Annotated in this window: 381 protein-coding genes, 4 tRNA genes and 1 other RNA gene (2 of these 386 running past the window's edge); 196 read left to right on the top strand and 190 right to left on the bottom strand. The window is 40.7% G+C overall.

Annotated elements, in window-relative coordinates:
* Positions 1 to 1,409, top strand: partial view of an Ig-like domain-containing protein gene (locus tag J4N24_RS03655; protein WP_207532265.1) — the 3' portion only. Its footprint begins 2,488 nt before the window's first position; the window shows 1,409 of its 3,897 coding nt (coding positions 2,489-3,897); the start codon falls outside the window, past its left edge; its stop codon occupies positions 1,407 to 1,409.
* A gap of 7 nt (positions 1,410 to 1,416) precedes the next feature.
* The gene (locus tag J4N24_RS03650; RefSeq protein WP_207532264.1) at positions 1,417 to 1,635 is read left to right on the top strand and encodes a hypothetical protein; all 219 of its coding nucleotides are present in this window, start codon (positions 1,417 to 1,419) and stop codon (positions 1,633 to 1,635) included.
* A 79-nt stretch (positions 1,636 to 1,714) separates the two neighbouring features.
* Here the strand turns inward: J4N24_RS03650 and ychF are convergent, their stop codons facing one another.
* From ychF to J4N24_RS03630, 4 genes are all read right to left on the bottom strand, one after another.
* Positions 1,715 to 2,815, bottom strand: a complete 1,101-nt coding sequence (ychF, locus tag J4N24_RS03645; protein ID WP_207532263.1) for a redox-regulated ATPase YchF — start codon at positions 2,813 to 2,815, stop codon at positions 1,715 to 1,717.
* A gap of 180 nt (positions 2,816 to 2,995) precedes the next feature.
* Positions 2,996 to 3,889, bottom strand: a complete 894-nt coding sequence (speB, locus tag J4N24_RS03640) for an agmatinase (protein WP_207532262.1) — start codon at positions 3,887 to 3,889, stop codon at positions 2,996 to 2,998.
* Between the two features lie 108 nt (positions 3,890 to 3,997).
* Positions 3,998 to 4,324 carry a DUF3276 family protein gene (locus J4N24_RS03635; RefSeq protein WP_207532261.1) on the bottom strand — a complete coding sequence of 109 codons (327 nt, stop codon included), beginning with the start codon at positions 4,322 to 4,324 and terminating at the stop codon, positions 3,998 to 4,000.
* A gap of 90 nt (positions 4,325 to 4,414) precedes the next feature.
* Positions 4,415 to 6,208, bottom strand: a complete 1,794-nt coding sequence (locus J4N24_RS03630; RefSeq protein ID WP_207532260.1) for an ABC transporter ATP-binding protein — start codon at positions 6,206 to 6,208, stop codon at positions 4,415 to 4,417.
* Positions 6,209 to 6,337: 129 nt separating this feature from the next.
* On the opposite strand from J4N24_RS03630, the gene J4N24_RS03625 reads away from it, so the two are divergent.
* The 9 genes from J4N24_RS03625 to J4N24_RS03585 all read left to right on the top strand — a co-directional run bounded on the left by J4N24_RS03625 (position 6,338) and on the right by J4N24_RS03585 (position 12,450).
* Positions 6,338 to 7,429 (top strand): Glu/Leu/Phe/Val family dehydrogenase, encoded by a 1,092-nt coding sequence (locus J4N24_RS03625; RefSeq protein ID WP_207532259.1) that lies wholly within the window; start codon positions 6,338 to 6,340, stop codon positions 7,427 to 7,429.
* 102 nt (positions 7,430 to 7,531) lie between these two features.
* Positions 7,532 to 8,479 carry a transcription antitermination factor NusB gene (gene nusB / locus J4N24_RS03620; protein ID WP_207532258.1) on the top strand — a complete coding sequence of 316 codons (948 nt, stop codon included), beginning with the start codon at positions 7,532 to 7,534 and terminating at the stop codon, positions 8,477 to 8,479.
* A gap of 6 nt (positions 8,480 to 8,485) precedes the next feature.
* A complete protein-coding gene (locus J4N24_RS03615) occupies positions 8,486 to 8,932 on the top strand; it encodes a DUF1573 domain-containing protein (RefSeq protein ID WP_207532257.1) in 447 nt (148 codons plus the stop codon).
* Between the two features lie 18 nt (positions 8,933 to 8,950).
* Positions 8,951 to 9,265, top strand: a complete 315-nt coding sequence (gene yajC / locus J4N24_RS03610; RefSeq protein WP_207532256.1) for a preprotein translocase subunit YajC — start codon at positions 8,951 to 8,953, stop codon at positions 9,263 to 9,265.
* 85 nt (positions 9,266 to 9,350) lie between these two features.
* Positions 9,351 to 10,292 (top strand): YbbR-like domain-containing protein, encoded by a 942-nt coding sequence (locus J4N24_RS03605; RefSeq protein WP_207532255.1) that lies wholly within the window; start codon positions 9,351 to 9,353, stop codon positions 10,290 to 10,292.
* Positions 10,293 to 10,889, top strand: a complete 597-nt coding sequence (gene coaE, locus J4N24_RS03600) for a dephospho-CoA kinase (RefSeq protein WP_207532254.1) — start codon at positions 10,293 to 10,295, stop codon at positions 10,887 to 10,889.
* Entirely contained in the window at positions 10,886 to 11,827 is a 942-nt protein-coding gene (locus J4N24_RS03595) for an exonuclease (protein WP_207532253.1), read from the top strand. Before coaE ends, J4N24_RS03595 begins: the two co-directional genes overlap by 4 nt.
* Before the next feature lies 1 nt (position 11,828).
* Positions 11,829 to 12,014 (top strand): C1orf53 family protein, encoded by a 186-nt coding sequence (locus J4N24_RS03590; protein ID WP_207532252.1) that lies wholly within the window; start codon positions 11,829 to 11,831, stop codon positions 12,012 to 12,014.
* Positions 12,004 to 12,450: a MarR family winged helix-turn-helix transcriptional regulator gene (locus J4N24_RS03585; protein WP_207532251.1), complete on the top strand. Its 447-nt coding sequence runs from the start codon at positions 12,004 to 12,006 to the stop codon at positions 12,448 to 12,450. The genes J4N24_RS03590 and J4N24_RS03585 overlap by 11 nt, the downstream gene beginning before the upstream one ends.
* Here J4N24_RS03585 and J4N24_RS03580 read toward each other — a convergent pair.
* Genes J4N24_RS03580 through J4N24_RS03570 form a run of 3 tightly spaced genes read right to left on the bottom strand, consistent with a single transcriptional unit; the run spans position 12,447 to position 14,453 of the window.
* The gene (locus tag J4N24_RS03580; protein ID WP_207532250.1) at positions 12,447 to 13,160 is read right to left on the bottom strand and encodes a ZIP family metal transporter; all 714 of its coding nucleotides are present in this window, start codon (positions 13,158 to 13,160) and stop codon (positions 12,447 to 12,449) included. The genes J4N24_RS03585 and J4N24_RS03580 overlap by 4 nt on opposite strands.
* On the bottom strand, positions 13,142 to 13,723 hold the full coding sequence (locus J4N24_RS03575; protein ID WP_207532249.1) for a phosphatase PAP2 family protein: 582 nt from the start codon (positions 13,721 to 13,723) through the stop codon (positions 13,142 to 13,144). The genes J4N24_RS03580 and J4N24_RS03575 overlap by 19 nt, the downstream gene beginning before the upstream one ends.
* Entirely contained in the window at positions 13,716 to 14,453 is a 738-nt protein-coding gene (locus tag J4N24_RS03570; protein ID WP_207532248.1) for a class I SAM-dependent methyltransferase, read from the bottom strand. The genes J4N24_RS03575 and J4N24_RS03570 overlap by 8 nt, the downstream gene beginning before the upstream one ends.
* A gap of 192 nt (positions 14,454 to 14,645) precedes the next feature.
* Here J4N24_RS03570 and glmM point away from each other — a divergent pair, with 192 nt between their 5' ends.
* The 5 genes from glmM (at position 14,646) to J4N24_RS03545 (ending at position 18,724) form a co-directional block, all read left to right on the top strand.
* Positions 14,646 to 16,037, top strand: coding sequence for a phosphoglucosamine mutase (gene glmM / locus J4N24_RS03565; protein ID WP_207532247.1), 1,392 nt, complete (start codon positions 14,646 to 14,648; stop codon positions 16,035 to 16,037).
* 89 nt (positions 16,038 to 16,126) lie between these two features.
* A complete protein-coding gene (locus J4N24_RS03560) occupies positions 16,127 to 16,516 on the top strand; it encodes a four helix bundle protein (RefSeq protein WP_207532246.1) in 390 nt (129 codons plus the stop codon).
* A 193-nt stretch (positions 16,517 to 16,709) separates the two neighbouring features.
* Positions 16,710 to 17,849, top strand: a complete 1,140-nt coding sequence (locus tag J4N24_RS03555; protein WP_207532245.1) for a cysteine desulfurase family protein — start codon at positions 16,710 to 16,712, stop codon at positions 17,847 to 17,849.
* A gap of 111 nt (positions 17,850 to 17,960) precedes the next feature.
* Complete coding sequence (locus J4N24_RS03550; protein ID WP_207532244.1) at positions 17,961 to 18,542, top strand: hypothetical protein; 582 nt, start codon at positions 17,961 to 17,963, stop codon at positions 18,540 to 18,542.
* A gap of 2 nt (positions 18,543 to 18,544) precedes the next feature.
* Entirely contained in the window at positions 18,545 to 18,724 is a 180-nt protein-coding gene (locus J4N24_RS03545; protein ID WP_207532243.1) for a hypothetical protein, read from the top strand.
* A gap of 93 nt (positions 18,725 to 18,817) precedes the next feature.
* Here the strand turns inward: J4N24_RS03545 and J4N24_RS03540 are convergent, their stop codons facing one another.
* The 4 genes from J4N24_RS03540 to J4N24_RS03525 all read right to left on the bottom strand — a co-directional run bounded on the left by J4N24_RS03540 (position 18,818) and on the right by J4N24_RS03525 (position 22,643).
* Entirely contained in the window at positions 18,818 to 20,272 is a 1,455-nt protein-coding gene (locus tag J4N24_RS03540; protein ID WP_242691485.1) for a tetratricopeptide repeat protein, read from the bottom strand.
* 259 nt (positions 20,273 to 20,531) lie between these two features.
* Positions 20,532 to 20,929: a transfer-messenger RNA gene (ssrA, locus tag J4N24_RS03535) on the bottom strand.
* Between the two features lie 29 nt (positions 20,930 to 20,958).
* The gene (locus tag J4N24_RS03530; protein ID WP_207532241.1) at positions 20,959 to 22,188 is read right to left on the bottom strand and encodes a pyridoxal phosphate-dependent aminotransferase; all 1,230 of its coding nucleotides are present in this window, start codon (positions 22,186 to 22,188) and stop codon (positions 20,959 to 20,961) included.
* Positions 22,189 to 22,253: 65 nt separating this feature from the next.
* Complete coding sequence (locus tag J4N24_RS03525) at positions 22,254 to 22,643, bottom strand: DUF1573 domain-containing protein (RefSeq protein WP_207532240.1); 390 nt, start codon at positions 22,641 to 22,643, stop codon at positions 22,254 to 22,256.
* A 198-nt stretch (positions 22,644 to 22,841) separates the two neighbouring features.
* Between J4N24_RS03525 and J4N24_RS03520 the strand changes: the two genes are divergently transcribed.
* The gene (locus J4N24_RS03520) at positions 22,842 to 25,259 is read left to right on the top strand and encodes an alpha-ketoacid dehydrogenase subunit alpha/beta (RefSeq protein WP_207532239.1); all 2,418 of its coding nucleotides are present in this window, start codon (positions 22,842 to 22,844) and stop codon (positions 25,257 to 25,259) included.
* Positions 25,260 to 25,347: 88 nt separating this feature from the next.
* On the opposite strand, the gene fmt is transcribed toward J4N24_RS03520, so the two are convergent.
* Both fmt and J4N24_RS03510 read right to left on the bottom strand, forming a co-directional pair.
* Entirely contained in the window at positions 25,348 to 26,262 is a 915-nt protein-coding gene (fmt, locus tag J4N24_RS03515; protein WP_207532238.1) for a methionyl-tRNA formyltransferase, read from the bottom strand.
* Positions 26,263 to 26,311: 49 nt separating this feature from the next.
* Entirely contained in the window at positions 26,312 to 27,571 is a 1,260-nt protein-coding gene (locus J4N24_RS03510) for an exo-beta-N-acetylmuramidase NamZ family protein (protein ID WP_207532237.1), read from the bottom strand.
* A 220-nt stretch (positions 27,572 to 27,791) separates the two neighbouring features.
* Here J4N24_RS03510 and J4N24_RS03505 point away from each other — a divergent pair, with 220 nt between their 5' ends.
* The gene (locus J4N24_RS03505) at positions 27,792 to 28,901 is read left to right on the top strand and encodes an ABC transporter permease (RefSeq protein ID WP_369806187.1); all 1,110 of its coding nucleotides are present in this window, start codon (positions 27,792 to 27,794) and stop codon (positions 28,899 to 28,901) included.
* A 2-nt stretch (positions 28,902 to 28,903) separates the two neighbouring features.
* Here J4N24_RS03505 and J4N24_RS03500 read toward each other — a convergent pair whose 3' ends face one another.
* The 4 genes from J4N24_RS03500 to mazG all read right to left on the bottom strand — a co-directional run bounded on the left by J4N24_RS03500 (position 28,904) and on the right by mazG (position 32,438).
* Positions 28,904 to 29,347: a hypothetical protein gene (locus J4N24_RS03500; protein ID WP_207532235.1), complete on the bottom strand. Its 444-nt coding sequence runs from the start codon at positions 29,345 to 29,347 to the stop codon at positions 28,904 to 28,906.
* Positions 29,348 to 29,605: 258 nt separating this feature from the next.
* The gene (locus J4N24_RS03495) at positions 29,606 to 31,006 is read right to left on the bottom strand and encodes an outer membrane beta-barrel protein (RefSeq protein WP_207532234.1); all 1,401 of its coding nucleotides are present in this window, start codon (positions 31,004 to 31,006) and stop codon (positions 29,606 to 29,608) included.
* Positions 30,990 to 31,553, bottom strand: a complete 564-nt coding sequence (locus J4N24_RS03490; protein WP_207532233.1) for an RNA polymerase sigma factor — start codon at positions 31,551 to 31,553, stop codon at positions 30,990 to 30,992. The genes J4N24_RS03495 and J4N24_RS03490 overlap by 17 nt, the downstream gene beginning before the upstream one ends.
* A 78-nt stretch (positions 31,554 to 31,631) precedes the next feature.
* Complete coding sequence (mazG, locus tag J4N24_RS03485; protein WP_207532232.1) at positions 31,632 to 32,438, bottom strand: nucleoside triphosphate pyrophosphohydrolase; 807 nt, start codon at positions 32,436 to 32,438, stop codon at positions 31,632 to 31,634.
* Between the two features lie 217 nt (positions 32,439 to 32,655).
* On the opposite strand from mazG, the gene J4N24_RS03480 reads away from it, so the two are divergent.
* Together J4N24_RS03480 and J4N24_RS03475 are read left to right on the top strand one after the other, a co-directional pair.
* Positions 32,656 to 33,321 (top strand): phosphatase PAP2-related protein, encoded by a 666-nt coding sequence (locus tag J4N24_RS03480; RefSeq protein WP_207532231.1) that lies wholly within the window; start codon positions 32,656 to 32,658, stop codon positions 33,319 to 33,321.
* A gap of 114 nt (positions 33,322 to 33,435) precedes the next feature.
* Positions 33,436 to 34,026, top strand: coding sequence for a Crp/Fnr family transcriptional regulator (locus tag J4N24_RS03475; protein ID WP_207532230.1), 591 nt, complete (start codon positions 33,436 to 33,438; stop codon positions 34,024 to 34,026).
* A 20-nt stretch (positions 34,027 to 34,046) separates the two neighbouring features.
* Here J4N24_RS03475 and J4N24_RS03470 read toward each other — a convergent pair whose 3' ends face one another.
* Together J4N24_RS03470 and J4N24_RS03465 are read right to left on the bottom strand one after the other, a co-directional pair.
* Entirely contained in the window at positions 34,047 to 34,346 is a 300-nt protein-coding gene (locus J4N24_RS03470) for a GNAT family N-acetyltransferase (RefSeq protein WP_207532229.1), read from the bottom strand.
* Between the two features lie 29 nt (positions 34,347 to 34,375).
* Complete coding sequence (locus tag J4N24_RS03465) at positions 34,376 to 35,308, bottom strand: ring-cleaving dioxygenase (RefSeq protein ID WP_207532228.1); 933 nt, start codon at positions 35,306 to 35,308, stop codon at positions 34,376 to 34,378.
* A gap of 225 nt (positions 35,309 to 35,533) precedes the next feature.
* On the opposite strand from J4N24_RS03465, the gene J4N24_RS03460 reads away from it, so the two are divergent.
* Positions 35,534 to 36,082 (top strand): serine acetyltransferase, encoded by a 549-nt coding sequence (locus J4N24_RS03460; RefSeq protein WP_207532227.1) that lies wholly within the window; start codon positions 35,534 to 35,536, stop codon positions 36,080 to 36,082.
* A 35-nt stretch (positions 36,083 to 36,117) separates the two neighbouring features.
* On the opposite strand, the gene J4N24_RS03455 is transcribed toward J4N24_RS03460, so the two are convergent.
* The 3 genes from J4N24_RS03455 to J4N24_RS03445 form a co-directional block, all read right to left on the bottom strand.
* Positions 36,118 to 36,762, bottom strand: coding sequence for a response regulator transcription factor (locus tag J4N24_RS03455; protein ID WP_207532226.1), 645 nt, complete (start codon positions 36,760 to 36,762; stop codon positions 36,118 to 36,120).
* 163 nt (positions 36,763 to 36,925) lie between these two features.
* Positions 36,926 to 40,261: a UTP--glucose-1-phosphate uridylyltransferase gene (locus J4N24_RS03450; protein ID WP_242691484.1), complete on the bottom strand. Its 3,336-nt coding sequence runs from the start codon at positions 40,259 to 40,261 to the stop codon at positions 36,926 to 36,928.
* 6 nt (positions 40,262 to 40,267) lie between these two features.
* Positions 40,268 to 41,212 (bottom strand): UTP--glucose-1-phosphate uridylyltransferase, encoded by a 945-nt coding sequence (locus J4N24_RS03445; RefSeq protein ID WP_207532225.1) that lies wholly within the window; start codon positions 41,210 to 41,212, stop codon positions 40,268 to 40,270.
* Positions 41,213 to 41,345: 133 nt separating this feature from the next.
* Here J4N24_RS03445 and J4N24_RS03440 point away from each other — a divergent pair, with 133 nt between their 5' ends.
* On the top strand, positions 41,346 to 42,230 hold the full coding sequence (locus J4N24_RS03440) for a YitT family protein (RefSeq protein ID WP_207532224.1): 885 nt from the start codon (positions 41,346 to 41,348) through the stop codon (positions 42,228 to 42,230).
* Here the strand turns inward: J4N24_RS03440 and J4N24_RS03435 are convergent.
* The 4 genes from J4N24_RS03435 to J4N24_RS03420 form a co-directional block, all read right to left on the bottom strand.
* Positions 42,227 to 42,760, bottom strand: a complete 534-nt coding sequence (locus J4N24_RS03435; protein WP_207532223.1) for a CDP-alcohol phosphatidyltransferase family protein — start codon at positions 42,758 to 42,760, stop codon at positions 42,227 to 42,229. The genes J4N24_RS03440 and J4N24_RS03435 overlap by 4 nt on opposite strands.
* A gap of 25 nt (positions 42,761 to 42,785) precedes the next feature.
* Positions 42,786 to 43,601, bottom strand: a complete 816-nt coding sequence (locus J4N24_RS03430; protein WP_207532222.1) for an SDR family oxidoreductase — start codon at positions 43,599 to 43,601, stop codon at positions 42,786 to 42,788.
* A 120-nt stretch (positions 43,602 to 43,721) separates the two neighbouring features.
* Positions 43,722 to 45,227, bottom strand: a complete 1,506-nt coding sequence (locus J4N24_RS03425) for an OmpP1/FadL family transporter (RefSeq protein ID WP_207532221.1) — start codon at positions 45,225 to 45,227, stop codon at positions 43,722 to 43,724.
* 11 nt (positions 45,228 to 45,238) lie between these two features.
* Entirely contained in the window at positions 45,239 to 46,168 is a 930-nt protein-coding gene (locus tag J4N24_RS03420; RefSeq protein ID WP_207532220.1) for a hypothetical protein, read from the bottom strand.
* A gap of 161 nt (positions 46,169 to 46,329) precedes the next feature.
* On the opposite strand from J4N24_RS03420, the gene proS reads away from it, so the two are divergent.
* On the top strand, positions 46,330 to 47,802 hold the full coding sequence (proS, locus tag J4N24_RS03415) for a proline--tRNA ligase (RefSeq protein WP_207532219.1): 1,473 nt from the start codon (positions 46,330 to 46,332) through the stop codon (positions 47,800 to 47,802).
* A 57-nt stretch (positions 47,803 to 47,859) separates the two neighbouring features.
* Here proS and J4N24_RS03410 read toward each other — a convergent pair whose 3' ends face one another.
* Positions 47,860 to 48,510, bottom strand: coding sequence for a nitroreductase family protein (locus J4N24_RS03410; protein ID WP_207532218.1), 651 nt, complete (start codon positions 48,508 to 48,510; stop codon positions 47,860 to 47,862).
* A gap of 94 nt (positions 48,511 to 48,604) precedes the next feature.
* Between J4N24_RS03410 and J4N24_RS03405 the strand changes: the two genes are divergently transcribed.
* From J4N24_RS03405 to J4N24_RS03395, 3 genes are all read left to right on the top strand, one after another.
* On the top strand, positions 48,605 to 49,027 hold the full coding sequence (locus J4N24_RS03405; protein WP_207532217.1) for a winged helix-turn-helix transcriptional regulator: 423 nt from the start codon (positions 48,605 to 48,607) through the stop codon (positions 49,025 to 49,027).
* 81 nt (positions 49,028 to 49,108) lie between these two features.
* Entirely contained in the window at positions 49,109 to 49,657 is a 549-nt protein-coding gene (locus J4N24_RS03400; RefSeq protein WP_207532216.1) for a cob(I)yrinic acid a,c-diamide adenosyltransferase, read from the top strand.
* Positions 49,658 to 49,741: 84 nt separating this feature from the next.
* Positions 49,742 to 49,963, top strand: coding sequence for a DUF2795 domain-containing protein (locus J4N24_RS03395; RefSeq protein WP_002996718.1), 222 nt, complete (start codon positions 49,742 to 49,744; stop codon positions 49,961 to 49,963).
* An 886-nt stretch (positions 49,964 to 50,849) separates the two neighbouring features.
* Here J4N24_RS03395 and J4N24_RS03390 read toward each other — a convergent pair.
* Both J4N24_RS03390 and ettA read right to left on the bottom strand, forming a co-directional pair.
* Entirely contained in the window at positions 50,850 to 51,674 is an 825-nt protein-coding gene (locus J4N24_RS03390; protein WP_207532215.1) for a universal stress protein, read from the bottom strand.
* Positions 51,675 to 51,803: 129 nt separating this feature from the next.
* On the bottom strand, positions 51,804 to 53,486 hold the full coding sequence (ettA, locus tag J4N24_RS03385; protein ID WP_207532214.1) for an energy-dependent translational throttle protein EttA: 1,683 nt from the start codon (positions 53,484 to 53,486) through the stop codon (positions 51,804 to 51,806).
* Between the two features lie 189 nt (positions 53,487 to 53,675).
* Between ettA and J4N24_RS03380 the strand changes: the two genes are divergently transcribed.
* Together J4N24_RS03380 and J4N24_RS03375 are read left to right on the top strand one after the other, a co-directional pair.
* Positions 53,676 to 56,204, top strand: a complete 2,529-nt coding sequence (locus J4N24_RS03380; protein WP_207532213.1) for an ATP-dependent Clp protease ATP-binding subunit — start codon at positions 53,676 to 53,678, stop codon at positions 56,202 to 56,204.
* Positions 56,205 to 56,360: 156 nt separating this feature from the next.
* Positions 56,361 to 59,099 (top strand): DNA gyrase/topoisomerase IV subunit A, encoded by a 2,739-nt coding sequence (locus J4N24_RS03375; RefSeq protein WP_207532212.1) that lies wholly within the window; start codon positions 56,361 to 56,363, stop codon positions 59,097 to 59,099.
* Between the two features lie 39 nt (positions 59,100 to 59,138).
* Here J4N24_RS03375 and msrA read toward each other — a convergent pair whose 3' ends face one another.
* The 5 genes from msrA to J4N24_RS03350 all read right to left on the bottom strand — a co-directional run bounded on the left by msrA (position 59,139) and on the right by J4N24_RS03350 (position 63,383).
* Positions 59,139 to 59,684 carry a peptide-methionine (S)-S-oxide reductase MsrA gene (msrA, locus tag J4N24_RS03370; RefSeq protein WP_207532211.1) on the bottom strand — a complete coding sequence of 182 codons (546 nt, stop codon included), beginning with the start codon at positions 59,682 to 59,684 and terminating at the stop codon, positions 59,139 to 59,141.
* A 114-nt stretch (positions 59,685 to 59,798) separates the two neighbouring features.
* Complete coding sequence (locus J4N24_RS03365) at positions 59,799 to 60,851, bottom strand: hypothetical protein (protein ID WP_242691483.1); 1,053 nt, start codon at positions 60,849 to 60,851, stop codon at positions 59,799 to 59,801.
* An 88-nt stretch (positions 60,852 to 60,939) separates the two neighbouring features.
* Positions 60,940 to 61,827, bottom strand: a complete 888-nt coding sequence (locus tag J4N24_RS03360) for a class I SAM-dependent methyltransferase (RefSeq protein ID WP_207532210.1) — start codon at positions 61,825 to 61,827, stop codon at positions 60,940 to 60,942.
* Between the two features lie 72 nt (positions 61,828 to 61,899).
* Positions 61,900 to 62,652: an ABC transporter ATP-binding protein gene (locus tag J4N24_RS03355; RefSeq protein ID WP_207532209.1), complete on the bottom strand. Its 753-nt coding sequence runs from the start codon at positions 62,650 to 62,652 to the stop codon at positions 61,900 to 61,902.
* Complete coding sequence (locus J4N24_RS03350; RefSeq protein ID WP_207532208.1) at positions 62,649 to 63,383, bottom strand: MlaE family ABC transporter permease; 735 nt, start codon at positions 63,381 to 63,383, stop codon at positions 62,649 to 62,651. The genes J4N24_RS03355 and J4N24_RS03350 overlap by 4 nt, the downstream gene beginning before the upstream one ends.
* A 59-nt stretch (positions 63,384 to 63,442) precedes the next feature.
* Here J4N24_RS03350 and J4N24_RS03345 point away from each other — a divergent pair, with 59 nt between their 5' ends.
* The 6 genes from J4N24_RS03345 (at position 63,443) to J4N24_RS03320 (ending at position 70,555) form a co-directional block, all read left to right on the top strand.
* The gene (locus J4N24_RS03345; protein ID WP_207532207.1) at positions 63,443 to 64,144 is read left to right on the top strand and encodes an SDR family NAD(P)-dependent oxidoreductase; all 702 of its coding nucleotides are present in this window, start codon (positions 63,443 to 63,445) and stop codon (positions 64,142 to 64,144) included.
* A 1-nt stretch (position 64,145) separates the two neighbouring features.
* The gene (locus J4N24_RS03340) at positions 64,146 to 64,676 is read left to right on the top strand and encodes a PspC domain-containing protein (RefSeq protein WP_207532206.1); all 531 of its coding nucleotides are present in this window, start codon (positions 64,146 to 64,148) and stop codon (positions 64,674 to 64,676) included.
* A gap of 4 nt (positions 64,677 to 64,680) precedes the next feature.
* Positions 64,681 to 65,628 carry a toast rack family protein gene (locus J4N24_RS03335; protein ID WP_207532205.1) on the top strand — a complete coding sequence of 316 codons (948 nt, stop codon included), beginning with the start codon at positions 64,681 to 64,683 and terminating at the stop codon, positions 65,626 to 65,628.
* A 125-nt stretch (positions 65,629 to 65,753) separates the two neighbouring features.
* The gene (gene ispG / locus J4N24_RS03330; protein WP_207532204.1) at positions 65,754 to 67,745 is read left to right on the top strand and encodes a (E)-4-hydroxy-3-methylbut-2-enyl-diphosphate synthase; all 1,992 of its coding nucleotides are present in this window, start codon (positions 65,754 to 65,756) and stop codon (positions 67,743 to 67,745) included.
* Positions 67,746 to 67,889: 144 nt separating this feature from the next.
* Positions 67,890 to 69,599 (top strand): glycoside hydrolase family 13 protein, encoded by a 1,710-nt coding sequence (locus J4N24_RS03325; RefSeq protein ID WP_242691482.1) that lies wholly within the window; start codon positions 67,890 to 67,892, stop codon positions 69,597 to 69,599.
* Between the two features lie 86 nt (positions 69,600 to 69,685).
* A complete protein-coding gene (locus tag J4N24_RS03320) occupies positions 69,686 to 70,555 on the top strand; it encodes an N-acetylglucosamine kinase (RefSeq protein ID WP_207532203.1) in 870 nt (289 codons plus the stop codon).
* 44 nt (positions 70,556 to 70,599) lie between these two features.
* Here J4N24_RS03320 and J4N24_RS03315 read toward each other — a convergent pair whose 3' ends face one another.
* Positions 70,600 to 71,163, bottom strand: a complete 564-nt coding sequence (locus J4N24_RS03315) for a 2'-5' RNA ligase family protein (protein WP_207532202.1) — start codon at positions 71,161 to 71,163, stop codon at positions 70,600 to 70,602.
* 144 nt (positions 71,164 to 71,307) lie between these two features.
* Between J4N24_RS03315 and J4N24_RS03310 the strand changes: the two genes are divergently transcribed.
* Positions 71,308 to 71,799: a D-glycero-alpha-D-manno-heptose-1,7-bisphosphate 7-phosphatase gene (locus tag J4N24_RS03310; protein ID WP_207532201.1), complete on the top strand. Its 492-nt coding sequence runs from the start codon at positions 71,308 to 71,310 to the stop codon at positions 71,797 to 71,799.
* Between the two features lie 66 nt (positions 71,800 to 71,865).
* Here J4N24_RS03310 and J4N24_RS03305 read toward each other — a convergent pair whose 3' ends face one another.
* Together J4N24_RS03305 and J4N24_RS03300 are read right to left on the bottom strand one after the other, a co-directional pair.
* Positions 71,866 to 73,383 (bottom strand): amino acid permease, encoded by a 1,518-nt coding sequence (locus J4N24_RS03305; RefSeq protein ID WP_207532200.1) that lies wholly within the window; start codon positions 73,381 to 73,383, stop codon positions 71,866 to 71,868.
* Positions 73,384 to 73,488: 105 nt separating this feature from the next.
* A complete protein-coding gene (locus J4N24_RS03300) occupies positions 73,489 to 75,693 on the bottom strand; it encodes a sodium-translocating pyrophosphatase (RefSeq protein WP_207532199.1) in 2,205 nt (734 codons plus the stop codon).
* Between the two features lie 210 nt (positions 75,694 to 75,903).
* Between J4N24_RS03300 and J4N24_RS03295 the strand changes: the two genes are divergently transcribed.
* On the top strand, positions 75,904 to 77,298 hold the full coding sequence (locus J4N24_RS03295) for an APC family permease (RefSeq protein WP_207532198.1): 1,395 nt from the start codon (positions 75,904 to 75,906) through the stop codon (positions 77,296 to 77,298).
* Between the two features lie 51 nt (positions 77,299 to 77,349).
* Here the strand turns inward: J4N24_RS03295 and J4N24_RS03290 are convergent, their stop codons facing one another.
* Positions 77,350 to 78,087, bottom strand: coding sequence for a methyltransferase family protein (locus J4N24_RS03290; RefSeq protein ID WP_207532197.1), 738 nt, complete (start codon positions 78,085 to 78,087; stop codon positions 77,350 to 77,352).
* Between the two features lie 2 nt (positions 78,088 to 78,089).
* The gene (cmoA, locus tag J4N24_RS03285) at positions 78,090 to 78,851 is read right to left on the bottom strand and encodes a carboxy-S-adenosyl-L-methionine synthase CmoA (protein WP_207532196.1); all 762 of its coding nucleotides are present in this window, start codon (positions 78,849 to 78,851) and stop codon (positions 78,090 to 78,092) included.
* A 135-nt stretch (positions 78,852 to 78,986) separates the two neighbouring features.
* On the opposite strand from cmoA, the gene J4N24_RS03280 reads away from it, so the two are divergent.
* Positions 78,987 to 79,856 carry a carbon-nitrogen hydrolase gene (locus J4N24_RS03280; protein ID WP_207532195.1) on the top strand — a complete coding sequence of 290 codons (870 nt, stop codon included), beginning with the start codon at positions 78,987 to 78,989 and terminating at the stop codon, positions 79,854 to 79,856.
* Between the two features lie 21 nt (positions 79,857 to 79,877).
* Positions 79,878 to 80,960, top strand: a complete 1,083-nt coding sequence (locus J4N24_RS03275) for an agmatine deiminase family protein (protein ID WP_207532194.1) — start codon at positions 79,878 to 79,880, stop codon at positions 80,958 to 80,960.
* 199 nt (positions 80,961 to 81,159) lie between these two features.
* On the opposite strand, the gene J4N24_RS03270 is transcribed toward J4N24_RS03275, so the two are convergent.
* From J4N24_RS03270 to rpsA, 10 genes are all read right to left on the bottom strand, one after another.
* Positions 81,160 to 82,449 (bottom strand): bifunctional folylpolyglutamate synthase/dihydrofolate synthase, encoded by a 1,290-nt coding sequence (locus tag J4N24_RS03270; protein ID WP_207532365.1) that lies wholly within the window; start codon positions 82,447 to 82,449, stop codon positions 81,160 to 81,162.
* A 15-nt stretch (positions 82,450 to 82,464) separates the two neighbouring features.
* On the bottom strand, positions 82,465 to 83,283 hold the full coding sequence (locus J4N24_RS03265) for an energy transducer TonB (protein ID WP_207532193.1): 819 nt from the start codon (positions 83,281 to 83,283) through the stop codon (positions 82,465 to 82,467).
* A 6-nt stretch (positions 83,284 to 83,289) separates the two neighbouring features.
* Entirely contained in the window at positions 83,290 to 83,685 is a 396-nt protein-coding gene (locus J4N24_RS03260; protein WP_207532192.1) for an ExbD/TolR family protein, read from the bottom strand.
* 107 nt (positions 83,686 to 83,792) lie between these two features.
* Complete coding sequence (locus J4N24_RS03255) at positions 83,793 to 84,482, bottom strand: MotA/TolQ/ExbB proton channel family protein (RefSeq protein WP_207532191.1); 690 nt, start codon at positions 84,480 to 84,482, stop codon at positions 83,793 to 83,795.
* A gap of 6 nt (positions 84,483 to 84,488) precedes the next feature.
* Complete coding sequence (locus tag J4N24_RS03250; RefSeq protein WP_207532190.1) at positions 84,489 to 85,637, bottom strand: SPOR domain-containing protein; 1,149 nt, start codon at positions 85,635 to 85,637, stop codon at positions 84,489 to 84,491.
* Between the two features lie 40 nt (positions 85,638 to 85,677).
* Positions 85,678 to 87,411 (bottom strand): TonB-dependent receptor, encoded by a 1,734-nt coding sequence (locus J4N24_RS03245; RefSeq protein WP_207532189.1) that lies wholly within the window; start codon positions 87,409 to 87,411, stop codon positions 85,678 to 85,680.
* A 4-nt stretch (positions 87,412 to 87,415) separates the two neighbouring features.
* Positions 87,416 to 90,442 carry a tetratricopeptide repeat protein gene (locus J4N24_RS03240; protein ID WP_207532188.1) on the bottom strand — a complete coding sequence of 1,009 codons (3,027 nt, stop codon included), beginning with the start codon at positions 90,440 to 90,442 and terminating at the stop codon, positions 87,416 to 87,418.
* A 146-nt stretch (positions 90,443 to 90,588) separates the two neighbouring features.
* Complete coding sequence (locus J4N24_RS03235; protein ID WP_207532187.1) at positions 90,589 to 91,521, bottom strand: aspartate carbamoyltransferase catalytic subunit; 933 nt, start codon at positions 91,519 to 91,521, stop codon at positions 90,589 to 90,591.
* Between the two features lie 32 nt (positions 91,522 to 91,553).
* Positions 91,554 to 92,099, bottom strand: a complete 546-nt coding sequence (pyrR, locus tag J4N24_RS03230) for a bifunctional pyr operon transcriptional regulator/uracil phosphoribosyltransferase PyrR (protein ID WP_207532186.1) — start codon at positions 92,097 to 92,099, stop codon at positions 91,554 to 91,556.
* 121 nt (positions 92,100 to 92,220) lie between these two features.
* Positions 92,221 to 94,158: a 30S ribosomal protein S1 gene (gene rpsA, locus J4N24_RS03225; RefSeq protein ID WP_207532185.1), complete on the bottom strand. Its 1,938-nt coding sequence runs from the start codon at positions 94,156 to 94,158 to the stop codon at positions 92,221 to 92,223.
* Positions 94,159 to 94,338: 180 nt separating this feature from the next.
* Between rpsA and J4N24_RS03220 the strand changes: the two genes are divergently transcribed.
* A complete protein-coding gene (locus J4N24_RS03220; protein ID WP_207532184.1) occupies positions 94,339 to 94,542 on the top strand; it encodes a hypothetical protein in 204 nt (67 codons plus the stop codon).
* 44 nt (positions 94,543 to 94,586) lie between these two features.
* On the opposite strand, the gene J4N24_RS03215 is transcribed toward J4N24_RS03220, so the two are convergent.
* Positions 94,587 to 95,810 carry a glycosyltransferase gene (locus tag J4N24_RS03215; protein ID WP_207532183.1) on the bottom strand — a complete coding sequence of 408 codons (1,224 nt, stop codon included), beginning with the start codon at positions 95,808 to 95,810 and terminating at the stop codon, positions 94,587 to 94,589.
* Between the two features lie 203 nt (positions 95,811 to 96,013).
* Positions 96,014 to 96,697: a (d)CMP kinase gene (cmk, locus tag J4N24_RS03210; protein WP_207532182.1), complete on the bottom strand. Its 684-nt coding sequence runs from the start codon at positions 96,695 to 96,697 to the stop codon at positions 96,014 to 96,016.
* 66 nt (positions 96,698 to 96,763) lie between these two features.
* Here cmk and arfB point away from each other — a divergent pair, with 66 nt between their 5' ends.
* Positions 96,764 to 97,174, top strand: a complete 411-nt coding sequence (gene arfB / locus J4N24_RS03205) for an alternative ribosome rescue aminoacyl-tRNA hydrolase ArfB (protein ID WP_207532181.1) — start codon at positions 96,764 to 96,766, stop codon at positions 97,172 to 97,174.
* A 2-nt stretch (positions 97,175 to 97,176) separates the two neighbouring features.
* On the opposite strand, the gene J4N24_RS03200 is transcribed toward arfB, so the two are convergent.
* Together J4N24_RS03200 and lon are read right to left on the bottom strand one after the other, a co-directional pair.
* Positions 97,177 to 98,118: a lipid A deacylase LpxR family protein gene (locus tag J4N24_RS03200; protein WP_242691481.1), complete on the bottom strand. Its 942-nt coding sequence runs from the start codon at positions 98,116 to 98,118 to the stop codon at positions 97,177 to 97,179.
* A gap of 159 nt (positions 98,119 to 98,277) precedes the next feature.
* Complete coding sequence (lon, locus tag J4N24_RS03195; RefSeq protein ID WP_242691480.1) at positions 98,278 to 100,749, bottom strand: endopeptidase La; 2,472 nt, start codon at positions 100,747 to 100,749, stop codon at positions 98,278 to 98,280.
* Between the two features lie 319 nt (positions 100,750 to 101,068).
* On the opposite strand from lon, the gene J4N24_RS03190 reads away from it, so the two are divergent.
* Together J4N24_RS03190 and J4N24_RS03185 are read left to right on the top strand one after the other, a co-directional pair.
* On the top strand, positions 101,069 to 101,713 hold the full coding sequence (locus J4N24_RS03190; protein WP_207532180.1) for a tetratricopeptide repeat protein: 645 nt from the start codon (positions 101,069 to 101,071) through the stop codon (positions 101,711 to 101,713).
* Between the two features lie 267 nt (positions 101,714 to 101,980).
* Positions 101,981 to 102,133: a lmo0937 family membrane protein gene (locus tag J4N24_RS03185; protein ID WP_207423692.1), complete on the top strand. Its 153-nt coding sequence runs from the start codon at positions 101,981 to 101,983 to the stop codon at positions 102,131 to 102,133.
* 45 nt (positions 102,134 to 102,178) lie between these two features.
* Here J4N24_RS03185 and J4N24_RS03180 read toward each other — a convergent pair whose 3' ends face one another.
* The 5 genes from J4N24_RS03180 to J4N24_RS03160 all read right to left on the bottom strand — a co-directional run bounded on the left by J4N24_RS03180 (position 102,179) and on the right by J4N24_RS03160 (position 111,941).
* The gene (locus tag J4N24_RS03180; RefSeq protein WP_207532179.1) at positions 102,179 to 102,850 is read right to left on the bottom strand and encodes a 2-C-methyl-D-erythritol 4-phosphate cytidylyltransferase; all 672 of its coding nucleotides are present in this window, start codon (positions 102,848 to 102,850) and stop codon (positions 102,179 to 102,181) included.
* A 115-nt stretch (positions 102,851 to 102,965) separates the two neighbouring features.
* Positions 102,966 to 104,015, bottom strand: coding sequence for a tRNA preQ1(34) S-adenosylmethionine ribosyltransferase-isomerase QueA (queA, locus tag J4N24_RS03175; protein ID WP_207532178.1), 1,050 nt, complete (start codon positions 104,013 to 104,015; stop codon positions 102,966 to 102,968).
* Positions 104,016 to 104,596: 581 nt separating this feature from the next.
* A complete protein-coding gene (gene glgB / locus J4N24_RS03170) occupies positions 104,597 to 106,588 on the bottom strand; it encodes a 1,4-alpha-glucan branching protein GlgB (RefSeq protein WP_207532177.1) in 1,992 nt (663 codons plus the stop codon).
* Between the two features lie 23 nt (positions 106,589 to 106,611).
* Positions 106,612 to 109,926 (bottom strand): maltose alpha-D-glucosyltransferase, encoded by a 3,315-nt coding sequence (treS, locus tag J4N24_RS03165; protein WP_207532176.1) that lies wholly within the window; start codon positions 109,924 to 109,926, stop codon positions 106,612 to 106,614.
* Between the two features lie 53 nt (positions 109,927 to 109,979).
* Positions 109,980 to 111,941 carry an alpha-1,4-glucan--maltose-1-phosphate maltosyltransferase gene (locus J4N24_RS03160; RefSeq protein ID WP_207532175.1) on the bottom strand — a complete coding sequence of 654 codons (1,962 nt, stop codon included), beginning with the start codon at positions 111,939 to 111,941 and terminating at the stop codon, positions 109,980 to 109,982.
* A 197-nt stretch (positions 111,942 to 112,138) separates the two neighbouring features.
* Here J4N24_RS03160 and J4N24_RS03155 point away from each other — a divergent pair, with 197 nt between their 5' ends.
* The gene (locus J4N24_RS03155) at positions 112,139 to 112,519 is read left to right on the top strand and encodes a response regulator (RefSeq protein WP_207532174.1); all 381 of its coding nucleotides are present in this window, start codon (positions 112,139 to 112,141) and stop codon (positions 112,517 to 112,519) included.
* A 35-nt stretch (positions 112,520 to 112,554) separates the two neighbouring features.
* On the opposite strand, the gene ung is transcribed toward J4N24_RS03155, so the two are convergent.
* A complete protein-coding gene (gene ung / locus J4N24_RS03150; RefSeq protein WP_207532173.1) occupies positions 112,555 to 113,223 on the bottom strand; it encodes a uracil-DNA glycosylase in 669 nt (222 codons plus the stop codon).
* Positions 113,224 to 113,294: 71 nt separating this feature from the next.
* Between ung and J4N24_RS03145 the strand changes: the two genes are divergently transcribed.
* A complete protein-coding gene (locus J4N24_RS03145) occupies positions 113,295 to 113,852 on the top strand; it encodes a tetratricopeptide repeat protein (protein WP_207532172.1) in 558 nt (185 codons plus the stop codon).
* 260 nt (positions 113,853 to 114,112) lie between these two features.
* On the opposite strand, the gene J4N24_RS03140 is transcribed toward J4N24_RS03145, so the two are convergent.
* The 3 genes from J4N24_RS03140 to J4N24_RS03130 form a co-directional block, all read right to left on the bottom strand.
* On the bottom strand, positions 114,113 to 114,316 hold the full coding sequence (locus tag J4N24_RS03140; protein WP_207532171.1) for a hypothetical protein: 204 nt from the start codon (positions 114,314 to 114,316) through the stop codon (positions 114,113 to 114,115).
* A 317-nt stretch (positions 114,317 to 114,633) separates the two neighbouring features.
* The gene (locus tag J4N24_RS03135) at positions 114,634 to 115,434 is read right to left on the bottom strand and encodes a transporter (RefSeq protein WP_207532170.1); all 801 of its coding nucleotides are present in this window, start codon (positions 115,432 to 115,434) and stop codon (positions 114,634 to 114,636) included.
* 14 nt (positions 115,435 to 115,448) lie between these two features.
* Positions 115,449 to 116,309 carry a cation diffusion facilitator family transporter gene (locus J4N24_RS03130; RefSeq protein WP_369806185.1) on the bottom strand — a complete coding sequence of 287 codons (861 nt, stop codon included), beginning with the start codon at positions 116,307 to 116,309 and terminating at the stop codon, positions 115,449 to 115,451.
* A 146-nt stretch (positions 116,310 to 116,455) separates the two neighbouring features.
* On the opposite strand from J4N24_RS03130, the gene J4N24_RS03125 reads away from it, so the two are divergent.
* Complete coding sequence (locus J4N24_RS03125) at positions 116,456 to 116,707, top strand: hypothetical protein (protein ID WP_207532168.1); 252 nt, start codon at positions 116,456 to 116,458, stop codon at positions 116,705 to 116,707.
* A gap of 120 nt (positions 116,708 to 116,827) precedes the next feature.
* Here J4N24_RS03125 and J4N24_RS03120 read toward each other — a convergent pair whose 3' ends face one another.
* Together J4N24_RS03120 and J4N24_RS03115 are read right to left on the bottom strand one after the other, a co-directional pair.
* Positions 116,828 to 118,006, bottom strand: coding sequence for an AIR synthase related protein (locus J4N24_RS03120; protein ID WP_207532167.1), 1,179 nt, complete (start codon positions 118,004 to 118,006; stop codon positions 116,828 to 116,830).
* Positions 118,007 to 118,121: 115 nt separating this feature from the next.
* Positions 118,122 to 120,296, bottom strand: a complete 2,175-nt coding sequence (locus tag J4N24_RS03115; protein WP_207532166.1) for a glutamine synthetase III family protein — start codon at positions 120,294 to 120,296, stop codon at positions 118,122 to 118,124.
* 184 nt (positions 120,297 to 120,480) lie between these two features.
* On the opposite strand from J4N24_RS03115, the gene J4N24_RS03110 reads away from it, so the two are divergent.
* The 5 genes from J4N24_RS03110 to J4N24_RS03090 are packed head-to-tail and all read left to right on the top strand — an operon-like array spanning position 120,481 to position 125,478.
* Positions 120,481 to 121,335, top strand: a complete 855-nt coding sequence (locus J4N24_RS03110) for an energy transducer TonB (protein ID WP_207532165.1) — start codon at positions 120,481 to 120,483, stop codon at positions 121,333 to 121,335.
* 44 nt (positions 121,336 to 121,379) lie between these two features.
* Positions 121,380 to 122,342: a GNAT family N-acetyltransferase gene (locus tag J4N24_RS03105; protein ID WP_207532164.1), complete on the top strand. Its 963-nt coding sequence runs from the start codon at positions 121,380 to 121,382 to the stop codon at positions 122,340 to 122,342.
* Entirely contained in the window at positions 122,332 to 123,273 is a 942-nt protein-coding gene (locus J4N24_RS03100; RefSeq protein WP_207532163.1) for a hypothetical protein, read from the top strand. The genes J4N24_RS03105 and J4N24_RS03100 overlap by 11 nt, the downstream gene beginning before the upstream one ends.
* Positions 123,270 to 124,445: a glycosyltransferase gene (locus J4N24_RS03095; RefSeq protein WP_207532162.1), complete on the top strand. Its 1,176-nt coding sequence runs from the start codon at positions 123,270 to 123,272 to the stop codon at positions 124,443 to 124,445. The genes J4N24_RS03100 and J4N24_RS03095 overlap by 4 nt, the downstream gene beginning before the upstream one ends.
* A 4-nt stretch (positions 124,446 to 124,449) precedes the next feature.
* Complete coding sequence (locus tag J4N24_RS03090) at positions 124,450 to 125,478, top strand: polysaccharide deacetylase family protein (protein ID WP_207532161.1); 1,029 nt, start codon at positions 124,450 to 124,452, stop codon at positions 125,476 to 125,478.
* 20 nt (positions 125,479 to 125,498) lie between these two features.
* On the opposite strand, the gene porU2 is transcribed toward J4N24_RS03090, so the two are convergent.
* The 4 genes from porU2 to J4N24_RS03070 all read right to left on the bottom strand — a co-directional run bounded on the left by porU2 (position 125,499) and on the right by J4N24_RS03070 (position 134,104).
* Positions 125,499 to 130,379 (bottom strand): putative type IX secretion system sortase PorU2, encoded by a 4,881-nt coding sequence (porU2, locus tag J4N24_RS03085; protein WP_207532160.1) that lies wholly within the window; start codon positions 130,377 to 130,379, stop codon positions 125,499 to 125,501.
* 107 nt (positions 130,380 to 130,486) lie between these two features.
* Entirely contained in the window at positions 130,487 to 131,338 is an 852-nt protein-coding gene (locus J4N24_RS03080) for a hypothetical protein (protein WP_207532159.1), read from the bottom strand.
* A 97-nt stretch (positions 131,339 to 131,435) separates the two neighbouring features.
* A complete protein-coding gene (locus J4N24_RS03075) occupies positions 131,436 to 132,866 on the bottom strand; it encodes a flippase (protein WP_207532158.1) in 1,431 nt (476 codons plus the stop codon).
* Positions 132,867 to 132,868: 2 nt separating this feature from the next.
* Complete coding sequence (locus tag J4N24_RS03070; protein ID WP_207532157.1) at positions 132,869 to 134,104, bottom strand: protoporphyrinogen/coproporphyrinogen oxidase; 1,236 nt, start codon at positions 134,102 to 134,104, stop codon at positions 132,869 to 132,871.
* A gap of 146 nt (positions 134,105 to 134,250) precedes the next feature.
* Here J4N24_RS03070 and J4N24_RS03065 point away from each other — a divergent pair, with 146 nt between their 5' ends.
* The 9 genes from J4N24_RS03065 (at position 134,251) to J4N24_RS03025 (ending at position 144,614) form a co-directional block, all read left to right on the top strand.
* A complete protein-coding gene (locus J4N24_RS03065) occupies positions 134,251 to 135,138 on the top strand; it encodes a beta-1,6-N-acetylglucosaminyltransferase (protein WP_207532156.1) in 888 nt (295 codons plus the stop codon).
* Positions 135,139 to 135,269: 131 nt separating this feature from the next.
* Positions 135,270 to 138,794 (top strand): PKD domain-containing protein, encoded by a 3,525-nt coding sequence (locus J4N24_RS03060; RefSeq protein ID WP_207532155.1) that lies wholly within the window; start codon positions 135,270 to 135,272, stop codon positions 138,792 to 138,794.
* Between the two features lie 104 nt (positions 138,795 to 138,898).
* Positions 138,899 to 139,600 carry an HAD family hydrolase gene (locus J4N24_RS03055; RefSeq protein ID WP_207532154.1) on the top strand — a complete coding sequence of 234 codons (702 nt, stop codon included), beginning with the start codon at positions 138,899 to 138,901 and terminating at the stop codon, positions 139,598 to 139,600.
* Positions 139,597 to 140,442: a phosphoribosyltransferase family protein gene (locus tag J4N24_RS03050; protein ID WP_207532153.1), complete on the top strand. Its 846-nt coding sequence runs from the start codon at positions 139,597 to 139,599 to the stop codon at positions 140,440 to 140,442. The genes J4N24_RS03055 and J4N24_RS03050 overlap by 4 nt, the downstream gene beginning before the upstream one ends.
* Complete coding sequence (locus J4N24_RS03045; RefSeq protein WP_207532152.1) at positions 140,432 to 140,986, top strand: TerD family protein; 555 nt, start codon at positions 140,432 to 140,434, stop codon at positions 140,984 to 140,986. Before J4N24_RS03050 ends, J4N24_RS03045 begins: the two co-directional genes overlap by 11 nt.
* A gap of 14 nt (positions 140,987 to 141,000) precedes the next feature.
* Entirely contained in the window at positions 141,001 to 141,615 is a 615-nt protein-coding gene (locus tag J4N24_RS03040; protein ID WP_207532151.1) for a TerD family protein, read from the top strand.
* Between the two features lie 73 nt (positions 141,616 to 141,688).
* Positions 141,689 to 142,786 carry a toxic anion resistance protein gene (locus J4N24_RS03035; RefSeq protein ID WP_207532150.1) on the top strand — a complete coding sequence of 366 codons (1,098 nt, stop codon included), beginning with the start codon at positions 141,689 to 141,691 and terminating at the stop codon, positions 142,784 to 142,786.
* 10 nt (positions 142,787 to 142,796) lie between these two features.
* Positions 142,797 to 143,759 (top strand): hypothetical protein, encoded by a 963-nt coding sequence (locus tag J4N24_RS03030; RefSeq protein ID WP_207532149.1) that lies wholly within the window; start codon positions 142,797 to 142,799, stop codon positions 143,757 to 143,759.
* Positions 143,760 to 143,780: 21 nt separating this feature from the next.
* A complete protein-coding gene (locus J4N24_RS03025) occupies positions 143,781 to 144,614 on the top strand; it encodes a TerC family protein (RefSeq protein ID WP_207532148.1) in 834 nt (277 codons plus the stop codon).
* A gap of 102 nt (positions 144,615 to 144,716) precedes the next feature.
* Here J4N24_RS03025 and J4N24_RS03020 read toward each other — a convergent pair whose 3' ends face one another.
* A complete protein-coding gene (locus J4N24_RS03020; protein WP_207532147.1) occupies positions 144,717 to 146,288 on the bottom strand; it encodes a S41 family peptidase in 1,572 nt (523 codons plus the stop codon).
* A 107-nt stretch (positions 146,289 to 146,395) separates the two neighbouring features.
* Between J4N24_RS03020 and J4N24_RS03015 the strand changes: the two genes are divergently transcribed.
* Complete coding sequence (locus J4N24_RS03015; RefSeq protein WP_369806190.1) at positions 146,396 to 147,379, top strand: cation diffusion facilitator family transporter; 984 nt, start codon at positions 146,396 to 146,398, stop codon at positions 147,377 to 147,379.
* Here the strand turns inward: J4N24_RS03015 and J4N24_RS03010 are convergent.
* The 5 genes from J4N24_RS03010 to J4N24_RS02990 form a co-directional block, all read right to left on the bottom strand.
* Positions 147,376 to 148,107, bottom strand: a complete 732-nt coding sequence (locus tag J4N24_RS03010; protein WP_207532145.1) for a DUF481 domain-containing protein — start codon at positions 148,105 to 148,107, stop codon at positions 147,376 to 147,378. The genes J4N24_RS03015 and J4N24_RS03010 overlap by 4 nt on opposite strands.
* 449 nt (positions 148,108 to 148,556) lie before the next feature.
* Positions 148,557 to 150,911 carry a PAS domain S-box protein gene (locus J4N24_RS03005; protein WP_207532144.1) on the bottom strand — a complete coding sequence of 785 codons (2,355 nt, stop codon included), beginning with the start codon at positions 150,909 to 150,911 and terminating at the stop codon, positions 148,557 to 148,559.
* Between the two features lie 285 nt (positions 150,912 to 151,196).
* Complete coding sequence (locus J4N24_RS03000; protein ID WP_207532143.1) at positions 151,197 to 152,186, bottom strand: Gfo/Idh/MocA family protein; 990 nt, start codon at positions 152,184 to 152,186, stop codon at positions 151,197 to 151,199.
* 1 nt (position 152,187) lies between these two features.
* Positions 152,188 to 153,105: an alpha/beta hydrolase gene (locus J4N24_RS02995; protein ID WP_207532142.1), complete on the bottom strand. Its 918-nt coding sequence runs from the start codon at positions 153,103 to 153,105 to the stop codon at positions 152,188 to 152,190.
* 45 nt (positions 153,106 to 153,150) lie between these two features.
* Positions 153,151 to 154,368 carry a family 1 glycosylhydrolase gene (locus J4N24_RS02990; protein WP_207532141.1) on the bottom strand — a complete coding sequence of 406 codons (1,218 nt, stop codon included), beginning with the start codon at positions 154,366 to 154,368 and terminating at the stop codon, positions 153,151 to 153,153.
* Positions 154,369 to 154,627: 259 nt separating this feature from the next.
* Here J4N24_RS02990 and J4N24_RS02985 point away from each other — a divergent pair, with 259 nt between their 5' ends.
* The 4 genes from J4N24_RS02985 (at position 154,628) to J4N24_RS02970 (ending at position 158,311) form a co-directional block, all read left to right on the top strand.
* A complete protein-coding gene (locus tag J4N24_RS02985; RefSeq protein WP_207532140.1) occupies positions 154,628 to 155,131 on the top strand; it encodes a hypothetical protein in 504 nt (167 codons plus the stop codon).
* Positions 155,132 to 155,262: 131 nt separating this feature from the next.
* Positions 155,263 to 156,381 (top strand): MraY family glycosyltransferase, encoded by a 1,119-nt coding sequence (locus J4N24_RS02980; protein WP_242691479.1) that lies wholly within the window; start codon positions 155,263 to 155,265, stop codon positions 156,379 to 156,381.
* Positions 156,382 to 156,417: 36 nt separating this feature from the next.
* Positions 156,418 to 157,233: an alpha/beta fold hydrolase gene (locus J4N24_RS02975; RefSeq protein ID WP_207532139.1), complete on the top strand. Its 816-nt coding sequence runs from the start codon at positions 156,418 to 156,420 to the stop codon at positions 157,231 to 157,233.
* A 19-nt stretch (positions 157,234 to 157,252) separates the two neighbouring features.
* Complete coding sequence (locus J4N24_RS02970; RefSeq protein ID WP_207532138.1) at positions 157,253 to 158,311, top strand: DNA topoisomerase IB; 1,059 nt, start codon at positions 157,253 to 157,255, stop codon at positions 158,309 to 158,311.
* 148 nt (positions 158,312 to 158,459) lie between these two features.
* On the opposite strand, the gene J4N24_RS02965 is transcribed toward J4N24_RS02970, so the two are convergent.
* On the bottom strand, positions 158,460 to 159,368 hold the full coding sequence (locus tag J4N24_RS02965; RefSeq protein WP_207532137.1) for a hypothetical protein: 909 nt from the start codon (positions 159,366 to 159,368) through the stop codon (positions 158,460 to 158,462).
* Between the two features lie 279 nt (positions 159,369 to 159,647).
* On the opposite strand from J4N24_RS02965, the gene J4N24_RS02960 reads away from it, so the two are divergent.
* The 18 genes from J4N24_RS02960 (at position 159,648) to J4N24_RS02875 (ending at position 192,358) form a co-directional block, all read left to right on the top strand.
* Entirely contained in the window at positions 159,648 to 161,651 is a 2,004-nt protein-coding gene (locus J4N24_RS02960; protein ID WP_207532361.1) for an HD family phosphohydrolase, read from the top strand.
* A gap of 131 nt (positions 161,652 to 161,782) precedes the next feature.
* Positions 161,783 to 161,869: transfer RNA gene (locus J4N24_RS02955), tRNA-Ser, on the top strand.
* A 529-nt stretch (positions 161,870 to 162,398) separates the two neighbouring features.
* Complete coding sequence (locus tag J4N24_RS02950; protein ID WP_207532136.1) at positions 162,399 to 165,542, top strand: SusC/RagA family TonB-linked outer membrane protein; 3,144 nt, start codon at positions 162,399 to 162,401, stop codon at positions 165,540 to 165,542.
* A gap of 11 nt (positions 165,543 to 165,553) precedes the next feature.
* The gene (locus J4N24_RS02945; protein ID WP_207532135.1) at positions 165,554 to 167,170 is read left to right on the top strand and encodes a RagB/SusD family nutrient uptake outer membrane protein; all 1,617 of its coding nucleotides are present in this window, start codon (positions 165,554 to 165,556) and stop codon (positions 167,168 to 167,170) included.
* A gap of 16 nt (positions 167,171 to 167,186) precedes the next feature.
* Entirely contained in the window at positions 167,187 to 168,101 is a 915-nt protein-coding gene (locus tag J4N24_RS02940; protein ID WP_207532134.1) for a DUF5017 domain-containing protein, read from the top strand.
* Positions 168,102 to 168,211: 110 nt separating this feature from the next.
* Positions 168,212 to 171,193, top strand: coding sequence for a right-handed parallel beta-helix repeat-containing protein (locus J4N24_RS02935; protein ID WP_207532133.1), 2,982 nt, complete (start codon positions 168,212 to 168,214; stop codon positions 171,191 to 171,193).
* Between the two features lie 179 nt (positions 171,194 to 171,372).
* Positions 171,373 to 174,357 carry a SusC/RagA family TonB-linked outer membrane protein gene (locus J4N24_RS02930; protein ID WP_207532132.1) on the top strand — a complete coding sequence of 995 codons (2,985 nt, stop codon included), beginning with the start codon at positions 171,373 to 171,375 and terminating at the stop codon, positions 174,355 to 174,357.
* 18 nt (positions 174,358 to 174,375) lie between these two features.
* On the top strand, positions 174,376 to 175,968 hold the full coding sequence (locus J4N24_RS02925) for a RagB/SusD family nutrient uptake outer membrane protein (RefSeq protein ID WP_207532131.1): 1,593 nt from the start codon (positions 174,376 to 174,378) through the stop codon (positions 175,966 to 175,968).
* A 7-nt stretch (positions 175,969 to 175,975) separates the two neighbouring features.
* The gene (locus J4N24_RS02920; protein ID WP_207532130.1) at positions 175,976 to 177,241 is read left to right on the top strand and encodes a GDSL-type esterase/lipase family protein; all 1,266 of its coding nucleotides are present in this window, start codon (positions 175,976 to 175,978) and stop codon (positions 177,239 to 177,241) included.
* 25 nt (positions 177,242 to 177,266) lie between these two features.
* Positions 177,267 to 178,607, top strand: a complete 1,341-nt coding sequence (locus tag J4N24_RS02915; protein ID WP_207532129.1) for an alpha-L-fucosidase — start codon at positions 177,267 to 177,269, stop codon at positions 178,605 to 178,607.
* Positions 178,608 to 178,618: 11 nt separating this feature from the next.
* Positions 178,619 to 180,388 carry a hypothetical protein gene (locus J4N24_RS02910; RefSeq protein WP_207532128.1) on the top strand — a complete coding sequence of 590 codons (1,770 nt, stop codon included), beginning with the start codon at positions 178,619 to 178,621 and terminating at the stop codon, positions 180,386 to 180,388.
* Between the two features lie 175 nt (positions 180,389 to 180,563).
* Entirely contained in the window at positions 180,564 to 184,637 is a 4,074-nt protein-coding gene (locus J4N24_RS02905) for an ATP-binding protein (RefSeq protein WP_207532127.1), read from the top strand.
* A gap of 113 nt (positions 184,638 to 184,750) precedes the next feature.
* Positions 184,751 to 187,045 carry a right-handed parallel beta-helix repeat-containing protein gene (locus tag J4N24_RS02900; RefSeq protein WP_207532126.1) on the top strand — a complete coding sequence of 765 codons (2,295 nt, stop codon included), beginning with the start codon at positions 184,751 to 184,753 and terminating at the stop codon, positions 187,043 to 187,045.
* A 21-nt stretch (positions 187,046 to 187,066) separates the two neighbouring features.
* Positions 187,067 to 188,788 carry a glycoside hydrolase family 3 protein gene (locus tag J4N24_RS02895; protein ID WP_207532125.1) on the top strand — a complete coding sequence of 574 codons (1,722 nt, stop codon included), beginning with the start codon at positions 187,067 to 187,069 and terminating at the stop codon, positions 188,786 to 188,788.
* A gap of 7 nt (positions 188,789 to 188,795) precedes the next feature.
* Complete coding sequence (locus J4N24_RS02890; protein WP_207532124.1) at positions 188,796 to 190,199, top strand: alpha-L-fucosidase; 1,404 nt, start codon at positions 188,796 to 188,798, stop codon at positions 190,197 to 190,199.
* Between the two features lie 4 nt (positions 190,200 to 190,203).
* Entirely contained in the window at positions 190,204 to 190,854 is a 651-nt protein-coding gene (locus J4N24_RS02885; protein ID WP_207532123.1) for an SGNH/GDSL hydrolase family protein, read from the top strand.
* 25 nt (positions 190,855 to 190,879) lie between these two features.
* Entirely contained in the window at positions 190,880 to 191,215 is a 336-nt protein-coding gene (locus tag J4N24_RS02880) for an L-rhamnose mutarotase (protein ID WP_207532122.1), read from the top strand.
* 15 nt (positions 191,216 to 191,230) lie between these two features.
* Positions 191,231 to 192,358: a glycoside hydrolase family 88/105 protein gene (locus J4N24_RS02875; protein ID WP_207532121.1), complete on the top strand. Its 1,128-nt coding sequence runs from the start codon at positions 191,231 to 191,233 to the stop codon at positions 192,356 to 192,358.
* A 21-nt stretch (positions 192,359 to 192,379) separates the two neighbouring features.
* Here J4N24_RS02875 and J4N24_RS02870 read toward each other — a convergent pair whose 3' ends face one another.
* Positions 192,380 to 193,756, bottom strand: a complete 1,377-nt coding sequence (locus J4N24_RS02870; RefSeq protein ID WP_207532120.1) for a M20/M25/M40 family metallo-hydrolase — start codon at positions 193,754 to 193,756, stop codon at positions 192,380 to 192,382.
* A gap of 366 nt (positions 193,757 to 194,122) precedes the next feature.
* Here J4N24_RS02870 and lacZ (J4N24_RS02865) point away from each other — a divergent pair, with 366 nt between their 5' ends.
* The 7 genes from lacZ (J4N24_RS02865) (at position 194,123) to J4N24_RS02835 (ending at position 204,869) form a co-directional block, all read left to right on the top strand.
* Positions 194,123 to 197,764 carry a beta-galactosidase, LacZ type gene (gene lacZ / locus J4N24_RS02865; protein ID WP_207532119.1) on the top strand — a complete coding sequence of 1,214 codons (3,642 nt, stop codon included), beginning with the start codon at positions 194,123 to 194,125 and terminating at the stop codon, positions 197,762 to 197,764.
* A gap of 232 nt (positions 197,765 to 197,996) precedes the next feature.
* Positions 197,997 to 199,946 (top strand): glycoside hydrolase family 97 protein, encoded by a 1,950-nt coding sequence (locus tag J4N24_RS02860; RefSeq protein ID WP_207532118.1) that lies wholly within the window; start codon positions 197,997 to 197,999, stop codon positions 199,944 to 199,946.
* A 427-nt stretch (positions 199,947 to 200,373) separates the two neighbouring features.
* Positions 200,374 to 200,907, top strand: a complete 534-nt coding sequence (locus J4N24_RS02855; RefSeq protein ID WP_207532117.1) for a hypothetical protein — start codon at positions 200,374 to 200,376, stop codon at positions 200,905 to 200,907.
* A gap of 238 nt (positions 200,908 to 201,145) precedes the next feature.
* Positions 201,146 to 202,042 (top strand): ROK family protein, encoded by an 897-nt coding sequence (locus J4N24_RS02850; RefSeq protein ID WP_207532116.1) that lies wholly within the window; start codon positions 201,146 to 201,148, stop codon positions 202,040 to 202,042.
* A gap of 225 nt (positions 202,043 to 202,267) precedes the next feature.
* Entirely contained in the window at positions 202,268 to 203,293 is a 1,026-nt protein-coding gene (locus J4N24_RS02845; RefSeq protein ID WP_207532115.1) for a LacI family DNA-binding transcriptional regulator, read from the top strand.
* Between the two features lie 73 nt (positions 203,294 to 203,366).
* Positions 203,367 to 204,260 carry a sulfite exporter TauE/SafE family protein gene (locus tag J4N24_RS02840; RefSeq protein ID WP_207532114.1) on the top strand — a complete coding sequence of 298 codons (894 nt, stop codon included), beginning with the start codon at positions 203,367 to 203,369 and terminating at the stop codon, positions 204,258 to 204,260.
* An 84-nt stretch (positions 204,261 to 204,344) separates the two neighbouring features.
* Positions 204,345 to 204,869 (top strand): hypothetical protein, encoded by a 525-nt coding sequence (locus J4N24_RS02835; RefSeq protein WP_207532113.1) that lies wholly within the window; start codon positions 204,345 to 204,347, stop codon positions 204,867 to 204,869.
* Here the strand turns inward: J4N24_RS02835 and J4N24_RS02830 are convergent.
* On the bottom strand, positions 204,826 to 206,328 hold the full coding sequence (locus J4N24_RS02830) for a PQQ-dependent sugar dehydrogenase (RefSeq protein ID WP_207532112.1): 1,503 nt from the start codon (positions 206,326 to 206,328) through the stop codon (positions 204,826 to 204,828). The genes J4N24_RS02835 and J4N24_RS02830 overlap by 44 nt on opposite strands.
* A gap of 267 nt (positions 206,329 to 206,595) precedes the next feature.
* Here J4N24_RS02830 and J4N24_RS02825 point away from each other — a divergent pair, with 267 nt between their 5' ends.
* The 5 genes from J4N24_RS02825 to J4N24_RS02805 all read left to right on the top strand — a co-directional run bounded on the left by J4N24_RS02825 (position 206,596) and on the right by J4N24_RS02805 (position 215,295).
* The gene (locus J4N24_RS02825) at positions 206,596 to 209,127 is read left to right on the top strand and encodes a beta-L-arabinofuranosidase domain-containing protein (RefSeq protein ID WP_207532111.1); all 2,532 of its coding nucleotides are present in this window, start codon (positions 206,596 to 206,598) and stop codon (positions 209,125 to 209,127) included.
* Positions 209,128 to 209,250: 123 nt separating this feature from the next.
* The gene (locus J4N24_RS02820; protein WP_207532110.1) at positions 209,251 to 210,600 is read left to right on the top strand and encodes a Gfo/Idh/MocA family protein; all 1,350 of its coding nucleotides are present in this window, start codon (positions 209,251 to 209,253) and stop codon (positions 210,598 to 210,600) included.
* Positions 210,601 to 211,803 (top strand): Gfo/Idh/MocA family protein, encoded by a 1,203-nt coding sequence (locus tag J4N24_RS02815; RefSeq protein WP_207532109.1) that lies wholly within the window; start codon positions 210,601 to 210,603, stop codon positions 211,801 to 211,803.
* A 4-nt stretch (positions 211,804 to 211,807) separates the two neighbouring features.
* A complete protein-coding gene (locus tag J4N24_RS02810; RefSeq protein ID WP_207532108.1) occupies positions 211,808 to 213,196 on the top strand; it encodes a 3-keto-disaccharide hydrolase in 1,389 nt (462 codons plus the stop codon).
* Between the two features lie 5 nt (positions 213,197 to 213,201).
* Positions 213,202 to 215,295: a glycoside hydrolase domain-containing protein gene (locus tag J4N24_RS02805; protein ID WP_207532107.1), complete on the top strand. Its 2,094-nt coding sequence runs from the start codon at positions 213,202 to 213,204 to the stop codon at positions 215,293 to 215,295.
* Positions 215,296 to 215,353: 58 nt separating this feature from the next.
* On the opposite strand, the gene J4N24_RS02800 is transcribed toward J4N24_RS02805, so the two are convergent.
* Complete coding sequence (locus J4N24_RS02800) at positions 215,354 to 216,133, bottom strand: response regulator transcription factor (protein WP_207532106.1); 780 nt, start codon at positions 216,131 to 216,133, stop codon at positions 215,354 to 215,356.
* A gap of 43 nt (positions 216,134 to 216,176) precedes the next feature.
* Positions 216,177 to 219,386, bottom strand: a complete 3,210-nt coding sequence (locus J4N24_RS02795; RefSeq protein WP_207532105.1) for a ligand-binding sensor domain-containing protein — start codon at positions 219,384 to 219,386, stop codon at positions 216,177 to 216,179.
* A gap of 325 nt (positions 219,387 to 219,711) precedes the next feature.
* On the opposite strand from J4N24_RS02795, the gene J4N24_RS02790 reads away from it, so the two are divergent.
* From J4N24_RS02790 to J4N24_RS02710, 17 genes are all read left to right on the top strand, one after another.
* Complete coding sequence (locus J4N24_RS02790) at positions 219,712 to 221,973, top strand: glycoside hydrolase family 2 TIM barrel-domain containing protein (RefSeq protein ID WP_207532104.1); 2,262 nt, start codon at positions 219,712 to 219,714, stop codon at positions 221,971 to 221,973.
* 27 nt (positions 221,974 to 222,000) lie between these two features.
* Positions 222,001 to 224,442 (top strand): glutaminase family protein, encoded by a 2,442-nt coding sequence (locus J4N24_RS02785; RefSeq protein ID WP_207532103.1) that lies wholly within the window; start codon positions 222,001 to 222,003, stop codon positions 224,440 to 224,442.
* Between the two features lie 235 nt (positions 224,443 to 224,677).
* Complete coding sequence (locus J4N24_RS02780; protein ID WP_207532102.1) at positions 224,678 to 227,656, top strand: SusC/RagA family TonB-linked outer membrane protein; 2,979 nt, start codon at positions 224,678 to 224,680, stop codon at positions 227,654 to 227,656.
* 50 nt (positions 227,657 to 227,706) lie between these two features.
* Entirely contained in the window at positions 227,707 to 229,212 is a 1,506-nt protein-coding gene (locus tag J4N24_RS02775) for a RagB/SusD family nutrient uptake outer membrane protein (RefSeq protein WP_242691478.1), read from the top strand.
* Positions 229,213 to 229,220: 8 nt separating this feature from the next.
* Positions 229,221 to 230,345 carry an ATP/GTP-binding protein gene (locus J4N24_RS02770; protein WP_207532101.1) on the top strand — a complete coding sequence of 375 codons (1,125 nt, stop codon included), beginning with the start codon at positions 229,221 to 229,223 and terminating at the stop codon, positions 230,343 to 230,345.
* Between the two features lie 29 nt (positions 230,346 to 230,374).
* On the top strand, positions 230,375 to 231,466 hold the full coding sequence (locus tag J4N24_RS02765; RefSeq protein WP_207532100.1) for a DUF5007 domain-containing protein: 1,092 nt from the start codon (positions 230,375 to 230,377) through the stop codon (positions 231,464 to 231,466).
* Positions 231,467 to 231,485: 19 nt separating this feature from the next.
* Positions 231,486 to 234,635, top strand: a complete 3,150-nt coding sequence (locus tag J4N24_RS02760; RefSeq protein ID WP_207532099.1) for a SusC/RagA family TonB-linked outer membrane protein — start codon at positions 231,486 to 231,488, stop codon at positions 234,633 to 234,635.
* A gap of 9 nt (positions 234,636 to 234,644) precedes the next feature.
* A complete protein-coding gene (locus tag J4N24_RS02755; protein WP_207532098.1) occupies positions 234,645 to 236,207 on the top strand; it encodes a RagB/SusD family nutrient uptake outer membrane protein in 1,563 nt (520 codons plus the stop codon).
* Between the two features lie 30 nt (positions 236,208 to 236,237).
* Entirely contained in the window at positions 236,238 to 236,978 is a 741-nt protein-coding gene (locus J4N24_RS02750) for a hypothetical protein (RefSeq protein ID WP_207532097.1), read from the top strand.
* A gap of 13 nt (positions 236,979 to 236,991) precedes the next feature.
* Positions 236,992 to 238,596 carry a DUF5008 domain-containing protein gene (locus J4N24_RS02745; RefSeq protein ID WP_207532096.1) on the top strand — a complete coding sequence of 535 codons (1,605 nt, stop codon included), beginning with the start codon at positions 236,992 to 236,994 and terminating at the stop codon, positions 238,594 to 238,596.
* Between the two features lie 29 nt (positions 238,597 to 238,625).
* Positions 238,626 to 240,365: an alkaline phosphatase family protein gene (locus tag J4N24_RS02740; protein WP_207532095.1), complete on the top strand. Its 1,740-nt coding sequence runs from the start codon at positions 238,626 to 238,628 to the stop codon at positions 240,363 to 240,365.
* Positions 240,366 to 240,424: 59 nt separating this feature from the next.
* Positions 240,425 to 241,843 (top strand): PA14 domain-containing protein, encoded by a 1,419-nt coding sequence (locus J4N24_RS02735; protein ID WP_207532094.1) that lies wholly within the window; start codon positions 240,425 to 240,427, stop codon positions 241,841 to 241,843.
* A gap of 79 nt (positions 241,844 to 241,922) precedes the next feature.
* Positions 241,923 to 242,795, top strand: coding sequence for a PKD domain-containing protein (locus J4N24_RS02730; protein ID WP_207532093.1), 873 nt, complete (start codon positions 241,923 to 241,925; stop codon positions 242,793 to 242,795).
* Positions 242,796 to 242,866: 71 nt separating this feature from the next.
* Positions 242,867 to 245,167, top strand: coding sequence for a GH92 family glycosyl hydrolase (locus J4N24_RS02725; RefSeq protein WP_207532092.1), 2,301 nt, complete (start codon positions 242,867 to 242,869; stop codon positions 245,165 to 245,167).
* 116 nt (positions 245,168 to 245,283) lie between these two features.
* On the top strand, positions 245,284 to 247,569 hold the full coding sequence (locus J4N24_RS02720; RefSeq protein WP_207532359.1) for a GH92 family glycosyl hydrolase: 2,286 nt from the start codon (positions 245,284 to 245,286) through the stop codon (positions 247,567 to 247,569).
* A 138-nt stretch (positions 247,570 to 247,707) separates the two neighbouring features.
* A complete protein-coding gene (gene fucP, locus J4N24_RS02715; protein WP_207532358.1) occupies positions 247,708 to 248,970 on the top strand; it encodes an L-fucose:H+ symporter permease in 1,263 nt (420 codons plus the stop codon).
* A gap of 37 nt (positions 248,971 to 249,007) precedes the next feature.
* Positions 249,008 to 251,656 carry a glycoside hydrolase family 78 protein gene (locus J4N24_RS02710; RefSeq protein ID WP_207532091.1) on the top strand — a complete coding sequence of 883 codons (2,649 nt, stop codon included), beginning with the start codon at positions 249,008 to 249,010 and terminating at the stop codon, positions 251,654 to 251,656.
* A 117-nt stretch (positions 251,657 to 251,773) separates the two neighbouring features.
* On the opposite strand, the gene J4N24_RS02705 is transcribed toward J4N24_RS02710, so the two are convergent.
* On the bottom strand, positions 251,774 to 252,856 hold the full coding sequence (locus J4N24_RS02705) for a glycoside hydrolase family 43 protein (protein WP_207532090.1): 1,083 nt from the start codon (positions 252,854 to 252,856) through the stop codon (positions 251,774 to 251,776).
* A gap of 186 nt (positions 252,857 to 253,042) precedes the next feature.
* Here J4N24_RS02705 and J4N24_RS02700 point away from each other — a divergent pair, with 186 nt between their 5' ends.
* Positions 253,043 to 253,216 carry a hypothetical protein gene (locus J4N24_RS02700; RefSeq protein ID WP_207532089.1) on the top strand — a complete coding sequence of 58 codons (174 nt, stop codon included), beginning with the start codon at positions 253,043 to 253,045 and terminating at the stop codon, positions 253,214 to 253,216.
* Positions 253,217 to 253,256: 40 nt separating this feature from the next.
* Here J4N24_RS02700 and amaB read toward each other — a convergent pair whose 3' ends face one another.
* The 5 genes from amaB to J4N24_RS02675 form a co-directional block, all read right to left on the bottom strand.
* Positions 253,257 to 254,780, bottom strand: a complete 1,524-nt coding sequence (gene amaB, locus J4N24_RS02695) for an L-piperidine-6-carboxylate dehydrogenase (RefSeq protein ID WP_207532088.1) — start codon at positions 254,778 to 254,780, stop codon at positions 253,257 to 253,259.
* Between the two features lie 129 nt (positions 254,781 to 254,909).
* Complete coding sequence (locus tag J4N24_RS02690; RefSeq protein WP_207532087.1) at positions 254,910 to 255,836, bottom strand: hypothetical protein; 927 nt, start codon at positions 255,834 to 255,836, stop codon at positions 254,910 to 254,912.
* A gap of 502 nt (positions 255,837 to 256,338) precedes the next feature.
* A complete protein-coding gene (locus tag J4N24_RS02685; RefSeq protein ID WP_242691477.1) occupies positions 256,339 to 256,635 on the bottom strand; it encodes a helix-turn-helix domain-containing protein in 297 nt (98 codons plus the stop codon).
* Between the two features lie 221 nt (positions 256,636 to 256,856).
* Positions 256,857 to 257,276, bottom strand: a complete 420-nt coding sequence (locus J4N24_RS02680) for a DUF4890 domain-containing protein (RefSeq protein ID WP_207532086.1) — start codon at positions 257,274 to 257,276, stop codon at positions 256,857 to 256,859.
* Between the two features lie 66 nt (positions 257,277 to 257,342).
* Complete coding sequence (locus J4N24_RS02675; RefSeq protein WP_207532085.1) at positions 257,343 to 258,119, bottom strand: XRE family transcriptional regulator; 777 nt, start codon at positions 258,117 to 258,119, stop codon at positions 257,343 to 257,345.
* Positions 258,120 to 258,210: 91 nt separating this feature from the next.
* Here J4N24_RS02675 and J4N24_RS02670 point away from each other — a divergent pair, with 91 nt between their 5' ends.
* Positions 258,211 to 258,555: a GIY-YIG nuclease family protein gene (locus J4N24_RS02670; RefSeq protein WP_207532084.1), complete on the top strand. Its 345-nt coding sequence runs from the start codon at positions 258,211 to 258,213 to the stop codon at positions 258,553 to 258,555.
* A gap of 6 nt (positions 258,556 to 258,561) precedes the next feature.
* Here J4N24_RS02670 and ctlX read toward each other — a convergent pair whose 3' ends face one another.
* Together ctlX and J4N24_RS02660 are read right to left on the bottom strand one after the other, a co-directional pair.
* Entirely contained in the window at positions 258,562 to 259,491 is a 930-nt protein-coding gene (gene ctlX, locus J4N24_RS02665; protein WP_207532083.1) for a citrulline utilization hydrolase CtlX, read from the bottom strand.
* A gap of 16 nt (positions 259,492 to 259,507) precedes the next feature.
* A complete protein-coding gene (locus tag J4N24_RS02660) occupies positions 259,508 to 260,932 on the bottom strand; it encodes an arginine deiminase family protein (protein WP_207532082.1) in 1,425 nt (474 codons plus the stop codon).
* 215 nt (positions 260,933 to 261,147) lie between these two features.
* Between J4N24_RS02660 and J4N24_RS02655 the strand changes: the two genes are divergently transcribed.
* A complete protein-coding gene (locus J4N24_RS02655) occupies positions 261,148 to 261,549 on the top strand; it encodes a YybH family protein (protein WP_207532081.1) in 402 nt (133 codons plus the stop codon).
* Between the two features lie 129 nt (positions 261,550 to 261,678).
* A complete protein-coding gene (locus J4N24_RS02650; protein ID WP_207532080.1) occupies positions 261,679 to 262,104 on the top strand; it encodes an SRPBCC family protein in 426 nt (141 codons plus the stop codon).
* 56 nt (positions 262,105 to 262,160) lie between these two features.
* On the opposite strand, the gene J4N24_RS02645 is transcribed toward J4N24_RS02650, so the two are convergent.
* The 3 genes from J4N24_RS02645 to J4N24_RS02635 form a co-directional block, all read right to left on the bottom strand.
* Entirely contained in the window at positions 262,161 to 263,129 is a 969-nt protein-coding gene (locus J4N24_RS02645; RefSeq protein WP_207532079.1) for a ketoacyl-ACP synthase III, read from the bottom strand.
* A 111-nt stretch (positions 263,130 to 263,240) separates the two neighbouring features.
* The gene (locus J4N24_RS02640) at positions 263,241 to 264,107 is read right to left on the bottom strand and encodes a COG4315 family predicted lipoprotein (RefSeq protein ID WP_207532078.1); all 867 of its coding nucleotides are present in this window, start codon (positions 264,105 to 264,107) and stop codon (positions 263,241 to 263,243) included.
* A 196-nt stretch (positions 264,108 to 264,303) separates the two neighbouring features.
* Positions 264,304 to 265,695, bottom strand: a complete 1,392-nt coding sequence (locus tag J4N24_RS02635; RefSeq protein WP_242691476.1) for a DEAD/DEAH box helicase — start codon at positions 265,693 to 265,695, stop codon at positions 264,304 to 264,306.
* 52 nt (positions 265,696 to 265,747) lie between these two features.
* On the opposite strand from J4N24_RS02635, the gene J4N24_RS02630 reads away from it, so the two are divergent.
* From J4N24_RS02630 to J4N24_RS02620, 3 genes are read left to right on the top strand one after another with little or no spacing between them, the layout of a single operon-like run.
* On the top strand, positions 265,748 to 266,284 hold the full coding sequence (locus J4N24_RS02630; protein ID WP_207532077.1) for an SRPBCC family protein: 537 nt from the start codon (positions 265,748 to 265,750) through the stop codon (positions 266,282 to 266,284).
* 38 nt (positions 266,285 to 266,322) lie between these two features.
* Positions 266,323 to 266,466 carry a hypothetical protein gene (locus J4N24_RS02625; RefSeq protein ID WP_207532076.1) on the top strand — a complete coding sequence of 48 codons (144 nt, stop codon included), beginning with the start codon at positions 266,323 to 266,325 and terminating at the stop codon, positions 266,464 to 266,466.
* Entirely contained in the window at positions 266,459 to 268,999 is a 2,541-nt protein-coding gene (locus tag J4N24_RS02620) for a BamA/TamA family outer membrane protein (RefSeq protein WP_207532075.1), read from the top strand. The genes J4N24_RS02625 and J4N24_RS02620 overlap by 8 nt, the downstream gene beginning before the upstream one ends.
* Positions 269,000 to 269,115: 116 nt before the next feature.
* On the opposite strand, the gene J4N24_RS02615 is transcribed toward J4N24_RS02620, so the two are convergent.
* Complete coding sequence (locus tag J4N24_RS02615) at positions 269,116 to 270,099, bottom strand: phosphatase PAP2 family protein (protein ID WP_207532074.1); 984 nt, start codon at positions 270,097 to 270,099, stop codon at positions 269,116 to 269,118.
* A 207-nt stretch (positions 270,100 to 270,306) separates the two neighbouring features.
* On the opposite strand from J4N24_RS02615, the gene J4N24_RS02610 reads away from it, so the two are divergent.
* The 6 genes from J4N24_RS02610 to J4N24_RS25660 all read left to right on the top strand — a co-directional run bounded on the left by J4N24_RS02610 (position 270,307) and on the right by J4N24_RS25660 (position 278,448).
* Positions 270,307 to 272,154: a tail fiber domain-containing protein gene (locus tag J4N24_RS02610; RefSeq protein WP_207532073.1), complete on the top strand. Its 1,848-nt coding sequence runs from the start codon at positions 270,307 to 270,309 to the stop codon at positions 272,152 to 272,154.
* A 59-nt stretch (positions 272,155 to 272,213) separates the two neighbouring features.
* A complete protein-coding gene (locus J4N24_RS02605) occupies positions 272,214 to 272,828 on the top strand; it encodes a hypothetical protein (RefSeq protein WP_207532072.1) in 615 nt (204 codons plus the stop codon).
* Positions 272,755 to 273,855 carry an SPOR domain-containing protein gene (locus J4N24_RS02600; protein ID WP_207532071.1) on the top strand — a complete coding sequence of 367 codons (1,101 nt, stop codon included), beginning with the start codon at positions 272,755 to 272,757 and terminating at the stop codon, positions 273,853 to 273,855. The genes J4N24_RS02605 and J4N24_RS02600 overlap by 74 nt, the downstream gene beginning before the upstream one ends.
* Before the next feature lie 23 nt (positions 273,856 to 273,878).
* On the top strand, positions 273,879 to 275,681 hold the full coding sequence (locus tag J4N24_RS02595; RefSeq protein ID WP_207532070.1) for a response regulator: 1,803 nt from the start codon (positions 273,879 to 273,881) through the stop codon (positions 275,679 to 275,681).
* 21 nt (positions 275,682 to 275,702) lie between these two features.
* The gene (locus tag J4N24_RS02590) at positions 275,703 to 277,979 is read left to right on the top strand and encodes a T9SS type A sorting domain-containing protein (protein WP_207532069.1); all 2,277 of its coding nucleotides are present in this window, start codon (positions 275,703 to 275,705) and stop codon (positions 277,977 to 277,979) included.
* Between the two features lie 343 nt (positions 277,980 to 278,322).
* Positions 278,323 to 278,448, top strand: coding sequence for a hypothetical protein (locus J4N24_RS25660; RefSeq protein WP_256439338.1), 126 nt, complete (start codon positions 278,323 to 278,325; stop codon positions 278,446 to 278,448).
* Here J4N24_RS25660 and J4N24_RS02585 read toward each other — a convergent pair.
* The 13 genes from J4N24_RS02585 to J4N24_RS02525 form a co-directional block, all read right to left on the bottom strand.
* The gene (locus J4N24_RS02585; RefSeq protein WP_207532068.1) at positions 278,445 to 279,833 is read right to left on the bottom strand and encodes an undecaprenyl-phosphate glucose phosphotransferase; all 1,389 of its coding nucleotides are present in this window, start codon (positions 279,831 to 279,833) and stop codon (positions 278,445 to 278,447) included. The genes J4N24_RS25660 and J4N24_RS02585 overlap by 4 nt on opposite strands.
* 267 nt (positions 279,834 to 280,100) lie before the next feature.
* Positions 280,101 to 280,847, bottom strand: coding sequence for a WecB/TagA/CpsF family glycosyltransferase (locus J4N24_RS02580; protein ID WP_242691475.1), 747 nt, complete (start codon positions 280,845 to 280,847; stop codon positions 280,101 to 280,103).
* 43 nt (positions 280,848 to 280,890) lie between these two features.
* Positions 280,891 to 282,096, bottom strand: coding sequence for a glycosyltransferase (locus J4N24_RS02575; RefSeq protein WP_207532067.1), 1,206 nt, complete (start codon positions 282,094 to 282,096; stop codon positions 280,891 to 280,893).
* 36 nt (positions 282,097 to 282,132) lie between these two features.
* Positions 282,133 to 283,098, bottom strand: coding sequence for a DUF6625 family protein (locus tag J4N24_RS02570; protein ID WP_207532066.1), 966 nt, complete (start codon positions 283,096 to 283,098; stop codon positions 282,133 to 282,135).
* A 7-nt stretch (positions 283,099 to 283,105) separates the two neighbouring features.
* Complete coding sequence (locus J4N24_RS02565; protein ID WP_207532065.1) at positions 283,106 to 284,011, bottom strand: sugar transferase; 906 nt, start codon at positions 284,009 to 284,011, stop codon at positions 283,106 to 283,108.
* 6 nt (positions 284,012 to 284,017) lie between these two features.
* Positions 284,018 to 284,872, bottom strand: a complete 855-nt coding sequence (locus J4N24_RS02560) for a glycosyltransferase family 2 protein (protein ID WP_207532064.1) — start codon at positions 284,870 to 284,872, stop codon at positions 284,018 to 284,020.
* Positions 284,873 to 284,997: 125 nt separating this feature from the next.
* Positions 284,998 to 286,074 carry a hypothetical protein gene (locus tag J4N24_RS02555; protein ID WP_207532063.1) on the bottom strand — a complete coding sequence of 359 codons (1,077 nt, stop codon included), beginning with the start codon at positions 286,072 to 286,074 and terminating at the stop codon, positions 284,998 to 285,000.
* A 52-nt stretch (positions 286,075 to 286,126) separates the two neighbouring features.
* On the bottom strand, positions 286,127 to 287,398 hold the full coding sequence (locus J4N24_RS02550; RefSeq protein WP_207532062.1) for an O-antigen ligase family protein: 1,272 nt from the start codon (positions 287,396 to 287,398) through the stop codon (positions 286,127 to 286,129).
* Positions 287,399 to 287,452: 54 nt separating this feature from the next.
* Complete coding sequence (locus J4N24_RS02545; protein ID WP_207532061.1) at positions 287,453 to 288,424, bottom strand: hypothetical protein; 972 nt, start codon at positions 288,422 to 288,424, stop codon at positions 287,453 to 287,455.
* A gap of 19 nt (positions 288,425 to 288,443) precedes the next feature.
* The gene (locus tag J4N24_RS02540) at positions 288,444 to 289,349 is read right to left on the bottom strand and encodes a glycosyltransferase family 2 protein (protein ID WP_207532060.1); all 906 of its coding nucleotides are present in this window, start codon (positions 289,347 to 289,349) and stop codon (positions 288,444 to 288,446) included.
* A 27-nt stretch (positions 289,350 to 289,376) separates the two neighbouring features.
* Complete coding sequence (locus tag J4N24_RS02535; RefSeq protein WP_207532059.1) at positions 289,377 to 290,729, bottom strand: flippase; 1,353 nt, start codon at positions 290,727 to 290,729, stop codon at positions 289,377 to 289,379.
* Positions 290,730 to 290,837: 108 nt separating this feature from the next.
* A complete protein-coding gene (locus J4N24_RS02530; RefSeq protein ID WP_207532058.1) occupies positions 290,838 to 293,192 on the bottom strand; it encodes a GumC family protein in 2,355 nt (784 codons plus the stop codon).
* A 27-nt stretch (positions 293,193 to 293,219) separates the two neighbouring features.
* Positions 293,220 to 293,990 (bottom strand): polysaccharide biosynthesis/export family protein, encoded by a 771-nt coding sequence (locus tag J4N24_RS02525; RefSeq protein WP_207532057.1) that lies wholly within the window; start codon positions 293,988 to 293,990, stop codon positions 293,220 to 293,222.
* A 528-nt stretch (positions 293,991 to 294,518) separates the two neighbouring features.
* Here J4N24_RS02525 and J4N24_RS02520 point away from each other — a divergent pair.
* Positions 294,519 to 296,948, top strand: coding sequence for a glycosyl hydrolase family 28-related protein (locus J4N24_RS02520; protein ID WP_207532056.1), 2,430 nt, complete (start codon positions 294,519 to 294,521; stop codon positions 296,946 to 296,948).
* A 159-nt stretch (positions 296,949 to 297,107) separates the two neighbouring features.
* Here the strand turns inward: J4N24_RS02520 and J4N24_RS02515 are convergent, their stop codons facing one another.
* From J4N24_RS02515 to J4N24_RS02495, 5 genes are all read right to left on the bottom strand, one after another.
* Positions 297,108 to 298,280 carry a baeRF7 domain-containing protein gene (locus J4N24_RS02515; protein WP_207532055.1) on the bottom strand — a complete coding sequence of 391 codons (1,173 nt, stop codon included), beginning with the start codon at positions 298,278 to 298,280 and terminating at the stop codon, positions 297,108 to 297,110.
* Positions 298,281 to 298,291: 11 nt separating this feature from the next.
* Entirely contained in the window at positions 298,292 to 298,525 is a 234-nt protein-coding gene (locus tag J4N24_RS02510) for a hypothetical protein (RefSeq protein ID WP_207532054.1), read from the bottom strand.
* 23 nt (positions 298,526 to 298,548) lie between these two features.
* Complete coding sequence (locus tag J4N24_RS02505) at positions 298,549 to 299,343, bottom strand: SDR family NAD(P)-dependent oxidoreductase (RefSeq protein ID WP_207532053.1); 795 nt, start codon at positions 299,341 to 299,343, stop codon at positions 298,549 to 298,551.
* Between the two features lie 164 nt (positions 299,344 to 299,507).
* On the bottom strand, positions 299,508 to 300,398 hold the full coding sequence (locus J4N24_RS25820; RefSeq protein ID WP_207532052.1) for a diacylglycerol/lipid kinase family protein: 891 nt from the start codon (positions 300,396 to 300,398) through the stop codon (positions 299,508 to 299,510).
* Between the two features lie 10 nt (positions 300,399 to 300,408).
* Positions 300,409 to 300,744 (bottom strand): MerR family transcriptional regulator, encoded by a 336-nt coding sequence (locus J4N24_RS02495; RefSeq protein WP_207421469.1) that lies wholly within the window; start codon positions 300,742 to 300,744, stop codon positions 300,409 to 300,411.
* Positions 300,745 to 300,868: 124 nt separating this feature from the next.
* On the opposite strand from J4N24_RS02495, the gene J4N24_RS02490 reads away from it, so the two are divergent.
* The 6 genes from J4N24_RS02490 (at position 300,869) to J4N24_RS02465 (ending at position 306,953) form a co-directional block, all read left to right on the top strand.
* Positions 300,869 to 301,813 (top strand): helix-turn-helix transcriptional regulator, encoded by a 945-nt coding sequence (locus J4N24_RS02490; RefSeq protein WP_207532051.1) that lies wholly within the window; start codon positions 300,869 to 300,871, stop codon positions 301,811 to 301,813.
* Between the two features lie 77 nt (positions 301,814 to 301,890).
* A complete protein-coding gene (locus J4N24_RS02485; protein ID WP_207532050.1) occupies positions 301,891 to 302,238 on the top strand; it encodes a c-type cytochrome in 348 nt (115 codons plus the stop codon).
* A gap of 194 nt (positions 302,239 to 302,432) precedes the next feature.
* The gene (locus J4N24_RS02480; RefSeq protein ID WP_207532049.1) at positions 302,433 to 304,307 is read left to right on the top strand and encodes a PAS domain S-box protein; all 1,875 of its coding nucleotides are present in this window, start codon (positions 302,433 to 302,435) and stop codon (positions 304,305 to 304,307) included.
* Between the two features lie 18 nt (positions 304,308 to 304,325).
* The gene (locus J4N24_RS02475) at positions 304,326 to 304,781 is read left to right on the top strand and encodes an NUDIX domain-containing protein (RefSeq protein WP_207532048.1); all 456 of its coding nucleotides are present in this window, start codon (positions 304,326 to 304,328) and stop codon (positions 304,779 to 304,781) included.
* 42 nt (positions 304,782 to 304,823) lie between these two features.
* Positions 304,824 to 305,759: an EamA family transporter gene (locus tag J4N24_RS02470; RefSeq protein ID WP_207532047.1), complete on the top strand. Its 936-nt coding sequence runs from the start codon at positions 304,824 to 304,826 to the stop codon at positions 305,757 to 305,759.
* A gap of 24 nt (positions 305,760 to 305,783) precedes the next feature.
* The gene (locus J4N24_RS02465) at positions 305,784 to 306,953 is read left to right on the top strand and encodes an MFS transporter (RefSeq protein WP_207532046.1); all 1,170 of its coding nucleotides are present in this window, start codon (positions 305,784 to 305,786) and stop codon (positions 306,951 to 306,953) included.
* Positions 306,954 to 307,093: 140 nt separating this feature from the next.
* Here the strand turns inward: J4N24_RS02465 and J4N24_RS02460 are convergent, their stop codons facing one another.
* Together J4N24_RS02460 and purB are read right to left on the bottom strand one after the other, a co-directional pair.
* The gene (locus J4N24_RS02460; RefSeq protein WP_207532355.1) at positions 307,094 to 307,645 is read right to left on the bottom strand and encodes a NifU family protein; all 552 of its coding nucleotides are present in this window, start codon (positions 307,643 to 307,645) and stop codon (positions 307,094 to 307,096) included.
* Between the two features lie 220 nt (positions 307,646 to 307,865).
* Entirely contained in the window at positions 307,866 to 309,209 is a 1,344-nt protein-coding gene (gene purB / locus J4N24_RS02455; protein WP_207532045.1) for an adenylosuccinate lyase, read from the bottom strand.
* A 133-nt stretch (positions 309,210 to 309,342) separates the two neighbouring features.
* Between purB and J4N24_RS02450 the strand changes: the two genes are divergently transcribed.
* Genes J4N24_RS02450 through J4N24_RS02435 form a run of 4 tightly spaced genes read left to right on the top strand, consistent with a single transcriptional unit; the run spans position 309,343 to position 315,947 of the window.
* Positions 309,343 to 310,014, top strand: a complete 672-nt coding sequence (locus tag J4N24_RS02450) for a TetR/AcrR family transcriptional regulator (RefSeq protein ID WP_207532044.1) — start codon at positions 309,343 to 309,345, stop codon at positions 310,012 to 310,014.
* A gap of 4 nt (positions 310,015 to 310,018) precedes the next feature.
* Complete coding sequence (locus J4N24_RS02445) at positions 310,019 to 311,362, top strand: TolC family protein (RefSeq protein WP_207532043.1); 1,344 nt, start codon at positions 310,019 to 310,021, stop codon at positions 311,360 to 311,362.
* 20 nt (positions 311,363 to 311,382) lie between these two features.
* Positions 311,383 to 312,471, top strand: coding sequence for an efflux RND transporter periplasmic adaptor subunit (locus J4N24_RS02440; RefSeq protein ID WP_207532042.1), 1,089 nt, complete (start codon positions 311,383 to 311,385; stop codon positions 312,469 to 312,471).
* 50 nt (positions 312,472 to 312,521) lie between these two features.
* Positions 312,522 to 315,947, top strand: a complete 3,426-nt coding sequence (locus J4N24_RS02435) for an efflux RND transporter permease subunit (protein ID WP_207532041.1) — start codon at positions 312,522 to 312,524, stop codon at positions 315,945 to 315,947.
* Between the two features lie 145 nt (positions 315,948 to 316,092).
* Here J4N24_RS02435 and J4N24_RS02430 read toward each other — a convergent pair whose 3' ends face one another.
* Positions 316,093 to 316,311 (bottom strand): hypothetical protein, encoded by a 219-nt coding sequence (locus J4N24_RS02430; RefSeq protein ID WP_207532040.1) that lies wholly within the window; start codon positions 316,309 to 316,311, stop codon positions 316,093 to 316,095.
* Positions 316,312 to 316,854: 543 nt separating this feature from the next.
* On the bottom strand, positions 316,855 to 317,076 hold the full coding sequence (locus J4N24_RS02425) for a hypothetical protein (protein WP_207532039.1): 222 nt from the start codon (positions 317,074 to 317,076) through the stop codon (positions 316,855 to 316,857).
* Between the two features lie 146 nt (positions 317,077 to 317,222).
* Between J4N24_RS02425 and J4N24_RS02420 the strand changes: the two genes are divergently transcribed.
* A complete protein-coding gene (locus J4N24_RS02420) occupies positions 317,223 to 317,792 on the top strand; it encodes an RNA polymerase sigma factor (protein WP_207532038.1) in 570 nt (189 codons plus the stop codon).
* Between the two features lie 18 nt (positions 317,793 to 317,810).
* Positions 317,811 to 318,902 (top strand): S1C family serine protease, encoded by a 1,092-nt coding sequence (locus tag J4N24_RS02415; RefSeq protein WP_242691473.1) that lies wholly within the window; start codon positions 317,811 to 317,813, stop codon positions 318,900 to 318,902.
* A gap of 109 nt (positions 318,903 to 319,011) precedes the next feature.
* Here J4N24_RS02415 and J4N24_RS02410 read toward each other — a convergent pair whose 3' ends face one another.
* From J4N24_RS02410 to pdxH, 3 genes are all read right to left on the bottom strand, one after another.
* Positions 319,012 to 320,136 carry an NADH-quinone oxidoreductase subunit D gene (locus J4N24_RS02410; protein ID WP_207532354.1) on the bottom strand — a complete coding sequence of 375 codons (1,125 nt, stop codon included), beginning with the start codon at positions 320,134 to 320,136 and terminating at the stop codon, positions 319,012 to 319,014.
* 87 nt (positions 320,137 to 320,223) lie between these two features.
* Positions 320,224 to 320,718 carry an NADH-quinone oxidoreductase subunit C gene (locus tag J4N24_RS02405; protein ID WP_207532036.1) on the bottom strand — a complete coding sequence of 165 codons (495 nt, stop codon included), beginning with the start codon at positions 320,716 to 320,718 and terminating at the stop codon, positions 320,224 to 320,226.
* A 2-nt stretch (positions 320,719 to 320,720) separates the two neighbouring features.
* Positions 320,721 to 321,374, bottom strand: a complete 654-nt coding sequence (pdxH, locus tag J4N24_RS02400; protein ID WP_207532035.1) for a pyridoxamine 5'-phosphate oxidase — start codon at positions 321,372 to 321,374, stop codon at positions 320,721 to 320,723.
* Positions 321,375 to 321,468: 94 nt separating this feature from the next.
* On the opposite strand from pdxH, the gene J4N24_RS02395 reads away from it, so the two are divergent.
* The gene (locus J4N24_RS02395; RefSeq protein WP_207532034.1) at positions 321,469 to 322,032 is read left to right on the top strand and encodes a YqgE/AlgH family protein; all 564 of its coding nucleotides are present in this window, start codon (positions 321,469 to 321,471) and stop codon (positions 322,030 to 322,032) included.
* 17 nt (positions 322,033 to 322,049) lie between these two features.
* Here J4N24_RS02395 and J4N24_RS02390 read toward each other — a convergent pair whose 3' ends face one another.
* The 3 genes from J4N24_RS02390 to J4N24_RS02380 all read right to left on the bottom strand — a co-directional run bounded on the left by J4N24_RS02390 (position 322,050) and on the right by J4N24_RS02380 (position 327,099).
* Positions 322,050 to 323,651 (bottom strand): peptide chain release factor 3, encoded by a 1,602-nt coding sequence (locus J4N24_RS02390; protein ID WP_207532033.1) that lies wholly within the window; start codon positions 323,649 to 323,651, stop codon positions 322,050 to 322,052.
* 207 nt (positions 323,652 to 323,858) lie between these two features.
* Positions 323,859 to 325,160 carry a type IX secretion system plug protein gene (locus J4N24_RS02385; RefSeq protein ID WP_207532032.1) on the bottom strand — a complete coding sequence of 434 codons (1,302 nt, stop codon included), beginning with the start codon at positions 325,158 to 325,160 and terminating at the stop codon, positions 323,859 to 323,861.
* 22 nt (positions 325,161 to 325,182) lie between these two features.
* Positions 325,183 to 327,099 carry an ABC-F family ATP-binding cassette domain-containing protein gene (locus J4N24_RS02380; protein ID WP_207532031.1) on the bottom strand — a complete coding sequence of 639 codons (1,917 nt, stop codon included), beginning with the start codon at positions 327,097 to 327,099 and terminating at the stop codon, positions 325,183 to 325,185.
* A 136-nt stretch (positions 327,100 to 327,235) separates the two neighbouring features.
* On the opposite strand from J4N24_RS02380, the gene J4N24_RS02375 reads away from it, so the two are divergent.
* Positions 327,236 to 328,051 (top strand): TspO-related membrane protein, encoded by an 816-nt coding sequence (locus tag J4N24_RS02375; protein ID WP_207532030.1) that lies wholly within the window; start codon positions 327,236 to 327,238, stop codon positions 328,049 to 328,051.
* On the opposite strand, the gene J4N24_RS02370 is transcribed toward J4N24_RS02375, so the two are convergent.
* From J4N24_RS02370 to J4N24_RS02350, 5 genes are all read right to left on the bottom strand, one after another.
* Positions 328,034 to 328,429 (bottom strand): hypothetical protein, encoded by a 396-nt coding sequence (locus tag J4N24_RS02370; RefSeq protein ID WP_207532029.1) that lies wholly within the window; start codon positions 328,427 to 328,429, stop codon positions 328,034 to 328,036. The two genes, J4N24_RS02375 and J4N24_RS02370, sit on opposite strands and share 18 nt — an antisense overlap.
* Before the next feature lie 11 nt (positions 328,430 to 328,440).
* Positions 328,441 to 328,902 (bottom strand): DUF4268 domain-containing protein, encoded by a 462-nt coding sequence (locus J4N24_RS02365; RefSeq protein ID WP_207532028.1) that lies wholly within the window; start codon positions 328,900 to 328,902, stop codon positions 328,441 to 328,443.
* A gap of 71 nt (positions 328,903 to 328,973) precedes the next feature.
* Positions 328,974 to 330,347 carry an APC family permease gene (locus J4N24_RS02360; RefSeq protein WP_207532027.1) on the bottom strand — a complete coding sequence of 458 codons (1,374 nt, stop codon included), beginning with the start codon at positions 330,345 to 330,347 and terminating at the stop codon, positions 328,974 to 328,976.
* A gap of 159 nt (positions 330,348 to 330,506) precedes the next feature.
* Positions 330,507 to 331,217, bottom strand: coding sequence for a pirin family protein (locus J4N24_RS02355; protein WP_207532026.1), 711 nt, complete (start codon positions 331,215 to 331,217; stop codon positions 330,507 to 330,509).
* 8 nt (positions 331,218 to 331,225) lie between these two features.
* The gene (locus tag J4N24_RS02350) at positions 331,226 to 331,780 is read right to left on the bottom strand and encodes an NADPH-dependent FMN reductase (protein WP_207532025.1); all 555 of its coding nucleotides are present in this window, start codon (positions 331,778 to 331,780) and stop codon (positions 331,226 to 331,228) included.
* Positions 331,781 to 332,052: 272 nt separating this feature from the next.
* Between J4N24_RS02350 and J4N24_RS02345 the strand changes: the two genes are divergently transcribed.
* The 3 genes from J4N24_RS02345 to J4N24_RS02335 all read left to right on the top strand — a co-directional run bounded on the left by J4N24_RS02345 (position 332,053) and on the right by J4N24_RS02335 (position 334,775).
* The gene (locus tag J4N24_RS02345; protein ID WP_207532024.1) at positions 332,053 to 333,390 is read left to right on the top strand and encodes an O-acetylhomoserine aminocarboxypropyltransferase/cysteine synthase family protein; all 1,338 of its coding nucleotides are present in this window, start codon (positions 332,053 to 332,055) and stop codon (positions 333,388 to 333,390) included.
* A 97-nt stretch (positions 333,391 to 333,487) separates the two neighbouring features.
* Positions 333,488 to 333,558 (top strand) — tRNA-Cys (locus J4N24_RS02340).
* Between the two features lie 581 nt (positions 333,559 to 334,139).
* A complete protein-coding gene (locus J4N24_RS02335) occupies positions 334,140 to 334,775 on the top strand; it encodes a peroxiredoxin (RefSeq protein WP_207532023.1) in 636 nt (211 codons plus the stop codon).
* Positions 334,776 to 334,821: 46 nt separating this feature from the next.
* Here J4N24_RS02335 and J4N24_RS02330 read toward each other — a convergent pair whose 3' ends face one another.
* From J4N24_RS02330 to J4N24_RS02315, 4 genes are all read right to left on the bottom strand, one after another.
* On the bottom strand, positions 334,822 to 336,000 hold the full coding sequence (locus J4N24_RS02330; protein WP_207532022.1) for a class I SAM-dependent methyltransferase: 1,179 nt from the start codon (positions 335,998 to 336,000) through the stop codon (positions 334,822 to 334,824).
* Positions 336,001 to 336,003: 3 nt separating this feature from the next.
* Positions 336,004 to 337,266 carry an aspartate kinase gene (locus tag J4N24_RS02325; RefSeq protein WP_207532021.1) on the bottom strand — a complete coding sequence of 421 codons (1,263 nt, stop codon included), beginning with the start codon at positions 337,264 to 337,266 and terminating at the stop codon, positions 336,004 to 336,006.
* Between the two features lie 164 nt (positions 337,267 to 337,430).
* Complete coding sequence (locus tag J4N24_RS02320; RefSeq protein ID WP_242691497.1) at positions 337,431 to 337,952, bottom strand: GNAT family N-acetyltransferase; 522 nt, start codon at positions 337,950 to 337,952, stop codon at positions 337,431 to 337,433.
* Positions 337,953 to 337,992: 40 nt separating this feature from the next.
* Complete coding sequence (locus J4N24_RS02315) at positions 337,993 to 338,703, bottom strand: YggS family pyridoxal phosphate-dependent enzyme (protein ID WP_207532020.1); 711 nt, start codon at positions 338,701 to 338,703, stop codon at positions 337,993 to 337,995.
* A gap of 40 nt (positions 338,704 to 338,743) precedes the next feature.
* Here J4N24_RS02315 and J4N24_RS02310 point away from each other — a divergent pair, with 40 nt between their 5' ends.
* Positions 338,744 to 339,274 (top strand): DUF4296 domain-containing protein, encoded by a 531-nt coding sequence (locus J4N24_RS02310; protein WP_207532019.1) that lies wholly within the window; start codon positions 338,744 to 338,746, stop codon positions 339,272 to 339,274.
* The gene (locus J4N24_RS02305; protein WP_207532018.1) at positions 339,274 to 341,640 is read left to right on the top strand and encodes an endonuclease MutS2; all 2,367 of its coding nucleotides are present in this window, start codon (positions 339,274 to 339,276) and stop codon (positions 341,638 to 341,640) included. Before J4N24_RS02310 ends, J4N24_RS02305 begins: the two co-directional genes overlap by 1 nt.
* Positions 341,641 to 341,721: 81 nt before the next feature.
* On the opposite strand, the gene J4N24_RS02300 is transcribed toward J4N24_RS02305, so the two are convergent.
* Complete coding sequence (locus tag J4N24_RS02300) at positions 341,722 to 342,291, bottom strand: pyridoxamine 5'-phosphate oxidase family protein (protein ID WP_207532017.1); 570 nt, start codon at positions 342,289 to 342,291, stop codon at positions 341,722 to 341,724.
* 159 nt (positions 342,292 to 342,450) lie between these two features.
* Here J4N24_RS02300 and J4N24_RS02295 point away from each other — a divergent pair, with 159 nt between their 5' ends.
* Together J4N24_RS02295 and J4N24_RS02290 are read left to right on the top strand one after the other, a co-directional pair.
* Positions 342,451 to 344,793 carry a TonB-dependent receptor gene (locus tag J4N24_RS02295; protein ID WP_207532016.1) on the top strand — a complete coding sequence of 781 codons (2,343 nt, stop codon included), beginning with the start codon at positions 342,451 to 342,453 and terminating at the stop codon, positions 344,791 to 344,793.
* Between the two features lie 4 nt (positions 344,794 to 344,797).
* Positions 344,798 to 345,589: a DUF4249 domain-containing protein gene (locus tag J4N24_RS02290; RefSeq protein WP_207532015.1), complete on the top strand. Its 792-nt coding sequence runs from the start codon at positions 344,798 to 344,800 to the stop codon at positions 345,587 to 345,589.
* 33 nt (positions 345,590 to 345,622) lie between these two features.
* Here the strand turns inward: J4N24_RS02290 and mobA are convergent, their stop codons facing one another.
* The 13 genes from mobA to J4N24_RS02225 all read right to left on the bottom strand — a co-directional run bounded on the left by mobA (position 345,623) and on the right by J4N24_RS02225 (position 360,158).
* The gene (gene mobA, locus J4N24_RS02285) at positions 345,623 to 346,186 is read right to left on the bottom strand and encodes a molybdenum cofactor guanylyltransferase (RefSeq protein WP_207532014.1); all 564 of its coding nucleotides are present in this window, start codon (positions 346,184 to 346,186) and stop codon (positions 345,623 to 345,625) included.
* A 2-nt stretch (positions 346,187 to 346,188) separates the two neighbouring features.
* Positions 346,189 to 346,500, bottom strand: a complete 312-nt coding sequence (locus J4N24_RS02280; RefSeq protein ID WP_207532013.1) for an Rdx family protein — start codon at positions 346,498 to 346,500, stop codon at positions 346,189 to 346,191.
* A gap of 2 nt (positions 346,501 to 346,502) precedes the next feature.
* Entirely contained in the window at positions 346,503 to 347,069 is a 567-nt protein-coding gene (locus J4N24_RS02275; RefSeq protein WP_207532012.1) for a molybdenum cofactor biosynthesis protein MoaE, read from the bottom strand.
* A complete protein-coding gene (locus tag J4N24_RS02270; RefSeq protein WP_207532011.1) occupies positions 347,029 to 347,262 on the bottom strand; it encodes a MoaD/ThiS family protein in 234 nt (77 codons plus the stop codon). Before J4N24_RS02270 ends, J4N24_RS02275 begins: the two co-directional genes overlap by 41 nt.
* 2 nt (positions 347,263 to 347,264) lie before the next feature.
* Complete coding sequence (locus J4N24_RS02265; protein WP_207532010.1) at positions 347,265 to 348,227, bottom strand: GTP 3',8-cyclase MoaA; 963 nt, start codon at positions 348,225 to 348,227, stop codon at positions 347,265 to 347,267.
* On the bottom strand, positions 348,227 to 348,958 hold the full coding sequence (locus J4N24_RS02260; RefSeq protein ID WP_207532009.1) for a sulfite exporter TauE/SafE family protein: 732 nt from the start codon (positions 348,956 to 348,958) through the stop codon (positions 348,227 to 348,229). Before J4N24_RS02260 ends, J4N24_RS02265 begins: the two co-directional genes overlap by 1 nt.
* A gap of 4 nt (positions 348,959 to 348,962) precedes the next feature.
* Positions 348,963 to 350,465: a rubredoxin domain-containing protein gene (locus J4N24_RS02255; RefSeq protein ID WP_207532008.1), complete on the bottom strand. Its 1,503-nt coding sequence runs from the start codon at positions 350,463 to 350,465 to the stop codon at positions 348,963 to 348,965.
* The gene (locus J4N24_RS02250) at positions 350,462 to 353,983 is read right to left on the bottom strand and encodes a nitrate reductase (RefSeq protein ID WP_207532007.1); all 3,522 of its coding nucleotides are present in this window, start codon (positions 353,981 to 353,983) and stop codon (positions 350,462 to 350,464) included. The genes J4N24_RS02255 and J4N24_RS02250 overlap by 4 nt, the downstream gene beginning before the upstream one ends.
* Positions 353,984 to 354,234: 251 nt before the next feature.
* Entirely contained in the window at positions 354,235 to 355,560 is a 1,326-nt protein-coding gene (locus J4N24_RS02245) for an MFS transporter (RefSeq protein WP_207532006.1), read from the bottom strand.
* A 43-nt stretch (positions 355,561 to 355,603) separates the two neighbouring features.
* Positions 355,604 to 356,488, bottom strand: a complete 885-nt coding sequence (locus J4N24_RS02240) for an ABC transporter ATP-binding protein (RefSeq protein WP_207532005.1) — start codon at positions 356,486 to 356,488, stop codon at positions 355,604 to 355,606.
* Positions 356,489 to 356,520: 32 nt separating this feature from the next.
* The gene (gene ntrB, locus J4N24_RS02235; protein WP_207532004.1) at positions 356,521 to 357,309 is read right to left on the bottom strand and encodes a nitrate ABC transporter permease; all 789 of its coding nucleotides are present in this window, start codon (positions 357,307 to 357,309) and stop codon (positions 356,521 to 356,523) included.
* Between the two features lie 49 nt (positions 357,310 to 357,358).
* Positions 357,359 to 358,564, bottom strand: coding sequence for a CmpA/NrtA family ABC transporter substrate-binding protein (locus J4N24_RS02230; protein ID WP_207532003.1), 1,206 nt, complete (start codon positions 358,562 to 358,564; stop codon positions 357,359 to 357,361).
* Positions 358,565 to 358,604: 40 nt separating this feature from the next.
* A complete protein-coding gene (locus J4N24_RS02225) occupies positions 358,605 to 360,158 on the bottom strand; it encodes an alginate export family protein (protein WP_207532002.1) in 1,554 nt (517 codons plus the stop codon).
* 578 nt (positions 360,159 to 360,736) lie between these two features.
* Between J4N24_RS02225 and J4N24_RS02220 the strand changes: the two genes are divergently transcribed.
* Positions 360,737 to 361,471 (top strand): Crp/Fnr family transcriptional regulator, encoded by a 735-nt coding sequence (locus tag J4N24_RS02220; RefSeq protein WP_207532001.1) that lies wholly within the window; start codon positions 360,737 to 360,739, stop codon positions 361,469 to 361,471.
* On the opposite strand, the gene J4N24_RS02215 is transcribed toward J4N24_RS02220, so the two are convergent.
* From J4N24_RS02215 to nirB, 4 genes are all read right to left on the bottom strand, one after another.
* Positions 361,468 to 362,652, bottom strand: coding sequence for a molybdopterin molybdotransferase MoeA (locus J4N24_RS02215; protein ID WP_207532000.1), 1,185 nt, complete (start codon positions 362,650 to 362,652; stop codon positions 361,468 to 361,470). The genes J4N24_RS02220 and J4N24_RS02215 overlap by 4 nt on opposite strands.
* Before the next feature lie 75 nt (positions 362,653 to 362,727).
* On the bottom strand, positions 362,728 to 363,678 hold the full coding sequence (gene moaCB / locus J4N24_RS02210; RefSeq protein ID WP_207531999.1) for a bifunctional molybdenum cofactor biosynthesis protein MoaC/MoaB: 951 nt from the start codon (positions 363,676 to 363,678) through the stop codon (positions 362,728 to 362,730).
* A gap of 137 nt (positions 363,679 to 363,815) precedes the next feature.
* Positions 363,816 to 364,181 (bottom strand): nitrite reductase small subunit NirD, encoded by a 366-nt coding sequence (gene nirD / locus J4N24_RS02205; protein WP_207531998.1) that lies wholly within the window; start codon positions 364,179 to 364,181, stop codon positions 363,816 to 363,818.
* A 50-nt stretch (positions 364,182 to 364,231) separates the two neighbouring features.
* Positions 364,232 to 366,736 (bottom strand): nitrite reductase large subunit NirB, encoded by a 2,505-nt coding sequence (gene nirB, locus J4N24_RS02200; RefSeq protein ID WP_207531997.1) that lies wholly within the window; start codon positions 366,734 to 366,736, stop codon positions 364,232 to 364,234.
* 491 nt (positions 366,737 to 367,227) lie between these two features.
* Here nirB and J4N24_RS02195 point away from each other — a divergent pair, with 491 nt between their 5' ends.
* Positions 367,228 to 367,440: a hypothetical protein gene (locus J4N24_RS02195; protein ID WP_207531996.1), complete on the top strand. Its 213-nt coding sequence runs from the start codon at positions 367,228 to 367,230 to the stop codon at positions 367,438 to 367,440.
* A 112-nt stretch (positions 367,441 to 367,552) separates the two neighbouring features.
* On the opposite strand, the gene J4N24_RS02190 is transcribed toward J4N24_RS02195, so the two are convergent.
* Positions 367,553 to 367,777, bottom strand: coding sequence for a hypothetical protein (locus tag J4N24_RS02190; RefSeq protein WP_207531995.1), 225 nt, complete (start codon positions 367,775 to 367,777; stop codon positions 367,553 to 367,555).
* Positions 367,778 to 368,002: 225 nt separating this feature from the next.
* Entirely contained in the window at positions 368,003 to 368,689 is a 687-nt protein-coding gene (locus J4N24_RS02185; protein WP_207531994.1) for a class I SAM-dependent methyltransferase, read from the bottom strand.
* Positions 368,690 to 368,769: 80 nt separating this feature from the next.
* On the opposite strand from J4N24_RS02185, the gene J4N24_RS02180 reads away from it, so the two are divergent.
* Positions 368,770 to 369,282, top strand: a complete 513-nt coding sequence (locus tag J4N24_RS02180) for a YdeI/OmpD-associated family protein (RefSeq protein WP_207531993.1) — start codon at positions 368,770 to 368,772, stop codon at positions 369,280 to 369,282.
* A 2-nt stretch (positions 369,283 to 369,284) separates the two neighbouring features.
* Positions 369,285 to 369,662, top strand: coding sequence for an SRPBCC domain-containing protein (locus J4N24_RS02175; protein ID WP_207531992.1), 378 nt, complete (start codon positions 369,285 to 369,287; stop codon positions 369,660 to 369,662).
* Positions 369,663 to 369,789: 127 nt separating this feature from the next.
* On the opposite strand, the gene J4N24_RS02170 is transcribed toward J4N24_RS02175, so the two are convergent.
* Complete coding sequence (locus J4N24_RS02170) at positions 369,790 to 370,005, bottom strand: hypothetical protein (RefSeq protein ID WP_207531991.1); 216 nt, start codon at positions 370,003 to 370,005, stop codon at positions 369,790 to 369,792.
* Between the two features lie 264 nt (positions 370,006 to 370,269).
* On the opposite strand from J4N24_RS02170, the gene J4N24_RS02165 reads away from it, so the two are divergent.
* From J4N24_RS02165 to J4N24_RS02155, 3 genes are all read left to right on the top strand, one after another.
* Positions 370,270 to 371,124, top strand: coding sequence for a phosphatase PAP2 family protein (locus J4N24_RS02165; protein ID WP_207531990.1), 855 nt, complete (start codon positions 370,270 to 370,272; stop codon positions 371,122 to 371,124).
* Between the two features lie 245 nt (positions 371,125 to 371,369).
* Positions 371,370 to 371,813, top strand: a complete 444-nt coding sequence (locus tag J4N24_RS02160; protein ID WP_207532352.1) for a protein-disulfide reductase DsbD N-terminal domain-containing protein — start codon at positions 371,370 to 371,372, stop codon at positions 371,811 to 371,813.
* 21 nt (positions 371,814 to 371,834) lie between these two features.
* Entirely contained in the window at positions 371,835 to 373,490 is a 1,656-nt protein-coding gene (locus J4N24_RS02155; protein ID WP_207531989.1) for a protein-disulfide reductase DsbD family protein, read from the top strand.
* A 14-nt stretch (positions 373,491 to 373,504) separates the two neighbouring features.
* On the opposite strand, the gene J4N24_RS02150 is transcribed toward J4N24_RS02155, so the two are convergent.
* Positions 373,505 to 373,897 carry a response regulator gene (locus J4N24_RS02150; protein WP_207531988.1) on the bottom strand — a complete coding sequence of 131 codons (393 nt, stop codon included), beginning with the start codon at positions 373,895 to 373,897 and terminating at the stop codon, positions 373,505 to 373,507.
* 101 nt (positions 373,898 to 373,998) lie between these two features.
* Here J4N24_RS02150 and J4N24_RS02145 point away from each other — a divergent pair, with 101 nt between their 5' ends.
* The 4 genes from J4N24_RS02145 to bioA all read left to right on the top strand — a co-directional run bounded on the left by J4N24_RS02145 (position 373,999) and on the right by bioA (position 377,349).
* Complete coding sequence (locus tag J4N24_RS02145; protein WP_207531987.1) at positions 373,999 to 374,451, top strand: hypothetical protein; 453 nt, start codon at positions 373,999 to 374,001, stop codon at positions 374,449 to 374,451.
* Between the two features lie 139 nt (positions 374,452 to 374,590).
* Positions 374,591 to 375,820 (top strand): peptidase U32 family protein, encoded by a 1,230-nt coding sequence (locus J4N24_RS02140; RefSeq protein ID WP_207531986.1) that lies wholly within the window; start codon positions 374,591 to 374,593, stop codon positions 375,818 to 375,820.
* Positions 375,820 to 376,041, top strand: coding sequence for a ferredoxin (locus J4N24_RS02135; protein ID WP_207531985.1), 222 nt, complete (start codon positions 375,820 to 375,822; stop codon positions 376,039 to 376,041). The genes J4N24_RS02140 and J4N24_RS02135 overlap by 1 nt, the downstream gene beginning before the upstream one ends.
* Positions 376,042 to 376,092: 51 nt before the next feature.
* Positions 376,093 to 377,349 (top strand): adenosylmethionine--8-amino-7-oxononanoate transaminase, encoded by a 1,257-nt coding sequence (gene bioA, locus J4N24_RS02130; protein WP_256439337.1) that lies wholly within the window; start codon positions 376,093 to 376,095, stop codon positions 377,347 to 377,349.
* 2 nt (positions 377,350 to 377,351) lie between these two features.
* Here the strand turns inward: bioA and J4N24_RS25815 are convergent, their stop codons facing one another.
* The 4 genes from J4N24_RS25815 to J4N24_RS02110 all read right to left on the bottom strand — a co-directional run bounded on the left by J4N24_RS25815 (position 377,352) and on the right by J4N24_RS02110 (position 382,194).
* A complete protein-coding gene (locus J4N24_RS25815) occupies positions 377,352 to 377,984 on the bottom strand; it encodes a c-type cytochrome (RefSeq protein WP_207531983.1) in 633 nt (210 codons plus the stop codon).
* Between the two features lie 87 nt (positions 377,985 to 378,071).
* The gene (locus J4N24_RS02120; RefSeq protein WP_207531982.1) at positions 378,072 to 378,329 is read right to left on the bottom strand and encodes a hypothetical protein; all 258 of its coding nucleotides are present in this window, start codon (positions 378,327 to 378,329) and stop codon (positions 378,072 to 378,074) included.
* A 79-nt stretch (positions 378,330 to 378,408) separates the two neighbouring features.
* Positions 378,409 to 379,698, bottom strand: a complete 1,290-nt coding sequence (locus J4N24_RS02115) for a nucleoside hydrolase-like domain-containing protein (protein ID WP_207531981.1) — start codon at positions 379,696 to 379,698, stop codon at positions 378,409 to 378,411.
* A 90-nt stretch (positions 379,699 to 379,788) separates the two neighbouring features.
* Positions 379,789 to 382,194 carry an outer membrane beta-barrel protein gene (locus tag J4N24_RS02110; protein WP_207531980.1) on the bottom strand — a complete coding sequence of 802 codons (2,406 nt, stop codon included), beginning with the start codon at positions 382,192 to 382,194 and terminating at the stop codon, positions 379,789 to 379,791.
* A 227-nt stretch (positions 382,195 to 382,421) separates the two neighbouring features.
* Here J4N24_RS02110 and J4N24_RS02105 point away from each other — a divergent pair, with 227 nt between their 5' ends.
* Together J4N24_RS02105 and J4N24_RS02100 are read left to right on the top strand one after the other, a co-directional pair.
* Positions 382,422 to 383,462, top strand: coding sequence for a sensor histidine kinase (locus J4N24_RS02105; protein ID WP_207531979.1), 1,041 nt, complete (start codon positions 382,422 to 382,424; stop codon positions 383,460 to 383,462).
* Positions 383,462 to 384,172, top strand: coding sequence for a LytR/AlgR family response regulator transcription factor (locus J4N24_RS02100; RefSeq protein ID WP_207531978.1), 711 nt, complete (start codon positions 383,462 to 383,464; stop codon positions 384,170 to 384,172). Before J4N24_RS02105 ends, J4N24_RS02100 begins: the two co-directional genes overlap by 1 nt.
* 63 nt (positions 384,173 to 384,235) lie before the next feature.
* Here the strand turns inward: J4N24_RS02100 and J4N24_RS02095 are convergent, their stop codons facing one another.
* On the bottom strand, positions 384,236 to 386,605 hold the full coding sequence (locus J4N24_RS02095) for a PAS domain S-box protein (protein WP_207531977.1): 2,370 nt from the start codon (positions 386,603 to 386,605) through the stop codon (positions 384,236 to 384,238).
* Between the two features lie 260 nt (positions 386,606 to 386,865).
* Positions 386,866 to 389,088, bottom strand: coding sequence for a response regulator (locus J4N24_RS02090; RefSeq protein ID WP_207531976.1), 2,223 nt, complete (start codon positions 389,086 to 389,088; stop codon positions 386,866 to 386,868).
* A gap of 141 nt (positions 389,089 to 389,229) precedes the next feature.
* Between J4N24_RS02090 and J4N24_RS02085 the strand changes: the two genes are divergently transcribed.
* From J4N24_RS02085 to J4N24_RS02075, 3 genes are all read left to right on the top strand, one after another.
* Positions 389,230 to 391,242 carry a chloride channel protein gene (locus J4N24_RS02085; protein ID WP_242691472.1) on the top strand — a complete coding sequence of 671 codons (2,013 nt, stop codon included), beginning with the start codon at positions 389,230 to 389,232 and terminating at the stop codon, positions 391,240 to 391,242.
* 19 nt (positions 391,243 to 391,261) lie between these two features.
* The gene (locus J4N24_RS02080; protein WP_207531975.1) at positions 391,262 to 391,843 is read left to right on the top strand and encodes an HPP family protein; all 582 of its coding nucleotides are present in this window, start codon (positions 391,262 to 391,264) and stop codon (positions 391,841 to 391,843) included.
* 72 nt (positions 391,844 to 391,915) lie between these two features.
* Positions 391,916 to 392,605 carry a Crp/Fnr family transcriptional regulator gene (locus tag J4N24_RS02075; RefSeq protein ID WP_207531974.1) on the top strand — a complete coding sequence of 230 codons (690 nt, stop codon included), beginning with the start codon at positions 391,916 to 391,918 and terminating at the stop codon, positions 392,603 to 392,605.
* Between the two features lie 430 nt (positions 392,606 to 393,035).
* Here J4N24_RS02075 and fabF read toward each other — a convergent pair whose 3' ends face one another.
* The 5 genes from fabF to J4N24_RS02050 all read right to left on the bottom strand — a co-directional run bounded on the left by fabF (position 393,036) and on the right by J4N24_RS02050 (position 396,537).
* Positions 393,036 to 394,295: a beta-ketoacyl-ACP synthase II gene (fabF, locus tag J4N24_RS02070; protein WP_207531973.1), complete on the bottom strand. Its 1,260-nt coding sequence runs from the start codon at positions 394,293 to 394,295 to the stop codon at positions 393,036 to 393,038.
* A 30-nt stretch (positions 394,296 to 394,325) separates the two neighbouring features.
* Positions 394,326 to 394,925 carry a TetR/AcrR family transcriptional regulator gene (locus J4N24_RS02065; protein WP_207531972.1) on the bottom strand — a complete coding sequence of 200 codons (600 nt, stop codon included), beginning with the start codon at positions 394,923 to 394,925 and terminating at the stop codon, positions 394,326 to 394,328.
* Positions 394,926 to 394,988: 63 nt separating this feature from the next.
* Positions 394,989 to 395,582, bottom strand: coding sequence for a sugar O-acetyltransferase (locus tag J4N24_RS02060; RefSeq protein WP_207531971.1), 594 nt, complete (start codon positions 395,580 to 395,582; stop codon positions 394,989 to 394,991).
* Positions 395,583 to 395,639: 57 nt separating this feature from the next.
* On the bottom strand, positions 395,640 to 396,212 hold the full coding sequence (locus tag J4N24_RS02055) for a Crp/Fnr family transcriptional regulator (RefSeq protein ID WP_207531970.1): 573 nt from the start codon (positions 396,210 to 396,212) through the stop codon (positions 395,640 to 395,642).
* Position 396,213: 1 nt separating this feature from the next.
* On the bottom strand, positions 396,214 to 396,537 hold the full coding sequence (locus tag J4N24_RS02050; protein WP_207531969.1) for a winged helix-turn-helix transcriptional regulator: 324 nt from the start codon (positions 396,535 to 396,537) through the stop codon (positions 396,214 to 396,216).
* Between the two features lie 90 nt (positions 396,538 to 396,627).
* Here J4N24_RS02050 and J4N24_RS02045 point away from each other — a divergent pair, with 90 nt between their 5' ends.
* Entirely contained in the window at positions 396,628 to 397,398 is a 771-nt protein-coding gene (locus J4N24_RS02045; RefSeq protein ID WP_207531968.1) for an MBL fold metallo-hydrolase, read from the top strand.
* Positions 397,388 to 398,080 (top strand): lipoyl(octanoyl) transferase LipB, encoded by a 693-nt coding sequence (lipB, locus tag J4N24_RS02040; RefSeq protein ID WP_207531967.1) that lies wholly within the window; start codon positions 397,388 to 397,390, stop codon positions 398,078 to 398,080. The genes J4N24_RS02045 and lipB overlap by 11 nt, the downstream gene beginning before the upstream one ends.
* A gap of 18 nt (positions 398,081 to 398,098) precedes the next feature.
* On the opposite strand, the gene J4N24_RS02035 is transcribed toward lipB, so the two are convergent.
* The 11 genes from J4N24_RS02035 to J4N24_RS01985 all read right to left on the bottom strand — a co-directional run bounded on the left by J4N24_RS02035 (position 398,099) and on the right by J4N24_RS01985 (position 406,084).
* On the bottom strand, positions 398,099 to 399,166 hold the full coding sequence (locus J4N24_RS02035) for a protein-glutamate methylesterase/protein-glutamine glutaminase (RefSeq protein WP_207531966.1): 1,068 nt from the start codon (positions 399,164 to 399,166) through the stop codon (positions 398,099 to 398,101).
* A 15-nt stretch (positions 399,167 to 399,181) separates the two neighbouring features.
* The gene (locus J4N24_RS02030) at positions 399,182 to 399,652 is read right to left on the bottom strand and encodes a chemotaxis protein CheD (RefSeq protein ID WP_207531965.1); all 471 of its coding nucleotides are present in this window, start codon (positions 399,650 to 399,652) and stop codon (positions 399,182 to 399,184) included.
* 5 nt (positions 399,653 to 399,657) lie between these two features.
* Entirely contained in the window at positions 399,658 to 400,506 is an 849-nt protein-coding gene (locus J4N24_RS02025) for a CheR family methyltransferase (RefSeq protein WP_207531964.1), read from the bottom strand.
* 12 nt (positions 400,507 to 400,518) lie between these two features.
* Positions 400,519 to 402,168: a methyl-accepting chemotaxis protein gene (locus J4N24_RS02020; RefSeq protein WP_207531963.1), complete on the bottom strand. Its 1,650-nt coding sequence runs from the start codon at positions 402,166 to 402,168 to the stop codon at positions 400,519 to 400,521.
* 47 nt (positions 402,169 to 402,215) lie between these two features.
* Positions 402,216 to 402,692: a chemotaxis protein CheW gene (locus J4N24_RS02015; RefSeq protein ID WP_207531962.1), complete on the bottom strand. Its 477-nt coding sequence runs from the start codon at positions 402,690 to 402,692 to the stop codon at positions 402,216 to 402,218.
* Positions 402,683 to 404,656 (bottom strand): chemotaxis protein CheA, encoded by a 1,974-nt coding sequence (locus tag J4N24_RS02010; RefSeq protein ID WP_207531961.1) that lies wholly within the window; start codon positions 404,654 to 404,656, stop codon positions 402,683 to 402,685. The genes J4N24_RS02015 and J4N24_RS02010 overlap by 10 nt, the downstream gene beginning before the upstream one ends.
* 1 nt (position 404,657) lies before the next feature.
* A complete protein-coding gene (locus J4N24_RS02005) occupies positions 404,658 to 405,023 on the bottom strand; it encodes a response regulator (protein ID WP_207531960.1) in 366 nt (121 codons plus the stop codon).
* Positions 405,020 to 405,331: a hypothetical protein gene (locus J4N24_RS02000; RefSeq protein WP_207531959.1), complete on the bottom strand. Its 312-nt coding sequence runs from the start codon at positions 405,329 to 405,331 to the stop codon at positions 405,020 to 405,022. The genes J4N24_RS02005 and J4N24_RS02000 overlap by 4 nt, the downstream gene beginning before the upstream one ends.
* Before the next feature lie 119 nt (positions 405,332 to 405,450).
* On the bottom strand, positions 405,451 to 405,678 hold the full coding sequence (locus tag J4N24_RS01995) for a DUF6965 family protein (RefSeq protein WP_207531958.1): 228 nt from the start codon (positions 405,676 to 405,678) through the stop codon (positions 405,451 to 405,453).
* 216 nt (positions 405,679 to 405,894) lie between these two features.
* Positions 405,895 to 405,969, bottom strand: a tRNA-Val gene (locus J4N24_RS01990).
* Positions 405,970 to 406,007: 38 nt separating this feature from the next.
* A tRNA-Ala gene (locus tag J4N24_RS01985) sits at positions 406,008 to 406,084 on the bottom strand.
* Between the two features lie 640 nt (positions 406,085 to 406,724).
* On the opposite strand from J4N24_RS01985, the gene J4N24_RS01980 reads away from it, so the two are divergent.
* On the top strand, positions 406,725 to 407,345 hold the full coding sequence (locus tag J4N24_RS01980) for an HD domain-containing protein (protein ID WP_207531957.1): 621 nt from the start codon (positions 406,725 to 406,727) through the stop codon (positions 407,343 to 407,345).
* Between the two features lie 686 nt (positions 407,346 to 408,031).
* Here J4N24_RS01980 and J4N24_RS01975 read toward each other — a convergent pair.
* Entirely contained in the window at positions 408,032 to 408,892 is an 861-nt protein-coding gene (locus J4N24_RS01975; RefSeq protein ID WP_207531956.1) for a helix-turn-helix domain-containing protein, read from the bottom strand.
* A gap of 82 nt (positions 408,893 to 408,974) precedes the next feature.
* Here J4N24_RS01975 and J4N24_RS01970 point away from each other — a divergent pair, with 82 nt between their 5' ends.
* The 4 genes from J4N24_RS01970 (at position 408,975) to J4N24_RS01955 (ending at position 412,916) form a co-directional block, all read left to right on the top strand.
* Positions 408,975 to 409,910: an NADP-dependent oxidoreductase gene (locus J4N24_RS01970; RefSeq protein ID WP_207531955.1), complete on the top strand. Its 936-nt coding sequence runs from the start codon at positions 408,975 to 408,977 to the stop codon at positions 409,908 to 409,910.
* Between the two features lie 338 nt (positions 409,911 to 410,248).
* A complete protein-coding gene (locus J4N24_RS01965; protein WP_207531954.1) occupies positions 410,249 to 410,479 on the top strand; it encodes a hypothetical protein in 231 nt (76 codons plus the stop codon).
* Positions 410,480 to 411,045: 566 nt separating this feature from the next.
* Positions 411,046 to 411,867 (top strand): SDR family NAD(P)-dependent oxidoreductase, encoded by an 822-nt coding sequence (locus J4N24_RS01960; protein WP_207531953.1) that lies wholly within the window; start codon positions 411,046 to 411,048, stop codon positions 411,865 to 411,867.
* A 158-nt stretch (positions 411,868 to 412,025) separates the two neighbouring features.
* Complete coding sequence (locus J4N24_RS01955; RefSeq protein WP_207531952.1) at positions 412,026 to 412,916, top strand: helix-turn-helix domain-containing protein; 891 nt, start codon at positions 412,026 to 412,028, stop codon at positions 412,914 to 412,916.
* Positions 412,917 to 413,132: 216 nt separating this feature from the next.
* Here J4N24_RS01955 and J4N24_RS01950 read toward each other — a convergent pair whose 3' ends face one another.
* The gene (locus J4N24_RS01950; RefSeq protein WP_207531951.1) at positions 413,133 to 413,642 is read right to left on the bottom strand and encodes an outer membrane beta-barrel protein; all 510 of its coding nucleotides are present in this window, start codon (positions 413,640 to 413,642) and stop codon (positions 413,133 to 413,135) included.
* 427 nt (positions 413,643 to 414,069) lie between these two features.
* On the opposite strand from J4N24_RS01950, the gene J4N24_RS01945 reads away from it, so the two are divergent.
* From J4N24_RS01945 to J4N24_RS01925, 5 genes are all read left to right on the top strand, one after another.
* Positions 414,070 to 414,612, top strand: a complete 543-nt coding sequence (locus J4N24_RS01945) for a hypothetical protein (protein ID WP_207531950.1) — start codon at positions 414,070 to 414,072, stop codon at positions 414,610 to 414,612.
* Positions 414,613 to 414,958: 346 nt separating this feature from the next.
* Positions 414,959 to 415,111 (top strand): hypothetical protein, encoded by a 153-nt coding sequence (locus J4N24_RS01940; protein WP_207531949.1) that lies wholly within the window; start codon positions 414,959 to 414,961, stop codon positions 415,109 to 415,111.
* Between the two features lie 127 nt (positions 415,112 to 415,238).
* Positions 415,239 to 415,655: a VOC family protein gene (locus tag J4N24_RS01935; RefSeq protein WP_207531948.1), complete on the top strand. Its 417-nt coding sequence runs from the start codon at positions 415,239 to 415,241 to the stop codon at positions 415,653 to 415,655.
* A 460-nt stretch (positions 415,656 to 416,115) separates the two neighbouring features.
* Complete coding sequence (locus J4N24_RS01930; RefSeq protein ID WP_207531947.1) at positions 416,116 to 416,541, top strand: VOC family protein; 426 nt, start codon at positions 416,116 to 416,118, stop codon at positions 416,539 to 416,541.
* Positions 416,542 to 416,599: 58 nt separating this feature from the next.
* The gene (locus J4N24_RS01925) at positions 416,600 to 418,429 is read left to right on the top strand and encodes an ABC transporter ATP-binding protein (RefSeq protein ID WP_207531946.1); all 1,830 of its coding nucleotides are present in this window, start codon (positions 416,600 to 416,602) and stop codon (positions 418,427 to 418,429) included.
* 21 nt (positions 418,430 to 418,450) lie between these two features.
* Here J4N24_RS01925 and J4N24_RS01920 read toward each other — a convergent pair whose 3' ends face one another.
* Together J4N24_RS01920 and J4N24_RS01915 are read right to left on the bottom strand one after the other, a co-directional pair.
* Complete coding sequence (locus J4N24_RS01920) at positions 418,451 to 419,149, bottom strand: DsbA family protein (protein ID WP_207531945.1); 699 nt, start codon at positions 419,147 to 419,149, stop codon at positions 418,451 to 418,453.
* Positions 419,121 to 420,089 (bottom strand): manganese catalase family protein, encoded by a 969-nt coding sequence (locus J4N24_RS01915; RefSeq protein WP_207531944.1) that lies wholly within the window; start codon positions 420,087 to 420,089, stop codon positions 419,121 to 419,123. Before J4N24_RS01915 ends, J4N24_RS01920 begins: the two co-directional genes overlap by 29 nt.
* Before the next feature lie 270 nt (positions 420,090 to 420,359).
* Between J4N24_RS01915 and J4N24_RS01910 the strand changes: the two genes are divergently transcribed.
* Positions 420,360 to 420,590, top strand: a complete 231-nt coding sequence (locus J4N24_RS01910) for a hypothetical protein (protein WP_207531943.1) — start codon at positions 420,360 to 420,362, stop codon at positions 420,588 to 420,590.
* Positions 420,591 to 420,606: 16 nt separating this feature from the next.
* Positions 420,607 to 420,867, top strand: a complete 261-nt coding sequence (locus J4N24_RS01905) for a hypothetical protein (protein ID WP_207531942.1) — start codon at positions 420,607 to 420,609, stop codon at positions 420,865 to 420,867.
* A gap of 95 nt (positions 420,868 to 420,962) precedes the next feature.
* Here J4N24_RS01905 and J4N24_RS01900 read toward each other — a convergent pair whose 3' ends face one another.
* From J4N24_RS01900 to J4N24_RS01890, 3 genes are all read right to left on the bottom strand, one after another.
* The gene (locus J4N24_RS01900; protein WP_207531941.1) at positions 420,963 to 421,517 is read right to left on the bottom strand and encodes a sugar O-acetyltransferase; all 555 of its coding nucleotides are present in this window, start codon (positions 421,515 to 421,517) and stop codon (positions 420,963 to 420,965) included.
* A 103-nt stretch (positions 421,518 to 421,620) separates the two neighbouring features.
* Positions 421,621 to 422,442, bottom strand: a complete 822-nt coding sequence (locus tag J4N24_RS01895) for a PAS domain-containing protein (RefSeq protein WP_207531940.1) — start codon at positions 422,440 to 422,442, stop codon at positions 421,621 to 421,623.
* A gap of 112 nt (positions 422,443 to 422,554) precedes the next feature.
* On the bottom strand, positions 422,555 to 423,790 hold the full coding sequence (locus J4N24_RS01890) for a hypothetical protein (protein ID WP_207531939.1): 1,236 nt from the start codon (positions 423,788 to 423,790) through the stop codon (positions 422,555 to 422,557).
* A gap of 163 nt (positions 423,791 to 423,953) precedes the next feature.
* Between J4N24_RS01890 and J4N24_RS01885 the strand changes: the two genes are divergently transcribed.
* The gene (locus tag J4N24_RS01885) at positions 423,954 to 424,634 is read left to right on the top strand and encodes a dihydrodipicolinate reductase C-terminal domain-containing protein (protein ID WP_207531938.1); all 681 of its coding nucleotides are present in this window, start codon (positions 423,954 to 423,956) and stop codon (positions 424,632 to 424,634) included.
* A 528-nt stretch (positions 424,635 to 425,162) separates the two neighbouring features.
* Entirely contained in the window at positions 425,163 to 428,150 is a 2,988-nt protein-coding gene (locus tag J4N24_RS01880; RefSeq protein WP_207531937.1) for a PAS domain-containing protein, read from the top strand.
* 11 nt (positions 428,151 to 428,161) lie between these two features.
* On the opposite strand, the gene J4N24_RS01875 is transcribed toward J4N24_RS01880, so the two are convergent.
* From J4N24_RS01875 to J4N24_RS01855, 5 genes are all read right to left on the bottom strand, one after another.
* Positions 428,162 to 428,302 (bottom strand): hypothetical protein, encoded by a 141-nt coding sequence (locus J4N24_RS01875; protein WP_207531936.1) that lies wholly within the window; start codon positions 428,300 to 428,302, stop codon positions 428,162 to 428,164.
* A gap of 140 nt (positions 428,303 to 428,442) precedes the next feature.
* Positions 428,443 to 428,796, bottom strand: a complete 354-nt coding sequence (locus J4N24_RS01870; RefSeq protein ID WP_207531935.1) for a response regulator — start codon at positions 428,794 to 428,796, stop codon at positions 428,443 to 428,445.
* Between the two features lie 521 nt (positions 428,797 to 429,317).
* On the bottom strand, positions 429,318 to 429,977 hold the full coding sequence (locus J4N24_RS01865) for a response regulator (protein ID WP_207531934.1): 660 nt from the start codon (positions 429,975 to 429,977) through the stop codon (positions 429,318 to 429,320).
* An 85-nt stretch (positions 429,978 to 430,062) separates the two neighbouring features.
* Positions 430,063 to 430,722, bottom strand: a complete 660-nt coding sequence (locus tag J4N24_RS01860; RefSeq protein WP_207531933.1) for a PAS domain-containing protein — start codon at positions 430,720 to 430,722, stop codon at positions 430,063 to 430,065.
* Between the two features lie 525 nt (positions 430,723 to 431,247).
* Positions 431,248 to 433,122: a serine hydrolase domain-containing protein gene (locus tag J4N24_RS01855; RefSeq protein ID WP_207531932.1), complete on the bottom strand. Its 1,875-nt coding sequence runs from the start codon at positions 433,120 to 433,122 to the stop codon at positions 431,248 to 431,250.
* Between the two features lie 107 nt (positions 433,123 to 433,229).
* Here J4N24_RS01855 and J4N24_RS01850 point away from each other — a divergent pair, with 107 nt between their 5' ends.
* From J4N24_RS01850 to J4N24_RS01820, 7 genes are all read left to right on the top strand, one after another.
* Positions 433,230 to 433,826: an HD domain-containing protein gene (locus J4N24_RS01850; RefSeq protein WP_242691471.1), complete on the top strand. Its 597-nt coding sequence runs from the start codon at positions 433,230 to 433,232 to the stop codon at positions 433,824 to 433,826.
* Between the two features lie 14 nt (positions 433,827 to 433,840).
* Entirely contained in the window at positions 433,841 to 434,203 is a 363-nt protein-coding gene (locus J4N24_RS01845; RefSeq protein WP_207531931.1) for a nuclear transport factor 2 family protein, read from the top strand.
* Positions 434,204 to 434,364: 161 nt separating this feature from the next.
* Positions 434,365 to 434,598, top strand: coding sequence for a hypothetical protein (locus tag J4N24_RS01840; RefSeq protein ID WP_207531930.1), 234 nt, complete (start codon positions 434,365 to 434,367; stop codon positions 434,596 to 434,598).
* Positions 434,599 to 434,683: 85 nt separating this feature from the next.
* A complete protein-coding gene (locus J4N24_RS01835) occupies positions 434,684 to 436,000 on the top strand; it encodes a zinc dependent phospholipase C family protein (protein WP_207531929.1) in 1,317 nt (438 codons plus the stop codon).
* Positions 436,001 to 436,352: 352 nt separating this feature from the next.
* The gene (locus J4N24_RS01830) at positions 436,353 to 437,270 is read left to right on the top strand and encodes an AraC family transcriptional regulator (RefSeq protein WP_207531928.1); all 918 of its coding nucleotides are present in this window, start codon (positions 436,353 to 436,355) and stop codon (positions 437,268 to 437,270) included.
* Positions 437,271 to 437,396: 126 nt separating this feature from the next.
* Complete coding sequence (locus tag J4N24_RS01825) at positions 437,397 to 439,481, top strand: CehA/McbA family metallohydrolase domain-containing protein (protein ID WP_207531927.1); 2,085 nt, start codon at positions 437,397 to 437,399, stop codon at positions 439,479 to 439,481.
* 336 nt (positions 439,482 to 439,817) lie between these two features.
* Positions 439,818 to 440,132, top strand: coding sequence for a hypothetical protein (locus J4N24_RS01820; protein ID WP_207531926.1), 315 nt, complete (start codon positions 439,818 to 439,820; stop codon positions 440,130 to 440,132).
* Here the strand turns inward: J4N24_RS01820 and J4N24_RS01815 are convergent.
* Positions 440,098 to 440,697: an RNA polymerase sigma factor gene (locus J4N24_RS01815; RefSeq protein ID WP_207531925.1), complete on the bottom strand. Its 600-nt coding sequence runs from the start codon at positions 440,695 to 440,697 to the stop codon at positions 440,098 to 440,100. The genes J4N24_RS01820 and J4N24_RS01815 overlap by 35 nt on opposite strands.
* 118 nt (positions 440,698 to 440,815) lie before the next feature.
* Between J4N24_RS01815 and J4N24_RS01810 the strand changes: the two genes are divergently transcribed.
* From J4N24_RS01810 to J4N24_RS01800, 3 genes are all read left to right on the top strand, one after another.
* Positions 440,816 to 441,958, top strand: coding sequence for a FecR family protein (locus J4N24_RS01810; protein ID WP_207531924.1), 1,143 nt, complete (start codon positions 440,816 to 440,818; stop codon positions 441,956 to 441,958).
* Between the two features lie 208 nt (positions 441,959 to 442,166).
* Entirely contained in the window at positions 442,167 to 445,655 is a 3,489-nt protein-coding gene (locus J4N24_RS01805) for a TonB-dependent receptor (RefSeq protein WP_207531923.1), read from the top strand.
* Between the two features lie 23 nt (positions 445,656 to 445,678).
* Entirely contained in the window at positions 445,679 to 447,493 is a 1,815-nt protein-coding gene (locus J4N24_RS01800; RefSeq protein ID WP_242691470.1) for a RagB/SusD family nutrient uptake outer membrane protein, read from the top strand.
* Positions 447,494 to 447,662: 169 nt separating this feature from the next.
* Here the strand turns inward: J4N24_RS01800 and J4N24_RS01795 are convergent, their stop codons facing one another.
* Positions 447,663 to 447,842, bottom strand: coding sequence for a hypothetical protein (locus tag J4N24_RS01795; RefSeq protein ID WP_207531921.1), 180 nt, complete (start codon positions 447,840 to 447,842; stop codon positions 447,663 to 447,665).
* 119 nt (positions 447,843 to 447,961) lie between these two features.
* Positions 447,962 to 448,882, bottom strand: coding sequence for a M28 family peptidase (locus tag J4N24_RS01790; RefSeq protein ID WP_207531920.1), 921 nt, complete (start codon positions 448,880 to 448,882; stop codon positions 447,962 to 447,964).
* Between the two features lie 201 nt (positions 448,883 to 449,083).
* Between J4N24_RS01790 and J4N24_RS01785 the strand changes: the two genes are divergently transcribed.
* Entirely contained in the window at positions 449,084 to 450,496 is a 1,413-nt protein-coding gene (locus tag J4N24_RS01785) for a pectate lyase family protein (RefSeq protein WP_242691469.1), read from the top strand.
* A gap of 83 nt (positions 450,497 to 450,579) precedes the next feature.
* Here J4N24_RS01785 and J4N24_RS01780 read toward each other — a convergent pair whose 3' ends face one another.
* Both J4N24_RS01780 and J4N24_RS01775 read right to left on the bottom strand, forming a co-directional pair.
* The gene (locus tag J4N24_RS01780; protein WP_207531919.1) at positions 450,580 to 450,741 is read right to left on the bottom strand and encodes a hypothetical protein; all 162 of its coding nucleotides are present in this window, start codon (positions 450,739 to 450,741) and stop codon (positions 450,580 to 450,582) included.
* Positions 450,742 to 450,834: 93 nt separating this feature from the next.
* Positions 450,835 to 450,996 carry a hypothetical protein gene (locus J4N24_RS01775; protein ID WP_207531918.1) on the bottom strand — a complete coding sequence of 54 codons (162 nt, stop codon included), beginning with the start codon at positions 450,994 to 450,996 and terminating at the stop codon, positions 450,835 to 450,837.
* 233 nt (positions 450,997 to 451,229) lie between these two features.
* Here J4N24_RS01775 and J4N24_RS01770 point away from each other — a divergent pair, with 233 nt between their 5' ends.
* On the top strand, positions 451,230 to 452,117 hold the full coding sequence (locus tag J4N24_RS01770) for an aldo/keto reductase (RefSeq protein WP_207531917.1): 888 nt from the start codon (positions 451,230 to 451,232) through the stop codon (positions 452,115 to 452,117).
* Between the two features lie 59 nt (positions 452,118 to 452,176).
* Here J4N24_RS01770 and J4N24_RS01765 read toward each other — a convergent pair whose 3' ends face one another.
* Complete coding sequence (locus tag J4N24_RS01765; RefSeq protein WP_207531916.1) at positions 452,177 to 452,608, bottom strand: GNAT family N-acetyltransferase; 432 nt, start codon at positions 452,606 to 452,608, stop codon at positions 452,177 to 452,179.
* A 195-nt stretch (positions 452,609 to 452,803) separates the two neighbouring features.
* Here J4N24_RS01765 and J4N24_RS01760 point away from each other — a divergent pair, with 195 nt between their 5' ends.
* The 6 genes in view from J4N24_RS01760 to J4N24_RS01735 are tightly spaced (at most 30 nt apart) and all read left to right on the top strand, a layout consistent with a single transcriptional unit that may run on beyond the window.
* On the top strand, positions 452,804 to 454,117 hold the full coding sequence (locus J4N24_RS01760; RefSeq protein WP_207531915.1) for a BNR repeat-containing protein: 1,314 nt from the start codon (positions 452,804 to 452,806) through the stop codon (positions 454,115 to 454,117).
* Positions 454,118 to 454,130: 13 nt separating this feature from the next.
* The gene (locus J4N24_RS01755; RefSeq protein ID WP_207531914.1) at positions 454,131 to 455,276 is read left to right on the top strand and encodes a glycoside hydrolase family 88/105 protein; all 1,146 of its coding nucleotides are present in this window, start codon (positions 454,131 to 454,133) and stop codon (positions 455,274 to 455,276) included.
* A 4-nt stretch (positions 455,277 to 455,280) separates the two neighbouring features.
* Positions 455,281 to 456,258: a family 43 glycosylhydrolase gene (locus tag J4N24_RS01750; protein ID WP_207531913.1), complete on the top strand. Its 978-nt coding sequence runs from the start codon at positions 455,281 to 455,283 to the stop codon at positions 456,256 to 456,258.
* Positions 456,259 to 456,288: 30 nt separating this feature from the next.
* The gene (gene lacZ / locus J4N24_RS01745; RefSeq protein ID WP_207531912.1) at positions 456,289 to 459,405 is read left to right on the top strand and encodes a beta-galactosidase, LacZ type; all 3,117 of its coding nucleotides are present in this window, start codon (positions 456,289 to 456,291) and stop codon (positions 459,403 to 459,405) included.
* Positions 459,380 to 460,636 (top strand): DUF2264 domain-containing protein, encoded by a 1,257-nt coding sequence (locus tag J4N24_RS01740; RefSeq protein ID WP_207531911.1) that lies wholly within the window; start codon positions 459,380 to 459,382, stop codon positions 460,634 to 460,636. The genes lacZ (J4N24_RS01745) and J4N24_RS01740 overlap by 26 nt, the downstream gene beginning before the upstream one ends.
* Positions 460,637 to 460,653: 17 nt before the next feature.
* Positions 460,654 to 461,373: the start of a glycoside hydrolase family 2 protein gene (locus J4N24_RS01735; protein WP_242691468.1), read on the top strand. The gene runs 1,116 nt beyond the window's last position; 720 of the gene's 1,836 nt are visible here — the first part of the coding sequence; it begins with the start codon at positions 460,654 to 460,656; the stop codon falls past the right edge of the window.

The following is a 461,373-nucleotide window of genomic DNA, read 5'->3' as shown; positions in this document are numbered from 1 at the left end:
TTGGCGGTAGCTATGGCACTCCGGAAGATGTAATAATGGACTACTATGGAATAATTAATAGTGGAAGTATTTCACCAAGTATTACTTATACAAACAACGCAGGAGAAGCTGGCAGTAATGGTTTCAATCTTATTGGTAATCCTTATCCCTCAGTAATTGACTGGGAAAGTTCAGGCATTACGAAAGATGGGCTTGAAACCACTATATGGATTCAAAAGCAGAATGGGCTCTTTGCGGTATATACGCCATCAGTGAGTAATAATGGCGGATCAAGATTTATTTTGCCGGGACAAGGATTTTTTGTGAAGGCCAATAAAGCGAATCCTTCTATTACGTTTTCAGAAAGTGCGAAAGTGCCTGATGTTGCTCCCCCGACACGGCTTATGAGTATTCTTGACGCTCCTTTAATTTCATTCTCTAACGAAAAGGGAAGTTCCATGAAAACAAACTCATCCTCAATAAACAAGGTTAGTATAGCGTTGACAAAAGATGAATATTCAACAGACGAAACAACAATAGTAGTCAAGGATGGCTCATTACCAACGCTAGATGAAAGTGACATTTCATATATGGGAGAGGGCCCAGTAACTTTAACTAGTGTCACGCCTGACAGTAAGTATTTAGCAATAAATTACCTTCCAAAGATATCTGAGCAACAGGAAATACCTCTTTATGCAACAGCCACGGAAAGTGGAAATTATTCCCTTAAGCTCTCCGATCAGAAAGGAATGGATGCTACTACTGTTTTCCTAAAGGATAATTATAACGGAACGGTTACCAATCTCAATACAGATCAACAGTATTCTTTTGATATCGACAAGACAATAGGCAGCACCTATGGCGATCGATTTAAATTAATGTTCATTCCCGCTACTACCCTTCCAATAAAGCTTACCACTTTTACAGGTAAAGCGGTCCCCGGAGGTGTAATTCTACAGTGGGCAACATCTAGTGAGTTAAATAGCAAATATTATGAAATTCAACAATCAGCGAACGGTAAGGAATTTTATACTGTTGGAAAGATCGAAGCTGCTGGTAATTCCTCCACAACTAGGAACTATACTACAACTGATAAGTCACCAATAGCAGGCGTAAACTACTATCGTTTAAAGTCCATAGATATCGATGGTCTTTACACTTATAGTAATGTTATTTCAGCCGATTTTTCATTGATTTCACCGGTAGCCTTGAATATTTATCCCAATCCATCTTCCGAAGTATTCAAAATAGAAACGGTCGAAAGTAAGGCTGATTTGAGATTACGCCTTTTTGATTTAAATGGTAAGGAGATAATACAGGCTGCAGGTCGGGAGCTTGTAGCGTCATCAATAGATAAAGGGATGTATATTTTAGAGGTTCGTACTGCTGAAGATACCCTTATTGGTAATTATAAAGTATTGAAGAATTAGGGTGTTTATGAAGAAATTTTTTTTAGTGTTTTGTTTGATCCTGGCCTTATCGATTGATTCGAGTTCTGGCTTTGATGATCCGGGATTCGGAGGGGTTCCGCCAGATGAATGTGAGGAATTGAATTGTGATGAACGAGGTCCTTTAGACGATCATGTAGTTTGGTTAATAGCAGTCTCCGCAACTTTTGGTATTGCAGTTCTTAGAAACCGAAGTCAAAAAGCATAAGTCATTCTCAAAATTCTTTGAAAATAAAAAAGGCAATTTGAATTCTCAAATTGCCTTTTTTATTTAGATGTAAGCCACCTTACACATTAAATCTAAAGTGCATTATATCCCCATCCTCCACAACATAGGTCTTACCCTCCACGCTCAGCTTTCCAGCTTCTTTACACGCTGCTTCTGAACCGTAGTTAACAAAATCCGCATATTTGATCACCTCTGCACGGATAAAGCCTTTTTCAAAATCTGTGTGAATTACACCTGCTGCTTGCGGAGCAGTAAATCCATTGGTAATTGTCCATGCACGTACTTCCTGAACACCTGCAGTAAAGTAAGTTGCAAGGTTAAGCAGTCTATAAGCTGCGCGAATTAATTTTGCGACGCCAGACTCTTCCAAGCCCAGATCTGCCAGGAACATTTCTCTTTCTTCGTAGCTTTCAAGCTCAGCGATTTCTGATTCTATCTTTGCTGAAATGATCAGCACCTCTGCATTTTCTTCTTTAACCGCTTCTCTTACCTGCTCAACATATGCATTTCCTGTATTTACAGAGGCTTCCTCGACGTTACACACATACAGTACAGGCTTTACGGTAAGAAGGCTAAGGTCGGAAATGAATTCCTGATCCTCTTCACTAATTGGAGCGGTTCTTACCGATTTTCCAGATTCAAGATGTGCTTTTACTATACTTAAAATTTCAAATGTCTTCTTAGCATTCTTATCGCCACCTGTCCTCGCCATTTTTTCCACTTTCTGAATGCGCTTGTCTACCGTATCAAGGTCTTTCAGCTGAAGCTCGGTATCAATGATTTCTTTGTCGCGGATAGGATCAACAGACCCATCTACGTGAACTACGTTTCCGTCATCAAAACAGCGTAATACGTGTATAATGGCATTTGTAGTGCGGATGTTTCCAAGAAACTGATTACCGAGTCCTTCGCCTTTGCTTGCTCCTTTAACCAATCCTGCGATGTCAACGATCTCAATGGTATTAGGAACTACTCTTTGCGGATTTACCAATTCTGCAAGCTTGTTCAACCTTTCGTCAGGTACAGTAATTACCCCAACATTAGGTTCAATTGTACAAAAAGGGAAGTTAGCAGCCTGAGCCTTCGCATTTGATAAACAGTTAAAAAGAGTTGATTTTCCTACGTTGGGCAAGCCAACAATTCCGCATTGTAATGCCATTAATATTCTGTTATTTTTTATGTAAGTCGTTTATTCTAACGGCACATAAAACTACTCCTGCTTCAGCTAGCGTTCGTAACCGTCCAACTAGCAGGCTTTAGTCTTAATGATCTGATCAGAGCCATTAAAATTCGGCTGCAAAGATAGCAATTAATTTAGCTAAAGGGAGGCCGGGCTAACTTACCGTGTTTTCTCTGAAAACTTGTATCCGATCAGTTTATAAACCAGCTTAGCCAGGGTGTATTCTGATAAGATACTGCCATTGATCGGAGCACACTCTACCACATCAAATCCAACTACATTACGTTCGCGGAATACTTTCTTTAAAAGCTCTAAGGTTTCTGTCCAAAATAGGCCATTGGGTTCTGCTGTGCCCACACCTGGCATGATAGAGGGATCAAAACCATCTGCGTCTATGGTGATATAAACATCATTGTCTAAAAAATCAACAATTTCGGATATCCAAAGAGGATTGGCCCGGATCTGATGGGCATAGAATGTATGGATCTTTTCAGAGCTTTTGATTAATTCTGCTTCTTCGCGGCACTGTGCCCTTATCCCTGCCTGGCAAATAGTTAATCCAAGTTCATGGATTCTTGCCATAACAGATGCATGGGAGTACCTGTTATCATTATAGCTATCCCTCAAATCAGAATGAGCATCTATTTGCAGTATGCTTAATCCGGGATACTTCTTTATGAAAGATTTAACAAATCCCAGGGTTACGGTATGCTCTGCCCCTAAGGATACCACGAATTTCCCGTCGTTCAGAAGTTTATCTGTCTCCTGTTCTATTAGTAGAACAGCGTCTGCATCGGTCTTATCTTTAAAAGATATAGCGGGAAGAGTTGCTATACCAAGCTTTTCAACTACCTCTTCATCCAGTTCTTCATCATAACACTCTACATAGGCAGAAGCTTTTATGATAGCCTGCGGACCTTTATGGGAGCCGCTGAGATAAGATGATGTATACTCATAAGGAGCTTGTTGAATGACAACTTTACTTCTTTCGTAAGCATAAAGCCGTTCATCCGGCAAGCCCAGAAAGTTTTTTTCAGAAGGCAGGTATTCCATTTGTTAAAGTTTTAAGCTTAACAAAGAAATGAAGTCAAGGTTCCTTAAAAAAAGAAAACCATCCCGGTTGGCCGAAATGGTTAAGGTCTTCAAATATTTAGGTTTAACTTATATATCGAAAGAGAAGTCGTCTTCAGACTTGGTTTCAAAAGCATTTTCGCTGAATTCGTATCTTTTTTCAACTACTTCCTGATGAGCTTTAATGTACTCAACAGTGTCTTTTAATCCTTCGCTGAATTTCTCAAAATCTTCTTTGTATAAAAAGATCTTATGTTTAACAAATACGCCGTCTTCAAGACGTTTTTTACTTTCAGTTACAGTGATGTAATAGTCGTTAGAGCGTGTTGCCTTTACATCAAAAAAATAGGTCCTTTTACCAGCTCTTACTTTTTTTGAAAAAACCTCTTCTCTCTCTTTGTTTTCAAAATCTCCCATGTTATCGTTAAAGTTTGCTTGCGGTAAATATAAAGTAAAAAATTTTATAGTTCAAAATACTATTGATGAAGTTTTTACGTGTTTGAACATTTATGAAATGTCTTCCTGCTCTTCCTCAAGTAATTGTTTTTCATACAAATCCCTATAAACACCGTTGGCATCCATCAAATCCTCATGATTTCCTTGTTCTATTATCTTTCCCTGATCTAAAACGAGGATTTTATCGGCATTTTTTATTGTAGAAACCCTATGTGCAATTAAAACTGTGGTTTTGCCTTGCATATTTTTTCCAAGATTGTTGAGAATTTCTTCTTCGGTACGGGTGTCAATAGCCGAAAGGCAATCGTCAAAAACCAAAATTCTTGGGTCTTTGATCAGGGCACGGGCAATTGAAACTCTTTGTTTTTGTCCTCCTGATAAAGTAATGCCCCGTTCTCCAATCAACGTTTCAAAACCTTTTTCAAACTCAATGATGTTTTGGTATACTGCAGCGTCTTTGGCTGCCTTCTCAACCTTTTCGCTGATCGTTTCTGTTTTACCAAATGCAATATTGTTACTGATTGTGTCAGAGAAGAGGAATACTTCCTGCGGAACAAAACCGACCTGACTTCTAAAAGAGGTAAGATTTAATTCTTTCAGAGGATTTCCGTCAATGAAGATCTCTCCAGAAGTAGCGTCGTACATTCTAAGAAGCAAATTGGCAACAGTCGACTTCCCAGATCCCGTTCTTCCAATGATCGCCAGAAATTCTCCTGGATTAACTTCGAATGAAATATTATCAACCGCTTTAATTCCTGTATCGGGATACACGAAGCTTACATTTTCAAATTTAATTTTTCCCTGCACATCAAACTCTTCTTCCTTGTTCCAGGCAATTTCAGGCTTCGTCTGTAGAAATTCATTTATCCGCTTTTGTGAAGCAGCAGCCCTCTGAACCAGCGAGGTTACCCATCCTAATGACATCACTGGAAAAGTTAACAAGTTCAGGTAGACGATGAATTCCGCTATGTTTCCAGGGGTAATACTGCCATTCATAACCTCTATTCCGCCTAGATAAACTGTTACAATAGTGCTGACCCCTACCAGGAGAAGAATAGCAGGATAAAAAAGGGCCTGAACCTGCACTAGTGCAAGTGAGGTGTTTTTATATTGATCGCTTTCTTCAGCAAAGTTCTTCCTGATCTCCTTTTCTCGTCCATAAGCTTTTATCACGCGAATTCCTGAAAAGTTCTCCTGAACAAAACCTGAAAGACGGGAGAGCTGCTCCTGTATACGCTCACTTCGCACATTAATAATGCTATGAACATAATAGATAGTTACAGCAAGTATAGGAAGGGGGAGAAGACTGAAAAAGGCGAGCTTGAGATTTACATTCACCATGGCCACAATAGCCAGAACAAAAAGCACAATAGTATTGATAGTATACATTATTGCTGGTCCTACGTACATTCTTACCCTGCTTACGTCCTCTGTTACCCGGTTCATCAGGTCCCCCGTATTGTTACGGCGAAAAAAGCTCATCGACAGTTCCTGGTAATGCTGGTAGATCTCATTCTTCATGTCGTACTCTATATGTCGCGACATGAGAATGATGGTTTGTCTCATAAAGAATAAAAACAGCCCTCGCAGAAGTGCTAACACAAGAACGATGACCCCAAAGAACAGCAGGCTTGAAGTGAACACCTGGTAAATAAGTTGTTGCCTTTCAAATCCATTAAAGAGGCGGAATATGCTTATATTTTCGTTAACCAGATCAAATGCTAATCGTATTACCTGCGCAGGTAACACCCCGAAGATATTGGATATAATAACAAAGAATATCCCTGGTACAAGTCGCCAGCGATATTTGTAGAAATATTTATTAAGGTACGCAAGTTCTTTCATGTTAACATAAGGTGTTGAATCTTCTCCCGATCTACTACTGATGCCACAAAACTAACTAAGATCATAACATTGTTTAGTTATACTTATGTATTATTTTGTACTTTTGCGGCTTCAGCCCTAATCGCGTATATGTCGTCAACGGTTTTTGAAGAAAGTTCTGTTTTTTTCCAGCTTAGCAAATGTTCTCACCAAAACGTAGTGTTTTGCAGTGATGAAGACACCGGTCTAAAAGCAATCATAGCAATTCACGATACTACTTTGGGTCCGGCCTTCGGAGGAACAAGGATGTGGGCTTACCGCTCTGAAACTGAAGCATTGAAAGATGTTCTGAGACTTTCGCGTACCATGACTTACAAAGCGGCAATAAGCGGACTTAATTTAGGTGGCGGTCAGGCAGTGATCATTGGCGATAATCGAACAGGGAAGAGCGAAGCACTCATGCGCCGCTATGGTCGCTTTATAAAAAACCTCAACGGCTCTTTCATTACAGCAGAAGATTTAGGAACAGACACAAAAGACATGGAGTATATCCGTATGGAAACTTCTTATGTGGCTGGCTTGCCTGAATCACTGGGAGGAAGCGGAGATCCAACGCCGGTAGCCGCAAAAGGCGTGTTGCTGGGTATTAAGGCTTGTGTTAAAGAAGTTTTTGGTACAGATTCGCTTGCAGGCCGTTCTGTAGCTGTACAAGGAATTGGTCACGTAGGCGAAAATCTTGTGCGTTTGCTCAGGGATGAAAACGTGCAGGTGTATGTAAGCGACATCAATGAGGATAGATTGAGGCAAGTCGCTAAGAAATATGGCGCTACTGCGGTATCTAATAATAACATCCTTGATCTTGAATTCGATGTTTTTGCACCATGTGCCCTGGGCGGAATCATTAATACTGAAACCATACAGAAGATGAAATGCGCTGTAATAGCAGGCTCTGCTAATAATCAGTTGTCAGATGAAGATCTGCATGGTCAAATGCTCCTGGAAAAAGGGATCCTTTACGCTCCTGACTATCTTATTAATGCAGGCGGCATGATTAATTGTTATTCTGAGCTTCAATCAGCTTATAGCCGTAAAAGGACAATGCAGTTAGCCGAAAACATTTATGCGGCTACCCGCTCGGTTCTTAAGAAGTCCAAAGAAGAAAATATTCCCACCAGCAAGGCCGCATCGATTATTGCTGAGAAAAGGATTGCGGATATTAAAAAGATCAAAGGTTCCTACTAAGAAAAGGGATTATACTATAGCAAAGCTGGCAGGGATACAGTGAAGCAGGGTTTGCTTAGCTGATTGTTGTTAATTAAAAATTATAAAAAATCGTTCTTATAAATGTTAAATAGAAGGCAGTTAAGGGTAAAGGTTTTACAAGCACTGTATGCTTATAACCTATCGGAGGATAAACAGGTAAAGGCTTTTGAGAAAAAGTTATTGGGAAGCGTTGATGATGTATATGAAACGTATATCTGGCTTCTGGCTTTACTACAGGATACTGCCGAATATGTGCTGATTGATGCGGATGAGAGAAAGAACCGCTATCTTCCCTCTGAGGAAGACCTGAATGTTGATACGAAGCTTCATTCAAATAAGTTCCTGGTGGCTTTACGTGAGAATTCTGAGTATCAACGTGAAGTGAAAAAGTACGGAGCATCCTGGAGTTTCGACCCGGAAGTTTCTAAAACTGTCTATAATATCCTTCGTGACAAACCGGAGTACGAAGCATACCTTGCATCGGAAGATGATTCGCTTAGAGCTGAGAAAGAAATTATCAAATTTATTTACAAGAAGATCATTAAGATTACAGCTTCTGTTGATCAGGTTTTCGAAGATAAATTTATCAATTGGCCGGTAGATAAAGAGGTTCTTGATGCAATGGTCGCCAAGACCTTTAGTAATTTTCAAAGCGAAGTTCCTAATGAAAATAAATTAGCAAAAATAAGCCCTGATTGGACAGAAGACCGGGATTTTATCGTTAATCTATTTAGCAAGGTGATTGCTTACGATGAGAAATTTCAGGGTTATATCACCGAGAAAACAAAGAATTGGGAGGCCGATCGTATTGCACTTATCGATATATTATTAATGAAGATGGCGCTTACCGAGCTCGTGCATTTCCCTTCAATTCCAGTGAAAGTTACAATGAACGAGTACATCGAAATTGCAAAAGAATTTAGTACTCCTAAAAGTAATTCTTTCATAAATGGTATTTTAGACAAAATTCTGGCAGAGTTAAAGGCCGAAGGAAAGGTCAGAAAAACTGGAAGAGGATTAATTGAATAACAATATATGAGAAACTTTATTTTAACTGCTACGGTAGCAGTTTCTGTTTTTCTTGCAGCATGTAATAACAACAAAAAAGAGGCTAAAGGAACAACCGACAGTACCAGCAATGCTAGTGTTGAAAATCCGGAGGATGCTCCGGTAATTAAATTCGCAAAGAATAGCTATGATTTCGGTAAGATTGCGGAAGGAGAAAAAGTTACCTACGATTTTAAGTTCGAGAACACCGGGAAAAGTCCTTTGATCATTTCCAATGCCAGTGCAAGCTGTGGTTGTACCATACCTGAATTCCCTCATGCGCCTATCCCACCAAAAGGAACAGGTGTAATAAAGGTTGTATTTAACAGTGCTGGCAAATCAGGGATGCAGAATAAAGTAGTAACTATTACATCTAATGCAGTTCCATCAGCCACAGAGGTGTACCTGATCGGTGAAGTGGAGGCAAAAAAATAAAACGATATAAAAAAAATTATGACAGCAAGTATTTTATTACAAGTAGGAGGTGGAATGATGCAAATGATTCCGATGGTGTTGATCATCATCGTGTTTTATTTCTTCATGATTCGTCCGCAGATGAATAAACAAAAAGAGCAGAAGAAATTCGTAGAAGCCCTTAAAAAGGGTGATAAGGTGGTAACAACTGCAGGTATTCATGGAAGGATCGTTGATATTAACGACGCTACGATAGTTCTGGAAGTTGAAAGTGGTGCCAAGATCAGATTTGACAAAGCTTCTGTGTCTCTAGACTCTTCTAAAAGTTTAAATCCTCCTGCTGCTAAAGCATAAGGAAGATTTCCTATAGCATCAAATGCCATGCACTAGCATGGCATTTGATTTTTAATTCCCATCCGCCTATTGTAAATTTGCTTATATGCCGGTATTTAAACTTAGCAGGATTGAGCGACGGAGGCTAACCGTCTTTTTTACAAGTATGCTTATCGCTATTTTCTGCTGGTTGTTTTTTACCCTTTCTAACCGGTATCCTTATTCTCTTCATGTAAGGATAAACTATGTAGATCCTCCCTTTCATAAAGCTTTCAGACCCTTAAATGATGATAGTATTACTCTTAATATTGAAGGTACTGGTTGGCAATTATTGTTTTCAAGACTAAGATCAGATTCGACTCCAATCAATATAAGCTTAAAACGTTTGAATCAAAATCAGCTGGTTTTATTATCAGAACAGAAAGAGCGGATAAGTTCACAGCTAAGTAATGGCAAGAAATTCATCTCGGCCTCACCAGATACCTTGTTCTTTGATTTCTCCAAAAGGGTGACCAAGAAAGTCCCGGTTAAGCTTCTTTATCGTCTTGCATTCGAAAAGGGATTTGGGATGTCGGGCCCTTTAACTTTTTCGCCCGATTCGGTGATAGTTTCAGGAGCTGCTGAAGATGTAAAATCAATTAATTTCTGGGAGACTGAGATCTTTACAATGGGTTTGGTGGAGTCAAATATTGCCAGTAAGGTAAATACAAAGAAACCTGCAACAAATGTTGATGTTATTCCTCAGCAGGTTAAGATAAAGGTTCCTGTAGATGTATTTACAGAGAAGGTTCTTGATATTCCTGTTAAAGTGTTGAATGATCAGAACCAGGAGGTGCGCCTGCTACCCGAAAAAGTGAAGGTGACTCTTCTAACTTCTTTGAGAAATTATCGATCTCTCGAACGTGATTCTTTTTTAGCTGTAGCGGATCTGGAAGGCTGGCAAAAGAATAGATTTCCACAACTTCCAGTTGTTTTCAAAAAGTTTCCTGCTTATACCAGGCTTGTAAAAATAGAACCTCAGGTAGTTGATTTTATTATACAAAAGTAGATGCTAAGAATTGGAATTACTGGAGGAATAGGCAGCGGGAAAACAACCATTTGCAAAGTATTTGAGATCTTCGGTATCCCGGTATTCTATGCAGATATTGCAGCAAAGTCTGTTATGCAAAATGACCCTCTTCTGGTGAGTGCCGTAAAGGACTTATTTGGAGATGAGGCATATTTTGAATCGGGCGAATTAAACAGGTCTTACCTCGCTGCTAAAGTATTTGGAGACGAAAAGGAACTTAAAAAGTTAAACTCTATTGTGCATCCTGCAGTCTTCAGGGCTTTTGATCTATGGTCTGAGCAGCAGAAAAACGTGCCTTACGTTTTAAAAGAAGCCGCATTGCTGTATGAAAGCAATTCTTATCAGGATTGCAGCTATACAATCCTGGTAAAATCTCCTCTTGAGTTGAAGCTAAAAAGGGTTATGCAACGGGACAATGTCTCAGGAGAAGAAATACGGAAGCGAATGGCGCGACAGTGGACAGATGAGGAGAAAGAAAAGCTGGCCGATATCGTTTTAAATAATAACGAGACTTATTTCCTGCTACCTGAAATTATTAAATTACACCAACGCTTTCTTGAGGAAAGTACCAAATGATTATACCTGATTTCCTTGTTTTTACTGTTAACGGACTGTTTTGTAAGCCGGGCAACTTTTATCTCGATCCTTCGCAACCTGTAGATCATGCTGTTGTTTCTCATGCTCACGGTGATCATGCCTGCAGTGGTAATAATAACGTCTATTGTACTCCTGCAACTGCTGCTATCATGCGGCTTCGTTTGAAGAAAAATGCAGGGCGTAATATATCCAGCTATTCCTACCACCAATTTTTTTTGCTTAACGGCATAAAGATCACTTTTTATCCGGCAGGTCATATACTAGGCTCAGCGTTGATATTGATGGAATATCAGGAATCAAAATACCTGTACACCGGAGATTTTAAACTGCAAGACGATCCTACCTGTGAACCGCTTGAATTGGTAGAAGCCGATGTGTTCATCACCGAGACAACCTTTGCTAATCCAGACATAAAACATCCTGATATTGATGCTGAGATGCATAAATTAAATGCATCGGATCATAATATTTTACTGGGAGCCTATGCATTAGGTAAAACCCAGCGATTAATAAGTCTACTCAATAAACATTGTCCTGGTAAAACTATTTTTCTGCATCATTCTATGTTAGGGATAACAAAGATCTATGAGGACTTTTCTTTTTCTCCCGGGGTTTATAAGCCTTATGATAGAAAGTTAATGAAATTACCAGAAAAAGGATTTGTTTATATTGTGCCACCTCTTACATTTGAGAGCTATTTCAGAGCGAAGGGAGTACTTCGCGTATTTGCTTCTGGTTGGAAGAGATTGCAGGCAAAGAATGATTTGGAACTCTATATCTCTGACCATGCTGACTGGGATGATATCCTAAAAAGCATTGATATAGTTAAACCGAAGGAAATATGGACCCTACATGGTAACGGAATTTTCCTAAAAGATTATTTTGCGGGAAGCTTACCTGTGAAAATATTGAATTAAGGTGAAAGAGGGCGAAGACTATTACTTGAACGATAGCGGTCTGCTTGTTTTTACTGCTACCTATCATTTGAAACGAGGTTATTGCTGCAAAAATGGATGCATGCATTGCCCCTGGCACCAAGCGCAAAAAAAGAAAAAACAACCATCAAATAATAACACTATCACACCTAAAATACATGGATCTTGAGAAGGAAATTCAATCGAAGTTTGAGAGTGACTATCAAAAAGTAGTTGTAAATGTAGTTTACTCCTACAACTGGATCACGTCAATACTGAAAGAACGATTAGATGATTATCAGATAACGCTACAGCAATTTAATATTCTTCGTATCCTCCGCGGCCAGCACCCAAAGCCAGCTACTATAAATTTGCTTAAGGAACGCATGCTGGATAAAATGTCCGATGCTTCTCGTATCGTCGATCGTTTAGTTCAAAAGGGACTTGTTACCCGTTCTGTGAATCAGAAAGATCGCCGTGCAGTTGATATTATAATATCTCCGGAAGGTCTGGATATACTAAAGAAGCTGGATCCTGTAATAACTCCTGAGGATATCTTACGGGCTAATCTTTCTGAAAGCGAGGTAAAACATCTTAATCTGCTTCTGGATAAGTTACGGGGCTAATGCAGCAGGTAGTTAAAAAGGGCTATAGCCACTCCACTCAAAACTGCTATTAGCTTTCTTACATTATAATGGTGATCAACACTTGATTCAAACAGAATAGTGGTAGAAATATGCAAAAAGATTCCTATAACCACACCCATAATGCTGTCAAAATATTGCTCAATGTTTCCTATCGAGCCGTTGCTTAAGGCATTGCTTAAAAGGTAACCTGCGGGAGACATCAGTGAAAACAGGATCAATAAGTAAATAATCTTTGTCTTATTTATGTGATTTTGCAGTAAGACACTCCCAAGGGCAAAGGCAGCAGGGATATGATGTAAAGCAATACCGAACAATAGTTCGTTTTGATAACCCTTAGCCAGGGGCATCCCTTCGAGAAATGCATGTAGGCACAGGGAAATCATAATACCATATGGAAAGACATGGTGATCATGATTATGCTTATGGATATGTCCGTGTTCTATTCCCTCAGAAAATTGTTCAAGGAGTATTTGAAACAGGAAGCCACCTAATACAAACAGACCAATTCTGTGACTTGCATTTTCATATACTTCGGGAATTAAATGAAGTATCGTAATTGCAAAAAGATAGGCGCCGCTAAAAGACAGTATAAGCTTTAAGGTTGCTGCATTACTTTGCTTAAAGTAGAAAATGGACATACCTCCTAAAAAGCAACTGCCAAACAGGATTATTAAAGGCCAGAATTCCATTTTTTCTCAGATAGAAGGGTAAGAAAACCAGTTGCTGTCAGGTAGCCGATCAGGCATCCTAACAGGGCTCCTGCAGTAACATCAAGTGGGAAGTGAACCCCAACATAAACTTGAGCAAACGCGATGCTAAATGCCCAGACAAAAGTTAGAAGCCAGATCCATTTCCATCTCCTTGCAAATACTACAGAAAGGAACATGGCAATGGCAAAGTGATTACTTGCATGTGAGGAGGGAAAACTAAATCCTGCACCACAGGCTACCCTGGAAATAATTTCTTCTTTAAAACCACTTTCATTACATGGCCTCAGCCTTTGAAAAGAAGGCTTAATAACAGATGCACTTGTGAAATCAGCAAGGGCAAAGGTTAGAAGAAGGAAAAGGATACAGATTGCACCACTCTTTTTATAATTTCTCAGAAGGAATATAATCAGAAATACATAAATCGGAGTCCAGAAATAGCGATTCCTTAACATAGGCATTAACCAATCAAAAAAGGCATTGGAAAGTCCGCTATTTATTGCTGTAAAAAGCTCGTGGTCAAATTGAATGAGTTGTTCAAACATCAGCTTTCCTGCAAATGAAAATTAAACGATCTGATTTAACTGGGTCATAACTATTAAGATGATAGTCTCCGAAAACCTTGTCAACAGTGAACCCGCTCAACCGGAACATCTTCTCGAAGTCAGCTAATCTGAATGCTTTAACTTCCTCTTTGAAATGGTAATCCTTGTCTTTGTGTTCAAACGATATCGTTTTGATGATTTTTCCCTCATTTACCTTTTTAGATAAATGAAAATCAATCCCCTCCACATGTTTCACTTCTTGTCTTGCCAAATTCTTAATGATCTTTTCAGTATTGAAATAATCAAGAACAAGGACTCCATCAGACTTTAATGACTTGCGGAAAGATTTTAAGGCATTCACATGATCCCGCTCACTTTCGAAATAGCCGAAGCTTGTGAACATATTTAATGTGATGTCGAAATAGTTGATGAAAAGCAGATGCCTCATGTCATGCTGATAGAAATGAAGCTTTTCATTCTCAAACTGTTTCGCGAACTTTATATTGCTATAAGAGAGGTCTATACCCGTAACGTCGTATCCTTTTCTGCTCAGATATACCGAGTGTCTTCCCCTTCCACAGGCAATATCCAGCATCTTACAACCATGAGCCGGCTTAAGTAAAGCACAAAGACTGTCAATAAAAAGCTCAGCTTCTTCGTCGTTTCTCTGATGATATAAAATGTGGTAATAGGGAGAACTGAACCAGTTTTGATACCATTTAATGGGCATAAGAGTATTTATAAGCGTACAAACTTAGATAAAATTTTGTCTTTAAATTTTACAGGGTTTGTAAAAATTTGCTCCATTACAGATAATCTGAATGTAATTTGTCCCATTTTTCATCTTTGCCCGGCCTTTTAGATCGCTCACATTGGGGCTCTTGGCTTTTATTCTTATTTTTGGGCTCATAAAATCTTTGACGTGACTTTAATAAAATCTATTTCAGGTATAAGAGGAATTATTGGCGGGCAGGCAGGTAACGGACTTACTCCCGTTGATATATTAAAATATACGGTAGCTTTTGGGAAATTGGTAACTGCCCAATCAGGCAAGAACAAAATTGTTATAGGTAGGGATGCCCGTATTTCAGGAGAAATGGTGCGTAATCTTGTCGTCGGCGCCTTGCAAAGTATTGGTATAGACGTAATAGACCTTGGTTTGTCTACCACTCCAACTGTTGAGATTGCAGTGCCGGATGAAAATGCCGCAGGCGGGATCATTATTACTGCTAGTCATAATCCTAAACAATGGAATGCCCTTAAGCTTTTGAATGAAAAAGGAGAGTTTATTAATGACGATTCAGGAAAGGAAGTTTTGGAACTTGCAGAACAAACTGATATTGCTTTTTCGGATGTTAATCAACTAGGTAAAGTCACAACAGATACTAGCTATCTTCAAAAACATATCGATAAGATCCTTGCACTTCCTTTGGTGGATGTTGAAGCAATCAGGAAAGCTAAGTTCAAAATAGCGATCGATTGTGTTAATTCAACGGGAGGTATTTTTGTGCCGGCACTACTTAAGGCTCTGGGTGTAGAAACGATTTATGAACTTTATTGTGAACCTGATGGACATTTTCCACATAATCCGGAGCCTCTTCCAGAAAACCTTGTTGCTTTGTCGCAGGAAGTGGTGGCAAAAAGAGCTCATTTAGGAATCGCAGTAGACCCTGATGTTGACCGGCTATGCTTTGTATCAGAAGATGGATCTATGTTTGGTGAAGAGTATACGCTGGTTGCTGTAGCTGATTATATCCTTCAAAATACACCGGGTAATACCGTTTCAAATTTATCATCAACCCGTGCCTTGAGGGATGTAACCGAGAAGAATGGCGGAAGTTATAATGCTGCTGCAGTCGGGGAGGTGAATGTGGTAAACAAGATGAAAGAAACGAATGCGGTTATTGGTGGCGAAGGAAATGGCGGTGTCATTTATCCTGAACTTCATTATGGCCGTGATGCTTTAGTTGGAATTGCATTGTTCCTTACTCATTTGGCTAAATTTGGAAAGTCTATTTCTGCTTTAAGAGGTACTTACCCAAGCTATTTTATCTCTAAGAATAAAATAACCCTTACTCCCGAGATGGATATCGACGGATTGCTGAAGAAAGTTGAAGAGAAATATCAAAAACAACCCTATTCAACCATAGACGGCTTGAAGATAGAATTCGATAAGGAATGGGTCCATCTTCGCAGATCTAATACTGAACCGATAATAAGGATCTATTCAGAAGGAAATTCAGAGACTGTTGCTAACAATCTGGCTAACAAGATTATTTCTGATATCAAAGAAATATTACAGCTGAGCGAGTAAGGATAGAAGGAAGGATTTAATGAATGAAAGAATTACTAAAACTGCCTAAAGTCATTTAATCAATTGAACAAGGCTGGTAAATTTATAAAATGAATGAACCAGACAAAGTTGAGTTTATTGAGAAGTTTAAGAGAAGGACTAAGAAGTTTGTCATCGATAATATTTTACTTTTCAAAAATCTTCCTAAATCAGACGAGGCAAGAATATTAGGAAAGCAGTTGTTGAGATGCTCTTCTTCTGTGGGAGCAAATTACAGAGCCGCCTGTAGAGGAAGATCTCAAGCTGAATTCTTTTCGAAAATTAGTATAGTCGTGGAAGAGGCAGATGAAACTTTATTTTGGATGGAGGTTATGGTCGAGTCAGGGATTGTAAGTGAAATATGTATGAAACCATTGATGGAAGAAGCAAGACAGATACTTGCAGTAGTAGCAAAAGCACGAAAATCCGCTTCTGAAAATATAAAAAGACGCGATCATTAGCAGGCATCCGTTCATTCACTCATCCATTCATTCACTCATTCACTCATCCATTCATTCACTCATTCACTCATCCATTCATTCTCTCATCCACTCATTCACTCATTCACTCATTCACTCATTCATTCATTCACTCATTCTCTCATCCACTCATTCATTCATTCTCTCATCCATTCATTCACTCATTAAATAACGCATGCAAAAAATATATCTCGACAACGCTGCTACCACCCCTATTGACCCTGAAGTTATGAAGGAAATGTACAGGGTGATGGAAACCTATTACGGTAATCCATCTTCGATCCATGCACATGGACGCGAGGCAAGGACTGTTGTTGAGAAAGCAAGGAAAACAGTGGCGGGACTTCTAAAGGCTTCGCCTGCTGAGATTTTCTTCACCTCTGGCGGAACGGAAGCCGATAATATGGCTATTCGTTCTGCTGTAGCTGACTATAAGTTAGAGCATGCCATTACCTCAAAGATAGAGCACCATGCAGTTCTGCATACTCTGGAAGCATTGGAGAAAGCTGGAGATATCCGGCTTAGTTATGTAAGAGTAGACCAACAAGGGCATATCAACTTGGAGCATCTGGAGGAATTACTTCAGGCTAATCCCAGAAGTCTGGTTTCGTTAATGGAAGCGAATAACGAAATAGGAACCTTGACAGACCTGAAGGGAGTAGGAGAAATATGTGCCCGGTACAATGCTATTTTCCATTGTGATACTGTTCAGACCATGGGACATTATCGGCACAATCTTCAGGACCTTAAAGTTCATTTTATTACTTGTGCCGGTCATAAGTTTCACGGCCCTAAAGGAACAGGCTTTCTTTATATAAATCCTGCAATAAAGATTAATCCTCTTATATACGGAGGTTCTCAGGAGCGTAATATGCGCGGGGGAACGGAAAACTTGTATGGTATTGCAGGTTTAGCAAAAGCACTTGAGATTGCATATTCTCATTTAGACGAACATCAGCAGTATATCCAGGGACTTAAATCGTATATGATAGAGCAGTTGGAAAAGGAGATTGAAGGAGTCAGCTTTAATGGAGATACCCATCCCGAAAAAAGTCTTTATACTGTACTGAACGTTTCGTTCCCTGAGATGGACATGGCAGACATGCTATTATTTAACATGGATATTGCAGGTATTTCCTGTTCTGGAGGAAGCGCCTGTAGTTCGGGAACAAACATTGGCTCGCACGTTTTAGAAGGAATCGGAGTGCATCCTAATCGGCCTGCTATCAGGTTCTCTTTCAGTAAATTAAATACAAAGGAAGAGATTGATTATACTGTGACTAAGCTGAAGACTGCCATGGATTCCCTTTTATAATTACCCACCCTTTTCTTTTCCTACCCTTCAAACTTATTTTCTATTTAGTCAAAACAAACAGGGTAAGGCCAACTGTTTATTACCTAGATAACAACCTTAAGCTAATTACCTATGACACTAATTTCTAATGAACTTTTAACTGTTCAAGATGAATACTTAAGAGAAGATGTTTTTACGGTTGACCCGGAAGATGACGATGAAGTTGGTCCGGAAAATGACGATTTGGGAGAAAACACCGAAGTTACCCCAATCGGCGATGATCTGGACGAAGACGATATCGATGATGCGTATATGGTTAATCCGGATGAGGACGATGACCTGTTGGATGATGATGACGATGTCTTATTAGACGACGATGAGGTATTGGATGATGATGACGAAGATGTTGTTGACCTTCATAAAATAAATGCCATTGGAGAAGATGATGATCTTCTTGATGATGATGACGACGATGATGATCTTGACGAAATAGATTCAGTAGAAGTTGACGAGGACGATGACGATCTTTTGGCCGACGACGACGATGATGATTTTGAAGGTGACGATGATCTGGATGATGATGATCTGGACGACGACGATGAACCTTCGACTACTGCAGGTTTAAACAGATCTGTAAATATTGATGCTCCTGATCGTTCTACAAGCCGGATTATAGATCACGAGCCAGGTACTATTTCACCTAGAGATCTTTAAAAATGGAAGACGAGAAAGACAGGCATAATCATACAGGCCAGACTCCTTCCAACATTCCTTCCGAGAGGTTGATCAATCCTCCTAAAAGGAACAATTTGAAGAAGAAGATCGATCGCAGGAGTGATTTTAACTCCACTGCAAAAGATCATAATCTCGGCAATAGAAATAATACCGGAAGGTAGGTAAGAGGCTGTCTTAAAAGTTGGAACAGTTTGTTTTATACTGTTCATGATGACATATCCGGCTTTTAAGATAGCCTCTTCTTTGTTTTTGAATTAATCATTAAGCCTACTTAGTGCCTCTTTCGCTTTTGCCTCTACACTGCGTTCGTAATCATGATCTTCCATGTCTATCGCCTGGCTGTAGTAATCCCGGGCTTTCTGATAGTTTTTTTTCTGCGCATAAATACTTCCAATCCGATAAGCAGCATTTGAAGCAAAATAATATCTTTCTTTTTTTCCGATGTCTACAGCAAATTGGTAGAATTTTATAGCTAGATCTTCGCGTCCCGTTTCGTCGTAAATCCTGCCCAACCTGTAACAGAATTCAATCTTGTCTCTTAACAGGTTAAAATCTCCGGCTTTCTTATCCTTCAATTCGTTTAAAGCTCTATCATAAAAACCACCGTCAAATAATAGTCTTGCCTTCAAAAGGTCGGCATGGGGCATTGGATCATTAGCCTCCTGTAGCGCCTGCTTATCTTTCTCATGAAAAGTATATCCTTTAGTTTTTACAAGTTGAATATATTCTTTATAGCCTGCTGTGTTCCCTTTAAGAAGTGATATCCAGGCCAGGTTCAAATAGGTGTCTTTGATATAATTAATACCCCGGTAGGAACGTAGGTAGGTCGTAAAATAGTTGAATGAACTGAGATCGAGTTTACGAAGATGAGCTGTTCCTGCAAGATAATCCAAATAGGAATAGGGCTGATATTCTGCTCCTTTGGGTCTGGATTCCAGCACTCTTATAGCTTCGTTTGTACGGCCAGTTCGAATAGCACTATAGCTTAATATATAACTTTTGAGCAAGCTGGAAGAGTCTATCCTTTGCACGTTAGCTACGATTTTTGGAAAAGCATTGCGATCATTTAATATACCGCTTTGCACGTAGGCAAGGCAAAAGACCGCATCATCATAAAAGTGAGAATAGGCTGAGTTTGGTAAGGTTCTGACCAGGTTTTCTAACATTTTAACACCAGTCTCTGTATTTCCGCGCATCCCAAATACGGATATAGTTTTCTTTAGCCCTGAAGGTAATGCCCCAAGAACCGCATTCAACATTCCGATGTTCTTCTGATTAGGTAGAAATGAAGGAAATTTCTTTCCGTTTTCCTGAAGCAGCGAATAAGCTTTTTTCAGTTCCATCGATGATGAAAGATACTCCTGGAAATAGCCATAGGTTAAGGCCCATTGCATATGTATTTCGGCCTGCGCAAAAAGATAGTAAGGTGAAGTCTTATCGTCCTTCTCGATCCGGTTTAATCTTGAGGACTTGCTATTTTTTAACTTCTCAAACTCGGCTTTATTTTCAGTAGTAATGATAGTGAAATAATCTACATAGTTATCAAGCAAGTAGGGGATAGCATTCTGAGGGTTCTTTTTCTTCTCTGTCTCAATAAGATTACGCGCGTTATTTAATCGTAAGGCATAGATTTCCTTGTATGCCTTTAAACATTGAGGATTAAAATCGAAGCTTGCTTTTGCCTGAAAACAAAGCAATATTAAAAACAAAAAAATATTTCTTCTGAACAAGAGCATTCCTCTTATAATTTTGCGCAAAGAAAAGCTAATATCCCCTAATCAAAAAATTAAGTAACATCCACCTGGTTTTATTTCTAGTTTTGCAGCCTAAATGGGAGAAGATATCAAGAAGCTCTTAAGAGTTGCCGGCGTACTGTTCGCGTTATTTATAACGCTCTTTGTTTTATCCATATGGTTGTTTGGATAGGGGTAAAAGAAAAGGCCTTCCAAATAGTTGAAAGGCCTTTAAGAGTGGAGCCGGAGGGATTCGAACCCTCGTCCAAACATGGGACCAGATGCGCTTTCTACATGCTTATTTTGTGATTGGTTTTCGAGATTAAGTTGGCCACAAACAGCCTGCTTAATCCTTAGCTTCTTAAATTGTCGGGATAAAATCGAAGCTCTTTTATCCTTATTCCGGCTTTTCCGTGCTTCCGGTTCGGGTGCCGCCAGACTTGGCTCCCGGGAAACATCTCGCTTACGCTTCTAAAGCGTAACAAAGGCTAATCTTAACTCGGTTAAGATTAAGCAGCAAGAGCGTATGTATTTTCGCCTTTTGTTGTTTGAGGATACTGATTATAGCGATGAACCCTCATCCGCTGCATGCTTACACACTTATCATCCATCCTGTCAATTCCGGTCGACCCCAGTGTGTTCGAGTTTGCAAGTATACGCTATTATTTGCTAACCGCTAACTCTAAATTGCCAACTTCTGTTCTCCCCGGATATTCTTTTAAAGCTTTTTCCAGACAGATCATTGCATTAGCTAAATCTTCTTTATTCAAAACGTATGCCAAACGGATTTGGTCTTTACCAACTCCCGGAGAACTGTAAAATCCTGCCGCAGGAGCCATCATTACTGTCTGATTGTCATAAGAAAACTCTTCCAGCATCCACTGACAGAAGTCTTCTGCGTCGTCTACAGGGAATTTTGCTACTACGTAGAACGCCCCTCCTGGGTTTGGGCAAAATACGCCTTCCATTTTATTAAGCGACTCTACCAGCATATTCCTTCGCTCGGTATACTCCTTGTTCACCTTATCAAAATAAGACTGTGGAGTATCTACTGCAGCTTCTCCTGCAATTTGGGCAACCATACCAGGACTTAAGCGTGCCTGGGCAAATTTTAATGCCGTTTCAATTACCTTTTTATTTTTTGTGATAAAACATCCTAAACGGGCGCCACAAGCACTGTAACGTTTAGATATACTATCAAAAATAATAACATGCTCATCTAAGCCATCCAAATGCATCGGAGACAGAAACTTATTGCCATCATAGCAAAACTCCCGGTAGGCTTCATCTGCAAAAAGATATAGATCGTATTTCAGGCAAAGGTTTTTCAGCTCAACCATTTCCTCGTAGGAGTAAAGATACCCTGTAGGATTATTGGGGTTGCAAATAAAGATCGCTTTGGTCTTGTCTGTGATCAGCTTTTCAAATTCCTTGATGGGAGGCATTGCAAAACCATTTTCAATTACAGAAAGCACAGGCTTTACAGTAACATTACTCATCCAGGCAAAAGCATTGTAGTTAGCGTAGAAGGGCTCCGGAATAATTACTTCATCTTCCGAATCCAGACAGGTTTGCATAGCGATCACTATCGCTTCAGACGCTCCGCTGGTTACCAGAATGTCATCTACAGTTACATTATAATCTGCCCTGTTATAATACTCGACAAGTTTTTTACGGTATGATAGAGTTCCTTCAGACTGAGTATAGGCCCAAACCTTAAAGTCAATATGTTTAATAGCATTAAGCATAACCTCCGGTGTTTCTATATCGGGCTGTCCAATATTCAAATGGTACACCTTTTTTCCCTGCTCTTTCGCTCTCTCAGCGTATGGGGTTAGCTTTCTTATAGGAGATGCTGGCATTAGCTTCCCCTTATTTGAAATTTGTGGCATAGTCTGCAAAAATAAAAAAACCTCTCTGGTTCCAGAGAGGTTTAAGTTTTTTTAGCGTTTTATTTTTATTTCGAGTTCTCGCTTACTACCTCTCCTTTAATGTAAATGTACTTAACTGAAGTTTTCGCGTTAGACTTTACAGTGATGGCTTTACTGAATGGCCCCATGGCCGCAGCGTTATAAGTAATAGAGATCGTTCCTACTTCGCCTTTCTTAACAGGTGTACTTGTAAACTTAGCAACCGTACAACCACAAGTAGGTTGTACTTCTGTAAGAATAATTGGCTGATCTCCTACGTTAGTAAATTTGAAATCATAACTCACTGGTTTGCCTTGAGTAATTTTACCGAAGTCCTGAGTCTCTTTCTCAAACTTAAATTCTCCCTGTACATCTGCACGCATTGCAGTGAAAGCGATAGCAAGGATAACAGCGCAAAAAGTTAATAGCTTTTTCATTTTAAATTGTTGTTTTCAGTTATTAGAATACATCAAAAGCAAATAGTTTAATCGTGTGTGTGCAAATTGATGTTTTACTATATGCAAATATAAAGGTATTTGCTTTTGTTTAATTATTACTGTGCAATATACGCATCTGAAATTATAGAGTTTCATTGCGTTTAGATTTTATTATTTTTGAAGATTGACTCAGCACGTATGTCATCGATAAAACATGTTACTAATCAGTTTGATATTTCTGAACTAAGTTTTGAGGAATTCAAAAAGATCGTCCTTAATGACTATCGCATCTGTTACGAGAGTCGCCAGGCAAGCATTTTAGGCAGAAAAGAAGTATTAACGGGGAAAGCGAAGTTTGGCATTTTTGGAGATGGCAAAGAAGTAGCTCAGGTTGCAATGGCCAAAGCTTTTAAAAAAGGCGACTGGCGCGCGGGGTATTACCGGGACCAAACTTTCATGTTTGCAGCAGGTATGGCCACCATAACCGAGTTCTTCTCTCAGTTGTATGGTAATACTGATGTCAATTTCGATCCCTTTTCTGGTGGCAGACAAATGAATTCTCATTTTGCTACCCGGATCCTTAAAGAGGATGGTACCTGGAAAAATCAGATGGAGCAGAAAAATACTTCTTCTGATATTTCTACTACAGGTGGTCAAATGTCCAGGCTGGTTGGATTAGCATGGGCTTCTAAATTATATCGTCAAAATCCGGATCTTAAATACCTGTCAGACTTTTCCATAGAAGGAAACGAAGTCGCTTTTGGAACTGTAGGCAATGGCTCTACCTCCGAGGGCGTTTTCTTTGAAGCAATAAATGCAGCAGGTGTCCTTCAGGTACCTATGGTGATTTCTGTATGGGACGATGCCTATGCTATTTCAGTCCCCTCCGAATTACAGACTACTAAGATGGATATTTCTGAAATTCTTAAAGGGTTTCAGAGGGATGAAAAAGGAGAGGGCTTCGAGATTTTTAAGGTAAGAGGATGGGATTATCCTGGGCTCTGTGAGACTTATGAACGGGCAGCAACTATAAGCCGGGAGAATCATATCCCCTCCATGATACACGTTCACGAAATGACCCAGCCTTTGGGGCATTCTACTTCGGGTTCTCACGAACGGTATAAAACAAAAGAACGTCTGGATTGGGAAGCAGAATACGATTGCCTCGTCCAAATGCGCAAGTGGGTTTTAGAGTCGGCCATTGCTACCGATGAGGAGCTTACAGAAATGGAGAACACTGCTAAAGCGTATGTAAGGGAATGTCAAAAAGAAGCTTGGGCAGAAGTTCTAAATACATTAAAGGCCGAGAAAGAAGAAGCAATTGCTCTTTTGGAGGCATTGCAGCACCCGGAGGTAGATCGTTTAGCTTCTGAGCTCCGGTCCCAGTCCGACGCTGGAAGACGCGAAACTTCCTCTGCGGTAAGGAAGGCTGTTCGTATCACTGCACAGGTTAATTCGCATGAAAGAAACGAGTTATTGCAATGGTATGAAAGGGAATTAGCGCTTAACCGGGAACGGTATAATTCAAAGCTGTTTACTGGATCTGTAAATTCTCCCTTCACTATCCCTGTGATCCCTGCAGAGTACGCCGAGGATGTAAAGCTGATAGATGGCAGGGAAATACTTAATGCCTGCTTTGATGAAAACATAGCAAGAGATCCAAGGATCATTGCCTTTGGTGAAGATGTAGGTAGCATTGGTGATGTTAATCAAGGCTTTGCAGGCCTTCAGGCTAAATATGGGCATTTAAGGGTTGTAGATTCCGGCATCAGAGAAAGCACAATTATTGGGCAGGGTATAGGACTTTCATTGAGAGGGTTGAAGCCGATAGCGGAAATTCAATATTTGGATTATCTGCTTTACTGCATCAATGTGGTAAGTGATGATCTGGCAAGTTTAAGTTACAGAACCAAAGGAGGACAGAAGTCCCCGGTTATTATAAGAACCCGTGGTCACCGTTTGGAAGGCATCTGGCATTCAGGTTCTCCTATGTCTATGATATTAGGGATTATGAGAGGTATTCACGTTTGTGTACCTCGCAATATGACTCAAGCGGCTGGTATGTACAATACCTTACTTAGAGCAGACGAGCCTGCTATCGTAATTGAGTGTTTGAATGGGTATCGTCTGAAGGAAAAGCTGCCTTCTAATGTCGGAGAATTTACAGTACCGCTTGGCCATGCTGAAGTGGTGAAGGAAGGCTCTGATATTACCATTATATCGTATGGATCAACCTTAAGAGTGGTTGAAGAGGCTGTAGAAGAACTCGAAAAAGCAGGAGTTTCTGTTGAGATCGTAGATCCCCAAACCCTTCACCCCTTTGATCTGAATAATGTTTGTGTGGATTCCTTAAGGAAGACGAATAAGCTTCTGGTTGTAGATGAGGACGTTCCGGGCGGAGCTTCGGCCTTTATACTACAGCAAGTAATTGAAAAGCAGAAAGGTTATTATTCCCTGGACAGTGCCCCGCGCACGCTTTCGGCTAAAGAGCACAGGCCACCTTACGGATCCGATGGAGATTACTTTAGTAAGCCCTCAACGGATGATGTAATTGAATTAGTACTCGAAATGATGCACGAAACAAATCCTTCAAAGTTTCCCTTACTCTACAAATAGTATTTGAATAATATGAAAAAGGGTTACTTTATCAAGAAGTAACCCTTTTTTATGTGTTTTGAATCTTAGGACTTGAATGCTAGAGTACTTAAATCCTGAATCCCCTTAAAAATTCCTCTACACTCATTCGCTTTTTTCCTTCTACCTGAACGTCTTTTACAGAAATAAATCCATCAGCACAGGCAAAGTTTAAATAGGTTTTACCATCACTCAGAAACCCTGAAGGCTGTATCCCTGGTTCTTTTTCAAGAATGTCTGCTGCAAATATTTTCAGCGTTTTTTCATTGATGTAGGTATACGCAGTAGGGTAGGGACTTAATCCTCTGATAAGATTATAAACCTTCTGAACGGGTTGGTTCCAGTTGATAAGGCAATCTTCCTTAAATAGCTTTGGGGCGTGAGTGGGAGTAGTTGAAGTAACTTCCTTCTGAGGTGTTTCTGTGTATTCACCCCTCTCAACGGCTTTCACAGTATTAACAAGTAATTCCGCACCTTTCACCATTAGCTTATCATGAAGATCTCCTGCGGTGTCGTCAGGTTCAATATCAACTGCTTCCGAAAATATAATGTTCCCAGTATCTATTTCATGCTGTAAGAAAAAGGTAGAAACTCCGCTTTGTTTTTCACCGTTTATAATTGCCCAATTTATCGGTGCAGCTCCCCGGTATTCCGGCAACAAGGAAGCATGTAGATTGATGGTCCCTTTAGGAGGCATATTCCACACTATTTCAGGAAGCATACGGAAGGCTACCACAATCTGCAGGTCTGCACCGTAGCTTTTTAGTTGTTCAATGAAGTCCGGATTTTTAAGTTTATCAGGTTGTAATACTGGTAATTGATGTTCTACTGCGTATTTTTTTACAGCAGACTCACTCAGTTTCTGACCTCTTCCCGCAGGTTTATCAGGTGCGGTTACTACAGCAACAATGTCAAATCCTGCTTGTACCAATGCATCAAGAGAGGCAACGGCAAAGTCAGGAGTTCCCATAAATATTATTCTCATAAATTCCTCAAAAATAAGAAGTCAATGTCAGTCGGATATAGCTATCTGATTATTGATATAACAAATATTTTTTCCGCTTCTCTTTAAACTGTATTAATCCTGGTTCCCAGCTCTTTCTGATTTCAGATTCTGTCTTTCCGGCAATGATCTGATTTCTCAGGGCTTGAGTTCCAGCCAACTTGTCAAAATTATTCATCTGTTTACTTTGCTTAAAATCAAAGAACTTTTCCTTGTCAGGATACGCTTTGTATAGCTCAATAAGCCATTGTAAATTAAGTTTTCCAGTCTTTTGAAAGATGCCTGTGTCGAAATTTCGTAGATCCAGGCCATAGCAGCTTTGGTTTTGATGCAACGGACTTTCACTCATACCAGGGATACTTACAGGCTTAAAACTAAACGTATATTTTCCAACCAACTCCGGTGCGCCCAATACCTGGAATGGGAAGTACGTTCCTCTTCCCTGGCTGATAATCGTTCCTTCAAATAGACAAAGGGAAGGATAAAGAAGAATAGACTGTTGGGTATTAAGGTTGGGAGAAGGTTTCACCGGAAGAGTATATGGCATAGAATGCTTATACCCTTTCATCTGGATCACTTTCAAATTGCATCTGACCTTATTTTTTAACCATCCTTCACCATTTATCATCTTTGCATATTCACCGATGGTCATGCCATGAACTATAGGAACTGGATGCATTCCGATAAAGGAGGCGTACTTTGTCTCCAGTATTGGCCCATCTATATAAAATCCATTCGGGTTAGGCCTGTCAAGGACAATTAATGGAATACCATTCTCAGCACAAGCCTCCATAACATAATGAAGGGTCGATATATAGGTATAAAAACGAGCTCCAACATCCTGAATATCAAAAACCATGATGTCTAGTCCCGAGACATCCTCTTTTGTCGGTTTGTAATGAGAGCCGTACAGCGAAACAACACTGATCCCTGTTTGAGGATCTGTCCCGCTTTGTACTTTTGCACCTGCACTGGCTTGTCCTCTGAATCCATGCTCAGGTCCAAAGGCCTTAACGATAGTAATTCCTAGTGCCTTTAGTTTATCAATGCTATGACTTCCAGCTATTAAAGAGGTCTGATTAACCACCATTCCAACTCTTTTACCTTTCAGTAAAGGCAGGTATAGGGCGGTTTGTGCAGCTCCGGTTGTGACAGAGGTTACGGAACTCTCCTTGCTCTCCATCTGTTTGTTTATAATAACAGAGGTATTTGGCTTCTTTACTTTCTTCGTGCAGGAAAGGAAAATTGGAAGCAGTGACAGCGCCACTAATTGCAGAAGATATCTTTTCATTCTAACTGTATTTGTCATATTTTAATATCGACAACATTTATGCGTATTGCGGGTTTTATATCAACAAATTTAAAATTTGCATCTTTGCTTTACATAAACATCATTGCTTTTGAACCTGCCAGCTTTTATTGCCCGTAGAATTACCTTTAACTCTAAACGAACGTTTTCTAAATTAAGCGTACGTATTGCAATAATAGGGATAATGTTAAGCCTGGCCGTAATGATTTTATCAGTTGCGGTAGTGAAAGGCTTTAAATCAGAGATCCGCGACAAAATGCGTGGCTTCTCGGGAGATATTATTGCCATGAAGTACGACCTCAATAATTCTTATGAGAATTCTCCTTTTGCAATATCCAAAGATACTTTGTTAAAGATTAGCCAGTTGCCAGGTGTGGCCCATATCCAGCCCTACGCCATCAAGACTGGGATCATAAATACGAACGAGGAGGTGGAAGGTGTAATATTGAAGGGGGTAGATAAAACTTACGACTGGACCTACTTCAAACGAGTGTTAGTGGCAGGCAAGGTGATTGATTATACAGACAGTGTTAAATCCAGGAAGCAAATTATTATCTCAAGATTCCTCGCAAATAGATTAAAGGTTAAACTCGGGGACGATTTTCTGATGTATTTCGTGCAGCAATCGTTGCTTAAAAGAAAGTTTAAGATAGTGGGTATTTACGACCTGGGAGTTGAAGAGGTAGATAAAACTTATATTATAGGTGATCTTTCAGAGATCAGAAGGCTGAATAAATGGAAAAAGGACGAGGTGGGGGGCTTTGAACTTAGGGTAAATGATTTTGACAAACTGGATAAGATCAATAATGACGTAGGCGGATTTATGTCTTATAATGTAAGGACCTATACCATCAAGGAATGGTATCAGACAATATTCCAGTGGTTGTCTTTGTTAGATGTAAATACTGAAGTTATACTTATATTAATGATGGCAGTTGCTGTAATTAATATGATATCTGCGCTCATGATCATTATCCTTGAAAGAACGAATATGATAGGGATCCTTAAAGCTCTGGGAAGTACTAATTGGCAGGTGCAAAAAATATTCTTGAACAATGCCGCATTCCTGATCGGATTTGGACTTCTGTTAGGTAACCTTGTAGGAATTGGTTTAGGCCTCTTCCAAAATCTGACACATTTTTTTGAGCTTGATCAAAGTTCCTATTACATGCAATTCGTACCGGTGGAGTTCAGCATAGCAGATATCCTAATTCTCAACGTCAGCACACTAGCCGTGTGTCTGGTTGTATTATTAATACCTTCTATGCTGGTTACCAGGATCTCTCCGGTAAAGACAATAAGCTTTAAATAATACTATTTACCTTCTTGAACAAGGAATTCAGCTTCTTTTGCAGTGGTTAAACTTTTCAAGAATGGCTTAGGGTTAACATTATTCAAGTATACCGAATAAGTCTTCTTACCCAGCTTAAGGTGAACCTCATGCGTTTGGTGCTCACTCGAATTGTCAATGGTCAAAATACTCTCGGCGGTCGAGTTATCAAGATTTGACACCTTTATTCTAACGGAACAGTCACCCGGGTCTGTACAGAAATCATGCGCAGTGCACCTGTTATCTGAGATAGAGGTTATGGCAAACGTAATTGACCCAGCCTCTGAAAGTAAATAAACTTTTTCGTCGACTTGACTGGAAAAACTGGTGTTGATCGGAGATTGCTTCAATGAGCTTAAATCTTCTTTTTCACAGGAACTCAAGATAATAGTACCTGCAATGACGGAGAAAAATAACTTTTTATTCACACGGGTTTAGATTAGGTGTCTAAAAAACAATAAATTGATAAGTAGTTAACGATGAAAATCGCTTACTAGTGCGTATTATGGTTACAAAGTTAAATTAAACTTTAACCAAAACAAGAGTTTTTTAACAATTAGTTGCTAGAGGGGGGTGAGACTAATAGAAGATGTGTGAAAATAAAAAGCCTTAAGTGTTGATGCTTAAGGCTTTTTGACTATATCTGGCTTGAATTTGAAGCCTTAGATTGTATTCCCTGTATTTTTTTATTTGTTTAGGTTAAGCTTGAGGTTCATACCAACAGACCCAAAACGTATATCGCGGGCTCCCTGTCCTCCTAAAGGATACTTTAGGAAAGGTTCAAATGATAGCCTGCTTTGCTTGGTTAAAGGTTGTTCTAAACCGACAGAAATATTTAGCATCCGGGCCAGATCAAAATTCTCAAATTTGCTTTTGCCTGCATTATCGTCTTCCTGTTTTGTACTGCTGGTACTACCCGCGTTTACCTGGTAAGAATAGCTATAGTTCTCTTCAATAAAGAAGTTTGAACTTAGGCCTGCCGAAATGTACAACTCCCTCTTCTGTTTCAGTAAGGAGTATTTGAGATTCACTGGTAAGTCTAAGCCCAACAAAGAAGCATTGTATTTGCTTAAGCTATAACTAACTGGAACCCCGGTATTAAAACCAAAGCCGCTTTTATCTATAGCCACAGCATCGTCCTGAGGTAAGGCTGCCACAAAACTCGCGTTGGCAGCTTGAGGAATTGATGTGGAGAACTTGAGGGTGTTCTGCGCTAACGATATTCCTGTAGATATTTTAAGTTTTTTAGACACTGCGATCTCTGAAAGAAGTCCTACACCTGTATTAACAGATCCTTCGCTCCCTTTTGCGTAGCTCATATAACTGCCAGCGGAAACTCCAATGCTTACTTTTTTAGATTTTTTTGTGGGTGAAGCCGGCTCTATCTTATCCTCACTTATATTTGCTAGTTGAGTAACAGGGGCCGGTGCTCTTTTTACTTTCTGTTTTTGCAGCATATCCGCAACTACCATCTTCTCAAGGGCATTAACACTGGAATTTCTGGCCAGGACTTTTGCTGAATCAGGACTTTCAGTAGCATTTCCACTGATCACCCGTTGCTCTTCCTTCGCTACTATAGCCAGATCTTCAACCGTCGTAGCGTTAACCGGATTACTTGAATACCTGGCTTGCTGGTTCTCTGGTTGATAATTCTTTTTTGTAGTTTTTCTACGAGATCTGAAATGGGAATACGTACGAGTAGCGTCCTGTCCGGAACTATTAGATAGGGAAGGCCTTGTTGCTGCAAGGGGCGTTGTTAAACTTTCAGATCCCCTTTGTGGATCACTTGGCGTATCTGTACCTGAAGAAGCTCCATTTTTTGTGTGACTTTCTATTTTAGGCTTAGTTTTCGATCCCTCGGCCAAATAAGTCTTATCTCCATTTCCATTAAAGTATGCCCAGGTGCCCAAAGCTATTAATGCCACTGCGGCTGATTGCCACCACCACATGGGGATAATTTTTCTCTCCCTTTCTCCCGGAAACCGCTTCCGCAATTCCTTCCAGCCATGATCAGCAGACCCATCCTCAAAATTCTCGAACACGTCTCTGATCCTTTCGCTCAACTTATCGTCAAACTGATCGTGCATAACTCTTCTCCTGTTGGTTCAAGTAATTTCTTAATTTTTCCTTTGCCCTGCTTAAGTACACGCGAGATGTACTTACAGGAATGTTAAGCATATCGCCTATCTCATCGTGACTATATCCATCTATTTCATAAAGGTTGAAAACGGTTTTCTGCACTTCAGGTAATGCCTCCAGAAGCTTCAATATGTCTTTAGCGGATAACTGTTCAACAGCTTCAGCCTGTCTTCCAACATATACAGCTTCTTCAATGTCTACATTGTTCTGAAATTTCAGGTTCTTCCTTCTCAGGTCAATAGCCGTATTCACCACAATCCTTCGTAACCAGGCTTTGAAAGGCTGCGTCTCGTTATAAAATTGTATTGCCTTGAATACTTTAATAAAAGAGTCGTTTACTACCTCCAATGCATCATCACGCTCGTTAAGATAACGCAAGCTAACCCCCATGGCATAACCATAGAAATGCTTGTACAGCTTCTCCTGGTATTTTAATTCGCCTGCTTTACATTTCTGTACCAGTTCGGCCTCAGAAAGGGGGGCTTTTTTAAACATTGATTAATTTGAGTTTAATTTATTGTTTTAGTCCTTTACGGGGAGAAGAATCCAAACGTAACAGTGGTATGAAAAAAATTATAACTTTTTTGCTTCATTCCAGTAAATGTCCATTTCGGCTAGTGTCATATCCTTTAACGCTTTACCCGCCTCCTGCGCTTTCGTTTCAAGATACTGAAATCGTTTAATAAATTTTTTATTGGTTTTTTCCAAAGCGTTCTCTGGGTTTATATCGATAAATCTGGCGAAGTTGATCAAAGAGAAAAGTACATCCCCAAATTCAGATTCTGCTTTTTCCTTATCAATAGAATTGAGCTCCGCAACATTGAATTCGTTTTTAAATTCCTGCAATTCCTCCTCAACTTTCTCCCAAACCTGGCTTTTCTCTTCCCAATCAAAACCTACTCCCCGTGCTTTTTCCTGTATCCTTGAGGCTTTTACCAAAGCAGGCAGAGAAACAGGTACCCCTCCCAGAACCGATTTATTACCTTCCTTTAACTTCAGTTGCTCCCAGTTTCGTTTAACATCCTGTTCGTTATTAACCTCAACATCCCCGTAAATATGTGGATGGCGTGTAATTAGCTTATCGCAAATGCCATTAAGCACATCCGTAACGTTGAAATGATTTCCTTCTGAACCAATCCGGGCATAGAAAACTAGATGAAGCATAATATCACCCAGCTCTTTTTTAACCTCCTGTAGATCCCCTTCAAGTATAGCGTCAGATAGTTCGTAAGTCTCTTCGATGGTTAAGTGTCTCAAGGTCTCCATCGTTTGTTTCTTATCCCATGGGCATTGCTCTCTCAATGTGTCCATGATTTGTAGAAGGCGTTCGAAAGCAGTGGCGGGAGTAGAAGCTTTACCCGGAGCGATATTTTGAGGCATTAATATATTCTTTATGCAAAAATAATCTTATTCGGGGATTTAAACGAAAGATAAAGAATTGATATAGAAATTCTTCCGTGAGGTACTACAGATCAGGAGAAACGTTAAATAGTTGTAAATGTTTAGGAATGTTTTTAACAAAAGCTGAAAAAAGTCAGGAATGCCCTATATTTGCACCGCCTTAACTTATTGTGAACTAATAGTTATATTTCTGTAAATGAACAACAATAGAGTAAAAATTATCAGTGCGTCGTTGAGCAGGTGGGAATTAGCATGGCAGGATTCGCAGTTTAAACAGAAGTTTTTACTAGGAGCAGGTTTGTTTGCTACACTATTGCCTATCTTCCCACTTTTCTATCAGTTTATTCAAGCTAGAAATGGATACGATCAGCATGATGCCATTCTCCATATGCTGCCGGCCATAGACGTGTCTATGCCTATTTTTATTGTCACATGGCTAATGGGGGTATTAACCATAACGCGGACACTACAGAGACCCGAATTGTTTCTGTTATTTATGTACGGGTTCATTATTATGAATGTTGTGCGGTTCTTCACCATTGCGTTAATCCCTTTTGATCCTCCTCATGATTTGATACCCATTGTCGATCCTATTAGTAATCATTTCTATGGGAAAAGTTATGTTACAAAGGACCTGTTTTTTTCCGGTCATACCGCTACTCAGTTCTTGTTTTATCTCTGCTTAAGAGGAAGGTCAGAAAAAGCCATGGCTTTGTTTGGAACAATAGCAATGGGCATCCTTGTTCTTATTCAGCATGTACACTTTACTATAGACGTAGTTTGTGCTCCATTCTTTGCCTATATCTGCTATGTTATTGCGAAGAGATTTGTGAAGTATCCGGTGAATCTCTGGATAAAATAATATCCTGAGATGGAAAATATAAGGCGGCCACCGGCCGCCTTTTTTATTTGCCGGTACCTTTATTTTTGCCAGTATCCTTCTAGAAAATTCCCCTCTTTTTCTTAAAATTGTTTCATGTACTCCGAAATTGACAAACACCTATCCAGAAACACGTTCATATCTGAGGGTGAGTTTGAACTGCTTCACTCTTACATCAGGAAAAGGATTGTAAGAAAACGAGGTTTTCTCCTTTCGCAGGGAGAAGTATGTAATTTTGAAGCTTATATCGTTAAAGGATGCCTGAAAAAGTACTACATAGATGATAAAGGGGACGAAGTAATACTCCAGTTTGCTGTAGAGGACTGGTGGATAAGCGACATTGGAAGTTTTTCAGAACAAAAGCCCTCCAACTTGTTCATCGAGGCTCTGGAAGATAGTGAACTCCTGGTAATAGATTATGCAAACAAGGAAAAATTATTTGAGGAAGTCCCAGGCCTGGAACGTGTATTCCGTATGATGATTCAAAAGTCTTATGCGGTGCTGGAAAACAGGTTTTATTCTTCAATAGCGAAATCAGCGGAAGAGCGCTATCTCGAGTTTGTTAAAAAGTATCCGGCTATTGTGCAACGAGTACCCCAAACACAGATCGCCTCCTATCTTGGTATCACACCCGAATCATTAAGCAGGATCAAATCAAAGATGTTTAAGAAAAAACCTGCAGCTTGAGAGCTGCAGGTTTCTTTTCCTTATGCCATATCCCCATCGTCAACCAACCTGTACCATTCCGGATGGCGCTGTAGGAACAGTTGAGTGTATGAACAAAGTGGTACCAGCCGGTATTGGTTCTCGTCAAGATACCTTAATACTTTTTCAACAAGCGCTGCAGCAATACCTTTGCCTTCAAGTTCCTCTGGTACTTCTGTATGAAGAACATAAACTTTATCTCCTCTCTGTTTATAGTCGATGAAGGCTTTCTTCCCCTCTACCCATAACTCGAAATTATGAGCGGGCTTGTTATCTATCAATTCAATTTCCTCGTATTTCATGGTGCTGATATTAATATATAGCTTACTGATTATAGCTGTGGTAAATAAGTAAGGATTTCGTTGCGGCGGCCTTCGTATTGTGCAGGCAGCTTCAATCCTGAACCTAATTCTTCAATTGTTTCATCTACTGAAAAGCCTGGATTGTCTGTAGCTATTTCAAATAACACACCGCCTGGTTCGCGGAAGTATAAGGAGTAGAAATAGTTACGGTCAACTTTCTCTGTAACGTGTAGTCCGGCTTCAACGATCTTGTTCCTTAATTCCATCAAGATCTTATCATCCTTTACCCTGAAAGCAACATGGTGCACTGATCCTCCTGCCACATGTCCTACACCTTCGCCTGGAACTTCAACCACGTCTATAATGTTCGCATTCTCCACAGTGTTAGTAGCAAATCGATACCTGTTAACATGGCTTTCAAGTAACGTATAGCCGAACAATTTGGTAAGAACGTCTGCAGTAGGTTGTAGTTTGCTTGTAGTGATCGTTACGTTGTGAAATCCCCGTGTTGCATGTTCTGCCTTAACTTCTGATGTTTCCCATGGTAATCTGTTGTCTGGGGTTTTAGACTCGATCAACTCAAACTTAAGGCCATCAGGATCTAAAAAAGTAAGGTATCGTTCTCCGAATTTTTCTGAAATTTTATTATATGTTACGTTGTTTGCATCCAAACGTTTTAACCAAAAGTCCAAACTATTTTGAGGAACAGAGTAACCTATTTCTGTAGCCTGGCGTGTTCCTCTTCTGCCTGTTTGAATGTTTCCCCAGGGAAAAAAGGTTAGTATGGTTCCGGGCGTTCCAACTTGGTCACCATAGTAGAAATGGTAGGTGTGAGGATCGTCAAAGTTGACTGTTTTTTTAACAAGTCTTAAGCCTAACACTTTTGTGTAAAAATCGTAGTTGCGTTTTGCATCTCCTGCAATTGCTGTGATATGATGTAGTCCTAATATTTGATTTTCCATTGCTTTATTTTTTTGTTTTTCTATACCGACAAATTTAGGCCGCCTTTCTATGGTAGACATTGACTAAGGGTAAGAATTAATATTGATGTAGGATAAGATTTTTAAAGGCAGCACTATAGGCACAACTTAGCTGGCATATATTTTGAATTATCTGAAGTTCAAATAGATGAGTTAATGTTTTTTTGAAGTTTAAGTATCCTTTAATCACATTCACAAAACAACCGCATGAACCTTTTTTCATTTATCTTCCAGGATTGGAAAAGTAATAAGGATAGTCAGAAAGGCCGATTGGTAATGCCTTTTTTCCGTTTAGCAAACTTTATTTTTAAGAATAAGGCTTTGCGATACCTTTTTTTTCCCTACCTCAAGCTATACCGCTTTATTACAGATTTTGTAATGGGGATAAATATGCCACCCTATATAGAGGTTGGAGAAGGTCTGGCTCTTTATCATGGTCAGGGTCTTATATTGCACCCCGCTACACGAATTGGGAAAAATTGTACCCTTAGACATACCACAACCATAGGGATTAAAACGCTTGCTGATGGAAGTCATAGTGCTTGTCCGGTGATTGGTAATAATGTAGACGTAGGTTGTCATTCTGTTATTATCGGTCCGATCACCATCGGAGATAATGTTGTTATAGGAGCAGGCTCTGTAGTGATAAAAAGCGTTCCTCCGAACTGTGTTGTCGCTGGAAACCCGGCAAGGATAATTTCAAGAAGAGAGATGCCGGAAGAGCAGGGGATGGTTGAAGCCTTTATGGCTAGCTAACAAAGAGTATAGCTTATACTTCTCGGAATATTGTTTCACAAAATTCCGGTCTTGCAGGCATGCTTAATTAATTGAGCCGTATTCTTTACTCCAAACTTATCTATTAAGCTTTGACGGTGTCCCTCAACTGTACGGCGGCTTGTAAATGTTTTTTCTGCGATCTCGTTGTTAGTATATCCTTCAGAAATTAGAGCAAGTATCTCAAGTTCTCTTGAAGTAAGAAGATGTGCAGCTTCTGCATCTTCATTCAGAATTGCTGCCCGCGAAGCTTTTTTGAGCATTCGAATACCAAGATCAGCACAGATCACTTGATTTCCGTTATTTATGTGCCGTATCGAAAAAATCATTTCTTCAAGTCCGGTGCTCTTTAAAAGATAGCCACTTATTCCGGCCTCGAATGCTCGAAAAACATATTTTTCATTATCCATCATTGAAAGTATCATAACCTTTATATCCGGATAATCTCGCTTGAGAGTACCAGCCAGGGTTATGCCATCCATATCTGGCATGTTCACATCCGTCAAAACAATGTCCGCCTTCGTTCCTGCCTGAAGTAAGGAAATAGCTTCTGCCCCATTGCCGGCTTCTCCGGTGATGGAGAAATCATCTTCCTGCTCAAGCATTGTTTTAAGGCCATTTCGTACAATTTTGTGATCTTCTACCAGTACTATTTTTATCATTTCAAGGAGTTAAAGATGTTTATGTAATACAGGATTTTACTTAAATGGTTTGTGACAATAAATACTCCGGAAAGGTATTAGGATTTATTCTGATATGTAGAGTATAGGAAGGTCATTGAGAAAGTGGCCGGATCTCCCCGGCCACTTAAAAATAGTGTATTTACTATTCAAACTGGCCGAGACCAATAATATAGTCTTTACTTCCGTCGGTCACCCAACTATCCAGCTGTGCAGGGTCCTTCATCTGTTGTCCGCGACTTCTGGGAACGGCAAGATAACCACATTTAAGGTCAGGAAGAGCAGTCATATCGGTCCACAATTTCTCAATTTGGGCAACCGGATATATATCTTCCTGCGCGTGTCCCCAACGATACTTTACATCTTTAATAGTAACGTAGGTTGGGATGCGGTGTGCAACACTCCTCACGGCTTTAGCTAGTCTCGCTTCATCTCCTTTAGCAAGATCTTCTCTTGTTAAGCCAAACAGCTTAAGTAGGGGATCGATCTGAATCCACGTGGTGTTTGAATTATAATAGCTAAGATTTAATTCGTCCTCTTCCCGGGGCTGAGCTAGCCCTTCGAGTAATCGCAAGTTTCCGTTGATCCTTGCTAAACCTCCTCCGCGATCTTCCAGTCGTCTCGGAATTACCTCAAAAGTTAGAACATTGCCACTTTTCAAGTGATACTCCAGGGCGGCAGGGTCGATATCTGCGCCAAGGGTATCAATATTATGAAGCATAAGCGTTTGAATTTGAGGTTGCTCTTGAATCAAGCGGGCCAGCGTTCCATTCCTTAACAAATTGGAAACTTCGTACCAGTGACCCAAAGGTGAGAAGCGCTGTGCTGCGATATTATCTACATAATCAGTCCCTTCACCTTTCGATTTAGCCCAGTTGATCATACTTTGCCGAACTGAATCACGTACCTTCTGCTTGTTTTCATCCAGGGTTTCCTGAGGCATCTCCTCCCACATAAAGCGTAGGTCGCGCTCCATGGGTACGAACCGCTGGCCAATAGACCTGCCTTCAGAAAGATAAACGGGACCATCATAACCAAAGTTCCGGGTCTCCTTTAACTTTAATTCAATAGCAGAATGGGTAAGATAGCTGGTCGCCACCACATGAGGGATTCTTGCCTGCCACTTTTCTGCGGCCTTCCTGGTTTTAGCCAGGTGGATCTCAAGGAAGCTTCTGTGAATGCCTTTAATTTCTACAAAAGGATTTATCGCCTTTATTACACCGGCACCCTTTGTCCAGCGACTTCCAACTCCAGCGGCTAAGCTTATTACCCCAACTTCTCCACTCCGGATCGCCTTTTCCCCGCTTTCAACTGACTGTATTTTTTCAAGCTTCTGAATTTCTTCTGCTTTTACATCTTCTATCAGAGTTTCAGCAGGAAGGCGGTTCCTTGAAAGACCGATCCTGCCTTTCTGCAATTCCTCCCGGATCTCTTCATGTTGAATAAAGTCAAATCCATTTTCCTTCTTAATGCGGTTCGCTTTCTCATTCTCTGCATCCCGGTTCCCCTGAGAAGAAGGATCTGATACCTTAAATAGGTTACTAACAATGGTGCGCAGCAATGGATAGGCCATATTATTTTGCTCGCAATGGGTGGTAAAGTAATCGATCTCAGCCCTTCTGATGTATGAAATGGAAGATGGCTCCTTTCGCACAAGGTCTGACACCTGAATGGCATAATACTGCTCAGGCATCACCGCGTCATTGCCCTCCAGCATGTCTGCTACTGTCCCTTTATGATTAATATCCCAATTGTAAACAACTGGGTCCATAGCAAAAGGAAGTGATGATGAAAGAGCTTTTTTAGTGCTTAATAGGGTCTCCAGCAATTGCTGTTTGTATAGCTCATATTTATCGGGATTTACAAACATTCCCATTCCTCCCCCAGACATTCCTCCCAGCATAAGGAAGCCGTAATAGTCAGCCCCAAGCTGTTGCTTTGCTTTGCGGATCAATTCCTCAGTATAATGAGTAGAAGCCCAGGGAATAATGGTCTTGATAGGGCCTGCAAAGTTTTTATCTGTATTTTCTGCAAGCTTTCTCACATCGCCTTCTTTGATAGCTCCCAATATATTTTCGAAGATTTGATTGGTTTGCTGTCTTGCTGCCGTTTCACGTTGCCCTCTTAAAAGGTACTTTTGAGTCACCATTTCAAGGATAGGTCCGACATTAGAAGCCATACCTCCATGCATTAGCACCAAAGAGCCCGTCAGTTTCTGGAAGAAATCAGGATGGACGTCCTCGCCTGTCAGTACTTTATGCCTCGGTAATAATGTTCCTTTTGAGACACCAAACTCCGGATCACCAGGCTGAGCAAATTCTCCTTGTATCGCTTTGATCCCTGGCCATACGCCTCCGGAATCCTGCCATCCGCCTCCAGAACCGCCTAGCCATTCGCCCAAAATTGCTCTGGAAGCAACAAGTCTTCTTTCCTGTTCGTTTAGTCCCCCGGTTAAATTCTCCGTCTGCCCCGTTGCCCGCATAAGCAAACTAATGATAGATCCCAGCAAATTGGTGGATACGGCAAATCGCGAGCCCTTAGGTATGTCATTCACCCGTGTTACCAGTTCAATTCCCATTCCCTGTCCGGCAATTCTTGCCAGCACAGCTGGAAGTGATTGATTAGTTCCCTCGAAAGACGGTGGGATTAGACCTGAAGCAATTATACCTGCTTTAACCAGACTCAAATAATCATTTCCGAAATTAAAAAGATCGTCAAGATCTGTGATATCTTTCGTGGTACCCAGGTCGATGCTTGTAACCCTTAAAACAGGTTCTGGAATTACTCTGAAATACGAGTTCAACGGCGGTCGGATATCTTTATCACGACCATATACGCCGAGATCAATAGAGACGTTGATCACACGTGCTCCTTCAGGATAGTCCATTCCCAGGAAGAATATATCCGACCAGCCACTATGGGTCAAATCCATCCTTACTGAAGTCTGCTCATGAAGGATCGGATAGAACAAAGAATTATCTTTTCTCTGAAGGAGTTGAGGATGTATGGATATAGGGTGTTCATCCTTGTTTCCAGCGCGGAACATCCATTGATTTCCCTTACTGGAACGAACGCTTTTACGCACCTGATCGGCTAAGATCTGGAACGAGAGATGATGATAGCATTCAGCTAATCCGCTGAATAAAGCAGCATTAGGGCCGTTCGTGCTTAAATCATTCAAGAAGACTGAAATGGCTTCTTCAAATCGCCTGCCCAAAAGATCTTCAAAACCCCTGTAGGGGATTTTTCCCGTCTCCGGGATATCTTTTGCCTCTGTTAAGAAATAGCGAAAGCCCGCATTTAAAAATAAGATCGCCCTCACTTTATCGTAAAGGTTATCGGTCGACTTTCTAAATTTCTCCAGTTGAATAAGCTCGTTTAAAAGTTCTCTTGAAGAGAATTTGGAAGCAAGTTCAAAGAAGGAGCGGTTGCGTTTCTCCGGCTCTGCAGAGGTAATTGTTTCTACAAAAACATTCATCATACCTCCTTATTTTCTGGAATTAGCTTCGGCAAGTAGTTCAACGAGCGTTCCCAGAGTTTCGCTTTTTGCTTCACCCGCAAGTCCTAGTGCAAGTTGAGCTTGCAACAGACCATGTTTGCGACTCAAGTCATAGCGCGACCCTTTAACTTCAAGCGCAAGATATTTCTCTGATTCTGCTAGTTCCTGAAGGGTAGGGGTCAGCATAATATTTTCTGCACCGCCTTGCACTTGTTGCTCAAGCATTTTCATTACAGAAGGCGTGAACACATGCATTCCGAAAAAGCATAAGTAATATCCAATACGCAGGCCTGGAGTTTGCAACTCTAGCTCTGCAAGGCTTAGGGACGGTTTCTCTATGATCTTATCGATTTTGTAAACGCCGTGCTGATTGCTCAACTGTTTACCGGTTAAAGTTCCGTAACGTCCGATAAGATGTTCAGGGGTTGGATTTACTGCAGATACAGAACAATTCTCCTGGGTTGCAAGATCGATCAGTTGTGCAGCACAGCGCTTTTGTGCCAGCTCAGAGATGTAAAGGTAGTCTCCCAGAAGCAGAAGGAAAGGATCATCTCCTGTAAATTCTGCCGCGCAAAGCACCGCATGTCCGTAACCCTTAGCTTCTGCCTGCTCAGCAAAATGGAGGTTGTTTACTAAATGGTCAATTTTCTGTGCTTCCTGGTTTGCCCAATCGGCATTCTGGAAGGATTTTACCAGATTGTCCCTTAAGGATTTGAAGGCTGCTTTGTACCGCTCTCCATCTCCTGGTGCACAGACAATGCAAATTTCTTCAATTCCACTGGCAAAGGCCTCTTCTGCAATGATTTGGATAACTGGCTTATGTAAACCATCAACATCAATAACAGGAAGCATTGCTTTTTGTATCGTGTCAGCAACAGGGTAAAGGCGTTCGCCCCGAGCAGCCGCAGTAATTACTGCTTTTTTTATCTTCATATTATAGGAGTAGAAATATTTTAAAAATTAAACGCTATCGTTGGCATTCTTACAAAATAAGGGGAATATTTTGGAACTGGAAAAAAGAATTTGTCCTTGCCTCCATATTCCTTTTTATTATTTTTAACCAGATATGAAAAGTAGGCGAACCAAATATATTTTATCCTTCCGTCAAAAGCTGGGAAAGGCCCTGTTTGTTGTTGCCGGAGTTTTTCTTGCCGCATTTGGCTTAAAGGGCTTTCTGGTGCCAAACGGATTTATTGATGGGGGGGTAACTGGCATATCCCTGCTGGTTAATCACACAACTAATATTCCAGTTTCCGTCTGTTTATTGGTATTTAACGCTCCGTTCATCTACATGGGGGCTAAACAAATAGGGAGAAGTTTCTCTTTGTATACCCTTGCAGCAGTCTCCGGCCTGGCTCTGGTTATTTTCTTTCTGGATTTCCCGATCATCACGAACGATAAGCTTCTTACCGCAATTTTCGGAGGCTTTTTCCTGGGAGCAGGGATCGGAATGGCCATGAGAGGGGGCTGCGTTCTAGATGGCACCGAAATAATGGCGGTTTATATAAACCGGAAAAGCGTTTTTTCTATCGGGGACATCATCCTGATCATAAATGTAGTGATCTTTATTATTGCCGCTTTCATTCTTGGTATCGAAGCGGCCCTATACTCGATCCTAACCTATTTGGCTGCTTCTAAAACTGTCGACTTTATTATTCAGGGAATAGAAGAGTATACGGGAGTCACTATCATTTCCTCAAGAAGTAAAGAGATCCGGGAGGCTATTATATATAATCTTGGTCGCGGCGTAACGATCTATAAAGGAGAACGGGGCTTTGGAGGAAATATGCACGCCGATAAGGACATTGATATTGTGTTCACTGTAGTTACCCGGCTTGAAGTTACGAAAGTAAAGGAGGTGGTCGCAGCTATAGATCGTAAAGCTTTTATGGTGATGAACGTAATTACCGAAACGAATGGGGGAATTATCAAGAGAAGGCCCTTACATTAAAGCTTCCTGATTTTCAAAGTCGAAACCATCAGGAATGCATGAATAAAATATAGTGCCATCCAAATAAGGAGGGGCAGGCCGAAGTAAGTGAACAGAAAGTAACTGCATACAATTGCAATACTAAAAGGAACCGGCATTCCTTCAAAATATTTCCCATTATCAAGGGTGCCTGTAATATTAAAGCGTGCAAGTCGTAGCAATCCGGCAATCAGATAAATAATTACCAGCGCAATCCTGATGGTAACATCAATGCTGTCCATTGTATAGGCAAAAATTGCCGGAGCAACAATGAAAGAGCAAATATCACATAGAGAATCAAGCTGAACCCCAAAAGGAGAGGCCAAACCCATTCGTCTTGCAATGCGCCCGTCAAGAAAATCAAGAACTCCAGCTAGAACGATAGCCAGAACAGCAAGATCTGTGTAATGATGAATACTGCAGATGATGGATAGGATGCCAAGTACTCCATTTCCAAGGGAAATAAGATCCGGAAGGCGGACAAAACGGGTTATGGAGTTGTTACTGGCCATTTTTATTGTTTTTAGATAAGCATTTTTATTTGATAAGTGGATCTCTTTCCTTTGCAAACAGTTCGAATACTTTTTTGTCAACCCAGGCTGGTATAAGTTTATTCATTAAAACCGCCAGTTTCCCCTGGCCTGTCATTATTAGGGTCCTTTTGCGTTTAACCACTCCATCAACGATAATTGCTGCCACTTCCTCAGCTGTCATCATTTTGCCTTCATCCATACTCGTTTCTCCTTGTGAGCTGCCATCTTTCGCCAAGGCGGTATTCCTGATATTGGAAGCCGTAAACCCTGGTGCCGCGATCATTACATGAAGTCCTGTTTTCAAATTTTCAACCCGCAAAGCTTCTAAGAATCCATTCATAGCAAACTTAGATGCTGAATAACCGGTACGGCCCGGTAATCCCCGATATCCCGCAATAGAGGATACTCCCACTACTGATCCCTGGTTCTTTAATAATTGAGGCATGGCAAATTTTGTACAGTACACAGTACCCCAGAAATTAATATCCATCAGGTTCTTAATCACTACCAGATCAAGGTCTTTGAACAGAGCTCGCATACTGATCCCAGCGTTATTAATTAAGACATCAATCCTGTTAAAGGTTAATTCTGCTTGTTTAATTAGATGTTCGCAATCCTCTTCTTTGGATACATCGCACTGAACAGCAATCGCTTTTACCCCAAAGTCTTTTTCTATTTTCTGTGCTATTTCACAAAGAGTAACAAACTGGCGGGCACCCAGAACAAGGTTGGCTCCCTGTTTTGCAAATTCTTCAGCGCAAGCCCGGCCAATACCTGAAGATGCACCTGTAATAATAACAGTTTTGTTTTTTAAGCTCATATCAATACTAGAGCTCAAAGGTAAAATATGAAAGGGGAAATGTGAAGGGAAATGTGATAGAGGAAGTAATGGTTATTTAAAAACAGTGGCTGCAGAGGAAGCTGCGGCCACTGTTGAATATTAGAAGCGAGTAGCTATGGTTATAAATACTCCGTTTTTAACGTTTTTAGATGTAGCAACAGGATTAACGCCACTGTCTAACAAGTATGGAGATAAAGATGAATTGCGAGTGTTGTTGATAAAAGCAACGTCAAGGCTTAAATTACCGGCCCGGTAACCACCCCCAAAAGAATACGTCTTGATTTCCAGATCTTGAACTGAATTTTCCATCGGAGAGCCAGTCACTCCATAACCTGCTCTTAGCATGAACTGTGGGCCTGCCTTTACTTCGGCTCCTACCTTATAGTTTACAGCGTTTTTGTAGTTGTTAACTATGAATCTGTTATCTTCAGCAACATCACCGGAATTATAGCTATCAGGTTCACTAAGTTCCATACTGCTATAATCAACAAATTCAACATCACCGGTAATAAAACCAATCTTTCCGGATAAAAGGGCGGCTCCCAGACTGAACTTAGCTGGAGTACGAAGGTTGTAAGTGTACGTCTCAAATTGCTGATTTTGCGATTTAACTTCCTGATCTGTGAAGTAAGGATTGTTAGTTAAACGCGTACGAATACTTTCAGAATAGTTATCATCTATCGTATACCAGTTAGGAGATTGAATGTTAGCTCCTAAACGCAAGAACTTGCTCGGTCTGAAGATCATACCGAATTTTGCGTTAACTCCTGTTCCTTTAGATTCAAAACGTTGATAATAATTATTTGAATAGTTTTCCTGATAATTTCCACGTGGATCAGCGTAAGATAAAGTGCCACTTTCAGTAAAAGTATTATCAGATGAATAATTGATTCCTAGTATTCCAACTGCAGCTCCGAAATATACTTTGTTTCCAACATTTAAACCTGCAGCCAGATTAAATTCTGATTGTGAACCCTTTCTGATGATCGTTTCTTCTTGAGTAGGATTTGGATTGGTTATAGCAGTGTAGGTGTTATTATAATTTATAAGTTGACTTTCATAAGCTGCATCAGGGATACTACCTGCAGCCAGATTAGTGCCCTTACTGTTGTTTCCCAGATCGGCATAAAAATTAGCAATTGAGTTCTGATTATTTACCCCCGAAAACATGATCTTATTGCCAAAATTCGAGGTTTTACTATACCCGATACCAAAGTTTAAGGCTAGCGCTCCTTTTTTAAGGTCCTGTCCTTTGACCTTATTTAGCTTTATGGCAAATACTGCACCCACATTGCTAATGCCTACTTGTCCGCGACTAGCATCAGTGCTTTGATTGAAATACCTACTGGTTGTATTATAATTCATTAATTCAGGAGTAAAGGCGAACTCTGATTTAGTATATAAACCCAATCCAGCTGGATTACCACTGATAGAACTCAGATCGCCACCCATTGCAGTTTGTGCATTTCCCAATGCCTTAATCCTGGCTGTCGACCCAAACTCGTATTGCGAAAATCTTAAGGCATCCGTCGCATAACCCTGCGCATAACTTTCCCCTTTAATCGCCAGCAAGGCGATCAATAAAATAATATATGTGTGTTTCATTGTTTTAATACTTAGTTGCCTCCTCTCGAAGGACGTGAACCTGAATTATTTCCACCACCGCTGCTGCTATTTCCGCCGCCATAGCTGGAAGGTGCCGGAGCTGAGCGTTCAACCGGTGCTGGTCTTTCAGTACGGGTTTGTGGTTGAGTCTCCCTGGTTGAACTGGTGGAAGGCTGTCTTTCTCTTTGAGTATTATAATCCGGACCAGAAGGTCTCGGTCTTCTGTAGCTAGGTTCTTCGCCAGAACTACTGGTTCTGCCGTTTCCATTAGTTGAACTTCTTGGTTGACCTCCAGTTATTATCGTTCCTCTTCCTGAAGAGCGGTACACATCCGAACCTCCTCTTGTTGGCCTTGGGCCATAATTAGGATTGGACCTTCTGTTATATACATACCCAGGGTATACATTATAGTAGGAGTAAGGCCCCCAATAGTTGCTAGCGTATGGAGCTCCGTAATATCCCATGTAAAAATTGTCATAGTATCCGTAGCCACCCCAACGTGGATAAGCACCGAATCCTAATGAAAGGGATATTCCTCCCCGATAGTACCATGGATCATAAAAGAATGGATCATAACGGTAAGTATACCATGGATTATAAGAATAAGCGTACCAGCTGTCATAGTAATTTGACCTCCATGGAGAACGACCGTAGAAGCGGTTTAGACGTGATGCATAGCCGTAGTCATAATTGTAGTCATCATAGTAACTATTATCGTAACGGTCATCCGCGTAGTTGCCGCCGCCGTACAACTGCTCGTCCGTGCGATAGCTCTTCTCCTCTCTGCGTTCTTCTCTGACTGCAAAAGTTACTTCTTTCGCCTTTGCTTCTGTAAAATACACATCATCCTCATTGCTCTGTTGCTGGGCAATTTTTTGTGTAGAGCAGGATCCCAGCAATAATGCTGAGATTGCGAAAACGGGTAATAGTAATTTTTTCATTGTTGTGTGTGTTTGAACTCTCTCTGCAAATCCCCCTCAGCATGACGAAACCTGGTGAGAAATGGTTGCATCAATTAATATAAATACCTCGGTTAGTTTTATAACTTTGCGCCTCCGATATTTGTGTTAAAGTTACAAAAAAAATCATTTCAAAACATATTATGAGTAAGGGAATTACAAGTAAAAATGAAGACTATTCACAGTGGTATAACGAACTGGTGACAAAGGCCGACCTTGCAGAACATTCTGCTGTAAGAGGCTGTATGGTTATCAAGCCCTATGGATATTCTATCTGGGAAAAAATGCAGGCTGCTTTAGACAAAATGTTTAAAGATACCGGACATTCCAATGCTTACTTTCCACTTTTTATTCCCAAATCATTTTTCTCTAAGGAAGCATCTCACGTTGAAGGTTTTGCTACTGAGTGTGCAGTTGTTACTCACTACCGTTTAAAGAACGATGGTAATGGAAACATTATTGTAGACGAAGAAGCTAAACTAGAGGAAGAACTGATCGTTCGTCCAACCTCTGAAACAATCATTTGGAATACGTATAAAGGCTGGATCCAATCCTATCGCGATCTTCCTATTCTCGTTAATCAATGGGCTAACGTTGTACGTTGGGAGATGCGCACCAGGTTATTCCTAAGAACTGCCGAATTTCTTTGGCAGGAAGGGCATACTGCACACGCAACTTCTGAAGAGGCTATAGAGGAAGCAGAAAGAATGCTGGATGTATATGCTGATTTCGCTGAGAATTTTTTAGCTGTTCCTGTAGTGAAAGGAGTTAAAACGCCAAACGAACGTTTTGCGGGTGCTGTAGAAACGTATTGCATCGAAGCATTAATGCAGGATGGAAAAGCACTTCAGGCCGGTACTTCCCATTTCCTTGGTCAGAATTTTGCAAAAGCATTCGACGTAAAGTTTACCAACAAGGAGGGGAAACAAGACTTTGTTTGGGCTACTTCCTGGGGTGTTTCAACTCGCTTAATGGGTGCCTTGATCATGGCTCACTCTGATGACCAGGGACTCGTACTTCCTCCAAAACTGGCACCTATTCAAGTGGTGATCGTGCCTATTTACAAAGGAGACGAGGAATTTGCAAAGATCTCAGGGGTAGCGGATCAATTATCGCAAGCCTTAAAACAAAAGGGTATATCTGTAAAATACGACGACCGGGAAACACAAAGACCTGGGTTCAAATTTGCAGAATACGAACTTAAGGGAGTCCCTGTTCGTGTGGCAATCGGGGGTCGGGACCTTGAAAACGGAACGGTAGAACTGGCTCGTCGCGATACTAGGACAAAGGAAACGGTTAACAGGGACGGTTTGGCGGAAAGGATTGAGGATCTTCTTGAGGAAATCCAAACCAATATTTATCAAAAGGCCCTGAAGTTCCGCGAGGAGAGCACTACTGAGGTGAATTCCTACGAAGAGTTTAAGCAGGTATTAGATTCAAAAGCTGGTTTTGTAGCTGCTCATTGGGATGGTACTCCTGAGACAGAACAAAAAATTAAGGAAGAAACGAAAGCAACAATACGTTGCATTCCTCTAAATAACAAGCAGGAAGAGGGCGTTTGTATCTATTCTGGCAAACCTTCTACTCAAAGGGTGCTATTTGCAAGAGCTTATTAAAAAGTATAAATGAAAACGGGGCCACAAAGCCCCGTTTAAAAATATCTTCTTTAATCCCTACGCTACTTTCGACTCAAGCTCTTCATCGGAAATAAATAATTTCTCTTTAGCTGTTCTTACCTTTGGAAGGTTAAGCAACCAGTCATTTTCCGGATCTCTGTAACCTAATGGAAGTAAGCTTACGCTTTTTAATCCTAATGCTTCTAAACCTAGTAATTCGTCAAGTGCTTGTGCGTTAAAGCCCTCCATCGGTGTGGCATCTACTTGTTCTGATCCGGCAGCAACCAAAGCTGTTCCTAAGGCGATATAAGATTGTCGTGCAGCCCAGTTGAAATTTTGTTCTGCTGAATTATTTAGAAAATTTTCTCCATATGCTCTCATGGTAGCTAATGAGTCTACTGAAACTTTTCTAACTTCTGCAATTCTGTTTACAAACTCATCTACCCGTTGGGGAGTGATATTGTCCCAGGCGGCAAAAACTAAAAGGTGAGAACTTTCTGTGATTTGCGCTTGGTTATTAGCAACTGCCTTAATTTTTTCACGCAGTTCTTTGTCTTTAATAACCAACACATTATACGGTTGCATGCCGATGGATGATGCTGAAAGTCTTACGCTCTCTAAAATACGCTCTAGTTTTTCTTCCGGAATCTCTTGTCCGTTCATGCGTTTAGTTGCATAACGCCAGTTTAATATTGATAAAATGTCCATTTCTCGTGTTCTGTTTAATAGTTACTTTTGATAACTCAAAAATATTTAGTAACTTAGTTCCAAACAATAAGGCACTATTTTAATACTTAGTTATATGGAAGTAACTATTGGCAAAACACGAGCTAAGGCGAGTCCGGAAGTTGTAAAAGGTCATTTTCCTGACAAATTCAAGACAATGCAGTGTCCAATTACGAATGTTTTAGATCGTATCAGTGATAAATGGTCTATCCATACGATCATTCTGCTGGGTAAATCAGAAAAGCTGCGATTTAGTGAATTAATGAAAGGGATACACGGAATTTCTCAGCGCATGTTGACGGTTACTTTAAGAAGCCTTGAGGAGGATGGATTGGTAAGCAGGCAAGTTTTTGCTGAAATTCCACCGAGAGTAGAATACCAGCTAACCGACTTGGGAAGAAGCCTGCTCTCTCAGCTTATTCACTTATCCGAATGGGCCTCAGAAAATATGACAAAAATCTTTGAATCAAGGGAAAGATATAAAACTGAAAAAGTTTAATTTGCTGCCCTGATCGATTAAAGTCGATAAAGGTATGATGCTTTGCTTTATAAATGAGACTTTCAAATCTTAAGCTATTTCATGAAGATATATACTAAGACAGGCGATAAGGGACAAACGTCTTTGATTGGTGGTGTGCGGGTTCCCAAATATCATCTGAGGATTGAAAGTTATGGAACAATTGACGAACTGAATTCGTATATCGGTTTGATACGGGAGTACGAAATCGACCTTCACCATAAATCAGTGTTGAAAGAGGTGCAGGACAGGTTGTTTACAATAGGTTCTGTTTTGGCTTCGGATCCTGAGAAATCAAGGATGAAATTGCCTGATTTAAAGGAGGAGGATATCTTAATGCTCGAGCAGGAGATGGATAGGATGGAAGTTCTGCTTCCTGAACTAAGGCATTTTATTCTGCCGGGAGGAGGTAAGGCTGCTTCTTTTTGCCATGTTGCCCGCTGTATCTGTAGAAGGGCGGAGCGGTTAGTGGTGCATTTGGCGGAGGAGAGTTATGTTAATGAAATTGTGATGGTATACTTGAATCGTTTAAGTGACTACTTATTCGTTTTAAGCAGGAAGGTGTCTTTAGATGCAGGAAGCGAAGAAAATGTCTGGCTACCACGATTTTAAAACTTAAAAAAATTATTTTAAATTCTTATATTTTTTATTATACTTTTGCGACAAATTTTTGAAGCTAAACCCTAAGTAAGTAATATGTATTGGACACTAGAATTGGCATCGCATCTGGAAGACGCTCCATGGCCTGCTACAAAAGACGAGTTGATAGACTATGCTATCCGTTCAGGCGCACCTGTTGAAGTGATTGAAAACTTACAGGCCCTTGAAGATGATGGTGAGCCTTATGAAAATATCGAAGAGATTTGGCCTGACTATCCAACTAAAGATGACTTCTTCTTCAACGAAGACGAATATTAGAAATTGAGCCTTCGCTCGAAACGGCATAATGAATTGAATGCCTCGAGGCAAAATTCCATTGCTTAATTTTACACAAGCCCTGTTATCAGCAGGGCTTTTTTTGGATTTAAGGGCCCTGGTTATCTGTTATACCGCTTTTGGCTCCTTTTTATTACGTAGCTATTGACCGGATTTTTTTGTACCTTAGTTTGAAAGATACCCCCTATTCCTTTTCCTTTCCTCTTTTGACTTTTCTCTTTCTATTTACAGTGACCTTATAGCGACCTTACAGCGATGTTATAGCGACCTTATAGCGATATTTCTTCGTATTTCATTCCTAACTAAGCCGTACATGCTTCGCCCATAGCTCAGGCATAACCTAAGGCGTGGTGCCTGTGAATGGCCTACTGTAAGCCGTGGTTCCGAACTTTACCCGAACCAAACCCGAACCAGACTAGAAGATTTGCTTAACTTGAGGCTAACAAAATTCGGATATTGTTCTTAACGGGCGCGTTGTAGGCAGCCTGAAACGTCCAGTTGTTCTCTGCACTCCAGCTCATTAAGTCTGTTGTTCAGAATGTTGACTTCATTAGCCACAATATCATAATGAAACTGGTTGTTGCCGGGAAACTTCTCGTTGTGACCGAGTTTGATTTCTGCGTTTAAGGCCTCAATGCTTTCGAAGCGTTTAAACAGGCGTTTCTGTCCGTGTCGTTTAAATAGGATATGCATTTAAATTCAACAGCAAGGGTGGTTAATTGTGTTCAGGTTTTTTATAATAGTTTTGTGACAAGGAATAGTCCCCTACAGAAGGATCAGGTGAGCAGGATGTATCTGATAATAGCTGATATTTTAAAAAAATGCTGTACTTATACTCTAAATACAGCATTTCAAAAGGTGTTAGTTCTTAGCCTGGAATAGCAAGCAGAGGTATTCGTGTCTTGAATGCCATTTCAAGAGTTTTGCTTTTGTGGAATAGTGAATTCCAGAAACCGTACTTATGAGGTGACATCACTAGTAGATCAGCTTTGAAATCACATATTCCTTTTTCAAGTCCGGCAATAATACTTTTAGCTTCTATATCCTTATACGTATGGTTTAGGGTACTGATAGAATTTTCTAACAATTCGAGAGTTGCTGTTCTTGTAATAAACTCTTCATCAGATTCTACCTGGTTTTTGCATATGTGAAGTATTTGAAGTTCTGATTCAAAGGCTGTAGCTAATTCTTTTAAGCCTGCCAGATTCTTCATCAGTGGAATAGAATGGTAGTCGCAAGCGTAGAGGATTTTCTCAGGGAAGCTGAAGATTACTCCTTCAGGAACGATCAGTACAGGTATAGTTGAATTAGCAATGATTGTGTTGGATACATTTTCCGTCGACAGATAAGCACTGTAATCTTTCTTCCTTCCCATAATGATCATGCTGGCATTCTGCTTTTCCGCAAACTCAGCTAAGCTGTCCTCAGACAGAGAGGTAAGTGTGCTGCAGTTGAGAGGAACTTCGTATCTGTAGGATGCTGCCTCTGCATAGCTTTCTAAATGTTCCTGATTGTTCTTGACCAATTTGCTCATAGCCGTAGGACTAACCCTGGCATTTAAAACATGAATGCTGAACTGGTAGTAATTTAGAAGAGTGATTTTTGCTCTTGTAAATTTTGCAATGAATGAGGCGTATTTTAATGCTACCTCTGAGCTTTCGGAAAAGTCGGTAGCTACTATAATGGTTTGCATAATACTGGTTTTATTGAATAAAAATACCAGCAATTACACGCAATAAAAATGACCCCAATCACGTCTAAAAGCGACAAAGCCCCGCTATCCATGAGAAATGCGGGGCTTTGATTTGATATTAATTACATTCTAAGCGATGAGTTTCTTGTACTTGATCCGCTTTGGACCTGAATCGCCTAATCTCTTTTTCTTGTTCTCTTCATAATCACTGTAATTACCCTCGAAGAAGTATACCTGTGATTCGCCTTCAAATGCAAGTATGTGGGTGCAGATCCTGTCAAGGAACCACCGGTCGTGGGAAATGATCACTGCACAGCCTGCAAAATTTTCCAAGCCTTCCTCTAATGCCCGTAAGGTATTCACGTCGATATCATTGGTGGGCTCATCCAGAAGAAGGACATTCGATCCTTTTTTAAGGGTAATGGCAAGATGGGCCCGGTTCCTTTCTCCTCCCGAAAGTACACCTACTTTTTTCTGCTGATCAGCTCCGTTGAAATTGAATTTAGACACATAGGCTCTGGAGTTAATTGGGCGGTTTCCTAAAAGGATAGACTCATTTCCTCCTGTTATATTTTCCCAAACTGACTTTTCAGGATCAAGATCGTTATGCATCTGATCAACATACCCCAGTTCTACTGTTTCACCAACCCGGAAGGTTCCGTTGTCAGGAGTTTCTTGCCCCGTGATCAAACGGAACAATGTAGTTTTACCCGCACCGTTAGGACCGATAATTCCAACAATACCGTTTGGAGGAAGAGTGAAGCTTAGGTTTTCAAATAGGACTTTATCTCCGTAAGCTTTGGTTACATTCTGAGCTTCAATAACGATATTTCCTAAGCGTGGACCGGGAGGGATAAATAGCTCCAGTTTTTCTTCTTTCTCGCGTCCTTCCTCGGAAGCCATTTTTTCGTAGTTGGCAATACGGGCTTTAGATTTAGCGTGGCGGGCTTTGGGAGCCATACGTACCCATTCCAACTCTCTTTCAAGAGTTTTCTGACGCTTGCTTTCTGTTTTTTCCTCTTGAGCAAGTCGCTTAGACTTCTGATCAAGCCACGAGGAGTAATTGCCTTTCCATGGAATTCCTTCGCCTCGGTCTAGTTCGAGTATCCAGCCTGCAACATTGTCCAGGAAATAACGATCGTGTGTAACGGCGATTACGGTTCCTTTATAGTGTTGCAAGTGTTGCTCCAGCCAATCGATCGATTCTGCGTCCAGGTGATTGGTCGGCTCGTCTAATAGAAGAACGTCGGGCTCTTGCAGGAGTAAACGACATAATGCTACTCGTCTGCGTTCACCGCCTGACAAAGTGGCAATCTTAGCATCTGGATCAGGTGTCCTTAATGCATCCATAGCGCGTTCAAGCTTGGAATCTAGTTCCCATGCTCCAGTTGCATCAATTTTATCCTGAAGTTCACCCTGACGTGCCATAAGTTTATCCATTTCGTCTGGATTCTCATACACCTCAGGAAGACCGAACTTTTCGTTGATTTCCTCATATTCCTTCAGGATAGAAGTGATTTCAGCTACTCCTTCCTCTACAACTTCCCGGACTGTTTTTTCAGGATCCAGTTCAGGCTCCTGTGCTAAATATCCTACGCTGTAGCCGGGAGAGAAAACTACTTCTCCCTGAAAAGATTTATCTAAACCTGCTATTATTTTAAGCAATGAAGATTTACCTGAACCGTTTAAACCTATAACGCCAATCTTGGCGCCATAGAAAAAGGATAGATATATGTTCTTAAGTACTTGTTTCTGTGGAGGGTAAATCTTATTTACACCAGCCATCGAAAAGATTATTTTTTCGTCTGCCATTTTTGCTTGAAAAAGAGATCCAAATATCGTGATTTACCGTACTTCATAGCAATTTTTATTATATTAGAGTATTATCATACATCTATAGTCCTTTGGCTTAATTGTTGATAAATTTTTTACACTTATCGCCCTTTGATTTATGAAACATTTTGATAGATTAGGGCGTTCAACACACAGAAAGGTTTTATAATGGAAGCTAAATTTTCACCTCGTGTCAAAGACGTAATATCATACAGTAGGGAAGAAGCGTTGCGGCTGGGACATGATTACATTGGCACCGAACATTTGTTACTTGGCCTTATTCGCGAAGGCGATGGAATGGCTATAAAAGTACTGAAAGCGTTGGGTGTTGATACTGTACGTTTGCGTCGCTCTATTGAAGATGCTGTAAAAGGTACTTCGGGCACAACAGCAAATCTGGGGAACATTCCCCTAACGAAGCAGGCAGAAAAGGTTCTTAAAATTACATATCTTGAAGCCAAAATCTTTAAGAGCGATGTGATTGGCACAGAGCATTTACTGCTTTCAATCTTACGTGATGACGATAACATCGCCTCACAGATCCTATTACAGTACAACGTAAATTACGATGTATTTAAAGCAGAAGTAGAACAGAATAAAGAAGGTTTCAGAGATGAAATGCCTGGTTCCGCTGCTGGAGACGACGATTTCCGTGAGGAGGAGTCTTCTTTCAGTCAGCCTAAAAAGGTTTCTGATATCAAATCTAAAACTCCGGTTCTCGACAACTTCGGTCGTGATTTGACGAAAGCTGCTGAAGAAGGAAAGCTTGATCCGATCGTTGGTCGTGAGAAAGAAATTGAGCGTGTTTCTCAAATCTTATCACGTCGTAAAAAGAACAATCCGATCCTTATTGGTGAACCGGGTGTTGGTAAGTCAGCTATTGCTGAAGGTCTTGCACTTCGTATTGTTCAACGTAAGGTATCAAGAGTTCTGTTTAATAAACGCGTTGTTACGCTTGACCTTGCTTCGTTGGTTGCCGGTACAAAATACCGCGGTCAATTCGAAGAAAGAATGAAAGCTGTAATGAACGAGCTGGAGAAATCTCCCGATGTGATTTTATTCATCGATGAGATCCATACTATTGTAGGTGCTGGTGGCGCCTCTGGTTCCCTTGATGCATCTAACATGTTTAAGCCAGCTTTAGCTCGTGGAGAGATCCAGTGCATTGGTGCTACTACATTAGATGAGTACCGTCAGTATATCGAGAAAGACGGAGCGTTAGATCGCCGTTTCCAAAAGGTAATGGTAGAGCCTGCTACTCCTGATGAAACCATCGAAATTCTGAACAGGATTAAGGAGAAATACGAAGAACACCATGCGGTTACTTATACTCCTGAAGCAATCAATGCTTGCGTAAGTTTAACATCTCGTTATATCACAGATCGTTTCTTACCGGATAAAGCTATCGATGCTTTAGATGAAGCAGGTTCTCGCGTTCACTTAACCAATATCCATGTTCCTCAAGAGATCATAGACATTGAACAAAAGATCGAGGAGATCAAAGTTGAAAAGAACAAAGTAGTTCGCAGTCAGAAATACGAAGAAGCAGCTAAGCTTCGCGATACTGAAAAGAACTTACTTGAAGAACTTGACAAAGCTAAAGCTGCCTGGGAAGCTGAAACGAAAACAAAACGTTACACGGTAACTGAAGACAATGTTGCTGAAGTAGTGGCGATGATGACAGGTATTCCTGTTCAACGCGTTGGTCAGACAGACAGCCAGAAATTACTGGCCATGCCTGAACTAATGGCTGGTAAGATTATTGGTCAGGACGAAGCGATCAAAAAGCTTACTAAAGCGATTCAACGTACTCGTGCCGGATTGAAAGATCCTAAAAAGCCGATCGGCTCATTTATCTTCTTAGGTCCTACCGGAGTTGGTAAAACTGAATTGGCTAAAGAATTAGCACGTTTCATGTTCGATAGTGAGGATGCTTTGATCCAGATTGACATGAGCGAGTACATGGAGAAATTTGCAGTATCTCGCTTAGTTGGTGCGCCTCCGGGATACGTAGGTTACGAAGAAGGGGGGCAGTTGACTGAAAAAGTTCGTCGTAAGCCATACTCAGTAGTTCTTTTAGACGAGATCGAGAAAGCTCACCCGGATGTTTTCAATATCTTATTACAAGTATTGGATGAAGGTCAGTTGACAGATAGCTTAGGAAGAAAAGTTGACTTCCGTAATACTATCGTGATCATGACTTCAAACATCGGTGCCCGTCAGTTGAAAGATTTTGGTCAGGGTGTTGGTTTCACTACGAATGCCAAAGCTTTACAAGCTGATACTCACTCGAGAGGAGTTATTGAAAATGCGTTGAAACGCGCTTTTGCTCCTGAGTTCTTAAACCGTATTGATGATGTGATCGTGTTTAACTCTCTTACCAGAGAAGACATCTTCAAAATTATCGATATCGAACTTAAAGCTTTATTCTCAAGAGTTCACGATCTTGGATACAATATTGAACTTACTGAGAAAGCGAAAGATTTCATTGCAGACAGAGGATATGACTCTAACTTTGGTGCAAGACCACTGAAACGTGCTATTCAGAAGTATCTTGAAGATCCTATTGCAGAAGAGATCCTTAAAGGAGAACTTGTTGCAGGCGACGTAATGGAAGTAGATTACGTAGTTGAAACAGAAGAGATCAAGATCCATGTGAAGCATGCAGATATTCAAAGTAGTGAAGAGGAGAAGTAATTCTCTGTTTACTACCTGAAAGAAAAGCCCGGCCGTAATAAGCCGGGCTTTTTGTTTTTACGTATTTCTGAAATGAGCATAAAAATGAAAAATCAATCGCTGACTCATTTACCTAAAACTACTATCTTTACTCGTTTTATGAGTTTTTAGAAAAGGATGAGCGACGAAACTTTAGACAATATTGATAACGACGAGAAATTACACAACGTTACTTCGATCAACGGCCTGTATGAGAACTGGTTCCTTGATTATGCGTCGTATGTAATTCTTGACCGGGCTGTTCCGCACATTAATGATGGTTTAAAACCAGTGCAGCGACGAATCCTCCATTCTCTTGAGGAGATGGATGATGGGAGGTTCAACAAAGCCGCTAATGTCATTGGTAACACCATGAAGTATCACCCGCATGGAGATGCGTCCATTGGTGATGCCATGGTTCAGATCGGACAAAAGAATTTGCTGATCGATACCCAGGGTAACTGGGGTGATCCCATGACCGGCGATTCCGCGGCGGCTCCCCGTTATATAGAAGCCAGATTATCTAAGTTTGCCAAAGAAGTTGTCTTTAATCCGGATACAACAGAATGGCAATCCAGCTACGATGGTCGAAACAGGGAACCTGTAACTCTTCCAGTAAAATTCCCTTTATTGTTAGCACAGGGTGCAGAGGGTATTGCGGTAGGTTTAGCAACTAAAATTCTTCCTCATAACTTCGTAGAGCTTATCGATGCCTGTGTTGAGGTGTTAAAAGGGAATAGACCAAATCTTCTTCCTGATTTCCCCACCGGAGGAATGGCTGATTGTTCAAATTACAATGAAGGGCAACGTGGGGGGAAAGTAAGGGTAAGGGCCCGGATTGAAGAAAGGGATAAGAAAACCCTTGCAATTACCGAAATTCCGTTTACCACCACTACCGGAAGTTTGATCGATAGTGTCATATCTGCGAATGATAAGGGCAAGATTAAAATTAAAAAGATTGAGGATAATACAGCGGCCAATGTAGAGATCATTATCCATCTGGCTCCCGGAATTTCTCCGGATGTTACCATTGATGCTCTGTATGCTTTTACAGATTGCGAAGTTTCAATCTCTCCGAACACCTGTGTTATCCATGAAGATAAGCCACACTTCTTAAGTGTAAATGATATCCTGATCTCCAATGCAGAGCATACTAAAAGTCTTCTAAAACAGGAACTGGAGATACGTTTAAATGAATTAAAGGAGAAGATCTTTTTTAGTTCATTATTGAAAATCTTTATTCAGGAGGGGATGTATAAACATCCCGACTATGAGAATTCTGGGAACTTTGAAGTGGTGGTTCAGGTTCTTAATAAACTGTTTGAGCCATTTTTTCCTCAGTTTTACCGCGAGATTCTTCCTGAAGACTACAAGAAGCTCATCGATAAGCCAATGAGCAGTATCACCCGCTTCGATGTTAAAAAGGCGGATGAACAAATGAAAGCCTTGTCTGATGAGATCAAGGAGGTTACTCATAACTTAAAGCACCTTACCGATTATGCGATTGCGTGGTTTGAAAGAATAAAAGCGAAGTACGGAGAAGGGCGGGAGCGAAAAACGGAGCTTAGGACTTTTGAGAAGGTTGAAGCTGCCCAGGTTGCCCTCGCTAATGTTAAGATCTATGTAAACAGAACTGACGGGTTTATCGGAACAAGTCTGAAGAAAGATGAATTCGTGTGTGATTGTTCTGATATAGATGAAATAATTGTATTCCGCGAAGATGGGCGCTTTATTGTAACTAAAGTTCAGGAGAAAATTTTTGTAGGTAAGGATATTATTCACGTAGGTGTGTTCAAAAAAGGTGATGAACGCACAGTGTATAATATGATCTATAAGGATGGAGAAAGTGGCGTATCCTATATTAAACGTTTTAATGTACTTGGAATAACCAGAGACAAGGAGTACGATCTGACCAAGGGGACTAAAGGCACGAGGGTGTTGTATTTCACTGCTAACCCTAACGGTGAAGCTGAAATAGTGACGGTTCAACTTAAACCTCATTCCAAACTTCGCAAGTTGCAAATGGACATGAGCTTTGCCGACGTTGCAATAAAAGGAAGAGGTTCTATTGGTAACACGGCAACCAAGTTTCCAATTAAGAAAGTGCTTCTAAAGGCTAAAGGGGTTTCTACTCTCGCTGGAAGAAAGATTTGGTACGACGAAATACTTAAGCGTCTGAATGTAGATGGTCGAGGGAAATTCCTTGGAGAATTCGACGGTGCAGATAAGATCCTCACTGTTATCGGTAATGGAACTTACGAGCTTACTTCGTTTGACTTGACCAATCATTTCGATGATAAGATGATTTTGATCGAGAAATATGATCCTGAAAAAGTTTATACGGTAATACACCTGGATGGTAAGTCAAAGAATTACTACGTGAAACGTTTCATATTTGAGGATATAGCGATAGGCAAAATAGTAAGTATTATCAACGAAGAGCCTGGTTCAAAGCTGGTCCTTATTTCAGGCGCAACACAACCTATTGTTCAGGTAACTCAATCGAAAGGAAAAGGGCAAAGTTCCGAAGCTGTTGAAATTAATCTCTCCGATGTGATCGATGTAAAAGGTATGCGAGCTCAGGGAAACCGGCTTTCACCGCAGGACATCAAGTCAATAGAACTTGTAGCAGAGCATGACGATCCGGAGGACGTACCAGACCCTGTTCCAGAAACTCCGCTGGAAGAAATAGTTGAAGCAGAAAAGCAGGATGAAGAAGCAGAAAGGGAAATTGTGACTTCAGATGACGAGGATGCTGAACTTGCAGCTAAAGCAACCGGGACAGAAACAGAAGAGTCTCCTAAGAAAAATATCTCTTTAGAAATAACAAATCCTGAAGATATAGACATGGATAAAGGGCAGTTAGGTTTGTTCTAAAAGAAAAAGGTTCAGAAGACAATTCTGAACCTTTTTCTTTTACTGAAACTCTGGTTTAAGTTTATCCTTAAACTGTTTGATGAACTTATCAAGCTTGGGCTGAATAACGAATGCGCAATAGGATTGGCCACTATTGAGATTGAAGTAATTCTGATGATATCCTTCTGCCTTATAAAAATCGCTCACTGGAACTACCTCTGTGACAATCGCACGATCATAAACTAACTCTTTGGTTAGATTATCGATCATCTCATTTGCCTGGTCCCTTTGCTCGGTGGTGTGATAGAATATAGCAGAACGATACTGTGTGCCAATATCATTTCCCTGACGATTTAAGGTAGTAGGATCATGAGTTTTAAAGAATACCAAAAGTAACTCCTCGAAGGAGATTTCTGCAGGATTATAATCTACCTGAATTACCTCTGCGTGTCCTGTATCTCCATTACATACGTCCTTATATGTTGGATTTTCAAGTGTACCTCCCATATATCCAGACTCTACTCTTGAAACGCCTTTTAGTTTTTGAAATACCGCCTCAGTGCACCAAAAGCACCCAGCGCCGAATGTTGCTGTTTCTAATGCCATCTCATTTATTTTAAATAATCTACGAACTTTTGATTTCGTCAGATCTTGTAAGTTACATACAAATAAAAAGGGCAGAATGTTATTTCTGCCCTTAGTAATGTCATTTTTCTATGGTTATTGATATTGAATATAGAGTGGAACTGGTTTTAATTTCATTAACTCTTCTGGGGTCATCATTCTATTGGGTGCCTTTTTCAAGTCATTTTTATAAAATAACTTGAATCCTGTGAATTGGACTGGCTCTTTAAATATATGATTTCTATAGGTTCCTAACTTTAATTCAGGCTCGCCCCATCCATCCATGTGAACTACAAACTGTACTTCCGGATGTAGCTTAATGTTTTTGTAATTGGTCACCATCCCCTGGGTGAAGCGGTGTAAAACGAAAACTTTAGGTGGCAGCTTATTTTCTCTCACAATGCGGGCAAGATAATCTGTTGCATAATTTATTTCTTCTGCATCGTATGTTCCAATTTTTCTGCCGGGAGGAACTCCCTTTTTGCGCATCGCAAATTCTGGGTCGATACCTAAATGAACATGCGACATCTTTAAATATTTCTCAAATCTTGGAAGCTCTTTCTGAATAGTGCTAAGTCCAATCTGAATATCTAAAAAGAGAATAGCATTCTCCATTTTAGCTATGGCCAATGCCGAATCGATCTGCTTCTCTGGCATACGATTAACGTAAGCTCCGTCTTTACCTGCAGTACCACTGGCAACAGTTGCGATATAATGGATTCCTTTTTGTACAGGAGTTTTAGGATCTACGCGTTCCCAGTGTTTAACTTCAGCATTAAGCCTTCTCCACATTTCCTTGGGCGCGTACTCTCCTAAAGCACCCATTTTCTTTGAGTGCATATTGCCATAGTAAACAACTATTCGTTTAAATGGAAGAATAGCACCTGGAAGAGGGTAAGGTTGATTCTTTACCGGCCATTTGCCAGTAGTATCTCCATTAGCATTTTCTCTTAACTTCTGATTGTATTTGCCGGTATCTACTGCAGCTGTAGTAGTTGCTGCCGAGTCTGCTGAAGCTGAGCTGTCTTTTACACTAGCTGCATTGCCTGACCCTTTTGAATTGCCGCCCGCTTTGGTCGTACTATCTGTGCAGCTTACAGTAGCTAAACCAACTGCTAAACCTAAAAATAATATATACTTGTTTGTCATTGTCAGATGTTTTTTGATGCAAAATAGCCGATGTTAGTATGCATCACAAATAAAAGATTTCAACGTTGTACCGAATTTGTTAACATCCTTAGATGTCGAATTTTCTCACTTTACCAAAAACACCTAAAGGAAGTTTACTGCCTGCAGTGGCCTGAAGAAACAACTCTCCGATCTCTAAGTTTTGTGGATCTTTAATTGTGTTCTTTAGCAAATTTTCTACGATAACAGATGAAAAACCGAGAGAGTAGGTGTTAAGAATAAGGAAGTGCTCCTTTTCATCAAGTAACTGAGTTACTTCTTTCATCATTTCCAGAATGTGGTCTTCCAATTTCCATTTCTCCCCATTGGGGCCATGGCCATACGCAGGAGGGTCCAGAATGATGCCATTATACTTCTTGCCTCGTTTTAACTCGCGCTTAACAAACTTCAAGGCATCTTCAACTACCCATCTGATATCCTTAAGTCCTGAAAGTTCTTGATTTTCGTTGGCCCAGGTTACAACCTGTTTTATTGAATCAACGTGAGTAGTATCAGCTCCCGCTGCCCTTGCAACTACAGATGCACCTCCTGTGTAGGCAAATAGATTTAGAACTTTCGGCTCCGGATTTTTAAATCTCGTGACGGAATCTGAAATATAATCCCAATTTACTGCTTGTTCAGGAAAGAGTCCTACATGCTTAAATGATGTAAGCCCCAGTCGAAGTTTAATAGCAATATTATTGTTTTCATAAGAAATATGCCATCTATCCGGACTCTTCGGGTTTTTCTTAACCCACTCACCAGAGGTTGCACTACGTCCTTTAAATTTTATATGATGTTGTTTTTGCCATTCCGACTCCGGTAGCTGTTTATCCCACACTGCCTGGGGTTCAGGACGAATCAAAATTAAGTTACCAAAGCGTTCAAGCTTCTCGAAATTACCGCAATCAATCAGTTCGTAATCTTTCCAGTGCTGCGGGGTAAGGAGTTGAATCATTTATATTATTGATGTACAGATTTTCTGTTGTTTGAGGCAAAGGTAGAGAAAAAGAGTTGGAAACCTTGATTACTATAACTTCTCCTTAGCGGCTTGCATAAAGCGGCTGGCAAACACGAAGTCGTTCAACTCCTTGCTCTCCGACCGGGCAATGTCCTTATTGGAACCTTCCCATTCTTTCTTACCGTTGTAAAGAAAAATAATATTATCCCCTATTCCCATAACCGAGTTCATGTCGTGGGTAACAACCACAGTAGTGATCTTATACTCTTCTGTAATCTCATTAATCAGCTCGTCAATAACGATAGAGGTTTTTGGGTCGAGTCCTGAGTTCGGTTCGTCAACAAACAGGTACCGCGGCTGCATTGAAATTGCACGTGCAATCCCCACACGTTTTTTCATTCCCCCGGAAAGCTCGGCAGGAAAAAGTTTGTTCTTTCCTGTAAGGTTTACACGTTCAAGGCAAAAATTAACCCTGTCTAACTTCTCTTTTCTTTTTTGATTAGTGAACATGTTGAGTGGGAACATAACGTTTTCTTCAACTGTCATAGAGTCAAATAGAGCAGAGCTTTGAAATAGCATTCCAATTTCCTTCCGGATCTCTATACGTTCTTCAAAATTCATTCTCGTAAAATCCCGGCCATCATAGATCACTGAACCTTCATCTGGCTCATGGAGTCCTACCATGCACTTCAACAAAGTGGTCTTTCCTGACCCAGAACCTCCGATAATGAGGTTGTTCATACCTTCTTTGAATTCTGATGATATTCCTTTCAAAACATAATTTTCTCCGAAAGTCTTATGGATGTTCTTAATCTCAATCATAATAAAAGTTGGGCTACAACATAATCAGCAAACAGAATCATGATACAGCTAACTACAACAGCTCTGGTACTTGAGATGCCAACTTCCAAAGCTCCGCCAGAGGTGTAAAAGCCCTGATAAGCTGAAACAGAGGTAATGATAAATGCAAAGATCACTGCTTTAACCATCGAAACTGTTATAGTAAACCCTCTGAATCCATCGGTAGCTCCTAAAATAAATTCATTTTGAGTAACAGCTCCTGATAAAGTTCCAGCAATGTAACCTCCCCAAATACTTAGTCCGATAGAAATAATAACCAATAGAGGGATGGTAATTATAGCTGCTATCATCTTTGGAAGGATAAGGTAACCTGGAGAATTAATTCCCATTATTTCTAAAGCATCGATCTGCTCAGTAACACGCATTGTTCCAATTTGAGAAGCTACACTTGACCCAACCTTACCTGCAAGAACAATAGCCGAGATAGTCGGACTAAGCTCAAGGATAGAAGAGTCACGCACGATCATACCAATAATTGATTTTGGAATGAAATCACTCACCAGCTGGTAGGCAGTCTGAACCGTTGTTACCATTCCAAGGAATACGGAGATAATCGAGATGATCCAAACGGAGCCGACACCAATAGACACCATTTCCTTGAAGATCTCTTTGCGATAAATGTTCCACTTTTCAGGTCTCCTGAAAGCTGCTTTTAATAGTAGAATATATTTCCCTAGAGGATAAAAGATCATATCTTTTTTGCGGCTAAAAATAAGTTTTTTTAACGTTACAGTTTAAATCGAAATATCATATGAACGCTATAATAACCGGAGCAACCAAAGGAATGGGCAGAGCTATAGCTTTTAAACTAGCTGAAGCAGGATATAATATCATCTTTTGTGCTCGTAACAAACAGGAAATTGACACTTTGTGTAATGATCTTATGGCTTTAAACCCTTCTGTTTCAGTTCAAGGGCTTGTCTCAGATTGCTCTGATTCCTTACAGGTCGAGCGTTTTTCCGGTTTTGTACAACAACACTTTGCTACCGTTGATGTTTTAATTAATAATGTTGGGGTATTTATTCCAGCATCTGTACTTGATGAAGAAGAGGGTAATTTCCAGAAGCAACTGCAGATCAATTACCTGACTGCTTATCATTTGTGCCGGGTTTTCGGACGCAAAATGCGTGATAATAGAAAAGGACACATCATTAATATTTGCTCTGTAGCTGCTATTACCCCGGTTGTAGCAGCTGGATCCTACTCTGTAACAAAAGCTGCGCTTTTAAGTCTAACCAAAGTATTAAGGCAAGAATTAATGGCTCACAGGGTAAAAGTTACAGCAATTCATCCCGGTTCAACTTTAACAAGCTCTTGGGAGGGTACAACTATTCCTCCAGAACGTTTTATAGCTGCTGCTGATGTTGCTGATGCTGTTCTTTGTTGTTTAAAGATGAGTGTTGGTGCTAATCCTGATGAGTTGTTGATAACGCCTTCTGAAGGGAATATTTAACATGGAAAAGAAATTAGAAAGAGATGAATCAAACAAAATGCTTGCAGGGGTTGCTGCAGGTCTCGCGGATTATTTAAACGTAGAAGTTACCTGGATTAGGGTGCTCTTTATCTGTCTGACGATTTTTGGATTTTCTGGCGTGTGGATCTATATTATCCTATGGATTGCCGTGCCGGCAAAGGTCTTTACTCAGGTTCCTATTCATGGAAATGAAGCAGATTATAGAATTTATGAGGAGAACATTCCCAAGTCAAACTACTTCGGACAGGCAAATCCTAACAAAAAGGAACGGGATAATAGTATAAGGTATATTACTGGAATGATCTTGATTGCCCTAGGTTCTTATTTTCTGTTAGATGAATTTTTTATTCTTCCTGATTGGATCTCCATTGAGAAACTTTGGCCCCTGGTCTTTGTTGCTATCGGGCTTGTGATTCTGGCTAAGCCATCTAAAAACAAAGAAATACCTAAAAAGGAAACACCCTTTGAAGATAATGAGAAAAGTTCACCGGGCGAGGAGCCTATAAGATAAAAGTATGAAAACGGAAAGAGTAATTTGGGGATTGATTTTCTTATTTATCGGCGGCGTACTGCTGCTGGATAATTTTGGTACAATAGACTTCCACTGGGGCGTCCTTTGGCGGTTCTGGCCACTCGTTTTGATTATCCTTGGCGTAAATATGTTATTTCCAAGTGATGACTCTAACAAAGGAGGAATGATTTCAGTAGTTATTACCATCGCAGCTCTTGTATTTATTGGAGTACAAGGGACAAAACCGGATCGGGATAATGACTCTGGATTTTATTGGGACCATAAAAGGTCTGATGATAATGATGAGGAGAATGCAGAGGAAGAGGATGCGCAGGGAAATACTTTTTCGGAGTCAATATCTGCTACCACGAAGTATGCGGTGTTAAATATCGAAGGTGGGGCAACAAAGTACGAATTGAAAGATACAACCGGAGAGCTTTTTGTTGCAGAAGTTAAAAGAAGAGGAACGAACTTTTCTTTGCTTAAAACTTCTTCAGACAGCACAGATAACCTTTCTTTCAGCATGTCTGGAAAGCATAAGCTTGAGGGTAGGTCAGGAGCAGGCAAAGCTGAGCTCAAATTAAATACAAAACCAATTTGGGACCTGAATTTAGAAATAGGAGCTGGGAAAATAGACTTTGATCTTAGTCCCTTCAAAATAAAAAGTATTAAACTGCAGGGAGGAGCTGCAGCTTTTGATATGAAGCTTGGTGCTCCTCAACAGATTACAACCATAGATACTGATACTGGTGTTTCGAAACTCACTATATCTATTCCGGAGGGCGCTTCTTGCGAGATCCATTCAGATACTGGTTTGTCTTCAAATGAATTCGACGGATTTGAAAAACGAGAAGACGGCACTTATGTAACGCCTGCCTATGATCCTGCAAAACCTCATTTCGTAATAAATATAAGCGGAGGACTATCTAAGGCAAGGGTGGAAAGGTATTAGAGTTAAATTATTATAACGCAATGAGCCGTGTCTGCATAGTAGGCACGGCTTTTTATTTAATCTAAACCCGTCTCTGGCGCAAGCAACTCCCAAACCATTTACGTAATTTTGCGTGATTAATAATTATGACTTCTGATATAAATTCTGCGCTTAAGGGCAAGTACTGTAACTCACTTACTCAATATTCACGTTATGTTACCCGGGAAGTAAACATAGGTGATATTCCCATGGGAGGCAATAATCCTATACGTATTCAAAGTATGACGACTACAAATACAATGGATACTATTGCAACTGTAGAGCAGACTATTAGAATGGTAGATGCAGGATGTGAGTATGTACGGATAACAGCGCCCAGCATTAAGGAAGCGCAGAACCTTGCAGATATCAAAAAGGAGCTTCGGGCGAGAGGGTATAATGTTCCTCTCGTAGCAGATATTCATTTCACCCCTAATGCAGCGGAGGTAGCAGCCCGTATTGTAGAAAAAGTGCGTATCAACCCGGGTAATTATGCTGATAAGAAGCGTTTTGATCAGCTGGACTACACTCAGGCAGAGTATCAAGCGGAACTGGAGCGTATTTATACAAAATTTGCACCCTTAGTGAAAGTGTGTAAGGAGTATGGTACTGCTATGCGTATCGGAACAAATCATGGCTCTTTGTCAGACCGGATCATGAGTTATTATGGTGACACACCAAGAGGAATGGTTGAGTCAGCTATGGAATTCATTAGGATGTGTGAGACCTTGAACTACTATAACCTGGTGATCTCAATGAAGTCCAGTAATCCTCAAGTGATGGTCCAGGCATACAGGTTGCTCGTGGAGACCATGCAGAATGAAGGAATGAACTATCCTTTGCACTTGGGTGTAACAGAAGCGGGTGACGGAGAAGATGGTCGTATAAAATCTGCTGTAGGAATTGGAACGTTGCTGGAAGACGGATTAGGAGATACCATCCGTGTTTCTTTAACTGAAGAACCTGAAGCGGAAGCGCCTGTAGCAATTGCTCTCGCCAAAAGATATGAGCGCAGGCGCTTAAGCAGCGATCCCTTGGATCCTAAGGAAATAATTTCCGATCTTCCAATAGGTTTTTCTCCTTACGACTATAAAAAAAGAGATACTGTAGAATTAAATACATTTATCGGAGGACATCAAGTTCCCCGTGTAGTGGTAGACCTCTCTGCAAAAAATCTGAAAGACCCAAATATTCTTACGGATACAGGCTACAATTACTCCCCACTACTGGATAAGTATAACATGGGTGAGCAGTCTGTTGATTTTGTTTATCTCGCAGATCAGCTACCATCGTTTTCTATGCCGGGTAATTTAAAGCAACTGTATAATTATAGTACCTGGAGAGAGCTTCTGAACAAAAAGAATTGCCATCCTTTATTCTCATTACAGGAATATATTACAGCAACTGAGAAAGATTCATCTTTGAATCTGGTTACAATTACAAATTCTGATCTGGAGAAAGAGGAGCTTTTTAAGGTTCAAGTAGACCAAACACTTGTGTTCGTGCTTGAAACAATGGAAGTCCATGGTATGGCGGATCAGCGACAGTTTTTCTTTTCCTTATCTAAAGCAGGAATTAAAGTTCCTGTCATCATAAAGAGGAGCTACAGCAAAGAGTTATTGGATACTGCTGTTACGCCTGCTACTAACCTGCAATTATATGCCTCTACAGACGCTGGTGCTCTATTAGTAGATGGGTTTGGAGATGGGATTTGGTTAGATGCTCCTGAAATTGATACTAAAACCGTTGTAAGCACATCTTTCGGAATCCTTCAGGCTACAAGGTCCAGAATCTCTAAAACAGAATATATTTCTTGTCCCAGTTGTGGCAGAACGCTTTTTGATCTTCAAGAGACGACACAAATGATCCGGAGTCGCACAAGTCATTTGAAAGGCCTCAAAATTGGAATAATGGGTTGCATTGTTAACGGGCCAGGGGAGATGGCTGACGCTGATTACGGCTACGTTGGTGCCGGACCAGGAAAGATTACGCTTTATAGGGGAAAAGAAGTTGTGAAGAAGAACGTAAACACGGAGAGCGCGCTTGACGAATTAATTGAGATTATCAGGACAGATGGCAATTGGGTTGAGCCAGCTTGATAGTTTTAGACTGATACCACTGGGAGCGAGGTAATGCGCGAAAAATTCGAGTTGCCTGAGTAACTGATGCTATTTATTTTAACTATCCACCTAAACCAAGTTTCACACCTGCTGTTGTGCTATAGATTAAATTTTGAACTATAGATGGCGAATGAGCAGACAGGTAGCAACAACAACGAAGAAATTGAACGAGTATGGTGGAAGGAAGCAGTTGTATATCAGATATATCCCCGAAGCTTTAAAGATAGCAATGGTGATGGTATAGGAGATTTGAGGGGAATTATTTCTAAACTCGATTATATTGAAAGCCTGGGTGTAGATGTTGTATGGCTTAACCCAATATTCTCTTCCCCAAATGATGACAATGGTTACGATATTAGTGACTACCAGGGTATAATGAATGAGTTTGGTACTATGGCCGACTTTGATGAGCTACTTAAGGGCCTGCATTCAAGAGGCATTAAGCTGATCCTCGATCTGGTAGTAAATCACAGTAGCGATGAGCATAGATGGTTTAGGGAATCTAGGAGCAGCCGCGACAACCCTTATCGTAATTTCTATCACTGGTGGCCAGCTGAAAAAGGCAAACCTGCAAATCGGTTCAGTTTTTTTGATGTAAATAACGATGCCTGGAAGTATGACGACAGGACGAATTCCTATTACCTTCACTATTTCTCCCAAAAACAGCCAGATTTGAACTGGGAAAACCCACACTTGCGAAATGAGATATATCGCATGATGAGGTTTTGGTTGGATAAAGGTATTGATGGATTTCGTATGGATGTAATTCCCTTTATTTCAAAAGATACCTCCTACCCACCTATTCCCGAGCAATATCATAATGATTATGCACGGTATTATTCTGAAGGCCCTTTCTTACATAAATATTTGAAAGAGATGAATAGAGAAGTCCTATGCAGGTATGATATAATGACAATTGCTGAGGGTATAGGAGTAAATAATGAGACTGCTTTGAACTTCGTAGATCCTGAGAGAAGGGAGCTTAACATGCTTTATCATTTCGATACTCTTGGTATAGGTTTGTTGCCGTTCGAGTTCAAAGCTCCTGATCCAAATGGATACAACCTTATAGACCTGAAAGATGTATTTACAAGATGGGATTATACTTACGCTGAGAAGGGATGGGGTACTGTTTATCTTGCTAACCATGATAATCCAAGGATGCTAACCCGTTGGGGAAACGACTCTGAGGAGTTTAGAGAAGTATCATCTAAACTGCTTACGACCTTCTTATTGACCATGAGAGGGACTCCTTATTACTATATGGGAGATGAAATTGGGATGAGCAACATTAAGTTTGATAGCATTGAGGATTATCAGGATATCGAAACAAGGAATATGTACCTGCACATCCATAGGACGGGAGGAGATACAAACCGATTTATTGAGAATCAAAAGATAACAGCCCGTGATAATAGTAGAACTCCATTCCAATGGGACAATACTGACAATGCTGGCTTTACCCAGAATGGTACTACCTGGCTGAAGGTTAATAAGAACTATAATAAGGTAAATGCGAGCTCACAGGAAAAAGACCCTGGATCTATCTTAAATTATTTCAGGAAGTTAATTAAGTATCGAAAGAGTGATTTGACATTGATCTATGGAACTTACACTTTAATTGATAGGGAAAATCCCAATGTTTATGCTTACAAACGTCAACTGGATGATGAGGTGCTTCTGGTGGTATTAAACTTCAAGCCTCATGAATCTACAGTCTCGCTCCCTGATATTGACTTAAGTTCCGCAAAACTAATTATATCCAATTATGAGGACATGAAGGGCAGGTACGATAAGCTTCGACCCTATGAAGCTCTGATCTATGCTTTGTAAGTTAATAATATTTGCCTGACAAAAATAAATAAAGCATAGTGTAGAACTTACACTAAGTTTTTTTATTTTTATCGAAATTTTCTGATATGATTTTAATTGCAGATGGTGGCTCGACCAAAACTCATTGGAGTTTAATAAGCAAGGATCTTAATACCAAGGATTTCTACTCGGAAGGTTATAATCCTTATTTCGTTGACGAAGAATACATCGTGTCTTCTTTGCAAAGTGTACTGCCCGAAGATCTGTTACCTGAAAATGTAGAGAAGATCTATTTCTACGGGGCAGGAGTACATAACAAAGAGAAGGCTTCAGTTCTCGAAAGAGCTTTTGGCCGCATTTTTACCAAAGCAAGTACTTTTATTGAGCATGATCTTTTGGCAGCATGCCGTGCCCTATTAAATCAAGATGCTGGTTTCGCTGCGATTCTTGGAACAGGAACTAACACCGCTGTTTATGATGGTAATGATATTTCTTACCATATCGATTCTGCAGCTTATATTCTTGGTGATGAAGGTAGTGGCTGTTATATAGGTAAGAAGTTTCTTACTGATTTGGTAAGGGGAACTTTGCCTCAGGAGATAAAAGATAGTTTTAGTCAGACGTATAATTATACAATTGACGAGATTTTGGATAGAATTTATACCAAACCTCTTGTTAGCCGTTTTTGTGCTAGCTTTTGTGAGTTCATTGCTAAGCACATCGAAAACCCACATATTCATAGGTTGGTAGAAAGTTCTTTTGATGACTTCTTTAAAAATCTAGTTACTCTTTATCCGGATTATCAGAAATACGAGTTCAACTCAGTCGGTTCAGTTGGTTACTACTTTAAAGAAATCCTGGCATCAGTAGCGGAGAAATATGGCATGAAGACAGGCCAAATATTGAAATCTCCAATCGACGGTTTGATAGTATATCACAAACAACTCATTCTTGCAAACAGCGAAGTTGTTTCTTAAATAAACATCCTGCAAGGCGGAATAGAATTAAGCCTTGCAGGATGTTAAAAAAGCTTTAGCTCTTCTGGCTTTTTCAATAGATATTCTTCCAGCGGTTGCCATTTCTTCCCGTCATGTTTAAGCAGGGTGAAACGATCAATGGTAAAGCTTCGCTTTAGTTTCCTATTCTTAAATTCCGCCCAGAGTTCAATGAATATTTCAGGACTTACATCTCGATAGGCAATAGTTATATGCGGGTGAAAAGTTGAATTGCTTTTCACTTCCTCCGGATCTATATTATTTTTAAGATAAACAGCAGATATATCTTTTTGTAGGTTATTCAAAAGAGGCTCCTTCACACAATTGACAAACAATGTCTTGTTATTAAAGCTATCGTAATTCTGCAGTTCCTGCTTAAATGGGTTATGCAGAAGCGAGACTGGTTTTAGCATTTGTATAAGGTGCTTTTCCTGGGCTGAAGGAATTTTTAGAGGTTTGTACAATGTTATATGAACGGGAGGTTTTAGCGCAGCATGTATATTGTATTTGCTGGAGATCTCCTTTCTGATATCGTCTATTTCCTCTGATAGGGGAGCTGGCGGTAGAATGGCTGTCAAATATAATGTCATACACTAAAGATAATTAAATTGCTAATATCGTTAGTATTTTGAATGGTTTTTCTGGCTTTTAATTTAACCTTCAATAGTATGTGACAGCTTCTACCCGGAGCTGTCAAAGGTAACTTTCGCATAAAAAGTCGTAGTTTTGCCAGGATGAATAAAAATAAAGCTGTTTTCTTAGACCGTGATGGTGTCCTCAATAAAGAGCTCGGTGACTATGTATGTAACTTTGATGACTTTCACATCCTTGAGCACAACTTTGCTCCACTTAAGGAGTTGCAAGATAGAGGATATTTGTTAATTGTTGTGACAAATCAGGGCGGCGTAGCAAAAGGTTGGTATACTGAGGAGACTTTAGGTAAGATGCACCAGCATTTGAGAGATACATACGCTTCTAATGGTGTTCATATTACCGAGGTATATTACTGCCGTCATCATCCAAATTATAATGGAAAATGCATGTGTCGTAAGCCAGGATCTTTGTTGCTAGAAAAGGCAATTGCAAGGTACAATGTAGATAAGAAGCAAGCGTATTTTATAGGGGATAGGGAAAGGGATGTAATCGCTGGGGAAGCTGCTGGTATTACTGGTATTTTGATAGATTCTGATCAGCCAATTTCTGAGATATTGCACCTTATAGCCTAAGTTGTAAGGTAAATAAAAAGGTTCCGTTAGCTTAGCTGGCGGAACCTTTTTGTAAAAAACAACTTCTTATTCTTCTATAAAACCTGGTTTCGGATCTTCTGGCTGAACAGTCATATGTCTTGTTCTCAAAACTGAATTCTTCCTGCTATATCCGAAATAAATAATAAATCCTATTACCAGCCATCCTATCAACCTGAGCCAATTTGTCCATCCCAATCCAAAGATCATCGCACCGCACACTACTACTCCTAAAATCGGAATAAATGGTACAAGTGGCGTTTTAAACTGCCTGGGTAGGTCGGGATCAGTTCTTCTCAAAACAATCACAGCTACGCAAACTAGCATGAAAGCAAACAAAGTTCCGATACTGGTCATGTCTCCTACAATGTCTCCAGGAACAAAGGCCGCAAATAAACCTACCAGGATAAGTATAAACAGGTTAGCTTTATAAGGTGTCTGATATTTTGGATGGAGGTCACTAAATACTTTAGGAAGCAAACCATCCCGGCTCATTGAATAGAACACCCGGGACTGGCCAAGTAACATAACAAGGATAACCGACGAAAATCCTGCAAGGATAGCAACAGTCACTAGTTGTGCCAGCCAGTTATATCCAGTCATATACTTATTTATTACGAAAGCTACTGAAGCTTCTTTACCAGTAGTGCGAAAATCTTCAGTTGTAGCTACTCCAGTTAAAACGTGTGCGAAAAGTATATATAGAATCGTACAGACTACCAGTGAGCCTAAAATACCTATCGGCATATCCTTTTTAGGATTTTTAGCCTCTTGAGCGGCGGTACTTACAGCATCAAAGCCGATGAAGGCGAAAAATACCACTCCTGCAGCTCCTAGTATTCCCATTATTCCTCCAAAATTATGAGAAATACCTTGGTGATCGGTGTAAGTGGAGGGTTCAGGGATGTAAACGGCATGATTGGCAGGATTAATAAATCCCCAGCCGATTATAATGATCAGAATAACAATAGAAACTTTTGCAATTACTATAAGACCGTTAACAAATGCAGACTCCTGTGTGCCCTTTATAAGCAATAAGGTTAGTGCTGTAACTATTAGTAAAGCTGGAATATTGATCATTCCGTGAACTCCGTCTAATGATTTTTCAAACGGTGAATGACTCAGTTCATATGGAATTGGGGGAACATGTAGAACATTAACGAGCAAATTATTAAGATATTCGCTCCAAGCTATACCCACTGTAGCTGCTCCTACCGCATACTCCAGAATTAAATCCCATCCAATTACCCACGCAACTAATTCTCCCATTGTCGCATAGCTATACGTATAGGCACTACCGGCAATTGGAATAGAAGAAGATAATTCAGCGTAACAAAGGCCTGCAAGGGCACAACCTAAAGCGGCAACAATGAAACCAATAGTAACTGAAGGGCCTGCATTCTGGGCGGCAGCAGCAGCAGTCCGCACAAAAAGTCCTGCACCTATAATTGCTCCTATCCCCAACGCTACAAGTGAGCCTGCTGTTAAGGTTCTTTTCAACCCTTTACCATGGTCTGAAACATCCTCTAACAAATCCGATAAAGGTTTTTTTATAAATAAGCTCATATTTTCATCTCTAATAGTTACTGTTGGTCAAACGTAAAGATTTTAAGAGCAAAAAGAAAGGGGTTAGGTAATAGAATCCTATCCTTTTGCACTTTTTTCTAGTTATTATAGTTTGATTTTCTTTTGTACCGTCTTAATGGCTATTTCCGCCTTGGATTCTTGTTTGAATTTAGCTTTTGACAGATCTGAGTTGTCGACCTGGGCTATATGGGGAGCAATGATTAAGGAAACGATAGACATGAGTTTAATCAGTATATTCATAGAAGGTCCAGAAGTATCCTTGAACGGATCTCCCACAGTATCTCCAGTTACAGAAGCTTTATGAGGCTCTGACTTTTTATAATGCGTTTCTCCATCGATTTCCACTCCTTTTTCAAAAGATTTCTTCGCATTGTCCCATGCACCGCCGGCATTGGATTGGAACATGCCCATCAAAACTCCTGAAACTGTAACTCCGGCTAACAATCCGCCTAAAACCTCTGGTCCGAAAGCGAAGCCAATAATGATTGGCACTATCAGAGCTATTGCACCCGGGAGCATCATTTCACGAAGCGAAGCTTTAGTGGAAATTTCAACACAACGTTCGTATTCCGGCTTGGCTTTGTACTCCATAATGCCTGGGATGTCACGAAACTGACGGCGAACCTCTTGGACCATGTCCATTGCTGCCCTTCCCACTGCAGAGATTGCGAGGGAAGAAAAGATATAGGGGATCATTCCCCCTACAAATAATCCTGCCAGCACATTTGCCTTGTAAATATCAATACTGTTAATTCCGGCTACTCCAACAAAAGCAGCGAAGAGGGCTAGTGAGGTTAAAGCTGCAGAGGCGATTGCAAAGCCCTTTCCTGTAGCTGCGGTAGTGTTTCCTACAGCATCAAGATTGTCTGTACGATGTCGGACGTCTTCCGGAAGCTGACTCATTTCGGCAATACCACCAGCATTATCAGCAATAGGACCGAATGCGTCTATAGCTAATTGCATAGCTGTTGTTGCCATCATTCCCGCTGCTGCTATGGCTACACCGTATAACCCAGCAAAATAGTATGAACCGTAGATCCCTGAAGCTAATACCAGGATAGGAAGTAGCGTAGATTCCATTCCTACGGCTAATCCCCCTATGATATTAGTTGCATGTCCTGTAGACGATTGATTTACGATCGAAATCACAGGTCTTTTTCCCATTGCCGTATAATATTCGGTAATCAAACTCATTAATGCTCCTACAATCAAACCTACTATGATTGCCAAAAAAGCATCGGTATTGCTAAACTTATAACCTCGGATTTCCATAGTTTCAGGCAGCATCCAGGTAACAGCAAAATAGGAAGCAATTGCAGTTAGGATTATGGAAGACCAGTTGCCCATGTTCAAAGCGTTCTGAACATTATCACTTTCGTTCTTTATCTTCACGAATGAAGTTGAGATAATTGAAAAAATCAAACCTAAGCCCGCAATTAACATGGGTAGCAGTACAGGAGCGATACCTCCAAACTTATCTTCAGACACTATCTCCCGGCCCAATACCATCGTCGCAAGAATGGTTGCAACATAAGATCCAAAAAGATCAGCACCCATTCCGGCTACATCTCCAACATTATCTCCTACGTTATCCGCAATCGTTGCAGGATTTCTGACATCATCTTCTGGGATTCCCGCTTCAACTTTTCCTACCAGGTCTGCACCAACGTCTGCTGCTTTTGTATAGATCCCGCCGCCTACCCGGGCAAAAAGTGCGATTGATTCTGCTCCTAATGAAAATCCCGCCAGTACTTCAAGCGCTTTTTCCATTTCTTCGCCATTCACGCTCGCTCCTTCGCTTACCACATAAAGCTGGTAAAAGACGATAAACAAGGTTCCAAGACCCAGAACAGCTAATCCTGCAACTCCTAATCCCATTACGCTTCCGCCTGTAAATGATACTTTTAGAGCTTGAGCCAGGCTTGTTCTTGCTGCCTGTGTGGTTCTGACATTAGCCTTAGTAGCTATATTCATTCCAATATAGCCGGCAAAAGCAGAAGTGAATGCTCCGATCAGGAAAGAAACAGCTATTATCGGACTGGAAGTTTCGACTAAGGTGCCGGAATAGGCTAAAAGGATAGCTGCAATAACGGCAAAGTAAGACAAGATTTTCCATTCTGCTTTAAGAAAGGCCATTGCTCCATCAGCAATGTATCCAGACAGGGTCCTCATATTTTCATCTCCCGGATCTTGTTTACTGACCCAAGCTGATTTAGAGAGCATGACAAAGATACCGACAAGGCCAAGGATGGGGATTAGATAGATAATATTACTGTACAAGAAATCCATAGAACGTCTTTGTTTTGTTTAGAAAGTGGTTAGTTAAAATCAAATATAAAAGGCTCAAGAACTAATACAAATATTTAGGCTTAAACAAAAGGCTTTATTTCTTACGAAACTTGGTTTTTCCGATATTGACATAGTAAGCGGAGTATTTTTAGATATATTAGTGAAATTTCTTTTTAACTATTCATGGGAGAACTTCAGGAAAATGTAACAATGAAACGTGAACTCGGTTTGCTTGACGCTACATTATTAGTAGCTGGAAGCATGATCGGTTCGGGTATCTTTATCGTTAGTGCAGATATAACAAGAAATGTTGGTTCGGCTGGCTGGCTTATTGCAATTTGGTTGATCACTGGCTTCATGACTTTAACGGCTGCTTTGAGCTATGGAGAATTAAGTGGTATGTTTCCAAAGGCTGGAGGGCAGTACGTCTATCTAAAGGAGGCATATAATCCCCTGGTCGGCTTTCTTTATGGATGGAGTTTTTTTACAGTTATCCAAACTGGAACTATCGCGGCAGTAGGGGTAGCTTTTTCTAAGTTCACTGCTTATCTCATTCCAGCGGTAAGTGAAGATAATGTTCTTGCCGACTTTGGTTATTTCAAAGTTTCGGCAGCTCAGCTCCTTTCAATTGTTATTATTACTTTTCTTACTTACACAAATACCAAAGGAGTTAAAACAGGTAAATGGATACAAACGACTTTTACTCTGGCTAAATTGCTTAGTCTTTTTGGCTTAATAGCTTTTGGTTTTATTGCCTATAAAGCGGAGATCTGGAATGCTAACTGTGAAAACGCCTGGGATATTCATAAGCTTAATAAAGATTCATCTATTGAAAATTATACTTTAGTTGCTGCTCTTGGCGCTGTCGCTGCTGCCATGGTTGGTTCTATTTTTAGTAGTGATGCCTGGAATAACGTAACGTTTATAGCTGGCGAGGTAGTTAATCCAAAGCGCAATATCGGCTTAAGTCTTTTCCTGGGAACGTTCATTGTTACAGTAATCTATGTACTTGCGAACGTGATTTATGTTTCGGTGCTCCCACTTCATGATATTGCAACTGCTGAAAAGGATAGAGTAGCTGTAGCTGCTTCATCAGTTATTTTCGGCGGAATAGGAACTAAGATCATCGCTATCATGATAATGGTCTCAACCTTTGGCTGTAATAATGGCCTGATCTTGTCAGGAGCACGAGTGTATTATACCATGGCGAAAGATGGCTTATTCTTTAAGAGAACTGCCGAACTTAATAAAAACGCAGTACCTGAATTCGCATTATGGGTTCAGTGTATCGTTGCTTGTATATTAAGCTTAAGCGGTAAATATGGTGACCTGCTGGATATGGTCTCATTTGTTGTCGTTATTTTTTACATCCTTACTATCCTTGGGGTTTACATATTAAGAAAATCACGACCAGAAGCAGAGCGTCCTTACAAGGCATTTGGATATCCGGTTTTGCCAGCTTTGTACATCATAATGGGCTTAGCTTTCTGTATTTTGTTAATAAAGTTCAAACCCGAGTATACATGGCCAGGCTTAGGTATCGTTTTAATTGGTCTGCCGATTTACTACTTCTGGAGGAAAGACTTAGATAAAAATGGAGCATAAAGAAACCGGCATTTGCCGGTTTTTTTATATTAAAGGTCATTTCCTAACTAGTTATGCGTGCTCTACCTTATCTTTTAATTTTCCTGATTTTTTTAACGATCTCACGGTAAAATACGCAATAACTAATAGGATCAGGATCCCGGCAACGATCTTGTTTCTAAGCTCTGTATCTGTACTGATAACATCTGGATAGTTGACTAGGAGAAGCAGTACAATTCCGGTAAGCCAGACGAACTGCGTGTTATATTCTTTGGATATCCAGCGTCTACCATGGAAATCCATGCTGGCGAAAGTTTGTGAAATACCTTTCAGACTAATACCCCAACGACTAACACGGCTGCAATAGGAATCAAATTGAGAACCGAATTTGTTTCTCAAGAAGTTTTCTTCAGCCAATACAATTGCCTGATAAATAAATAAAAATAGGGGCATCAAAATTCCCATGAATATGAGGGAGTTTGATAAAATACCGACTCCTAAGAGCATCAAGATATTTCCTACATATAAGGGATTACGGCAATGGTTAAAGATACCCTCCGTTACCAGATTTTCTGCATAAACCTTTTTGTCTTTACCTCCCCGGACAATGTAAGCAAGTCCGATAGTAAGACCTCTTATCAATTGACCAAGTACAGTTACAATTAGCCCTATGGTTATTGGCCAGATGTAGTAATTACTGCCGAAATTGTTCTCAGTAAATATTTTGGGAGAAGGAAGGAATAGGGCGAGGTAGAGGAAAATAAAAAGAAAATTCCTGTATTTGAAGAAGAAGTTACCTATGCTAATCATTGTTAATTTTTAACAGCAATAATGCCTGTGAAATTATACCATTTGAAAAATACCTCACAATGTGCGAAGCCAGCATCGCGCAGCATTAAAGTATTCTCGCTGGATTTATAAGGGATCAACACATTTTCCAATGCTTCTCTCTTCTGCGAAATTTCCATTTCACTATAATTGTTGCGACGCTTCATGTCGTAATAATACTTTATAAAGTTTCTGTTGAATAAACTTTCTTCAGCAAGGATTTTCTCTACCAGAATAAGTACTCCACCAGGAACTAGTCCATCAAATACCTTTTTAAGAACTTTCTCCCGGCAAATAGGACGAATAAATTGAAGAGTAAGGCATAAAACCGCAACAGAAGCGTTTTCAACTTTAAAGTCTTCATGCATATTGGCTGCTACAAGATCGTAAGGTCTTGTAAATCCAGCTTCTTTTAGCTTCTGATCACACTTGTTCAGCATGTCCTGAGATTCGTCAATTCCCACAAAACGAATATTGTCAGGGACCATGGTATTCATACCAATCATAGTAGTTCCGGTAGAACAGCCAAGGTCATAAACGTTTGTACCTTCTAAAGCATGATCAGCTGATAACTCAGCAATCATTCGCTGCATTTCCCCGTAATAAGGAACTGAACGGCTTACCATGTCGTCAAAGACGCCAGCTACTTTCGAGCCGAATTTAAAGTCGGAAACTTTTTTTATTTCCTCTTTGAAGAACTCGTCTTTGGATAATTTAGGATTAGTTTCTGTTTCCCCAGTCATCATAAGTTTTGTTTAGAGAGATGTTTTAACAAATATCTCAAGGAATTGTGTTATTTCTTTAACAAAAAACCTAAAACTTTGTTAGGGCCCTTTCGTATCATATGGCTATTTTTGCGTCCAATTTGAAATTATAAGTAAATGAAAAGTGTTAAAGTGGGACTTGTGCAAACCTCATGCACAGCTGACAAACAAGAAAACCTTGAGAAAGCCATCTCTAAAGTTAGAGAGATAGCAGCTAAAGGGGCTCAGATCGTTTGTTTACAGGAACTTTTTACATCATTGTACTTCTGTGATGTAGAAGATTATGATAATTTCAACTTAGCGGAAGCCATCCCAGGCCCTTCTACAGATGCCTTAAGTGCCGTTGCAAAGGAGCTGGGAGTAGTTATAATTGCTTCCCTTTTTGAGAAACGTGCAGAAGGTCTCTATCATAACACGACGGCTGTTCTGGATGCAGACGGTTCTTACTTAGGCAAGTACAGAAAGATGCATATACCTGATGATCCTGGATATTATGAGAAGTTTTACTTTACACCTGGTGATTTAGGTTATAAAGTTTTCAAAACAAGGTTTGCAACCATAGGAGTGCTTATATGTTGGGATCAATGGTATCCTGAAGCCGCTCGTATTACATCATTAATGGGAGCGGAGATCTTATTTTATCCAACTGCCATTGGATGGGCATCCTCTCAAGAGGTGGATACTAATACCGAACAATATAATGCTTGGCAAACCATACAACGGAGCCATGCAGTTGCTAATGGAGTACATGTTGTAAGTGTGAACAGAATAGGGGATGAAGGTCCAATGAAGTTCTGGGGAGGTTCTTTTGTCGCAAATCCTTTCGGAACTGTTCTTTATCAAGCCTCTCACACCGAAGAGGAGTTGATAGTTCAGGAGCTAGATCTTGCAAAATCTGATCGTTACCGTACTCATTGGCCTTTCCTACGCGACAGAAGAATTGATTCCTATGCGCCAATCACCAAGCGATATATAGACGAGGATTAATTTTTCAAAGAATTACAATTGATGATAAGTGCTCAAACTTCCGGATTTCCGGACTTTACTGCTGTACAGAAGCCAAAAGATCTTGGATACTATTTTCCGGCAGAATTTGCTCAACACGAAGCAACCTGGCTAAGTTGGCCTCATAAGGAAGCAAGCTGGCCTGGAAAGCTTGATAGTATATATGCAAATTATAGTCAGTTTATAAAAATTCTTACTCAAAGTGAAATTGTAAGAATTAATGTTGCTGACGAAGCTCTAAAGAGTTCAGCTATCACACATCTTCAAATTGCAGGTGTTGATCTCAGCAAAGTGGAATTTTATTTCCATCCAACAAATGACGCCTGGTGTCGGGACCACGGTCCGGCATTCTTGATAAATCCAAACGCAGATATTAAGAAGGTAATTGTTGACTGGGGATATAATGCCTGGGGTGGAAAATATCCTCCATTCGATCTTGATGATGTTATCCCAACTTTAATTGGTAAACATTTCAATTTACCTGTTTTTAATCCTGGTATTGTAATGGAAGGTGGGTCCGTGGAGTTCAATGGTAAAGGAACTGTTTTAACCTCAACATGTTGTTTATTAAACCAAAATCGTAATCCTCATCTCAATCAAGGTCAGATTGAAAAATACTTGTCAGATTATTATGGTATCGATCAGGTGCTTTGGGTGGAGGAAGGTATAGTTGGAGATGATACAGACGGTCATATCGATGATACTATTCGCTTCGTTAATGAAGATACGGTTCTCTCAGTTGTTGAAACAAATGTGAACGATGACAACTATGAGCTTCTTCAACAGAATGCCAAGGCCTTGAGCTCCATGCGTTTGTTGAATGGTAAGCAATTAAACGTAATTGAACTTCCAATGCCAGAAGAGGTTGTTTATGACGAAATGCGTTTGCCAGCTTCTTATGCAAATTTCTACATTAGCAATGCACATGTAGTTGTACCAACTTATCGTTCAAAATTTGATGATCAGGCATTAGATATCATTAGCAGCTGTTTCCCAGAGAGACAAGTGGTAGGGATTGATTCAACAGATATTATCTGGGGGCTAGGAAGCTTCCATTGTTTAAGTCAGCAGGAACCCAAAGTTTAAGAGATAAACTAGTAATAATGAAAGGGAGGTGTGAGACCTCCCTTTTTTATGAATGTAAATTTGGTCTCGAATTTGTATGAAGGTTCTCTAACCTAATAATATCCTTTCTTTCTGGTATTTCTTAGAAAGGTTTTTGTTTTAAGTAATAAAACACCTTCATCCTTCTTTATTTCTGCTTGAGAATGATTTTATTTCGGCTTTAGATTACTTCTGCAACTACGAAGGTACTGCCACCAACAAAAACAAGGTCATTTTTCTCTGCTCGTTGTTTTGCTGTAGCTAAAGCATCTTTTACCGATGAAAAAACTTCTCCTTTTAAATTAAGCTTAGAGGCTTCAGAGGCTAGTTCGTCTGCCGGTTTAGCTCGCGGAAGTTCCGGTGCACAGAAATAGTAGATAGCGTCTTTAGGCAACAGAGACAGTACTGTTGAACTATCTTTATCCTTCACCATTCCGATTACCATGTGAAGGTTGGTAAAAGAAATAGTATTAATGTTCTTCAGAACCTCCCTAATTCCGTCTTCATTATGACCTGTATCACAAATTATTAAAGGGTCTCTTCCAATGGTCTGCCATCGTCCTTGCAAGCCCGTTATTTCTTGCACAGTTTTCAAAGCTTGCTTAATATGCTCGGTTCGGATTTCTAATCCTTGAGTTCTTAGTATGGAGACACTGCTTAAAACTCCTTTTATATTCTTTAATTGATAGGTACCAGTTAAATCTAATTCTATTTGTAAGTGCTCAAGCTTTCCAGGCAAGGAAATTGCTTCAATTTTTTTAATTCTTGCATCTGATTCCAATTCTGTAATAGCCCATTCATCTGAGCCAAAATGCAGTTCCGAATCTGTATCTTTCGCTTTGTTTAGAAAGACCTCCTCTATTTCTTCCTGCCGTTCACTTATTACTACCGGAACTGTTGATTTGATAATACCTGCTTTTTCTGAAGCGATTTCCTTCAAAGTATCTCCGAGAATATTCATGTGATCGTAACCAATATTGGTGATTACGGAGAGAATTGGTGTAATTACATTTGTAGAATCTAAACGTCCACCCAAACCTGTTTCTATTACCGCTATGTCTACCCGCTGAGATGCAAAATAATCAAATGCCATCGCTACCGTAACTTCAAAAAAAGAGGGCTCGATAGCCTCAATAGACCCTTGTTGGGAAGTAACAAATTTCACAACATCCTCCTCTGGGATCATTTCTCCGTTAATACGGATCCTTTCCCTGAAGTCCCTGAGGTGAGGAGATGTATAAAGTCCAGTCTTATACCCTGCTACCTCGAGGATGGCGGCCAGCATATGAGAAACTGAGCCTTTCCCATTTGTTCCTGCAATGTGAATCGTCTTAAATTTTTTATATGGATTTCCCAGCACTTTACAAAGTGCTAGAGTGTTGGTAAGATCTTTCTTTATTGCAGATGCGCCTATTTTAGTAAACATTGGCAATCTGGAATAAAGGTAATCGATCGTATCAGTATATGTCATCAAGGATGAAAAAGACTAATCTACTTTGAAGTTAAAAATAACGGTACCTATTTGGACATCTGGAGCCGATTCAAGACGGTTAAGGCTGGCACCTCTTACTGCTTGTTCACATTTAGCCCAAAGATCTTTATCAGATATTGTTGTCCCACGTACTCCTCCACGAGCAAAAACTACCGTACCATTTTTGTCCACTCGAATTTCTACTGCAACCTTTCCCGAACTTTGTCCATCGTCAGATATCCGAGGAACGCTTACAAATTTTCTTCCAACTAATGATAATTGTGTATTGCCAAAACCCGAACCACCTTTGCCATAATTACTTGCCATCGGATCTCCGTCTACATCTCCTTTGTTGCCTGGAGTGCCATCATTTCCATCGCCCCCGCCATTTCCGTCATTCCTTTTACCTTTATACAAGGCATTAGGATTAACACTTGGTTTTGATTCTTTCGCTGGCGTAGAGGCGGTAGGAGTAGAGCTTGTTGTTTTTTTAGCAGTGGCTACAACAGGGGCATCTTCGATATCCTGGGTAACTACAGTTTTGTCGGTCGCTTCGGTTGTTGGCGTACTTTCTGTAGGCTCTGAAGTTACAATTTTATCGGGTGCTGTATTATTTGCGTTTGGAGCAACAGAAGGTTCTTCAACACTCATAAGGTCGTCTCCCATTCCTGTTTCCGACGTACCGTAATTTACAACAATGCCACCTGTACCCACTTCCTCTATCGGAAGATTTGTTCCAAATGTAATCAGATAACTGATCACTAAAAATAGGATCATTGCGCCCCCGGAGAAGAGGAGCGCTTTTGGATAATTATTTTCTTCACGGTACTGCATAACGCTCTATTTCGGTTCTGTTGCCAGTACAAGTTTAATTCCCATTTTGTTCGCAATGTCCATAATTGCTACTACATCTTGTATTGCTACTGTTCTATCAACAGAAAGAACAATTGTAAGCTCTTTAGCTTGTTGCAGATAAGAAGCGAGTTTCGGCTGGATCTCTTCCAGCTTTACAGGCTGCTTATCAAGGAAGTATTCTAAGTTCTGATTTATTGCTATACTAACGGTTTTTTTAGAAACTGATTGTCCCGAAGCAGACTTTGGCAGCATTAGTTTTATTACGTTAGGATTTGTTACAGTTGAAGCAATAAGAAAAAACAGCATCAGGAAAAACATGATGTCATTCATTGCCGAAGTATGAACTTCTGCATGAGGACGATTTCTTCTTCTTAAGTTCATTGTTGCTATTTAAGCTGTTTGTTCACCTGCCAGACCTTTTATTATTCAGATTCAAGATCTGGCAAATTCCATAAATTAATTTGTTAAAACTGAGACTTATTCATGTTTTATCTACCTGGTTGTTCCAGCAGATCAATAAATTCAACAGCATCAGTCTCTAGCTTCAAAATTACCTTGTCAACCATAATGTTTAGCACATGATAGCCAACATAAGCTAATATACCAATCATTAAACCAGCAGCGGAAGTGATCATCTTTTGATATAGACCATCAGCGATAAGCCCCATACTGATATTATCAGTCTGTGCAATATTATAAAAGATACGGATCACACCAGCGATAGTACCTACGAAGCCGAGCATTGGAGCAATACCAGCAACAATACCCAGAATACTTACATTCTTTTCCAGTTTAGATACTTCAAGTTTTCCAATGTTTTCAATAGCCCCCTCGATGTCTTTTATTGGTCTCCCTATTCGTAAAAGACCTTTTTGTAGCATCCTGCCTAAGGGAGAATTACTGTTGCGACAAATAGCGGTAGCTGAATCAAGATTGCCAGAAAGAATATGCTGTTTAACCTGAACTAACAAATTGGCTTCATCTTTAGCCGCTTTCCTTATAGTGAGATAGCGCTCTATAAAGATCACTAAGGCAAGGAACAAAAGGATTCCAAGAGGAATCATTACCCATCCACCCTTTACTAATAGATCAATAAAACGTAGGTCTTGCGTTGTCTGTACTGCTTGCGTTGCCCTGGCAACGGTATCTGGTAAAACAGTATCTTGTAGTAGAATCATGTGTGTTTATTTGTTTTTAACGGTAAAAACCCAGGCATCCTGACCTATTTTAGTCTCACGAAGACGGCGTCTCTCTTTTTGTGCGGATTCTTCGTTCGCGAAAGTACCTGTGCTTATTTTAAATTTCGGTTTTCTAATATCGTTTACAACTTTGGCATCAATCCCTTTCTTTCTCAATTGAGAGATGTAGTCCTCTGCTTCTGATTGTTTATTAAATGCCGCCACAATTACTTCAAACTTTATAGCAGAAGATGGCGAAGGTGGAAGGACTGCTGTCGAAGTTGAATCTTTTGTTTTCCTTAAAGGGGTAGTTTTAGTAGTGATAACCACGGTGTCTCTTGGTTTTTCTACTGTTATACCCTTTTCTTGATTTAGCTGCGTCATGCTATTTTCGAATAAGCTATCGGCAGCGGCCTCAGAGTTTACAAGTTCTTTATTTGATGCAGTTTGTGCAGAGTCCAATTTCCTCTGAGGCGGATTAGTAGTTTTTGTAACAGGAACAATTACAGTGTTCTGATCTTTTTGCCGGAAGAATTTAGGGTATAGGAAATAACCAGCCACAAGGGCAGCGCCCAGAGCAAGAAAAGTAATTACAATAAGAATTGCAGACTTATTCGATTTTTCCTGAGGCTCTTTGCTCTCTTTATGCACAGCCTGAGGAGGAGCATCTTGTACAGTTGGTGCGGGGGACTTAATTCGAATCGCAGAAAAGTCAGGTTCGTTCGAATTATTGATCTTTTTAGCTTTTCGTTCTATTTCCATTACCGGGATCAATCCGTAGCTGATTGAGCTATTTGCAAACTCGGCCGGCTCAAGAATATAGCTGTTATTAGATGATCGTAACTTCCCCAGAGAATCAATAGTGGCATAGCCCTTTATCTGTATGGACTGCTTTATCGAGTCTATATATTTTTCAATAAAATAACGAGCTGAAGGTTCGGAAATATTACGAACTGCACACACATACTCCACTAGAGCAAAACCAGAGTCCTGGCGTGCTGGATCAAATGCGTACTCTTCCGATGGGGGAAAAAAGATCCCTTGCTTATTGTCATGATAAGCCGAAGTTCTTTTTTTATAAAATGTACCAATTCCAGAGAGACTTACCTCATCAATCCTCTGAAGTAATTCGGCTACATAAACACCAACATCCATCTGGGTAAAATTAAACGAAAAAATAATTAGGCCAAAACTATCAGAATGAATAATTCAACCCACCAATTACATTAAATCCTAATTTTGGATAGTATAAGTATTGCTGGTATTTGTTGCCGAACAAGTTATTCACCTTTAAAAATACTCCTAGTTTATTCTTAACGAGGTATTCTGCACCGCCGCTCAGATCAAGGTAGCTTTTTACTGCAACCACTCTTGAATTTTCAATACTTGCGGGAATACCTTTTGAATAGTCATAGGTGAAGGCATCTCTGTCTCCCGTATAAACAACCTCTCCGTCAATTATAAATTTCTTTTTGAGAGATAAACGAAAGTTTGAATACAATTTTAAACCAGGCTTCAACCAAGCTTCCGCCTGATCTGTCATGTTGTATTTATTAGCCTCTATCTTACCTGTCCAGGTTAAAGTTTCAGATGCTTTTACATTTACTTCTCCTTCCAGGCCTACTACCTTTGCCTTATCGTAAGCTAGTTCAAAACGTTCAAATCCATATTTGCTATTTACATAGAGAGGCATATCCTCAATGGTTTTAAAATAAACCATCCCTTTAAAAGAGAATCCCGCTCCTGCGTTACCTTTCACCCCTCCGTATAAGTTGGACTTCTCAACGGCATTATTGATAATGCTCTTTGCCAAATATGGATTTTCGAAAGCGAAACCCCGGAGAGAAGATTTAAGAACATCTCCAGTATAACCACCAAAAATAGTAGCATACTGAGGAACTAAAGGAAGCTCTGCTGTTGCGATAGGGAAGAGGTTAGTATTTGCCTCCGTTCCGAATTCTTGTACGAAGTTTAGTCCTAATGAAAGTTTATAGTTTTTTCCCTGGAACTTGATATACGGGTTCGCTCGGAAAATATGATTACCAATATTTAAAGAATCCTTAGTGCTGGTAAAGTCGAGAGAGCTGTTAACTCCAAGGTTGAACTGTTTCCATACCCCGTTAAAGAATCCACTCAGCGCAAAACTGGTTTCTTTTGAATTGTACTTGCTGCTTAGGGTATAGGCGTCAGCCTTTACCGCATAGTCAAGAGTGCTTTCAGGGTCGTAGTTTTTCAGTAATTCCCCTTTCAGTCCTACCGTACCAAAACGCTGTTTCCTTGGATCCAGATTCTGGTCGGCCATCTCGGGGTTGACTCCATAAAAATAGGATCCTAATCTGTCGAAATTCAGCTCTCCATTGATTGTGATCTTCTCCTGAATGCTTTTACCAAACAAGGCAGCTTGCTGCCTTGAATAGTTCTGTTTGTTCAGCGATCCACTTTGGGCAAGGTGTTTTGCAAAAAAGCCTAACTGGAGCGCCTCATCAGGTCCGTTGTTTAGGTATACCTCTCCCAGCGTCGATGAATAATTTCCTATCCCAGCTTTTGCATAGTTATTCTCAAAGGGAAGAGGGGCTGCCTGCTGGAGAGGTTGTGCCTGTAACTGCGTAATGTCACTATTCAATTCCAGTCTCTTATCCAATACGAGATAACTCAAGTTTGGTTTAAACACCTTGTAGTTATTCAAATCCGGACTTCTCCTGATCTTCGCAGCATCTGCTAAAACAGGTTTGTAAGGTCTTACAACATCTATTTCTTCCGTTAGTGTTCCCTTTGCAGGCTCTGTAGAAGGTTTTTTTTCTGGCGGTGTATTTGTCGTCGGTTTTTTCTCCGTAGACGGTTTGTTTTCTTGAGTTGGTTTTGTTTGAGCATTAGCTGCAACAGTTAAAACCAGGCTGAAAAAGGTATATGATAGATATCTAAACTTCATTGTCTTATTTCTTAGAGTTTAACTGGCTAAGTTTTTCTTTAGCTGTAGGAATAATTTCATCGTTACCCTCATAGTTGTCAATTAAACTTTGAAGTGTAGCTTTTGCAGAGAATGAATCTTTTAAGGCTACGAAATTATCCGCCAAGAGCAAAAAGCCTTTTGCTACCCAGTAATCATGAGAAGGCATTTTATTGCTTAATTCATATATCGTCTTCTCTGAAGCCTTATACTCTCCATTCTGGTGCTGAACAAAAGCAACCATATATTTGGCTTCTGCTCCGGATGCAGTGGTAGTTTTAGTTGACACCTCCTGAAATTCCTTATAAGCTGTTGTGGTGTCGCCTTTTAACATGTGCGCCTTTCCTGAATAAAGAGTAGCTCTGTATTTGTCTTCTGTGGAAGCCTTATCGAAAGCTCTGATCAGCTCAACATACTTCAGAGTCTCATCGCTCATTCCCATGTTATAGTATGCTTCCATCAGATTATTAACAGCATAGCTATAGTTTGCTTTGTACTCTGAGGTTAATTCAAGTTTTTTAAGAGAAGCAACCGCTTCATTGTATTTCTTTTGTTTCAAATAAAGCTGAGAAACACTGATCAAAGCTCTCTCTGTGAACTCACTGGTCCAGTCATTCAATATCACATTGTAATCAGGGATCGCTTCATCGGGACGATTAAGCTTTACTAAGCTCTCAGCCCTGATAAACTTCGCATGTTTCTCGTGAATTGGATTCTTGAATTTATCAAAATACGCATTTATGGCTTCGTAAGCCCCTTGGTATTCACCCTTAAGAAAACGATTATTAGCCGCCTGGAATGTAATGTTATCCTGTTCTGCTGTACTTAGGTTTCCTATACTTGTTGAGTTTGCATAGTTCAGGAATTCATCAGCATTTCCTTTATCAAGGTAGATGTTCTTTATTGACTCTAACGCAATTTTAGCTTCGTCTGTAGTTGAATAATCCTGAACAACACGTTTGAAGTAGGTTAGAGCTTCCTCATCCTTATCCTGGTTGTAGTTAACTAATCCAATGGTAACAAGAGCTCTAGGGACATAGCTGCTTCTTGGATACTTCTCAACTAAATTTGTTAAATCAGTACGGGCTTTATCGTAGTCTCCTTTAACGAAATAAGTATATGCCATCTCAAAACCTGCATCATCTGCATAATTAGAGTTAGGGAATTGTTTCAATAGCGACTGATGTGTTGCGATCTTCAGATCATTTGATCCCTGCAGACCCTGGATCATGCCGCGCTGAAAAAGTGCATAGTCTTGGCCTTTACCATTCCAGGTAATGATCTTATTGTATTGCTGCATAGCCTTGTCATAGTTCTTAATTACGAAATAAGAATCTGCGAGTCGAAGGGTAGCATCATTTATGGTATTGCGATCTTTATCATCGCCAATAATAAAACGTTCGAAGTAGGTAGCCGCCTTGCTATAATTGTCATTTTGAAAAGCTGAGTAACCAAGTGCATAATTAGCGTAATTATAAACGTCAGTATTACGCGCAGCCTGCATTCCCAGGAATTTCTCAAATTGGCCGACAGATTCACCATACTTTCTTACCTCAAACATAGCTTCAGCAAGCCAGTATGTAGCTAATGCTTCAATTTCATCATCTACAGCACTATTCTGAGAACGGATGAACATTGATATCGCATTTTCGAAGGCTCTTTCGTTATAGAACTCCAGTCCTCGAAAATAGGTCACTCTCTGGTATACTCCTCTTGTTTCAGCATTCTTATTATTGATCGTCTCGAGGATGAAGACAGCATCTTTATAGTTCTTCGTTGAAAGTAAAACTTGTCCTAGTAAAGTTTTAGCCTCATTTATTCTTGTAGACTTTGGATAGGTCTTTATAAATTCCTGAACGGCATCTAAAGCAACGGAATGGAACTCCAATTCATAAGACAGTTTTGCATAATTGAATAGTCCTTCTTCTTTCAAGCGTGGATCAAAGTCGAGTTTAGATGCCCTAAAAAATGCGTTTCTTGCACTTTGTTTGTTCCCGTCTTTTATAAAAGCTTCTCCCAATGTGATCATTCCGCTTTGATAGAATACATCCGTAGTGGAAAGTTTTTCAAGTTCTTTTATTGCCTTTTTGTGATCTCCAAGCTTCAGGTAGGCATATCCCATCTGGTAATCATCCTGATTATTCTGGATAGCTCCTTTATCAAGATTTTGGAACCTTTGATAGTAGCTAATTGAGTTCTTATAATCAGCCTTTGCAAAATATGTAGCTGCCACAATTCGATACATTTCAGCTTTAAACTGCTGATCTATTGATTCGATCGCCGGAATCGTATAGCTGATTACATCATCGTAGCGCTTGTTGAGGAAATATAGTGCGGATATATAATAAGGATAACTCGCTTTGTAGGTGGTACTTCCCTGTAATCTTTCAAATTCTCTCAAGGCAGTAGTGTAGTCTGCATCCAGATAATTTAGATAAGCGAAATAGTAGATAGAGGATTCGTTATAAGGCCCTTTTTCGTCTTTTAACTTTGCAAATAAAGGCTCAGCATCTGTATACTTCTTTAAGGTAAAATAGGAATAAGCCAGTTTAAACCGATATTCTTCGCTTTCGTTCGCAGTAAGACTGTTAGCATCAATCTCTTTATACCAATCTAAAGCTTTTTCATAATTCTTTTTTTCAAAGTAGAAATTACCTAGCTGTAGGTAGGCTGATTTGGTAAGGGCACTTGTAGGGTATTCCCGGATAAATTTCAGAAACAGTGCCTCAGCATTAGTATTACCAAGTTCCAGGGCACATCGGGCAATATAGAATTGAGCACTTTCTTTAAGAACAGAAACCTGTCGGTTATCTACGGGTTGAGTAGAGGGGATAGTATGGTAATCTTCAACCCGGCTAAACTGTTCGCTTGCAGCAACGAATTTCCGTTTTTCAAAAAGCTCAACTCCGCTCTTATAGGCATTATTTAACGTATACCATTCGGTGGTCTGCGCCTTTGAGCTAAGTACTAAAGATTGAAGTAATATTATAGTAAGTGCGTATTTCTTTAGCATATCTTATTGATTGTCGCGAAGTTAACAGTAAAATAAAGCCGATTACCCACAGTAGAATTTAACACCTGTGGAAAACCCGTCAAAAATAACGTTTAAAACTGCAAAAACGGTATAAACCTTTCGAAAGAAAAGGGCGCTGAAAGTGTTTAACGCTGGCCAGCAAGGAGATATAATACCGCCATCCTGATAGCAACTCCATTTTCAACCTGTTCGAGAATGATAGATTGCTTACTGTCAGCTACATCACTTGTTATTTCTACTCCTCTGTTAATGGGGCCAGGATGCATAATCGTAATCTCCTTGTCCAGAGAGTTTAGAATTTCTTTATTAAGTCCGTATAACATAGAGTACTCCCTGAGGGATGGGAAGTATTTAATGTCTTGTCGCTCAAGCTGGATCCGAAGCATGTTAGCAACATCACACCAGTTCAAGGCATTCATTAAGTTGTATTCTACCTTTACATTCAGGGATTCAATGTATTTAGGGATTAAAGTAGTTGGTCCGCAGACCATCACCTCAGCTCCAAGTTTTTGCAGGCAAAGGATGTTGGATAAGGCAACCCTTGAATGGAGAATATCTCCAATTATTGCAACTTTCTTTCCTGCTACATCACCGTATTTTTCACGGATGGAGAAGGCGTCAAGTAGCGCTTGGGTGGGATGTTCGTGAGCTCCGTCACCTGCGTTAACAATATGTGCGTTTACTTTTTTGCTTAAGAATATTCCTGCTCCAGGGTATGGATGGCGCATAACTATCATATCCACTTTCATCGCAAGGATATTGTTAACAGTATCAATTAGTGTCTCTCCCTTACTAACAGAAGATGATGACGCTGCGAAGTTAATGGTATCAGCAGAAAGCCTTTTTTGAGCTAATTCAAATGATAATCTTGTTCTTGTTGAGTTTTCGAAGAAGACATTTGCTATTGTAACATCTCTAAGAGAAGGTACTTTTTTTATTGGCCGGTTCAATACATCTTTAAACGTGTCGGCAGTTTCAAAAATCAGTTGAATATCTTTTTCAGTTAAATCCTTTATTCCTAAAAGATGACGTGTACTAAGAGTCTGATTATCTGCCATTGCTATATGTAAATCGCTTGCCGCTTGTTTTGTTAACTATTATTTTCTGATACTAATTCTACTTTATCTTCCTTTTCAGCCTCTTTCCAGCTTACAATAACCTTTTGGGAATTTATAGTATCCACTTGTATCCCGATATAATCAGGTTCTATTGGAAGATGCCGGGAAAACCTTCTGTCTACCAAGACAAGAAGTTCCACTTTTTCAGGTCTGCCAAATGCCAGCATTGCATCCATTGCTGAGCGAATTGTTCTACCGGTCCATAGCACATCATCTACGAGAATAACTTTTTTTCCTTCAATGATGAAATCAATCTTAGTACGGTTTGGCACTAATACCTCACGTCTTCTGAAGTCATCTCTGAAAAAAGTAATATCAAGATTTCCGTTATTAATTTTGGCCTGAGGTAATATGGATTGAAGTTCTGATGCGATACGATCAGCAAGAAAAACTCCTCTTGGTTGAATTCCAAGTATTACAGAGTTCGAAAAATCGTTATGATTCTCTATAAGCTGATGGCAAAGCCGTTTGATAGTAATATGGAACTTTTGACCGTCTAAGAGGATTAAGTTTTGCATCAGTGTTGATTTGGGCAAAGGTATAAAAAAAACGTTTTCGACGACAAAAATAAAGGTTTGGAAAATAAAAAACCCCGCTCAATGAGCGGGGTTTGATTATTCTTAACGATTCAGTTTAGAATTATCCTTTTTGGTTTTTTTCAGCACCTTCCATTTGCTCTTTTAATTGAGCAAGAACGCCTAGATCACCTAAAGTTGATTTTTCAACTGATTCTTTAACTTTCTTCACTGCATTTGTAGTAGCTTTCTGATCGTTTTTCTTTTGAGCTACTTCAGCGTTTCTAGCTTCGTTTTTAGCTTCTTCCCAAATACGAGAGTGAGATACAACGATGCGTTTAGCTTCTTTGTTAAATTCAATGATCTTGAATTCAGAAGTTTCTTCAGCTTTTAATGCTTTTCCGTCTTCTTTAACAGTGTGTTTACTTGGAGCGAATCCTTCAACACCATAAGGAAGGGCAACGATAGCACCTTTGTCAGTTACTTTCAATACAGTTCCAGTGTGGATAGAATCCAAAGTGAAGATTGTTTCGAAAGTTTCCCAAGGGTTTTCTTCAAGCTGCTTGTGACCTAAGCTAAGTTTACGGTTATCAGCATCCAGTTCAAGAACAACTACATCAAGAGTTTCGCCAACTTTAGTGAATTCATTAGGATGGTTGATCTTTTTAGACCATGAAAGGTCAGAGATGTGAATTAGTCCGTCAACTCCTTCTTCGATTTCAACGAAAACTCCGAAGTTAGTCATATTTTTAACAACTGCTTTGTGCTGACTACCAACAGGATATCTTGAAGCGATATCTTGCCATGGATCAGGAGTAAGTTGTTTGATACCAAGACTCATTTTACGCTCGTCACGATCAAGAGTTAAAACTTGCGCTTCAACTTCATCACCTACTTTAAGGAAATCCTGAGGATTACGTAAGTTCTGAGACCATGACATTTCTGATACGTGAATTAAGCCTTCAACACCTGGAGTGATTTCAAGGAAAGCACCGTAATCAGCAACTGTAACAATCTTACCTTTCACTTTAGAACCAACTTCGATAGCTGTATCTAATGATTCCCAAGGATGTGGAGTAAGTTGTTTTAAACCAAGAGCGATACGTTTTTTCTCGTCATCAAAGTCAAGAACAACCACATTGATTTTTTGATCAAGTGATAGAACTTCTTTTGGATGCTCGATACGTCCCCATGAAATATCAGTGATGTGAAGTAATCCGTCAACGCCACCAAGATCGATGAATACACCGAAATCTGTAATATTTTTAACAGTTCCTTCAAGAACCTGACCTTTTTCAAGTTTCGCAACGATCTCTGTTTTTTGGTTTTCAAGATCGTCCTCGATAAGAACTTTGTGAGATACCACAACATTTTTGAATTCGTGATTGATTTTAACAACCTTGAATTCCATTGTTTTTCCTACGTATACGTCGTAGTCACGGATTGGCTTGATGTCAATTTGTGAACCAGGCAAGAAAGCCTCAACGCCCATGATATCAACAATAAGACCACCTTTTGTGCGGCTCTTAACAAAACCAGTAATGATCTTGTCTAATTCAAGAGCCTCGTTAATAAGCTCCCAAGATTTTTGAGTTTTTGCACGTTTACGTGAAAGTACTAACTGACCATTCGCATCTTCCTGAGATTCAACAAATACTTCAACCTGATCACCAACTTTAAGATCAGGAGTATCACGGAATTCAGATAATGATACCATACCATCAGATTTAAATCCGATGTTTAATACCACGTCTTTGTTGTTAATGTTAACAACTGTACCAGTGATAATTTCACCTTTGTTGATTTGATTAAAAGTTCCGGCATACATTTGCTCAAGCTTAGCACGCTCTTCGTTAGTGTAGTTTCCGAATCCTTTTTCGTCTGCATCCCAGTCAAAATCACCTGAAGGTGTTACCAGGGTTTTAGACTTAATGTCTTCAATTGACAGTGAATCAGCTTCTGACTCAATGTCTTCTCTTTGTGTTACCGCTTTGGTGTCGTCGCCTTGGAGTTCTGCTGATTTAGCAAGTAGCTCCTTTTCTGCTTCTTGTTTTTTGGCCATTAATTATTTTATCTCCTTTTTCCCAACATCAATTGGGACGACAAAGTTACGTAAATATATTTTTATAAAAAGAAATTTATCTCATTATTTTATTGATAGTTAGCAGCTTCAGCAGATATGATATAAATAAAACTATGCCTTGTGCAAGCTTGTTAAACGGTATAAGAAACATCTAAGGACATGGAAGATTTTAAAAGTAACAATGATAGGATATCACCTTCGGAGGATGATGTAAAGGCGGCTAAAGGTGATCAAAATACAAAAGTAAAACCTGTAGACGATGGGTTTAAAACGTCTAATAAGAAATACCAGAAACAAGAATGGTCTGAGCCATTGGATGAGCAGCAATTTGATGATACGAATTTAAGTGAAGGCTCTGAATAAGTTTTGTATGGATTGAAAAGTTGCGTAAGTTTTTTTTTAGAAGCTTACGCAACGTATTTCTCTATAAGTTCAACCGCTTTTTGTACGCCGTTCTCTTCTGATATTTTCTGTGCAAGTTTTTTGCATTCAGCAGTAGAAATGCTTAAAAGTTGTTCTATTCTGGTTTTGAAAAGACCGGGGGTTAGACTGTTAACAGGAACTGGTTTAACTCCAAGTCCCTTTTTATAGGCCAGATCACCCCAAAAATACTGATCGCCAACCGGATATAGGACCGGACATACGAACATTGGCTTTCCCGCCCGCAAACATTCAGCAGTAGTACCTATTCCACCGTGATGCATCACAGCTTTTACCTTTGGAAACAAGGTTTCAAACGGGGCACTGTTGATTATATGAACATTTGAAGGAATTTCCTCTTCTGTTTTCCAATCACTCCATGATGCAACGATCAGGAACCGTTCTTTGATTTCTGAAGCAGACTGCAGGATCATTGATGCTACTTCCTTTTTTATCTGCATACTCCCAAAGGAAATAAGGATAGGAGGAGTTCCGCTACTCAGATAATCCGTCAAATCGTCGGATAGATTCTGTTTCTCTGCTTCGGGGAACCAAAACCCTGTTAACTGATGCACTGAAGACCAATCACGGGGGCGCTCCAGAAAATGCTCACTTATACCGTAGAGGGATAATTCTTTATGTGGATCCTGAGGGGTGTGGTCTGTAATGCCATTCTGTTCGCAGAAGTTACTGATCGGTTTACTTAGCAACTGGTACCTCAGGTTGTTGAGCTTGAAGCTCCATTTGTATAAAAACTCGGGAATTCTAAAGCCACTAATAATTGGATTTATAAATGCAGCGGTTTCTTCTGTAGCAGGTACAACAGCAGCCTTAATGCACTTAGTTTTTAGTTTCCCGGTAAATATGTCTGATAATGTTTTTGGCCTATAGATGAAAAGGTCACTCGATTGAGCTAATTGGTAACATTCATTAAGGGATTGTTCGATAAGAGGATAAATAAGTTTGTCAAGATTTCTCTGAATAGCAAATAAATTTGCTTTCATAATTTTGCTTCCCTCATTTGAATTAAGTACTTCCTGGTAATCAACATCCACAGGGTGAAAATTTATCCCGTACCCTTCTACCAAGGATTTGAAATTTTTTGAAGTTGATAGCGTTACATCATGTCCATTAGCAGCAAGCGCTTTACCTAAAGTAGCATATGGTTGTACATCGCCTCGTGTTCCAATGGTAGATATAGATATTTTCATCCTGGTTTTGTTTTCAAAGTACATTGAAGGAAAACTGCCAATTTTTAAAACAAGGAGTTTCCCTTATGCTCTATCTTTAATAGCAAAGAAAGTGCAAAAGTTTTTGTACCCCGCTGAAATAATTATTTCAGGCAAGAGATCGAAAATCAGAAGGTGAAAATAAAGAAAGCCTGTGTTATTGTCTTGAAATGAGTACAGTAGGGTTACTGATACTCCAACATAAAGGGTTTAACTTTTTCCAGTACAAATTCCAATTGCTGTACCTCGGTAAGGTTAGTGTTATCAAGAATTATAGCGTCAGTTGCCCTTATAAGGGGGCTTTCCTTGCGTGTTGTATCCTGGTAGTCCCTATGGGCGAGATTTTCAAACACTTCCTCAAGCGTTACTTTTTCATCTTTGCCTTGTAGTTCCTTAAACCTGCGTTCTGCCCGGACTTTAGGATCTGCAGTCATAAAGATTTTTACTTTAGCATCCGGAAAAACAGTAGTGCCGATATCACGCCCGTCCATTACAACGTTTTTAGACTCACCCATTCGTTGTTGTTGTTTAACCATTTCGCGTCTGACTGCCTTAATTGCACTTACTTCACTTACTTTTTCAGATACAATCATCTGTCGAATTTCGTCAGAAACTTCGATTCCATTAAGTGTAATGTGACTTTGGTAGTCTCTTGAGTGGAAATTTAGGTGGATATCATCCAATGCATGCTCAACCAGCTCCTCATTTGTGATATCAATTTTGTTCTTTTGCAAGTAAAGGGTAACGGCGCGGTACATAGCACCAGTATCTATGTAAATAAAATGAAGTTTTTTCGCAAGTGCTTTAGCTAAAGTACTTTTACCACATGAGGAATACCCATCAATCGCGATTATTATATTATTTAACATAGTAACACAAAGGTAGGGTTTATCGGTGATTTTAAACAGCGGAGAGGCTAATTTGCAATTTAATATATGACTTTTTCAAAGGAGGATTTACTTCGGTATATAGTTTTCAAAACGTCCAGAAGTGGAGGTAAAGGAGGGCAAAACGTTAATAAGGTTTCAACTAAAGTGGAGCTCAATTTTGATTTTGAATCAGCCGCTTTTCTAAGTGAGGAGGAAAAGAGCCTCTTAAGGAGCCGGTTTGTCAACCGGCTTAACGCTGAAGGAAAAGTACAGGTGATTAGTAATGAAGAAAGGGGGCAGCTGCTTAATAAAGAAAAAGCTGTTGATAAACTCCTGGGGCTGCTAAAAACCGGACTTACAATTCAAAAAAGTAGAAAGAAGACTAAACCCAGGAAAAATGATGTTGAACGGCGGCTTCAAGAGAAACAGAAACAAGCAATAAAAAAGCTTAACAGAAGAGGGAATTTTGATTTTTAATATTAATTAAACCGGTAGTATAGACTGACGGATCCGTACTGTTGTGCAGCTAATTGCTTTTTTAGCTCTTTAGATTGAAAGATCACTGCAAAATTGAAGGTCCAGCGATTTTGCGAATACATATATCCTAGTTCTTGCGTGAATAGAAGAGGACTGGGGTTAAAGGTGGCTGGCCCCTTATTCTTGCTAAACATACCACCCTGAATTGTAGCATTATAGGCTACAATGTTTAGCATTGGTCTGGCGTAAAAAAAGGATTCTCTTTTAATCGACGAATCTTGTTTCTCTCTTGTAATACGGCTGTTATAGCTTGCAGAACTAAAAAGGGGATTTAAACTTCCTGTTCTGTATAGCACCCCCGCACCCAGGCCCGCAAAAGTGTTACCCAAATTGAGGTAAGTACTGGCCGTAAAGTCGTTCTTTCCTTTTCGTAATAATAGCTTTGAAAAGCTAAAGGAAGAATTGATCCCTGTTTCATTATTAATCTGATATTCCCAGCCATGAATGGTATAAAATCCTACAGTTTGGTGCAGTGTTTCCTGTACCTCCTTAGCATAAGATTTAGGGCCAACTGTTCCAACCTGTAACGCTCCCTGCATCACCGATTCTCCTTTTGTAAACCAGTTTAATTTTAGTCCGCCGTATAAGTAGCCCGCATATGGTCTGTCAACATCCTCAACGTTTCGTGTGTCTCCTGAATATGCGTTAAACATGTATTGGCCAACTTCAGCTTCCCATGTTTTCTTCCTTATAGCTGGTCTGCTCGTATGGCTGGCATGTTTGAAAGTTATAAATAGTCCGTTGGTGTAATAGCGATCCTGACCGATACCCAGATACGCATCATTGTCAGAGCGAAATCCGAATTCGTTATTAAACGTCTTTTCCTGCGAAAAACTTGCTATGGAATGTGCAACAACGAAAAAGACAAATAGTAAACGTTTCAACTTCCCTACAGTTAAAGAGGTTATCAGTAATTAAATTATCAGATGAATTAATCCGAATGAGAAACAAGAACGGGTGGGCATTTGAAAAATTGTTATAAGTCGGATTGGCTATCTTGTCTTTAAAAACAAAAGGGGCAGAGCCCCTTTTGTAAGTCAATACTATTCTGATACTCCATCAGGTGTGGTCAATTTTAAAGTAAGATCAATAGGATCTTTCACTTTTTCATTTAGAAGAGCAATATCAATTACTTCTTTCATTTCCGTTACATAATGGAACTGCATGTCTTTGATATAGTCTTCTTTTATTTCCAGTATGTCCTTTTGATTGGCTTTCGCAAGAATCACTTCTTTAATATTTGCTCTTTTAGCAGCAAGTATCTTTTCTTTAATACCTCCTACTGGCAATACCTTTCCTCTCAGGGTGATTTCACCTGTCATTGCAAGGTGCTTCTTCACGCGCCTTTGGGTAAAAGCAGAAGTAAGAGCAGTTAACATGGTGATGCCGGCCGAAGGTCCATCTTTAGGGGTTGCTCCTGCGGGGACGTGTACATGAACGTCCCATTTATCAAAAAGGCTAAAATCAATGTTAAATTTCTCAGAATAAGCACGAAGATAAGCCATTGCAATGGTGGCTGATTCCTTCATGACATCTCCAAGGTTACCTGTTAAGGAAAGTCTTCCTTTACCAGGGCTAATACTTGCCTCAATGAACAAGATATCCCCACCAACCTGCGTCCATGCCAGGCCTGTAACCACACCTGCAACTTCGTTGCCCTCGTACAGGTCCTTATCAAAAATAGGCGCACCCAAAAGAGATTCTACATCCGGTTTTCCAAGGGTAGAGACAAATTCATCGCCCATTGCAACTTTTGTTGCCACTCCCCGCACAACCGATCCTATTTTCTTTTCGAGTCCCCGCACACCCGATTCTCTTGTATAATCTTCAATGATCTTTTCGATCACCGGAGCTTTTAGTACAACATCCTTGCGCTTCAAGCCATGCTGTTCAAGCTGCTTAGGAAGTAAATGCTGTTTTGCTATCTCGATTTTCTCTTCGATAGTATACCCATTTACTTCTATTATTTCCATACGATCTAATAAAGCGGGTTGTATAGTGCTCAAAGAGTTTGCTGTGGCAATGAACATCACTTTTGACAGGTCATAATCCAACTCTACGTAGTGATCATAGAAGGCATTATTCTGCTCCGGATCCAATACTTCTAATAGGGCAGATGAAGGGTCTCCTCTAAAATCATTGCCTACTTTATCAATTTCATCAAGAACAAAAACCGGATTTGAAGCTCCAGCCTTTTTCAGTGACTGAATTATTCTGCCAGGCATAGCACCTATATAGGTTTTTCGATGTCCCCGCACCTCAGCTTCATCGCGAATGCCCCCTAAAGCAATTCGTACATACTTCCTGCCAAGAGCTTTTGCAATAGATTTCCCGAGGGAAGTTTTTCCAACTCCCGGAGGGCCGGCAAGACAAAGAATAGGAGCTTTCATATTATTCCTAAGCTTTAATACTGCCAGGTATTCTATTATACGTCTCTTGACCTTCTCCAGTCCGTAGTGCTCTTTGTCCAGGATTTTCTGAGCTCTTTTAAGATCAAAATTATCTTTTGTTACCTCTTCCCAGGGAAGGTCAAGGAGTAGCTCGAGATAGTTCATTTGAACAGAATAATCTGCCGCAGCAGGATTCATTCTTGCAAGTTTGTCAATTTCCTTGTTAAAATGTGTTGCAGTATCCTTACTCCAGGCTTTCTTAGAGGCTCTGGTCCTGAGGCTCTCTATTTCAAGGTCAGGCGAATTACCGCCCAGCTCTTCCTGGATAGTCTTTAACTGCTGATTCAAGAAATACTCGCGTTGTTGCTTATCCAGATCAGTTCGAACCTTAGACTGTATCTGGTTCTTAAGCTCAAGCATCTGCAGCTCTGTTGTTAAATGCTCAAGAACCATTCTTGCCCGTTCGTGAAGGTTTGCAACTTCCAGCATATTTTGCTTCACCGGTACGTCAGCATTCATGTTGGAGGATATAAAATTGATCAGGAACGAAGGACTCTCTATATTCTTTATAGCAATTGCCGCTTCGCTCGGAATATTAGGTGAAAATTGAATGATCTGCATGGCCATCTCTTTAATAGAGGCGACCATAGCTTTAAATTCCTTTCCCGCTTCCGGGCGAATCTCTTCAAATTTTTCAATGCCTGCTTTTATGTAAGGCTCGGATTGTATCTGTTCCCGCAATCTGAAACGCTGTTTTCCCTGAATAATAACAGTTGTACTTCCATCAGGCATCTGGAGCATTTTTATAATTAATGCTACTGTACCTACGGTATTAAGCTGTTCAAAAGCGGGATCTTCTATAGCAACATCTCTTTGCGAAACAACACCGATAGTCCGATCACCTTTGTAAGCATCCTTGATAAGCTTAATTGATTTATCACGACCAACAGTAATAGGTATTACTACACCTGGAAACAATACAGTATTGCGCAGAGGCAGAATTGATAATACTTCGGGCGTCTGTTCATTATTCATTTCCTCTTCGTCTTCCTGTGACATCAGTGGAAAGAATTCGGTGTCTTCGTTTATTATGGGTAATGAGTGAGCGATATCGTTAATATTCATTCAAGTCTTTTCTTAAGTCAAGATGACAGTTTGATCGTCTTTTCCGATTAAAAATTAATGAACAGACAAGGTTGCAAGGCCTATGCCAATTAGGAACATTGCTATTACTAACGATGAAATTAGAAAATTGTCTGTTAAAAAGTCAGGCAATCTATGAGTTTTTTACAAAACTGTGGTCATGCCGGAAACATTAATTTGTATTACTTTGTATTATAACATCCTTCGTTCAACGGTATAGCCAAATAATATTTCTTATACTTAATAGAAATAATATTACCTTTCTTCCGTTATCCTGAAGGATTTATTATATCGATCTAACATGAAATTTAGTACTTTATTTTTATCCGTTGCTTTATTATTCAGCGGAGTTGCCTATGGACAGCAGAAAACTGCAAGTAATAACAAATACGTTAATTTAGGTCAGAAAGCCGTGATGGATGGCAACTTTAAACAAGCCGTAACCCATTTGGAAAAGGCTTTGCCAGAAGAAGGTAATAATCCTCAAGTATTATATATGCTTGCATATTCCTATTATCACTCTGAAGAGTATGAAAAAGCAATAAGCAGTTTTGGTCAGGTTATTTCATTAAGGCCAAGCGAGGTTTCGGCTTATTATTACAGAGCAAAGGCGAGGAACTTTATTGCCGCTAAGGCAACGAGCGATTTAACCCTGGCGGAACGCGAGAAGCTTTTAAATGCAGCCATTCGTGACTATTCAAAAGCTATAGAATTAACTCCGGATGATATCAAACTTTATCAGAACCGCGCTATCGCTTACCGTGATTATGGTATATTAAAAGGCCAGAAAGTTCCGAAGGTATATGACAAAAGTGTAGCATCAAGTTCATTTAAATCATGCATAAGCGATTTACAGAAGCTCCTCGATGCTAGTCCGGGTAGGAAGGACATTCAAGAGGAAATGAAGAAAGCAAAAGTATATATGGCCAACTTAGATAACAACTAAATATTTCATATTTGCTTAAAAAAGAAAGGCTGGAGGAGTGAATCCCTTCAGCCTTTCTTTTTTTGCCATTACTTCCCGAAGACTGCGGATTCTCCTTTTTTCCATGCGTTTGTACCTAATAGTGGAGCTTTTTTAAGACATATTTTTGTCATAATATAATAAAAAGAGCCGTTCTGATACTAATTACGGGGATTTAGGAAATTGGCTTATTATTTGTAAATATTAGTTCAGATAAGTAAATCAATCTAAAACGAAAAACATACTACTATGGGAAATCTACTTTATTTGATCGCAGTTGTCCTGGTAATTATCTGGGCTGTGAGTTTCTTCGGAGGATACGCTTCAGGCGGAATTATTCATATTCTTTTAGTGATTGCAATTGTTGCAGTTCTCCTAAGAGTTATAAGAGGAGCCGTCTAGCCTCAGAAAGATATAATTTAAAAAGATCCGGTTCGCCGGATTTTTTTATGCCCTTTTATTTAGGAATACTGATGCTATGTCCAAATCTTCAGGATAAGTAATTTTCAGATTTCTAGAATCCCCCTCTACTAAGTGAACTGCTTGTCCTAGTTGTTCGACAACTGAAGCATCATCCGTAAACTCTGAATGAAAAGGTTGCTCATACGCTGCCTTAAGCAACGCAGATCTAAACACCTGAGGGGTTTGGACGATTAGAATGCTGTCTCGATCTATAGCTGCCGTCATGTTCCCTTTTTTAACTCTAAGAGAATCCCTTGAACTAATAACGGGAATTGCTGAGCCCTTTTCTTTAGCGGTATCAAAACACCTTACAATTAGTTCTTTTGTTATAATGGGTCTTACTGCATCATGAATTGCTACTAAGCCCGGTTCTGTTATCCTTTCCAATGCATTTTTTACTGAATCAAAACGCTGTTTACCTCCACTAATGATAAAATGGGGAATAACAAAGCTGTACTCCTTACACAAGTTTTCCCAATACAAATGATACGAGCTGTGTAGTACAAGGATTATTTTAACATCATTCATGGAGTTGTAGAATGCTGTAATGCTATGCATAAGGATGGGAAGTCCATTAATCGGAAGAAATTGTTTAGGAATTTCAGACTTCATCCGGCTTCCCGTGCCACCCGCCACTATGATTGCGTAATTTATCATCTATTGATATGCATTAAATTTACCCTCTCCATTAAAATAAAAAGATCCGGATTATGAGAATAACCCAGATCTTTAAGGAAGGTGAGGTAAGCAAGCAAACCTCAGCTTATAATTTTTAAATAATTAACATAGCATCACCGTAGCTAAAGAAACGGTACTTCTCTTTAACTGCTACCTCGTAAGCATTCATTACATGCTCATAACCTCCAAAAGCGCAAATCATCATTAGCAATGTAGATTCAGGCGTATGGAAATTGGTAATCATGCTGTTCGCAATACTGAAATCGTAAGGCGGGAAAATAAATTTACTTGTCCAGTCATTTGCAGATTTAAGAGATCTGTTTGCTGAAACAGCTGATTCTATGGCACGCATGGTTGTTGTTCCCACCGCACAAATACGATTTTTATTTTCAATACCTCTGTTTACAATATCAGCATCCTTCTGCTCAATAATGAATTGCTCAGAATCCATTTTATGTTTAGTTAGGTCTTCCACTTCAACAGGACGGAACGTTCCAAGGCCCACATGAAGCGTTACTTCTGCAAATTCCACTCCTTTAAGCTCAAGGCGTTTCATTAGCTCCCGACTAAAATGCAGACCAGCTGTTGGTGCTGCTACAGCTCCCTCTTTCTTCGCGAAAATAGTTTGGTAACGCTCCTTGTCTTCTGCAGTAGCTTTACGTTTGATATATTTTGGAAGTGGTGTTTCTCCAAGAATTTCGATGTTGCGACGGAATTCTTCATCAGTACCGTCAAACAGAAAACGGATAGTACGTCCACGTGAGGTAGTATTGTCTACAACTTCCGCAACTAATAGATCATCGTCTCCGAAGTATAGTTTATTTCCTACTCTAATCTTTCGCGCAGGGTCTACTAATACATCCCATAGGCGTAGCTCTTTATTTAATTCACGAAGGAGGAATACTTCGATGGTAGCACCTGTTTTTTCCTTATTACCGTACATTCGGGCTGGAAAAACTTTGGTGTTGTTAAGAATCATCACATCCTTATCATCAAAATACCCTAGTACATCTTTAAATATCTTATGCTCTATAGCACCTGTGTTTCGGTCAAGTACCATCAACCGAGCTTCATCGCGTTGCTCAGCAGGCGTATGTGCAATCAAAGAATCAGGTAAATTGAATTTGAACTGCGATAATTTCATAAAATCTTATTAATTTTTTAGGGCGCAAAGTTAGTGAATTAATTTCTATTTCATTAATTATTAATATCGTGTTTTGTTTTAGGGTATTAGCTTTTGTATCAACACTTGTTTTGACCTCCTTTTGTACTAGTTCGCAAGCACGGGGAGTAGGGTAATCTATCTAGAGGTTAGTAGTGAAGGTATCTTAGAAGCAATAGTGGATAATGTACAAACCATGTACGAGTTATGTAAGGAGGATGTAGCAAAAATATCGCTATAAGGTCGCTATAACATCGCTGTAAGGTCGCTATAAGGTTAAGAAAATTAAAGGAGTGATTTGTAGCCGAAGGAGAGGTCAATATACGAATAAACATAACAATAGAGCAACCGGAGTTACTTCTATTGTTATGTTCGTTATATCAGAAGATTTAAGAGCTATAGGCCATTTTCATCGCAGGTCAATGAAATATAGATTAATCCCCCTATCAAAATACAACCCAATCCGAATACTAATGCAAATTCCATAACAAGCTAACTTATAGTCATGATTACGTAATAATGGAACGTAAGGTTGTATATATCTGATATTTAAGTTCGATAATTTACCACTCCAGATCTTTTACATATTTAAGAATTGTTAAACCCAGTGGAGGTAATGTGAGGCTCATGGAATGAGTCCTTCCATGTTTCGGAATAGGGAAGGTTTCTATTTCTCCCTCGTTGTTCAAAATGTTACTTCCACTATATTTTAAATTATCAGAGTTGAATACCTCTCTATAATACCCTTTCTTAAAGGATCCGATACGATAGTTATGTTGTGGGACGGGAGTAAAATTCGCTACACAGATCATATGGTCATTCGTATCTTTTCCCTTCCTTACCCAACTGATCACACTGTTGCGATGATCATTGATATCGATCCATTCGAATCCCTCATGACTAAAGTTGTTTTCGAAAAAGGCAGGTTCTGTAGTATACAACTCATTCAAATCTTTAATCACGCTCTGAATTCCTCTATGGTAGGGATTGGAGTTTTCGTGCCAGTCAAGACTGAAATCATGCTGCCATTCATGTCTTTGGGCAAATTCGCCTCCCATAAAAAGGAGTTTCGCTCCTGGATGCCCGTACATGTAGCTGTAGAGGAGTCTTAAGTTGGCGAATTTCTTCCAGTCATCCCCCGGCATCTTGTTGATCATAGAATGTTTTCCGTACACCACCTCATCATGCGACAGCGGAAGTGTGAATTTCTCGGTAAATGCATAAACGAGACTGAATGTAATTTCTCCCTGATGATAGGAACGATAAATGGGGTCGGTTTGAAAATAATGCAAGGTGTCATGCATCCAACCCATCATCCATTTCATGTCGAAACCTAATCCGCCGATGGAGGTGGGATGTGTGACCCCTGGCCATGCAGTTGATTCTTCAGCTACAGTAAATACTTCTGGATGATGATCATGTACAGCAGCATTAAATTCTTTCAGAAATGAAATTGCCTCAAGATTTTCCCGTCCTCCGTAAATGTTTGGAATCCACTCTCCATCTTTTCGCGAATAGTCCAGATAGAGCATAGATGCAACTGCATCCACCCGCAAGCCATCAATATGGTACTTATCTAGCCAGAAAAGAGCATTTGATATCAAGAATGATCTAACCTCGTTACGGCCGAAATCAAAAATATTGCTTCGCCAGTCGGGGTGAAAACCTTTTCTCGGATCTGCGTATTCGTACAAATGGGTTCCGTCAAAATATGACAAGCCATGTTGATCCGTAGGGAAATGTGAAGGCACCCAATCCAGTATCACTCCAATGCCCTCTTTATGCAGCTCGTTGATGAGATACATGAAATCCTGAGGAGTTCCAAAACGACTGGAAGGAGCGAAGTAACCGGTGATCTGGTAACCCCAGGAACCGTAGAAAGGATGTTCCATTATTGGCATAAACTCTACATGTGTAAAGTTCATGTATTTACAATATTTAGGAAGCTCGGTAGCAAGTTCCAGATAGCTTAGGAATTCGCCATTCTCATTCCTTCTCCAGGAGCCCAGATGCACTTCATAAACTGAGATAGGTTTGCTTAAAGCATTTTCTGAACCACGCTTTTTAAGCCAGTCGTCATCGTCCCATACAAAATTAATATCCTTGACAACTGTAGCTGTTTTAGGTGGTGTCTCCCAGTAATAAGCGTAGGGATCGCCCTTTTCAACAGTATAGCCATTGTTAGATTCGATATAGTATTTGTACAGGTCGCCTTTCGATAAACCCGGAATGAAGGTCTCCCAAATACCTGATCCGTCTTCCCGCTTAGTCATTTGATAGTCCCCACGAGACCAATGATTGAAGCTTCCGAAAACCGACACAAGTCTGGCATTAGGAGCCCATACTGCAAAGTATACACCCTCCTGTCCATTGTGTTTTACCCTGTGATTTCCCAACTTATTGTATAGGTGGTAGTGTCTACCTGCCTTGAACAGTTCGATATCAAAATCAGAGATTAAAGTAAATTGCCCGTTTTCATCAGTAAAGCCATCAGAAAAAGGCACAGTAAATTCCTGGTTTGCAGATATAATATTGTCTTCTTCTCTAGTTGCCATAGTTGCAAGTGTGTAAGGAAAGCTTATGTTTTAGCAAGGGTTTGTTCTCCCAATATTGCTTTAATCCCCCTTATCGGGATGATGACCCATGAAGGCCTGTTATTTAACTCGTAATTCAGTTCGTAAACCGCTTTCTCCAACAGGAAAGTTTGGATCAGTATTTCCAGACTTTCCTTGTCTTTGGGAATAATCATGGTGTCTTTTACAGTCTCGAGGTATCCTTTCATAAAGAAGCCCGCCATGTAATGATACCACTGCTCGGCATACGGAATGAGTCTCTCTGCATCAGCTTCGCTGATCTTATCATCAAGAAAGAGGCCTGCATATGCGGCATAGTGAAAGGAGCGTATCATTCCAGCTACGTCTCTCAAAGCTGACCGTTTTAATCGTCTTTCACTATAAGCTTTGGCCGGCTCTCCTTCAAAATCCAATATTACGTAGTCCTTTCCTGTAAACAGTACTTGTCCGAGATGGTAATCACCATGAAGCCGTATTTTAACTACATCAATTTTCCTGCTATAAATCCGCTTGAAGGTACTCAGAATCTCTTCTCTCATTCCAAGAACTTCAAGTGCCTCATCTTTTGCCTCGCCCTGAAGTTTATTCAAGTTTCTTCGCTGATTATCGAAGGTGGCTCTCACAAGTGATTGCAGTGATGAGAAAAGTGATCGCTGATAGTGTAAGGAATACTCCTCTGGTTTAAATGCCGGATCTTCATTATTGGAAGCAAGTAACCTATGCATTTCTCCAGTCCGCCTTCCTAGTAGTTCTACTCTCTCTGCAATTGTGGCATCAAGTAGCTTTTTGATTTGTTCAGGAACCTCTTCGAAGGCCGCCGGAGCGGTGAGAGAGCCCTTCAGATCGGCCGTTGGAGCTTCCACAGTAGTGCCTGAAAGGATCTCTTCATAAAAAGCAGTTAAGCGATCTATGGTAGAGGACCAGGCATCGCCGCTATTCTCCACCATTTCCTGCATCATTCCAAGGACCATATTAGAGTTACCGATCTTCCACTCTACAGATCCTGCCAATTGGGGGATATTCTCAAAGTTGGATTCCGCCAGAAACTTATTGATTTCAAGATCAGGGTTAATAGCCGTGTCGACCTTCCTGTAAAGTTTAAGGAAGAATTTATTATCGAAAGTTATTGAGCTATTACTTTGTTCTGCTGAAAGAACTTTTGACTTGACTTTATCATGCTCTGCCACGTAGGTGTTAAGTAATTCGCTTCCTGTAAAACGAAGTTCTCCACCAGTTAATTTCACCGTACTTTGATCGCTCATATACTTGAACAGTGCTTGTTGGAAATCCTCACTAAAGGCAGAGTCGAAAAGTGCGCCTAAATGCCCGTCTATTTTTATCTGACAAATGATGGACTGAGGCGCTGTCGATGATAACTTAGTCGCTAGCTTATCTGGTGCGAAACTTACTGGTACCTGATAGGTCTCCGGTAAACCGTTTTGGTAATTTACCTCTACTATAAGAATAAGGCTGGGGTAATGTGCTGAAGGAAGTTCGGCTTTGTTTACAATTCGAACACTTTCGATACCACGCGCTTTACCTCCAAACCATCTTACCTTCAACAGGTATTCGGGGAAGATCTCGGTTTCCAGCACTCGCAGGTGATGATCATTACTGATTGCCTCCCAGGAAGATAGTTCTATTATGGGCAAATCTCTTCGCTCGGTTACTTCTAAATGTACTTTTTCAAGCTGGAACCAATGGCAGTCAAACGGACCTAGTGTAAAGAAATACGGCTTATCCTCGAGGATAGAAGGGAATTTATTTTTACTTAAGATCTCTACCGGAACATATCCTTTAAAATCTTTTAAGTCTATTTCCGCAGGCTGAGAGTACCTTGAAAGGTTTACTATTACAAGAATTGTTTCTTCCTGATACGTTCTCGTAAAGGCAAGTATCTTTGAGTTTTCTGTTGGGATAAACTTAAGATCTCCCCGACTAAAGGCTTTGTATTGCTTGCGTATATTGATCATACGCTTTGTCCACCACAGCAGCGAGTTTGTATTACCTCTTTGGATATCTACGTTAACAGATTCATAGTGATAAGCAGGATCCAATATCACTGGAAGATAAAGCTTATGAGGGTTAGCTTCTGAAAATCCTGCATTCCTATCCGCTGACCATTGCATAGGAGTTCTTACTCCATCTCTGTCTCCAAGGTAGAAGTTATCACCCATCCCTATTTCATCGCCATAATAGATGACAGGAGTACCAGGGAGCGAGAAAAGAAGATAGTTTAATAGTTCGATCTTTGCTCTGCTATTTTCCATTAGGGGTGCCAATCTATGGCGGATCCCCAGGTTAATTCTAGCTTTCGGGTCTTTAACGTAGGCCTTGTACATATAGTCCCGTTCCTCGTCGGTCACCATTTCAAGCGTTAGCTCGTCATGGTTTCGAAGAAACATGGCCCACTGGCAGGTCTCCGGGATATCAGGAGTCTGATCAAAAATATCTGTAATAGGGTATCGGTCTTCCATCTGCAAGGCCATAAACATTCTGGGCATTACAGGGAAGTGATAATTCATATGGCATTCGTCTCCATCTCCAAAATATGCTGCAGAATCCTCGGGCCACATGTTCGCTTCGGCCAGAAGCAAGGTTCCGGGAAAGTTTTCGTCTACATGTTTTCGTAACTTTTTAAGGAAAGCATGGGTTTCCGGTAGGTTTTCGCAATTGGTACCTTCCCGCTCAAAGAGATAGGGGACTGCATCCAGACGGAAACCATCGACACCAAGCTTACACCAAAAGTCTAAAACCCGGAATACTTCTTCTTGTACTAAAGGATTGTCGTAATTTAAATCCGGTTGATGGTGGAAAAATCGATGCCAATAATATTGTTGCGCCACCGGGTCCCAAGTCCAATTAGAGCCCTCAAAATCCTGAAATATAATACGGACTTCGTGAAACTGATTAGGGTCATCTGTCCACACATAATAATCGCGGTAGGGTGATCCTTTGGGCGAGCGCCTTGCCCTTTGAAACCAGGGATGCTGGTCGGAGGTATGATTTATAACAAGTTCTGTAATTACTTTGAGGTTCCTTTTATGTGCCTCCTTCAAAAAAGCCTTGAACTCTTCTATATCACCGTAGGAAGGATTGATACTGTAATAGTCGGCTATATCGTAGCCGTCATCCTTTAAAGGTGAGGGATAAAATGGGAGAAGCCAGATAGCGGTCACCCCAAGGTTTTGAAGATAGTCCAGGCGTTCCATTAATCCCTTGAAATCTCCTATTCCATCACAGTTCCCATCCCGGAAAGCCTTGATATGCAATTCGTAAATAATTGCGTCTTTATACCAGTGAAGTTTATCGTCAAGCATAGCTGAATGTCAGTTAAATTTTAAAAAATCGATTTGGAGTTCCATGGTTTTTCTTATAGCTCTGCTTCTGCCTGTTCTACTCGAAAAACATGGGCCGGCATTTCGTACGGATTTAATTCCACATAATTCCATTCGCCATACCAGGTGTATTTACTTCCACTAAGTAAATCATGAACAGTATAAGGCTGCTCATAGTTCAATCCAAGTTCCTGCAATGGTACTTTAACCATGGCTCCCTGGGTGTTATTAACGTCTAGATTAGCAGCCATTATCAATGCATTTTTAGACTTCTTATCTGTTTTTGCATAGCAGATAATACTATCATTAGATGTTGGTGCAAGGCTGATGTTCCACGTAGATTGCAGAGCAGGGTTTTGTTTCCTGATCCGATTTATTCGGCCAATAACTTCTTTGATACGGGTGTATTGGTTCCAGTCCCAGTGTTTTATTTCGTATTTTTCGTTATCGATATATTCTTCCTTGCCTGGTCGAGGAGTATTTAATCCGAATTCGTAAACAGGACCATATAAACCGTAGTTTGAGGAGAGCGTAGCGGCTAAAAGTACACGTAGGATATGGGCATTTTCTCCACCATAAGTTAACTCGGGAGGAAGGATATCAGGGGTGTTAGGCCAGAAGTTGGGGCGAAAGTAGTACCGTTGTTCTGTCTTCGTTATTTCTGTCATATATTCTTCCAATTCATATTTGGTATTTCGCCAGGTGAAGTAGGTATATGACTGGTTGAATCCCGCTTTCGCTAGTCGTTCCATTCTTCGTGGACGGGTAAATGCCTCAGCCAGAAAGATCACTTCCGGATGCCTTGTTCTAACCTCTCTAATCATCCACTCCCAAAATGGGAAGGCTTTAGTATGAGGGTTGTCTATTCGGAAGATAGTAATGCCCTGTTCTATCCAGTAATCTATAACACTTTTTAATTCATTCCAGAGATTCTCCCAATCCTCTGTTTCGAAATTAATTGGCAAGATGTCTTCATATTTTTTCGGAGGGTTTTCGGCATATTGTACTGTTCCATCCGGGCGCCATTTGAACCATGAAGGATGTTCTATTACATATGGATGGTCGGGAGCACATTGATAAGCAATATCCATTGCTATCTCTATGTCTAATTTTTTGGCTTCCTGAACCAATTCTTTGAAGTCTTGGAGAGTGCCAAGTTCGGGATGGATGTCTTTATGTCCTCCCAGTCGATTTCCTATCGCCCATGGCGATCCAGGTTCTCCAGGTTCTGTAGTTAATGAATTGTTTTTTCCTTTGCGGTTAACCTCTCCAATAGGATGTATTGGAGGGAAATAAAGGACATCAAATCCTAATTTAGCAACCCGTGGCAGTATTTCTTTCACGTCCTGAAATGTGCCGTGCCTGGAAGGCTCAGGAGATGTAGACCTTGGAAATAGCTCGTACCATGTACTGAAAGCTGCTTTTTTCCTCTCCACTTCAAAGGGATATTCCGGGCTGATAGTATCTAAAGTCTGGTCGCGATATTTCCTAACCAATTTCGATACTTCATCTCCGGAGGCAAGGGCTACCGAAGTCTGAACATCCTCATTCTTTTTGATAGTATTCGCCCACTTCGCTAAGGTTCCAGCATCTGTTTTCTCTGCGATCCTGGCTGCCTGTTCCAGCATTTCAACACCAATCAATAACTCCACCGAGATGTCTTGACCAGCCTCAAATTTTTTTCGTAAGCCGAGCTGCCAGGTTGTAAAATGATCTATCCAACCTCGTATGCGATAGCTGAAAAAACCGATTTCAGTGGCTTCAACAAGGGTTTCCCAGTGATCATTAATGACGAATTGTAGTGGAATTTCAGTCCATTTATCTTCATTAGCTTTCCTTAATTCAACTGCGGCGGCCACTTCATCGTGACCGTCGGCAAATATGCTTGCGGAAATGAGCAAATCTTCATGTATCGCTGCCTTAGCAGGATAAATACCACCTTCAACCTGTGGTGATATAGCAGTAATAATTACTCTTTTTCTACCGTTAGGATTCATTAGCAGATGTTTTAAGCAGACAATTAGTTGTCTTACATAGGTTCTAGCAGAAAACTTTTCATCAGTGTAAAAGTTTGCGAAAGTGTGAGAAAGGTGATCTGATGCTACACGACAAGTTTCGTAATAGGTGCAAGCATAGAAAATGATTTTTTTTAGAACGATTTCTGTTCTTTGGTGTTAGAGGTTGGGGTAGTTATATGAAAAGAGTGCTGGTCTGTGACGACGAACAGGATATTTTAGACATTATTGAATTTGTATTAGCCGACGCGGGTTGGGAAGTTTTTACAACAACTCACGTTAATGACATTTTAGATCAGGTTGAAAGTTCTCATCCTTCTGTGATCCTTATGGATAATTGGATCCCCGGAACAGGAGGGATTACAGCAACCAAAACAATTAAAAGTCATCCGCCCTTTAGAAGTATTCCGGTAGTGTATATCACAGCTAATAACGATATAAATCATCTTGCAAGTGAGGCGGGAGCAGATTATGCTCTTCCGAAGCCGTTTGACCTGGATCTTTTGGAGAAGGTAGTTGAAGAGGCCTATTTGAAAAGAGAAGGAGGGATGGTTCATTAGGTTGAATTCTCCCTAAAATACGACTAACTACAATTTTATATTTGCCAGTCTATTGGTGACTTGCCCTGTTGTACTAAAATTTCATTTGTTTTGGAGAAATGTCTGCATCCTAAAAAGCCCTGTGCTAAAGGGGAAGGGTGAGGGGCTTTAAGAATAAAATGTTTTTTAATATCAATGAAATTTGCCTTCGATTGGGCAAACTTCCCCCATAATAAAAAGATTAATCCCTCGCGCTTCTCTGCCAGTTTCGAAATTGCTGTATCTGTAAACTGTTCCCAACCCTTATTTTGATGTGACGCAGCTTCCCCTGCCCTTACCGTTAAGACAGCGTTTAAAAGCAACACTCCTTGATCTGCCCATTTTGTAAGATCGCCATGAATAGGAGGCTTAAATCCGTCTATGTCGGCTGCCAGTTCTTTAAAAATATTCCTTAACGATGGCGGTATGGAAACATTTTGTTGAACCGAGAATGAAAGTCCATGAGCCTGTTTGGGACCATGGTAGGGATCTTGGCCAATAATAACTACTTTAACATCAGGTACAGGAGTGTGATTAAAAGCATTAAAAATCAGGGTGCCTGGAGGGTAAATTAGTTTTCCTGAATCTTTTTCTGTCTTCAGAAAGGACCGCAGTTTAATCATATAATCCTTCTCAAATTCATCTTCCAAAAGCTCTTTCCAGGATTCTTCTATTTGAATTGCCATAATTCGCTGTTTTCTTGTTTAAGCAGTTTAATAAGCAGATATTTGCGCCACAAAATAAAGAAATATTAGAAATGCCAAATATTTTAAGGTTAATTATAGCTTTTGCGGTGTTGGGTGCTGCGGTAACACTATTTGTTTTTGGACACTGGGCATGGGGCATACTTGCTCTGCTTATATCAATACTTGTATTTGTTACTTTCTTTTTTAACGAGAAAATGCTTCTGGCTCAATTTTACCTTAGAAAGGAGAATATGGACGGAGCTGAAAAATGGCTTAACAATATAAAGAATTACGAGAAGGAGTTGATAAAGCAACAGCATGGATACTATCACTTGTTATTGGGATTGATAGAATCTCGCAGAGCACCTATGCAGTCTGAGAAGTTTTTCAAGAAAGCTTTGTCGTTGGGCATGACCATGGATCACAATGTTGCTTTAGCAAAGTTGAGCCTTGCAGGCATTGCAATGGCAAAAAGAAATAAAAGAGAGGCTCAGATGTACTTGCAGGAGGCTAAAAAAGCGGATAAAAACAAACTGCTTGCCGAGCAGATAAAAATGATGCAAGGCCAGATGGTGCAAATGGATAAAACCGTTGTTCAGTCTAGAGGTGGTGGTGGTTTCAGAAGATAATCGTTTGTAAATAAATAAGGCCCTTAATGAGGGCTTTTTTTGTGAAAGCCCACCCTGTATTGAGATAATTAATTGTTTTTTTGTGGCCTTACGAAAAAGGTTGGCTATTTGCAAGTTCAGCTCGCGGAGGTTTTATTAAAAGCGCCCACGTAAAGCCCTAAATGAACGGTTGTTCATCCAGAGGATGTTTAGTTGTAAATTTGAAAAGAGGGTAGGAGATAGACAGGCTTGTTTTCAAGGCAAAGGATCACCGAATGATTTTACTTATCATCCAGGTGATCGAAATATGGACCTCTGTCTCTGTTCCTGCTAATTATATCATCGTCGCTTACGGAATCGAAATTGAAAAAAGTCTCTGCTTGAATTCTTTTGACAAGAGTGTTTATGAATGAAAGGTCGAAATCTTCTTTGTTTAATTTGATCAGATATTCGTTTTCCGTAATCTCTATGCTTGATAGTTTCATGTTCTATTAATTTTACAGTTTAAAGTTAACTACTCTAAATAACCAAAATATTTTTTTGATTTTAAGATATTGTTAATAAAGTGAGTTAAGTTTTTCTTAGCTGGCAATATTTTTATAATTATCTTGCTAAGATGTTAAGTAGTATAACAACAACACTACTTAATTGTTTTACAGAGCTGAGTAAGAAGTGAAAATTGTGAAGTTATTTCACATTTCAAGTTTATAGTTTCTTTTTTTGCTTCTATGTTTCTATCAGTGCCAGGAATGGTTGACGTTGCCAATTCATAAACGTAATAATGAAAGTGGGTTGAGCAAAGCTAGAAACAAAAGGCAGCACCTAAGAAGACATTTTTCTCCGCATCTTTTTGGATTCCGTAGTTGAAACCTCCATCTATTTTGAAATTTTCTTTTATTTCAACTTGTAAGGCAGCATCAAGAAAATTGTTCCAGTGGTGATCTTTAAAGTTAAACGTGTAATAGGTTTCAGCAAATGCCTTTAACTTTCTCACTATATCGTGATTTAAATTTATTGATTGTAAAAATTCTGTGTGCATGCCTTCCCCTTCACTGTCTTTCAACCGGTCAGCTTCGACCTGGAAACTCAATTCCCATTCCCCCGGTAATTTAACCCTCATCGGAAGGAGAAGTCCTCCTTCATACCTCTGGTTGTCGGAAAAGGTGCTGGTGGGGATTTTAAAATAGGGGACAAGGGCTACAGCAAATGATCCTTGCTTATTCCCTTTGATATTTTGCTTTACTCTAAGTATTATATCTCCGAAGCCTTCCCGTGATTGAGTTATTCCCGTATTAATTTCAGTCGTGCTTTCTTTGCCATACGTCTGAGCTATAAGTTGCACATCAGTATTTTTGAATAACCCCAGCTTCAAGTTTGCCTGGTTATATAACCAATCCTTTTCTTTATCCGAGCCTGTGGTTTTATTTTCTCGCAATAATAAATCGGTCTCGTACTGAAAATGACCTTTCTTTACGGTCTTTGGTGTCTCTGTCCTATTTGGACGGTCGGTATCCATTTCGTCAGGTTTTTCCTGAGATAGGCTTTTATTGCGTATAGTACATAAGGTTAAAATAGTCAGGGTTAGAATCAATGTTTTTTTCATAAGGGAGATTAGTATTAACATTCAGGTTCGATGTAAAGTTGTTTTATAGTTGGAAACTCTCGCTGAATTTTTCCTCGTATCCGCTCTATTGCCTGGGTTACTTCCATCGCCGAGCACTTAACATCAAACTTCACTTTGAGTAATAAAATAATTTCGTCGGGCGCCATATACATAGACAAAGGCTGAACTACGCTTCTAACTGCTGCATCATTTTGGGTTATGGTTATCAGGCCGTCTAAAATCTCTTTTTCTGCGCTTTCACCCATAAGCAGGCTGCGACTTTCTTTTGCGAGTAGAAGTGATACAGACGTTAGGATTAAACCGATAATGATAGAAGCGATTCCATCCAGATAGGGGTTTTTTAACGTATGTCCCAAATAGACTCCAAGAAAGGCCACCAAAAGTCCCAGAACGTCTGCCGCGTCCTCAAAAAGAACGACAAATGTTGAAGGATCCTTACTTTTGCGCACGGCTAACCAGAAAGGCATTGTCCCTCGTTGCCGATTAAACTCGCGTATAGCTGTGATGAAAGATATTCCATCAAAAACAATAGCGATCGCAAGTACATAGTAATTCCATTTAGGATCTTTAATTGTTTCGGGATGTTGGATATGAGTAACTCCCTCATAAAAGGATATTCCGCCACCTACTCCAAATATGAGGATAGAAACTATAAATGCCCAGAAGTACAGCTCTTTGCCGTACCCGAAGGGTCGTTTCTCATCCGCCGGCTTCTTGCTTTTGCTTATCCCCAGAAGCAATAGAACTTCATTGGTAGAATCGACCACTGAATGTATTCCTTCAGAGAGCATAGCTGAACTACCTGTAGCAGCAGCTGCAATAAATTTGGTCACGGCAATTAGAAGATTTGCCACTAACGCGCTATATATAGGGAGTTTAGATGAGGGCATTTCGTTTATGACCGTAAACTCAGTTTTATAAGGGATTGTTCCTGCCTAATTAAAATTTATTGTTCAAAACAAAGTCTTGCGCAAGTGTTTTTAATAGAAAACGATGAATTATGAACACTGAGGAAAACGATTCTTTAGAAAATCAAGAAAGAGAGGTGGATAAGCCTGCCCATGACAATACTGTAGATAACAGCAATAAAAGTGCTAATAAGAACGATTACGATTCTGATATGGAACGTTATCAGCAGGCCATAGATTCCTCTGAGCCCTCTTTTACTATCGCACCTGAGAAGGGTTTGACGCCAGAACCGGAGACATTGAATACAAAGAATGAAAATGAAGGTAATAATGTAAAAAAGTAAATTAAAGATGTAGATAAATATAAAAACCGACATTTGGTCGCTAACAAAAAAAGGTTGAAGGGCCTGTAATTTGCTAAGCCCTTTAACCTTTTTAGCTCCTAATGCAATAATTCAATTACATTAATGGTATACGAATTGTCCCAAAGGAGAGGTAACAGTTACTTGTTTTTTATCTGCAGCTTCAACCCGGCCCACTATGCGAGCATCGATATTGAAGCCTTTTGAAATACTAATGATGTCCTCAGCGATTTCTGAAGGAACATAAAGCTCCATCCTATGACCCATGTTGAATACTTTATACATCTCTTCCCATGATGTCCCGGATTGCTCTTGTATCAATTTAAATAGGGGAGGGATAGGGAAAAGATTATCTTTAATTACATGAAGATTATCTATAAAGTGAAGGACCTTGGTTTGAGCACCGCCACTACAATGCACCATGCCTGATATCTGGCCACGATATTTACCTAATATCGTTTTTATTACCGGCGCATACGTTCTGGTTGCTGACAACACCAGCTTACCCGCTGTCACTTTTTCCCCTGTTTCAACCTCTACCTCATCTGTAAGCTTTTTTCCTCCTGCAAAAACCAGGTGATAAGGTACTGAAGGATCATAACTCTCAGGATATTTCTCAGCCACGTATTTATGGAAAACATCATGGCGAGCAGAAGTTAAACCATTTGAACCCATACCTCCGTTATATTCTTTTTCGTAGGAGGCCTGTCCATTGGAAGCTAAACCTACAATAACATCACTGGCCTTGATCCTGTCATTTGAAATGACATCTTCTCTTTTCATCCTGCAGGTAACAGTAGAGTCTACAATAATCGTCCTTACAAGATCACCAACGTCTGCGGTTTCGCCACCAGTTGAGTAAATGCCGATTCCTAACTCACGAAGTTCAGAAAGTATTTCTTCGGTTCCGTTAATAATCTCAGCAATTACTTCTCCCGGAATAAGATTTTTGTTCCTTCCAATGGTGGAAGAAAGAAGTATATTGTCAATTGCCCCAACACAAAGAAGGTCATCAATATTCATGATAATGGCGTCCTGAGCAATACCCTTCCAGACGGAAATATCGCCGGTCTCTTTCCAATATACATAGGCAAGAGAGGATTTAGTTCCGGCACCATCAGCATGCATAATATTGCACCATTCAGCATTACCACCTAAAATATCAGGAATTATTTTGCAGAATGCTTTAGGGAAAACTCCTTTATCAATGTTTTTTATTGCGTTATGAACGTCTTCTTTTCCGGCAGAAACGCCGCGTTGGTTGTATTTCAAATCTGACATCGCTGCAAAGATAAAAATTTAGAAGTGAGATTGAGGCTGAGAAAACAAAGCCCGGAGTAAATAGAAATTCGCTCCGGGCCTAAAATATGGTCATATTGAAACTCTAAAGAAGAGCTTATTTTATAAACAACAGTTCCCTGAATTTAGGAAGAGGCCATTTATTATCAGCAATAAGTTGCTCTAACTTGTCAACATGGTAGCGGATCGGTTCGAAGAAAGCTTTCACAGTTTCATCGTATGCAACTGCTTTTTCACGTGGAGCATCGATCACGTTAGCTTGTTTACGTGCATCCACCATTTGCTTTACATTGGCCCGTATCTGATTCACGTGTTCAGAGATCTTTGTTATAATCTCTAATTGAGCCTGGTATGTCTCTTCGCCAAGACCAATTTCTTTTAAACCGCGTACGTTGTTAATCAGGTCTGACTGGTAGTCGATAGAAGCTGGGATAATTACGTTATTCACCAATTCACCCATTACACGCGCCTCAATCTGAAGTTTCTTGTAGTAGTTTTCTAACAAGATTTCATGACGGGCATGAACTTCACGCTTTGAATAAATAGCACTTTCTTCAAAAAGGCGCTCAGTTTTCTCTGATACCAATGCGTCAAGAGATTTGGGCGTGGTTTTGATGTTTGACAATCCTCTTGTTGCAGCTTCTTGCTCCCACTCGTCAGAATAGCCATTACCTTCGAATCTTATAGCTTTTGATTCTTTGATATAGCGCTTAATGACGGTCATTATCGCAACGTCTTTCTTTTCTCCTTTACGAAGAAGTTTATCAACGTCTACTTTAAATTTATTCAGTTGGTCAGCAACAATGGTGTTTAAAACAGTCATTGGACTTGCGGAGTTAGCTGAAGAACCTACCGCCCTTAATTCGAACTTATTACCTGTAAAGGCAAAAGGAGAAGTACGATTCCGGTCAGTGTTATCCAATAAGATCTGAGGGACTTTGGGAATGTTAGTCCATAGTGCAGCCTCATTTTTCATTTTGCTAGTAACACGGGAAGTCTCGATCTCGTCAAGTACGTTACTTAACTGGCTGCCAAGGAAGATTGATATAATGGCAGGAGGGGCCTCATTTGCACCTAAACGGTGATCATTACTTACCGATGCAATAGAAGCACGAAGCAGGTCGGCGTGTTCGTAAACTGCCCTGATCGTATTTACAAAGAATGTAAGGAACATCAGGTTGTTCTTAGGCGTCTTTCCAGGTGAAAGAAGATTTCTTCCCGTATTGGTTATCAACGACCAGTTATTGTGCTTTCCAGATCCATTTATACCAGCAAATGGTTTTTCATGAAGCAGAACCTTAAAGTTGTGTTTACGGGCGATCTTGTCCATCAAGTCCATTAACAACTGGTTATGGTCGATAGCTAAATTGATCTCTTCGTAAATAGGAGCACACTCAAATTGGGACGGAGCCACCTCATTATGACGGGTTTTCAGAGGAATTCCAAGTTTGATCGACTCGATCTCCAATTCCTGCATATAGGCAAGTACCCTATCTGGAATAGATCCGAAATAATGGTCTTCCAGCTGCTGGTTTTTAGCTGACATATGTCCGAAAAGTGCTCTTCCTGTTAAATATAAATCAGGACGCGCATTAAACAATGCCAGGTCAACCAGAAAATATTCTTGTTCAATACCAAGAGATGCATTTACTTTTTCAATGCTTTTGTCAAAGTACTGGGCAACAGAAACTGCGGCTTTATCGAGGGCGGCCAGGGCCTTTAACAAAGGAGCCTTATTATCTAATGATTCGCCGGTATACGAAACGAATACAGTTGGAATACAAAGCGTTTTTCCCATCAAGAAGGCAGGTGAAGACGGATCCCAGGCCGTGTAGCCGCGAGCTTCAAATGTACTGCGAATTCCGCCGTTAGGGAAGCTGGATGCATCTGGTTCCTGCTGGGATAAAGCATCACCAGTAAACTTCTCGATTGCAGAACCGTCTCCTGCCGGCTCAAAGAATGAATCGTGTTTTTCGGCAGTGGAACCAGTTAGAGGCTGAAACCAGTGAGTATAGTGAGTTGCACCACGTGAAATAGCCCAGGATTTCATCGCAGAAGCAACTTGCTCGGCAATATCGCGTTCTATTCTTACTCCATGGATAATAGAATCATTTACACTTTCAAGGGCTTCTTTAGATAAATATTCTCCTAGTTTCTTTTTATCAAAAACATTCGACGCATAAAATTCGGAAACTTTATCCGATGGTGCTTTTACTTCAGGAATGCTCCTTGAAAGCACTGTATTTAATGCCTGGAACCTTAAATTTGCCATTGTATCTCGTTTAATTTTTATTTTTTCTAATCTACCTAGAATTCTAAGGTTCAAATATTTGCAAAAAGTATTGAATTATCTAAACATTGTTTAAAAAAAGAGTGCTTTTCGAATAAGTAAAAAAAGTTTTTAGAGCTTATGGAATCAGATGGTTCATCAGCATCCCATCAATAAACGAACGATTATGCTTAGCTCAAAATTAAACGTGTACAGCAGCGAGTGGCTTGATGTTGTATTTGCCAACCGAAACCAAAGTTATGGAGCTTATGAATTAAGAAAAAATTACAATGCGCGACTAACCAAAGCCTTATTCATCGCCTCTGCACTTTTCATCGGCGGAGTGTGCTCACCATTGATCTATCAACATTTGAAGGGGGAGGATACCGTGTCTTCCAGCTCTGAGGGCACAGTTGTTATTCCCCCAGATAAAATAGTAGTAGTAGATCTCCAACCTAAAAAAATTGAACCGGCAAAATCAGAAGGGCAATCTAAACCAGAAAAAGTAAAAATGATCAGGCACGTAGCTCCGAGAGTTGTGCCCGCAAACTCCGCGACTATCGAAGACCCCGCAACGCCTCAGGAAATTGAACACGCAGTTATTGGACCCATTACCCAGGAAGGAACAACAGGGGCTACTAATGCAATAAGTGCAACTACGGAAGGACAGGGTGGCAATGGATTAAGCGAAGGGGTACCTGATGGAACAGCTGAAGAAGTACATAATACAGGAACCTTGGAAGTTCAGCCTGCTTTCCCTGGCGGATTTGACGCCTTTGCCAATTATCTCCGAAAGAACCTGCGTTATCCTGGTGCAGCGCAAGATCAGGGGATCTCCGGAAGGGTCTATGTTAATTTCATCGTCGAGAAAGATGGAACTCTGACAGATATCAAAATTGCAAAAGGCATAGGCTTCGGTTGTGATGAAGAAGCTGCCAGGGTAATCAAGAAATCGCCGAAATGGAGTGCCGGAGAGCAGAACGGCAGGAAGGTCCGTGTGATGTTTACTATACCAATTGTGTTTGCAATGGGGGAAAATTAAATTAGATTAGCTAACATTACCTAGTTAATGTTAGCTAATTTTTCATGGTAGTTGAGACACTTAGTCAGGCTGAATGGGATGACATCTGTGCAACCATAGGTTTTTACAACGTTTTTAGGCAGCAATCCTTTGTGTCGACTTATTCCAACTGTTACAAGCTTGGTGTCGAATATTACATTGTAAGAGACAAAACCAAGAATTATACTTTGTTAGGTTGCTTTACTAAAGAAAATACAATAGTTATCCCTAATTACTTTATGTTTAATCCTTTCTGGGTTAACCGTAACCTTGGGAATGTTTCAGTAAATAACTCGTTAAAACTTCTTCTGGAATACCTGAAGAAAAGCTTCATCAATATTACCCTTCGACTGCCTGTTGATTTCGATGATATAAGACCCTTTCTATGGCAGGGATTTCAATCTACTTTGAAATATACTTATGTCAAAAAGGTAACAAGGCTTGATTACCACAAAAACATCAGGAGAATACTTAAAAAGGATAGCAAGGCTTACACCTTCTCTATTATTGAATGGAATTCAGAAATAGAAGAGAGACTAGTACCTGAGCTACTTCATATCAAGTTTAGAAAATCTTCTGTACCAGAGGTTATCTCTTCCTTCAGGCATTTGTGCCAATCTGGAGAGATGTTGATTTTTGCTGGTTTTCTTGATGGGGTAATGGTAGCCTTCGACCTTGTCCTTGAAGATAGTTATGAGTCTAAAGCTTACATGTTCTTCATCAGCAAATCCTACAACCACTACCAGTCGGGATTTCCCGCATTCCTTTACGACTATGTCTTTAAAAAAATGAAAGAAAGGGGAATAGAAAAAGTAGATTTGTACGGTGCAAATATTCCCGAAATAGCGATGTTCAAATCAAAATTTAATCCGGAGCTTGAAAATTTTTATGAAGTCAATTACTCTCGTAATAGAACACTATTTCAAACTATTTGGATTAAACTAAGAAGACTAGTTAATTTTACGCTTGCTTTTGCCAATGGTTTCTGAAGTTGGCAAGGAAGTTTGGAATAATGGAAAATCCAGTTTAACTGATTCTGTTTTTTTTGAACCAGACTTTCTTCAGGTCATCGCTGAATCATTTCACTATAAAGTACACTATCTTCTAGCTGCTGAAGATGGTAATATCCTTGCTGCTGCTGCAATCTTTACGAAAGGCGTTGAAATTGTTATACCCCTTACATTCACCTATTCATCCATCTTGATTGATTCCAAGATAAGCGAACGGAGGTATCTTGAAGTTTTTCAAAACCTGCTTAAGTATATGCAGGGGAGATGGCGTAGAATTCAACTAAGAATAGGGGGGGGAGAAATAAGGGATATGCGACCATTCCTTTGGACGGGGTTTGAAGTAAAACCGAAATTCACCTACATTAAAGATGTAACGGAAACAGAGGTGCATAAAAGCGTCGAAAGTAATTTCAAGAAAGTATCCCAGGGAGGTGTTTCTTTCAAAGTCGAAAAACCAGGCCTTTTATCTATAGAAAGAAATCTGGCATTCTTAACAAAACAGGGACTTTCAAAAAAAGAGGTTAAACCGTATTTTAAATTTTTCGATAAATTAGCTGAAGCAGGATTTCTTGTTTCTTTTAATGCATACAAAAACGAGGAACTGGTATGTTCAAACCTGGTTTTGTTGGACGGGCTCCGGAAGGCCTATACTCTTTTAATTCATAAGGGGGATATTAAGGATATTCATACGTATATTTATATCCAAGGGCTGAAATGGATGTCCACACAAAGAGTGAAATTAGTAGACTATTGCGGTGCTAACCTTGAAAGTATTGCAAATTTTAAATCTTATTTCAACCCTGTTCTTCAGCCCTATTTTTTAGTGGTTTATGATGAAAGAAAACACAATATGAAGCTTTCTTTTGAGAAGTTAAAAGCGGTATTGAAGCAAGTGATAGGAAGGAAATGATAAATAAGCGAACAAAGGTATTATTCCTTCCCGCCTGGTATCCCTCCAGCTCCAACCGAGTACTTGGAATTTTCGTAAAACAACATGCCTTAGCTTTAAATGATTCCGTAACACTGGCAGTTTTTCACGTGTGTCCGGATCAGGGGGGGAGGAAGCGTCCAAGATTTGAAAAAGCGGTGGAAGATGACCTGATCGTTTACCGGAATCACTTCTACCAATTTAAGTTTAAACTGCTTAGGCCTTTAAATTGGCTTACCTACTTTTATTCACTAATACTCGGATATTTTCGAGTTGTTAGGGATTTTGGTCACCCCGATATTAATCATGTTCATGTGCTCACAAGAGTAGGGGTAGTAGCGTTGATTGCAAATTTTATATTTAAAACGCCTTATTGTATCTCGGAACATTGGAGCAGATATCTCCCTGCGCGTAATTCCTATCATGGAATTCTTCGAAAAGCCTTGACATCATTTATAGTAAAAAGAAGCAGAGGAATTTCCACGGTCTCACAAAGTTTGAAAAATGCTATGCAAAGTCATTTCATTGATCATCCAAACTTTATGATCATCCCCAATACCGTTAACTTCAATCTTTTCCACGGGAGAGCAAATGAAATTTCTGGTAAAGAATTTCAATTTCTTCATGTTTCAGGACTTACAGATTCTACAAAAAACGTATCAGGGATAATTAAAGCCTTTTATATCCTTAAAAATGAAGGTACTTGTGTAAATCTGAATCTAGTAGGCAACTGTACTCATCAACAAGATTTGAAAGATCTGGTCAGGGATCTCTATCTAGAAGATTCTATTAGGTTTTTGGGAGAGCTTCATGGAACTGAACTCGTTGCTGCTTATCAAGAAGCTAATGCCTTTGTTCTTTTCAGCTTCTTTGAAAATCAGCCTTGTGTTTTATTGGAAGCTTTCAGTGTAGGGATTCCTGTAGTTGCAACAAACGTTGGAGGAATTGCAGAGATTGTAAATAAAGAAAATGGACTCTTGACCCCACCAGGAGATTATAAAAGGCTAGCTGAAAGAATGAAAGATCTGATAAGAGATAAGGAACGCTTTGATCCAACCGTGATCAGAGCTCAGGCAGAACTACACTTCGGTTATCCAGCAGTCAGAGACCGCTTTGTTAAGTTTTATAGTAAATCATTAAAGGGTTCTTATTAAATAGATGAGAAGGCTTTTAGATGTGATTTTTCCTTTAAGTCAAGTCTTACCACTTGGAGGTCTAATTAATCTCTCAAGGCGGAGAGCTATTCTTCCTTTTTACCATACAATTTCTGACGTGGAACTGATTCATATCAAACACTTATATAAAGTGAAAAAGGTGATTGAATTTGAAAAGGACCTGGATTTTCTGTTGAAGTATTATAAGCCTATTGGAGTGGAGGAGCTTCGACAGTTTAATTATGAATTGCGAAACCTTAAGGGTAATAACTTTCTGCTTACGTTTGATGATGGCCTGAAGGAGTTCAAGGAAATTATAGCACCTATTTTACAGAAAAAAGGGGTGCCTGCAATTTGCTTTTTAAATCCGGCTTTTATTGGAAACGAAGCAATGTTTTACCGACATAAGGTAAGCCTTCTTATTGAACGATTAAACAATCTGAAGGAACAGGGCGGTATACCCGTCTTAGTCTATGACTGGTTCTCTGAGCAACAGATACCATTTGGTAAAGATTTTCTCTCTCTTAAAAAAATAAGGTATTCCGATCAATACAAATTGGATGAGATAGCAGCCTTGCTTGGAGTTGATTTTGAGAAATATTTGAATATCAATCAACCTTATCTTGATTGGGACGAGATAAGATCATTAGAAAAACAAGGCTTCCATTTTGGGGCTCATAGTATAGACCATCCTCCTTTTGCAGAACTATCAGGCGCAGAACAACTTCGGCAATTTGAAGAAAGTCTCGATACAGTTAAGCGATGGCTGAATCTAGATTATAATTTGTTTGCTTTTCCGTTTTCAGACAGGGGTATTCCGGTAACTTTTCTTCAAAGGGTTTTATATCAAAATTCTCCCATAGCAGACCTAACCTTCGGAACCGCAGGTTTGAAGTTAAGCGTATTCGACCGGCATCTGCAAAGAATAGCTATGGAGCAAGGCAAAAGGTTTGCTGCTGCAATTCTTAAAGATGAATATCTCCGTTGTATAATTCGTGCTATTCTCGGCATGAACAGAACTAGGCATAAATAAGCTGTTTATATAATAAAACGTTACCTCATTAAATAGATCTTTCCAAAGTTCTGCTTGAACATACCATCCGCGGCAGTAGTTCTATGCTTTATTCCTGATTTATCATTATTTTCAACATAAACCCTGTAAAAGTATACTCCATTTGCCAACCGGTCACCAAACTGATCTGTACCATCCCATCTAAAGTTCGAAATATTATTACCTATTCTCAGATCCCCAAGTTCTTCCTTTAAAACTTCCCTAACGATTTTTCCCGTTGCGGTCATTATTTGCACTTTAATCTTATCTGGTACTTGTTGCCCGGTTATTTTAAATACAAATTGCATAGAAGTTGTAAATGGGTTTGGGTAAGGTAGAAAATGGGTGATAGATGCTTCATTGATCACTTCAAAGGATACCTCGTAATTGTTAGTACTGCTAAAGTTTCCTGACTTATCCTTGCTTCTAACATTTAAAGTGTATTGCCCATCAATAAGTTGGTCTGGCACGAATAGGAAGGTCGCTTTGTTATTGTCAGTTGTTCCGGGACTTTGAAGAGTTATTTTGTTTGAGCTAAATGCTACTCTTTTTAGGTCACCAACGGCATTATTTTTTAAATAAAGCTCTACAGAGGTTGTGTCGTTAAGGAGTAGGAACTTGTTTTCGTCCCTTAATAAAATTGAAATCTGGGGCTTTGGGGAGACAGTTTCTCCATTGACGATTCGTTGCCCGTCAAATAATACATCTACCAGAGGTCCCTTTTTGTCGGGCTGAACATAAAAGAAATAATTGACCTGATTATTAAAGGTAAGAGGATCTTTCGAATTCTTTGGAACCACTGAAATTTGGAGAATGTTAGAGTCTGCCAGGGCTGTGGTTGGATATGAAAATGAAAGAGTAGTATTCGCTTTAGCATCTAAAGAGGCAAGAGTTGTAATGTTTCCTTTAATCTCTGTATTATCAGGCTTTATAATTTTATAGCTAGCAACTATTGAATCACTCTTACTATCGCCTAAATTGCTCAAACCTAGTTTTAGCTTCAATGTATCGCCTCTCGAAATTTCTTTATTGTAAAACTCATCAGCAATGTCTGTATTGATGGATATGTCCGGAAATGATTTATAAAGAACTTTCCATGAATTTAATTGAGCGGGTGTATAAAAAGTATTATCCTCCACATTGGCCTTAAGCGTAATGAATGGGTAAACTGATGCTTGTACATCTTTTAAATCGACAGATCCAAGGCCTCCGCTTACTGTACCCTGATATAAAGTTGCCTCAGAACCATCTTCCCTGATTCCAGTAATACTATAGTTAACAACATCTCCCTTGTCTACCTTAAAGTTAAAGTCAGCCTGATTCCATTCCTGTGAAGGACCTATTTTCTCGGAATTGAAAAAGCCTGAGTTAAAAGGATATGGAAGGTTAAAATTGACCGTTATTGCCTGTTCCCTCGCCGGTGTTCCAAGACTGTAATCTGCAATAAATTCAGTCGCAGTACCTTTGCTCTTTATACCTGAAAATGCATAAGGCTCTCCTAAACCAACAGAGTTAAAAGCTGTTAGTCCTAAGGTTCCGAGTGCCGATTTTACAGTTGAAGGAAGTGTCTTAGGATCGAAATTTATTCCACTCATGCCAATAACAAAATACCCCTGAGGGATATTGTTGATATAGCGAATAAGCGAATCTTGTCCTGAGGAAAGACTTGTATTAAAGTAAAATTGACCTGTACCGTTAACACCATCATTCTTATAGTTAAGAGGACTGGGATAATTTAGAGGAGAATTTTGTTTCATCGGGTCCAGGGCGATTATAGTTAAGCCCTGAAATTCGGAAGTATTAAATGAAAATTTTCCCGCAGAGATACCTAGTCGTATTGCTCTTTCTGTGGATGTTGGAGCCAGGTCTCCTCGAGTTCTTACTAAAACAGGATAAGTGGTGTTTGTAAACTTAAAAGCCTTTTTGTCGTCAGAGAAAGTAAGCCTTTCGCTAAAAGTAATATTCTCGAATTGCTGATAATGCCCCTGGTTCCAGCCCTCCCGGCTAGCGGGAATATAAGTAAATGAGCTCTGCTGCCAGTGCCCACCTTTCTGCTCGTCTACATTAATTTTTGCTCTCCAATAGTATACTTTTCCAGCTTCCCAGATTATACCCGGCTGCCATCTTGCCAAAAGTCCCGAACTGATTATATCAGAAGTTTTCTTCCAGGCACTGGTAAACGTATTAACGGTATCAATTTCAAAAAGGTATTCAGAAGATTTTACGTATGGATTGTTTTGTTCTGCTACTAAAGTTGTAGGTGAAGATCCAACAATACTATAAGCTGCAGGAGAAACAAGGGTTATTCCCATTGATGGAAGGAAGTAATTATAAGTATAGGTATTATTGCTCTCGTTTAATTCATCAATGGTGTTGCCCGGATCTAAACTTACTACCAAAACATTATTTCCACTGGCATTAACAATATCATTATTTAGAAGGTATGTCAAGGTATCTGTGTTATAAACAGATGAATAGGTTTGAACAGGGTAATTGATGACCCTTTTATCATCTAAGATTCTTTTTACAGAAACTGAAATATTAGAATTAATCGCCTTTCCAGGATTTCTAATCACTATGTTAAGCCTCAGCTCTTTACTGTTTGCGGTAATATTTTTATCACTAAAGAATACGTCGCCTTGTTTAATCTCGAAATCTGGCTTTGATGGAGTGTAAAACGTTACAGTTGGATCACCCAGGTAGATATATTGCCTGGTATGTGCTTGTTGCAAATTTTTGTCGGGATTCTGATAGTCGCGGGTAGTATAGAGTAAATTCATTGCTACCGAAGCTCCGTAGTGGGTTTTGAAAGAATGATCATAGAATTTTTTGCTGAAGGAGTAGAGGTAGCTCGCTACACCTTCGCTGCTTGTACCAATCCATCCAATTGCTCCTCGATTTTTCTGCAGGATATATGATTCTCCAAGTGAACCAGAAGTAAAGGCGTTTCCCGTACTGCAGCCATTAATCAGAAAGAATAAAAGCCGATCCTGACTGTAATAGGAGGGAGTACCCAATGAAACCTCTGTTGCGCCGGTGCTTCCATGGCCAAGGAAGGATAGAAATCCAGCTCCATTGCTAATACTCTTTACAATTTTATCAGACAAATTATCGGTAACTGCATCCGTAACCTGTTTGTTGTAATTAATTATGTGGCTACCAAGGAATTCCCTACGGGCCAGGTTGGCAAGGTCATTCAAATAACTGGTAAAAAGACTATTTTCATTAATATCACGTCCTCCTGTTACATGGATAAAATTCTTTCTGTATAAAGAGTCTGGTAAGACGTCATACGCTTTAAGCTTATTCAGGTAATCAATTACTTCCTCGTTTGTTTTAGCTGGAATCCTGCCAGTTGCTAATGCCGGGGCTAAAGTATTATCGAGAATTTGAGAGGAGAACGCCATGTCTGAGGCTGGGTAACCCATGGTAGGAACGAGGTCTTGGGCAAGAAGAGATCGAGGTGTTTCATATCCTTTGCCTAGCAGCAGTAAATACTGAGGCTTTATTTTTGCCGAACTGAGAATATATCTTAAATAATTTCTGATAGCCTGAGGATGGTGAAGACCATAGTAGAATTGGTCATAGATTTCATCGGTGAATACAATCACCGGCTTATTTCCTTTAGAGGTCTTATATCTTGAATATTCTTCGGCTGCATTTGAGAGAGACCTGTGCGTAACAATTATTAGATCTGCATTAAAGCTGTTTCCATCAATTAAATTGAAATATACCTTTTCCACTAAAGCTGTTTTTGCTGCGGAAGTAGTTGTAACAAACAAAGTGTTTGTTCCCGGATTACTAATAATAAAGTCGGTGTGACCGTTACTGTTTGTGCCGGCATACGCCCTTGCATTTGTCGTGTCTAAAATTAAAGGTTCAGTCCAGTCACTGTTTGTAAACCTCAGGAGATTTGTTGCTGAGCTTGCACTTAATTTGAATGAAAGAGAGGACAACCCAGCTGCATTGAGAGATCTGGGATAAGTGATGCGGGCATACGAAAGTGCTTGATAATCAGTGGTGGCATTCAGATCATTAATTGAACTAAAAGTAAGCGAGGTGATATCGTTGATATCAGAGTGATCTATCTGCAGTTTTGTCCGGATCGTGGAATAGCCATTAAAAAGGGTGTCCTTTATAGTTTTAGATCCGATGGAAACCCTTAAATGATGATTTGATGCTGAAGTTGAAAGCGCATTGGATCTACCTGCGATGTAAAATTCTACATAGCTATTGAACCCATTTGTTGTAATCCGGTTAGGCGTTGCGAGAGCTTTGGTTTGACCTTCGCCTTTTCCAAAAACCGGTCCCATGTAGCCTTCTCCGTTGATGTACTCGGACAGAGACATTACATCCAATAGGTATTCACCAGGCTGGTACTGATCTATAAGATTGAGGGAAGAAGTATAAATGATAAATGGCTCGGGACTTGTTGATGCACCATCTACTACCGGGGTTTGATAACGCTTTCCTGCTTCATTCGCAATCGTTAAATAGTAGTTCGTCTCATCAGTAAAAAGACTTACCTCCGGGTTAGGCTGGAAAGATGCATTTTCGTAAAGCACCTCATCCAACTTTCCATCGTTGCGTTTGCCAAAAAATAAGATATAGTCACCATTGTCAAAACTTCCGTCAGACTGCCCAGAAACAATAAGAGGGATTTCTTTCCCCTGAAAGAATATTTTGAAGTTCCTCGGGTCGGGATTAGTTCCTAAAAAGTTTGCAGTTTGAAGTTGTGAGTAAGTAAGCTTATAAATACCATTTTCTGAAACACGAATTTTTAAATACGACTGATTCTTTTTGATCCACTCATTGCCATAAGGCTGCTGTGCAATGAGCTTTAGGGAAAATAGCAGGAATAGTAAAAGTAACTTGAATCTCATCGATCGAATTTAATAAATAGCTTCCTCGCTACTATTGGCAACATTAGGAAGATGACAAGAACTTTTACGTAAAATACGTAAAGAGGTTAATTGAAATTCTATAATATTCAAGTCCATTTGGATAGTTTGATAGGGTGTACGTAAAGCTTACCGCTTGGGAAATTTCTGTTCAAATAGTTTAACGATTTTCTGTACTTTATCTCACATTCCCTGATTCCTTCATTCCTCCAATAAGTTTCACCCTGAAGCCCAATCTCTCCTTCTGTAATAATATTAATAGCAGATAAGGCTAGTGCAGTTGGAATAGCGATTTCTACAAAGAGATGTAATGCCGCGAAAATTCCACAGTATAAAGCAAAAGTCTCCGAAATATTAGCCGGTATTATAAAAATATCAGAATAGGAGCCAACTAAAGGATATTTTAGTTTCGCCCCTGTTAAAATGTATTTAGAATTTTCAGAAAGTAATTTCAATCGTTCGATATTTAAAGATACATCTCTTTTATTTCTGATTACTTTGAATATATTTTTTCCAAAAAACATTCTTCTTGGCAGGAAGGGGGAGAAGTTGAACCCGTGTTTGTTCAAAAGTTCTACTGCTTTGTCGTAAGAAGGAAGTAACCCGTCTGTTTCAATTCCTGGTTGATCAATTTTAAAATTTATTGCACTGCGAAGGTGAGGCCACCAGGGCCCATGAGGCCGGAAGGGCCGTGATTCGGCAGAGTCGTTTAATGAGAAAATTCCTGGTATAAAAGAAGTGTTTTTGTCAACCTTAAAATACTCTTTATAATTGTTTTCGTTGATTTCAGGATTTAGATATAGATCATCGCTGATAAAAAAATAATGCTCAAAATTACGACCTTTTATAGCTTGCAAAGCAGTAGCTATGAAACCTTGAAAATAAAAGGAGTTCTCATAAACCGCAATTACATCCTCTCTATCCCCTTTATAAAAAGGCATAATAAACCAAATATGCCTAAAGCGTGATCTATAAAGTTTTAGAAGCCTATCAAGGTTTGCCTCGTAGTTATGGTTGAAAATTATTAATAAGGCAACACTATTCATCTCGCTTAGAGTTCTGGATTAGCTTAGTTAAAAATCTATTATTAAATATGCTGATCTGCAAGGTAAAAATGCTGATAATAAATGTGAGCGCTGAAAGAAAAAGAAGCAAAGAGCCTTTGCAAACGGTTTTTAGTAAGACGGATGAAATAAAAGTAAGGGTTAATGCTGATAGAAGGAGACCGATCAAATTGTAGTCAATCCGGAGTGGTATTAGTTTTCTGGCCGCCAGAAATATATAACAAACTACCACCATCTCTGCAGACACAGAGGCAATGGCCGCTCCATTATGCTTTATCAAAGGAATAAGGAGAAAATTTAATGCAAGACTGGTAATGAGGCCGAGTACTGTGGCTTTCAGAATTTGTTTTTCCTGGCCAGAGGGTATAAGATACTGGGTTCCCATTACGTTACAAAGTCCAATAATAAGAGGGATAGGCCCAAGTATCCTGAGGCAGGTAGAAGCATGTTCATACTTGTTCCCTGAAATAAAGCTGAGGATTTCAGATGGAAAAAGAAGACAGAAAAAGGCAAAGGGAGCAGTAAATAATAAAACAATGCTAAAGTTCTGGGTTATAATCTTCGTAATCTCGGCTTGATCTCCTTTTTTATGTAAATCAGCAATACGAGGGATGAAAACTACTCCCAGACTTGCCGTCACAGACCACACGATCCTCACTAATCTTAAAGGCACATTATAAAGGCTTATATTCACCGGACTAGTTAGAAGACCTAGAATAATAGTATCCAGCAATGTATAGACACTTACAGCAACGTTTATTGAGAAAAGAACTATTAAGGGTTTGAGGTGCCTTAAAGGGCTTAGACGCCCTGAGACTTTTTGATGATAATTTTTTAAGTACCTATATAAGTTTATCAGGGCGTTTAAAACACTTATAGCAACCGGAATAGAGTAATAGATAATATAATCATTCTGAGATTTAACCAAAAAAAGGATTGATAATACACTAATGCTTTTTAGAATTACCGTTCTCGTGGTAATGTAGGTGTATTGCTCAAACCCCTGGTAAAACCATTCCATAAGAAATGAAGTGGATATTATTGTTAGGCAAGATATTTTAACAAGATTTGACAGTCCCACGAGGCTCGGAACCCAGAGGGGAAGCGAAAGGAACACAAGGGAAAAAATAAGAGCGAGACCTGCCTGGATCATTATTAGTTCAAGAACTATTTTGGAGTATTGCCCAGGATTATTCCTGTTTTTAGCGATCTCCCGGACTCCATATGCAGGTATACCAAGACAGGAAAAGAGGATGAAATATTTTGTAAAGGCCTCTACGTAGAATACTTGACCAAGGCCATTGCTGGAAAGTAAACGGGTGGTATAGGGAAAAGTGATCAGTGGAAATACAATGTTGGATACGGTCAGAATAAAGTTACTAAGCATGCTTTTCCGTATACTCATTTCTAAAATCCCTTCTTTAATTTCATGGCCAGGTTCATACTTCTGTTTATACATTCATCCATGTTGAAGTAATCCCATTCCCCAAATCTCCCAAGAAGGTGAATGCCAAGCCGGGAGAAATAATCCTTTAGCCGTTTTGTAGCTTCTTTATATTCTTTATCAAACACAACATAAGCGTGATTAGAAACATGGAAATCCAGTGGTTTTATCAGAAAGGGATCCTGTCCTCCGGCAATGCGCATCTCTTCATAAGTTCTTGTCCCAATTGATTCTGTAATGGTAATATTTTGCCTGGGGCTGAAATAATTACCAATATGAATGTAACGGTGTATGATAGAATGCTGATCAGGAATATAAGTCCAGGTCCTCTCAGTCTTTTCAGAAGTCCAAAGCATAGTCGTCACCTTATTGTATTTCAACTTCTTTGCAGTATCAATTATTACTTCGGGTGTGTTACTAATTAACGACGGTAATAAGTTCAGAGGTAAAGTACTTACCAGCAGATCATAAGCTTTTTCACCGTTTACCTGCCATTTATTGGTGTTTTTATCGTATTCAATTGACAATACCTGGTAATTATAAACGATTGGCAGCTTCTCGGCGAGCTTATCAATAAATGTATTTTGGTTATTAGTTTTCGGATAGAGAAAGTAGCGATGGGTCATTTCATCTACCTCCCCCTTTCCTAAACTTCTAAAGAAAGATTCCCGATCAGGGATAGGTAACTTTCCCTCAACCCAATCAGGATTAATTTCGGAAGGTTCCATATTCCATATCTTTTTGTTATAAGGCAAAAAGTACAATTCTGATAAAGTATCACCGAATTTTTGCCTGAACCACTCCTCCAGATTTTTACTGTCGTTTGTCGTTTTTTTAGTACTGAAATCGGCTATTATTGAAGCGGCAAGGCCAGGATCATATCCGGCTATTTCCTTAACCGAATATTCAATGGGATAGGTAAGGTCTTTGCCATGGAGTTTTATTCCTGCATTTCGTTTGATAATATTCCACTCTTCCTGTTTTAATACATGTTCATAGACAAATTCCATAACAGAACGGTGCTTGGAATTGAAACAATGGCCTCCTACAGGATGATAAGTATATCCTGCAACAGAACGTGTTCTTGCAATTCCGCCAGCCTCAGATTTACTTTCCAGTATCTCAACGCTGAAATTTTCCTTAAGCAATCGGGCAATGCTTAATCCAGATATACCGCCCCCTAAAATACCCACTCTCATAGGCTGGATCGTTGTCTAATACAAAGTCTAAAAATGAAAATCAAATCAGGCCACTTATAGTTAAAATGGGTAGGAGCAAAAATAATTGGAACGAAAGGATTTCTGATATTACTTTGCATCGGCGGTTCGAGAACCCAAAATTACAAATGAAACAAGCCGTTGCCATACTTGCACACAAAAACTTTGAGCATCTAGTAAAAATAATAGAAAGTTTCGATCCTGATTACTCGTTCTATATTAATATAGATAATAAAAGTAACTATTCTGCAGAAAACATAAAACAGCTTCGGGCTCATCCCAGAGTGACCTATATATCTGAGTTCAAGATGAATTGGGGAAGCATTTTCATTGTTCAGAGTGTTCTGCAATTAATCGGTGAGATTTTAAAGGATAAAGATATTAAATATGCCCATTTAATGAGTGGACAGGATTTTCTGGTAAAGAGCAGCCGGCAACTTACCCTTTACCTGAAAGAGAACGAGGGAAAGCAATTTATGGAATACTTTAAGTTGCCTAATGAAGTCTGGTATGAGGGAGGATTGAACCGTCTCAAGTATTACTACCTATTTGATATTTTCAAAGCCAGAACCGGCATCCTAAGAAGGATCAATAATACACTTTTGTCTTTGCAAAAACTTCTAGGTATTGAGCGAACATTTAAACTTGCGTGTATTCCGATTTATGGCGGAAGAACCTGGTGGTCGTTGTCTTCAGACTGTCTGAGCTACCTGTACAATTATGCTAAGCAGAACCCTGATTTCGTGAAAAAATTCAGACATGTATTCTGTAGTGATGAACTTCTTCTTCCAACAATATTAATGAATTCGCATTTCGCGCCCCTGGTAGTAAACAATAGTTTGAGGTACATTTGCTGGGAAAGCAGAAATGGTAACTATCCTGCCAACCTCGATGAGAGCGACTGGCTTCCTATTCAAAGGACGAACTGCTTTTTTGCACGTAAGTTTGAGTATCCAGTTAGTCTTAAATTGCTTAAAATAATTGAAGAAAGAACTCGGGTTGATACCTCTATCTAGGTCTTTAGTAATTCTATTACCTTAGGTCAAAGGCAAATTTGTGTTAAAAATATTCTTAAACTATAAAATGCTGTAAATCAATTTTCAAATTCTGGTTTTTTTCTGATATTTAAGCAGAAACTGACCACTGGATGACTACAATCAAGCTTCTCATCAGAGCTTTGCTTTGCCTGTTTGTTTTTGTTCTACCTGCTGTTGCCACTGCTCAAAATACCTCTAATAAAGGGAAGGAGTTCTGGCTTGGCTATGGAATACACGTAAGTGTAAACAGGCAACAAATGGCGCTCTATATCACTTCCGACGTCAATACCAGTGGCAAGATAGAGGTGCCGGGTATTGGTTACTCTGACAGTTTCACTGTGACGGCTAACTCCATAACTATTGTAAATGTACCTCAGCAGGCATTCTTAAATGACGAAGGAGGATTTCAAAAAGGTATTCATGTTACAGCAGAACGGCCTATTGTTGTATATGGACATATTTACGACCAAAATGTCTCCGGCGCCTCACTGATCCTTCCGGTTTCAGCTCTGGGGAAAGAATATTATTCCATCAATTACAAGCAGGTTTCCAATGCAGATAAGGCTTATTCCTACTTTTTTATTGTTGCAACAGAGGATAATACAGAAGTGGATATTACCCCTTCCGCCGATACTAAAGGGGGGAGAAAAGCAGGGGAGACTTTTAGAGTTAACCTGTCTAAGGGCGAAGTTTACCAGGTATTAGGAGAGTTAACCGGAGATGAAGTGTTCGGTCCTCGAAGCATTAATTATTATGGCGCTGACTTAACCGGTTCAGTTATCCGGTCTGTCAGTACCGGCAATGGAAGTTGTAAGCGTATTGCAGTTTTTTCCGGAAGTGCAAAGATTGGTATAGGATGCCGGCCAGGCGCAGTTGGGAGTTCTGATAATCTATTTCAACAAGTGTATCCTACAGCTGCCTGGGGGAAAAACTTTATTACTGCGCCATTAGCCTCCAGGAATTACGATGTAATAAGGATTGTAAAAAGTAATCCTGCAGCAGTAGTTAAACTTAATGGAATTCTTATTAATCCCTCCGATTTTGTTAACAACTTCTATTATGATTTTAAGTCACAGCAGGTTAATGTTATAGAATCTGATCAGCCAATACAGGTTGCACAATATGCGGTTACCCAAAGCCAGAGTTATGATTGTGGAACTATACAGGAGCTATACGGCGACCCGGAGATGATCTATCTGAATCCGATAGAACAAAATATTGATGATATAACCGTCTATTCTCCCAGTGCTTATGCAATTCAGGCACACTTTATTAATGTGGTGATCAAAACCGAAGCTGCAGCTTCCTTCAAGATAGATGGTGTTTCTCAGCAGTACAACTTTCGTGTCGTGCCTGGAAACCCTTTGTACTCATATGCTCAATTGTCTATCCCAAATGGTGGTGTTCATCATTTGCAGGCTGAACAGGGTTTTAATGCTATAGCTTATGGATTTGGAAATGCAGAATCCTATGGATACTCGGCAGGCACAAACTTAAAAGGGATGAATGTGCTGGTTAAAGACAAAGCTTCCAATCAGCAGGTTACTTCCGGCTGTCTGGGGGCAGATCTTACTTTTCGCATTGATCTGGTATATCCTGTTAAACGTCTTGTTTGGGACTTTAAAAACGGAACTACTCCGTTGATAACTACTTATACTCAGCCTGATTCATCGTATACCTTAAATGGAAATATCTATTATGTGTATAAGGTTCCAAGTGAAATCTCATTTGCGGAAAGCAAGGATTACACTATTGAGGTTACTGCCGAAAAGCAGAACTCAGATGGATGCGGAGACGTAGAGCTAATACCGATCGACTTTTCAATCTATTCTCCCCCTGTTCCTGACTTTACCGTAGTACCAGGTTGCCAGGGAGCAGAAACAGCGTTCACAGATAATAGTGACAATAAAGGCCGGGAGTTGAAGAAATGGCACTGGGAGTTTGGAGATGGAACTACATCAGAAGAGCAAAACCCCCACCACGTATATATTGAAGGAGGTGAATATACCGTAACGCTCACTATTCGTAGTAATACTACGTGTGGCCCAATATCGGTGAATAAAACTATCAGGATTGACAAGAAGCCTGTTCCGGTTTTTAGCAATACTAATGCCTGTGTAGGAGAGAAAGTGGTTTTTACAGATGGATCAACATCTGTAGACGGGCAAATACTGAATTGGATTTGGGAAATGGGTAATGGTGATGTTTTGACTAAAGCGTCTCCGGCTGCTTTCGATTATACTTTTGCTTCCGTTGGCAATTATACAGTAAAGCTCTTAGTTACAACCGATCGCGGTTGCCAGGCCATTTTAGAGAAAAGCATAACTGTGCATCCAAAACCTGTTGTTGACTTCACTTTGCCTGAAGTATGTATTTCTGATGCTTATGCTGAATTCCTTGATGCTTCCACTATTTCAGATAATTCCCAAAGCCAGTTTCAGTATCATTGGGATTTCGGGGATGGAAGTATATCTACGCAGAAAAATGGAAGGCATCGCTATCAGGCAAGCGGTGTGTATACTGTCACTCTTACTGTTACCTCAGCTTTTGGCTGTTCGGAAGTGATCTCCAAACCCTGCACCGTAAATGGAGGAATTCCAATAGCCGCATTTTCCCTTCAAACAGCAGGAGCTCAGTGCAGCGATAAAGAAGTGACTTTTATTAACAATAGCCGGGTGAATTTCGGCTCTATTACACGTGTAGAGTGGTATTATGACCTTGACAACGAGCCCGAGCTGAAAGTAGTGGACGAAGAACCGGAGCCCGGCAAAGTGTATTTTCATAAATATCCAACCTTCTTTAACCCGGCGACAAAAACAGTCAGAGTAAAGCAGGTTGCGTATTCGGGTTCTGTATGTTTTAACGAAAAAATAGAAACGATCACATTAAACGGTATTGCCCAGGTAGATTTTGATTCTCCAACCGATATTTGCATGGAGGTGCCTTCGCTTCAAATAAACGCAAGCAATCCTTTTAACTATAGTGGAAGTGGCAGGTTTAGCGGAGACGGGATATCGGAGGGCGGTTTATTCAAACCAAGGGTTGCGGGGGAGGGACTTCATACCATCACTTATACCTTCCGTAATGCTAATGGCTGCGATGTATCGCTTAAGAAAGATATTATGGTGTGGGTTACACCGAGGGTAAATGCCGGAGATGATAAAACGATTGTAGCTTTCGGACAAACTCAGCTGCAAGCGGAAACAGATATTCCTGTTATCTCCTATAAATGGACTCCTGCAACAGGTTTAAGTCGAGATGATGTTTTTAATCCTATAGCCTCACCTGCCAGTAAAACGACTTATACCGTTACTGTCATAAGCGAAAAAGGGTGTACCTCGAGTGCAACTGTTTCTGTGGATGTGCTCGGAACTCCGTATATCCCGAACACTTTTACCCCGAATAATGATGGGGCCAACGACGTATGGGAGATCGAGCATCTCGAGAGCTTGCCTGGCTGTACCATTAAAGTCTTTAACCGGAATGGGCAGATAGTTTTTCAAACAATCGGGTATGCACATCCCTGGGATGGAAGATCTAATGGGCAGGCATTGCCTGAAGGAGCATATTATTATATTCTAGATCCACGCAATGGCAGGAAGAGCTTGTCTGGTAGTGTTATGTTATTACGGTAGCAACCGGTAAATAAAAAGTGTTGCCATATTTGATAATATCAATTTTGATCTTAGTTTTGATAGACATTAAAACTAAGGCACAGTAGCAACATACCTGATCTTTCATGAACCTTTATAAGCATTATTCCTTTGATCTATGGTTAACACTTATCCGGTCTAATCCTGAGTTCAAGAATAAAAGAGCAGCGTATTTCTATAAAAATTTCAATCATCTGAAAAAGACTGTTGAAGAGGTTATTTATATCTTTCGTCAGGTAGATCTGATGAGTAATGCAATCAATGAGAAGACGGGTAAGAATATTGATGCGGATGAAATGTATTTGATGGTCATCAGTCTTATTAATGAAAATACTTTACCCTTATCACAAGTAGATCTTCAGCAGGTTTTTAGGGATATGGAGGGTTTGCTATATGATTATCTGCCTTTTGTTTATTGCCATGAAACAATTCCTGTGCTTTCACATCTAAAAGAAAATTCCACTCATTCTTTAAGCATATTGAGTAACACAGGATTTATAAAAGGAAATACACTTCGGAAAGTCTTGAAAGAGCTGCAGCTAAGTGCTTTTTTCGATTTTCAACTATACTCTGATGAAGCAGGGCTTTCAAAACCAAGTAAGGAGTTCTTTGAAATGATGCTGACAAAGGTAGTGGAACGAAGAGGGAAAGAGCTAATTAATCCGGAGGAGATCATACATGTAGGGGATAACGTGATGGCTGATATAGAGGGAGCAAGAACCGTGGGAATAAATACTTTTTTAATAAATAGTAATGAGTTAAGAATTGCAGATTTAATAAAGAAATGAGAAAGACCTATTCCTTACACAAGATCAGTGATCCATCTGGTTTTGTGTTTAATCCGGATGAGTATAGCCGGTTTAAATTCGGCGACGGGGCGATTGCAAAGAAATTTGGAAACGCACTGGCAAAGGGATTTATAGAAAATGTACTAGAGGAGAATGTTGATCATAGGCAGATTGTGGTAATATCAAGTCCATATGCATTTATTCCAACTGCCACCTTCGCCATGAAAACTCAGTTTGTTTACGAGTTGAATTACTGGCTGGCAGAAAACCACTATCCGGTTGTGCAGGAAGCAAAAGTGCATCGTACCATAACATATAAGGAGGATTATGGTAACCTGGATGCCAAGCAAAGGCTCGCTTTAATAGAAAATGATTCATTTCATATCGACCGTTCATTCCTTGAAAACAAAGTTCTGATCTTTCTTGACGATATCAGGATAACAGGAAGTCATGAGCGGATGATCGATAGAATGATTAAAAGCAATAATCTGGATAATGACCTATATCTGGTATACTTTGCGGAACTAATCAATGAAGGAATCCATCCAACTATCGAAAATACTCTTAATTATCATTTTGTAAAATCTATCTTCGACCTTAGTACGATCGTAACTTCTGAAGACTTTAACATTAACACGAGGATTGTAAAGTATATCCTTAACAGCGATCGGGACAGTTTCTTAGTTTTTATTAAAGATCAAAGCGAAAGGTTTATAGAAAGCTTGTACAATATGGCGATCGGTAACGGTTACCACAGAATAGAAAACTATTCTGAAAACCTGAAATATATTAAACAGAACTTATTAATAAACAAAGCTAATTTAATAGTAAATGGCAATTAATCTTCAAAAAGGACAAAGGGAGGCATTAGATGCCCCCAAATTTATAGTAGGCTTAGGTTGGGATACTAACAGTTCATCAACAGGCGCAAGCTTTGATTTAGATGCATCGGTATTTATTCTGGGTGATAATAGGAAGCTATTATCAGATGAACACTTTGTATTTTATAACAATAAAAAGTCTCCTGATCAATCGGTGGAACATGCCGGAGATAATCTGACTGGAGAGGGCGCAGGAGACGATGAACAGATCAAAGTAGATCTTTCAAAAATCGATCCCCGTGCTGCTGAGGTGTGTTTGGTTGTTACTATTCACGAGGCAGAAAGCAGAAAGCAAAATTTCGGACAGGTAAGGAATTCCTATGTCAGGATTCTTGATGCTTCTACCAATGCTGAACTCTTAAAATATGAACTTGAGGAGGATTTCTCCATTGAAACTGCAGTAGAATTTGGAAGGATCTACAAACGCGATGGAAAATGGAAATTTGAGGCAGTGGGAGTTGGAATGAAAGGTGGTTTAGAGGATTATCTAAATAAGTACAACTAAAATTATCACAACTTATGGCTATTAATCTGCAAAAAGGTCAGCGCATCAACCTTGAAAAAGAAAATGGTGCAAAATTGCAAAATGTGTGCGTTGGAATTAATTGGGGGGCGATTGAAAAAAAAGGACTCTTCGGTTTTGGTAAATCGAAAGAAGCTGTCGATCTGGATGGAAGTTGTGCCTTATATTCGGAAGATAAGAGGCATCTTGATACCGTATATTACGGAAGTCTTCGCTCTAAGGATAGTGCAATTCAGCATAGTGGCGACGACTTAACCGGAGATATGAACGGTGATGACGGGCTCGACAACGAGGTTCTTACGCTGGATTTTTCCAGATTGAACCCTTCCGTATCTTATGTAGCGTTTGTACTTAATAGTTTTCGCGGACAGGATTTTGGTTCAATCCCTTTTGCATCAATTCGTATTTACGAGGGAACACCCAAGCGGGTTAATGAGGTATTCGCTAAATATGATATTGCTAATAATCCGGGTTTCTCTGGTCACACATCAATGGTAATGGGTGTATTCTATAAGAAGAATGGTGAATGGAAATTCAATGCTATAGGAGAACCAACCAGGGATCGCAAACTGGAAGAATCGATCAGTACAGTTCGTCAGAATTACTTATAGAAATAAACATCAGGACCGCCTGCAACTCTTTCGATGAAAGTAGATTGAGGATGGTCCTGTTAATAGAAAAAATATGGATACAATTCCAGGTAATACAGAGCAGCTTCCATCAAAAGCAATAGACAAGGATGGAAATGTTGATTTAACGGCTGTTAATCCACAGGACGCAGCAAAGTATGAGGGCCTAAGTAAAAGCCTTGAAAGCAAAGACGTAAATTCAATATTGAATTATGGCGCCGAGGTGCAAAATTCAATGGAGAGATATAGTAATGAATTCTTAACCTCTGTTCGTACCTACAATTCGGGCGAGGTTGGTGGATTGATCAATGACCTTCTGAGCGAGCTGAATTACATCGATGTAGATGAGTTAAACCAGGGCGGCTTTAAGCAATTGCTGTCTAAGATCCCCTTGCTGAATAAGTTGGTGTTCGATGCTAAGAAGCTTTTTCAGAAGTATGATACGGTGGTGAATAACATAGATAAGATCACCAATAAGATCAAGGCAGGACGTCTTAACGCAATTAAGGACAATAGTTCATTGCAAACCATGTTTGATAGTAATGTAACCTACATCAAACAGATGGAAGACCTGATTATAGCCGGTCAGCTTAAACATAAGGAGTTGAGTGAAAAGCTGGCTGAGATGGAAATGGCCCCTGCTAACTATAATGACTACGAAATCGCGGATCTGAGGGACTTTGTAGGTCGTCTTGATAAAAGGCTGGCAGATATGAAAGTAGTTCGTTTTATCATGCTACAATCCCTGGCACAGATCAGAGTGGTACAAAATAATAATACATCGATTGCAGAAAAAGCGCAATCAATTATTTCAACCACTATCCCCGTTTGGAAAAATCAGCTTACTATTGCAGTGGCGCTTCAAAGGCAGAAGGCTAATGTGGAAATGCAGAAGAAGATTTCAGATACCACGAATACCATTCTCCAGAAAAATGCAGAATTGCTGAAGCAGAACAGTATAGACGTGGCACGTGAAAACGAAAAAACAGTTGTATCGATTGACACGCTAAAACGTACAACACAATCGCTTATCGAAACTTTGAATGAGGTAAAACGCATCCATGACGAAGGTACACAGAACCGTAAGGTCCTGAATAACGAATTACAATCTTTAGAAACAGAACTTAAAAAGAACGTTACTAATATAAATTGATAGAGCCGGGATGGACGAGATACGGGCAGGCATTTTAGATGAATCGAATAAATATTTAACAAAGCTGCAACTGCATTCAGCATTTTTTAGCGATGAGATCATTTATAAGATTTATCTGAGAAGCCAGGTAATACATCAACTATTTGAAAGCAACCCCGAACTCGACATTAATAAGCTTGAACTATTTCATCTGCAGTATACTGCTACTGTAATTGAATTGCTCAAGAAGATAAAGAAGACCAACGAACGTAATGTGAGTTTGCTGTACGACGAGATACAGCTTAATGACGACCTTATCAACAAGCTGGATCATTCCGTTTTAACAGAAAGTAGTTTCAATCTTGAGAAACAGAGGCAGGCGGTAAAAATGAATACCTCCTTGCGGAGGCTTTACCAATTTTTATCTGAAGACTCAACGGAATATCCATTTTCAAGGAACATCAATTCATTTAATGCCCGGTATTCCCAGGACTTCTTTTTTGATATTTCTCCTGAGGCAATGTTTCGGGCGACAGAATACCAGCAAAACGAAGTTTACACGAATGCTTATGCAACGATACAACGTAAGCTAATGGGGCTTCTTTGTAAGTATGATTTCCGTACTGAGTTCTATTACGGACTGAAGGCCGGCGATTCGGTATTGGAGGTTTATAAGTTCCTGGATCAGGAAAGGTATTTCTTTTATTACCCTAACCGGACTTTGTTCCTGCTTTTCGATATAACCATGCTTGCAGATATTGATCTCACTTCCGGGCTATCGAAGAGGTCGAGGATCATTCACGAGCTAAAGGATAAAAACGACAAGCTTGAAAGCAGGGCTAACGTTTTAAAATCCAGTATACCCGCGGATATTAAAAATCTTCTCACCGAACACTATAAAAAAATTTCAGATATAGATTTCCTTCAAAATATTGCCAACTTTGACGTTCAGGCAAATATTTTAAAGACAATGCTGAACACAGACAGCATCTAAACACGAATAACAAATTAAAAAATGGACTTTTTACACACTCTTCTGGGGGACGATATTCAGGCAGGTTTATTGATTATCCTTAATCTGATCATTATTGAAAGCTTATTATCAGTTGATAATGCAGCGGTTCTAGCTACTATGGTGCTCGATCTGCCGAAAGATCAGCGCGAAAAGGCCCTGAAATATGGTATCATTGGTGCCTATGTATTCCGCGGACTTTGTTTGATGGTAGCCGGGTGGCTGGTAAAGGTCTGGTGGTTAAAGCCTCTGGGCGGACTGTATCTACTCTATCTTGCTTTTGATTACTTTAAGGGAAAAGCAAGCAATAAGGAAGAGGACGAAAACGTAGATAAAAATTCAAGCTGGATATATAAATCAACAGTTGGATTACTTGGTAACTTCTGGTCGACGGTAGCTTTAGTGGAAGTAATGGACCTTGCTTTTTCCATTGATAATGTCTTTGCAGCGGTTGCATTTACTGATCACATGTTCCTGATCTACACAGGGGTATTTATTGGAATATTAGCTATGCGTTTTGTTGCCCAGGGATTTGTGAAATTGATGGAGAAATATACTTTCCTTGAGGCTATTGCATTCATTGTAATAGGTGTGTTAGGATTGAAGCTGTCAGCTTCTGTTTATACCCATTTCGCAAAAGGCACTGCGTTTGCAGATTTTTTAGAAAGCGAGCACATGGATATGGCAGTTTCCATATTTACGGTAGCCATATTTGTTATTCCTGTATTAACATCTCAATTCTTTAATTTTCCTAAAAAGAACATTATTACTGCAGATGTATCTAATGCTGCGGAGCCCGTGCTGGAAGATCAGGATGATATTGTGGATAACAACTAAAGGAATATTTTAAAATGCAAAAAGCCGGAGGATTTGGGATCCTGCGGCTTTTAAACTTAACTAACTAACTTAACTTATAGGGTATGGTAAATAAAGGAAGGACTATTTTAGTTTGTGCCGGTTTTCCACCATTCCCGTGAAGGAATTTCCGGTAGGAATTACAACAGGCACCACCTCAGTTGAAGAAACCGTAGTTCCATTTTTAAGGCTCATTGTTGTATTTGCACTTATTGTAGTTCCGGTAGTTAAATAGGCAAGTGCTTTTGAAAGGCACACTTCGCTTTCATCACCGAAATCACGTGTTACGTCATCTGTTGCTGTTATATCTGCCGTCATGCCGCTAAAGTAATCTCCCTCGCCATTTGCGTTCCTGCTTTGGAAGTTCGACATGTATACAGTATATTTATCAATAGTTATCCCAAAAAAACCAACAGGTTTTCCATAAGTAGTTGATCCGATCAACTTCACTGTCAAATAAGGTTTCAGAGAGTTTATTGTGAGTTCGCTCGCTGAAGCAGTATTCCCGCTAACAATAAAGCATACTGTTTTTATATTGTCTAAAGAACCATTTTTACTAAACTTATAAGTGTTGCCGCTTATGCTATAATCCACGTCGGCATAAGTAACATACTTTCCATTTACCCCGGAAGTATAGGGCTGGATCTTGTCGTTAGAATCATACAGAGGCTGATATTTAAGGATTGAGGCATTGCCTTTTTGCATCATATCATTATAGTACTCAGTATACATCACTTTCCCGTTTAACGATGAGGGAGCGATGAGGTTGATCAAATGTTCTGCTGTAGCAACATAACCTCCTCCGTTATATCTCAGATCCACAACAAGATCAGTAACTCCTGCTGATGCAAAACCTGCAAATGCATTATTAAGTGCGCTTTCAGCATTAGATAAAGTAGAAAATCGCGAAAATACCAGATATCCAATCTTTTTGCTGCCCCTGGTTATTACTGTTGTTTTGATCACCGGGCTTGTAGTATAGGATGCTTGAGTGAGGCTTACAGTTCTGCTAGTTCCGTTTGTGGTTTGAACAACAAGGCTCATGGTAGATGAATTAAAAGCAGTATTTATATAGTTTACTTCAGTTTCTGAATCCGCGCGAGCTGTATGATTGTTGATAGTAACAATACGATCTCCTCTTTTCAGCCCGGCATTGGCAGCAGGGGAGGACGGATTAACGTATCTGATTCTTATATCAGTGGCAGTAACAGCCGAGAGCCCCATTCCAAAGTCTGTTCCTTTCCCGTCCAGCTCTACAGAGGAAAAAGCTGAAGGAACAAAAGATGTAGTTCCAGAATTACTATTATCATCTATGTAGGAATATTTCGGGCTGTTGGGTTCGTCTGCACTGTATTCGTAAGCTTTACCTGTAGAGCTATTGATCTTATATCGTGTAATATATAATAGCTCTTTCTCGAAAAAACTCAGATCTGTTCCTGAGCTTACATAAGAACGAGGGTTAAAGGCCTCATAGGAAGGAAGGCTCTCATTCCAAAGGTAAGTTTGTTTGGCATATAGGAATATAGAGTCTAAAGTGAGTTGTGTTCTGCTTGCCTCCACTATTTCCGGACTAGCACCTTTATCTTTTTTGCAGCTGATCAATGCAAAAGGCGCTAGTGCAAAAGCAAAAAATATTTTAAGCTTTATATTTCTCATTAAAACTTCCGTATCTCTTTCTGATTGCTAAGTTCTGGAGCAAAGATGAAATCAAGATGAAGTTTGGAAACTATTATCTTTTACTTTTGTACCCTAATTTAATGGGTTTGCAATCTCAGAAGAAGATCATACTATTTGCGCTTAGTCTAAGCATTTTGTTAATGCTTGGTAAATTCACAGCGTTTTTTATTACCCAGTCAAATGCCATTCTCACCGACGCGGCAGAAAGTATAGTGAATGTGCTGGCAAGTGCTTTTGCATTTTACAGCATTTATCTTTCCTCACAGCCAAAAGATGTTAACCATCCCTATGGGCACGGTAAAGTGGAGTTTTTCTCGATGTTTGTTGAAGGAATACTCATATTGCTTGCCGGCGTTCTTATTCTTTTTAAATCAGGGTATAATCTATTTTTTCCGACAGAAGTAAAAGACCTCTTTGATGGTACCATCATCATAGCGATTACTGGCCTCTTAAATTATGGTATGGGGTTTTATATGGTAAAGCAATCGAAGAAGCTGAATTCATTAACTCTTTTCGCAGATGGTAAACATCTTCAGACGGATGCTTACAGTAGTGCGGGACTCGTTATCGGTTTGTTGCTAATCTACTTTACTGGCATTTATTATCTGGACAGCATATTGTCAATTATAATGGGACTGTACATTATTTATTCAGGATATAAGCTGGTAAGGAAATCTGTAGGGGGACTTATGGATGAATCGGATCTGGTGAAAGTGGAGCAAGTGGTTGAGATACTAAATTCGAACAGACATAACAGCTGGATAGATATTCATAACCTTCGAACCCAAACGTATGGACATGAACTACATATTGATTGTCATGTTACGTTACCATACTACTTCGAACTAAATAAGGTTCACGATGAGATCTCCGAGATCGATACGCTAATCAACAGGAAGGGACTTCACACGGAGTTCTTTATTCATACCGATCCTTGTTTGCCGCAGTGTTGCCATTACTGCCGTATGCCCCAATGCCCAGTCAGATCAGAGGTTCAGACGAAAGACATTGCATGGACGGTAGAAAATGTAACACGGAACTTCAAGCACTATCACTATACGAAAGATTAAAAGTATAGGTCAGCTTTAAATCCGTAGCTCAATAACAGGTTCTGCCGATCTGTCTTAGCAATATCGTTGTACTTGATATTGGTATTCAGGCTCAACCATCTATTAATTTTAAATGAAAGGGATGAAGACGTCCGGATAATATAGTCTTCCTTATAATTAAGAGAATTCTGAAGGAAACCAATTCCATCTATCACTACAGCATTGCCCAAGCTAAACTTGAAGTAAAGCCGAAGTGAATTCCGGTAGGTTTGATAACTCTCTGAAGTAGTATCAGACAATCTGATCTTACTGGCTTCGTACAGGATACCATTGCTCAGGTTCAACTGGTTCTTCCCATCATCAAAGAAGGTGTAGGCAAACCCCAGTCCTGTTTGCATCTGATTAATGATCTTCAGGGAATAGCTGGTAGTATAATTACCAAGTCCCCAATAGTAAAAGCCGGTCTTTTTCTGATTAAGGTTAAAATCCAGACTCGTGGTATAATCATTATTAGTCAGTTTCTGATCCTGTTTTCCAAAAAGCCAGGAATTGTTGAAGTTGAGGCTCACTTTGCGATCTCTAACTCCAAATTTTAAACCGTTATTTAGTAAATATGAATCAGCAGTGTTGGTCTTGTTTATATTTCCAGTTCCAGTAAAACCGAGATAATAGTGCGTGCTATCCGTAAATTGTGCAAAGGCTTGCACGAAAAGTAAGAGAAAGGCTGTAGTGATCCAATATTTTCCCATAGCGGTGGCAAAGGTAAAATAAAACATTAACGAGCGGAACCGGCCTGGGACGGATAAAAATAAAGACAAAAAAACCCGTGCTATGAGAGCACGGGTTAACTAACCAATTATAATATATAAGTGTGAGATATTATAAAATATAAACCATTAGAATTTAGAAAAACTTCCTGTACTATGAGAGTAAAGTACTTGTCTAAACCCTTATCACAATATATTGGTACAATGTTACAACATCTAACTGACTTTTTAAACTTTTTAGTCAATTTTTAACATTCTTTAACAGAATATTTAAAAAAAAGGAGATAGCTTTTAAGCTATCTCCTCAAACCTTAATCAATCTCACTAACTCGAACTATGAAAAACCTTATTTCTATAAATACGCTCACGTTTACGAGAACGAAGTTGAAGAGTTACGCCTGTTTATATATCTTTACAAAAATGTTTTATTATCAGTCTTTTAAAAAGTAGATTCTGAAAGTGGAGCCTTCTCCTGGGATACTTTCAACTTCTACTTTTCCTCCAAGAGTTTCAGCCTGTGTTTTAACCAGGTTCAATCCCATACCTTTACCCGGAATATCCTTAGTATGGAAACGGCTGTATAAACCAAAAATCTCTGAGCGATGTTTCTCCAGATCTATCCCGATCCCGTTATCACTAACGCTTAAACAAATCCAGTTGTCTACATAATGGGTACTTATATGAATTTCTGATGCTCGTTCGGGATTTCGGTATTTTATAGCGTTAGTAATAAGATTATATAAAATGCTGTAAAAATAGCTCTTTACACTCTTGAAATTATTTACTGCACTGAAGTCGCAGACGATTAAGGTGCCTGATTCTTCTATTTCCTGTGCGAGCGAGGATTTTACCAGTTCTACCTCTTCTTCTATTATTATATTTTCTTTGATGTTCACACCAAGATCCTGAAAAGAAACAATGGTAGTCAGGTCTTTAACCACATTATCAAGACTCGTAGCTTCATTAGCAATATACTCGATAAGTTTCGTGTTTTGATCATCATCGAAAGGAGCCATTTTTATAAGGGATGCTAATCCCAGGATCTTATTGATTGGCGAACGCAGGTTATGAGATACGATATACGAAAATTGCTTAAGGTTTATATTCTTTTCGATAAGGTCCTGGGTCATGCGCTCCCGCTCTTCCTCGGCCTTTTTTCTTTCGCTGATGTCTTCATATATTCCCAAAATTCCATATACATTTCTGTTGCTATCAGTAAGTGGAAGTTTTGTTGTATCAGCCCAAATCATCTCACCGGAGGCTTGGGTCTGCGTTTCAATAAAATGGATCTTTGGTACTCCGGAAGAAATTACTTCAGCATCGTCAACTCTGTACTTATCCGCCTCCTCTTTATTCCATGGGAATTCATAATCAGTTTTTCCAACAACATCATCAATTGAAGAAAAACCAGCAGCCCTTGCAAAGACGGTATTGCAGCCCAGGTACCGGCTCTCCTTGTCTTTCCAGAAGATCGCCTGCGGTATTGAATTCAACACATGGGAAAGCATAGCCTCTTTCTTTTGAAGAGCTTCTTCAATGGCTACTCTATTAGAAATATCAAGACCTGTACCTACAACGCAAGTTTTTCCATCAAAAATAATTGTTCTGGCAGTGAATAGGTAGGGAACTTTTACTTTTTCTTTAGTATAGAAAAAGGCCTCTAAGGAAGATTCACCTTTCTCAAAGGCATCATTGATCGCTGTTTTAAGTGAGGGTTTGTCTTCTTCGGAGAAGAAGTCAAGCGGTTGCATCGTGGCAATTTCTTCCGCATCAAAGCCCGAAACTAATTCGAAGTTCTTATTCCACTTAAGGAAATTCCCGCCGCGGTCAAAGAAGTAGAAGATACCGGGCAAACTATTAACGATAGATTCTGAAAGGATTTTTTGCCTTAGAGTTTCATTCTCTGCGCGTTTCCTTGCAGTAATATCGTTAACAATACCATCTACCCTTGTTAGTACCCCATTAACCAAAACCGGAATAGCTTTAACCTCAATCCACCTTAGGCCTCCGTTTTTATGGAAGATTCTATATTCGGTAAGGGTCTGATTGCCTGCTTCTAATTGAATGTCGTCTGCATATACTCTTTCTCTATCCTCCGGGTGGATCACTTCTGCCCATAATTGCGGGTTAGAAAAAAACTCTTCAGAGGTGTAACCGTAAATTTTAGGACAGCCAGCCGAAAGCTGGATGTACTTTTGATTTACTATATCCTTTGAATAAAATCCTTCGTTTATAGAGTTGAAAAGATGAGTGATCTCGCGGTTGAGTTGCTCCAATCGCTTCTGGGTCTGGAGTTGTTGTCTTGCAGCAATCGAAATAGTCTCGTTGCAAATTACAAGGATCCCTGACACCAGTCCCTTTTCGTCTTTAATAGGACTTAAGTGGTAGGTTAACAGGATGTCATCAGACGTGTTAAGCCGGTGAACTGCTTCGTTAGGAAGTGTTTTGTTGATTCCTTGCCGTGTTGCCTCAAGTTCAGGCGAAATAAATTTCCAGCTATCGCCCCAAATATCTTCCCCTGTTTTTCCCATTGCATAAGGGTGTAATCCCAGCGCTTGCAAGGCAGGTATATAAGCGTCGTTATAAAAGAGGATGTTGTTCTCTCCCCAAAATAAAAACATAGGGGTGTTTGAGTTCAGCAACAAACTTAAAGAAAAGCAAAGACTGGAGGGCCATTCAGAAAAATCCCCGGGCAAAACGTGCTGCCAGACACCAGAGCGTATTAACTCTCCAGTCTCACCACCACCTTTTAAGAATTCCGGAACCTTTATTGAATTTTCCCCCATTTAACAAAAGAATATGCTGCTTTACGATGTCTGTTGCCAAGCCCCTCATTTGTACAAAAATATCACATACCTCGTCCGCAACTTAAACGTAAACGAAGTTTAAAAGTTGCCCTTTTCAGGTCATATCTTCCTATTGGACAAAGCAAAATTCTGTTTTGCAATAAATTATAATTTTCACAAGTAGGTACAGGCAGATAAAATTTGGGTTTGATTGAAGTGGTAGATGCTTAAATAAGAAAGCTACCTCAAGGCAGGCCTTGCTCAGCAGCTTTCTTTATTTCAATATTACAATTTTTCTGGCTCTTTACAAAAACTGTCCATTATTTTCATAACTTCTATTCCTTCCGAAGCCGGACATGGATTTTCACCCTGGCCCAAAAAATAATTAACCACCATTTGTATCATTGGCTGCTGAATGTGTTGAGGGGGCTGAATTTCAAATCGCTCTTCCTTACCTCCCCTGCTGAGGGTGTAAAACTGATTGAAAACCGCGAAGCTGATCTTTCCTTCTGATCCGACTATCTCTACGAGATCAGTTTTTTCTTCTGGTGAGACGGTGAAGCACCAGGTTCCATTAAAGATAATCTTGTTCTCGAAAAGAATCTCCCCCGTCACCAGGTCATCGGCTTTATAATAACCTCCCTGATTAACTGCAAAGCCCTGGTAATGCACTGCCTTGCCAAAGAAGTAAAGCATCAGATCAATCTGATGTGGAGCAAGGTCATGAAATAATCCTCCTCCGGAAACCTCGGGATTTACTCTCCAGTTATCATCAGTTTTAGTTATAAGGTCGGACTGATGGGGTTGGAACATCTTCAGATTTACAAATCTAACCTGCCCGATAGCTCCCGTATCAAGTAATTCCTTAATCTTTATGAATAAAGGAAGTCCGCGACGATAGTGGGCTACCGTTAGCAATGTATCAGAAGCTTTTTCTGCCTCTGCCATCCGGATTGCCGATCCTGTATTCATTGTCATCGGCTTTTCTACATATACCGGTTTTCCCGCTTTCAAAGCCTCCAGTGTATACTCTTCGTGATTTAGTGGAGGGGTGGCAATGTATATGGCATTTACTTCAGGGTCGTTAATTAGCTCGGAAGCTTCGGTATACCACTTCTTTACCTGGTGCCGTTTAGCATAATCTTCAGCTTTAGAAGCGTTCCGTCTCATCACGGCTACCAGCTCTGAATTTTCAGCCTTGCTGAAACCAGGGCCGCTTTTTACCTCGGTAACATCACCACATCCGATGATGCCCCATTTAATCGTGTTAGTCATTTTATTTCTTTATAAAGCCTAATCCTTTCAACCAATTCTCTACCCGGTCGGTCCAATGGTCAGGCGCCCGATCCTGCGCTAGTCCAAACCCATGCCCTCCTTTAGGATAGATATGCATTTCTGCAGAAACATTATTTTGCAATAGGGCTTCGTAGAACCGTATGCTGTTCTGAACTTTTACCGTTTTATCATCTCCCGCATGAATAAGCATGGTAGGAGGGGTCTGGGGACTTACCTGAAGCTCATTTGAATAAAGTCGGGTTAGTTCTGCTGAAGGAGAAGTGCCAATCAAGTTATCCCTTGATCCTTTATGCATCAGCGTTTCAGACAGACTAATCACGGGGTATACCAAGACCATGAAGTCTGGCCTGAGATTTATATTTTCTTTATTGTCAATTACAGCCTTATTGAAATGAGTTCCGGCAGTAGAGGCAAGGTGGCCACCAGCTGAAAACCCTACTATACCCACTTTTCCTGTATCAATTCCCCACTCCCTTGCCCTGCTTCTAACCGTTTTAATAGCTTGTTGAGCATCCTGCAACGGACCAACTGATTTATCCGGCATTGTTTTGTCTGAAGGAAGGCGATATTTGAGAACGAAAGCAGCAATGCCCATTTTATTGAATTCAGCTGCGATGTTAGTTCCTTCGTGGCTGTACGACAGATGGCGATAACCTCCGCCAGGTATGATAACTACGGCAGCTCCCATAGATTTATTTTTTTTAGGAAGAAAGATCTCCAAACCAGGTTTAGAGACCTTTTCGTAACGAACCTGTCCGGTATTGTTTATATTTTTCAGCTCCTCATCCGGGCCTTCAATGGCATTGGGGATTTTGCCGGGATAAAGAGGGATTACAGTCTGAGAACTGGCATTCATAAAAATTGCGGTAAAAAGCGCAATAACAAATGATTTTTGCATTGACGTGTTTTTACCGCAATAATACAGAATTAGCTGCGATCTTATCTATTTGTAGTAGCCTGATCTGAAAGTAAGTACGTAACTTTCATGTTCAAGAGCATCCTTCCAGGTATGTATTAAGTGTTTATAGGCTTCACCGACAGGTCGTATCTTCCGGTCAAGGTCGTAAAGTCCCAGGGAATTTACATTTCCAGCGTCATTCCTCAATGCCGAATCCCAGTCAACCTGATCCGTTAAGCTGTACCAGGTAAAGCCACAGATTGGAATCCCATCCCTTTTCAGGCGTCGAACGTTAGCGAACTGGGTTTGAAGCCAGCGTAAGGCATGCGCTTCAGAAATATTGGTTTCCGTATGCATCACTGGAAGTTTGTAGCGGGTATAATATTGGTGGGTGATCACATAGTACCCAAAAATTTCACCTGCTGCAGAGGTGCTTCCGTTTTCATGTACCATATGTTCGTTGGTAATGTAGTAGTCATTACCCATGATACAATTTCCCTTAATAATATTATTTTCAAACCAATGATATTCCTGTTTTGTCATCCCGTTTTCGATCAGGTATTCGTACATGACCACAGATATAGGATAACCATAGCTCAGGTCCAGGGAGAGGAAACGTTTTTGATTAAGGAAACCAGCCAGAGCGTCGCAATCAGGGGTTTCAGGATGGAAGTATTCAGAGGATTCACTTTGAATAAAGGTGGCATTTGGCTGCACCTCCAAAATAGCATTCATCGCCAATACATTTGCCTTACACAAGTTGGTTAGCGCTCGTACAAAGGATCGGTCGTCCGTTTTACACTCATTCCACCAGCCGTACTGCCCGGAGAACATTGCTGCCACAAAGATTTCGTTAACCGGTGTGTAAAATTGGATCCAGGGATATCTCTTTGCAAACTCCCTTGCGTACTCGGCGAAGTAATGCGGCCAGTCGGTATTCTGAAAATCACCGATAAAATCGGGCACACCGAAATGGCAAAGGTCAACAAGCGGAACAATATTTTGTTCCTTCAGGTAATTGAAGGTTTCATCACAGAAAGCCCAATCATATTGTCCCGGCCCCACGTGCGTGGTATGCAACGGTGCACCGTACCTCAAAAATTCGATTCCCATCTCCTTCACGAGATTGAAATCCTCCTTCCAGTATTTGTAGTGTCCGCATTTCTCCATCTCATCCACTCTCTTGCGTGACCCGTCGGGCAGAGTTATCATGGGATAACTATTTTCAATTCCCGTGGCGAACATGAATTTGTTTCTTCTCATAGGGTTGATTAGTGTTCATTCAATAGTTTACTTACAATGAGTTCGAGTAATTTGTTTTGAATGTATTTGTAGAATACGACGTGTGGATGTGTGGAATTTCTACCCGGGTGTGGAAATAAAAACCGGGGAAAATAAATTGTAGAATTATGGAATTAGCTGAAACCGAAAGTTTTATTTCAAGTATAAGTGCCTGTTGATGTTTTTTTAGGAATAGGAAACTCTTTTCGCGACGTGGCTTTGTTTTTGCAATAGAAATGTCATGATGAGAAAACTACTGTTAGTAATTCTGCTTCTAAATTGCCTCTCAACAACAAAAGCACAATCTCTAAATTGGTTTGTTTCTGCTCATGTAGGTACAAGTAACTACAAAACGGCCAGTATGAACGGCGCGGTGATGGGTGGGTTTAAGAACGAGATGGGACAGCAAGTTTCTATTGGACCTGTTGTTAAAGGGTATATGCTTAACGGCATTGTAAAGAATCAGGTTGGTGCAAGGCTTTATGCCCAGATGAATCTAAGCGGTAGGATCGATGCTTATATTCAGTGTGATGCCTCAGATGCCAGACAGTTTCAGATCGCTCAGGTGAAATCACCAGTACGTCTTGAAACAGGAATGGGCCTGAACTTTATGATAAAGGATAATATAGGAGTAGGATGTGGTTACACTTTTGGAGAAATTAATCCGGTAACTAATCAACGTTTAAGTAGTCCTTCTCTGAAATTAGTATATGTATTACCCTTCTTATCGAATTCAAGATGGTAGTTTGGAGATCTAAAACGACGTCAATATTATCATAAACGAACTCTTTTAATAGAATTTGCGCTTTTGATATTGTTAATCCCAATGAATTAATAATAGGCTTGCCTATGTTAATTTTTTTTGTCAATATTGCAATGAAATTAAAAGTTATGCTTCAATTGGTAAATCTACCTCAGCCTATTTTCTATCTGGCAGTCACATTGATCGCATTTGTCCTTGTTTTAATAGCTATTCCATCTATTATCCATGTTGCTAATCACCGGTCTTTGTTTGACGATATCGATGTAGAAAGAAAGGAGCATAAAAAAGGAATTCCGCGTTTAGGAGGCGTTGCAATCTTCTGCAGCTTTATGATCACCGCTTTGCTTGTTGCTAACGGAGGGGTGTCGAAAGAGTTTAGTTTATTGCTTGCCTGCTGTATGATCCTGTTTGCTGTAGGATTAAAGGACGATCTTTGGGGAGTGAATCCAAGTACCAAATTTGGAATGCAATTCCTTATTTCAAGTATCATGGTCCTTCTGGGAAATGTTCGCTTAACCAGTTTGTATGGGATCTTTAATGTTTACGATATCCCTTACGGAGTAAGCATTTTTCTTTCCATGCTTATCATTACTTTCGTTATCAATGCGTTTAATCTGATTGATGGTATTGACGGGCTGGCCGGAGTAACGGGTGTGGTGGTTAATCTTACATTGGGTTTGATGTTTGCCGATATGGAACAGACCACTCTAGCTTGTCTGGCCTTTTCAATTGCAGGTTCATGTATTGGTTTCCTTCGTTTTAATATAACCCCTGCACGAATCTTTATGGGTGACACTGGTTCACTCATGATAGGTTTTCTGTCAGTTATCCTTGCTATTAAATTTATTGAATTAAATAAAATTGGAGGAAATCATCCGATTTTCTACGGCTCGGCACCCTCTATAGCAGTTGCAGTTCTTATAGGACCAATATTCGATGCCATTAGGGTATTCGTCCTTCGTACAATAAAAAGCGGATCACCCTTCGTGGCCGACCGTAATCATGTACATCATCGAATGCTTCATATAGGGTTTAATCACATTCAGAGTACTTTTATTTTGATGAGCTTTAACCTTCTAATGATCTATGTGGCCTTGTCTTTCAGATCTTTAGGTAATTTCGTTCTGATCGGTATCCTGTTCCTTATCTGTCTGATATTTAATAATCTGTTAACATTCTTTATCCGTTCCAAAAAGCGCAAGAGCTATAGTATCGTTAATTTTCTTTGGTAAGGAAACACAGTCTGAGTATTTTTCTGTTGTTTACAGATGATTGAAGAAAGAAGGATACAGATTGAGGATCGGGAGATCTTTTACCTGAAGAAAGCTGGTGTTAGTGCCAAAGCAACACTTATTTTCATTCATGGCTTTCCTTTCAGCTCTGCCATGTGGAGGGAGCAGCTTGAAATTCTTCCTGATGGTATAGAGGCTTTCGCAGCAGATGTCCGCGGTTTTGGAAAAAGTACTACATCTCATTCGTTTTTTTCTGTTGATCTTTTTGCGAGAGACCTTTATGCTTTCCTGAACGCCCTCCAGTTACATCAAGTGATCTTATGCGGACTTTCTATGGGTGGATATATTTCGCTTAGAGCAGCACAAATTGATAAAAGCAGGATCAAGGGCCTCATACTATGTGATACCAATTGTATTGCCGATACTGACGAGTCGAAGTTAAAGCGCTTTGCTACTATCGATCTGGTTGCATCCGGCAAGAAAAATGAGTTTGCCGAAAGTTTCCTTAAGAATTTATTTGCTCAGTCTTCTTTCGAAAAAAAGAATCCGGGAATAGAACTGATTCGAAGCATTATTTTAAGTACTGCAGGTTCTTCCATCTGTGGAACCCAGCTTGCTCTTGCTTCCAGAACAGATACTTCAGCCGTACTTTCCGAAATAACCGTTCCTGCTTTAATTATACGCGGTGAACATGATAAAGTAATGACGCCTGCACAGGCAGTTCAATTACAGGAAGGTATAAGAAGATCTGAATTAGTGATCGTTCCAGAGGCTGGTCATATGTCTAATCTCGAAAACCCTGAGGTGTTTAACTCAAGTCTGCTTAACTTCCTCTCCAAACATTTCGGCTAGATATTGTTTTTATTGAGCAATGACGGATATAGAAGAATTGCTCGAGGAGAATAATCTGGTTTATCTTACTGATTCCACACCTGGGATTACCAGAGAGGTAACACAAGAAGGTTTTGTTTATTTTAAAAAGGGACAGCCGATTACCGATCAGAAGACGCTGGACAGAATTAAAAGGCTTGTTTTGCCACCGGCGTGGACAAATGTTTGGATTGCTCCCAAAGCGAATGCCCATCTACAGGCAACAGGAACAGACGCTGCCGGGAGGAAGCAGTACCGCTACCATAATGACTGGGCAAAATCACGCAACGAGAATAAGTTTTACAGGATGGTTGAATTTGGTAAGAAATTACCTGAGTTCAGGAAAAACCTTCTGAAGGATTTGAAAAGGGCAAATTTTGATGACCGAAAGGTTCTGGCGATCTCTGTAAGCCTGATGGAGAAGACTCTTATCCGTGTCGGTAATGAGTCGTACAAGCAATTATATGGTTCGTACGGGTTAAGTACATTAAGAGATAAGCATGTAAAGATTGAGGGGAGTAATATGAAGCTCTCCTTTATTGGCAAGAAAGGTGTAAAGCACGAGATCAATCTGACAGATCGCAATCTGGCCAAGCTGGTGAAGAAATGCAGGGATATTCCCGGCCAGGAACTTTTTCAGTATTACACCGCTGATGGCGAGCGACGATCCATCGACTCGGGAATGGTTAACCGTTATATTAAGGAAATAACAGATTGCGACTTTACCGCTAAGGATTTCCGGACCTGGTATGGTACCCTGGAAGGATTGAAGTGTTACGCTATTTATGAACCCGCGGAAAGTGAATCCAAGCGAAAGAAGATCACTAATGCGGTTTTAGATGAAGTAGCCGCAAGACTGGGAAATACGAGGGCGGTCTGCAAAAAATACTATGTTTTCCCTTCCCTGATTGAAGCCTTTGAGCGGGGGGATCTTTATCCTTACCTCAAAAAAGTAGAAAATATCACGCCTAAAGTTACAGACGTAGCATTAAACACCAACGAAAAGATATTATTAAAGTTTCTTAAGGACGAACGAAAGAGGAAAGACAAAGCCGCTTAGATTGGATAGGGGAATCTCTCCCCTTTGAAAGAACGGACCATGAAGCTCATCGAAACAACCTATTAAGGACGAGTTTCTATTTATTTCCATAAATGCCGAAGTTAGAGCGGGTATGAAATTATGCATACCTAAATAAGCCTTTGGACCCTTAAGGAATTAACCTCGGCGATTTACTCTTTGCCGGACTTTTCGGATTATTATACAGATTATCGTTTTCCGAAGGTGCATTCTTCAACGGAAGGTCAGCAACATAACGCCATCTACCATTAAATAACTTTAATCCATCATAAGAAAGATCGGGACCATAAAGCTCAGGCTTATCCTTTAATTTAGGGTCGGGCGCTGCAAGATGATCAAATACAATAGTTCCTTCCTGAGGATTGTAATTTAAGATCATAGAAGCCTGGCGTGAATATTCAAAAATAATTCTGTTTTTGCCTGCATAATCTTTATTGCCATCGAATACTGGCAATCCAAAGTAGGCTTTATTATTCTTGAAATAAAGAATCTCAATCACTTTCTTTGTCGATTTCGGCGTATTTCCTTTCCATCCCAAAAGGACATAATATGGCTGGCGGGAACTATTCACCACCGGTATTATTTTGTAATACTGGCATCCATACCACTTCTCGTTAGTAAGCACAGTATCTTGCGGTTTTTTAATAGCAGTCGTATTGTCAACTAAAGGAAAGAGCTTTAATCCCTGAGCGCTGTTCATCTGGACCGTACCGTAATAGCGGTAACTTCCATCATCGTTCATAACATGCCAGGTAAATGTCCTAAACTTGTTATCAGGAGATTTTTGGATCGTCACAGTCTTAAGAGAGTCAAAGCTATAGTTGAATGAGCCCGTAACCTTTAATGCTTTAACAAGTAGCTTTACCATTTTGTAAGTAGCATTATAACGTTCAGCCTCATTGGTGTTGTTGATGGTTTCCTTTCCAAGCAAAACAAGCGAATCCTGGTAGCTATCCAATTGCTGTCTCCCAGAACCCTGTGCCTTAAGGTTTAAAGACAGGGAAACAAAGAGTATGATGTATAATAATTTACTGATCATTCTTATCTATTGACTTCTGATACGTTTAGCAACAATAATATTAATTCTTTGATTGTTTTTCAGTCGCTCAGTTTAAGTACTTCTCTCACAAATACAATACCTGATTTTCGCGTGACCATTGCAGCTTATCTTAACATTGTACTCGTTAAGCTATTTCTCGTCCCGTACTGATTAATTGTTTATTTTTGAAAGCGTAAGGAAACTATTGTGGCTAAATTCAGAAAAAACTCACATCTCATCCTATATAGAAGATATGCATCCTGGTTGAAATACATCATGATGTTTTTATCAGTAGCAATCGTAACACTTTTTCTACCCAAACAGCCCCGCTTTAAATACGAATACGAGAAGGGCAAATTATGGATGAACCAGGATTTGATATCCCCTTATGGATTTGCCATTGAAAAGACTCCTGATGAATTGGAAAAGGACCGGCAAGACGTTCTGAAGTCTGTTCAACCTATCTACAAACTTGAAACAGAAGTGATGGAGACGGAAGTTCAAACCTTTCTTACAGATTTTGAATTAAAGTGGACCACAGCAGGCGAAAAGCCCGGTGCCAAAGGTCATTATAAGAACTTTGGTATTAGTCTTTTAAATAGTATTTACCAGAGAGGGGTGATGACTTTAAGTAAGCGTTACCAGCGAAGCGGTCCAAATTATAACTTTCAACTTGTCCAAAATAATGTATCCGAACAGCTTAATACAGTAGAAACCTTTACCCTGGACGCAGCGAATAAATATGCCGAGGACGAGATCAAAAACAATGCGGCCATTGCAAACAAGGAATGGCTGTTAAGCATCGTTAAAGATCGTATTAAGCAGAACTATATTTTCGACGAACTTTTGACGGAGAGGCTGGAGGAAGAAGGCTTAAGGAATATATCCCTGACCAGGGGGATGGTTCAACAGGGGGAGCTGATTGTTGCCAACCGGGCACTTATTACCCCTGAGGTTTATCAAAAGCTGGAATCACTCAAGAACACTTTTGAAAAGGATGACAGGATAAGAGGAGATAAGCGGGTCATTTTTATTGGTCAGTTTTTACTCGGGGGGCTGATCGTTTCACTTCTGATGATATTCCTTCGCCTGTTCAGACGGGATATATTTCAGGACAATCGCCAGATCTCGCTGATCCTGATCGTAATCACTTCCATGATGGTAACACTCTCCTGGGCCATCCAATTCAAAATACCAAATGTTTATTATATCCCTTATGCTATTGTTCCCATCATCATAAGGATACTGTTTGATACACGTCTTGCTTTAAATATCCACCTCCTGGTGGTATTGATAGCGGGCTTTTTCGTCCCTAACAGTTTTGAGTTCGCTTTCCTGCAAGTAACATCTGGTATGGTGGCTATTTACAGTATAAAGAACCTCGTAAAACGGGAACAGTTCCTGATATCAGCACTGTTAATTCTGTCAGACTATTTTATATGTTTCGTAGGGATCTCTCTAATAAGGAATGGTTCTTTCCTACAGATCGAATGGGTCAGCTTCATTCCATTTATCATCAGCGTACTTTTGTCTTTATTAGCTTATCCGCTGATCTATTTGTTTGAGCAGATCTTTGGAATCACTTCTGAGGTGAGCTTGATGGAACTAACCAATACAAACGCCAAACTCCTTCGCGAACTCTCCTATAAAGCACCCGGTACCTTTCAGCACTCTCTTCAGGTAGCCAATCTCGCAGAGGCTGCGATATATAATATTGGTGGAAACGGATTGCTGGTAAGGGCAGGAGCGCTTTACCATGATATCGGTAAAATGGAGAACCCGCAATACTTCATCGAGAACCAGAATAGGGGCTCCAATCCGCATGATTCCCTTTCTTACGAAGCCAGTGCCCAGATCATCATCCGTCACGTTACGAAGGGAATTGAAATAGCGAGAAGAAATCACCTTCCGGAGATCATTATAGACTTCATTAAAACTCACCATGGAAATACCCGGATGGACTATTTTTATCAATCCTTCCTGAAAAACTTCCCTGAAAAGTTCGTTGATGAAAATATTTTCAGGTATCCTGGACCAATTCCTTTTTCGAAAGAGACAGGGGTGTTAATGCTTGCCGATTCAGTAGAGGCAGCATCAAGAAGTCTAAAAGATCCTGATGCCAAAAGTATCAACAGTTTGGTTGACAGGATTATAGACTACAAGCTGGATCAGGGGCAATTGAATAACAGCAATATTACACTAAAGGATATTGCCATGATCAGGCAGATCTTTAAGAGTATGTTAATGAGTATTTACCACGTGAGGGTAGACTACGACCTGTAGAAAAGTGAAATTTTTTTTTGAAGGGAAGAGCTTATTACTATATTTGCACACCCAAAAACGGGGAAATGGTTGCAAAACCGAAGTTCTTTTAAGATTACAAGATCAGTGCTAACGCTGATTCAAAGATAGCCGGAGAGGTGCCTGAGAGGCCGAAAGGAACAGTTTGCTAAACTGTCGTACTGGCAACGGTACCGCGGGTTCGAATCCCGCCCTCTCCGCAATAAAAATGCTGCCCAATGGGTGGCATTTTTTGTTTATAGAGAATGAAACCATCTGCATTTTTTATTGCAGGATCATCCTTCAGATCAGCGTTGCTAAGAAAGCCCCGTACCGTCTTCGCGAGATCCGGTAACAAACACCTTTAATCCTTTTTCAAAAAAGACCTCGTCGAAATAAGCTTCTCCCAGCATGGCCTTCAGGTTCTACCTCAAATAGAAGACCTTTTAATAAGCTTTTTGTAACATCTCCCACCTCTTGTGCAACATTCACGTAAGCTTGCTACCCAAGAAAAAGTAGAATTTAGCATTGTCGAAAAGGGTAGAAATTTTCGAATTATTAACTAACCAATTTATTATGCTAAAACTACTTTTGCCCCATACAATTTGGGCGTTTCAAATTCTCACTCCGACTTTTTCATTCAGTTTAAACGGAATTGACAGTAAGGGCTGTTGCTCGTCAAGACTACAAGACTCATTTGCTGGGAATAATTAATTTTAGAACAATAAGGAAGCTCATAATATATATTATATGAAAGGAATTTTAGCTAGCGGCAGTTGTTTCCTTGTCTTGCTTTTATTTACTGCCCTTACTGGATACAGCCAGAATGCAGAAATAATAGTAAAGGGCCTTGTAAAGGATACCCGGGGTGAAAGACTGCCTGGGGTAAGTGTGGTTATAAAAGGAACTAACAAAGGTGTTGTTACAAACTCACAGGGAACTTTCACCATTAGGGCTTTTTCGCCTGAAAACATTCTTGTGTTTACATTCCTCGGTTTTGATAAAATGGAACGACTGATCGGCGCCGATCGGAATTTGAATATTACGCTAAAAGAACATGCGAATGAATTGAACCAAGTGGTCATAATAGGGTACGGGGAAGTAGCAAGAAAGGATCTGACAGGGGCAGTAGGACAGGTTAAAGTAGAGGACCTTCAGAAAGCTCCGGTAAGGTCTTTTGAAGAAGCGCTTGCCGGAAGGATTGCAGGAGTACAGGTAAGTTCTCCTGAAGGGCAACCAGGAATGTCAAGCGATATTGTTATCCGGGGAGCAAGTTCTATCACGCAGGATAATTCACCGCTTTATGTTGTCGACGGGTTCCCTCTCGAAAGCCCTAACAACAATACTCTGAATCCCTCAGAGATTGAGTCTATTGAGGTTTTGAAAGATGCTTCTGCTGCTGCCATTTATGGAGCGAGAGGAGCAAACGGCGTAATTATCATCACTACGAAAAAAGGGAAAACAGGGAAACCTGTTATTAGCTATGATGGATACTACGGTTCGCAGCAGGAAATCAAGCGGGCCCAATTAATGAGTCCTTATGAATTCGTGCGCTATCAGCTTGAACTGGATCCTGTTGGGAAGACCGAATCGTATACTCCTGCCGGAAAAACACTGGAGGCTTATCGTTCTGCTCCTGGGGTCGACTGGCAGGACCAGGTCTTTAGAGCTGCAGGTATGGCAAATCATAACTTATCAGTAAGAGGCGGGAACGACCAGACTAAATATTCGATCTCGGGATCTGTGATGGGGCAGGATGGTATTATCATAAACTCGGGATTCAAAAGGTATCAGGGCCGGATTTCCTTAGATCAAAATATCCGGAAAGATTTTAAGGTGGGGCTGAACGCCAATTACTCGAACACGCGTATCAATGGAACCACACCATCAAGCTATAATGGTAACAGTAATTCTCTTAGCTTACTTTATAGTGTTTGGGGATACAGGCCCGTTAGCGCCAGCGATGTGCCCCTGGAAGACCTCATCGATTCGCCCATGGATCCTGAGGTAGATGAAACTGCTGATTATAGATATAATCCAATCCTCTCCGCCAAAAATGAGCTTAACAATAATTTTGATAATTCCCTTATCGTAAATGGCTACGCTCAGTTCCCGGTCTTAAAGAATCTAACACTACGAGTAACCGGAGGTATTACACGGCAGACAACACGCCTGGAAACCTTTTACAATAGTCAAACAAAGTACGGGGATATAAATAGCGCCCAAGGTAGCAGAGGAGCTAATGGAAGGTTAACAAGTTTGGAAAAAAACGATTTCCTTAATGAGAATATTCTTACCTACAAACGAAAGTTCAGCAAGTATCATAACCTCACGGTATTAGGAGGGTTCACCATGCAGGAGCAGAAGAACTTAAGCTTCGGCTACCAGGCTTCTGGTTTACCTAATGAAAGTCTCGGTTTAAGTGGCCTTGAAGAGGGAACGGCCCAAACGCTCAATTCCTCAAGATCAGAGAATTTTCTAATGTCGTACTTAGGGAGGGTAACTTACGATTATAGATCGAAATACCTTTTCACAGCTTCATTCCGTGCCGATGGTTCGTCAAAATTCTCTACCGAAAATAAATGGAGTTATTTCCCCTCAGGAGCATTTGCATGGAGATTAAGCGATGAAAAGTTTATGAAGAGCCTAACATTTATAAATAACGCAAAATTGCGCACCAGTATTGGGGTAACAGGTAATAACCGCGTGTCAGACTTTGCATATCTCTCAACTATTACCTTCCCGATCTCAAGGTATTACACCTTCAATAATGCTTATTTTATTGGGGCTATTCCAACAACACTTGGGAACAAGGATCTTCGCTGGGAAACCACTATGCAGGCGGATGCAGGGCTTGATCTGTCTTTCCTTAACTCTAAATTCAATTTAACTGTCGATTATTATAACAAGCGTACCTACGACTTGCTTCTTAACGCGCAGTTACCTTCAACTACCGGCTATCAAAACGCCTTTAAGAACATTGGCGAGGTAAGGAATGCCGGTTGGGAGTTCGAGTTGAGTACAATGAACTTCAATAAGAAGGATTTTAAATGGAACACCTCCTTTAATATATCCTTCAATCGAAATAAAGTGATCGAGCTTACACAAAACCAGGAAAGTATGTTAACCACGATTGGCTGGGAAACCGGATACAGTAATATACCTCCTTATATGGCAAAGGTTGGTCAGCCCATAGCTCAGTTCTATGGATTCAAGTGGCTTGGGAATTATCAGTACGACGACTTTAAACTGAATCCCGACGGAACTTATAGCTTAAAAGCTTCTGTGCCTGATAATGGAACAGGAAGAGACAAAGTTCAGCCCGGAGACATTAAGTATGCCGACATAAATGGAGATGGTACAGTGAATGCATCAGATAGGATGATCATTGGCAACCCAAATCCCGACTTCATCGGCGGATTATCGAACAACTTCAACTATAAGGGATTCGATCTCAATGTGTTTTTTCAATGGTCTTACGGCAATGAGCTCTTAAACGCGAACCGCCTCGTCTTCGAAGGTAGTCCAAGACTTAGCCTGAACCAGTTTGCAAGTTATGCTGAACGCTGGACGCCGGAAAATCAAAATAATACCTATTTCAGAACAAAGGGCTATGGACCAACGGCCTATTCTTCAAGGATCATCGAAGATGGGTCCTACCTGCGCCTGAAAACGGTTTCACTGGGATACAGGATCGCTGGGAAGTGGTTGAAGCCAGTTAACATTAGTTCATTAAGGATTTATGCTTCAGCTCAAAACCTTATTACCTGGACAAATTATTCAGGTCTGGATCCGGAGGTTTCAACAAAGCGTGCAGCCCTTACTCCCGGATTTGATTATGCTGCTTATCCAAGGGCTAAGACTATTGTGTTTGGTTTAAATGTATCACTCTAAATCTTACGGTAATGAAGTTCATTTCTAAAAATATAGCATTCTTAGGCCTATTATTTTTTTCAGCTTGTAACGAGAAGCTGGAAACAAAACCTTCGGATTTTTTAAGTCCGGTAAATTATTATGAAACTGAAGCACAGCTGAATGCTGCCTTAAACGGGGTATATGATCCTCTCGGACAAGAGGCAATGTATGCAAACGGTTTGCTCACTTACCTTTCATACGGTAATGACGAAGCTATCTGGAGAGCCACCGGGCAGACCACCGGACCGATGGTCTATAACTACGATCCCTCCGAGGCGAACATTGATAACCTTTGGACCGCCCTTTACTACGGCATCAACCGTGCTAATGTTTTACTCGAAAACATAGACAAGTCGATTGCTGGTACTAAGGCAAAGGAAATAATTAAAGGCCAGGCCCTGTTCCTGAGAGGCTATTATTATTTTATGCTTGCCGATAACTGGGGAGCGGTTCCCATTAAATTAAGTTCAACTCAATCCGCAAATGAAGTCGATATCCCTTCATCGCCGGCCGTGGAAGTGTTTTCACAGGCTGTAAAGGACATGGAGGCGGCTGAAGCCTTATTGCCGACGGCACTGGAGTGGGGAGATAATTCGGCTGGCAGGATCTCAAAAAATACGGCCAGAGGGATACTAGCCAGAACTTATCTCACAATGGCCGGCGAGCACCTGAAAGATGTAAGCAAATACCAGGATGCACTAAAATGGTCGAAAATGGTGATCGATTCCAAAGAAAGTGCGCTGAACCCAGACTATGCTCAAGTCTTTATCAATCATTGTCAGGATAAGTATGATAATATTTACAGGGAGTCAATGTGGGAGGTGGAATTCTATGGAACAAAATCCGACATCTACGGGGAAGTAGGTTATAATGGAAACCGGAATGGGATCCCCTCGAATAATATCGACTTCCCCGGGTATGGCTATGCATTCCTTTATGCAACTGCAAAGCTTTTCAATAAGTATGAATCAAGAGGATCAGGCGCGACCGAGTTTTCTCCCGACGAAAGAAGGGACTGGGCAATTGCTCCCTATACCTGGAATGATAATACTAAGACAAAGGTGATGATGACTTATAGTGCCAACAGCGCCTATAACCGGTATCCGGGAAAATGGCGCAGGGACCTCGAAACGAACCTGCCAAGGACTAAGAACTCCAGCGGAATAAATTTTCCTCTTTTAAGGTACGCGGATGTTCTTTTAATGTTTGCAGAGGCAGAATTTAGAGTTAATGGAGCTACAGCCTTAGCCTACAATGCACTTAATCAGGTGAGAAGACGTGCATATGGGAAGTTGAAACCTGGGGCAACAAATCTTTCGGAGGCTGATCTTTCAGGTTTAAGTGAAGATGCCTTTTTTAAAGCTGTTGTTGATGAACGTATGCGGGAACTTGCCTTCGAATGTCTGAGAACACATGACTTGAAAAGATGGGGGATACTGGTGAGCACGTTGAAGGATTTTGCCGCAGATATCAGGCAAAATGCTCCCGCTAATCGCAAATTTTCGTCCATAGTGGGTGATAATGTTCAGCCACGGCATTTCTATTACCCTATTCCAAGTCGCGAAATGTCACTGAACAAAGCAATTGCTCAAAACAGTAACTGGTAATTCAAATGAACAAATCATGCTAAAGGATATAAAAGTTTTAATAATTGGCTCTTTCGCCGCTCTGTTCCTCACGGCCTGCGACAAGAGTATAAATAGCCCGGATTTTAATGTGTCAACAGATGCAAATACCTACAAAAAGGGGGCAACGGTGACGTTCAATATCTCGGGAAACCCGGATGTAATAAAGTTCTATTCAGGTGAGCAGGGTAAAAAATATGAATTCAGCAAAAGAGATTCGCTGAAAGGTAAGCTCTTGCTGCAATTCTCAACGTTTGCCCAAAACGCTGGAGCCCAGGAAAATTCTCTGAAAATACTTTATTCTACAGACTTCAAAGGAGCTTACACGGCAGCGGGCATAGGAGCCGCCACCTGGAATGATCTTACGCAAAAAGCAACGCTTTCCACCGGTACAGATAACGTACCTTCAGGTCAGATTGATTTGACCAGCCTGGTTCCCGCTAAGGGCCCTGTTTATTTTGCTTTCAAAAAAAGAGATGAACAAAGCACTACTCAGAAGCCAAGAGCATGGACCATCAGATCTTTTCAGCTTAATCTAATGAATGAAGCAGATAGTTATCTTTACCCTGTAACTGATTTAACTACTGCCGGCTGGACCGCCATAGATGTTCTTAATTCGACATACCGTTGGGCAATAAACCTAACAGCCACACCTCCCTCTTTAAGTATCGGCGGCGGAAATATCAATAGCGCAGCAAATGAAGACTGGCTAATAAGCAAAGTGCTCTACCCCAATTCAATAAAGCCAGATCCTGCTATTCCAGTTAAGGGGGTAGATACTAAAGTAACAAGCTACGCTTACACCTTCCCTAATCCCGGGGTATACAAAGTGGTCTTCGTAGCATCAAATATGACCCTTAAAAACCAGGTAGAAGTGGTTAAGGAGCTGGAACTTACCATTACCGACCAATAATCCATTGCCTTTTTATTTTGAATATATGGTTGAAAAAGAAGCCACTCTCAAGAGTGGTTTTCTTTTTTAAGCACTGCCCTGTCTTTCCTTGAAAACCAATTATAAATCATATGAAAAAATACATTTTACTTTTTTTAGTTTTTCTTGCACTTAGCTCCAGGTCGCAGAACAGGTATTATGTTTCTGCTTCTGGCGATGATCAAAATAATACTGGAACTTCTCCTGGTTCACCCTGGAAAACTATTGCGAAGGTGAATTTGATGATGAGCACGTTTAACCCGGGCGATTCTGTTTTATTTAAACGAGGCGAAGAATTTGCAGGGGAACTGATCATCACCAGATCAGGAACTTCAACAGCTAAAATCAATTTTGGTAGTTACGGCAGTGGTACTAAAGCTATACTGAATGGTGCGATACCTGTTACCGGCTGGCTACCCCATGCAACAAATATTTGGGTGGCAAACTATTCCGGGTCGCTGACAACCTTAAATAACTTCTTCATGGATGATGTAAGTCAGCAGATTGGGCGATGGCCTAATTCTAATGCCACCAATACAGGATATAATTCTGTTGATGCTTCTGTTGGAAATACCCAGTTGACAGATGCTCCCTTATCTGGGCAGAATTTTGTGGGTGGTACTGCGGTGGTAAGGGTGCGCTTGTTCATTCTAAATAAGGCTTCGGTAATTTCCCATTCGGGAAGCACGCTTACTTTTTCGGGAGTGGGTACCAATTATGATATGACGGCGGGGGACGGTTACTTCATCCAAAACCATATTTCCACATTGGATCAGCAAGGGGAGTGGTGTTTTGATGCGGCTAATAATAAGATATATCTCTACTCCGCAACCGACCCTAACACCCTTCAAACCTGTGCACCTGCTAAAAGCAATACCCTAAGCGGTACTAATATAAGTCATGTCAGCATCACTAACCTCAAATTTGTTAACGCTAATTCCTACGGGATTAAAATCGAAAATTCAAACGGGATCAAGGTGGAGAACTGCGATTTTCTTAACACTCATAATGCAATATATCTGAACACTATTCAGAACTCTGATATAAATTATAATACAATCAACAATACGAATAATAACGCCATCTGGATAGCGGGGTCATTTTATAATTGTAACTACAATACGATCAACAATACTGCTCTTCGGCCTGGTATGGGCGAACCGGCAAATAACCAATACAATGCTATTAACATGGTGGGAGCAGACGCTACGGTAATGGGAAACCGGATCAATAAAGTAGGTTATTGCGGGATCCGTTTCGAAGGAAGCCGCCTTACCTTGAAAAATAATGTGATCAGCGAGTTCGCATTAACCAAGGCGGATGTCGGAGGGATCTATTCGTTTAAAGGCTTCGCGCCAGCGAGTTATGGATACGGGAATAATCTCATTACCGGAAATATAATAAGCAATGGTGTGCCCAACCTCTACGGAACAAGGGCTATTCCTGTAAATACAAATTATGCTGTCGGGATCTACCTCGATCAAAGTACCATAAACAATACTGTAACAAATAACACAGTGTTCAATTGTAACAGCGCAGGTTTTATGATCAACGAAGGAGCCAACACACATATTGTTCGCAGTAATGTCTTCTATAATAACATGTTCGGCTTTGCTTATTTCCCAACTACAACAACCGCAAAGAATTTGACGGTCAAAAATAATATTTGGTTCAGTAAGCATCCTTCTCAGATACTCGGAATGTCTCAGGCTACCAATCTTGATTACATGAAGAACTTTGGCTTATTAGACAGTAATTATTTTGCTCAGCCTTTTGAGCCCGACAGTACCTTTATCCAAACGAACGAGAACTATGCCACCCGGATCAATAGGATCTATTCTCTGTATGATTGGAAGAAGCTGGGTTACGATCTAAATTCTGTCCTTTCAAATTATAAGGTATCCCCATTTACTGTAACTGCTACAGGCTCAAATACAATTACAAACAGTACCTTCAATTCAGGTATTTCAGGCTGGACCTTAACACCATCAAGCGGAACCCTTGTTCCAACCTGGGATAATACTGGCGTGCTGGATGGAGGAAGCCTTAAATTAAGCACTGCCGGAGCAACGGGGCCTAATACATCAAGGGCGGCAGCAACAATTGGAAATGTCGAATTCAACAAATTCTACCAGGTTTCTTTTTCCATTAAAGGAAGCACTGATACGGCAAGATTAAAGGTTACTGTATTTGCAGGGCAGCCCGTGGCAAAGTACCGATACGTTAAAACCAGCACTCAGCGTAATGAAGTTACATTGATCTTCAGTCCTGTAGCCAGTATAAATAACGTAAGTTTACAGCTTACCTTAAATGATCCCGGGAATCTGGTATGGATAGATAACGTTCAGTTTAAAGCTTTAACTACTACCAATACTAGTGCTGACGAATACCTTTTCTTTGCGGTGAACGATGAAGCTTCTTCTAAAACTTTTAATCTGGGTTCAACCTCTTACAAGGATGTAAAGGGCAATACCTTTAGCGGATCCATCACACTTCCTCCATATTCCTCAACAGTTTTAATAAAAAATAATGTTGTGCTTCCACTGCGAATGACCAGTTTTTCCCGCTATTCGGAAGGATGTAATGCGAACCTTAGCTGGACGACAGAAGATACGAGATCGGTGAGGGGATTTGAATTGGAGCGCAGTGCTGATGGCAAACGCTTCTCCAAATTTAGTTTGATAGAAATTCAGCCATCTGGTTCCTATAATCAATTGGTGAATCAGGGTGGAAAGGAGGCGTATTACAGGTTAAAGATCGTAGATGTGGATGGCAGCAGCCGTTATAGTAATATCATCCGTATTAAATCACTTTGCCAGGAAAACGCCTTGAGGGTTGCACCTAATCCGGTAAAGACAGAAGCAGTTGTTGTCATTCCGGCATCTATGGGGACTTTAGTTTCCTATAAGATCGTCAATGCAGGCGGCCAGGTTGTATTGGAAAAACAGGTGAATTTACCAAAGGACAGTTTTCTTTTGAATTTGGATACTGCGCTATTAAAGCCGGGATACTACGTGGTTTCTGTACAGGAAAAAGGGAAAAGCAGCCACGCGATATCTTTTATCAAGGAATAGGTATTCCTACATTACCAGCTACTGGTCAACATGGAATCGAAAGCTTGAAAATGTGCATAATGCATCAGGAAATAAGGTTTCTGCAACATCTGCATAAGTCGCAGCATAAGGATAACATTAATTTTACATCGTCGATCTCAGCTGGATCTTCAGTAATTAACCAAGTAAACTAACGAAATATGTCAGGTAAAATAAGTGTGATAGCATTATCCGTCTTATGTGCATTATCAGGGCTTGCCTCAGCAGATCCAACATCAGGTAGTGTTCCCCTTGCCTCTGTAAGTACGAAACAAATAGCAATTACAGGTAGGATAACAGACAGGAAAGGTGAGCCATTGATAGGGGTGGCCATTAAAGAAAAAGGAAGTAAGACCGGCGCAACAACAGATGTGAACGGTAATTTTAAACTTCAGGTATCTGCAGCAAACAGCATCTTGCTCATCTCCTACGTTGGCTACAAATCCCTTGAATATCCTTTAAATAATCGCAGCAACGTAAGCATCATTCTTGACGAGGATTCTAAATCCTTGAATGAGGTGGTAGTGGTAGGCTACGGAACCCAAAAGAAGAGCGACTTTACAGGGGCTGTGTCCTCTCTTTCCTCTAAAACAATAGCAGAAACGCCGGTAGCATCTGCTGCTCAGGCAATGCAGGGCAGGGTAGCAGGGGTAGATGTAACCAATAATAGTGGCCGTCCGGGAGACGCCGCCACCATTCGGATTCGTGGTAACCGTTCCATCACAGCCGGGAATAATCCCTTGTATGTTATTGATGGTATACCGATGTCGGGAAGTATTAATACGGTAAATCCGGCAGATATAGAATCAATGGAGGTCCTTAAAGATGCATCGGCCACCGCAATCTATGGATCTAGAGGTGCTAATGGGGTAATCCTGATCACCACAAAGAGAGGAACAGGCGACCGTCCTGTTATCAGCTACGATCCGTATTATGGAGTTACAGAGCGAATTGGCTCTATTCACATGCTAAGTGCTTCCGAATATGCATCTTACAGGCAGTCTACAGGAGCTGCCTTGGAACCTTACCAGCAAACAGCATTGAACGAGAGTTTCTCGACAGATTGGCAAAGTCCCCTTTTCCGGGCGGGTTACCGGCAAAACCATCCGCTTAGTATCAGGGGAGCCTCGGGAAAAACAAAATACCTGGTTTCCGGGGAATATTTCAATGAAGAGGGTGTTGTTAAGAAATCGGATTATACACGTTACGGTTTCCGCGCGAACCTGGATCAGGAGGTAGGAAAGAAAGTAAAGGTTGGGGTATCATCTTTTCTGTCCTACGCGGTGCAAAATTATGGCATCATTCCTAATAATGTATATCTCCAGAATGTACTCATTCTGGATCCCTTAAGTAATCCTTTCAATCCGGATGGAACAGTAAATGTGGCTCCGGATAATCAAACAATCAAGAAGAATCCCTTTACAGATCTGAACAGCGTTACTGCCGACAGAAGAAAGAGTTACCGGGTGTTTGCCAGCGCGTATGGAGAGTATGAGATAGCAAAGGGCCTTAATTATCGCCTTAATGCAGGTGTAGACAATACTAATAATAAGAATGGTACTTATAACAGTGTTCTAAGCAATAATAACGGGCTTGCAACAGCGGGAATCAGTAATGGAAGTGCCCTCGCATACACTATTGAAAATCTTTTGAACTTCAGGAAGGAATTCAAGGGACACTCTTTTGCAGCTACGGGTCTTTTCTCGGTGCAAAGCGATTTTAACGAAACTTCAAGCACTTCGGGAAGGGGTATACCTTACGACAGCCAGCTCTATCATAACCTTGGCACAGCAACGGAAATTTCAGCTGTAGCAAGTGATTATACCAAAACGTCCCTGATGTCTTACATGGGGAGATTAAACTACGGTTATAAAAGCCGTTATCTAGCCACGTTCACGATGCGTGCAGACGGTTCTTCCCGGCTGGCACCGGGGAAAAAATGGGGATATTTTCCGTCCGTAGCATTGGGCTGGCGGATGGTAGAAGAGTCATTCCTAAAAGACCTGGCAGTTCTGTCAGAACTTAAATTAAGGGCAAGTTATGGTGTAAGCGGTAATACCGGTATTAACCCGTATTCTACACAGGGCGCGCTTTCCAAAACAGTTTACGCCTGGGATGAAAACGCTGGTTACGGATATTCACCATCTGCCCTTTCCAATGGAAATTTAAGCTGGGAGAAAACAGCAAGCACGAATATAGGTCTCGACTACGGATTCCTTCAAAACCGTATCAGCGGAAGTGTGGAAGTGTACGAGCAGAATACTTCTGACCTCCTGCTTAACAGGGCTATTCCAGGTTGGACCGGTTTCGGCAGTGTTCTTGAGAACGTTGGAAAAACAAGGAACAGAGGGATAGAATTCAGTATTTCAGCTACTCCGGTAACAGGCAAGAACTTCAAATGGAGCATTGATGCTAATGCTTATGCTAATCGTGAATCAATTGTTGCATTAAATAGTGGAGTGATTAATGATATTGGCAATGGATGGTTCCGAGGGCAGCCTATTAAAGTTTGGTACGATTATCAACGGAACGGGATTTGGCAAAGCTCGGAACTAGAAGCTGCAAAAAAATACAATGCAGTTCCCGGTGACGTGAAATTGGTCGATTTAAATAATGATGACAAGATCAATGCAGATTTTGACAGGAAGATCGTTGGGAATCCAAGACCGAAATGGGGGGGAGGGATCACTAACCGGTTCAGTTATAAAGGTGCAGATCTTTCGTTCTTTGTTTATATCCGCCAGGGACAAACTATTTACAGCCAGATCCACGAGCGTTTAAACACTGGCTTTTATATGTATAACAACCTGAACGTAAACTACTGGACGCCCCAAAACAACTCTAACGATTTTCCCCGTCCTACTGTGTCTGGAACTACAGGAATTAAACCTCCTTTATATTATTTCGATGGCTCCTTTATCAGGCTTCAGAATGTATCACTTGGCTATAGTCTGCCTAAATCACTTATTGGTAAATCCCCGCTCAGCAATGCAAGGATCTATGTGACGGGGAATAATCTCTGGACAATAATGAACAAAAAGATACCTGGTTACAATCTCGATCCTGAAACTTCAACAGGCGAAGTAACTCTGGATAATGTATTATCAACCAGGTTAGTGATGCTAGGCTTAAATCTTACATTTTAAAAAGAGAAAGGAATCATTATGAAACTATCAAAATTTATTATAGCACTTGCATTAACCGCAGTTACCGGCACTTCTTGTAACGACTACCTTGATGAAGAAATAGTGAGTGGCGCAACTGCTGGTTCATATATTGTAGATGCTAACGGTCTTACGGGTGTGGTAAACGCTGCCTATGCCCCTTTGAGAACTTACTACGGACAGGAGCTGGGCTTTGTACTTACAGAGTTCGGTGTTGATACATATACTCACGGTCGCGATGGCTCTTTTATCGATGTAAACCAATATAACCCTGGTTTATCGCCAAGTCTTTCTATCCTAAGTACTTTGTGGACAAATTTCTATAAAGGTATCAGTACTTGTAATACCGCTATTGACCGTGCGCCGGCTATAGGTAATATTACGGATCAGTTACGCTCGCAAAGAGTTGCTGAAGCACGTTATCTGAGGGCACTTTATTACTTCGTATTGGTTCAAACCTTCGGTGATATCCCATTAAGCCTTAATGAGATCAAAGATGTGAGAACGGAAACTATTCGCGTAAATGCAGAAAAGATCTATACCGATGCTATCCTTCCTGACCTCGAATATGCTGTAACTAATCTTCCGCGTACGCAGTCCGACTATGGCCGGGCAACCCAGGCAGCAGCAAAAATGTTACTTGCAAGAGTACAGATGGTACGTAAAAACTGGGTAGAGGTTGAAAAGTTGTCAAACAGCGTGATAAAAGACTATAATTTTTCTCTGCAGGATTCTTATTCTGGGATCTTCGACATCAACAACCAGAAAAATTCCGAGGTGATCTGGGCTGTAAATTATAATTCAACAGCATTACTTAACGGAACGGGAAATCAAAGTCACCTTTACTTTATCATGGTGTATGATGGCGAAAAAGGAATGCAAAGGGATATCCTGAACGGACGCCCCTTCAATCGCTTTAAACTTACCCCCTATGGGAACAGCCTCTTTGATAATAAAGCGGATAAGCGTTATGTGGAAGGCTTCCAGCGAGTTTATTATGCCAATAATAGAACTACAGCTCCTGCTGGAATGAACCTGGGTGATACTGCGGTTTTTATTACAACAGATATCGTACCTGCCAGCGTAAGGGCCACAAAGAAGTATGCGATCTACGATTTAAACGATATTAATTCGCAAACGGTGAGGACCAAGTTCTTAACGAATATAAAGTTCCTTGATCCAAAACGAAGCAGTGTTACGGCTGTAGAGGGTTCTAAAGACTTTATTGTGTTCAGAATCGCTGAAGCTTATCTTAATCTTGCAGAAGCTCAGTTGATGCAAAGCAGACCTGATGATGCTACTGCAACTATAAATATACTTAGGAAAAAAAGGTCTATGCCCGGATTTGATCTAAGCATAGGAGCAGGCCAGATGAATATGGAATTTATCCTGGACGAGAGAGGCAGAGAACTTTATGGAGAAATGCAGCGCTGGTTTGATTTGAAGCGCACCGGAACCCTGATAGAAAGAGTGAAGAAATATAATCCTGATGCCATGGCCGGAATTAAAGATTATCATGTGCTTCGTCCTATTCCGCAAAGCGAGATTGACCGCTCAAGCAATAAAGTAGACCAGAACTTAGGATATAATTAAGCCTTAGATGAAATTTAAAATTTTAGCTTTTCTCTTGCTTTTAAGCACGATCTATGTGTCTGCTCAGACTTTGTCTAATAAAGCTATGCCCGATTTTACTGTAAGAAAAGGACTGCCTAATTTCTATCGGAAGATATCTGATGGAAAACCGGTAACTGTAGCCTATCTTGGAGGTAGTATTACCGAGGCAGCCAATGGTTGGCGGGACCAGTCGGCCGAAAAGATTCGACAGAGATTCCCTAATGCTAAGATAAATGCCATTAATGCGGGAATCGGGGGGACAGGGTCTGATCTTGGTGTTTTTAGATTAAGAGCGCAAGTATTAAGTCAGAAACCAGATCTCGTCTTTGTTGAATTTGCGGTAAATGATATTTCCAAGCCTTCCACCCTTATCCATAAAGCAATGGAAGGTATTGTCAGGCAAATATGGAAGGATAACCGCGAAACTGACATCTGCTTCGTCTACACCCTAACAGGGGACATGGGGGTTGACCTCGGGAAAGGTAAAATTCCGCAATCCACTGCCGCAATGGAGGAAATAGCCCAACACTACGGTATCCCGACTGTAAGTATGGGACTTAAGGTAGTACAACTTGCCACCGAAGGGAAACTGGTATATAAGGGAGCGAAAGACCAATATCCTGATAAAATAGTTTTTTCAGCCGATAATGTTCATCCCTTTCCTGAGACCGGACAAAAGCTATATGCAGAAGCACTTTCTGTAGCTTTGGATAGCATCTTTATACATTCTGCACAGAAAAATGGAAAACGGCTTGTAAAACCCTTCATAAAGGATAATTGGGAGGCAGCAAAGCTTATCCCGGTTGAGAAGGCAGTCAAAACAGGAAACTGGGAAAAAGTAACTACGGATGATCCTGAATTACAACGAATATTTAAAAAGCCATTTACAGAATTTATCAAATCCAGCGAAAAGGGAGCAAGCCTGTCATTCCGGTTCAAAGGGCAGGTAGCTGGATTGTATGATGTAGTAGGTCCTGGCTGCGGACAGTATGAATTAAGTGTTGATGGGGGTGACAAAGAGCTCGTGCCTCGTTTCGACAGCTATTCTACGTATTACCGGCCGCAGTATTTCCTTAAGCAGGGACTGAGTAAAGGTTTACACACTGTCCGTTTGGAGGTTTCCGGCAGGCAGCTCGACAAGAAAGAAATATTAAGCCAACGTAACAACCAGACAATGGATAAGGAATCGAGATACCAGGAGAATGCCTGTTATGCAGGCTATATCATGCTGATCGGTGATTTGCAGAATTAAGTTGAACATCCGAAAAGGCTACAGTATGAGATGGTTTATTGCCCTGATTAGTTATTTTCTAATTTCTCCATTTGCCTATTCGCAGCAAGCGGCGAATAAACCGGAGCGGGAAAAGTGGTTTAGCGGTCTCGGCTTTGGAATGTTCATCCATTGGAGCCTCGATTCGCAACTTGGGGCTGTGATCAGTCACTCCCTGGCTGGTTCCTCTAAAGCCTACCGTAACAAGTTCTTTAATGAATTGCCTCATACATTCAATCCTTCCAGGTTCAACCCTGAGGAGTGGGCGATACTTGCCCGCCTTGCAGGAATGAAATACGTAGTGTTTACTGCCAAACATCATTCTGGCTTTTGTATGTTCAAAACCGGAACGAGCTCATTCAGCATCACAAATACTCCTTTCCAAAGGGATGTTACGAAGGAAATCATAGCTGCATTCAGGAAACAGGGGATAGCCATCGGCCTATATTATTCTCCTGAAGATTTTTACTTCCTGAATAAAACGGGCTCACCGATTGGGCGCTTGCAGCACCCCAGCCACTTTCCATTACAGAACCCGGCATTGATGGAATATGATAAATCCCAGTTAAAGGAGCTTTTAACTAATTATGGTAAGATAGACATCGTCTTCCTCGATGGGCCGGCAGAAGGCTTAAAGGAGTATTGCTGGAAATTGCAGCCCGATATAGTAGTTACCAGGGGACACATGGTGACTCCCGAGCAGAAAGTGCCCGATGCAGTGATATCCTCTCCGTGGGAGACCTGCCTGACTATGGGTACTGACTGGCAGTATAAACCGACAAATGATCAATTCAAGACGGGAACAGAGTTGATCAGTACCTTGATAGAAACGCGGGCAAAGGGAGGTAATCTGCTGCTAAATATCGGGCCGAAGCCGGATGGTTCATTACGCGAGGAGGAGGAGGCCCGCCTGCGTGAAATTGCATTATGGAACTTCGCAAACACAGAAGCGATCCACAATGTCCGGGCCGCGTTAAGGACCAGGGAAGGAAATATCTGGTATACCAGCTCGGAAGATGGAAGATTTATCTATGCTTTTATTCCAGGCACCAGCTGGAAGTACGGGGAACGCAAAGAAATAATTCTCACTTCTCTGAAAGCATCCGCTTTAACTTCCGTCAGCATCCTTGGCTATGAAAGTAATTTGGTGGAGTACCGGCAAAACTTCGATGCCTCTATAAAAATACAAACGGGAGATCTGGGTTTGGTAGTAAGCGCAGTGAACGGTCAGCGCTTTTATACCGATAATAAATGGCCCAATCCGGTAGTGCTTAAGATTTCCGGGGCAAGCTTTAAGGATAACGCCAACTCTTCTGAAACACAATCTAAGCTCGAAGGAGCCCAGTAAACATTATTTCGATGAACACACACTTCAATAAACTGATTTTCCTCTTACTTATCCTGCTAAGCGGAACCTCAATTAAGGCACAGAACAATGCTTTCTTTATCCTCGATATGGTCCACCATAACCCCGGAGAACCGCTCACTAAAAGCGCATTTACAGATCCTTCCTATCTCAAAAAGTGGGGATACAACGGGCAGGTGATAAACGATTTTACTTTTGCTCATGCTGCTATTACTTTCGATCGATTGAATAAAAATATTTTTCCAGAGGGCTCGGCTGAAAGGAAATGGGTTGAGAATGCAGCCCGGAAAGTTAGGGAGAATATCAGGCTGGCACATGCCTCAGGCATCAAAGTTTACTACTTCACAGATATAATTGTCCTGCCTAAAAAGCTCGTTGAGCTCTACAAAGATGAGATCACTGACAAGGATGGAAAGATTTCTTTCGAACGCCCCAAAACTGTGGAGATCCATAGATTAATGTTGAATGAATTGTTTGATACCTTTCCTGATCTGGATGGATTGGTGATCCGTACGGGTGAAACGTATCTGAATAATGTTCCCTATCATACCGGTAACGGCCCTATTACTAATGGTCCTCAGAGTCATGTAAGGCTGTTAGAGCTATTGCGGGAGGAAGTGTGTGAGAAGCGTAATAAGATGATCTTCTACCGCACCTGGTCTTTCGGGGGGATGCATGAACAGCCTGACTATTACCTTAAAGTAACCAATCAGATAGAGCCCCATCGCAACCTGGTTTTTGCGATAAAACATACGAAAGGCGATTATCAGCGAACTTTCGATTTCAACCCAACACTGACCTTAGGAAAGCACCCTCAAATCGTTGAAGTACAATGTCAAAGAGAGTATGAGGGCAAGGGCGCTTATCCGGATTATGTGATGAATGGTGTGATCGAGGGTTTCGAGGAATATTCAGCAAACAAGCCCCAACCTGGCTTTAAAAGTCTGCAGGACATCAAAAATAGCCCGAACTTCCGTGGAGTATGGTCCTGGTCAAGAGGCGGCGGCTGGGTCGGTCCATATATCAGTAATGAGTTTTGGTGCCGACTAAATGCGAATGTGATCAGCAAGTGGGCTCTTAATACCAGAAGATCAGAAGAGGAGGTTTTTAATTTGGTGATGACAGATATGGGAATTAAGGGAATATCAAGAAAGAGATTCAGGGAACTGGCCTTATTATCGGCAAAAGCAGTGATACGGGGGCATTCCAGCGTGAAACTTCCTTTTCAAACAAGCTGGACCTGGTGGATGCGCGACGAGTTCCTCTCAGGTTCTGATCCTAATCCCAATCCTAAACAATTCTCTTCTGAGGGTCTGCTCTATAAGGCTTTTACACAGTATTATAAGGACGGTGTGTTGGATGCGGCAGTGCAGGAGAAGTTCGAGGCGGTAGAACTCTGGAAGAAAATTGAGAAGCTTAGCCGGAAGGTTCGGATGACTAATAAAGAGGATCAGGAATATGTGCAGGTTTCTTCAAAGTATGGATTATTACTTCACCAGATCATTGCAGAAGGATGGAAGGTTATGGCCTTAGGTTTTGAGGGAGACAAAATAGGAAAATACGATATCAAAGATATGCACGAGGCCATTTTCAACTACGATAAGTATTGGGGGCAATATGAAGATTTCAAGAAAGCAAATCCCTCGGCGGCTAGCCTTTACAAGGCATTCTCTTTCGAATATGTTTCGCCGGCATATCATGGGGAAAAAGGTATGGGAGCATCAGTAAACTATTATAGGAACAAGATCAGCGGTAGAAGGTAAAAATGGAACAAAGAAAGCAGAAGATTAAAAATTACACGGTGCTAACGGTTACCTATCTCTTCCTCACCATATTATTGCTGTTTATGATCTATACCTTTATTTAGCAGGAAATATACTTTTAGCAGGTTCTTTGCAGCCTATCCAAAAACAAATTATATTTTCACGGGAAAACTTCATGAGCGGAAGGCGCTTTTTATTTTCTTTTTTAAGCATAGCGTATATTGCTATCCGATCGGTTTGGGCACAGGAAGCTGTTGTCAGTCCCGGAGTGCGCTTTGAGCAATATTTTAGCAGTCAGGGGCTCCCGGATAACCGGGTTCGAAATATATTCCAGGACAGCAAAGGATATTTATGGGTAGGCACTATGAATGGTCTTTGTCGCTTCGATGGATATACTTTCAAAAAATTCTATAGCAACCATGCTACGAGCACAATTACCACCAGCTGGGCTCACGCAATTGCCGAGGATGAAAAAGGTAATCTTTTTATCGGTACAAAATATGGATTAAGCAAGTTTGACAGAAGTACAGAACAGTTTATCGACCTGGGTAAGAGAGGTGGTAATTCGCCCTTAAGTACTCAGGTTCCGATCTCCTCCCTTTTGTATCTGGATAAGAAGTTATGGATAGGAACATCAAAGGGCTTGCTGGAATACAATCCTGGCAACAACCAGATCAGGACCTTCAGCAATTACCCACTAAAGGGCGGTATAGCTAAACTTTTGCCCTCCTGGGGGAATTGTCTATGGCTTGCCTGCGACTCGGGCATAGTGCGATTTAACACTAAAACAAGTAAGGCACAACTTTTTAAGATCAATATTAAGCCAAATCCGTATGGCGACAGGGTTTGGTCTTTACTGGAAGCTGATAAGTCGCTCTTTGTAGGAACCGGGGCCGATGGTATAATAAAGCTGGAGTTTGACGCAATGCAGAACAAGTTTACAGGCTATAAGCGGCTTGAAGACGAGGTTGGGAATGGTTCTCTTTTAAAAGGATTGCAGGTTTTTGATGTAGCGCTATGGCAGCAAAATGATCTTTGGCTGGGCACCGAGGAGGGACTGGGAAGGATAAAAAACCTGAATAGAAAGCCTGTTCTCGAGTTGTTTAGAAACAATGCTCTCGATAAGAATAGTATCAGTAATAACATAGTTTACAGAGCATTAATAGACCGCAGTGGGGTGCTCTGGTGTGGCACCGAGCTTGGCTTAAACAAATCTGATCTTAACTTGCTGGCTTTTCAATATTATACCTTCCGAGGTATTAATTCTGCAGATCAGGTTAGAAGTATTGCTTCCGCCGATGGTACCCATGTTTTTCTTGGGACTGCTAGCTCAGGCCTTTACCAATACAATACGAATACCCAGCGGTCGGCCAGGCTCAAGTTTGGCCCTGGTCAGTTTTCCCTGAACGCCTACCGATCCCTCTATGTAAATAATGGTGAGCTATGGGCAGGAACATTAGGAGGAAGCCTTAGGATTTCTGTGGCTGACGTTCAAAATTATACTGCAGGCATAAATAATCAGGCTACTTTTGCCACCCTGCGCGATTCAAGGGACAATTTATGGATAGGAACCAATAAAGGATTGTTACTGATAGATCCTTCAGGCAAAAAGGTTGATCTTTCGAGGGATCGCAGGGTACCAGAGATCATAAAACGAGGTTTTGTACGTCAGATCTATGAGGATGCGAAAGGGAATTTATGGCTCGGATTTGAAAACGGAGGCCTTCTTTACTTTAATCCCCGTACCCGGAAGCATTTCCATTTCAACAAGACCAGCCAGAAGCAAAGATTGTTAGGTTCAAACGTAGTAGCTATTACTGAATATCCTGCTAACGTAATTTGGGCTGGTACAGAGGCCGGCTTAAATAAAATAGATCTTGGGCGAAATAAATCTGCTGCCTACGATATTAAAACGTTCACGGAAAAGGATGGGCTACCTGACAAATCGATCAATGGGATCATTGCCGATGATAGTGGCATTTTATGGATATCTACAATAAAAGGACTTGCGCGCTTTGATTTGGGTAGAGAAGCCTTTCAAACATACCTTTCCAATGTTAATTTCAGCATCGGTAGTAGCTATAAAGTAAGTCCTCATGAATTCCTTTTCGGTACAAGCAACGGCTTCATCGCATTTGATCCTTCGCAGATTCCCAATTCTGGAGACGCGCCTTTAGTGGCTCTTTCAGAGCTGAAGCTATTTAACCAGCCTGTTGAAATAGGACAGGTTTTTAATGATGATATCATATTGAACGAAAGTTTCTCCTCAATACCGGAGATTAAGCTAAATTACCATAACAACGTATTCACGCTCGGTTTTACCGCCCTGCATTATTCCAATCCTGAGCAAAACAGGTACTCTTACAAAATGGAGGGCTTTGATAAAACCTGGATCAATGCTGATGCTTCTGCCAGAACTGCCACTTATACCAATTTAGATGCAGGTACCTATTATTTCAAGGTAAAGGCGGCAAATTATATGAATAATTGGAGTAAAAAGCCGGCGGTTTTAAAGGTGACGGTCTTACCACCTCCCTGGAAGACCTGGTGGGCTATTGTCCTTTATGTGATCCTGTTTAACATCCTGCTCTATGTTCTGATCAGGTATGTGCTTATTCAATCCAGGCATAGGCAGGAAATTGAGTATCAGAAGATGGAGAAAGAACAACTGAAGAGACTGAACGAGATGAAGGTTGATTTTTTTACTAATATCTCTCACGAATTCAGAACCCCGCTTACACTGATTTCTGCTCCGGTAGAGGAATTACTGGCAAACCAGACCCTTGGTAGCCAGGAAAAGCAGAAAGTGAGTTTCATTTACAGAAACTGTAAAAAATTGCTGTTGTTGCTGGATGAGCTAATGACCTTCCAGAAAGCCGAACAGGGTATGCTTAAATTAAAGCTTGTACCTCTGGAACTTAGTGGATTTCTGAAAGCTATTTTCGTGAATTTTCAACCTCTTGCCGAACGTAACCAGATCGAATTCAGTTTGCTTAACCAACTTGGTGAAAGGATCCTTCCTTTTGATCCTGACAAACTTGAAATGGTGCTGAACAATCTAATTTCTAATTCGTTCAAATTCACCCCGGAAGGAGGAAAGATTCAGCTTATTCTTTCGGGCCTAAGCTCTGCCGAATCAGATCAGGAAGAAGTTTCAGTTACTATCCGCGATAACGGAAAGGGTGTTTCCGAGGAGGAGTTGCCGCATATTTTTGAACGCTTCTACTCGGAACATAATAAGAAAGGTACGGGAGTAGGTTTAGCGCTTACGAAAAATCTGGTAGAGCTTCATGGGGGGAAAATTGAGGTTGAGAGCAGTCCGGGGAAGGGAACAAGTTTTACTGTCAGACTTCCATACAGGAAGGATGTTACCCCGATAATTTCGGCTAATGATCTTTACTTTGCCGAATCTCCGGTACTTGTTTTCGATAGTTCGCTTGCAGACGGTATTTCAACAGTCCCGAATAAGGATGAGAAACCTAAATTGCTTATTGTGGAGGATAACAAGGAGATCCTGGATTATCTGACTTTACTTTTTGATTCGAATTACCAAGTAAGAAGAGCCATTAATGGTAATGACGCACTTGAGAAACTAAAGGATGAGGAGCCCGATCTGATCATCAGCGATCTGATGATGCCGCAAATGACTGGAATGGAATTATGCAGGCTGTTGAAGTCGGACCTGAAGACAAGCCATATTCCCTTTATCCTGTTAACTGCAAAATCAACAGATGAAGACAAATTACAGGGTTTGCAAACCGGCGCCGACGATTATATTTCGAAACCTTTTCATCCTGAAATACTGAAGGTAAAAGCAGAAAAGCTCCTTGAATCGCAACGCCGGCTGATTGAAAAATATAAAGGAGATGGAGTGGTTATTCCAAAGGACATCGCTAAGAACCCTCTGGATGAACAGTTCTTGCAAAAAGTGCTGGATACTATCAATGCGAATTTGAGCAACGAGGAGTTTTCTGTTGAAGATCTGGGAGAAGCTGTCTTTATGAGCCGCAGCCACCTGTTCAGGAAGTTAAAAGCGATTACCGGCCAAACCCCCATCGAACTTATATACCAGGTTCGTATTAAGCACTCAATGGAACTCTTGCTGCAACGTAAGCTTTCCATATCAGAGATCGCTTACGAAGTAGGCTTCAAAAATCCTTCTTCATTTACATCCTCCTTCAAGAAACAATATGGTAAATCTCCCAAAGAATATCTTAACGATGTCCTCAAAGAGCAAAAGCCTGATTAGAGCCAGGGAAGTAGAATTTTGAACGATTGAATATGTTTTTTGCAACATTTCCAGGGGTCAGGAATAAGAATCAGAAATACATTTGTTCCCATAGTTCAAACATCACTAACCAAATGATTCTAAATTTCAGGAGACAAAGATCGCTGTTCTATTTCAAGGCTCTACTCTGTGTCTTGTCTTTAGTCTTTTTCAGAGATAAGCCTTTGTTCTGTCAAACGAACAGGAGTTTAACTATGTATGTGTCGGTTAATGGTAGTGACCATAATTCAGGTACCAAGACCGCTCCATTAAATTCCATTGAAGCAGCCAGGAATAAGATCCGGAAGATGAAAGGTTCGGGGACTCTCCCGCCAGGAGGTGTTAAGGTGATCATCGGAAAGGGAGATTATCTGACGCCGGAAGGATTAGAATTTTCAAAGGAAGATTCCGGAACCCCGATTGGGCCTATTCAATATGAAGCAGAAGAAAAAGGGAAGGTTAAGCTAATTGCTGGCAGACTTATACCCCTGGATCTTGTTAAGCCAATTAGTAAGATGACGCTGGTGAGGATCCATCCAAAAGCTGATCCGGAGAAACTGTTCGAAATAGACCTTAAGGGCCTGAATTTACACAATGCCCGCCGTTTTGCACCTGCCAATTGCTTTTCAGACAGCTGGCATATAATCGATTTTTTTATCAATGATAGGAGGCAGCCACTCTCGCAATGGCCAAATCCGGAAGAAAATATCAGAAATAACAATGATCCAGGCTGGGTAACCTGCAATGGATCGTTTGACAACAAAACATTTTTTTATGGTACAGGAGGGAAACCGGAAGATAAAGACCAGGTAAATGAACTGGACCTGGACGGATCAGGAAGATCAGCGCGCTGGGAAGCAGCATTGAAATCAGGTCATGAGCTTTGGCTCAAAGGCTTTTGGCGTGTGCCCTGGGAACCTTTTACAATAAAGGTAGAAGGTATTAAAATAAATAGCAATACCATTCAATTGAGCGAGGAGCCCGATGGGGGAATGGGATCTAAATATAGTAGTATTGCTAGTCAGAACCCTTTATGGCGGAACGGGACGGGAAAAGAGAAGTGGCGGGCGATCAATTTGCTTGAGGAGATAGATTACCCGGGAGAATGGGCATTGGACGTAAATGAGCAGAAGATCTATTTTTATGCTCCGGCAGCATTAGAAAGCCTGGACATCATGATAGCTGATACAGATAAACCTGGAATTAGAGTAACGGGCAGTTCTAACCTTAGATTTAGCGGACTTTCAATATCTGGTACACGTTTGAATGGTGTGGAACTTATCGATGCTTCCGGGATTCAGATTGCAGGTTGTTCAATAAGCAATGTCGGGAATAATGGGCTGATAGTAAAAGGAGGGAAGGATAACCGGCTGAGAAGTAACGACATTTTCCAGACAGGTGGGGCTGGGATTCTTATTGCGAATACAGGCAACAGAAAGCAGCTGCTGAACTCGGGGGTGATGGTAGAGAATAATCATATCTATCAAATCGGCCAGCTTTCTTTTCGGGAGGCGATCCAATTGGCTAATAGTGTAGGTATTTTGGTCAGACATAACCTGATGCACGATATGCCTAAGAGTGCCGTGAGGACAGACATGGTGAACAACTGTATCTTCGAATACAATGAAGTTCATAACATCGCCCTTGGCGAGAGTGATAATGGCGCTTTTTACAATTACGGTGGCTGGAGTACCTACGGCAATATCTTTCGCTACAATTTTATCCACCATATAAACCGCTCGAACGGCTTCTATTGTGATGATGGTGACAGTGGGGATATTTTTTACAACAACATCGTTTATGATGCTATTGACGCGATCAAATTCGGCGGCGGACATAGCAATATTGCAAAGAATAATCTTTTCATCCGCTGTAAGGATCAAGGGATTGACGACAGGGGAATTGCCCGGAACTATAAGTTAGGCAGCCCTTATGAAAGCCGGCTTCTGGAAATGAATCCATTGCAGGAACCCTGGAAGTCTTATGGTAAGAGGATAATGGCCGAGTATGGACTGAAAACGAACTTATGGTCTGATATTTTTAACCCGGCCTGGCATCCCGAATATCCTAACGGTTGTGCTTTAATAGATAATGTTTCCGTGCAATGCGGCCCTTATCTTAAACCGAAGCATGGCGATGTACAGATCAGGGGGAACCTGGAAGTTTCGAGCCTTGAACAGGCGTCTTTTACGAATAGTGAAATGCTCGACTTTACAACGAGTAATCGGGCAATCCTTGAGAAATTTCCAAAGCTAAATTCTGTTCTTCCTGCCGTCGGTCTCCGGAAGGATCTGTTCCGCATGGCTCTGCCTTCACGCAAGGAGACAGGAGGTTTACAAAACCGGGGAAAGGCAGGAAATGAATGGGATGAGGATCAGCTGATTAAATAATCTTTCTAAAAAAAAATATTCATGAGATTTAAACTTACCACATACCTTTTGGTATTGGCCTGCACTTCTTTTGCTCAATCAAAAAAGGAACGAACCAGTGACGATTGGAAGAAATTAAGCTTACGGGAGAAGATAGGGCAGACCATGCTGATGCTTCCCGACAGGGAATCGGAACTGCGTCTGGGAAACGGAAGCCTGGAAACTTTCTTTAAAAAATATCCTGTTACTGGTTTTTTCATGGGCTGGAAACTCTTCGTTAATGTGCCCGAAAACCAAAAGGTGGAGCATCTGAAGAAATCGGTACTTGCCTATCAAGCGGCCAGCAAACTTCCCCTGCTGTTTCAGCAGGATTACGAGAATGGCATTTCTCTTCCGGGGATGACTTCCCTGCCAAGGGAAATGGCACTAGGGGCTGCAAACTCACCCAGGCTTACCTATGAGTATGGTGTGAGCCTGGCGAAGGAAGCGAAATCCCTGGGAGTAAAGTGGGTACTTCATCCTGTTGCTGATCTTAGTATCAATCCTTTAAATCCCATTGTAAACACAAGGGCCATATCTGATGATCCAGACAAGGCGATCCGCTTGTTAAGCAGGCAAATAAAAGGTTTACAGGATAATGGGGTGGCAGCCACTATAAAACATTTTCCGGGAGATGGAATAGATAGCCGGGATCAGCACCTTACCACAACTTCGAATTCTTTAAGTATGGAGCAATGGAGACAGTATCACGGAAAGGTATTTCAGGCGCTGATCGACACAGGCGTGGCGGCCATTATGCCGGGGCATATTACCTTGCCGTCCTATCAGAAACAGAAATTGAATGGTTTCTTCCCGCCTGCCACACTTTCTCGCGAATTGCTTACAAATCTTCTTAAAGAGGAAATGAATTTTAAGGGAGTGATCGTTTCTGATGCTATGACCATGGGAGGATTCAGGGGTTGGTACCCTAATCAGCTGGAAGGAGAGATTCAAAGCTTTCTTGCCGGGGTAGATGTACTTTTATGGCCCTCGTACGAGTTCTTAGACACTGTTGAAGCCCGGATAAAGCGTGGAGAAATACCAATGGCCCGATTGGATGATGCTGTAAGCCGTATATGGGCTATGAAGAAAAAATATGGTTTGATGAATAAAGATAATCAGCTGATCAGGGAAATGACTCGGGAAGAAAAACTTAGCTCGGCCGCTACCGCACGGGGAATCTCGGAGAAGGCAGTTACCCTGGTACGCGATCGAAATTCGACCATCCCTCTCAGCCCTTCAAAGACAAAAAAGATATTAGTGATAGCAGTCACCACCGACAGTCGCAAAGGGGGTGACGGGGGCCTGGAAGTGTTAAAGAACTTTGCTGCGGGTCTGGAAAAAGAAGGATTTTCAGTAGATTTCCAACGAAACTTGTTATATGAAACTCAGGGATGGACGGAAGATGTAAGCACGAAGTACGATAAAGTAATTGTTGCTGTTGTCCGTCAAACCCATACACCATTCGGGCCATTGCAATTGTACGACGATGAGGCGCAGACGGCCTGGGGAGTAAATGCGATGCCCAAAGACAAAGTGATCGTTGTTTCCTTTGGAAGTCCTTATTTGTTGAACGAATATTTTGAACGGGTTAATACTTGTATAAATGCTTATTCAAATGGCCCGGAAATGCATAATGCCGTTGTTAAAGTACTTACCGGACAACTAAAGGCTGAAGGAGTATCTCCGGTAAAGCTTGAAAGAAAAGATCAGCCTCTTAACTGAAATTAACATGGGTAAAACACATTTTATAAGAAAAATAGCATTTAGCATTTTATTGGCTTCGAGTCTTCATCATGTAGACGCACAAGAGTCCCGTAGCCCGGATAGTCCGGCATGGCCCAGGGAAACTGAGAGTCAGAAAAACCAGCGTATGGAGTGGTGGAGGGATGCCCGCTTCGGGATGTTCATTCACTGGGGCCTATACTCTGCTGCTGCCAGGCACGAATGGGTACAAAATAGGGAGAAAATGAATGGAGAGGAGTACCGGAAATACTTCGAAATATTTAATCCCGACTTGTACGATCCTATAGCCTGGGCAAAAAAAGCAAGACAGGCAGGAATGAAGTACGTAGTGATCACTACTAAGCATCATGAAGGATTTTGTTTATGGGATTCGAAGTATACAGAGTTTAAAGCCACAAAAACACCAGCAGGGAAGGACCTTCTAAAGCCACTGGTCAATGCCCTGAGAGCAGAAGGGATAAAGGTTGGCTTTTACTATTCCCTGATCGACTGGAACCATCCTCATTTTACTATAGACAGGAACCACCCGCTTCGCGAAGAAAAAAACGTCGCTTCTTTAAACCAGCAACGCGATATGAAAAAATACCAGCAGTATCTGAAGGATCAGGTGACTGAATTGCTTACCCAGTTTGGAAAGATTGATGAGCTATTCTTCGATTATTCCTATCCTGGCGTAAATGGTAAAGGTCGCGATGACTGGGATTCTGAGGGCTTGCTTAAACTTGTCAGGAAACTGCAGCCGGGCATCATCGTAAATGACCGCCTGGACCTAAGTGAAACCAGCTGGGGCTGGGACTATAAAACTCCTGAGCAATTTATGCCAGCTAGCTGGCCCAGTATCAGTGGAAAAAATATACCCTGGGAGACCTGCCAGACCTTTTCGGGTTCATGGGGTTATAATCGCGACGAATATTCATGGAAGTCGGAGAAGCAGCTCATTGCCATGTTGATTGAAACCGTAAGTAAAGGTGGAAATTTGCTATTGAATGTCGGCCCTACAGCAAGAGGATTATTTGAGGAGAAAGCCGACGAAAGATTGACGGCGATAGGCAATTGGATGAAGTTAAATAACCGCTCCATTTATGGCTGCACCCAAGCCCCTGCCATTTTTGCAAAGCCGGATAACTGTCTTCTAACCTATAACCCGGTTACAAAGCGGTTATATATCCATGTATTATCCTGGCCCTTCAAATCCTTGCACTTGAAAGATTACAAGGGGAAGTTTAAGTACGCTCAGTTGTTGAACGATGGTTCAGAAATTAAATTTAAATCCGATATTAAGCCAGGGAGTCACACCACGGAAACTACGGGAGAGAATGATGTGATCCTGGAGCTTCCGGTACGTAGTCCCGAGGTGGAGATTCCTGTTATTGAACTTATTTTAAACTAAAAATATGAAGAAACTCGTAGTCCTTTCCCTGTTGTTGGCCTTTGTGATGGCTGGTTATGCACAAACAGGATCGCGCTGGGAAAAAGAAATAACTGCCTTTGAACAAGAAGACGCCCAGAAGCCCTTAAAAAAGAAGCTAATCCTTTTCACTGGTAGCTCATCCATCCGACGCTGGGAAAACCTCTCTTCATACTTTCCTGATAAACAAGTATTAAACCGCGGCTTTGGAGGTTCGCAAGCCAGCGATCTGTTGGAGTACGCCGATCGCATAACCGGGAAGCATAAAATTAAACAGATCCTGATATATGAAGGTGACAATGACCTTGCTTCAGGTAAAACGGTAGACAGAGTAGTGGGGGACCTAAAACAAATCATAATTCATTACCAGGAGAAGTATCCCAAGGCAACGGTGAGCGTCCTTTCTGTAAAACCAAGTCCCGCCCGACTGCAATTAGTTCCTCAGATAAAGGAGCTGAATGAGCAGATGAAGGCCTTTATGCTGTTAAGGAAAAGAGCTCAGTTTATAGATGTTTTTAGTCCCTTGCTGAAGGAAGACGGAAATCCAAAACCAGAGATCTTTGTTTCTGATGGCATTCATATGAATGCTCAGGGATACCAGCTTTGGGCAGCAGCAATAGCTCCTTATTTAAAATAGAACTAACCCTAAAATAGCTTAGCTCATGAAGAAGTATTATTTGACACTGGATCTGAAACAGGATCAGACTTTGATTAACGAATATATTTCCTGGCATAAAAAAGTATGGGATGAAGTTAAAGAAAGTATCAGGGCCAGCGGGATCACCGATCTGGAGATCTTTTGTTATTCGAACCGCTTATTTATGATTATCACTGCAGATGATTCTTTCAGCTTCGAAAGAAAATCTGCAATGGATGCATCCAATCCTAAAGTGCAGGAATGGGAAGAGTTGATGTGGAAATATCAGCAAGCCCTTCCCGGCGCTGAGCGAGGGGAGAAATGGATGCTGATGGAGAACATTTTCAGTTTGAACAGTTAGGAAAATTATACTAAGATGCTAAAAAGACTTTTCAGCTTCGTCATTCTCTTTTTAATCATTTTCACTTGCCAGGCGCAAAGCCCCTCCAAAATTTGGGGAAATTGGAAAAAAGGATACAGTCCTTTGGAGGTAGGAAATAAGCTAAGCCTTCGTTTTCTTCAGAGTCCGCATACCAATTACGGACGTGCGGAGCCTCCTAAATTCGTAACCTATCCAGAAGTTTGTACCTGGTTTGGGGCTCTTAAATTTAGCAGGGCCGGTAGGATTCCGCGACTTACAGCGGAATTGGAGAAGAGATATGTGAAATTGGTTGAGGAAGAATCGGCGCTGCTTCCCGTTCCAAATCATGTCGATTATACTGTATTTGGCGCCCTTCCATTGCAACTATATCTGCAGACGGGGAAGAAGAGTTATCTCAATTTCGGCAGGGAATATGCTGATAAGCAATGGGACAAGCCCGAAGGACAGGTGATCCCGAAGGAAGGACTTGCCTTTGCGGAAAAGGGCTATAGCTGGCAAACTCGTTTATGGATAGATGATATGTTCATGATCAACGCGGTACAAGTGCAAGCGTTCAGGGCTACAGAGAATAAGAAATATATAGACCGGGCTGCAAGGGAAATGGTCTTGTATCTCGACTCATTGCAAAAACCGAACGGCCTGTTTTATCATGCGCCCGACGTCCCTTTCTATTGGGCAAGAGGGAATGGATGGATGGCTGCTGGTATGACCGAGATACTAAAATCGCTTCCGGAAAGCAATCCAAATAGAAAGCGCATCCTTGAGGGTTACCAAAAAATGATGGGCACCTTGTTGCGCTACCAGACAGAGAAAGGGATGTGGCGGCAGCTGATTGATGATGAAGATTGCTGGACCGAAAGTTCAGGAACAGCCATGTTTGCTTATGCTATGGTTAGTGGCGTGAAGCGTGGATGGCTTAAAGATGAGAAATATGCTCCTGCTGCAAGGAAAGCATGGATCGCGCTGGTGGATCTTGTTGAAGAAAACGGTGATGTGCGCGATGTATGTGAAGGCACAAATAAAAAGAATGACCGTCAGTTCTACCTGGATAGAAAGCGATTGACCGGAGATATGCATGGCCAGGCACCTGTGTTATGGACAGCAGCAGCCCTACTGGAGTGATCAGGGGTTGAAGATCTTATTCTACAACCCATACTTATCAATCAAATAGATGAGCCCGGCCATTGAAAATGCTCCTAGTTCAAGTTCTCTCTTGTTCACCGTCTCGAAAGTATCGTTTGCTGCATGATGCAGGTCGAAATAGCGCTGAGAGTCGGGAAGTAATTCGCCAATTGGTGTGCCTATGGCTTCCGCGAGTTTTCCTACGTCGACACCTCCGCCCTGAGTGGTAAAATCATATACATCATAAGGGCGGAACAGAGGAGTCCAGGAGATGATCTTATCTTGTTTCTCCTTCGGCATGCTAAAGCCAAAACCACGTGGTGTAAAACCACCGGCATCACTTTCTAATGCGAAAACATGTTGCTCTGCCTTAGCTTTGGCTATTTCGGCATATTTCAACCCCCCGCGGGCACCATTTTCTTCGTTGGCGAACATCACAACACGTATGGTACGCTTCGGTTTAATGCCCAACGCTTTGAATGCGCGGAGTACTTCCACAGCTTGCACGCAGCCTGTACCGTCGTCATGGGCGCCTTCATTTACATCCCAGGAATCCAGGTGGCCACCAACTGTAATGATCTGGTCTGGAAATTCAGTGCCCTTAATCTCGCCGATCACATTATGCCCTTCTACCTCAGGTAGCATTTTACAGTTTGTTCTCAAGTAGAGCTTCAGGCCGGTCTCATTCTTAAGGGATTTGCTTAGGAGATCTGCGTCTTCCAGTCCGATTGCAACGGCCGGTATCTTTGGAAGGCCTTCTTCATACCGCAGAGAACCAGTATGAGGGAAGTTATTCGCGCCATGAGTCATAGATCGTACTATAACCGCCGCTGCCCCATATTTTGCCGCCCGGCTGGCCCCTTGTCCCCTATATTTTACTGCATCTCCATACGATTCGAAAGTCCGGATGAACTCGGGCCGGAAATGATAATTATAGAATACGATTTTACCTTTTACTTGCTCCTTCTTTGCTTCCAGGTCTTCAAAGGAAGAGACTTCTATTACAGGAGCAGTAATACCTGCAGGGCTGCTGCCAAGCGAATTACCTAGGGCTAGTACATTTAGTGGAATACGTTTATTTCCGCGAGCTGAGATCATACTTGCCTCTTCTTTAGCTCCTCTTACCCAGTGGGGAACCTGGCAGGCCTGAGTATAGACCCTATCGGCTCCTGCCTCTCTCAATACTTTTTCTCCCCATTTCTCTGCCTTTATCATCTGCGGAGAGCCTGCTAAGCGGCCACCTATTGTCTTAGTAAGTTCTCTTAGATTAGCATATGCTTTACTATGTGTAAGTACTTCTGTAGACAAGCGACGCAAGGCTATAGAATCATTGTCTTGCTGCTGAGCAAATACTGGAAGGCTGAGGGGGAATAAAGAAGCTAAGAGGAGAGATCTCATATAGGGACGAATTTAATGAACACGAATTTAATGAACACGAATTACGCTAACTACGCTAATTAGCACGAATTGAATGAAGTCGAATTACGCTGATTTACCCGAATCGTACCAGCATGATCAGTGATTCTGTTGTTAACTACAGCCTTAAAGGTACTACTTAGACTTGTTACTGCATGGTATTATTGTGTTTTAGTTTTGTATTCTCCGGCCAGCGCTTGTGTTGAATGAAATGAGATAGGATCGGAAGGATAGTACAATATTTAATTCTTTAAGTGCTAAAACTCTAACTTTCCTCCCTATATCTTTGCTAGGCCTTCAGGAATAAATTGAATTTCTGCTGTATTTCAACCGCTATAATCACACACCATGATAAACTTCGAACGATCGTTCTGTCTGTTGTTTTTTTCGCTAACTTTTTCTTTTGCTGTAAGTCCTGCATCCGGGCAGGTATTTGACAAAACGAAGCAATACAATCTTATAAGCGCCGTAGGGACGGTTGCTGATGTTGGAGAAAACCCTGAAAATCTGAGCCAGATTTCTTTATCAAAGCAAGATCAGAAAAAGAGCTCTCAGGCCTTTACCTTAACCCGGCTGGGAAACGACCTTTATTGCCTTGGAACAATAAAGGCTCCAAAAAATCTAGACAATGGCAATTTTGGAGCTGGAGTTGAAGGAGCTGCGGTGCTTTGGGATAGTGAACCTGAAAACCGGAATCAGCAATGGCTGCTGAAGAAGAATGCCGATGGGAATTTTTCCTTCACAAGCATTTCAAGCGGAATGAATCTCTCTGTGCGACTGACAGACGGTCGTTCTGTTCTTTACCAGACTAAACCTGATCCATCAGACCGTACACAATTTTGGACTATAAAAGCTTTAAAGGAGAACTTTCTTATTCCTAAAAGAGAAAAGAAAACCGAGTGGGAAAATGAGGAGATCTTTGCAGTAAATAAAGAGGCTCCTCATGCTACCTATATTCCCTTTACTTCTGAGAACGCTCTTCGTAATGATCCTTCATTCTCAGATACGGGCAGTATTACGCGATCATCTCTTTATCAATCGCTTAATGGCGAGTGGAAGTTCAGTTGGGCAAAGCAACCTGAAGACAGGGTAAAGGACTTTTATAAGGAGAACTTTGACGATGGTAACTGGAAATCGATCCCGGTTCCTTCCACCCTAGAAATGCTTGGTTACGGTACTCCCATCTATACTAATATCACCTATCCTTTTAAAAATGATCCTCCCTGGGTGATGGGAAAGGTGCCGGCTGATTGGACAGTAGCAAGGGAACCAAATCCCGTAGGTTCTTACAGGAGGGAATTCAACATTCCGGAAAACTGGGATGGCCGTGAAGTATTTATAAATTTCGATGGAGTAATCAGTGCGATGTACCTATGGGTAAATGGCAAGAAGGTGGGTTACAGCGAGAACAGTTTTAGTGCTGCAGAATTCAATATAACTCCTTACATCAGAAAAGGCAATAATTTATTGGCAGTAGAGGTATATAAGTATAGCGATGGGAGTTACCTCGAGGATCAGGATATGACCCGGTTCAGCGGTATTCACCGCCGGGTTTATATTTATGCTACTCCCAAACTGCATATGCGGGACTTTTTCCTGAAGCCACAATTGTCTGAGGACTATACTTCAGCTAAACTTCTTTCCTCCATAAAACTCAGGAATTATGGAAAGGTATCAGCTAGTGTGGCTACGCTTAAGCTTAAATTATTTGATGCTGAAGGAAGAGAGGTTTCGACCCATGGAAATGCGACAGCAACATTGTCTGCATTGAAGCCTCAGGAAGAAAAATTGCTTGAACTGGCTGTGGAGCTAAAGCGGCCGAAGCTATGGTCGGCTGAAATTCCTAATCTTTATACTGCTGTGCTGATCCTAAATGAGGGTAAGGGCAATCATGAAGAAGTGATGAGTACCAAGATCGGGTTCAGACAGGTGGAGATTAAGAACAGTCAGCTCTTAGTTAATGGAGAGCCCATCTTACTTAAAGGAGTGAACCGGCATGAGATCCATCCAACCCTGGGTAAATCCGTAACCACCGGGAGTATGATTGAAGACATCCGCCTGATGAAACAAAATAATATCAACACCGTCAGGAGCTGTCACTATCCTAACGACCCGCTATGGCTTAAACTCTGCGATGCTTATGGCTTATATATCCTTGATGAAGCGAACCACGAAACGCATGGACACCAACGAATTTCGGCCTATCCTTCCTGGAGGGCGGCCATTATTGACCGCGAGGTTAGGATGGTGGAAAGGGATAAGAACCATCCATCAGTTATTATATGGTCTTTAGGTAATGAAGCAGGAAGCGGAGACAACTTCGTGGCTGCCCGGGAAGCAGTCAGGGCCCTCGATCTTTCCCGGCCCATTCACTATGAAGGCAGGAATAGTGTGGCGGACATCGAATCGAATATGTATCCTTCCGTCGACTTTATCATTGAGAGGGGGAAAGCGACTTCCGAGAAACCTTATTTTATGTGCGAGTATGCACACGCCATGGGAAATTCTGTTGGAAACCTGAAAGAATATTGGGATGCTATCGAATCCCATAATCGTCTTATAGGCGGATGTATTTGGGAATGGGTGGACCAGGGTTTGGAAAAGCTGGTACCTGGAGATAGATTAGGAAGGAAGTATTACGCTTACGGTGGAGATTTCGGAGACAGGCCTAATGATGGGACTTTCAGTATAAAGGGACTGGTAACATCAGACCGTAAAGTTAAACCTGCGCTTGAGGAGGTGAAGAAGGTTTATCAGTACTTGAAATTTGAAGATGCTGGAATAGCCAGCCGGAAAATAAGGATCATCAATAAATACGATTTCCTGGATCTGAATAATTTTTCCCTATTCTGGTCTTTATCTGAAAATGGAAAAACTATCGAGGATGGAGAGCTTCCTCCAACAGATCTGGCTCCAAATGCTACAACCGAGCTTACTATACCATTTAAGCAATCTTTACTTAAGCCAGGGGCTGAATATAGGCTGATGCTGCAAGCGCGCACCCGTGAGAGCTCATTATGGTCTGAACAGGGACACCGGGCTGCATGGGAACAATTTCTGCTACCTGATACTCATCCGCAAGTTTCCCTGCCTGCTTCAAAGAAGGCGCCCTCTTTAAAGCTTACAGATGAAGACAGACAGGTGCATGTAGCAGGAGAAGGTTTTAAATTAAGTTTTGATCGTGGTTCTGGTAAAATCTCGCTTCTGCAATATGGGAACAAAGTTTTTATCAGAGATGCAGCAAATGGTCTTGAATTTAATCTTTATCGTGCAATGATCGATAATGACCACACGGGCGACTGGGGCACGGAGTACGATACCAGGAAGTTTGGTTTCGATAGCCTTAAGTTCGAACTTGAGGATCTGCAGACGAAGAAGACAGGAAGGAACCAAGTGTTAATTAGTACCAGGACTAAAGCAATTTCCCGGTCTGGTTACAAAGTTGGTTTGGAAATAAATTATCTCATTAGTGGGAACGGAAAGATAGATGTTGACGCTACCTTTAAACCCGACACAACCAGTCTTTTTCTGCCTCGGTTGGGGATGAGGATGCTTTTGGAGGAAGGATTGGATCAGGTGGAATGGTATGGCCGGGGGCCACACGAAAACTATATAGACAGAAAGGAGTCTGCAGCCTTTGGAAGGTATAGCCGGAAAGTTTCAGAAATGGTGGAGCAATATGAAAAGCCACAGGCCATGGGAAACAGGGAAGAGGTGAGATGGGTGAAATTATCCGGTAGCGATAGCGATGGAATAGTGATCAAGGCTAAAGACCATTTCAGCTTTAGTGCCCTGCCTTATACAGACCAGGATCTCGGGACTGCAGCCCATTTGTATCAGCTGAAGCCGCGGAAAGAAACAGTCCTAAGTTTGGATTATAAGCAGATGGGGCTTGGCAATGGAAGTTGCGGACCAATACAGCTCCCGCAATATCTCGTGCCTGTTTCTCTGGCTAAACTTTCGTTTTCGATCATGCCAGCAGATCAGTAAAATAAAGATGCAAAGAATGTTCGCCGGGCAGGCATTCTTTGCATTTTAATAAATCTGCTTCTCAAAACTATCTCTGACCTTCCATAAAAACTTTTCATAATATTTTGCTAAATCATTTTAGTTCCTACCTTTGATATTACATAATTGAACTACCAATACCAACTGAACGAAGCTCCGGGATCAATGCATGCATTGTAGTGAAGGAAGGCTGCGTTCGAAAACCTGGAATACTATGCTTTTTAAACACACACTCTTATTAAGTTGGCTGTTGTTGGGAACTGCAGTCACATTTGCCCAAAAGAGGTTCTCACTCTCCTCTCCTGATAAGGCTATTCAACTCGATGTTTCTGTTGGGGAATCCATTTTTTATTCTGTGCAGTCTGAATCCGGGGAATTAATTGGGAAGTCGGAAATAGCGTTTAAGACAGATCTTGACAAGGCAAAGAGCTGGAAGGTCAGCAAAAGTCAAACCAGCTCAAGGAACGCAGTCCTTCAACCTGTTATCTACCAGAAAAGTAATTCTATTCAGGATAATTACAATCAATTACACGTCGACTTCAGCAATAGCTTGTCGCTCGAATGGAGGGTATATAACAATGGAATTGCCTGGCGTTGGATCAGCAACAGAAACGGTTCTTACAAGGTTGTGGACGAGAAAGCTGAATTTTCTTTAGATAGAACAGGGAGATCCTGGTATCCGCAGGAAGACGATTTTTATTCTCACAATGAACGCACCTATAAGAATTACAGGATAGACAGTATTGATGCTAAGAAGCTGGCCAGCTTACCCGCACTCTTCGAGGTAAAGGGTACAAAACTGCTGCTGACTGAATCAGGATTATTTAATTATGCGGGTATGTGGCTCCGGGGTAAAGGAAACGGAGCTCTCCGGGCAGTCTTTCCACATTATCCGAAAGAGAAAGCTGTAACCAGTGATCGCGATGAAAAAGTTAATTCGAGGGAGGATTTTATTGCTAAGATTAACGGGCCTCAATCTTTTCCCTGGCGCATTGTGATGATCGAGAAGGAAGATAAGGGTTTATTAAGCAACCAATTAGTTTATCAACTGGCAAAACCTTCTGCTGGTGATTATTCTTGGGTGAAGCCAGGGAAAGTTCAATGGGATTGGTGGCATTATAACAATATCTACGGGGTTGACTTTCGGGCGGGGATCAATAACGACACCTATAAATATTATATAGATTTTGCTTCGAAGAATAAGATCGAATACGTTTTGCTGGATGAGGGTTGGTGCGATACCCGTGATCTGCTAAAGCAATCTCCGGATATTAATGTCGAAGAACTGGCAAGGTATGCAAAGAGCAGGAACGTTGAGCTTATCTTGTGGACAAGCTGGCTGGTTTTGGATAAGCAATTGGATGTGGCCCTCGATCAATTTGCCAAATGGGGAATCAAGGGTATTAAGGTCGACTTTATGCAGCGTGACGATCAGGATATGGTGAATTATTACGAAAAGGTATCCAGGGCTGCTGCTGCAAGGAAAATGATGGTTGACTTTCATGGGGCTTATAAACCTACCGGATGGATCAGGACTTATCCCAACGTATTAACCTCCGAAGGCGTATTCGGCAATGAAATAAGTAAGTTTACAGGTGCCATTGATCCGGAACATACCACCACTTTACCATTTACCCGTATGGTTGCCGGTCCAATGGACTTTACGCCGGGGGGAATGTTAAATGTACAAAAAGATGCTTTCGCCGGAGTAGGAGGGGAGCCCATGACCCTCGGCACCCGTTGTAATCAGATGGCGATGTATGTAGTTTTTGAAAGTCCGCTGCAGATGCTCTGCGACCTTCCAACGCATTACTATAAAGAACCCGATTGTATGAAATTCTTATCCGCCGTGCCAGTTGAATGGGTGAAAACAATTCCCTTACAGGCCAAAGTGGGTGATTACGTGGCAGTTGCCCGACAGGCAAAGAATGGCGACTGGTATATCGGAGCTATGACCGACTGGACCGCACGTAACTTAGAACTCGACCTGTCTTTCCTGGGGAATGCAAAGTATAAGATGGACGTTTGGAAAGACGGAATAAATGCAGACAGGAATGCGAAGGACTTTAAAATGGAAAGTCTTGAGGTAAACCGCAATACGAAACATAAAATAAGTATGACCACCGGAGGCGGTTGGGTAGCAAGACTTCAAATAACACGTTAGAAGGCCTATTTACAAGAGATGCAGGGAATGCGGCTGCCAAGAATATTTTAACAAAGTATTTTGCTAAAAGGTTTTACTTGTTATATTTGCACTGTATCCTCGCAACGGATAATCACACTCTTCTAATTTGGCAAAGATGTATTGCAACAGGCATCATCAGTCGTGTCAGATTTATAAATTGGTTACAGAGCACTCCCAGTGCTCTTTTTTTTTGGTTAATTTCAATGTTAGTAATAAAGATTGAGAGAAATAATTTTGATAAAGCCTTTTGCTAAAACCTTTTAGTTTGTATATTTACTGCTACTAAGATTGTTGTATTTGTTTAAAGCGTATGATAAAGCAAGATACACTGACACATAAGGCACGAACTATATTCCGCGAACTTCGCTCAAATAACTTTGAATATCGGGGGAAAACAATTTGCTGCATGAATTTTCTTATTCCTCTGTATTTAAGTGAATTTATCAAACAAGAAGAGGAACAATTCCATTTGCTTCTCGTCTCCTGGAGGTATTCAACCTTTCTCGAGCCTATTTTAGCTGGTAATAATCCACCAGAGTTAGCGAAAAAAGGTGAAAGTTTAATTTGTGAAGAAGGAGGGGTGGTTGTGGTAAAGGATAATTCTTCAAATATTTTAAATAGAGGCTTACATCTGGCGCAGGAAAAATTAAGATGCCGCGAAGGATCTCTTGTCTTCGCTATTGTTCCCGCTTCTGACCTTTTAATGAAGGAGTTAAGGTCATTACCTGCAAACCTGCCACTAAATCTTATATTAATAGTTCAAGGCAATATTCCTTCTTGTAATTCCGAAGAGTTCAAATGCGGGGGGTGGCACTTAAGTACTACCCGAGGAGAAGATTCAGGGTTTTTAACTAATGTAATTCGGGCCTTTCAGGATGGGGAAATTCAAAAGCCCCAATTAGTGATTGTTGAGACACCATGGGAGCAAATCATTATTTAGGTTGTACTGTTAGTTGTTTCCCTGGAATATGCATATCCTCCATATAGAATCAAAAGAAGGGTGCAGTAATTTTAAAGAAACATTATTTTAAAAATTAATTTGCTAAAACGTTTTATAACGTTATTTTTGTTAGTACCACCGAGTATAATTATAGGACTAACCATTGTTATACCAAATGTAATTTGCAGAGTAAATCATTACGGGGGCTACTACTTATTTTTATACATAAATTTTACATATGAGTAATTCAATAGTGATGGGCGTTGATATTGGGGGCTCTCACATTACTGCAGCACTAGTGGATCTGGATACCAGGAAAGTGCTTCAGGACACCTGGACCAGAAATAATGTAAATTCGCATGATGAGGTGGATGAAATTATTCAGGCATGGACCGAAGCAATAAAAGGTGCTTTTGAATCATTGAAAATTAATATCACTAAGATTGGTATAGGCATGCCGGGGCCATTTGATTACGAAAAAGGAATCTGCTTCGTGAAGAATCAGGATAAGTATGATTCTTTGTATGGCTTGAATATAAAAGAACTTCTTGCTAAAGCTCTTGGCACAAGTCCCGATAGGATTCGTTTCATGAATGATGCCGCCTGTTTTCTTCAGGGGGAAGCATTTGGTGGTGCAGGAAAGGGTTTTTCAAGGATTATAGGGCTTACATTGGGTACCGGATTAGGATCCTCGGTTTATTCAGATAATATGGCTATTGATGCAGACCGCTGGAATTCTCCTTTTAAAGAAAGTATCGCAGAAGACTATCTGTCTACTCGCTGGTTTTTGAAACAATATAAGGAGCTCAGCGGAAATGTTGTTACTAATGTCAGAGTACTTGTTGCTCTTGCCGAAACAGATCCCCTGGCTGCAGAAGTCTTTAGGCAGTTTGGTCAGAATCTAGGACAATTTTTAAATGAATTTATAGCAACAGAGAATCCTGAGGCTATTATTCTGGGAGGGAATATTGCTAATGCTTATGATTTGTTTGAGAGTAGTCTCCATGAATCAATAAGTGATGAGTTTAAAGAAATACCCGTGTTTAAAGCGCTATTGGGAGAAGAGGCAGCCTTAATAGGCGCGTCTAGCCTTTGGTATCATCCAGAAGAAGTAGAAATTGTTCATAAGCACTAGTTGCTAAAACGTTTAAACAACGAGCTCTCTTATATTTTGATTGGTTCAGGCAGATCGCAGATCTTGGTCTGCCTGTTTTTTTGTAAGTTATTATTGATTATTCCCGTTTATCTACCAATTAGTTTAGTTTTAAAATTCAGAAATAATTTATTAAAAATATTCCCTGCAAGGTTACATTTCTCTAACTAAATCGTTTAATATATCTTTGGCTCAAATTTCCCTCCAGTGAAAAGAAAGCTCTCGATAATCGACATTGCAAAGCATCTTAATATATCTACCACAACTGTCTCCTTTATTTTAAATGGAAGAGCAAAGGAGAAGAGGATAAGTGACGAATTGGTAGAACGAGTGCTGAAATTTGTAGAGGAGGTAGGTTACAAGCCTAATGTTTTAGCCAGAAGCCTGCGTACAGGAAAATCAAATATTATCGGTCTACTTGTTGAAAGCATTGCCAACCCCTTTTTCGCAAATATTGCCCGATTAATTGAAAACAATGCCTATAAGAATGGCTATAAAATAATCTATAGTAGTACGGAGAACGATACGGAAAAGACAAAACAGATCTTAAGTATATTTAGGGAGAGACACGTAGACGGTTACATTATTGCTCCGCCAGAAGGGATTGAAGAGGAAGTAACTTCCCTGATAAAATCAGGATCGCCAGTAGTATTATTTGACCGCTTTCTCGAAAATGTTCCTGGTGTTGATTTTGTCGGAGTTAATAGCGTTCAAAGTATTTATACTGGAATGAAACATCTCGTTCTTGAAGGGTATAAGAATATAGGCTTTGTTACGCTTGATTCTTTGCAGTCGCAAATGCAGGATCGCTTGCATGGATATGAGCAGGCTACTGCAGAGTTTAAGCTCACGGAACACGTTAAAGAGGTCTCCTATAACCAGTCTTCGGAAAATATTGTAAGACAAATTGTTTCTTTTCTGAAAAGGAAGAGGGATTTGGATGCTATTGTTTTCGCAACTAATTATTTAGGAATAAGTGGATTAAGGGCAATAAAGGAACTAGGCTTAAAGATTCCGGAAGATATAGGAGTTCTTGTATTCGACGATAATGAGTTGTTTGAACTATACACGCCCTCCATCACTTCCATTGCACAGCCGATTGAAAAGATCTCAGATCAAGTGATTTCTTTGCTTCTCAAGAGATTGGACCAGCAGGAAATAGATCCTCAGAATGAACGGATTATACTTGATACTGAACTTACGGTAAGAGATTCCAGTTCAGGCAGGAAGTAATTGAAAAAATAAAGTCTACCGGTATTATATACTTAATATTTTTCTCTACTTTTGTGACATATTATCCTTCAATATGTCAACAAAGATTCAGCAAGGCACATCGGAACTCAGAACTAAAGCTAACTTCTTATGGTATGCAGTTCCCTCAGTGTTAGTGGTCGGCTTACTCGGAATACTTGTTTTTAATTATCACGCCAGTTTTTCGATAGATGCTGTAAAGCAGGGCTTAGATTCCGAATTTTTCATTTTCCTGTTAATTGGCGTTTTTGCCCAATTAGTGGATGGGACTCTTGGAATGGGTTACGGAGCTACCTCAACCTCTCTATTGCTCTCCTTTGGAGTACCTCCCGCCATTAGTAGTATGGGCGTGCATGTTGCTGAGATGTTCACTACGGGGGTTTCCGCTGTTTCCCACTATAAGTTTAAAAATATTAATAAGAAACTTGTATTAAACCTCCTTATACCTGGTGTAGCTGGTTCTATACTTGGAGCTTACCTGCTCTCTGATGTTATAGATGGTAATGTTATCAAACCCTATATCGCGGTCTACATGATCATCCTTGCTACAGTCATCATTATAAAGGGATTAAAACGGAATATTCAAAAAAGGAAAACTAAAAAACTGGGAGTTCTTGCCTTATTTGGCGGCTTTATGGATTCAATAGGAGGTGGAGGTTGGGGCCCTATCGTTACCTCCACCTTAATGGGTCAAGGAAGAGATCCGCGTTATACTATTGGCTCAGTAAACACTGCTGAGTTTGCGGTTGCCTTCGCCAGTGGTATTACCTTTATGCTTTTTGACGGTATTAGCGGCTGGAAGGTGATTGCAGGCTTAATTGTCGGAGGAATAATTGCAGCGCCATTAGGAGCCTACCTGGTAAACAAAATTCCAAGAAGGTCCATGACCGTATTGGTAGGGGTGCTCTTGATACTTTTAAGTCTGAGAACTCTTGTAAAATACTTTTAGGTACCCTTCCGGTTAATTTGCTTTCCTTAAATTCGATAACCTTATCCAAGTTTTTTCGTAGTAGTGCTCCTAACAGGAGATATTATGTATTACAAAGCATTTGCAGAAGAGAATAAAGTAAGCGGACGGGCTATATTATCAGCAGTAAACATTCTGAAAGAACATAGTATGAACATTGACGATCTCCTTGCTAAATATGGTCTTACAGGGTTGGTAATGGAGGGATGGTATCATGAACAGGACTGGCTGGACGCTTTGCAGGCCGTCTCAGTAACTTATGGTCCAAATACAATTTTCACGCTGGGTAAAGGAAGAGGTGCCACTGTACCAGACCCGAATGCAGACTTCAAATCTTTGCTGATCAACCTTGATGCTGCATATAAAAGTAATCATATTAATGGCGAAGTGGGTTATTTCCTATTAGAGAGCTTTGACGAAAAAAAGAAATTCGCCAGGTTGAAGATGCATACACCATACCCTCCGGAATATGGGAAAGGCGTGCTAACAGGGATGGTAAGAACATGTAAACCTGATGCTTTTTCATTTCCAAAAGTTAGCGTTGTCCCTATCGAAAATGAGGAGGCCTTTTACCTGGACGTGAACTGGTAGACCTTAGAATTAAATCTCTGATTGCATCAATTTCTTTGTCACTTAGCACTCCTTTCCACGCAGGCATTCCTTTCTTGATAATTCCCTCACTGATGGATCTGGAAATTGCTTCCTTTGATCCCCCGTTCAACCAGAGTTTGTCTACAAGACTAGGCGTACTTTCTTTGCCCTGCATCTTCTGTCCATGACAACCAGCACACAGCTGTAAGTACAGCATCTCGGGCTTTCTGCCGGGACTATTAACCCGTGCAGCTCTGCTGTCGTTAATTGCTTCTGTGAGTTCATTTATAGTACTGATCCGGATGATCCTGTTCTCCGGATCCCTGCTGTCTGCTGGTCTTAATCGCAGAATCAGATCATAGTCCCTTTCGCCCGTCTGCAGCCTGCTCTCTGGAGGATCTACCTGGGAAGTGGAAATATAAATGTATCCCCTGCTGTCTTCAGCTATCGCTCTTATCCGTCCGAAAGTTTTTTTTAAGAGATAATTATAAGATTTTATTTCCGAATCTCTTAACTGGATGTTTAAGATTGCTTCCCCACGCATGCAGCCTACCAGAAGGTTACCTTTTAATGAAGGGAAGGCTTTTCCGGTATAAAATAGGGTTGCAGCGGGGCCTATTGAAGGAGAAAACTCCATTACGGGACTTATCATTGGCTCCTGTATTTCACGGTGATGTACTACCGGCCAACCATAATTGCCGCCCTTGCGGATAATGTTGATTTCGTCACCGCCAGTTGGGCCGTGTTCAGAGCTGAACAATAAGCCTGTCCCTGGTTGAAACGAAATCCCTTGTGGGTTTCTATGTCCGTAACTCCATATCTCTCTTCTTACAGAGTCACCTTTCAATGGATTATCTGCCGGTATAGATCCATCATCATTAAGTCGCAAAATTTTACCGTTAAAGACTTTGATATCCTGAGATAATCGGGGAATATCTGCATCTCCTGTAGTTATATAAAGTTTCAGATCCGGACCGAATTTTAGTCTGCAGCCTGTATGGTTAAAAACTCCCGGTATCCCTTCTATTATTACCTGAGGACTCACCAACCGTTCTTTAAGATAGGTATAGCTAACCACTCTTAGAAAGGTTTGTCCTTCCATACGATAATTATATGCAAGATAAATTTTATGATTTAATGTGAACCCGGGGTGCAGACACATACCTAGTAAGCCCATTTTTCCCTTGACTTCTATGTCTGGTATAGTTAATACCGGGAGGTCTTGCAGCGTATTATCTCTAAAGAGCCTCACCTTACCATTGCGTTCAGTGAACAAAAGGTCATCGTTAGGAAGAAAGCATATATCCCATGGTACCGTAAGGTCTTTCGCAATCGTGTCAACAACAACATTTAGAGCTCCAGCGGGATGTTGAATGGATGGATAAAAAATGCAATTGGTAAATAGGGCAATTGATATTATGCATAATATTATCGCAGTATTTCGAAGCCCCTTTACCATATATCAAAAATTTAGTTGTGTGTAGTTCCAGAAAAACAGAATTCTTCTCAAATTTAATTAAAGCGGGATTTTTAGCTAGGCCCCTAAGAAGTTGCAGGATTTAATGGATCTGCAAAACGCAGCCTGATTGCTTTAAACCGAGGTTTTGGATTTTTTTTCATCGGGAAATTGAGACAAATCAACCAAAGCTTGAGAATTAAAGAAGCCTTGTAATAGTGATTTTTGAAGAGCTAAGGAAGGACAGACACACACACACAAAACCATTATATGCGTACATCACACGGGCTGTTAACCGGAGTGCTGTTAGTGATATTAAGCCATGGGAAAGTTACCGCCCAGGAAAACACTAGAGCAGATTATGCTTTTTCAAAAGCACCCTTGTATCCATTAGCTAATGCTGAACTTCCACTAGGTAGCATTAAAGCAAAAGGATGGTTATTAAAACAGCTAGAGCTTCAGGCAGATGGTGCCACCGGTCATGCAGAAGAGCTTTACCCTGAATCTGACAATCTGGGCCAGGGTTCTGACTGGCTGGGAGGTACAGGTAAAGGATGGGAAAGGCCTGCTTACTATGTTAAGGGCTTGGTTGCGCTTGCTTATACGCTTAATGATGAAACTTTAAAAGAAAAAGCCCGCAAATGGATCGATCATATCCTTAACAGCCAACAGGAGAATGGTCTTTTCGGACCGCCGCAAATGAATGACTGGTGGCCACGTATGCCGGTGTTATACGCTCTGAAAACCTATTATGAAGCTACACGAGATGAACAAGTTATCCCTTTTTTAAGCAAGTATTTTGAATATCAACTGCTGAACCTTCCTGCTAACCCTTTAAGGGATTGGAGCAGGTCGAGGGCGGCTGATAACATTGAAGTGGTCCTCTGGCTATACAATAAGACCGGTGAGAAGTATTTGCTCGAGCTGGCAAGCTTGTTGGAGAAACAAGCCTATCCCTGGAAGCAGATCTTCACTCAAAATTTCTTTTACCATTTTGGTGATGATTTCCACCCCAAGCACGCAGTAAGTGTAGGTCAGGCTTTACGCTTTCCGGCAATAGCCTATCAGCATAAGCCGGATAAAACGTATAAAGCGGCTTTTTTCAAAGGGATTGATCACCTGGACAGGGATCATCTTCAGCCAACCGGAATAGCATCAGGCACAGAATTCCTTGCCGGTAAAAGCTCAGTCCAGGGGGTGGAAACGTGTACGGTTGTTGAATGGATGCAAAGCCTGGAAACTGCAGCGCGGTTCTTTGAAGATGCTAGTATAGGAGACCGGCTTGAGAAAATAGCATTCAATACCCTTCCTGCACAGTTTAGCCCCGACTTGAAAGAGCATCTTTATTATACGCAACCCAATCAGCTGCGATGTATGCAGGGCAATAACGGTTTCGATGAAGATTATCCGGAGGCGCTACTTTTAAGTCCCTACTCGGGGATGGGTTGTTGCCGCTTCAATATGCATATGGGCTGGCCCTATTTCGTAAAGAACAGCTGGGCGGCTACCCCCGACGGAGGTCTGGCTATAATAGCTTATGCGCCTGTAGAAGTACGGGCATCCGTGGCAAATAACATTCCGGTAAAGATCACAGCAGAAACCGATTACCCTTTCGGGGAACAGGTAAAGTTGAATCTATCCATGAAAGAACCTGCTTTTTTTCCTTTACGTTTACGAATTCCGGCCTGGTGCACTAAAGCAAGCATAAAGGTGAATGGAAAGCTCCAAACTGGTTCTACTGCAGGAAATATTCTGGCTTTGAAAAGGGAATGGAAAGATGGGGATGAAGTTCTGTTAAATTTTCCAATGGCAGTGAAATTAACAAAACAGGTGAATAATGCAGTAAGTGTGGAACGAGGGCCTCTGGTATATGCATTAAAAGTTAATGCCAGAAAGCTAGTTACCAAGGTGCATCCGGTAGCTGGCTTCGCCGATTATGAGCTCTACCCAGTTAAAGATTGGAACTACGGACTTTTATTGAACAATGAAAATTTGAATGAACAGGTCATTGTAGAAAAAAGCAATCTGACCAATGATCCCTTCAACCCTGATAATACTCCGGTAGTGCTGAAGTTTAAAGGAAAAAGGATTCCCGGCTGGACAATGTCCTACAACAACATCTCCGCTTTTGAGGTTCCTTACAGTCCGCTACCATCTACTGAACCAGAGGAAGAACTTCGTCTGATCCCCTATGGGGCTGAAAATCTCAGGGTCTCTATTTTCCCTTTAATAGGCCCAGGAAAGGCAACGAAAAATAAGTTCAGTGCCGACTTTAATGATGGGAAGATGAATGATTGGATCTTTTATGGTGGAGGGTGGTTTGTGAAAGATCAGGCCATCTGCAACGCATCCAACCACGGATCATGGGGAGCAGGCATTCACGGATCGAAGTTGGTTGCCCCTTCTGTGGATGTGAGCGATTTCATCCTGCAAACGGATATTGTGCCCGGAAAAATCGGTGATTCAGGAGTTATATTTCGTGTTTCAAACCCATCTATCGGGGCTGATTTTTATAAAGGGTATTATGTGGGCATCAGTCCCGGGTTTAATCGTTTAGAGATTGGTAAGGCTGGATCTGGGAATTACAAAATGCTGAACTCGGTTCCATTTAAAGTTAGTCCTGGACAAAAGTATCGCTTGAAGGTAAAGGCAGCAGGCTCCTTGATTGAGGTTTTTATTGACAATACAACAAAGCCTCTTGTTTCTGTAACTGATACAGAATACATCAGCGGCTCAATCGGGCTTCGATCATACGATGGAATGCCATCGTATGATAACATTGTTGTGACAGGACTGAAATAGGGGATGTATAATGCTAGAATTTGAATAAACGCTTGTGTTTTGCGTTTAAATTTCTGACATTTCTGAACCTAATGAAATAATTATAAACTAATCGATTTTCTGCATTTGAAAAAACCTTGTTAAATGACTTCAAGAAGGGAATTTATCAGACAGGCTGCTGTTGCAGCCGCGGGTACTTATTTAAGTACTTTACCTTTTACAGCTAAGAGTTATAGCCGGATAATAGGAGCCAATGATCGTGTGCGCGTGGGGATAGTAGGCTTTTCCGACCGTTTCAGGACCTCGCTTTTTCCAGCTTTTACCGCCCATCATTCAAAGTTGAACTTTGATATTGTTGCCTTGTCTGACCTCTGGAAGCTTCGCCGCGAGGAGGGCCAGGCTTTTTTGGAGCAGAAACTCAACCAGAAAATTAAGCCTTGTGTGAATAATGAGGAATTGTATCAGATGAAAGACCTTGATGCAGTTATCATAAGTACAGCCGATTTTCAGCATGCCCTCCATACTATTGAAGCTGTAAAGGCAGGGTGCGATGCCTATGTTGAGAAACCTTTTGCAGAAACCATGGAAGACAACAGGGCGGCATTGAAGGCGGTAAAAGCGACAGACAGGATAGTTCAAATCGGTTCACAAAGACGTAGTGGTGCAAATTACCATGCAGCTGCTGACTTTATCAAACAAGGAAAGTTTGGCGATATAACCATGGTAGAGTTGACCTGGAATGTAAATCAACCCGGACGGTGGAGACGGCCAGGTTTGATCACTAAGCTAAAGGAATCTGATACTGATTGGAAAAGGTTTTTAATGAACCGGCCCTTCGAGCCATGGGATCCACGTAAGTATTTGGAATACCGCTTATTCTGGCCTTATTCTTCAGGGATGCCAGGTCAATGGATGAGTCATCAGATTGATACGGTTCATTGGTTTACTGGTTTAAAACATCCCAGGAGTGTGGTATCAAACGGTGGAATTTATATGTGGAATGACGGCAGGAAGAATTGGGATACTACAACAGCAGTATTTGATTATGGCCTGGAAGGCGATCAGAAGGGCTTTCAGGTAATATTCAGTTCAAGGATGCATAACGGATCTGAGAAGCCCGCAGAGATCTATTATTCAAACGGCGGAGAGCTGAATTTGATCACCAATCAGATTTCCCCTAATGGAGGATTGCAGGAAAATCATGCTGCTGCAATGGGCATGAAAGCTAACTTGTTGCCTACTATTGCTCTTGCAGATGCTTCTATGCAGGTTGTTGCCAGTGCAAATACCGGAGGCGATTGGTTAACTACCAACCATATGCTTAACTGGATGGAATGTATTAGGAGCAGGAGACAGCCGAATGCTCCTGTCGAGGCCGGATATTATCATTCAATCGCCAATATTATGACAACTGCTGCCTCGCACTCCGGGTCAAAAGCAACTTTTGATGAGAAAAAACAGGAAGTAATTGTGAACGGAAAAGTCTTTAAATAAATGTTTAGACGCGACTTTTTGAAGCAGGCAGGATTACTTACAGGGTCTTTGCTACTGCAAAATCAAATGTTGAATGCATTCTCTCATAAGCCGAATGGAATAATTAATCTCGGCGTTATTGGTACTGGCGACCGTGGAAAAGGTTTAATGCATACTGCCAGGCAGCTTAATACCTCTTTTCGTGTTTCGGCAATTTGCGATATACTCGATTTCCGCCTTAAAGAGGCAGAAAGGATCCCTGAACAGGGTCGGCTGATGCAATATTCAGACTACAGAAAACTGCTTGACGATAAGAGTATCGAGGCTGTCTTGATAGCTACTCCATTGAACGTCCATTATCCTGCTGCTGTAGCAGCATTAGAGGCCGGGAAACATGTATACCTGGAAAAAACGATGACCTATAATATTTCTGAAGCCCGAAAGCTGGTGAAGCTGGCGCAGAAATACCCTAAACAGGTATTACAGGTGGGGCACCAATACCGGTACATACCTCTGTACTACCGGGTTAAGGATATGATTGATAAAGGTTATCTGGGGAAAGTAACCCAGGTGGAAAGCAGATGGGATAGAAATTGGAATTGGAGACGTAGTGTTCCTAATCCGGCTCTTGAGAAACAGGTTAACTGGCGGATGTATAAAGAGTATTCGGGAGGCCTTGTCGCTGAACTTTTGTCGCATCAGATCGATTTTATTAATTGGGCTTTTAATACTCATCCAGATGAGGTTCTTGGAACGGGAGGCATAGACTTCTACAAAGACGGCAGAGAGACTTTTGATAATGTGCAGGTCGCTTTACGATACAACAAACATAATATGATCGGTAATTTTGGTGCTACATGTGGAAATGCCTATGATGGATATTTGTTCAGGCTAAAAGGGACAAAGGGTACAATATCCTTACTAACAGATCAGGGAGTGTTCTATCCTGAGAAGGAAACGCGTAAGGAGTTGGAGACCATCGATGGTGTGACTGGAGCGTCAAAGATCGAATGGAATACAAATGGAGGCATCCCCATATTGAAGGAGAGATCGAAGGACGGTACATGGTATGCCCTGAACGATTTTTATAAAGCAATAACTACAGGCAGTATGCCTGCGTCCAATGTAATAACCGGAGCTACTACTTCTGTTTGTGTACATCTGGCAAATCAGGCTATTGCTCAGCATGAAATTAAGCCCTGGAAATCAGAATATAATTTTTAAAATTATGAAACTTACACGACTATCTTCTCTGCTTATTCTGGCTGTTTTGCTTCAGCCCTCAATATCTAAAGCAAGCTTTAAACAGCATAAAGATGTGCAAGGAGCGGAGATCTTCGATGGAAAAACCTTAAAAGGATGGAAACCCATGGGTGGAAATGCACCCTTTAAAGTTGAAGATGGAGTAATTGTAGGAACAACAGTCCTTAATTCTCCTAACACCTTCCTGGTTACAGAAAGAGAGTATGGCGACTTTGTCCTGGAGTTGGATATCAAACTAAGCGCAGCTATCAATTCAGGTATTCAAACCCGCAGTCATTACAATCCTGCGCTAAACAAAGGTAAGGGTGCCGTTTACGGCAGGCAGGTAGAAATAGATCCAAGTGACAGGAAGTGGAGCGGGGGAATATATGATGAAAGTAGAAGGCAATGGTTATACCCTCTTTCCTTAAATCCGGGCGCGCAGAACTTGTATAAAAGCGGAGAGTATAATCATGTTAAGATCGAGTGCATAGGCAACGTCACTAAAACCTGGTTAAATGGCCAGCCTGTAGCTTATTTAATAGATACGGTAGATCAGAAGGGCTTCATTGGATTGCAGGTACATAGTGTGTCAAAAGAGGAAGAAGCAGGAAAGAATATCTATTTTAAAAACATCAGTATCAGAACTTCTAACTTAAAACCTGAGCCCTTTCCATCTAACATCTTTGTGGTTAACATGCAGCCAAACTCTTTAAGTATGCAAGAGAAGCAAAATGGCTGGAAACTGTTGTTTGACGGGAAGAGCTCTAAGGGTTGGGTTGGGGCTTACAAGGAAAGCTTCCCTGAAAAAGGTTGGGTAATTAAGGATGGCGTTCTGAGGGTATTGCCGTCAAATGGTGCAGAGTCAACCAATGGGGGCGATATTGTTACTAAAGATAAATTTGGCGCTTTCGACCTTAGCTTTGATTTTAAATTATCTCCAGGGGCTAATAGCGGAGTGAAGTACTTTGTCACCCTTTCTGAAAAAAATGCAGGTTCTGCTATTGGACTTGAATACCAGGTGCTCGACGATAAATTACATCCCGATGCTAAACTGGGACGTGACGGGAACCGCACACTGTCTTCTTTATATGATCTGATGACAGCTAATAAACCTGATCGTTTTCTTCATCCGATCGGTGAATGGAACAGTGGGCGTGTGGTCGTCTATCCTGATAACCGGGTTGAGCACTATCTTAATGGAGTGAAAGTTTTGGAGTATGTAAGAGGCTCAAAGGAGTTCCGGGACCTGGTAGCTATCAGTAAATACAAAAATTGGATCAATTTCGGGGAGGCACCTGAAGGCCATATTCTATTGCAGGACCATGGCGATGATGTAAGTTTTAGAAGTATTAAGATTAAAAATCTCAATTGATTTCCTTGAAGATTGATCAAACGTACGAAAGCGTACTTCGTAGCCTATATGTACTATTCTTTTTGATTGTACCTTTTTCGGTTGAAGCGCAGGATGGGAGTAGTAAAAATGCAGCTGGTTTAGTAAATGTTTTTTTGGGAACATCAGGAGATCACGGACAACTCTCACCTGCTGCTTCATATCCTTTTAGTATGCTAAGTATTGGTCCGGTAACTTATCCGAATACTCACACTGGTTACGAGCACCTGGCCAAGGTGTTTCAGGGCTTTACTCATAATCGCTTCGAAGGGGTAGGATGCCAGGGAAGCGGTGGGAATATTTTATTGAAACCTTTTCTCGGTGGCTTTGCTGAAAAACAGAAATTGATAAAATATAAGGAGGAAGGAAGCCCTGGTTATTACGGTGTTAGCTTTACCAATGGCATAAAGGCTTCCTTTTGCGTTTCGGAAAAATCAGGTATTCACAAGTATCAGTTTCCAAAGGGGAAGAAAGGTTTGTTAATGGATCTGAGCAGCGTTCTGGCAAACAGGTTCTATGCAGAAGAACATGAAGTTGAAGGGAATTCACTCAGTGGATTCGTAGAGGCCGGTACTACCTGTAATGCTGGCAAGTACAAGTTATTTTATTACCTCGAGTTTAGCCAGCCGGTAACTTGGGAGAAACATGGAGATCATCAATATCTAATAAGACTAGAGGAAAACCTTAGTGATCTGGAAATGCGTATTGCCTTTTCATCTGTAAGTCCTGATTACGCAAAAAAGGATATTAAGTACGAAACTTTTTCCGGCATGAGAACTGAAAGTACTAACGAATGGAATCGCCAGTTAAGCCGGATTACGGTGGAAGGGGATAAGGAACGTGCAAAACTTTTTTATTCTCTTCTTTATCGCGCTCTTCAATCCCCTTACAAGATTTCAGAAAAGGACGGAACATTTCGCGGTAATGATGGCTCTTTACAACACGGAAAAAGTGATTTTTATAATGGCTGGGCAATCTGGGATAACTACAAAACTCAACTACCTTTATTGTCATTTGTTTTTTCGGAGAGGTATCAGGACATAGCTAAATCTATTGCCCATTTATATCGATTTGGTAAGAAGGATTATGCTACCCAGAATGAGCCCTCAAATACCGTACGAACTGAGCATGCAGTGGTTGTATTACTGGATGCACTGCGAAAGGGCTACCCGCTGCCTCTCAAAGGTATCCTTGATCCTATAAAAGCAGAAATGGATCAGCTTAATTTCTCCAGTCCTGATAAAGCTCTTGAATCCTCTTATGATTTATGGGCATTTACCGAGCTACTCAAAGACTTGAAGAAAGATGAGCTGAGTAAGAAATACTACTTAAAGACCCTTGAATACAAGAACTACTGGAAAAAAGATTTTCAGGACCTGGGTAAGGGTGATCTAGATGCTATGTCGGCAAGAAAGATGTATCAGGGAACAGTATGGCAGTACCGCTGGCTGGTGCCATACGATATAAAAGGATTGAAAGAGCTGGCAGGTGGAGAGGATGAATTTATTAAACAGTTAGATGGTTTTTTTGAGGGAGATTACTATAATCATGCTAATGAGCCGGACATTCAGGCACCCTATTTATATCATGCCACCAGGGAACCATGGAAGTCGCAGGAACTCATGAGGAAGATCGCTGTCGATACTATGGTGCAAAATTATTTCAATGATAATAGCAAGGGGATAGGCTCTTATATCGGGCGGATCTATAAAAATGAAGCTCAAGCTTATCTTAGAACAATGGACGATGATGCAGGGGCAATGTCCTCTTGGTTTGTTCTCGCTGCTTTGGGTATTTCACCAGCTTGCGTGGGTGAGCCTGTTTATTATATTCACCTGCCCTTGTTCAAAACATTAAAAGTTGCGCTTCCTCAAGGCAAGACGATAAAGCTTAATATTAAAAACTACTCAAACGATCATTCATTTGTCAGCGCGGTGTATTTGAACGGCCAGAAGCTCAATAGGAACTGGATTAGTCACCAGGAGCTTATGGAAGGAGGTACCCTGGAGTTTATCTCTTCTGCTACCCCAAACAAAGCCTGGGGTACTACTGAGCAGTGGATATCTTCTCTCGATAAATAATAATACAGCAGACAAGCTTAGTTTCTTTTAATTGCTGGAAAGCCTATGAGAAGTACTTCTAGTACTTCTCATAGGCTTTCTTTTTTAAATCATTCAAATATTCCATCGGGCTTAGCTTAAAATGCTTCTGAAAGTTCTTGCCAAACACACTTTGTGACCTGAAGCCTACCTTTTTTGCTATTTCAAATAAGGTAAATTCATTTTGAGCAATAAGATCAGCAGCTTTTTGTAACCTAATAACGTTTATCAGAGCTTTAGGAGAAAGATTAGAAAGCGAGCTGATCTTGCGGTAAAACGTAGGTCTGCTCATGTTCATATGATCTGCCAGCTTATTAATATCGATGTCCGGATCTCTCATATTTACATGTATGTAATCTTCCAGTTTCTGCAGGAATTGTTCGTCCATCTTGGAATATGCGAGTTCACGTCGGTCGTTAATAGGATCTACTGAAAAATGCTCTTTCACCTTCATCCTGTTTTTTAAGAGGTTAGCTACTTGGAGGCGTAGGAATTCAGGCGCAAAAGGTTTTTGTATATAAGCATCGGCACCAACTTCTAGGCCTTCTATATGCGCCTGGTAGGTGTTTTTTGCGGTAAGAAGGATTATAGGGATATGGCAGTATTCAACCCTCGATTTAATTAGTTTACAGAGTTGAAATCCGTCAATTCCAGGCATCATGATATCTGATATAATAAGGTTCACCATGTTATTCTGGAGAATTTCCTGCGCTACTTCTCCATTAATAGCAAGATGCAACTTATAAACTTCGCCAAGCACCTGAGAAAGAAAGTCTAATATATCTTCGTTATCGTCTATTATTAAAATACTATCCTTCATATAATCCTTTTGTAAATCCTGATCTGTATAATGTCTGCTATAATTATTCTTTTGTGTGCTGCGGAGCTTCCTCCTGGAGTTTTTTCCAGGAGCTGACTTTAAACTCAAATTTCTGCCTGAGAGGTAGGGTAAGCTCAAAGACGGTTTGATTAGCTGTAGTAGAAGTCAGTTTTAAAGTGCCATTATGAAGGTCTGTCAACGATTTCGCGAGTGCCAAGCCTATTCCTGTACCAGGCTTTTTGTTTCCCGGCACCCGGAAAAAGGGTTTAAAAACATCCTGGCTGAAATCTTTAGATATACCGGGCCCATCATTAGAAAACCGGATGGTGAAATTTGCAGAATCTGGTGATATTGGAACAATCTCCACCAAGGCTTTTGTTCCTCCGTATTTAATTGCATTAGAGATAAGATTGCTAGTGATCTTTATAAATGCTTCTTTATCAACAAAGGCAATAAGGGGCTCAGAAGGTTGGGTAAAACTTAGTTCAATATACGTTTTATTAGCTTCCTGCCTGAATACCTCTACCTGCTGGATAAGGATTTCTGAAATATTTGTATTTACAAAGTTGAGTCCAAACTGATTTATCTCTGTTTTTCGGAAGTCAAGTAGCTGGCCGGTCAGCTCTAATAGGCGTTTTGTGTTCTGCTCCATCATTAACAAGCTCCTTTTAATGCTCGTAAACTCATTTATCTTTTCCATGATAAGTGCCAGCGGGCCCACAATCAGGGTGAGGGGAGTTTGAATTTCATGAGTAATATTAGTAAAGAACTCGATCTTCGCCTGATATATCTCCTTCTCTTTTTCGTATTCGAACATCCGTAACTTGTCGCTGTTTTTTCTCTGTAAGTATAAATGATAATACCTGAACGATAGGTATAATGCAATGATAAACAGTGTGATGTACAGCATGTAAGCCGGCTTACTTTTCCATAATGGAGGCAGTATCAGAATAAATAAACGTTTTTCCTTGCTGGTCCAGCTTCCATCATTACTTTCTGCACGAAGGATGAAAGTATAATTGCCTGCCGGAAGCCCCGTAAAGTACGCCTTTCGATTATTGCTTAAATAATTCCAGTCTTTATCCAAACCTTTCATCTGATATTTGTACCGCGTAACTTCCGGGGAAGTATAGTTTATAGCGGCAAATTCGATACTAAAATTGGTCTGATCATGGTTTAGCACCAAAGTGTCAGTATAAGAGATGGATTTGGATAAAGGTGAGTTCTCTGTATTTGGAATTACGTCTTTATTATTGATCTGAAACCCCGTGATGTAAGATGGCACAATAGTTTTAGTCTGAACAAATTCATCAGGATAGAAAGAGATCATACCCTTAACTGTACCAAAAAACATTTCTCCGTTTGCCGTTCTATAAGCCGAATTATAGTTGAACTGGTCGGTGATTAAACCATTATACTGCGTATATACTTTTATTGCATTTGTTTTTAGATTTAAGCGCACCAGTCCCTTTAAAGAACTAATCCAAAGGTTCTTGGAATTATCCTCGAGCATCCGGTAAACAGCATTGGTAGGCAGTCCTGTTTCTGTCGTGTATTTCTTTATGGTTTTCCGGTCGGCCCCCAGCTTCACTAAACCACCTCCATCTGTTGCAAACCATAAACAATGGTCGCTATCCTCGTAAATTCCCTGAATGAGGTAGTCACGGTCGAATTCCGCCTCATCATTCTTATCCCGGAAACTGATCGTTCCTCTTTTACCTGATTTAATGTTGAAATAGGAAGCCCCGGAACTCGGGCTGCCGGCCCAGATTGTCCCTTCATGATCCTCGAACAAGGCATAAACGTCAAATCCATCTGGTAACCAACCATACTTTTTAAAAACTTTCTTCACCGGGTCGAAAGAAAAGAGCCCCAGCTGATTACCAGTTGTACCAATCAGTATGGTACTGTCTCGCGTAAGGTAAATACACATTACAAAGTCCGTAACCTTGGTTTTATCTTCCCCTATAAGCCTGTAACGATCGGTAATATGCCCCGTTTTTATGTCCATTATTTCCATCCCGCGAATAAAGGGACCTATATAAAGACGATGCTGATAAGCAAGTAAACCATGTATATTGGTATAAGATAAGTTGTTAGCTTTTCCATTAGGGATATACCTTTGAAAAGATCCGGTTTTCGGGTTGAATTTATTAATTCCAGCATCCTCAGTACCTATCCACAGATTTCCCTGTTCATCACTGCAGATCTCCCTGACGGCATTGCCTGAAATGGAATTCTTATCATCTGTTGGATAGTATTTTTTGAAGCGGGCACCTTCTTTTGAATAGTAATTGAGACCTCCAAAGAAAGTTCCCGCCCACAGTCCACCTTGTTTATCCTTGCAGAGAGAGTAGACAGCATTATCAGTCAACCCATATTTATCCCCGTTTCGTTTTACGATCCTTTCACTCTTCTTAGTCCTGAAATTATAATTGAAAATCCCAGACTCAGTGGCAAACCAGTACTCCTTATCGTCGTATACGAGCATGTCCCGGATAAAAAGATCCGTATTGCGCTCGTTGCCAAGTATTAAGGAACTTCTTGCTTTGGTTCTCACATTATAAACCTTTACACCGAGCTTAGTGGTCCCTATTAGCAAGCTGTCCTGACCCATATCAAGAACTTTGGTAATAAACTTCTCCTGAGGGGGTAAAGCCTTGTCCAGTACAGGCAAAGTACTTAGGCTCTTTGTGTTAGGGTTGTAGCTTACAACCGTTCCATTATTTCGACCCAGCCAAATATTTCCCCGTTTGCCAATGGTAAGGCAAGATCCTTCGATGCCAATATTAGTTACCCTGTCCTTTTGCTGATCATAATGATAAAGCCAACCCTCGGCCAAAAACCATAGATTGTTTTGTTTGTCGGTGCGGATATAGGTGATCCCTCCCTTAAGAGTTAGGATAAGTTCTTTAAATGTTTCAAGATAGGGGTCATATTTGAAGATTCCCCTGCCAGTTCCCACCCATATCATTCCGTTTTTATCTTCTTCGATAGAGACAATAATGTTGTTGCCAATAGCGCCAAACTTGTTCTTGTCGTTTCTGAAAGTCTTAAAGGTATAGCCATCAAATCGGTTCAGACCGCCCTTTGTTCCAATCCACATGTAGCCCTTGCTATCCTGTATCTGGGTTATTACAGAATTATGTGCAAGGCCTTCTTCCACCTGATAGTGCTTAAAGTAATATGACTGCGCTCGGACTACTTCAAGTGCCAGTAGAAAAAATAGGACTGGTAAAATTGGTCTAAACAAGTGCATGGGTTAGTTCCGCTGATTCAAATATAATAGAAAAGCTTGTCTGAAATACAGTCTAGCAAGGGTTGTAATTTCTTATTTCCTTATTCAGGTGTTAAAACGCTCTTTAAAGACCACCACATAGACCTGTCTAAATTCCTTCTACTGAAAATGAGACGAATGAGCCATAGTTTGAGAAATCCGGAATATGGACATTGGCGACATTTGGATTGTAACAAAGAGGGGAGAATGAGCTGCTGGGAGCTCACCAACAAAAACGAACCGATTTAAGCTCTAAAAAGCACTAGAAATTATAAACACACCACTTAACAAATAAATGAGTATGAATTTCAAAAAATTAATTCTTATTGCTGCTCTTTCATTGCCGCTCATATCCTCTGCACAGGAATGGCAACCGAAAAAAGCTGCATTAATGAGTAAATTTTCAAAAGATGTAGATCCGAAGAATGTATTGAGCGAATATCCACGTCCTCAATTTGCGCGGAACAGATGGCTCAATCTAAACGGACTATGGCAGTTCCAGCCTGCTGCGAACAGAACTGAAGCTTTGCCTGCAGGTGATCTGTCCCGTTCCATCCTTGTACCATTTGCGGTGGAGTCTGCACTTTCTGGTGTAATGGAGCATCATGAAAGTATTTGGTACCGCCGGAAGTTTAACGTTCCTGGATCCTGGAAAGGTGAACGTATATTATTACACTTTGGAGCTGTTGATTACGAAACAGAAGTGTTCGTGAATGGAAAAAGCCTGGGTATCCATACAGGTGGATATGATCCATTCAGTTTTGATATTACAGCACAGATAAAAGAAACCGGAGCTCAGGATATTGCACTTAGAGTTTATGATCCTACAGATAAAGGTGGCTTTCCTCGTGGAAAACAAACCTTGAACCCTCAAGGAATTATGTATACCTCTGTCACAGGTATTTGGCAAACAGTTTGGCTTGAGCCTGTTCCGCAAACCAGCATAAGCGATCTGAAGATTGTTCCGGATATTGATAGATCCGTTGTAAAGCTGTTCGTTCAAACAGATAAGACAACACAGAATTTAGAAGTTGCGATACAGATAAAAGATAAAGGAAAAGTAATACAAACAATTACTGTGCAACCGAATACAGAGATAAGTGTGCCTGTAAAAAATGCTAAGCTTTGGTCTCCGGATAGCCCCTTTTTATACGACCTAAGCATCGCACTTAAACAGGGATCCAGAAATATCGATGCTGTAGAGAGTTATTTCGGTATGAGAAAGATCTCTATTGGAGAGGAGAACGGAATCAAGAAGATGTTCCTTAATAATAAATTTCTCTTCCAGCTGGGACCTTTAGATCAGGGCTTTTGGCCGGATGGAGGCTATACCGCTCCAACCGATGCTGCTTTGCGTTACGACCTGGAGATGATCAAAAAATTCGGATACAATATGGTCCGCAAGCATATAAAGGTAGAACCTTACAGATGGTATTACTGGGCAGATAAATTAGGCTTGATGGTTTGGCAGGATATGCCTTCACCGAACTCATACACCGAGCATGTGCCTCCTGTTGATACTGCTGCCTTCTCATCAGAGCTTACCCGCATGATTAAAACCCATTGGAATTCACCTTCAATAATAAGTTGGGTGGTTTTTAATGAAAGTCAGGCGCAGCATAATACTCCCGCACTTGTACAGAAAGTAAAACAACTAGATCCAACAAGGTTAGTAAACCAGGCTAGTGGTGGAAGTCATTATGGCGTGGGAGACGTCATGGATATCCACAGTTATCCACCTCCAGATGTACCTGCTGCAAGTGCAACCCAAACGCTGGCGTGCGGTGAATATGGTGGCATTGGTTTTATCATTCCTGGTCATACCTGGAAAACTGGTCCAACCTATATAATGATCGACAATGAAAAAGAGTACTTGAATCTGTACGATCAGTTCGCCAACGACCTTACCCAGTACAAGACTAATAATGGCTTAAGTGCTGCGGTATATACGGAGATCACAGATGTGGAAATAGAACTTAATGGACTGCTTACCTATGATCGCGAGGTGATTAAAGGATCCATAGATAAGATTAGGGCTTCAAATGAGCGCGCTATTAAAGGGAATATCTATCTGAGGGATATTCTGGCTAATGCAAAAAGTGATGCTAAGATCTGGAAGTATAGTTTCAGCAAACCTTTCAGCAACTGGTTCAGCAAAGAGTTCAATGACCAGAACTGGCAGTCGGGAAAAGGTGGCTTTGGTAAAGAGGGAACTCCGGGAGCTGTCATTGGAACGCCATGGACCACAAGCGATATTTGGTTAAGACATGAGTTCAGGGTAGGTGATCTTTCGAAGATCAATAAAGATGAGCTAATGCTTTCCATTCATCATGATGATGAATGTGAAGTGTACATCAATGGTGTAAAAGCAGCGGACATAAAGGGCTTCACTCCAAAATATACCCTTGTAGCTATTGAAGATGGTGCGAAGAAGGCATTGGTTTCAAATGGTAAGAATGTGATAGCCATTCATTGTCATCAAACAATCGGAGGACAATTTATAGATGCCGGGCTTACTTTAATGAGTAAAAAGGATAGTAATACGTCATTAGCAAAAAAATAAGACACAAACACACGCAGATTAATATTTATGAAGAGATTATTTTTAGGAGCTGCCCTGCTATTGGCTTCGAGTGCCAATGCTCAGCATCGGCTGGCACCGGCATATCCTTTAGTTACACATCACCCGTACTTTAGCATCTGGTCAGGGAATGACACGTTAAATGCTGCAACAACAACGCATTGGACCGGGGCTCCTCAGTCATTGAATGGAATGCTAAGTGTTGACGGTAAGATCTACAATTTTTTAGGGAAGGCTGAAAAAGTATACACTCCTATATTACCCGCTGCAGATCAATCAGAGTATACTGTTCAGTATACGGAGACGAGACCAGCAAATGGGTGGGAAGGAATTAGTTTCAACGATAACGCCTGGAAGAGCGGAGCGGCGCCACTAGGCTCAGACAAAGGTGAGGTTAAAACACCTTGGAAAACGAATGATATCTGGGTTAGAAGAAGTTTTGACCTGAATAAGATCAGCGAGAAGGCTGTATATCTTAAATTAAATCACGATGATAATATTGAGGTTTATATCAACGGTAAACCTGCTTATAGTAAGGCTGGTTGGACAGAGAACTACGCTTATATCCCTGTAAATAAAAAGCTATTAAAAACAGGACGGAATATAATAGCTGTTCATGTTGCGAATACAGCTGGTGGACGGTGGTTGGATATGGGATTGGTTGAAGAAGCTGCTACTAAGGGGCCTGGAGTCCTTGAGGCAAAGCAAAAAAGTATTGACCTTAATGCTACCCAAACTATATATGCATTCACTTGTGGAGGAATTGACCTTAATGTGACCTTCACCTCCCCCTTGCTGATGGATGACTTGAACCTTATGTCGCGTCCTGTTTCTTATATCTCGACAAAAGTAAATTCTAACGACGGTAAACAACACCTGGTGAAGCTTTACTTTGGAGCCTCAAGTACACTGGCCGTTCATGCAGCCTTCCAACCGGTAAAAGGAGTGGAGTATTCACGAAATGGATTAAATATTTTAAAAGCGGGAACTGTAGAGCAACCGCTACTAAAAAGAACCGGTGATGATGTTCGCATAGACTGGGGATCGGTTTATGTCGCTGTACCTCAACAAAGCAACGCTATCCAAAATATAAGTTCTGAATCAGAGGCTTTAAATAATTTTATTTCAGATACAGACCCTGCAGCTACCGAAATGATGGGGGCAAAATTAAAGCTTAATACGACCATCCCAGTAGGTACAGTTGGAGGGGCAGCTGTGGAAAATTATATAATGATCGGCTATGATGAGATATTTGCTGTACAGTATTTCCAAAACAACCTTCGCCCTTGGTGGAATATCAACGGTACTGAAACAATTGAGAACCAATTTGCACTAGCCTCTCAGCAATACCAGGAAATCATGAAGAAATGTGTCGACTTCGATAAAAAACTTTATGATGATGCATTTAAAAGCGGAGGTGAACAATATGCAAAGCTTTGCGAAATAGCTTATAGACAGGCAATATCTGCTCATATCTTAACCAAAAGTCCGGAAGGCGAGCTTCTTTTCCTATCGAAAGAGAACTTTAGTAATGGATCAATCAATACAGTAGACATAACATATCCCTCAGCTCCTCTATTCCTTATTTACAACCCCGATCTACTGAAAGGAATGATGAACGGAATTTTCTACTATAGCGAAAGCGGTCGTTGGAAAAAACCTTATGCCGCTCATGATCTGGGTAGTTATCCAATCGCTAACGGGCAAACTTATGGAGAGGATATGCCAGTTGAAGAATCAGGTAATATGTTAATTCTTGCAGCGGCCATTGCCAAGGCAGAAGGTAATGCGAACTACGCAAAGAAGCACTGGGAGACATTATCAGTGTGGGCGGATTATTTAAGCAAGGAAGGATTTGATCCCGCCAATCAATTATCCACGGACGACTTTGCCGGGCACCTTGCACGTAACGCAAATTTGTCTGTGAAAGCCATCACTGCATTAGGTGGGTATGCGATGCTGGCCGATATGCTGGGGAACAAGGATGTTGCCAAAAAGTATGGGGCTTTGGCAAAAGATATGGCAAAACGCTGGATGAATATTGCTGACGCAGGAGACCATTATGCTCTCACGTTTAATCAGAAAAATAGCTGGAGTCAGAAATATAACCTGGTTTGGGATAAAGTATTGAACCTTAATCTATTTCCAGAAGAAGTTTATAAAAAAGAGGTGAACTTTTATCTGACCAAACAAAACGTATACGGCCTGCCTCTTGACAGTCGCGAGACTTATACTAAGTCTGACTGGGTCCTTTGGTCAGCAACGCTGGCTGATAATCCAAAAGATTTTAATGCATTGGTTAGTCCCATGTATAAATATGCTCTTGAAACTCCTGACCGAGTACCTCTGAGCGATTGGCATGGAACAACGAATTCCAGAAGGATGAATTTTACAGCACGCAGCGTTGTAGGAGGTTACTTTATAAAAATGCTTGATCACAAGCTAAAATAGAAAGATAGAGATCAGAGTGCTTTGTCACCGCTGCACTTTGATCTCTATGCTTAATCAACCAGCACGGTAAGTACGAAGAATATCAGAAAAATAACTATTGTTTAACTAACTCAATTCCAACTATGATCGAACAAATACGAACCAATCTCTACAGTTAGAGCGCTTTATTCCAAAGCTTAAGAGGAAGCTCTTTCAAAGTATTCTATAAACTAATTCAAATTATGAACCCCTAATTATGCGATACTTATTGTTAGCCTTTTCTGTTTTTGCAGTTGCTGGGATTTCCAGGGCATCTGGTGTCGAAAAGGAAAAGAAAATCCGAACTCATGAGATTCGAAATGCAATCTTTGTAAAGAAGATTGCATTAGAAGATTCTGTAAAAGCGTATAAAAAAAATCGCTCTGGCCGATCGTCTTTTAAAGACAGTCTATCGGGGAAACTTTCGCCAAATACACCCTTTAACCTTTCCATGTTTCCTGCAGTAACCCTTCAGCAATATGTTAAAGGAAGGTTTGCCGGCTTAAATGTACAGGAGTCATCAGGTGAACCTGGTACTAATCAAACCATGTTCATTCGCGGCGCCGCCCTACCCTTGCTTTCCCCAAGGCATGTCTATGATGCCCAACCTCTTGTAATACTTGATGGAATGCCCCTGGTAAATGAGCATCCATTTGCCTACGATATCCAGCAATACAATTTTAACAGGATAGGCCCTGCTACAAATGTCCTTTCAAATATTGATATGGATAACATTGCATCAGTAGAAGTGCTATCTGATGTAGAGGCTACTGCCGTTTATGGTCCACAGGCCGCCAATGGGATTATTCTTTTGAAATCGAAACTGGCAGATACCGTACGCCGCGTTACCTTCAGTTCTTATATCGGTTACTCTCCAAGGCCTGGAATTACTACCATTAATGGTAATTATGAGAATGCATTCAGGCAGCGCTTCTACGACCTCTATACTACCAACGGCCGGAATTCTGAAGACGAGGTATATCCAATTTATTTAAGTGATTCACTTAGTGCGGGATATTTTGGACCGTCAAACTGGTCGGATCTCTATTACCGGAATGCGATGTCTTATTCTATTAATGCCTCCATAACAGGTGGAACAAAACGAGCTAATTTTCGATTTTCACTCGGCAATCTTCAAAACCAGGGAGTTGCAGACCAGACAGCAGTTAATCGTTATAGTACCAGGTTTAACATAAACATGCGTCCTGTAAAATGGCTTCTTTTCTCCGCGATGGTAAATGCCAACCGCGTTGAGCGTGACAGGAACAGGAGCCTGAGAGATCGTTTTACCCAAGTAAACTATTTCCCGGATCTAAGCTCGCCGCTTAGCCCTAACAAAGATGTCTACGGCAATTATTTGTCTCTCTATAAAAATGGATTTGATGATAATAAAACGAATATCATTGACGGGTATGCTAACCTGGGACTTGATCTTGGCTTGATTCGTTTTGACTCTCGACTTGCAGTTAATTACAATGAGGGTTACAGGGATATTTTTTATACGAGATCCTTAATGCAAAATACCAGTTACGCTTCTAATTATTACGGATTTAACCAGCGGTTCCTTCTTACAAATAGTGCAAAATACGACAAAGTGTTTGATTCTGGTAATAACTTTCATCTGGAGTTAGGACAATCAATCCAATGGGATACTTATAAATACAATAATGCTTACGCTTATAAGGGATCATCAGATTTCATTAAAATAAATCTTCTTTTTTCAGATCCAAATAAGCCTGACGAGTATTTGTTGCCACGAGCTTTCCCTAAAGAGCTTGTATTTCGCTTCCTGGATCGTACACGGTCGAATCTTTTGTCTGCGTACACTACCGGGAACTATTCTTTAAACAACAAGTACTCCTTTTCTACCACACTAAGAGTTGACGGGTCTTCTAATGCCCAACCTACTAAGCGTTTTTTCTTTTCACCCACTGCATCTATCGGATGGAACTTAAAGAACGAACTGTTTAGCAAGTCAAAGCAAATCTCCGCTCTTGATCTTAAGTTTGGCATTGGCCGCATTGGCAGATTAAATAGTTATGATAATTATGCCGAAGGCCCGCAATACATGTCAAACGTTGGGTATACCGGTAATGTTACGGTCCCTGGCTATAACGCCTTCGCAGTACTTACCCGCCCTTATAACTTCGGATGGGTTGGATATGGAATCCCATGGGCTTATTCAAATCAAGTTAACGGAACCCTTAGTACTGCAGCGCTCGATAGCAGACTGAGGCTTGCTGCGACCATTTACTCCAAAACGGAAAAGAACCTTTTGTTTGGTGTGCCTGATGGTGCTGAGTATGGATACAGGGAGTTTATCAAAAGTGGAATGTCTGTAAGGAATACTGGTCTTGATGTTATTGTCTCTGGAGAGATTATCAGGAATCCGAAGAATTCCTGGACTTCTTCAATGTCTTTTAATGTCAATAAAAATCGCCTAAAGGCCCTTCCGGGTGACATTCAGCAGGTAGAGCTCAGCAACAGGCTGCTGAAAGTAGGGGAGTCTATAGATTCTTACTGGCTTTTGCAGAATGATGGAATTTATGAATCAGACGCCGAAGTTCCGGTTAGGAATGGCGAGGTAATGAAATTCAATGGAAGTCTTCTTAAAGGGGGCGATCCGAAATGGAGAGACATTAATGGCGATAATGCTATTGACAATTCTGATAAAGTAATGATGGGGCATGCTCTGCCGGTTCTTTATGGAAACTTTGATAATGCCTTGACTTTCGGCAAATGGAATTTGAACCTCAACTTTTACTATAACCTGGGAAGGGACATCATTAATCAGAATATGGCCAACCGCTTTGATTTTATCAATAGGGAGGGGCAGTCAAATATTAATTCGGTTAAAGAGATCACTTTTTGGGAAAAAACCGGCGATTACAGCAAATATCCTTTGTATAATCCATGGAGTACGGTATTACCCTACCGTCCAGATCAAAACTTGTTTCTGGAAGATGCCTCATTCCTCAAGTTGCGCAGCCTGTCGGTAGGTTACGACCTGACTAAGATGGCCCGATCCAAAATGAAGCTTCAAAATTTATATATCTACACTACCATCAATAATGTGTTTACGCTGACCAAATATACGGGTCGCGATCCTGAGTTGGTAGACTACACCGGCTATGATACAGGTTACGGACTTCCGATACCGCGGACATTTACACTTGGGGTTAAGATGGAATTATAGGCCTCAAATTAATAGCAAATAGTTTACATATCTGAATTAAAAGAAACTAGATGAAAAAGATAATACTATCATGCTTACTCTTCGCTGCTGTACTTTCAGGGTGCAAGAAGCTACTCGAGGTAGATTCTGTAAGAACAGTTGGAGAGGAGAATATGTGGAACTCTTTGGAGGATTCCAGGGGAGCTCTCATGGGAGTTTACGCTCTTACCCGTGCTGCCCTTATAGATAACAACGCACATTGGATTTACGGTGATGTACGCTCGGGCGATTTTGCCAGTCCTATTCGCCAGGATCTTAATGCCGTGATCAAAAACTCTTTGAATGCTTCCTTTCCTGTGGTTGAAGAACTCTCTAACTGGACAAGGTGGTATGCCGCTATTAATGCTGCAAACCTCTTTATCGAAAGGATTCCAGAAGTTAAAGAGAAAGACCTTCGTTATACAGACAATAACATGAAACTTGATATCGCTCAAGCCAGGTTCCTCAGGGCTTTTGCCTATTTCTACATGGTACGGATTTGGGGAGATGTGCCTTTTATCATCACTTCACACGATGGCAACTTTGAAAAGATGCCTCGTGAAAGTAAAGACAAAGTGCTAGCCTGGGTAGAGAAAGAATTATTGGCAGCAGCTGCTGATCTACCTTATATCTACAGTGATAATGATCCACAGCAACAAGGGAATTATTACAATGAAGACCGCGTACGTTGGGAAGGCGCTCTTGCAAGAAAGACTTCTGCATATGGGATTTTGGCACATGTGGCTGCCTGGCAAGGAAATTATGCCGATGTTTCCAAATATTCAAAGTTTGTAATAGACAATTTTGGAAAGAGTGCCATGTCATGGTTGCCGACAGATGAGCTCACAAGGGGAAATGGATTCTTTGACGCAAAGAGATTTAATCACTTGTTGGGGTTCAATTCCGACTATGGCCACGAAGATGGCTCTACAACCGGACATATTGAGGAATTAACACTTGCTGAACCTGTGGTGACGAAAAAGATCCCGGATATCTACATGGTAAAAGATTCTATTCTTAATATATTCAATGAGGCTGACGATCAACGCTTCAGTTTAGATACCCTCGGAAACCCACGCAATACTGCCTATTTCAGTAACTACAACGGCAAGTATCCTATTTTCAGTAAGATCAAATCAATTCAGGGAGGACAAACAGACCCCAATTTCAGGTACTTCACTAGTCCCATAGTTTTTACCCGATTGGAAGACATTGCACTTCTAAGGGCAGAGTCGTTGGCTGTGCTTGGAGAAACTGGGGGAGCGATAGAAGTTCTGAATATTATCAGGCAATTAAGAGGCCTTAAGGCATATGATCAGAATATTAACGGCGACTTGATTGACGCAATTTTTAAGGAACGTCAACGCGAACTCATGGGAGAGGGACACCGTTGGTACGATTTGGTGCGGTATAATAAGATTAAAGGGACCAATACCAATTTTACTAACCTGATCAGATCCGGAGGAATATACTGGCCCGTTTCGAGGAAAGTACTGCAACAAAATAAGTTATTAACGCAAAACCCTTATTGGGAATAGATGAAGCCATGGAAAAGAAAAGTAAGTATTTAAGATTTTTAATACCTGCGTTTGCCACCATACTCGCATGTATTTATTCCTGTAGCAAAGACTCGGGCTACTATAATGCAGGAGTGGAAGACAAGACTTTTAGTGGCAATACCTATGAGTATCTCAAAAGTAAGCCCGGAGTATTTGATTCCCTGGTCAAGGTTATCGATCGTATGGGTTATCAGAATATTTTGAAGAATGATTCGGTGACTCTTTTCGCCGTACCCAATCAAAGCTTTCAAGTCGCTCTGACCAATTTAAATAATTTACGGAAAAAGTCAGAATTGCCTCCCTTGGCCCTGAGCTCCGTCGAAGGCGTCCACTTGGATACAATGATGTCACAGTATATTATCAAAGGAAATTATACTACCAATTTGCTTGCATTCCAGGATGGAGTGAACCTATTCGGAGTGAAGTATAACTACCCAATGAATGCTAAGCTTGGAACAAGTTCTTCGTCTGGGTACACTAGCGGCGGCGCTGAAAATATTGTTTTTCAAAACACGAACAGAAGTGCTTTGGTAAGAAATTGGGTGGCTACTACCACTACTTCCAATAACATAAAAACGAAGAATGGTGTGGTTCACGTCGTATCATCCGATCATATCTTCGGTTTCAGACAGTTCGTTAGCCGGTTTACCTATGTCCCACCTCCACCTAATCTTTTCGCCAAGGTGGGAGGAAAACTTTCTGTTTCAAGTTGTGCGCGTTCTGCCTGCAACCCCAATAATATTGAGGGTTCGAATAGGGTTATTGATCGCGACAGAAATACAAAATTTCTCGAAGATCCATTCAGGGGAGGATGGTTGAAGTATGAATTTAATGAGCCTGTAGTTGCGGGATCTTACACCTTGGTATCCGCCAATGACGCTGAGGATAGGGATCCTGCATCCTGGTCATTGGATGGATCGAATGATAATAAAGTGTGGACCACTTTAGACTCTCGAAATGAGGAAGTGTTCCGGGAGCGCTTTATGGAAAGGGTCTTCTATTTTAATAACAAAACCGCCTATCGCTATTATCGCATAACCTTCAATTCCATGCGATTCGGCGGTTCTGCCTTCCAGCTCGCAGAATGGTCGATGAACGAACCTGCTAAATAACATAGGGGATTAATTAAAAAAACTAATCAATGTCTATAACAGCAAAGATAAACCGTGTTACTGCCTTTTTTGCAGCAATTATACTCCTGAGTAGCTGTGAAAAAGTCTTTGATCTACCCGAGGAAAAGGACTACTTAAGTCCGAACCTCAACTATAGTAGCAAAATTTTAGAACCAATACTGGGACGCACAACCATAAGCCGCCAGGGACTAAATACAGATAACTCTACCTGGCCCTTAAAATTTGAGATAGTTAATGCCAGATGGGGGGACGGTCGACCCGTGACAGACTTGTTTCAAACCCGGCCGGTATGGGTATGGACCAATGAATATACTGGTGACGAGAAAAGCCTTGAAGAGATCCAGGCTAAAAGGAAATTGGAAGATCATCCATTATTTGAAGTTAGAGAATCAGGAGAGTTTATCTTATGGGCTTCCTCTAATAACGATCTTATTACACCGAGAGCTGCAGATAGCAGTAACCTCCCTCAAAATACGCGATATTTTGATGTAAAGGTCACTAATACCGGGGGCTCGGTAGTTCTGAAAGATTTTCAGATAAGGCCATTCAGGGAACGGCCCTACTTTCCTTCCAACGATAAGAATGATTTTACGGGCGGTGATGCTCCTGATCCCAAATTCAGGAACAACACATTTAAGAAAGACTTCATAAGACCTGGTCTTTCAGGTGTGATCGGAAAGACCAGCAATAAGGAATTGGTAAGTAACGATGACGTGAAGGATGTAGTTGTATTCATTCGACCTTTTACAGGCGGTAACGGTCATAACCTCAGGATTAAGGCCATCGACAAAAATGACGTCGCTATTAACCCTTCCAAATTCAATGAAACCAGGTGGACAACGATGTTGCATGCTTTCAACATGGTGAAGACTAACGAATATGTACAATATGATGTAGCCTATCCGATTCCTTTGACTGCAAGACGAACAAATTATTCTGATGGTAATACTGCAAGAGTGGCATTGCAATATTCAAGATTAGTATTTGGAGGGGCAAGGAATACAGCCACGTTGAGTTTGAACTTTGCAATTTTCCGCGAAGGCGATTGGGAAATCGTATTTAAATTCCTGACTGACGATCCAAAGTTTGAAGACGATTAATGATGTAAAATTGAAAATCATGAAAAGAACTTTTCCTTATATAATCACCCTGATCGCCTGTCTGGGATGTTTTAGCATCTATGCGCAAAGTGTAGTCAGGGTAACCGGTACTGTTGTTGAAAAGGAGGGCAGGGGAACCCTTCCCGGAGTAACCATAGCAACAGGGACACCGCCAAAAACCATTGGAAATACAAGTATTAACGGAACTTTCACTATAAATGTAGCTCCTGAAGCAACGCTCGTATTTTCTTATGTCGGTTTTGTTACTCAAACAGTAAAGTTAAAACCTAATCAAACTACTGTAAATGTATATATGGAGAGCGATAAAAGAAGCCTCCAGGAAGTCGTGATCCGCGGATATCAGAAGCGTTCGAAAGAGATCACCACAGGGGCTTCCACCACTATCGGAGAAAAAGCAATACAAGACGTTCCGGTTTCGAACGTCGAACAGTTATTGCAAGGAAAGGTAGCTGGTTTGAATATCCAGGTGAACACAGGAGCCCCTGGATTTAGGGGATCAATTCAGATCCGCGGACTTTCCAGTTTATCTGTTACCGGATCGGGTAGTGATTCTTATTTGCAGCAGCAGTCTCCATTATACATAATTGATGGTGTACCACTAGACGCAGATAAGGCCTCTGAATTTGGCTTTCAGACCCAGGGCCCGGGTATTAGCCCGACGTCGTTAATCCCGCCTGAAGACATTCAAAGTATTGAAATCCTTAAAGATGCGCAGGCAACTTCGCTCTATGGATCCCGTGGTGCTTATGGTGTTATTATCATCACTACCAAACGCGGAAATTCTGTGGTCCCTCGTGTTCGTTATTCCACGCAGGCATTTGTTAATTCGCCTCCCAAGCTTAGAGAGACAATAGGGGGAAATGCTGAACGACAATTAAAGATCCAGCAGATTTTAAAGAACAAGTTGTCGGAAGCGGATTTGAACCGTTTGGGTTATACTCCATTCATATCAGACAGTTTAAATGCTTACTTTAATAACTCTGTAGATTGGCAGTCAGTATTTTATCAAACCACCTACAATCAAACGCATAATATCGCTATTGACGGAGGCAATCAAACCTTCAATTACAAAACCAATTTAGGCTACTACACAGAAAAAGGAGTGATTAAAAATACTGGCTTTGACAGGTATAGTGTGAACATGAACATGGAGTACAAACCCAACAATAAGTTTCGCTTCTTTGGTGCTTTGTTTGGTGCGGTAGGTGAGCAAAGTAAGGGTGACGGAGTTGGATTACTCCAAAAAGGCGTCGCTCGGAATGGACAAGCCTCATCTCTGTTGCCTCCCCCATCCTTTTACCAGGCTACTTCCAGTGTTGTTTCAGCTTTAAAAACGGCAAATAATAATAATTCACGTAACCTGAGAGCAAATGTTGAAGGCCGTTATGAATTTGTTCCTGGCCTGGCTTTGTCTTCTAACGTCAGTTACGATTATACTTCTGATACAGAAGATTCGTTCCGCCCTGCTGCAGCCAATAATCAATTTGCAAGTGTTTACGGCTTTACCGGAAGAAATTATACACTCTATAACAGGAACAACCTTTCCTATGCAAAGAATTTCGGTTCCCATGAGATCTTCATCAATGCCTTTAACGAGATCTACAAAAAGGCTCGGCAGGCAAATGTGATGCGGCAGGAGAAAACAGCGAATGACCAGCTTCAGGGACCAGTAGGATACGATGCATACTTCTCCCGCGGAGGCGGCGTTTTAGACAATTACCGGGACGAACGGATCGCATCTTTTGCCGGAGCCTTTTCATACAACTTCAAGAAGAAGTATATCGTTGATCTTTCTTACCGCCTGGATGGTACTTCTTTAAGTGGAATGGAAAATCCCTATTCCAAAAACCCTTCAGTAGGACTGCGCTGGAACTTCTCCAAAGAAGATTGGATGCAAAATTTGAAATGGTTAGATAACGCCGGGCTTCGATTAAGCTGGGGTAAGAACATTAGTCCCAATGGTAACTTACAAAGCATTTACGGACTTTATAATGTTAATGGTAGTTATAATAATAATCCTTCTATCGGAGTAGATTATGACCAGATCCCGAATCCCCGCTTAAAGCCAACCACTACAGTTCAGTATAATTTAGGGTTTGATGCGTCGCTTTTTAATAGCCGCTTCGAAGTGAACTTTGATACGTATTTCAAACAAGTGGAGAATATGCTGATTGATCGTCCATTGGCTAATATCACTGGTTTCAACAAAGTAGTAAGTAACGATGCAGCCATCGCCAATTATGGTTATGAATTAGCGCTGACCGTGCGTCCCTTTAAACCAGGTAAGAACTGGAACTTTTCCCTTTCTGCTAATGGAGCGTTAAACCGTGATGTACTTACCAAGCTTCCGTTGGAACAGTACGGGCAATTCATCAAGTTTGATGAGGACGCACGATTTTTACAGCACCTGGTGTACCGGGTTGGTAGAAATACGCTTTCTAATTATCTAAGGGTTAACCAGGGAACTTATGCAACAGATGCAGATGTTCCGGTAGATCCTGTCACTGGTTTAAAATATAGAACAGGGGGGCGTTTCTTTGAAGCCGGCGATCCAAACCTGAAAGATGTAAACGGCGACTATATACTTGATGGTGTCGATTACGAAATTTCAGGCAACTCTCAGCCTCTCTTTACAGGAGGTCTATCTACAAATATCACCTATAAGAACTGGGGATTGAACGTTTATGCTTCTTATACGGCAAAGCGAACTATATTAAATAATGCCTTGTCAGACCGACTCGCGATCATGCGGGATCCTTTTGCGCTTACTTCAGTAGTTCCCTTGGAAAACCTGAATATCTGGACACAGGCAGGAGATATAGCTAAATATCCAAATCCATACGATTACGCAAGGTACGATGCGATCCAGCCTTTCAGAAAAGACCAGACCCTCTGGGCTGAAGAAGGTTCTTATTTTAAAGTGAACAGCTTTACGCTTTCTTATGCCTTTAATAAGGAGGCAATCAGGAAGATAGGTCTGTACAATCTCAGAGTTCATTTCACGGCCAATAATCTTACTACTTTCTCATCTTACAGCGGACCAAATCCGGAGAATGTCAACAGTTTGGGACGTGATAACTCAGACGGTTACCCTGTCCCAAGGACTTTCAGTATTGGTTTAAACATGGAGCTTAACTCTGGAAAATAGAAACTAACAATGAAAAAGATTATAACCTCTATAATAATTGCCGCTTTTGCTTGTACAAGCTTAAGCAGCTGCAAAAAGTTTTTAGATGTAAAGCCAATAGACAAGCTTACGGGTAATAACTTTTATACCTCTCCACAAGATGTTGAAGCTGCCATAAATGACCTTTCTAGAAAGCTTTTTGGTAAGATAACTGAAACGCAATTCATTGGTGCTACGGGTGAATACCGGGCGGGAGAAGTTGCTTCGGATCCAACTGTAAGAGGCAACTCATCAAGAAATCCTGAATCGATCGCTTATATTGATCTTCTTGCCAGAAACAAATTGATCGATGTTTTAGACGGTGGAAGACCCTGGGCTCAGGGGAATTACAATTATAACTTCGGAAGTATAACAGATTGGAGGACCTTCTATGAAGTAATTCAGGGTGCCAGTATCGTTATCGAGAAATTGAACGAAGGAATTCCGGGGGTTAGCGAGGAAATGAAGAAGCACTATATCGGGGAAGCTGCTTTCGCCCGCTGTTTCTCCTATTTTGAAATGGTGAGGCTTTATGGAGATGTTCCTTATTATGGAGATGCTTTTCACATTGAACCTCTTCCCCGCGAGTCTATGGTTACAGTCTTAAATAACTGTATTGCTGATCTTGGCGCCAAGAAGGATGGTATGCTATGGTCTTATGGAGATCCTGCTTTAAAAGGAGTTCGTGCGACTAGGGCAAGTGCTATTGCCCTGCTTATGAACATGAACATGTGGAACGCAGGCTTTGACCGGGAGCATGCTCGCGACTATTACCAGGCAACTGCTAATCTTGGAAAAGAGTTGGTAGACAATGAAGGAAATCATCCCCACCGCCTGTTGCCGATTGATCAATGGTATCTGGTAGCGGGAGGCCGTTCTGACGAGAGTCTTTTCGAATTCTTTCAAACAGTGAACTATGGAGTTTCAACCAATGAAAAGGCTGCTGTTGCACATATGTTCCTGCATTATCCTTATAAAACCCCTTTCTTCGAGTGGGAGCGAAGCTCTGCTTATTATAAGGCCACTTATATGAATAGCATTTTTCCTCAGGATGTTGCCGACCGCAGGAAAGAGATATGGTTTGTCGAAATGTATGCTAATAATGGCTTTTTCAATTTTGCAAAGCTAGGAGGGGTTAATGTAAATCAGGGTGGTCAGGGAACTGCTAATCCCGATAATAGTTTTATGATCTTCAGATACGGCGAGTCTTTACTAATGTATGCTGAAGCTTTAGCTGAACTGGGAGACGATGGAAATGCCCGGACAATCCTCAACAGGGTAAGAACCAGAGCCCAGGCACCTGCCTACGATGGCTCAGGACAAGCTTTAAAGGACTTTATTTTTATGGAACGTTCCCGGGAGCTGATTGGCGAGGGGCATCATTATTTTGACCTGATAAGAACACGCAGGATAGTAAGTTCTGCCTGGACTTCTAGCCCTCTTACCCAGGATCAATTTTTAAGAGGTGGATGGACCTGGCCCATTTCAGGTAGTGCCATAAGGAACAACCCGTATATAACCCTTACAGAATATTGGGTTAATGGAGGAATTTAAACCGAATCATAACCTTTTATGATAAAAAGTATGAAAAATTTAGCTTTTATTTTTTCTCTGTTATTTGCTTTAACCGCATGTAAGCAGGATGATTACTATATAGATGGAGGAAAGGCTATTGCAGAATTCGACGGCGACATGCTGCAATACCTCGAATCAAAGCCGGTGCCCTTTGACACCATCGCTCAAATTGTGAAACTTGCGGGACTAGAAAGTACTTTCAGGAACGAAAACCTCACTTTTTTTGCTCCTAATGATACCTGGATCAGAGATCTGATTGGAACACGAGTTAGTCCATTAGGTGATACGACCTACATCAATTTAAATGCAAATTTGAAATTCAGAAATCTGGAGCCTATCCGAAAGCTTTCGGACATCGACTCGGTGATTTGGCGTAAATATTTGCAACGCCACATGTTCAGGGACGCTTACAAGCTCAAAGACTACCCTCAGATCGACTTTGTTCAAAAGAATATGTTCCCTGGTCAGTTATTTCATTCTTACGACAAGTCTCTTTTTAATATTGGCGTGGAGTACGGTGATGCAAATGGGGTTAAGTACTTAGGGTACAGGCAGCTTACCATCTCCTATGTTCCTGATGCCTCCCGCCCTGACGACGATTGGAGAACAGTGAGGACCTCGTCTACGGATATACAGCCAAAGAATGGAATAGTCCACACCTTGCGCAACGAGGAATTCTTCGGATTTGACTTTGTCGAGTTTTTAGAAGAAGTTTCTTTAACCCGTAACAATACAAGTTCAACTAAATAGAGGAGGGAATTTTATGAGAAAAATATATTATATATTGTCGGTTATTTCCTTTGCATCGTTAATATTTACCGGGTGTAAGAAAGAGGACGAAACCTTTGAAGATCCTTATGAAGGAGCCAAAGAACCTTTGGGAATCACATTAAACAGGGAGATCCTGCCTAGTCCGGCAAATGGGGATACCGGAGCAGAAGTTACAATTCCTGTAAAAGGATTATTAGCCTACAAAGATCAGGTACATTTCCAGTTTAATGGGGTTGATGCTCAAATCGTCTCCATTACAGAATCATCTGTAAAAGTGAAAGTTCCCGAAAATGCGAGTTCAGGGGTAACCTCTCTTGTTGTAAAAGACCAGATCGTTATAGGCCCTTATTTTAAGGTTAATGGCTTAGTCAATATCGATCCAACTTTCGTTGCTGTTGCCGGAGCTAATCGAAATATTAATCAGTTTTATAAAATGCCGGATGGCAGGAATATTCTTGTTGGTGCTTTTACAGATTATGATAATAAAGGTTTACTAAGTCCGCTTAATAGAATCATCAAAATCTCTGATGATGGGGTGCTTGACCGTTCCTTCAGAACAGGTAGAGCTGCCAACGGTGATCTGTCTTCTATCATCGAAATGGGTGGCAAATTCATTGTGGCTGGAGCCTTCAATGGATATGGCCAACAGGGAAGCATAAGCAATATTACTTCAGTGAATTCTAATGGAAGTGTAGATACCGCCCAGTATGATACCTATTTGAAAAAGATAACTGGAGTTATTAAGTTTTTCCCCCGCTTTAATGGCGGTACAGATGCCCCAATTCGCCGCCTTTATACTTTTAACAACAAGGCTATAGCGACCGGTAACTTCAGGTATTATGTAAAGCGTATTTACAGCGAGCCAAATTATTTACAAACGCGCGACTCTATCATTCTTGATAGTACAGAAGTAAGGCAAATTGTTCGTCTTTCTGCAGATGGTTCTCTCGATAAGAGCTATCGTTTTGACCAGTCAGGGAAAGCCTTTACGGGTGCAAACGGTTACATCGATTCCTACATGCATACTACTGGCCCTCTGGCTGGTAAGTTGGTCATTTTTGGTAAGTTCTCACGGTTCGATGGTCAGGTGGTAAATAACATAGTTCGTTTAAATGCGGATGGAACTATCGACGGAAGTTTTACGGCTGGTAGCGGCACTGATAACAACATAGCTTCTTTGACTTATAATGAATCAACGGGTAAGTATTTCATTACAGGTAGCTTCAGGACCTATAGTGGACATGTGTCGGCGGGAATTGCTATGCTTAATTCAAATGGTTCGCCTGATAATACGTTCACAGCCAAAGAGATCTCCGGGGGGTATGCCAGTTTCGCCAAGCAGCTGAGCAACGGTCTAATCGTCGTGTCAGGAGGCTTTAAAACCTATAGTGGCATTTCAAGAAGTGGATTCATGATTCTTAACCCTAATGGAACTTTGGCTGACAGGTATAACAATACCGGACGCTTTTCGGGTTATCTGAATGATGTAATTGAAATGAAGAATGCAGATCAGAAGAACACCCTGCTACTGATAGGTGGTTTCGGTCGTTTTGACAATCAGGAGGTTAGCAACATAACCCGGGTAACCATAGAATAAATTAAACCAATTGTAATTGACTAATTAATATGAAAAAAGGTCTGTTAATATGCCTCGGTGCTTTCTTGCTGCTGGGGCTCAGCATAACATCCTGTAATAAAGATTTTGAACGAATAATCGCGGAAAGAGATTATCAGGACACAGCCACTATAGCTTATGGGAATCCTAAGGTCCTCTATATTATTGCTGATGGCGCCAGGGGGGTGTCTGTACGCGATGCCAATACTCCTAACATTAAATCTTTGTTGCCTAATGCTATTTATTCATGGGTTTCATTAGCTAACCCGGATCTTACGACAGAAGTAAATAACTGGGCAGATATGCTGACAGGAGTGAGGAAAGAGAAGCATGGGGTTACTGATCTTGATTTTACAAATGATCATCTTGATAAGTTTCCTCTTGTATTTGATCTGGTAAAACAGGAGAATCCGCAGGTTAAAACCGTTGCCTTTTCTTCTTCCGAAGTATTTAATACAAATTTCACTCACGGTACGAATGCTCATTCCTTACTAAAAACTGATGAAGAAGTAAAAGCTGGCGTAGTTAACAACCTGAAAACCGATTCAGCATCTTTTGTTGTTGCCCATTTCACAGAAATTGATAAAGCCGGAGATCAATATGGTTCCGATAATTCAATTCCTCAATATAAAGCAGCGATCGAAAAGTTTGATGGCCAGGTGGGTGAAATTCTTACCGCTTTAAGGAGCAGGCCAAAATACAAGGACGAGAATTGGTTGGTGGTGATAACTTCCAGTACCGGTGGAGCTTTTACTCTACCCGCAAATCAAAACGATAATACGGTGTTCAGTAATACAGCTGCGAATACATTTATCATTTACTATGCTTCTAAGTACGTTCAAAAAGGAATTTCCAAGCCCTACACCGGTAATCGCTTTGTTGGTAATTCAGTAAGGCTGTTTGGCAGGGAAGGTGGTGTACATGCAAATGTTCCTTCAAATGAAAGTACAGAAGAGCTTTATAATTTTCAGGATACTGCTGGTTTTACTATAGAATTAAAAATTAAAAAGAATGATCCCCGGAAGGACGGTAGTTACCGTCAGAACTATCCTTCTGTACTGGGTAAGATGAATGAATGGTCCGGCAATCACCCGATTGACAACGAGAAGGGATGGTGCATCTTCCTGGAAGAAACCTTTTGGCAGATCTACCTGCGCGGAGACAATGGCGACCGTCGCGGTCAGCAGCGTGGGCAGGATCTTGGTAAAGGTACCTGGAACCATATCGCTGCAAAGCTTGAAAAGAGAAATAACAGGAGATATATCCGCACTTATACAGACGGCGTGTACTTTGGTTCTGAGATGGACGTAACCGATTGGGGGAATTTTAAGACCGGTGCACCTCTTACACTTGGTTTCATTCCAGGTAATGGTCATGGTGAATGTGATGTGCAGGTAGCGGATATCCGGATCTGGAGAACTTCTCTTCCGGATGCGGTTATTAAAAATTATGCATGCGAAACTGCTGTGGATGAAACCCATCCTTATTATAAATATCTGGCTGGCTACTGGCCTGTATTAGATGCGAAAGGTGGTGAAATTAAGGATCTTAGTCCTCTCGAAAATCACTTCAAATTAAGCGGAAGTTATGAGTGGAAAAGCTTTAATGATCTGATCTGCTCGCCTTCTACTGCGGCCTTGTCTAACATGGTTCCCCAGAATGCCGACATTCCAGCTCAAATTATCAGTTGGTTCCGCATACCGCGTAAAGCTATATGGCAGCTTGATGGAAGGGTTTGGCTGGATCAATAATGTGTTTTGGTTTGATTTAATTAAGATGTGCTTTTAACAGCAAAGTAAGACAATTAATTATGATACAATTAGTAAAGAAAATACTGCTGGCGGGCGTAATGGCTGTTGCAATTGCCGGATGTAAAGAAGAGGAACTGGAAAATTTCGATTCTGTTTCAGCCACGGGACGGGTCGTCTCAGCTGATGGTGCAAATGTTGCATCAATGACCAAAGATGACGATCTCGTAATGGTACCTATTAGGGTGAAACTGTCCGGACCTGCAGGTAAAGCTTTTCAGATCAGTATTGAAGCTACATCCGATACTCTAAATAAGCTTGTCGCAAATAATACACTGCAAAATACAGTAGTGATGCCCTCAAATGCATTAGAATATCCTAACGTCATTAATGTGGCATATGGAACGGATTCTGCAACAGTATTGGTAGGGTTTAAAATGACCGGAATTGAGCAATACTTTCCTAGAAAGGTTGCTGCTGCTTTTAAACTCACAAATGCAGGTAAGGGAAATTCAATAGATGCTTCGAAGTCAACTATAATAGCAGTGATTGATACCAGGGATGTCACCAGATTAGAAGATATCCACTATTTATCAATTGCTAACCATGGAGGTTCTGTTTTCGAAATTGGTCGTGGTACAGAATACGCAGTAACAAGTGCCGGAATCACTATTCCATTAGGTGTAAATTTGGGAGGTGTTGCTGGTAAACCTTTCTCTGTAAAAGCTTTTAGTAATGTGGATACCGTAAGGCAGCTCATAGCTACAGATCCAAGGTTTAGTAACGCAATTTTTCTGCCGGATTACGAGCTGGATTCAAATATTAATTTCAAGTCCAATATTAATACCGCTAGTCTATCTGTTAGAATTCCCTGGAGAGTTTTCGATGCGAATATGGCGGCAAATAAAAAGCTTGCATTGGCTGTTAAACTTAGAAATCCTTCCAGACATGTCCTGCATCCAACCAATAATTATGTGATCCTGCTTTTGGATCCTTCCATCAACCTGGATAATAACTCCTTTATTGTTGGGGATGGAACTGGATTAAGAGCTGAATACTTTAAAGATAATCAGCAGCTCGATTTTGATGGGCGCCAACCAACCTTAAGGCGAATTGATGCAACGATAGATTTCGGAGGAGATTGGGTAGGTAGTGCAGGAATGTTTGATAACTATTCATCCAGATGGAAGGGTGAGTTCTTGGCGCCGGTTAGAGGTCTCTATACTTTTTACCAGACTGATTGGGATGATGGTTCTCGATTATTTATAAATGGAGTTGCTATCATTGATGATTTTACAGATCGTTGGGATCTGCCGACCAGGAAAGCAACGATTTTCCTTGAAAGAGGAGTACGTTATACAATTGAGGCTCATCACCGGGAAAATGTGGGGGGCCAACAGGCAAGGTTAAAGTATGAAGTACCTTCTGCGGGAATTGGAAGGCAAGTCATTCCTCAAACCCAATTATTTCCTGCTCCGTAATCAAATAGTCCTATCCGGGGAATAGAGAGGTGTTCTTTAACTTCCATCTCTATTCTCTCAATTAAAACTGGTAAAAGAAATGAAAACTAAAAATATTTTCCTGGCAGTCCTGCTTTTAATGTCAGCGGGATTAACAATGTGTAAAAAGGATAGTGGTTCTACTGCCGTGGTAGAAGAAGAACCTGTGGTATACCCCATCGCAGATTTTACCTGGGAGGTCTCTCCAACAGATCCGCAAAAGATCACGTTCAAGAGCAAGTCGCTTAACTACACAAGTCTTTACTGGCAGTTGGGAGACGATAGCCTTGCAACCAGCGACTCTTTAGTCCATACCTATAAAAAATGGGGTAGGTTTAGAATAATCCTCACAGCCAGAAATGATAAAGGACTTTCTTCAAAAAAAGAAGTACCTATTTATCTGAGAAATCCTGTATTCAGTGCAGATTCAGTTGGAGAGAACTATATCCTTACCAAAGGAGGACAACTGACTGTGTCTAAAGAAAATGGTGCCGGACCCAGTGGTGGTGAAGGGTCGTTGAAAGCGATAGATGGAAATCCCTTCACCAAATTCCTTGCAGGAGGACTAAATTTATCATCCACACCTTTAGTTCTAACATTTCAATTTGCTGAACCGATCGTAGCAAAAGCATACACATTTATCTCTGGTAATGATGCTCCAGACCGCGATCCAAAATCTTGGACTTTCGAAGGATCGAATGATGGTGTTAACTGGACAGTATTGGATACAAAAACAAATTTCATGTGGGAGGCTCGCCCTGATCTTGGTGAACCTGTTACTGATCCTGCTACCTCACCCCGTCAACGACGCCGTATTTTCCATATTACGTCCAACGCTACTGCATATACCTATTACAGGACTCAGATTACTGCTAACAGGGGATCTGATGCTGTTCAATTCTCGGAATGGACCATCAATGCAAGTCAGCCTTAAAAATAATACAGCAGGTTGCCTTTAAGCGGCCTGCTTTTTCCGCTTTTAGCTTTCGTGTAAACGAAGAAATTATGAAGATTTACTACTATACTTTACTATTGTTCCTATCAAGTCTGCAAGTTAGCGCAGACACTCCTTATTTGGTTAAATATGTGAATACTCTGCAGGGCACCAATTCAAAGCATGAAATAACCCGGGGGAATACTTATCCAACTACTGCTCTTCCTTTTGGCATGAACACCTGGAGCCCACAAACAGGCCGAAACGGCGACGGTTGGAAATATCAATATGAGAAAAAGACGATCCGGGGATTTCAGCAAGCCCACCAATGCAGCTCATGGAGCAATGACTATGCTGTTTTCTCGCTGATGCCGGTTTTAAACTTAGAGGTGAATGAAGATAAAAGGGCTTCCGAATTCAGTCACCAGAACGAAACTGCCAAGCCGCATTATTACCAGGTGAAGTTTGAGAATGGCATTAACACTGAAATCTCACCAACAGAAAGAGGCGCACATATCAGATTCACCTTCCCTGAAGAAGAAAATTCTTTTGTGCTACTAGATGGCTATACCAAAATGAGTATGGTGAAGATCTTTCCAAAAGAGCGTAAGATAATAGGCTGGGTTAACAATGGTCATTACGTTCCTGGAAATTTCAGAAACTTCTTTGTAATTGTTTTCGACAAGCCATTTAAAAGCTACGGTACCTGGGAGAATAGAAAGAACTCAATTTCGAAATCCCAGGAGTCGGCAGAAGGAGAAGGAGCCGGTGCCTATATCCAGTTTAAAGATGGGGAGCAGGTACAGGCTAAGGTAGTTTCATCATACATAAGTACAGAACAGGCAGAACTTACCCTAACGCGGGAGTTGGGTAAATACAGAAGACTGGAGGATACAAAGGTTGCCGCTGAAGCAGTTTGGAACAAGCATCTTAACAGGATTCTGGTTGAAGGCGGTTCTGAGGATGATAAAGCTACTTTCTACTCATGCTTTTTCCGCGCGAGTTTATTCTCACGCCAATTCTTCGAATACGACAAAAATGGCCAACCATATTATTATAGTGCATATGATGGTAAGATCCATAAGGGCTATATGTATACAGATACCGGTTTCTGGGATACTTTCAGGGCACAGTTTCCGCTTACTGCAATTTTGCATCCCACCATGCAGGGCCGGTATATGCAGGCCATGCTTGACGCGAAAGACCAATGCGGATGGTTACCTTCCTGGTCTTTTCCGGGTGAAGGTGGCAGTATGATTGGGAATCATGCCATTTCCTTGCTTACAGATGCCTGGGTAAAGGGAATTAGAACCTTTGATCCTCAGAAAGCGCTTGAGGCTTACTATCACGAAGCAACTAATAAAGGTCCATGGGGACCTGCTAATGGCCGTCACGGCTGGAAAGAGTATTACCAGTTGGGTTATGTTCCTTATCCTGAATATGGCGAGGCAACGGCTAAAACTCTGGAGTATGCCTATGACGATTTTTGTGGCTATCAATTGGCTAAGGAAACCGGTAATAAATTTTACCAGGACGTATTCGCGCGTCAGATGTATAATTATAAGAACGTATATGATCCATCCAGCAGCTTTATGCGGGGTCGGAATTCCAGGGGCGATTGGCAGGCTAACTTTGATCCTACAGAATGGGGAGGGCCGTTTACAGAGGGTAGCGCCTGGCACTGGGTATGGTCTGTCTTCCATGATGTTAAGGGACTGATCAATCTGATGAAAGGCGAAGCCAACTTCAACGCAAAGTTAGACTCTGTTTTTTCTCATCGAGGAGATTTTAAGGTAGGTACTTATGGTGGTTTGATCCATGAAATGACGGAAATGAAGATGGCGAATATGGGGCAGTATGCTCATGGCAATCAGCCTATTCAGCACATGGTGTACCTTTACAATTACTCCGGGCAGCCCTGGAAAGCTCAGTATCATGCAAGGAATGTAATGAAGAAGTTATATAATGCTACTGAGAATGGCTATCCCGGCGACGAAGATCAGGGACAGACATCTTCCTGGTATGTACTAAGTGCCTTAGGATTCTACAGCGTATGTCCGGGTACAGATGAATATGTGATTGGAAGTCCGGTGTTCAATAAAACTACGATCACTCTTGAAAATGGTAAGAAGTTTATTATTGACGCTACCAATAATTCTGCGGAGAATGTATATATCCAATCGGCGACCTTAAATGGCAAGGTTTATAACCAGAATTATATCCGCTACTCCGATCTGATCAATGGAGGAACCCTGAAATTCAGCATGAGCGATAAGCCGGCAACGACAAGAGGCTTGAGCGAGCATGACAAGCCGTTTTCGGTATCTGCGCCCCGGGCTTTTAAGGCTGAAACAGCTTCGGCTTCTAAATAGTATAATTTATTTGTAAGCGGTCGTACTCAATTGATCAAAAGTTCTTGTCCTACATAGAAGCAATAATCTCTCTCCTTTTAAAAGGAGAATTTAAAAACACATACTTAGATAAAATGATGATTCGCAGTTTTTTAAGCGCTGTTTTAATGGCCGGTGCAACTGTTGTACAGGCGCAGATGGTTGAAAAGGTAACCGATCCTGTCGAATGGGTTAACCCTTTAATGGGAACTGATTCTAAACCCAGTTTGTCCAACGGAAACACTTATCCTGCCGTAGGTGTGCCATGGGGGATGAACTTATGGTCGCCCCAGACTGGAAAAATGGGAGATGGATGGATGTACAGTTATTCGGCCGACAAGATCCGGGGGTTTAAACAAACTCACCAGCCCTCTCCGTGGATGAATGATTACGGTCAGTTCTCTATAATGCCCGTAACCGGTAAATTGAAGTTTAACGAGGAGAGTAGGGCCAGTTGGTTTTCCCATAAGGCCGAAGTTTCAAAGCCATATTACTACAGCGTGTTCCTGGCGGATGCCGATGTGACAACAGAGCTCACGCCTACAGAAAGGGCTGCGCAATTCCGTTTTACATTCCCCAAATCAGATAGTTCATTTATTGTAATTGATGCATTTGATAAAGGCTCTTACGTTAAAGTGATCCCGGCTGAAAGAAAGATCGTAGGTTATTCTACTAAGTTCAGCAGAGGTCCGCTTCCAGATTTTAAAAATTACTTTGTTATCTATCTCGACAAACCTTTCACTGTTGCCTATACCACTAACGGTGATAAATTACAGGCAGCAACAGAGCTTACGGCCGACCATGCGGGTGCCGTTATTGGTTTGAAGACTGAAAAAGGAGAGAAGGTTCATTTAAAAGTGGCAACCTCCTTTATAAGTTTAGATCAGGCAGAGCTTAATCTAAAGAAGGAAGTTGGTTCTGATGCCTTCGATGTAACCATGCGCAAAGCCAAAACTGCATGGAACGATAAATTAAATCGTATAGTGGTAGAAGGTGGTTCAGTGGACCAAACCAGAACTTTCTATTCCTGCTTATACCGCACCCTGTTTTTCCCAAACAAAATGTATGAGCTTGATGCTGCCGGCCAACCTATTCACTACAGTGCCCAGAATGGAAAGGTATTACCAGGATTTAAGTTTGCTGGTACTGGCTTCTGGGATACATTCAGAGCTCTTTATCCTTTCCTGAACCTGGTTTACCCTTCAATAAATAAGGAAATGCAGCAGGGGCTGATCAACGATTACAAAGAAGGTGGCTGGTTGCCTGAATGGTCAAGTCCTGGTTATGCAGATATTATGATTGGTAACAACTCTGCTTCGGTGGTCGCTGATGCTTATATAAAAGGCCTTCGTGGTTACGATATCAATAAGTTGTATGAAGCTTTGATCCATGGTGCAAATAACGAAGGTCCTATGACGGCTGTTGGCCGCAAAGGAGTACAATACTATAATGACCTTGGCTATGTTCCTTATGACGTCGGGATCAATGAGAATGCAGCCCGTACACTTGAGTATGCTTACGATGATTTTGCCATATACCAATTGGGAAAAGCATTGAACAGACCAAAAGCCGAAACTGATCTCTATGCTAAGCGGAGTCTTAACTATCGTAACCTTTTTGATCCGGCTACTGGTTTGATGCGGGGGAAAAACAAGGATGGTCGTTTCCAGTCACCATTCAATCCATTGAAATGGGGTGATGCCTTCACCGAAGGAAATAGCTGGCACTACTCCTGGTCAGTTTTTCATGACGTGGAAGGCCTGATCAATTTGATGGGTGGAAGAAGGAAGTTTGCTGATAAGTTGGACTCTGTATTTACACTCCCTCCAACATTCGACGATTCATACTATGGCGGGGTTATCCACGAAATCCGTGAGATGCAGATAGCAGACATGGGTCAGTACGCGCATGGGAATCAACCTATTCAGCATATGATCTATTTATACAACTATGCGGGGCAGCCTTGGAAGACACAGCAAAGGGTACGTGAGGCGATGAACAAGCTTTACAAACCCACGCCGGATGGTTATTGCGGAGATGAGGACAACGGTCAAACCTCAGCCTGGTATGTGTTCTCTGCCATGGGTTTTTACCCCGTTACTCCTGCTGTAAATCAATATGTTCTGGGTGCTCCCCTGTTTAAAAAAGTTAACCTGAAGTTGGAAAACGGAAAAACATTCACCATCTCAGCCCCTGAAAATTCTTCAGCTAATAAATATGTGGAAAATATAAGCTTGAAAGGTCAGCCATACGGTAAGAACTGGATTGGCCACGACGCCATATTACAGGGCGGACAGATGTTGTTCAAGATGAGGAATGTTCCTGCTTTGAACAGAGGAACACAGCCCTCAGATTCACCATATTCTTTGTCTTTAAACCGGTAGAAGAAAAAGATAAAGCTCCTGTTTGCCTCTCCATCTGAGAGGTAAACTTTTATAGCATGCTTACCCCACGTCACTTATTCCGCTTGAAGGAAAGGAATTGAAATAATACCGCAAAGATCAATATCAGTATAAATGGAAATGACAGAAATTCAGGCACCTGTAGTTAGTGGTGAGTTGAGAGAGCCAGCCGGTGCCGAATTCACGGAAAGGAAATATTCTATAGTACTCGCCTTTGTTACTTCTCTGTTTCTATGTTGGGGAGTAGCTATAACTATGGGAGATGTGCTGAATAAACATTTTCAGCACACTTTGAACCTTAGTAAATCCCAGTCGGCCTTCATTCAGTTCGCTATTTTTGGTGCCTATTTCGTGATGGGTATTCCAGCCGGACTGTTTATGAAAAAGTTCGGCTATAAGAAAGGCGTATTACTGGGACTATCACTATTCGCGCTTGGTTCATTTTTATTTGTACCAGCAGCTAACACGGCTTCATTTGCCTTTTTTGGAATTGCTTTGTTCGTACTTGGATGTGGTTTATCAACACTTGAAACGGTAGCTCATCCTTTTGTTGCTTCCCTGGGAGACCAGCAAACAAGTGATCAGAGATTAAATTTCGCACAGTCCTTCAATGCCTTAGGAGCTATTGTCGGTCCGGCTATAGGCTCCTACTTCCTTTTACGAAATAACGTAAAAGGAGGCACAGATCTAACATCGGTTAAAGATCTTTATCTTGTAATTGGCGGTATTATTGCGTTGATAGCCATTGCCTTCTCCTTTGTAAAAGTTCCTCCCCTGATTGCACCGACCGGAGTCCTAAGAGAAACCGCTCATGAAGAGATCCGGCCCTGTAAAAAGCTCTTCCAGTACTCGCATTTTAAGTGGGCAGCTGTTGCCCAGTTTTTTAATGTTGCGGCACAAAGCGGAACCTGGGCCTTTTTCATTAATTACGGTCACGAAGTGATGAAATTGCCAGAAGCAATAGCTGGGAGCTACATGTCGATATTTATGGCAATGATGTTAACGGGTAGGTTTATCGGAACTTTCCTTATAAGGGTTGTTCGCCCCCATACCTTGCTGGCTATTTTTGCTTTCGCCAATATCCTGATGTGCCTGATTGTAGCACAGGGCCTTGGATGGGTATCCTATTTGGCATTGTTCGCCATCAATTTTTTCTTTAGTATCATGTTCCCTACCATCTTTAGTCTGGGTCTTAAAAGCCTCGGTACGCATACTCCGCAGGCATCTTCTTTTATTTCAATGGGAGTTGTTGGAGGAGCTGTGTTTCCCCTGCTCATGGGTAGGGTTGCAGATAGCGTGGGAGTGGCCAACTCGTATTACCTCCCGATAATTTGCTATGGAGTTATCCTCCTTTTCGGACTTAAATTTTATAAGGTCAAATAGGCCGAATGCCGTGGTGCTTTAAAATATATTATAAACTATGAAATTTCTAACTAGCCTAAAGATTACAGCCTTAATGGTTCTGTTGTTTTCTGTGGCTTCAGCTCAAAAGCTAAGAGTAAGCGGCTTGCAGGTAGAGCATCAGGTAAATCCTTTATCTGTAGTCCCTCAAGTTCCGCGAATGAGCTGGAAGCTGCTATCTACAGAGAAAAATATTTTTCAAAAATCGTATGAGATTCGCGTTGCTCATAAAGAAGGAGATTTGGGGAAGGGCAAGAACCTTGTATGGCATGTTCTGAAACCCAGCCAACAATCCTTGCTTGTTGAGTATGAAGGACCTGAATTGGAAGCCGGAGAACGGTATTACTGGCAGGTAAAGGTGAAAGACAATCTTGGAAATACTTCAGCCTGGAGTAATCCTCAATACTGGCAAATGGGCTTGAATTCATCCGATTGGAAGGCTAAGTGGATTTCTGTTACAGGGCCGGATACTGCCTTGGCAAGTCCTCTGTTCCGGAAAGCATACTATCTGCCTAAAACTGTAGCACAGGCTACCGCGTACATTACATCAAGAGGGCTTTATGAGGCTTACATCAATGGCAAAAGGGTTGGTGACGCCTATTTTACACCGGGATGGACCAGTTATAAAGATCATTTACAGTACCAGGCTTACGATGTAACCTCTTTGTTGAATAAGGGGAAGAACTCTTTCGCGGCTATGCTTGCGGATGGCTGGTATAAGGGAAGAGTTGCTTTTACCGATAGAAAGGCTTTTTACGGAGACACACGTGCCTTATTGATGCAGGTTAATATCTTGTACTCAGATGGTAGTAAGGAAACATTAGGAACAGATGGTAGTTGGAAGAGTTCTTATGGACCTTTGTTGAAATCGAGCCATTACGACGGGGAGATGTATGATTCCCGAAAGGAGAAAAAGGGCTGGGCCGAAGCTGATTATTTAGAAGACAATTCATGGCAAGTGGCCGCAACACAGAACTATGGGTACGATAACCTGGTAGGAATGAGTGGACCACCTGTACGTAAACTTGAAAGGATAAAAGCATTGAAAGTTTTCAAGACACCCCAGGGAGATGTAGTTGCGGACTTTGGCCAAAACCTGGTTGGATGGGTAGAGTTAAAAACAAAGGGACCAGCCGGCGCAAAGATCACATTAAGTCATACTGAAGTCCTGGATAAAGCGGGGAATTTCTACACTGAAAATCTTCGCTCAGCTAAACAGCAAAATACCTATTTTCTCAAAGGAAATGAGGAGCAGGTCTTTTCTCCGCATTTCAGTTTTCAGGGTTTCAGGTACGTAAAGGTGGAGGGATTTCCGCAGGACTTAAAGCCTGAGGATCTGATTGCGGTGGTCATTCACTCGGATATGAAGGCTACAAGTACGTTCAAAACTTCTAATCCATTGCTCAATCAGTTGCACCATAATATTATTTGGGGGCAAAAAGGCAATTTTGTCGATGTTCCAACGGATTGTCCTCAACGCGATGAACGGCTTGGATGGACTGGAGATGCGCAGGCATTCTATTATACAGCTGCCTATAATATGGATGTAAGCGGCTTCTTTACAAAGTGGTTGAAAGATGTGAAAGCTGATCAGCACAAGGACGGGAGTATTCCCTTCGTAGTTCCGGATGTATTGAATCAAAGTGATGCAGGTGCATGCGGTTGGGGAGATGTTTGTACGATAATCCCATGGGGAATATATTCGACCTATGGAGACAAACGAGTTCTCGAAACTCAGTATGGAAGTATGAAGGCCTGGGTAGACTTTATAGGAACGCGTTCCAATCAGAACCTCTGGAATACCGGTTTTCATTTTGGCGACTGGTTATTCTATCGTCCGGACGACGATAATGATGGCCGGGCAGCTGTAACGGATAAGTACATGATCGCACAGTGTTTCTACGCTCATTCTACTCAACTGCTAATTAATGCCGCAGAAGTTTTAGGCAAAAAGGAGGATCAGGAAAAGTACAGCGCTTTACTCGAGCAGATTAAGAAGGCCTATGTCAAAGAGTACCTGACACCTAATGGGAGATTAATCTCTTCTACCCAAACAGCCTATGTTCTGGCCTTGCAGTTTGATATGCTTCCTGATAACCTGAGAGATCAAGCCGTAAAAAGACTGGTTCAGAACATCAGGGATTACGGGAACCATCTTACCACAGGTTTTCTGGGTACACCTTACCTTTGCCATGTCTTAAGTCGCTTCGGACAGGCTAATGTGGCCTATGACCTGTTGATGCAGGAGACTTATCCCTCATGGCTTTACCCTGTAAAAATGGGAGCTACTACCATATGGGAACGTTGGGATGGAATAAAACCTGATGGTACTTTTCAAACGCCCTCTATGAACTCCTATAATCATTATGCCTATGGGGCAATAGGCGATTGGATGTATAAAAACATTGCAGGGATTCAGGCAGGAGCTCCAGGGTATAAAAAGATCATCATTAAACCCTGTATAGGAGGAGGACTTACCTCAGCAGAAGGATCCTATGATAGCGAATACGGCATTGTGCGCAGTAAATGGAATATAGAAGGGAGCAAGTTTAAATTGACTGTTTCCATTCCTCCAAATACAACAGCCGAAATCTACGTGCCCGATGCAAATGGAGAATCATACAAGCAATTCTCCGTGAATAGCGGGGAGCACAACTTTGAACGATAGAAGAAACTAAAATGCAGGATCGGTTTAATAAGATGACCGTTCCTGCATTTATTGAAAGCTCCTGATGGAAAGAACTTTCGGGTTATCACGCGAGGCGTTGTTTGAAGGCAGTATATCTTATGGACGTTCTCCTGATGGCTTTTTAATTGGAGTACCAGCAGGCAGCGGGCGACCAAAAACAGGCTCTCCTTCGTTATTCCAGGTGAATGGCTGCAAGCACACGCTGCGGTCCCAACCATGATCTGTTGATTTTTTAGTATGATAGAAGATCCACCATTCTTTATCGTCAGGAGAAGTGGTGAAACTAGCGTGACCAACTCCAAAAACTTGATCTGTACCCTCAAATACAGGACCTTTTTTTCCCCAGCTTTCTGGCTTCAGTGGGTCTGATCCATCTTTTAGCTTAAGCTGTCCCAGGCGGTATTCCTTTGTCCATGATTCGCGCGCAGAATAGATAATAAAGGTTTTTCCTTTCCTTTGCAAGAACTCAGGCCCTTCATTCAAATCCAGTGGTCCTCCTGTTTCCCAGCTTTGTTCAGGAGACGAGATCTTTACCCTTTCTGAATCCATTGTCCAGGGATTTAGAAGCCTTGCGATATAAATATGTTGAGAAGTCTTATCCGTTGTATTATTCCTCTCCCATCCTGACCATGTGGCATACCATTTTTTATTGATCTTCGCTACCGTCATGTCGATCGCCCAGATAGTCTTCACATAATCTTTATCATCGGTTCCGGTTTTTATTACTCCTTTGTCTACATACGAACCTTGAGGATCCTCAGAAACAGATTCTAGCACCCCTGCTCTCTGATTGATATATGGAGGACCACTTTTTGCGGCCGCATAATAAATATACCACTTCTTACCGATTCGATGCAATTCCGGCGCCCAAACATTCCTCTGGTTCCAACCAGTATCAGGACTTGTCCATACGTTTTTACCTGCGCCCGGCTTGGTCAGATATTCTGATTTGGTTACTGAAATACCACTTTTTCCTTTTCCTGCGGAAGAACTATAACAGGTATAATAATATCCCTTGTCTTTTATAACCCAGGGATCAGCACCATTGCCAATTGGGTTAGTAAATGTTTGCTCCGTAGACTGCTGCGCGGAGGCTGATTTTTCAGTGGCAGGAGGCTTACCTGTAAAACAGGCTGCAAAAGAAGCGATAATTAAAAAACCTGCTAATAATCTTCTCATTAAACGAATTAAATTAGGTTTATAGGCTTTTCAGCCAGGGACGAATTTAAAAATATGCCCACGGTAAATGATATAGAGAGAGTTAGATTGATACAAAACGGCAAAAGAATGATACCAATCAGCAATTGATGATTCAAATAGGTTGAAGTTAGTATTTTTGACAAGAGCAATTTAGCAATAAAATAAATGGAGAAAAGAAGACGGACGCGGAGAAAGGATGTTACAGCGGAATTAAGTAAAGATGAGCTTGAAATACTTAACATTTATAAGCAAGCCTATAAACGCTGCTCGGAAGACGATAGACTTGCTGAGAGAATTCCTGAAGCCGATAGTGAAAAGCGTTCAACTACAAAGTCTTAAGCTCTCTCCCAAAGACTGGCTTTTAATTTTTTTATGGCGTTTAAAGATCGAATTTTATACCCTGTGCCAGTGGAAGTTGATTTCCAAAATTAATGGTATTAGTTTGTCTCCTCATATAAGCTTTCCAACTGTCTGAACCTGATTCTCTTCCGCCGCCTGAATCTTTTTCGCCACCAAAGGCTCCACCTATTTCCGCTCCGGAAGTTCCTATATTGACATTGGCAATTCCACAGTCGGAACCTACGCTGGAAAGAAATAATTCAGTTTCCCGAAGATTTGTAGACATAATAGCAGAGGATAATCCTTGCGATACTCCATTTTGAATGGCAATAGCTTCTTCTATCGTTTCATATTTCATTATATAAAGGATAGGTGCAAAGGTTTCCTCCCGGACTATAGGTAGATCTGGATTTACTTCTGCGATGCAAGGCTTTACATAACAGCCGCTTTCATACCCGTATCCTTCCAACAATCCTCCTTCTACAAGGAAAGCACCACCTTCTTCTTTACACCGGTCAATAGCAGTTAAATACCCTTCTACTGCAGCTTTGTCTATTAAGGGCCCCATATGTATCCCATGTTCCAAAGGATTGCCGATCTTCAGTTGGTGATAAGCCTTTACTAGCTGATTCTTAAAGGTATCATAGATTGAAGAATGAATAATAAGGCGCCGGGTGCTGGTACAGCGTTGTCCTGCAGTTCCAACGGCACCAAACACCGATGCAGTTAAGGCAAGCTGAAGATCTGCATCAGGGGTGATGATGATGGCATTATTACCGCCGAGCTCCAGCAGAGATCTTCCAAGCCGTTGCGCAACAGCAACCGCTACCTTTCGACCCATAGCTGTCGATCCAGTAGCAGACACAAGAGGAATGCGGGTATCCCGGGATAGTAATTCGCCTATATCATTATTGCCGCAGAGCAGGGAAGACACCGCTTCAGGTACCTGATTAAGGGTAAAGATTTCTGCTGTGATTTTTTGACAAGCAATAGCTGTTAGAGGAGCTTTTGGTGAGGGTTTCCAAACTGTAACGTCACCACATACCCAAGCCAAAGCACTATTCCATGCCCAAACTGCTGCCGGGAAGTTGAAGGCAGTGATAATGCCTACAATACCGAGTGGGTGGTATTGTTCGTACATCCGGTGTAGAGGACGCTCCGAATGCATAGTTAGGCCAGAGATTTGCCGCGAAAGTCCGCTGGCAAAATCGCAAATATCTATTACTTCCTGAACCTCTCCAAGCCCTTCCTGTAAGCTTTTCCCTGTTTCGTAGGAGATTAATGATCCAAGTTCCTTTTTATATCTCCGGAATCCATCACCTACTTGCCTGATAACATCTCCTCTTTTAGGAGCAGGAACCGATCTCCATATAGCAAATGCTTTTTGTGCTTCCTGGATTATGGTTTCATAGTCCGATCCGGAAGCCAACTGTACAGTGCCTATCGTTTTACCATCAACAGGGGAGGCTGAGCTCGTGTTGATGGAAGAGGAGAACCAGTGGGACCCAGTAGAGACACCTGAGTTTGTTTCGTTAATTTTTAACGTGTTTAAAAAGTCCTGCATTTTGTTACGATATTATCCAGGGCTGAGGATCATACAGTTCTCCAACCTTATGTCAAAGCTATCGATAATTCAAGTCTTAAGCACTTTAAATCTTGAATTATGAATTTAGCAGGTGTTCTTTAAGCGAAATTAGAAACTGATATCCCCTTTTGGCAAATCCGGTGCTGATGGAGTCTTCGGTGCTTGTTTCACCAGGGGCTTCGTTAGTGATTTTGCAGCTTTTTTACGTAACCAGGCTATGTTCTGGAGACTGAAATTACCTTGGTAGCCCATGTCGTGATCCTTATAAACACAAGTTTTAGTTTCAATCTTAGCCTTTTTCATTGCGGGGATAGGTAATTGCCATAGATTAAGGATCTCTCCCGGACTCCACTGAACATTATTTATCGTTTCCATTCCTCCATTAAAGGCCTTTTCATAGCCATATATCGACATGCTCACTGCAATAAGTCTGCCTTCTGGTAATGTTTCCTCAAATACTATTGGCCCTCCTTCGAAAGACTGTTTTGTTGTTATCCTTATTTCTTTGCCAGCAATGTTACTATATACCCCTTTTTTAAAGTCGAAGGAAATTACGAGCAATCGAATGCCATATTCCTCCGCATGTGGAGATTTAATGTCCTTGGCAGCTATTGGAGGAAGGTTAACAATAACCTTATTGTCTTCACTAAGCTCAGCGGAAGGCCTTAGTTTCAGAATTTTATCTAGTGGAGAGTTGTTGTTAAATTGAAAGCCTTTCAAAAAGCTCAAATTAGCGTCGTGAATATCTCTTTCGCCTACTTCTTTTGATGATGCAAAAACAGCACTTCTTACAGCGGTTGTAAATCTATTGATCATACCGCCATCGTAAGCTTTGTATGCCCAGCCAAAAGCTTCCCGCATGCCCCGCGCGATGCTACTGCACATCCCAAATTCCAAACCTGCAGCTTTAGAGCCAATAGTCTGCTTAGGCTTTTTTTTGGGTTTTGACTGAATTACCTGTATATCCCGCCAGGTGCGATGAACATTGGGACCTATAGTTCCGCGTATTTTTCCTTTTTTATCAACTTTAGCCATAAGGGTGGTTTTTTATTTAAACTTTTTTTATTTTCGTTTACAAAAATAGCCGGCAGGCTTCTTTCTGTCAATAAAAAATAGGATGATTCTCGTCACTATTTCCCTCAGCAGCAGTAAATTATAGAAAACGAATTATTCCTATGTAAGAGCTCTGTTGTGATCAACTTTTGGATGAATGCAATTTGGATTTATATAAAGCCTTTAATAAGTCCACGTTCTGATGAAAAAAGGTGGACTCAATATGGGTTGAACTTAGGTTCATCCGAGACTCATACAAAACATAGCATAAAGCTAGGGTAGCCCGGGTAATAAAAAGGCTGGTAAAAAATAATATCTAGGGAAAGATTTTTAAAAAGCTTTCATAAACGAAAAGGTGTATTAGGTCGTCTGAGTGAAATAACCTACTTGATGGTGTTTTTAAGTATTTCTACTTTCTCTTTTTCGCTTTGTAACAGTCTTTCTAGCAGGGCTACTTTTTCGTCATACAGGCTTACGATTTTTTCTATTGCATTGAAGTTGTAATAGTGGCCATAAGAAGCGGCGTTATCGTTGTAGGTATTTGCATGAAATTTATAACAGCCTCTTCACTAAAGTTTTTAATGCCATCCACACTAACTCCCAGTATTTTGGCCACTTTTTCCAGTACCTCATCTTCAATCATCTCGCTAGCTTCCATTCTGGAAACTGTTTGCTGGCTTACACCCAACTCAAACGCAAGAGACTCCTGCTTCATATTTTTCAATTCCCGTATGCGGCTGATTTTTCTTCCGATATGTACCGGTTTTGATGAGGATTCCATACCCAAATATAGAATATTTTTAAAAGTGTTAAAGATACCGGGAACAAGACGTGAGAGAAAATTATAGAGCTAATAAGAGCGGAATCAGGGGTAGCAAGAGATTCACCCCCGCAAAAGTTGACATATTAGTTAATAATCAGAAGAAATGCTGTCACTGAAGAAGAATTTTTCTACGTATAAATAAAAAAAGCGGCCAGTGCCGCTTTTAATATTATCTGAAATTATTTTTGCCCGCCTTGTCCGCCTTGACCACCTTGTCCTCCTCGGCGGCCCTGACCCATTCTGTTTCTATTTTCTTCCTGATAGGCAGCGTAGGCTTTCTTCTGCTCTTCTGTTAATAAGGCAGTAATCTTTTTGTCTGACTGTTCACGGATAGGTTGCATTTTTTGGAACATTTGCTGACGGTCGCCTCCTTGTCCAACAGCATTTCTTAAGCTATCCACAGATTTAGACTGAGCTAAAAGAATCGCTTCCACCTTAGTTTTTTGGTCAGCAGTTAATTTAACTTTTTCTGAGATCCTTTCAGTTCCTTGTTTAGCTCTTTCTTCAGGTGTACGTTGTTGAAAACCTCCTCCTTGCTGAGCATAGCTGAAAGAGAAACTTGCTGCCACTAATGCTAGTGCTAAAAATGCTTTTTTCATATAATTTCTTAGTGTTTTAGACTTATAGACAGCAAAATAAGAAAAGGTTTAATCACCATTTGTAAATTAGTTGTTGCCTGTTTTTAGTTGAGCAATAGACTTTTGCATTTGTGCCATCATAGACGTCAGGCTTTCCATCGTTGGTTCCTGAACTGGTTCTGGGAATACAGTAGATATATAGGCCTTTGCTTTCCATACTTCAAGGACATCCTGTGAGTCTACAGTATAAGGTTCGTATACCGGATTATCTGAAATAAGTTTAATAGGCTTGTTCTCTTTTAGCTTGTTGCCTGCTCTCTTATAAACGACACCTTCGCTATTAGTTATAAATACATAAGTTTCACCTGTTTTTACATCATTCCAATTCTCTACATATTCTCCTACTATTATACTACCAGGTTGCAGGGGAAGCATCGAATCTCCTTTTATTTCGAAAGCGCGATAAGTACCTTGTTTCAGCATTGGAAGATGGAATTTAGGTAGCTCGCTAATGAATTCAGGATCTGCATAGCCATTCAGGTAACCTGCACTTGCTTTCACCGGTACCAGTTCTATATTCTCCCTGTCCTCCTTATCTACCGTAATGCTAAGTATTCTGGGACTGTTAGATTCAGCTTTTAGCTTCGGTTTCCACTTGTCATTGATCTTTTCGTTAACAATCTCATCCATACTCAATTCGTAATACTCTGCGAATTTTTTTAGCAATTCGTATTTTGGCTCCGCCCGTTCCTCTTCGTAAGCGCCTACGAGAGATCGCTTAATCTCCATTAAATCTGCGAATTGCTGTTGCGTAAGGCCTTTTTTCTTACGGAGGTATTTGAGGTTGGAAGAAATATTACTCATGTGAAAAATAAATTTGCAATTACTAAAATTGTTAGTATTTTTATGCCAATAAAATTAGTAATTTTTTTTCAAAAACTAAATAAATAAGAATATGAAAAGGTATGTATTTATTGTAACCGACAGAAACAGGAATTCTTTGCATGTTGGAATGAGTTCAGATCTTTTAAAAACTGTTGATTTTTACAGGCAGATGCCTAATCTGTTTTTTGACAGTGCTCAACAGCTTACGCGTTTAGTGTACTTTGAAGAATTAAATAACGAGGAGTCGGCTATCCAGCGTTTTGATATTTTAAGTAAATATACCCGCGCTCAAAAGGAAAGGGTTATCCGGGATGTAAATCCTGACTGGTTGGATCTAAGTATAGGTTTGGAATTTGAAAGGATTTTAAGGACACCAGGAATGCATGTACGAGCAACAACTTTACGTGCAGCGTAAAGCAGATTAATTATCGGATAATATAGGCAGGAATATCTCGGCTATCATGCATCTTGCACTTCCTCCTCCGACAGCTTCGATTGTGTAGAGAGGCGAAAAGAGAAGGTCGCCAAACCGCTCTAGTCTTTTTATCTGTTCAGGCCGTAGTGATTTAAATGCTTGTTCTGACATTATAATCATCGGTTCCCCTTTATTTGAACGTATTTCGAGAATATTTCCAGCAAAGTGGTTCACCTGCTCCAGGGTGATTGGGATGATCTGTTTTTCTGTTTGTTGCAGCGATTTATTAAGTGAATCAATTTCTTCACTGTCCCTTATCGATTCTGTACATACTAAACTGAAATCAGATCCTACCGACATCATAACGTTTGAATGATAGATTGCTCTATTGTTCTTATCTACTGCGTTAAATGTAACCGCTCTATAACCAGATATCCGGCAAAACTCTGAAAGAGCAGATTTTGAGGTTCTGCTGCTTAAGCAAGCATACGCAATTTTATTCCTTCGATCTAAGATCATGCTCCCCGTTCCTTCAAGGAACTGGTTTTGCCGCTCGAAATGCGTCAGGTCTATAATCTCCTTCACCTGGTAGTATTGACTTAGGGTCGCCAATATGTCTTCGCGTCGTTCCATACGCCTGTTCGGGGCTTCCATGGGATAAAGAAACGTGCTGCCATCTTCGTGTGTGGATATCCAGTTGTTAGGGAATATCGAATCTGGCGAGTATGGCTCGTTCATTGCCTCGAATATTGAGACCTTAATCCCGTGCCTTTCTAAAACTTCAGCTAGTTGATCAAACTCTCTCAAGGCTTTTTGGTGTACCTCCTGGTATTTAGTGGCTTTGTTCACAAAGAAATTGCTGACAGCTGTCTGATCATTAAAGCCAAAGCGACGGGGGCGAACCATTAATATAGAGGAGGTGCTTTGCTTTTCCATTGTCGTTTAAATAAATCTAAAGGTCCTCTCTAAACAAAGGCATGCTCATGCAATGAAAACCTCCCCGGGCTCTGGAAAGCTCGGCACTTGGGATCATAATAAAAGTATTCTCAATCTCTTCAGGCTTCAGTTCTTCTTTTTCCAGTTTTTCTAAAAGCTCTGTCACTTCAATAGCTTTGAAGCCTATCTCTCTAAAGGCCTGAATGGTGTGATCATTACGGTCGTAGCCTACCACAACACCTTCTTTCAAAGCCAGAAGGTTGCAAGAGTCTGTCCACTGTTCACGCACATCGTAGGGGAACTGCTTTCCTCCCGAGTAGATGAATTTGGTTTCTTCATCGCTGTTTAAATCGTTTTGACTGATATCGTTTAGAAGGTCCTCAATACATCTGAAAGTAACAGGCTTTTCCATGTTATCTTTGCTGAACTGAATGATCTCAGGCTTTTCCTTGTTTCGCTTTTCCGATAAATAGTCTACTGCTTCAGCACCCTTATGTTGTTCCTGCGATGAGATCGAGCCAAGCACTACCCATACATTTCGTTTCACCTGGGTGAAGACGGTGTCGATGTGCATAAAATCTCTTTTATGCGGTATTTTAACCACTGTAACCTTGTCGACTACATCATTGTCAAATAGTAGTTTAATTGCTTCGCTGGCACCGCTTGCTGAAGTTCTTTCACTGCAACCAATTAAAACATGATTCTTGCTTACCACCATCACGTCGCCGCCCTCGATGGTAGTCTTTTCGCCGGGTTCTTCCCCAGGCCTGAGAAAGTATTTTAAAGTATCAGGAATCTCCAGGATGTTTTCCCGGTAGTTTTCGAAATAAGGATGATTGAAGAAAATGTAACGGGCCAGCAATGCTTCCCGCGAACGTGCTTTTTTAGCAGGTTTACTAAGCAGGATGGAATTATTGATGGTAATACCAATATCTCTTGTGAAAATGAAGTTAGGAATAGGGGCAAAGATCATATTGCCGTCGTCCATAGAACCGGAAATAAAAACCTTAGCGAGTTCTGCCGGCTTAGATTTAATCAATTCTAGCTGAAGCCTGTAACTGCAGCCTTCAATAGCACAAACAGAGGCAGTAAGCTTTTTACAGATATCTGAATCATGAAGGATGTCTGCCAGTAACTTCTCTATCTCGATCACCCGGTTGGAATTATGAAATTCCGGTTTGCAGGGCTTATAGAAATCCCGCTGGGAAGATTCCGCATCGATACCAGACAAGCTGCCTTTAATTTTATCCGGATCCAAAAAGTAAAGCAATAGTTTAACGTAGTGGTCGTACTCCTTTTTTCTTACAGTCTCCAGGTGAAGTATATCTTCGAACAGCCAGTCCTGGGCTTTAGAAGGTGCTACTTTGCCAATGCCGCTATCGGGGCTATGGATAATTAAAGAGCGAAGGGTGCCGATCTCTGAACTTACGTTAATTTGCATGCCGTGTATTATCAGAAGGAAGTTATGTGTGCTGTTTTAATCTTAACAATCAGCTAAGCTATAAGATTGAGGTAAAGCAATTATTATGAAATGTTTAAGTATGTATAGTTTCTGCCGATAATTAAAACATAGGAGTTACAGCTGAGTTGATTAGCAAAGAACGTAGAAGCTGAAGATTGCCTTGCAGAGTAAATTGCTATTGTGCAAATTGCAGTATGATTACTAATTCTGGTTATTCTATTTTCGATAAAGAAAACGATGTGCAATTGATCCGGGAATACCGGATGCATTCGAATGCGGCGATAGCAAAAAAAGATGCCGATGGAGTGGCCAGGTTCTGGATGGCTGATTTTATTCAGATTGCAGGTGACGGAAGTCTTTCAAAGGGTAAGGGTAAGGTCTTGTCGGAGTGGAAGCATATGTTTAAGCAGAGTAGCCCGGTATTCGAGAGGTTACCCGATGAGATCGTTATCAATGAAAGCGGCAATATGGCCTGGGAGAAGGGAAAATGGAACTATAAGAATGAGAAGTATTACGGCAATTACTCAGCTATGTGGAAGAAAGTGCGGGGGGAATGGTTAACGCAGAGCGAGCTTTATGTTTCACTAAATGCCTGATAAGAAGCTTGTCGTAAATTGCCCGCGTAATTGCCGTTTTCGTACAGCGCCTTCAAGGGAAGTAAGTACTACGTTTGTATTGTTCAATGAATGAACACCTATTTCGAAACTACTATAGAAAATATAAAAATGGAAACGTTAAGCAACACAAGTATTACTGTTCAGGCACAAGTGAATGCACCGGTAGAACAAGTATGGAAGAGCTGGAACAGTCCTGAGGATATTACCCAATGGTGTCAGGCTTCTGATGATTGGCATGCTCCTTTTGCTGAAAACGATCTGCGTACCGGAGGTAAGTTCAGAACAACTATGGCGGCAAAGGATGGAAGTTTCAGTTTTGATTTTGGCGGAGAATATACTAATGTTGAGGAAAATAAACTGATTGAGTACACGATGGATGATGGCAGAAAGGTTCGAATTGAATTTGAAGATCAGGGAGATAGTACTCAGGTAGTGGAAACTTTTGATCCGGAGACCACTAATTCTCTTGAAATGCAAAAAGCAGGCTGGCAGGCGATATTGGACAGCTTTAAAAAATATACAGAAGCGAAATAAGCTAGTTTTAGGGCATAGGGATCAGTGCTTTCCTTATGCCTTAAACCAATCCAGGCTTACCATTCTACCATCAAGCCTGCAAAAGTCATTCCTCCTCCAAAGCCCATCAGCAAAATTTTATCACCCTTTTTTATTCGACCATCCATTAAAGCAATGTTCCAGGCCAGGGGAATAGATGCAGAAGAGGTATTGCCAAAATATTTAATGCTTTGCGGCATTCGCTCAAGGGGGTACCCAATGTTTTTTGAAATGGCTTCCAGGATGCGGAGGTTGGCACTGTGAAGGATGATCCAGTCGATAGCGGCAAGGTTTAAACCGTTCTTATCTGCAAGCTTAATCAGATTCTCGCTGATAGTTTGAACTACCCATTTAAAAACTAACCTTCCGTTCTGATGCGTTCGGGCGTCGGCAATAACAGGGACATTATTTATTAAAGTAGACAATGAGGAGCGGTAAAGCTCTTTTCCCATACTTCCGTCTGTTCCGCTAAGACTATCGAAGATCTTGTTTTCGGCTGATTGTTCTACCAAAGCAAGCCCAGCTGCATCCCCAAATAAGATACAAAGGTTCCTGTTGCTGAAGTCGGTGAAACGGGAAAGGTTTTCTGCTCCAAATACGAGGATCTTCTTGTGCGTTCCTGCTGCAATAAGCCCTTTAGCAAGGATCAGTCCGTAGACAAAGCCAGCACAGGCAGATGCTACGTCCAGTGTTCCACAGCCCGGTATATTAAATTCATTCTGGACTTGACTGGCTACACTAGGTACAGAATGATCTGGTGTCGAGGTGGCAACAATAATGAAATCTACATCGCTGACCGAAATTTCGGGATTATCCTGAAGTAAATTCCTCAGCGCTTTAAAGCAAAGATGGGTGGTGTATTCATCTTCCGCAGTAAAACGTCTTTCAATAACCCCTGTACGCGTTTGTATCCATTCATCTGAAGTATCAACAATGGTTTCGAAATAAGAATTAGGAACAATCCTTCCGGGAGTGTAAGCGCTTATTGCGGTTATTCTTGACTGCATTTAGAGAATTGAAAATGCGAAGGTAAAAATAAGCGGCTTAAGAAAAGTTTGATCGGGGTAATAAACCTGCTATCAGTCCCCTTGCTGATAACAGGTAAAAAAAACGCAGCCCTATTGGACTGCCGGAGCCACTGTAGCATCTTTTACGGCAACAGGCCATACACCAACTTGTGGAAAGCTAACCCCTTTGTTAGATCCTCTTAAGCCGGCATCTTGTCCAAAATAATATAATGGCCAGCCTTTATAGGTAAGCTGTTTCTTCCCAAACACGTCTATAGAACCAAATAGCGATTTATCTAACGTTGATGGTACAATGATCTTGTCTGTTTGATAAATAGGCCATACCGGGTCGTTGGAGAAGGAGGAATTGGTGAAGGTATTCTTATTGTACCGGTCGTTTTTAAAGGTATAAAGAGTTAAGCCTTTTGCGTCACTAAAATAAACTGTTTTACCTGTGCCTACCGTATAGTCCGACTTATAATTACTGCCGTTGGCTCCGGTTAGCTGGGCATTTACCAACATGATCGTGTAATCAGGCTTAGCTACGTACCAGATATTATTTACGCCCTCGCCCGTAGTGGTGCCGCTTCCTTCGGGGATATTTGTGCCGTTAACACTTGGAGCATAGTAGTAAAGGGGCCAGGATTTATAAGTGATCTGGTTCTTATTGTCGGCGGTGGTAATCGTACCAAAGTCGCTAAGATTTAATCCATCACCCAAGTCTTCCATTGTTAAGTTTTCGAGACTGAATACTGGCCATACGGAAGCGCAATTCCCCTGACAGTTGTTAAGCCCGTTGTAGTCGTTCGAAAAATAATATAGAGCTCTCCCGTCTTTGTCGACAAGGTGCTGTCCCAAGGTTTCGCTTGTTGCCAGTTGAATAAGCTTCGGCGAGCTTTTGTCGTCCTTTTTACAGGAAGAGTTGAAGAACAGACATAGGCTTAAGCTGAGGATGGTTAGTAAAGTTGAAGTTTTCATTTTTTAAGGATTATGTAGGGTTGATTTTATATAAGGGATTACGAGGGTTTTTTAAGGAGGGTTGGCTGCCAGGAAGGAAATAAATCTCGGGGGAAAATTGAGGTAGCTAAGGAAAGTGGATAGCTTTTAGGCTGTTGGGGGTTAATAAAAAAGGCCAGAACGTTTCCGTTCTGGCCTTAATATGTGTTTAAAGCAATTAATGCTTTTTCTTTTTGGTCATTTTAGCTTTTACACCCGCTCCAAGATTATAGTCTTTGGCATTACTAGCTTTCTTTTCATGGAAAGCTTCACCTCTTGGCTCCTGTGTGGGTTGCAGTTTAGTCTTTGATTTTCCTTTATTTGAATCAAAGTTTTGTACTATTAAGAGATCGTCCGGCAGGGGACTTGTTTCTATTTTCTTGCCAATGGCTTGCTCAATTTTCCGGACTGTTCCTAATTCAAGGTCGGTAGTAAAGGTGATCGCCATGGTGTCTTGTTCTGAATCTTCCGGTTTAATAACCCTTGAAATGTAAACCTCCTTTTCCTGCGGTAGTTCAACATGTATTATGAAAGGGAAAAGTTCTACCGGAATTTCTGCTTTTAACTCATCGGCTACGATCAAAATCCGGTGGTCTTCGCTAGCTTCGAATTCTTCTACGTCTGAGAATCCGGTACTTTCAAAACTGATTGGATTAAGTACAGCCGTTTGTTGTTTTACCTTTTTATGCAGACTTTGATAGACCTTCTCGGCAGACAGGCGAGTGTTTACAAATACAATTGCCTTCGTGAATACTTCTTCGTCTTCCAGCAATAGTTGAAGGAGGTTTTGTTTGGTCTTGAAGTTTGGCACATGATAAAGGATTTGATCAAGTGTCTCCGTGCTGTTCTCGCTGAGTTCGTCTACTTCAATAAAAGCGGGATCCCTCATAAAAGGATCTATCATCTTTTCCAGCTTTTCATGAAAGACTTCTGAAAAGATCAGGTGTTGACAGTTACCAATACTATTTGCTAATTCTACCACAGGTAGTTGCAGTCCCTGTTTTACGATCAGCTCTGCATCATCTACTACCATTGTCTGAATTTTATTTACATTCAGTCCCAGTTTCAGGTATACGGCTCTCGCCCTATCAGGGGTAGCCACGATAATGTCCACTCCGTCTGTTACTTCTTCTACCTGAGTTTCAATGGAGGGACCTGCATAAAGGCCAACTATTCGTATAGTTTTGTTTTTATTCAGGAGGTCAATTTGTTCCATCACCTGTAATACCCGGTCTTTATCAGGAACAAGGATAAGAGCTCTGGGAGCTTCTTCAAATCCATATTTTAACCTGGAAAGTATTCCAATGATGTAAATGGAGGTTTTGCCGGCACCTTCCGGTGCGATTGCTATAATATCTTGTCCGCCAAGAATGCGGGATAAGGTTCTTTGCTGAACTTCCGTCGGGTAAAGGAAACCGGCTTCCGTTACTGATCTTACTAATTGTTTACTAAGCTTAAATTTTTCTGCCCACACAATACTTGAATTAAAGGAAGCAAAAGTAAGCATCTTAACGGCAAACCCGCTCTTTTTAGGTAAATGCTTAATAGAAAGGTTTTTGTCATAATTCAAAATTCGTTTAACAATCTATCTAAGCTTATGTTAAATCCCCAAAACAAAATCTATGGGAACGAATAATGAATTGTCACTTGAGGTGACGCGGGAGTTTAAGGTGCCGGCTGAACAGGTTTATAATGCCTGGACAGAATTTGAGGCTTTAAAGCAATGGTGGAAGCCTTTGAATAGCGAGTTGACGGATTTGCAGAACGATCTGAAATCGGAGGGGGTAGTGCAATACACCTTCACACGTACTGACAATAATGAGACCTACACGGTGGGAGGAGAATATTCTGAAGTGGTTCCGGGAAAAAAATTAGTGTATTCCTGGAAATGGGAACTTCCGGAGGAAACATCGACTGAGAATGATTATCAACTTGACGTCGAGTTCAATGATCAGGGTTCCGGAAGTGTGTTAAGAGTGAAGCAACAAGGTTTTGAAAGTGAAGAAGCATCTAAACCGCATTATGAAGGCTGGGAAAGTGCTCTTGACGCCCTTGAATCTTATCTCAATGGTGGAAGTGCTGCTTCTGATTCCGGCTCTCAGGATGCTGAGGTTGCAGGTTGGAATGAAGCTCCGGAGCAGCAAAAGGTAGCGGAGTAGGTAGAAAGTTCTTGCGGAGGCCTGGTGATAGGGGCAACATGATTGGGACTATTGCTGGCCTCCGTGTCTTTGGAAGGACTAAATATGGCAGGGAAATTAATCCTTCCGGGGCTGACAATGATAAGGATGCAAAACTTATAGAATCTCCAACTGTTATTCCCGCACAATTAACATATGGATAAAAAGATACTTTTTTTACTCTTATCGATCTTACCCTGGACCATGGCCCTGGCGCAGAGTAGTTCTGCTGACAGTGCGTTAGTTAGGGTAAATCCTGGTTACGATAAAGTTTCGAAGAATCGCCGCAAGAACTTTGGGGAGAATTATCGAAAAGAATGGGCAGCAGAAACCAAACTGCCGCTAATCCGCGTTTCGCAGTTTGGCGGGGGACTAAAAGCTGATGAGAAAGGTGGAGGTCATCAATCTATTTCGCTACGCTTAAAAGATTCTGCCGGAAATGAATGGGTGTTAAGGACGGTAAATAAATTTGTTAATGGATTTGCTCCCGAAATGCTTAAGGGTAGTATGTATGAGGACTGGTTGAGGGATAATTTTTCTGCCCAGCACCCTTACTCTGCATTAGTAGTAGCTACGCTTGCTGATGCTGTTAAGGTTCCCCATGCTAACCCGATCATTGGTTTGGTTGCTCCAGACAAGGCTTTGGGGCAGTTCGAAAAGGAATTTGCGGGGCAGGTATGCCTTTTGGAAGAGCGCAATCCCTACGGTGAATCTGATAATACCAAGAAGATGCTAGAGAATCTGGAAAAGGATAACAAGTACAGTTTAGATACTGCAACGTTTTTCAGAGCACGGCTTCTTGATATATTGATGGCCGACTGGGACAGGCATCAGGATCAATGGCGTTGGTTGCCACAGAAAAAGGATGATGGCGCTGTTGTTTATCTCCCAATTCCCCGGGACCGTGATCAGGTGTTCTTTGTGAACGAAGGCCGGTTGCCGAAAGCTGCTTCGTCCACTGCATTCCTTTCTTTTTTAAAGGGGTTTAGCTCTGAAATAAAAGATCCTCCTGCATTTTTCTTTAATGGAGCTAGTTTCAATCAGCAATTCCTTAATCAGTTTACTTATGAGGAATGGATGGAACAAACGAAGGCTTTTGTAGCCCTGTTGCCAGATGCTGTACTGAATGATGCTCTGAATAAACTTCCTGAAAGTGCAAGAACGCTAAGAAAAGATATCCTATTTTCAAAGCTTAAGGGAAGGAGGGATAGTTTGACGAAGGCAATGGATGAATATTATCGCTTCCTGTACAAAATAGTGGATGTTAGGCTGTCTGACAGTGATGAGCTGTTGAAGATCAGCAGTGCAAACAATCAGGGAATTAAACTTACTGTGCGAAAAAAGGGTAGCGATGCCGTGATCTTCGATAACACCTACGATGCCTCCTATACGAAGGAGATAAGGATCTATACAGGAAAGGGTAGCGATAGTGTGGAGATTAACTCGCCCGGGTCGAATATTTCATTGAGGATTGTTGGAGACAAGGGAGAGAAAACCTATAACACCATTGCCGCCGGGAATAAGATCCGAGTCTATGAAGACGGAAAGAACGATAAGTTTTTAGGAGAGGCGGGAAGTTTAAGGAAGCATCTGCGGTCTGATTCTTTAAACAGAGCCAAGGCCTGGACAAATCTTTATACGAAAGCTGGTTTTGGTCCGGCGGTAGGCTACCGCTCAAATGATGGGATCTTGTTGGGCTTGTCTTTCAAATCGCAGGGAGAAGGATTTAGAAGGTTACCTTATGGAAATCAACAAAAGGTATCGCTGCTGCATAGTTTATTTACTAAAACAATGCTAGCCCGGTATACCGGGGAGTGGAAGGGAATTTCAGGAACCACCGATTTTGTTATCAATGCCAGCGCTGATATTCCAAATAACCGATTCTTCTTTTTTGGCTATGGAAATGAGACGCCGTTTGATAAGGATTCTGATTTTAGAAAATATAATCGTGTGTCCTTTAGTTTATACCGCGTCGAACCCTTTTTCCGGTTTAATTTCAGTAAGAACCTCAGGCTTAACTTAGGGCCTTCCATGCAGTACACGAATTTGAAGAACAGTGATAACAGGGATCGTTTTGTAGGGCTGGCAAATTCACCTTTTGCAAATGCAGAAGAGTTTACCAAAGGTAAAGCCCATATAGGTGCCTTTGCTGAAATAGAATTTGATACTCGTGATAATGCTGTTCTGGCCCAAAAGGGTGTAAACTTTCATGTCAGAGTGCAGGGTTATGAGGGGGTAAAACAATATTCCAAACAATTTGCGCAGGTGATTCCTGAATTCTCTGTTTACCTTCCATTTGATAAGAAAAAAACTTTTGTCCTTGCTAACCGGATTGGAGGAATGTTTACGCAAGGTGAGGAGACATTTAATCAAACAGCCTTTCTCGGATCACACGACAATCTTTTCGGATATACCAGATTTAGATTTGCCGGTGATCATAGTTTATACAATAATCTTGAAACCCGCATAAACCTCCCTAATTTCTTAAAGTACTTTTTGCCGGGTAAGATTGGCTTAATGGGATTTTATGATGTGGGAAGAGTTTGGATGAGGGAGAATGATACTTCTTCGAAATGGCATCAGGGTGTTGGAGGCGGGATCTATCTTACGCCCTTTAATAAATTTATCATTCGTGGGATAGTTGGATTTTCCGAAGAAGGAACGTTCCCGAATGTATTAATAGGGAGAAGATTTTAGTTAAAGTTTGGTCTCAGGATTCTATTTATTGCCAATAAAGAGATACATAAATTTAGAAGACGCAGAGATGTTTTTACCCGTCCGGGCAGCTTCTCTGCGTCTTTGACAGATCTTAATTACTGAGCTGACCACCTTATACTTCCGAGTACTTGACCGTCAACATAGTTCGCACCAAAGGATAATCTTTTTTTCTTGTAGTTTTCTTTCACCGAAGGGGATGGGGCAGATTTTATCTTTTGGTACCTGTGATAGTTATTTACGACCTGTCTTCCGGATAAATGCCCGAGGGCAGCCCCTACCAGCACGTCTGTTGCCCAATGCCTGTTTTCTGTCAACCTGCTTAATCCGATTAGCGATGCTGCACTATAAGATAAAATAGGAACCCAGGGCTTATCACGATACTCCATGGCGTACACTGTTGCTGCTGCGAAGGCAACGGTGGTATGACCGGATGGGAAGGAGCTGTTTTGTTTTTTTCCGTTCTTGTCTTTACCCAGATCAGCAAACGGACCTCTAAAAGTTGGATCTGCAGTAACCTGGTCACTGCTGTAAACGGATGGGCGCTGCCTTCCCGAAAGGTACTTTGCTGTATAGCTGACTGCTGCGCTGGTTAGATAGGCCTGACTAGCAAGGAAGGTAGTGGTTTGCATTTTCTGGTTTTTGAATAGAAAACCGTAGGTGCCAAATCCCAGTAGTGCCACACTTTCATAAATTCCCCCGGTATTAGTAATGAAGCTGCTAATGTTTGAGGCGGTATTACTGCTACGCTTAAATTTTATTGCCTGTTTCTGCACAGGCTTATCCGCAAAGGCCAGCGCTCCGGCAAGTAATGAGAATGTTCCTGCTCTTTTCCAATCCTGTCCCGTCATGCGGAAGGGAGCGGTGTACTGTTGTTTCAAATCACTCCATAGGAGAATGAAGTAGGAGCGCGGCGTTATTTGAGTCCTTTCGTTATAGGCTCCTGGGTTAATATTGTTGTTCTGGCCTACTTTATCGGCCTTTTTCTCCAAACTGTCCAGCTTCTTCACAAGGGTATCAGTTTTTTGAGCACTTGCGGTTGTGGCGAATAAGAGCAGTACAAATAGTTTCAGATATTTCATAAGTGTGTTTAGTTTAAATTAAGCGAATGTTAAGGAATGGTATAGATCAAAAGGTCTGCCATATCAATAATTTTTGGCGGGAAAGTTTAACGAAATGAGCAGCGAAACGGCTTGAAATGAAGTTTATTGTACGAAAAATAAAATTTGTTGCAACTCTTAATCCATGCTTTCGTATAACTGGGAACGAAATTCTAAATACGCTTTATAATGAAACAATTCTACTCGAGATTAAAAGGCATCCTTTTGACCTGTTTTTTAGGTGCTTCTTTTGCGAGTTTTTCTCAAAATGTTGGTATAAATAGTACTGGTGCTGCGCCTGCAGCTTCTGCAGGGTTAGATGTGAATTTTAGTAATAAGGGAGTATTGATACCTAATGTAAATTTGCTAAGTTTAACAGACGTCGCCACCATTGGCTCTCCCGCTGAATCGCTGTTAATTTATAACAAAAATGCAGCTTTAGGAAAAGGGTATTACTATTGGGATGGCTTCAAATGGGTACCAATAGCTCAATTTGGCTCAGGTACAACTTCAACAGGAAATTTAGGTCTTGGTACCACTACCCCTGTTAATAGGCTGTCTATTAATGGCACTAATCCTTTAGCTCTACATGGCATACAGGGCGGTACTAACACTGATAGTGTTCTAACAATCAAGGAGGGGGTAATCAAGGGTATCCCATCTGGTTCTATATTAGCTTCAACTAGTAGTGCTTGGAATTTGATAGGAAACTCCAACTTAGATTCGAACTCTACTGCAGGAAATTTTGTTGGTTCAACAAATAATCAACCGCTTAGATTTAGGACTAATAATACCTTGCGGATGCAAATCCAAGGTGGGGGGAATGTTGCTATTGGATCAAGTCCAACTTTTACATCAGGTAATCCCGAAAAGTTCTTAGTAGATGCAGGAACAACTAACTCTTTTAATTTAATTTCAGCTAAAGGAACGAAGGATGGATATCTGCAATTGAACGTCCAAAACAGATCGGCTGGAGTTGCGGCGAGTTCAGATGTTGTAGCCTCTAATAATACAGCAACGGAAAGTGCTAATTTCATAGACATGGGGATTAATTCAACTGGGAATACAAGCACAGGAGTTTTAGGTGGTCCAAATACCGCTTACCTTTATAGTACGGGAGGCGATTTGTCAGTAGGGAATGGAACGGCTGGTGAAGACTTACTGCTTTTTACGACAGGCGCGGCATCATCGACATCAAGCGAGAGGATAAGAATAAAAGAGAATGGACGTGTAGGTATTGGTACAACAATAACGGATAGCGCTTTTGTTAATATTAATGCCGGGTCAATTGCAACCAATGGTGGGTATCCTTCAATCATGAATTTAGAAGGAAGCCGAAATAGTTACTTGCAGTTCAATGTCCAAAATAACAGTAGTGGGAATAAGGCTAGTACGGATATAGTTGCTACGGCTAACAATGGAACCGAAAAGGTATCATATATCGATATGGGTATTAATAGCGGAAGTTATGCGAGCGGAAATAATGCTCTTCTAAATGATGCAAATACCGCTTATATATATGCTAACGGTGCCAAAATGTATATTGGTAATGCTGCAACAAACCAACCTCTTATATTTTTTACTAACTCTGGAAGCGCTAGTGATGAAGACGCGAGCGGTGCAGAAAGGATGAGGATTTTGTCTACAGGGGAAGTTGGAATCGGTACAACCACAGTAACTAGTGGCGTAAAACTAGAAGTTAATGGAAATATTAAAGCTACAAACGTTACTTATAGTTCCGATAGACGGTTGAAAAAATATATAAAGGGGCTAAACTATGGATTAAAGGAATTAATGGCCCTGCAGCCCGTTACCTATTATTGGAAAGATGCTAAGCAAAGCCAAGATAAGCAAATAGGTTTAATCGCCCAGGAGGCAAGAAAGATAATCCCAGAAATTGTGGTAGGTAATGAGAGTAAAGAAATGCTGGGAGTTAATTACACTGAGCTTGTTCCCGTTCTTATCAACGCAATTAAAGAGCAACAAAAACAGATCGAAGAGTTAAAACAAAAGGTGACTGCTCTTGAAAAAAAATAATTGTAACTAAAAGGAAAGTAAATCGTACCATCTAATTCAACCTGGGTGACTAAAACCTTATGAGTAAACAGATAACATCAAAAAGCGTAAATGTATTTATGAGCCTGGATAAGCAGGTCGTAGATAGCTATTTCAACAAGCATGACCCTGCTCCGATTTATAAAAGACAGTTAAGTCATCAGTTTGAGCAGTACATTATGGCTTCTGTGTCTGGTGCTAAAAGGTATGATGCGATTTTCTATAAGCTGAAATGTGTATCTGATATGGATAAGCAGTATGCCGAGCCGTTGATGTACGCGATCCGCAGGCATTTTTCTGAAAAACATGCGGAAAAAGAAAAGGAGTTCGCCAAGTTTAAAAAACGTAACTGGACGGTACTTGCTGTAGGGATCCTTGTTGTTCTTATCTACCAGGGATTCCTGCCTCTTGTTCTGGATGAAGAGCATAATCTTCATTCTGGTTTGATCAATAGTTTAGATGTATTTGCCTGGGTTCTGTTATGGCACCCTATTGATGAATTGATCTTTCATTGGAATCCCCATTTGAAAGATATCTGTCTCCTGAATAAGCTAGCAACAGCAGAATCAATTGTAATAGAAAATGAAAAGAGAAGTACCTCTCATAGCACGTCAACTTCTTCGGTTGCTGTTGATAACCTTCGGGTTGTGGCTTAATAAAAGTCAAGCTCAACCTTCGGCGAGTTTCCAGCAGTACTATTACTATTACAAGGGGAGTCCAGGAACGTATGCTCCAATTGTTAGTTACGAGTTCAATAATAACTTATATCTGGAGGGACGGTATAATTACGAGGATATAAATACAGGCTCCTTATATATTGGTAAGACTTTTGAAACTAGTTCGGCTCTCTCAGTTTCTTTTACACCTATTGCAGGAGCAGTTTTTGGTTTTTACAAGGGTGCTTCGATTGGAGCTAACTTATATGTTAATTACAAGCGTTTGAATCTATCACATCAGCCTCAATATACCTTATCAACAGCTGGTAAAGAGAATAACTTTCTTTATAGCTGGTCAGATCTTTCTTTAGATCTGACGGACAATATTGCTGTTGGTGTTTCGGCGCAACATACTAAAACAACTTATGAGAAAAGTTTACTTGAGAAAGGTGTCATGCTACAATTCTCTTTCAAAAACTGGAGCTTACCCATATACGCCTATAATCCGCAATCTTCCGACAGATACTTTCTGATCGGTCTTAATTATGAATGGGAAGGGAAGAAGCATAAGAAGAAAAAAGCTGGTTCAGATCCTGATATAGGTAATGCAGAGGCAGTAGTAGAAAAAGATAAAAATAATTTGGTAGAAAAACCTGCCCCTGCCCTTGTGCGAACAATGATTGCTTCAACAGAAGGCCCGGCATTAAAGGTAAGGCCTACCGTGGTGAAGGATCCTGCTAATAGCCTTTTTGCGCTTATTGCAGGAAGTTTTTCAGACTTAATTGAAGCTGAGAAGCTTATAGGAAACCTTCCTGGAAGTTACGGTAAACAAGCAAGTGTTTTTATAGAAAACGGGCTTTATAAGGTAAGGATCACTGGTTTTAAGAATCGTGGTGAGGCTGAAGGTTTTAGAACTGCAGTTTTAGGTAACCTTTCTACCGCTGCCAGCGTAATTTATGCTTATCGCACAGAGAACCTGCAGATGGACCTTGTGGAGAAATCACGAAGGTTAAAAGAGAGGATTTAGCAGGCTAGTAAAAAGGGGGAATAATGAGTACGAGTAATTTACAAAGCATATTTTTAAATGGCATTCTGGCAATATCGAAACAGCCTTTGTGGTTGCAAGCCGTTATTGTTCTTTTCATTTTAGCTATTGCCTACTTTATTCATCGTGCTAAGGTAAATGCCCTGTTGCATCAAAAGGCGGAGATGGAGCGTCACCTGCTGGAAAAAACAGAGCTTTTATCGTATTCTAAATTAAGCGAACAGCGTGCCAGGGAAGAAGCAGAAGATGCGTCAAGGAATAAAAGTCAGCTGTTAACCCGGATCAGTCACGATATCCGTACTCCAATGAACACGATCATTGGTATGGCCAGCCTTCTTAACGAGACAGCCTTGAGTCAGGAGCAGCAGGAGTATGTTTCGACTATCCATTATTCCGGGGAGAAATTGATGTCGCAGATCAACGACATCCTCATGAACGACATCCTGGAGTACTCAAAAGTTGAATCTGGCAGAGATTTGGAACTCAGGGATTTCGACTTAAGAAATAACATTGAAGAAGTGCTTGACATATTTGCTGCTAAATCAGCACAAACAGACGTTGACCTTCTCTATAAAATCGACAAAAATGTGCCACTGCAGATTGTGGGGGATAACCTGCGGCTTGGCCAGATCATGATGAACATTATTGAGTTCTCGTTCAGTATGATCAAGAAGGGCCAGATCGCTATTGGTGTACACTTGTTAGAGACTAACGAAGACAATCAGATAAAGCTTGAGTTTGAAGTAAAGGACTCTAGTCCCGGCTTGTCTCCTAATAAATTGAAGAACCTCTCTTACGAATTACTTCCATCTAATACGTCTGTTGACGCTAGTACCGCAACTGATGTGGGTTTGATCATCTGTAAGAAGCTGGTATCCCTGATGGGAGGAAATATACAGGTATTTAGCAGGGAAAATGAAGGTATTACCTTCAAATTTACGGTCTTGACAAGAAGAAGTGCCCAGGCAACAAAACCCCTTTCTGAGGAAGATAAACCGGTATTTGAAAATAAGAAAGTGCTGGTGGTTGATGAAAATTCGGTTGCTTGCGACCTGATTTCGGAAGAGATAACAGATCTGGGTACAGGCCTAAGCACGGAGGCTATTAAGTCGGCGCGACAGGCTCTTGAGCTTTTAAAACAGGGGGCTAAGTTCGACCTTATCCTTTCTGACTCTAAGTTCAGCAGTATGTCTGGAGTTGAATTTGCGCAGGAGGTGAGAAGAATCAATGCAGACCTACCGGTGATCCTGATGAGTACAGGTGCAGAAGATGTTTTAAGGAAGAATCAGGGCTTGTTCTATGCTTCGATATCTAAGCCATTCAAGCAACAGCTTTTTGCTGAGACGATTATCTCTGGGGTAAAGCAGAAAGGTGCTGCACTGGATAAGAATAAGCAAAAGCTATCGACAGATTTCGCGAAGCAATATCCTCTTCGTATTTTAGTGGCTGAGGATGATGCGATGAACCAGAAGGTGGTAACCAGGGTGCTTAATAAGCTGGGCTATGAGCCGCACCTGGCATCGAATGGTAAAGAAGTATTAGACATAGTGAGTCATAAGGACTATGATGTAATACTGATGGATGTACAGATGCCGGAAATGGACGGTCTGGAAGCCACAAGAATGATACGGGTATGTTTAAGTACCCAGCCGGTGATCATTGCGATGACAGCCAATACTTTACAAGGCGATAAAGATGAGTGTTTGAGAGCAGGGATGGATGATTATGCCAGCAAGCCTGTAAGGTTGGAAGAATTAATGAATGTCCTTGAAAAATGGGCATTAAAAGCCAGGGAAAAATCTCTTTAAATTTAAATATACGCTTTCAATATGTTTAGGCATTATAAATTACTTTTTGCTCTTTTTGCTCCCGGGATAGGATTCGCTCAGGGGTTAAGGAACGATGGTGCAAATATCGTCATTAGTTCGGGCTCCAATATTTACATAGATGGTACAACCGGTCACTACACGAATAAAGCTAACGGTTTAATTAAGAATAGTACCGAGGGTGGTAAGTTTATTTTAACCGGAAACTGGGTAAATGAGGCAACCTCTGCTTTTAGTAATGATGGTACAACGGTTGTTCTTAATGGGGCCGGAGCACAGGGCATCACTGGTGCAACAGCTTTTTATAACTTAACGGCTCAGGGTGGTGGTACAAAGACAGTAAATTCTCCCTCTACTATTTCTAAGCTTTTAACCATGGGAGCCAGTACTACATTAAACGCGAATAACAACTTAACATTACTTGCTACAAATACAACTAACGCTAATGTGGCCACTATACCTAGCGGTGCTTCAGTAACGGGAAATGTGAAAGTGCAGACTTATTTCACTGGTGGAAATTCTACGATGAGAGGTAACAGACTGGTTTCTGCTCCTGTTAACGATGCTACTTCACCTAAAGGTACTTATGCACAGCTAAAGGACTATGTAATAATTACTGGTCCGGGGAATACTGTTAAAGGTTTTGATATGGGAGGAGCAAAGGCCACAGATGCAATTACTCTTCAAAAATACTATGAACCGGGAACGGCAACAACTTCCTATACTAACATCGCAAGCATTACCGAATCTCTTTCTCCTGCTAATGCTGTGATTATGTATTATAGAGGAGATAGATCAGGATTTACAAATCCTGCAACGTCCGCAAAAACTAATGCACCCTTTTCTGTTCCGGAAACCACATTAATGCAATGGAACGGACCTATCAATCAGGGTAGTTATACGGTAAACTTAACCTACACAGTTAATCCGGGAGAGCCAAATGTCAGTGGTTTAAATCTTGTTGGTAATCCTTATCCTGCTTATATTGACTGGGAGAAGTTAACCAAGACCAATATTGCTAATTATATTCGTTTTATAAAACCGGGAGGTGGATTTGCAATGTATAAGCTTTCAGGAGGGTCTTATATATCCATCAACTCTAATAATGTTGACCTTCGAATCATTCCTCCTGGACAAGGGTTTTACGTATATGCAACAGGAGCTAACTCTTCTATTACCTTCACTGAGGCTTCAAAGTCAGTTGAATCAACATCTATTGCACGCCTTTTGTATAATCCTCAACAGGATAAACTATTATTAAATGGCGCTAAAATATCTGCGACTTCTTCCTCAAATCCAGCTCAGGTTTCTGCCTCTGTAGCACGAAAGCTATTGCGAATGAATCTTCAAGATGCCTGGAACACGGAAGAGACGGTTGCTTTGTTTGTTGACGGTGAAAGTGCAGGCGTAACCACAGAAGATGCTACATTTCCTGGTGGAAGCAGTATTTCTTTAGCCACTTTATCATCTGAGGATACCAGATTGACAATAAATGCAATGCCGTCCCTCAATCAAGTTTCTTCAATGAAGTTGTATGTATACTCTGCTACTGCAGGATCAGTAAAGCTAAACTTCACTGACCTTTCAGCAGTTCAGGGATATAATGTTTATTTGAAAGATGCTTATACTAATGCAACAGTTGATGTAAAAGCTAATCCTTCTTACGAGTTCGCTATAGATCCGGCTATTGCTGCTACTTATGGTAATAACCGCATGAGCTTATGGTTTAGTCAAGCCACTACCTTACCTGTGGCGCTTTCTACATTCAAAGCAGAAAAGGTTGCTAGCGGAGCGAAGGTTATCTGGAATGTTAAATCAGAAGATAACGTAGTGAGGTATGAAGTGGAGCGTTCATCAGACGGTGTGAGCTTTGCAAAGATCAAAGAAGTTAGTGATCTTGGTAAATCAACTTATTCTGTGATCGATGAGTCTCCGGTTTTAAGTCAGAATTACTATCGATTAAAATCTGTAGATGCAGATGGACGGACCGATTTTAGTAATGTGATTTCCTTGGATTATTCGCTGTCGAACGAGGTAAATGTTAATGTGTTTCCTAATCCGGCATCAGATGTAGTTAAGGTGAAATTACCTTCGGCAAAAGCTGTTAGTCTTGCAATATATGACCTGAACGGTAAGAAATTGAAATCAACTAAGTTTACTTCTTCTACTCAGGTTCAGGAGAATATTACTGATCTGTCGGAAGGTGTCTATGTAATAGAGGTTAGGGATAGCGCCACAGAAGCAGTACTTGTTTCCTCTAAGTTCATTGTAAAGAAGTAGGTTGAGAGTCCGTAAATAAACAAAGGGAGCCTTAATTAAAAGGACTCCCTTTTTCTATTTACCTTACCCTTGGAAAATAAAGAAGGTTTTCTGTTGAGAAAATAGAAATATTATCTGAGCAATATTAAGATTGTAGTTTAGCTTCTTTCTCTATATTGCATATATTGTAAAAATCAGTAGCCGGGTTGTAATGTGTTGATATTCTGTGTTTTAATTTTTAATATTACAAAATCAAATTCAATTGACAAACCAAAGCTATTTTATAACTGAACAGTTGAATGTTCTAATTTCGAATAGTTGTAACCTGAAGTTCGCCGAGGCGTATACTTTATTAAAACTGATTATGATGTACGTTATATCATCACCTGTATTAATGTGGCTACTATTCGCTCTGTTGTTAAGTCTGGCCTATATGGCGTATACTGTACTTGTTGCCGAGCCTGTAGAAAATGATGACGAGAACTTTTAATAAGCTTCTTTCTCACCTTTCAACATATTGAAGATCGTTAAGAATACTATCTTAACATCAAGCATGGCTGACCAATTCTCAAGGTACCAGATGTCGTGCTCAACCCGTTTTTCCATTTGCTCCAGGTTGGAGGTCTCACCTCTAAATCCATTAACCTGTGCCCAACCGGTAATACCTGGTTTAAGATAGTGCCTTACCATGTATTTATCGATGATAGCACGGTACTGCTCTGTATGTTTCAACATGTGTGGACGAGGGCCTACAATAGTCATATCACCCAATAACACATTAAAGAACTGAGGGAATTCATCAAGACTGCTCTTCCGCAAGAACTTTCCGATAGCCGTAACCCTGTCATCATTCTTTGTAGCTTGCTTGGCGTCACTGTCCTTATTCATTTTCATGCTACGGAATTTATAGCACCAAAACATTTCGTTATTACGTCCGCTTCTTAATTGCTTGAAAAGTACAGGTCCGGGACTTTGGATCTTTATAATAATCGCCAGGATCGGATATAGCCAGCTCATTATAAAGATGATCACCGCTGAACTGAATAAAATGTCTACCAGACGTTTTCTGAAACGGTTATGCATCTCTTCTAATGGCTCTTTTCTCATGCTGATCACAGGGAATTCACCCATATAATTGATGGAGAAAGGAGATGCTAGAGATTGACTGAAATCAGGAACGAACTTTAAGCGTACACATTGCCTCTCAGCTTCCTGTAGCAAACTACCAGCTTCAGACATCTTATCAGCCGTTAAAGAAACATAGACTTCTTTAATTCCCTTATCTGCGGCTTTCTTTATTTGAGCGCAAGCAGCAGGTAACAATTCTCCCTGATCGTCAACAAACATATAGTCGTCCTGATCCAGGAAGCCTTCAAAGTCGTAATGGTTATTCTTTTCGAAAAAAGCTGCCAGTCTTAAGCTGGTTTTATTTTTTCCCATAACCGCTACCTGTTTTCTGATCTTGAAGTGCTTTATCAGCACATTTTCAACAAGGGCCAGAAAGAAACGGCTTACAAACAGGCCGCTGAAGAAAAATCCGTAGAACAATCCAAGGAATGCACGGGATATGTTTTGATCTTTTGAAAAGAACAGGTACAGTGACCAAAATACCAGGTGAGCAAAAAAGGCTTTCCAGGTAGCACGATAAACTTTTTCAACGCTTGTAACCGTAGTCTTTGCGTAAAGGGTAAGCATGTTTGAGCTAAGTGCCCAAAGAATATTAATGTTAATTAGATATGAACGATATTGATCGAAGTGTAGCGCTTTGTCCAGATGATTTCCGAAAAAGAAAGCAGCCAGAAATGCTACGTTAATTAATATCAAGTCACAGCCTGCTAATAGCAGACGTAATGAGTAGAGATATCTGCTTTGCATAGTGTTCCAAATTAAATAATAAATAAAAGAGTAATCCTTCGGCCAGTTTAAAGACAGGCCAGCCAGTTAATACGTCGTTCTACTTAAATTTAGTCCGGAACCTCCGCAGAGTTTTTGTTGGGTAAAGTTTTGTTTTTCATAGTTGTAGTTGTAGTTAGATGTACCAAGTAGATAGATAACTAAAGTACAGGTAGATTGTACTTTTTGTTTTATGTTATTGCAAATTTATAACTAAAAACGACACTTTGTTAATTCTTTTGTTAATTTTTAGTGAAATTGTTGAATTTTTTTGTTTATCAATTCGTAAACAAACTTGGGGCCATAATAAAGGTACCTTTTCCACATTCTTTTCGGCTCATTTACCAGCCTTATAAACCACTCTAAACCCAAATTTATCCAAATCTGCTTAGGTCTGTTCACTGTTCCTGCATAGAAATCAAAAACGGCCCCAATAGAGCAAATGGTCTTTGCATTTAATTGCTGTTTGTGAGCATGGGCCCATTTTTCTTGTTTTGGAGCTGTCATTCCAACAAAAAGAACATCTGGATTAAAGCTGTTCACTGCTGCGATCATTCGCTTGTTATCTTCCTCATCAAACTCAGGCTTGTAGGGAGGAGAATAGGTTTCGACCTTCACATTGGGGTATTCTTCCGTTAGGTGCTCTTTTATTTTGCCTAATGTTGTTTCTGTTGAACCCAGATAGAAACATTTGCCTCCTTTAGCATTTAGTTGCTCAAGAAGATATTTATGTATATCTGCTCCTGCTATTTTTTTAATTTTTTGTCCGTTCAGAAGCTGTGAGGCAAAAACAATCCCTACTCCATCAGGCAAAAGCACATCCGACTCCATTAGAGCTTTCTTGAATGCAGTGTCTTTCTGGGTAACAATATAAGAGTATTGATTAATGGTATTAATAAGCGTCTTTCGATTCAAATCCAGCTGTTCAAGGCCCATGTTGTAGACCGGAAACTCCAGGACTGAAGTATTTCCATAGGTAAGAGTATCATAGTTCATAGTAGTAGATGTAAATATAGATGTAGATGCTAAAGCCAACTAGCTATTTTAATGCCAACTGCTTTATATTATTACAATTATTTAAATTGTAAGTTTGATCTATTGTTTTTTTGTAAATTGAAAGTATCGAGTTAAGGTTCCGTTCAGGCGTATAATGCTGTTCAAACGTTCTTCTTGCTGCAAGCCTGTAATTTTCTTTCTCGCCTTTTTCCAAATGTTCCCATTGTTCTATAGTACGCTCCAGAGACAAGTCGTTTCCTGCCTCAAATAATAGTCCATTGTAGCAATCTGTGATCAAACTCTTCATTGCTCCAAGGTTGCTGGCTATTACAGGAGTGCCGGAAGAAAATGCTTCAAGTATTGTCATAGGCATTCCTTCGTACCAAACCGAAGGAAATATAAGCGCTGAGGCTTTTTTCATTTCAGCGTCTATTTCGGAATGCTTTTTCAACCCTTCATAGATTATCCTTGGATTTTCTTTCGCAGCTTCTAATACCTGGTCTTTTAATGGTCCGTCTCCGATTATCTTAAGTTCGGCGTTTGTCTTTGAGAAAGCATTTAGAAGTACCTCTATGCCTTTGTCTTTCGTTAACCGCCCTACGTATAGGAAATGCTTTTGCCTGCCTTCCATGGCGAAGCCATTGTCTAAAACAAAGTTTCCCTTCGTTACTACCTGATCGGTATTAAGTCGCAGATTGGATTTCAGAAAAAGATCTTTGCCGAAATCTGTGAGAGCAATATATTGGTCCACTTTTTTCCAGGTGCCAATACCTCTGTGTAGTTGGAGAACAAAAGATAACCAGAATGTTTGAACCGCAGAGTTTCGGTACACTTTCTTAAAAACCGCTTTCCACGGGAAGCCTTTTTTTAAGCTATCTGTAAAGATCTTTCCGTCAAAGAATAGATTTGCAGATGGACAAAGAAGCCGGTAGTTATGCAATGTCATTACTACAGGTATTCCCATATTCTTAGCTGCTCTGATAATAGCAGGGGAGGCAGCGAAATGCCAATTGTGAATATGTATCACATCCGGCTTAAATTCTTTGACTTTCTTTCTCAACTTTGAAGTTGCCTCAAAATTCCAGGGAGCCAGGAGGAATTTCTTTACAACGTTAAGGGTTGACCCGGTATTGGTAAAAGTTAAAGTGTCTACCTCAGCTACTTCCGAAAGCAGGTCAACCTCATTCGAGAAAACAGAGTCTTCCCCTCCTCGTTCTGCATATGATGTATGTATAAGTAGTATTTTCAATTTAATTACAGTTACAGTTAAAAATCCTATTTATAATTATGCAGTCATTTCAATCGATTTTAAGGTCTGATTGAAAATAACAGGCCCGGGCGACAGCAAATTTAATTTCTTGAGGATCCGGTCGGACTGGCGTTTCAGGTAATGGTTATAATTCCCTTTGTCAAACTTGCGGATCAAAGCAGGTGTAACTTCTCCATCAAAAGGAACAAAGCTGAAAGGAGTGAAGATCACTGATTTGCTGCTGAATACTTTAGGTGTTGATACCTGCAGCTTCCTTTTCTGAAAATGAATATAGGCCAGTTCCCGGTGCTTTAACTCCCCGTTTTGCAGATAGTATTGTTTCACAACCCCATTCTCCCAGATGAATAGTTGTTTTTTATAATTTTCGATCTTGGTGCATACAAATCTTGCAGCGTTAGCTTCAATGTCTGCAATACACTCCTGATGGTATTGTTCTATTCCGTATTCTTTGAATACTTTATGGATGCCGTGCCATTCATCAAACATGTAGTATTCAGGCGATTCGAAAATCATCTTATAATCAATGTTTTTGGATGAACGATAAAGACTGTTAACAGAAGCTTCGTTCCTGAATAGTGTAAGGTGCCCGCGATTAAATACTTTTCTATTTAAAAGAAGTATATCCCTTGTAATAAAATTATCCAATTTGCCGAACATCAGATCGATATCGCAGTGACCCCAGAATTCATAATCTTTCAATTCCTCTGCAAAGATCTCACCGTATGCAGGCCTGAAATCACATAATTTATAAGGAGCCTCGGCCGCCGCCTTCAGGTTTAATGTTTTCGATATATGATCTTTCAGTTCAGAAAACGTAATACTATGTACCTTCAAGTTTTCAGGTAAACTTTTTAAGCTTACAATCTGGTCTGTATATAGCAGGAAGTCAAAGTTCTCATTAGCCTTTAATGAGCGTACCCATAAAGGAAAGTAGGCAGGAAGTTTACCAAACCAAATAGTAATAATTGCCGCTTGTTTCATAGGTGTGTTATTTAAATATATATCCCATCGCCTTGTATTTAAGGCGAGTTAAAATGCTGTATCTGTTTATAAATTGCTTGATGAGGTCGGGTTGTAAACTTACCTTATCATTAAAGTTGAAATCGGTTTTTCCCGAATTGTCCAGCACGGTTGCAAATCTTGATTGCATAACCGCGCTAGTATGGGTAGCTGCAGAACCAAAACCAATATTTTGGATCTTAGAAACTGTTGGGAAGACGGTATAGGTGCTTGTTTTGAATTGGTGATAGCACCATCGGATAGCCCAGGAGCTAATTTTCCCGTCCATCTGTTTAGCTAACATTCCTGACAGGTCGCTACCCATTCTATTAAATTCCCTTTGTGCGCCCTTGTCGTTAGAAAACTCTTTCCAGTCACTTACTTCCCAGTCAACCGTCTCCCAGCGGTTTCTCCAGGTTGCCCAGCCCCATGAGGAGCCGCGCATGGTAAAGTAGTTGTCGTGCTGAAAATCTTTTGGTTTTCTAATAGGGAAGGTATAGCCCGCTACTGAGAATACCTTCAGATTATTTTGATAATGAACCAGACTCTGATTCATAAAGTTGAGGAAGTTTTTACTGGTTAAAAGATCATCTTCCAAAACGATAGCAGCATCATGCTGCTCCAGCACTTCCGTAACTCCACTGATAATTGATTTTGCCAGTCCTTTGTTCTCTACCGCTTCTTTAATGGTCACGCTTTTAAAGCCTGTTACCGTTCTTAAATAATTTCGAACATCGCTAACATCTGCAGTTTCATCCAAACGTCTTGCGGCGTCTGAAAATATATAGAGATCTGTGTCGGGAGCTAAATAGTTCTCCTTCAAACAATCAATGGTTTGTTTAAGATGATCTTGCCTTTTGAAGCAGAATATGATAACAGGGTAAGTAGAGGCCATACGACTTTATTTTTTAAAAGTGCTCCAGATCAAAGGGAAAAAAGTTTTAAGCCAGAGCTTACAAAAAGTGCCCGGGTAGGATAAAGGGAAGTGATCTTTTATAAAAGCCAGGTACTCGTGATAAGCCAATCCTTTAGGGCTCATCAGGTATTTGATCCTTTCTCTAAGCGGAACATTTGCGGATTTCCAGTTATTTCCATGATCATGGATACAAACGCCCAAGAAGCCTGGTGCTGTAAGAACTTTAAAGCCTGCTTTTTTAGCTTTTAATGTGTAATCATAATCGGCTATACCGTGAGTAAAGGTATCTGAAAGAATGCCGATCCTTTTTACAACTTCGTTAGGTACCAGCATGATGTTGGCATTGCCAAGATCGCATTCAACAAATTCGTTATCACTATGAACCGACTGACTTTTTAAGAAGAATTTGGACTTGAGCTTCTTTCCTCCGTAGGTTAGTTTTCCTTCTTCATTGCAGGTAGCTCCTACGCAAATTGCCTTGGGTTCTCCTTTAGTTTCTGCAGAAAGGTTGTATTTTAATAATTGCTCCAGAGCGTTGTCGTTGAGTGCAGTATCGTCGTTTAACAGCAGGTAATAGTCATAATTGCCTGCTAATGCCTTTCTCCAGGAGTTGCGCATTCCTCCTGCCCAGAAAAGATTACCTGATCCGTAATAAACCTTGACTTCCGGGTAGTAGAACTCCACAGCAGCACCGGTACGGTCAGATGAACCGTCGTCAGTAAGATGGACTTCGATAGAAGTGTTTTCAGGAAGTTTCTGACCGAACAGGCTCTTTAAGCAATTAAGCGTTTTTTGTTTCCTGTTGAAAGTCGTTAATAAAACAGCAATTCGTTTTTTCATCGTATTGTTTCATTTGTTGGATCAAGACCTTGATCGCGGTTAACTAATAGCGACGAAACAAACATGTGCGGAATTTTTTCTGCCGCACATGTTGTTCATAGGCAGATGTAGGGTGTAGATGCTTATTATGCCGGATTGGGCAATGCTCTTAGCTTTACATTTTTGAGGTTAAAATTCCTTACCTTTTTCATAAATGCTTTATAACAGCTGATGGTGTAGTAATTAAATTTACGTACTACCGGTAAGTATGGAACCGTCATTGCTTCCTGCACCATCTCCTGATACTCATAGTTCAGGATCGAACGTCCGTAGTTATTTGATTTCAGAACGAACAGCTCATAGAGTTTAGCAAAACCAAAGGTCTTCTCGGCTGGAAGATGCCAGATAGTTAAATTAACATCAGTGGTACTTACATTCCGGTAGAATAGAGGATTGGTCCAAATCCGTTTAATAAAAATATTGTTTCTGCTGGGATGCAGATCGTTTTTGTAATAAAGGTAGCTCAACGTGTGAGCTTCTTCATTCAATTTATCCAAGCCCAGCGCATGTCTTTGTAAAAGTTTCGGCCATAGTTCTAGAAAATCCTGATAAATCTTTTTAATATTTCCAACGCTGCAGAGCAGGAACTCACCTAAGTGGTATGAAGGCACTTCCGCGACCTCTTTTTCCAATAGTTCGCTAAATACCTTCTGCATCTGGCGTCTGCTTAGTCCGTTGATCACGTAGTCCGCCGGGCTATCTATTTCGAAAGAAATAAATCCATTTTTCTCAGCTTCCTGGAACAAGCGGAATGCAGGCTTGATAAATAAACAATCCGAGTCTAGAATGAGGTATTTATCTTCAGGATTATTATTGTTGAGTGCTATGTGTTCAAGTATTGAAAATTCATAGAACTGGTTTTGAAAGCATCCATGGTACCCTTTAGGGGTTTTATATTTAAAATCAGTACGAATGATTTCAACATCCAGATCACGAAGTATATCACTAACTTTTTTGCCGTCAATTTCGGGCAGTTGGCTTACGTTAGTAAAGAGAACATGTTTCTCCCTTTTATTAAAACGTTTACTGGTGATAAAAAATACGATCAAACATCTCCAGTAAATGTTTTGATGACTTTGACTGGAGGATTTTTGTCCGGACTGAGGAAATACACTTTCCTCGCCTTTTTTATCCGCACACAGCCAGGTACAGATGTGATTCATAATAGATAATTTTACAGTTAATATTCTTTTTAATTACAGTCAATAGGAATACTTAATCTTCTTTTAGGATCAACTCATCACTCTCCTCTACATAATAGTAAAGCGGTAACTTCTCCAGGTAATAGAGGCACATTCCAACATGTCCCCAGAAGACCAGGGGCAGGGTGTAGTTGAATGAGAAAAGAAAACCGCTGATGCAGAAAGGAATCAGAATGATTGATTCTTTATTTAATTTCTTGCTAAACCCTTTATACAAAATGTACACCAAAAACGAGTATTTGAGCAATAAGCCCACAAGTCCGTGGTAGAACAGTATTTCAATATAACCATGGTGGAAGTGGTGTCCGGTACCGCTTTCCCACCAGTCGACATACGGATTGTCCAGCTCAAAACCTTCGAAGCCCCATCCCAGGAAGGGCTTTTCAAGTATGTAAGCCATATAAATAGCAGCTTGTTCAAGCCTGAACCCACCTGTACTTCCCTCTTTTCCAGGGTTTAAGATTTCGCTGAAACGATCGGCAAAGTTTCCAAGTATTTCGGGAGCGACACTTGACACTATAGTTAGAGAAAACAGGGCTAGAGAAATAATGATTGCGAAAAAGGTAGTAACTCCTCCCAGGGAACTCTTACTATTTCTGATCAGCACCATAAAGTAAATCAGAACAGCGAAAATTGCGGAGCTCCATACAGAACGGTGGTTGTGTATTAAAATGATCACAAAACAAAGCAGGAACAGAAAGAAATCGCCTCCTTTTTTAGTCGTAATGAACTTATTCAGATACCATAAAAAAGGTATGATCATCATATATACGGATTGCGCATGGAGTATCCGTGTATCGCCGGAGAAGGGACCAGTTGTATTGGCAGTTTCATTCAGGCTGAACGAGAAATCGTGGCCGAACAATGCCATGAATACCAAGTATATAAGAAGATAGAATCCGGCAACAAATTCAAGGATATTGGCTTGCCACTTTCTTAAAATGTGTTTGATAAAGACGGTATATACTACCGGGAAGATCACGTAGAATACCTGGAAGTGTGCAAATACCGAGCGATATTGCAGAAGTGATTCTGAAACCAGTTTTACCATCAGGACTGTGAATATCCCAACAAATAATTTCTCACCTGTCTTAAGCTCCTTTATCTGTGTTAAGATATAAGCATAGATGCATATGCTAATCCCTTTAACAGTAACGTTATTTAACTGAGCATTTTGCGTGAAAATCCAGGACAGGGCTTGTTCAAAGAAAAAATAACAGAAGAATATTGTTAAAAATTCTTTGAGATATATTTTATAATTAAATAGTTTTACTGACGCTCTCAAGGGTAAATATTTTAAATATCGATCGTATAATCAATTTGTTAAACCTTTTGTTTGTCACCAGTAACAGCCACCTTCAACTTTACTAATCCCTTCAGGGGTTTCCGAACTTAACGGACGGATCCAGTGTTCGTTCATCATTTTGGCAACTATCTGATGCTCTTTTTTCTCTTCCCAACGCTTGCCTTTAATTCCAAATAATGCTTGTGTTGCGCCGCCTAAGTGCACAGCTTTTTTTCCCATTCTTTTTACGTGTGCAGCGAGTGGGAAACCGTAAGCGCCACAACCAATGATGGCAATGTCGAACTCTGTGTTGGAGATCTGGTCTTTCATATAATCCAGTGCTTCAAACCAATCTTTAAAGCCAGTATAATTATTGGCAATAGATTGAATTGCACGGATCGTTTTAAGTTCGAACTGTGGTAATACCTTTGGGTTAGGGAATAGCAGTTCCCGTTTAGTATATTGTTGTCTGATACTATCTACGAAAGGATGAACTACCAGAACCCGGCGTCCTTCCAGAGCATAGCTCCAGGGATTTGAGTGGTTATAGGGTTCGAGGTCGAACAGACTTATTTTTTTAGCGTGAGAAAGTTGTTTTTGAAAAAGTTTCTCCTGCCATAGCCATGATCCCAGAATATCCAGTTGAGACATGTCATCGAGCATTAGTCTTGCGAATTTCTCCAGGTTCTGCGGTGTGGAGGGGAAAAATCCAGCGTTGGTACTCATGTTCTGCAGTGTTTTATTATCCCACCAAAACGCCTCTGAATCTCCTTTTATATAGCCCAGAAAGTTGTTATGATGATTCTTAACACTGTAGTAATTTGCAATGCTGGAAAGCTCTACAGCCCCTAATCTGGCAACCATAAATGGTTTATCAGTACGTAAGCCCTGTTCAATCAAGGTACTTGCATACTGGTCTGGCGAAAATTCTTTTATATTCGAAAACTTCGCGGCATCGAAAAGCTTCCCATAGGCCTTTCGCGCTATTTTTAAAGCATATATTGCTGGTACATTTAATGAGCTCATGTTAATCCTTATTTTAACGTTATTGCTCTGCCAGTTCAAACCTAAACCCGTCAGATACCGCTTTTGCGATTGCTGATACATTTTTAGGGAAATCTGAGAAGGTCTTCTTTTTCACTGACAGTTTCACTACAGCTAAAACTCTTTTTACATTACTTACAATAGCCCTTGAAACGGTGATATATGGTGTTCCGTGTTTCCTATCAAGAATTATCTGATTGCGGATCTGGTAATACAATTTCCAATCAACATTAATACCCATTGCCGGATTATTGATCTTTTTGATCATTACTGCATTGCGGGCAAATCCAACTTTAAATCCAGCCTTAAATACGCGGGCTGAATAATCAGTGTCGTCATACAGGATAAAATATCTTTTGTCTGCAAAGCCAACTTTTTCGATAACGTCTCTTGAAAACATTGGACCTTCGAAAGGAAAAGAAACGATCTTTCTAATACGTTCATTTTTAAAGTCGGAAGACTTGATCGGCTTGATAGCTTCCGGTTTAAAGGGGTTTCTGAAATTGAACTCAGATCCGTATCTCCATTCTGAGTCAGAGTTGAAGAACTTTCTGTCTGGCTGAAGAACATCATAAACATTTCCTGCTTCAGTATTAGCTTCAAGCATTTCTTCGAGACAGGTAGTTAATGGCTCGACATCGTCGTCCATCATCCAGATCCAGTCGAAGCCTTTATTGTATGCTTCCTTCATACCCCGGTAGAAGCCCAATGCTCCACCACCGTTTTCCTGATGTACTACGTGGAGATCGGTTTGAGTATCAAGCCAGTCTTTAGTACCATCAGTACTGCTATTATTTATTACGAATATGGCGTCTAGTTTTTTCGTCTGGCGTCTTAATGATTCAATGCAATCTTTCAGTAACGTTAAACGATTGTATGTTACAACAACAGCTGCAATAGTTTTCATAGATTTTTCGAGTTTTTTAAAGTATCCTTATGTGGTGCCTTTGTATACTTTTTGTTTCAGCACATAGTAAAATGGCCTTACTACTTCCATCAAATATTTGTACTTGAAGTAGTTTATATCAATCAGGTAGATCTCTTTAAAGTGCAGATAAACCCACATTGCTGCCGTTATGAAAATTTCTGTTAGTAACCAGGCCCATGAAGTTCCTTCAGCTCCCATCTGTTTGGATAAAGAGTAATTCAATGCAAGGCCAATAACAGAACCTAGAAGGGTGATCCGAAAGAATGCTTTATCCATCTTCAGATTGATCATTGTTTGAATGCCGAACAGGTCGCCCAAAGCCAGGATCATTGGAACAAAGCAAAGAATGCGAAGCACTATTGTAGCCTGCCGGAACTCTGACCCGTAAAGTAATTCAATTAACCATGGCGCCAATATCCAGATGGCAATTCCTGCAAGGGTAGTGAAGATGGTTATGAAGGGTGTAATTTGTTTAACCTTTGCCACTCCTTCTGTCTGACTGCGACCGAAACTTTCTCCAATAAAAGGAAACAGTGACAGGCGTAAAGGAAGAGAAACAAAAGTTTGGATGATCATTATCAGTTTCCAACCTGCTGTATAAAAGGCCACATCCTTATTAGTTTGAACGAAACCAAGGATTATGGTATTTGTAGTGGTATACAGTGTTACAACGATCATGGAAAAGAAGATCATTTTCTCTGTCCAAAGCAATTCAAATACCTTGTTAAAACTAACAGGGTGGATCTTTATCTTATATTTCCTGAGAGCCCAGATAAAAGAGCCCAAGCCTACGACGATCTGAGACAAGCTGGTTAGCAGTGGCTGCAAGATATAGTCTTCACGCTGCCTAATAAATAAAAGCAGGGATATGGTGAAGATCAACTTTGAAATAAAGTTGAAAATGGCCATCTGATGCAGTTCCTGCATGCCCTGATATAACCAGTTGGGAGTGATCACCAACGAGAAACAGGCGATGTATGTATAGATGAACAGCGTTTTATCTGCTGCCATCTGAGGAACAGTGTAGAGGGTTATGATGAATATAAGAAGAGAAATTCCCAGAAGGAAAATCTTAGCAAACAGGATGTTGCTGAAAATGCGACTTCTTTCCTCTGCATTATCACGGCTCTGAGCGATAGCACGGGTGGCTGTAAGGTCAAAGCCATAATTGATTAACAAGCTAAAGTAGGTTACTATCGCTGCCGAGAAGTTTATCACCCCAAACTTATCAGGGCCAATAATCCGGGCAATAACCGGCATTGTTAATAATGGAAGGCAGTTGTTAGCGAATTGTACCAGGCTTAGGGAGAAGAAATTCTTCATTAAGCTTGCTACAGGCTTTGTATTCTTTGAAGACATTGGTAGATGTTTTTAGTGTAAGCATTGACCAGCTATAACAGGCAGATCTTATTAAATCTGCCTGCCGGTTTCTTACAGAGTAAGGCTGATCTTAAAACTTTCAACTAACTAGTCGGTGATAGCTAATCGACGGGACATGTCTTTCATCACAGAACGTATTGTGTTTTTTTGTCCGTCAACGTAATATCCATAACCGTATCTGTGTTCGCCTTTCATCTGAACGCCGTTAAATACGATCTTCATTTTAGGCATTTTGTTCTCCTTGTGCAATTGCTCAATGAATTCCAAATGAACCTTATAAGTATAGTTTTGTCTAACTAAGTAAAGGGCGGCATCAGTTAATCTTGAAAGCACTAATGCATCTGTTACCAGATAGATTGGAGGAGTATCTATAAGGATATCATCGTATTCTGTTCTCAACCAGTTAATTAATTCGTCAAGTTCCACTTGTTCCAATAACTCGGATGGGTTATCAGGAATGCTTCCTGTAGGGATGATGGACAAGCCGGCATGGAATTCTGATGGAATAATGATCTCCTGTTTGCTTGCGCGTCCTTGCAGGAAGTCGCTCAGACCTTTTTGCTGATCCATGCTGAAGTTCTGAGAGATCTTTGGTTTACGCATATCAAGCTCAAGAATGATGGTTTTTCTTCCTGATGCAGCAAGCGTTACACCCAGATTACTGGTTACAAAGCTCTTTCCTTCGCTCGCAATACTGGAGGTGATCAATGTAACACGGCCTCTGTCTTTTTTATTATGCAGGTATTGCAGGTCGGTTCTTAAAGATCTGAACTGTTCACCTACAATATATCCACTCTTTGGTTGGATAACGATCGGAGAATCTGATTCTTCATAAAAGAGCTCTGTCGACACGGGGACGTTAGTAAGCAACTCGATGTCTTTTACTGAAGTAACACGGTTGTTTAATAATCTGCGGCCGAACAATAATCCTGTAGGAACAAGAAGACCCGCAAGAAGAGCGAAAGTATAAGCTAAGGGTCTTTCAGTTCCGTCGACATAAGCCTCGTCAACAGTTTTACTGAAAGCAAGGTTTGAACTTGATCCCAATGCAGCTTCTTCTCTTTTTTGCAAAAGGTACACGTAAAGGTTTTCTTTAATGCTTTGCTGACGTTTAATGCTCACTAACTGACGCTCATCACTTGGAAGCTCCTTGATGCTCGACATGAACCTATTATTATTTGCTTGCAGTTGATTGCGTGTAGAAGCCAGGGAATTTTTCATGGTTCTTACATTCTCTCTGATTGCAGCCTTTGTACTTGCAATTTGATTGTCGATAGTTGCAAACACTGGGTTACCTTCAGGTGTGGTAGCAAGTAACTGTTGGCGTTTTAATTGAAGTTCAGCCAGGCTGTTGATCAGTGAGGTGAGGTTCGGATCAGAAACACCGATAGTAGATGGAGCTCCATTAGGATTATTGGTAGAAAGATAATGTTCAATTCCACTAATAATATTTAGTTGAACATTTACCTCACTTAAGTTAGCGTCATTGTCTTTTACACTTTCCAGGTATAGCTTGGATTCTGAAGAGATGTCAGTTAATCCCTTGCTGCTTCTAAATCCTTCCACATCTTTCTCTACTGAATACAGCTCTTTTTTCAAAGATGCCAGACGATCATCAATAAATTTCAGTTCATCGGCAGACATTTGTTTCTTCTCATCCTGAGCAGAGTTGTTATATGCCGTAATTAAGTTATTCAGGACATCCTTACCTCTTTTTACATCCTTATCTTTCATGCTAAGCTCTACCACTGAAGCTTTTTTATTCATTTGAAAAGCTGAAACTGCATTAAGATATCTGCTGGTAACAATTTCTGGGTCTTCAACAGTGATTCTTACCGTTTGTCCGATATACTCATCAAACTCGGGGGTTTTCTGAAGTCTCCATGAACCGAATTTATTCTTAAGGGTGTTATTGAAAGAGAAGGTTTTTGAATCGCCGTCTTCGCCCACAAGCTCAAACTGATTCTGATCCTTAATCAGGATTTCGAACGTTGATTTTGTAAGCAGTCCTGTAGGTTTTACAATATTAAACTTAACAGGTGTTGTAGAGTAGATCTCATCATCGAACAACTTGCCAGGTACCTGATAATTAGCCCATAACTGTAGCTTGTCTACTACCTGGCTCATTAATTCACGAGATTCTATAATTTCTATTTCGTCCTCAACATTTTTTCCGCTTTGGTAAGGCATTAGCATGTCTTTCAATGCCGCTTGCGAATTTCCGTTATCTTTCTGGTCTTTAATAAGCAGCTTAGCTTTTACCGTGTATTTGGGCTGATTGTATTGCAGGTACAGATATGCCGCTGTAATAGAGAGTGCCAGGCAAAGCAGAAATAATGGCCAGTGGTAAAGATATTTCGCAACTGCGTCTTTTAAACTCCACGAATCATTTTCATCATGGCGGCCACTTACAGGTGAGAGTAAAATTTTTTCAGTTTTCATAGGGGGTAAGATAGATTACGTGTTACGTTAGTTACGAGTTATTACGATAACTGCGATAGATAACGCTGAAAGCAAAAGACTTAATGTACGGTAACTGTTGTCAACACTTGCGTATTTGTTTTTTCCAGGTTGCACGTATATAACGTCATTGCTTTTTAAATAGTAATATGGTGAATTAAATAAGTTTTTGGATGTCAGGTCCACGGGAATAAACTCACGTGTACCATTAGTTTCACGTATGAGCGTAATGTTATTGCGCAGCGCTGTTATATTCAGGTCTCCGGCCATACTTACTGCTTCAGGAATTGTAAGTCGCTCATTTTGTACCTGGTAAACACCTGGTCTGGCAACATCTCCCATTACGGATACCTTAAAGTTTATAAGTCGGATGTTCACTACCGGCTCCTTTAAGTATTTCAAAAGTTCTTTGCGGAGATTGTCTCTCACTTGTGAGGTTGTTAAACCAGATACCTTAAAGTTGCCCACCAATGGTAATTGAATTTCGCCTTTACGATCAACCAGATATCCAATTACAGGATTGTTCGGGTTGTTCTGATTTGTTCCGGTTACGGTGTTAAGATTGTAATTAAAGATAGCAGAAGCTTCGGGGTTTAAACTGCTAACATTGATCCCCAAAATATCTTCAGGCTGAATAGTAAGCGGCGTGAAGTTGTTGATAGCTTCCTTGCTGGATTTGTTCTGCAAATCCTGGAAGTAGGCTGTTTTTCTGTACGAGCCACAAGAAGCCAGGATCGTTAATAAAACAATGATGTTTAATAGAAGTACGTTTCTTTTCATTTTCCAATTTGTTTTTCAGGTACTAGCTTAGAATTGCAGGGGTAAGGACTGCATTTTCCAAGTTTTTCAAAGTAAATAGCGGCCTAAGGCCTTTTTTTAAGTGTTTTTTTAAAAATTCATTTTAATATTATTTTTTTGATGTTATTAATACTAAAACGAACTCTTGGATATATAATTCCTAATTGAAGGAATTGTTTTATGAAAAAATAAAAAACCAAAGATACCGATTTCTCAGCTAGCCGGATTTTTATTTTTCAAATTTTTGATGATGAATTAATGTTCAAACAGCTTTAATTGTTTTGGCGATCTGGTGACTTTTTCTACACTTTTTTTGCACATTCTATTTTTCCACTATGGCAAGTGCTTCTTTTAAAGCCTTTTATTAGGTTTTTCGAAATATTGAAATTTTTGGCACGGTCTTATTTTTTCTGCCGCCACATCTTATTGCCTTGATTCTTCCATTAAGAATTTTGTAACATCCACGGAATCAACTCCGTAAAGAATGCCAAGTGTGAATGAGTTTATTTTATGAAAATGTTTTATCGGGGGCTTCTTGTCTTTACCGCCCTGAGCTTCTTTGCTTGTAAGAAAGACAGTCTTAATTCTATTGATGAGCAAGAGTTTCAAATTACAGAAAAAGTAGGGGTTGTTTCTGTTAACGGTATTTCATTAGATGGGGATGGATTAACCGATTCGAGATCGCAACTTCAAAGTCTTGTAAATGCTGCAGCGTTAAAAAATGAGGTGCTTGTACTTCCTCAGGGAAAGTTCCGCATTTCTGATGAGATTATCCTGCCTTCAAATACTTCTATAGAGGGTTCAGGTGATGGAACCGAAATTGTGTTGACCAACGGTTCAACTTCTAACAGGAATGTTTTTAGAATTCCTACCAGAACTACGAATGTTAGGATCAAGAATATCCGTTTGAATGCGAATCAGGATCAGAATACGGGGTCTAAACTGGCTGCCCTGTACGTTACAGATAATACCAGTGGAATTTATGCCGAAAACGTAACCTTTGTAGGAAGCCGTGACGGAGGTTCTGCCGAAGTTAAGGGTATGAATGACTATCCTGTTGTTGGTATTTCTTTCATCAATTGTTGGTTTGCACAAGGTGGTCGTTCTGATCTTGAAATACGTGGTGCAAAAGACGTGGTAATAAAAGGTAATTATTTTGAGAAATGGGCGGGACAAGGTGCATTATCACCAGCAATTGCTTTAACAAGTCAAAATAACAGCAATGTTAGTATCTCTGGCAATACTTTCATTAATAGCATAGGAAGCTTGGGAGCTATTCAGTCTGCTGCTGCAGTGGTTACAGGAGCAAAGATCGAGGGTAATATTTTCAATGACGCTAAAAATATTGGGGGAAATGGCGTTCTTGGATTTTTCAATTCATCATCTGTTATAAACAATAGTTTTGGTGGTAGCTTAAATATCAAAAACGGAGGTATCACCTTAACGGGAACAGATAACGTAACTACACCTAACAATTTTTCTGCAACTATTTATCCGTATACAGAGAAGTTAAGTGCGGGCACTTCTTCTGGAGGTACTACAACGGCTCCAACAACCACAACTCCGGTAGTTCCTGCTCCTGCAGAGCCTGCTGCTGCAGAGGTAACTTCAGGTACTGGGATGGCTGTACCAAATGCAGTAGGTTTGACTGGAGATGGATCTACGAATAACCGGACTGCTCTGCAAAACCTGGTTAACTCTTTTGCTTCAAAAGGTCAAACCCTGGTATTGCCTGCGGGAAAATTCCTTATCTCTGACGAGATCATCATTCCTTCCAATGCATCAATAGAAGGCCAGGGAGAAAGTACTGAAATCTTTTTAAGTAATGGTTCTGCTTCCGGAAGAAGGGTTTTCAGGGTTCCTACACAGAAAAGCAACATCAAGATCAAGAATATTAAGTTAAATGCAAACTTCGCGGGTAATACCGGTGCTCAGCTAGTTGCAATGTATGTAACTGATAATGTAAATACAGTATATTTTGAGAATGTTACTTTCTCTGGAAGTCGCGATGCAGGTACTTTAACGGTTAAAGGTTTAAATGCTTATCAGGTTACTAACTTAAGTATCATCAACTGTAAGTTTACAGATGCGGGACGTAGCTTAGTAGAACTTAGGGGTACAAAAGATGTTACCGCAACAGGGAATCAGTTCACTCGCTGGGGATTACAAAATACTTCATCTCCTGCGTTTCAATTACAGAGCCAGGATAACATCAATGTTACTATTTCGGGTAATACCTTCACTAATACAAATGCCATTCAGTTTGCTATAGAGTGTGCAGCCGCATATGTTAGAAATGCAACTATTGCCAACAACACTTTCAATGACCCTAATAATTTGGGAGGAAATGGTATTTCCGGTTATTTCAGAAATACTACGATCACTAAGAATGTAATGAACGGTGGTGTGGGTAATCACAGAAGTGGTTTAGAGATCTTTGGACCTTACAATACTCTTAGTTATAATACGATCGCGGCCGGAAGTATTGCAATTTCGGGAGGTATTGGCGAGGATGCTACCATGGTTACGATTGCTAATAATACCGTAAAGACTAAAGGTGCCAATACCGGAGGAATTCAGTTAGGTGGAGGAAGTTATAACCTGAATAACGTTAAAATAGCCAATAATATCGTTGATACCAGACTGTCTTCAGGAAATTCGTCTGCAATTGTATTGGGTACTTATAATGCTACACGTGTAGTATCAGACATTACAGTATCTGGCAATACTGTATACACGAATGCTCATTGTGTACGCGCTCAGGCTTTAGCAGGCAGTAAGAATATCTATATTAATAACAATGACTGGAAGGTTGGGTATACCTGGTTAGGTATGATCACTAATACATTTTCAAATGTTGTTGTTAGTGGAAACGTGAATGAGCTGGCAAATACTTTAGTTAGCTATAGTGTTTCTATGACACCTATTGCAGTGAATTAATTCGATAGACAATTAAAAAACTAAAAGCCGTACAGTATTCCTGTGCGGCTTTGTTTTTGCGAAAGATTTTATGGAAGCCCGGGTTGATTTTGGGCGGTTTGCTAATCAAGATGAAACTAAGCCTATCATTGGAAAGGCTTAGTTAACACCATGAACAATTTAAATAGCAAACCTTAAGAAAGCAGCAAGAGGACTTTGTGTAGGCATTTTCTCCCTGTCGAGTAAATGGACCTCTCCTCCGTTAATTATTGTTTTGAAGATCGCCTTATTGATCAGGCATTCATCATTTTCCTGTTTTTGCTGATGAATTACCAGTTTGTTGTCTTTTTCATCAAAAGTGCCCCAGATATGCTGGCCTTTTTCGACAAACAGATCGGATACTTGTGCATAAAAGGCAGCCGGGATGATATCCTCAGGGGTTGTGAACGAGAGCCTGGTAGTAGTATTATCGTAAAAGTTTTTAAGAGCTTTGTTGCAGTATTCTCTGAAATACGTCGCCATTTTATCTCTTATTTTTAAATAAAGGCTATGACGTTCTTCATGCTGATAGTTTCCCTGTAAGGCTACCTCAGAAATATGCTTATAGTTGGTAATCTGCTTATATAAGCCAATTTCATAATCTACAGCAGCAATTACCAAAGGAACATGTTGGTTGTGCAGCACTTCAGTCCAAAGAGTCTGGTCAACTTCTTTCAGGTATTGAACCAGGTATTCGTCTTCATCTGAAAGTCCTGAACCATGGCCATGGAAGTTAGCTCCAACCACTGCGCGTTCACCTGCAGCTGCACCGGCACGGCGATGAGTCTGCCTTTTTTCTTTCAACTCAAAGGGCACCACATCATCCATTCCATAAGGGAGCCCTTCTACCTCCAGTTTTTTCATTTCGAACTGGTCGGCCTCGTAGAACTTACAGTCCTGCTTACTTAATACGAGGATATAGAAGCGGTGTCTGCGTTCCATTACAGGAAGTAGCTGGTTTAGCAAGAATGAGCTGTTTACCAGGAGCTCTTCCTTTACTGGTAGGGGTAGTTGGTATACTTTAAAATACCCGTCGGCCAGAAACACAGCCAAACCTTCCGATTGAAAGTTCCAGAACTCTTCATTTTTAAGAAGTTCGAAACCCGGTGTAAGAATGGACTCTACCTGTCTGCTGTCGAGCCCTTTTCCAGTTAGCTCTACTTTAGCTTTCTGCAAATTATTTTTAAAAACGATCTGGTCATATCGTTCGTTCACTGCAATTCCGGAACTATGTGTCGGAATGTAAATGCTTATACAATTATCAGCGTGATAATTTCCAAGCGCGGTAAATTCCTCTTTAGTTATTATCTCCATAAATTGAATGTCTAATCTTGTCTGTTCACATCATTATCGTCACCTTTATCCGTATGTCTGTTAATATGACGGACATTTACATTTGCCGCTGGTTCGTCAGGGCCGTCGAGATACTTTTCAGATAACTCATTATCCTTGTCTAAATCGTTAATAGCAAATGCATCTCTTAAACCTGTGCTTTCTTTCGGAGAACCAGTTGGCCTTCCTTTGGCCGGGTGGAACGATCCGTTCTTATCTTTTCCCATAATGTTAGATGTGATTTGTTTAATTATTTTGATTTATCTTCTTCCATATATTTTCGTGCCATTTTTGTAACTGCTTCATTAGGCATTACTGTACTCATGGCAGCCTGGGCTCCGACCATAGCTGTTGCGGCTACGTGGTGTTCGCCTTTTAAAAAGCCTTCGTATCCTTCTTTTGCCACCTTTGCTGCATCGTCTGTATTATGTGCAGCCACGGTATGTTCAGCATCAGCTTTATTGAAAAAGTCGGTGTCGGTAGGTCCTGGTATTAAGGAGGTTATCGTAATGTTTGTGTCTTTTAGTTCGTTGATAAGTGCATCCCCAAAAGAAAGCACAAAGGCTTTACTAGCGGCATAAACAGCTAATAGAGGAGTGGGCTGATAAGCGGCAATAGATGCAAGCTGAAGGATTTTTCCTTCGTTCCTTGCTACCATATCTTTTAAATAAAGCTTTGTAAGATGTACTAAGGAAATAATATTAAGGTGTATGATCTCTTTGTCTTTTTCAAAATCTGTTTCCCAAAATAGGCCGCGCTGTCCTATTCCCGCGTCATTAACCAGATAATTGATCTCTATTCCTAAGTCTTGAGTTTCATTATAGACTTCCTCAGCAGCTCCGTCAACAGAAAGATCTTTGGCAATAACATGCACCTGTAAGCTAGCATATTCATTTTGAATTTCTCTTGCCACCTCATTTAGCCTTGCTTCATTTCGGGCAACTAAAACAAGGTTGTTACCGTCTTTTGCAAAAAGCTTTGTTAACTCATAGCCAATACCATTTGAGGCTCCGGTTATAAGAGCTGTTTTGTTGGTTGATTTCATAGATAGTAATTATTAAAAATTAATTCAGGTAGAAATCTTACTCCATAAGTAGCTTGAATAAGAGCTTGTTAATATTTTTTTAACTCGTGAATGGTGAAAGAGTTTTTTAAAATGTGAGATAGTTGCTGAGCTTTTTTCCGCGAGTAAAAATGATTTTGAATCGTTTAGGAGCGATCTTCAGCGGTTTCAGGAACAATTACAGGTAAGGCATGAGGTAAGATCTCCATCTCAAACTCTTTCAATTTTCCTATTACTTCACCATCAATTTGTAAGGTGGTGCGCTTTGATGTCCGGATCTTTGCTTTTTTACACGTTAATACTTCAGCATATTCAGAAGTGTTCAATTTTCCGGTGAACATCTTCCAGGCAATTGAAAGCAATTTGATTCTAGGGAAGGGTTTTATTATGACGAGTTCGAATTGTCCATCATCAACTTTACCTAAGGGGTTGATCACTGCACCTGTACCATATTTAGAAGCATTGGCGAAAGTAAGTGATATTGCCTTCCTTATAATATCCGGTCCATCATCCAGGGTGATATAGAAACGATATTTTTTAATCAGGAAGATTTCATTGAAAAGGTGCCGGGCATAGGTTGTGATCCCGCGGCGGCTATCATTTTCGAATCGCTTGACTACCCTTGCATTCAATCCAACATCAGCGAGGTGGATGCAGAGCTTTTGATTAATATTAAGGACGTCAATATTCTTTTTTACGCCCTTGCTTATAAGGTTTAATGAGAATTCAACATTAGGGATCCCTAATTCTTTAGCCATTCCATTGGCGGATCCAAGGGGGACGATCAGAAGCGGGATGGGTTGATTTATCAGTAATCTCGACAAAAAATTAACCGTTCCATCACCCCCTGCCGCTGCTATAATATCCGGCTGGTATTCTTTGACTTCGTCTAATATCTCCTTTTCACTTATATCTTTATGCAAACGGTGGATTAAGAATTGAAAACCCTGCTGCCGAGATTTTTCTGAAATTACGGCCTCAAAATTTCCCCCTTCTTTTTTCCCTGATTTCGGATTAATAACAAAGAGTACCTTCACTGATGTATGATTACAGCTGTTCCTTCACCTCCAGAAGGAACTGTTTCAGGCGTTCCAACGAATCAATAATCTTTTGGTTTTCTTTTACTTCAGATTTATTGTTTTTTAGATAGTCTTTCGCTCCCTGAAGGGTGAAGCCCCTGTCTTTTACGAGGTTAAAAATAATTTTGAGGTTCTCTACGTCTTCGGGTGAAAAAAGCCGGTTGCCTTTTTTGTTTTTCTTAGGTTGGATGATATCGAACTCGCGTTCGTAAAAACGTATCTGTGAAGCGTTTACATTAAACATTTCAGTTACTTCACCCATGGTGTAGTAGAGCTTGTTGATTTCACGTTCTTTATACGGCATATGCAAAGATAAACAGTTTTAGTTTAATCAGATTAGTTGAACCCCGGCTTCTGTATTTTAACTTTGAGTGCGGGTATGTTTTCTAAAGTTTGCTAGCTTTACCCAAGCTCAGTTCTGTCATAAAATGAATCGTATTGACCGTATATCTGCTATCCTTATCCAACTTCAAACCCGCAGGGTAGTGAAGGCTCAGGATATTGCAGAGCGCTTCGGCATTAGTCTTCGTACTGTTTACCGGGATATAAAAACGCTTGAAGAGGCTGGTATTCCTATAATTGGGGAAGCTGGTGTAGGATATTCTCTAGTAGAGGGATTCAGACTTCCGCCTGTTATGTTTACACGGGAAGAGGCGACTGCTTTTCTTACGGCGGAAAAACTGGTAGAGCAACTAACAGATTCTTCTTTGAAAGCAGATTTCACTTCTGCGATGTATAAGATTAAAGCGGTATTAAAATCCACCGAGAAGGATTTCCTTGAAGAGATCGATTCGAGCATCACTGTGTTGAAGTCACGTCGTAAAAGCGAAAGTACACTAGAACTAAACTTATTGCAAAATACATTGAAGAGTATTTCGGGGAAGAAGGCCTTACACATCAACTATTTTACTTTCTATCGCCAGGAAGCATCTGAACGGATCGTGGAGCCGGTAGGTGTATTTTTTCTCGACAATTACTGGCATTTAATCGCCTGGTGCCGGATGCGGCAGGACTACCGGGATTTTCGGTTAGACAGGATTTCAAACATCAGCCTTACTGAATCTTCTTTTGAAAAAGAGCATCTCTCGCTGCAGGAGTATTTAGACTATAAACCGAGGGAACACAATGTAAAAGAAGTAGTGCTACTGGTCAGCAAGAAAATTCATCATTATCTGGAAGGGCAGAAATACTATAATGGACTGATCTCGGAAAGGACCGTTGGAGATAAAGTAGAAATGCATTTTCTTACCGCCTATCTTACAGGTTTTGCACGCTGGTACTTAATGTTTGCTGACCGGGCAGAGATTGTTTTACCAGTAGAATTAAAGGAAGAAGTAAGAAGTATAGCAAGCGGAGTTTTAACAAGTTTGTGACATGAAGGGTAGTGTACAATTTTGTAAGATTAAATAATGGGAATATTTATACATTAGGGATGACACAATCAATTCACATGAGAAAGGTTTACATATTTTTATTTATTGGAGCCAGCTTCCTTCTCCAGCTTTGTACCACGAAGAAGAAAGCCCAGAATGCTACAGTTGCTACTAAAGTTACTTACGTTACAGATATTCAACCTTTAGTGGTTAAACACTGTTCCCCCTGTCATATTCCTCCTCAGGGTAAAAAGGAACCTTTGAACACCTATGCTGCAATGAAAGCGGAGATTGATAATGTTATCGAAAGCATTAAGAAGAACCCGGGAGAACATGGATTTATGCCGGCAAGAAGAGCTAAATTATCTGACTCTACTATTCTCGTGTTCGAGAACTGGAAAAAGGGGGGATTACTGGAGCAGTAATAACGAATAAAGCAAAAAACGCTGTTTGGTTATGCCAGGCAGCTTTTTTTGTTCTTCCTCAAACTTTTCAATGAAATTATTTCTCATTTTTTTCACAAACAGCCTGATTATCTTTAAGTTCAGTTCGTTATGATCAGTAAATTGTCTAAATTTAGATATCCTTTATCATCTACTGACATCTTGAGCCCTATTGAATGATCGTCGAAAATTCGTCTACCAGTTACTATCAAATTTTAAACAGTTTACAGGAGGTAGTTTGGGTGTGCAGCCCAGATTTTTCATGTGTGTTTTTCAATCGCATGGCTCTGGAATATTTTGGCGAGGAGGGACAGAAAAACCCTACCCATCAATTTTTTCATCCTGATGATTATTCAGACTTAAAACTTGCTTTCAGTGTTAGTTTTGATAGCGTTGAACCCTTTGCCGCACGGATAAGATTACGTCGAAAAGATGGAAATTATTTTTGGCACTATCTGCGTATGAATCCTGTTGAGCAAAGGGGGGACCTGTGGTTAAATATGGCTCTGAATATCGAAGCTCGTGTTGCCCAGGAGAAGGAGCTTGAGAGGAGCAGAGAAACACTCGAATCGGTACTCGAGAACTCCCCTGAAATTATCCTGATTAATAACTACGAAACCAACGAATACGTTTACACCAACAAAGGCCTGGATAAGATCCTGGGGTTTTCCGCCGAATTTATCAATTCATTGGGTGAACGTTTCTTTGAGGAATATATACATCCCGAAGATATTCCGAAAGTGAAAAACTGGCTGGAAAGAGCAGCTGTGCAGGCTACCGACAGGAAATTATTGCACCGGATCAAGGATATTAATGGCGAATGGCATTGGGTGACAATGAAGTCGGTGGTATTCAAGAGAACGGAAACCGGGCATGTACAGGAATTGCTTAGTTATTTGTCTGATGTTACTTTCCTGAAAGAGACAGAAGAGAAACTACAGGAAAGCCTGAATTTTGTGGAGCAGATCACCAGCACTTCTCCCGATTTAATTTTAGTATATGATGAGGTAGGCGAGAAAGTGGTCTATGCTAATCAGGTTTATTGTTTCTTAGGCTACCTCATAGACACGCTTAAAAGTAAGGAGGATTCTGTGATCTGTAAGATAATTTATCCTGAGGACCAGAAAGTGTACCTTGAGTTTCGTGAAAAATGTAGGTTGGGACAAAGTAAAGGGCTGCTGGAGGTGGAATACAGAATTTTCAATGTTCAGGGGGAGCTTTGCTGGATAAGAGAGCGAGGCAGGGTGTTCAGTATAGATGATCAGGGCGGGGTTAGTCAAACTATCTCAATCATACAGGATATCACCGAGAGCAAAAAAGCAGAAGAAAGACACCGGGAGAATACATTCCTAAACAAACTATTAGAGAAGAAAGACGAGTTTATGAGCGTTGCAAGTCACGAACTTAAAACGCCCATTACTACTATGAAAGCTGTTATTCAAATTGTAAAGCGGCTTATTGAGAAGCATACTGACGAGAAAACCCTATTAATCTTTATAGGAAAAGCAAATCAACAGGTGAATAAACTTACCTCACTTATTTCAGATCTGCTTGATAATGCTAAAATTCAGGCAGGAAAGATGCTTTTAAGCTATTCAAGCTTTTCTGTAAAGGAATTACTTGAGGATTGTGCTTCTCATATGACGGACCATCATGAAATCAAGGTGTTTAACAGCGTAGTGGGAGAGATAGAAGGGGACAGGATTAGAATAGAGCAGGTCTTGATCAATTTTTTAAGCAATGCCATCAAATACTCTCCGGAAGGTAAAGAGATCATTGTAAGGGCCGGGGAAGAAGGCGGATCTGTAAAAATCTCTGTTACCGATTTTGGTATAGGGATACCAGAAGAAAAGATTCCTCATGTTTTTGACCGGTTCTACCGTGTGGATAATAAGTCACAGGAGTTTTCGGGCCTGGGGTTGGGACTATATATAGCAGCGGAAATTATCAAACAGCACGGTGGAGAATATGGTCTGACATCAGCCATTGGTAATGGTTCTACGTTTTGGTTTACCATCCCGGTGCGTCGGCATAAAGAAGTTCAGATGTAATCTACTACCTTTGCTGATATGTATCTTTTTAATGTTCGGGTTTATGGTTTGCTGTTCAATGAAGAAGGGAACGTGTTGATCAGTGACGAGGAAGAATATGGTGTACGTTTCAGTAAGTTTCCTGGTGGTGGACTGGAATATGGCGAGGGCTTAATAGAAGGACTGAAAAGAGAATTTGTGGAAGAGTGCGAAGCTGAAGTGGAGGTAGTTGAACATTTTTATACGACAGACTTCTTCTGTAAATCGGCATTCAACGAAAGCCAGATCATTAGCATTTATTACTTAGTGGTGCCCAAGAACCCCCTCCGGCTGCGGTTCAAGGAGGCAGCATTTGACTTCGATACTTATGGAGATATAAAACAATCTTTCCGCTGGAAATCTATATCTGAACTATCTCCGGATGATGTTACTTTTCCTACCGACCAGCGGGTGGTGGAGTTGCTAAAGGAAAAATGGCATAAAATTGAGAATTAAGTTGCGAAAGCCGCAAGGATTTCGTTATAATAGTATCAATACATGTCAACAAAACATACACCTGCATCAACCTCGCTTGTAGTTTTGGCTTTTGCCATTGTCTATATCGTTTGGGGTTCTACCTATTTTTTTATTCAAAAAGCCATTCACGGTTTTCCTCCGTTCATGCTTGGTGCTTTGCGTTTCGCTGCTGCAGCATTCATCATGTTATTGTGGTGTTTGTACAAAAGAGAGAAGGTATTTAAGTGGAATCAGGTGAAGCACGCACTGGTAAGCGGATTACTGTTACTGTTTGTTGGTAACGGTGCCGTAATCTGGGTGGAGCAATTTTTGCCGAGCGCACTTGTGGCTATTTTGGTTTCCTCTGCGCCGATCTGGTTTGTTGTGCTGGATAAGCCCATGTGGAAGAATAATTTAAACAGCAAAGCAACCATTCTGGGTTTATTTGTCGGATTTATCGGCGTGATCATATTGTTTTATAAGAATATGATCAGTGCTTTTTCAAATAAGGATAGTATGCTTGAGATGGGTGGAATGGCTTTACTGGTGGTTGGGGCAATGGCCTGGGCAGGAGGTTCGCTCTATTCCAAATACTATTCCACAGGAACTGCCATTGTAAACTCTGCCTGGCAAATGTTTATAGCAAGTATAGCCTTTACTTTCTGCAGTATGATACAGAATGAGGGTTCTGGCTTCAATTGGGGTACAGTTCCTGTTGATGCCTGGCTATCGATAGCCTATCTTATTGTTTTTGGTTCTATTGCGGGTTTCAGTGCCTACGTTTGGCTCTTAGAAGTACGGCCAGCTACTCAGGTAAGTACCTATGCTTATGTTAATCCGGTGGTTGCTGTGTTGCTGGGTGTGTTTTTTGCAGATGAAACAATCACTTTTTTACAGGTATTGGGACTAGGAGTTATCCTGGCCAGTGTGCTGATGATAAACCTGGCTAAGTATCGAAAACAGGCGGTCGCGCCTTAAGTTCCGCTATATTCTTTTTTATTTATGCTCTCTGAAAAGTCGTCTATATATACCTTACAATTTGCTCTTCTTTGCTTAAGTTCTTTGCTATTCTCTGCGAGTTTCAATATGTTAATTCCCGAATTGCCGGCTTATCTAAGCAGTTTGGGTGGAGCAGAGCATAAAGGGTTAATTATTGCACTTTTTACCATCACTGCCGGTATCTCAAGACCTTTCAGTGGTAAGCTGACCGATACTATAGGCAGGGTTCCGGTAATGGCTGTAGGTTCTATCGTTTGTTTTGTATGCGGTTTTCTTTATCCTGTTCTCAGTTCTGTTGCTGGTTTTCTTTTTTTAAGATTATTACACGGCTTTTCGACCGGTTTCAAACCTACGGCCACTGCTGCCTATGTAGCAGACCTGGTTCCGGTTGACAGAAGGGGAGAGGCCCTGGGAATACATGGTTTGTGTTTTTCTACCGGGATGGCCCTGGGGCCGGCTATTGGAAGTGCGATAACGCTCTACTATTCCATCAATATACTTTTCTATTGCTCTTCTGCCTTCGCCTTGCTATCAATATTGATCATTATGAACATGAAGGAAACGGTGAATGAGAAGCAAGCGTTCAAGTTCGGACTGCTAAAGATGCAGCGAAATGAGTTGGTGGAATGGAAAGTTTTTCCTGCGGCCTTTGTTACTTTTCTTTCCTATATGAGTTATGGGGCGATGCTGACCGTAGTACCAGACTGGAGTGAGCACCTGGGGATTGCGAACAAGGGTTTGTTCTTTATGACCTTTACTATTTCCTCTGTTCTTATACGCTTCGTTTCTGGAAAGGCATCGGATAAGTACGGTCGTGTTCGGGTTCTCAAAATTGCTTCAGTGGTTCTTATTGCCTCTCTCGTGATGATTGGAAAGGCTGAATCAATGTCTGCATTGCTGATTGCATCAACTATTTATGGCATTGCTACAGGTATCCTTTCGCCCGCTTACAATGCCTGGACCATTGATTTAAGTCACCCAGAGCGGAGAGGGATGGCAGTTGCGACAATGTACATAGCGCTTGAAGCGGGAATCGGCCTGGGAGCTTTCCTTGCTGGATGGTTTTATCAGGATCTTCCCGGACGTATTCCTATGGTTTTTTATGCTTCTGCCGGCTTTGTTGTGTTAAGCTTGATTTATCTGCTGTTTTATAAAAAAGAGGCTGAGTTGTAGGGGCGGTCGTGGAGCAAGTTCAGGATGAAGGAGGGGTTTAGAATGCAATAAAAAACCGGCGAAGGTTTTATCCCTCTACCGGTCTTTGTTAAATATCGATTTAGATAAAATTACTAAAAATGTTTAAAAGCAAGATAGCATTACAATGCTTCTGATACAACTTCCTGAACTTCAGGCACCATTCTTTTTAAAAGGTTCTCTATACCAGCTTTTAACGTAAATGTAGAGGAAGGGCATCCACTGCAAGATCCTCTTAATTCTACCGTTACCACTCCGTTTTCAAATGATTTATAAGAGATTGCGCCTCCGTCTTGTTCTACTGCCGGACGTACGTAATCATGCAGGATCTGCTGGATCTTTATCTCTTGTTCTGTGCCTTCAAAAGCCGGTGCTTCTTCCTGAGGGTTTTCCTGAACCTTAAGTTCTGATTCTACGGCACCTTTCACAAATTCTTTAAGGATCTGCTCGATGTCGGCCCAATCAGCCTCCTCTGTCTTGGTAATTGTAACGAAATTGCTCGCGAAGAATACACCGTTAACGAAATTGAATTTATAAAGTTCCTTTGCAAACGGCGATGTTTCAGCGCTTTCTTTGGTAGCGAAATCCACACTTCCGTTAATAAGAAGTTTGTTTACCAAAAACTTCCTGGTAGCTGGATTAGGCGTAGATTCTGTATATACATTAATGTTGATAGCCATAGTTCCTTTTTCTTGACACAACAAAATTACCAGTTAAGAGGTTTGGAATTGCCGGATAAGTAAGTTTTGACAGGTTTGTGATAATAGCAGCCATTGCACAATCCGAAGGTGAAAGTTATAGGCCATATAAACGAAAACGTTCAGAGTTATTTTCTCTGAACGTTCTTATAATTAATACTCTAAAGCCTCCTTCAGGATCCTTGCTGTTTTATGATTAAATTCCTGTATAGGACTGGGGACTTATTTTTCTGATCTCTTCTTTTACCGCTTCGTTAACGTTTAGAGTTTGGACAAATTCTGCAATGGTTTGTGCATTTACTTTAGTATTTGTGCGGGTAAGTTCCTTTAATGCTTCATAAGGATTCGGATAAGCTTCTCTTCTCAAGATCGTTTGAATTGCCTCAGCTACAACTGCCCAGTTATCTTCAAGGTCTTGCTGGATTGCGCTTTCATTAAGAAGCAGCTTATTCAAACCTCTGATCGTTGATTTAATTGCGATAAGGGTATGTGCAACAGGAACTCCAATATTCCTAAGAACGGTGGAGTCTGTTAAGTCACGTTGCAATCTTGATATAGGGAGCTTAGCTGCAAGATGCTCAAATAAAGCATTTGCAATACCTAAATTTCCTTCAGAGTTTTCAAAATCGATAGGATTCACTTTATGCGGCATAGCGGAAGAACCTACTTCTCCGGCTTTGATCTTTTGCTTAAAGTAGTTCATCGAAATATAGGTCCACATATCCCTGTCAAGGTCCATAATTATATTATTGATCCTTTTAAGAGCATCACAATGAGCAGCAAAGTTGTCGTAATGTTCTATCTGGGTGGTATATTGAGAACGGGATAAGCCAAGTCGGTTATTTACAAAGTCGTTACCAAAGCTTCTCCAGTCTATTTGAGGGTAAGCAATGAAATGAGCATTGAAATTACCTGTCGCACCGCCGAATTTTGCTGAGTAGGGAACCTGCAGTAATTGCTCCAACTGTTTTTCCAGGCGTTCTACAAATACCATTATCTCTTTCCCAAGACGGGTAGGAGATGCCGGCTGACCGTGGGTATGAGCTAAAAGAGGTATATTCTTCCAGTCTTCGGCTAATTTTTTGAGATGATCTACCAGTTCAGTAATTGCCGGGAGGTAAGATCTCTCAATGGCAAGTTTAAATGAATGAGGGATAGATGTATTGTTAATATCCTGAGAGGTTAAACCAAAGTGAATGAATTCCTTGTGTTCTGCAAGTCCGAGTGTATCGAATTGTTCTTTTATAAAATACTCTACTGCCTTAACATCGTGATTGGTAACGCTCTCGATCTCTTTAATCCTTTGTGCGTCTTCCTCTTTAAAGTTCCGGTAGATATCTCTTAAAGCTTCAAATTTTCCTGATGGAAATTCCTTTAACTGAGGGAGAGGCAATTCAACAAGTGCAATGAAGTATTCAATCTCTACATAAACCCTGAACTCAATTAAAGCAGCTTCAGAAAAATAGGAAGACAAATCCTGTGTAGTTTTTCTATAACGACCATCAACAGGCGAAATAGCATATAAAGGCGACAAATTCATACAAAAAATTAATTGGCAAAGTTACATTTTTCAGGCAGAAGGCGTACTAATTAAAATATGCCATTCTATATCTGGTGATTTTCTTGGCTGTAAAATGATTTACTGAAAGTGTGAAGTTTTTTGCGTGGAAACTTTGGATAAGAAAAAAGTTTCCATAGTTTTGGGAAGTGATTGGGAAACCGGAAGTATGGATCTTAAACAAAGAATTTTAAGCGAGGCAGAAGGCTTGTTCTGTCAGTACGGAATAAAGCGGATAACCATGGATGATATAGCAAAGCATCTGGGGATGTCCAAAAAAACAATTTATCAGCATTTCAGAGATAAGGATGAATTGGTGCATGTTCTTATTACCGAGATGCTTAACAGGCAAACCTGTACCATGGATGTTAGTTGTGAACAGGCGCCTGACGCTGTGAAAGAGATCCTAATGGTTGTAACACATTTGCAGGAGTTGTTGTCTAAGATCAACCCAATGATCTTTTATGACATGCAGAAGTATCATCCAGAAACCTGGAAAGTTTTTACAACACACCGTAATGAGTACATGCAAACCTGCATCACCAAGAACATTGAAAGGGGAATCAAAGAGGGTTTATTCAGGAAGGAAATTAACGCTGAGATAATTTCAATTATGAGAATGGATCAGGTGGATGCAGTTTTTAATCAGGTGTCTTTTGCCCCTGGAAAGTTCAACCTTTCGGAAGTAATGACAGAGATCACTGAACATTTTTTATACGGATTATGCACGCTGGAAGGTCATAAACAAGTGGAACAATACAAACAATTACATAGCGAACAATTATAGGATTATGAGAAATACCCTACTTATCACCCTCATCTTTCTGAGCAGTATTGCGATACGTGCGCAGGAAAACCCGCAGGGTAGAACGTTTAATTTTAATTTGCAGGAGTGTCTGCAATATGCTTATGAGAATCAGGATTCGATTAAGAACGCCAAGCTTGATATAGAAAGCGCCAAATACAAGGTAAAGGAAACTTTTGGAATTGGTTTGCCCCAGGTGAGTGGAAGTGCGCAGTTTCAGGACTATTTGAAGATACCTACTACGCTTATACCAGCCGAATTTTTCGGTGGGGATCCGGGTACATTCGCGCCAGTTCAGTTTGGTGTGAAATACCAGAGCAATGCAGGACTATCTGCAACCCAATTACTTTTTAATGGTAGTTATTTAGTTGGCTTAAAGGCCTCTAAGACATATAAGGAACTTAGTGAGAGAAATCTAACCAGGACAAAGATTGCTACTACAGTTGCTGTAACTAAAGCGTACTATCAGGTTCTGGTTAGCGGAGAACAAATAAGACTACTTGATGCAAATCTTGCGCAATTAGGTCAACAATTGAAGGAAACTACAGAGCTAAATAAGCAGGGATTCGTGGAAAGAATAGATCTAGACCGGTTAACTGTGAACTATAATAACTTACAAACAAGACGGGAAAATACAGTTCGTTTAGTAGAACTATCAACTCAATTGTTAAAGTTCCAGATAGGAATGCCAATAACCGACAAGCTTGAAGTTAAAGATAAGATTAATAATATAAGTCTAAATCTTGATGAGTCGCAAGCGGTAGATACTGCAGCATATAGAAATAGAATTGAATTTAATTTATTACAAACTCAAAGGAAGCTTAATGAGCTAAATGTTGAAAGATTAAAATCCGAATATTTACCTTCTCTTGCTGCTTTCGGTACTACCTCCTATAGTTTCCAGTCTGATAAATTCAGGGATCTATACGACAGAAAATTCCCAACAACCTTTGTTGGCTTGCAATTAAATGTTCCGGTTTTTGCGGGCTTTCAAAGAAAATATCAAATTAAGCAGGCGCAGATAGAGGTAAAAAAGAGTGAGAATGTCTTGAACCTAGTGAAGAACGGTTTTCTTCTGCAGCAAGAAAGTTCTCTGATTACGTTCCGAAACAGCATTAAGTCGCTAAACAATCAGAAAGCAAACATGGATTTAGCTCGAGAGGTGCTTCGGGTTTCGAAAATTAAATATCAGGAAGGAGTAGGATCTAGTATTGAAGTAACCCAAGCTCAAACAGAGTTGGAAACAGCTGAAAACAATTATATCCAGTCATTATTTGACGCTTTAGTAAGTAAAGTTGATCTTGATAACGCTTACGGACGAATTCAATAACCATTACAATTAATAGAAACATGAAAAGATTTACATATTTAATAGCAATAGCAATTATCGCAGCTTGCGGAAAATCGAAAGATCCGAAGACGCAATTAGCCGAACTTAAGAAAGAACGCGCTTCTCTTGATAGCAAAATAGCAAGCCTGGAAAAAGAAGTTGGAGGGGATAAAAAAGCACTACAGGTTACGGAAGTTTCGGTTGTAGAAGTTCAACCGGTGATCTTTAAAAGCTTTGTTGAAGTTCAGGGAAAGGTCGATGCTCAGGAAAATGTTCAGGTGAGCGCAGAGGCTCCAGGAGTGATCACAGCTATTTATGTTCGCCCTGGTCAGCAAGTGAGCAGAGGGCAAGCACTTGTTCAACTGGATGATAAAGTTGTTCGTCAGAATATTTCGCAGTTACAAACTCAATTAGAGCTTCAAACAAGCTTATTTAACCGTCAGAAGAAGCTTTGGGAGCAAAAGATCGGAACAGAAGTTCAGTATATCACTGCGAAAACTCAAAAAGAAGCAGTTGAAAAACAAATCGCAGTATTGCGCTCTCAATTAGCTATGTACCGTGTAAAATCGCCGATCTCGGGTACAGTTGATCAGATGGATTGGAAACTAGGTCAGGCTTTGAACCCTGGTTTGCCTGGACTAACTGTTGTTAATGCTAACAACCTGAAAGTGAAGGCAGAAGTAGCTGAATCCTATGCTGGAAGAGTAAATACAGGGGATGAAGTAATGGTGATCCTTCCTGACGCTCAGGACAGCTTAAGTACGAAAGTAACATTTGCTTCCAGAGTGATTGATCCTGCTTCAAGAAGTTTTGAAGTGAACGTTAAACTTCCAGCAAAAGGAAAATACAGACCTAATATGTTAGCTGTGTTAAAAATTGTCGACTTCAGATCCAACGGAGCCTTAACTGTACCTGTGAATGCTGTACAGAAATCAGAAAGTGGTGAGTTCGTTTATGTGGCTGAAGGAGGAAAGGCAAAAAGAGTGATCATCACAACGGATAAAGTTTCAGAAGGCCAGGCTTTAGTAGCAAGTGGTTTAAAGGCAGGTGATAAGGTTATCACTCTTGGATTCCAGAACCTGAATGAAGGTGATCCGGTTAAAATATAAAGCAGAATTAGTATAAAATTTACTAGCTCATCTCTCAAATCTCTTTTAAGATGAAAGACGTAATTAAAGAATTTAAGCCCTCGAGTTGGGCGATTGATAACAAGATGGCGATCTACGTCATCACTGTTATCATCACCATAATGGGTATAATAGCATATAATAATATGCCGAAGGAGAATTTTCCTGAGGTAATTATTCCCAAAATATTTGTCACTACCGTTTATCCGGGAACATCTCCCGGAAATATGGAAAGCCTGGTGACTAAGCAGATCGAAAAGGAATTAAGAGGTTTGAAAGGATTGAAAAAAATCACCTCAAACTCTTATCAGGATTTCTCTATGATCACTGCTGAGTTCAACGCTAATGTTGAAACGAAAGAAGCAAAACAACTGGTTAAGGATGCTGTAGATAAAGCCAAAGGTGACTTACCTACGGACCTCCCTAATGATCCCACCGTTTCTGACGTTAACCTTGCAGACCTTCCTATTGTATATGTAAACATTTCAGGGGATTATGATTTGAAGACCCTTAAAGAGTACGCTGATGATCTGGAAGACAGAATTGAAGGATTAAAGGAAATCTCGGGAGTAGACATCGTAGGGGCACTTGAACCTGAAATTCAGGTGAATGTAGACATGAATAAAATGGCTGCTGCTCAAGTGTCATTTACCGACATTGAGAACGCGATCAGATATGAGAATATGACGATCTCGGGGGGAACTGTTCCAATGGATGGTGTCAGACGTACATTAAATGTTAAAAAGGACTTTAAATCAGCTGAAGAAATTGGCGATATGGTTATTAAAGGTCCTACCGGAGCCTCTATTTATTTAAAAGATATAGCAGAGGTAAAGGATTCATTTAAGGAGCAGAAGAGTTATGCTAGATTATACGGCAAGAATGTAATTACGCTTAACGTAAAAAAGCGTAGTGGGGAAAACCTGATCGAGGCATCTGACAAGATCAATGCCTTGATCAAGGAAATGAAGGAAACTTCTCTTCCAAAAAATCTTCAGGTAACCTTAACAGGAGATCAGTCTGACCAGACCCGTGTAACTCTGCATGATCTGATCAATACTATTATCATTGGTTTTATCCTGGTAACAGTAATCCTGATGTTCTTTATGGGGGTAACTAATGCCTTATTCGTAGCGCTTTCGGTTCCTTTATCCATGTTTGTGGCATTCCTTACCATGCCAGCCCTTGGTTCTATAGCTGGTTTCAGTTTTACCATGAATATGGTTGTATTGTTCTCTTTCCTATTAGGACTGGGTATTGTGGTCGATGATGCCATCGTGGTAATTGAGAACACGCACCGTATCTTTGATAACGGAAAAGTGCCCATTGTGAAAGCTGCTAAGATGGCTGCGGGGGAAGTTTTCCTGCCGGTTCTTTCTGGTACGATGACAACCTTAGCTCCTTTTGTCCCATTACTGTTTTGGCCAGGTATAATAGGAAAGTTCATGTTCTTCCTTCCCACAACGCTGATCATTACATTGCTGGCGTCATTAATAGTAGCTTATATTATTAACCCTGTCTTTGCAGTCGATTTTATGCAGCCACATCACGAAGGGGAGCATAAGAAACCGACCTTTGATAAGACAGTTAAGAAAGTTCTGGTCATCTTCGGTGTCGTAGCTCTTCTAGGCTATCTGATCTCCTTCGGGTTAGGAAACTTTGTAGTATTTCTTGCACTGCTTTACCTTCTGAACCATTTTTATCTGACTGGGTTGGTGAAGCGCTTTCAGGAAAATGCCTGGCCACGTTTCCAGGACAAATATGCAAGGCTGCTCCACTGGGCTGTTGATCGTCCAAGAACTATGATCTTCGGTACTATTGGTTTGTTTATATTCACTATTGTATTGATCGGCGTCTTGCCGCCTAAAGTTGTTTTCTTCCCTGAATCTGATCCAAACTTCGTTTATGTGTACGTACAGTTACCGGTAGGTACTGATCAGGCTTATACCAATGAGGTTGTTAAAAAGGTTGAAGACAGGGTAACTAAGGTAGTTGGTAGAGATAACAAGATCGTTTCTTCCATTATCTCCAATGTAACTGTTGGGGTAACAGATCCGCAGGATGAAGATCAGGGTGAGTACACCAATAAGGGTAAGGTAACTGTTGCCTTTGTCGAATTTGGAAAACGCCACGGCGAAAGTTCAGCGATATATCTCGATAAGATAAGAAATGCGGTTAAAGGTATTCCAGGAGCGCAGATTTCGGTAACGAAAGAGCAATCAGGACCTCCAACAGCAAAACCAATCTCTATAGAGATAACCAGTGATAATCTGGATTCCATCGTAAGAACTGCTGATAGGTTGAAAAAATATCTCGACGCAAAGCAAATTGCAGGTGTTGAGGAATTGAGATCTGACTTCCAGAATAACAAGCCCGAGATCTTATTTGACATTGACCGTGAGAGAGCCAATCGTGAAGGAATTTCTACAGGACAGATTGGTAAAGATCTTCGTACAGCTATATATGGAATGGAGGCTTCTAAGTTCCGTGATGATGATGAAGATTACGAGATCAATGTAAGGGCTCAGGAAGACCAGCGTAATAATTTGCAGTCTATCCGCAATATGAAGGTTACTTACCGCGATATGGCCATGGGCGGAATGATACGTCAGGTACCCATGTCATCTTTTGCTGATATCGACTATGTAAATACTTACGGTGGTATTAAGCGCAAACAGCAGAAGCGAATTATTATTCTTTCATCTAACGTACTAGGTGATTATAATCCAAACGAGGTTGTAGCGGCAGTTCAAACTGAGATAGATCAATTTAAAGCTCCTGATGGGGTAATGATCAAGATGGCAGGAGAGCAGGAAGAGCAAATGGAAACAGCTAACTTCCTGGGAGGAGCTTTAATGACAGCCTTCGGATTAATCCTAATTATCCTTGTACTTCAATTTAACTCGATCAGTAAACCACTTATTATTCTGAGCGAGGTATTATTCAGTGTTATTGGTGTGTTCCTTGGTATAACTATCTTCCGGATGGAAATGTCAATCGTTATGTCTGGAGTAGGTATTATCGCTCTTGCTGGTATTGTTGTTCGTAATGGTATCCTGCTAGTAGAGTTTACCGATCTGATGGTCCAGCAGGGAATGTCTGTGAAAGATGCTGTAATTGAAGCGGGACGTACTCGTATGACTCCTGTATTGCTTACAGCAACTGCAACTATCCTTGGTTTGATTCCATTAGCAGTTGGGTTGAATATGGATTTCGCTAAGCTTTTCAGTGAATTTAATCCACACCTTTACTTCGGAGGAGACAACGTTGCTTTCTGGGGGCCATTATCCTGGACCATGATCTTCGGTTTGGTGTTTGGTACATTCCTTACATTGGTATTGGTTCCATGTATGTACCTGATTGCAGATACTAATTCCAAAAGGGTTAAGAGGTTCTTTGGAAAGAAGCCCGTAGTTGAGTATCATAAAGAAGAATTGATAGTAGAAGAAAAGCATTAAGATTCTTTGTTAAAAGAGATGGGCCTGCAAATTTAGTTTTGCAGGCCCTTCTCTTTTTGCTGAGGTTTAGGAATTATCCTTTATAAATAAAAAAATCTGCTCAGGAAGTCCTGAGCAGATTTTTTTATTTTCCTTTTAATTCGGATTAGTGAGCTGGAGTAGCAGCTGAGTCAGTCGCAACTGAATCAGTAGTAGCAGCAGCAGTATCCACAGCAGCTGAATCAGTAGTTAATGAAGTATCAACAGCAGCAGAATCAACAGCAGTTGAATCACCTTCACCACCTGATTTATTTGAACCACCACAAGCAGCAACTGATAAAGAGATAGCTAAAGCAAGGAATCCGAATTTGAATAAATTTTTCATTTTTTTGAGGTTAAGCTTAACGATTAAACAAATAATATTTAACCTTAATACTATTATCTCAAGAAGGTAACCTGGGTTCTGGTGATTTTTTTAAAAAAGATTTATTGTCCTCGAATAAAGCCTTTCGGAGATCTATTGCATAAAGCTAAGTTCTAACCTTATTTAGATTGTTCTGATGCCTGAAGTTTAACTGCTTGCGGTCCCTACCTTTTCCTAGCTTAATTAATAAGTAGACTAAGCATTATGTATGAAGTATATACGGGTAAAACTAGCGGAATATCGCTATAAGATCGCTATAAAGTCGCTGTAAGGTCGCTATAAGGGTTGAGTGATTTAAAGCCAATGGAAGCGATAGAAAAGGTATTGCTTCTATAGTGATAAATAAAGGTACGATAAATATCTGGACTTAAACTATTTGAGTTTCTACAACGATCGAAATATTTACTTTGATATCAGTAAACTGGTCGAATGTAAAATGAGTGAGAAAGGCATAAAAAAACCGCCAGATATTATCTGGCGGTCTTTATTCCGTTAAATCGGATCTTAGTGAGCAGCTGGAGCAGCAGCTGAATCAGTAGTTGCAGCAGCAGCAGTGTCAGCAGCAGCAGTGTCAGCAGCAGCAGTATCAGTAGCTAATGAAGTATCAACAGCAGCTGAATCAACAGCAGTTGAATCAGAAGCACCTTCTGACTTGTTAGAAGAACAAGCAGCAACTGATAAAGAGATAGCTAAAGCAACGAATCCGAATTTGAATAAATTTTTCATTTTTTTGGGGTCAAGTTTAATGATTAAACAAATAATATTTAACCTTAATACCAGGTCACCAAAAAAGTAACCCAACTTTTAATAAAATAATTATTTTTTTTTTTACTTATCATTGGGTTACAATTAACACAATAGCGTATTAAATAGTGAGCAAAGAGATAAAGAGGTCTGTACCAACGGATAGTGAAGTAATATTGGGTATCCTTAATGGCTCAAAAGACGTCCTCGAAAAAGTTTACAAGGCATATTTTCCGATGATATTGCAGATGATTGTAATGAATAACGGAAATGAAGATGATGCAAAAGACATATTTCAGGAGTCGGTATTAGTTCTTTATGATAAAGTAAAAAGCGGAAACTTTGAACTGAACAGCAAGCTTAAAACGTTTATCTATTCAGTATGCCGGAGATTATGGTTGAAGCGCCTGAGTCAGCTTAGTCGCAATGCCGGAAACGTTAAAGATTTCGAAGACGTTTTGCCGGTTGAACAGGATCTTGAGAAGCATGAAGAAAGGGATAAACAGTTCAAACAAATGGAGAAGGCGCTCGTTCATCTCGGGGAACCGTGCAAAACTATTATAGAAGACTTTTACATTCACAATAAGTCTATGCAGGAGATTTGTGAAAAGTTTGGTTATACGAACGCAGATAATGCAAAGAACCAAAAGTACAAGTGTCTGCAACGTTTGAAGAAGATATTTTTTCAAGCTGATTAACGCTATTAAAAAATGAAAATGACAGAACAAATTGAGGCTTACTTAAGGGGAGAGATGACAGAGAGGGAAAAAGCCGAGTTTGAACAACTAAGAGCAGTAGATCCTTTGTTAGATCAGCAGGTAGTCGCTCATCAAACATTCATTGAGCAGCTGAAAGATTATGGTAATAAGCACAGGCTGATCTCTGATATGAATGCCATTCATGAAACCCTTGATATGCGGGCAATTAAGGAAGAAGTTCTTCCGAAGTCTATGATCGTTCGCAAATTATGGGATAAATATAGAATGAATGCGGCTGTTGCTGCTTCTGTAGCTTTGCTGGCAGTTTTCAGTACCTTATTCTCTACTGGTTATTTTTCTAAGCGTAATGCTCTTGTATCAGGGTATAATGCTCTCCGCAGAGAGATGAGCAAAGAAGTTGATCGCAAGATCCAGCGTTCCAAAAAAGAGCTAATGCAAAATATTAAGGCTCATTCCATGCAGGGCCCTGTTAATCCTGGCGAATATAGCGGAACAGGGTTTGCTTTAACGACCAGTGGTTATATCGTAACCAATAATCATGTGATTGAAGGCGCTGATTCAATTTATATCCAGGATAACAGCGGTAATTCTTTTAAAGCAAGAAAAGTATATGCACAACCTCAGTACGATATTGCTGTTCTTCAGATCATAGATAAAAACTTCTCATCCTTAAAGTCTCTACCATACACCTTTAAGAGATCAACAGCTGATCTGGGAGAGAATGTATTTACTTTAGGGTTTCCTCGTGAAGATTATGTACTCGGTACTGGTTATGTAAGTTCGAGAACCGGGTATAAAGGTGATACTGTTCAATATCAAATTGATATTCCGGTTAATAGCGGTAACAGTGGCAGTCCCTTACTGGATACAAAAGGAAATGTTTTAGGGGTTATCAGTGGTAAAGAAAATAACGTAGACGGAGCTTCTTTCGCTGTAAAATCCAAGTATCTGATAGAGGCATTAGATGAGGCACCTCAGGAGGTGAAAGATGATCTGATCCTAAGTAATAAAAATTCACTTTCGGGCCTAAGTCGTAAAGATCAGATCAAGAAGATCAAGGACTACGTATTCATGGTGAAAGTATATTAATAGAAATACAAGGTGGTTATATATCTGAAAGCCTTTCTGTGATTACAGAAAGGCTTTCTCTTTTTATAAGTTTTTGCTGCTGCGTTCTCTTATTAGTGATCTGTGCCGCTTATCTGTCAAGTTCACCTAAAACAATATCTATTGAACCGATAATGGCAATTAAATCTGCTATTAGAATGCCTCTTGAAATCTCGGAGATAACGTGAAGGTTGTTGAAGCTAGGTCCGCGAGCTTTAACCCTTTTAGGGATCTCAGATTTACCATCAGTAATAAAATAATAACCGAGTTCGCCCCTTGGACTCTCTGCACGTAAGTAGTAGTCCTGCGCTTTGGGAATTATCTTTTTAGGGAGTTTTGCCCTTGGATCAAAATCAGTAGTTCTTTTAAGATCTTTCATCAAGCGTTCAAGGCATTGTTCGATCATCTTTACAGACTCTTCAATTTCATCCACCCTTACCTTGAACCTATCCCAGCAATCGCCAGTGGTACCCATTTCTCCTTTTCCAATTGGTATCTCAAAATCCAATTCAGGATATGCGGAGTATTCGTCAACCCGCCTTAAATCCCATTTCAGACCAGAAGCCCTGAGCATTGGGCCAGAACAGCCATAGTTGATGGCTACATCCAGAGGCAGTATACCAACATTTGCAGTACGGGAAATAAAGATCTGATTCTCTGTCAAGAGTTCATTCAGCTCTTTCATTTTCGGCTTAAAGTAGTCAATAAACTCCTTGCAACGCTCTTCGAACCCCACGGGCAAGTCGTAGTATAAGCCTCCTACCCAGATATAGTTATAAAGCATGCGCGACCCAGAGGCCCACTCTAGCATATTCATTATATGTTCCCTGTCTCTGAAACACCATAAGAAGGGAGTAAACGCTCCGATATCAATACCGTAAGTACCAAGTGCGATCAGGTGAGAACCGATTCGGTTCAGTTCACAAACCAGGACCCTTATATATTCAATACGTTTTGGGATTTCTTTGTCAATTCCCAGCATACGTTCAACCCCCATCACCCAAGCGTGACTATTATTCATGGATGCGAGGTAGTCCATGCGGTCGGCAAAGGGAATGGTCTGTTGATACGTCAGGTTTTCTGCGTGTTTTTCGAAACAACGGTGTAAATAACCAACATGTGGGATAACTTCTTTTACAATTTCTCCGTCTGTAATTAGTTCTAGCCGTAATACCCCATGTGTTGAAGGGTGCTGCGGCCCCATGTTGAGTATCATTTCGGTAGATTCAGCTTCCGAAATGAGCTTCTCGTAATGAGTTTTATATGGAGTATTTGAATTTGCTTCCAATAGATTCCCCCTTTATCAGACTTTAATTCCGTGATAATATTCCTGTGCCTTGTAGTCTTTCCTCAAGGGATAGCCCTCCCAGTCGTCGGGCAAAAGAATACGGCGTAGATCAGGATGGCTTTCAAAATGAATACCAACGAGATCAAACGCCTCCCGCTCATGCCAGTCGGCAGTTCTCCACACCTGATTTACCGAGGGAAAGGAGGGGAGCTCCTCGCGGCTGCGATCATGGTACTTTTTAACTTTCAACGTGAGCTGGGTTTTGTAAGGCAAAGAACTCAAGTGATAAACAACGCCGAACATATTCTCCTCAATTCCATAATCTACCCCTGAAAGGCATGCAAGAAAGTCAAAATAAGTGTTCTCGTTGTCGCGTAGCTCAAGGCAAACTTCGGCAATACGATCATGATGTATAATTAAAGCAGGTTGTAAGCCGGTGAGCTCTTCTCCCACAATCACCTCCTCTCCGAACTTCCTGATCAGAAGTGCTTTTATTTCATTGAAAGACATAGTTATGGTGCTAGTCGTACTATCTTCCAGTTGTTTTTATCGGCTTTTTTATAAACGATCCTGTCGTGTAAACGGGCTTCGCCTCCCTGCCAGAACTCTACTACCTGAGGCTTGAGTATATAACCGCCCCAATGAGAAGGTTTTGGGATCTCTTTGCCCTGGTATTCCTTTTCTAACTTCTGAAGTTTATCCAGTAAAAGCTGTTTGCTTTGTATTTCCTGGCTTTGCTGAGAAACTATAGCGCCGAGTTGGCTTTGTACAGGTCGTACGTGGAAGTATTGCTCAGATTCCTCTTTACTTACCTTTTCCAATACGCCTTCAATTCGAACTTGTCGTTCTAGTTCTCCCCAGAAAAATAAGATGGCTCCATTCGGATTTCTTGAAATTTCTTTACCCTTCCGACTTAAGTAATTGGTGTAAAAAGTAAATCCATTTTTATCAAAGCCTTTCAAAAGCATCACCCTAATAGATGGTTTCCCATCGGGCGTGGAGGTAGCCAATGTCATTGCATTTGGCTCAAAAATTCCTGCATCCATTGCCTCCGCGAACCAGTTGGAAAACTGACTAATAGGATCGGGAGCAACTGATTTTTCAGACAGGGTTGCAGCCTTATATTCCTGCCGCAAATTCTGAATAGTTTCTTTACTTAAAGCCATGGTATTGCAAACTTACACATTGCAAAATTTTTAACACCATATCCGTCTCAAATCATTGTAAAAACATATCTTGGAAAGACATTGTTATCGAGATATGATAAATTCAGTAGCACCACAATCAGGAAGTTTGCTGCTTTCTGAACCTTTTATGTTAGATCCAAATTTTAAAAGGTCTGTAGTTTTAATTGCAGAACACAACGATGATGGTACTGTAGGCTATGTGATGAATCAGAAAAGCGGATATTACCTTCAGGATTTAATACCTGAGCTTCCTAATGCTTCATTTCCTGTTTATGTTGGAGGTCCGGTGGGCAATGATACGCTCCATTTTATTCATCGTTGTAACGATAAGATGCATAGCGGAGCGGAAATAGGGAAGGGAATTTTCTGGGGAGGTAACTTTGAAACTTTAAAACTTCTGATTGCTAATAACGAGGTAGAAGAAGCTGAGGTGAGGTTTTTTTTAGGCTATTCAGGCTGGGATCTGGGGCAGCTTGATAAGGAATTGAAGCAGAATTCGTGGTTGGTTACTAATAACTACGATTCTCAGTTTCTTTTCGATGACGAGCACGATAACCTATGGAAAAATGTGATCCTGGGTTTGGGACCCAAATATGCACATATCGTTAATTTTCCTGAGAATCCACAATGGAACTAGAAAGGAAGGATAGTTTTCTATCCTTCCAGGTCTTTCTTGTTGAACTCAGAAGTTTTATGGAATTCAACGTCAGGAAAATCTCTTATTGCAGTATTAATCGCCCAATCATTGTCGGCAAGGAATACAATATTACCGTCTTTATCATAAGCAATATTTGAAGCCCTTCTATAAACAATCTCTTCTAACTGCTTTTTGTTGGTTGAGGTGATCCAGCTTGAACGTTTATAGTTCAGAGGTCTGAAGGCACATTTAGCTCCATACTCGTGCTCCAACCTGAAGCTAATCACCTCAAACTGGAGTTCTCCTACTGTCCCGATGATCTTTCTATTTCCTGGCTGCTGGATAAACAACTGAGCTACGCCTTCTTCAGTAAGCTGCTGGATACCTTTTTCCAATTGCTTTGTCTTCATTGGATCCCGATTTTCCACTTCTTTAAAGATCTCTGGTGAGAAGCTTGGGATTCCTTTGAACTGAAGTTTTTCACCTTCTGTTAATGTATCACCTATTTTAAAGTTCCCGCTATCGTAGAGACCCACTACATCTCCGGGCCATGCCTGCTCGACAAGGCTTTTTTCATTGGCCATAAAGTCCATCGGATTGGCAAATTTTAACTTTTTGTCCAAGCGGGTATGGTAGTAGAATTTATTACGTTCGAACTTGCCAGAACTGATCCTTAAAAAAGCAATCCTGTCACGGTGATTGGGGTCAAGGTTAGCGTGGATTTTAAAGATAAAGCCAGAGAAATTTTTCTCTGTGGCCACCACAGTTCTTTGTTCAGCATCGCGGCTTGTAGGGCTAGGTGCAATATCAATAAATGTGTCAAGGATCTCTCGAATACCGAAATTATTGATCGCACTACCGAAGAAGATGGGGGCCAGCAAGCCGTCGAGATAAAGACTTTTGTCGAGCGGACCGTAAATGCCTTCTACCAGTTCAAGATCTTCTTTAAGTTTTGCTAAAGCCTTCTCTTGCAGATGCTCTTTCAATACCTCGTCTTCAAGGTCCTTTACCTGTATTACAGGTTCCGTTACCTTACTTTTATCAAGCTCAAACAAATTTAGCTGATTATCGAAAATATTGTAAACGCCCTTGAACGTATAACCCTGGCCAATTGGCCATGATTGAGGACAAACACTGATCTTTAAGGTGCTTTCCAGCTCATCCAGCAAATCAAAGGGGTCTTTACCCTCACGGTCCAATTTATTAATAAAAATAATTACGGGCGTGCTGCGCATACGGCAGACCTCCATTAATTTCTTTGTCTGTTCCTCAACCCCCTTTACACTATCGACCACCAGAATAACGCTATCGACCGCGGATAGAGTACGATAGGTGTCTTCAGCAAAGTCTTTGTGCCCCGGTGTATCAAGAATGTTAATCCGTTTTCCCTTGTACTCGAAACCCATTACGGATGTAGCAACTGAAATACCTCTTTGCTTCTCGATCTCCATAAAGTCGGATGTAGTATTCTGATTTGCCTTGTTCCTTTTAATTGCGCCTGCAGTATTGATAGCACCACCAAACAACAGGAATTTCTCTGTTAAGGTAGTTTTGCCAGCATCGGGGTGACTGATGATCGCAAAGGTTTTTCTTTTTTCTATTTCGGGATGAGTACTCATAATATTTCTTAATACGCCAAAAGCGCAATGGTATTATCAATAAAATTCAAGGCTTTAGAAGAAAAGTATGGAAATTAGGTATGTAAGCGGGCTTTTCTTCATTTTGCTTGCAAAGGTAAGAATAAAGTGGAAATGTAGAGGGCTATAAATGAAGAGTTTTCCAATACCAGATATTGAATCTATGCTGTGCCGTATGAAATGCGGTGGCTATTTCTTGAAATCATAAAAGCCGATCAGCTCATCCCATCGGCCTCCGGGTTTCCGGTAATAGAAGAAGAACTGATAGCTGTTGCCAGTCTGAAAGTAGGACCCTTCAAAGACAGTATGGTCCATTATAGGTTTTGATCCGGCTCGTTCTACCCAAACGTACTGATAATCATACACTCCCTGCTTTAAATACATCTCTCCGTAAAAACGCTCTTTACTGGCGTCGTAGGTCAGCCGGTTCTCCTCTTTAAAGCTATAGTCATTGAACTTTCCGATTACATAGGCCTCTCCGGAGGACGATGGGGCGGGAGACGCAAGTGTAAAGCCAACCCGGGCATAGTCTGCATCGGTACGGTTGTCACGACCATCTGTATTCCGAATAAAGAAGCTTCCGTTTGAATCAAACAGGAAGGCATAGCTAGAATTGCTCAGGTTAGGATCGGGCAAAAGCTGTACTACATTTACCGAATCTCTCGTAATCCGGGCAACCCTTTCAGTTTTAAACCTGAGGCTTCTGATGTCGAAATGCCTGAATTCTCCTCCACCTGGGAAGTCGAAAGAACGTACGTCATTATAGATCAGCTGACCAGGGCGAACGAATGTGGGTTTATCAGCAAGAATAGAAATATCAAACCTTCCATTCTGCATGATGAGGGTCTTTACATCAAGGTAGGGGTTCTGAATATTTAAGCCTCCATGATTAACTATAAAATTTATCTTTTGATTACGCTGACGGGCTTCAATCTGATTAGAGGCAAGAAGCTCAGCGCTAATGCTCACCATCTGGTTAACTACAAAAAAACGCCGTGTAATGATCAGCTTCCTCTGATCGTTGTTCTCGTATATTTTTAGTAAGTAGTTTCCGGAAATTTTGGGTTTGATGGTGTAGGTTGGGAAGATCAACTCGTAGTGAGTGTACTTTTGATAGGTATTGAAGGAGTAACGATAATCGTTTATCCTGTCTTCAGTAAAGTTCTCGAGGTAGTCGATGGGAGAGAGTCGACTGCTATTCCATTGAACATCGCAATGTTCAATAGTATAGTAGAAGTTCCTGGTACCTCCTCTTAAATCATCAAAGGCTAATAACAGTTCATCCGATGATCCCAGGGTTAATACTGGAAGGGATTGCTCTTTGTTCCTATTGTAAAACTCTATTGTTTTTATCTGTGGGAGGTATACCCAGTCCCGGTAAAGTAAAGTCTGGTCGGGTATATCTTCGTTAACCGACCTTTGCCTGTTCTTCTTTTGAGCGAAACACGCAAGGTTGATCAGCAGGATAAAAACAATAGAGATATATTTCATTTAATTATAACGCTACTGGTAACTAAGCGTTTTCCAGCTCTAAAATTTGTTCCGCCAGGCTCTCCCAGTCAGCTTGTACTGCTTGTAATTCAGTTTTAGATTTCTGATACCGTTCATTTACCTCATCAAGTTTTGGCTTGTTAGCATAAATACTGGCATCTCCGAGTTCTAATTCTGCACGCTGAACTTCTTTTTCAAGCACGCCCATCTTCTCTTCCAACTGTTGAAGCGTCTGATTCAACTTCTTAAGCTGTTTTCCTTTATCTTCAGAAACTGGAGGCTTTTCTTTCGGCTTTTCCTCTTTTTTAGGCTGAGGAGCAGGAGTTGCTTTTGCAACAGCCGGACGTTTAGCTGCCCATTCCTCGTATTCCTGATAGGTTCCCGGATATTCTTTGATCTGCTGATCTTCGATGTACCAGATCTTGTTTGCTACGTTGTCAAGGAAATACCTATCGTGGGAAACTACAATAAAAGTACCTTCGAATTGCTGTAATGCCTGAATAAGGATATTCACCGACTGGATATCCAGGTGATTTGTTGGCTCATCCAGGATCAGGAAGTTTGCATCTGCGGTAAGTGCTTTGGCCAGGGCTACCCGTGATTTCTCACCTCCGGACAGAACCTTAATCTTTTTGAAGGCATCATCTCCTGTAAACAGGAAGCAGCCTAAAATTGACCGGAGTTCAGTCTCCGAATGTTTAGGAGCGAAAGCCTGCAATTCTCTTAAGATCTCATTTTCAAGATGAAGCGATTCTAATTGATGCTGAGCAAAAAATGTAACGCTAACATTATGCCCCATCTCAGCTAGTCCTGTATATTCCTTATCCGTCTTAGCAATAATTCTCAGGAGTGTTGACTTTCCACGGCCATTTGCGCCAATTAAAGCAATCTTGTCGCCTTTTTCTATCACTGCATTCGAGTGACTTAAGATCTTCAGGTTCGGATACTCTTTTGAAACATCCTCAATCCTGACCACATGCCTTCCAGATTGCTTGCTAAATTTGAAGCTGAAATTAACTTCCGGATTGTCATCATCCACGTCATCTACCCGCTCCATTCTTTCCAGGGCTTTTATGCGTGACTGAGCCATTTTGGCTTTGCTCGCTTTAGCGCGGAATCTCTCGATCAGTCGTTCTTCCTGACGTATCTTAGCTTGCTGATTTTTAAATTGATTGCCTTGTATTTCTTCCCGGAGGGCTTTCTCCTCCAGGTAGAAACTATAGTTGCCTGCGTAAGGGATCAACTTGCCTTTTCGTGATTCAACAATTCTGTTTACAACACGGTCAAGAAAATATCTATCGTGAGAGACGATTACGATAGCTCCTTCAAAAGCCTGGAGATAAGATTCCAACCATTTGATAGAAGGTAAGTCAAGGTGGTTGGTAGGCTCATCGAGCAGAAGGATATCAGGAGCTTGCAACAGAATCCGTGCAAGCATTACCCGCATTCTCCATCCTCCCGAAAATGTTGCTAAAGGACGGTTCTGCTCTTCTTCGCTAAATCCCAGACCTGCCAGAATTTCGTGTGCTCTGAACTCAATGCTATAGCCGTCAAGGGCCTCGAACTCATGTTGTTTATCGCTTAGCTTATTAAGTATCTCTTCGGAATAGTCGGTCTCCAGCTTTTTCAGCAGGTTTTCGATCTCTGTATGTAGTTGATTCTGGCGCTCAAAAGCTTCCATCGCCACATGGAGAATACTTTTTTCGGAATGATAAGAAAGAAGGTCCTGGTTAAGGTACCCGATCTTCAGATCTTTTGCCATTGAAATGGTACCGCTGGTAGGGCTATATGCGCCAACGATAAGCTTTAAGAGAGTAGTTTTGCCGGTACCGTTAGCACCAATCAATCCAGTTTTGTCTCCTGGTTTTATATGCCAGTTAGCTTCATCATACAGCGCCCTTGCACCAATCTCGAACGTAAGGTTATTAATTGCAATCACTTTGCGAAATTACGATTTTAAAAAATAAGATTAATAGGCTGATTTAAAGGGTTAGAATAAGGAACGGAATTAAATGTTCCTTATTATTAGCTAACTTTATGTGATTGCTGATGTTGTATACAAAATGCTATTTTTTATGAAGAGCCTTAAAGTTTTAGCTGTAGCCAATACAATTTTTTATGTTGCTGCCAATGTTATCTCTTATTTATCTAACACCGGTATTTTTGGGGGCAGGACTATAGGCGATGTTTCTGATAAGTATAAAGCTTTGTTTGTGCCAGCTGGTTTTACTTTTGCTATCTGGGGGGTGATCTATGCTTCTCTTTATGCCTTTGTCATTTATCATTTGGTTAAGGCTTTTAAGGCAGGCGGCGAACATGAGGCCAATAAGGATCTGATCAAGTTGAACTGGCTATTTGTCCTTAATAATATTGCTACTGCTGCCTGGGTTGTAGTATGGGTGAATGAAGGCCTTATACTCTCTGTGGTACTTATGCTTATTCAGCTGGTCACTCTCATTCTTATGAATGTGAGATTGCATATTTATAATCCGCATCGTTCTCTTGCTTCAAGAGCATTTACGCAATTTCCTCTGGCCATATATTTTGGATGGATCTGTATCGCTACCATTGCTAATATAAGTTCCAGTCTTGTAGGTTTAGGCTGGGATGGAGGAACTATCTCTCCTCAAACATGGACCATATTCCTGATTGCTGTCGCAACCCTGATCTCTCTCTTTATCATACTTGGTACCAAAGATGTTTTCTTCGGTATGGTAGTGATCTGGGCATTGTTTGGAATTATAAGTAAAAGAAAGCTAGAGGGAGCAGATAGCTATGCTATGATTATTTTCTCGGCACAGATAGCTATTGCCCTGATCGCCCTTGCTGTTGTAATTCAACTAGCCAGGAATTTTAAAGCTCCTCATTACAGCTTAGACCGTAATGTTTAGTTCTTTTCCTGTTAAAAACAGATAACCGTTCTGAAGGTCGTGTACAAATTCTATCTGTACCTTTCCAATCAGTACACCGGCATCCTTAAACTTTTTATCTTTTTCTGAAAAGAAGAAGTCTAATTGCTGATGCGGGTCTTTCCATAGGTTTTTGTCTGTTTCATCCTGTGTAAAGCCAGCTTTTGAAAGCCATTTTTCATTTAGTGGTATAGGAATGATCTCATAGAATTTGATTCTGAAATGATAGCCCTGCCGGGGGACCAGCATTTCTCCTATGATATTATCTTTTTGAATTTCTTGTATTGCTAAGTAGCCCTCTTCGTTTTCACGGGGACTTATTTTTATCAGGCTTCCTTGTCTTAATTTTTTAATGTCCATTGTTAAATTAATTATTTCAAGCTATCGAAGCTGTATCTGGCATCAGACCAAAATTCATCTAAAGCTAAAATACGAGGTTTAAAAAATGAAATAAGCGCTGGCCAATCATTTTTATTAAATACATTTACGTTATTAAGCTGTGTATAGATTCTGCAAATGGTTTTTCCATTTTCGTCTGTCGTGTGGAGAAGCCATTCCCATTCTTCGTTCAAATAACTCTTGAGAATGGATTTAAGTTCTTGAAACTGTTCAAAAAATAATTCCTGGATCCCTTCGTCAGGATGACTGATCTCTATACCCACGGATGCATAAGGTTTGTCTGCATCCAGGCGAAAGTAAACGTTCTTCAACCCTGTCTTGTAATTCAGCCAGTTAACGCGAACACCTTCCGCACTTTGGATGGGTGCCATGTAATTACCAAATGCTGTCCAAAATTCTTTTTTAATTTGTGAAGCCTGCTCCCTTGTGTACATCAGAGGCAAAATAAATCTAAATGAGATAAAAATGAAAAGATGCCAGGGGGATAATTACAATCCTTTGGTTCCTATGTACTTAGTTTCGCTTCCATGGGAACTGCAAATTTATAGTAAAGCAATCCCGTTGCCGTAAGGATGACACCTAACAGGGATGGAAGCGGCGCGGTATATAAGGTTGTAAGCATGAAAATTATCTGGATCCCCAAAACTATAGTAATTGTAAAAGGAAAAGCCCAGACCCGGTAGGGCCGCTCCTTATCAGGGAACTTGTAGCGAAGGACAATAACAGAAGCGAATGTTAGGACATTGAATACTGAAGAAGTAAAAGAAAAATAGTCTATGATTGCTTCGTAAGCGCTTTCAGCAAACGTTGAAAATACAATCAGGAGACTTGTCCACAAGGCCTGTGCATAAAGCGAATTATTGGGTGTCTTATATCGCGCGTGAATTGTAGAAAGGCTTTGAAAGAAAAGTTTATCGCGAGCCATAGCATACCAGGTACGACTTTTTACTAATAGTTGGGTATTAACATTGCCGAATGTGCTAACCATTATTGCCGAGGCGATGATCAGAGTTCCAATTGTGCCGGCTGCTATCTGCATTGCGTCGGCGGCAACAACCTTAGCCTGTCCCATTTTAATTGGACCAAGGGTATTTACATAGGCAGTATTAATCAGCAGGTAAAGTACAAGGACAAGGCTTATCCCAATGAATAATGACAGCGGAAGATTTTTGCGTGGATTTTTTACCTCCTCTGCTACATAGGTTGCTCCTTCCCAACCACTGTAAGCAAAAAAGCCATAGCGCATTGCCGTGAAGATAGCAACAATACCAGCCCAGCCAGTGGTTTGACTTAGATCAGGATCTCGAAAGTTTTCAGGATGTATTCCAGATGAAAATCCCATCACAATAATTATGGTCAGGACTCCTATTTTAAGGAAGCTAAAAACGTTTTGAAGTCGGCCGCTAAATTGTATCCCAAAGGAATTGAGTAAAGTAAGAAGCCAGACCAAAGTGATTGCGACTAAAGCAATACTATATTTGGACAGGCCAGGGGTTAATATTGATAAAGCCGTTTCTGAAAAGAAAACAGACACTGCAGCAATTGCACCAGTTTCTGAAACAAAGAACATTGCCCAGCCTCTTAAAAAGGTCACAATAGGAGGATAAGCCGCCTTTAAGAAGACGTAGGGTCCGCCAGACTTAGGCATCATCGCTACCAGTTCAGCGTAGCATAACGCCCCGAGGATAGTTGCTAGTCCTCCTACGATCCATACTCCGTAAAACAAACTAACAGAAGCTGTGATCAGCATAATAGGAGCAGGAGTTCTGAAAATACCAGAGCCTATTATGCGATTCACAACGATGGAAAGCGTCTCCGTTAGTCCGAGCTTTCTCTCGAGTTCTGTTTTCTCATCAAAAAGTTGAGTACCTTGTGGCATATAGCTTCAACGTCAAAACCTGGGGGATGTTTAGTGGGGAATGAGAGAATGAGTGAGTGAATGAATGGATGAATGAATGAGAGAATGAGAGAATGAATGAATGAATGAATGAATGAATGAATGAATGAATGAATGAATGAATGAATGAAAAATAAATATCTAATGATTTATTGGGGACTCGATTACTAGAAATTTACTGTTGGTTATGTTTTCGATCGCTACTTTTTCTGTATTCCATAATCCAATGGCATCTCCGGGCTCAATTTTTTGGCCTTCTACTGTTAGTTCACCTTCAATGTTGAAAACGTAAACCATCTTATTTAAGGGATTTAGAAAGTAGTTGGTAGTTTGACCTGCATCGAAATATCCCAGTGAGAGTTTTGCATTTTGGTTTATCCAACAATGCTCCTGTCCCTCTTCATTACTTACAATCGTTTTTAATTGATTTTTTCGGTTTTCTTGGGGGAAATATCTCTTTTGGTACCTTGGACTTATATTCTGAAGCTTTGGCTCTATCCAAATTTGGAGAAAACGCACTTCTTCCTCTCCTACATTATATTCTTCATGACGAAGACCGCTGCCTGCACTCATGATCTGGACCCAATCTTTTTCTACTACCTCAGAGTATCCTAAAGAATCCTTATGGTTCATCTTTCCCTGAAGCATAATGGATATTATCTCCATGTTACTATGCGGATGAATACCAAAGCCTCTTCCGGGCTCTACAAAATCATCGTTAAAAACCCTTAGCAGACCGAAACCATTTTTTTCTGGGTTATAGTAGTTGGAAAAGCTAAATGTGAAATTGCTTACCAGCCATCCTAAATTCTTTACACCTCTTTCGGCTGATCTGAATATTTTATAGTTCATGTATGTGTTTATTTTTGGTTGTTTAATAAATGCGCCTTTAGATTCTCGAGCTTTCTCGAAATAAGCTCCTTTGCTTTCGAATCAAGAAGGTTGCCATCTTCATCGAACTTTGTGTTTGCCTGTGAAATCAATACTTCGGGCTTATGAATAACCTGCATATTGAGGAATTGAAATACAGGAAGAAATGCCAACTGCATTCTTACTGTCCCAAGAAGCCCAGGGGAAGCACCCATGAGGGCGACAGGCTTATTAAGAAGTGGAGAATCAGAGCCTCTTGATGCCCAATCGACTGCGTTTTTAAGACCACCGGGAATTGAGTAATTGTATTCAGGACTTACAATAAGAACACCATCAGCTTCAGCCAGGGTATCGCGGAATATATTTACCGTTTCAGGCCGCTCTGTAGTTAGTGGAAAATCGAGATCTGCATTATATAAGGGTAGTTCATCAATGGAAGCAATTGTAAGGCTCAAACCTTCCGGTAGTAATTCTTCTGCTGCCTTTAATAAAAGCCAATTATAAGATCCTTTTCTTAGGCTGCCACAAATGCCGGCTATTTTCATGTTAATCTGTTTTGATATAATAAGATGATCTGTCTTGTTTGTTGATCAAATTTAAGGCGATAATTTCTACTGTAAATTGATGTAGGATAAGAAATGTAAATAGTTTTGCCATTGACTATTAGGTTCTTAGATATATTTATAGTAGAGACTTATAATAATCTACCATTTTTATAGGATATTAATTTTAAAGTCTTACATTTGCATTGTTGATCCTGGTTCAAGAGCTTGTTGAATCGGGTTATATCCTTATCTTCAACGTTAAAAAATATACTATGTCAGAGAAAAACCTACGATTCGAAACATTACAGATTCATGCCGGACAAGAAGTAGATCCAACAACAAATTCACGGGCTGTTCCATTATACCAGACATCTTCTTATGTGTTTACAAGTTCAGAACACGGAGCTAATTTGTTTGCCTTAAAAGAATTCGGAAACATTTATACCCGTTTAATGAATCCCACTACGGATGTGTTTGAAAAACGTATTGCTGCACTGGAGGGAGGTGTGGCAGCTTTGGCAGTGGCTTCCGGACAGGCAGCTCAGTTTATAGCATTAAATAATATTCTCCAGGCTGGTGATAATTTTGTAACTACTTCTTTTTTGTATGGGGGAACTTATAATCAATTTAAGGTATCTTTCAAGAGGTTGGGAATTGAAGCAAGATTTGCCAAAGGGGATGACCCAGCTAGTTTTGAGGAACTGATCGATGAAAATACAAAAGCGCTATATCTTGAAAGTATAGGCAACCCAGGCTTCAACATACCGGATTTCGAAAAATTCGCTCAACTGTCACAAAAATACGACCTTCCGTTAGTGGTCGACAATACTTTTGCTGCCGGCGGCTATTTGTTCCGTCCGCTAGAGCATGGAGCCCATATAGTTGTTGAATCTGCAACGAAGTGGATCGGTGGACACGGGACCAGCATTGGTGGTGTTATTGTTGACGGAGGAACTTACAACTGGGGTAATGGCAAGTTCCCTCAATTTACAGAACCTTCAGAAGGTTATCATGGACTTGTGTTTAACGATGTCTTTGGGATCGGTGGCCCTTTCGGAAATATCCAATTTATCATCAGGGCAAGGGTTGAGGGATTACGTGATTTCGGTCCTGCAGTCTCTCCATTCAACTCATTCCTGTTCATTCAGGGACTAGAAACTTTATCCCTACGTGTACAAAGACATGTGGATAATGCACTTGAGCTGGCTACCTGGTTAGAGAAGCATCCACAGGTTGCAAAAGTTAACTACCCCGGCTTAGAAAGCAGTCCCTATCACTTAAACGCGAAAAAGTATTTGAAAAATGGTTTTGGAGGAGTATTGTCTTTTGAGATAAAAGGGAGTAAGGAACAGGCGATCAAATTTGTAGATAGTTTGAGATTAGTTAGTCACCTGGCTAACGTGGGCGATGCTAAAACTTTAATCATTCAGCCGGCGGCCACAACACACCAGCAATTAAGTGAGACAGAGCAGACAGCTGCAGGGGTTACTCCTGGCTTACTAAGAGTTTCGGTAGGTATAGAGCATATAGCCGATATAAAAGCTGATTTCGAACAGGCCTTCGCTGCTATTGGCCAGGAAGAACCGGAATTAGCATCTCAGGCATCCTAATCCTGATCACGATCTTAAGAGTAGTTTTCGAGCGAACTTTACTCATTCTATCGGGATTAATGATGTAAAGGAGCATCGTTTATTCGATGCTCTAGATAGCCGGGTGGCCGAGAGGCGAGGCGAGGGTCTGCAAAACCTTAAACAATGGTTCGAATCCATTCCCGGCGTCGATAAGTAGTAACAAGTTTGGCTGAATTATAATGGTAAAGCTTCATCCCAGACATGTCCTAAATCTTATCATATTAGTAGGTTGACCGCGAATTTTATTGATTTCCTAAGGATTCCGGTTTTTTAATGATAAAAAAGGAGCCTTCGGAAGTTTCTTCCGGAGGCTTTACTTTTAATAGGCTCTTTATATCAGGGAACATTTCCAATATTATATAGAACAAGACGTTTGCAATAAGGTATTTTAGTCGATCTTACATTTTGTTTTGGGAAAAGTTTGGATCTAAAATATATTTTAAGCTGCTATTTTTCAGGTATTTATGTTTTAAATGTGTGTTGGCACATATTTTTTTGTAATTTTTTTTGTCTATGTATTGCTAATATATATATTTGTACTGCCCTCCCAAAGGGCATGTTTTTCATAGGTAGATGTAGGGTCGAATATTAATATTCGACCCTTTTTTTGTTCTAAACAAACTTCCAACTTTTTACATAAATCTTATACTAAAAATAGAGTATTACTAAGGAAAACCTATTAACTTAGTAGGGTTAAATAAGTTATTCGAATCTAAAATATTTATTCTATGAGCTTACGATTAGGCGATATTGCCCCAAATTTTAAAGCTAAGACCTCTCAGGGCGAGCTTGACTTTTACGAATATATTGGCGACAGCTGGGCTGTGTTATTTTCACACCCTGCAGATTATACTCCTGTTTGTACTACTGAGCTTGGAAGAACAGCATCGCTGAGTGAAGAATTTGCAAAGCGCGACGTTAAGGTTATTGCTTTAAGTGTTGACCCTGTTGATAAACATCAAGGTTGGATCAATGATATTAATGAAACCCAAAATGTAGAAGTGAACTTCCCATTGATTGCTGATGAAAACAAGGAAGTAGCTGAAGCTTACGGCATGATCCATCCAAATGCATCAGAAACTGCTACTGTTCGTTCTCTTTTCATTATCAGTCCCGACAAAAAAATTAAACTGATCATTTCTTATCCTGCATCTACAGGAAGGAATTTTCAGGAAATTTTGAGGGTTATCGACTCACTTCAATTGACTGCCAATTACAGCGTGGCAACTCCGGCCGACTGGAAAGAGGGCGAAGATGTTGTAGTTACTCCGGCAATTAAAACAGAAGATATTCCTGCGAAGTTCCCGAAGGGGCATCGTATAGTGAAACCATATCTTCGCTTTACACCTCAGCCAAATAAATAAAAGAAAGTCCCGGTTTTAATGCAAAACCGGGACTTTTTATTAAGCTCTAGACTTTTATGGCATGGATAGCCAGTAATTCGTCTCCAGGTCCTGTACAGAAGATCAGGTAGTCCTCGCCACCATCCTGGATCTTATGCTTCTTTTTAATCTCATCCGGTGATAAAGGAAAGTTGCGGGAAATAATGTTAGCCTTCTTAATCGTATTTTCTTTACTAAAGTTCTTGTAGGATTTCCAACTGCGGACTTCAAATGTTCTTCCGATAAAACCTTGTGCCGAATTTTCGGAAGTATAAAGGTGGGTATTGATATTAAGCTTATCGAGGTTAAAAGCTACAGAGATGGATTTAAAGGCTCCTGCTTTTAACAAGGCTACATCAGGCTCATAAAGAAATTTTGATGGCAAACTAAAATTATTAAGCTTTATTTCTCTTTCAGCTGATAAGTAAAAGCTAAAGTTTTGCTCATTCCCCTTAGTTAAGGCGACACAAGTTACTTTTGCATCTGCTTGAAAACCCTTGTCTATAACCCAAACGAGCTCCTTGCAATCGTTCTTGACGCTTACAACATGAACTTCGCTTACATTGCTCAACTCGTTTAAACCTGATTGGATATCATAAAGAGGGGAAGTTTTTATGAGGATGCGCTGGGCCTTATCTAAAAATAGGGGGAGATTGGACACAACGTCGGGCTCTGTATCTTTTAATAGAAATACCTTCTTTGACTGTACTCTCCTTGCTGGATCAATGTAAATGGTATCAAAGCTTGAAGTGGAGCCTTTCAGATATTCAATACTGTCTCCAGTGATAAAATTAATGTTTGTAGCTCCAAGTACCGTTGTATTATGACACGCTATTTCAGATAAGCCAGCATCCCGCTCCATGTGGGTTACTATGTCAGCTTTCTGACAAAAGTAATAGTCGTCAACACCCAGACCTCCTGTAAGATCTATCAGGGAACTTCCTGATATCAGTCTGCTTTTGTATTCGGCTGTTTGTTCTGATGAGGCCTGTTCTATATTCAGTTTGGGGGGATAAAATATACCGGGGGTATGGAACCAACGTGGTAATTTCTTCTCCGTTCGTTTTTTACTGTCGATTTGTTGCGCCAGATCCCGTGAGGTCAAATTTGAAAAAGGGCTCTTGGATAGCAGAAGTTTATTAACGTCGTCACCAAGGTGTTTATTGATATACGACTGCACTTCTATATTTAAGATCTCCTTATTCACAATCTATAATTTAACTACCAATTGAGCAGTGTGCCGGCTAAGTTGCTCCAGGAGAACCGTTTTTCCATCAACCAGCTTCTTCAAAACATCAGGTTTATAATGGCGTACTGTGATCAGGGTTAGACCAGCGTTATATTTAAATGCATAGTTATCACGCAGCAGCGAACTAAGTTTTGTGAACTTCCTTTCATCCCAGTCAAAACCCAGGGAGAAACTAATGGCAGATAGTTGCATTGTATTTGTTTTTACGTGTGCCTGAGCCAGAAGTCCGTAAATCTCGCAAAGATGCTCTTCTGTAATAAATGCCAAATCCTTGGTAGAAATAGTTACTAATACTTGGTTCTTTTTAACAATGATTGCCGGCTCTGTTATAAACACGTTGCTCTCAGTGATTTTTGTTCCATTTTCTTCGGGTGCCAGAAAGGGCTTAACCAGAAGCGGTATCCCTGAGTTTTGAAGCGGTTTGATCGTTTTGGGGTGAATTACAGTAGCTCCATAATAAGTCATTTCTAAAGCGTCGCGATAGGAAAGCTCTTCGTACTTGATGGTATCCGGAAATAGTTTCGGGTCAGCATTCAGCACCCCCGGCACATCTTTCCAGATAGTTACAGCTGCAGCCTTTAGGCAAGAAGCAAAGATTGCGGCGGTATAATCCGAACCTTCTCTTCCAAGTGTCGTTGTAAAGTTTTCGGATGTTCCACCTATGAATCCCTGTGTTATGACCACCCGGTCCATCAATATTGGAGAGACCTTAGCCTGTATAGCTGCTTCTGTTTTAGTCCAATTTACCTGGCCTTCGCGATACGTATTATCTGTATGGATGAAGCTTCTTGCATCAAGCCACTTATTTTTGATACCGATATGATCCAGGTAAGTACTTACAATTTTAGTAGATACCAATTCTCCTAAGGAAACAATCTGATCATAAATATAATCATAGTCTTCGTGAGGTTCTTCTTCCAGAATCCAGTCAATTTCTACGAATGAATTAGCGATATCATCAAACACAGGATGACCGGGATCCTCGAATAACTGCATCATGATTGACTCGTGATACTCTTTAATCCTCTCGAAAATCTGATGGATATCCTCTTGTTGATTTACGTAAGCATTTGTCAGTTCTTCCAGAGCATTCGTCGTTTTTCCCATTGCTGAAATTACAACCAGAAGCTGTTTATCTTTATTCAGCTTAACTATACGAGCGAGATTTTTGATGCCTTCTGCATCCTTTACAGATGCTCCACCAAATTTGAATACTTCCGTCATTCGGATTTATAAATTTAAATTAGTATTAACAACTATCAGGCAAGCTTTCGTTTGCTACCTTTAAATTATTTCGATAGTTAAATTGTTTCCCTAACTTCTTGATAGCATTCAAACGCTATAAATAGCCTGTTTAAGGAATTGTTCTCGTTGGGAACCACTGCAACTTACACCAGGTTCGGATTTTTGTCTATGAAGGCCTTTATCTGATCATTGCTGAGGGAAGCATTAAGCCATTCGGATTCGAGGGTTGCAGCATATTTATTATAGAAATTGATAGCTGGTTCGTTCCAGTCGAGAACCTGCCATACCATGCCTTTAAATCCTTTTTTGCTGGCCTCCCGTATCACCGCTTCAAACAAGATTTTACCTATTCCCTGCCCCCGGTATTTTTCCGTAACCAGAAAGTCTTCCAGGTATAACCTGCATCCCTTCCATGTAGAGTAGCGGATATAATATAATGCGAACCCCTGAACAACATTGTCGACTTCGGCAACAATGGCTGTCCAGACGGGATTGTCTCCGAAGCCTGCTTCTTCGAACTCAGCAAGAGTAACTGTAACTTCATGAGGAGCTTTTTCATAGTGAGCAAGTTCCTCAATAAGCTCCAGTAGCCGGTGACAGTCATCTCTTTCAGCATAACGCAATTGTACTTTTATTCCGGGCAGGGGCAACCTATTATTGTCCATCAATTTCGTATTGGCTTGCACATTTAGCATTTAAAAACTGCTATTCTTCTGCTTTTGAGGATTGGCCAGCTTTCCAGTGCTTGATCACCCGCTGACCAAAAATGGTACTTCCCACTCTGATCATGGTGCTGCCTTGTTCTATTGCAATTTTGTAGTCACTAGACATCCCCATAGAAATCTCCTTGAACGAGTCCTCTTTTCTGAAGAAGCTCTGCTTCAATCCGTCAAAGAAAGTCTTCAATTCATAAAACTCCTCCTTGATCTGCCTTTGGTTTTCTGTATTTGTTGCAATTCCCATCACCCCTACGATGCGCACGTGTTTTAGCCCAGCAAACTCCTCAGTACGCAAAAGCTCAATTGCCTCATCAAAGCCTAATCCAAATTTAGTATCCTCATCTGCAATATAGACCTGTAGAAGGCAATCTATCACCCGGTTGTTCTTTGCGGCCTGTTTATCCACCTCTTGAAGGAGTTTTAAACTATCTATAGAGTGGATAAGGCCAACGAAAGGCGCAATGTATTTTACCTTATTAGTTTGAAGGTGGCCTATCAGATGCCATTCTATATCTTTGGGTAATGCTTCATATTTTGTTACCAGTTCCTGAACCTGGTTTTCCCCAAACACACGTTGTCCCGCGTCGTAAGCTTCCTTAACTTCTTCAATAGGCTTCGTCTTCGAAACCGCTATCAGTTTCACTTTTACGGCATCAGTTTCTTTCTTTAATTCCGTCAGGTTGGCTGCTATACTCATTTATATGTACTTTTGTCAGAAAACTCGGCTAAATTAAGAAATGAGGCGTTTACTGGTATTGTTTTTTCTGGTGATTTTTTCTGCGGCATGCAGATTCGGAACTGAACCTAAGGGAGTAATCCCAGAGGGAAAAATGGTTGATGTATTAACCGACATGCACCTTGTTGACGGTTTCACTTCTGGAAGTGTTGACACTGCAAAGATCGTCGAGCTATATAAAACAGTTTATAATAATCATGAAATTGATTCTTTAACGTTTAGAAAGAGTCTTGAATATTACAGTAAGGATCCGGCGAGGCTTCAGAATATCTATGGAAAAGTAACCGAAAAACTTCAAACTCTGCAGAAAGCAGAACAGAAGAAAGCAGAAAAGAAATTAAAGGAACAACAGAAACGCGAGAAGAAAACGGCAGATTCGTTAAAAAGGATCGAAAAATTAAGGATCGATTCTATAAAACGCGATTCAGTTAAAAAGGAAACAGCCCGGAAAGCTTTACTCCGAAAAGATTCATTAAAGAGAGATTCGATAAGAAAAGCTAAGCTGGAAAGGCTTAAGTTGAAAAAGAAATAATGATATACCCGCAAAACGCAGTAGATAAATTAGGGTTTACAGAAATAAAGTCGCTTATAAAAAGTCATTGTTTGAGTGAGATGGGCCAGCAAATGGTTGATCGTATTCAGATGATGACGAGCTTCGAACAGATAAATAAGTTCTTAAGGCAAACACAGGAGTTTAAAGAAATCCTGGAAAATGATGCCCAGCTACCTATCAGGAATTTATTTGATATTAAAGTTTTAGCAGAAAAAGTAAGGATAGAAGGGGCCTTCCTGACCGAGCCTGAGCTTCAGCAGGTTCTTTTGTCATTGCAAACAGTCTTTGCGGTGATCAATTATTTCAATGAAAGGGAGGGCAGATATCCGAACCTGGAAGCCTTGTTTGAACATCTTCCTATTGAAAAGAAGATCATCAAAAGTATAGAGAAGGTTATTGATGAAAAAGGGAAGATACGACCGAATGCCTCACCTGAGCTTCAAAATCTTATTTATGCCATTGCCAAAGCTGAGCAGGAAGCAAGAAGAAGGATAGACCATATTTTTAAAAGCGCACAGAACAGTAATTGGACTGCCGATGGAAATTTAACTATTCGCGATGGTCGTTTGTGTATTCCTTTGCTTGCGGAGAACAAGCGCAAGCTAAAAGGCTTTGTGCATGATGAATCTGCTTCAGGTCAAACCGTTTATGTGGAGCCAGAAGAGGTCTTTCAACTAAATAACCAGGTGCGCGACCTGGAATTTGATAAACGCCGGGAGATTGTCAAGATACTGACAGCCTTAAGCAATGAATTACGTCCATACGTCCCCTTGCTAATTGCTTACCATGGGCTGTTAACCAAACTGGATTTTGTAAGAGCGAAAGCCCTGTTTGCAATAGAAACAGAGGCAAATATGCCGGTACTGGTAAATACGGCAGACATTAACCTTGTCAATGCCCGCCATCCTCTATTATTAAGAGCTCTTAAGAAAGAGGGACAGACTGTAGTGCCTTTAAATATCAAAATAGACGAAGGTCAGCGCATCATCGTCGTATCTGGCCCCAATGCCGGTGGCAAGTCGGTATGTATGAAAACTGTTGGCTTACTTCAAATCATGTTTCAGGCAGGCTTACTTATCCCTGTAGATGAAAGCTCAAAGCTGGGCATTTTTAAACAAGTGTTTGCCGATATAGGAGATGATCAGTCTATTGAAAGCGATCTAAGTACCTATAGCGCCCATCTCTCTAAAATGAAACATTTTGTAGAGAATGCCGGGGGTAAGACGATGGTGCTTATTGATGAGTTTGGTACAGGAACAGATCCGCAGTTTGGTGGTCCAATCGCAGAAGCGGTTCTTGAAGCCTTAAATCGTAAAAAGATCAGGGGGGTTATTACTACTCACTATTCTAATCTTAAAACTTTCGCTAACGTAACCGAGGGTATTGAAAACGCATCGATGATGTTTGATAACATGGAAATGCGTCCGTTATATATTCTGGAAACTGGAAAGCCAGGTAGTTCTTATGCCTTCGAAATAGCTCAGAAAATAGGACTGCCTGTCCCGGTACTTAACTCTGCCAAGAGCAAGATAAGTGGATACCAGAAGAAGGTGGATAGTTTACTTGTTGATCTTGAGCGAGATAAAAAGGAGCTTTTGGAGAGCCGTGTTGCTGTGGAAAAACAACAGCGTAAGGTGGCCGCGATGCTCGAGGAGAATGAGAAACTTAAAAATTATCTCGAAGAGAATCAGCGGGCTATTCTGAAAGATGCCAAGCAGGAAGCCAGGAATATTATTCTGAATGCAAATAAGCTTGTAGAAAACACTATTTCAGAAATAAAAAGTAGTAAGGCCGACAAGGATAAAACCCAGCAGTTACGGCAAAACTTGCAGAAAGAGCTAAATAAACACCATATTAAAGAAGAAGCTCCTAAAAAAGTAGTTGTTGAAAGTTCTGAAATAGTGGCTGGCGACTGGGTAAAGCTGGTAGATGCAGAAACAGTGGGGCAGGTAATAGATATAACGAAAGATAACGTTATACTGGCTATCGGGGATTTGCGATCAGTTGTTAAGCGGAAGAGGGTTCAAAAGGTATCTAAGAAGGAAGTTCCAAAGGAATTACGTACTTCTTATTCATCACAGGTTACTGATGCTATTGCTAATTTTAAGCCGGAGATTGACGTACGTGGAATGCGGGGCGAGGAAGCGCTTTATGAAATAGAAAAATATCTGGATAAGGCTATTATGATGAGCTTTCCAAGTTTGAAAATTATTCACGGTAAGGGAGATGGTATCTTGAGAAAACTTATTCGTGGCTATCTAAAGAAATACTCACAAATTTCAAGGGTAGAAGATGAACATCCAGACAGAGGTGGAGACGGTATAACCTATGCCTATTTATCCTGATTGAAATAAAAAGGCGCGGAAAGGTCCGCGCCTTTTTATTTAATATCGGCTTTTACTAAGCTTTTTACTCAATTTCAGATCCTATGACCTGGTTTTGTCCTCTCCGTGATGATTGCTTAAAAAGTCTATTTTCTTGTTTTCGCCCTCCACATAGGCATTTCCGCTAATAGTGTTCTTTACCAAAGAAACAATTTGAGCTAGTAAAATATCAGGGCTTTGCCAGTATTCTGCTTGCTGAGGCGTAATTTTCAATAGAGCGAGATTAGGGTCAGTCTTTCCGTAAGGGAACCAGGCTTTAAAACGATCAGTCCATAATTCTTCAATTTTAGCAGCATTCTCACTTACTTCAGCTAAGCCGTTCACCGTTATGTAAAGATCATGCTGCGGATTGCTGTAATTCAAGATTACGTTTGGATTTGTTTCGATCTCCTTAACCTTATGGGAATCTTTAGCGAGAAACATCCATATAATACCATCATCTTTTACATCGAAAGTATACATGGGACGGCTGTGGGGTTTTCCTTCCGTATTAATAGTGGTAAGCATTGCAATTTTAATATCTTTAAGCTTATCTGCTACCTCCCGCACTTTTTTTATATGTTCTATTTCCTCAAGTTGTTCCTGAACGGTTGTACCATGTAGTTTTTCCATAGCGAGAATTTATACTTATTATAAAAGGCTGAACAGAGTTTTTGTTTAAGGAAAGTTTAATTTCCGGTAAAGCTTCAAGCGTTAAATCCCTGGCTGAATGCATATTTATTAATGTCGCCAATGTCTCAATTGTTATCTTCGCGAATATTTGAAACGCACATGCTTAAAGGGATAAGATATCCTCTTACTTCGCTGTTCCTGCTTATTGCTTTGTTTCTGCTGTTCCCATCCAGGCTTTCGGCTCAGATAAAATACACAATCAAAGGAGTAATAAAGGATTCTGTGAGTGGCGAAACACTTATCAGGGCTTCTGTAAAAATTTTGGAGCAGGATAAAGCTACTTCCACCAATACTTACGGATTTTACTCCATCAGTACAGGTGCGGGAGATTATACCCTACAGTTAAGTTATATCGGCTACCGGACGGTCTTAAGAAAAGTGAGCGTACAAGGGAATCAAAACCTGAGTTTCGAGCTGGCGCCAGACAAACAGCTGAAAGAAGTTGTGGTTAGCAGTCGTGCATCGAATGAACAGATCACCCGTCCACAGATGGGGTTAGATAAACTTAATATGGAGGGTGTTAAAAATATTCCAGTTCTGTTAGGGGAACGCGATATTTTGAAAACTATTCAGCTGCTACCAGGAATAAAGTCAGCTGGTGAGGGGAATAGCGGATTTTATGTACGAGGGGGATCTTCTGACCAGAATCTTATCCTACTAGACGAAGCGAATGTTTATAACGCTTCCCACCTTTTAGGTTTTTTTTCGACCTTCAATTCAGATGCAATAAAAGATGTTTCTGTATATAAAGGAGGAATGCCCGCACAATACGGAGGAAGGCTTGCATCGGTAGTGGATATAACGATGAATGAAGGCAATCGAAAGGAGTATACTGCAGAAGGCGGGGTTGGACTTATAGCATCCCGTTTAAAAGTGGAAGGACCTATTAAAAATGGAAAAGGGTCGTTTATGTTAGGCGGCAGAAGGACCTATGCTGATCTCTTTCTTAAATTATCCTCCGATACGGCACTAAGTAAAACGGTTCTCTATTTTTATGACTTTAACGCCAAAGCAAATTACAAGCTGAACGAGAACAATACGATTTACATTTCAGGTTATTTTGGGAAGGATCAGCTTGGTTTAAATAAAAGCTTTTATTTTAATTGGGGAAACTCGACGGCTACCTTCAGATGGAATCATCTTTTCAGTGATAAAATTTTCTCCAATACCAGTTTAATTTATAGTGATTATGATTATGCCATAGAGAACTTAAGTGAGGGCAGTGACTTCAGGGTCACTTCTATTATCAGGGATTGGAACTTAAAGCAGGACTATCAGTATTTTGCTTCCAGCAGTCATACCCTGCGCTTTGGCATAAACGCAAGTCACCATAAAATCAGGCCCGGGGAAATAAGCTCATCTTCAAGCTCCGATGTGAATAATAAAGTTATTACAAGTCGCCAGGGAACTGAATGGGCCATGTATATATCCGATGAATGGAAACCCTCTAATTCACTTAGTTTAAATTATGGGCTGCGTGCAAGTTCTTTCGCACTATTTGGACCTGGTACTATAAAAAAATATGACGGAAATGGCTCAACTGTAAGCTCTAAGGAGTATAAGAAAGGAGAAATTGCCACATCTTATTTCTATCTTGAGCCGAGGTTCGCAGCAAGTCTCAAGCTTAGTGGCAATTCTTCAGTAAAGGCGTCCCTTACCCGTAATACTCAAAACCTGCATTTACTTTCTAATTCAACGGCTAGTTTGCCCACCGACACCTGGGTAATGAGCAGTAGAAATATTAAGCCGGAGATTGCCGACCAGGTTTCAGTAGGCTATTACAAGAATTTCTTTAAGGATAATTTTGAGTTTTCTTCTGAGTTATATTATAAGAAGATGGAGAATCAGATCGATTATAAGAATGCAGCTAATCTGAGAGGGAATGAAGATGTTGAATCTGAACTATTGTTTGGAAAAGGGAGAGCTTATGGAGTGGAGCTTTTTCTGAAAAAACGTTACGGAAAATATAATGGATGGCTGGGTTATACCCTTTCCAGAACCGAGCGAAGTTTTGATGGCATCGATGAAGGGAATTATTTTCCAGCTAAGCAGGACCGTACCCATGATGTGTCACTGGTAAATATTTATAATCTCAGTAAGCGCTGGACGCTTTCTGCCACCTTTGTCTATAACACCGGTAACGCTGTAACTTATCCAAGTGGTAAATATCAGTTAGATGGCCACACAGAGTATTACTACTCTGAGCGAAACGGCTACCGGTTGCCCGATTACCATCGACTTGATTTCGGCGCAACTTTAAATGGCAGAAGTAATAAACGTTACAAATCCAGTTGGACCTTTAGTGTTTATAATTTGTACAACCGGAAGAATGCATATATTGTTGAATTCAAGGATAATCCGGATGACTTAAAGAGAACTCAGGCGGTGCAAACATCACTGTTTGGTATTATCCCCTCTGTAACCTGGAACTTCAAATATTAGTGCAATGCGATTGATCTATCCTTTTTTGGTTCTGTTTACACTGCTGTTATTTTCGGCCTGTGAAAAAGTAATTGATATTGACCTGAAAGATTCAGAGCCTCTGTTGGTAGTGGAAGGCGTGATCAATAACCGGACGGATACACAGTCTGTTCGAATAACAACAACTCTTCCCATCAGTGAATCTAATAGTTCTACAGGTATTTCCGGCGCAACTGTTACTGTCAAAGATCAGGAGGGTATCAGCTATGCTTTTCGCGAAAGAGCCCCCGGTGTATATAGTTCACGTCGCTTCCGCGGGATTCCTGGAAGGACTTATAACCTGACTATAGCCTATAACGGAAAGACTTACTCCGCTCAATCTTCTATGCCTTCGCAGGTTACTATAGACTCCATAGGCTTCCAAAGCACTACGATATTCAGTAATAGTAGAACATCTCTTCAACTGATCTTTAGAGATCCACCACAGATAAGAAATTATTACCGGTTTGTACTGTCTATAAACAGTGTTAAGACCAGTTCCATCTTTGTTTACAGTGATGATTTTACTGACGGAAAGCAAGTAACGCGAGACTTGTTTGATGTAGACGTTAATTTGCAAAAAGGAGACAAGGTGATGGTTGAGATGCAATGTATAGACCCTGTCATTTACAGGTATTGGCTTGGTTTGGATCAGAACAGGAGCCGGGGAGGTGCCTCTGTAACACCAGCAAACCCGGTTTCGAATATAAGTGGAGGTGCTCTGGGCTACTTCAGTGCTCAAACACAGCAAACGGAACAGTTGCATGTACCTTACTGATAGGCCAAAGTCTGATTTCTTCTCTGAAGGCGCTTACAGATTATTATAGTTATTAAATGCTTCTATATTAGATAAAGGGATAAATCTGGTTTTTCCTTCGTTAAACCGATCGTGCAAGCTGTATTTCTTTAACTCGTTATTCATGAACCGTTCAAATACTTTTTTCAAGCCAGCGGCAGTGAAGATTGAGCAGAAAGATTGGGCGAAGCCCTCACTATCATATGCGTAAAACTCGAAACCTGTCTCGTTTTGATATACCTCCAAAAGTTCCTTTAAAGTTTTATCGTCCATATCTATCAGGTCGGTAGCCATTAGAAGTATGTCTTTATCCGGAAAATTCTCATGAATGGTTAACAAACCATTTAGCGGACCCTTTATAGTGAGCTTATCAACAATAAGAGGAGTATCCGGAAAAAGTATGTCATACGCATCCTGCTGTTTTTTGTTAATTGAAACCACAACTGGTAGTTCAAGTTGCCTCAACTTTTCAGCAATGAGTACAGCCCAATGTTTTCCATTTTGTTCAATCAGACCTTTATCCCGACCCATACGCTTGCTTTCACCGCCGCATAAAATAACTCCTATTAAATTACTCATGACTATTTCCTGTCTGAGTGACCCAGACTTTTTTCCGGATTAACAATGTCCCGAACCAGCTGTTTCAATTCCTTTATTTCAGGAAAGCTTCCGTTGGTCTTTCTGTCAAAGATCAGGTCAGCTTCTATAAATATTTTAAATGTACCACTAGTTTCGGACGGAGCCAGAAATACCCCTTTTATATCTTCTGAAAAGGTGGTCAGAAGTTCCTGAGCAAAATAAGCTGAGCGAAGCATCCAGCCACATTTAGGACAATACTCAATGGTTACACTGGGTTTGCTTAGGCCGCTGTACACGGAATTTAAATCGTTCATAATTATACTCTTCTAGTTATGCTTCCTGTAAACTCCTCCTTCATGGGAGCGGGAAGGTCAGAGCCTGAAGTGCTTGTCTCATACAAATGCTTATTAGGGTCGCCAGTGATGTCATGACAATTACAGTTACCTCCCCATTTCTTGCTACCATCTTTAAAGTATTCGCATTTCCAGATTGGCACCTCATGCTTAATCCTGTCAATGATATGACGGTTGGCTTCGTAAGCTTCACGGCGATGAGGGGTTGCGGTGATAACCACCACTGCGCATTCTCCAACGGCAACTTTGCCTATCCGGTGCTGGGCAACGGCAATATTAAGATTCCAACGCTCTTTTGCTTCCAGCAGGATTTCTTGTATCATTTTTGCCGCCATGCTTTCTTTTGCTTCGTATTCCAGATAGTCTACGTGGTTGCCCAGGTTGTTATCTCGCACATCTCCACTGAAAAGTACAACCGCGCCTGCCAGTGGGTGGTGGCTCTTTGCAAGTAAACCAGCCAGGTCAAGAGGTTCAGAAGAAATACACTGACTAACCTCCACTGCTTGGAGGGATAATGCTGATGCTGTCATTTTCTTTCAATTGATAAGTATCGGCAACAAACTCATCGTCTACTGCAAATCTGCAGGAACGTAAAATATCTATTGCTTCCGGGTTCTGTATTGAGAGGTGCTCTTTAAGCGCGTTAATATCTGAGATCTGCTCGCTGATGATGAATTGCTTTTCAAAGTATTCTTTGAGTATTGCGTAAACTTCTATAGTCATTACTATCCTCCAATATTTAGCATGCTGAGATTGCTGCCCGTGAATTTAAGGCTTTGCTTTTGCCACATAGCGATTTGCAGCTTGTTTGCTAATTCGTCTTCAGTTTCAATGTTTGTAACAGCGATAGGGAAATTGCTGCTGAGGCAACCATAAATGTTTCCAAGGGAATCCAGCCGAAGGCGATTGCAATCGCCACAGAAAGGTTCGCTTTCATTTGCAACTATTCCGAATACTTTACCTTCAATCGTTTGCCAGTAATTTGCAGTGGAGGAGCTGGTCCTTGAAAGTTTTTGAAACTGGTGCTGAGAATTAATTACGGCCAGGATCTCATCCTGAGAAAAGAAATGCTTATCTGCCTCGCCAAATAAATGCCCCATGGCCATAATTTCCAGGAACCTTATCTTTAAGTTTCTTTTAAAAGCAAAATCCAGTAGAGGAAGGATCTGGCTTTCGTTCAAGCCTTTCATTACAACAGAATTTAACTTAACATCAATTCCACTCTCTATGGCCTTATCAATTCCTTTAAGGATCCTGTGAATCCCGCTTCTGCGACTGACTTTAAAAAATATATCCTCATCAATAGCATCAAGCGAAACATTCATCGATTTGATGCCAGCTTTAGCTAAGTCCCCTGCAATATTCTCCAGTAGAAGACCATTCGTGGTTATCTTTAAATCATCTATTCCTAGTTGTTTTACCGATCTTATTATCTTAATCAGATCTTTATAGAGTAAAGGCTCACCACCGGTAAAACGGACTGTTTCCAGCTGAAGAGAATGATGTAGCTGAGAAATAATAGCAGAAAGCGCATCGGCAGACAATCCTTTCTCCTTGGTAAGAATATGGTTCTCCTTAAGATCTTCAGTTCCGCAGGTACAATAAACGCAGCCCAGGTTGCAGGTATTGATTAAACTTACCCGCAGAGTCTTAAACTTTCTTTCAAAATCATCTCTCAATTCAACCATCACATGAAAAATATAAGTTTTACAGAAGCTATTGCCAGTACGGCCGTTAGTAAATATCGAACAGTAACCACTTTAAAACGTTGACTACCCCAATAAGCTCCTGCTATTCCTCCACAAAGAGCAGCTATAAACCAGGCGGAAGATGAGATGTCGAAGTTTATTGTTCCCTTAAATCCTAATAATCCGGCAGCGGAATTAAGTACGATGAAAATTGCAGAAGCAGCGGCAGCTTCTTTTGCATCTGCCCAAGCCAGTAATATCAGAACCGGGCTCAGGAATATGCCTCCGCCAATATTTAACATCCCCGATAAGAACCCTATGATAATCCCTATAAAAAGTGCCACCGGGACTTTAACCTCTTTTCGCCGAAGTCTTTCTACTGGTGTAAATCCCAGCAATCTAATTACCGGAATAACGAGAGCAAGACCTAAAAGTAGGTTATAAAGGTCACCTTTAACCGGCATCTTTGAACCAATAAATGCTGCGGGAATGGAGGTCAGCAAAAAGGGCCAACAGAGTCGCCATTTGAAATAGCCTGCCCTTGTAAACTGGATAAAACCCATACTTGCAACCAAAATATTCAGCACCAGTATCAGGGGCTTGTAGTCTAAGACGGGTATTGCAAAGATTGAAAGTACGGCAAGATAGCCACTGGCACCACCGTGTCCTACAGAAGCGTAGAGAAATCCTACTACAAAGAGAGATAGTGCTAGCAGCAAGTTTATATCCATTCTACTACAAAAGTACCATTTGTACTAAAGAGTTTTTGTCAACTTCTGTAAAATCTGTTTTTGGTGAATCGCAAGTTGGGCATGTGTAGCTTGCCGGTAAGGAAGAAAACAGTGTGCCAGCTGGTATTGCGCCAAAATCTTCTCCGTATTCCTGATCGTAAACTGTTCCACAATGCCTGCATTGATGCACTATCACTTTCTCTTCTTCCTGTTCCTGTTCGTTGCCCGAAGATAATATAGAAGGAGATATTGAATCCCCATCGGTCTGCAGGGTGTAGAAATGATCCGACAATTCAATCAAAGTGTTAGCAAGGTTATCGAAAGAAACAGCAGTGCGGTAGATTAAAAAGTCTTTTGAGTTCGGATTAAAGTCGCGGGTGTGTAATACATCAAACTTATCTTGTTCTCCCTGAGTTGTTTCAGGATGCTTTTTGATAATAACCGATCCAAATAATCCTGTTTTGGGATTTATCTTAACCGCGAAGCAAAGTTTAAAGGTCCGGATATCTTCGAGATCAAACTGCCGCACCAGATGCTGTTTAAGTTTTAGGCCATATTCGCATTGGTCTTCTATCTGCCAGTTCAGCTCATTGGAAGCATGCCGGACATTAACCCTGTTTTTCGCAAGAATAAAGTTCCATAGTTTCCTGTTTTCAGGATTTATATCTTTAATAATAAGTGATTTCCATGGAGTTGTATAAATCTGACCTACGCGACTTTGGAGGCAAATGGAACAGATGTCTTTTAAAAACTCAATAGAATATTCTTCATTACGTTTATAGATCCCTAACCAGTACTTGTTCCCGTATTTGTTAAAGCCTTCATAATAGGGGAGCTGAAAGTCGGGAAGCGTCAGCGGTTCTATAGGAGCCTGTGTAATAAAACGCTTTAATGCCGATATCTTTTCAAACAGAATAGATCCGTCAACGATATCCCGATCATAGAAAAGAGCCTTATTGGCGAAAATATTTTCTTCTATTAGCTTACACAAGGCTGCTATGTCTTCTGTATAGACGAGGTTTGGCCAGGAGTAAAAACTATTGGATTTAGGGAATCGTATGTGTAAATGCCAGAAATTGCTAATGGTTGAAGCTATAAAATTCAGATTTCCGGTAAAGAATGGGATAAAGCTCTGATTGTTATCTGCCAGATTGATCTTTAATTGAGGTTTAAAATCAAAACCATCCAGAATGTCTTTATAAACCCCTTCGCGAAGCCAATTAGAAACACTGAAAATGTCTTCTGAAACATACGAACTAATTATATTAGGATAGATGTCTGAGCCTTTCTCATACTCAATATCCTCCATAAGGAATTCATGTTCCAGGTCTTCCAGCTTTTCATCCTGCACACTGAGGAAAAGTTGTTGCCTGTTACCAAGACTGATTTTCGATACCCCTGCTTTTTCTGCCGCGTTCAGTATTACCAGTAAATCTCCAGCCGCAACAATGCCACCGGGGAGATTGATCTTTATGGAATGTGTTGGTGATGCTAATTCCTCTTTCATACTACAGCGCTTTCAACTAATTCATTTTTTAAACTTTCTTCAAGGATACGTTTCACTTCAGGACGGCAAGAGCCGCAGCCCGTTCCCGCACCTGTAGATGAGCAGAGCTCTTTAAAATCGCTACATCCGCCTTGTATCTTGTTTTTGATATTTTCGCTTCCTACGTTATTGCAACTGCAAACGAGTTTTCCCAGTACCGGGTCTGCTTTTTTGCCGCTTCGAAGCAACTGGATCCGTTTTTCACTTAGCTCTGTTTTATTACCTATAAGCTCCCGGAACTCCTGAAACTCTGATTTATCCCCGATCAGAATTGCTCCGACAAGGCGGTCTTCGTGAATAATGCATTTTTTATAGTATCGTTTCGCTTTGTCGATGAATACTATCTCCTCGTAGTTCTTATCGTCAGGGCATTCTGGTATTCCAATACTACACAAATCAAAACCCTGGATCTTTATAATATTCATAAACAAGCTGCCTTGATAGTAGCTGGCTATATCTCCACTCAGGGAACGGGCAACAACTTCTGCCTGCTGTTCTGCCGCTGCGGTTATCCCGTACAATACCCCTTCAAATTCTGCAATCTCCCCAATAGCGAAAACATCAGGGTCGCTAGTCTGTAAACGCTCATTTACTACCACGCCTCTTTTACATTCCAAACCAGAGTCCCGTGCCAATTCGAGGTTTGGCGTAGTTCCAATTGCAATGATCAAAGCATCGCAATTTATCTTTCTTCCACTCGCAAGGCCTACACCGGTAAGCTTAGATCGTCCGTAGAATAATTGTACCTCATCGTTGTAATAAATATCACAACCCTGATCTACCATTTCCTCGTGCAGCAACTGGCTGCCCAGTGGGTCTAGCTGTCGGTTGAGAAATCTTGAAATACGCTGTACGATTGTAATCTTTATTCCTATTTCGCGTAAAGAAGCCGCCATTTCAAGGCCTAGTAATCCGCCTCCAACAATAACTACATGGCCATTCTTCGGCACGTGCTTTTTGAAATTATCAGCATCAGTCCGACTTCGCATAGTGAATATACCAGGAAGGGTGGGGACATTCCTGGGTATCGCTGCGCGACTACCAGTAGCCACGATAAGCTTGTCGTAGTAAGTTTTTATACCTCTTGAATCTATTAAAAACTTTTCCTCACGGTTTACTTTTTCAACGCTTACACCTCTGAGAAGTCTGATCCTGTATTCAGGTTCTTCTGAATCTTTCATTTTTACCAGCTGCTCCCATTGTTGTTCACCGCTGATATAATCCGGAAGCATTACCCGGTTATAGAAAGGGAAGTCTTCTTTACTGAATATGGTGATTTCGTCATCCTGATTGATTTCGCGATAGCTTTTTACAAATCCAAATGATCCTGCGCCAGCACCGATCACTACAATATGTTGTTTGGGTTTTACGTATTTTATAACATTAACCGCGCAGTATTTAAAATCAGGTTCTTTGGAGTAAGGGTCGAGTAAGGTACTCGTAACATTATTCGCCCTGTTGAGATCATTGCCCAGTATTTTCCCCCAGTGCATTGGCAGGAAAACAACCCCTTGCTTGATGCTTCCGGAAACTTTTGCTTTTACCCGTACGTCACCTCTTCTTGAGTTCACCGTTACAATTTCACCATCCTTAACTCCTAGCTGATCAGCATCTAAGGGGTGAATTTCGAGGAAGGCCTGCGAGATATGCTTTTTGAGCTTATTTACTTTTCCTGTTTTACTCATGGTATGCCAATGATCCCTAATCCTGCCTGTTGTTAAAATGAAGGGAAAGTCCTCATCAGGCATTTCACTGGTGAAGGTATCTTCAGGTGCATGAATGATGGCCCTGGTGCTTGGGGTGTAGAATTTTTTGTCGGTGAATAGACGCTTAGTACCCGTATTGTTCTTTTTATTGAAGGGCCACTGAATCGTTTTCTGGTCTTTAATAATGTTGTAATCAAGCCCCAGTATATTCAGATTTGTTTTTGCTGTAAGTTTTGTGTGCTCCCTGTAAATTTCTTCCATGGAACTGTAATCAAAACCATGATAGCCCATCTTCCTTGCAAAGCGGCAAATAATCTCAGCATCAGCCAAAGCTTCGCCGGGAGGGGGAATGATTTGGTGCAGGTAGCTAATCCTTCTTTCAGAATTAGTCATAGTGCCTTCTTTCTCTGTCCATGCTGCTGCCGGAAGAATTACATCAGCATATTGAAGGGTTTCTGGTTTGCTGCTAACTTCCTGTACAACAACAAATTTGGCTTTCTTAAGTGCTTCCTCTGCAAAACGGGTGTTCGGAAGGCTTGTCAGTGGATTAGTGCAAAGGATCCATATAGCTTTTAACCGGCCCTCATGAAGTGCCTCAAACATCTCCGTAGCAGTTAGTCCTGGCTTTTCTGAAATGGTTGTACCTCCCCAGAATTTCTGTACTTCTTCCCGGTGCAGTGGATTTGCTAAGTTTCTATGGGCAGGCAGGAGATTTGATAAACCTCCTACCTCGCGACCGCCCATTGCATTTGGTTGTCCTGTCAGGGAAAAAGGACCAGATCCTGGTTTGCCTATATGTCCCGTAATCAGGTTTAAGTTTATTAAGCTTAAATTTTTATTGGTACCAATAGAGCTTTGGTTAAGTCCCATTGTCCACATGGTTATAAATCCTTTTGCATCACTTATGTATTCTGCGGCAAGAAGAATATCGTCTTCGTTTACTCCACAGATAACGGAAGCTTCGAAAATTGTTTTTCCGAATACAAGTTCCCTGTATTTTTCAAATCCTTCGGTGTGGTTATTTATAAAATCTGGATCTATTGCGCCATTTTCGATGAGAGCCCGGCCAATAGCATAGTTCAGTGTGATATCTGTCCCTGGATTTATTTGAAGATGGAGGTCTGCGATCGAGCAAGTATCTGTTATCCTTGGGTCTACTACAATTATTTTAACACCGGGATTTGCTGCTTTATGGGCTTCAACCCTTCTCCATAGAATTGGATGACACCAAGCCGGGTTGGCTCCCGTAACGTAGAAGCAATCAGCTAGTTCAATATCATCGTAGCACACAGGTACGCTATCTTCACCCAACGACATTTTGTATCCTACCACTGCACTGCTCATGCAAAGCCTGGAGTTTGTGTCGATGTTGTTGCTTCCGATAAATCCTTTAATCAGTTTGTTTATTACATAATATTCTTCGGTAAGGCATTGACCTGAGGCGTAGAAGGCCACTGAGTCTGGTCCGTATTTGTCAATAAATGTTTTAAAAACAGCTGCAGTACGGTCCAAAGCTGCATCCCAGGAAACTCTTTGTCTTGGCATGTTTTTATTGAAGCGCATTTCAGGATATAGCAAACGGTCTGTCTTATCATTTACGGTGTATTGAAGATTCATTCCTTTGCTGCAAAGCATTCCCCTGTTAACCGGATGGTCCTTATCACCACTAACGCTGATTGTTCCGTTTTTTTCCTTGTCAACTACTACTCCGCAGCCAACACCGCAATAGCAACATGTTGTAGTAAATTGATTTTGTAGATGCTTTGCTGTCATACTATTGCTAATGATTGTTTAAAAGCCCTTTGTTATTGAATTTTATATATAAAAATCAGTAATTCTAAGTCTGATGATCAAAAATATGAAATTTATAATAAAATTATACTTGTATTTTAAAGATAAAGGCTCAAAAACATGATCGAAATCATCTTTTTGAGCCTAATTTTGTTCTTTTTTTATTTTCCTGTCTTTATTTATTATATAATTTAAAAAAATCACTCCGATATGGCGGTATTTTTATGATTTTTTTACTTTGATTTTGACAGATTTGCTACAAGTTTTTCATTTTCAAGTGATGTTTTTGTGATTTCTTCTGTTTTTGATTCTTTTTGAAATCTTGTAAGTAGAATAATTGCGGCTACAGCCATCACCGTATAGGCGATATAAGTGAAGGCCTGGTTGTAGGTAATGTTTTCTGATTTAAATAGAAATCCAAACATCATTCCTCCTAAGTTTCCACCTGCGCCTACAATTCCGCTAACTAATCCCACATTTTTCTTGTTTATAAAAGGGGTAATTGCGTAAGTAGCTCCGTTTGACATCTTTAAGAACATAGCAAATGAAAGCATGTAAATAATGGCGGCAGTAAGAGAGGTGGCGCTAGCGAAAAATGTTAAGCCAATGCCTTCCAATAACAACATGGAGGCGAGTAAGAGGCCTTTGCCTTTTAATCCATATGATTTTCCAACTTTGTCTGCAACGATACCCCCGAATGCACGTGCGAAGAGGTTCATGGCGCCGAAAACACCTGCGAGTAAACCTGCAGTTTCTTGTTTTAGTCCAAATGTGTCGACAAAATGAAGTGAAGCTACATTGTCAAATGTTATTTCCATGCCAAAACACATTCCATAAGCCAAAGCCAGGGCCCAAACTCTCCAGTCGGCTAAAACAGACCAGTCTGTTTTTCCGGAGTCGGCTTTAGTGTAGCCAATTTCTTTATAGTTTCCGTTGGGAGTATCTTTCGTGTATTTAAAGTAAAAGAATGCTATGATAAGCATCATTACTCCGGGAAAGATCATTGCATATCTCCAGGCTTCTCCTTTAGTATAGCCCATTCCGACAATGGTTGCAAAAATTATCGGCATAACCATATTGGTGATGCCTCCTCCAAGGTTTCCCCATCCGCCAGTTACAGCATTCGCTGTTCCTTTGATCTCCGGCGCAAACATCATCGAGGTGTGAAATTGTGTGATCACGAAAGATGCTCCGATCATGCCTATTGCAAGTCGGAAAAGTAAAAATGTGCTGTAGTCGTGCGAAAGGCCTACCAACATTACCGGAATTGAACCTAAAATGAGTAAGCGAACAGCGGTTATTCTTGGTCCCCAGGTGTCGCAAAGGCGTCCTATAACTAGCCTGGCTATAATAGTGGAGGATACTGATGCAATGATCAAATTTCCTACCTGGCCCTTAGACAGGCCGAGGTCTTCACGAATAGTAGGCATTAATGGAGCCAGTCCGAACCAGCCAAAAAAACATACAAAGAACATCATCCATGTGATATGGAAAGTTCTCATTTGAACTCCATTGAAACTGAAGATGTTGAGCTTTGATAGTGGTTTGTTGCTTGTCATTTTAGTGTTATTTTAATTGAAAAAAATGTTGAAGGGGATTGTATTAGTGGATATCGTTGATGGAGAATTTATCAAACAAGAGACTTAGTAATCTGTCGTGAATCTCCATGTATTTCGGGGCATGGACAATGTCTTTTTTGTTTCTTGGTCTTTCAAGAGGAACGTCTACGATTTCTTTGATAGTAGCCGCTGGACCATTATTCATCACTACTACGCGGTCTGATAAAAAGATAGCTTCTTCGATATCATGGGTAACCATTACAATCGTCTTGTTTCTGTTATCCAGGTTCCAAAGCTTTAGTAGTTCGATATGCATAGAGCCTTTTGTCAGGGCGTCAAGGGCTCCAAAGGGTTCATCGAGCAATAGGATCTTTGGGCTGATTGCAAAAGCTCTTGCAATGGCTACCCGCTGTTTCATTCCTCCTGAAAGTTGGCCGGGCAGTTTATCTTTGTGGGGGAGTAAGTTTACCATAGCTAAGGCATTAGTAGTAATCTCCTTTTTTTCTGCAGGTGACTTGGCGACTAACACCGAATCAACAGCCTCATAGATGTTTTTGTAGACTGAAAGCCAGGGTAGTAATGAGTAGTTTTGGAACACAATTCCTCTATCCGGCCCAGGGCCTTTAACGATCTTATCGTTAGCTGTTACGGTTCCCTGGGTTGGGTTAACCATTCCTGAAATAGTATTCATTAAGGTTGATTTTCCGCAACCTGAGTGCCCTATTAAAGAAATGATCTCACCTTTTTTAACATTCAGGTTGATGTCTTTAATTGCGGTATAAATTCCTTTCTTGGTTTTAAATGATACCGTTACGTCTTTAACTTCAATAGAGTTTACTGTGGATATATTCTGAGCGCTAGTGGCTTTTGCTTTTCCGTTTATGCGACTTTCAACTAGTGTTTCCGATAATTGATCTGTTAGTGCCATAGTTTTATTTTTTAGATCTGACCAGTAAAAAATTATTTATTCTCCCAGGCGAATACATGCTGTACCGCATTAAATACTTTGTCAAGTAGTAATCCTACAGTGCCGATAATTAAGATTGCAATAAGGATCTTTTCCAGTGAAAGGCCGTTCCAGCTATCCCATACGAAAAATCCAATACCTACTCCACCCGAAAGCATTTCGCCTGCTACAATTACCAGCCATGCTACTCCGATCGATAATCTTAAACCCGTGATAATGTGAGGTAAAGCAAAGGGGAACATGATTTTTGTTACGTATTTCCATTTGGAGAATCCGAAAGCCTTACCGACATTTTTATGGTCATCAGGGATTGATGCTACGCCAAAAGAGGTGTTGATTAGTGTAGGCCAAAGTGAAGTGATGGCGATGATGAAAACTGTGGCGCCTTCAGCTGCCTGGAAGGCAAGCAGTCCAAGAGGGAACCATGCAAGTGGAGAAACAGGGCGAAGGATCTGAACGATGGGATTGAAGAGGCGCATCGTTACTTTTGACGATCCCATTAAAAGTCCCATTGGGATAGCTATAAGAGAGCCGATTCCAAAGCCTAGAAATACCCGTTTGATTGAACTCATTAGTTGAAGGCCTATTCCCTTGTCATTAGGGCCGTAATCGTAGAAAGGGTCAGCGATCAGTTCTTTGAAAACCGTCCAGGTTGGCACCGGGCCAGGAATCTCGTGTTTGGTTAGAATGGAAACCAGTTGCCATGTTAGTCCCAGAATGATTAAGCTTCCAAAAAAGGCAAGGATAGTGTACAGGGCGTCGAGTGTGAAAATCTTCTTCATCTTTTTCTGTTTTATGCCTCCGGGAAACCGGAGGCAGTAGGTTTGTCCTTTATTTTTTTGTGCGTTTCAGATAATCATCGATGTTTTTAGGGTCGAACGGAATGTCGAGGTTCGTTTTGATGATCCCCATGTCTGCCTGAGCTGGCACATTCATTTCTTTAGCTACTTCTGCGTATAAATCGTCAAGAGTTAGTCTTTCTGCTATTTGTGTATAATTTGGTTCTGATTTAAGCAATCCGAATCGAACGTATTGGGCAAGGAACCAATAGGAGTAGACCTTCTTTGGCATAGGTACTGTTCCGTTCTTGTAGAATACCATATAGTTGCCTTTGTATTTCTGAACTCCCAGATCGCAACCAAGGTCGCTTGATCCTAATAATCTTGCTTCGATTACCGCTAAAGGCGCGTTAACGTAGTAGGGTTTAGTGAGCCATTGTGCTGCTTTTTTGCGGTTTCCTAAATTGTCCAGCCATCTTTGGGCCTCAATGATTGCTTTCATTACTTTCTTCAGTTCATCTTTGTCGTTCTTTGCAAAGTTTGAATTGACAACTAAAGCTTTTTCAGGGTGGTCGCTCCAAAGGTCCTGCGATGCAATATGCGTGAAGCCAATATTTTGAGCAGCTGCAACCCCGCCCCAGGGTTCTCCAACGCAAAAGCCTTCCATGTTGTCTACCTTCATGTTTGCAACCATTTGCGGGGGAGGAATAGTAATTATTCCTACATTTTTGGGTGTTCCTGTTGCTGCAAGCCAGTACCTTAACCAAACGTCATGCGTCCCGCCAGGGAAAGTCATCGCAAAAGTGACTTCTTTGCGGCCTTGTACTTTCTTTACTGCTGCGGCTACTTTGTTAGTTTCTTTATAACCAACAAGGCTGCAGAAATCTTTTGACAGTGTTATTGCCTGGCCATTGAAGTTTAGCATCATGGCAATCTTCATTTCTGAGCCAGCTTTTCCTCCAATACCTGTATAAACTGAAAGAGGCATAGATGAAAGGCAATGTGCCCCGTCTAGTTCTCCAAGAAGAATCTTGTCGCGAACATTGGCCCATGAGGCTTCTTTTGAAAGTTCTACGTCGACTCCGTATTTGTTAAATAGTCCCAGTTCTTTCGCTGCTACTAAAGGGGCACAATCTGTAAGTGGGATGAAGCCTAATCTGATTTTTTTAGCTTCAGCAGTGCTTGAAGTAATTGTTATGATGGCAGCGGCAAGCGCTGTGAAGGTAAGAGCTTGTTTTAATTTGTATATAAGTTTCATTCGTTTCGCGTTTAGTTAAATGCCTTGTTAATTCTGTTCCTTATTGCTTGATCGCCACTGGTTTCGTGAATAGGAAATCTGGTTTGATATTAATCATCAGATATGCGAAGTCTGGCGATTTATCCAGTCCTGTAGTTGTAAGGCCTTTTGCTAGGGGAAGGCTGCTTGTGGCCCAGGCGTGGGAGTAACCAAGATCGATGGTGGTAAATTTGTTGAGCGTATAGCTTGTAATCACATCGATTTCATGAGCATAGTGCTTTGTTGCGCCTGCTGCTGGTGAATGGTCGGCATCGAAACGGTGGAAATCTGCTGCTATAGAGTATTCGTTTGCAGTAAACTTCGTTTTGAAATAGTAGTCTTTAAGGCCTGCAGTTGGTGAGCCAGACGGTGCATAGAAGAAATCCATGAAGCCCCAAAATTTGTGCGGAGTGCCGTATAAAGGGTCAAATCGTTTGCTTTCGTTGGCATCGGTTGTCGTTTTGTTTCCTGAAAGGAAGTCAAAGCCAGGCCCCGCAGTAAATTTCCCTTTTGAATAGGTTGCTGCAGCTGTGTAGTGAAAGGCATTTAGGTCTTTTCCGTCTCTGTCTTCGCCCATTTGCTGGTAGTAAGCGGCCTGGGCTGCAATTTTTCCAAATCCTGATGCGTTTCCGAAAGTCGGACTAATCATCCCTCCAAGGGTGTAGCGATTGTTGGTGCCTTTTTGGTTAAAAGCTCTGCCGTAAACAAAGCCGCCATTGGTTGTTGGTGTAGCGGTTGTTGTGTATTTCCCAAAATCGTCTTTAAAGAATAAAAGGGAAAGTTTTGTCTGGTTAAGCTTTTTAGCAATGTATAAGCTTACGAAGTTTTTGTAATTCTGATTTCCAGCATTTGAATTAGCGGGATTGCTGTAAGCTGGTGTTCCTGTCGCAGAGCTATTGGCAGAAATTGATCCTCCTGCAGTTAAAGGAACGACTCCTGCTGGTGTAGTCACCAGTTCTCCGTTACTGTCTCTGATGTATTGAGGTACATTCCCTGGAGTGTATAGGGTGCCTGCGTTGTTTTCTGCATTCTGATTATAGGCGTACCCTAAATCTACCTGCCAGCCATGATGTACAATCTTTAACAATGCCATATCAAAGCGACGACCTTGTTGTAGCCAGTCAAGATTTCCTATTAACCTTGCGTCGTCGTAGATCAATTCCTGGCGACCTACCTTAAATGAAAGGTTATCAACCAGTTTGAATTTAATTGTTGTGTCTGCTTTGTTAGCTAGTACAATGTCTGCCCATCCCTCATGAAGCATTAGTCTGTTTCCGTCGGCAGGGCTAATAGTGGATGCATCTTGTCCCCAAACTCTTACGTCCTGAACAGTTGCGCCGAATGTTAATCTGTCCCATTTGTATCCGAAAATCAACCTGGTTCTTTGTGAAATAAATGAACCCGGTGAAGCTGTAGTAGGGGTTAGGTTTGAAAATCCGTCCCTTAATTCTGCTCTTGGTCTTATTTGACCAGAAAGGCTCATCTGAGCCGAAACTTTGCCGGCAGACAGGATTGCGACCGCTGCTGCTGTTAATGTAGTCTTTGTAATACTCGTTGCGAGAACTTTTTTGTACATTTGATAGGTTTTTTAAGTTTGTTAAAGCACTTGAAACTTTGCCCCGTTTGGACTGCGACCTCCGACGGGGTTTTTCTTTTTTAGTGGTTTTTCTGTTAAATATTCCTCATTTTTTTGCTGTTTATTAAAAATCGTCTTAGTTTTTGTTTTTGTTTAAGCTAAAAGTAGAGTATTTAATGTTAAAACCAAAATTTTAGCATTTAAAATCGTTATTTATATGATTTGATTAATATAAAACTTCATTTTTTTAGATTTTATCAAATTGAAAGTAGTTCGAGATTGAAAAATTATTGATTTTTTAATTTTATATCGACGTTTTATTGATATAAATCATGTTTTTCATCAAGTTTATTGCGCATTAATTGTAAAAAAGCATAGTTTTAGTTGGATTTAGCTTTTAAAATGGATTTTTTTGTATTGATCTATTAAAAAAAAGGGGGTTGTGCTGGCTGTTGTCAGTCAGCTCTAATTGATACTTGAATTAAAAGGTAGGGATCCCTTGAATTCATTTCTGCGACATGGTTCAGGGGGGGGAGTAGATTCACGTTAGATAATGATAAATTATTAAGAATTTTAAAATGAAAAGAACAAAACATGAGTGCGGTCTAGACAGGTGCTTCTTATGTAGGACCTGTTTAAAGGAGTGGCTTCCGGCTTTGGAGGTCCACCGCCAGACATATCAGGTTAAAAAAGGAGAGCAGATATTTAAAGAAGGGGAAAAAGTGACAGGCGTTTACTTTGTATACGAGGGGAATGTTAAAGTTCATAAAAAGTGGGGGCCGGATAAGGAGCTGATCATTCGCTTTGCAAAGAAAGGTGCAATTATTGGCCATCGGGGTCTTGGTACTAATCTTTATTATCCTGTTTCGGGAACAGCCCTTGAAAATGGGATAGTATGTTATATTCCAATTGATATATTTGAAGCTAGTTTAAAGGTAAATCATGAGTTAACTTATGAATTAATGATGTTTTTTGCAGATGAATTGCAGGAATCTGAAAGAAAAATGAGGAATCTGGCTCATATGCCTGTAAAAGGACGTATTGCTCAGGCGCTTTTCTCATTGAAAGACAAGTTTGGACTTACGGTGGAAGGTTTTATTGACATAGAGCTTACCCGCCAGGATCTTGCCTCTTATGCAGGGGCCACTTATGAGACTGTATTTCGTATTATTAATGAGCTGGTATCTGAGGGAGTAATTACCACTATGGGTAAAAGCATAAAAATTCTCGATCCTGAAAAGCTTGCTGTTTTCGTTAGTGACACTGACTTATTTCAGGACGGCAGTTCTAAAAAGAAACAGCTGCTAAGCTAAATAGTTAAGCAGGTTAGGAGGATCCCGGGCGAGAGTTCGGGATTTTCTTTTGGGTGGTGAGCTATTGCGTCCGCATACAATCCCAGGCGGATATCTCCTGAGCCATTAATATCTACCGGTTCTATTTTGGATGGATTTCCCTCTATTTTTACCGGGAAAAATTCGTCAAATCCCGATTTTCTTACTCTTTTTCCCGTAAATGGCAAGTGGAGGGTCCTGGTTGGACTTTGCTGCAGTGACTTTGAGAGGAATGTCTCAATAAAAAGCTTGAAGGTAACCAACGTAGAGAAGGGGTTTCCGGGAAGAGCAAACACTAGTCCTCCGGCGGGCATTTCTCCACACCAAAATGGTTTGCCTGGTTTTATGGCAACCTTGTGAAATAGTTTCTTAACGCCGAGACTTTGAAGGATTTCTGGTACATAGTCTGCGTCACCTGCAGAAACACCTCCACTCATGATTAAAATATCGAAAGAAAGTGCTTCTTCTATATTTACTGATAGTTGTGTTTTGTCGTCCGGGAGGTGTTTGTAAAGTTGAGGTTTGATCTGCCACGACTTCAATAAAGATTTTACCAGCCACTCGTTGCTGTTGCGGATCTGTATTTCATTAATATCTGATCCAACTGGTTTAACTTCATTGCCGGTTGTAAAAAATGCGATTCTGGGAAGTTTCTTTACTTTAATTGTTGTTTTTCCAAGGGTTGCAAGCGTGCTTACTACGGGAGCGTTGCAAAGGGTGTCTTTCTGTATAGCTAATGTTCCTTGTTTAAGATCTTCACCTTTTCTGGCAATGTTCTGGAATTTCGTTATCTCTTCTGTAGTGAAACTAACATGGCAGTCAGTTTCACTTGAGTCTTCCCGGCGGATAACGGCGTCAGCATCGAGGGGGACCGCCGCGCCGGTCATTATTTTGTAGCAGCAACCGTTCTCCAGGTTTGAACCGGCTAAATTTCCAGCAAAAATTACTTCTTTTATCCTGAATTCTCTTATTCCGGCTGTCCAATCCTCTAGTCTAATAGCATATCCATCCATTGCTGAGCGATTGAATGGAGGGTAATCCCGGTCAGCAAGAATATCTTCATCTAATATCCTGCCTTCAGCATCATTAAGATCAATGATTTCAGAACCAAAAGTTCTGGCCTTTGATGTAATTGTTTCTTGTGCTTCCCGGAAATTGACCATATCTCTTGTTTATTGTTTTTGAGATTATACTGTGACCTTTAATCTTTCAACTTTTAGCCCTTTACCTATAGGCTCCTAATGTCCGCCGCCTTTCATCATTTTTCTTGCGTGGAAAACAGCAGGTAGAATAGCTTCTAGTGATTCTCTTGCGCCATCGCTGCTGCCGGGCAGGGTTACTATCAACGTATTCGCAATGGAGCCTGCAACCGCGCGGCTCATCATAGCTAAAGGTGTGCGCATTTGACCAAAGTTTCTCATCGCCTCCGTGATGCCATCCGCGTCCCGCTCTAATATTTCTTTTACCGCAGATACTGTATTGTCTCGGGGACCAAGTCCGGTTCCTCCTGTAGTAAATATAAATTGAATATCTTCTGAGACCCAATCTTTGATCTGTTGCTGGATTTCCTCTTTGTTGTCTGGTAAGATCTTGTAATATACAACGTTTGCTTTTGTCTCTTCCAGCATGTGTTGGATGAGTGTTCCGCTTCGGTCCTCGCGTTTTCCTTCTGCGCAAGAATCTGAACAAACTAATATAGCGCAGGTGGGGGAGGTGGCGAAAAACTTCTTGCGGTCGCTCTTGCCTCCTTTTTTCTCTAGCAGCTTAATGTGCCCAATTTCAAGTGCTGTATCTACAGGCTTCAGCATGTCGTAAATCTCCAGGGCTGCAACACTAACTGCCGTAAGCATTTCCATTTCAATGCCGGTGCGGCCGATAGACTTTGCTTCACCGTAAATAACAATTCCTTTTCTGGAAAAAATTCCTTCAGGAAACAAAGATCCATGGGTTTCCTGACTAAGGAATTCGAACCGGATATCCATCCCATCAATCGTTACCGGGTGGCAGTGGGGTAAGAGTTGTGGAGTTAGTTTAGCTCCTATGAAGCCGGCAGCTTTCGCTACATCAAACAGATTTCCTTTTGGAAGTTGACCTTCCTCTATAATTTTTATAGTTTCGGCTGAACAGAAAATTATTGCTGTAGCCCTCGCGCTTCGTAGAGTAATTTGTTTGTGAGTAATATCCCTCATTGAACATGGGTATTTGCGGCAAATATAGGATTTGGGGAGGTAAAAGGGGAAAGGTTAAAGGGTAAAAGGTTGAAGGAGGAAACGTAAAAAACCCGGCATCTCTGCCGGGTAAACGATATTTAACAATGGCAACTTTTTCAAGTTGTTGATCTTATTCCGATATAAACTTTATCACCTTCAAGTTTTACCGGATAGGTCTTTATTTGATATTCATCTCCGCTCAGGCATTCGCCGGAGATTAAAGAAAATGTTTTTTTATGGAAAGGGCAGGCAACTTTCGGTTCACACTCTTCTCCGGTACTGCCGATCATGCCTCTTGACAGGACCATTTGTTGTTTATGTGGGCAAAGATTTTGTGTCGCAAACCATTCACCTCTTCTTGTAAAATTAAAGACTGCGATTTGTTCCTCCTCGTATTTTACACATGCTCCGCCATTTTCTGGTACATCACTTGCATAGCACGCAAGGACCCATTTTATATCTGTTGTTGTTTCTGCTTCCATGATACTGATAATTAAAAATTCAAAAGTTTAATTCAATTTAGTGTTAGATCTTACCACTCTTTAGCTTTGATCTGTTCTCTCATTGAGTCGAACTCTATTGTAGGGTCTTTCTCTTCCGGCGCATTCACAAAGTGTGAGAACTGTTTGCGTAGCTCCGGATTTCTAACTACTTCAGTCCATTCGCAATGGTATGAGTTTATCAGGTGTTGAATTTCTTCTTCCAGTTGTTCTCCGATGCCAAGGCTGTCGTTTACTACTACGTTTTTAAGATAACTTAATCCGCCTTCCATTTTATTCAACCAAGTCGCTGTGCGCGCTAATGGGTCGGCCGTTTTGATGTAGAACATGAGGAATCTGTCGAGGTATTTGATGCAGGTTTCTTTATCCACGTCTGCAGCTATAAGTTGAGCGTGTTGTGGTTTCGATCCTCCATTTCCGCAAACATATAGGTTCCAGCCTTTTTCAGTTGCGATAATTCCAAAGTCTTTTGCCTGAGCTTCAGCACACTCACGAATACAGCCACTCACGCCGCCTTTTAATTTGTGCGGAGAACGAATTCCTTTGTAGCGCTCTTCTACTTCGATGGCGAAAGAAACGCTGTCTTGTAATCCAAAGCGACACCAGGTGCTTCCCACGCAGCTTTTCACTGTGCGTAATGATTTTCCATAAGCATGTCCGCTTTCGAATCCGGCGTCTATTAATTCTTCCCAAATTGCAGGAAGGTCATTAACGTGGGCTCCAAACAGGTCTATTCGCTGGCCCCCGGTTATCTTGGTGTATAAATTATATTTTTGTGCAACTTGCCCTATTACGATAAGTTTCTCAGGAGTGATTTCGCCACCCGGAATTCTTGGAACTACGGAGTAAGTTCCTCCTTTTTGAATGTTCGCAAGATATCTGTCGTTACTGTCCTGGATTGGCTGCTGTTTAACAATAAGATCATTCCAGAGGCTGGATAAGATTGCAGCTACTGCCGGTTTGCACACCTCGCAGCCATCTCCGCGGCCATAATGATCAAGCGCTTCATCATAACTTCTTACGTTATTCATCTTGATTAAATCCATCAACTCTTGTCTGGAGTAATCAAAATGCTCGCAAAGAACGTTTTTGACATACATTCCCTGTTCCTTCATGGTTCCGATCACAAGATCTTTTACCATTGGAATGCAGCCGCCGCAGCCAGTTCCCGCTTTCGTTGCTTTTTTAATTCCATCAACCGTGGTGATTCCTTCGTCTCTTACCTTGCAGCATATGGCGCCTTTTGTGATAGATTCGCAAGAACAGATAAGGGCTTCTTCCGGAAGGTTCATTACTCCTGCTCCACCTTCAGTTGATTCGCCTCCTCTGGTTCCAAGTATAAGATCCTCAGGATTAGGAGGAAGTGCGATGTTATTTTTAACGGTTTGAAGTAGCATGTTGTAGTCTTCGGCATCACCGATCAATACACCACCTAATAAGCTCTTTCCGTCTTTAGTTATATTAATTCTTTTGTAGATGCCTTTGCTCGTGTCTTCGAGGGCAATGGTGCGGCAATCAGGTTCGTTAATGAAAGGATCTCCAAAGCTAGCTACATCAACACCAATTAATTTCAATTTCGTGCTCATATCAAAGCCGTGAAATTCTCTTTCACCACCAGTGATCTTGCTTACCACCACTTCTGCCATTTCATATCCTGGAGCAACCAGTCCATAGATCATGCCTTCGTGAAGTGCGCATTCGCCAATTGCAAAAATGCTTGGATCAGAAGTTTGCATCATCTCGTTCACAACGATACCTCCACGGTTGCCAACATGCAGACCTGCCAGTTTAGCCAGTTCATCACGGGGGCGGATACCCGCGGAGATCACCAGCATATCTACGGGGAGAGAAGAATCATCTGCAAAATTTAAGGCTGTGATTTTTCCTTCACCCGCAATTTCAGAGGTGCTTTTATTTAAATGAATTTGCAGGCCGAGTTCTTTTAGTTTCATCTGTAGCATAGTGCTTCCAGGCTGGTCTATTTGCCTTGGCATAAGCCTTGGTGCAAACTCGATTACGTGAGTTTCATTGAGGCCGAGGTCTATCAAAGCTTTTGCGGCTTCCAGGCCTAAAAGGCCTCCGCCCATCACTGCTCCATTTTTTGCATTTTTTGCATACGCAGAAATTAGTTCAAGGTCTTCAATAGTTCTGTACACGAAAACACCTTCTTTCTCAACACCGGGAATGTCAGGTACGAAAGCTGAAGATCCAGTAGCCAATACCAGATAATCATACTTGATTACCTCTCCTTTTAGTGAATGGACCGTTTTGGCTTCCGGGTTGATTTCCTGAACCGGATCGTTAAGGTGAAGAGATATGTTGTTTTCTGAATACCAATCTAAAGTATTCATCAGTAAGTCGTCAGCAGTTTTGCCACTGAAATATTCACTTAGGTGAACACGGTCATATGCAGGCCTCGGTTCGTCTCCAAAGACAATCACCTGGTAAGCATCGGTTTTAGACACAAGTTTTTCGCAGAACTTATATCCAACCATTCCGTTTCCGACTACAACAATTGTTGGTTTTTCGTTTACCATAAGACTAAATTTTGTTAAAGCATCGTTTTTTTTAAATCTTATTAAATATCCTAGCGACTTTTGATTTATTTAATGTGATTTAAGACAAATTTAAATAAAAAACATCTTTAAGTATGATTTAAATCATGAAAAACTTTTATAGAAAGGAGATTTTTGTAAAAATATTAATTTAATAACCTTTTTTAGTGGTTAGAAAAACAAATACTGCTGGTTTTTTCCTAAATTTTGATAGTTTGTCAATTAATTTTAGGTCTATTTTTTATTTTTTATTCTAGTTTGGATGTTTCTTCGTGATTTAATGGTGGTTTATGGTCTTTTGTTTTGTGATATAAATGTATCTTGATCTATTTATTGGTTTTTTTGTGTTATTGTAATGTCCCCTGTTGCCTTTTTATTCCTTATAGTCTAAATGTTGTTGTTCGCTGTTCAAGTATATTGTAAAACATTATTGTGTTTGAATTATTGGTATCAGAAGATATACTATTTGAATTATGGAAGGATTTTTAATCATGGTTAATGGTCAGGAGTTTTATGTGAAGCAAGGCTTGCACGAAAATTTGTATGAGGTAAGTAATAGTGGAAAGAAGTTTTTGGTGGGGAAGAGAGAGACAGGGGAATGGGAGGTGATGTTACAGGATTCAGATCAGACGGAGATATCTGCAAGTGAAATCGGAAAGGTAATTGACAATAGAGTAAAGGAATAATGCTTTTAATAGTGTTAGTATTAAAGCAAGATTGAAAAGAGAATTTATGAAAAATGAGGAAGGACTATCGGCAATATGAGTTTAGCTGCTGTAGTCAACAGCAGCTACATTTTTATTGTACTTCCTTTTTATAGGATGATCTAAGTCTTTGTACTCCATAAAGAGCAGTTAGGCCAAATAGTACTATAGTTCCACTATCAAGGGGGGCATTGTCCGGGTCTAAACATCCACCATCTCCTCCTCCGCTAGTGTCTTCCCCATCTTCGCCTGAGCAATAGGCAAAGGCAGGAATTGATAATAAAGAACAGATTAGAGCGCTAAAAAAGAATTTTTTCATTATTTCATTTCAATCGTTAAAAATCGGGAGGAGCATGCTCCGGGGGAGACAATGTTCCACCTTTACAGAGGACATACCACAGGCTGTTGTTCTTCAAAACAATCTGATAAAATCTGTTACTATTTCTCTGTAAACGTCCCAATGTTGTCCTTCTACGTCGAAGGTATCCTGAGGTTTCGTAAAAATTAAAAATCGAAAAGCAGGTTAGTGAAATTGCTACTTATATTAAAAATATAACCTTCCAAGATACTGATCCTGGTCGTCCTGCATTAATAATTCGAATTTATACGATAATTCCCCAGCTATATTATTTAAGGTCACCGGATCTATGTAGAGCCAGTTAAACCACTCATCACTTATATTATTATATTGGTATTGAAATCTAACCTCACCAAAGTAACTTTCCGGCCTCCGTATATTTTTATCCTCATACAAATAGGAAATATCAGAAGAATCGAAAATAATCTGCCCCCCTGGCTTCAGCAGGCTTCTGCAATGTTTAAGTAGTGCTTTCAAGTTTTCTACGGTACCGCAAAGCCCAATTCCATTCATTAAAAACAATAAGGTGTCATATTGATCCTCCTTATAGTCGAAGATGTCTTTATTAATTACATTCTTCACACCCCGGCTTCTCATAATGTCGCAAGCTTTCGTCGAGATTTCTATCGCCGAAACTTCTAATCCCCGTTCCTGCAGTAGCAGAGTGTGACTCCCAACACCCGCTCCTATATCTAATACCAAACCCTCACATCTTTTCAAAGCATGCAGCTCAAGATCTGGCATCTCTTCCTGGTCTCTGAAAAATACCTCAACTGGCATTTCCTCAGGGGCTCCATAAGAGGTGTTAATCCACAAGAGTTTGCCAGAACGTTGGTTGTAAAAATCGGAAAGTGCCTCCCCTAAAACATCCATCGCCACAAATCTACGTTTTTCAGAAGGATAAGTACGAAAAATTTAAGGTGGAGAGGAAATAAATCTAACTTTACAGCGTTATGCAACGTTTCATCTCACAAATATTAAGGTTTGAGAAGAAGGGGGACAAGACTGGCTGGACTTATATTGAAATCCCTCAAGATGTAGCGATGAAGCTCTCGCCGGGTAATAGGAAGAGCTTCAGGGTAAAAGGTATGCTGGATAATCATCCTATAAATGGTGTTGCTTTGCTCCCAATGGGTGAGGGTAGTTTTATCCTGCCTTTAAACGCTAATATAAGGAAAGGTATAAGGAAGGCAGAAGGTGCTATGCTAGATGTGTTTATTGAGCTGGATAATGAGTATAAACTAGTGCTCCCTGCAGAGCTTCAGGAGTATTTGGAAGAAGACGGGCTAGCAGCAGATTATTTTGAAAGTTTAGCAAAATCTCATCGTGATTATTTTGTTAAATGGATAGAAGGAGCAAAAACTCAGATCACTAGGGAAAAAAGATTGGTGGAAACAGCGAAGGCTTTGTCGGCCAGAATGACTTATGGGGAGATGATACGCGGTCAGAAAAAGAAAAAAGAATAAATATGAAGGACTATAAAAAATACTACTCAGTTCCGGCGTCACCGGAAGAAATATACCTGGCATTAACAACGCCGGCGACAATATTTTTATGGACAGGAGAAGAAGCGGAAATGTCTACTGAACCTGGTAGTGAATTTTCTCTATGGGAAGGAAGTATTTCGGGTAAAAACCTGGAATTTGAGTATGGCAAGAAGATTGTTCAGGAATGGTATTTCGGGGATCAGGAGGAGAAATCTATCGTCACCATAAAACTCCATCCCGATAAAGACGGCACATCTGTAGAGTTAAGGCATTCTAATATTCCTGATGAAGATTTTCAGGACATTAAAGATGGATGGGACGGTGCCTACTTTGGCGCTCTAATAGATTTTTACAGTTAAGCGTATTTATGTATTGCTGATCCAGGATTATAAATCCCTTGATTCCCTTGTTGGTGTTTGCACCAACAAGAGCTTTTCAGTAGGTAGGTTTTTAAGCAAAACCAAAGTTTAGGATATTATAGAAGGACTAGTTTAAAATAGCTTCGTCCAAATATCGTCCGATTTGTTCCACTGGAATATTTATCGAAGGATTATATTGTGCTTCTATTATCCAATTCTTGTCTTTGTCTTTAGCGATGCAGCAAGTGCCGTTTTTTCTATTCACATAAAAAATATTGTAATCAGAGTTCGGTTGCTCGATAGTAAAAAGCTGGTCGTTTATCTTTACGTTATAAATTTTCATAGTTTATGTTTTGCTAGGTAAATGTATGTAAATTTTTCAATCAAATTATTGTTGCATTGTTAAATGTTTATTATTTGACTAAATATATTTCTTTTTTAACAAAAAAAGGCCTTGCTGGTTTGCACTGAAGTCTATTTTAAAACTTTTCAACCTTCAGAAAATTGAGATAGTTAAATTATTATTAACAAAAGCTGAACCATTATTATCTTTTCAAACCATTCAAAAAGAAACGGTGTTAAGCATTTAACATAAATTTTAACACCTATGAAATCGACGATAGTTTTATTCTTATCATTTATATTAACCATTCCTGTCTTTAGTCAGGATAGTACATCTGTTTCAAATAGTATCTCAGGTCAGAGCTCTGGTAAGGCTGATTCTCCCTACAAAACGAGTTGGAAGGTTGATGGACCTGTTATTGCGGGAACATTGGGACTTAACTTTCTGGGATTAAGCTTAATTAAAAATAAAGAAGGCTTAACTGAAACAGAAGTAATGTACAAGCGAGCTCATAAATCTGATGTGAATGGTATTGATCGTTTTGCGGCTGGCAACTATTCTGAGAATGCTGACAAACTGAGTTACTATCCCTTCTATGCATCCTTCGCTATGCCTGTTGCCATGCTTTTAAATAAAAAGATAGGAAGCAAAGCTGGGCAAGTAATGGCAATGTATGTAGAAACGATGGCGGTAACAGGCGCTGTTTATTCGATTACCGCCGGCTCTGTCAATAGAAGCAGGCCATATGTATACGGCTCCGAAACGCCCCTGGATAAAAGTATGAAAAAAGGCGCGCGCAGATCCTTTTTTGCTGGGCATACCGCCGCAACAGCCTCGGCCACCTTTTTTGCTGCTAAAGTTTATAGCGATTTTAATCCAGACAGCAGAGCAAAACCTTACGTGTGGGCTGCTGCTGCAGTTGTTCCGGCTGTTGTTGGATACTACCGCGTACAAAGTGGCAACCACTTTTTAACTGACAATCTTTTAGGTTATGCCGTTGGTGCCGGCGCTGGAATATTAGTTCCTCAGTTACATAAAAAAGGCTCCTCTAATAATTTAAGCGTTGTTCCGGTAACCACGCCGGAATATAGAGGGTTAAATCTTTCTTACACTTTTTAGTCTGTAAATTCTGATAATTATATAAAGCTGCTCAAGACGAGCAGCTTTTTTTGTAGTTAGATCCCCGTATGGTTTGCAAACTTGCCTTTTTATGTTTATTTCCGTAGCTCAGCTCCATGTTATTGTTATATTACCTAGATAGGTTGATTAAACTATCGTAAGAAAAATGGCTCTATAACAACAAATCATTAAGTAAATCCTAAATGGTAAGATTTACATTTGTAGTGTTAAATAAAGTACGTCTAATGAGAAGTTTGGTAGTTGCAGTTTTGTTATTCCTCACAACTTTTGCTTCAGCGCAAATAGTTAATCCTGTGAAATGGTCTTATGCCGCAAAAAAAATTAGTAAAACAGAAGCTGTTGTGTTGTTCAAGGCGACTATAGATAATGGCTGGCATTTGTATTCTCAGAATATTCCTGATGGAGGTCCCGTTGCCACTAAATTTGAATTTAGTCCTTCGAAAGCCTATACCGTTACTGGCAAAACAAGTGAACCAAAGCCAGTAACTAAATTCGAAAAAGTATTTAACATGAATGTTAGCTATTTCGAGAAGAGCGTTGTCTTTCAGCAAAAGGTAAAGCTTGCTGCAAATCAGGCTGTCGTAAAAGGAAAGCTGGAATTTATGGTATGCAATGATCATCAGTGTCTTCCACCCGATGAAGTAGATTTTAGTATTGCAGTAAAGTAGTCCTTCTTCAGCAAATCTTAAATGAGAATTTTCAGATTATTTCTGCCAGTGTTTTTCGCTCTGGTATTTTCCTCTGGGCTGCGCGCTCAATCTCCTGACACTATTTCCACCGATGATATCGTTTTTTCAGATGTAACAGATACTATTAGTGATTCGGCTACTGTTAGTTCATCGGAAACAGTAAGCTCTCAACCTAGGGCCGGCAAGCAAGAAACAACGGTAAAAGCTCCCATAGAAACCGCGTCTGGTCAGTCGATCTGGCAAATCTTGCTGGAAGGTTTTCTAAGTGGACTAGCAGCGGTTCTAATGCCCTGTATCTTTCCAATGCTGCCCTTGACAGTAAGTTTTTTTACCAAGAGTTCTTCTTCAAAAACAGCTGCTATTGGAAAAGCCCTGATATACGGCCTTTCAATTATCGTAATCTATGTAGTCCTTGGATTACTGGTAACCGTGATCTTCGGTTCAGACGCATTAAATAATCTGTCTACCAATGGTATATTTAATTTCCTGTTTTTTATTCTCCTTGTTGTTTTTGCAATATCATTCCTTGGAGCTTTCGAAATAACACTTCCATCGAAATGGGTTAATGCAGTGGATTCAAAGGCTGATACCAAGGGATTTGGGGGCTTATTTTTTATGGCCGGTACCCTTGCTTTAGTTTCTTTTAGCTGCACCGGACCAATTATTGGAACTCTGCTGGTTAGAGCTGCGACTATGGGCGAATTATTAGGCCCCGCTGCAGGAATGCTTGGCTTTTCAGCGGCACTTGCTATTCCCTTTGCCTTGTTTGCAATGTTCCCTTCCTGGTTGAAATCGCTGCCCAGATCTGGAGGGTGGCTTAATAGTGTAAAAGTAGTGTTAGGATTCCTGGAACTGGCACTCGCAATGAAGTTCCTTTCAAACGTAGATCTTGCTTACCATTGGGAGCTTCTTGATCGGGAAGTATTCCTGGCGTTATGGATAGTTATTTTCGGATTACTCGGACTTTATCTTCTTGGAAAGATCAAATTTTCACACGATAGTCCCGTTCCCTCTATTCCACTTCCTCGCTTCTTCCTGGCAGTAATAACTCTGGCGTTCACTGTTTATATGATCCCGGGTTTATGGGGAGCTCCGTTGAAAGCAATATCTGCTTTCCTTCCGCCTCAGCATACCCAGGATTTTGATCTTTTCACTAATAGCCTGGGCGCTAATTCAGCATCTCATTCAACTTCCACTCATAAGTATTCTGATAAATTCCATGCACCTTTAGCACTTGATGCTTTTTTTGACTACGAGGAGGGCCTGGCTTATGCAAAAAGTGTTAATAAGCCTGTAATGATCGATTTTACAGGTCATGCTTGCGTGAATTGCAGGAAAATGGAGGCTTCTGTCTGGTCAGACAAGAAGGTATTGGAGACCATACGCGACAAGTACGTTCTGATACAATTATATGTTGATGATAAAACGGAACTTCCTCAGAACGAACAAAGCGTGTCTGCTTTCAACGGTAAAAAAATTAAAACTATCGGTAACAAATGGAGTGATTTTCAGGCATCCCGGTTCAACTCCAATTCTCAGCCTTACTATGTTTTACTAAACAATAAAGGAGAATTGCTGGTGCAACCGTCCGGTGCCGAGTTTGATATTGATAAGTACCTTAAGTTTTTGGAGAGCGGTTTAGCAGCTAATAAATAAAAGTACAGTCTCTGTTACCTGCAGAGGCTACTTATTTCCATTAATTTCTGCGTATCAAGGGGCTTAGTTATAAATTCTTTTACAAAAGGATATTGTGTAGAACGGTCAATTTCAGACTGTATAGCACTTGACGATACAATAAAAATGGCAATTTTCTTCTGTAGCTCGGCCTTTTGATCTTTGAATTGATCCAGGAAATCCCATCCATCCAATACAGGCATATTTAAATCAAGCAGGATAACATCGGGGAGGTTCTCTGGTTCGTTTTTATGCAATTGTAAAGCATCCATAGCCGCACTAACCCCTGGAAAGGCTGTGTGTTTTTTGAACGCTCCCGACTTTCTTATCAGTATTTCGGTTATTTTCTGATGGATTGGATCATCATCAATTACATAAACAAAGCACATTATTTCTTTTCTTTTTGTAACCCTTTCAACGTTGGCAATATTAAAAAGTTTCCCCGGTTTTTTAATTCTTATAAACAAAAAAGTTAGGTTCTTGTATAGGAATGAAAGCAGTTTGTATTATGACTAACCTTCAGATAGATCACCTAACCCAGAAGTTTTACGAAAGCATTTGTTTCAGTCAGGAAAAATACCCCAACATCGATCAGTTGCAGGAACTTTTTTATGGAGATGGTAAGCTGGTGAATGGAAACTTCGATAACCCTCTTGAGTTTACCGTGCAAAGTTATATTCAAGCGATAATGCACCAAATAGAAGAGGGAAACGCTGAATTCTATTCTATTCAGGAAATAGCCGACGTTACTGAGGTTTTTGGAAATACTGCTCACCGTGTTAGTGTTTATGAACATGCATCAATATCAAACGCCCCGCAACCCTGGAAACGGGGGGTAAATTATATTCAATTCATTTTTAGCGATGGTGCCTGGAAGATTATTTCGATGTTGTGGAACGATGAAAAGGAAGGACTGAAGATTCCCGAAGAATACTTTGTATAGGATTGCCATCAATGGGGACAGGGGAATCTATTTCTAGTGCTTTGTGATTTAGATCATATTTATTCCTCTAGCTTTTCCAAAGATTTGCAGTTCCAATAAGCGCAGTTTTGGTGTTGCGCAGATTATGCAAATCTTTGAAATGAAAATTCCCGAATTACTTTCACCTGTAGGCTCCTACGATTCATTGTATGCAGCAGTAAGAGCAGGTGCCGATTCAGTATACTTCGGCATTGAACAGCTGAATATGCGCGCTAAATCAGTAAATGCTTTCTTTTTAGAAGACCTGGAGGAGATCGGGCGTATTGCAAAAGATAATAGTATTAAATGCTACCTGACACTTAATACTGTCATTTATAATCATGACCTGAAGCTTGCAGAGGCACTGATTAAAGAAGCTAAAAAATGTGGCATTGATGCGGTAATTGCATCAGATTATGCTATCATACAATTATGCGATCAAGAAGGGATGCCTCTCCATATTTCTACGCAGGCAAATATTACTAATATCCAGTCTGTTGCCTTTCATTCAAAATTCGCCGATGTAGTAGTCCTCTCCCGTGAGCTTACATTAAAGCAAATTGAAGAAATATCCAGGGAGATAATCCGGAGAGATATTAAAGGACCATCAGGGAGATTGGTTCGGATAGAAGTGTTCGTACATGGGGCATTATGCATGGCTGTATCAGGTAAATGTTATATAAGTCTACATACTCAAAACGCATCAGCAAATCGCGGAGCTTGCTCTCAAAATTGTCGTCGGCCTTATAAAGTTATCGATTATGAGAACGGACATGAACTCTTAGTGGATAATGAATATATCATGTCTCCGAAAGACCTTTGTACTATTGATATTCTGGATCAGGTAATCGCTGCAGGAGTGAACGTACTTAAAATTGAAGGTCGCACAAAGTCTGCAGAATATGTTTATACCACTACAAAATGTTATCGCCAGGCGCTTGATGCAATAGAAGCAGGAAATTATGATCAGGAGAAGGTTGAGCAATGGAAGACTGAGTTAAACAAAGTTTATAACCGCGGATTCTGGGAAGGTTATTATTTAGGCAGAGAACTGGGTGAATGGACCAGTTATCCTGGTAATCAGGCCACCCAAAAGAAGGTTTATGTTGGAAAAGGCAGCAATTATTTCCACCAGGTACGGGTAGCTGAATTCATTATAGAAACCGGCTCATTGAAAAAAGGAGATACTATCCTGATAACCGGTACTAAGAAAGGTGTAATGGAGTTGCAATTAGAGGAATTCAGAGTAGACGGAATAGAGAAGTCAGAAGCTGCGAAAGGACAAAAGCTTACACTGCCACTTACTGATAAAATTTCCAAAGGTGATAAACTCTATAAGATTGTCAGCTGATGCCTAAAGTTATACATCTGAGAGGAAAATGTATTGGTTGTGCTGTATGTGCTGAAATGCAACCCGAGCTTTGGTGTATGTCTAAGAAAGACGGAAAGGCAACCTTATTACATGCTAGTTCCAAACGTGATATTTTTGTTTTAGTTGTTGATGATCTCATCTTAGACCGCACGCTGGTGATTGCAAAGGCTTGCCCCGTTAATATTATCAAAATATCATAAGACACTCATAACACTAGGGATACCCTTTATCTTTGGCAAAATTTAAAAGGAATGATCTGGTATCCTTATACCCAAATGAAACACCTGAAGGAGCTACCTAAAATGGTTTCCGGCAAGGGTGTGCAGATGAACCTGGAAGATGGAAAAACGCTGATCGATGGCATTTCTTCCTGGTGGGCTGTTATCCATGGCTACAGTCACCCTGCTTTAAACATAGCCTTAAAAGAGCAAGCCGATAAATTTTCCCATATCATGCTCGGAGGGTTATCACATCAGCCTGCAATAGATCTTGCAGATGCTTTAGTCCGGATTACTCCATCTGGGTTAAACCATGTGTTTTTTTCAGATAGTGGTTCAGTTGGCGTTGAAGTAGCGCTGAAGATGGCCATTCAATATTGGAGTAATAAAGGGTACGAAGGAAAGCACAAGGTTGTTTCCCTGAAGAACGGCTACCATGGTGATACTTTTAAAGCCATGGAAGTGAGCGACGATTCTGATTTTAGCCGATCCTTTTCAACTGTATTACACCGGGGCTTTATGCTTAATATACCTAAAGGGGGATTTGATGCATCTCCCGAGGAGGTACTTCCGGCTATTCAGGAACTTGAAAGAACCCTGGCAGATCATCAGGATGAAATAGCAGCCATTATAGTCGAGCCAATTGTGCAGTGCGCCGGAGGCTTTCATATTTACTCTCCACTCTATCTTCAAGCAGCAAGGGAACTAAGTGAAAAGTATCAGGTTCTGCTTATATTCGACGAGGTAGCCACAGGCTTTGGTCGAACAGGAAAACTATTTGCAGCAGAACATGCAGGTATATGTCCTGATATTATGGTTATAGGAAAGGCATTAACAGCCGGATACTTAGGACACGCTGCTACCCTGGCAAGTACTGAGGTCTACAATAGCTTTCTGGGGGACAGCTACCAAACTGCGTTAATGCATGGACCCACTTTCATGGCCAATCCTCTTGCTTGTGCAGTTGCACTACGCAGCATTCAATTGATCGAAGAGGAGCAATATCTGGAAAAGATTAAATGTATTAATCAAATAATTCTGGATCAGTTCGAGAATCTTAGATCACCTCTTATCACCGACAAAAGAGTTATTGGTGCCATTGGAGCTATTGAAGTTACTGATTCTACGGTATTCGCTCAGTTTAAAACATTTGCGATCGATCAGGGAGTATGGCTCAGGCCTATTGGGAATGTCATTTATATTATGCCTCCCTATATCATTGAAAAAAACCAGCTAATCAAATTAATAAATGTAATAAGGGACTGGTTTGAACACTTTCTCCCCAATTGATATCAAGGCAGGCTATTCAAATATTTTTCAATTAAATCTATCCCTTCCTTATCGGGAAGGGTTGTTCCAATTTTGGGCATATGATATTCTCCCATAGTTTTCATACGGGTGGGGATGGCTTTTCTGTGCCGTAGTAATCCAGATGCATTTAAACTTGTATTATTATCAAGAGAAATGGTTTGTGCAGATGCGAAACCCTGGACATTATGGCAATGAGCACAATTCATCTTCAGATAAGCTCTCGCTCGTTTTTCCAGAGAGTTATTTGTATCGGTATATGCGGGAAGGACCTGATCCATTTGAGCGCCCTTTTGCACGTTAAGAAGTCCGGCTGCGCGCATTAATTGCAATTGGTTTACCAGTTTTCCTTCTGTACCCACTATTGCTCTGTTAAGGTTTCCCAACTCGGGACCAATAGGAGACAGAATCCCAGCTCTTTGATGACACGTACCACAGTCTTTCTGAGAGGGGATGCGGTAGGCCGTCTTCCATTTGCGACCTTTTGAATCGTTGAAGGTTACAGGAACATTTGAAGCCCTGGTAATTAATAAGGCATCGTCTTGTGAGTCATTCCACTGATAGGTTGCTGCAACCCAATTCCCTTTTACTTTCTCCAGGATCCGCGTCTCTATCACCCTTCTTCGTCCTCCTGAGTTAGGATAGTAGAAAGATTTGGCAATAACAGTTCCCTCAGGAAAAGACAGTGCCGAGCCCTTCTCCAGCTATATCCTTTTCCCCCTTGGAAGCCTGATCAATCGTTGTTTTTCAGCGTAATCGGTAAATAGAGCTGAAGAAAGCTGATAACTAAAGACATTTACAGCAGGCTGCAGCCTATCTATTGGTCCATCAAAAAGGCCATATTCTTTTAATGACGTGGGAAAAGAAGAACTGTCATTCTTAGGAGCCTTTTTCTGGTTACAAAAGGATATATACAGGAGCGGGAACAGCAGGATTGACAGAAGCAGGATCTTAGTTCTCATTTAATTAGTGTGATTCAGGGCTTTTCCTGAATTTGCACCACGCTAAATACGTCTGTTAATCAAGAAGGTTCCGAAGGAATTATTTTAACCAACTCCATCGTTTCGCCCAGTCCGCTAATATAGCTTCTCTCCATTTGGAAACAGTCTTTCCTCCTTGTATTTTTCCATCATAGAATTGCTCGCCCGACTTGTCAGTATACCAGTTGGAACCGAGTTTGTAATCAGTGGGATGGCTTTTACCTGGCCATTTATTAGTAACAACTAATTTTCCTTCGCCTAATTGCAAACCAGGAATCGTAGAGTTAAAGCGGTAATTAATTAGTTCCGCTTGTTTGGGGACATATTTTAGTCCGTATACTCCGTTTCCAAGATAGTAACCTGGCCACTTTTGAACAGATGTCTTATAAGGAGTTTCCATCCAGAAGCATACAGAGTCGGCAGGAATGTTAGTTTCAGGGCCCTTGAAGTTGAATTCAACCATTGAACAAAAAGCAACCGTATCTGCAGCGGTGGTTGGCCGGTTGTATATTACCCTCGAACTACGATTTGTCTTATCAAAACTTCCGCCCCAGCTTTCACGTGCCGGGTTTTCAGGATCGCCATCCATCATATACAGCAGGGAAGGAGTATCTCCCATTTTTACTTCTCCCTGGTAATAGCTTTTAAAGTCCCTACCCAGGTTGCCAGCTCCGAGAATATACTTATCATGGTAATTGCTAGTATTAACACTGTCAGGGATATTGCTATTGGAAAAGAAGCCGTAATAGGATGAGTTGACCTCAATGAACCAGAGGTTTGGAAAGGTCTTCGCTATATAATCGTAACTGTTTGCACTCCATTTTTTATTTGGACCACCAATCCAGTAAATCTTTATATTCTTCTGGATTTCCGGAGCATCATGTAATGCCTGGGCTATGTCTTCTAATCCACCCCAGCCCAGGATCCATAGAGGTTGATCACTTTTCTTTTTTGCGCATTTAATAATCCATTCCGAACCCTCTGTTGCTTTACTAAACCCCGGGTAGGCGGCCCTTCCATGTTTTCCCTGCTTCGTAACTGATCTCAAATAATCAGGTTCCAAAAGTCCGTTCTGATGTTTTTTTAATTTTGGTAAGTCTTTCTCGTATAGATCGATCATACGCAGAATTTCCCCCTTGGTGCCATCACCGTAGGAGGGTGAAGAAACAAGTCCTTCAATGTTGAACTTATCACTATACATCAGCAGGTGCGCCATCGACTGGTTGTCATCTGGGTCAGTGCCGCCAATATCAGTACTTACCAGAATCCTGGGTTTAACTGGCACAGGTTGTTGTGCTAATAATAAGCAGGAGCAAAAGCTCAACAGAAGGAACAGAAGCAGTTTATTCATTGGTTACAGGAAAGGGTTGGTTTGGTGTTACACAAATATGTTATTCTTTTAGTGCCAAGCCAAATGTTAAGCGTATAAATACAGCAATCCTCAGTTTAAATCGTCATTCGTAATACCTTTTTTACTCTTCTTTACTGATTCCTTTAGTTTTCCGAAACGATAGTTAATACTGGTATTCAAGGACCTATAGTACGTCTGTTGGCGCTTTAATTGCCAGAAGCCTGTTTCATTAATCTCTTCTCGGTTAAATCTGAATTTGTTGAAAGGGTTGCTAACATTAGCTGAAATTGACAATTTCTTTTGCAATAGATCTTTAGAAATTCCAAAAGAAGTTGCTGTATAGCCATTAGTCCTGGTTTGGACCGAGGAGAAGCCCTTGCTGTTATAGGTGAATCCTGCGTTCAACCGTAAACCGGAACTAAGACTATAGTTACCGTTCAGGTTCAGGTATTGGAGAAAGGCTTCATTCCTGATTAGTTCAGAGTTCCTGTAAAATTCCGCACTAATGTATCTAATGTCTGAATTAAGAGTGAGTCGTAGCAATTTAGACAGAGGATAATTAAGAAAGATGTTGATCTTGTACAGATTTGCGGTACTGGTGTTTTCGAAAGTAGTGAGTGTTACCTGGTTCTGCTCATCGAACTGCGAAACCTGCCCGATCATATTACGGAAGAATAATGATCCCAGGCTAATATTCCAATTAGCCCTTTCATTATGGGTATAATCGATTTTAAATACATGTGTATACCCACTACCAAGGTTGGGATTGCCAGAAGATACAAATTCAGGATTGGAGCGGTCAACAAAGGGATTAAGCTGCGATATGCCCGGACGCTGAACTCTCGTAGTATAGCTTAGGCTAAGATTAGCAATACTACTCAATTTTCTTCCGAGGATTACTGATGGAATAAAGCTTAAATAGGAGCGGCGCAACTTAGGTTCTTCACCCTCAAAACTTGCGTCAATTAAGGTTTGCTCCAGTCTGAAGCCTGCTTTTAAACCCCAGCTTTTGTATTTATATTGAAGGGAGTTATAGAATGACAGGATAGTCTGAGTATTCTCAAAATCATTCCTCGAACCCAAGTCAGCATCGCTTAACGAAGTGCTAAAAGTACTCGTGTTATTTCGTAAAATACCTTTCAATCCAGTTTCAATAGTCACTTTCCTGATAGTCTGCGCATAATCACCCTGGATAGAATGTTCCGAAAGCAGACCCAGGTTATTTTGGGTAAAGGTGTTTGAGTTTACATTTAGGAGAAGGCTATCCAGATCAGTCCATGAATTATTTCTGTTTCCCATAAAACGATAAGAAAGGAACAACATTCGCTCTTTAGAATTCCTGAAAGCTCTCTGATAGTCTAATGAAAGATCAGCCGAGCCAGCCTTTTCATTTTTTTTATTGTTCGTCTCCAATTCCATAAACTTCTCTGCCCCGGTTCTTCGTGAAAGCTGCCGGCCACGGCCAATATTCTGGTTCTCACTGATGTTTACTTGTGCAGAAATAAGGTTGTACTTATCAAATTCATAGCTGAATTCGCTACCGAAGTAAGCCGTATTGCTCTTTGAGCTCCGATAATTATTTTGGTCGAGGTAAGATGGCTGAATTGTTCCAGTCATGCGTTTTACTGAACTAGTATTTTCCGGAGTGTTGTTAAGCGAAGCACCTGCAATGCTGGAAAGTGCAAATTTGTTCTGCTTATAGGCAAAGGATCCGCCAAGTCCCGGACCTCCTGCAGGGTAGCGGAGTTTCGCATTTACGCTGCCATTATAACCATCGTCTGCCCTTTTTTTCGTAACGATGTTTATTAATCCGGCTAAACCTTCTGCATCATACTTGGCTGGAGGAGTAGTGATAACCTCTACCCTAAGAATAGAGGAAGCCGGCATGCTTCGCAAGACATCCTTAGCATTACGTTCCATCATTCCCGAGGGCTTTCCATTAATTAATATTTTATAGCTACCACTTCCTTGTAACAGAATGTTCTGGTTGGCGTCGAGCGAAAGAAAAGGCACACGGGGCAGCATCTCCAGAACACTGTTTGATTTGCTTTCCGGATCTCCCTCGAGGTCATAAATTATGCGGTCCAACTCCTGCTTAATTAAAGGCTTGCTGCCGGTAATGGTTACTTCCTTAAGATCGGTGCTTGCTTTTTCAACTAGAATTTGTCCCAGTTCGTAATCCTGATCCTTCACTTGCAGATTCAGTCGAATTGTTCGTATACCTATCCCTTTTATTAAAAGTTGATAGTAACCTACGTTAATATTCTCAAACTTAAAATATCCCCTGGCATCACTCTGCGATGTTTTTGCCGTCGTGGTATTGGTTTTAATCAGACTGACGCTTAGAAAAGGAAGCGATTTTTTACTAGCGGAATCAGCAATTGAACCAGATACTTTGAAAGTTACCACCTGTGCCTTAACAGCAGAATATGAAATATAATTCAGTAATATAGATAGTATAATTACAAGGTGCTTTCGGTTGATGGGCTTGTTCATTTTATGATTTTTAAGGTTGAAGAATTAGCTCAAAGATTGCCTTCGTTTAAAGAAGATTGAAAAAATTATGATCAACGGGTATAATTTGATTACAGACGAGTATTTTAAGCGCTTGAAATACTTAATCAGCCAATAAGGGCTTTTCATCCTTAAATTAGTGGTGTAGGTCATTCGCTTTTTTAATATGCTTAATATTAAGGACCTTTAGAAAGAGATATCCATAGGCGATGATTAAAGTGATAGGGGAGGTATCCCCAAAAAAGGAAACAGATTTAAAAGGCTTCTGGCTAAGCGGGTTGATTGCTTGTATCCCGGTATACACAGCTTCTTTGTATTATATAGAGATCGTAACAAATCGGGAGAAAGAAGAATTGGCCTTTGGTGCCACTGTTGCTTTTATGCTCTTTTATTATTCAGGATGGGTATTGGCGACTGAAATCTCGTTTAAAGACAAGGAACTTGAGAAGAAAATGCCGGCTCTCCTTGGCGTAACCATGGTTGGCCTGATTGTTTTCCTGTTCCTGCATGCAGATTTTGAGTTTGGAAAAGAGGGATTAAGTATCCTTCTATATTGGTTCCCATTCTTTATCTGGAGTTGCTGCGGGGGCTTGTTGGTAAGGCTGATCAGACTCTCCGGCAAAAGAAAACTACAGGCGGTAACTATTGTTGCAGAACGGAATGAAAGTGAGCTGAAATTGCTCCAGTCGCAGCTTAGTCCGCACTTCCTGTTTAATACCCTTAATAATCTATATGGAATTTCTATTGCGCAACACGAAAAAGTGCCGGCTCTGCTTTTAAAGCTCTCTGATTTGCTAAGGCACTCTATTTATAATTCAAAGGACGATCTGGTGAGGTTGAAAAGCGAGGCAGAATATATCCAGAATTATATAGACTTTGAAAAAATACGGCTTGGAGAACGGCTGGAAATAATAGCAGCGATTGATGAGGCAATTCCTGAAACGATAAGGATAGCCCCAATGCTACTGATCGTTTTTATTGAAAATGCCTTCAAGCATTCTAAAGATAGTTCAGCTAAGCGTATTTTTATAGAGCTATCTCTAAAAGTCTGGGGAAATATGATACTTTTTTCGGTTCTGAACTCGTGCAGTAATGAGCGTAATGAAAATAAAATAGGTAGAAAAGATAACGGTTTGGGGCTGGTAAATGTGCAGCGTCGGCTTGCTCTGCTTTATTCGGGCGAGCACGATCTTAAGATAGAAGAAGGAGAGGAGCAGTATAGTGTTATGCTACAATTAAAGGTTAGATAATGAAGAATATTAATTGTCTTATTGTAGACGACGAGCCTGTTGCAAGGGATATTGTGAAAGCCTATTGCAATTCTTACCCAGGACTAACAGTGGTGGGATCGTGTGAGAATGCTCTCGATGCCCGTCGGGAGCTGGAAGTTCAACATGTTGATATTATATTTCTTGATATTAACATGCCACTGCTTGACGGACTTGCTTTTATGAAAATACTAAAGCAAAAACCACAGGTGATCTTCACCACAGCTTATAAGGAATATGCTTTAGACGCTTTCGATCTTGCGGCCTGTGACTATTTACTTAAGCCTTTTTCCTTCGATCGTTTTATCCTTGCAGTAGATAAAGCAATAGAACGGCTTGGCAAATCAGAAGTGCCGGTAAAACAGGTGCCGGTATCGAATGCTCCCGGCTATATCTTCCTGAAATCAGAAGGGAAGATCTTCAAGGTTTCTTTTGAGGAACTACTCTTTGCAGAAGCTCTGGGTAATTATACAAGAGTAACCACTGTCAGCGCCGTCTTACTGCCGATAACAAGCATTTCAGCCCTTGAACTGCAGCTTCCTTCCGAACTGTTCCTGCGAACGCACAGATCTTATATCATAAATAAATCCAGGATAAGTCACATTGACGGAAACCGTGTCTTTATTGGAAAATACGAAATCCCTATAGGGGCTAGCTATAGGGATTTATTTTTTCAGGAGCTGGGTTTATAAACTGAAGCATCGTTCAAAACCACTATTCGTCACAAGCCTGTTCCGAAAATTATTCCTGCACCTTTAAGACTTTGCCAAAAAAGGATAGATCTTTTTATAAAGCATCGAAGGCTCGAATGGCTTAAGTACGTAGTCATTCATTCCGGCATTGAAATATTTATTTTCTTCGCCGCTCATAACGCTTCCTGTAAGTGCAATTACCGGCAAGGATCTGAATCGCTCTTCCGGCATACTTCTTAAAACTTCTGTAGCCTCCAATCCGTCCATTACCGGCATATGAACATCCATCAGGATCAGACGGTATTCCTTTTCTTTTATTTTATTGATAGCTTCCAGTCCGTTTTCTGCAAAATCAACTTTCAAGTTCCATCTCTCCAAAACCTTCCGCGCAAGGATCCTGTTTATTTGATTGTCGTCAACAACCAGGACATTGCCATCCAAAGGCGCATCCTGCACAATCTCTTTCACTGCTGCCAATGTTTTTACTTTTGGGAAGGTGATGGTAAAATAGAACCTGGTACCCTTTCCCAGTTCACTTTCTACTTGTATGGATGAACTATGAAGAGCTATAAGCTTTTTAGTAATGGTTAAGCCAAGACCTGTTCCTCCATATTTTCGTGCTGTGTCAGTATCTGCTTGAGTATAAGCATCGAATATGCTTTTTAATTTATTAGCAGGAATACCAATCCCGGTATCTGAAATTTCAAATCTGATCGTAACTTCTTCCTCCGTTTGCTTTTCCTGCACCATCGAAAGTTTTACTTCTCCCTCTTCGGTAAACTTAACAGCGTTTCCTAATAAGTTCATAAAGATCTGGTATAACCTTGTCGAATCTCCCAGAATACGTTTTGGCAGGACTGGATCCAGTTCATACTTTATATTCAAGTTTTTACCGTCAGTTTTAAACTGCAGAGATTCGATAGTTTGAGCTGCAAGTCTCTCAATCTCTACCGGAACACTTTCTAACTGCAGGTTACCCGTTTCGATCTTAGTAAAATCCAATACGTCATTGATCAGCGTAAGTAAGTTTTGAGCTGAGAATTCCAGGATCTCCAGGTTCTTCTTCTGACGGTCCAGCGGATCTTCCTGCTTCAATATCCGCGTCATACCCACCACAGCATTTAAAGGGGTGCGCATCTCGTGACTCATTACTGATAGAAAGCTTTCCTTTGCCTTACTTAATTTTATGGCGTCTTCACGTGTTTTGATCAATTGTTCTTCTGCCTGCTTTCTGTCGCTGATATCAACAACAATGGAAACCTGCTTGTCCAATTTGCCATTTTCGTCAAATAAAGGATTCGTTGAGGTGAATACCCAAACCGGAGTTTTATCTTTTCGATATAGCACCATTTCCAGTTCATAAGGCTTTCCTTCTTCTATCCGCTTCTTTGCCTGTTCAACAACAGCTAAGTCTGTTTTGGAACCAATTAAAAGGTTCCCGAAAGGCCTGCCTTCTAATTCTTCCAGTTTATATCCAATGATTCCTTCAGCTGCAGCATTTAGCCATTCAATCTCCCCTGCAGCATTTCGAATAACAACTCCCGCAGCTGCTTTTTCAAGAGATACCGAGAGTGTCTTAATTCTAGCCTCATTCTCTTTGCGTCTGGAAATATCAGTGCCATTAAGCAACCATTTGTTGTTTTTGACGACACCCGACCAGGAGATCCATTTTTTTATGCCAGACTTGCTGATCACAATCGTTTCAAGTGAAAAGCGGTTTTTTCCGCTCTCTACTAAAGAATTTATCCCCGGCATGATCGATTCTTTCTCGCCCTCTGAGCAGTAGTTCCAGATCCTCTTCTTCAACATTTCGTCTTCGGTATATCCTAAAATCTCTGTTACTGAAGAATTGATGAACTCAATAAAACCTTTGTTGTCAGTAATGCAATGAATTCCGTTTGAGTTATTGAAAAGCTCTTCAAAACGTCTCGACCTTTTTAAAGCCTTTTTTAGAGCTCTGTTCTTCCTTGAGAATTCCAGATGTGCAACCACTTCTCTTGCCAATGATTGTAAGGCGACTCTTTGTTCTTCAGACAACTGCCGCGGCTTGTAGTCATTCACGCATAAGGTGCCAAGACTTACGCCTTCTTCAGTAATCAGGGGACAACCTGCATAAAAACGAGTTCCATCTTCCATCTTAACATTTGGAAGTTCAGAAAAACGGCTATCCAGTTTAAGGTCCTGTACTTCTAAAATAGTATCCTGATAAATAGTGGTCTGGCATACAGATATACTGCGTGGCACTTCGGTAATTCCATCCAGACCTACCTGTGATTTAATCCAATATCTTTTTTCGTCGATAAAGGCGATTATAGCAACCGGAGTTTTACAGATAAAAGAAGCAAGTTTTGTAATATTATCGTAAACGTCCTCCGGAAGCGTATCTAATATTCGGTAACTTCTTAATTTTTTTAGCCTATTTTCCTCATTCATTTCTAAATGCTGATTTTAATTCTGCGAAGGGAAAGGTAGATTTAAGATGATCGAATGATCATTCGTTGACAATTATACGTAATTAATGTAAAGTCTGGTTTCCAATTAATGCCAGATTATGTCATTTTTTTACACCGTAAGGGCAACAAATAAAGCATTGGTACCTTTTTTAGTCTTGTAAAGAATGATGGCTGGGGCGAAATGGTTAGGAAATATTGTTATCCGTTCGGCTATACTTGATCAGCGATTGCATAAGTCAATTAAGAGGACTGTAACTTCAGCGCACAATTCTTCAACACATCCATCAATTCAGATGTATTTATCGGTTTGGAAATGTAGCCATTCATACCTGCGTCAAAGCAAGCTTCCCTATCCCCAGGCATCGCATTAGCAGTCATCGCAACAACCTCAGGTTGAACATAAGAACCAGATCGTATGCTTCGAGTAGCTTCTAATCCATCCATGTCTGGCATCTGCACATCCATCAATATCAGGTCATACGATTTATTCTGAACTGCAGCTACTGCCTCAACACCGTTATTAGCAAGGTCCACTTCGTATCCCAGTTTATTAAGAATTCTTGTCGCTAGTTTTTGATTGATCACGTTATCCTCTGCCAGAAGGATTGAGAGTGGATATGACTCAGCGAAATCTTCTGTTAGAGCAGAGCCAGTGCTCATTTTCTCGTAAGAAGGCTTAGCAATACCAGCCTTTAATTCGCTCAAAAGAATATTAAGCAAATTCCTTTCCTTAACGGGTTTTGTTATTTGCCTTGAAAAAAGATGAGGGTGCTGTACAAATACTTCATTACCCATTCTCGCCATTAGAAATACTGGAATAGAAGCATCTACTTTCCTTATCTCGGTAGCAAATTCAATTCCATCCATCTCTGGCATAAGCTTGTCAGTTATCACCATCCTGATATCCTTATTGCTAAGAAGGATATTCAAACCATGCTTACCAGAGGCGGCATCAAGCACAATTAATCCCCATCGTGTTAACCACGTTTTAATAACGTTACGGCTTATTTCGTTATCGTCTACCAAAAGCACCTTCCCATTATACGAATCAAGACGTATAGTTTCAACTTGTTCAACCGGGGAACTTTGAAAGTTTAGTGAAAAGGAAAAAGCAGATCCTTCGCCAAGCTTGCTTTTTACATCAATGGTGCCACCCATCAGGTTAACAAGTTTCTGGCAAATAACCAGGCCAAGTCCGGTTCCTCCGTACTTTCTGGTTGTGGAGGAATCTACCTGGGAGAAGGGCTTGAAAAGTCTTTCTAGTTTGTCTTTTGGGATACCAATCCCTGAGTCACTTACACTGAATTCAATTATAGTTTCTGATCCTATTTTGCTTTTACACTTTAGCTGTGCGAAAACTTCTCCTGAAGAGGTGAACTTGAGGGCATTATTGATGAGGTTGATCAGGACTTGGGATAACCTATGACTATCACCGAGTACGGTTTCTGGAATTTCGGGGTCAATGTTATAAACGAGATCAAGCTTTTGAGTGCCTGCTTTCTCCGCAAAAATATCTATCACATTTTCAACACACTCTCTGATATTGAATTCCTGGCATTCCATTTCCAAATTGCCTGATTCAATTTTCGAATAATCAAGGATATCATTGATCAGGTCGAGCAGCGACTGTCCGCTTGTCTTTATAATATCCAAATATTCCTTCTGCTCAGAGCTTATCGGTGTTGACGACAGAAGACCAGCCATTCCTATCACACCATTCATTGGAGTTCTTATTTCGTGACTCATGGTAGCCAGAAAAGAACTTTTTGCCTGATTGGCAATTTCTGCTTCCTGCTTTGCCCTTTCAGATTCATCCAATGCTTTTAGTGTAAGCACTTGTTGTCTTTCAACTTCAACCAGCATCATCTGGTTCTTTCTTAAGTATTTTTCGTTGATGCGCAGGTTAAGGATAACGATTACAAACAGTGCAATTATAGCAATGCCTGTTGTGAGGATACCACCCAGACCTTCTCTTAAATAGCTATTATCGACACCGATGGAAAGCCAGTCGAGAAATGGATAGCTAAATGCGATACAACTATTGATTAATAACGTAATTATAATCCAGCCTTTTTCCCTGAATCCGAAAACAAGAAGTGGGAAAACCAGCATACTCAATTGCAATTGGTAAAGGCCGGGAATAAGGTCCTCTCCAGGATTAAGTAAGGACGCATGGTATAGTGTAAGAAACACAGGTACGTTGATCGAAAGAATAAACCTCGACAGGTTGATAAGTTTGAAGTAGTTTAATGCAAAACTTAGAAACAGCGCCAGGAATACCCCAACGGAGTAAATTGTAAGGGATGGAAAATAAAGCCAGTTGACAATAAAATAAGGGATATTAAGAAATATCGTAATTAACGACGTTTCATTCGTTAGCCTTAATTTTTGCTGTAACCACTCTTCTTGTTCCTTCTCAACTCCCAGCTGGCACAAGAATTCAAGTCCTGAAACAAGTTTCATTCAGTTTTTTGATTGATTAACAGGTTATATACGCTTGAGTAAGATGGATGTTTCAAGTTTTATGCCGAGATAGACCGTAAACTATTCCCCGCAGGTATGAGCTGCAGTTATGAATAAGCCTGTAGTACTTGAAACTTTGACATGAAAAAATATAAATGCATTCTGTTATTGTTAAAATTGCTTAATACATCTAATTTTAGTAAAATATGTATTATTGTATGTAAAAACATTGCTATTGCAATCTTTTATTCTTTCCTTTGCAGTCCCTGGTTTTATCCTTATTTGATTCTTCGTTTTGATATGAGCAATACTATTGAAAATAAAATTCCAATTTCTCCCATTCTTAAGGAGTTCAATGAATCAGACGGCATACAGGAACAGCAATTTCCAAAGGGCAGGATACTAAGAATATCTGCATTGTCTGTTCTGGTAGCCTTCGCCATCTGTATTGTTGCTAAAATTCTTGTGAGCTTAATCAATTTAGTTACTAATCTTGCTTTCTTTGGAACCTTAGATTTAGCGTTTCGTAGTCCTGCTACCAATAATCTCGGCTGGTTCGTAGTGATTATACCAGTAATCGGAGGTGTAATAGTAGGGTTTATGGCATTGTATGGTTCTAAAGCGATACGAGGGCACGGGATACCTGAAGCTATGGAGCAAATCCTGACTAATCAAAGTAAGATTAAGCCGTCCCTGGCTTTTTTAAAACCAGTGTCATCCGCTATTGCAATAGGAACCGGAGGGCCATTTGGAGCAGAGGGCCCTATTATAGCAACAGGAGGCGCTTTTGGTTCAACCCTGGGCCAGTTATGTAAGATAACGACGAACGAGCGGAAAATCATTCTTGCTGCCGGGGCAACTGCGGGAATGTCGGCCATATTTGGTACTCCTATAGCCGCTGTATTCCTTGCTATTGAATTGCTGCTCTTTGAATTTTCTCCAAAAGCCATCTTACCCGTTGCTTTAGCCTGCGTAACTGGTGCTGCTGGTCACCACCTGCTCTTTGAATCGGGACCAGTGTTTCCCATGCCTGCAGTTAGCGTTCCTTCTAATTTGTCCCTTGCTATTTATAGCTTTATGGGCCTGACAATAGGTTTTATTTCAATGGGCGTTACAAAATTGGTTTATTGGATAGAAGATATGTTTGAACAGTTACCCATACATTGGATGTGGTGGCCAGCTTTGGGAGGTTTAGCTGTAGGAGGGATAGGTTACTTTCATCCAAATACATTGGGAGTAGGCTATAATAATATTATCGATATTCTTTCTGGCAAGCTTCCTTTGATTGCTATTACCACTCTTTGCCTGTTCAAGTTCCTGTCCTGGTCTATTGCACTGGGCAGTGGAACTTCCGGGGGAACGCTGGCTCCTTTACTAACTATAGGAGGTGCTACCGGAGCAATCCTGGGTTCTTTAATACATCAGTACTATCCCGACGCGGGCATTTCTATACCCCTTTCTGCGCTTATTGGAATGTCGTCTATGTTTGCCGGAGCTTCCCGGGCTTATTTAACAAGCATTGCCTTTGCTGTTGAAAGCACCATGCAAAGCAACGCACTGCTTCCCCTGCTTGGGGCGTGTACGGGCTCATTCATGGTATCGCTTCTTTTTATGGAGAATACGATCATGACTGAGAAAATTTCCCGCCGTGGTGTTGTTACCCCAGATTCTTATGAGCCTGATCTTTTAAAGAAAAGCCTCGTGGCAGGTGTAATGAGGCAGGCTGTAGGTTCTATCCTTGGAGATGTAAGCATCGCAGAAGCTAGATTGCGATTTCACCAGGAGGCCAGCGCCGCATCTTATTGCTTTCTCCTTGCGCAGGATGGATCGTTTGAAGGGATTATTGAAAGAGACACATTATTTCATTCTGCCTTGCCTGCTGATATTCTGGTTCGGAGCCTTGTGAACAAGAGGTTATCCTTTGTTAGAAGTTCCGATACACTATCCAAAGCAATTGAGGTAATGGGCAAAAATGAACAGTTTATTCTGCCGGTTATCGATGAAGACAGTGTCAGAGGAGTTATCGACTATAAGGACCTGATCACCGTTTATAAACATCATCACCGTGAAAGTAGTGATGCTGGAATTCATATTTTTATTAATCCTTCCCGGCTTAAAATCCTTATGGCGAGCAGGAAAATTCTGAAAGGTTGATGCCAGAAGAGCGTTATTAATGAAGAAGAGAATAAAACGGCACGTACGTGCTGCTAAGTATATTATTTACAAAGAGACACTTGTTGATCTAAGAGAACATTTCTGGACCTTTCTCGGAGCTTTTTCGGGCATTGGTTTAATTGGCCTTATGCATCAGCAGTATTTAGGATCGTTGGATAATCTATTTTTGATAGGATCTTTTGGTGCCTCCTCCGTACTTATTTATGGAATAATTAACAGTCCACTTGCGCAGCCCAGGAATTTACTGGGCGGGCACATCGTTTCTGCTGTCGTAGGAGTAACAGTCTGTAAACTATGTCCTCAGGCAAGTTGGGTGGCTCCAGCTTTAGCCGTTTCACTGGCAATCGTTGCTATGCAAATAACCAAAACCTTGCACCCGCCCGGAGGTGCTACCGCTCTGATTGCTACCATCGGTACAGAGAAGGTTAAAGCCTTAGGGTATGTATATGTGCTAAGTCCGGTATTTACCGGTGCACTTATATTGTTGCTTGTGGCCATCTTTTTTAATAACAGAACCAAACACCGAAGCTATCCTCATAATAAAAACTGGTACAAGGTGTGGAGGCGATATGCCAGATAAGAAGCTCTTGGAGAGTCTTCATAACAAGTATCAGAATGAGTTCGTCATGTTGTATCTTTGGTGTGCCACGCCATGAAGGAATGTAAAAATAAATGTGACCTGAAAAGTTGTTTTCTTTGCCAACTGGTTCTTCCTGATTGGTTGCCGGCTATTGAAGCAAATAAGCGCAATCTCGAGATTAAAAAAGGTCAGCAGGTTTTTAAAGAAGATGATCCGGTAACAGGGATTTATTTTGTTTATAAAGGCACCATTAAAGTGCACAAACGCTGGGACAATGAAAAAGAGCTGATCATTCGCTTCTCGAAGCCTGGAGATGTTATCGGCTATCTTGGGTTGGGCCTCGATCCCACTTATCCTGTTACTACTACTGCGCTTGAACCATCGGTTGTCTGTTTTCTTGATCTGCAGTTCCTTGAAAACACCCTTAATGTGAATTCAAAGTTTACAGTTGCACTTGTCCGACTTCTGGCAACCGATCTTCAGGAGTCACATAAGAGTATGCGCGACCTTGCTCACATGTCTGTTAAAGCTCGTATCGCTAAAGCCTTTGTAAGTATGAAAAATCAGTTTGGGCTTCGCTCAGATGGTTCTATAAACCTCGATATTAATAAACAGGATATTGCTGCTTATGCCGGGGCTTCCTATGAAACCTTTTTTAAAGTAGTTACGGAGTTAACAGCTAATAAAATCGTAGCATTTTCCGGTAAGAGTTTGTTCATTCAAAATGAAGCGCTACTACTGGAGATCATAGCCCGGGGATAATTTTAACAGGGAAGGGGAAGCCAAATGGAAAAGAGGGTGGATTAAATGCGGAATTAATTGAGAAGTGGAACCTTCCGAGGAAATAAAAAACCCACTAGCATTACCAGTTGCTAGTGGGACTTAAGACCAAAACCAAAGTATCAAATATACACGTATAAATACGTGTCTTAGGAGAAATGTTTTAATTCCATTATAAAAAGCAATCAAAAAACAATACCCCCTGCTTAGGGAGCAGGGGGTATTTTACGATTTCTAAATAATGAAAATAATTCCTTCTCAAATATCAACTTTTCTAACTTCTTTGCAAGTGATTTACGTCACAATTAAAAAAATAATTTAAATATAATCTTGAGCACGTTGTAAACTTTTCACTTAAGCACACCAAGCTCTTGCAAATTCTAGTGAAATTCCTGAACCTGATTTTGCAAATTCATAGATTCATCCTTTTAAATATGGAGGTAGCTGTATGCCCACCGAAACCAAAGCTGTTATTTAAGGCGTAACGGATCTCTTTCCTTTTAGCCTGGCCTGTAAGAATATTTAGTTCAGAAGGGATCAAGGGATCAATTTCAGTAGTATTGATCGTCGCTGGAATTATTCCATTATAAAGAGATAAGACCGAGACGATAGACTCTACCGCTCCTGCAGCACCAAGCATATGTCCCGTCATCGATTTTGTTGAACTAATCAATAGATCCGGAGCCTGACGAAATACTTCTGCAATTGCTTTCATTTCACTTAAATCTCCAGCGCCGGTTGATGTTGCATGTGCATTTATATATCCTATTTCCGACGCTTCCACCCCCGCGTCCTGCAGCGCTGCCTTAATACCTAGCAAAGCCCCCAAGCCCTCAGGGTGAGTGGATGTAAGATGGTAGGCGTCTGCAGCCATACCTCCTCCCGCCACTTCTGCATAAATCTTAGCACCTCTTTTAACAGCATATTCATAGCTTTCAAGAATTAAAGCTCCCGCACCTTCGCCCGCGACAAATCCATCTCTTGAAACATCGAAGGGTCGTGAGGCCGTTTCTATTTCCTCATTTCTTCTAGATAAAGCCTGCGACGCACTAAAGCCACCAATACTCGCAGGCGTAATAGAGGCCTCAGATCCTCCCACGATAACCACATCAGCCCGGCCATTTCTAATCAGGTCTAAAGCATTTATAATAGCTGTGTTTGAAGAAGCGCAAGCTGATACCGTGCAGTAATTGGGACCATAAAGCTTGTACCGCATAGAAATAACGCCTGCGGCGATATCTGTAATGATTTTAGGAATAAAGAAGGGATTAAATCTTGGCGTTCCGTCTCCTGAATTAAATTCAGTAAGCTGAGACTCAAAGGTGCTAATTCCTCCATACCCAGAGGCCCAAATAACTCCAATTCGAGTCCTTTCTTCATCCGAAAGCCGAGCGAAATCAAAGCCTGCATCTTCAATCGCTTCCTGGGCCGCAGAAATGGCATATTGAGTAAATAGATCATATTTCCTTATTTCTTTCTTCTCTATATAAAGTTCTGGATCAAAACCCTTTACTTCACATGCAAAAGTTGTTTTAAATTTTGAGGCATCAAACTTCGTGATGGGTCCGGCGCCCGACTTCCCTTCAATCGTATTTTTCCAGAAGTCCTTCACATTTAGTCCCAGGGGATTTACTGTGCCTAATCCCGTTACTACTACCTTTTTGTTTTTCATACCAATTAGTATCTATTTTCCTAAAAAAATTTAAATCCTTGTTATTTCTTCTTTTAAATGAGCGAGCATATCTGAAAAGAGCTGATGACTGTCAAGGGATTTTCCTACTAAAATGGCGCCTTCAATTATTGCTATGAGGTAAGCAGAATATACACCTGCGTTCAATTCACGGCGGAATTCACCATTCTGAATGCCTGCTTCAATGATCTTTTGCAGTGTATCTTTCCAGCTGCCTAATGCAGACTTAGCTTTTTCAAAAAGGGCAATATTAGTATCGTCAGAATCTATAAGAGCATTCTGAATCGCACAACCTCCGGAGGATTTCATGCTAGGGAAGTAGGTGATGTAAAAATCAATGCAGGCCATTAATTTTTCTTTCGCAGTTGTTTTTCCCTTTACCCGATCTCCCATTGGCTCACGTAACTTATTGTAGTTGTAATCAAACACCTTTAGAGAGACGTCGGTCTTGTCTTTAAAATTCGAGTAAATACTACCTTTTGTCAAACCGGTTGCCTTTTCCAGATCGCTCAAAGAAGTTCCCCAAAAGCCTTTTTTGTTGAAAAGCTCTGCTGCCTTTTCTATGATGAATTGCTCTGTATCTTCTGCTGGTATATGAGAGTTGCGACCCATGGATCAAAGATACATACTGATTGGTATTTATGCAAGTGCCTATTATGGTAGCAGGAGGACCCGTTATTTATTTATATTCCTGATTACCCTGCAGGGATTACCAACTGCTACAGAGTTTGGGGGAATGGATTTATTTACCACACTGCCAGCCCCTATTACTGTATTCTTGCCAATAGTTACTCCTGGTAAAATAATCACTCCTCCTCCAATCCAAACGTTATCTTCAATCTTTACTGGCAAAGCATAAGTACGGAAGTAGGGGATAGACATATCCAGGTCCCAGTCGGCAACAAGCCGCTCATCGACTTCAACGGGGTGAGTAGCAGTATAGATCTGAACATTGGAAGCAATCATTACATTGTTTCCAATCTCTATTCTATTACAGTCGACGAAGGTGCAATTAATGTTAATGATCACATTGTTTCCGATAGAAATGTGCTTTCCATAGTCACAGTAAAAGGGGATATCTACTTTTACATTGCTTCCCTTATTGCCGAATAGTGCATTTAAGATTTCCTGTCGCCTGGCAATATCAGAGCTTGCCGTTTGATTATATTCTTTTGTCAGTTGGCGGGCCTTATATTTTAATCTTTGTATATCAGGATCCGATGTGTTATAGATCTCTCCCTTCAGGCATTTTTCAAGTTCTGTATTCATTCGTGTAGGATTGACTTCAAAACTATAAAAAGCCCGGCTTTTAAATTTTCATCTATCTTAAAATCGCATTTCAGCACGCAGAGCACTTAAATGAGGCTGCGTCATTCCTAAATAGGATGCAATAAAACCTAAGTTAACACGATTGAATAGATCCGGATTCTCAGAAAGGAACTTCTCGTATCTATCTTTAGCTGATAAGGATAGCCTGTCGAGTCTTAGGGTCTGCATCTTCAATAATACCTCCTGATGAATAACGCGCGACCAGTTTACAATCTCTATGTTCTCGCTGTATAGCTTATTTAGCGTTTCAATAGACAGGCGGTAAATTAGTGAATCTTCTAAAAGCTGAATATATTCAAACCCTGCAGTTCTGTGATAAAGTGAGTTTGATGAAAATGTCACATCTCCCTCCTTGCTAAACCAATTGGTGACCTCCTTACCATCTATAAATAAAAATGTACGGGAACAGCCCTGTTCTATAAAGTAAACGTAATTATCGCGCACACCTGGTTTTGTCAACAAATGATTCTTCGGAAGCTGTTGTTTTGTAAAATACTGAGCTAAAACATTAATAGAATCATCAGATACAGGATAGTATTGCTTTATACCCTTAATTATATTTTTTATCATACTACTCTTTTGTCTGAATGTAGTTATCGCCCCATTCGTCCAGCTGTTTCAATAGTGGACCGAGTGTTCTACCTTGTTCAGAAAGCTCGTAAAAGACCTCTGGTGGAAACCCGTTCTTCTCAACCCGGCGGATCAAGCCTGCCTCTTCCATCTCCTTCAACTGTTCCAGAAGAACTTTCTTTGAAACCCTTGGCATAATTCTCCATAGGTCGGTAAAGCGCTGTGATCCTGTAAAAAGGTAGAATAAGATCAAAGGCTTCCATTTTCCTGCCAAAAGAGAAAGTGTGACGCGCGCTCCGCATTTCTGAAATTCCTCGTAATTCATAGGTTACAAATTTGTGTATAGGTGACCAAAAAGTGAACTTCTTTGATGAAAAAATAATAAAGTTGAATTTGCTGCGGTAAGATTAAGACTATGAAAATTCAGTTATGGAGAAATGCCACCACGCTCCTGGAGATTAATGGCAAGCGAATTTTAGTTGATCCTATGTTAGGAGCGAAAGGCTCAATGGGATTGTTACCTATGTTAAAAGAACAGCTGCCCAATCCATTAGTTGACCTGCCATTCAGCAAGCAGGAATTGGAAGATCAGCTTCAAAATGTCGATGCAGTACTACTTACACATCTACACCCTGATCACTGGGATGCAGAAGCTCAAAGGGTGCTTAGCAAAGAACTCCCCGTTGTCTGCAGCCCTGAGTTAGTGCCTGAGTTAAATAAGCAGGGTTTCACAAATACCTTGGCTGTTAATAAGACCCTTAAATGGGAAGGAGTTCAATTCGATATAACTGAAGCAAGGCATGGAACAGGGGAGATAGGAGCGATGATGGGTACGGTACATGGGTTTGTTCTTCAGACAAGTGCAGAATCCCTTTATTTGGCAGGCGATACAATATGGTACGATGCAATAGCTTCGGTGTTGCATAAGTTTAAACCGGCACATATAGTGTTAAATGGAGGTGCAGCACGATTTGATAGAGGCGGACCGATTCTAATGACCAGCGAGGACCTTATACAGGCAGCCAAGGTCTTAACTTCATCCAGTTATTATATTGTTCACCTCGAGGCCCTGAGTCATTCACGGGAAGGTCGTGCCCGTATTAGTTCAGACCTTGCCGAGCATGGTCTAAAAAAACGTTGCTTTGTATTAGCTGATGGTGAAGTAGTTGATACTGATGTTAATTAAATCTAAGGTTTTCTACAAGCAACCTGGGCTTATGGTGTACCAGGATGCTTTAAAGTTGCAGCAGGAGTTGCGAGAGAAAATCTATGCTCAAAGAACGATGCAGATACAAAGGGAGAACACCATTCTATTTTGTGAACACCCTGCCGTGATTAGTTTTGGAAGCTCAGCAACTGAGAATGACTTGCTCATAGATCTGGATGGGTTGTGCTGCCATAAACTGGACGTTGTTCGTACCAGAAGAGGAGGCCAGATCACCTTGCATAATCCTGGCCAGCTTGTTGTTTATCCCGTTCTCGATCTGAATGATTTTAAAACAGATATTCGGTGGTTTATTGGAAGCCTCGCAGAAGTAGTTGTTTTAACGCTTGATCAATTAGGGCTAGAATCCTTTTATGATGCGGAATATCCAGGGGTTTGGGTTAAAGGTAAAGATGGTAACTGTTCAAGAAAAATTTGCGCCATTGGAATTCATCTTTCACGTTGGATAAGTAATCATGGCTTCGCCTTAAACATAAATAACGATCTTCGGCCGTATAAGTACTTTATCCCTTGTGGCATTAGCTCAGAGGATAGAGGAATTACTTCTATCGTTGAAGAACTCGGGAAGCCCATATCTGTTGCGGAAGTAAGTGTGCTGCTCCGATCTAATTTTGAAAGGGTTTTTGATTGCGAATTGGTTTAAAAGGGGCAGTTCCCCTTTTTACTTCCCGCTCAGCTGCATCACATATCGCGCTATGTCTTGGACAGGCAGAATTTTTTCGGCTGCCTTAAGTTGAATAGCTTCTTTCGGCATTCCAAAAACAACGCTAGTTTTCTCGTCCTGAGCAATAGTACGGCCTCCAGCCTGTTTAATCTCCAGTAGACCCTTTGCGCCATCGTCACCCATTCCGGTAAGCAAAACTCCGAAGCAATTCTGAGCAGCATAGATAGACGCAGACCTGAACAAAACGTCCACAGAAGGCCGGTGGCGGTTGACCAATGGTCCCTTATTCAATTCAACAAAATACTGGCTTCCCCTTCGTTTCAAAAGCATATGCTGATTACCGGGAGCTATGAGGGCAGTACCAGGTTTTACAAGATCACCATCACAAGCTTCCTTCACGTTGATCCTGCAAAGATCGTTCAGTCGGTCTGCGAAAGATTTCGTAAAGTTTTCAGGCATATGCTGTACTATTACAACTCCCGGACAGTTAAGTGGTAATCCCTCCAGAAACATACGGATTGCTTCTGTCCCACCAGTAGAGGCGCCTACGGCAACTACTTTGTCGGAAGTGACCACACCTGTAACTTTCACCTTCTGCAGCACTGCATCTGCATTCAATTTGGGCTTAACTGTTAAAGCCTCAGAAAGAAGTTTCTTTTTAGGGGGGGCAGAGGAAGCTGCCCTTATAATATCACATATCTTTAATCTTACATTTTGATTCAATTCTGAGAAGATCTCTTTAGACAATACCTCGAAAGCCCCCACCTCAAGCGCCTTCACTGCTAATTCTGAGCTTTTTCCAGCTTCTTCTGCTATAAAAACAACAGGTATAGGATGTTGTGACATTATTTTTTTCAGGAAGGTAAGTCCATCCATCCTGGGCATGTAATGGTCTAGTATAATTACATCTGGCACCTGTACCGATATTTTGCTGGCTGCAATAAAAGGATCGGCTGCAGTGCCAATAATTTCCAGTCCCGAATCTGCAGCAACTATTCTGGAAAGTAATTGACGGAACAGGGCTGAGTCATCAACTATAAGAACTTTGATTTTTTCGTTAATCATAAAAGATCCAGCTTGTTAAAAAAATTTGAGCGTCTTATTCGCCTGAACAAACTTGACCAGCACTTCTCCATTGTCTGATCTAAAAACAAGTTTCCGGCTTAAATTACCTCCCACACTATGACTGGCCACTCGTATTTTCTCCCTTTTTAAAATATCAAAAGCTATGGCAGTATTCCTGGCTCCGATTCTGAAGTAACCATTAGGTTGATTGATCTCGCTCCCTCCAAACACTTTCGCGATCAAATCGTTACGATTGCTCCCCATTTCAAGCATCTTTGTAATAAGATGCTGAATGGCAATATCTCCGAATTTTGTGGACGCAGTGCCCTCGCCGTTCCAAACCGGAAGCATAAAATGATTTATGGCTCCGAACCTCTGAACAGGGTCAAACAAGGTAACAGAGATACAAGAACCCAAGACGGTATCTACAATATGTGATGACTTACTCACAAAAACATTTCCCGGAAATAAATAGAGTTTTTCCATCAACACTAAATCTTTTTAAATATTGTTGGGTGTACCTGAATTAAGGGAAGGTCCATACCCGATATCGATTCTGAGTGGCCAAGAAAAAGATAGCCGCCTTCTTCAATCTTAGAACACAGCTTACGAATCACTTTTTCTTGTGTTTCACGGTCAAAGTAAATCAGAACATTCCTGCAGAAAACTACATTGAAGACCTGAATGGTACTAAAATCATCATCAATAAAATTGATTCGCTCAAAATTTACTTTAGAACGTAGCTGAGGTGCAATACGAACAGTTTTATTCTTTACGTCTTTGCTTTTAAGCAGATATTTCCTCTTAAGAACCAGAGGTATTGGCTGAACTTTTTCCTCGGAATATACCGCCTTTACTGCAGCACCTAATACACGTGTAGAAATGTCGGTAGCGAAGATACTGAAGTTAAAACCTCTATTGAGTTCTGCAAATTCACTTAAAGTTATCGCGAGCGTATAAGGTTCTTCTCCAGTTGAACAACCTGCACTCCAAATACTAAATAACTTGCCCGGATCATTTTGGGCAGCAGAAGGAAGCACGTGCCTGCTCAAATAATCAAAGTGAATAGCTTCTCTAAAGAAATCAGTTTTATTCGTAGTCACCAGGTCCACCATCTGTATCAATTCAGACAGTTTTCCTTCCGCACTAAACAAGTAGTCGCAATACGCTTTATAACCAGGCAATTTTAGCGCAACAAGGCGTTTATGCAGGCGACCCTCCAGCATGGTCTTTTTCGTCATGGGTAGTTTAATACCGTAATGCGTATAAATAAAACTACTTAAGCGATGAAATTCGTGCACCGACATTACCATTGCTGTACGTGTACCTGTTATTGCCATTCTCCAGCAGGACTAGAATTTCTCGTACTCGTTATCCAGTTCGTCCATATTCAGACTTATACCGTTTGACCTTTGACGAACTAAGGAACCTGCTGATTTAATTACATTATTTCTGAAGGGGGGAGAAGTGCTGAGTTTTGGAGCCGTATATTTTTGCGTCATACCATCTTCCAGTTTAAAGAATGAAACCATCTCTTTAAGCTGCTCGGCCTGTGAAGATAGTTCCTCGGCACTGGCAGCAATTTCTTCCGAGGTTGCTGCATTCTGCTGAGTAACCTGATTAAGCTGCTGCATGGCGTTATTGATCTGACCCACTCCTAAGTTTTGTTCAACACTGGAGGCGCAGATTTCTTCGACTAATCTTGTGGTATGCTGAATGCTTGGTACAATCTGACTTAAAAGGATTCCGGAACGTTCTGCAACACCTACGCTTGATTGCGAAAGCTCGTTTATTTCATTTGCAGCTAACTGCGATTTTTCAGCGAGTTTCCTTACTTCGGCCGCAACCACCGCAAATCCTCGTCCCTGTTCGCCTGCCCTTGCCGCTTCAACTGCCGCGTTTAAAGCAAGGATATTCGTCTGACGGGCAATGTCGGTTATAACTGTGATCTTGCTTGCGATCACTTTCATTGAACCCACTGCTTTTGTTACCGCCTCATTTCCTTCCAAAGCATCTGCCGACGCCTTCACCGCTATTTTCTCTGTTTGCTGCGCATTTTCTGTGTTGTTCTGCACATTAGCTACCATTTCTTCCATTGAAGAAGATACCTGCTCTGTTGCGGCCGCTTGTTCGGTAGCTCCTTCAGACATCATCTGGGAAGAAGAGCTTAGTTCCTGACTGGCAGCAACGATATTATCGGATGCAGAATTAACGTAAGTAATGATGTTTTTAAACTTATCGATCATGCCTTTCAGTTCATGCAGCAGAAGACCAATTTCATCCTTATGCGAAACTTCCATATTTACGGTAAGATCACCTTCAGAGAGCAGGTGAATAATAGAGCTGGCATTCTTAATATTTTGATGGATGCTCCTGGCAATTAGTATAGAAATGACGGTTGCAATTAATACTCCAGCCAAGATTAGCGAGTAGGACTGTGTTCTGGTTTCTTCGTACAGCGTTGTAGCTTCAGCATATTCCTTATCAGCATAAGAAAGTTGTAGAGCGCTTAGCTCACTCATTTCTTCAGCCATTGGATCAACCTGTGGATAAAACTCCTGGATAGAGAAGTCACTTAAGGCTTCCATATCTTCACGTTCTGTAATCGCTTTCAGTGTTTCCAACAATTCATAAGAATTGGCCAATTGTTCTTTTACATGCTCAACTTCTTTCTTCTCGTCGCTGATCAGAGCATTAGCTTCATAAGCTTTCCAGTTCTGCTCAATCACGTCCTGGGCCCGGGCGATATTTCGTTTCCCTTCTTTAAAGCTCAGCGTCTTGTTTTTCAATTTATGGATAGTGGTAACTATATTTATCGAGTACATATCCGAGATCACTTTTAATTGATTTAAAGGGATCATCCTTTTCTTGTAAAACTGCTCGAATGCGGCGTCCATTTTACGGAGATTATTCACCCCGTATAAACCTGTGCCGATAATAGCTATCGACATAAAGAATACCAGGATAAATAGCTTGGTTGAAATTTTAATATTATTGATCATGATGCTATTTTTTGAAGGCTTTTTTATTAAGATTTGTTATCTCCATGTTAGTTTTCTTGGGAATTGGAAAGCAGATCCTCAGTGGAGAACACTTTATCCACATCCAAAACCATGATAAATTCTTCGTCTACCTTTGCTATGCCAGCTATATATTCTTCTTTAAAATGGCTGCTGATGCTTGTTGATCGGTAAATTTGATCTGCCTTGATCTCGATAACCTTCTGTACAGCATCTACTATTACACCTAGTAGTGTTGCTTCCTTGTTGTTTTCAATACTTAAAACTACAATGCAGGTATCGATAGTGAAATCTGATCCTGGGAGTGAGAACCTCATACGTGTATCAACCACGGGCAGAATATTTCCTCTCAAATTGATCACGCCGCGCATAAAGGAAGGCGACTGTGGTACTCTGGTAATGGGTTGGATCTCCAGGATCTCCAAAACTCTTCCAACATTGATGGCGAACAACTCTTTCTCAATATTGAAGGTTAAATATGAATCGGTCTGCGTTCTTAATGACATAATGCAAATCGTTTTTTAACAGAATAATGCTCAATAACTTTACTCGTGTCTAATACCAGGGCGATTCTACCATCACCTAAAATGGTCGCGCCTGATATAGTTTCCATCGCCTGGAAGTAGCGGCCCAGAGGCTTTAGTACAGCCTGGAATTTCCCTACTACATAGTCGGCTAACAGCGCTACTCTACGCTCTTCATGATATACAAGGATAATTTCCTGAGCAAATCCGTTTTTCTCTGTTCCATAGAATTCTTCGGCCAAGCTAATAAAAGGGACCTGCTCGCCGTCGAGTACTACCATACTGCTAAAGCGGTTTAAAACATTAGCTCCAGGCAGTTCAAAACAACGGTCAACCGATGAAAGCGGAATTACAAAATCGGCATCATTAACCTTTACCAAAAGACCATCAATAATAGAAACAGTTAGTGGCAGTTTAATAGTGATCGTAGTTCCGATGTTTAGTTGAGAACTAACTTTTATTTGACCACGGATATCGGTGATCTTTCGCTTTACTACATCCATTCCGACCCCTCTTCCAGAAATTTCGCTTATCTTTTCAGCTGTGGAAAACCCCGGCAGGAAGATCAAATTAAAGATCTCTTTTTCATTCAGGATCTCGTCCTTTCCAATAATTCCTTTCTGGATAGCTTTCTCCCGGATCGTTTCAGGGTCCATTCCCTTACCATCATCTTTAATTTCTATAAACACATTGGTGCCCGAACAATAGGCTTTAAATAAAATAGTGCCACAACGAGGTTTCCCAACCTGCTCACGCAGTTCCGGATCCTCTATTCCGTGATCGATACTATTTCTAAGAAGGTGCATCAGCGGATCGGAGAGGCCCTCCATAATATTTTTATCCAACTCCGTTTCTGTTCCTTCAGTAAGAAACTCAATTTCCTTGTTTAATCCATCAGCCAGGTCGCGTACCAGACGATTAAAAGGAGTAAGCATATGATTGATGGGAAGTAGACACATGCTGAATGCATTATCACGCAAACGGGTAGAGATCTTCTCCAGATTCTCCGTTACCGACAAAAGTTCCGAGTGGGGAAGATGTTCTGCCAGAGTTCCCAACTTCGCCTGAAGTGTGATCAATTCACTCACTAAAGACATCATGGTGTCCAGACGCTCGGAAGGAACACGTACACTCGAAATCACGCTTTTCTTGGCAACTACCTCTTTGGGAGCAGCTTTTATGGCTTGTTCTGTAGATGTAGAGGGTTCAGGAATCTTAATATGCTCATCAAACTGCATTTCTTCCCTGATCTCTAAATCACTAATATGTTCGGCAAAAAGGAATACCTGTTTTATCTGCGCCTGATCAGACTTTGTTTCAAGCCTTATCTTCCAGGAGGTGTAGCATAAGGTAGGATCAATGTCCGCAAATGCCGGAATATCATCTGTTATAATTTCTATGATGCATTCGCCTAAGGCTTGCAGTTCATCTATAAAATAGAGCGGATTGCTGCCATTATAAAAGAAATGGCGGTGCGGCCGAAAATGGATCAGATAGGTTTTCAAACCATCTTCTGAATTTAGTTCTTCAGGAATTAATTCAGTAGGGTTGAATGCAGAAGTATGTTGAATAGCGTTTACAATAGCAACTACTTTTGCCGTCAATTGAGCGTGCTTCTTCTGGTCATCTACAGAAGAAATACTGTCATCATCCACTAAAGCCGAAAGATGGTCCAGAGAAGCCAAAGAAATATCAAGGATCTCTTTCGTAGCCTTTTGCTGACCACTTCTGATAAACTCATAGATCGACTCAAAATGGTGCGTGAATTCTGCAATCACCTTAAATCCAAACATTGAGCTATTACCCTTAAGCGTATGCATGGCTCTGAACACCTGCTGGATTAGGTTATTATCGTCCGGATTCTGTTCTAATTGCAATAATGAGCTTTCCATTTCTGCAATCAGTTCATGAGCCTCTTCAGTGAAAGATGATTTGTACTGATCCATGCTAGCCGATTAGTTTTTTTACGGTTGAGGCCAGTTTTTCTTTAATGGCGTCCTTATCAAATACGATAGTAGCACCGGAAGAACGGATGAAGTGGGCCATGTCAGCGCCGGCATCCGAAACAAACAGCACAATAGGCATAAAGCGGTAATGCTCCATCTCACGTATTTCCCTGATCATCTCTAATCCTCCCATCACCGGCATGTTCAAGTCAGACACTACCAGGTCAATATCCCGCCCGTCAAAAAGTGACAATGCTTCTTTTCCATCGGCACCAAAAAGGGTAGTATAACCTTCTTTTTTCAAGGTAAACCCCAGGATTCTCCTTACCAGGTCAGAGTCGTCTACTATTAAAACTGTTCTGCTCATTGTTCAAAGAATCCTTTCGGCAGGCCTGCCATAGCAAACCATTTATTTAGGTAATCACCTTTTTCAAATTGGAATGAAACTTTAATTCCCGGATTTCTTTTCAGAGCAACGAGTAGTTGAATAAAAGGAATGTCAATCCTGGTAATATCTTCAAAAATAAAATTGAGGGAGGTATATTTAGCTTCAGCATCAAGAAATGCAGCCTTAAATTCAGTCACATTCCGTATAACAAGGTCGCCCTTCAATACAAAATCCGCTTCTTTAAGTCCCCCGGAAATATCCCTTACAGCCAGCTCTGCCCTATTCATCTTCACCTGTTACGGCTTAGTTTATAAATAGTTAGGCTTGGGAGAGAATAAATTAATAGAAGAAGTTTTTGGTAACAAAGGAGAGTTGATTGACGTTAAAGGGCGCTTTTGTTAGCCATTTAACCAGCCTGCTGCTGATTTTCCTCTATATAAGCTTTGATTCGGTGAAGCCGTTCCCAGTAACCGGCAAAAGAAGTATTGGAATGATGGATTTCGAGTGTAGTGAAAGCGGTTTCGATACAAGTGTAAGCATCTTCAATGTACTCCCCCGGCTTTACACTAAATTTTCCTTTAGGTAATTCAACTGAATTGAAAAAATCTTTTAGTTCCTGTAGTTCTGCGCTCATCAATGCAAAGATAAAAATAAATAACCCACCAGCCATACCAATTACTGGTGGGTTCGCCAGTCCAAAACAATTTATCAACTAAAATTTATTAAGGGATGGAGGATGGGAAATGTTTTTACAGGTTTACAAAAAAACGTAAATGGAAATAAAATCTTTAGAATTGTATAAAGTAGGTGATGCGCTTATGTTCAGGTAGGAAATTAGTAGAAATATATGTGGGAATTACTGGGTTCGAACCAGTGACCCCTACCTTGTCGAGGTAGTGCTCTAAACCAGCTGAGCTAAACTCCCATTAAAAAAGCCCTTCGGAACAAGAAGGGCAGTGGTTTTGGTGGAGAATATCGGAGTCGAACCGATGACCTCTTGCATGCCATGCAAGCGCTCTAGCCAGCTGAGCTAATCCCCCATTTAAGAGATTGCAAGTATGAGGAATTGAATGAGTATTTGCAAGAGGAAAAGTAAAAAAGTTTGAAGAGTGCAGGCAAACTGCATGCACATGCATTATTCTTAATTCGCTCATATAGTTTCACTAGCTTCGATTTCTACTACAATTGCATATGAAATTCATGCACAAACCGACGCAAAGTGCCCATAAGGAACAAAGCTCATGGTTTCAATTAAACTATTTTTAGACCGAAGAAGACCCAAGAAAGACTGCATTTACCCTTTAAATTACTTGCTCTGCTACAAGAGAAAGAAAACAAATGGCTCAACAGGAATTTCCTTGAGGGAGGAGGACTGGGATGAAAATGCAAGCAAGCTAGAAAGAAACATGCGTCTTATAAAACCATTAATCTTCGGTTGAAGAAGGATCTATTGGATTTGGCTTAATCAGCTTGGGGTTTCTTGTTTTACTGATACCAATACCTATATTAGATAAACAATATTAGAAATTCTTTACTTCAGCTAGAATTGACGATAAGATTGAAGAAATACTCCTTATTTAGCAGGAGCTTTTGTAAAAGCTGATTGTTTAAGTTGGCTTGAATCCAGAAAGCTTTAGTACTTATAAAAAACAAACTAATTCACCTTTAACTTGATGATTAGTGAATAACATCAAAGAAGTATTCCTATCTATGACATCAAGCTATTCAGACGATGAAAGCTTAATGCATGAACTTTGGTCAGAGATTGAACTTGCTTATAAAAACTCTAACAGATATTATCACAATCTCGGTCATCTAGACAATCTCTTCTCTCTACTCAATGGTGTAAAGGAGCTTATTGAAGATTTTGATTTGATGGTCTTCTCTATCATTTATCACGATGTTATTTATGATCCATCATCTGATAAAAATGAAGAACAGAGTGCTGAGTTTGCAGCAGAACGTTTAAGAAGGATAGGGCTAGTAGACGAAAGGATTTACAAGTGTAAAAAGCAAATATTAGCAACCAAAGGTCATCTCACCAGTTCAGATAGCGACACTAACCTTTTTACTGATGCTGACTTATCAATACTAGGCTCGGATTGGGATAGTTATTCTGCTTATTACCAAAATATACGCTCAGAATACTCCATCTTTTCAGATGGTATTTATTATCCTGGTAGGAAAAAGGTCTTGAAACACTTCTTGCAAATGGCCAAGATTTATAAAACGGATTACTTCCACCATAGATTTGAAGAACAGGCTAGAATTAACCTAGTAAGAGAGCTTAAATCTCTATAATGCTGATTCTCTGCCATCGATCAATCCTGTACTTATTTAGGGAATTACAAGAAAATGCAATCCGGTAGAACCTTTGCAGTTATCCTAATATAAATCTGTCACAATCACAAGTTTGTAGCTTTATAGATTTTCAGTATCAACTTACAGCCTAAAACCATGGACAAGCAACAAAAAAATATGTATGCTATTATCTGGTTATTGGGCAAATAGTAGAATTTATAGAGCAGTCCTATACTGATGTTGAAAGTAATTCATTGACTACCTGGGAGGTTAAGCAACAGGATGGGTTTTTGATGTTTGATTTTTTTGTCCAATATGATAAGATCTAGATGAATTATTATTTATTAATCATCTCACAAATTTAAGTAGTGTCTAAATATACTCTGCAAAAGACTACAGCATAAACCCTTAGTTCAACGCTCACATGTCCATTTATTCCGTTTCCTTTTGCGTATAATCTAGCCATACGCTTGCTGCTGCTCCATAATCAATTCATAATATTATGGATAATCAAATCAGACTATTTGAGGTAGCAGAAATACAAGTGGCTTACAAACCAAAGTTTGAAGCATCAGAGAGACCCAGAATAACCTGTTCAAAAGATTAGCTTATACATTCTCTTACAACAGTGAAATCATTATACAAAATTTGCAATTATATATGCTGGAAGACTTTATATAATTCCATCACCTCCCCATTGCTGCAACTCTCAAAGAGTTCTGAACCCTGAAGGTCTTGGGACTTATTCCTTTGTTATTCCTGAAAAACTTGTTCAGGTGACTTTCATCGGTAAAGCCGAATTCATTAACAATTTCGCCAAGCCTTTTATCACTATGTAGTAAGCGGTGCTCGATCAGAGTTTGCCGGTATTGCGTAATATACTTCTGTAAAGTACTGCCGGTATGCTGTTTAAAATACTTGCCCAGGTAATTAATAGATACGTTGAAATGCTTGCATAAGTACTCTGCACGTAGTTTTTCAGGATGGTAGATATTAGCTTGTATGAAATTTAAAATGTTGGCAGCCCTTTGGTCGGTATTATCTGAAAGCTCCAGATGAAGAAACTTAGCAATGTTGCGGGCCACCAGCACAATCATCGTATTAACATACTGTTGGATCAGTTCCTGGTTATAAATGTCGCGTGTTTCATATTCCCGGATGATTGCCTCAACCAGCGGCTTCACCACTTGTTTGTCAACTATGTTCTTCAAAATGCAGCCTGGTTTGTGATTGGCGTTCTGCAGAATAAATTCTAGTTTCTGGACATTACTTGTTAAAATCCCCGACTCCCTGATGTAGATGTCATTGAATCGCAAATAGAAGAAAGTTGTAGTTGTTATAACTTCGAACGAGTGGCAATCTTCTGGCGTGATCAGGAACATATGACCGGGATGATAGGCAAACTGACTTTTGTTAATGCATTGGATCCCTGTTCCTTCTACAATATAAACTAATTCGAAAAAGCTGTGCTTATGTCCGTCCCGCGAGCCTTCATCAAGAGTTATGTACTCAATCGAAAACGGTTCATGTAGATCTTCGCGCTTCATATTTATACTGATTTATGGCAAATTTATACCAATTAAATTAAATCTAGCAAGTATAATTTTGCTTCATTAAAAAGATGAAATTATGAAAGCAATCGTTTTAAATAATCCTGGCGAGGTAAGCCAGTTGCAGATTCAGGAAATAGCAATACCATCAATTCAAGCAGGGGAGGTCCTTGTAAAAGTAAAAGCTATCAGCATCAATCCGGTAGATATAAAAACTCGTACAGGTAAAGGTGTGTATGGTCGCATTAAAGATCAAACACCGTTAATACTCGGTTGGGATATTTCTGGTGTAGTTGCAGAATCAAAATCAGAACAATTCAAACCAGGCGACGAAGTTTTTGGGATGGTAAATTTCCCGGGCCATGGTAAATCTTACGCCGAGTTCGTAGTTGCACCTGCGTCGCATCTTGCTATCAAGCCAGCAAACTTTTCGCATGAAGAAGCCGCAGCTGCGACCCTTGCTGCCTTAACCGCCTTACAAGCCCTTATACACAATGCCAATGTGCAGGCCGGGCAAAAAGTACTGGTTCATGCAGCTGCGGGAGGTGTTGGTCATTTTGCTGTTCAACTGGCTAAACACTTGGGGGCCCAGGTTACCGGCACGTCTTCAGCCAGGAACAAAGATTTTATTCTGCAGCTAGGTGCTGATGAACATATCGACTATACAACTTATGATTGGTCAACTCATCCTGAAGAGTTCGACTTCGTGCTGGACGGCGTTGGTGGTGATACTATAGACAAGTCGCTATTGGTTACAAAAAGGGGAGGCACTGTTATTAGTATACCAACAGGATTGAATGAAGCAGTAACTGAAAAGGCTAAGGCCAAAGATGTGAATGGTTATTTCATCCTGGTACAATCAAGCGGTACCGACATGCAAAGAATTGGCGGGCTGTTGGAAAAAGGCATTTTAAAAGCCCATGTTTCCGGTACTTATCCTTTCGAAGAAATGGCCGCAGCACATACACAAGTTGAAAGCGGACGAACAGTAGGGAAAGTGGTTGTAACACTTTAAAATCACGTAGTTTTCACGAAATTCCATAGCTTCTCTGTATGATGAAGGAGCTTTAGTTGAACTGGTCGGCTAATCATGTTATGGATACCTGATAATTACGTTTATGCAACCGAAATTCCCCTTGATTTTCCTGCAGCAGATCCAATAAATTAATAAACACTCTTTCCTATTTTCAAAAACAGCATAAATGCTCAGTAGCGCTTATGCTGTTTTAGCTTTTAATCGCTGCAGAGTGACTGTTTTTAAACCTTGATTTAACTACAGTAAAGACCCAAATCTCTTTCAAAAAAGTTGTAAGATTGTTCTTAAAACTTATCACCTTAGCTAATCATAAAACGATGGTAATTTCAATATTAAAACTACTGGTTATCCTGTTGGGAATACTTGCCACATTCTGGTACCTGATAGCGGGTTTAAGGGGAAAAGACGATGCGGGATATAAGAAAGCCGGAACGCTGCTAATTCTAACGTTCCTGCTGGCTAGTATTTTAAGTGTTATTCAGCAAAAGCTTCATCCGCAAAAAGTTACAGATCCAAAATCAGATTTAGAGGTCCGGGAAAAGCATTAGTAATATTAATTAGATTACTCCTATGTGGATCTTATTCTCTAAATTATCAAGTTAAGGTTATATCCATTTCTCGTATTGGTGTTTTACCACCGTTAAGAAATATCAAACATTAGCATGTATAAGAAGACTGGAAGCTTTTTTCTTTTACTAATCCGAATGCTTTTATGTCTTTTAGCTTCGCTAATATTAAGCAGCCTGGCATTTTTTATTCTTTTCGGAATACTTTGCATTTTAATTTCATATCGCACATCTCAAGGCCTTGTTACTATGCCTCTAGTTCAAGTAACCATAGCCTCAGCACTTTCTCTTATACTATGTTTATGGCTAACCTATTACATCTTTACCCGATTCATGAAATTTGTCCGTTGGTTTAAAACTGCAGAATGGAAGTAGTTGCTGATAGTTTACATCTGGACGTAACTCTCCCATAACCCATCACCTCCCATCTCAATATCTTTATTTCCCTCCAACGTATTTTTGTGCTATTCTTCCCGACAAACGGGATATTTATCCGAGGAGAATTGAGCCACCTTTGAAATATCAAAAACAACAAGAATATTTCAATCATGAGCAAGACAATTTTTATTACAGGTGCATCAAAAGGATTTGGTAAACTTTGGGCGGAAGCCTTTTTAAAACGTGGCGACAAAGTAGCTGCTACATCACGTACCATAAGCGGATTGCAAGACCTGGCTGATAAATACGGGGAGAGCTTTTTACCGATAGCTTTAGACATTACAGACCGTGAAGCAAGTATCAAAGCGGTAAATCAGGCCTATCAGCATTTTGGTAGCCTTGATGTAGTGATCAACAACGCAGGATACGGAGTTTTTGGAGCAGTCGAAGAAGCTGGAGAACAAGAAATCAAGGACGTGTTCAACGCAAATGTTTTTGGCACCTTGTGGGTTACTCAAGCCGCTTTGCCTATTTTTCGTAAACAACGCAATGGTCACATTATCCAATTATCTAGTGTTTTAGGGGTATGGTCGTTGCCTACTTTAGGGATCTACAATGCCACGAAATTTGCAGTGGAAGGATTTACAGAAGCCCTGGCATCAGAAGTCTCTGGATTTGGAATTAAGGTTACGCTTGTTGAGCCTAACGGCTATAATACTGATTTCGGTGGAGCATCGGCAGTGCAAAGCAAGGCTATCCCTGCTTATGACAACATTAAGGCAGGTCTTGCTACTGCAGAAGGATTACAGCCTGACGACTACGGCAAACCTGAGGCAACAGTATCTGCTATCTTGAAGCTAATTGATACAGAGAATCCGCCATTGCGCCTTTTCCTGGGGAAGATAGGTTTAAGCAAAACCGAGCGCATATACAAAGAAAAGTTAGATACCTGGAAAGCCTGGGAAGATGTAGCGGTAGCAGCACATGGTTAATAACAGTATACTGAACGGTCTCGCAAATACGTCAAGGTGAGATCGTTCTAATGCTCTATTGATAATTATAAATAGGAGAAATTTAGTCAAAACGTATCTTCGCAGAACGATCTAATTAGGATCAACAGCAGATGCGGCTATAAATACAAAATTCCGTTATGAAACACTATAGTACACTCGCAGAAATTCATAAAGCCAATGGCTGGGCACCGCCTGAACATCCTCTTTTCAGTGTATTGGGATGCCAGCGAGACTGTCCCCTTGGTGATCGAGAATTCACATCAGATTGTTACATGATCGGATTCAAAAAGCTTAAGTCAGGGGTGATACTATATGGACGTACAGAATACGATCATACAAACGGGTCGATGATGTTTGTTAAACCCAGGCAGATTATCCAACTTAAAAACCTGGAATTTGAAGAAAAAGGCTTTATGATCCTTATTCATGAAGATTACCTGAGCGGACATGAGCTTCATAAAGCCATGCAGAAATACGGGTACTTTGATTATGAGGTGAACGAAGCCCTGCATTTGTCGCCAAAGGAAGAAACCGTGATTTGGGAGTTGCACGACAAGATTAAGCTGGAATATGAGAACAACCCCGATGAATATAGTCGCGATATTATCCTAGGGCACATAGCATCTGTATTGATGTACGCACAACGTTATTACAAACGGCAATTCATTAACCGCACTGAGGTATCTGGTAAAACAACCACCCGCTTTCACGAAGTTCTTCATGATTATTACCGCAAGGGGCTTTTACAAAAGCAGGGACTACCATCCGTAAATTATTTAGCTGAGAGTCTTTATGTCTCTCCGAGGTACCTGAGCGATTTACTGAAACAGGAAACGGGAAAAACAGCAATAGACTTGATCCATATTTCATTAATTAGTGAAGCGAAGAATTTGCTGCGTGAAGGGCAACAGGGTGTAGCCGAAGTTGCTTATCAGTTAGGGTTTGAAAACAGCTCGTATTTTACCCGCTTATTCAAGAAGCAGACAGGTTTAAAGCCCCTTGAGTTTAAGAAAATGCATTTGAATTAATGGCATTGCGTGCAATAGCATGGAGAAGTCATAAATTTATTTGAAATGCAGATTTAGGATACCTCTTGTTCAGTTCTCGTTCAGTCATCCTTCGCTCAGGAGGCTCGATTACAGACTAAGAACTGAGGGAAATCTGACTCATTTTAGAGCAGTTATGTAAAGACAAAAAAAGCCCCCAATTAGGGAGCTTTTATAAACTAAAACATTAAGAGTCTCTTAGAATTTCAATGCTACACGGAAAGCGATTTGACCCATGTTAAACTCTTCAACTGAAAAGCTTTCGTAACGTACGCCTGCATCAAAATCTGTTTTGTCTGAAACAGGATATGAGATACCTACACCAGGAGCCCAGATAAAACCTGTCTTAGCGCCGTCATTAGTTCCAAATGCAGCACCTAATTCTCCTTGTCCATAGAAATTTTTTCCGAAATAGTATTTTGCTCCAGCTTTAACAGGGATAACTCCGTAGCTATCAAAAAAGTCTTTGAATTCTTTTTTTGGAGACCAGCTAGTGTAACCAGCAGATCCTGTAACTGCGAAAGAAGCAGCAACTGGTTTCTCTACGAAAACAGATCCACCAATAGCAAGACTATAAGCATCTCCTGCATCACCAGATGGGATACCTGCTTCAAATGCTACTCCGAACTTGGTTTTTTGTGATTCAACTTGTGCCGATGCTGTAAAAGATGCTACAGCCATTGCAGCAATTAATAATAGTTTTTTCATGATATTAATTTTGGTTTGGGCAAAGCTATTTAACCTAAAGAAAATAAAAGACACAGAAAAGTCATGAATTTTAACACGAGCAAGAAATGATTGAAATTGTGTTAGTTAAAATTTAGATGTTTTAACACCTTTTTAAAAAAATCTACTGTTTGATTTAGATTTGTTAAAGTGGTTGTTAATGTGGAAATGGTAAAAGATTAACGTTTTCAGCATGGCTTTTTCTTATACCGCTTTTACTCTCCATGAGTTTTCCATGGTACTTGCAAGATTCTACCATGGGTGGTAACCCATCAATAACCCATCGAATTCCCATGAAGAACTAATGGAGAACTCATCAAGCTCGGGTGAGGGTAGAGGGAGAAAGAATATTATACTCTGCTTGTTACAACTCAACCTCATAATCCGTAATGATATAAATACGCTACACATGAAACGCATTTATATCTTACTTGCTATTGCTGCGTCAGCATTCGCCTCTTGTCAGAAAGATGTTTATCAAAGTCCGTTAACTCCGGAATCTGATTCCTTTATGCCTTTGCAGATAGGTAATTATTGGAGAACTAATGGTGAAAACTTTGTTGAAATCAAAGACACTGTAAGGATTAATGGAAAATTATTCTATCAGATGTCGGGGATAACGGGAGGGGATGTGATTACAGAAGATTACTTACGGATAGATGAAAATAATAATCTGATTTCAAGCTCACCTCGTTTTCCCGATACTGAATACATAAAAGCAAGGTTTGGTGCAAATCAAGGTGAAAGCTTTCAAACATTAGGAGACCAAAGTTATAACGATTACAAAGTAACTGTAATTGAAAAAACACCAACTAAAATTACTTTTAGCTTTGACATGGTGTATCATCCAAATTTAAAAGGGCATCCTCATTCCATCACATACATCAAGGGCTTAGGCTTACAAGCCGGTTGGAAAGAGATAAAGATCGATGGAAAAATTTACAAGCAATAGGCTGCAATTTGTTAATATCTATACTTACACCTAATCAAGCAGTGGGAATATTTCTCAGAAGTTCATAGGCAAATGATTTAAATTTTTTTCGAATTCGCCACATAATTTCCCCTTTTTACCCCACTTCAAATTCTAATATGAGGCAGGCTGCAGCTGGGACAGGATGTCAAATTTGCAATGATAAAGCGTTGATAATTAATGGATATTTAAAGATTCTTTAATATTCTGGTAATGGTATTAACGAGTTTAGTTTAAGGATGATATTTTCCTAAAAGTTATGTCTCGTATTGACATGGGCTGAATTAATAGCGTTATTGCAATCATACTAACTAATGAAACTCTAGCTATGTTGATCCTTTTAACGCTCACAATCTTTACAATACTTTTTATTGCTGGTGTAGCCAGAACTATGAACGATGCCCAGGTTTTGGAGGAAGAAGATGCCTACGTTGAGGTAGATCCTAATGGTAGGTTTAAGAAGCTCCACGAAATCAATTAGCATCAAGATAAGCTCCTCTGAATTTTTCGAACAATTCTTGTCGTGATTGGCCCTTAATACGTCGCAAGTATGCCCTACCCGGTATCTCCTGCTGTATTAACTTTGTAGTAAATAAAACAAAACCGTTATGATTAAGGAATTATGGCTAAATCTCCCTGTGAAAGACGTACAGAAGGCCAGGGAATTTTATACATCGATTGGATTTGAACACAATACAAGATTTCAGGAAACGCCACAGATGGCCAGTCTTTTTGTTGGAGGAAAAAAAACAGTTCTGATGCTATTTTCAGAATCAGTTTTCCAGGGTTTTAGTCAGCTTCCTGTAGCTGATACCAGGGAAGCTGCCTCGGTTTTGTTTTCCATTGATGCTGAAAGCCCTCAGGAGATAGACGAGCTTGCCGAAAAAGTTAAGAATGCAGGAGGAACGATCTATGGAAATCCGGGAGAAAGTCAGGGTTGGATGTACGGCTGCGGTTTTACGGATCTCGACGGGCATAGGTGGAGTGCTATTTATATGGACATGAGTAAAATGCCACAAGGCTAATAATCTTAGATAGGAGGCCGGAGGTTAAGGCTGCCTTGTTCGTACCACATTGGTACCCTCTTGTGAGTTTATTGTGGAAACACCCCCTGTTTTCACAACAAATAGGGGGGTATCCTCGAACAATTCCACAACAAAGTACTACTCATTTCGCAAATTCTCGCAAAATCAAGAAAATTCTCGCAAAAGCCGGCAAGAGGGTTATTAAGCCTTTTTTGCTTCAAATAGGCAGTCTATATTTGTTCAACCTGTACACCTAGATCTCGTAGATATTTAGTAGGCAACAGCAATACGACAGTTATCCTATGTATGTTTGTTGAGGAAGAAACGGACGATAAAATCATTAACTTTTTGTTAAAGGAAAGTGGATTTTGGCAGAAACTGCCTCTCTTTGGTCGTGATCACACCCTGTTTGTTTTATCCGGGAATTGTAGTTTTGAACTTTAAATTTAAATCAATCAACATGGCAACAATCAATCCTCACATTAATTTCAATGGTAATGCTGAAGAAGCATTTATCTTTTACAGATCGGTATTTGGCGGAGAGTTTGCAAAAGTTATGCGTTTTAAAGATTTGGCGAGCACCGGGTTTCAGGTGGCAGAGAAGGAAGAGAATAAAATTATGCATATCTCTTTACCTATCGGCAGAGGTAACAGGTTGATGGGAAACGATGTCCCGGAGATCCTTGGAAAAACAAACGAAAATGAGAACAGAAGTAAGATTGTGATCAGTACTGAAAGTAAGGAAGAAGCCGATAGATTATTTGATGGACTTTCGGTTGATGGACAAATAGAAGCTCCTATTGGTGATAGTCCCTGGGGTTCATACTTTGGCTGTTTCAGAGACAAATACGGTATTGAATGGATCGTAGAATTTGATCCGGAGTAATAAAGAATTTTTGTGAAGGCAGAAAAACAAAGAGCAAATGTTTTTATTTGTCTTTACAATGGCCAGAGCGAACAGAAGTCCTTCACACCCCACCATTAAAGCTCGTTTACACGCATTGCGCAACCTGCCTGTTTTTTTCAAACTCGTGTGGAGGTCGGGATCGGGGATCATGCTTGCCAATATCCTTTTGCGTTTTGTTAAAGCATCGATTCCTTTCCTTTTGCTTTACATAGGCAAATTAATTATTGATCAGGTAGTACTACTTACTCGTACTCAAGTCTCATTTTCCGAGATTTATCTCTGGAAGCTAATCGCGTTGGAGTTTGGGTTGGCTATCTTGTCTGATGCTCTTACCCGTGCCATTTCTCTGATGGATAGCCTATTAGGCGACTTATTTGCAAATCATACCTCCGTTAGGATAATGGAGCATGCAGGTACCCTGGATCTGGATCAGTTTGAAGATGCTTTGTTTTATGATAAGCTGGAACGGGCGCGCCAGCAAACTAACGGCCGTACCGTACTGCTATCGCAGGTGATGAGTCAGCTGCAAGACTTCATCACGATGGGATTTCTTGGGGTAGGACTGTTTGTCTTCAATGCCTGGTTAATTCTATTGCTTATCCTAGCTATCCTGCCAGCTTTTATGGGTGAGTGGTATTTTAATGACCAAAGTTATGCATTAAGCCGCAGACAAACCCCTCAACGCCGCGAACTCGATTATTTAAGATACATTGGTGCGAGCGATGATACCGCCAAGGAAATTAAGATGTTCAGCCTTTCCGGGTTTATCATTGAACGCTTCAAGGTTCTGTCTGATAAATTTTACGCGGAAAACAAGCAGATAGCTATAAAGCGTTCGGTTTGGGGAACTCTCTTTGCTCTATTAGGAAGCCTTGGCTATTACAGTGCTTATGCCTTTATAATCTACAACACGGTCCGGGGGAAACTTACTATTGGTGAACTTACTTTTCTGGCAGGTTCATTCAGGCAGCTGCGGAGTTTATTGGAAAACGTATTGGGAAGGTTTACCAGTGTATCTCAGGGTGCTATTTATCTGGCAGATTTCTTTGAATTCTTCGAAATACAACCCAGGATCCATAATACGGATAAACCGCGACCGTTTCCTAATCCCATAAATGAAGGCTTTAGGTTTGAGAATGTAGGGTTTCGCTACCATAACAGCCAACGCTGGGCCAACCGCAATTTGAATTTCACTCTACGTCCGGATGAAAAGCTGGCACTAGTTGGTGAAAATGGGGCCGGAAAAAGTACGCTGGTTAAACTATTGGCCAGATTATATGATCCGACGGAAGGGAGGATATTCCTTGACGGGTATGATCTTAAGGAATATGATCTTAATGATCTGCGACAACATATCGGTATAATCTTTCAGGACTTCCTACGCTATCAAATGACTTTTTCACAGAACATTGCGACAGGGAATATAAGGGAAAAATCTAATGAAGAATTAGTTAGAAGATCCGCGGAAGAGAGTCTGGCTGATGAACTGGTAAAAAAGTTACCGGACGGATATGAACAAATGCTGGGTAAACGATTTGCTGAAGGCGTTGAATTGTCTGGAGGGGAATGGCAAAAAGTAGCGATCGCAAGAGCCTACATGCGGAATGCTCAGTTAGTCATTTTGGACGAGCCTACTTCTGCATTGGATGCCAGGGCGGAATTCCAGGTTTTTGAGCGCTTTACCGAATTAACTAAGGGTAAAATGGCCGTACTTATTTCGCATAGATTCTCAACGGTCCGCATGGCCGACAGAATTTTAGTACTTGACAATGGTGAGATAGTTGAAATGGGAAGTCATGCTGAACTACTTGAACAAAATGGCCGTTATGCGGAATTGTTTCAATTGCAGGCTGTAGGCTATCAATAATCGAAAGTCCTCCATTTTCCATCAGGATGCAATGCTAAGGAAAGCATCTCTTAAAATTTCAAAAGGTCGATATCCTGTAATAATGATCCCTCTTTTGCCCGGATATGTTAAGGTGACAGTAGGGTATCTCCCTATATTGTTGATCTTAGCCTGCTGGATGTTTTTTCTAAAAGCTTCTCTGCTAGATTCCTGGTTATATTCATCAATAAACAGCTGAAGGTTGAAATCAAGATTCTGAAGGGACAGGGTTTCGGCTAGTTCGAGCAAGATATCCTGTTTAGCGATGTTCCTGCCTTCCATCATTACACCTTTCATAACTAATTTTAAATACTGCCATCCAAGTTCTTTTGATTGAAGCTCTGCAGTTTTTATAGCGATACAGGCAGGGAACGAGGATGTTGGAGGATCTTCAACCCATATACTTTCATTGAAGGGAATGCCTGTTTTTATCTTCGCATCCATCCAAACAGGGCCCATCTGAGAAGGCTTGTTAATAGCGTTAAGCGGGTCGTTAAAGTTTTCCCAGCGTTGGATCATTCCACCCAGGCAAATAGAAATGTTAAGTATTTCAGGAAATGCCTGGCCTAGTTTTTCAATTTCCAATAATAGTGCCCAGCTCCAGCAACAAAGAGGATCAGCGTAGAAGGTAAGTTCTATCCGATCCTCTGTTTGTGGAAATAAAAATTCTGAACTATTTTGATTTCTTCCTTGTGTCGTCAACTTTAGCTTCTGAATAAGTACTCCATTGGATATCTTTTACAGGTGTAGCAGACTTCACCTCTGCACTTCGTTCTTCACTTAGTGCCTTGTTCATCTTAGCTACTGTCTTTTCTGTACGGTCTGTTCCAGTTGGCTGTACGCTTGTAAGTCCCTCAGTACTGGTAACCGCATCTAAAGGATCCTGGATATACTGCCATTGCTCACCCAGCTGACTGCTCGTTCCTTCGTTCCATGGTCCTTTAGCTTCTGAACCTGAAGACATGTTGAAATATTGGTTGCTGTAACGTGGGTCGCTTTGAAGTACACCTGGAGGAAAATTAGGCTGTATAGTACTTAAGGCTGCTTCGAATTGCTGGTAGTGTGCTACCTCCCTGGTCATCAGAAATCTCAGCGTCTCCTTCACATAAGGGTCATCTGTAAACTTCATCAGGTACTCGTAAACTATTTTCGCACGCGATTCAGCGGCAATATTAGACCTTAGGTCGACCGTTAGATCTCCGTTAGCATTCAAATAATTGGCTGTCCATGGGTTCCCGTTACTATCGGTAAGCATCGGCCCGCCACCAGACAAAACGCAAAACTGAGGATTGATCATTGCTTCATGAATAAATCCTTCTTTTGCCGCTTTTCCGTCTAGCATCTGCATGATGTCCTCGCTTTCGGCAGCATTTTTCAATTCTCCGTTAACTCCTGACAATAACATTTGTATGGTTGCACCAACTATTTCCAGGTGACTAAACTCCTCGGTGGCGATGTCCATTAATAAATCGTATTTATCCGGGTATGGGTTCTTACAAGCAAAGGCTTGTACAAAATATTGCATGGCCGCCTTAAGTTCGCCATTGCCTCCTCCAAACTGCTCAAGAAGTAGTCTGGCAAATCGCGGGTCGGGTTTTGACACCCTTGCGTTAAATTGCAACTCTTTTACGTGGTAAAACATAGTGTTTAATTTAAGTGATTAGCCAAAGGGCTGGTAAATCATAGTAGAATTAGTTAACATCAGAGCTTCGCCAATGTTTGATCAAGCGTTAATCCAGCAATTTATTCCTGATGCAACAGCGGGGGCTTGACACCCCTGATCGTAAACGACCAGATTAAGGTAAAAAGTTCCGAAGAAGGTGAGGTGCGTAGGGAGAGGAGAGTTGTACTCTTAGCAGTAATTTTCCTCAAAATTTAAACAAAACTGGTTTGAAATTGCTTTTAACCTATCTTGACTAAAGAACAAATTGCTGCTTATATAGCAGAGGTTAACGCGAAATCCGCTGAATTTAAAGAAAACTTAAAGACCTTCAAGGAGGGTATGCACTTATTAAAGAACCGATTCTCAATGTTTGAGAATAAGCTTGAGGAGACTGAATCAAAGTTTCTGTTGCTTACCGCCGTTAAGCAAACAACTGTAATGAAGGTTATGGATTTTAGAACCCTGGATAGAACAGGGTAGAGGTCTTAACATAAATATGCAAATAATTCCAGCTCATTTTAAATTATCAAATAAGGAGATAATTTCAGGTGCGATAAGGATTCCTGATCATCCGGAATACGAATACTTTGAATATTACTCTGCAAGCCGAAAGGTCAAATTAGTGTTTCAGCAACCAGGAACCAACTTCCTGGAAATAAAAGCTGAATCGTATATTTCTCCTGATCTGTCTTCTTTCGAGGCTGAACTACTGGAAGGCCTCCTAAAGAAACTTACTGAGATTGGCTGTGTTAGCTAAGGTTGAACTTGCCACTTATACTTGCCAATTAAACTCATAGCAATCGAAAATACTGTTTGTTTTTCTGACAACTGCTTTCTTATAGTGGCAATACTTTATTCATTCAGTTTTTTTACAACCCTTGCAGGATTTCCTACGGCTAATGTATCAGCGGGAATATCCTTTGTAACTACGGCTCCGGCTCCAATTACGGCACGATCTCCGATGGTTACCCCGGGACAAATAGTAGCATGTCCTCCTATCCAGCATTCTTCGCCTATAGTAACAGGAAGGCAATCTTCCCACACGCGTCTTTCTTCAATATTAAGGGGATGCCGCGCCGTGTATATATGAACGCCGGGAGCTATTAATGTTTTTCGGCCTATAGTAACTTTTGCACCGTCTAAGATCACAGCCCCGAAATTGATGAATACTCCGTCTGCTGCAAAGATATTCTCGCCGTAGTCGCAATAGAATGGAGGCTCCAAATGCACATTCTTAGCTGAGTTAGGACAGAGCTCGTTCATTGTAGCTTGAAAGTTCTCGGTATAATATTCGGTAACGTTTAATTTGTGCAGTATACGCTTAACTTTAGTACGAATAGCTATCATTTCCTCACAATGTGCATCATAAGGCTCACCTGCCAACATTTTTTCTTTTTCGGATTTCATTTCTTTCAGTATCTAATAGTAGAAAGGGCTTGTAGAAGCCGACGGCAAGATAGAGTTTATTAAATTTCGAAACCAGGGGGGACGGAAATTCTCTGGTTTAACATCAGGAAACCTTGTTCGACTTTTCAGCTATTCTTTTCAATGCCGAGTCTAACTCCTGAGTACTTTCACGCAATAGGCGTAACACCTCAGACTCTTCTTCTGTTTGCTGATCAGGGTAGAGGGATAACAATCCTAGCATATTCGCTACGGATTTTCGGATCTCATGGGAGTTTAACCAGGCCATCTCCCGCAGAACTTCATTTTGCTTTTGAATCTGTTCGTCTTTAATCTTCCGGTCGGTAATTACAGAATGAATGGTAATGTAGCCTTTGAACTCATTTGCAGGGGTAAATAGGGGACTGAACGTTAACTCTACCCAATAATGCTCGCCATTTTTTTTGTAATTTATAAGCTCTTCTTTAAAGAACTCATGCCTGGAGCAACGCTCTTTAATTTTGTTTAGAGTAAATACGTCTGTCTTTTCTTTATGCAGTATGAAAGGTAGTTGACCTAATATTTCTTGGGAGCTATATCCAGTGAACTCGCTGAATGATTTGTTAACCCAAACTATTCGCGAATCCTTATCCGTTAAGATTGCCATGTTACTTACGCAGTTCAGAATATTTACCAGCTTCTCATTCTCTTCTGCTGAGATCTTAATTTCATTAATGTACCTATGTTGCCTCTCACTATACCGTCTTAAGGCGAAGTATAGCAAGATAGCTGTAAAGGAAATGAAGAATAGCCCTTTCCCACTTTGCATCAGAAGAATATCTTCCTTCCGTAATTTTTCAGAGAGAAAAAAGATAATTCTGTCGCTCAATACGATCCAAGTGGCGCTGATGGTTAAATAAGCTAGAGTAGCCCTTGATGCAAAAGTCATTGAAGAACTTTTACGTAAAAGGAAGAGGAATAGTTATCAAGGAAATTGATTAGCCCCTTGCCTAAAGTGCAAAGGGCTAATAATAGGTAATGAAAAGTACCTGAACTTGTAATTATTGAAATCCCTTTCTAGCTCTGAACCTGCCGCTTACGTTCACGCTTGGACGGGGAAAGGGCTTTCCGGAACCGGTAGGCGAAACTGTAAAGGTGCCTTCCACCCATCCGTCATCTTCGCCCATGCTTGTAATGTTTATTGAGCCCCCACTGATGGTAACCTTGTCATCGTCCAGGTAGTAATTTACGTAATCTACGCCATCTAGCCAGTGAAAGTGACCACCTGAATTTTCCATAGTGTAACCATGTGTACCTTTACCTCCCGGCCATCTTAATAAGAAATAACCTCCACCCTCGTTGTCAGGATTAGCAAGCAGATAGTCGCCTCCGAATTTAACTACAGGGGAAGCAGGGATCTTTATCATAGGGGAATTTCCTAACTGAAACTCGATAAAAGAACCAGCAATACTTATATGACCTACTACAAGGAATTTACCAAGTAGATCCATATCAATTTCCGCAGTTACAGCAACTGTACTCGGATTAGGGGTAGTTCCGGGTGCCTTGTATTTTGCCGTAGAGCCGTTAGACGTAAGGTTTCCGGCTCCGCTTAAGGTCCATTTTTTTACTCGTGATGCTGGGATTGGTTCAGCTTCATTGATCCCATATTCCTTCCCTTCAACAAGCGGGCCGAGAATATCAGGATCACAGACCACCTTAAGATCAACGGAACTTCCGGGCTCAATAGTTGTATGCACCGGTATCATATAGAGGAGTTCGAAGAAAGTCCAGTCGCTGAAGTGAGTAGTGTTAACAGAGATTTGCTTACTCGTTTTGTTTACCTGGGCACCGCCTATTGCCCGCCAAACGCCCCGTTTATCCTGATAGGCAATGCCAAGAAACTCAGGAAGGGTGTTTTGTATATCTTCATCAGTGTAAGAAAAAGTGATCTTCACCGGCTTTTTAAATTCGACACCATGAGGCTCCAGCCGGTAACCTTTATTGATGCCTAAAGGGTTTGTATTGGTAATGGGAACGATTGAAACCTCTTGATTTGATTCAAGAGCTCCTGCCGGAATTTCTACTTTAATAGTCCCATCTTTGCTGCTAAGACTGCCACCGCCCAGCCCAATGCTTTTGGAGATCCTGGCAGAAAGGTCTGCTTCACCAACAGGGGCTATGGAACCCGGAGTTTCTTCTTCTGCGGTATTATCTATCGATTCACCGTCTTTTTTACACGAGGAAAATTGAGTAGCCAGAAGGGCTATAAGGAGGTAATAGAGCGCTTTTTTCATGGTATTGAATGTGATTTGTCTGAACCAAACGTGTTCGATTCTGAAAACGCTACATGAAAATCAGGAATCTTTTTAACGGGGAGCTGGCGATGTTCGAAAGCCTCCTACTGCGATAAAACTTTTTGCGTTACTTATCTTTTTGCATCTTCGCGAAAAGAGAATTATGAAGGTCGTTGTTGTCGGAGCAGGAAAGCTTGCAAATGCAATTTTATCTTCCAATCCGGATTTAAGGAATTGTGAAGTTATTAGTTGGGATATGATTAATAGCGAGATTCTTTCTCAAGAGGTGATAGTGGTTCATGCCGGCTCAGGAAGGCAACTTGATGATGCCGTTGATTTTTGTGCAAAGACTAAGTCTGTATTGATCGAGCTTTCAACTGGACTTAAAACGGAGAATATGACTCCAAACTTTCCGCTCATAATTTGTCCTAATACCTCTATTTTACTTCTTAAGACCATTAGCCTTTTAAGTGATTCAAGAAAATATTTTGAGAAGGAGAAGATTAGGATCGTTGAATCCCATCAAAAAACTAAAACCTCCGCTCCGGGAACAGCCTATAAGATTGCTGAGTCTTTAAATATTCCTTTTCCCGAGATCGAATCTGTGAGGGAACCTGAACGGCAATTAGCGGAGATCGGAATACCTGCAGCGTTTTTGGATAGGCATGCTTATCACAAGATTATTATCGGAGAAGGATCTGAACAGATATCAATTGAAACAAAAGTGCTGGGGCATCAGTCTTACGTAACCGGCCTCTGGAAAATAGTTGAGGCCGTAAAAGATCATGTCTTTGAAAATAAGAGGTATTCAGTCCTGGATCTGATCGGGCAGAACTTGATCTAGGTAAGCTTTACATTTTAATAGTATTCTTCAACAAATTAATCGTTCTTCTTTTAAAAGAGCTATTAATTAATCCTACAAAGGGAGCGGAGATCAAAATTTTCATTTTAATCGTGGTCTAACAATAATAATTTAGTATTGCTTAGGGTTATAAGAGAATTAATTGCGGATGAAGAGCTTCTCTTTTTCGTATTTGTGATAAACCTCATTTTTTTATTACTACAAGAAATGGATATTCGCTCACTACAAATCTTCATTTGCTGATTCATGGTTGTGGATCTACCCCTGCTGCTTTCTCCAAAGCATCAGGGGTTTTTTGTTTAGCAGGTTCTGACCCTCCAAAGTACTTGATTTTTCTTTTTGATGGCTGCTAATCCCGATTAGCTGATTGCAATATTATAACCGCGGTCTTTTATCGAATGCTCCAAGTCTCATTACTATTTTACCAGTGATAGCAAACTAAATCCAGCATTTTATATTGTTTCTTTTGATTATAAACCAATTGCCGGTACGCTTTCATTCGATGATGATATGATACCATTACAAGACGTTCACGAGATTTTTAAAAGTCATCCTGTGCCCACCTTAATTTTATACCCTGAAAAGGATTATCGCATTATGGACGCCAATGATGCTTTTATAAAAGCCACTCGTACTCCCTTACCCGAGCTGCTTGACAAACCTCTTTTTCAGGTGTTTCCAGATTTGGAAACGGACAATAAAAAATCTGCAATCAAGTCTATCAGAACGGCGCTTGAAAAGGTACGGACAACGAAGGGAGCATATGATCTGGGACCTATTCGATACGATTTGCCAACAGGAAATGGAGCAAGTAGCCAAATCAACTATTGGGAAACTCATACCTCTGCAGTAGTAGATACTAAAGGGGAGCTAGCGTATATTATTCATACCATCCTTGATATTACGTCCAGGGTGTTAAATCGGGAGGAAGCGACTCGTGGTCTGGGTGAAGACGATACGGCATCAGCACCCGAAAATAAAACCCGGGTAGAAATTGAACTGGAAAGAAACCTTCGTACGATCTTTAACAATTCTATAGAAGGTTTCGTCCTTACCGATCCTGACTTAAAGATTAAGGCGTTCAATAATAGAGCTCATGACTATATTTTATTAAAAGACTCACCCCTTAAGTTTGAAGAAGGTAAAAGCCTTTTGGATTATATCGAAGATCCCTGGAAAGAATATTTTAAAAAGCAGGTTATCCGTGTGTTGAAGGACAATGTGGTACAATATCAGAGACCTCTGTTTGTAGAGGGAGAGGGTTTTTACTGTTTTAGTTTTTCTATTTATCCAATTAAAGAGGAGGGAGTTATTACTGGTGTCTGTATTTCAGGTAGAGATATAACCCAGCAAAAGATGGCTGAAGACCGGTTGGAGAAAAGTGAGAAAAAGTTCAGAGGACTCATCGAAAATAGTTCGGACGGGATTATGCTGTTAGGGGAAGATAACATAGTGAAATATGTATCTCCGCAGGTAGAAAGAATAACCGGACTAAGCTGGGAAGTATTGCTGGATTCTGTATTTGTATCGCATTTTGATAGCAAAAACGCCTCTTACCTTAATCAATTGTTGGAGCGACTTAAGCAGAAGCCTGGTTCGCAGTTAAAAAATGTCCTTATTTCTCTTGCAGAAGACAATGGTCAATCAAAATGGATGGAGTTTACGTTTAGTAACATGCTGAAAAATGAGGCCTTAGGGGGGATAGTAGTCAATTTCAGGGATGTGACAGTAAGGAAGCAAAGCGAGTTCGAGCTTTTTAAGCTTAATAGTCGCCTGATTTCTGCTCAGAAGATTGCCCGCCTGGGATATTGGGAGTTTGATGTAAGTAAGGATCAGCTCTTCTGGTCTGACGAACATTATGATATTTGGGGATGGCCAAAAGCTACTTCTGTAAGCTTCGATCATTTCCTTGGATCGGTGTATGTGGAAGACCGGGACCGGCTGCTGGAATATCACAAGGAAACTATAGCTGGAAAGCATAATACAGATATTGTTTATAGAATTAAAAGAGCGGATGGAGTTTTAAGATATGTTCACGCCTTGGCTAATTCTAACTGCAATGAAGCCGGAGAGGTTATAAGTATGGAAGGGACTGTACAGGATATCACGGACAGAATACTTGCCGACCTTACTATTGCCGAATCGGAGGAAAAATACCGGAAGATCTTTCAAAACAGCCCGCTTCCCAACTGGATCTACGAGTTGGAAACGCTAAAGATTGTAGAAGTTAATGAAGCTGCAATAAGATCTTATGGTTATAGTCGTGAGGAATTTCTTTCGATGAGTATCTTAGATTTCAGACCTATTGAAGATGTTCTTAGTGTTACTAAACTCGTAAAAGAGGCCTCAAGAAAACGCTCCTCCAGTCTCGGTGCCTGGAGACATCGTAAAAAAAACGGCGAATTGATTTTAGTAGAGATTTCTTCTCATGCTATTCAGATTAACCAGCGAGAATGCCGGCTGGTAATTGCCAATGATATCACTACCCGCGCCGAAGCAGAAAAACGTTTAATTGAAAGTAATGAACGATTTATACTAGCTACACGTGCTACATCAGATGCAATATGGGACTTTGACCTATTGAACGACAGGGTTTTTCTGGGAGAAGGTTTTTCGACGCTTTTTGGTTACCAGGAGGCGGGTACAGAAGTATCCAGTGCATGGATCACAGCGCTGGTGCATCCTGATGATTTCGAAGAAGTGTGGGCGGGGATAGGGCGAACCCTGGCGGACAGTATTACTCAGTACTGGCATGATGAATATCTGTTCCAGAAGGCTGGTGGGGAATATGCCATTATCGTAAATCATGCTGTAATAGTGCGTGATCCTGGTGGAAAGCCTGTAAGGATGATCGGGGCTATGAAGGATGTTACAGCTCTTAAGATGGAAGAACATCGGTTGCGTTTATTTGAGTCGGTTATTACCAATACAACTGATGCTGTGTTAATTACCTCTCCAGAAGTTGTTGTTGACGGAGAGGTGTCAATCATCTATGCTAACCCTTCATTTTATAGGATGACGGGTTTTATGGAAGAGGAAATATTGGGTAAAAGGACAAGTATACTTACAGGGCCCGAAACAGATCCTGATGAATTGCAAAAACTAGGTAACGCTATTGCGGAAGGTAAAAGTTGCAGTATAGAGACTGTCTTTTATAAAAAGAATGGGGAATGTTACTGGGGTTCCTTAGGTATCGCACCGGTTCGTGATGAAACAGGCCTTATCAAGAATTACATCGCTATATGCAGAGATATTACAAGTAGTGTGAATTACGTTAAAGAGATAGAAGCCCAGAATAAGAAATTAATGGATATCGCCTGGGTACAATCTCATATTGTTCGAGCACCTCTTTCGAGGATCCTTGGATTGGTTAATCTAATGACCATGGACCCGCAACAGGAAACTCTTAACGAGTTAATGCCTTTGCTATACCAGTCGGCAGTAGACCTTGATGATGTGATCAAAGAAATAATCAGAAAAACGCACAACCTTGCGTAATTCTACGGCTTTTAAGGAACTTTAATATAACTGGCAGGAAGAGATGACGGAGTTGTTGAATAACGTTGTTCGTTATACCAGAAAATAACGATAAATACTCCAGTCAGGAAAAACAGCCATGCCAACAGAACACCTTTGTTTATACGTCTCATAACGAGATCTTTGTACGATAGTTTTTCTCAGAAGTTCTGCCGATGTATAAAATAATTTATATTAAAGTAAAAGCCTGCTGGCCCGCTCCAAACCGCAAGAGCGTTTAATGGGTGGAGCGAGAGCAAGCTGAACCAAATTCTTATTTTAACACCAGGCGATTAACTCGGGATATCAGTTCGAGCGCACTAAATGGTTTCGTTATATAGTCGTCGATACCCAGTGCAAAAGCCTCTACAATTACTTTTTCCTGATGAAGACCAGAGAGTATAATGATTGGAATATCATAATTCTGCTTTACTACTCCTGCAAATTCTAATCCCGAAGAGTAAGGCATTAATATATCAGTGATCACCAGATCTGGCTGATAAGCAGCTATTTTTTCTAATGCTTCAATTCCATCTATTGAACTTTCAACTTCGTGGCCAGCTCTTTTTAATCGGGTTTCCAGTACCTTCAGGGTTACTGCGTCGTCTTCGGCAATTAAGATCTTCATTCTCCCACTTTTAAAAAATCAACACGGTACCTTCCCTAAATACCCACCTTAATTCTAACGGGAAAGTACCGGTCGATTATACTTTTATAATGTGTCCTATTAACTCTTTTAGAAATTTTCACTATCTGAAAATCGTAGTAAATAAAGCGTGGAAATTTTTAATTATTGCAAGTGCAATAATTACATCCATGAGCAATGCAAAGTTTAATGATTGAAATATTGCAGAGAAATCAAACTTCCTGGTTTTAAAGATTCTGTTTAATAATATTAGCGTCATGGTGTTATTTCTTTTATCGCTGCAGAACTGATTTCCTTGCGTTCTTGTATGAAACAAACTTCAGAAAATTTCCATTCAGCCACCATAGTGTGAAAATGGTAATTTTCAAAATACGCGTTTTGTATTAGGGCTAGGTGTTTTTACGGATAAGGTATGAGTATTTAAACTTAGAAAGTTGTTTTGCTTTCGATGGATCTGTAATGCGAGCTGGAGCTGGAGCTGGATGTTCTGTGGTTGAGCAAAACTAAGAGGTAAGTAACTGATTTTTCACGGCAAATAGTACCAAGCCAGCAGTATTGCGACTTTCCGTCTTTAAAAGAAGACTTTTTCGATGGGTATCGACCGTGCGAATGCTGATATTAAGCTTATCTGCAATCTCAGCGTTAGTATATTCCTTACATATAAGGTTCAGTACCTCAACCTCTCTGGGACTGATTCCATTAATGGAAACCGTCTTTCGTTCTTTCCCTTCCCTTAGTTTATCAACTACTTGATTATTGAGATAAAATCCGGTTCTGTAAACCGAGTTTATTGCCCATAAAAGCTCGCTTATCGGACTATCTTTAGGTAAATAAGAAGCTGCTCCAGAGTTAATAACGCTTGATATAGTAGGTGAATCGGTATGCATAGAAAGTACGATCACTTTAATATCAGGATACTTTTGATGCAGGATCTCGTTTAATTCCTCTCCCGACATCTCAGGCATATCAATGTCGATGATGGCAATATTAGGTTTAAGAGCAGGAGTAGTGGCAATACTTTCCAAAAAAGCGCTCCCATCGCTATAGGCATTTAAAAACTCGAATTCAGGAATAGACTTTAATGCCCGCGACAATAACTCACGAAAAATCAATTGATCATCTACTGCAGAGATCTTTATTTTTTCTGTCGGCTCTAAAAACATATATTCTTTTTGAAATTGCAATAATCCTGATTTTTGAAGAATTAAGGATGTTAAGAAAAGATATATTGCATTTAGATTATGAAAATTATTCCCCGATAGTATCGATATCTGACTCCAGCTGGTTGATGTCTTTTGAAAGCTTTCTTAGCTCAATATCTAATTCATCAGCTGAAATTTTTAAAAGCGAGTGGATCTCTCTTAGTTCGTCTGCCTCGATGCATTCTTCGCTTAGTCTTGCCAGGCTGAGGATCGAAGCAACGGGGCGACGTAGTGAATGAGAATTTGCCCAGGCAACCTGCCTGAAGGCTTCTTTCTGTCTTTCAATGATCGCTTCATTTCGCTTTCGCTCTGTAATGATATTTGATATCGATATATATTGACTTACCTTACAGCTATCATCATATATCGCAGAGATATTCAGTTCTACCCAATATTCTTCACCACCTTTCGTATAATTAATAATTTCACCCCGCACGAAATCGGATTTGATGATTTCCTGATTGATCTTATCCTGGACGCTAACATCCGTATTTGGACCATGAAGAAAGTTGGGATACTTGCCTGCAACTTCTATAAGGGAATACCCTGTAAACCGTTCAAATGTAGAATTTACCCAAAGTATTTTTCCGGTGTTGTCTGTGATCATTACCAGGCTATTGATCTTATCTGCCAACGCAGAAAGTCTGACATTCTCTACAAGGGTACGGTTAATCTGATCAGCAGCATCAGCTTTTGTTCGTTCCAATTCCTGTAGGGCCCTTACTTCTCTTAACTGCAATCGATAAAATAAATAGGGAAGGATGGAAAAGAAAAGGAGGGTGATGATAAAGTGTACAAGGGTTGGCCTAAGGTTTAACAGGACGGAAAGCTCTTCAAGAAATAGGTCTGTCCCTAATACTCCTAACCCGCTGAGTATAAAAAATATCAGGATATATAACTTTAATCGGTACAAACTTTCTTGGGTGCCTTCAGTGTAACTTATGTTGTTAGGATACTACGTATTTTCTTTTTTGATGTTACAGCTGATTCGGAACGCTTACTGTTTTTCGCCACATCATTCAGGAAAGGCGAATATAATTAAAGTTCTTTTTCTCACAATAGTTCATTTGCCTGAGTAAATTGAACTGAATGTTCCTGGAAAGATAAAACAGCTTTTTTGAGGAAATTTTCATGATTTAGTAATAGGAGGAGCTTTCCAGGCTGAAATTGCAACTATGGACATAGCAACTCTGTCTGCTTGAAAGCGTCGAAAGTTGCTATATGCTTTAATCTAAAGTGACCAAACCCTGATTCCAATCCATCCGTTGACGGCTAAATAAATAGCAAAACAAGCTAAGACAGTTAGATTGAAGCAGAGTATTCTTTTAACCCACTTATTATCAATTTCAGTCCATCTTTTATATAATAGTATCAATCCCCAGACAATAGAAAGGCTGAAAGCAACTGAACCAAGGAAGATAGCAGCTGAGTAAATATTGAAATTATTAAAGGCAGGCTTATTGGTAGAATCGATATTCACCATGGCCCAGTAGGCCAGATATGCTGAGCTTAGTGCTAAAAGGGGTAAAGACACTGGTGCAAGGATATTGAGCCTTGCTTTTTTTAAAACCGCAAGTGTGAGGGTTTGAAAAGCCAGTAGGACCGTTGCTAAAACAACCAGGGCTGTTAGTCCCAGCAAAATTTGCTGTAATAAAATAGGAAAGTAAGAGGTTCTTTGGTAGAATTCGCTTCTATAACCCTGGAAGAAGGTATTGCCTGTGTCATCTCTCCCTAAAACGTAATAGGGTTCAAGCTCATGCTTCCGCTTAAACAAAAGATCCTTCACACGGTATAAAGTGTCAGTTGGCCTAAACAAGCTTTTTATTACTAGGTTGCTCCCCGACTTTTGCAGTTTAAATCCGCCAAGGATTGTCTGTAGAAAATTCCATTTATCGCTTCTGGGATTTTGAAATTGATAATAGCCAAGGTAAGGGGCGATACTGCTTGTAAGAGGAATGGCTGCAGTTGTATTTGCTTGGGGAAGGTCTTTGGTTAAATAGTCTTCTATAATCTGAGATAAAGGCCATAAGCCTTTTCCCGCGTTGTTACTTATGGCATATCCAATCTTATGCTCCCTATTGTATAAAACCAGTGAATTGAATCCTTCTCCATCGCCAAAATGCCCCCTGAACGTTACCTTCGGGTTATTAGGGAATTTATCATTTCCCAGGGCATAGCCCAGCTTGAGGCCGTTCCTGGCGGCGAGTGTGCTATGGACCTTTTCCATCTCATTCAAGTAGGTTTCTGGAAGCCATGGTCCTGATTCTAATTGCCAATTTTTAATAAATAGTTTTAGAAAATTTGCCATATCCAGACCGCTTGCAAATAGGGCACTTCCTGCACCGGTTCCTATTGGCGAATAGAAAGGGTATTGTGTAAGTTGCGCCTTTGAGGAACGGTATCCTACAGCATAGTCCTCTGTTTTATTATTTTTGTGAAAGAAGGTCGCGTATTTCATTCCGACAGGTGCAAGGAGTTCTTCTTCTAGAAAAACATACCACGGTTTTCCGCTGAACTTTTCTATTAGATAACCCAGGATCTCATAATCCGGATTGGAATAGGACATTCGTTCCCCTGGTCTCCAGCGGGAAATGAAGCTGTTTTTATGCGTCATTACTGCTTCGAGGCCCTGATGCTGTTCTGATTTATTAGAATACATTTTGTTAAGGTGAACATCATCAAAACCTGCAGTATGTTCCAGCAGATGCATAACCCTGACAGGATGTGTACCTTCCCATTGATTCTGAAATTTAACCTCCGGGGCTATCTTCCTAAGTTCATCATCAAGTTTGAACTTTCCACCGTGGATTAATTTAAGTATTCCCATGGCGGTGAACATTTTCGTTACGGAGTTTTGGTGGAAAAGAGTCTGTGGATGCACTGCCTTCCTTTTTTCCGGATCAGCATAACCAATGGCGCCCGCATATACTGTTGAGTCTCCTTTAACTATAGCAATCATCAGTCCCGGCATGTTCTCACGTTCCATCACTTGCCGGATTTCCTTCAGCAAGGTAGTTGTGTCTTTAATTGGAAGAGGAGCTTTCGGTGTTTGGCTATAAAGGTTTAGTGTGAAAAAGAGAGTTAAGGTAGAGATGAAAAGTTTCATGGTTTACTGGGTTATGTTTTATAGTTTAGTAGATGCTCTCTGATAGTTAATTCCATAAGGGTTCTACTCACGGTTAATTTTTTTATTAAGGTTAGTTTGATTTTTAAATGATGCAAGCAGAAGATCTATTGAAGCAAATCGCTTTTATTAAGGAAATTGATAAAGTCAAATTTATTCAACGTAAGACGAAGCTTTTTAACAGTGACCGGAACGAGAACGATGCCGAGCACAGCTGGCACTTAGCCATGATGACGATTGTTCTGGCTCAACACTCCAATGTTCCCATCGATATTTTAAAGGTTCTGAAGATGGTATTGATCCATGATGTCGTCGAGATTGATGCTGGAGATACTTTTATCTATGATACCGCAAAAAGCCATTCCAATACAGATGAAGAAAGAGTAGCTGCTAACCGGATCTTCGGGTTGTTACCTAAGGAGCAAGCAGAGGAATTTATCGCCGTCTGGGAGGAGTTTGAATTAGGACAAAGTAATGAGGCGAAGTTTGCAAGATCGATGGACAGACTTGAACCTTTACTGCAGAATACGTCAAATAATGGGGGAACATGGCGGGAGTTTAATGTAGACTATCATAAAGTTTACGAGAAAAAAAAGGTAATTAAGGAAGGTTCGACGAGCTTATGGAACTTTGCGGAAAACCTAATAAACAAGAGCGTTGAAAAGGGGATATTGAAGAAAGTTTAAATAGGTTTATAGGTATGGATATTAAAGAAACCGCTATTTCATTTTTAAAACTTGCAGGCACCGGTAAGGTGAAGGAAGCATTTGACTTATATGTAGCCTCCAGTTTCATTCATCACAATCAATATTTTGAAGGAACACGTGAGGCTTTGCAGAAGGCAATGGAAGAAGCCCATAGGAATAGTCCTAACAGATCTATAGATATCAAGCATTCTTACGTCGACCACAATACTGTTATTACTCATTCTCTGGTGGTAAAGCATGAAATGGATATTGTTGTCGTGCACATCTTCCGGTTTGAAAATAATAAGATTGAAGAGCTTTGGGATCTGGGGCAGGCGATCGAAAAGAACTCCCCAAATGAAAATGGCTTATTTTAGGAAAGACTGGCGGAGAAAAAACATATAACGGTGTACAGGAAACCTAATAAATAAGTGGCTTTTGTATGGTTAAACATACAATTAGCAAAAGGAGGGAAGTGGTATGGTGTTAGGAAATTGTTATGGCAGGGTTTCTGTATGATTAGCAGAAACACACTGCTATGAAAAAGCTAAATATGGCGTTAACATTAGCCTTTATAAATGTGATGGCATTTGCGCAGGAAAAGGCTGTAGACGCAAACGTAGATTTAAATGTCAATGATGGTTCTGGTGGAAGCTCATTCCCCTGGATGTACCTGATAGGCGCAATATTATTGATAGTTCTTCTTTTTGCTCTTTTAGGGGGCAGAGGTACTGATAGAACCGTGGAACGGAGAACTGTTATTAAAGACTAGCTTTCCAAAGCTTAATAATTAAAGAGGCTGTGACTGCAATCCAGTCTCTTTTTTGTTTTTGAAATTATGTAACCAATTATACTGCATGAGGAATTTCTACTCTATCTCTTTTTTATATACAAAATATTATTTTCTAAGTTTAGTTACTGCTTGCAGCGTCTTGATGCATCCCGTTTCTTCAAAAGCTTATTGTTTGCTTACTCACGAAGCCATTATAGATGCAAGTTGGAAATCGGTTATCGAACCAAAGCTTTTAGCAAGATTTCCCCAGGCCAAGGAAAAGGAGCTTCTGAAGGCTCATTCTTATGCTTATGGTGGAGCCATAATGCCTGATATTGGGTACAGCCCCTTCGGAAGTATGGTATACACTGACTTTGTACATAATGTGAGAACGGGCGATTATGTTACTGCGTTATTGGAAGAAGCGGAAACCCTGGATGAACTTGCATTTGCCTTAGGTGCTCTGGCACATTATCTAGGAGATAATTATGGACATCGGTTAGCGACAAATGTAGCTGTGCCTTTAGTATATCCACAGGTTGGTAGAGATTTCGGAGATACCGTTACTTATGCCCAAGACCATTTATCTCATTCAAGAATGGAATTTGCGTTTGATGTTCTGCAAACTGCAAGAGGCAATTACGCTTCTAAACAGTATCATGACTTTATTGGCTTTAATATTTCAATTCCCGTTATAGAGAAAGCTTTCTACAGAACATACGGAGTTGCACTTCGGGATGTATTCAAAAGTTTGCCTGTAGCTATATCAACTTATCGCTGGACTATAAAGAGCGTACTTCCAACGATTGTAAGAACGGCCTGGGCAAAGAAGAAGTCCGACATTAAAAAGCTTAATCCTTCTGCAACTGCAAGGATCTTCTCGTACCGTATGAAAAATCGGACCTATTACCATGAATTTGGCAAAGACCATCAAAGGGCAGGAGTTTTTCCAACGGTCCTTTCTGTATTAATACCCGTGCTCCCGAAAATCGGACCTCTTGCAAAGTTGAAGTTCAAGGAGCCTACTGTTGAGGCAGAAAAGCTTTTTATCAGAAGTTTCGACAGCACATTAGTTTACTACAGAAAGGCAACAACTGTAAACGGGAATTCGGGGACCCTTTCTTTTGCAAATAAGGCTCTTGATACCGGTTTTCCAACAGCATGGGGAGAATATCCAATAGCAGATGATAGTTATATCAACCTGCTATTGAAACTAAATGAGAAGCACTTTCAAAACGTGAGCCCTGAAATAATGATCCATCTTACTAATTTCTTTAATCCTGCAAAAGCTCCTGGTACGAGGAAAAGTCGCAAAAAATGGAAAGAGGTGAATCTTGCGTTGAATAATTTAAGGAGTGCAAGCTTAAGTAAGCAGGAGCAGGCATTGCTTCAGGAACGGTAGTGATATTTACAATTCAATCGCCCTAAATTCGACAAAATCTGCAGGCAATCCGTCACCATAAGAAAAACGGTTTCGAGGAGTTTGACAAGCATATTTTTAAGCCAGGTGAGGATAAACGCATAGGTGTTAAGATGAAATTGAAACTCTTCAAACCTTTTTAAAACAATTCAGGATAGTATTACTTCTTACAGAATCCAAATTTTGGGTAAGGTAAATAGAGGAAGGGAGCCGTTCTCATAACGCTCCCATTCTTACTTACTAATTTTGGTGATTCTTTTTATCAAAAAACTTTATTAAAGTCTTCTCAAAAAACCATGTATTCTTGCTTCAAATTTATTTTATGAATTGAATTATGATCGGAAGTGAAGAAATAAAGATTGATTATCAACGCCGGTTAAACCGTGTGTTTGAGTTTATCGACGAGAATTTGAATTCAGATCTTTCTCTATCTATTGTTGCAGACGTTGCTTTTTTTTCTCCATACCATTTCCATCGCATATTTAAATCTATAACAGGCGAAACTCTGAATGACTATGTTAGCCGGAGGAAAATAGAAAAAGCTGGAGCTGACCTTTTGCATACCAACTTGAAATCTATAGAGATTGCCCATAAATACGGCTATGCAGATGACGCTTCGTTTTCGAAGGCTTTTAAAAAGTTTTTTGGAGTAAGCCCCACAACATTCAAGAAGCAAAATCCCAACAGACATAGCAAGATCCGACAACTGGATAGCAAGACTGGACAAGCTTATCCTGACTCTGACAAATACCTTTGTATCATTAATGAACTTAAAGAGTGGATAAAAATGAATGCAAAGATTGAAGTAAGAGAAATGCCAGAAATGAACCTGGCATATGTTTCCAATATCGGACCTCAAAATCTGGCCGACTCCTTTAACAAGTTGGTGAGATGGGCTTCCCCACAGGGGCTTCTCAATGGAGATACTAAAATGTTAACGATCTATCATGACAGCTTTAAAGTTACTGAACCCAGCAAGGTAAGGATGAGTGCATGTATAGTTTTGACCAAATCGGTAGATCCAAGTAGCGAAATTGGACTTGCTTCCATGGATCCGGGAAAATGTATAGTTGCAAGTCTTGAAATTCACTTAGATGAGTTCGAGAAGTCCTGGCAAGGTTTGTTTGTGTGGATGAATGAGAATGGGTATAAAAAGGCAGAAAGAAATCCTTTCGAGATTTATCACAATAATTTTAATGAGCACCCTGAAAGAAAGTCCATCGTGGATTTTTGTATTCCGGTAATTAGCTAAATGCCAATTTGAGACAATGCAGATATAACTTGATACAATTGCTGATCTAGAATTGCTTTTCTTGGAGGTTGAAGAGATGAACTTGCTTTTTGCCAGTCAATGCCTCATGTTTGAAACTACCTGTTTATGAAAAGAGTATACCTGTTGTTATTACCTCAGTTGTTTTCACTTGCCAGTATCTTTGCTCAGCCGGTCGTGGATATTGAAAATTTCGGCGAGAATGGTGCTGAATTTTATAATGCTAAAGAAGGAGTGGTGATAACCTGGCCTTCTGGAAAAGGAAGTAAAGGGAAGTTAGTGTTGAACCTTGATCCTGGCAAGCCCTTATTTAAAAGCATTCAACTTGCAGAGAGACAGTCTTTTTCTGAAATCGCTTCTAATCTTAACCCAGCCTTTGTACTGAGGGTAGGCAAACGGACTCTCAGCCCGTCAAGCGGTGGTTGGGACGTTTTTTTCGATCGTGTGCCCTCAAGGCCTTTTCAAACTTATTTATTAGATATAGAAAAAAGGAAAGCCAAGATCAGGACAGAAGGTGCAAGAACGGTAGTGACTATACCAGGTGTGAAAGCCCCCGGTTTCAGTGGAGACCTGGAGATCACTCTTTATAATGAAAGCCCTTTATTTAATATATCTGCAACTGTATCTACAGATAAAGATTCTACCGCAATTTTATATGATGCAGGACTTGTATCGGAAAAGGTAGTATGGAAAAGTCTGGCATGGTCTGATCTACAAGGGACGCTAAGAAGAACTGTTGCTTCCCCCAGCGATGTCAGCAGAAATCTTGAAGTAAAGTATCGTGCGATCATCGGTGAAAGCCATGGAGGAAGCCTGGCACTCTTTCCGGCTCCTCATCAATACTTTTACCCCCTGGATGAAGCTTATAACTTGAAATTTACCTGGTACGGAAAAGATTATCTGAAAATGATTTCCGGTTTTGCCCTCGGAATTCGCCAGGATCCTGAGGGAGATAAAAGATTTGTTCCTTGGTTCAATGCTCCTCCTGGTACCAGGCAAAGGCTAAACTTCTTTTGCCTTCTAAGTAAAGGTGATGGACTGCAGGCACTAAATGAGGTGAAGAAGTATACACACCATGATGCGTTCAAGCCTCTGCCTGGGTACAAAACGATGGCTAGTCATTTTCACAACGAATTCATATCGAATGTTGCCTTAGCAGGAAAGCCAGTTCCGGAAAATCCGGAATTTGTAGATGTACTGAAAAAAGCTGGTCTGGATATCGTAAAACTCGCAGAATTCCATGGGCCAGGTCATCCAAAAGGGCCAGACTCAGTAAGACTTAAAGAATTAGCGAGTTTGTTTGAACAAACTGAGAGGCTTTCAAATAAGGACTTTCTCTTAATGCCAGGGGAGGAGGCAAATAATTTTTACGGAGGGCATTGGTTGGCATTTTTTCCAAAACCAGTTTATTGGGTGATGTCCAGAGGTGCAGATCAACCTTTTTTAAAAGAAGATCAGAGGTACGGGAGGGTTTACCATGTTGGGAATAAAGCCGAGATGCAAAAACTCCTGGAGTTGGAGGGCGGCCTTGCATGGGTAGCTCATGCGAGAACGAAAGGTTCCACTGGCTTTCCTGACTTGTATAAGAATGAGGATTTTTTTAAGTCTGATACTTATTTGGGAGCTGCATGGAAGGCAATTCCTGCAGATCTTTCCTGGGAAACTTTAAGTAAGAGAGTTTTAAATCTTATGGATGATATGGCTAACTGGGGATTAAAGAAGCACGTGATCTCTGAATCTGATATTTTTACGATCACCCATCAGAACGAGATGTATGCCCATTTGAATGTGAATTATTTACAAATGGATAAGTTGCCGGATTATAAGGATGGATGGAAGGAGGTATTGGATGTTCTGCGGGCGGGGAAGTTTTTTGTATCTACAGGAGAAGTGCTCTTCCCATCGTTCAGCATAAATGGTAAGGCTGCTGGTGAGACATTGATATTGGATAACAAGGGGGATGTGGAAGTTAAAATTAAAATAGACTGGACTTATCCTTTGAATTACGCCGAGATCATTTCGGGTGATGGTACGAAGGTTTACAGGCAGAGAATTAATTTGAACAGTACAACAGCGTTTGGTAAGAAGGAGTTTCGCTGGTCTACAAATTTGGCAGGAAAAAAATGGGTGAGGGTTGAAGCCTGGGACATAGCTGCAAATGGGGCTTTCACCCAAATGATCTGGATAAAGTAAGATTTTAGGTATTTCACTTTAACGCTAATTTCTCCTATATTAGAGTCACTTAACCTTAAGATATGGGATTATTTTCTGAAGACGAACCTTCGAGTTACGAAATTCATAATAGAAAATTCATCTGTCATGTTTGTAACAGCGACACATTCTGGAAACGAGAGGCTCAATTAAATACAGCCGCAGCCAGCTTCTTTAATTTCGATTGGGCAAATAAGAGTGCAACTTGCCTTGTTTGTTCTGAATGCTCCTACATTCATTGGTTTTTATTGTAATTACATTTTTTATTGAACCACCCGGCGTTTTATAGGTTTAAGAGTTTAATCAACATAATGACCTATGAAAATTCAGAAGCTAGTAAATATAAAATTACTTAAGGGCCTTGCTGCTTCAGCTACAGGGGCGGAAGCTAATGGTGCGGAGGCAGTAGGAGCACAGGCAATTGGAGCCAGAGCTGTTGGCGCGCTATCAATTGGAGCAGTTGCCATGGGCGCTTTCGCTATAGGTGCGATGTCTGTTGGCGCTTTGGCTATAGGTGCTTTGGCTATTGGAAAATTAAAAATAAAAAGGGCGAGAATCCAGCAACTCCACATTGGAGAGCTTAAAGTGGATCATCTGATCATAGATAAAGAGGAGAAAGCATCAATGTCGTAATTTCCATTACAGTAAGAAAGTTGTTCTTCAGAACTTTTCTTAGGTATTTAAGAGCGATGGACAGTTGATTTTCTACTGTTCTTTTAGAGATCTGAAGTTTGTCGGCAATTTCTGAGTTCGATAAATGCTCTGTTTTGCTCATAAGAAATATTTCCTGGCAACGCTTTGGCAGTGGTAAAATTTGCCCTCGAATAGTATTAACAAGCTCAAGTTCAATTTGTCTTACTTCACCTTCGTTTGCTGTAAGGGTATTATTAAACTTATCATAATTATCAACGAGCATCACGGGAGCCTTGGCTAACCTTGTTCTATTGTAATACTGGTATCTCACCGCTGTAAGCATGAAGTGTGGGAATGATTCTATTACAAGCGCCTCCTTCCTTTCCCAGATGTTAAGAAATACATCATGTACTATTTCTTTGCTAAGCTCCGGATCTTTGGTAAGTTTTAATGCTGTTTTGTACAGACGTATCCAATACCTATCAAGCAAGCTTTCAAGAGCGCGGGCGTCACCGGATTGAATAGATGACCAAAGTTCAGTATCGCTTATAGTAAAGTCAGGCATTATAATATGGTAGTGCCAAGTAAGCTATTTCAGGATAGAAAATCAAATTAAAATTTTTTTTAAATTTTATGTGAGGAGTCTCTTAAACTTTACACTATCTCATTATAAATACCAATTAATGAACCGCGAAGAATTCATCAGGCTCTCTGAGAAATATTTGTCTGGTAAGGCTACTGTTGAAGAACAAGAACAGTTAAAAGCCTATAACGATCAGATACAGCTGGATAACGATAGCTGGAATGAGGGTATGGGGGATAGGGAAGAGATCTATTATGAGATTTCTAATGCCGTTTCTTCAAGTGTAGCTGCCTCAAGCCGGAGAAAAAGGTTCTTCAGGTATTCATTTCCAATTGCTGCCTCTCTTTTAATTATACTATCTGTAGGCATGTTATTTCTGAATAGAAATATATCCAGAAATAAGCAGATCACAAAAGCATCCTATAAACCAGTACTTCCTGCAGAAGATAAAGCCTATTTAACCTTATCAGATGGAAAGAAAATATTACTTGATTCAACACAAAACAATTTAACAACTGAGTTTGGCATTAAACTTCATAAGGAGAAAGACGGGTTATTGGTTTACAACCTTAGCGGACTAAAAGAGCAACTTTCAGTGGACGAAACTCTTTATCATGTTATTTCGACCCCTAAAGGTGGGAGGTATAGCATTGTATTGGCAGATGGCTCTAAAGTTTGGCTAAATGCAAGCTCATCCATTCGATTTCCACTCGCTTTTAATGGGCACCAACGGAAGGTCCAGCTTATTGGAGAAGGTTATTTTGAAGTCGCAAAAAATAAAGAAAAACCTTTCATAGTTGAAGCTAGCGGAACGGAAGTCAAAGTATTGGGTACTCATTTTAATGTTTCTGCATATGCTGAAGACGGCCTGGTAAAGACCACTTTGTTAGAGGGGAGTGTGAGATTTGAACATAAGGGAAGCAGTGTGTTGCTCACGCCAGGTTATGCAGCAACGGCGAAGCTCGCAGAAGAGGACATATCAACCCAGAGAGCAGATATACAGGAAGCGGTATCATGGAAGAATGGCTTGTTTATTTTTCATGATGAAAATATAGCTGCAGTTGCACATAAAATCTCCCGTTGGTATGATGTGGAAGTAGTGCTGGAAGGCGACGTAAGGGACAAAGAATTCGGGGGTGCCGTTTCCCGTTTTAAAGAGATTACCGAGATACTGGAAATGATGAAACTAGCCGGTGGAATAAATTACAAAATTGAGGGAAGGAGGGTAACCATAATGAACTAAACAACTACTTCTACAGGGTTACAAAAACAAATCAAACCGGAAGCGTTCGCACCGCCTCCGGAATGATGGCAAGGCCGAAGTTAGAACCCGTTTTTAAAATCCAGTTAACGAACCTATTTTTTACGAATCCTACATTCAAATGTATAAAATCTACAGTGCAATTCTATGCAGGTGGAAATCCTGTCGCCATTCAAATTATTTCCGCATTATGAAACTAACTTTTTTTCTGAGCCTGATGGCTTTTATGCAGGTTAGTGCTTCTTTTTTAGCACAGAAGATTAGTCTGGATAAACGAAATTCCTCGCTAAGCCAAACCCTTAACGAGATAAGGGACCAAAGCGGCTACAATATTTTTTATGATGCCAAACTCATCAAAAATGTTCGTATCAGCAGTATTCAACTTAAGGATGCGAGTATTCAGGAAGCTCTCGATAAATGTCTCCTCGGTCAAAAACTAGGTTATGTTATTAAACAGAACACCGTTATTATTACCCCTAAAATTGAGGAAAAGACCGGACAGAGGGCTGCAACAGCCATTCGTGTAACTGGTCTTGTAGTAGATACAGACAAGCAACCTTTAATAGGTGTTGCGGTCAAGGTTAAAGGTGCTAAGACTGGATCAATGACGGGTGTTGACGGTCGATACGCAATTACCGTTCCGGATGAAAATGCTGTACTCGTTTTTACTTATCTCGGTTTTGCTACGAAGGAAGTTGTTGCAAATAAGCCTGTAATTGATGTGATAATGACTGCAGCACCAACTGCTTTGAACGAAGTGGTGGCCATTGGATATGCTACTGTCAGGCGTAAAGATCTTACCGGTGCCTCTGCTTCAGTGAGTGGGGAGGATTTAAGAATAGCTCCTGTTACTACGGCCGCACAGGCTTTAACTGGTAAAGTAGCCGGCGTAAACATTGTTACTCAAAGCGGGGCACCAGGGGCGAACTACAATATCACTGTTCGTGGCGGTGCTTCTATTACTCAATCTACAGAGCCCTTGTATATCGTGGATGGTTTCCAGATGGATAACGGCTTAAGTAACGTAGATATTAATGACATTGCTAGTATTGATGTACTAAAAGATGCTTCTTCCACTGCAATTTACGGAGCACGCGGATCAAATGGGGTGGTTTTAATCACAACCAAATCGGGTAAGGCGGGCAAGACCGAACTAACCTATAATACCTACTTTGGGTTCGAGGGACTAAGTCAGAAACTTCCGGTACTTAACGCCCTGGATTATGCGAAATATCAGTATGAGTATCAGTTATTGGCAGGAAAGCAAGATCAATGGGCGGCCTATTTCGGTGGTGATATCAATGCTCCTGATTTTTATACAGGTGCGGCTGCTCGAATTAATAGTCAATATAGTTCAGCCGAAACAATAGACTGGCAGGATGAAGTTTTTGGAGGACATGCTGTAACACAGAATCACAACGTAAACATAACTTCAGGAACCGAGAAAACACGTTTTATGCTTAGCTATAATAATACTGGTCAGAATGGTATTCTGGATAAGTATGGTTACAGTAAGAATGGTTTAAGATTTAAATTGAACCATGAGGTATTGAAAGGCTTTCGTTCGGATTTCAATGTGTATGTAAACAGCAGAAGAATAGATGGCGGAGGCTCGTTGGGTGGAACATTGAAAATGAGCGTACTTCAACCCAGTACTGGTGGTGTGAAATATACCAAGGATCAGCTGCTTTTTACAGACTTGAGTGATGAGATGAAGGCAATTAACTCTCAATATGACATCTATAATCCCATCATCACTAATGATGCGGTAACCAATACAGGGTTTACAAGACAAGCGGTAGCGAATGCTGGATTGGAGTTAGACATCACTAAAAATCTAATGTTCCGTACAGCGGGAAGCTATTCCTGGGAGCAGAGGAGAAATGATTTTTGGGATGATGGACGCACCCAGACAGCAATTACCAATGGAGGTCCTTATGGCTCAAGGAATAATTTTGAAAAATCGGCATGGCAGCTTACTAATACCCTTAACTGGAAACAGGATCTTAATAAGCACCAGTTGAACTTGCTGCTTGGCCAGGAGACCCTATACGAAGAAGCTCTCGGGCTGGAAAACACGTATTATGAATTTCCCGAGGCTAATTTTGAGTTGGATGATGTTTCTTTGGCTTCAAATACAAAAAACAGGTATAACTCTAACCGGGGAAATTTTACTCTGCTATCTTTCTTTGGTCGGGTGGCCTATAATTATAAAGGGAAATATATAGCTAACTTTACTTTAAGGTCAGACGGCTCGTCGAAGTTCGGTACAGGTAATAAATGGGGAATGTTCCCTTCTGCTTCAGCAGCATGGCGGATTTCTGAAGAGGGCTTTATGAAGGATCAGAAGGTATTTGATAACTTGAAACTCCGTGTAGGATATGGTACCTCGGGTAACAATAATATAAAGAACTATGTTTATGCAACAAGTTATGTTTCGGGAAGCTATACCATTAATAACCTGAAGTATCCAACACTAGTTCCTAATAACATGCTCGGTAATAGTGCACTGGTATGGGAGAAAATCAAATCGACTAATATTGGATTGGATGCAGATTTTTTGAAAAGCAGGATAAGTGTAGGTCTTGATTGGTATAATAATATTTCAGATGACCTATTGATTGAAAATGCTATCCCTGCGTCTACAGGTTATCCTGCTCAAACTCAAAACATAGGTTCTTTCCGGAACAGAGGTTTTGAGGCGGTCCTTAGCACTATAAATGTTCGGAAAAAGGACTTCCGCTGGAATACCAATTTTAATATTGCTGTTAATCGGTCTAAGGTGCTGAAGATCTATGGTAAGTCTGATGCAGATTATTTTACCAGGAATTACGGAAGCCGGATCGATTATATGATCAAAGTAGGTCAACCTTTGGGCCAGTTCTACGGCTATAAATACGATGGTATTTATACAACTGATGATTTTACTCAGAATGCTAACGGAACTTATTCCCTTAAACCGGAAATTGCACGACCAAAAAGTAATGCTACAGGTACCGGAGTTAAGCCAGGAGATTTGAAGTATGTGACAACGGCAGGCGAGAATGTAAATGGAAGCCCGGTGTGGTCAACGGCAGACCGTGTGGTAATTGGAAATGCCCAGCCAAAATTCCAGGGAGGTTTTACCAATACCTTAAACTATAAAAACTTTGATCTTACTGTATTCATGAACTTTATGGTAGGGAATGACGTTTTTAATATGAATACTCAGCGGTTTATTGGGCCCTACCTGCCTAATCAAAATCAACTCGGAGTTACACGTGATCGTTTCACTTTAATTGATCCTAATACCGGTCGTGAAACTACTGACCTTGCCAGGCTGGCTGCACTAAATCCTCAACAGTATGATAAGAAAGCTGTATGGAGTTTGAATGCAAGAAATTCAATTGCTATAACAGATGCTCTGGATTATTATGTTGAAGATGGTTCATTCCTGAGAATTGGAACGGTAACCATGGGCTACACTATTCCTAAGTTAATCAGTAGTAAAGTGAAGCTTAAGAATGCAAGGATCTATGCTACGGTGAATAATCTATATACTTTCACCAAGTACAAAGGCTACGATCCTGAGGTGTCTTCTGCAAATGATGTAGATAATACAGTTCTTACGATGGGCGTCGATAATTCAGCTTATCCGAGAGTTAAGACATATGTGGTAGGTTTAAATGTATCATTCTAATAAAAGTTATTCTAATGAAAATCATGAGAAAAATATTAGGGTTAAGCAGTGTTCTCTTTGCATTAGCCGGCTTAAGTTCATGTGAGAAATTTTTGGATCGCCCCGCGGCCGATAGCTTCAACAATGAAACAATTTTCACTACTCCTGCGAGGGCTGAAATGGCCGTAGTAGGAGCTTATGAGCAAACCTTCAATCGAGAGCTTTATTACCAGTTTGGAATGGGAACTGATGAATGTATGTCTACAGAAGGAGAAACGAATAGTAAGAACCAGGTGGCTAATTATGTTTATACCACCGCAAATATTCCTACTTCTACCTATTCTGCAATGTACCTCGGAATAGAGTACGTGAATGCAGCAATAGCAGGCATCCAAAAAATGCAAGTGACTTCAGAAGCTGATAAAGCACGATTAAATATGCTTTTGGGCGAATCCTATGCAATTCGTGCAATGAACTACTGGAATCTGGTCCGTTTTTTTGGGGACGTTCCATATACGGATATTCCTGCAGTGCAACTTACTACTTTTGAGTCATCAAGGGTAAGCAGGGATACTATTTATGATCGATGTATTGCTGACCTCCAAAAGGCAGTAGAGCTACTTCCCTGGAAGAGTGCAGGAGCTGTGCCTACTGCAGAACGTTTTACAAAAAATGCAGCTTATGGGATTCTGGCTCGTGTTGCATTATATGCTGCAGGGTATTCTCTTCGCTGGGATTTGAACACGTATTCACCGGCTTCAGTAAAGATTGCTCAGAGGGCGGACGCCCAAAGAATTAAGGAACTTTATAAAATAGCAGCAGATGCCTGTAAGGCTGTAATAGACAAGAAAGAAAATGCTTTGCTTCCTAAATTCGAGACGGTGTGGAAAGACCTTATTAATAATCGTTACAACAGTGAAAATATGCTGGAGTACGGTCAGTTCGGTAAAGATAACAATGGCTCTGCTGTCGGTTACACTAATGGAATGTTTATTCACACATCCAGTTTCTTTGGTAAAAGTCAACCTGCTATGGCAGTAACACCTACCTATTGGTTTGACTTTCTTGAAGGAGATCAGCGACGGGATGTAACCATTGCTAACTATGGTATTCAAAATGATAATAGCCGTTTGATGAACACTTATTCAAGTAATACAATTGGTAAGTTCAGGTCTACCTGGGGAAAGGCGATTGGCACGGCCATTAATCAACGCGATATCAATTGGCCGGTCCTTCGTTATTCTGACGTTTTGTTGATGTATGCTGAAGCATTGAATGAATACAATAATGGTCCTACAGCCGCGGCAATTGCCGCTTTTGAAGAAGTAAGGAAACGTGGTTTTGGTGGAGATGCAACAAAGATAGGAACAACGCCAACTACCTACACTGATTTTAGACAAGCTATTATCAATGAACGTAAGTTTGAACTTGGCTTTGAGGCTCTTAGAAGGACAGATCTTGCCCGTTGGGGAATCTTGTATGAGGCGTTAACAGAGACAAAGCAAAAGTTGATCAGACTAGCTCAACGGACAGGAGAGTACCAGAATGTGGATTCGCACAGGGCTTATAAGATTGAAAAAGCAACTGGTTTTGAAGATCCTGTAATTGCCGTTCCTTACACTGGTTATAAATCGCTAACCAAAACAGATTCCACTGCTCTGGTTCAACAAGGTTTCTCTGTGCTCAGGATGCATAATGCTTCGCCTCTCAATTCTCAGGGAGTATTATCGCCTACAGCACCTGTTGTTACTGGACTATTCAGAGGCCTCGAAAAAGAGAAAGTAGAAATCCTGCCACTGGCTACATCCACAATAGATATTAATCCAGGACTAAGAGGGCAGCAACATCCTAAATATTAGGTATTCAGGACTTGAAATAACGGCAGCTGATAGGATAATTAATTAATCTCCTATCAGCTGCCATTTCTATTCAGGATTAGTTTGAGCAGCCCGGCTGTAATTTTAAAATCAAAAATGTATGTAATCAAGCCACACGAAATGGTAGTATTCTTTAAGGGCGAGAAGAGTTTCAGTTTTCTGATTCCCGGTTTGCTAAAAGAATGTTAGATTCTACATTGCGGACAAAGCGCTCCTGATGAATCGCATGATGTATTGCTCTGATCTCCTTCGAAAGGTCTTCGATGGATAGCTGTATTTTAATGGAGTAAAACAGCAGTTCTGTGAGGTTCGGGTCGCCATCAATTAACATAGATTTTTATCTTTTACTGTAAAAATGGTGCATTGAAGATCTGATTTTTTTTGATAACAAATCTAAATTATTACACCAACGCATCAAAATCCTTGATGAACAGAAGGTGGTATCCCTGGCTATTTTTCCATAATTAATTTTTCTCTGAAAGTTTTCTGAAGACTTAATTTTTTATCCAGGTCAGCGACGGTTTTTGTGAGCAATTCTGAAGTGTTTGAAAACGTCTCCCTATCAATTTTTTCATAGTCGTCAGTATATCTGTGATAGTCGGGGTGGTCCTCTACTCCAAAGTATAAAAATGGAATATGTTTTTGATAAAAGGAGTAATGGTCACTTTGATTGGTCCAATCATCTCTCCCTAATCTTGGGTCATCATGCCCTGCCAGCAATTTTACTTCGCCTTTATTGTTATTTGTGACGTATTTCTTCAAGTATGGAAAGTGATGGGTCCCACAAACGAATATTTTTTTGTTGTCGGCCCTGCTGATCATATCTAAGTTGATATTTAAAGCGACAAGATTGAGGGGAACAGGAGGGGTGGAAACAAATGTTTTCGAACCCTGCAATCCGCTTTCCTCTGCATCGAAACAAACAAACAGAAGCGTAAATTCAGGAGGATTGTTTTTAAAGTAAGTTGCCATTGCGAGCAATCCGGCAACTCCAGAAGCATTGTCATCTGCTCCGTTATAAATTGCTCCATTTATTTTTCCGAGGTGATCATAATGAGCGGAAACAATAATGAGATCTTTTCTCTTTCCTGGTATAGAACCCATTACATTAATTCCTGGAAATGCTCCTTTTTTCGAGCCATTAAGTTTAAATTCCTGTTTCCAGCTATTATTTACTCGTTGAAGTCCTATTTCTTTAAATCGCTCGATAATGTATCCGGCTGCTTTTCTGCTCCCTTCAGTTCCAGCCTTTCGTCCTTCATACTTATCCGACGAGAGTTCTTTCACATCTAACAGGAGCTGCTGAGGCCTTGAATTTTTAAAGCAGAAGCTCAAGACGAGGATAAAGGGGATGATATAGCGTATGTTCATGGTTGCAATTTTATTAATTCTGTTAATTTGCCTGCCCGATTACCAATTCCGGCATCGTTTGCATAAATTATTTAGCTGATAGCGTTCCCAGTATCTAAAAAAAGGCTTAAAATTGATCCTAACCAATTAAATCCGTAAATAAAGAACTGTTAGGTAAAGATAGTTTGTTTTACGGCATCTGATGATAGACTTTAATAACGAATGAGATTAAGAACTAATATCTTGAAAGGGCTAAGCTCTCTACTTGTTTTTTCAACAGGTTTAGTTTCTGCCCAGAAAATAGCTTTTCCAAGTGCAGAAGGTTTTGGAAAGTTTGCAAGCGGCGGTAGAGGGGGAAAAGTCCTTTATGTCACCAATCTGAACGATGATGGACCCGGAAGTTTTAGGGCAGCTGTAACTGCCAAGTACCCAAGGATCGTAATGTTTAAGGTTTCAGGAACTATTCATCTTGAATCTCCACTTAGTATTAATCAGGACAATATTACTATTGCCGGGCAAAGTGCTCCTGGTTCTGGAATTTGTCTTGCTGATTATCCTGTTGGGTTAAAGGCAAACAACGCTATCATCAGGTATGTGCGCTTCAGAATGGGCGATAGGAATCAAAACAAAGGTAAAGTGGATGGTGCTGGTGGAGATGATGCATTTGGCGGTGGAAATGGTAAGAAGAATATCATCATAGATCACTGTACAATGAGCTGGAGCACCGATGAAGCTTTTTCGGTTTATGCCGGAGATAGTACTACTTTGCAATGGAATATTATTTCCGAACCCCTAAACTATTCTTACCATTTTGAACAAGGGGATACAGACTTCGAGCATCATGGTTTTGGCGGAATTTGGGGTGGAGCGCATTTATCCGCCCATCATAACTTATTTGCTCATTGTAATAGCCGCACACCCCGGTTTGAAGGAAACAGGCACATTCCACAGGAGTTTGTCGACTTTCGGAATAATGTTCTCTATAACTGGGGAATAAATAACGTTTATGCAGGAGAAGGCGGCCAATATAATATGGTTAATAATTACTATAAGTATGGCCCTAGTACTAACGAGAAAGTTAAATTTCAGATAGCAAATCCCTACAAGATCGAAGGTAAAATTCCTTTTGGAAAATATTTTATTTCGGGGAATTACGTAGACGGGGCCTCAGAGGTAAGCAAGGATAATTGGCTAGGAGTGGTGATGAATAAGGGTACAGAGGCAGATAAAGAGCAATCGAAAAGACAGACAGCTTTTGCCGGAGTAGAAATTAAAGAACAAAGCGCTGAGATGGCTTATGCAAAAGTCCTTACTCAAGTGGGTGCTAGTTTACCTGTCCGCGATACTCTTGACCAAAGAATTATAAAGAATGTTCAGAATAGAACCGGTAGTTTAATTGATGTACAGGGAGGATTTAAGCATGGAACTCCTTACGAGAAGACCACCAAAGCATGGCCTGTATTGAATTCGCTTCCTGCCGCAAAAGATTCTGATGGCGATGGAATGCCTGACTCCTGGGAGCTGAAGCACAAGTTGAATCCCAAAAGCGCTGCTGATGGCCCTCGCTTTTCGCTGGATAAAGCTTATACCAACGTAGAAGTTTATCTTAATTCACTTGATAAGAATAACAAATAATAACGGCTGAAGGAATACTCGCCGCAAGAAAAAAATGCATTAAAGCTTTCGTAGGTCTTTTGCGAAAGCTTTAAAATATTTTGTTAATCGTTGTAAACCCGATTTGTTAAATCAAAAACTTGATAAATACCACCAGGGATTATAACGTATTGAACTCCGTTGTCAATAATTAAGTCGTTGTTAAACTGACCTACAACTTCTCTTAAATGTCCCTGGTAAATAACAAATGCCCCTTCTGTAAACATAGCTATAGATATTAATTTTGATTTTTCTACGATAGCAGGAAAATATATGTTACAACGTTTTTATATTTTATGAACGTATCTTTTTTTAGCAAATTATTCAGTTTCCGAAAGATCGTTCAGGGTATAAACGGGAAAAGCTTGTTTCGGTACTACTAAGAATTCACTTTCGATTTCTATGATAAATGAGTCTCCAACTTCACTTACAACTTCTCTAAGGTAGCCCTCATGGAGAATATACAATCCAACAATATTCATATTCATAGGTTATGTACTGAGCTATACGGAGTTAAGTTGGACAGGTTACAAGATTTTTGAGAAAAAATTGAAATTTAAGAGAGCTGAATTGATTGTAATGCATTGATAGGCAGGTGTTAGAAAAATAATTTTTCAAAGAAGTTTTTTTTGGAGTGATTTAGTGCGATAATTGTATCGATAGTGAATAAAGTTTGGCTTTTTCTCTAGGAAGAGCCTTTTATAATAAAAGTTGAATGGAGAAGATTTACCTAAGCGACGCTGGCCCGAAAGTTTCACCAGCGATATATGGATTTTACAGGTGGAATGAAGAGGCTAATACGCCTGGAACAATGGAGAAAATAATCAATCTCTGCCTTGAACTAGGAATAAATACCTTTGACCACGCTGATTCTTATGGGTCTTACCGCTGTGAAGAGTTATTTGGGGAGGCAATCAGTAAAAAATCTTTCAAAAGGGAGGATATTGTGCTTTTTACCAAATGTGGTTTAAGAGTACCTAATGAAAGTCAGCCAGGTGTACGTATTAAGCATTACGATACTTCGAGAAAACATATTCTCGAAAGTATAGAAAACTCTCTGAAAAAGCTTCGTACTGATTATATAGATATTTTTCTTTTAGACCACCTTGATCCTATTTCAGATCTGGAGGAAACTGCTTATACTTTGCAACAGTTGAAGGATGCGGGGAAGATCAAGCAGATCGGGGTAGCTAATTTCTCTGTATTTCAGCACCAATTGCTGGCATCTTATCTTAAAAGCCGGATTGTAACAAACCATATTGAATTGAACTTGCTGAATACATCAGCTTTAGATAACGGGCAGGTTGATTACATTAAGCAAGGTTACATGCGTCCATTAGCTTCTGCTCCGCTTGCAGAGGGACGGATTGCAAACGGCATAGATGATGATGCAGTTAGGGTAAGGCAAAAATTAACAACTATTGCTGAGAAATATGCAGTAGATATTGAGTCGCTTGCCGTAGCATGGTTAGTTAAACTTGGAGCTTTGCCATTAATTGGAACTACTAACGAGCAGCGTATTCGTAACATCGCTAACTCCTTTAATATTGAGTTAGATAATCAGGATTGGTACGAATTATACGATGCATCCCGCGGGATATAAGACAATATGAGAAGTAGCAGCCTTCTTCCTGGTAATAATACTGGAACGAAGGCTGTTATTTATAAAAGTTCTTTTGTCATGAGAACATGCGGCAAACCAACCTCTTCAAATTCTTCCCCTCGTATTTGATAGCCAAGTTTTTGATAAAAGGTTACTGCAATTTTTCTCGCATGCATAAAAATTCTTCCATGCCCTATATTTCTTGCTGTTTCCTCCGCGAAAGATATAATTTGCGATCCGATCCCCGTATATTGAGCTTCGACTGCTACAGCCATCTGTTTTAGCTGCACTACTTCATCAGACACAATTCTTAAAATACAGCAGCCCAATAGCTGATCCTTCTTGTAGGCGCCTATCAATATGTCGTTTTTCTCTTCTGCCAGGTAGTCTTCGCTGTAATGCAAGCCTAAAGGTTTCCGGAGGATATTATGCCGTAATTCAACCATCTCTTCGTATTCTTTACTTCCCCAAATAATTAAATTAAAGTTCATAAGCCTAAAGGTTGGTCTGTTGCTAAAATTATACAGTATGAAAGGAAAGCAAATAACATGCATTTATTTTTAAGAATTAATTTATTAAAAGAATTGGCTTGAAGACTCGATTTATTTCTTTATCCCCCTCAAAATCTTTATTTACCCCCTTTTAACAGAGGCTTTTTTTCTGATATTAGGACCTTTAAATCTCCCATGCCAATTAGTAAGCTTATTGCCCCTTTCTTTCTTTTGCCTTTGCTTTCTGTTCAGCTTTCATTTGCGCAAACCACCAGTTCTGTAATTGGTGAAGGCTGGGCCAACAATTCGGTGAACACTATCATATTTCGGAAAAACTCATTAGTGTCTTATGAGGGCTACCAGTATGCTGCTTATTACAATGAGGGAAAAAAGGTAGTTCTTGCAAAACGTAAATTAGGTTCAAAGGAATGGTTTACAAAGGAAACTGACTTTAAAGGCAAAACTGAAGACGCTCATAATGTGATTAGCATTATGGTTGATGGAGAGGGTTACCTTCATTTAGCTTGGGATCATCATAATAACCCTCTGCATTATAGTAGAAGTTTAGAACCGGGAAGTCTGGAAATGGCAAGTCCCACCGCCATGATTGGCCGCGACGAGAAGGAATTAAGCTATCCTGAGTTTTATAAATTGCCCAATGGAAACATCTTGTTCTTTTACAGGGACGGAGGATCCGGCAGAGGAGATCTGATCATCAATAAGTACGACACCGGAACAAAGACTTGGTCAAGACTACAGGATAATCTTATAAGTGGCGAGCGGAAGAGAAATGCTTATTGGCAGGCCTTTATAGATACCAGAGGAACCCTCCATATTTCCTGGGTGTGGAGAGAAAGTCCGGATGTTGCCAGTAATCACGATATGTGCTACGCCCGCTCAATAGATGGAGGACATACCTGGCAGAAATCTAACGGTGAGAAATACTCACTGCCCATCACTGCTGCTACAGCAGAACATGCCCTTGTTATTCCCCCAAAGAGCGAACTTATTAACCAAACGTCTATGACCACCGATAAAAAAGGGAATCCCTTTATCGTAAGTTATTGGAGGGACAAAAATCAACAGGTACCTCAATACCACCTGATCTATAATCTTGGTAATAGCTGGGAAACTATTGCTCTCGATTTTAGGAAAACGCCTTTTAGTTTAAGTGGAGGTGGCACGAAAAGGATTCCGATATCGCGGCCGCAGGTATTGGTAAAGGGAGCGGGAAAGAATGCTGGTGTTTTAATGCTTTTCAGGGACGAGGATAGGGGAAGTAAGGCCTCTGGGTTGTTAATGCCAACGCTGAAAAAGAAAACCTGGGAGATCAAGGACCTTTCTGAGGAGAATTTAGGCTCGTGGGAGCCCAGCTTTGATACAGAACTATGGAAAGAGAAGCATATATTGAATTTGTTCGTGCAGCATACTGAGCAGGCCGACGGGGAAGGGATTTCAGAAATGAAACCTCAAGCCATCAAAGTATTGGAATATAAGCCAAAGTTTTAAACAGATACACCAGATGAACAAAATATCTTCATTTACTTATTGTACTCTTTTTTTGCTATTGTTTTCCGCTTGTTCTACTCGGAAGCAGGCAAACATCTCCCAAAATAAGGATGAAGTTTTAGAGATAATCAATAGGGTTAACGGCTATTGGCAAAGTTCTCACCCAGAGCCTGACCGTGCTTTCTGGGATGTTGCAGCTTATCATACCGGAAACATGGAAGCCTACGGGGTTACCAGGAATGAGTCTTTTCGTGCCTATTCAGAAAGGTGGGCCGAAAAAAATGAATGGAATGGCGCTAAGTCTAACAATAAGTCAGACTGGAAATATACTTATGGGGAGAAGGATGATTTTGTGCTTTTTGGCGACTGGCAAATTTGTTTTCAAACGTATATAGACCTTTATCAACTCGACGCTGTAAAGGATGAACGGAAAGTGGCCAGGGCTAAAGAGGTGATGGAATATGAAATGAGTACTTCGAAGCACGATTACTGGTGGTGGGTAGACGGTTTATATATGGTGATGCCGGTAATGACTAAGTTATACAAACTAACTGGAAACAGACAATACCTGGAGAAGTTATCTGAGTATTACCTGTATTCGGATAGTCTGATGTATGATAAGGAAGAGAAGCTTTTCTACAGGGATGCAAAATACATTTATCCAAAGCATAAAACAGCAAGCGGTAAGAAAGACTTCTGGGCTCGCGGAGATGGATGGGTATTTGCTGGCCTTGCCAAAATATTAAAGGATCTACCAAAGGACGCCCCCAACCGGAATTTGTTCGTAAATAGGTTTAAAGGTTTGGCTGAAGCATTGAAAGATGCTCAACAGGCAGAAGGCTACTGGACAAGAAGCATTCTTGACCCGGCCCAGGCTCCAGGTTATGAGACCAGTGGAACAGCCTTTAATACCTACGCTTACCTATGGGGAATTAACAATGGCTATTTAAGCAGGAAAGAGTATTTACCCGTAGTACTTAGATCCTGGAATTACCTTACAAAGATTGCTTTACAAGCCGATGGAAAGGTAGGATATATACAACCTATTGGTGAAAGAGCAATACCTGGACAGGTCGTGGACAAAAATTCAACTGCTAATTTTGGTGTAGGAGCTTTCCTTTTGGCTTCTTCTGAGATGTACCGTTATTTATCAAAATAATTCAATGAAAGTTCTAAAAAAAATAGTTCCAGCCCTGGCTGTTTTTCTAACAGCCCTGAGTTCTTCAGCACAAATTAAGGATACCTTAAATGCTCCAAAACCAGTTCTTCCCGGGGTATTCGCCGATCCGCATATAGCAGCCTTCGGTGATACTTTTTACCTGTATCCCACAACAGATGGAACTGAAGGATGGATGTCGACCTATTTCACCTGCTGGTCTTCCAAAAATCTGGTCGACTGGAAGAATGAAGGGACTATTTTGGATCTGCCTAAAGATCTTACCTGGGCAAAAGAGAGAGCCTGGGCTCCGGCGATTGCAGAAAAGAACGGCAAGTACTACTATTACTTCTCCGCAGATGTAAATATCGGTGTAGCTGTTGCAGATAAGCCGACAGGACCATTCAAAGATGCTCTTGGAAAGCCACTGGTTCCTAAAGGAGCATTAAAAGGACAAATGATTGATCCGATGGCTTTTGTGGATGATGATGGATCAGCCTATTTATATTGGGGACAGGGAAATTGTAATATTGTAAAACTGAACGATGATATGGTCTCCTATGATCCTGCTAAAATAATTTCCATCAAACCTAAGGGATATAACGAAGGAAGTTTTGTATTCAAAAGGAATGGCAAGTATTATCTGATGTGGTCTGAATTCGATACCAGAGATCCGCGTTATTCAGTTGCTTACGCTACGGCCGATTCTCCTATGGGGCCATTTACTAAAGCAGAATTGAACCCAGTGCTTAAAGGAAGGGGAGTTGTTAAAGGGGCAGGACATCATTCAGTAGTTAAAGTTCCTGGAAAAGACGAATGGTATATTGCCTATCACCGCTTTAAAATTCCTGGTGGGAACGGCTACAATCGCGAAACAAGTATTTCGCCTATGAGATTTGACAAGAAGGGTAACATTCTTCCGGTAGATGTTTTTGAGACACCTAAAAACGTAAAGGTTAAGATAGTAAAAGCTTTTAATAAATAGATTCTAACCGTTAAACACACCTGATTTAATATGAAAAAAATAATTGCCGGCTGTTTGATCTTCGGTAGTCCTTTTCTGGGGAAGGCACAGAATAATGAGTGGGAAAACCCCCAATTCTACGAACAGAACAAAGAGAAACCTCACGCAACCTTTATGCTATTTAACTCAGCTAAAGAAGTTGCAGCAGATGATTACAGTAAATCCTCTTATCACCAAAGCCTTAATGGAAAGTGGAAGTTTGTCTATACAGACAAATATGCGAACAGGGTTAAAGATTTTTATCGTCAGGATCTGGACGACAAGAACTGGGCTGAGATCCCTGTTCCTTCCAATTGGGAGCGTAAAGGTTTTGGTACTGCTATCTATACCAATATAGTTTATCCGTTCCCTAAAAATCCCCCTTTTATCGGAGAGAATAATCCTGTTGGTACTTACCGGAAGGCATTTTCTGTGCCCTCAGATTGGGATGGAAGACAGACCTTTATTCACTTTGGTTCCATTACCGGTTATGCCGTTGTCTATGTGAACGGGCAAAGGGTTGGAATGACGAAAGTTTCCAAATCACCTGCTGAATTTAATATTACACCCTACCTGAAAAAGGGAGAAAACCTGCTGGCTGTTCAGGTTTTTCGCTGGCATGACGGCAGTTATCTGGAAGACCAGGATTTTTTCAGGATCAGTGGAATTGAAAGGGATGTTTTCCTGTATTCACTACCGAAGTTGAGCATCTGGGATTTCTTTTTAAAACCAGATCTTGATGCCAACTATGTAAACGGTATATTCAGCGCGGAAGTTGATCTCCGTCAATTCAGAAACAATACCGTTAAAGGAGGATCGCTATCTGTAGACATATTAGATAAAGCCGGTAAAAAGGTGTTTTCAAATACTCAAAACGTTAATGTAAGTTCAGATACTTTACAAACCATTAAGCTTGGAGGAACAGTAAAGAACCCACTGAAATGGTCAGCAGAACACCCTAATCTTTACGACTGTATCCTGACTCTAAAAGATAATGCAGGTAATATATTAAGTCTTACCGGTGCCAAAATAGGCTTCAGAAAGGTTGAAATTAAAGATTCCCGCCTTCTCATTAATGGTGTCCCGTCTTATGTACATGGGGTGAACCGTCATGAACACGACGATGTTGAAGGTCACGTGCCTAACCGGGAACTAATGATCAAAGACATTCAGTTAATGAAGCAATTCAATATCAATGCCGTTCGAACAAGTCACTATCCGAATGACCCGGAATGGTATAAGCTATGTGACCAGTATGGACTGTACCTGGTAGATGAAGCTAATATTGAAACGCATGGAATGGGTGCCGAGCTTCAGGGAGGCTTTGATAGATCAAAACATCCCGCCTACTTACCAGAGTGGGCCCCAGCTCATTTGGACCGGATGAAAAGACTGGTTGAGAGGGATAAAAACCACGCATCTGTTATTATCTGGTCGCTCGGAAACGAGTGTGGGAACGGTCCTGTTTTCCATGAGGGATATAAATGGATGAAACAACGGGATATTACCCGTCCTGTACAGTTTGAACAAGCTGGGGAGGATTCGAATACAGATATTGTATGTCCGATGTATCCTCGTATTCAGGATATGAAAGCTTATGCAGCTTCCGGAAAAACCCGTCCTTATATCATGTGCGAGTATTCCCATGCCATGGGTAATAGTAACGGTAACTTTCAAGAGTATTTCGATATCATTATGAGCAGCAAGAACATGCAGGGTGGTTTCATTTGGGACTGGGTAGACCAGGGGATGAAGACTACGACACCAGACGGGCGCTTATTTTGGGCTTACGGAGGAGACCTAGGTGGATATCATCTGCAAAATGATGAGAATTTTTGTGCTAACGGATTGATTGCGGCAAATCGTACAGTACACCCAGGAATTTATGAAGTGAAGAAAGTCTACCAGAATATCCTGTTTAAAGAAAAAGATCTTGCTTCGGGTGTAATTACAGTACAAAGCTTCTTCGACTTTACTAACCTTGACCAGTACGATTTCAAGTGGGAATTACTTAGGAACGGGGAAAAAGTAAAAGAAGGCACTTTTGAGATAAATGTTGCTCCTCATCAGCAAAAGGATGTAAGACTTAACGTCCCAATGTATAAATCGCCCGCAAGTAGTGAATTTTATCTAAACGTATTTGCCTACACCAAAACTGCGACTGACCTTGTTCCAGCAGGACATGAGATAGCGCGAGAACAATTTAAAAAAGCAGGAGATTATTTTGCGGGACGAGAAGCGGGTTCGGGAAAATTGACCATCGAAAAAGCAAATAACAGATTACGGTTTGCTGCGGGAGATATTAAAGGAGAATTTGATCAGACCACGGGAAGGTTTATTTCCCTTTCTTCAAAAAACTCGTCTCCGATAAGGCAATATCCGGAGCCATTCTTTTGGAGGGCGCCGACAGATAATGACTTTGGAAATAGTATGCAGGTAAACCTTGGTATTTGGAGAACAGCACATGTTGACCGCAAGGTGAAGAGTGTAACCATTGGGGAGCAAACGGAAGAGGGACAGCCTATCAAAGTTGAATATGTTCTTAATGGCATCAATGTGCCTTATACAACCGAGTATCTCATTCAAAACGATGGTTCCGTCAAAGTGACTGCGTCTATTGATATGACAGGAAGAGAGCTTCCGGAAATGCCAAGATTTGGAATGCGCATGGAACTTCCTCCCGACTATTCGAACCTGTCCTATTATGGAAGAGGTCCATGGGAGAATTATAGCGACAGGAATACTTCTGCTTTCGTTGGACTTTATAAAGATGAGGTTAAAAACCAGTTTACCTGGAATTATATCCGTCCTCAGGAAGCTGGGTATAAAACGGATGTGAGATGGCTGTCATTAACGAATGCTATTGGTGAAGGACTTACCATTCAGGGGATCCAACCTATTTGTTTTTCGGCAACTAATGTTAGAACTGAAGACCTTGATCCGGGCCTTACGAAAAAGCAACAGCATCCTACCGATATAAAGCCACGTAAGGAAGTATATTTGAACATCGATTTGAAACAAAGAGGAGTTGGAGGTGACAATAGCTGGGGAGCTTTGCCTCATCCACAATACCGCTTACAGGATAAGAAATACTCCTACAGTTATGTCATCAGCGTTAACAAGAAGTAGTTTGAAAAAGCTCTTTCTTGCACTTGCCTTGCTGCTGCTTGTATCTGTAGTCAATGCGCAGAAGAAATCAAAAAAGGGAATAAATGACCGGGCCATCTGGCTCGGTTACCTCGATATGGTGGCAAGACCGGTAATGAGCAATCTTGCCGAAGATAGGCTGAAAGAAAAAATGCCAGTTGAACTGGCAAAAAATGTTGATAATGCAGCTTCCCGTTCAAAAGTAGCTTATCTTGAAGCTTTTGGCCGGACCCTTAGCGGGATCGGTCCCTGGTTAAATTTGGAAGGAGGATCTAAAGAAGAGCTTGCTTTAAGGGAGCAATACCGCATATGGGCTCTTAAAGCCTTGTCGAATGCAGTAAATCCATCATCAAAAGACTATATGCAATGGACGGGAGGGCAACCTCTTGTGGATGCTTCTTTTATGGCTTTTGGACTAATCCGATGTCCCTGGCTTTGGCAAAACTCCTCAGATACGGTAAAAAAACAGGTGGTTGAAGCTTTTAAGGCTACAAGGGAAACTGTGCCCGTATACACCAATTGGTTACTATTCTCAGGTATGATCGAGGCATTTTTCTGCAAGTATGGTATGGAGTATGATAAAATGCGAATGGAGTTCGGGGTCAGGGAATTTGCCGAGCACTGGTATACAGGCGATGGCCTTTTCTCTGATGGAAATCAGTTCCATTTAGATTATTACAATAGTTATGTTATCCAACCATATCTTTCAACGATCGTAAATATCGCTAACCGAAAGAATAAGCAATTTATATGGTTTACGCCAAAACTTGATAAGATCACTAAACGCTACGCCGAGATCCAGGAAAAGTTAATTAATACAGATGGTTCTTTCCCGATCACAGGGAGATCTATTGTTTACCGGGGGGGCGCTTTCCATCATCTTGCAGACATGGCCTATCAACAGCACCTGCCACCATCACTCAGTCCAGCTCAGGTTCGCGGAGCCCTTACTGCCGTTATTCAAAGAACGCTTTCGCCTGCAAAAACCTTTAACGACAAGGGTTGGCTGAATATCGGCCTTGCAGGACAGCAGTCTGCTCTGGCAGATTTTTATATAACAACCGGTAGCTTATACATAAGCAGTCTCGTTTTCCTTCCGCTCGGTCTGCCTGAGACTGACGAGTTCTGGGCCTCTCCCGCTGCACCCTGGACAAGCTTAAAAGTATGGAATGGGCAAGATGTACCGGCCGACCATGCATTAGATCTGAAATAAACACACCAATTATAAACATGATAAAAGGAAAATTTTACAGAAGTCTGCTATCTGCAACTTTACTGATAAGTCCTGCTTCGGAAATGCTTGCCCAGGAGCCTCCTATCAACAATGTATATGCACGAGACATCACCAGCTTGAATGGGAAGTGGCAGTACATAGTGGACCCTTACGAAACCGGCTTTTATGATTACCGCTGGGCTGAAAGGAGAGAAGGAGATGGGGAAGCTTACTGGAATACAGATATACCAAAGAATAAATCAGACCGGAAGGAGCACGGGTATAGTGATAAGTATTCTTTGAATGTGCCAGGCGATTGGAATTCTCAGGATCCGAAGTTCCTATACTACGAGGGGACGGTTTGGTATAAGAGGTCATTTGACTATTCCAAAAAGAATCCTACCGGTAAGGTTTTTTTGTATTTCGGAGCGGTCAATTACGAAAGCCATATCTACCTGAACGGTAAGAAGCTCGGAAGTCATAAGGGCGGTTTTAGTCCTTTTAATTTTGAGGTTCCTGCAACCTCGCTGAAAGAGAAGGATAATTATTTGGTAGTAAAAGTAGATAATAAGCGTAAACGGGATGAAATTCCCACTCTTAATACAGACTGGTGGAATTATGGAGGTATAACCCGCGATGTCCTCCTGGTGGAGGTACCTCAAACCTTTATCCGCGACTACTCCATTCGACTAAAGAAGAATAGCACGAACGAAGTAGAGGGTTGGATTAGATTAAAT

Source organism: Desertivirga arenae (genome assembly GCF_017355785.1).
Lineage (GTDB): Bacteria > Bacteroidota > Bacteroidia > Sphingobacteriales > Sphingobacteriaceae > Desertivirga > Desertivirga arenae.
Note: the sequence above shows the minus strand (reverse complement) of the source record. Positions and strands in the feature narration are given on the sequence as shown.

Bases quoted from the DNA above. Each gene is read 5' to 3' on its own strand.
- J4N24_RS03650 (WP_207532264.1), top strand. From the start codon at position 1,417: ATGAAGAAATTTTTTTTAGTGTTTTGTTTGATCCTGGCCTTATCGATT.
- ychF (WP_207532263.1), bottom strand. From the start codon at position 2,815: ATGGCATTACAATGCGGAATTGTTGGCTTGCCCAACGTAGGAAAATCA.
- speB (WP_207532262.1), bottom strand. From the start codon at position 3,889: ATGGAATACCTGCCTTCTGAAAAAAACTTTCTGGGCTTGCCGGATGAA.
- J4N24_RS03635 (WP_207532261.1), bottom strand. From the start codon at position 4,324: ATGGGAGATTTTGAAAACAAAGAGAGAGAAGAGGTTTTTTCAAAAAAA.
- J4N24_RS03630 (WP_207532260.1), bottom strand. From the start codon at position 6,208: ATGAAAGAACTTGCGTACCTTAATAAATATTTCTACAAATATCGCTGG.
- J4N24_RS03625 (WP_207532259.1), top strand. From the start codon at position 6,338: ATGTCGTCAACGGTTTTTGAAGAAAGTTCTGTTTTTTTCCAGCTTAGC.
- nusB (WP_207532258.1), top strand. From the start codon at position 7,532: ATGTTAAATAGAAGGCAGTTAAGGGTAAAGGTTTTACAAGCACTGTAT.
- J4N24_RS03615 (WP_207532257.1), top strand. From the start codon at position 8,486: ATGAGAAACTTTATTTTAACTGCTACGGTAGCAGTTTCTGTTTTTCTT.
- yajC (WP_207532256.1), top strand. From the start codon at position 8,951: ATGACAGCAAGTATTTTATTACAAGTAGGAGGTGGAATGATGCAAATG.
- J4N24_RS03605 (WP_207532255.1), top strand. From the start codon at position 9,351: ATGCCGGTATTTAAACTTAGCAGGATTGAGCGACGGAGGCTAACCGTC.
- coaE (WP_207532254.1), top strand. From the start codon at position 10,293: ATGCTAAGAATTGGAATTACTGGAGGAATAGGCAGCGGGAAAACAACC.
- J4N24_RS03595 (WP_207532253.1), top strand. From the start codon at position 10,886: ATGATTATACCTGATTTCCTTGTTTTTACTGTTAACGGACTGTTTTGT.
- J4N24_RS03585 (WP_207532251.1), top strand. From the start codon at position 12,004: ATGGATCTTGAGAAGGAAATTCAATCGAAGTTTGAGAGTGACTATCAA.
- J4N24_RS03580 (WP_207532250.1), bottom strand. From the start codon at position 13,160: ATGGAATTCTGGCCTTTAATAATCCTGTTTGGCAGTTGCTTTTTAGGA.
- J4N24_RS03575 (WP_207532249.1), bottom strand. From the start codon at position 13,723: ATGTTTGAACAACTCATTCAATTTGACCACGAGCTTTTTACAGCAATA.
- J4N24_RS03570 (WP_207532248.1), bottom strand. From the start codon at position 14,453: ATGCCCATTAAATGGTATCAAAACTGGTTCAGTTCTCCCTATTACCAC.
- J4N24_RS03560 (WP_207532246.1), top strand. From the start codon at position 16,127: ATGAATGAACCAGACAAAGTTGAGTTTATTGAGAAGTTTAAGAGAAGG.
- J4N24_RS03555 (WP_207532245.1), top strand. From the start codon at position 16,710: ATGCAAAAAATATATCTCGACAACGCTGCTACCACCCCTATTGACCCT.
- J4N24_RS03550 (WP_207532244.1), top strand. From the start codon at position 17,961: ATGACACTAATTTCTAATGAACTTTTAACTGTTCAAGATGAATACTTA.
- J4N24_RS03545 (WP_207532243.1), top strand. From the start codon at position 18,545: ATGGAAGACGAGAAAGACAGGCATAATCATACAGGCCAGACTCCTTCC.
- J4N24_RS03530 (WP_207532241.1), bottom strand. From the start codon at position 22,188: ATGCCACAAATTTCAAATAAGGGGAAGCTAATGCCAGCATCTCCTATA.
- J4N24_RS03525 (WP_207532240.1), bottom strand. From the start codon at position 22,643: ATGAAAAAGCTATTAACTTTTTGCGCTGTTATCCTTGCTATCGCTTTC.
- J4N24_RS03520 (WP_207532239.1), top strand. From the start codon at position 22,842: ATGTCATCGATAAAACATGTTACTAATCAGTTTGATATTTCTGAACTA.
- fmt (WP_207532238.1), bottom strand. From the start codon at position 26,262: ATGAGAATAATATTTATGGGAACTCCTGACTTTGCCGTTGCCTCTCTT.
- J4N24_RS03510 (WP_207532237.1), bottom strand. From the start codon at position 27,571: ATGAAAAGATATCTTCTGCAATTAGTGGCGCTGTCACTGCTTCCAATT.
- J4N24_RS03505 (WP_369806187.1), top strand. From the start codon at position 27,792: ATGATTTTATCAGTTGCGGTAGTGAAAGGCTTTAAATCAGAGATCCGC.
- J4N24_RS03495 (WP_207532234.1), bottom strand. From the start codon at position 31,006: ATGCACGATCAGTTTGACGATAAGTTGAGCGAAAGGATCAGAGACGTG.
- J4N24_RS03490 (WP_207532233.1), bottom strand. From the start codon at position 31,553: ATGTTTAAAAAAGCCCCCCTTTCTGAGGCCGAACTGGTACAGAAATGT.
- mazG (WP_207532232.1), bottom strand. From the start codon at position 32,438: ATGCCTCAAAATATCGCTCCGGGTAAAGCTTCTACTCCCGCCACTGCT.
- J4N24_RS03480 (WP_207532231.1), top strand. From the start codon at position 32,656: ATGAACAACAATAGAGTAAAAATTATCAGTGCGTCGTTGAGCAGGTGG.
- J4N24_RS03475 (WP_207532230.1), top strand. From the start codon at position 33,436: ATGTACTCCGAAATTGACAAACACCTATCCAGAAACACGTTCATATCT.
- J4N24_RS03470 (WP_207532229.1), bottom strand. From the start codon at position 34,346: ATGAAATACGAGGAAATTGAATTGATAGATAACAAGCCCGCTCATAAT.
- J4N24_RS03465 (WP_207532228.1), bottom strand. From the start codon at position 35,308: ATGGAAAATCAAATATTAGGACTACATCATATCACAGCAATTGCAGGA.
- J4N24_RS03460 (WP_207532227.1), top strand. From the start codon at position 35,534: ATGAACCTTTTTTCATTTATCTTCCAGGATTGGAAAAGTAATAAGGAT.
- J4N24_RS03455 (WP_207532226.1), bottom strand. From the start codon at position 36,762: ATGATAAAAATAGTACTGGTAGAAGATCACAAAATTGTACGAAATGGC.
- J4N24_RS03450 (WP_242691484.1), bottom strand. From the start codon at position 40,261: ATGATGAATGTTTTTGTAGAAACAATTACCTCTGCAGAGCCGGAGAAA.
- J4N24_RS03445 (WP_207532225.1), bottom strand. From the start codon at position 41,212: ATGAAGATAAAAAAAGCAGTAATTACTGCGGCTGCTCGGGGCGAACGC.
- J4N24_RS03440 (WP_207532224.1), top strand. From the start codon at position 41,346: ATGAAAAGTAGGCGAACCAAATATATTTTATCCTTCCGTCAAAAGCTG.
- J4N24_RS03435 (WP_207532223.1), bottom strand. From the start codon at position 42,760: ATGGCCAGTAACAACTCCATAACCCGTTTTGTCCGCCTTCCGGATCTT.
- J4N24_RS03430 (WP_207532222.1), bottom strand. From the start codon at position 43,601: ATGAGCTTAAAAAACAAAACTGTTATTATTACAGGTGCATCTTCAGGT.
- J4N24_RS03425 (WP_207532221.1), bottom strand. From the start codon at position 45,227: ATGAAACACACATATATTATTTTATTGATCGCCTTGCTGGCGATTAAA.
- J4N24_RS03420 (WP_207532220.1), bottom strand. From the start codon at position 46,168: ATGAAAAAATTACTATTACCCGTTTTCGCAATCTCAGCATTATTGCTG.
- proS (WP_207532219.1), top strand. From the start codon at position 46,330: ATGAGTAAGGGAATTACAAGTAAAAATGAAGACTATTCACAGTGGTAT.
- J4N24_RS03410 (WP_207532218.1), bottom strand. From the start codon at position 48,510: ATGGACATTTTATCAATATTAAACTGGCGTTATGCAACTAAACGCATG.
- J4N24_RS03405 (WP_207532217.1), top strand. From the start codon at position 48,605: ATGGAAGTAACTATTGGCAAAACACGAGCTAAGGCGAGTCCGGAAGTT.
- J4N24_RS03400 (WP_207532216.1), top strand. From the start codon at position 49,109: ATGAAGATATATACTAAGACAGGCGATAAGGGACAAACGTCTTTGATT.
- J4N24_RS03395 (WP_002996718.1), top strand. From the start codon at position 49,742: ATGTATTGGACACTAGAATTGGCATCGCATCTGGAAGACGCTCCATGG.
- J4N24_RS03390 (WP_207532215.1), bottom strand. From the start codon at position 51,674: ATGCAAACCATTATAGTAGCTACCGACTTTTCCGAAAGCTCAGAGGTA.
- ettA (WP_207532214.1), bottom strand. From the start codon at position 53,486: ATGGCAGACGAAAAAATAATCTTTTCGATGGCTGGTGTAAATAAGATT.
- J4N24_RS03380 (WP_207532213.1), top strand. From the start codon at position 53,676: ATGGAAGCTAAATTTTCACCTCGTGTCAAAGACGTAATATCATACAGT.
- J4N24_RS03375 (WP_207532212.1), top strand. From the start codon at position 56,361: ATGAGCGACGAAACTTTAGACAATATTGATAACGACGAGAAATTACAC.
- msrA (WP_207532211.1), bottom strand. From the start codon at position 59,684: ATGGCATTAGAAACAGCAACATTCGGCGCTGGGTGCTTTTGGTGCACT.
- J4N24_RS03365 (WP_242691483.1), bottom strand. From the start codon at position 60,851: ATGACAAACAAGTATATATTATTTTTAGGTTTAGCAGTTGGTTTAGCT.
- J4N24_RS03360 (WP_207532210.1), bottom strand. From the start codon at position 61,827: ATGATTCAACTCCTTACCCCGCAGCACTGGAAAGATTACGAACTGATT.
- J4N24_RS03355 (WP_207532209.1), bottom strand. From the start codon at position 62,652: ATGATTGAGATTAAGAACATCCATAAGACTTTCGGAGAAAATTATGTT.
- J4N24_RS03350 (WP_207532208.1), bottom strand. From the start codon at position 63,383: ATGATCTTTTATCCTCTAGGGAAATATATTCTACTATTAAAAGCAGCT.
- J4N24_RS03345 (WP_207532207.1), top strand. From the start codon at position 63,443: ATGAACGCTATAATAACCGGAGCAACCAAAGGAATGGGCAGAGCTATA.
- J4N24_RS03340 (WP_207532206.1), top strand. From the start codon at position 64,146: ATGGAAAAGAAATTAGAAAGAGATGAATCAAACAAAATGCTTGCAGGG.
- J4N24_RS03335 (WP_207532205.1), top strand. From the start codon at position 64,681: ATGAAAACGGAAAGAGTAATTTGGGGATTGATTTTCTTATTTATCGGC.
- ispG (WP_207532204.1), top strand. From the start codon at position 65,754: ATGACTTCTGATATAAATTCTGCGCTTAAGGGCAAGTACTGTAACTCA.
- J4N24_RS03325 (WP_242691482.1), top strand. From the start codon at position 67,890: ATGGCGAATGAGCAGACAGGTAGCAACAACAACGAAGAAATTGAACGA.
- J4N24_RS03320 (WP_207532203.1), top strand. From the start codon at position 69,686: ATGATTTTAATTGCAGATGGTGGCTCGACCAAAACTCATTGGAGTTTA.
- J4N24_RS03315 (WP_207532202.1), bottom strand. From the start codon at position 71,163: ATGACATTATATTTGACAGCCATTCTACCGCCAGCTCCCCTATCAGAG.
- J4N24_RS03310 (WP_207532201.1), top strand. From the start codon at position 71,308: ATGAATAAAAATAAAGCTGTTTTCTTAGACCGTGATGGTGTCCTCAAT.
- J4N24_RS03305 (WP_207532200.1), bottom strand. From the start codon at position 73,383: ATGAGCTTATTTATAAAAAAACCTTTATCGGATTTGTTAGAGGATGTT.
- J4N24_RS03300 (WP_207532199.1), bottom strand. From the start codon at position 75,693: ATGGATTTCTTGTACAGTAATATTATCTATCTAATCCCCATCCTTGGC.
- J4N24_RS03295 (WP_207532198.1), top strand. From the start codon at position 75,904: ATGAAACGTGAACTCGGTTTGCTTGACGCTACATTATTAGTAGCTGGA.
- J4N24_RS03290 (WP_207532197.1), bottom strand. From the start codon at position 78,087: ATGATTAGCATAGGTAACTTCTTCTTCAAATACAGGAATTTTCTTTTT.
- cmoA (WP_207532196.1), bottom strand. From the start codon at position 78,851: ATGATGACTGGGGAAACAGAAACTAATCCTAAATTATCCAAAGACGAG.
- J4N24_RS03280 (WP_207532195.1), top strand. From the start codon at position 78,987: ATGAAAAGTGTTAAAGTGGGACTTGTGCAAACCTCATGCACAGCTGAC.
- J4N24_RS03275 (WP_207532194.1), top strand. From the start codon at position 79,878: ATGATAAGTGCTCAAACTTCCGGATTTCCGGACTTTACTGCTGTACAG.
- J4N24_RS03270 (WP_207532365.1), bottom strand. From the start codon at position 82,449: ATGACATATACTGATACGATCGATTACCTTTATTCCAGATTGCCAATG.
- J4N24_RS03265 (WP_207532193.1), bottom strand. From the start codon at position 83,283: ATGCAGTACCGTGAAGAAAATAATTATCCAAAAGCGCTCCTCTTCTCC.
- J4N24_RS03260 (WP_207532192.1), bottom strand. From the start codon at position 83,685: ATGAACTTAAGAAGAAGAAATCGTCCTCATGCAGAAGTTCATACTTCG.
- J4N24_RS03255 (WP_207532191.1), bottom strand. From the start codon at position 84,482: ATGATTCTACTACAAGATACTGTTTTACCAGATACCGTTGCCAGGGCA.
- J4N24_RS03250 (WP_207532190.1), bottom strand. From the start codon at position 85,637: ATGGATGTTGGTGTTTATGTAGCCGAATTACTTCAGAGGATTGATGAG.
- J4N24_RS03245 (WP_207532189.1), bottom strand. From the start codon at position 87,411: ATGAAGTTTAGATATCTATCATATACCTTTTTCAGCCTGGTTTTAACT.
- J4N24_RS03240 (WP_207532188.1), bottom strand. From the start codon at position 90,442: ATGCTAAAGAAATACGCACTTACTATAATATTACTTCAATCTTTAGTA.
- J4N24_RS03235 (WP_207532187.1), bottom strand. From the start codon at position 91,521: ATGGCAGATAATCAGACTCTTAGTACACGTCATCTTTTAGGAATAAAG.
- pyrR (WP_207532186.1), bottom strand. From the start codon at position 92,099: ATGCAAAACTTAATCCTCTTAGACGGTCAAAAGTTCCATATTACTATC.
- rpsA (WP_207532185.1), bottom strand. From the start codon at position 94,158: ATGGCCAAAAAACAAGAAGCAGAAAAGGAGCTACTTGCTAAATCAGCA.
- J4N24_RS03220 (WP_207532184.1), top strand. From the start codon at position 94,339: ATGGAAGATTTTAAAAGTAACAATGATAGGATATCACCTTCGGAGGAT.
- J4N24_RS03215 (WP_207532183.1), bottom strand. From the start codon at position 95,810: ATGAAAATATCTATATCTACCATTGGAACACGAGGCGATGTACAACCA.
- cmk (WP_207532182.1), bottom strand. From the start codon at position 96,697: ATGTTAAATAATATAATAATCGCGATTGATGGGTATTCCTCATGTGGT.
- arfB (WP_207532181.1), top strand. From the start codon at position 96,764: ATGACTTTTTCAAAGGAGGATTTACTTCGGTATATAGTTTTCAAAACG.
- lon (WP_242691480.1), bottom strand. From the start codon at position 100,749: ATGAATATTAACGATATCGCTCACTCATTACCCATAATAAACGAAGAC.
- J4N24_RS03190 (WP_207532180.1), top strand. From the start codon at position 101,069: ATGAAATTTAGTACTTTATTTTTATCCGTTGCTTTATTATTCAGCGGA.
- J4N24_RS03185 (WP_207423692.1), top strand. From the start codon at position 101,981: ATGGGAAATCTACTTTATTTGATCGCAGTTGTCCTGGTAATTATCTGG.
- J4N24_RS03180 (WP_207532179.1), bottom strand. From the start codon at position 102,850: ATGATAAATTACGCAATCATAGTGGCGGGTGGCACGGGAAGCCGGATG.
- queA (WP_207532178.1), bottom strand. From the start codon at position 104,015: ATGAAATTATCGCAGTTCAAATTCAATTTACCTGATTCTTTGATTGCA.
- glgB (WP_207532177.1), bottom strand. From the start codon at position 106,588: ATGGCAACTAGAGAAGAAGACAATATTATATCTGCAAACCAGGAATTT.
- treS (WP_207532176.1), bottom strand. From the start codon at position 109,926: ATGCTTGACGATAAACTTCACTGGTATAAAGACGCAATTATTTACGAA.
- J4N24_RS03160 (WP_207532175.1), bottom strand. From the start codon at position 111,941: ATGAATCCTAACGGTAGAAAAAGAGTAATTATTACTGCTATATCACCA.
- J4N24_RS03155 (WP_207532174.1), top strand. From the start codon at position 112,139: ATGAAAAGAGTGCTGGTCTGTGACGACGAACAGGATATTTTAGACATT.
- ung (WP_207532173.1), bottom strand. From the start codon at position 113,223: ATGGCAATTCAAATAGAAGAATCCTGGAAAGAGCTTTTGGAAGATGAA.
- J4N24_RS03145 (WP_207532172.1), top strand. From the start codon at position 113,295: ATGCCAAATATTTTAAGGTTAATTATAGCTTTTGCGGTGTTGGGTGCT.
- J4N24_RS03140 (WP_207532171.1), bottom strand. From the start codon at position 114,316: ATGAAACTATCAAGCATAGAGATTACGGAAAACGAATATCTGATCAAA.
- J4N24_RS03135 (WP_207532170.1), bottom strand. From the start codon at position 115,434: ATGAAAAAAACATTGATTCTAACCCTGACTATTTTAACCTTATGTACT.
- J4N24_RS03125 (WP_207532168.1), top strand. From the start codon at position 116,456: ATGAACACTGAGGAAAACGATTCTTTAGAAAATCAAGAAAGAGAGGTG.
- J4N24_RS03120 (WP_207532167.1), bottom strand. From the start codon at position 118,006: ATGTCAGATTTGAAATACAACCAACGCGGCGTTTCTGCCGGAAAAGAA.
- J4N24_RS03115 (WP_207532166.1), bottom strand. From the start codon at position 120,296: ATGGCAAATTTAAGGTTCCAGGCATTAAATACAGTGCTTTCAAGGAGC.
- J4N24_RS03110 (WP_207532165.1), top strand. From the start codon at position 120,481: ATGCTTAGCTCAAAATTAAACGTGTACAGCAGCGAGTGGCTTGATGTT.
- J4N24_RS03105 (WP_207532164.1), top strand. From the start codon at position 121,380: ATGGTAGTTGAGACACTTAGTCAGGCTGAATGGGATGACATCTGTGCA.
- J4N24_RS03100 (WP_207532163.1), top strand. From the start codon at position 122,332: ATGGTTTCTGAAGTTGGCAAGGAAGTTTGGAATAATGGAAAATCCAGT.
- J4N24_RS03095 (WP_207532162.1), top strand. From the start codon at position 123,270: ATGATAAATAAGCGAACAAAGGTATTATTCCTTCCCGCCTGGTATCCC.
- J4N24_RS03090 (WP_207532161.1), top strand. From the start codon at position 124,450: ATGAGAAGGCTTTTAGATGTGATTTTTCCTTTAAGTCAAGTCTTACCA.
- porU2 (WP_207532160.1), bottom strand. From the start codon at position 130,379: ATGAGATTCAAGTTACTTTTACTATTCCTGCTATTTTCCCTAAAGCTC.
- J4N24_RS03080 (WP_207532159.1), bottom strand. From the start codon at position 131,338: ATGCCTTTTTATAAAGGGGATAGAGAGGATGTAATTGCGGTTTATGAG.
- J4N24_RS03075 (WP_207532158.1), bottom strand. From the start codon at position 132,866: ATGAGTATACGGAAAAGCATGCTTAGTAACTTTATTCTGACCGTATCC.
- J4N24_RS03070 (WP_207532157.1), bottom strand. From the start codon at position 134,104: ATGAGAGTGGGTATTTTAGGGGGCGGTATATCTGGATTAAGCATTGCC.
- J4N24_RS03065 (WP_207532156.1), top strand. From the start codon at position 134,251: ATGAAACAAGCCGTTGCCATACTTGCACACAAAAACTTTGAGCATCTA.
- J4N24_RS03060 (WP_207532155.1), top strand. From the start codon at position 135,270: ATGACTACAATCAAGCTTCTCATCAGAGCTTTGCTTTGCCTGTTTGTT.
- J4N24_RS03055 (WP_207532154.1), top strand. From the start codon at position 138,899: ATGAACCTTTATAAGCATTATTCCTTTGATCTATGGTTAACACTTATC.
- J4N24_RS03050 (WP_207532153.1), top strand. From the start codon at position 139,597: ATGAGAAAGACCTATTCCTTACACAAGATCAGTGATCCATCTGGTTTT.
- J4N24_RS03045 (WP_207532152.1), top strand. From the start codon at position 140,432: ATGGCAATTAATCTTCAAAAAGGACAAAGGGAGGCATTAGATGCCCCC.
- J4N24_RS03040 (WP_207532151.1), top strand. From the start codon at position 141,001: ATGGCTATTAATCTGCAAAAAGGTCAGCGCATCAACCTTGAAAAAGAA.
- J4N24_RS03035 (WP_207532150.1), top strand. From the start codon at position 141,689: ATGGATACAATTCCAGGTAATACAGAGCAGCTTCCATCAAAAGCAATA.
- J4N24_RS03030 (WP_207532149.1), top strand. From the start codon at position 142,797: ATGGACGAGATACGGGCAGGCATTTTAGATGAATCGAATAAATATTTA.
- J4N24_RS03025 (WP_207532148.1), top strand. From the start codon at position 143,781: ATGGACTTTTTACACACTCTTCTGGGGGACGATATTCAGGCAGGTTTA.
- J4N24_RS03020 (WP_207532147.1), bottom strand. From the start codon at position 146,288: ATGAGAAATATAAAGCTTAAAATATTTTTTGCTTTTGCACTAGCGCCT.
- J4N24_RS03010 (WP_207532145.1), bottom strand. From the start codon at position 148,107: ATGGGAAAATATTGGATCACTACAGCCTTTCTCTTACTTTTCGTGCAA.
- J4N24_RS03005 (WP_207532144.1), bottom strand. From the start codon at position 150,911: ATGGGGGAAAATTCAATAAAGGTTCCGGAATTCTTAAAAGGTGGTGGT.
- J4N24_RS03000 (WP_207532143.1), bottom strand. From the start codon at position 152,186: ATGACTAACACGATTAAATGGGGCATCATCGGATGTGGTGATGTTACC.
- J4N24_RS02995 (WP_207532142.1), bottom strand. From the start codon at position 153,105: ATGCAAAAATCATTTGTTATTGCGCTTTTTACCGCAATTTTTATGAAT.
- J4N24_RS02990 (WP_207532141.1), bottom strand. From the start codon at position 154,368: ATGAGAAGAAACAAATTCATGTTCGCCACGGGAATTGAAAATAGTTAT.
- J4N24_RS02985 (WP_207532140.1), top strand. From the start codon at position 154,628: ATGATGAGAAAACTACTGTTAGTAATTCTGCTTCTAAATTGCCTCTCA.
- J4N24_RS02980 (WP_242691479.1), top strand. From the start codon at position 155,263: ATGAAATTAAAAGTTATGCTTCAATTGGTAAATCTACCTCAGCCTATT.
- J4N24_RS02975 (WP_207532139.1), top strand. From the start codon at position 156,418: ATGATTGAAGAAAGAAGGATACAGATTGAGGATCGGGAGATCTTTTAC.
- J4N24_RS02970 (WP_207532138.1), top strand. From the start codon at position 157,253: ATGACGGATATAGAAGAATTGCTCGAGGAGAATAATCTGGTTTATCTT.
- J4N24_RS02965 (WP_207532137.1), bottom strand. From the start codon at position 159,368: ATGATCAGTAAATTATTATACATCATACTCTTTGTTTCCCTGTCTTTA.
- J4N24_RS02960 (WP_207532361.1), top strand. From the start codon at position 159,648: ATGTTTTTATCAGTAGCAATCGTAACACTTTTTCTACCCAAACAGCCC.
- J4N24_RS02950 (WP_207532136.1), top strand. From the start codon at position 162,399: ATGAAAGGAATTTTAGCTAGCGGCAGTTGTTTCCTTGTCTTGCTTTTA.
- J4N24_RS02945 (WP_207532135.1), top strand. From the start codon at position 165,554: ATGAAGTTCATTTCTAAAAATATAGCATTCTTAGGCCTATTATTTTTT.
- J4N24_RS02940 (WP_207532134.1), top strand. From the start codon at position 167,187: ATGCTAAAGGATATAAAAGTTTTAATAATTGGCTCTTTCGCCGCTCTG.
- J4N24_RS02935 (WP_207532133.1), top strand. From the start codon at position 168,212: ATGAAAAAATACATTTTACTTTTTTTAGTTTTTCTTGCACTTAGCTCC.
- J4N24_RS02930 (WP_207532132.1), top strand. From the start codon at position 171,373: ATGTCAGGTAAAATAAGTGTGATAGCATTATCCGTCTTATGTGCATTA.
- J4N24_RS02925 (WP_207532131.1), top strand. From the start codon at position 174,376: ATGAAACTATCAAAATTTATTATAGCACTTGCATTAACCGCAGTTACC.
- J4N24_RS02920 (WP_207532130.1), top strand. From the start codon at position 175,976: ATGAAATTTAAAATTTTAGCTTTTCTCTTGCTTTTAAGCACGATCTAT.
- J4N24_RS02915 (WP_207532129.1), top strand. From the start codon at position 177,267: ATGAGATGGTTTATTGCCCTGATTAGTTATTTTCTAATTTCTCCATTT.
- J4N24_RS02910 (WP_207532128.1), top strand. From the start codon at position 178,619: ATGAACACACACTTCAATAAACTGATTTTCCTCTTACTTATCCTGCTA.
- J4N24_RS02905 (WP_207532127.1), top strand. From the start codon at position 180,564: ATGAGCGGAAGGCGCTTTTTATTTTCTTTTTTAAGCATAGCGTATATT.
- J4N24_RS02900 (WP_207532126.1), top strand. From the start codon at position 184,751: ATGATTCTAAATTTCAGGAGACAAAGATCGCTGTTCTATTTCAAGGCT.
- J4N24_RS02895 (WP_207532125.1), top strand. From the start codon at position 187,067: ATGAGATTTAAACTTACCACATACCTTTTGGTATTGGCCTGCACTTCT.
- J4N24_RS02890 (WP_207532124.1), top strand. From the start codon at position 188,796: ATGGGTAAAACACATTTTATAAGAAAAATAGCATTTAGCATTTTATTG.
- J4N24_RS02885 (WP_207532123.1), top strand. From the start codon at position 190,204: ATGAAGAAACTCGTAGTCCTTTCCCTGTTGTTGGCCTTTGTGATGGCT.
- J4N24_RS02880 (WP_207532122.1), top strand. From the start codon at position 190,880: ATGAAGAAGTATTATTTGACACTGGATCTGAAACAGGATCAGACTTTG.
- J4N24_RS02875 (WP_207532121.1), top strand. From the start codon at position 191,231: ATGCTAAAAAGACTTTTCAGCTTCGTCATTCTCTTTTTAATCATTTTC.
- J4N24_RS02870 (WP_207532120.1), bottom strand. From the start codon at position 193,756: ATGAGATCTCTCCTCTTAGCTTCTTTATTCCCCCTCAGCCTTCCAGTA.
- lacZ (WP_207532119.1), top strand. From the start codon at position 194,123: ATGATAAACTTCGAACGATCGTTCTGTCTGTTGTTTTTTTCGCTAACT.
- J4N24_RS02860 (WP_207532118.1), top strand. From the start codon at position 197,997: ATGCTTTTTAAACACACACTCTTATTAAGTTGGCTGTTGTTGGGAACT.
- J4N24_RS02855 (WP_207532117.1), top strand. From the start codon at position 200,374: ATGAATTTTCTTATTCCTCTGTATTTAAGTGAATTTATCAAACAAGAA.
- J4N24_RS02850 (WP_207532116.1), top strand. From the start codon at position 201,146: ATGAGTAATTCAATAGTGATGGGCGTTGATATTGGGGGCTCTCACATT.
- J4N24_RS02840 (WP_207532114.1), top strand. From the start codon at position 203,367: ATGTCAACAAAGATTCAGCAAGGCACATCGGAACTCAGAACTAAAGCT.
- J4N24_RS02835 (WP_207532113.1), top strand. From the start codon at position 204,345: ATGTATTACAAAGCATTTGCAGAAGAGAATAAAGTAAGCGGACGGGCT.
- J4N24_RS02830 (WP_207532112.1), bottom strand. From the start codon at position 206,328: ATGGTAAAGGGGCTTCGAAATACTGCGATAATATTATGCATAATATCA.
- J4N24_RS02825 (WP_207532111.1), top strand. From the start codon at position 206,596: ATGCGTACATCACACGGGCTGTTAACCGGAGTGCTGTTAGTGATATTA.
- J4N24_RS02820 (WP_207532110.1), top strand. From the start codon at position 209,251: ATGACTTCAAGAAGGGAATTTATCAGACAGGCTGCTGTTGCAGCCGCG.
- J4N24_RS02815 (WP_207532109.1), top strand. From the start codon at position 210,601: ATGTTTAGACGCGACTTTTTGAAGCAGGCAGGATTACTTACAGGGTCT.
- J4N24_RS02810 (WP_207532108.1), top strand. From the start codon at position 211,808: ATGAAACTTACACGACTATCTTCTCTGCTTATTCTGGCTGTTTTGCTT.
- J4N24_RS02800 (WP_207532106.1), bottom strand. From the start codon at position 216,133: ATGAAGGATAGTATTTTAATAATAGACGATAACGAAGATATATTAGAC.
- J4N24_RS02790 (WP_207532104.1), top strand. From the start codon at position 219,712: ATGAATTTCAAAAAATTAATTCTTATTGCTGCTCTTTCATTGCCGCTC.
- J4N24_RS02785 (WP_207532103.1), top strand. From the start codon at position 222,001: ATGAAGAGATTATTTTTAGGAGCTGCCCTGCTATTGGCTTCGAGTGCC.
- J4N24_RS02780 (WP_207532102.1), top strand. From the start codon at position 224,678: ATGCGATACTTATTGTTAGCCTTTTCTGTTTTTGCAGTTGCTGGGATT.
- J4N24_RS02775 (WP_242691478.1), top strand. From the start codon at position 227,707: ATGAAAAAGATAATACTATCATGCTTACTCTTCGCTGCTGTACTTTCA.
- J4N24_RS02770 (WP_207532101.1), top strand. From the start codon at position 229,221: ATGGAAAAGAAAAGTAAGTATTTAAGATTTTTAATACCTGCGTTTGCC.
- J4N24_RS02765 (WP_207532100.1), top strand. From the start codon at position 230,375: ATGTCTATAACAGCAAAGATAAACCGTGTTACTGCCTTTTTTGCAGCA.
- J4N24_RS02760 (WP_207532099.1), top strand. From the start codon at position 231,486: ATGAAAAGAACTTTTCCTTATATAATCACCCTGATCGCCTGTCTGGGA.
- J4N24_RS02755 (WP_207532098.1), top strand. From the start codon at position 234,645: ATGAAAAAGATTATAACCTCTATAATAATTGCCGCTTTTGCTTGTACA.
- J4N24_RS02750 (WP_207532097.1), top strand. From the start codon at position 236,238: ATGAAAAATTTAGCTTTTATTTTTTCTCTGTTATTTGCTTTAACCGCA.
- J4N24_RS02745 (WP_207532096.1), top strand. From the start codon at position 236,992: ATGAGAAAAATATATTATATATTGTCGGTTATTTCCTTTGCATCGTTA.
- J4N24_RS02740 (WP_207532095.1), top strand. From the start codon at position 238,626: ATGAAAAAAGGTCTGTTAATATGCCTCGGTGCTTTCTTGCTGCTGGGG.
- J4N24_RS02735 (WP_207532094.1), top strand. From the start codon at position 240,425: ATGATACAATTAGTAAAGAAAATACTGCTGGCGGGCGTAATGGCTGTT.
- J4N24_RS02730 (WP_207532093.1), top strand. From the start codon at position 241,923: ATGAAAACTAAAAATATTTTCCTGGCAGTCCTGCTTTTAATGTCAGCG.
- J4N24_RS02725 (WP_207532092.1), top strand. From the start codon at position 242,867: ATGAAGATTTACTACTATACTTTACTATTGTTCCTATCAAGTCTGCAA.
- J4N24_RS02720 (WP_207532359.1), top strand. From the start codon at position 245,284: ATGATTCGCAGTTTTTTAAGCGCTGTTTTAATGGCCGGTGCAACTGTT.
- fucP (WP_207532358.1), top strand. From the start codon at position 247,708: ATGACAGAAATTCAGGCACCTGTAGTTAGTGGTGAGTTGAGAGAGCCA.
- J4N24_RS02710 (WP_207532091.1), top strand. From the start codon at position 249,008: ATGAAATTTCTAACTAGCCTAAAGATTACAGCCTTAATGGTTCTGTTG.
- J4N24_RS02705 (WP_207532090.1), bottom strand. From the start codon at position 252,856: ATGAGAAGATTATTAGCAGGTTTTTTAATTATCGCTTCTTTTGCAGCC.
- J4N24_RS02700 (WP_207532089.1), top strand. From the start codon at position 253,043: ATGGAGAAAAGAAGACGGACGCGGAGAAAGGATGTTACAGCGGAATTA.
- amaB (WP_207532088.1), bottom strand. From the start codon at position 254,780: ATGCAGGACTTTTTAAACACGTTAAAAATTAACGAAACAAACTCAGGT.
- J4N24_RS02690 (WP_207532087.1), bottom strand. From the start codon at position 255,836: ATGGCTAAAGTTGATAAAAAAGGAAAAATACGCGGAACTATAGGTCCC.
- J4N24_RS02685 (WP_242691477.1), bottom strand. From the start codon at position 256,635: ATGGAATCCTCATCAAAACCGGTACATATCGGAAGAAAAATCAGCCGC.
- J4N24_RS02680 (WP_207532086.1), bottom strand. From the start codon at position 257,276: ATGAAAAAAGCATTTTTAGCACTAGCATTAGTGGCAGCAAGTTTCTCT.
- J4N24_RS02675 (WP_207532085.1), bottom strand. From the start codon at position 258,119: ATGAGTAATATTTCTTCCAACCTCAAATACCTCCGTAAGAAAAAAGGC.
- J4N24_RS02670 (WP_207532084.1), top strand. From the start codon at position 258,211: ATGAAAAGGTATGTATTTATTGTAACCGACAGAAACAGGAATTCTTTG.
- ctlX (WP_207532083.1), bottom strand. From the start codon at position 259,491: ATGGAAAAGCAAAGCACCTCCTCTATATTAATGGTTCGCCCCCGTCGC.
- J4N24_RS02660 (WP_207532082.1), bottom strand. From the start codon at position 260,932: ATGCAAATTAACGTAAGTTCAGAGATCGGCACCCTTCGCTCTTTAATT.
- J4N24_RS02655 (WP_207532081.1), top strand. From the start codon at position 261,148: ATGATTACTAATTCTGGTTATTCTATTTTCGATAAAGAAAACGATGTG.
- J4N24_RS02650 (WP_207532080.1), top strand. From the start codon at position 261,679: ATGGAAACGTTAAGCAACACAAGTATTACTGTTCAGGCACAAGTGAAT.
- J4N24_RS02645 (WP_207532079.1), bottom strand. From the start codon at position 263,129: ATGCAGTCAAGAATAACCGCAATAAGCGCTTACACTCCCGGAAGGATT.
- J4N24_RS02640 (WP_207532078.1), bottom strand. From the start codon at position 264,107: ATGAAAACTTCAACTTTACTAACCATCCTCAGCTTAAGCCTATGTCTG.
- J4N24_RS02630 (WP_207532077.1), top strand. From the start codon at position 265,748: ATGGGAACGAATAATGAATTGTCACTTGAGGTGACGCGGGAGTTTAAG.
- J4N24_RS02625 (WP_207532076.1), top strand. From the start codon at position 266,323: ATGATTGGGACTATTGCTGGCCTCCGTGTCTTTGGAAGGACTAAATAT.
- J4N24_RS02620 (WP_207532075.1), top strand. From the start codon at position 266,459: ATGGATAAAAAGATACTTTTTTTACTCTTATCGATCTTACCCTGGACC.
- J4N24_RS02615 (WP_207532074.1), bottom strand. From the start codon at position 270,099: ATGAAATATCTGAAACTATTTGTACTGCTCTTATTCGCCACAACCGCA.
- J4N24_RS02610 (WP_207532073.1), top strand. From the start codon at position 270,307: ATGAAACAATTCTACTCGAGATTAAAAGGCATCCTTTTGACCTGTTTT.
- J4N24_RS02605 (WP_207532072.1), top strand. From the start codon at position 272,214: ATGAGTAAACAGATAACATCAAAAAGCGTAAATGTATTTATGAGCCTG.
- J4N24_RS02600 (WP_207532071.1), top strand. From the start codon at position 272,755: ATGAAAAGAGAAGTACCTCTCATAGCACGTCAACTTCTTCGGTTGCTG.
- J4N24_RS02595 (WP_207532070.1), top strand. From the start codon at position 273,879: ATGAGTACGAGTAATTTACAAAGCATATTTTTAAATGGCATTCTGGCA.
- J4N24_RS02590 (WP_207532069.1), top strand. From the start codon at position 275,703: ATGTTTAGGCATTATAAATTACTTTTTGCTCTTTTTGCTCCCGGGATA.
- J4N24_RS25660 (WP_256439338.1), top strand. From the start codon at position 278,323: ATGATGTACGTTATATCATCACCTGTATTAATGTGGCTACTATTCGCT.
- J4N24_RS02585 (WP_207532068.1), bottom strand. From the start codon at position 279,833: ATGCAAAGCAGATATCTCTACTCATTACGTCTGCTATTAGCAGGCTGT.
- J4N24_RS02580 (WP_242691475.1), bottom strand. From the start codon at position 280,847: ATGAACTATGATACTCTTACCTATGGAAATACTTCAGTCCTGGAGTTT.
- J4N24_RS02570 (WP_207532066.1), bottom strand. From the start codon at position 283,098: ATGAAACAAGCGGCAATTATTACTATTTGGTTTGGTAAACTTCCTGCC.
- J4N24_RS02565 (WP_207532065.1), bottom strand. From the start codon at position 284,011: ATGGCCTCTACTTACCCTGTTATCATATTCTGCTTCAAAAGGCAAGAT.
- J4N24_RS02560 (WP_207532064.1), bottom strand. From the start codon at position 284,872: ATGAAAAAACGAATTGCTGTTTTATTAACGACTTTCAACAGGAAACAA.
- J4N24_RS02555 (WP_207532063.1), bottom strand. From the start codon at position 286,074: ATGAATCACATCTGTACCTGGCTGTGTGCGGATAAAAAAGGCGAGGAA.
- J4N24_RS02545 (WP_207532061.1), bottom strand. From the start codon at position 288,424: ATGAGCTCATTAAATGTACCAGCAATATATGCTTTAAAAATAGCGCGA.
- J4N24_RS02540 (WP_207532060.1), bottom strand. From the start codon at position 289,349: ATGAAAACTATTGCAGCTGTTGTTGTAACATACAATCGTTTAACGTTA.
- J4N24_RS02535 (WP_207532059.1), bottom strand. From the start codon at position 290,729: ATGTCTTCAAAGAATACAAAGCCTGTAGCAAGCTTAATGAAGAATTTC.
- J4N24_RS02530 (WP_207532058.1), bottom strand. From the start codon at position 293,192: ATGAAAACTGAAAAAATTTTACTCTCACCTGTAAGTGGCCGCCATGAT.
- J4N24_RS02525 (WP_207532057.1), bottom strand. From the start codon at position 293,990: ATGAAAAGAAACGTACTTCTATTAAACATCATTGTTTTATTAACGATC.
- J4N24_RS02520 (WP_207532056.1), top strand. From the start codon at position 294,519: ATGAAAATGTTTTATCGGGGGCTTCTTGTCTTTACCGCCCTGAGCTTC.
- J4N24_RS02515 (WP_207532055.1), bottom strand. From the start codon at position 298,280: ATGGAGATAATAACTAAAGAGGAATTTACCGCGCTTGGAAATTATCAC.
- J4N24_RS02510 (WP_207532054.1), bottom strand. From the start codon at position 298,525: ATGGGAAAAGATAAGAACGGATCGTTCCACCCGGCCAAAGGAAGGCCA.
- J4N24_RS02505 (WP_207532053.1), bottom strand. From the start codon at position 299,343: ATGAAATCAACCAACAAAACAGCTCTTATAACCGGAGCCTCAAATGGT.
- J4N24_RS02495 (WP_207421469.1), bottom strand. From the start codon at position 300,744: ATGCCGTATAAAGAACGTGAAATCAACAAGCTCTACTACACCATGGGT.
- J4N24_RS02490 (WP_207532051.1), top strand. From the start codon at position 300,869: ATGAATCGTATTGACCGTATATCTGCTATCCTTATCCAACTTCAAACC.
- J4N24_RS02485 (WP_207532050.1), top strand. From the start codon at position 301,891: ATGAGAAAGGTTTACATATTTTTATTTATTGGAGCCAGCTTCCTTCTC.
- J4N24_RS02480 (WP_207532049.1), top strand. From the start codon at position 302,433: ATGATCGTCGAAAATTCGTCTACCAGTTACTATCAAATTTTAAACAGT.
- J4N24_RS02475 (WP_207532048.1), top strand. From the start codon at position 304,326: ATGTATCTTTTTAATGTTCGGGTTTATGGTTTGCTGTTCAATGAAGAA.
- J4N24_RS02470 (WP_207532047.1), top strand. From the start codon at position 304,824: ATGTCAACAAAACATACACCTGCATCAACCTCGCTTGTAGTTTTGGCT.
- J4N24_RS02465 (WP_207532046.1), top strand. From the start codon at position 305,784: ATGCTCTCTGAAAAGTCGTCTATATATACCTTACAATTTGCTCTTCTT.
- purB (WP_207532045.1), bottom strand. From the start codon at position 309,209: ATGAATTTGTCGCCTTTATATGCTATTTCGCCTGTTGATGGTCGTTAT.
- J4N24_RS02445 (WP_207532043.1), top strand. From the start codon at position 310,019: ATGAGAAATACCCTACTTATCACCCTCATCTTTCTGAGCAGTATTGCG.
- J4N24_RS02440 (WP_207532042.1), top strand. From the start codon at position 311,383: ATGAAAAGATTTACATATTTAATAGCAATAGCAATTATCGCAGCTTGC.
- J4N24_RS02435 (WP_207532041.1), top strand. From the start codon at position 312,522: ATGAAAGACGTAATTAAAGAATTTAAGCCCTCGAGTTGGGCGATTGAT.
- J4N24_RS02430 (WP_207532040.1), bottom strand. From the start codon at position 316,311: ATGAAAAATTTATTCAAATTCGGATTCCTTGCTTTAGCTATCTCTTTA.
- J4N24_RS02425 (WP_207532039.1), bottom strand. From the start codon at position 317,076: ATGAAAAATTTATTCAAATTCGGATTCGTTGCTTTAGCTATCTCTTTA.
- J4N24_RS02415 (WP_242691473.1), top strand. From the start codon at position 317,811: ATGACAGAACAAATTGAGGCTTACTTAAGGGGAGAGATGACAGAGAGG.
- J4N24_RS02410 (WP_207532354.1), bottom strand. From the start codon at position 320,136: ATGATACTCAACATGGGGCCGCAGCACCCTTCAACACATGGGGTATTA.
- J4N24_RS02405 (WP_207532036.1), bottom strand. From the start codon at position 320,718: ATGTCTTTCAATGAAATAAAAGCACTTCTGATCAGGAAGTTCGGAGAG.
- pdxH (WP_207532035.1), bottom strand. From the start codon at position 321,374: ATGGCTTTAAGTAAAGAAACTATTCAGAATTTGCGGCAGGAATATAAG.
- J4N24_RS02395 (WP_207532034.1), top strand. From the start codon at position 321,469: ATGATAAATTCAGTAGCACCACAATCAGGAAGTTTGCTGCTTTCTGAA.
- J4N24_RS02390 (WP_207532033.1), bottom strand. From the start codon at position 323,651: ATGAGTACTCATCCCGAAATAGAAAAAAGAAAAACCTTTGCGATCATC.
- J4N24_RS02385 (WP_207532032.1), bottom strand. From the start codon at position 325,160: ATGAAATATATCTCTATTGTTTTTATCCTGCTGATCAACCTTGCGTGT.
- J4N24_RS02375 (WP_207532030.1), top strand. From the start codon at position 327,236: ATGAAGAGCCTTAAAGTTTTAGCTGTAGCCAATACAATTTTTTATGTT.
- J4N24_RS02370 (WP_207532029.1), bottom strand. From the start codon at position 328,429: ATGGACATTAAAAAATTAAGACAAGGAAGCCTGATAAAAATAAGTCCC.
- J4N24_RS02365 (WP_207532028.1), bottom strand. From the start codon at position 328,902: ATGTACACAAGGGAGCAGGCTTCACAAATTAAAAAAGAATTTTGGACA.
- J4N24_RS02360 (WP_207532027.1), bottom strand. From the start codon at position 330,347: ATGCCACAAGGTACTCAACTTTTTGATGAGAAAACAGAACTCGAGAGA.
- J4N24_RS02355 (WP_207532026.1), bottom strand. From the start codon at position 331,217: ATGAACTATAAAATATTCAGATCAGCCGAAAGAGGTGTAAAGAATTTA.
- J4N24_RS02350 (WP_207532025.1), bottom strand. From the start codon at position 331,780: ATGAAAATAGCCGGCATTTGTGGCAGCCTAAGAAAAGGATCTTATAAT.
- J4N24_RS02345 (WP_207532024.1), top strand. From the start codon at position 332,053: ATGTCAGAGAAAAACCTACGATTCGAAACATTACAGATTCATGCCGGA.
- J4N24_RS02335 (WP_207532023.1), top strand. From the start codon at position 334,140: ATGAGCTTACGATTAGGCGATATTGCCCCAAATTTTAAAGCTAAGACC.
- J4N24_RS02325 (WP_207532021.1), bottom strand. From the start codon at position 337,266: ATGACGGAAGTATTCAAATTTGGTGGAGCATCTGTAAAGGATGCAGAA.
- J4N24_RS02320 (WP_242691497.1), bottom strand. From the start codon at position 337,952: ATGGACAATAATAGGTTGCCCCTGCCCGGAATAAAAGTACAATTGCGT.
- J4N24_RS02315 (WP_207532020.1), bottom strand. From the start codon at position 338,703: ATGAGTATAGCAGCCAACCTGACGGAATTAAAGAAAGAAACTGATGCC.
- J4N24_RS02310 (WP_207532019.1), top strand. From the start codon at position 338,744: ATGAGGCGTTTACTGGTATTGTTTTTTCTGGTGATTTTTTCTGCGGCA.
- J4N24_RS02305 (WP_207532018.1), top strand. From the start codon at position 339,274: ATGATATACCCGCAAAACGCAGTAGATAAATTAGGGTTTACAGAAATA.
- J4N24_RS02300 (WP_207532017.1), bottom strand. From the start codon at position 342,291: ATGGAAAAACTACATGGTACAACCGTTCAGGAACAACTTGAGGAAATA.
- J4N24_RS02295 (WP_207532016.1), top strand. From the start codon at position 342,451: ATGCTTAAAGGGATAAGATATCCTCTTACTTCGCTGTTCCTGCTTATT.
- J4N24_RS02290 (WP_207532015.1), top strand. From the start codon at position 344,798: ATGCGATTGATCTATCCTTTTTTGGTTCTGTTTACACTGCTGTTATTT.
- mobA (WP_207532014.1), bottom strand. From the start codon at position 346,186: ATGAGTAATTTAATAGGAGTTATTTTATGCGGCGGTGAAAGCAAGCGT.
- J4N24_RS02280 (WP_207532013.1), bottom strand. From the start codon at position 346,500: ATGAACGATTTAAATTCCGTGTACAGCGGCCTAAGCAAACCCAGTGTA.
- J4N24_RS02275 (WP_207532012.1), bottom strand. From the start codon at position 347,069: ATGACAGCATCAGCATTATCCCTCCAAGCAGTGGAGGTTAGTCAGTGT.
- J4N24_RS02270 (WP_207532011.1), bottom strand. From the start codon at position 347,262: ATGACTATAGAAGTTTACGCAATACTCAAAGAATACTTTGAAAAGCAA.
- J4N24_RS02265 (WP_207532010.1), bottom strand. From the start codon at position 348,227: ATGGTTGAATTGAGAGATGATTTTGAAAGAAAGTTTAAGACTCTGCGG.
- J4N24_RS02260 (WP_207532009.1), bottom strand. From the start codon at position 348,958: ATGGATATAAACTTGCTGCTAGCACTATCTCTCTTTGTAGTAGGATTT.
- J4N24_RS02255 (WP_207532008.1), bottom strand. From the start codon at position 350,465: ATGAAAGAGGAATTAGCATCACCAACACATTCCATAAAGATCAATCTC.
- J4N24_RS02250 (WP_207532007.1), bottom strand. From the start codon at position 353,983: ATGACAGCAAAGCATCTACAAAATCAATTTACTACAACATGTTGCTAT.
- J4N24_RS02245 (WP_207532006.1), bottom strand. From the start codon at position 355,560: ATGACAAGCAACAAACCACTATCAAAGCTCAACATCTTCAGTTTCAAT.
- J4N24_RS02240 (WP_207532005.1), bottom strand. From the start codon at position 356,488: ATGGCACTAACAGATCAATTATCGGAAACACTAGTTGAAAGTCGCATA.
- ntrB (WP_207532004.1), bottom strand. From the start codon at position 357,309: ATGAAGAAGATTTTCACACTCGACGCCCTGTACACTATCCTTGCCTTT.
- J4N24_RS02230 (WP_207532003.1), bottom strand. From the start codon at position 358,564: ATGAAACTTATATACAAATTAAAACAAGCTCTTACCTTCACAGCGCTT.
- J4N24_RS02225 (WP_207532002.1), bottom strand. From the start codon at position 360,158: ATGTACAAAAAAGTTCTCGCAACGAGTATTACAAAGACTACATTAACA.
- J4N24_RS02220 (WP_207532001.1), top strand. From the start codon at position 360,737: ATGAAAAGAACAAAACATGAGTGCGGTCTAGACAGGTGCTTCTTATGT.
- J4N24_RS02215 (WP_207532000.1), bottom strand. From the start codon at position 362,652: ATGGTCAATTTCCGGGAAGCACAAGAAACAATTACATCAAAGGCCAGA.
- moaCB (WP_207531999.1), bottom strand. From the start codon at position 363,678: ATGAGGGATATTACTCACAAACAAATTACTCTACGAAGCGCGAGGGCT.
- nirD (WP_207531998.1), bottom strand. From the start codon at position 364,181: ATGGAAGCAGAAACAACAACAGATATAAAATGGGTCCTTGCGTGCTAT.
- nirB (WP_207531997.1), bottom strand. From the start codon at position 366,736: ATGGTAAACGAAAAACCAACAATTGTTGTAGTCGGAAACGGAATGGTT.
- J4N24_RS02195 (WP_207531996.1), top strand. From the start codon at position 367,228: ATGGAAGGATTTTTAATCATGGTTAATGGTCAGGAGTTTTATGTGAAG.
- J4N24_RS02190 (WP_207531995.1), bottom strand. From the start codon at position 367,777: ATGAAAAAATTCTTTTTTAGCGCTCTAATCTGTTCTTTATTATCAATT.
- J4N24_RS02185 (WP_207531994.1), bottom strand. From the start codon at position 368,689: ATGGATGTTTTAGGGGAGGCACTTTCCGATTTTTACAACCAACGTTCT.
- J4N24_RS02180 (WP_207531993.1), top strand. From the start codon at position 368,770: ATGCAACGTTTCATCTCACAAATATTAAGGTTTGAGAAGAAGGGGGAC.
- J4N24_RS02175 (WP_207531992.1), top strand. From the start codon at position 369,285: ATGAAGGACTATAAAAAATACTACTCAGTTCCGGCGTCACCGGAAGAA.
- J4N24_RS02170 (WP_207531991.1), bottom strand. From the start codon at position 370,005: ATGAAAATTTATAACGTAAAGATAAACGACCAGCTTTTTACTATCGAG.
- J4N24_RS02165 (WP_207531990.1), top strand. From the start codon at position 370,270: ATGAAATCGACGATAGTTTTATTCTTATCATTTATATTAACCATTCCT.
- J4N24_RS02160 (WP_207532352.1), top strand. From the start codon at position 371,370: ATGAGAAGTTTGGTAGTTGCAGTTTTGTTATTCCTCACAACTTTTGCT.
- J4N24_RS02155 (WP_207531989.1), top strand. From the start codon at position 371,835: ATGAGAATTTTCAGATTATTTCTGCCAGTGTTTTTCGCTCTGGTATTT.
- J4N24_RS02150 (WP_207531988.1), bottom strand. From the start codon at position 373,897: ATGTGCTTTGTTTATGTAATTGATGATGATCCAATCCATCAGAAAATA.
- J4N24_RS02145 (WP_207531987.1), top strand. From the start codon at position 373,999: ATGAAAGCAGTTTGTATTATGACTAACCTTCAGATAGATCACCTAACC.
- J4N24_RS02140 (WP_207531986.1), top strand. From the start codon at position 374,591: ATGAAAATTCCCGAATTACTTTCACCTGTAGGCTCCTACGATTCATTG.
- J4N24_RS02135 (WP_207531985.1), top strand. From the start codon at position 375,820: ATGCCTAAAGTTATACATCTGAGAGGAAAATGTATTGGTTGTGCTGTA.
- bioA (WP_256439337.1), top strand. From the start codon at position 376,093: ATGATCTGGTATCCTTATACCCAAATGAAACACCTGAAGGAGCTACCT.
- J4N24_RS02120 (WP_207531982.1), bottom strand. From the start codon at position 378,329: ATGAGAACTAAGATCCTGCTTCTGTCAATCCTGCTGTTCCCGCTCCTG.
- J4N24_RS02115 (WP_207531981.1), bottom strand. From the start codon at position 379,698: ATGAATAAACTGCTTCTGTTCCTTCTGTTGAGCTTTTGCTCCTGCTTA.
- J4N24_RS02110 (WP_207531980.1), bottom strand. From the start codon at position 382,194: ATGAACAAGCCCATCAACCGAAAGCACCTTGTAATTATACTATCTATA.
- J4N24_RS02105 (WP_207531979.1), top strand. From the start codon at position 382,422: ATGATTAAAGTGATAGGGGAGGTATCCCCAAAAAAGGAAACAGATTTA.
- J4N24_RS02100 (WP_207531978.1), top strand. From the start codon at position 383,462: ATGAAGAATATTAATTGTCTTATTGTAGACGACGAGCCTGTTGCAAGG.
- J4N24_RS02095 (WP_207531977.1), bottom strand. From the start codon at position 386,605: ATGAATGAGGAAAATAGGCTAAAAAAATTAAGAAGTTACCGAATATTA.
- J4N24_RS02090 (WP_207531976.1), bottom strand. From the start codon at position 389,088: ATGAAACTTGTTTCAGGACTTGAATTCTTGTGCCAGCTGGGAGTTGAG.
- J4N24_RS02085 (WP_242691472.1), top strand. From the start codon at position 389,230: ATGAAAAAATATAAATGCATTCTGTTATTGTTAAAATTGCTTAATACA.
- J4N24_RS02080 (WP_207531975.1), top strand. From the start codon at position 391,262: ATGAAGAAGAGAATAAAACGGCACGTACGTGCTGCTAAGTATATTATT.
- J4N24_RS02075 (WP_207531974.1), top strand. From the start codon at position 391,916: ATGAAGGAATGTAAAAATAAATGTGACCTGAAAAGTTGTTTTCTTTGC.
- fabF (WP_207531973.1), bottom strand. From the start codon at position 394,295: ATGAAAAACAAAAAGGTAGTAGTAACGGGATTAGGCACAGTAAATCCC.
- J4N24_RS02065 (WP_207531972.1), bottom strand. From the start codon at position 394,925: ATGGGTCGCAACTCTCATATACCAGCAGAAGATACAGAGCAATTCATC.
- J4N24_RS02060 (WP_207531971.1), bottom strand. From the start codon at position 395,582: ATGAATACAGAACTTGAAAAATGCCTGAAGGGAGAGATCTATAACACA.
- J4N24_RS02055 (WP_207531970.1), bottom strand. From the start codon at position 396,212: ATGATAAAAAATATAATTAAGGGTATAAAGCAATACTATCCTGTATCT.
- J4N24_RS02050 (WP_207531969.1), bottom strand. From the start codon at position 396,537: ATGAATTACGAGGAATTTCAGAAATGCGGAGCGCGCGTCACACTTTCT.
- J4N24_RS02045 (WP_207531968.1), top strand. From the start codon at position 396,628: ATGAAAATTCAGTTATGGAGAAATGCCACCACGCTCCTGGAGATTAAT.
- lipB (WP_207531967.1), top strand. From the start codon at position 397,388: ATGTTAATTAAATCTAAGGTTTTCTACAAGCAACCTGGGCTTATGGTG.
- J4N24_RS02035 (WP_207531966.1), bottom strand. From the start codon at position 399,166: ATGATTAACGAAAAAATCAAAGTTCTTATAGTTGATGACTCAGCCCTG.
- J4N24_RS02030 (WP_207531965.1), bottom strand. From the start codon at position 399,652: ATGGAAAAACTCTATTTATTTCCGGGAAATGTTTTTGTGAGTAAGTCA.
- J4N24_RS02025 (WP_207531964.1), bottom strand. From the start codon at position 400,506: ATGGCAATAACAGGTACACGTACAGCAATGGTAATGTCGGTGCACGAA.
- J4N24_RS02020 (WP_207531963.1), bottom strand. From the start codon at position 402,168: ATGATCAATAATATTAAAATTTCAACCAAGCTATTTATCCTGGTATTC.
- J4N24_RS02015 (WP_207531962.1), bottom strand. From the start codon at position 402,692: ATGTCATTAAGAACGCAGACCGATTCATATTTAACCTTCAATATTGAG.
- J4N24_RS02010 (WP_207531961.1), bottom strand. From the start codon at position 404,656: ATGGATCAGTACAAATCATCTTTCACTGAAGAGGCTCATGAACTGATT.
- J4N24_RS02005 (WP_207531960.1), bottom strand. From the start codon at position 405,023: ATGAGCAGAACAGTTTTAATAGTAGACGACTCTGACCTGGTAAGGAGA.
- J4N24_RS02000 (WP_207531959.1), bottom strand. From the start codon at position 405,331: ATGAATAGGGCAGAGCTGGCTGTAAGGGATATTTCCGGGGGACTTAAA.
- J4N24_RS01995 (WP_207531958.1), bottom strand. From the start codon at position 405,678: ATGAGCGCAGAACTACAGGAACTAAAAGATTTTTTCAATTCAGTTGAA.
- J4N24_RS01975 (WP_207531956.1), bottom strand. From the start codon at position 408,892: ATGAAGCGCGAAGATCTACATGAACCGTTTTCGATTGAGTACATAACT.
- J4N24_RS01970 (WP_207531955.1), top strand. From the start codon at position 408,975: ATGAAAGCAATCGTTTTAAATAATCCTGGCGAGGTAAGCCAGTTGCAG.
- J4N24_RS01965 (WP_207531954.1), top strand. From the start codon at position 410,249: ATGGTAATTTCAATATTAAAACTACTGGTTATCCTGTTGGGAATACTT.
- J4N24_RS01960 (WP_207531953.1), top strand. From the start codon at position 411,046: ATGAGCAAGACAATTTTTATTACAGGTGCATCAAAAGGATTTGGTAAA.
- J4N24_RS01955 (WP_207531952.1), top strand. From the start codon at position 412,026: ATGAAACACTATAGTACACTCGCAGAAATTCATAAAGCCAATGGCTGG.
- J4N24_RS01950 (WP_207531951.1), bottom strand. From the start codon at position 413,642: ATGAAAAAACTATTATTAATTGCTGCAATGGCTGTAGCATCTTTTACA.
- J4N24_RS01945 (WP_207531950.1), top strand. From the start codon at position 414,070: ATGAAACGCATTTATATCTTACTTGCTATTGCTGCGTCAGCATTCGCC.
- J4N24_RS01940 (WP_207531949.1), top strand. From the start codon at position 414,959: ATGTTGATCCTTTTAACGCTCACAATCTTTACAATACTTTTTATTGCT.
- J4N24_RS01935 (WP_207531948.1), top strand. From the start codon at position 415,239: ATGATTAAGGAATTATGGCTAAATCTCCCTGTGAAAGACGTACAGAAG.
- J4N24_RS01930 (WP_207531947.1), top strand. From the start codon at position 416,116: ATGGCAACAATCAATCCTCACATTAATTTCAATGGTAATGCTGAAGAA.
- J4N24_RS01925 (WP_207531946.1), top strand. From the start codon at position 416,600: ATGGCCAGAGCGAACAGAAGTCCTTCACACCCCACCATTAAAGCTCGT.
- J4N24_RS01915 (WP_207531944.1), bottom strand. From the start codon at position 420,089: ATGTTTTACCACGTAAAAGAGTTGCAATTTAACGCAAGGGTGTCAAAA.
- J4N24_RS01905 (WP_207531942.1), top strand. From the start codon at position 420,607: ATGCAAATAATTCCAGCTCATTTTAAATTATCAAATAAGGAGATAATT.
- J4N24_RS01900 (WP_207531941.1), bottom strand. From the start codon at position 421,517: ATGAAATCCGAAAAAGAAAAAATGTTGGCAGGTGAGCCTTATGATGCA.
- J4N24_RS01895 (WP_207531940.1), bottom strand. From the start codon at position 422,442: ATGACTTTTGCATCAAGGGCTACTCTAGCTTATTTAACCATCAGCGCC.
- J4N24_RS01890 (WP_207531939.1), bottom strand. From the start codon at position 423,790: ATGAAAAAAGCGCTCTATTACCTCCTTATAGCCCTTCTGGCTACTCAA.
- J4N24_RS01885 (WP_207531938.1), top strand. From the start codon at position 423,954: ATGAAGGTCGTTGTTGTCGGAGCAGGAAAGCTTGCAAATGCAATTTTA.
- J4N24_RS01880 (WP_207531937.1), top strand. From the start codon at position 425,163: ATGATACCATTACAAGACGTTCACGAGATTTTTAAAAGTCATCCTGTG.
- J4N24_RS01875 (WP_207531936.1), bottom strand. From the start codon at position 428,302: ATGAGACGTATAAACAAAGGTGTTCTGTTGGCATGGCTGTTTTTCCTG.
- J4N24_RS01870 (WP_207531935.1), bottom strand. From the start codon at position 428,796: ATGAAGATCTTAATTGCCGAAGACGACGCAGTAACCCTGAAGGTACTG.
- J4N24_RS01865 (WP_207531934.1), bottom strand. From the start codon at position 429,977: ATGTTTTTAGAGCCGACAGAAAAAATAAAGATCTCTGCAGTAGATGAT.
- J4N24_RS01855 (WP_207531932.1), bottom strand. From the start codon at position 433,122: ATGAAACTTTTCATCTCTACCTTAACTCTCTTTTTCACACTAAACCTT.
- J4N24_RS01850 (WP_242691471.1), top strand. From the start codon at position 433,230: ATGATGCAAGCAGAAGATCTATTGAAGCAAATCGCTTTTATTAAGGAA.
- J4N24_RS01845 (WP_207531931.1), top strand. From the start codon at position 433,841: ATGGATATTAAAGAAACCGCTATTTCATTTTTAAAACTTGCAGGCACC.
- J4N24_RS01840 (WP_207531930.1), top strand. From the start codon at position 434,365: ATGAAAAAGCTAAATATGGCGTTAACATTAGCCTTTATAAATGTGATG.
- J4N24_RS01835 (WP_207531929.1), top strand. From the start codon at position 434,684: ATGAGGAATTTCTACTCTATCTCTTTTTTATATACAAAATATTATTTT.
- J4N24_RS01830 (WP_207531928.1), top strand. From the start codon at position 436,353: ATGATCGGAAGTGAAGAAATAAAGATTGATTATCAACGCCGGTTAAAC.
- J4N24_RS01825 (WP_207531927.1), top strand. From the start codon at position 437,397: ATGAAAAGAGTATACCTGTTGTTATTACCTCAGTTGTTTTCACTTGCC.
- J4N24_RS01820 (WP_207531926.1), top strand. From the start codon at position 439,818: ATGAAAATTCAGAAGCTAGTAAATATAAAATTACTTAAGGGCCTTGCT.
- J4N24_RS01815 (WP_207531925.1), bottom strand. From the start codon at position 440,697: ATGCCTGACTTTACTATAAGCGATACTGAACTTTGGTCATCTATTCAA.
- J4N24_RS01810 (WP_207531924.1), top strand. From the start codon at position 440,816: ATGAACCGCGAAGAATTCATCAGGCTCTCTGAGAAATATTTGTCTGGT.
- J4N24_RS01805 (WP_207531923.1), top strand. From the start codon at position 442,167: ATGAAACTAACTTTTTTTCTGAGCCTGATGGCTTTTATGCAGGTTAGT.
- J4N24_RS01800 (WP_242691470.1), top strand. From the start codon at position 445,679: ATGAGAAAAATATTAGGGTTAAGCAGTGTTCTCTTTGCATTAGCCGGC.
- J4N24_RS01795 (WP_207531921.1), bottom strand. From the start codon at position 447,842: ATGTTAATTGATGGCGACCCGAACCTCACAGAACTGCTGTTTTACTCC.
- J4N24_RS01790 (WP_207531920.1), bottom strand. From the start codon at position 448,882: ATGAACATACGCTATATCATCCCCTTTATCCTCGTCTTGAGCTTCTGC.
- J4N24_RS01785 (WP_242691469.1), top strand. From the start codon at position 449,084: ATGAGATTAAGAACTAATATCTTGAAAGGGCTAAGCTCTCTACTTGTT.
- J4N24_RS01780 (WP_207531919.1), bottom strand. From the start codon at position 450,741: ATGTTTACAGAAGGGGCATTTGTTATTTACCAGGGACATTTAAGAGAA.
- J4N24_RS01775 (WP_207531918.1), bottom strand. From the start codon at position 450,996: ATGAATATTGTTGGATTGTATATTCTCCATGAGGGCTACCTTAGAGAA.
- J4N24_RS01770 (WP_207531917.1), top strand. From the start codon at position 451,230: ATGGAGAAGATTTACCTAAGCGACGCTGGCCCGAAAGTTTCACCAGCG.
- J4N24_RS01765 (WP_207531916.1), bottom strand. From the start codon at position 452,608: ATGAACTTTAATTTAATTATTTGGGGAAGTAAAGAATACGAAGAGATG.
- J4N24_RS01760 (WP_207531915.1), top strand. From the start codon at position 452,804: ATGCCAATTAGTAAGCTTATTGCCCCTTTCTTTCTTTTGCCTTTGCTT.
- J4N24_RS01755 (WP_207531914.1), top strand. From the start codon at position 454,131: ATGAACAAAATATCTTCATTTACTTATTGTACTCTTTTTTTGCTATTG.
- J4N24_RS01750 (WP_207531913.1), top strand. From the start codon at position 455,281: ATGAAAGTTCTAAAAAAAATAGTTCCAGCCCTGGCTGTTTTTCTAACA.
- lacZ (WP_207531912.1), top strand. From the start codon at position 456,289: ATGAAAAAAATAATTGCCGGCTGTTTGATCTTCGGTAGTCCTTTTCTG.
- J4N24_RS01740 (WP_207531911.1), top strand. From the start codon at position 459,380: ATGTCATCAGCGTTAACAAGAAGTAGTTTGAAAAAGCTCTTTCTTGCA.